Genomic DNA, 461373 nt, shown 5'->3' with positions numbered 1-461373 from the left:
AAATTGTCGCAGGATATAGAAACCATCTTTCTTACACCATCCGAACATTTGATGTTTATTTCTTCAAGTCTGGTGCGGGAAATTGCCGGTCTTGGCGGCGATGTGTCACAGTTTGTGCCTGCCGGGGTGGTCAAGGCATTACAGGACATGAAAGAGCGTACATGACGAGGCGATGGTTATTCATTTTAACGGGACTGATGTTTGGTTGTGCAGTGGCCAGCCAGCCGGGAACTATCCATGAATATCCTCCCGGGTATGCGGTTGCCAGTGCCCATCCTCTGGCAACCGACGCCGGCCTTGAAATTCTGGCCGCCGGCGGCAACGCGTTTGATGCCGTCGTTGCGGTTAGTGCGGCGCTGGCGGTTGTCGAACCCTACCATTCCGGTCTGGGAGGCGGCGGATTCTGGTTGTTGCACAGGGCAAAAGATAAAAAAAATATCGTGATTGACGGGCGGGAAGTTGCCCCGTTGCGTGCCCGAAAGGATATGTATCTGGACAAGGATGGCAAGCCAGTACCTGGCCTGTCTCTCAATGGTGGTCTTGCCGCAGCAATACCGGGCGAACCAGCGGCATTGGCTTATATCGCGGAACATTATGGCCGCCTTCCTTTGGCGAAATCTCTCGCGCCGGCGATCCGTTTGGCGGAAAACGGTTTTCCGATTGATCAGCAGTTTTATTATTTCTCAACAATGGATGATCGTTTACAACAATTACGACGTTTTCCTGCGACTGTAAAAATTTTTCTTCACAATGGAAATCCGTATCAAAGGGGTGAATGGTTATTACAGCCTGATTTGGCGAAAACCTTGCGGAGTTTAGCCGAAAAAGGGCACGCCGGTTTTTACCGCGGGGAAGTGGCTAAACGACTGGTAAAGGGCGTTCAGGAGGCCGGGGGGATCTGGATTATGGACGATTTGGCCCGTTATCAGGTTAAGGTTCGTGAACCTTTGGTGGGCGCTTTCCATAATATGTTGATTGTTACCACGCCCCCTCCTTCAGCCGGCGGCGTATCGTTATTAATCATGTTAAACATCCTGGCTAATTATCCGTTGCAGACATTTTCGGAAGTGATGCGGATTCATTACGTGGTGGAGGCCATGCGTCTGGCCTATTGGCAACGAATGGAAATACTCGCCGATCCTGATTTTGTCAAATTGCCGGTAGAGCGGTTAATTTCCGCTGGATATGCCGCGAAGTTGCGCGCCTTTATCTCACCGGACAAGGCAACACCCAGTACAAGTTTTCAGGGAAAAAATCCGGTAAACGATGATTCGCACACCACCCATATTTCCATACTGGATGCACAAGGGAATCGGGTGGCTGCAACACTGAGTATCAATTTTATTTTTGGTTCAAGCGTTGTGGCAGAAGGAACAGGGGTTTTGTTGAATGATGAAATGGACGATTTTGCCATTAAGACCGGAGAAAGCAACGTTTTTGGAATCGTAGGCAGTGACGCGAACGCCATTGAACCCGGAAAACGCCCTTTGTCGAGCATGACACCGACGTTTCTTGAAATGCCCGGGCGAGTTGCCATTCTCGGCACACCCGGAGGAAGCCGGATCCCAACCATGGTTTTATTGGCCAGTCTGGTTTTTTCAGATTATAAAGGTGCTATAAGCATGGTCTCACGCATGCGTTTTCATCATCAGTATTTACCGGATGTATTGCAATTCGAGCCGGAAACATTTTCTCCAAAACTGCAGGGGAAACTACAGGACATGGGCTACCATTTAATGGCCTTGAAGCAATATTTTGGTGATATGCAGGCTATTACCTGGGATAAATGGAGTAATATCATTACCGCAGCGTCCGATCCTCGCCACATCGGACGGGCCACGGCGGTAACGAAAAACGAAGGTAATTACGGTGTTCGATATTGATAATGCCCGGGACGCCGAATGATTTATGTAGATTCAAATGGCATTGCCTAGGCTCTGTGAACCAAAATTTTCTTCGCACCATTTTTTGCGAAAAAACAGTAGCCCGTAAGGAGGCCTACGGCCGTATTGCGGGTTTGATGTGCCACTTATGAACGTTTTCCCGCATTACGGCTTCGCCTTCATGACGGGCTACAAGACATTATTATTTGTTGTGCAACAATAGTTGCTTTGTTTTCGAGCGGAAAAAATTGGTTCACAGAGCCTGGGTTCCGCTTTCCTTTTTTTCCGAAACGAGGGCCTTGATGGTTTGATAAACCCGTTCCACGAGTTCATCCTTGTTGTCCAGGGTATATTGTGACGCGTCTACGGCTTCGCCGATATGGATTTCCGCCGTTTGATTAATGTTAAATTGCAGGGTACGGGCCGGCAAAATATCATAGGCTCCGACTATCCCCATAGGTATGATGGTTGCTTTCGCTTCAATGGCGGTGACAAAGGCGCCTTTTTTGAAAGAGGCGAGTTTCCCGTCCTTCGATCGTGTTCCTTCCGGTGCTATCCACATGACGATGCCGCTTTCCATCAAGCGGCGTGCCACTTCCAGATCCTTGATCGCCTGGTTTCTGTTTTTTCTGTCTACGAAAGGAAATTCCGCCGCCGTCATACCCTTGCCCATAATGGGAATGGTTGATAATTCTTTCTTGGCCAGCATGCGAATGGAATGATTGGGAAATGCCTTGAAACTTATTGGAATGTCATAAAGGCTGCTATGATTGCACATGATAATATAAGCTCGCCCGGGTTGCGGTTCAACACCGTGCGGATTGACGACCTTGCACTGGACATGGACTAGATTGAGCAGATGTTTCACCCATTTGTGAATAGTGATGTCAACCCAGGCTCGATTTATTCGTCCCGTCATACGCATCAGCACCGCTTTGCCGCAAGTTATTCCGGTGTACATTACGGAAAGTGCGATGATCCAGAGAGTGCGTAGCTTACTGATTTTCATGTCTGCTCTTGTTTAAATAAAGGAATCGTTTGTCTGTCACTGTTTATCCCCGGCGGTGTTTCTTATCAGTTAAATATAGCCGTATTTGCAGACACAGCCTAATGAGCCTGTTATGACCGGAGGGGATCCCGGATTCCGCGCACAAAATTTTTTACGGAATCCGGGGATGATACTGCATGGAAAAGTTCTTGCCCAGAGCAAATGAAGCCTGAGGTGAGAAATAATGCCGGCTAACGCGCGCGTGGTTGACAGTGTGGGCAGAAGGAGGATGTTCTCCCGGCAATGGTCTCTGCGGCAATAAGGTTTCCGCATGAAAAACAAGGTTGATTTTTTCGGCCGTAGACTTGCAGTTCGAGGGCAAAATAGCCAGGTTTGCCGTCGGATGCGTAAAAATCCTTTAATGTGGTTCCTCCTGCCTGAATCGCGCGCTGCAGGGTTTCCTTGATGTAGTGCGTCAGTATCCCCGCTTGTCTCTCATCTAATGCTCCGGCGCTTGTAAGCGGGTGGATGCCTGCCAGAAACAGACATTCCGACGCATAGATATTCCCCACACCAACAACAATGCGATTATCCATAATAAAGGATTTGATGCTTTGTTTTCTCCCCCGCGCCCTGGCATACAGATAAGCCGGATTGAAATCATCGGTTAGTGGTTCAGGTCCTAATGCGGCAAGTAAGGGGTGTCTGGACGGTTCGGTGTCCGTGGCAAGCCACAATCCGAAGCGGCGCGGATCGTTATACCGCAAAGTCAGATTGTTTTGCAGGCATAAATCGATATGGTCGTGTTTCCCCGGAGTCATGGAGCCTGTATTGAATAGCCGAAAATGTCCCGTCATGCCTAAATGAATCAACAGGTAACCTTTCGTAAGATGGAGGATGATATATTTTGCTCGCCGGGTGACGTCTTTGATGGTTTGCCCGCAACCGTTCTCGTGCAATGATTTCGGGACAGGTCGGCGTAAACGGGGTTCCCTGACAATAATCTCGCTGATGGTCTGATGGAGAATATGTGGACGAATTCCCTGTGCGGTTGTTTCTACTTCTGGCAATTCCGGCATCAGTCGTTGTCTTCGTGCTCAATGACTCGTCCCTGGGTATTTTTTTTACTTTTAGAAGGAAAGACATATTCTTTCACAATTGAAACCGCCCAGAGTATTCCACCAATTATAATGCCCCATATCAATACGTAGGAAAACATGATAAACAGCCCTACCAGTAAGGCTACGGCGATACCAAGCAATAGGAAGGGAATTAAATTTTCAAACATCTTTTTTAAGTTATCATTCATGAGGAAACCCTGCTAATGTTTCAATAGGATCGGCTATTCGCCCCGTTCACGTTACAATTTGCGTTAAATTATCGCAATTTTCGCTTCAAAAGCCCATGCTCTTATCTCAAAGTATCGGCCACCATTCGTTTCAAATCAATACAGCCTGCCTGATTTGTGTTATTATTAATTAAATAGGTATAAGTATTATCACCAATCAATGTATTATAATTTGATTTTTTGATTAATTTTTATTTGTTTTATCATAAGGACTTTCAGTTTAATCATGGGTTGGGTAAACTGGCAATACATAATTTTCGGAGATCAACCAAATGCTTTATGGAGTCTTGAATCTCTCATTCTGGGGCTACGTACTGGCCACACTTGTTTTGACACAGATAACCATTGCCGCCGTTACTATTTATCTGCATCGTAATCAGACGCATCGGGCTTTGACCCTGCATCCTGTGATCAGTCATTTTTTTCGTTTCTGGCTGTGGTTGACAACAGGCATGGTGACGGCGCAATGGGTCGCTATTCATCGTAAACACCATGCAACCACGGATGTGGAAGGTGATCCTCATAGTCCCAAGGTTCTTGGCCTGAAAAAAGTATTCTGGCAAGGCGCCGAATTATACAAAGCGGCGGCCGGGGATCGGGAGATGATTGAAAAATACTCGCACGGAACGCCCACCGACTGGATTGAGCGCAATCTTTACAGCCGATTCAGTGCCAGAGGTATTTTGCTCATGTTCCTGGCGGATCTGGTTCTGTTTGGCATTCCCGGCATAACCATTTGGGCGATACAAATGATGTGGATACCGGTTCATGCCGCAGGCGTTGTTAACGGCATAGGCCATCATTGGGGATATCGTAATTTTGAATGTCCCGATGCGGCAACCAATATCATTCCCTGGGGATTCTGGATCGGCGGAGAAGAATTGCATAACAACCACCACACGTTTGCCTCCTCGGCAAAATTCTCGGTTAAATGGTGGGAGTTCGATTTGGGGTGGTTTTACATCCGCTGCCTTTCTTTTCTGGGGCTGGCCAAGGTAAAAAAACTGCCGCCCAGACTGGCTATGGAAGAAGGCAAGCTGCATGTGGATCTGGATACGGTAAGAGCGGTGGTGAGCAATCGTTTTCAGGTGATGTCCTATTATTACAAACGAGTGGTGAGACCCATCCTCAAAATTGAAAAACAAACAGCGATTGAGACCAGTGCCGACAAAAAATTATTCCAGCGTGCCGGGCGTTTATTGCGGCTTCAGGAGAACCTGTTGTCGCCGCGCGCCAAAAGCAGGCTGCACGCCTTGCTGGCCAGTCGGGAGAAATTAAGGGTGGTCTATCATTATCGCCAGTCCTTGCAAAACATCTGGCTAAAAACGGCAACCTCGCAGAAAGAACTGGTTGAAGCCCTGCAGAATTGGTGCAAGCAGGCGGAAGAATCCGGCCTTGATGTGTTGAAGCAATTTGCGCAACAAGTGAAAGGGTTTGTTCCGAAGCCGGTGAAAGTTTAATGCAACAAAGGCCTGTTGATCATTCGTTTTTTAGAGCGAAAACGTGATGATCGACAGCCTTATGTTCTTTTTATAGCGGTTTGTGTTAAACGAAGGGGTTGCACCAACGCCGCCGTAATATTATTGATGCCGCGCTTCATATGTGTCCCGCCCAAATTATTATTCACATTTTCCTTCCCGTGATGCCATGTTAACCGCAATATGGCCGCAGGCCTTCTTACAAGCTACGGTTCTTTTGCAAAAGTTACGTGATTCGCTCAATTTTTGCAGGTTGGATGAGATAAGTGCACAGAACCTAAAAAAATTCAGAAATAGCTGATATACTGTTGTTCCAATGCCCAAGATTTTTGGTGTATTCAGATAAAATCCCGAAATGAGTTCCCTCATTTCAGGCTTTTATAACAATCTGTACAAAATAGATGTGTTATGGGATTGTCCCGGCCGTAAGTTAATTATTCGTTTGTATTAAAACTCCGGAGTAATTAATGATTGTAGAGATTTTATCGCGCACACAATTTGGATTTAGCATAGGCTTTCATATCCTTTTTCCCACCTTGAATCTCGGGTTGGCTGTTTTTTTGGTTATAATGGAGGCTGTCTGGTTAAAAACAAACAACCCTCTTTATCTGAAAATCTGTAAGTTATGGACTAAAATATTTGCTCTTACCTTCGGAATGGGTGTCGTTTCCGGCATAGTCATGGCTTATCAGATAGGCACCAACTTCGGACCCTTTATCCGCGTATTCGGAAATATACTCGGCGCCTTGTTTGCTTATGAAACCTTAAGCGCGTTTTTTCTGGAAGCCGGCTTTCTGGGAGTGATGTTGTTCGGATGGAACCGGGTGTCTCCGATCATTCATTTTCTCGCCACCCTGTTTGTCGCCGTCGGAACAACCATTTCCGCATTCTGGATCCTGTCCGCTAATTCGTGGATGCAAACGCCAGACGGCTATGAAATAGTCAACGGCAATTATCTGGTACAGAGCTGGTGGCATGTCGTATTCAATCCTTCATTTATTCCAAGAGTGCTGCATATGCTTCTGGCTTCTTATGTGACGACCAGTTTTGTCATTGCCGCCGTGTCTTGCTATTACCTGTTGAGGAATAAATTCGTCAACGTCGCCAGAACATGCCTGTCGTTCGCCATGTGGTCGGCGTTGATTTTAGTTCCTGTCCAGATTTTTGTAGGGGATACGGTTGGACTGGAAGTCCATAAATATCAACCGCTTAAAACAGCCGCGATGGAAGGTGTATGGGAGACTCAAAAAGGAGCGCCGCTTTTGCTTTTTGCCTGGCCATCCCAACAACAACAGCGTAATGAATATGCGGTTGCGATCCCCAAACTGGCCAGTTTAATCAATACCCACAGTCTGGATGGCGAATTAGTCGGTTTAAAATCGGTTGCACCTTCCGATCAGCCCCCTGTCGCCCCGGTATTTTTCTCATTCAGAATTATGGTTGGTATTGGGATGCTGATGTTGGCAACGGCGCTGACAGGGTTGTATTTACGGGCAAGAAAGACGTTGTATCGCGCAAAATGGTTTCATCAGTGGTGTCTGTTGATGGCGCCTCTCGGTTTTGTTGCCAGTATTGCCGGCTGGATAACTGCGGAAATGGGGCGTCAGCCATGGGTTGTCTATGGCTTGATGAGAACAAGCCATGCCGTTTCAGCCATAGGCATGGAGGAAGTGATTATTTCCATGACCTTGCTGGTTCTCGCTTACGGGGTGGTCTTCAGTTTTTATCTTTATTATCTGATGAAACTGATTCGTCAGGGGCCGCAGGTGCTTCACCGTGATGACACGGAGCATCACGCATTTCAGTATATGACGGACAACAAAAGGGAGAATCACTAATGCTTCCTTTCATTTTTGCCTGTATTTTAGCTTTTATTGTCATTATGTATGTCATTCTGGATGGTTTTGATCTTGGTATCGGTATCCTGTTTCCATTTTCCCAAAGCGAACGGGAACGGGATGATATGATGAATTCGATAGCGCCGGTATGGGATGGCAATGAAACCTGGCTTGTTTTTGGCGGGGCCATGCTCTACGGCGCGTTCCCCATGGTTTATGGTTTATTGTTGCCCATTTTATACATGCCGCTGATGCTTATGTTGATTGCCTTGATTTTCAGGGGAGTCAGCTTTGAGTTTCGCTTCAAGGCCGAAAAATCAAAGCCTGTCTGGAATTGGTCTTTCTCCATCAGTTCCATCGCTGCCGCTTTTTTTCAGGGGGTTGTGTTAGGTAGTTTTGTGCAGGGATTTCCCATTAACGAAGCGGCGTTAACTATTAATGATACCGATTGGCTGACCCCTTTCAGCCTTTTGACCGGAATTGCCCTGGTTTGTGGCTATGGATTGCTGGGAGCGACCTGGCTTATCATCAAGAGTGAGGGAAAGTTGCAGCGTCGAATGATTGGTTATGCAAAAGGCTTGCTGGTTATAGTGAGTTTTTTTCTGGTTTTTGTCAGCATATGGACACCGTTGCACAATGAGGAGATTTTTAATCGCTGGTACAGTTTCCCTAATATTTTATTATTAAGCCCGTTGCCCGCGGTCACAGCCTTGATGATTTATCTGGCCTGGAAAAATCTGTCGCAGGGGCATGAAGTCAAACCGTTTATTTTTAGTATTGTCATTTTTCTGTGTGCGTACGCCGGGATTGCGATCAGTGTGTATCCTTATCTGATTCCACACCAGGTCACGCTATGGGAAGCCGCCGCTCCGGATTCCACCCTGCTTTTTATTCTGGTTGGTGTGGTGATTCTGTTGCCGGTATTATTTACCTATACGCTGTATGCCTATCATGTGTTTCGGGGCAAAACGGGCGAAGGGTACCATTGAGTTCAGGGATTGTCTCAATGATGGAAGCCAAAGCCGTTGTTCGTTGACTTTCATAGTGTTTTGTTTTGAAGTAGGAGGTGTCGGCGATTTGTTTTTTGAAGCGATATTGAGCGATTTGCAGATAAAAATACGAATGGACACCCCCTGGTTATAACCAGTCACAACATGAAAAGGGAGTTGTTATGGATAAGAGGACAGCTGTGGTAACCGGTGGTACGGGAGGAATTGGTACGGCAATTTGTCAACGTCTTGCCAAAGATTATCAGGTGGTTGCCTGTTATTTCAAACATGGACGTCATGAAGAAGCGGCGCGATGGCAGGCAAGCCAGCGTGAAGCGGGTTATGATATAGATATTGTCTATGCCGATACGTCCATATTTGCGGATTGTGAGAAACTGGCTTCGCTGATCAGTGAGCGGTACGGGCATATTGATGTGCTGGTCAACAATGCCGGAATTACTGCTGATTCCAGCCTGAAAAAAATGACTTCGCAACAGTGGCAGGACGTGATTGATGCTAATTTAACCAGTGTTTTTAATATGACCCGCAACGTATTGCCAGCGATGCTGGATAAGGGTTATGGACGTATTATTTCAATTTCATCTATCAATGGGCGTAAAGGGCAGTTCGGTCAGTGCAATTACGCGGCCAGTAAATCGGCACTTTTCGGATTTACCAAAAGTCTGGCGCAGGAAGTGGCCGTCAAGGGAATTACCGTCAACACCATTTCGCCCGGTTATATTGCCACCCCCATGCTAAGCAGTATGCGGGAAGAGGTATTGAATGGCATTATTGCCAATATTCCGGTTGGGCGGCTAGGACGGCCTGAGGAAATCGCGGACGCCGTGGCTTTTCTCGCTGATGATGAGTCCGGCTTTATTACCGGTGCGAATCTGGATATTAATGGCGGCCAATATATGTAAAAATATGGCTGTTACCAGGGTTGGTGTATTTTTCTGTTGCAGATTGCAAAAGGTGTTTGGATTTGTTCATTTTTCGTAATTGGGTTGCCAAATTGGCAACCCAATTACGATGGTTGGATGCTTCAATAGCAAATAAACCCGGACGTTTCATAGGCGAGATCGTTGTTTCGCCCAAAATGACAATAGTTTGTACGGAAACAGGGTATTACCTTACGCCGAATATATGGTGGGACTTCAAGACATTGTACAGGCCAACAATATGACCATACTGATTAAAAAATACAAGAATCGCCGTCTCTATGATACTGAAAAAAGTCAGTATATTACGGTCGAGGAGTTGCAACGATACGTTCTTGACGGCACTGCGTTTCGTGTGGAGGATTCCGTTAGCAATAATGATATAACCAACGCCACTTTATTACAGATTTTTGTAGAAATGGAAAGCGGGGCATCACAATTTCTATCATCCGAAATGTTACGCCAGTTAATCATTCTGGCTCACCATCCCATGAGCCAATCGTTTAAACAAATGCTGGAGCAGTTTTTTGTAACCATGGAAAAATCGCTTCAGGTTAATCCCTATTTAAATGAGTTCAAGCAAGCCAATGACGCATGGAGTCAACAGATGCAACAGATCGTCAAACAATGGCAAGGTTTGTTTAAACCATAAAAAAAATATGCTGCATTGCAAAAAAAACAGGATTTATACTTGACAATTCATGCTATAACGTACTATTCTATTATTGTGCATTGCAACAAATTCGGGAGAACGATATGAGCCAGCATTATAATCAAAACTATTTTGAAAACTGGAGTGACATGGCTAAAAAATTACAAGAGCCTATCCAGGAGCTTACAGAACTTAATGTTAAAACCATACAAGGGCTGACTTACCTCAAACCTGAGGAATTGACTAAACTTAAAAAACCGGAAGAACTGTTCGAAAAACAAATCAATCTGGCTGTTGAGAATGGTCACAAGGCTTTGGATTATATGCAAAAATCCTTGCAAATTATTGAAAAAGCCTTACTTTCCTTTGCTCAGGAAGTCAAAACAAAAGCGAGTTCTGCGACGGATAAGAAATAATTTATTTCTATTCCAATACTCAAAAAAGCCGCTTTAAGCGGCTTTTTTTATCGGTAGGAGAAAGGTATTGAAAATGTCAGTACAAAATCAGTAACACGAAATATCAGCAGATCCTGATCTTATCTCCCCAGAACCAAAACACCGATAAAAATAAAGGTTCCTCCTATAATCACTGAGGAATTAACATGGTTTTCGCGAAATAATAGCCAGGTGAAGAAAATGGTAAATAACGGATAAATTAATTCAACGATACCGGCAGCGGTCGCGTTTTTGGCTCGAATAGAGAGCACTATAAAATAACTGGCCAGAGTTACCACAATGACTTCAGCCAGTATAATCCACCCTAGCGCAGGTTTGGTATACATGATATGAACATCGTCTTTTAATGACGTGAAACAGGCGAGAATGGTAAAGACGACAGCACCCAACGCCATTTCCATGGCTAAAAGCGTAAAAACCGAGATATCTTTCAGGATCCGCTCGGCCAGAGCGTAGTTAAAACCCCATAAAAGGGCTGCCAGCAAAGCGAATACAAGCCACATCTCTGTACCTTAATGGATGATTGTTCTGAATCAAGTGTCACGCCAGCGTCGCACAATGTCCAGATCAAAATCAAAAAGATCAAGGACTCTGCCTACACTGTGATTGACGATGTCGTCAATAGTCACCGGTTGATTGTAAAAAGCTGGCATGGGGGGCGCAATAATGCCCCCCATTTCCGTTACTTGCGCCATGTTGCGAATATGTCCCAGGTGCAAGGGTGATTCCCGGATCATCAGCACTAGTTTGCGTCGTTCTTTCAGTACCACATCAGCAGATCGGGTTAATAAATTGCCTGTGCATCCTGTTGCGATCTCTGCCAGTGTTTTCATGGAGCAAGGCGCAATAATCATCCCCATGGTTTTAAAAGAACCGCTGCATAATCTGGCGGCAATGTCGTGGACATTGTAATGATAGTCGGCTAATTCGGTAAGATCGGAGGCTGACAGATCGCTCTCGTAGGTTCGGGTCTGGTGAGCCGCCTTGGTGACAATCAGATGGGTTTCGACGTTTGTTTTTTTCAATAACTGCAAGAGCCGGATCCCATATACGATCCCGGAGGCTCCGCTGATCCCTACAATTATTGGTGGCTTTTTCATGCGTGTTACCTGTTGAAAGCGGACAGATTGTCGAGCCGCGTTGCCGCGACTGGACTCGGCCAATGCAATCATACCATGATTTGCAGGTTTTTTGCGAAATACGGGCATAATTGTTTAAAATTAAACCATATTGTTGCATTGATACTATAATGTACAAACCACATTATTATGGAAAAAATCATGAAGACTATGACGGTAATAGGTTTGATGAGCCTTGTTGTCCCCTGTTCATTGGCAGTGGAGCCGCTTTCGTTTCAATCAAAATACAATGATAAGCTATTGCCTTCTCCTTTCCCGGTTTATGTGATTGAAAATTCCGGCGTTATTAATCATCCGGCGCCTGGCGCTGAAAAAAAACTGTTGCCGACGGATAACAGTTACACCGGCTCGCCCGGATGTTATCTCGCTTGTTACTCACATAATCCTGGTATTTATAAAGTATCGGAATCAATCAGTGTTATGGGACAAATACGAGTGCCCGGAGAATATATCGCCCGCAACTGCCATCCGACGGGATATCAGTGGCGAGATATCAGTGGTATGAAAAAATTCAAGAATCTTTGCGCGGATAAAATACCCGCGTGTCGTCCTGATGCCTGTTGGGCCGGCGGTGATACCGGCGGCTGGTTTGGTATTCAGTAGGACAATTCTTTAGAGACGGACGTTTCTTGCCGAGAGTTTTCCTCGCCTGATTTCAGTACGTAACTGCCGGGAGCATTCATGATGCCTTGTAAGGGCAGGTGGGCAATATCAGGAGCATTAATCAATCGTCCGGATTCCTTTTTCAGCCATTTCAGCCATTCCGGCCACCAGGAACCGGCAAGATGTATGGCGTGATGAAACCACTCTTCCGCTGTTCCAGCCGTGTTGGGATTACGATAATAACCGTATTTTTCACTCGTGGGCGGATTTACAATACCGGCAATATGTCCTGAGCCCCCCAACAGGAATTGTTTTTTACCTTTCATGAGTTGAAACCCCTTGTAGGTGGTTTTCCATGGGGCGATATGATCTTTAATGGTCGATAAAAAGAACGTCGGGATATCGATTTGAGTGACGTCCAACGGTACTTTGTTAAGCAAGATTTTATTGGGTTGAATGAGATAATTATGCAAATACATCCAGCGCAGGTAGGAGGAGTGCATTTTGGCCGGCATATTGGTGGCGTCGGCATTCCAGAAAAGGATATCGTAGGGAACCGGGTTTTTTCCTTGCAGGTAATTTTTAATAAAGAAAGACCAGATCAAATCGTTGGCCCGAAGAGAGTTAAAGGTATTGGCCATAAAACGGCCTTCCAGATAGCCTTTCTGGTTCATTTTTTCTTCCAGATGAGCAATCTGATGCTCGTCTATAAAAACCGAAATATCACCCGGATCGCTGAAATCAATCATGGAAGCCAGAAACGTCGCGCTGTTCACCGGGGTTTCCCCTAGCGCTTTATAATACGCCAACAGGCAGCTGAGTAATGTTCCTCCTATACAAAAGCCAAGGGCGTTGACTTTTTTGACCTGGAGTTGTTTTTGAATGATTTCTATAGCGGTCATAGGACCGTCCTTAAGATAATCATAAAGACCTTTGTTCGCATAACTGGCGTCGGGATTGACCCATGAAATCATGAAAACGGTGATGCCCTGCTCCACCAGCCAGCGGACAAAAGAATTCTTTGGGCTTAAGTCCAGGATGTAATATTTGTTTATCCATGGCGGGATAATCAGCAGGGGAACCGCTTTGACCTTCCCGGTTTGGGGCGTGTATTGAATGAGCTCCATCATGTCGTTGCGAAAGATAACCTTACCGGGTGTTATAGCGAGGTTTTGACCGATTTTAAATGCGTCGGTGTCGGTCATTTTGATAATCAGCCGCGATGTCCCGGCTTCCATATCCGTCAACAGATTTTCCAGTCCTTTCAATAAATTCGAACCATGGCTTTGTATGGTTTCGGCCATCAATTGGGGGTTGGTATGCAGGAAATTGGCGGGGGACAGGGCATCGAGGTATTGTCTGGCAAAAAACTGTATGCGGCGAGCGAGCTTTTTATCACCGTAATCGATATGTTCCAGTAATGAATTCATATGCTCACTTGCCAGCAAATAATGTTGCCCAAGCAGATTGAAAAACGGATTATTAACCCATTCCTCGCCACTGAAACGTTTATCGCTAATTGGTTTGGATTTGCCCTCCAGCCACAGGCCAAGTTGTTCCTGCGCCAGCCCCATGGCGTCTTTCCAGTAAGCAACCTGCATTTTCCATACTTCATCCGGATTTTTAAGAATAATAATAACCATGGTCAGAAAATCATTGGTCAAATCAGTGAATTGCTTGACCAGATCATGTAATTGAGCGGGTTGATGCTCGAAATCACGCAGCAATTTCAGACTTTTTTCTGCTACGGCTTGCATGGTAGTACTAAGTTCTATGTCCCGGGTCATCCTAACTCCAAGGTTGCGGTATCTGGTATCCCATCTAAAAATTTCCAGGTCGGGTTGTCTCTAGGCTCGGTGCACTTATCATTTATCGGCTGCAAAAAATGAAATGAACACGCGCCCTGGCTTTTGTGAACAAAATTTATTATCTCGTCAAAACAAGGCACCTATTGTTCTACAACATATAGGTTTTTGTAGCCGTCATGAAGGCTTCGCTGTAATGCGGGATAACATTCACTTAGGCGCCCACCTGTTTTCCTGGCACAATATTGAACCATGAAACCCGCAACACGGCCGCAGGCCTCTTTATGCGCTACGGCTCTTTTGTCGAGAAATTTTTGTTCACGGAACCTGATATGTTCTATTCTCACGTATTTTAGGTTAGATTATCAAGTGGCATATCATTTGACAGTGGCAGGAAACCCGAAAATGACCAAGGACTCACGAAGATGGAGCTCGTATGTGAAACCGATTGTTCTGGTTATTACAATAGCCGTTCTATTTGCTTTTTGGGAGCATTATTTGTTCCGTCATTTTTTAGGTACCTTTGATCATAAAGGGACGGCCATGCAAAAATCGGCAAACGGCTATCTATTCTTTTACCGGGCCTGGCCTTTATGGAGCTTTCCCTTGTTTCTTGGCGTGGTGATCACCGCCTTGTGGAAGGGGAGAGCGGTTTCGCGTTCCAGACAGCGCCTTAAGCTACTGGAAAAGGAGCGTGTCCGGCAACAGGCTGCGTTACACGATCTGGAGGCGGCGTTACGCACCTGCCAGAGAGAAGCGGTGTTAGCGGATTATAGTGCCGATGATGACGCACCGGAGAAAGTGCGCGAGCTTGTCCAATCCTATGATGAGTTGAAAGAGAATTACCTGGCCAGCCTGAATTTAATTGAAAAACTGTTGCTGAAAATAAAAGAGTAGTTTTGTCCTGGCGGCGGTGTGTCGTGATAAATGATACTCATCCTGCGATATTTGAAATGAACAAGGAGTATTTATGCCGGAATCAATTCCGTCTTTATCGTCACAAACCGGCCACGGTAATTCGTCCGAAATGTCGGATTATCCTGCAAGCCACGGGAGTTCGTCTGAAGAGTCGTCTGTGTCCTCAAGCAGAGGGCGTGTTGTGGAAGAGTCTCCTGTTTTGCATGCCATCAGGCAAAAAGGGCAAAAAAACACGTATCAAGTGGCGCGCAAGGACGGCAAGCTGGTTTTGACGAAGGGTAAGTGTGCCCGCGTCCAAAGAAAGTATACCCGCACCGAAAACGGTGAGGTTATCATCACCGAGCTACCAAGAGAAAAAGACGGTACCGCGCAATACCGGGCTAAATTTAGCGGAATTCCACTACTGGACAGTCTGCAGGGGGATATTGAGGACGATGATGATTCACGCAGGATTCCCTTGTTATTCGGAAACATGAATCAGACACGAGCGTTCATTCTGACGACGTTGAATGACGAAAATGCGGTAGTCGAGGTGCACATCGAGATTTCTTATCCTAAAACAGGCAAGGTGGATGTGATTCATTTCACTATGAATCCCGACAGCTCCGGGGATGAATCCCTGATGAATACGATTAGTTTTGCACGCCTGAAGGGGCCCGCAGGCAATTTGTTTTTTACCAATGAGGAAAGGGATGGCGACTCGCCGGAAATACCCTCGCCCTATGTGACTTGTGATGATCAGTCACCGCCGTCTATTGCTCGTCTGGCCGGTGATTACAAGGGTAAGGCAACCATATATCCGGTGACTTCCGGTAAAATCCGATCGCTTTGTGGTTTTTTTGATCGTATACCCTGGCAATCCAACATGAACTACGGGTTTAATAACGACGCCCGTTATCCCGACTCGCACGCCAAATTACACACGCATTTTACAATGAGGCTTTGCAAGCGATTGAATATGAAATCTCTGGATTTTACCAGCCTTCTGGTGGCTCAAAAAGAAGGTCACCCGGATGAAAGATTGGGACAGGTCTTTGCGATCGAACAAAAAAAAGAATTTGGTCTGGATGATATCATTCAGCTTTACGTCGGCAATCTGGAATTTAATATTCATATCAAAGAAGACGTGAAAGATATCGAGTTATTTCTCAGTGAACACGGCCCGGAAATATCATCGGATCCGGCGCAATCCCTGAGTGACGGTGAGAGGAGTTCCGAATCCGAAGGTTCTTCCGATACAGCAGACAGGCGCACTTCCAGTCGGATGGAAACGGTGTATCTGGGATTTGTCAGACCAAGTCTTGGGGGCAAAAAACTCTTGCCTGAGAGCAAGAGCAAATTACGTGTGGTCGGACTCAACTCGCTTGACCGCACGTCTTCGGCTGGATTTGATGTGCGTTTCTGGGAAACGGAAAAAGCCGATCAAATCCTGATAAAAGGACTTAATGATATTAGTACAGAATTGGAGGCACACGGTTTGGAGCTGAATGATTCTGTGAAGATATAAAATAACAGCGCCGGATAGTCACGCCCTGTCATCGCCACTTCTCAGGATTCGTCTTTCAAGGCTATAATGAAACCCACGTCTACAGGTTTTTGTTCCAATGCATCTGAAACAGTTAAAACTGGCTGGCTTTAAGTCGTTTGTCGATCCTACGGTCATACCTTTCCCGAGCCAGCTTGTAGCGGTGGTCGGGCCAAACGGTTGCGGCAAATCCAATATTATCGATGCGGTGCGGTGGGTCATGGGGGAGAGTTCCGCGAAAAATTTACGCGGCGAGTCCATGACCGATGTTATTTTCAGTGGTTCATCGCATCGTAAAGGGGTTGGTCAGGCATCCGTTGAACTGCTCTTTGACAATAGTCTGGGGCGTCTGATAGGACAATACGCCGGTTATCAGGAAATCTCGGTAAAGCGTGTGGTGACCCGGGATGGCGACTCCGCCTATTTTCTCAACGGCACCCGTTGCCGCCGCCGGGATATTACTGATATTTTTCTGGGAACCGGGGCGGGGGCGCGAGGGTATTCCATCATCGGCCAGGGTACCATATCGCGTTTGATCGAGGCTCGGCCTGAGGAGTTAAGAGCCTATCTGGAAGAGGCGGCCGGGGTTTCCAAATACAAGGAAAGACGAAGAGAAACCGTACTGAGAATCAATCATACCCGCGATAACCTGACACGGGTGGCCGATATTCGCGAGGAACTTGACAAACAACTGCAACGTCTGGAACGGCAAGCCAAAGCCGCCGAGCGTTATCAAACGCTCAAAAATGAAGAGCGGACCACCAGGGCTGAAATTCTGGCGTTAAAATGGCAGAATTTATCGGAAAGGAAAACGAGTCTTGAGCATGCCATCCGGCAACATCAATTAACGTTTGAGACCCATCAGGCGAATGCCGCGCAACTTTATCAGCAAAGCACCACCCTTCGTGAGCAACGACACGAGTGTGACGATCGGGTACAAACCGTGCAGACGGAGTTTTATCAACTGGCCACCGAGATAGCTCGTCTTGAAGAAAGTGTGCAACAACAGCAACGGGAAAAGAAGCGGCTGGAAGCGGAAAAACAGCAGTTGCAGCAGGATTGGGGATCGCTCCTCGATCAGGTGACGCAGAATCAGGTGGTTTTGCAGGAGAGCGAGGCGGAACATGGCCGTCTGAAAACCGAGATCGCTTCATTGCGAACCGATCTGGCTGGCAAGGAAGCCTGGTTTGAACAGGAACAGCAACGGCATTTAGCCCGGCAGGCGGATATTGAGCGCGTACAGGCGGAACTGGCCAGGGCCGAAAGCGACACGCGCATGGCGGAGTTGAGCCGATCCCATTGCCTGCAACGACGTCAGGAAATTCAGACTCGTCTGCAGATCATTGATACCGAGCGGCGGCAACTGGATATTTTACCGTTGCAGGATGATTGGCAGCGTTACCAGACCCGAATTACAGAGTTACAAGTGATGGTGGAAAGCGATAATGGCGAGCATAAGGGACAAAATGCGCAAGGCGAGGTGCTGGCCGATGAGTTACAAGCCATTGAAAAGAGTATCCGACAGGAACAGGATAACGCTTATCAGCTCAATACACGCCAGGCAACCCTGGCCGCTATGTTGCACACGGCGACCGGACGCTCATCGGATCCGGCAATCGAACCTTCCGAACTTTGGCCGGATCATGCCCGGTTACTGGACATTTTAACCGTCGAGGAGGCATGGCAGACGGCTTGCGAAATGATTGTGGACGATGGGTTACAGGCCATCGTGGTGGAATCCATTTCTGATGTGCTGACCAGGCTCCCGATTGAATCAGTCCGAAGCCGTCTGTTTGTCACCCCCAAAACCGATAAGCCGTCCATGCCTGCCTCCAGATCATGTCTGGCTGACAAAATCAAAGGCCCACGGCCGAATTTCGCGTATCGCTTTGACAGGATCTACACGGCGGAAACCCTTGAGGAAGCTATCTTGTGGTTGCCGGATATTGAGGAAGAGGAGTCCATCGTCACTCCGGAAGGGTACTGGTTCGGACGGAACTGGCTGCAAATCCCAAGGCCGCGGGAACCGGATGAAAAAGGATTGCTCGCGCGCCGACAGGAATTGATTGAGGTACAACAACAGATAGAACAATCCGAAAAACTGCTGGAGCAATGGAAGACGGCACGCGACAACAAACATGTGCAAATAAGCGAGCATGAAAGGAATATTGTCTGTCTGCGGCAACGTCTCTCGGAGAATCGGGAGGCGTTGCATGCGGCCATCGCAGAAAAAAATGCCTGTGAACGTATGCTGGAGCAGACCCGGCAGAACATTCTTCGTCTGGACGAGGAATACGACACGTTGCTGGAAACTCTGGAAACAATAACACAAGAGCAGGTCAAGGCGGATGATTTGTGGCTGTCCGCCCGTCAATCCTGTGAGCATTTTGAAGAGCTTTTACAGCAATTGACACCGGATAATATCGCGTCCCAGGAAACACTCAGGCAAGGTAGGCGGGCTGTGGAGGACGTGCGAACCCAACTTCATCAGACTGAATTAAAGGCGGAAAGAGAATGGGTAAAGGTCGGCCAGTTGCGCAATGATATTGAACGGGAGCAGGAACGGTTACGAATTTTGCAGGAACGGCTGGAGTCGGTTTTGAGCCATCTGCATGGTTCGGATAACCCTGACAATCAACAACAGGCTGTGTTATCGGAAAAAATAAGACAGCATCATGAACTGGAAAACAGGCTGATCGAAGCCCGTGAGCAATTGCAATCGCTGACCAGGACTCTGGATGAATTGTCAGAACATATAAAAACGGAAGAAAAACGAGCCAAAGACATTCAGGAGATTAGCTTGCAAGCTCAAATGGACGAGCAAGCCTTGAGTGTCCGCGCCACAGGTTTGCTGGAGTCACTCGCCGAACAGGGTTTCACCCTGAGCGAGGCGCTGCGTAATATCCCTGCTGACGCCACAGTCGAATCTCGCGAACAATGTCTGATTGATCTGGTCAATAAAATAAACCGTTTGGGGGCAATTAATCTGGCAGCTATAGAGGAATTTGAGACGGAATCGCAGCGGAAAAAACATCTGGATGAGCAATACCAGGATTTACAGGACGCCCTGGCAACTCTCGATGCCGCTATTGAGAAGATGGACAAGGAGACCCGTCAACGTTTTCAAACCACCTTTGACGAAGTGAATGCCGCGTTTCAAGCTCTTTTTCCACGCCTTTTTGGCGGGGGGCATGCCATGCTGGAGCTAACTTGTGATAACCTATTGGAAGCCGGAGTGCAGGTTATGGCTCAGCCGCCTGGAAAACGCAACAGCACTATCCATCTGCTTTCCGGCGGCGAAAAGGCGATGACGGCAGTGGCGCTGGTTTTTGCTATTTTTCAGCTTAATCCTTCGCCATTTTGTATGCTGGATGAAGTGGATGCGCCACTGGATGACGTTAATATCGGACGGTTTTGTACGTTGGTCAAGGAAATGTCACAATTTGTACAATTCCTGTTTATCACGCATAATAAGGTGACCATGGAGTTGGCGGATCATTTAATCGGGGTAACGATGCGTGAACCCGGCGTTTCGCGTGTGGTTGCGGTGGATGTTGAGCAAGCCTTGTCAATGAGCGGGTCTTGAGCCGGCAACGGTGCCGAACGGGACATCTTAAAATGTAGGAGTAAAGCATGCAGGCAAACTGGAGTCTTATTCTCAATGTGTTATTACTCATTGGTGTAGTGGTAGCCATTGGGCGCTTGATGAAGGTGAGAAGGCAAAGTTTAAACCATACCCCATATCAGCCTTCTCTGGGAAAAATGGAAGAGTCCAGGCATTTTGATGATATTATTGCTGTGCGGAAAGTTAGTCTCGCTCCTGTTGAGTCCGATGGCGAAGCCAATAAGATGCCTGACATTGTTGTCAGGGCAAAATCGGCCGGGACTTCTTCTGTTTGCCCGGAGACTTCGCAAGACAAGTCGAAGCAGGAGAATGACGCACCGGGGGAGACAGGCAATGAACCGGTAAAATCCGTGATGATGTTTCTTCTGGCGAAAGAAAACCGTCAGTTGGCAGGGTATGAGTTATTGCAAACGGTACTTGCTGCCGGCCTTCGTTTTGGAGAGGGCCATTTGTTTCATCGTCACCAGCAGGCTAATGGGCAGGGGCCGGTATTGTGCAGTCTCGCCGCAGCCACTTCTACCGGCGTATTTGATTTACAGAATATCGGTGCGTTCAGCGTTCGTGGTTTGTGCCTGTTTATGGAGGCATCCGGCAATCCGACTATAGACGCGGAGCGTTTTGGCATCATGTATGATACCGCCAGACAATTGAGTGACGGTTTGAATACCTATTTGCTGGATGATCGGCGCCGCCCTCTTACGGAAGAAGGTCTTGCCCGATACCATCAATTACTCAATATCAGTGCCGAAAGTGAGTTATCAGCCCTGGCTTGAGCGTTTTCCTGATTATCTCCAGTTGACGCTGCGGGTGAAACCGGCCAGTCGCGTCAATGCCTTGTTTATTGACAATGCCAATCGTCTGCAACTGACCCTGAAGGCCAAACCCCAGGATGGCAAAGCGAATAAAATGCTGATTGTTTATCTGGCTAAATTATTACGATTGACTCAAAAGCAAGTGATCATTACTGCCGGTTTGCAGGCTCGGGACAAAAAAGTACGTTTACTGGTTCCAGGAGTCATGCAGGAAGCGCTTGTGAACGCGTTATATGAATGTATTCTGATCCAATCGCCATGAACTTGCCTGTGTCAGTCCGCCCCCCTCTGGTGAGTTTGTTGAATAACTATTACACTAGGTATTTTAATCTCTCATGTGATGATCATGAACCTGAATACCATTGCCGATCTGTTGGGATATTCCTCCTCTGTGACGACGGAAGTGACCGGAATATGTATCGATAGCCGTGAAGTAAAGCCCGGCTGTTTGTTTATTGCCATCCGGGGTGAACGTTACGACGGCCATCATTTTATTAAGGACGTGGCCGCCCGGGGCGCTGCGGCTGTGGTGTGCGAGCAGGCTGATCCGGAGACGGATATTCCGCAATGGTTAGTCCCTTCCACCCTTGATGCCCTGGCGAACATAGCGGCCTGCCATCGGAAAAGTATGACTTGTCCTGTGATCGCTCTGACAGGGAGTAACGGCAAGACAACGGTGAAAGACATGATCGCCGCCGTTTTACCCGGGCCATCCCATGCGACACCGGGTAACTGGAACAATCATATCGGGGCGCCTTTAAGCGTGCTGGCATTGAATAACCGGCATCGTTACGCCGTGTTTGAGCTGGGTGCCAACCATCCGGGTGAAATTGCTCATACGGTACGAGTCGTGCAGCCTCAGGTCGCACTGATTAATAATATTGCTCCTGCCCACATTGAAGGATTTGGCTCCATTGAGGGCGTGGCTCAGGCCAAGGGTGAAATTTATCAGGGGTTGCCGGCAGGCGGTACGGCTGTGATCAATGACGACGATGATTTCGCCCATTTCTGGGATCCTTTGCTGGATGATAAAAAAGTGCTGCGTTTTTCCTTGCACAAGCCGGTGGATGTTTATGCCCGGGCGATCCATTTTAATGATCAGGGTTGCGCTTCGTTCACTCTGATTTTACCGGAAGCGGCGCTGCCTGTTGTTCTGCAGATCCCCGGGGAGCATACGATTCGTAACGCGTTGGCAGCAGCGGCCTGTTGCTATGCCGCCGGTATTGAGGCGGCGGATATCGCTAAAGGATTACAGCAATTTCGTGGTGTTGCCGGGAGAATGACTTTTCTGACCGGTAAAAATCAGTCCCTGGTCATTGATGATACATATAATGCCAATTTGCGTTCCGTGCTGACGGCGGTTGATGTACTGGCAAAGCGTCAGGGCCGGCGCATTCTGGTTCTTGGCGATATGGGGGAGCTTGGTGATTGGACGCAACAACACCATGAGGAAATCGGGCGTGCCGCCCGGAATAAAGGTATTGATTTATTAATGACCTGTGGCAAAAACAGTGAATTTACCAGCAAAGCCTTCGGAGTAGCTGCCAGACATTATCCTAGTCAGGAAGCCTTAACTCAGGATTTGTTACCTCATCTTGCGAAAGACACCACCGTTTTGGTGAAAGGATCACGTTCCGCCGCGATGGAAAAAATTGTTCATCAGCTTGTGGGTTGATGAGCGAATTCCGAGGTTGGGCTGTCCAGGATAACCGAACCTGCATCAACACGAAATGTCGACAGCTGGCGTAGCCCGCAAGGAGGACTGCGGCCGTATTGCGGTGTTCATGTGCCAATTAGCCGCATTTGCATCCGGGAAAATTTTGGTTCACAGAGCCTGAAGTTGTGCTATGCTTTTTTGCTTTTTGCAAGACCTGAAAAAAGGTTACAATTTACCAAGAGAGGAACATACAATATGCTTTACTGGTTAACGCAGCTATTACAGGGACAGTATCATGCGTTCAGGGTTTTCCAATATCTTACATTTCGATCCATTCTGGCGTCATTGACCGCTTTACTGGTCGGTTTGCTTTGCGGCCCCATGATGATTAAATGGCTGAGAAATCTGCAAATCGGCCAGATGGTGCGTGATGATGGTCCGCAAAGTCATTTGTCCAAGGCCGGTACTCCGACTATGGGTGGTGTGCTGATATTGGTCGCGATAACAGCCAGTTGCCTGTTATGGGGTGATTTGCGGCAACCTGCCTTGTGGCTGGCATTGCTGGTTACCCTGGGGTTCGGGGCAATAGGCTGGATCGATGATTATCGCAAAGTGGTGCGTAAAAACAGCAAGGGACTGTCCGCCCGCTGGAAATATCTGTGGCAATCGGTGGTGGCCGTTGCCGCCATTATGATCTTGTATCTTAACACCAGTTTTCCGGTACAGACGCAATTAACGATCCCTTTTTTTAAAAACTGGCTGGTTGATCTTGGCCCTTTATTTCCTCTACTCGCCTACTTTGTCATGGTTGGAAGCAGTAACGCCGTGAATTTGACGGATGGCCTGGATGGCCTGGCCATCATGCCCATTGTCATGGTGGCCGGAGCGCTTGGGGTTTTTGCCTATGCCGGCAGTAATTCGGTTTACGCACATTATCTGGCTATTCCCTATGTTCCCAATACCGGGGAGTTGACTATATTCTGTTCCTCCATCGTCGGAGCAGGCTTGGGTTTTCTCTGGTATAACACCTATCCGGCCCAGGTGTTTATGGGGGATGTCGGCTCACTGGCATTGGGAGCCGCTCTGGGTATCGTGGCCATTGTAGTCCGGCAGGAACTGGTGTTGTTAATTATGGGTGGATTGTTTGTCATCGAGACGTTGTCGGTCATTTTACAAGTAGGTTATTTTAAGTACACGGGGGGCAAGCGTCTGTTTCGGATGGCGCCATTACACCACCATTTTGAATTGAAGGGGTGGTCGGAACCGAAAGTTATCGTGCGGTTCTGGATCATAACCGTTATTTTTGTACTGTGTGGCCTGGCCACCTTGAAATTACGTTAGGCGACATCATGGATCCATCCTTTTATCTGGTGGCGGGTCTGGGTAAAACCGGACAGTCCATTGCCCGTTATTTAAAACGGCGAAATCAGCCTTTTATGGTATTTGATACCCGAAAAACAGTAGACGGTCTGGAGGAATTTCAAGCTCAATACCCCGGCATTGACGTTTTTCTGGAACATTTGCCGGATACGATTTACCCGCAGCTTAAGGCGGTGATTACCAGTCCTGGTGTGGCCATTGAAGAGCCCTTTCTGCAACAGGCTATTCAATGCAGTATTCCTGTCTACGGTGATATTGAATGCCTCGCTCGTGAGCTGCATGCGCCGGTTATCGCCATTACCGGCACCAATGGCAAGTCGACGGTGACTACGCTGGTCAGCGAGATGGCGAAAGCGGCCGGCCAAAACGTCGCCATGGCCGGAAATATCGGCACCCCGGTGCTTGATTTGCTCGATGACGCCGCCAATTACGATTTATGGGTATTGGAATTATCCAGCTTTCAATTGGATTTAACGCATTCCCTAATGCCGATTGCGGCCACCCTGCTTAATATTTCTCCGGATCATCTGGACCGGCATCATTCCATGGCGGCTTATATCGAGGCCAAACAACGCGTTTATCATAATTCGGGTTTGCTTGTTTATAACCGTGATGATGAGAAAACATTTCCGACAACGACACTTGTGGAAAATCAATCCCTCACCAGTTACGGATTGGGCAAACCCCTGTCCGGCGAATGGGGGATTGTGGAACGAAACGGGGTGATCTATCTGGCCTGTGGCGAACGGTGTATACTACCTGTAGACAAGATGCTTATCAAAGGCAGGCATAATTGGCAAAACGCGCTGGCCGCCTGTGCGCTGGCCGCCGCTGCGGGTATTACACAGGAGTGTATGGCTGCGGTTCTGGAGTCGTTTTCCGGTCTGCCGCATCGTTGTCAATGGGTTAGAACCTTGGACGGTGTCACCTGGATTAATGACTCCAAGGGAACGAACATTGGTGCAACGCAGTCAGCTATTTCCGGAATAGGAGGTTCCATGCAAGGAAAAATAGTATTGATTGCCGGTGGGCTTGGAAAAGGAGCTGATTTTACGGAATTGCGGCAATCCGTACAGGATTATGTCCGCTCTGTGGTTTTGTTTGGTACCGATGCCGATAAAATTGAACAGGCGTTGTCGGACTTGCTGCCTGTGTCACGCGTGTCTTCTTTTGAGCAAGCCATTTCCCTGGCGAAATCCCAGGCGAAAGCCGGTGATGTCGTGTTGTTATCTCCTGCCTGTGCCAGTCTTGATATGTTTCGTGATTTCAATCATAGAGGCGAATTGTTTGCCAATCTGGTGAACAAATTGTGAGTACGATGCAGCCTCGTCATTTTACCCTGCGCGGGAAACCTACCCATAAACCGCTTGCCCTTTATGACAAATGGTTGATGGGGGCAGTTCTGGGATTGTTGATCATTGGCTTGATGATGGTGGCTTCCAGCTCAGTAATGATTTCTACAAAATATTACCATCAACCTTTTCATTTTTTGGTCAGGCAGTGTGTGTTTTTGGCTGCAGGATTGGTTGTGGCTCTTATTGTCATGAGAATTGACAGTAGTTTTTGGGAAAAAATAAGCGTTCCTCTGCTCCTGGTTTGCCTGGTAATGCTGATGCTTGTATTGATACCCGGTATCGGGCGCACGGTGAATGGCAGTCGACGGTGGCTGGCTATGGGACCTATTGGTATTCAGGTTTCCGAATTGGCCAAATTAACCATGATTTTTTATGTGGCAGGCTATCTGGTACGTCAGCGGGCCAGCATCAGTCAGACTATTCTGGGATTTGTGAAACCCATGATTATTTTGGGCATTGTCTCCGTGTTGTTGTTGATGGAGCCTGATTTTGGCGCGACCGTTGTCATTGTCGGGACAGTTATGGCCATGCTTTTTCTGGCGGGAGTCAAACTGCGCTATTATCTTGGATTATTGCTGGTTGTGATGGGTTCCCTGGCCATTTTAGCCGTTTCCTCACCCTATCGACTGGCTCGTTTGACCACATTTCTGGATCCCTGGGCGGATCGGTTTAATGCCGGTTATCAGTTGACCCAATCCCTGATTGCTTTTGGACGCGGCGGATGGCTGGGGACGGGATTCGGTGATGGTGTTCAAAAATTGTTTTATTTGCCTGAGGCCCATACGGATTTTCTATTTGCTGTACTGGCAGAAGAATTAGGTTTGCTTGGAGTTCTGTTAGTATTAATTTTGTATAGTATACTGGTCTTTAGGGGCTTGATGATTGGTTATACCGCTTATTGTCAGGATCGGTTGTTTGCGGGATTTACCGCTTACGGACTTACCTTTTGGATAGGGTTGCAGGCGACGATTAATATGGGCGTGAATACCGGATTGCTGCCGACAAAAGGATTGACGTTGCCAATGTTAAGTTATGGTGGCGCCAGTATGGTGGTTAATTGTGTGGTTATTGCAATATTATTGCGTATTGATCATGAAAATCGTTGGCAATCTTTAGGATTAAGAGCGCCGACCTTATAATAAGGGGAATTTTGTGGACAGCTTGGGACACTATCTTTCACCAAGGATGGGACGGGTTGAGCATATTCATTTTGTCGGGATAGGCGGTGCCGGTATGTGCGGTATTGCCGAGGTTCTGCATAATGACGGCTACCGTATTACAGGTTCTGATGTCTGTGAAAACCGCGCCATTTTGCGATTGCAGTCGTTGGGCATACCGGTTTACATTGGTCACCGGGTTGAGAATATTGTCGGAGCGGATGTCGTGGTCCGTTCAACGGCGGTTTATGCCGATAATCCGGAAATTACAGCAGCGAAAGAACAAGCGATTCCTGTCATTCCACGGGCGGCCATGCTGGCCGAGTTAATGCGATTTCGCCATGGTATCGCCATTGCCGGAACTCATGGTAAAACAACGACGACCAGCCTGGTGAGCAGTTTGCTCGCTGAGGGCGGACTGGATCCCAGTTTCGTGATCGGCGGTAAGTTAAATAGCTGCGGCAGTAACGCGCAACTGGGACATTCGCCGTATTTTGTGGCCGAAGCGGATGAAAGCGACGCCTCCTTCCTGTTTTTAAAACCAATGATGGCTGTCGTCACTAATATTGATGCCGATCATATGAGTACTTATGATGGTAATTTCGATAAATTACGTAATACCTTTATCGAGTTTCTGCATCATTTACCCTTTTACGGGCTTGCCGTGCTTTGTGTGGAGGATGAGGAAGTCCGGCGTATTTTACCGGCCATCCAACGTCCGATCATGACCTACGGATTTCGCGAGGATGCTCATTATCGCGCCATAAACTGGACACAAAACGGTTTGCTCAGCGAATTTACCGTACACAGACCAAGAGGGCTTAAGCCATTAAACATTCAGTTTCAGTGGCCTGGACGTCATAATGTGCTCAACGCGCTGGCGGCCATTGCCATAGCGTCGGAATTGAATGTGGATGATGAGGCTATTACCCGGGGACTGGCCAAATTTCAAGGCGTGGGGCGACGGTTTCAATTGCTGGGGGAGCGCCATTTTGAACAGGGTAACGCGATCGTTGTTGATGATTACGGTCACCATCCCCAGGAAATCCTGTCGACGATCGACGCTTTTCGCCGGGTTTGGCCTGACAAGCGCCTGGTTCATGTTTTTCAGCCTCACCGCTTCAGCCGAACCAAGGAGTTGTTTAGTCGTTTTGTAGAGGTTTTGAGTCTGGCCGATGAGTTATTGCTAATGGATATCTATCCGGCAGGCGAACAGGCTATTCCCGGTGTCAGCAGCGAATCGTTATTACAGCAAATTCATGCCACACGTCCCAATGCCAGACTGGTCAATGACCAGAATCTTGCCGAGTCTCTCGAGAAACTGGTGATGGAAGGGGATGTTATTTTGATGCAGGGTGCGGGAAGCATTGGTCAAATGGCACAAAACCTGATGCAAATCGTGCAGGTGCCTCATGAAATTAATTGACGCGTTCCCCGCGGAAGGATTGTCCTTGCAAGGTCAGTTGCTCATCAATGAGACCCTGGCGGATTATACGACATGGCGGGTTGGCGGCGTGGCTAAACAGTTATACAAACCGGCCGGTATTGATGATTTGGCCCTGTTCCTAAAACAATTGCCTGACAATGAACCGTTGCATTGGCTGGGACTGGGTAGCAATTCCCTGATTCGGGATAAGGGATATGCCGGTACGGTTATACTTACCCAGGGTTGCTTAAAGGACGTTCGTCTCATTGCAGATGATCTTGTTCGGGTAGAGGCAGGTGTTTCCTGTGCCAGCATGGCGCGTTTCTCTGCCCGTAACCATTTGAGTGGCGGTGAGTTCTGGGCGGGAATTCCCGGGACAATGGGTGGCGCGTTGCGAATGAACGCGGGCTGTTTTGACGGTGAGACCTGGCAATCGGTGGTTGAGGTTGAAACCATGACCCGCAATGGCGAGCGCCGCATACGTAAACCCCATGAATTTACCATTGCCTATCGCCATGTCACGGGACTTGAGGATGAATGGTTTATTGCGGCAACTTGCCGTTTATCGCCCGGTGACAAGGACAAATCGTTGCAACTTATCAAAGAGTTGCTCGCCCATCGCGCCGAGACGCAACCGACCAGCGAGTATAATTGCGGCTCGGTGTTTCGTAATCCGCCCGGAAATTACGCGGCTCGCCTGATTGAATCGTGCGGCTTGAAAGGCAAGCAAATAGGCGGTGCCCTGGTTTCAACAAAACATGCCAATTTTATTATTAATCAGCATGGCCGCGCGTCGGCGAATGACATCGAATCATTGATAGAGCTGGTGAGAGCGACGGTTTATCAGCAAACGGCCATCGAACTTATCCGCGAAGTGCATATTATTGGAGAACAATAATGTCTAAACGACTAAATCTCGCATTGCTTTATGGCGGAAAATCCGGCGAACATGAAATTTCCCTGCTGTCCGCCGCTTCCGTACTGGCCCATCTTGATCCCGCCAAATATCAGATTTTTCCTGTCGGTATGGATAAGGAAGGCCGATGCTATTTGAATGATTATCATGACATGCTGACTTATAAGGACAGTTTGCCTGTGAGAACGCCCGAATCAAAGCCTTTGGAGAGCCTGCTTGTTGATGGACGTTTCGCCGTTGACGCCGAAATAGTGTTTCCGATGGTGCACGGCCCGCTCTATGAAGACGGTTGTTTGCAGGGATTGCTGGAGTTGGCCGGTGTGGCTTATGTGGGTTGCGATGTGTTGTCGTCGTCTATCGGGATGGATAAGGATATGGCAAGGCGTCTGGCTTGTGGAGACGGTATACAGGCAGCGCGATATCGTGCCTTGTCCTGGCATAGCACAGCCGGTGAGCGGCAGCAGTTCTGCCAGGAGATTGTTTCCATGTTTGGCTGGCCTTTGTTCGTCAAACCCTGCTCCCTGGGCTCCAGTGTAGGTATTCATAAAGTGAATACCGTGGCGGAGTTGACCGCTGCCGTTGAGGACGCGCTTCGTTATGATGAGACGATTCTGGTTGAGGAGTTCCTTGAAGGACGTGAAATCGAATTGTCCGTGCTGGAAAGCGTAACGCTTGCCGCCGAACCAAGGGTCAGTCTGGCCGGTGAAATTTGTGTTCGTCATGCTGACGGGTTTTACTCCTACACAGCGAAATACCTGGAAAGCACCCAGACCGAATTGCATGTCCCGGCCAAGCTGGATGAACAACTCATGAAACAATTGCAGGATACAGCCGGTGAGATATTTAAACGTCTGAAATGCAAGGGTATGGCTCGTATTGATTTTTTTGTCAACGACCAGACCGGGGCTATTTACTTTAACGAAATTAATACCTTGCCGGGATTTACCTCCATCAGTATGTATCCCAAATTGTGGCAGGTCAGTGGTCTTGCCTACCCCGATTTGCTTGATCAACTGATCCGGCTGGCGATTAAACATCAACGCTGCCGGGAACAACTGGTTACGAATTACCAGTAACAGAGGGTTATGGATGACGCGGAATAAAAAGCGATTTCATTACGCCGGACTCTTGACATTATTGCTGGTGAGCGCATTTTTTCTGGGGGGGCGCCTGATCTATTTGTATCTCGCGGATGCTACCCGTTTTCCTGTTAATACGGTGAAGGTAACAGCTACCTATCAGCACATTTCCCATCAGCAACTGGAAGCCATACTGTCTGATTATCTCAGTAACAGTTTTTTTTTCCTGCCTGTGGGGCGTTTGCACACGGAATTGAGTGAGCTGGACTGGATCAGTCGTGTCCGTGTGGAGCGGGTATGGCCCGATAGTTTGAAAATTGTTTTGATAGAAAAAAAACCGGTCGCGATCTGGAACAATGCCTTGCTCACCAAAGACGGGGACGTGTTCAATGAGGGGGGGGCGGTGGAGGATTTTTTCCTGCCGAAATTACGTGGTCCTGCTAACCAGCAACATGAAGTCTTACAAGTTTACAAAAAAATGAGTAAGATATTGTCAATGTATGGTTTGCACGCGGCGTCACTGGAATGGCGTGATAATCACGCCTGGGAGCTCACTCTGGCCAATGGTGTTCAGGTGAGGCTGGGTAAGCGGGATCTGGAATTGCGAATTACACGGTTTTGTAAAGCGTATCCTGCTGTTTTTGCGGATAAATCGGAACAGTTAGCCAGTGTTGATTTACGATATCCGCGCGGCATGGCGGTGCAATGGAAAAAATAAGCGGGAAGATAATGGCAAAAAAATCAGAAAAAAATATCATTACCGGTTTGGATATCGGAACGTCGAAAGTCGTCGCTTTGGTCGGCGAGGTGGCTGTTGACGGAGCCATAGAAATTATCGGTATAGGACGCCACCCTTCCCGTGGACTCAAACGGGGCGTGGTTGTGGATATTGAAGCGACCGTTAACTCCATCCAGCGTGCCGTGCAGGAAGCGGAACTCATGGCGGGTTGTGAAGTCCGAACGGTTTATGCCGGAATCGCCGGCAGTCATATCCGTAGTTTGAATTCCCATGGTATTGTGGCAATTCGCGATCAGGAAGTGTCGCAGGCGGATGTTGAACGGGTCATTGACGCAGCCAAGGCGGTAGCGATCCCGGCGGATCAGAAAATACTCCATATCCTGCCGCAGGAATTTATTATTGATAATCAGGGCAGCATTCGCGAGCCGATAGGTATGGCCGGTGTACGTTTGGAAGCCCGTGTCCATATTGTGACCGGAGCCGTCAGTGCCGCTCAGAATATTGTGAAATGTGTGCGACGTTGCGGTCTGGACGTAAATGATATTATTCTTGAGCAACTGGCTTCCAGTCACGCGGTGTTGACCGAGGATGAAAAAGAGCTGGGCGTGTGCCTGATTGACATCGGGGGTGGTACTACGGATATCGTTGTTTTTGCTGAAGGCGCTATTCAATTTACCTCTGTTATTCCCATTGCGGGCGACCAGGTTACCAATGATATCGCCATGGCGTTACGGACGCCAACCAAGGCTGCTGAAGCCATCAAGATTGATCATGCCTGCGCCATGCCCGAATTGGCCAGTGCCAATGATATGATTGAAGTGACCAGCATGAATGACAGGCCAGGCCGTAAAATATCCGCAAAAGTCTTGTCTGAAGTGGTTTCCGCCCGTTATGAGGAGTTATTCTCTCTGGTGAGAAGTGAACTGCGACGCAGCGGATTTGAGCAACGTATTGCTGCCGGCATGGTAATGACCGGAGGCGGTTCCAGTGTCAGAGGGGCCATAGAATTGGCTGAAATGTGTTTTGAAATGCCGGTACGGCATGGTTGTGCCCACCATGTTTCAGGTTTGGCTGAAGCCACGGTCAACCCTGTTTTGGCAACAGGTGTCGGGTTATTATTGCACGGACTTCAGCAACAATATGAGGGGGGCTATAATGCCCCGGTGTTGAGCATGAATGGCAAAGGCTTATGGAAGCGGATGAGAGAATGGTTTCAAGGTAACTTTTAACTAACCTTGCAAGACACGAAATTTCTTGGCAATTCGGCAAGTAAATTTTAAATAAATCAATCGGCAGAATTAGAGAGGGGAGAGGCAGCGATGTTTGAATTAATGGAAAGCCAGGAAAACAGTGCCGTTATCAAAGTGGTTGGTGTTGGCGGCGGCGGCGGTAATGCGCTGGAACATATGGTCGCGGAAAATATTGACGGCGTTGAATTTATTTGCGCCAATACGGATGCGCAGGCGTTGAAGAACTCCAATGCAAAAATTCATATTCAGTTAGGTGATAACCTGACCAAAGGCCTGGGAGCCGGTGCCAATCCGCAGATTGGGCGAGAGGCGGCTGAAGAGGATCGCGAGCGTATTCGTGATGCGCTGGAAGGTGCTGATATGGTCTTTATTACCGCTGGCATGGGAGGCGGTACGGGAACCGGTGCCGCGCCTGTATTTGCCGAGGTGGCCAAGGAATTAAATATCCTTACCGTAGCAGTCGTGACCAAGCCGTTTTCCTTTGAGGGAAAACAACGTGCTCTGGCGGCCGAGGATGGGATTCGGCGTTTGGGAGAGCACGTCGACTCGTTGATTACGATACCCAATAACAAGTTGCTCAGCGTTCTGGGTAAAAACATCAGTTTGCTCAACGCGTTCAAGGCGGCAAATAATGTGTTGCTGGGAGCGGTGAAAGGTATTTCTGATCTGATCACCCGGCCCGGACTTATTAACGTCGATTTTGCCGACGTACGTACGGTTATGTCTGAAATGGGTATGGCTATGATGGGTACGGGCAGCGCCACCGGTGAACAACGGGCGCGCCAGGCCGCGGAAGCCGCCATTGCGTCGCCGTTGCTGGAAGATGTTAATTTTTCAGGTGCCAGAGGTATCCTGGTTAATATCACGGCAGGACTGGATATGTCGATTGGCGAATTCGAGGAAGTCGGCGATGTCGTCAAGGAGTTTATTTCGGATGACGCTACTGTTGTGGTCGGAACCGTTATTGATCCTGAAATGACCGATGAGATGCGAGTTACGGTGATTGTCACAGGACTCGGCGATACGCGCACACGCAGTGCCGTGTCTCAATCAACGGGCCAACAGACCAAAGCCCGATTTTCCGACTCCATGCGTAGCGACGGAACTCTTGACTATCAGCAGTTCGACAGGCCGGCCGTGATGCGTAGACAAGCTGCGCCATCGTCTTCGGCACCGGCTTCCGTTTCCAAATCATCCAGTGAAACATCCGTACCTGATGTCGATTATCTTGATATCCCGGCGTTTCTTAGGCGACAAGAAGAACAAGTTGATTAAATAATAAACGGCCTTTGGGCCGTTTATTGTGGAAAATTACGAAAAAGTTAGACTAATCAACAAATTGCTGCTATGATTTGGTCGTTTATTGCGCGTAAAATAAAAGGGTACAGAGATAAGGTGATCATTGAATGATAAAACAAAGAACTCCTAAAAAAGTGATTCAAGCAACGGGTGTAGGCTTGCATTCCGGTGAAAAAGTTCTTCTTACCTTACGTCCCGCGCCGATTAATACCGGCATTGTTTTCAGGCGTACTGACTTAAATCCGGTCGTTGAAATTCCGGCTTCCTATGATCATGTCGGTGATACCATGCTCTGTACATCCTTACATCGTGACGGTGTCAAGGTTGCCACGGTTGAGCACCTTCTTTCCGCGTTTGCCGGTTTGGGCATCGATAATGCCTACGTTGATGTGAACGCCGGTGAAATCCCAATCATGGATGGCAGTGCCGCGCCTTTTGTGTTTTTGATTCAATCCGCGGGTATTCGTGAACAGAGTGCCGCCAAACGTTTTATTCGTATTCTCAAGCCTATTCGTGTCGAGGATAATGGCAAATACGTTCAATTTTTACCTTATAACGGGTATAAAGTTTCCTTCACCATAGAATTTGATCACCCGGCCTTTAATGATAAACCGCAAACGGCCAGTTTTGATTTCTCCGGTACGTCCTACGTCAAGGAAGTATGTCGTGCGCGAACCTTTGGTTTCTTATCCGATTATGAAAAATTGCGTGAATGCGATTTGGCCAAAGGCGGCAGTATGGATAATGCCATCGTGGTTGATGATTACCGTGTGCTAAATGATGACGGATTGCGTTTTGAGAGTGAATTCGTCGCCCATAAAGTTCTTGATGCCATCGGCGATTTGTATCTTCTGGGCAGCGGTTTAATCGGTGCCTTTGAAGGATATAAATCAGGACACGAATTAAACAATCGGTTGTTGCGTGAATTGATGGTGCGTCAGGACGCTTGGGAATATACGTATTTTGATGCGGAAAATTATCAACCTTCTATCGCCGCCGATTTTTTCCCGGTAGAAGCATAAGTCCTCATTCCATGTCATAGGGCGTGTTTTACAATTCATTACCACGTCCTGTGTGCCACGCCCTGTTTTACCTCCGTAGATGGTATCAATCCAATAATCGTTTTGAACCCAGATTCGCAAGCGCCTTTTTTAATGGGGGATAATGACAAAGATCTCCAGCCATGAGAATGGCTTGGCGAGCCTGGGGTGACAAAGCAGGTTGATTGGTCGGTTTTTGCGGCTTTAGCCATGTCTCCTGCATGTCTATAATCTTGATTTGAATCGATGATAGCTGATAGAGTCCCGCTTCTCGCCGTAATTTGTCTCGAATGTCCGGCAGTTCATAACGTAGTTCCGTTGCAAAGGCCGGATTTGTCGTTATAACGACTAAGCATCCCTTGTTAAAACTTCCTGCCCTGCAATGATCACGCAAGTGGGGTTTTAGGTAAGAATGTAATAAGGCGTTGAGTGTATCCAGTTGTACGGACTTTTGGCATATTTCCAGGATTTGTCTATTTAAACATTGATTTATTTTACGCATGGAACATACCAGTTATAGCCTGCAAGCACGCCTTGCAAGCACGTTCCGGATTGTGATGATCCAGAGATGAAAAACATGTCCCAGCATAGCAAATTTGCTGGTTCTATCCTATGATATTTGCTATAAAAACAATGAGGATAACAATGAAGGATAAAAACGAAGACAATGTGGTCTATGTGGCGGGGTTGCATTGGATATTATTTTTCTGGCCTGTTGCATTGGCTATTGTGGCGATAGCTCTAGGATTGAAATTTTCCCCGTTGAAAGAAGTGTCTCTTTTTCTGGTGCTGTTTGCGTTGGCCTGGACTGCGGTGACCTGGGTGACCTTTCATTTTTCTTCCCTGACGATTAAAAAAAAGCAAGTCATTTTACGAACCGGTATTTTAGTGCGAAAAACCACTGATATCCCGATGACCAAGATTGAAACCATTGACATAAGCCAATCCGTTCTTGGCAGTATTTTTCGATATGGCGCCCTGGTCATTACAGGCACAGGCGGAACAAGGCATTACATTAACTACCTTACCAGACCACTGACGTGCCGCCGTTACATTGAACAGCTGATGCATGAGTTGTAAGCATTGGTCCGAACCGTTTCTTCCAGGTACGATAGGTACGATCACTCCGTTGGCTCAAGGCTTGCAACATCAGACTGATCTGGTCACTTTATGCGATGGTCGCAAGTGGGTTTGCAAATTATTTGCCAGTCGCACCTGGCTTGGTGTTTTAAACCACGATGTACTGGAGATGACGGAAGAAATCGCCTGCCAGGTTGCCGAAAAACTCCGGATCACCAGTAAGGCTTATCATCCCGGTTGTAGCAACCGGTTGCGGACGACAGATAACCGCTCGGCTTTGATAAAACGTCATGTCCCCGGTGAGACTCGTTTAAATACCACTCCGGCAGATGCTCTAAAACTGGGCAATATCCTGGCTCGGATCCATGCTCTCAAATTGTATCATCCGCTTGCCAGACCGTTCCCGGTAATAGATGCGTCATGGCTCGATAAAGACGAACCGTTCTGGCTCAAGCCTTATTTAGAAGCATGTCATCGTTCCCGTTATCACCGCAGTGAGGAATGGGTAGTGAGTCATCGTGATTTGTATCAGCAAAATATTATCTGGACAAAAGACGATACGCCGCATTTACTGGATTGGGAAAGTAGTGGATTAATCCATCCCTTCGTTGAGTTAATTGGCCTGGCTGTTAACTGTGCCGGGATTGTCATGGGTCAATTTGACCGGCACGTTTATGCGGCTGTGTTGCAGGGATATGCGGATACGATGCCAGGATTACCGAAAGATGATGACATTTTATGGACAATGACCATGCACAGTTGGTTGCTTTGGTATGTTTTCTGTGTGCGAAGCGGGGGAACACAGGAGAAAAGGGCGACCCTGGCCATCATGGAAAAACTTTTGCAATGGCAACCGGAGATGAAAGCGCTGTACGCCCATCTTTGTAAATAAAATTGTAAATGCCAGCAAGCCCTTTCTCTCTTCCAAAAAAGGGGCAATTCCAATAATTGTTGCCGCCTCGACAGGTGCACAGAAGGTAATGTATTTATTCGACCCTGTTTTTAGGGAAGCAACAACTATACTTTAATAACATTAGGTCGTGTTGTCATGAGATTTATCGGCTGCAAATTGAGGATGGAAGGAAAAGACATGAAGCAAGCCCTTGTTCTTGCAGGTATCGTTCTGATGTTTGGAGGCTTTTCATCCGGCTACGCCATGCGGTGCCAACAAAACCTGGTATATGAAGGGGATAGCAAATACATTGTGCTTAAGAAATGCGGTGAGCCGCTGGCCAAAGACATGTATGAAAATCCCGAGATACTTTTCAGCGAGTACGACGTTCCTTATACGGACATTGGCAATGTGTATGAAGTCTGGACCTATCAACGTTCATCCAATGAATTCCTTTATGAGGTGTTGTTTGAAAATGGCCGCGTTAAGTCCATTAGTGCTAATCGGAGCAATTTTTAGCAATAACTCATCGGCTCTGCGAACAAAATTATTTTTGCACCATTTTTTAAAAAAATCCTGTAGCTCGTTAAGGAGGCCTGCGGTCGTATTGCGGGTTTCATTTCCCAATAACGTACTCCACAGGACAGGTAAATTATCCCGCATTACGGCTTCGCCTTCATAGCAGGTGACAAGAAACGATGTTCCTGATTTCAGTAATACTTGTGCCCCTATGATGCTTATTATTGCCGATGAATAAACGGGCAAAGTGTTTATTTATATTAATACTGGATTAATATAAATACTGTACTATGTCCGTTATTATTTAGCTTATCGGGATAGTAAAACAATGGCGCAAGACTTCTCAATCGTATCATCATCGGATTATTTGCAAAAATTAACGGCTTTGGGCATTGATTCCGGGTTAATTAAAAAAAATCTTGAGGAAGCTGACTATCAAAGGGTGTATGACTATAAATTAAGACTCAGCCAGGAATACTGGGGTGTGCCCCTTGATATAACGCAAGACTGGCAATTACAATGCCTGAAGGGTAATGTTGCCAAAATATCAGGCCTGGACATCGCGAGATCCTGTGATAACCAGGGTTTAAACCCCTCTCATTATAGTGCCTGGTCAGGAAACCCGGATGCTTTGTCCTGGGTCAAGCATCATCACCCGGAGTTGTTGACCAAAAAAGACAAATATGGCCGAACGATAGCTCATTATGCTGCCTGGTCAGGAAACCCCGAGGCCTTGGGTTGGGTATTAAAGCATTATCCTGAATTGCTTATTCGAAAAGACCGGTATGCTTACACTATTGCTCATTATGCTGCCTTGTCCGGCAGTCCTGCGGTCTTATGTTGGGTGAAGAATCACTATGATGAATTACTCGCGAAAATAAGCGGCAGTAATCTCAGTTTTATCGATTTTGCCGCTTACTCAGGAAATTCCGAGCAATTGAATTATGCCATAGCTTGTAGTGACAAACCGCACGAACTCAAGATTTCAGGTGATATCCGCGATAAGGAAATCTTCATAAGACTGTTTTTAAAAGCGTTGGTAATCAACTATAGTCTCACGAATATAGTCCTGCCTTTCAATGCAGATAGCACTTCTGTGAAAAAAACAGAGATTTTGTGCGCAAGGAACAAAAAACTGAAAGAGGTATGCCAACAGTTTGAGACGGTATTACAAGGAGTCTTGCAACATAATGACCACGAAAACCCGGAGCATTTATCCCGATTATCCGATGTTAATATTTTATTTAACCTCTTTAATGAATTATTGTCTCCCAACGAGATGAACGAATATTTAGCTCGGGAAGTTTTTAAAAAAAATCTCCCTGAACTCAATGACCATAAACGTCAATTGCTGGCTCAGTACACTATTTCGCAAGATATGGCTTGGGATATTTTTAACAAAATGATCCACAAAATGCGTCCGGAGCAACGATTTACCGCTACGTACGAAGAAAAAATCCTGAAAACCTTATGGCATCTCCTAGTGCGGGTGGATTCTTCTGCTAATTATTGGCCATGGGCTGAGAAAAATCAGGATATCAGGACGCTGCTGGAAGCGTTGCAAGAAACTGTTGAATCGTGCACGAACCAGTCGGAGCTTAAGAAGGCAATCATTACATTTTACCATTTTCATAAGGAGCAAATCACTCATCAGCGTAATTATCTACCCCGCTGGTTTCAATCGAATCATAAAACGGCGATCCAGCAGCTGTTTGATAAGGTGTTTGCAATCGCAGGCATTAGCCAGGATGAGTTATCTGTTGTTCAGGGCAATGAAATTCCTGTATCCCGCAGGGCGCTTAATCCTTAATCCGCACTTTCGGAATAATCGCACCCCTCTCGTGGACAAAGAATTTGCTTGCCGGAGCGTTTGGTTTCCTTGACCGTCAGTAATGGCCAGGCACATTTCGGGCAAGGTTTGTCAACAGGTTCATTCCATAAGGCGTAATTGCATTTGGGATAATTGCCGCAGGAGTAGAAAATCTTGCCTTTACGGGATTTTCGCTTCAGGATTTTTGCCTGGTGACATTGCGGGCATTCCACTCCGGTGTCCGCGGGTTTTTCAAGCGGTTCTATGAATCGGCAGTCGGGGTAGTTGCTGCAACCGATAAATCGGCCGTAACGTCCTGTTTTGATATGCAGCGGGTGGCTGCATTGCGGGCATGCTCGGCCCTCCACCACATCAGGCTCGGATTTTTCACCCCCCGGACTGTTCAAATCCTGTGTGTAATCGCATTCGGGATAGCCTGTACAACCAATAAAGCGCCCGCGCTTGCCGAGGCGAATGGCTAAAGGCTTGCCGCATTTGGGACAGGCTTCATCAAGTGTTTCGGTTGTCACGTCTTTACGTTGCACCTGTTCGTCGGTTTGATGAACCTGCTGAATAAACGGTTGCCAGAACTCTTCAAGCACCGGAATCCAGTCGCGTTCCCCGCGGGATACGGCATCCAGAGTATCTTCCAGCTGAGCTGTAAATTTATAATCGACGTAGCGGGTAAAATACCCGGTCAGAAAGCGGTTTACGATACGGCCAACATCGGTTGGTACAAAACGTTTTTTATCAACAATGACGTATTCGCGTTGTTGCAAGGTATGAATGATGGACGCGTAAGTCGATGGGCGGCCTATGTCGTACTCTTCCAGAGCCTTGACCAACGTCGCCTCGGAATAACGGGGAGGCGGCTCGGTAAAATGCTGGTTGGCCAGAATATCTTGCAGTTTGATTTTTTCGCCGGTTTTCAAATTAGGCAGCAACATGGCATTTTGGTCGTCGTCACTTAAATCGTCCCGTCCTTCTTCGTATACGGCGAGAAATCCTGAAAAGACTACCGTTGAGCCGTTGGCTCTGAAAATATTACCTTCACCGCAGGTCAGATCGACTGCAACGGTGTCCAGCACGGCTTCCGCCATTTGGCAGGCTATGGTTCGTTTCCAAATCAGGCTGTAGAGCTTGAACTGGTCGGCCGTTAATGATTCCCGAACCATTTCCGGGGTACGTTTGATGGAGGTTGGCCGGATCGCTTCATGAGCCTCCTGAGCGTTTTTCGACTTGGTTTTAAATAGTCTTGCCGTTGACGGGCAATTATCCTGGCCATAGCGCTGGACAATAAACGATCTTATTTCCTCAATGGCTTCGGAAGCCAGATTCACCGAATCGGTACGCATGTAACTAATGAGACCCACCGTGCCGGAACCGATATCGATTCCCTCATAAAGCTGTTGGGCGACCATCATGGTTTTTCGCGCCGTAAAACCTAATTTGCGCGCGGACTCCTGTTGCAATGTGGACGTTATAAAAGGGGCGGCTGGTTTGCGTTTGCGTTGTTTTTTCTCGATGTTGGCGACCAGGAGTGAGCCTTGTGCCAGATCGAGCAGATTTTTTCTGACCTGATTGGCATGATCGCCCTCATGGATGGTGAACTGTTGCAGTTTTTCTTGTTGATAGTGAGTCAGGCGAGCTTCAAATGCTGTTTTTTCGTGTTCGCACTGAGCCAGTATGCGCCAATACTCTTGCGCGACAAACCGTTCAATTTCTTCCTCTCGTTCTACAATCAAACGTAAGGCCGGGCTTTGTACCCGTCCTGCAGACAGTCCACGCCGTATTTTTTTCCATAATAACGGCGACAGGTTGAAGCCGACCAGATAATCCAGTGCGCGCCGCGCCTGTTGCGCGTTGACCAGATCCATGGATATTGAACGGGGGTTGTCAATGGCGTCCCGTATGGCGGATTTGGTTATCTCGTTAAAAAAGATACGATGCACTTCCTTATTGTCGAGCAAGTTTCGTTCTTTCATTAATTCATAGACGTGCCAGGAAATGGCCTCCCCTTCGCGATCCGGGTCGGTTGCCAGCAAGAGCGAATCGGATTTTTTCAAGGCTTTGGCAATGGATTCGATGTGGCGCGCATTTTTTTCAATAGGGCTGTAGGTCATCTTGAAATGCTGATCAGGATTGACTGAGCCTTTGCGTGCGGGTAAATCCCGGACGTGTCCGTAAGAGGCGAGGACATCGTAGTCCTTGCCGAGATATTTCTGGATAGTTTTAGCTTTCGCGGGTGATTCCACGATAACCAAATGTTTGCTCATAGGGAGTTGGCCTTACTTTTTGAAATTATCAATGCAACGGTAATTCGTCTTCTTTCTGGTATAGCACAAGATCAAGAAAAGCAAGTTGTGAGGGATCGAGATGTTCCGCCAGAGTGTTGCGAATGGTCCATTTTGTTTCTTGCAGGGTCACGAAACGGGAATCCGAGAAAAGCAATTGATTGATGATCTGTTCCAGTGTTTCAGGGTTAATAACCTTCCAGAGCATTATTCGCATCAGAAACTGATAGCTGGCCTTGGTGAACTTCAATTGTTCATCGGAGGTAAAAACTCGTGTCGCATACTGTTTTGCCGAACGAATGACAAGAGTACTGTCCTCCAGGTTCCTGCTGTCCGTGAGTTCCGTTTCTTCCACCACCGGTGTCTGCTCGGTTTTCTGCTGAGATTTGTTTTCCTTAAGCTGTGATAAACTTTTTTCAAAAAAATTCATCAACATCTCCAATAAGCTATCTTTCATTATGCACACCTCATATAGCCGCCAGGTACGGCTTTGACAATACCCTGAACTTCCAGTGCGGCCAAATCACAGGCCACCGCTTCAATGCTTAATCCGGAACGGATTGCAATCTGATCCACCGTTGTGATCTCAAAGCCAATGCACTTTACTAGGTTTTCGTTATTTGTTGCAAGAGACGATGGCGGGGTATTCATTTTTTCGGACTGTCCGGACAATCCAAACTCTTCCAGTACGTCTGCAGTGGATGTAATCAATTTCGCACCTTGCTGTAACAAAAAATGACACCCCCTGGCTTGCGGATTGTGAATGGAGCCTGGTATGGCCATGACATCGCGATTTTGTTCCAAGGCTAACCGGGCCGTTATCAGTGAACCACTTTTAATTGCCGCTTCAACAATCAAGGTGGACAACGATAAACCACTTATTATACGATTTCTGCGTGGAAAATGTCCAGCGTTTGGTGAGCTATTCAATGGAAATTCGCTGATGAGCAAGCCTTGTTCACTGATGCGACGGGCTAACGCCTCGTGACGTCTCGGATAAACGCAGTTCACTCCCGTACCCATAACAGCAATGGTTTTTCCCCCGGCGGCCAGACAGCCGGTATGTGCCTGCGCGTCGATTCCCAAAGCCAGGCCGCTGACGATAGTTATTTGATGCTTTGCCAGCTCAAACGCAAAACGTCTGGCCGTTTCCTCGCCTGTTATGGATGGCTTACGAGATCCGACCATGGCCAGGCAAGGTTGCTGAAAGGCGTTTAAATCGCCCATCGCGTAAAGCGCTATGGGCGGATCGTGTATTTCACGAAGCAATGCCGGATAACGGGGGTCTTCCCAGGTCAGAAGATGGTGATGATCGGTTTTTTCCCAGGCCAGATCCGCTTCAATCGCGGCCATGTCAAAACGGCAAATGGCTTCCGCCATTTTTGAGGGAAGCCCTATACCCGTTAACTCATCCACGGAGCGGGCAAATACCTCACCAAGACAAGGCCAGTGCCTTACTAATTTCAGGGCGTGGCGCGGCCCGATGCCGTTGATGCGATTTAGTGCGAGAAAATAAGGTTTGTTATTCATGGATTCGTGATTTTATCCTGCAAATGCACGGTTCGAATGGAGCGAACAACCAATGCAAAACTGGTTTGGCTGAAGGTGCGAAACACCATCACTTCCCCCACCCGCTCGCGGGGCAGCTCAATGAGTTTCTCCGGGCAGAGGGGATCTGGCACAAGCCGTTTCGTCGAGTATATCCCCAATACATCGCCTTCTTCCAGGCCGGCGTCATCCCCGCGGTCAATGACCGCTACGAATCCGACGGCACCCTGGGTGTAACCGCCCGGCAAATCAATAATGGAGCCGTTAATGGGAAAATTGGGTGCCTTGGGTTCAAAATAGAGATCGAATTCGGGAAAATCATTGAGGATCACACGATCTTTCAGCTTGACGCCCTGGGTGATCTCGGTGAGGACGATAGTGGCCGGTTCGCCGCCACTCACCAGATTGCCGTACCCTACCTGGGTGGCCAGATACCCGAGGATGCGGTGGCTGATCGGCTCCAGATACGGGGGCCCCGGCCGGTAAATCGCGTAGGAAATAGTTGCTCCCCTCGGCATGGTTTTATCGGGGTGCAGCGCTTTGACGTACAATTCATCCCCTTGTCCTCCACGAAGACGTTCACCGGAGTAAGCCACCACATAAGGCGAGTTCATCAGATAGTCATGATCCATGACCAGGGACGCATTGAGAAACGGTTTGATATCATTTAACGGGATGGCCGGAACGGCGTCTTCTGCGGGCATCGGCCGTACATTAGGTGATAATTTGATGGTTCCGTTGGATAAAACCCTGATGTAGGGCCTGCTTTGATAAAAGCGGATTTCCAATACGGCACCGGGATACAAACGGTTGGGATTTCTTATTTTCGGATTGGCATGCCACAATGCTTTCCATTCCCAGGGCCGATCCAGGTATTTGTTCGCTATAGACCATAAGGTATCCCCCGGCTGCACGACGTATCGCTTGGGATAATCCGAGCGCAGAGTGATTGGTAGTCTTTCCGATGCCAATGCTTCTATAGAGAAAATCAGACAAAAAATTATCAGCATGTATCGCATTGATCAGTCCTTGGTCCAATAGTTGGCATCTTGCAGCAGCACATGGTATCAGGGATAATACCACGCATTCAACTCATTAAAACAGATTTGTGTTATGGCTATTCGCAAGATTGTTTATTTACCAGATGCTGTATTGCGACAAGTCGCAAAACCGGTAGAAACTTTTGATGACTCGTTACAGACGTTGATTGATGATATGTTTGAAACGATGTATAGCGTCAATGGCGTAGGGCTTGCCGCACCCCAAATCGGGGTCAGTTTGCGTTTATCCGTGATTGATGTGATTGGAGATAAAACACAGCAGATCGTGATTGCAAATCCCGAAATTATTACCGCGGAAGGCGAGAAAGAATATCAGGAAGGCTGTTTATCGGTTCCCGGTGTCTACGATACCGTGGTTCGTGCCGAGAAAGTGACGGTTCGTGCCCAGGATCGTCACGGACAGGCGTTTGAGATGACCGCCGACGGTTTGCTGGGAGAATGTTTTCAGCATGAGATTGACCATTTACATGGCAAATTATACATCGATCTGCTTTCACCGTTGAAACGGTCCATGGCCAGACGCAAACTGGAAAAATACAAACGTATGCTTGCACGCAAATCATGACTCGATTAAAAATAGTGTTCGCGGGAACGCCGGAGTTCGGCATTCCGTGTCTGAATGATATTCACAATTCACGGCATCAGCTGCTTGCCGTGTATACGCAACCGGATCGCCCTGCCGGGCGGGGGCGCAAGCTGCAGCCGTCGGCTGTGAAAAGTTGGGCGATTGAGCATAACATTCCTGTTTATCAGCCGGTTAATTTTAAAAATCCAGCGGCTGTTGAGGAGCTTGCGGCCCTGAAGCCGGATGTCCTGGTTGTCATTGCCTACGGTCTGATATTGCCGGCCAGTGTACTGGCCGCCCCTTCTCTCGGCTGTATTAACGTACACGCCTCCCTGCTGCCGCGCTGGCGAGGCGCCTCGCCCATTCAGCAGGCCATCTTGCATGGAGATGAGCAATCGGGAGTAACCATTATGCAAATGGACGCCGGTCTGGATACGGGTGATTGTCTAATCGAGCGTTCCTGCCGCATTGACGCGCAAGATACGGCAGGGATGTTGCACGATAAACTGGCAGCTCTTGCTCCGGAGGCTTTAATGACCGCTCTGGACTCTTTGGCGCAAGGCACGCTCAAGCGCCATCCTCAGGATAACAGCCGCGCTACGTACGCTGGTAAAATCAGCAAAACGGACGCCCGGATTGACTGGCGGCAGCCGGCTCAAGTCATCGAGAGGCAGGTTCGTGCCTTTAATCCCTGGCCGGTGGCGCATACGTTCCTTGATGAGGAGCCGTTGCGTGTTTATCAGTCCGAGACGGATGCCGGTGATAGTATGGCTGAACCCGGAACCATTTTAGCCATTGATAAGGAAGGCATGCTGGTGGCGACCGGAACGGGCCGCTTGCGGATCCGGATGTTGCAATTCCCGGGCGGGAAAGCCATGACGGTGGCTCAATGGTTGAATGCCGGTCGGGCGCAACAGCTTGTCGGTATGGTTTTGCGATGAAAAAAAATGAGCGTTTGCAAGCGTTGCGCGTGTTGGTCAAACTGACTGGAGACAAGGTCTCCCTTTCCCATTCCTTCTCCGCAACGAAGGATATCTCGCCTTTGGTACGGGAAATCTGTTTTGGAGTATGCCGCCATTATTTTCGTTTACAATGGGTTGCGGATAAACTGATGACCAAACGCCCGAAATCCGAGGATGTGTGGATAGTCATTCTGATGGGGCTCTATCAATTGCTTTACCTTAAGAAACCGGACTATGCAACGGTACAGGAAACCGTGGCACTGCTGGATGCTATCAAAAAATCATGGGCAAAGGGACTGGTCAACGCGGTTTTGAGGACCTGCTGCCGTGAGAAAAACGCGTTGCTGAATAATCTGCAGGAACAGGACGGCAAGATGAGCCACCCGCAATGGTTTGTGTCTCGTCTGCAAAAGGACTGGCCTGACTTCCTGGACGATATTCTGGCTGCTAACGATAAGCATCCTCCCATGAATTTACGTGTCAATTCATTGCATCTGAGCCGTGATGATTATCTTGCCCGTTTGCGGCACCTGGGTATTGCCGCTACTGCGAACCGCTATTCCCCGGACGGTGTCAAACTGGCTGTTGCCTGCGATGTGATGGAGTTGCCAGGTTTTCAACAGGGTGATGTATCCGTGCAGGATGAAGCCGCCCAGCTCGCAGTCTCCCTGCTGGCGTTACGGCCTGGATTACGAGTACTTGACGCCTGCTGTGCTCCGGGCGGAAAAACCGGCCATATTCTGGAGAGCGAAACACAATTACAGGAGTGCGTTGCGCTGGATATTGATGAGAGCCGACTGTTACGGGTGCGGGATAATCTGGCGCGGCTTGGTTTACAGGCAACGCTAAAACAAGGCGACGCGCTGAATCCCGCCTCGTGGTGGGATGGACAACTTTTTGATCGTATTCTTCTTGATGCCCCCTGTTCGGCAACGGGTGTTATCAGACGCCATCCTGATATTAAATTATTACGCACAAACGACGATATCAGCAAGGTATGTGCGCTGCAAAAAAATCTGTTAGCCCAATTGTGGCCCTTACTCAAGGCCGGCGGCAGGCTGGTATACGCAACCTGCTCCGTGATAAGGGAGGAAAACGAGTCGCAGATAGCCGGATTTGTTGCCGATCAGGCCGATTGCAAGCCTGTTTCGGAAGAAAAACCCTGGGGGCAATACACCGGTCATGGATGGCAGATATTGCCCGGGGAGGAGGATTGTGACGGGTTTTTCTATAGTGTATTAGATAAAATGGAGTAACACGTGTTGATCAATTGGCCGCTGATTATGGTGCTCATCGGTTTGTCCTTGCCGGGTATTTTAATTGCTGTTCCGAGATTAATTCACTTATTGCTTGCACGAAACAGTGATCAGTTAAAACGGAGAATCAGCCGTCTTGGCATGGTTCAGACCCTGTTTATGGTGATCTTGATGAGCGTTGGCGGCGCGGTTTTATCGTTGCGTACCGGCTTGAATGCCCCGGTTCTCGAGGGGATCCTGGCAGGAAAACCGGTCTTGTCCATGGTGCAGGCATTTCTGTTGCCTGTTTTTCTGGTCACCTTGTCTGGCCTTGTCATTTTTTTGTTGTTTTACTACGGGTTGATGCCGCGATACCTTGATCAGAATACCTTGACTATCATGCGCAGGATACGGGCTGCCTTGCGTCCGGATGGCTGTGTACTCTATGGAGGTGTGGTGGAAGAGGTCATTGCCCGTTGGGGGTTGATGAATGTTCTTGTCTATTTCAGTATTCTGCTTTTGGGCAGAAACAGTGATCTGGTTGTGTGGAACGCCATGCTTATCAGCAGCCTGTTGCTCAGCCTGAGTCATTTGCCGGCTTATATTGCGGCCGGTTGTAAAAACAATCGTTTTTTTCTGTATTCCATGGTGTTGCTGACCGGGTGGCAAGCGGTCATGTTCGGCTGGCTGTTTTGGCAGTATGGCTTGCTTGCCGCAATAATTTCACACATGTTGTTTCATCTGGGGTGGTACTGGTACGATAGAGCGTAAAGAATTTGCAAAGGCATCCATGCTTAAGGTTGATTTAATATTAACCATATATCCTGATTTTAGAGTAACCAGGATGAGTGAACGATGTCTTTATTCAGTACCAATCTACTCAGTGATTTTTCCCGCATAAGACAGCAAGTAACGGAAAACCCCGCTGATTATCAGGCCAGAACAGTGGAATTATCCTTGTTGAAACAGCTAAAGCAACGAGCTGTCCAGGGTGATGCCATGGCGCAATTTCGTCTGGCGCAAGCCTACCCTGAAAATTCCGCCCCTTATCGCAAATGGATGAAGGCGGCTGCCATGCAGGGAATCACCAATGCCATGCTGGAATTAAGCAAAATTTTACTGGCCTCCCAACCCGCCAGCAATATCAGAGAAGCCGCCGGTTACATCACTACGATTCTGCATTCCCGGGATTCCTTCATGAAAGTCCAGGCAAATAAACTCTTGCGGGAGAATCCGTCATTACAGGATATCGTCGAACGTGAAATGAAAACCTGTACTTCCGGCCGTTGTTCAAGGATTGGTTTTTTTGCAGCGTCAATCCCGGATACCGCCGATAATGCTGTTGAAGACGCGCTGGTGGACACACCATCCTGCGTCTGATGGCTTTCGTCCGGCGAACCATTCCGTTTCGCACCGTTGCGGGTTAGCGCCAGTTTATGAAACAATAGCACAACCCATGGTGACGCGTTTCTCGCAGGCTATTTTATGCCCACTCAATACCAACAGCTCTCCGTGCAAGCCTTGCAGCCCGGGCGTTATCAGCCACGATTGCATTTTGATCAAAAGGCACTGGAGGAACTGGCTCAATCCATTCTCAGCCAGGGGTTGATTGAACCGATAGTGGTTCGGGAAATCGCTTTGAATCATTATGAAATCATTGCGGGCGAGCGGCGGTGGCGAGCCGCAATGCTGGCTGGTTTGCAAGACATTCCCTGTCTGGTCGGCGAATACACGGACGAACAGGCGGCTGCCCTGACGCTGGTGGAAAATATCCAGCGCCAGGAGTTAAATTTGATTGAGGAGGCCGGAGGATATCGGCGGTTGTGTGACGAGTTTCATTTCCAGCAGGAAGAAATTGCAACGCTGGTAGGAAAATCACGCAGCCATATTGCCAATATTTTACGCCTGCTTAGCCTGGATGAAAAGGTACAGGCGTTCATCAAAACAGGCCATTTGTCTCTGGGGCATGCCAGGATGCTGGTTGGTTTGTCACCGGGGCGACAAATTGCCCTGGCCGACTCGGTTGTAGCGGAACAGTGGTCTGTGCGCCAGCTGGAAGAGAAAATCCGGTTATCTAAATCCCCATCGCCAATGCCTGGCAATCCCGGACGTGATCGTGATATTGAACGTTTGCAAACGCTGTTAGCCGAACAAATCGGTGCTCCTGTACAAATTATTAACGAATCCGGCGCCGGAGGCTGGCTGCAGGTAAAATTTTTTGATAATGATACCCTGGCGGGACTTCTTGAGAGGCTGGGCTTACGATATGATTAGCATACGAACTGTATCCCCGCTCCGGATATTTGAAACACTGACGCATTAAATTCAAATAGTCGGGACTCCTATTGAAAGGAAACGAAATCGATGAAAAGGATATTGTCAGGTTTCATAGTAAGCATGTTGTTTTCCGCCTCATTGCATGCCAGTTTTCAAAGCGGGGCGGATAAACTGATTAATCAGGTGGATCCGGCAATTAATATTGGCGTTGAAGTGGTTGATCTGACCTCGGGCGCAACGATTTACCGTCGCAACCAGAATCGTTCCTTTATTCCTGCCAGCAATATGAAACTTTTTTCCGATGCGGCCGCGTTGATGGTGCTTGGGCCGGATTACCGATTCCGAAATCAACTGAGTGCCGGGGTATCCCGTCTGAAGGATGGTGTTTTTAAGGGAACAATATACCTGAAATTGCCGGGCGATCCGTCGTTTACCCGGGCTCGTCTGGCGTCCTTGCTCGCATCCCTGAAATCCTGGCATATTAACCGGATCATCGGCAATGTTGTGATTGACAGCAGCCATGTCAATATACACCCGTACGCGCCGGGCTGGATGGTGGAGGATTTGGCATACAGTTACGGAGCTCCTCTGGCACCGGTGATTATCGATGCGAATCGGATGACGGTTACCGTAAATCCGGGCAATAAACCCGGTGCGCCTGCCATAGTGGAATTACCGAAAGATATCGGCGGAATTGCTATTAACAATCAGGTGAAAACGAAGGCATCGGCTGCGAAATGCGGCGTTGATTTTTCAATGGACAAGGATAACCAGTTAACGGTAAGGGGTTGCGTGGGTGTGAACCAATGGGCAATTCAGCAGAATATGGCCGTTCGTAATCCATTGGCCTATGCGCAGGGATTGATTCAAAAACAGCTTAACCGGCAGGGTATTGTTCTGGAAGGCGAGGTGGTGCTTGGCAAAACGCCATCCGGTTCCATGATGCTGGCAACGGATTTATCCAAGCCTGTTGCGCAATTGATGGCCGATACCTTAAAACCGTCGGATAATCTTTATGCTGACAGTCTTTTTTTACATGCGGCATCGAAATTACAGGGCGCACCGGTTAATTGGAGCGAGGCGCAGATTCTTATAAAAAAATTCATCCAGCAGCAAACCGGCATCCCGTTGAAAAACGCAGTGATGACCGATGGCTCCGGGTTATCACGTTATGATTTGCTCACACCAAGCCAGACCGTCGGGTTATTACGCTTTTTATATGAGCGTTTTCCCCTCTCCTATGAATACATTGCCGCCTTGCCGATATCCGGGCGTGACGGGACGTTACAACGACGGTTTAAAAAGCCGAACCAGAAAGATATGGTTCGGGCAAAAACAGGTACGATGAGGGGGGTTGTCAGTTTGTCCGGCTATCTTTATACGGCCAATGCCCATACCTTGGCTTTCGCCATCTACATTAATAATTTGCCCGGTACCAAGTTGTCTGTTTCAGGACGTTACCGTTATTTGGTGGACGCTTTATGCAGTTATTTTTTACAACAGAAACCAGCCAATAATTCCTGGGTCAGAGTGTTAGGCAAGCATCCTCGTCTTAAATATCAGCAAAATCCAACCCAAAGTGAAATACAACGCAGACGGAATGCAAGATGGCGGCGTCTGGAAACCCTGGTGAAACAAGCCTTGAAAGGACAGTCGGTGACCGTTTTATATCGCAACAATGAACTGATTCTCAGAGATCATCAGGTTGATTTCAATAAGGTGATGCAGGCATTATCCAATGTTCGGAAAAAGCATCCTTTCGCTGTTGCCGTGGCCTCCAAAACAATACCAAATACTCTGGGAAGGCCTCTTATTCTCTGGACAGATGTGTTTAACTCCCGGGCTTCCGAACAACGAGTCTGGACCATCAGAGAGGCTTCTAGCTAGGTTTTGTGAACAAAAATTTTCTTCGCACCATTTTTTGCGAAAAAAAAGTAGCCCGTAAGGAGGCCTGCGGCCGTATTGCGGGTTTGATGTGCCACTTATGAACGTTTTCCCGCATTACGGCTTCGCCTTCATGACGGGCTACAAGACATTATTATTTGTTGCGCAACAATAGTTGCCTTGTTTTCGATGTCATGCAAACCCGGGCTTAAAGCAAGAAAAGGGTTGTTTTTGAGCGCTATGCTATAATTTTTTTCATAAGCCACTGTATTTTTTAATGTATGCCCCGAGCCAAGACTGTTCAACACGCAGACAAGTCGATAAAGCAATTGCTTGAGAAAACAGCCCTGCTTGAAGCGGCGCTTAAACAGGTGCGCAGTGAGCAGGAAACGTTAAAACAGCAGCTTGGGATTGAAGGGAAATTATTGGAGGCGCTGCGTCAGGAACTGGTGCTCAGAAATGATGAGATATTGAGTTTGCAGGAAAATATCCAGAAAAAGAAAGGAAGGATTTCGGAACTTAAGAAGGCGGTTCGTTTTTTGCAAAACGAACTGGCGGCGAAGCAGCAAGAAAATTCCGAGTTACGTTCAGAGCTGGATGGGGGGAGGGACAAGTCGGTGCGCATCAAAAAAGACGCTTCGGTTTCGGAATATCAAGTGCTTCATGATGACAAAACACCGCCGCTTACCGACGAGCCAGCCTTGTCACCCGACGCACTTAATCAGGCAGCAAACAAGGGCGTGGCCAAGGAGCAAATTAATCAGCTTGTTTCCGGTTTGAGGGAACACATCGAGCAGTTATCCACTCGAAAAAGTCGTTTTTGCAGCCACTTTTTTCACCGGCTTCATTTTAAAAACCGCAATACTTATCTTAAGGAGTTGAGCCGGATTGTTCAATCCGAATTTTCTCCCGCTGAGAAATTACATCAATTCAAGGATGCTACTGAAGTTTATTTGGCAGCACTAATCGATCACCACTCTGTACGGTATTTATCTAATTTTTATGAATTTTTTGATGGCGCCCAGCCTACAAAATATGAACTGGAGCAGCTTTGGAAAAAAGAGATGTCTATCGATCTGGAAGACTCTATTATCAATAAAATGAACCAGCTTGCCGTGGAAAGCAAACGACAACAGAAATCTTCCCGCGGAGACTGAACCATTGCTATGGTGATTTTGATAAACGAAACCGGGCAATTTCCCGGGTAACCTGGCCAAAATCATCCGTATAACCCACTCCAATAGCTGCGGCGGTAAACGTTACCGGTTGATGCGGACTTGCATGCCGGTATTTGTTAATCAGAGCATCCGTTTTTTTCTGGAAAGCTTCGGCGGTAGCGGTGTCCTGAAACGTTTTCGCCATGATGCTGATATGGGGGGCGAATTCAAAAAACACATTGGGACTGCCATACCGTTCAAAAGCCTCGCGTTTGGCGGGGATCGCTTGTGCCCAATCCGGTATGCGGGCGTTAAAATCCCGCAAAGGGTGAAGACGAAAAACGCTGTCATCGCTGAGCTGCCGCAGCTTGTTGTTTGAGCCGTCAGGTTGTTTGGGGAGCGTGATGTCCAGCATCACATAATTGCCTGCGGTGACAAAAAATTCAGTGGCGGTGATGTCTATCGGTGACCACCGTCGTGAAAGAATCTCTACCTGTCGAATAATTCTTGCGAGCTTGTCATCCCTATACTCTGTTAAATAAAGGGTCACGTGGATGGGACGGGATTTAAGAAAAGGGGTTATTTGATAGTTATCCAACAGTCCTTCGTTTTTTAAAAACCGGTTGAAATCAGCGATAGTTTGATAAATTGCGGGTTGCTCGGCAATGAGATAAACGTTAATGGATTGACCTGCAAGCGCTTGCCGGGTAATGAGCAGGAGTGACAGCACAACAACGGCTTTTAAACAGTTCGGAATCATTTTTTACTCCTTGAATCAACCCAGCCCGCAAATCAGCCTGTCAAATTAATCTTACTGCACCGGGAAATTAAAATAACTGTGCGGGTATGGTTCCTGTGACAGGGTAAAATGCCACCATTCCTTGTTATAGGGTGTAAAACCGTTTTGAATCATCAAGCGTCGCAAAAACAACCTGTTTTTATGTTGCTGTTCGCTTAAATCCGGGTAAAACACATGGGCACTTTTATCAAGACAGTCAAAGCGTGTGCCGGTGTTGATGGTGCCGTCGTCAATGTATTTGGTTGTTTTACCGAAACATCGAATACTGGTTGTTCTGGTCTTATCAGAAACGCTGTTTTCAGGTGATAGCTTGACCAGGGTCAAATCCAAGGTGCTGCCGCGGCTATGTCCTGAGTGACGAGCGATATATCCTTTGGCAAAAAGCGTCTTTTTTTCCTCACGGGGATAGTAATATCGTTTCATGCGCGTGTCGTTCGGATTTTGACTCCATTGATAAAAAGCGTTCACCGCCCGGGTTGGCCGATAACAATCATAAACTTTCACACGGTAGCCTTTTTTCATGGCCTCTTTCTGGACGTCGGCGAGATGCCTGGCTGCGGCAATGGTCAGGATACAACGCCCGCTTTGATAGCCGGGAACCGGTTTGCCGATAAAATTACCGGAACCGGCATAGCGTATGTCCTCGATGATTTCCGGAGCCACATCCTGTAAATAGACAAAGCCGGGCGGTAAAGCGTGGAGACAGGTGCTTGTCAGGGCAAGAAAGATTAATGAAGCGATGCGATGATTCATAAAAAAAATGATAATAAGAACAAGATCATTATGATAGCGCGCTGCCGGTAACTTGCAACATTGTACCGGATAATTGATTCATGAAAATCCTCATGGTTCCTGTTTTTACCAAAGAACCGCAGCCCGTAAGCAGGCCTGCGGCCGTATTACGGGTTTCATGATCCAATATTGTCTCATGAGAACAGGTGAGTGCCTATGGGAGCGTTATCCCGCTACAGGAAACACTACAAAAAAGGATAAATCACACACTTTTTTGCAGCCCGGCGATAACTTTAAAAACACGCCTTAATAATACTCCACGGTGGTTGTGGTGACATCCACGGGTTCCTCATCCAGAATCGTGATGGATTGATAAGGCGGCGCTACATTGACCTGGCGATATTCCACGATTTCCGTATTTCTGGTGCAGCAACAAGCGCTCAGCATAAAAATAACGGGTATTAATGCTATCCATTTCATACGGGTTCCCTATTGAACTTGCCTGGTTAAAATTGTAGATTATTTGAACAGAAATTGCCAGTTGAGCTTATGGCCCTTCGGTTTTTTTCATAGCCAAATAATCTCATGACGACAGCCTCTAATCATCCCCGGGTTTTTTATTGTTTAAAAAATAGAGAAATGCGAGTAGTTGTGCGACTGCGACGTAAAGGGAAGGGGGTATTTCATCACTTAATTTAACCTGGGCAAGCAATGCGGTGAGTTCCGGGTCTTTTTCCAGCGGGATGCCATGCTCTCTGGCTGCTTTAATGATTTGTTCCGCTACGGCTCCCTCGCCTTTGGCTGTAACCCGGGGCGCGGATTTGCCGTCATAATGCAGGGCAATGGCTTGCGGGTTATCTTTTTTCATATTTTTAAATCCAGAAGTGACAGGTGATGTCCGTCAATGTTGTTGTCGTTCAATCCCTGGTGTAATCCCCAGGTGCCTAATTGCAAGCCCAATTGCTCAATTAATGCGGAAAATTGCGCCTCATTGGAAGCCAGAAGATCAAGCGTGTCCGGCTTTTCTGCGTTAATTTGCACATCAATAGTCGTGTTGTTGATTGAAACCGCTCCTTGTATATCTCCCAATTCGGAGAGATTCAAGGCAAAGGATATACTCCATTTTTTCGGCATGAAACCCTCCTGTCGTTCTTCCTTGATCATCAAGGACACGGCTTCGGGGCCGGATTCGGTTTGGACAGGCAAATCAAGCATCAAACTGTAAGGTGGATCCGATTGCATGGCATGAGCAATTTGAAAGGTTTTTATGCGGGCCAGGACATGGGCAGCCTGTTCGCTCAATGCCGACAACAGCTTTTCGACAGGCAGATTGGCGATTGATTGTTGGTCTGTTCGCGGCTGCGGTTGCGGAACAGCGCCTTTTAAGGGCAGGGACTCATGGGCCAGTAAAGGATACGTGGCATGGGCAAGTGATCGGCCGGTGGGTTCAATCCCATATGCGGCAAGGGTTTTAAGCAAAATCAGATACTGTGCTTTCATATCTCGCCGCAGATTCGTATCGGTCGTATTGTTGCGGGCATTCAGTAAGGCGGCTTCCAAAAATAACCCGCTTTGACTGACGGCTTTGGCCATATCCCGGGGTAATTGCGTCAATGAGGAGATATTTGCCAATAATTGTGAAATTTGCTGTTTAAGATCCGACGGTAGACTGGTGTGGCCGGTGAGGGTATTTAATATGGCCAGTAAACGGCCCGGGGGTACCTGGTACGGTAAATTTTGTGCCAGCGCGGTTTGTATCAGGCTTTGACCGGGTTTGCTGTCAGGAATAACCTTGAGGATGGTTTCATCTCCGATTTTCATGACTTGCACTTTCATTAATTCACCGGGCGAAAAATGGTGTGAGGTTTTGGCATTAATATTCTGGCCGTTAATGTTTATGGTGACCTGATTTTCCGTCAGGGCGGTAACGACCACGGTTTTAAGAACCTGTCCCACATAGAGATCGATAGCCGGCTTGGCCAGTTTGAATTCCTGGGCAGGATTGGGTCGAAGATTCTGTAAAGAGGACGGATCCGTGATCATGGTGATGTACGCCTGTTCTCATTGTTTTGTTGCGAGATAATTCCTGCCAGGTCAATTAATTACTTGTCTTTTCCAAAGTCGTTTCACTATACTGATGCTCACTGTTATCGGCTGAGAATTCCATTTCTTGATGGTCAACCTGTCGAAAAGGATATCTTCTTCACAAAAAGCACGGGTAACGACGGAATACTAACAGAACAGGGTGTGAAGATGTTAGATAGAGCAAGTGTCGTGGATACACAATTTATTAACTGCGTTCAAAAAGGTGAATTCCCTCTCGCCAAAACCCTTACGTCACCGCATGACGCGGGTATGGATAAAAAGACGGCCATTGAAATTTTTGACTCCCAATTGAAATCACGATTACTGGATATCATTGCCCGTCAGTTGAAAGAAAAAGGCTTGTCTTTTTACACTATTGGAAGCAGTGGTCATGAAGGCAACGCGGTATTCGGCCATGTGTTCAGATACACGGATATGGCTTTCCTGCATTACCGCAGCGGGGGTTTTTATTTACAACGGGCCAAGCAGATCCCGGGGCATGACGGGGTTAAGGATATGCTGCTTTCCCTGGTTGCCGCGGCGGAAGAACCCATTTCAGGCGGCCGCCACAAGGTCTTTGGCAGTTTGGCGTTACATGTTCCACCACAAACCTCAACTATTGCTTCCCACCTGCCCAAGGCACTGGGTGTGGCATTGTCTATTATCCGTGCCAGGGAATTGTCTACCCCGGCTCAATTACAGCCCGATAGCGTCATTCTCTGTTCGTTCGGCGACGCCTCGGTGAATCATGCTTCGGCCCAGACGACGCTAAATGCCTGTTCCTGGATTGCAAGTCAGAATTATCCGTTGCCCATCGTGTTTATTTGTGAAGATAATGGTCTTGGTATTTCAGTACCCACGCCGCAAGACTGGATTGAATCGTCCGTGAAGCATCACCCCGGACTCCACTATCTGGCTTGCGACGGTTTGAATATCGCTGATGTTTATTTAAAGGCACATCAGGCCATGCAACTGGCACGGGTAAAAAAACAACCGGTTTTCCTGCATATGCGTTGTGTGCGTTTGTTGGGACATGCCGGTTCCGACATTGAATCCCAATACCATAATCAGGCGAAAATTGAGGCCTGCGAAAAAGATGATCCGTTATTGCATACGGCCAGAATCCTGGTGCAGGCGGGTTGGATAAGCCGGAAAGCGATTATTGATTTATACCAGGATAATCGCTCGTTGATCGAGGCGAAGGCTATGGAAGTGATCCGTTTGCCCCGTCTTGCGAGTGCGGCTGAAGTGATGTCGTCCCTGATACCCTCCCCCCGTAACAACGAGGATTATCCCCTGCCGGACGAGGCAATGAGAACCCGGGTTTTTGGTAGCGCGTTTAACCAGTTGACGATGAAGCGAAACCTTTGTCAGCAGATTAATTTCGCGTTGACCGACCTGATGATGCAATACCCCAATATGCTGATTTTTGGTGAAGATGTCGGCAAAAAAGGCGGTGTTTACCGGGTGACGGCCGATCTGCAAACCCGTTTCGGACAGCGCCGCGTCTTTGATAGCTTGCTGGATGAGACAACGATTTTGGGAACCGCGATAGGTCTGGCTCATAACGGCTTTGTACCTGTCCCCGAAATTCAGTTTCTCGCTTATCTGCATAACGCCGAGGATCAATTACGCGGGGAAGCGTCTACCCTGTCTTTCTTTTCCAACGGCCAGTATCAGAATCCCATGGTGATTCGTATTGCGTCATTGGCTTATCAAAAAGGATTTGGCGGCCATTTTCATAACGATAATTCCATTGCGGTATTACGGGACTTACCGGGCGTCATTGTGGCTTGTCCGTCCAATGGCCCTGATGCTGCGAAAATGTTGCGGACTGCCATGTATCTTGCCCATAAGGAAGGACGGATTGTCGTTTTTCTCGAACCGATCGCCCTTTATATGACCAGGGATTTGCATGAACCGGGTGACAATGGCTGGCTTTTTGAATACCCGGCGCCTGACGAGGTGATAAAAACCGGTGAAGTGGGGGTTTATGGCAAAGGGGATACGGTGATTCTGACCTATGCCAATGGTTATTATTTGTCGCGTCAGGCGGCTAAGATTCTGAAGGAAGAACACCAGGTTGACGTTAAAATAGTTGATCTTCGCTGGCTAAGTCCCTTGCCTGAAGAAGCCATATTGCGCGAAATCGCCAAAGCGAAACGGGTGTTGATCGTTGATGAAGGTCGGCGAAGCGCTTCTCTGAGTGAAGGGTTGATGACTCTGTTAATGGAACAGGCGTCTTCCCGTCTGAAAATACGACGTTTAACCGGTGAGGATTGTTTCATTCCATTAGGAACAGCCTGGCAATATTTATTACCCGGTCGTGATTCCATAGTAGACGCCGTGTTGGCGTTACACGCAGTTAAAAAGGAGAAAGAAGGTGGACGATTTGCTATTTCTTGATGAACAATTGCACGACGACGAACGCATGATTCGCGACAGCGTCGCTCGCTTTGTCAGCAATGATGTGGTTCCGCTTATGGCCGAATCGTTTGAACATGGCCATTTTCCGCAAGAGCTGATAAAAAAATCAGCCGATCTGGGTTTGCTCGGTTTAACGCTGCCTGCCCAATATGGCGGAGCGGAGGCGTCTTATGTGGCTTATGGTCTGGTTTGCCAGGAACTGGAAAAAGGCGACAGCGGTTTGCGCAGTTTTGTTTCGGTCCAGAGTTCGTTGTGTATGTATCCTGTTTTTCGCTATGGCAGCGAAGCTCAGAAAAAACGATTTCTGCCCGCTATGGCGGCAGGCGATGTGATCGGATGCTTTGGCCTCACGGAACCGGATTCCGGTTCGGATCCGGCCAGTATGCGCACGTATGCGAAAAAAGTGGACGGCGGTTGGGTGCTCAACGGCGCCAAAATGTGGATCACGAACGCGTCCATTGCCGATATTGCCATTGTCTGGGCCAAAACCGAAGACGGGATACGCGGTTTTATTGTCGAAAAGGAATTCAAGGGATTCAGCAAGCCGGAAATCAAGCACAAAATGTCGTTACGGGCTTCCATTACCGGAGAATTGGTGTTTGAAGATGTTTTTGTGCCCGATGAAAATCTGTTACCGGGTAGTGAGCGAGGATTGGGCGCTCCGCTCAGTTGTCTTAGCCAGGCACGCTATGGCATAGCCTGGGGCGCTATGGGGGCGGCTATGGCCTGTTTTGACATCACCCGCGATTATTTGCTGGAACGCAGGCAATTTGGCAAACCATTGGCTTCCTTTCAATTAATTCAGAAAGATCTGGCTGACATCTATACGGAAATCATCAAGGCGCAATGCCTGAACCTGCAGATTGGGCGTTTGAAAGACCAGCAACGTGAGACGCCGGTGATGATTTCTCTGGCCAAAGGCAATGCTTGTCGCGAAGCCTTGGCGATCGCAAGAAAATGTCGCAACCTTCTTGGCGGAAATGGCATTAGTCTGGAATATCATATCATTCGGCATATGTTGAATCTCGAGTCCGTGTTTACCTATGAAGGTACGGACAACGTTCACACCCTGGTTCTGGGGCGTCACATAACCGATATCAACGCGTTTGAATAACCTTTTCGTCCGGGATGCCCGCTATCCCGGACACAATTCAGGCTCTGCGAACCAAAATTTTCACAGTTGCAAATGCGGCTAATTGGCGCCATTATCCACATTTTCGCTTTGCGAAAAAATTGCTTCACAGAGCCTAAGCGCACAAAGTCTGATATCTGCAACAACACCAATAATCTCTGCGGACATTTTTGGCTAAAAAATGTCTTGTCTGTTGAAAAATTAATATTCACTTAAGATTGTTTCCATATAATTTGCCTGATCATTTTTACAGGTATCAAGGTCATGAAACTGGAAAGAGTTGTCGGGTTTTCAAAAATTGACGAGCATATAAGAGATAAGGTCAGTATCAGGCAGGCAAGAAAATTGTGGGAGCGCGGTGTTCCCATAAATAACAGTCCGGCAGAACAATATCTCGTCAATACGCGCCACATTCCCCAGGATGTGGCACGCAAACTTGACGTTCGAAGCTTGAAAGGTCCAATCGGTATTCCGTATTTTGATAAAAATCATCCTTATGACGATTATCTGGTAAGTCCGGTGCTTGATTTGGATCACCAGTTGATTGGCGTACAGTTAATCCAGATTGATAAACAAGGTAATAAAGCGAAAAACGTTAATGATGAAGATTATTACTGTAAAAAATACATTGGCGCTCATCATCCGGCGCGTGAAGGCAGCGCGGCCATAATCTGTTTTAGCAATGATGCGAACGAAGTGTATGTTGCGGAGGGTATAGAAACGGCGGCCAGCATTGCCAGTATCCGAAATATTGCTGAAAGACACACCGTGCTGGCCTCTCTCAGCGTGAATAAATTAACAACTACCCTGGAATTTATTAAAACGCATTTTCCACCGGATGCCAAAGTGGTTTTGCTTAAGGATCATGACTCGGAAGGTTCCATAGCCAACAAGGAATTTGAGCACGCCAGAGAAGCGTATCTGCAAGCCGGATATCAGGTCGTGGTTAAAGAGCCTGTGGCGGAAGGTGATGATTGGAATGATGTGTTGACTCATCAAGGTGTCGAGGCGTTGGAATTGGAGTTTGGCTCTACAGCGACGAACAATGCTTCCCTGAGTGACGGCTCCGATAATGATAATGACGGATCCCTGCAATTATTTATCGAGCACTTTAAAAATATATACGGCGGTCTGTTATCAAGTGAAAGCTATTCGGAAAAGAAAAAATTACTGGCCGTATCGTTCAGCGTCCTTGCCCAATTAAAAAATGAGCTAAACGCCATAGATGACGAGCAAGATATAGGAGTGCAGATTCGTACCATAGATCAAACGCAATATGCGATGGTGGTGGTCTCCACCTTGCTTTCCGAGTTAACCGGACAGCAATTATCTTCATGGAGACCAAAAAACAATAATTTTGCCATGGTTTACAAGGAGTTGTGTCGGTTAGAGCGGGAAATGGATGACGCACTTCGAGAGGATGATGCGTTCAAGAGCGAGAGCAAGGAGTTGAAAGGTCATTTGTACCTGGCCTATCATCGTGCAACTATGGCATGTCATGCTTGTATAAGTGCTTTGCATCCGGAAACTATCAAGGACGTTAAAATCCAGACTTATCATGCGAATCGATTGAAAAGAATTGATGAGGAAATCATTTTTTTACAAAAAACCAACCGTCCAACGAAAAAGGATTCGGGCGAAGTTACCGAACTTTACCAGTTAATTTGCAATTTAAAACAGGAAAAAAAATTTCATAGGGAAGCGTTACAGAAACTGCAATTGCAATGGAAGTATCCAGGAAAATTATCGCTTGCCGGCAAGAGACACAATCCTTATGTTGTCTATTATAACGCGTTTATCAACGAGGCTCGTATTCATTTTGACTCAGGTGTTTTCAATCGTCAGGAAATAAGAAAAATTCTTGAAAAAAAATACAAAACAATGCGTTCGCAGCTTCAGGCTGAGCATCGAAAAAAAATAGAGGCCGCAAGGCAGCGTTGTCTGATTGAAATGCGAAAGATGATCGCACCTCTTACCGTACAGATGGACAAGTTGGCACAAATTGCGTCAGCAGAGCAATTTCTGTTAACAAAACAACGTGCGGAAGCGGGGATTTCCGAGTTTGAAAGGAATTATTTACTGGCCATGGAAAACTTGCAGGATAATCCATGGTTGCAGAAGCGGCTGCAGTTATGGATCAATCAGCTACATGCTTTCAAGATGGTATCTCCATGCGTTTATTTTTATCCGGAAGAGACACCGGAAATTAATGCCGTCAGTATTCTTGATGAGGATTCGGATGAAGAGGGCACGCTGAGTGATTTGACTGAATCGATATTGAGTGAGCAATTCGGATCTCCATGCGAAATCAATTTTCCTGAAGTGGCAAGCCAGCCTGATTGGTTATCTTCTCATTCCCCAGGTTCCGCAACGATGAAATACATAGCAAATCTCTGTGGTATTGCGTTTAATGAGCTTGATGAGCGATTGTACCTTACTATCATCGATTTTTCGGAAAGACTGGCTTTGAATCTTTATAAATCGTTTGAAGTAATTGAGCCTGGTAAAAACGGAAACAGGCAGGAGTTCGACGGTCTGGTACTCCGCAACAGGCAATTGACCATTATTGAGCGTAAAAGCAATGACGGTACCGGCCCGGGTCTGCTGCAACGTAATTTTTGCCAGAATAAAATTTTGTCGAAAGAAGATTATTTACGCAAAAAAATCATCGATAAAATCGTTGAATTGCCGACCAGCGAACAATATCAATACATCGTCATTGCTGAACCAGGCCGAGAGTATCCGAGCTGGTATAGCCCTGAATTCAATGAGCAGATCAGAGAAAATTTATTATGTTCGGCTAAATGGCTGGTGATTAAAGCGTTGCAGGATATGCACCTTGAACTGAATCTGAATCGCCCGCAATTTTATACCGGAAATGATTGCGAAGGCCTGTTTTTTAATCAGGGTTTGATCCGCAGCGGTGTAACGGTGCGCTTTTCTCGCAAAGAGAAAGGCAATGAAGATTGCGCTCATAAAAGAATGGAGACGGTTGTTTTGCAACGCACTGAAAAACGTGACAAGGATGGCCTGGCTTATGTTATCTGCGGTTCAGGTGGAATGTGATTGCAGGCGGCAATCCCTGTTGTATGAAAGCAAGCCCTGTCATTTACCTCTATAATTAACAATAAGAATACGAAAGGAGGTACCCGTGAGCAATCTTCAGAAAGAAACGGTAGATACCCTGGTGAAACCGGAGCCTGACTTAACCGATGAGCTGGAACTGGGAGGTTCCTCTAATGAATTTAACCAAAACCAGTTTGTCAGCGGCGATCAAGTCGATTTGAAAGGTGGTGGCGTCCCCGCCTATGAAACAACCGGAGAAGTTGATCCGAATGATGACATTGGCAATGACGAGATGGAAAACGATCCGCAGTTTACAGGGTAAATGATTGGGATAAACAGACACCTGAAGTGATAGAAAATATAATATGTCCACATAGCCCATCGGTGACCATGATCTTGTTATTTTTCTTCAGACACGTTATTATGCGCATCCAGTCGGGGCGTAGCGCAGCCTGGTAGCGTACTAGCATGGGGTGCTAGTGGTCGTAGGTTCAAATCCTACCGTCCCGACCAGTTAAATATTTTGTAAATCAATAAATTATCTTGGCTAATTAGAATTTGCCACGCGAAAAAATTTTCTTAATGGGTACTTTGGTGGGTACTTAACGAAAATAACTATTTCCTGAAACATTAATCAAGAATACAACTCTTGACTTATAATTACTGCTTTTAAAGCAGAAATCACTACATTACAATATTTCAAAAAAATTAATTAAATGATATATAAAGCAATTAAATAAAATATTGGAGTTAGCGTGCTTTTCCTGGATATTATTCAAGCAGTATGCTCTATATTGAGCTTGGTTATTTCTATTTTTGTTATAAATAAGGTCTATAAAATTGATCAAAAAATTAATGTTTCAGTAAGCAAAAATAAAGCCATGACGCAATCAGTAAAAGGAAACTCAAATCGTTTAAAGGGAAGTCAGTGAATTCAAATATAAAGCAAAATGTAAAAGGCAACGATAATTTTGTAGTTGTAAACTATGATATGCATGTATCAAATATATCATCTATATTGGCAGAGGCTCTTCCTGAAATTGCAAAAATTGTCGCCTTACAAGATGATTCTGTTAATGATACCAAGCCATATAGTGTCAAAGATAAAATTGAATATAACAACATAAAATCGTTTAAAGAGATTTTGCAGGAGTATGGTCAGTACGGTTTTAAAATTGATACATTGTATGAGGAATATGATAATCATACACCTGGCTTCATTAGATCAGTTTTTCAATATTTTAGAACTAAATATTTATTGAAGAAAGAGCAGTTAATCAGTCTTAATGAAAATGGGGAAGATCCCCAATTAATTATAAAAAGGAACTCCGATAATATTATAAGAGATATTTTTAAACAATTTGTTGTTGAAATTAAAACGGTAAAAAACATTGAGATCAATATGGAAGCTCTTGATACTTGCGCGCTATGCGTGGTTTGCCATGCTTTAATTAATTGTAAAATACTTGAGAAACCTCCTTTATGATTGTTGATAGTGATAAACATCCTGAATTAAATATATATTTTATAGGGGCAATTATTTTAAAAGTTATAAATAAATCTTTTAATTGTGAAAATGATATATTGGATATATTCAAAAAATATAATAAGGGACGAAAAATAAAAGTTTCATTTGATTATTTTCTATTAGGTATGGATTGGTTATATATATTGGGAATAATTAATATTAATGAGAAAGGAAATGTTATCTTATGTATTTAAATAAATTAATGGTCCGAGATAAATACAAAATTATAAGAGATATTTCTTTCAAGCAAGGCCTAAATCTGGTGATCGATGAAACATCTTCTGTAACTCAGGACTCTGGAAATAACGTTGGAAAGACAACTTTTTTGCGAACTATTGATTACTGTCTAGGAGGAAAAAAAGATATTCTTTATAAAGAAAAGGAATTTAAACGTGAAAATAAAATAATATATGATTTTTTGCATGATAATGAAGTGCAATTCGAATTGAGCGTGAAATCAAAGACGGGCATTATTCATACTATTATTAGGCCTATTAACGGAAATCCATGTATAGATAATATGGAGTTAACATCTGAGGGTAAATTTCAAGAATGTTTATTTCAATTGATATTTAATTCAGAGAATAATAAACCTTCATTCAGACAATTGATGAAAAAATTTATTAGAATTGAAAATGACCAACTAACAAATTCATTATATTTTTTACATAAAGCTACTCCACATACAGATTATGAAGCTGTTTTTTTATTCTTGTTTGGGTTTCGAGATACAGACCTTTTGTTAGAGAAGAAAAAACTAGTAAAAAAGATAAAGGAAATTAATAAAAAAATAAGTGACTCCGAATATACTATTGATGACTTAGAGCAGCAAACTCATTTGTTGAAAAAAGAAATTGATACTTTGAATCACCAGAAAAAAAATTTTGCATTTAGTGAAGAGGTAAATGACGAGCTCTACTCATTAAAAAAATTACAGAGTTCGATATCTGAATTGAAAGAAACAATTGCAAAATTAAATATAAAATATGAGCTTAGTCGCGAATCAATAAATCAGTTGAGGAAGTCAAAAACAAATATAGACATCAAATATCTAGAAAAAATATATAAACAAGCTAAATTAGATGTGTCTAATATCCAAACAAAATTTAATGAGGTTTTAATATTCCACAATAAAATGATTGATAATAAAATCTCATATATTGAAGGGACATTAGATAAAATACTATCTGAACTAGAACAACAAAAAAGAATATTAAATCAAGTCCTAGATGAAGAAAGAATTTTATTGAAAATTATGGCAAAAAAAGGTGCTCTTGATGAATATGATAAAATTAATAGTAAACTGAACCATAAATTTCAACTTTATGGTAATAAAGAGACATTAATAAGCATTTTAAGCAAATTAAGAAATCATATACATGAGACTGAAAGTAATTTGGATATCGTAAATGAAAAAATTTTAAAATATAAAATTGTTTTTCAAGATAATTTAAAATCATTTAATGAGTTTTTCGCAGAATATTCAGAAAAATTATATGGTAATCAATATTACCTAAAATTAAAAAATAACACGGGAAAAAAAAATGAAAATATTTTATTAGATATCGGAAATATGGAGGAAAACATAGGGACAGGTAAGAAAATGGCTCAGATATCAGCATTGGACTTAGCTTATCTTAAATATGCAGAAGTATCACCTTATCAATTACCCAATTTTGTATTACATGATCAATTAGAAACTATATTTGAAAATCAATTAGAAACTTTATTTGAGTTGGCTAATTCAATTAAAGGACAATACGTAGTTGCAGTATTAAGCGACAAAATAAGAAAATTGAGTACCAATTTGATTAATGAAAATTGTATTTTAAAATTGTCACAGTCAGATAAGTTTTTTAGAATCCCATAGCTTTTTTAAATATTAATTTCGGAAAATCAGAGTTGATTTTTGTCGAAAAATAAGTTTTGAGGGAAATCATTTGAATTAGTTTTCAACTAATATGTTGGAGCATTGTTTATTTTGGAGGCAATTTTTTTCTGGATGGATTCAATTTAAATCCTTCTGGCACAGGTTTAAATGAGTCGTTAATATCAGGCCATCGAGTCGCTCTACTTTGAAATGCTCTTAGTTTTGCTGTATCAATAGTCACTGCAATACAATAATCATTATCACCTCCACGCAATCTTGCTAAATCACGCATAAATCCTTCTTTTGCTGGTGATCTTACACGACTGTCTCCATATAGTCGATTATTAACCAAGATGGTATAACCATGTATGTCCAAGGCAGTAGCCTCAATTAACGAGGAAAAAGTTTCAATGTCCTTATTCCAAGATAAGACTATTAGGGCATCAACCTCACCTTGAAATTTGATGCGAGTTTTACTATTTTGTAGTTCTGAACATGCTAATACAGCAAAATAAAAGTCGTTATGTTTATATATATGTTTAGTAGGAGAACGCCGTTTCCGACAATCAGATTTATCACTAATCCCATCGTAGTACCAGGTTTTACCAAATCTTTGATAGAGTTCTTTCTCTTCTTGCGGAGATGGTTTTAACTTTGGCTGCCAGATTTTTACATGGCTTTGGAATCCTAATCTATCATCTGTCAAAACGAGGCAGGTTTCACTTAATATCTCATCATCGGAATAATGTTTATATTCTGTGCCAGCTATTAGGCTTATGCCAGAAGAAGTCAGTCTGTTTTCAATGCTCCCAATCCATTCTGGAGGGATAGACAATTCAGGAAATAGAACATAATCAGGTCTAGGGTTAAGCTTTATAGTTTGATTTACCATTTCAGCTATACACTTATATCGCTTTATATTTAGTTGGGGCTTGTTGCATGCCATTCCTTCCCAATCTGTATTAGTTGTTTTGATATTGGTAAGTACAAGAATTACTTCGTCATTTTTTTTATACCCTACTTCTATCCGATTTAGTTTTTTTTGGGATCGTTTTGTTTCAAAAGTTGGAAGGTTATCATTATTTATTAAATCAGGATTGACCCACACACCTCGTAATAATTTAACTAATTTCCCCCATAGATATGGATCATAATTTAGACTGTTAGAGTTGATGCCTATACATTGTGGAATGAGTTCAGTAATTTCTGCTGGGGTATAAGGACGAGTTGGAAATATATATGGTAAAAAGCTTTCGCCTTTTCTTTTTTTCTTTTTTACCCAATGTAATCGCATTTTTTTACTTAATTTTATAAATAGGCGCAGATCTTTAATATCTATCAATTTTGTTTTGCTAAATTCATTCAATATTTCGCGATCATTCCTTTTTTCTGAGGGTGATCTAAAATTTATTAGTTGAGAAGCAGCACGACTTTCAAGTATGTTTTTGTAAGGTGTTTTAGAGAGGTCAGATATTGCAATTTGCTTCGCTTGTAAAAATATATCATTAACATCATCATTTGTAATTTTTGGTTGTTGTTCTAATAAATTTTTAATAAGATATTTTGCATGCTTTTCATTCTGTATGGGAAGTTCATCTGAAAATAGTAGCATTGGATCAAGATATTGAGTGATTGTTTCAATTAAAAACCAACCTAGCGTTTCTTTTACTCTATCCCAAAGTCCATTATCTATAATAGACTCATTGCCATTTATCGTGACTTTCGTATTGGTTGTGCATTCCTCTGCTATAGCATTCAGAGAGCTAAAAATATCTTTTATAATGTAAGTTGCTTGTACCCATTCATTTAAACCGATTGCAAATCCTAGTAAACGTGGTAAATACGAAAAATGATCAAATAGATTTTCTGAGCTTAATATATGGTTATGAGCAAATTGGTAAAATTCATTTCTTTGATGCTCCCATTCAGATATTGGTAAATCAAGTGCCAGAGTTTCCACATGCCTCATCTGTAAAGCCCAACTTAGGCGACGTATAGTTACACCATCTGCACGCCTTAGTGTATCCGCTGATTCACTTGTATTTAAAGTAGCTGAAAGTACTTGAGCTGCAGTGGATTTCTCTAAATTCTCAGGAGATGGCATCAGCCTGAACTCACTCGAAAGTTCTTTGATTTCTTTTTCGATGCTATCAAGAAGATCAAGCCCTCTTTGTCCTTGGAGGAGAAATAGTTTTTGTTTGTTCTGTTGTAATCGAAGATAACTTTTTCCTTGGAAATCATCTCCCAGTTGAATTTGCCATGAATTATTATCTTTTTTATCTAAGTAATTTTTACCGATCCTTTTTTGTAAAAAACCCATAAATTCGTCTGCATTGGAAATAGTTTCTGGATCAGGAATAACAAGAAACATATCATCAACATAGCGGCCGTAATAAATTGGTGTAATATTCTTTAAAATTAAATCATCCCATTTATGTAATAGTAAATTTGAAATAATTTGAGTTGCTGTAAGTCCAATTGCTAATCCTTTGTGAATTTCTTGCTCATTTTGAGTTATTTCGTTTATAAAGATGTTTGAAGAATTAGACCAGGTATCAAGAAATTCAGCTAGTTCGTCGGTAAAATTCTTTTCGTGATCGGTTGGTTGCTCATCAAGAGCCAGTGAATCGTAGATAGCATTTGATTTGATATAATTTGGGTCTATAAAATGATAATAACTTTTTAAATCAAGTGAGGCGGCAATAATTTTTCTATTATTATTTAATTCACTTTTCATCGCTTTAATTCCGTCTTTCCTCCATTGTTGATATGGAAAAAAATAAGGCTCAAAAGAACCAATGGCTGATATATGAAAGGCTCTTTTATTTTTTTTACTCAGGGAAGTATTATCACCTAGTCGTTTTAACCTGAACCCATAACAGTTATTAGTTAGACAAGCATCTAATTTGTGGCCAATCATATTAACCCATAAAGCAGAAATGATATGGGTTATAACAGGAAAATCACCTATTACTCTGAATTCAGGAGTCATATCTTTATTTTGAATTAGATTTTTAAAGGATTTGTATGGATCTGAAAAATGAACATGGGGTTTTGGTATACCTTCCTTAGGTTCTATATTCAATTTTTTAGGTATTAGTCTGTACTCTCCTCGAAAACTACTATCATTTTTAAACCCGGGGTTTTTTTTTAATTTATTCAGCAGTGAATTAAGATTTTTTAGTAAGTCTTTTTCGTATTTTGCAAATTTAATTGATGTTGGAAGAATTTTCTCATAATAACAATCAGCTTTGGCTTTTCGGTATGCGACAAGCAAATCTTCTAATAATAAGTTATCCCATCCTTTAAATTCGGCTGAGTAGTCCATGATATTTCCCTTATTAAGGACACTGGGTGTCTCAATGAAGGGTATTTATTTTGTGTGTATATGTCATTCACTGGAATTCAATGTAACCTGTGATTGCTTGAAAATAATCCTTCATTTAAACATTAAGAGAGAACTTAAAACATGGTCTCCTTTGCAAAATTATAGTTGAACATTTTTAATTTAATAATAGATATTCAATTTATTTTTATGCTATTTCGTGGAGTTACTATCTTTAGTTGTTAACATTTGATCAATCCATTGTTCAATAACCACATAATGCCAAGTCAAAAGAGAATCATGTATCTTAACCGGCCGAGGAAATTTACCGGTCAGCCACCAGCGCCTTAGTGTGTTGCGGTTTCGACCTATGAGTCGCTCGACATCTTTGATAAATAAGATTTGTTGTTTGAACTCGGTGTTTGCCATGATGAACTCCTGTAAATCACTATGTATGCAATGAGATTTTTATTTTCAATTAGCGCGTTACTCAAAACGAGTAATGATTAAATCATATCGAGTAATTCTATGCAATATCAATTGTTAGTAATTGTCAAAATGCAATTGGTTAAAGACGCTATACCTTTTAGTATTTTCTTTATACAATGATTCTGAATTTTAGATTTAAGGAACTGGGATGAACTCACTGGATGCGATAGAACGAGCCGTAGGAATGGAATACTTCGACGAAGAAAGTTTAGAGCTGGCTCAAAAACCACAGGCTGATCTAACTCTGCAAGCTTCAACCAATAAAATCGTAGTTATTGCCAAACATCTCCAGCCAGATACAAACAGTATTACTGTTTTAAACAAACGCCATGCCTAAGCTGCTTGTTGTCGGCTCAGGGATTAAGTCGGTTGCACATCTAACGGAAGAAACGAAAAGAGTTATCCAGAATGCCGATAAAGTGCTTTATCTGGTGAATGAGGAGCATTTAAAAGCCTGGATTACCCGTGAAGCAAAAGTTTCGGAATCTTTAGAGTCTCTGTATTTCAGTTGCGAAAAAAGAATTGAGGCTTATCAGAAGATAACAGCTCATATCGTCGAGGTGTACAACCAGGTTTCCTCGCTCTGTGTGGTTTTTTATGGCCACCCTGCCGTTTTTGCCGATTCCGCTTTAAATGCGGTGAAAATTATCCAGTCGCAAGGTGGTGATGCCACTATATTACCTGCCGTATCATCTATGGATTGTCTATTCAGCGATTTACAAATTGATCCGGGTAATCATGGCTGTTTTTTAATTGATGCGACGGAATTACTGATTTATGAAAGAAATATTGATGTCCATGCCCATTTGATTCTCTGGCAGGTTGCGAATCTTGGGACTTTTGACAGGACGAAGACCACCAAGTTACCTGTTCTGGTGAATTATCTGTCCAGTTTTTACCCTAAAGATCATCCGGCTTGTATCTATGAAGCATCGATTCTGCCGACACAACAACCACGCATGGAATGGACAACAATTAGTGAATTGGATAGCATGACATTTAAAGCGATCTCCATGTTGTACCTTCCTCCCATACCTGAAACGCAGATCAATAGCCATTACCTGTCGTTACTGGACATGAACGAAGATAACTTTGTGTTATCTGCTCAATCATCAACGTCATTGACGGTCGAATAAATCCTCGTCAGTAGCGGTAGTTTTGTTTAAAAAATTATTTTTCTAGCCTGTCTATACTTTTAATTATGATTTCAAAGATGACAGGAGTCGGTGATGAAAGAAGAATTACTTAATAAGCTTAAACAAATAAATCCTGTAGACGAGGATAACATTCCTAAAAATCAAGGTAACTGTCAATGGTGTGCGATAGAAGGAGCTCGCGTATTACTTGAAGATGTGGAACCAACAGAGATTCCAAGTCATCAGGATGATAGCGGTAATGACCCGATAGAAGAACGGCTGCATTCCAAGTATGGCAGTAATTATGTTAGTAGCGACGATCCCGAAGTTTTTTTTGAAGAAATACGTAAATTAAATAAGGGTGATTTGATGCTGGTTAGTTTAGAAAATGACGATTTGGATCATGCCTACATTATTTATATCGATGAAGAAGGTGATCCTTACCTGATTGATCCGGATAGACAACTTTTTGTTGAATTAGACGAACGTGAGAATTTTTATCACTCGGTTAAAGGTTGGAATAATGTTGAGACGATTAATTACTTAAATGGTGATATTAACTCCGAATTTAGAGATAAAATCAAAGTGGATATATGTGTCTTAACTAAACAAGCGGTTGAATCAGATCCTTTACCAGAGTTTGGTAGCGAGCCTCCCAGGTTACAATATATGTAGATTTTTTCGAGTTATTGGCTTATGGGCATAGGTTATATGGGAAAAAATTTTATAATTTATCCATACTTCCTTATTCCCAAGGTTTTTTAAGTCATACTTTCGTTAAGCTTACGCATCCCCGGAATAATTTGGCATCACTGGCAAAGGAATGGTTGTCATGACAATAGGAAAAGGCAAAGCGGGGATCCGTTTCCTTAATCTCGCTGGCATTTTTGATCGAATCGTTATTTGATGATTTGTAGTGATAAAAGGAAAAAGTGGTCTTTTTACTGACGTGATACAACGGACTGCCGAAAGCGGCGCCCTGATCTTCCGTAAACTCCGCTTGATAAGCCAGCAATACATTTTTTAATGCTTCCAGTTCTGTGATGGTGCTGTTGCTCTGATTGGTTCTAAAAGTGTTTATCTTGGCAAAGGGGCATTGCAGGGGATAATAAACACAGTCTTGTTCGGCGTGTAACGAGGAAGGAACCATCACGGTTGGAATATACTCCAGACCGTAACATTCATTATAAATTTTCTGGATATCCCGTACCGGGAAATATTGCTCATCGGTAGCCGGTTTGACGGCAATACCTGATCCCATGCCAATGTTAAAAATGTACTTGGCGGTATCTATAATGAAAGGCGTCGGGCGAAAGCGATTTATTTTTTGAGCGCTTAAAAATAAATCATTGCAGGAGGCATCGTAGGTATTTTGCGTCAGCTTTTTTCGCAGCGATTCAGAAAAGTAGAGCTTTAGTTTAAGCCAGCCTTCATTGTGTTTGATTTCCTCAACGAAACGTTCCGAAAAATAAAGGATCTGGCTTTGCCAATGATTATCGGTATGTTTGCTGTTAAGGATTTCTTTAAAAATAAGATGATGCTCATAGGGTGATTTGGGCGCAGGGGCCGAGACGTCGTAATATTTTTGAATCCGGGCGTGTTTTCTCTGGCAGCCAATGTTGGGTAACAAAAAGGAAGACAAGGCTCCTGAGGAAACCGATAACACGTTGTTTTCTACCGTTTTGTCTTCATCAAAGACAATTTGCATGTTGAAAATGGCTCCGGGCCCTTGCACGCAATCCGGGAATATTCGCTCATTTTCACCAAAATAATGCCATTCACAATATTTATCGACAATCATGCCGAGAGGGATACTGTGCTTACCGTAGCCCAGGTGGGTAAACAGTTCGTGTTCCGTGTGGGGGCTGTCGATTTTTTCAAGCCTTCCATGTTTGGCAGGGAGGTAAGCATGATTCTTGATGCCAAAATGCTCCCCAAAATCATAATGGGCGAGAAAAAATGGTATGTCTTTATCTGGATCGATTTGTTCAATAAGCTGGAAAAGAGGTAAATTAACCCGTTGCACGGCGTGCTTGATTTCATTCCATGAAAATTTCTCGATCTTGTTCATTCCTAAACGCCATTACATCCTGAAAATACAATTATCCTGATTTTAAAAAGAAGATAATTGCAAAAAAGGCTTAATAATAGCCATTAATTTTGCTAGAGTCACCCGCTTCAAAGGATTTCAGGGAAAATAATGACTAAAACCATGCAAAGAATGCCGAAAGGAGTCACCTCGCTGTATTTCATCCAGGCTTTTTCGACGTTTTCCTACGCTGTACTCTATTCTTCGCTCTCGCTTTATATCACCAGGCAGTTAGGCTTGTCTCAAACGGTTTCCAACAGCATAGTCGGGTTGTTTCTCGCGTTTAACTACGTGCTGCATTTGTTGGGCGGTGTAATGGGTGGGCGATATTTAAGCAATCGGGTATTATTTTTTGTTACTACTATTTTGCAATGTTTCGGCGTGTTGTTACTTGCTTTTGCGGAATCTGGCCTGCTTTATATCGGTTTAAGTTTGTTTCTGGTTGGTGGTGGTTTAAATACGACTTGTTACAACAGCATGCTAACCCAACGGTTTCAAGCTGATGACTCAAGAAGGGAGAAGGCTTTCTTTTCAAGTTATGCCGCCATGAATGCCGGATTCTTGTCCGGCTTTCTAATCAGCGGGTTTTATGACGCATCCAGTCAATATCAGCAGTTATTTTATGGTAGCGTGGTCACAAATATCGTGAGCCTGGCTTTGATGGTATTCAATTGGCGACATCTGGATGATACGAATACACCCTTGCAGGATATAAAAAATCCCGGGAAGCGGCGATTCAGATATGCCAGTGGTGTTATTGCGACGTTGCTGCTTGTTCCCTTGCTTTTCTTGTCTTTTCACTCGGCAGATATCAGTAATGGTGTGGTTGTGTTAGCAAGCATCGTGATGTTTGGTGTGATTTGGTTGTTAGGTCAGAAACAGAAGAGCAGGATCGATCAACAAAAAATTATGGCTTTTTTAATTCTGGCGGTGACCTCTATTGTGTTCTGGATGATTTATTTTACCGGACCAATGGGTGTGACACTCTTCATCAAGCACAATGTCGATAAGCGATTGTTTGATTACCAATTGGCCACGCAATGGCTATTTAACATCAATGGCGTCATCATCATTGCAGGTGCTCCACTTATGGCAATGTTGATTCAGAAATTGCGAGCCAAGGGTATGAATTTCCCGGTTTCAATGCAGTTTGTCTGGGCATTCGTTATTTTGTCATTCTCGTTCTTTTGCCTGTCTTTGGGGGTCATGTTTGCAGATAGCCAGGGGTATAGCAGTATTTACTGGGTTATCCTGTATTCTGTGACCCAGGCTATGGCTGAATTACTCATTGGTCCGGTCGGGTATGCCATGATTGGACGTATCGCGCCGGTAAAACTACAGGGTGTTTTGATGGGTACCTGGATGATGGTATCCGGTGTCGCAGCCTCCCTGTCGCATTATTTCTCCAACGCCATGGTAAAAACCCAATCCGTTGATCCGTTGATTACAAACCCGGATTATTTGCATGTGTTTAATCAATTGGGTCTTTGGGCTATAGCCGGGGCAATATTTTTGTATTGTATTGCCGGGAAAATCAGGAGTTTTATGGAAGATAAGGCAGAATCGGACGAGCAGGACATGGAAACGGTTCCAGCAGCCTCATGATCTTAAATCTTGCAAATTGACATTTTACCACCGACATTTTCGAGGTAAATATACTAATTTTTTCGCTCGCTTCGATATGATTTACTGATGCCAGAGACTAAGACATTAGCCTTTGATGTTGGTAATTATTGGAGATAAGTACATGGGATGTTTAGCCGAGGCATTGGCTTGTGGTTCAGAGAAGGAGTATCAATGCAGCAAGGACGATCAGAAGTATTTTATTGAATACATTTTGCAGCATAGTCATTATGACTTGAGAGATTTGGCCGATATTTTGGAGGTTAGGCCATTATTGTTGAGCCAAGTTGTTTGCGGGCGGCATTATCTTAAGAAAAAGGTATCAATAAATCTGTATGAATGGTTTTTAATCACCCTATGCCGGTAAATTTTATTTGTTGTTACTCTGTTGACCAGATGATATATTGGCCCATTTTCGGGAATTGGAGTTTTTTATAATGGCTGATGTTGTATTTATCGGGGCTGGCCCTGTCGGTCTATACACCGCGATTCAATTAAAGCTCTATTGTCCGGAGCTTGATATTCGCATGTATGAAAAATATGAAGAATATCAGCGTAAGCATGTTCTGATTGTTGATAAATCTTCCTACAAAGGCTCTCATCCGGACAGTGATTTTCAAGCACTACTGTCTGAACTAACTGGTACTGTCCCCACTAATGTCATCGAGGATAAATTGTTGGATTTTGCCAGGTCTCTTGGGATTGAAATTAAGTATCAACCAGTAGAGTCGGTACAAAAACTGGCAGAAGAAAATCCGGAAACTGGCATCATTATCGGCTCGGATGGCTCCCATAGTCTGTTACGAAAAGAACTATTTGACGATAAGAAAATTGTTGAAGAGGATTTGCAATACATTGCTGAGTTAAAATATAAAGTCAGGGGAACATCCAGGGCTCTTTCCAGCTTAATGGAGTATATTCCTGCGTTAACGCTTACCAATCATTTTGTGTCTGAACATGTCGGGAAGATCCAGGAGGGAGAAACGCCCATTTCAATTCGCTTTTTCATTGATGAAGAGACGTTTCGAGAAATGCAATCGTTGGGTGTCAGTTTCAAAAATCCATTAAATTTGGAAAGAGCCAAGTGTATAGAGGAGCCTGGTATTGCAAATTTATCTACCAGCATTCAAAGATGGCTTGTTGCTCGAAATACACTTGCCAACGATGTGATAATCGAGGGCAGCGATAAAATAACAGCAATCAATTTACCGGTTTACCGCAGTGAGTTGTTTGCCAAAGAGCAACATGGTAAAAAATGGTTCCTGGTTGGAGACTCGGCTCTTGGGGTGCCTTACTTTCGCGCCTTAAATGCCGGTTTGTTATCGGCTAATCAATTGGCTAAATTGCTTGATCTGCATTTCCATCCCGAAAACAAACCTGAAAAGTCAAAGTTGAGTAGCTTTGCAAAAATTTCTTCCTCGCTTGATCAAGACAGGTCGGTCGTTGAATTATACAATCAACGAGTATCCTCTATTGCTGACTCTGAGATACAAGGAGCCAAACTGAAAAATCTAGGGGTGTCCACTGCCATCACTTCTACTCATTCCATGCAAAAAGCTCCCGTATCCTCTTTAAAGCTACCCGTTGAAACCAGACGAGATATGAAAGCTATAAACCCGGAACCGCATGGAAAGATATCGTCTTGTTCGATGATGTAGTTAATAAATAATAATTATGCTTGACGGAGGCAATGGTGAGATTAAAAAATGTTAGTCTTTGCTTCCTTTAATATTTCATCACTCTGGATAAGCTAATTACTGTTCCAATAATTTTGTTGCTATCTTGAATGTTAGCCCAATCGGGATTTAGGGCTAACAGCTCGTATTCGGGAGAATTTTTTGAAGCGGATAGTTGTTTATATTTACGAATAATGACTTCGCTATTCGTTTCCAGTTTTGCTGCTACGAGATTGCCTGGGTATGGAAAAGTCTCAGGATCAATAACAAGAACGTCTCTGATTTTTAATTCAGGCACCATACTTTCATCTTTTACTACCAACGCAAAAGCATGTTCACTAATAAGTTCACTGATCTCGGAACTGACAGGAATAAAACTTACCTTTTCAGAATAGTCTTCATGTTTCATTGCCTGGATATGAAAAGCCGGATCACAAGCTTGCTTACAATCCAATACAGGAATAAGTGCGCCTAATCCCGGTGTTTTACCAGGTTTTCCTTGGCGGTCATCCGATAGGCACATGAGAAAAGCAGGGGAGATTTCCAAAGCGGTTGCCAATTGTTTGATTTCTTCAGGACCAGGAGTTCGCTCACCTCGCTCGTAGTTGTTTATACGAGAAATGTTCAAATTTTCGGTCAAGGCGGCCAATGCTTTTCTGGTCAATCCTTTTTTGTTGCGTTCTTCCCTGATTCGTTGGCCAATTTTCTCTTTGATGCTCATAGCGTTGCTCGCTCACCCCAAACATGGAAAAAGAAATAGCTGGTATTGACAATAACTCAATACGTGCTAAATTGAGAGTCTGTACATGCTCATTTTGAGTTAATTAGCTCTTTATGAGTTTATTTCTGTAAAATCACTGCTTTGAACGATATCACAGAAATGTTTTTAAGACGATAGGACTGACTTAAAGAGAGACGCACCTGAAATGGACTTTGTGATTAACGAACAAGAACTGGAAGCCCTTTGCGGATTACCCCACATCCAGCAATTGGTTTACCTGAGAGGGATCCGACCGTATATGGATATTAAAACAGGAGTAGCGGGTATCAGGCGACGGATCAGCCATCAATCCATATCCGAACAACTCTACATCGAGCCGCACCAGGGGATTAAAAGCCAACGCTTCTCGCGTGATCAAGTGCGCCGCGCCGTTGCCGGCCTCGCCCGGGCGGGCTTGATCGAAGTCCAATCGGACGATATGCAGCTTATTTTAAAATGCCTATTCGCCTCCCGGCATTATTCTGTCCAAAATAAAGCCGCCATAAACCCGCCACAGAAAGCCACCATAAACCCGCCCGAACAAGGCCTTGTCAATACGGGGCTTTCTGAGGGCGAGGCACTAAAAGCCGTCACCCCACAACCCGTAAAAGCCACCATACCTCTAAATAATGATAATTATTTTATTTATTTAAACACACGATTCGAGGACTTCTGGGCAATCTACCCGCTTAAGAAAGCCAGGCAAAAAGCCTGGGAAGTGTTTCAAACGCTCAACCCCACAGACGAGTTGATAACACAAATACTCACCGCCTTAAAAACACAAATTCAATTTACTAACCGTCAACAGCAGCAAGGCCACTGGGTTGCCCCGTGGAAATACCCGGCCAACTGGCTGGCGCAGCATTGCTGGCAAGACGAACTTGTTATGGATCAACCTAAGGAAAACCATCATGCAGCACATCAAACAAATCGTACAAAACAACCTGCCAGTGACGCCTTCTGGGACGCCTGCAAGGAAGGATTTGACGAGCACGAAGAAGCCGCAGACGACAACGTCATCGCCTTCCCAAAGCTCGGAATTCAGTCGTAAACGCATCGATCGCCTGTTTTTAAAATTCGCGGCCTGTTACGGACCGGTCTGGCGCAGCCAGTTCAAGCACGACGATTTTCTCGAATTTGCCAAAAAGGAATGGCACCAAGCCTTGCTGGAATTTGAAGACGGCATCATCGAGCAGGCGATAGCCGCTTGCCTTGCAGGCAGGGAATTGCCGCCTACCATGCCGCAGTTTATGGATTTATGCCGCTCCGCTAAAAAGCGCCACGCCTTTGCACCGATAAACCGCGACCACAAGCCGCGCAATCTGGAAGTGGCTTTTATCCATTTGCACAAAATGAAACAACTATTAAACCGCTAAACCACAGGAGAACACAGCATGTTGATATTAAGCCGCCGGGTCGGTGAACAGGTACTCATCAATAACGGCACCATTCAGGTCAAACTTCTTGAGGTGAAAGGCAACTGCGCCAGAATCGGCTTTTGCGCCCCACCCGAGACCGACATCGATCGCGAGGAAATCTACTATCAAAAACTGGCCAATCTCGATTTGAGCCAGAAAGCCGCCAACGACGAAGAGGAATAGGGAGGGGATTATGAGACGCACTCTAAAAACCATCAAAGGTCAAATGAGCCGTTACGGGCTTGGGGTTTTGGCGTTTGCCCCGACCACCACTTTTGCCGCCACCATTGAAACCGTGGTCAACAATGCGGTGAGTTACCTGCAAGGCCCTGTCGCCAGAGGAGCCGGGGTTTTGGTTATCGTCGGCACCGGCTATCTGTGCATCGCCCAGCAAAAAATGCCGAAAGAGCGTTTCGCCATGATTCTGGTAGGACTTGGCGTTATCTTTGGCGGCTCGTCCCTCTACAGCATGCTGGTGGGATAAGGCCATGGCTTATAACCCCGATACAACGCTCACGCTAAATCCGGTCTATGGTGCGTTAACCCGCGCGGCCATGGCCGGTGGTGTCACCTTTGAATACCACGGCATCAATCTCATGGTTTCGGTATGCGCCTTCATCGCTATGGGCAATTTGCTTTATGGCCTGGTGTTTATCCCGCTGCACGTCTTTGGCTGGCTGGTGTGCCGAAACGATACCCGCTTTTTCACCATCGTCACCAAACGCCTGCTGCTGTGCCCGCCGTCACCAAACCAGACTATTTGGGGAGTTCGAGTCTATGAACCTTTTTAAATCCCGCCAAATCGCATACCAGGAAACGCCGGTGTCTGCCGTATTTCCCATCACCCACTTAAATACGCCCGGCGTGTTTGAATCCAAAATCGGTTTTCAGGGCGCGACCCTGAAAGTGCAGGGGATTCCCTTTCTCACCGCAGAGCCTGAGCACTTGAATCGGTTAAGCCAGCGGCTGCATCAAGCCATGCTAAACCTCGATGAGCGGTTTATCCAGTACGTCACCGTGCACCGTAAAAAAGAAAACCTGGCTTTAAAAGGGCAATTCAAATCCGCATTTGCGAAGCGGGTCAACGACCGCTACCACGCCCGCTTTACCGGCAAAAGCCTCTATCGCAACGACATTTATCTAACCACCGTCTTAAAAGGCGACACCTCCAGCAAGGCAGCACGCTCACTCTCATTCATGGAGCGTTTAAAAGCCCTGCAAAGCCCGCAAAACAGCAAAGCCCTCCGGGAGGAAAAATTAACCGCCTTGCAGGCTAAAATGGCGCAACTGCAAACCGCACTCTCGCCGTTTAAACCGCATCCATTGGGGGAAAACGACCAGAATTTGGGTTACAGCGAACTGCTGGCCTTTTTATCGCTAGTACCCAACGGCGGCGATAGCGTACCGTTTCAGCGCCCGGTAAATTTTACGGCGATTGCCAAAGGCATTACAGAAGTCTGGCGCGCCGAACAACTCTACCCGCAAGGCCACCTCGGGCAATATCTGTGCAACAGACAACTCTTTTTTGGCAACGCCATCCAGTTGCAGGGTGCGGCAAACAAGGACACCCGTTTCGCTGCCATGTTAGCCATCAAACAATACAGCCAACACAGCGCCAGTGTCATGTTAGACCCACTGCTCGAACTCGATTGCGAATTCATCTTGACCCATTCCTTTGCCCCCATACCACGGGAAGTGGCGCTCGATGTGATTCATAAAAAACGCGGCAAGCTTATCAACGCCAATGACGCGGGTGTGAGTCAAATTGCTGATTTAAGCCTTTTGGAAGACGGGCTGGCAAGCGAGGCCACCCGCCTGGGCTATCACCACAACACCTTGATGCTACTCGCTGATTCCAGGGAGGAACTGGAGCTAGCCATCCGCGAGGCGGTCAACGTGTATGCCTTATCAGGCATGGTGCTGGTGCGCGAAACCATCGGTGCGGAACTCGCCTTCTGGTCGCAAATCCCGACCAACCATCATTTCATCACCCGCTCCTCCCTAATCACCTCGCACAATTTTGTCGATTTCTGTCCCTTGCATAATTTTGAAACGGGATTCAGGGACGGCAATCATCTGGGTGAGGCGGTGACGCTGTTGCAAACGCCATCAAAAACCCCGGTGTATTTCAACTACCACACCCCATCGTCGAAAACCAATCCGGCCAAGGGGCATACCGCCATTTTTGGTGCCACCAACGCCGGGAAAAACACCCTGGTCGCTTTTTTAGATGCCCAGATGGGGCGTTATAGCAACCGCAGTTTCTTCTTAGACCGCGATGAAGCCTCCAAAATTTACGTACTTAGTTCCGGCAACAGCCGATATACGGTGATTGCCCCGGACAAGGCCGTAGCCATGAATCCGCTGCAACTGCCGGATACTTCCAAAAACCGCACCTTCATCAAGGACTGGTTTGGCCAACTCATCAAGCAACCCAATGAAAACGACTTGCCGGGCCCTGTCACGGAAACCATCAACGAATGTGTGAACTACGCCTTTGACCATCTGGAGAAACGTTACCGCACCTTAAGCAATGTCAGCCAATGCCTGCCCTGTGATTTTCCCCGCTGGCCGGAATTGCGCCGTTGGCTCAAAGGTCACGATGGGCGAGGCGATGGCGAGTTCGCCTGGCTGTTTGATAATGACAAAGACAGCCTTCGCCTGGATTTTGATAAGGTCGGCTTTGACATCACCTACCTGATGGATGAAGTATCAAACCAGATATCCACGCCGGTGTACCTGTATCTCTTACACCGCATGCGCTTAAGCCTCGATGGGCGTTTGACCTCGTTTATCATCGATGAGGCGTGGCAGGTGTTGGGTTCCCCGTTCTGGCTTAAACACCTGAAAAGCTGGCTGGCGACCATTCGCAAGAAAAACGGCCATTTCATTTTCATGACCCAGTCGCCGGAAACGGTGGTGAATTCGACCATCGCCAGTGAGATTTTAACCAACGTGGCCACCACCATTTATTTTCCCAATCCCTCGGCCAGTACCGAGGTGTATCAAAACAAACTACACCTCACATCCAGCGAATACCAGTTGCTTAAAAACCTGACCCCGGAATCGCGCCAGTTTTTAGTGAAACAGGAGCAAACCGCGATGCTGTGCAAACTCGATTTAAGCCCTCTTGCCGATGAAATCCGCATCTTTTCCGGCAATCAGGCTTCCGTGCAACTGCTGGATACCATCATCAATGAAGTGGGCGATAACCCGGACGTGTGGTTGCCGCTGTTTTTGCAACGGAGTCGGGCATGAAAAAAACAATACGGGTCTTGACGTTAGGCAGTGCTTTACTCAGCCCAATGGCACACGCCGATATTCTGGGCGTCTCTGATGCTGCCCTGCTGGTCAAAGCCATCGAACAATTGGAGCAGCTACGCTCGCAGTACCAATTGCTCAGCCAAACGTATAACAACGCCAAATCGCAACTTGATGGCATTGAAAATCTAACCCACTTCAACAGCGGCCATTACGGGTTCGGAAGCTTAAGCAACAGCGCATCGGACTTAAAAAACCGGCAATGGTCGCCCAATACCTGGGACGACGCTTTAAATAACATCGCCGGCGGCAACCCCACCCGTTATCAGGAGCTGGTCAACGCCTATCAAAAAAATCACCCCGCGGTGAATGAGACGGCCTATTTAAAAGGCGCCAGTCCATCACGGCTTAAGCAATACCAGAGCAATCAGGCCGTCAATCAAGCCATTGGCGTGCAAGCCACCTACGCCTTTAACGAAGTCAACCAGCACTTGCAAGCCATCCACGACTTATCCGCCCGGATTGACCAGGCCGACAACACCAAGGCGGCGGTTGATTTAAATTCCCGATTGTTAGCCGAACTCGCCTACATCCAGATGGAAAACCTGAGGCTGCAAACGCTGATAAGCCAGCAAACGGCAGCTACTGGAGCCGGGGAGCTGACGGTGGATGGCGAATCGGCCTTGTTTAACACCCTACCCGATGAATAAAGGAGAACCCATGCGCACATTTTTAAGCGTTTGCCTGCTGCTGACGTTGATGAGTTGCAGCCGGCCACCGGATTTAAACACACCCTGTCCCGATTACGGACGCTTTTGTCCGCAACAACCAATTAACAACGACATCAATCATTAAGAAAAGGACTTATCATGAAAAAAACAGCCGTCATTTTGTATCTGTTCGCCTGGACTGCCTTATTAACCGCCTGCCACCACAACCCGTTGAAAGAGGCGAGTCCCAGGCAGCGCATTAATTTTTTAATGGCCGCCTCAACCGCCGCTGAAAAACGCCTTGATGTTTTTGTCGCCCCGGGCGGCGGTTATTACCTAAGCTGCATGCAGGGCGAGGACTTGCCGATTGACTGCCGTACCCTGTTTGCAAACATGGTCGCTTATGCCCAAACCACCAAAACCTTCAAGGACGTCACCGTAGCCGAACTCACCGACCCCGCACTGTTTGCCGAGGTGGTGGACGATTACCAGAACGCTTTTTTTAACGCCGTGTAAGGAGGGAATGATGGCCATACCAACTTACGCCACCGTCATTGTGCAACTGACCGACCGCATTGATGATTTGACCCGCACGTTTGTGTTTAACGGCTACAACACCCTGTCCAGTGTGCTGGCCGGGCCACTGGCCTCGTTGTGTGTCTTATACATCGTGCTGACCGGTTTCGGCATCATGCGCGGTTTGATTAAAAAGCCCATGGAGGAATTCACCAAAGGGGCGATTCGCATAGGGCTGGTGTACATGCTGGCCATGAACTGGGGCGTGTTTTCCGAATATCTGGTGACATTGTTCATCCATGCCGCCAGCGAATTAGGGGCTGATTTGATGCAGGCCACCCCGTTTGATGTGCCGGTCATGACCGGCCATGGGGTCAATGGCGGTTTGCAATCGGTGCTGATTGAAGTGGTTCGGGTGGGCTCCTGGACGTGGGCAAAAGCCTCGTTCAAGCATTGGGCGCCGGTTTTCACCGCCATGATGATTTATCTATCCGGCCTTGCCGTCGTTGGGTTGGCGCTTTTTGAAATCATCATCGCCAAGTTGATGCTGGCCATTTGCCTGTGTACCGCGCCCCTGTTTTTATGCTTCACCCTGTTTGATAAAACCCGCTCCTTTTTCGACCGCTGGCTGGGCACCATCGTGGGTTTTTCCCTGGTTCTTGTATTGGTGTCCACGGTGGTGGGTTTGTGTTTGCACCTTATTCACTGGGCCATAGGCGGTCATTATCTCAACCACGCCGCCACCGTCAAGGCGGTGGATTGGATCCCCGTCTTTTTAGTCGCCTGCCTGTGCGTCATGGCCATTTTAGAAGTCACCGGCATTGCCAAAAGCATTGGCGGGACGTGCTCGACCAGTAACGGTTCGGCCATGGTCGGCGGGTTTCTGGGAGGAGCTATGGGAGCGAGTCGTACCAGCGGCAGTTTGAGTCAAAAAGCCATGACCATCGCCAAAGCGGCCGTTCCTGGCAGCGTGCTCGGCAATTTAAGTCACATTCGCGGCCAGGCCGGGCAGCAAAGTCAAACTGCGATGAGCGGTATTCGTCACAACCTGGGAGGTAAGGAATGAATAACAACACCGAGCGGTATTTTAAACAGGCGCGCAGCTGGGCGGATGATAATTTTGCCAGGGTGGCAGTGTCGCGCAACCGTTATCAAGCGGCCTTTCTGCTGGCCATGGCGTTAAACGTCTGTGCGGTGATTGCTGTAGTGGTGCTTGCCAGGATGCAAACGCTGGTGCCGATGATGGTGCACCATTACGACAACGGTGTGACCACGGTGGAGCCGGTTAAGCAAAGTAACGCGCCAATGAATCAGACGCAGGTGGAAAGTGATATCGTTCGCTACATCACCAACCGGGAAAGTTTTGATGTCAGTTCCTATCGCGCCCAGTTTGATTTGGTGAGCCTGTTATCGAGTCATGCGGTCAATAACGAATATCTAAGGGAGCAGGACAAATCGGCCAAAGGCGCACCCATTCATGTATTAGGCGCCAAAGCCCATCGTAGCGTGCACGTCTACAGCATCAATTTTCTGGATAACCTGGTACTCAACGAGAAAGACTTGCCCAAAAACCACCACAACCTGGCCGAGGTGGTGTTTACCTTAACCGACACCGACAAGGCCAGCGGGAAAACAACAAGCCAGCATTACAACGCGCTCCTTTCCTGGCGTTACACCCAACCCTCCACGGCACCCGATGTGCGCTGGAAAAACTGGGACGGATTTCAGGTGACCCGCTACAGCAAACAACTTCGCAACAGTGAGAGGTAAGCCATGAATCGATTTATCACGCGCGTGTTGCCGCTCTTAATTCCGGTTATCACCGCCCAGGCCGCACAAACACCACAAGCCTTCCCCAAAGACGACCGGGTTAAAAAGGTGATTTTTGAAGACAACAACGTGGTCACCGTGGCGGCCACCACCTTTACCTCGACCCAGATAGTCTTTGGGCAAAGCGAGGCCATCCTCGATGTCGAGGGCGGCGACACCTCCGGCTGGATGGTCACCCATCACGCCAACCTGCCCAACATGATGTTTATCAAGCCGACCATGTTAAATTCCAACACCAACATGACGGTGGTGACCAACCGGCACACCTATTATTTTCACGTGTTGAGCAACAAATCACTGGACACCAATCCTGTCCGTCAGGTGTATGCCATCAAGTTTGTTTATCCCGAGGAAGAACGTGCGCGGCGTGAAGCTCGGAGAAAAGAAAGGGCGAGGAATCATCCCAAACCCAAAGACCCGAAAACCCTGAACTGGCATTACCGTGTCAGCGGCAATGCGCAAATCATCCCCGCACACGTCTTTGATGACGGCACGTTCACCTACTTTGAACTGAGAAAAAACCAGCCGGTACCGGCGATTTTTGCCGTTGATGACCGGCAGGGCAAGGAATCGGTAGTCAATACCCGCCGTCAGGGCAACGTGCTGGTGGTGCAGCGGCTGGCGCCGCAATTTACCCTGCGCCACGGCGGTCAGGTGGCGTCCGTTTTTAATTCGCTTGAAATTGCCCGCATCAAACAGGGCAGGAGGTAGTCATGAATCCCAATGAAACAAACACCCAGGAACAAGACGAATCGGTTGCGTCCCTGTCTAAAGTCACCCCGCCGGTCAAACGAAAAGGCTTACTGCGTGGGTATCAGGCCTACATCGGGTTTGGCATCGGGGCTTTGTTGCTGTTGTTCGGGTTTTTGCCGTCGCACAGCGAATCGCCGGAAGTGGCTGAGGAAAGCGGCTCCCCGCAAAAGGAATTCACATTATCGCAAAACATGGCGTTGATTGAGCGGATGAAGCAGGAGGCGCAACAGGCGCACGACAAAGAAGCCGTTATCGTGCAGCCACAACGGCCACCCAAACTGCGCCCTCGCAAGAAAATGAGCAAGGAAACGCTGGCACGCATGAACGCGCCGACCACCTTTTTTAATGACTCCTCGGCAAATAACGCCAGCGCCACCGGTGCGGAACCATCCGGGGCGGTGTTAAACGGCAATAACGCCAACGCCCAATTCATCAACCAGCAAAACGACATCACCTCAGTCACTGCCAAACGCCTGCCGCATCCGGCCTTAACAGTTCCGGCCGGAGAAATGATACCGGCCACCCTGGAAACGGCCATCCATTCGGAACTGCCCGGTATGGTACGCGCCATCACCACCCGGGATGTGTATTCGCTGCAAGGGGAGAATTTGCTGATACCCAGAGGCTCCACACTGGTGGGGCAGTTTAATTCCGCAGTCAGCGAAGGGCAGAGCCGGATTTTGGTGGTGTGGAACCGGGTGCAGTTGGCCAATGGGGTGATTGCCACCTTAAACAGCCCGGGCACCGATAGCATCGGGCGTTCCGGGCAGGGAGCCGATTACATCAACCGTCATTTCTTTGAACGCTTTGGTACCAGCGCATTGCTATCCATTTTAGGGGCGTATACCGCCAATAATGGGGTGAACGGGCAGGACGAATACAATTCCAAATCGCAATACCGCATGGCCATTGCTTCCAGCTTTCAGCAGGCGGCCGGACAGACGCTGCAACATAGTATGCAAATTAAACCCACCTTGGCCATCAATCAGGGTACGCCCATTCATGTGTTTGTGGCGCACGATTTGGATTTTCATGGGGTGGCTACCTCATGGAAATAAAACCATCCTCGTTGTATGCGCCGGGTTCGGAGGGGTTGTTAACGCCTTTGACACGATGGCTTTCCGATAACACGGTCTCGGAGATTTTGATTAACAAGCCGCGGGAAATCTTTGTGGAACAGGGAGGCGTCATGCGGCGTTTTGAAGTGCCGGAACTAACGACGCTGCATATCAAACGCCTGTTTACCTTAATTGCCAATGAAAACGGCCAGGTGCTTAACGAATCCTCGCCCATGCTCTCGGGTAATCTGATGGATGGGTCGCGGGTGCAGTTGGTGATGCCGCCGGCTGCCCGGCATTACACCCTATCCATCCGCCGCCCGTCGATTGCGGCAAGGACGCTGGAGGATTACCAATACTCTGATTTTTATTCTCAAACCCAACCCTTTCATGTGCACGATAGCGCTGAAACACTGATGACCGAGTCTGATAAAGTGTTAGCAACGCTTTATCAACAACGGCGTTGGGGTGAGTTTATTCAGCAGGCGGTTCTTGCCAAAAAGAATATTGTCATTTCCGGTGAAACGTCCTCCGGTAAAACCACCTTTCTCAACGCCTGCTGTCAGCATATCCCGCATCAGGAGCGGCTCATCACGCTCGAAGATACCTTTGAAGTGACTTTGCCTCACGCCAATCAGGTCAACTTGCTCGCTCCCAAAAGACAGGAAAAAGAAGCTGCTGTGCTGACCATGCAGGATTTGGTGCAAGGTTCGTTACGGCTGAGACCCGACCGGCTCATCATGGGTGAAATCCGGGGTCGGGAAGTGCTTGATTTTATCAGCGCCTGTGTCACCGGCCACAATGGCTCGATGACCAGCCTGCACGCCGGCAACCCCAAAATCGCCTTCCTGCGCATGACCCAGATGTACAAGCTTAACAACGTGCCATCCATGCGCGATGAGGACATTTTGCGTGAGTTGCACGAGGTGATTGATGTCATTGTGCAGTTGCAGCGTACCAATGCCGGCCGGTACGTGACCTATGTGTATTACAAAGAGGCCGGAAATAATACCGGAAGGAACGCTTGATGACCGTTGGTATTCTGCTGTTATTGGGTGTTTTGACTGGCATTGGGTATGGCCTTTGGCAAGGAGGCATTGCCCGTATTTTTTCTGCTTACGCCCTAAGTGGCATCGGCCTTATTCTGTTGGGGCTGTTATGTGCCGTTTTGATATTTGGTGTTTGGCAGGAGGAAGTCATTAGCTCGCTGTATGATGTTTGGAATCTCATTGCGCTAGCCCGGGAAGACGACGACCTTAAACAAGCCATGATGTTGTCGCTGGCCGGTGGTTTTATAATCCCTCTTATTTTTCTCACCATAGCCTTTAAGGACAAATGGCAAAGTGACAATAAAGTGTTGGGCAACGCCCATTTTGCCTCAGGCATGGAGGTCTGGAAAGCCGGGTTTCTCAAGCAGGAGGAAGGTGCGATTCTCATTGGCAAAAAATACGGCGTGCCGATTTGGTCGAACGGTTTTGAACACGTGCTGGTCTTTGCACCCACGGGTAGTGGGAAAACCCGAAGTATCGGCATACCCAATCTGTTTCAATATCCCTTTTCGGTGGTGTGCAATGATGTGAAACTCACCCTGTTTCAAACCACCGCCCAATATCGGGAAACAGTCTTAGGCCATCGCTGCTTTTGCTGGTCACCGACCGATGAACAGGGCAATACCCATCGTTACAACCCACTGGATTTGATAGCGCGGGATAAACGGCAGCGCATCACCGACATTCAACGCATAGCCCACATTCTCATACCCGACAGTAAAAAATCCGATCCCATCTGGCAGCAGGCGTCCAGAAAGTTGTTTAAGGCGATCGTGCTTTATCTGCTTGATACCCCCGAACGACCGACCACATTGGGCGAAATCAATCGTTTGATTAAGCAGCAGGGCTTTGACGAGTGGCTGGCAGGGATGCTGGAGGAAAGCGAGCATCTAGATCCGGAGTGTTACCGCAACGGTTATTCGTATTTAAACAACCATGAAAAAACGAGAAGCTCGATTCTGGAAACACTGTCCGGTTATTTTGAACTGTTTGAAGATCCGGTGATCGATGCGGCCACCTCAGCGTCGGATTTTGATTTGCGCAATCTGAGGCGTGAGAAGATCACCATCTACATCGGGTTTAGTGACGATGACATGGAGCGGTTAGCGCCGTTGCTGACCTTGTTCTGGCAGCAGTTGATTTCAGTGATGATTCGCAAAGTTCCGGATGTCACAGAGGAACCTTATCCCTTGTTGTGTATGATTGATGAGTTTTCCTCCCTGGGGCGTATTGAGCGATTGAGAAGGTCTCTAAAACTGTTGCGCGAATACCGGGTGCGTTGCGTGCTGATGTTGCAATACATTGCCCAGACCTATGAGCAATACACCCAGGATGAAGCACGAGCCTTTACCAACATCAAAACGAAAATCGCTTTTGCAGCTGAGGATATTCATGATGCGGAATACATCAGTAAGTTGCTGGGGACTCGGACCATACGGGTGAGTGCCGGCTCCAGCAGCAATCAAAACCATGGTTATAGTGTGTCGTCCAGTTACAACTATCAGGCCGTGCCTTTGTTGCGGGCGGATGAGGTGATGAGGCTACCTGCCGGACAAACGTTGATTATGAGGACAGGGATTGCGCCAGTGAAGGCAGGGCAGTTTGTTTGGTATCGCGAGATTAAATCAAAACAGTGGAATATTTAATTGATATTCCAAATGGACAGATTCATTCTCAATTCATTATGGATGATTTACACGTGATTTCGTGCGTTTCCATCATTTAAAAAATAGTGACAGAAACAGGAGAACAAATATGCTCAAAAAAAATTCCGGGCAATCCCCTCAAAAAAACGACGTCCTTAATATAGCTAAACTATCGAAACCCCAATTAATCCAAATCATTGCCCAACAACTACTAGAGGGAGACTATAGGTATACCTCGTTATGGTGCTCAATAATTACTGCGTTTTACGTTCCTAATAATTTTTTATCAAAGATGAATTGGTAAAAATTTGAGCATGTGAGTTGTGAACTGTAACCCGACATGCTCATCCCAGGATTATAAAATGTGAAAAAGACATCCTTGGCTATACAAGCAATATGCCTAACCTACTTTGGATAAGCCTAATAAAAAAGAAATCCTTCTTTTTTATTGACGGACGTCTCGGATTGACTAGTTACCCTGCTATCAAAAAATTGTAATCCAGTAGGCTTTTGCCCATTTTTTTCCTGTGGGCGGAACAAAACCAGCAATTGCTCTTGCTCTTGTTTGGCTAGCTTATAATTTTTTGTACTAAACACTGAGTAATGATCTTCTAAAAGTTGTTGCGCATCTTTTAGAAATTGCTCAGCCTCCACATGGCGATCCAAAACATGCAGAACCTTAGCTTGCGCACATATTGCTTTATTAAGGTTAAACACAATTTTTTCATGAAGATTTGGGGGTACAGCTTCTGGTGTGTTAGCAAGCGAAAGCACACGATTCACGGCATTTTTTCCTGCCTCTATGGCTCCCATGAAATCCTTATTGTTATAATAGACAATGCTGAGATTAGACCATAACGGCACTTCGCTACTTTGAGAAAGGCTTGTCATTTCACCACTTTGATAGACAGCCAAGCTATGGCGATATGCTTCAATAGCAAGCTCCCATTGCTTTTGTTTATAAAAGGCATTACCTAAAGCTTTCCAGCTTCCGCCTAACTGTAAAAACATGGTCTTGGCAATAGAGTGCTCTAAGGCATATTCAGGAGGGAGCGCCTTGATGACAGCACAGATGCCTTGATCTATCTTTGTTAAGTTTGTGTGCAAGCTCTCAGGATGTTTACAGTCTGTTTTCAGGTTTCCTGACGGATGATAATGGATATCATCAAAAAGCTCATGTATCTCAACAAAAAGTATACGAACCTTAACTCGAGCCAGCATCAATTCCAAAGTATTTCTCATTGAACCTTCATATAACGGTATAGCATCTTGTAATTTTCCTTTTGCTAGCATCAAAGCATCAATCGCTTGTTTTTTTTGTTGCTCACCTTCCTCAATGACATCTTGTTGATGCTCTCGAAGTAATTCGTTCAAGCTATAATTATAATCTTCTTCACAATACGTCCAGATGTGACCATCGAAAATATCCATGCTTTCCAGTAACGCATCGATTCTGTCCATACCATTATATATTCCATGCGCCAGATAATAATCTGGATCAATTTGAGCATCACCAATGGCAATGACTTTTGGCAAGCCTTCACGATAATAAGAGACATTCGTCAACATCTTATTATGAGATATAAAAGGAAGAAATCTTGGTTTTTTTTCATACTTTTTAGAAGGTGGCAGGTGTTTATATTGAAGTCCTGCCTCTCTACTATCCAAAACAATCTGAACCCAGTCATCGTACTGACCAGATTCTAATTTCTCTGGCGCCTGCATATATAGGCATACCTTTCCCTTACCAAAAGGAACGCCATAACAACGAGGAAAGTACATTTCTTTCCAACCAAGCTCATGAAACCCAACCATTAATTTGGCATATTTTTTAGGACTCTGAGATTGCAGAAATTTCTCTCTATCTTGGCTAATACTGTTAATTAGCATAAGATCATTTTTATCCATATAAACATACGCTAAAAAATGATGCGTTTCTGGTACATCACCAATCGATTTTAACGTAAAAGGAGGAGTAGTTGACATGTTATTGACCGCATTTAGAACAACGCGAGATGAGCCTGTACAATCAAAGACATAATCCGCTTCAACAATTTCCGATATTCCTTCTATATCCTCAACTATAACTCCAGGCGATTTTTTATCATCGACCAGATCAACAAATTGTTTTGATTCAATTTTAATATTGAGACGCTTTACCTCTTCATATAATTGGCGCTCAAAATCCTTAATATGACCAATATCTTTTGACCAAAAACTCTTATTAATTCGTTTTTCAGCTCTGCGAAATGCACTTTCATTGAGATGGCCTGGACGCGTATAAATACCTTGTCTTGGATCATAGATAACAATATCTTTAATGCCTTTTTTTCTTAATTTAATCGCCAAGTATAATCCTGCAGGACCCGCTCCAATAATAACTTTCATAGATTGAATTGACCTTCAAAAATTTTATATTTTAATCGCAGATTCTTAAGTAAATATTAACGAAAATATCCAACCAGAAATATTTCTTTATATGGGACATGTGGGTTACAGAAGGTAGGTGACGTGGTCCAATTGATTTATCCGAGTCAAACCCGCAGCGGGTGGCAAAATCCAGTGGCCAATCAATCACGTTATCTAACACCTAATCAGGTTGTGCTCTTGCTTAGGGTGGATGAAGTCATGCGACTTTCATCCCAACAAACATTGATTATGATAACTGGGTTTGCATCAGTAACGGTGGGGCTGTTTGTTTAGTATAGGGAAAACATCCATGTTGTTTATTCTTAACGTCAAAGCACTTTATTCAAATTCATCGGTTATGAACAAGCAGGCCCGCTCGAGCACACAGACGTTTCAATATAGTCGTGTAGCTCATCTTCAGACATACCTCTGGCCTTTTCAGGTGTAATAAACCCGTCTTTTAATGCCTGCAATCCATTATCACTCAGTAAAATTTTGCAATGTGGGCCTGAAGGTAAAATTATAAACTGCTCAGGCGTCATTAATTTCTCTCTTAATGCTTGCAATCCATTATCGCTCAGTAATTGTCCAAGATTTGTCTTTAATTGAAATATCTGTTCTGGTTTGATTAATCCCTCTTTTACTGCTTGTATACCGTTATCATCAGAAAGAAATGATGCAGCGATAAAAGGAGCATTTTTAGGGACTGCTCTAAAAATATCTTCTGCCAAAGGCAGATTATAAACACCTTCCAAAACCAATTTTTGCAGTTCCTGAGGTAGTTGGCTTGCTCTTGTAATGAAATCATCTCGATTTTTAGCACCGGTTTTTTCCCATAACAACGGATTGTTTTGGTAAGTATCCCATAGTGCTTTATCGACCTTTTCTAAGGAGAGATTGGTTTTTGGTGCAGCGAAGCTTAAAATATGTTGCAGTAAAAATGGATCCTCTGATCCAAAAAATAAAGTCACGAGTTCATTCTCCAGGATAAAATGCTTGAGACGCTATCACAATGCTTTATTTAATAGCAACATAGTTTGACTCTTGTCATCTACAATATTTGAGATGTTTGTTAATTCGCTTATTATTTCTCTCTTATTGGCATTTTTTCTTTAAAATGGGCTTGTAACCTGTCATATAAAACAGGGTATGTTTCTTTCATCACGTTATTGAGGACTTTGTTTTCAATCATAGTTTTAACAATAAGACGAATTTCCTTATCCTTTTTCTCGGCAAAATATCCGGATAGTTTTTTTCGTTGCTCCACCGCCTGTTCGTATTGAGCCAGGATAGGGTATTCCTTCTTAAGCTGGTCAAAGGCAGTCTTGTCTGGCATGGTTTCTTTAATAAGAGTTCTTTTGTCTCTGATATCCTGCTCCCGTTTCTGAAAAGCCTGGTTTTGTTGATGAGATTCATAATTCAACACGTAGTGGTATTTGTCTTTGATGTTGCTGGCGACCCCGGCCAGATGATTAACCACACGGCCAATCAATTTATCCGGGTCAAACCCGCAGCGGGTAGCAAAATCCAGCGGCCAGTCGATGACATTGTCTTTGGTGGTGCTTCGAGACAGGGTTTGTTTCAACGCGTTTAAATCCGGATGATTGACCTTATCGGCATACAGTTTAAGATTTTGCTTATGGCGGGTCATGGCGACAAAGCTTAAATGCCGGTCCCAGAATTTGCTGTCGATGAGCACTCTGGCGTGTTCTGTGGTCATACCCTGGGATTTATGAACGGTAAGCGCATAGCCGTAATCGATGGCGCGGTAAGATTTGGGAATGGACACCTGTTCGCCACTGTCGAGAGTGATGTGCAGTTGGTTGTTATCAATGGCTTTGACCGTGCCCAAATCGCCATTTCTTACACCAAGCACCTTATCATTCTGCCGGAACAACAACCGCTCCCCGGAGGAAATCATCAGTTCTCGTTCAAAGCCTGCCCGGATGATGTCTTCCCGACCTAGCCATTGTTTTTCCTGCAACACGCCTCTGGCTTTGTCGTTGAGGTCAGCCACGGCCGCTCGGGTAAAGGCCAGCATGATAGAGCCTTTGATTGTGTCGGGCGTGATGGCTTGCTGCCAGTCTAAAACAAGATGATTGGCGGCGTCATGGACCGTGTCATGAAAGGATACCGCGCCCTGGTTATGGTAATGCCTTAAAGCCTCGTCAATATGCCCCTTGGCCAGATTAAGACTGGCCTTGCGGTCATCCAAATCATTCTGACGCCTAATGTTATCCAGTTCGATATAACCGGTGTAGGCGGCAATACCGCGAAATATTTCCCCTTTGTGGATGGGTTTTAACTGGTCGGGGTCGCCGACTAAAATCACCTTGCTGCCGGCTTTTCGTGCTTCTTTGAGCAACAAGGCCATGTTGGCAAAATCCACCATGCCCGCTTCATCAACGATTATGACGTGCTTGTCGGTTAATTGCAGTTGCTTGTTGATGAGGCGATAGGATAGGGAGGCCAGTGTTGAGGACGCAATGCCCGTTTCCTGTTGCAAGGCTTTGGCGACTTTCCCGGATAGAGAGGCGCCAATGACCTGGCAATGGTGCTGTTCGTAATACTCTTTGACCGGTTTTAACAGATAACTTTTCCCGGCTCCGGGACGACCCACCACCACACTGATATCCTGTCCCTGGGTGATGAACCGCAAGGCATCAATTTGCTCACCACTTAACGCATAGCGTTGGGCAAGACCATCCACGGATTGACCAAACACGTGGTGACGTCGGGTCATCATCTTTTCAATATCGCTGCGAAGACGGGCTTCCTGGATGTATTGATGACGGGTGGTGTAACAATCGCGTCCCAAATCATTGGGACCCAGCTTGATAACGTCTTTATGGTTTAAAACCCGTTCGACCAGGGTTAAATACTCATGGTGGTTCTGGCTGTCTTTGAAGGTTTTAAACAACAAGCGCTCCACGTCCCGGCGGCTGAACACGCTGCATTGCAGGGAGATATGATTGATGAGATTTTCGATACTGTCTCGGGTAATGTCGCGTCGGGCTTCACGAATCAATTGGTTTTCTTCGCGTAGATAATGACGGTTGCCGTCCTTCATCTTACCGTGGTGGCGTTCGCTCAAAATATGATTGACGTCCACGCTTAAGTCGATGTTTTGGTCGATAAAAAAATCATTTTGAAAATCACGCCACTGTTCACCCCAGTAGTCATTTTCAACCACAAAGCCTTTGGCAAAGGCCGGGTTTAAATCGCGTGCCTTGTATCTGGAGAAACCGTCTTTCTCCAGGCGGCGGGTTGAAATCAGAATGTGGGCATGCGGGTTATCGTCACCATGGTCGTGAATGGCAATATCAGCCGGCAAGCCGTTTTCCACAAAATAGGTCTGGGCAAACCGTTTGGCTAGTTCCACTTGTTGAATCAAATCCAGTTCTTTGGGCAAAGCCAGAACCACATCCTTGCACACTTGCGCATCGCATCGACTTTCAGCAAGTTCGGCTTGATTCCATAAAAATTCACGATTTAAAAAGGATTCATCACAACCTTCGGGCAGGAGGATTTCAGAAAAAACGACGTCATGGCGATTAGAAAAATCATGGGTAAACCCCGTGCGTGAATCCTGCAATTTCTGACCCGAGCGATAAGCGGCCGCCGCGACCACACTGTGGCCTTTCGAGCGGCTATGAATGGAGACACGGGCAAAAGCAATCGCCATGAAACACCTTTATTAAAAAGCGCTCCATCGGTTGCTTGAAAATTGATAAGACCTTCTCCGTGAAGGATTTTTTTGAAGTACGGAGTTAATTTAGCAAACATTCGAACGAATGTATATTGCGCTCTTCGCTTTTCGCTGCGAGACGGGATGGCCTCGCTGCACTCGGGGGTTTACACGATGGTTGATTTCGAAGATCGGAGGGGTTATCCTTTTTTGCGTTACCTTAATTTGCGGAGAACATCATGTCAAAGAAGACATTGTCGCAAATGGAAGAGGCACTCACGGATAGAATTGAACAAGCGAAAGCGAAACTCACCAAGCTGCAACAAAAACACAAATTCGAAATCGGCACACTCGCCTACAAACACGGCCTGCATCATTGCGACCTTAAGCAACTGGATTTTATCTTTGCCAAGATTGCCAGGGAGTTGCGCCATGAGCACTCGTGAACAAATTAAAAAACAGCAACAGGTGCTTGCGCGATGTGAAAAATCACTGGCACTGGAGAAGCTCAAAAAGCGTCGGGCTGAAACTCGGCGTAAGATTGAGCTTGGTGGGCTGGTGGTTAAATCGGGGATGGATGGTTTTTCAAAATCCATGATCTTGGGTGCGTTATATCACTCTGCGAGTTTGATTTACGCTGATAATACATACAAAGAGTTATTTAACTCAAAAGGGAATCAAGCTTTTTTAGAAGGCGATTAATAGCTGATTGTGAGCATCCTATTAAAGGATACTGATTAAAGCATTTTCTAAATCTTCTCTTGATTCAAATTGATTAATAAAGGGGAAGGCTTGTCTTGGCAATTGATTTTTTGCAATTGGATTATGGAAGTAAATACATTCACTCTCAATATCGGGAATTGCGTGTTCTAGTCCTTCAAGCTTTGGGTAAAATATACATAGCCTTCTGGAAAATAATACGCCTGATAAAAAATTGAACTCATCCTTTTTAAAGTAATTAGTCTTAAGTGGGCTATTACTCTTCTTCTTTTTTACAGCATCTTCCTCGGCTAAATAAATCATTTCAGTATTGGGATCATAAATTCTTTCAGAAAGCCCGAATAAGCAACTTGCTTCAACAAGCAGATCATTAGGATTAAGGTGGATACCAATCGGGCTTGATGAAATGGCGATAAAGTAACCGTCGTTATCAGTTATGATATCCTTATAACCATTATTAAATGCATTAATTTTCTTATCTATAGCGCCGCATATTTTCTCTTTATACTCTTCCCTTGGGATGCGGCAAGAAGATCCCAAAACCTCATCCAGTTCTATATTCAACGCCGGGTACTCCCCGGGGTTGATTATTGTTGCTTCAAGAAAGTATCTTTGATTATTGACCAAAAAACAAAAATCTGGCTTACTTTTGTTTTTTCTTCCAAAGTCTTTATCCTCGAGTAATTCAATATTTGGGCTATTTTTTAAAAAATCTGATAATGTCAGTTCCCATAAGCAAGCTTCTGTAGAAATAGGAAATTCGCTTACAAATTTTTTATCAAGGTATTGAGCGTTTTCGCTATATTTATTGTTCCAGTATGCAATTACTTGCTTGTCATTTGGATTGTTTCTAGTCCGAGTCAACTCATAAAGAGGGTTTCTACCGGGGTTGTTAAAAAGATTTACACTTTTATTCATATCAAAAATCAATCCTTAAAAATCAAAATGTAAAAAAGCAGAAATGCTACAATAAGTTTAATTATGTCCATTTTATTGAAAAATCCTTTAATTTCCATTATTTTCTCAAGCTTTCGACTATTAAAAATAAGAAAATCATGCAAAACGACATCATGCTCATCAAAGAATTAGCAGAATATTTAAAAATCAATGAAAAAACGGCTTACCGATATGCTGCGGAGGGTAAAATCCCAGCATTTAAAGTCGGTGGGGCATGGCGTTTTCGCCGAGATGAAATTGAGAAATTCACTAAAGGGCAATATGTTCCTGAAATTAAAGGAGATAAAAATAATGAGTAATGGGTTTGATTCATTAGTTGGATTTATTTGGAACATTGCCAATAAGCTACGAGGTCCTTATAAGCCGCCACAATACAGACTGGTGATGTTGCCTATGACTGTACTCAGGCGTATGGATTGTGTTTTAGAACCAACAAAAGATAAGGTGTTGGAACAATATGCAAAACTCGAAGCACAAGGCCACTCAGAAGATGCCATTCATAAAATTCTGGGTCAGTATGCTTCTAAAGGACGCCAGCAGGCATTTTATAATGTTAGTAAATACACCTTTAAGCGATTGCTCGGTGATCCAGATAATATTGCTCAAAACCTGACAACATATATCAACAGTTTTTCCCCTAAGGCCAAAGAAATCTTTGACATGTTTGACTTTGAACAGCAAATAGAAAAGCTGGAAAAGAATAATCGCCTATTTCTTATTGTTAAAGAGTTTGCCGATATCAACTTACATCCAGATCATATCAATAATCTGCAAATGGGCTATGTATTTGAAGAATTGGTGCGCAAATTTAACGAACAAGCGAATGAAGAGGCAGGAGATCACTTCACTCCAAGGGAAGTGATACGCCTAATGGCGCATCTTGTGTATACCTCTGATGAAGATGTTTATACCCCGGGCATAGCACGAACCATATACGATCCAACATGCGGTACAGGTGGGATGCTGTCCATTTCAGAAGAATATATTCGGGAGCAAAACCCCCAGGCCAACTTGCTTTTATTTGGTCAAGAGTATAATCCAGAATCTTATGCGATATGTTGCGCAGACTTATTGATTAAAGATGAACCTCTTGACCACATCATTTTTGGCGACACCCTGGGTGATGGTAAGACCTTTGATGGTCACCCAAATAAAAAGTTTCATTACATGCTGGCAAATCCACCTTTTGGCGTAGAGTGGAAAACCCAACAAAGTTATGTTGAGAAGGAATATAAACAACATGGATTTAAAGGCCGATTTGGTCCCGGTACACCCAGAATCAATGATGGTGCTTTATTATTTCTGATGCATATGATGTCCAAAATGCACCCTACCCCTGATGAGGGTGGTGAGGGTTCCAAAATCGCTATTGTTTTTAATGGTTCCCCGTTATTTACTGGTGATGCTGGATCGGGTGAAAGCAATATTCGAAGATGGATAATTGAAAATGATTATCTTGATGCAATTGTCGCACTACCGGATCAAATGTTTTATAACACGGGCATCTATACTTATATCTGGCTTGTATCAAATAGAAAAAGACCTGAAAGAAAAGGCAAGGTTCAACTCATTGATGCAACTCGTCACTTTCAGAAAATGCGTAAAAGTCTTGGCAATAAGCGTAATGAGCTTTCTGATGAACACATTAATGAAATCACTCGCCTTTATGCTGAGTTCAAACATGATGATCAATCTAAAGTCATTGTTGATTCAAAAAGTGAAGAACGTATTTGCTCGAAGATTTTTGACAATCGTGAATTTGGTTACCTTAAAATAACGGTTGAACGGCCTTTGCGTTTAAATTTTCAGGCAAGCCCCGAGAGAATTGAGCGATTAAAAGATCAAACAGCCTTTATTAACCTTGCACAAAGTAAAAAGCGTAAGAATGAACAGGAAATTCAGCAAGAAATTGCCAAGGGAGAACAACTACAACAAGCAATTATTTCAATACTTGAACATATGGATGCATCGATTCTTTATAAAAACCGAAACGTCTTTTCTGCTGACTTAGCGAAGCAAATCAAAAAATCAGGATTAAAAATTGATACACCAGTCAAAAAAGCCATTTTTGTAGCTCTAAGTGAAAGAGATGATACAGCAGAGGTTTGCTGTAACAGTAAAGGAATACCAGAGGCAGATAGCGAGTTGAGAGATACTGAACTGGTGCCTTTACCCAAAGACATCAACTTACCCTTACCAATGTCTTATGATGCCAAAGCAGACAATCAACAACTTGTAGCATTAGTTCGAGATCATTGTGAACAATATTTAAAACAAGAAGTCATACCACATGTTCCTGATGCATGGATTGATCACAGTAAAACTAAGGTGGGTTATGAAATTCCACTAAATAGACATTTTTATGTTTATCAGCCACCGAGACCGTTAGAAGAAATTGAGTCTGATATTAAGCAATTGGAACAGGAAATTTTACAAATGCTTAAGGGAGTTGTGGCATGATCCAAGGATATCAACGCTTAAAAGATACAAATATAAATTGGCTTGGAAAAATACCAGAGAATTGGCAATTAAAACCTCTAAAATATATAGCAACCTATAACGATGATAGCTTATCAGAGGACACTAGGCCTGACAAAATTATAAATTATGTAGATATATCAAGTGTAAATCTTTCTTATGGAATTGAAAAAATTGAGTCATATGAATTTGATCAAGCTCCTTCAAGAGCAAGAAGGATAGTAAAGGATGGTGATACTATTTTATCAACGGTTAGAACCTATCTAAAAGCAATTTCTTTAATTAAAGAACCAATTGAGAGTTTAATAGTTTCAACAGGTTTTATAGTAATTAGACCTTCTCGCACTGTTATTGCAGCCTTTTTGAATTATTTTATACAAGGCGAAGGATTTATTGGTGAAATTGTTTCAAAATCAGTTGGTGTAAGTTATCCAGCAATTGGTCCTTCTGGCGTAATGAAAATCGAGATTGCTATTCCAGCTTTAAAAGAACAAAAAGAAATTTCATTATTTCTGGACAAAAAAACCTCAGAAATAGATGCGCTAATTGCCAAAAAAGAAAAACTAATCAAATTATTGGAAGAAAAGCGCACAGCACTGATTACTCAGGCTGTCACCAAAGGACTTGATCCCAATGTGCCGATGAAAGATTCTGGGGTGGAGTGGATGGGTGATATACCTGAGCATTGGCAAATAATCCCGTTTAAGCATGTCATATATTTTCAAGAAGGTCCCGGGATCATGGCTGTTGATTTTGTTGATCAAGGTGTACCACTATTACGTATAAGAAACCTCACTTCAAACAAAGTTCAGTTGGAAGGATGTAATTATCTTAATCCCGAAAAAGTCGAGAAAGTTTGGAAACAATTTAAACTAGATATTGGAGATCTTCTTATCAGTACCAGTGCTACTACGGGATTGGTGTCTTCTGTTGGGTATGAAGCAGTAGGATCAATTCCCTATACTGGCATTATACGATTAAAACCTAAGAACAAAAGTATCAGTAATGAGTATATAAAATTAATAGTATCATCATCGCTTTTCTTTACTCAAATAGATTTACTAAAAACTGGTTCAACAATTCAGCACTTTGGGCCTTTGCATTTGAATCAAATGTTTATTTGTCTTCCACCATCAAATGAACAGGGTGAAATTGTTATATTTTTAAATTCACGAACAAAAAAAATTGACGAAATTAAATCAAAAATATTAGAGGCTATTGAACGCCTAAAAGAATATCGCTCAGCTTTAATCACCAACGCCGTAACAGGAAAAATAAAAGTAAGTAATATCAATGTTGATTTGCCTGAACCTGAAAAACTTAAACATAGTTCGGGAGGTCATTTATGATTGATTCCAGTATGAAGCTTAATGACATACTTACCATCGCAGCAATTTTAATTGCCCCTTGGGCAGCTTTGTTTATCCAAGATAAATTGAGTAAATGGAAGGAAGATAGAGAAAGAAGGATTGAAATATTCAAAACACTTATGGCTACAAGGTTATCACCTCTCTCTTTTGAACATATTCGGGCATTAAATATGATTGATATTGAGTTTTATGGCCGCAAGAAATACAAGAGGGTAAGAAGTGCCTGGCGGACTTATCTCGATGTTAGGGTCGATTATGCGCAAATACAAAACCCCATAGACGCTCAAACTCTACACTTTGATGTTGAATGTAACAGAACTTTGATAAATTTATTGGTTACTATGGGCGAATCACTTGGATATGATTTTGATGAATCACATGTGAAACAAAGTATATATAAGCCCAAAGGGCATTTTACTGAAGAACAATATCAATTTTTCATGCGAACAAAGTTAGTAGAACTGTTTTCAGGGGATGCTTCATTGCCTGTATCAGTAGTTAAAGCATCAAATATTCACGCGAAAAGTGAGCATCTTCATAATGGGGCAGAGATTCAATCCCCAGATACAAATTAATTACATGGTTAAATTAAGATGAGCAAACACAAAGAAATCCGTTTTGAAGAAGCTATTGAGCACCACCTGATTGAACATGGTGGGTATATTAAAGGGGATGCTAAAGCGTTCGATCCTGAGAGGGCATTATTTCCAAGTGATATCATTTCATTTGTAGAAAAATCACAGCCCGCCAAATGGCAAGCGATACAAAGCTTTTACGGTACCAAAGCTGAATCGGTCCTTCTTGACTCATTAGTTAAAGAGCTTGCATCAAAGGGTATGCTTAATGTCTTGCGCCATGGGTTTAAGTGTTTTGGTAAAAGTTTTCGTCTGGCTTATTTCACCCCTAACAGTAAAATGAACCCTGATGCATGGGCCAACTATGCTTTAAATGAGTTGACAATAACTCGCCAAGTAAGATTTGATCCCAAAGATCAAACTCAATCTATTGATGTTCTTTTGGCAGTCAATGGATTGCCAGCTGTAACAATTGAGCTTAAAAACCGTCTAACCAACCAATCAATTACCGATGGTAAGCGTCAATATAAAGAAGACAGAGATCCAACGTTACCACTTTTTCGTTTTAAGGAGCGAGCGTTGGTTCATTTTGTCGTAGATACTGAACTCGTGTTTATGACAACAAGGCTATCAGGTAAAAAAACCTTCTTTTTGCCTTTTAATAGGGGGCATGGTTTTGGCGCTGGCAATCCACCTGCACCGGGGGATTATAGAACGAGTTATCTTTGGGAAGAAGTTTTGGAAAAAGACAGCCTTTTAGATATCCTCGCACGCTTTATGCATTTGCAAGTTGAAGAAAAACAAATAGCCACGCTACAAGGAATTAAAAAGCATAAAAAAGAAACAATGATATTTCCACGGTATCATCAGCTGGACGCAGTAAGAAATTTGATATTTGATGCCAAGAAAAAAGGAAGTGGCCATAATTATTTGATTCAACATTCAGCCGGCTCGGGAAAGTCTAACTCTATTGCATGGCTGGCACATCGTCTTGCAAGTCTACATGATGACAATGATCAAAAAGTTTTTGACACCGTTATCGTTATTACCGATCGCCGTGTTCTGGATCAACAATTGCAAAATACAATATATCAATTTGAGCACAAACAAGGGGTGGTGCAAAAAATTGATGAAAATACGCAACAATTGGCAAAAGCACTTTCGGGCGGCGCACCGATTATTATCTCGACCATTCAAAAGTTTCCTTTTATCTCTCAAGCTTTAGAGACGCTTGAAAAAAAGGGGGATGGTATTACCATCGATACGGTAAATCGGCGTTTTGCTGTGATTGTAGATGAAGCCCACAGCTCTCAAAGCGGTGAATCAGCAATGGAGTTGCGCAAGATTTTAAACAAGGAAGGGATAGCGGCTACCATAGCCGAGCAAATGTTGGATATTGAGGAAGAGTCATTATCTGAGGAAGCAAAAAAAGCCTTGTTTCAAGAAATGCTTAAACGGCCACGGCAGCCTAACATCAGTTTTTTTGCATTCACGGCCACGCCTAAGTTTAAAACATTAGCCGTATTTAATGAGCCGGGCAGAAATGGTAACCCACCCTTTCATCTATATAGTATGCGTCAAGCTGTAGAGGAAGGGTTTATTCTGGATGTATTGGCCAATTATACAACGTATAAAACTTACTATGGATTACTTAAATCCATTGAAGACGATCCAGAAGTTCCCAAGAAAAAAGCAGCACGCCAATTGGCAAGGTTTATGAGCCTTCATCCACATAACATCGCTCAAAAGGTTGAAGTCATTGTGGAGCATTTTCGTCGTTCAACCAAGCATAAAATAGGTGGACGGGCTAAGGCAATGGTGGTAACGGAATCTCGATTACACGCTGTTCGATATAAACTGGAATTTGATAACTATCTTAAACGCAATAAATATAATGATATTAAGTCACTTGTCGCCTTTTCAGGAAAAGTCACTGACCCGGATTGCCCTGAAAAAGAATTTACAGAAGTAAGCATGAACCATGGAATCAAAGAAACTGAATTACCTGAAAAATTTTCGACAGAAGAATATCAAGTTCTATTGGTTGCTGATAAATATCAAACAGGCTTTGATCAACCTTTGCTTCATACCATGTATGTAGATAAAAGACTATCAGGGATACAAGCGGTTCAAACATTGTCACGACTTAATCGAATTGCAACAGGCAAAGAGGATACTTTTGTTCTTGATTTTGCCAATGAAATGGAAGATATCTATCGGGCTTTTAAAGATTATTATGAAGTTTCTTATATGGGTGAGATGGCTGATCCCCACCAACTTTATGACTTGCAACACCGTATTAATGAATGGCAGCTATTTTCAGAAGAAGACGTCAATGAGCTGTGTGAAATCTGGTTTAGAAACAGAAAAGAGCCTTCATACATGGATCATCGTAAGATGAATGCCGTTCTTGATATTGTTGTCGATCGTTTTGCAGAGCTTGAAGCCGAGGATCAAGAGTTAGTTAAGGGGCAGATCAAAAGCTTTAAAAACCTGTATGTATTTTTATCTCAAGTCATTCCTTTTCAAGATTCAGATTTGGAAAAAAATTATACTTTTCTGCGGTTTTTGCAAAGTAAATTACCACGCAGAGATGATGAGCCAAGTTTTAAAATCGGGGATGAAGTAGAGTTACAATACTACCGGTTACAGAAAATCAGTGAAGGTTCTATTGATTTATCACAAGGCGATGCTGATGATTTAAGAGGGCCAACTGAGGTTGGAACCAGAAGTGCCAGTGAAGATAAAGTTCAATTATCTTTATTAGTTGATCGACTAAACCAGCGGTTTGGTACCGATTTTACTAAGGCTGATGAGTTATTTTTTGATCAAATTGCTGAGACTGCTGCAAATAATGAAAAAATAAGAGAAGCCGCAAAAGCCAATACCCTGGATAACTTTTCTTTGGTTTTTGAAAAAATGCTAGAGGGCTTCTTTGTTGAGCGCATGGAAGGAAATGAAGACATATTTTCAAAACTAATGAATGATCCTAAGTTTCATGAAGTTGCTGCCAGCTATTTGGTTAAAGCAGTGTATGATCGAGTTCATAATCTGGAAGGAGCAGAGTAACCATGAGTCCAGAAGTCAATAACCGCTCTACTGGTTACTATGTTGATTTGATTAATGAGCTTCGTAAACTCCCATCTGAAACTGAATGGTTGGAGTTTAAGCATAATAATGCGGATCCAGAAAAGATCGGGGAATATTGTTCGGCATTGGTCAATTCTGCTTTGCTTTTAGATAAGCCCTATGCATACATTGTTTGGGGTATTGATAACAATACTCATGATATTATTGGAACCACCTTTAAGCCAGATGAAACAAAAATTGGTAATGAGGCCCTGTATAACTGGCTTACAAGATTATTATCGCCTAAGATAAATTTTCATTTTATCAGCGTGATGATTGATGATAAACCATTAATTCTTCTTGAAGCTGAGGCAGAATCCAGCCATCCAATACAGTTTAAAAGTCAAAAATTCATACGGATTGGTTCCTATAAAAAGAAGCTAAGCGATCACCCTGAAAAGGAAAAAGCTTTATGGCGGGTGCTTGATAAAAAATCATTTGAAGATGGCATCGCAGATGAAAAAGTGTCTGATGAAACTGTTTTAAAGCTGCTTGATTATCCAGCTTATTTCGACTTGCTTGGTTTGCCAGTACCCGATGGGCGCACGTCGATACTCAATGCCTTGCAAACAGAAAAATTAATCCTGCCTTGTGAGGCTGGCGGTTGGAACATCACAACATTAGGGGCTGTATTATTTGCCAAAAATCTGGTGGACTTTCTAAAACTAAAGCGCAAAGCGCTGCGTATTATTCATTATAAAGGCAATAATCGTATAGAAACCCAGAGGGAACATATCGAGCAAAAAGGGTATGCTGTTGGGTTTGAAGGACTTATTGACTATATTATGGCATTAATACCAACTAATGAGGTCATTGGTACTGCGCTTAGAAAGACTGTTCCCATGTATCCAGAACTGGCAATCCGTGAGCTTGTTGCCAATGCATTAACGCACCAGGATTTCAAGGTTACTGGCGCCGGGCCAATGATTGAAATTTTTGATAATAGAATTGAAATCACCAATCCCGGTTTACCTCTGGTTTCAACAGAAAGATTTTTAGATACGCCACCTAAATCTCGTAATGAGGCTCTGGCATCGTTAATGCGCCGTTTTGGTATTTGCGAGGAACGTGGCAGTGGAATTGATAAAGTGGTTTCTCAAATTGAGCTATACCAATTGCCTGCACCTATTTTTGAGGCTGTAGAAGATCATACTCGTGTGGTTTTGTTTGCTCATCGGGAGTTGAAAGATATGGATAAGCAAGACAGGATATGGGCTTGTTATTTACATGCATGCCTTAGATATGTAGAGCGTGACTATATGACCAACTCCACCTTAAGAGATCGCTTTGGCATTGCCCCTAAAAACAGTGCTATGGTATCTCGAATTATTCGAGATACTTTAGATGCAGGAAAAATTCGGTGTTATGATGATTCAGTGGGAAGTAAAGCTAAAAAATATCTGCCATGGTGGGTTGTTTAGATAAGTTATTTTGTTTGACTGTTGTTTGATTGACTGGCAGCTTTATTACTGCACTTTTTTAAAAAGTCATATTTTACAGTATGTTAATGATTTTAATTTGTTTGACTGTTGATTGATTTAGGTACCATATCATGACATGACACTTTATAGACCTGACTTGGATAACTCATCACATCTATGGTTGAAGGGTTAAAAGTTAGGATTTTATTTTAATAACTTGTTTAATCAAACTCATTATATATTCCAAGTCGTTATCATTATCGACTTGAATTTGATAATCCCCATTGCCAAAATGTCCCATATTAGAAACATTGCGTGCAAAATTTTCACGGCAATCTAAAGAACCCCATGAAGCATTGAGGGCTATTTTTATGGATTTTTTTTGTATTTTTATGTCAACAATATTGTTACCCATTTTAAAAGCTAAATATCGCTTTTTAGGGACTAGCTCAATCTCATTATTCAAATTCAATATAGCGTCACGAAGTTTTTCATATAATTCAGCTATTTCTTCACTTGCTATTGCAATATGTTGTTCTTCTGTATAAACAATAATTTCATCAGTTATACGCTTTAATTCCTTGTTTGCTGAAGTAATGGGTTTAATGCTTTCTGCACCCTTTGATTTTTTAATCTGATTTATTAGTATTATGTTTTTGTCGTATCGTTTAACTTCCCAGAGTTCAATAGCGAGATCTTTGAAGTTAGTTGCTTGAACTTGATTATTGGTAAAAAATGGTGCGACAAATACTACACGAGTTTGACTCCAATCAATATCATTTCGCTTTAAGTTTCTTTTTAATTGCTCATTATACTCAAGAATAAAGTCGGCTTTGTTTTCAAGCATCAGACTCAAGTATGTAAAACCTTGATCAATCACACTTATATTTCTGTCGCGTTTATATTCAATAATAATAAAAGCATTAGTTTGTTCATCGTATGCTAGGGTATCAATACGTTTATTTTTAATGGAAAACTCACTCCGTACCAACGTCAATTGCATTATTTTGGTTATATTTTTTTCAAATAAACTTTGAATATCGCTTTCAAGTTTAAATTTATCTTCATGAATTTCCGTTAAGGAATTATTATTATTGATAAAAATTGGCATTTATATCCCTTTGAAGCCCCACCGCTTTAGTAAATTATAGTAGATAGAGCGTATTTATAAAAAGTAGGTCTTGGAATATAGGATAGGACTTGGCTTTTGCTCTCAATAAGTTGTTATTAGCAAAAGAAGTCGGTTCTATTGTTCCATTGATGAATGTAACCTTGATTGTTGGTATTTTGTTTATCAAAATGAAAAAACTTTTACAACCACATTTTTACATGAGAAAGACCTTAATAATTGGTTATATCTTAATTTAACTCTGCGGGTTTTTTGCGGGTTTATTCACCGACAACCAAAGACCACCAAAGACAACATGGTGGGGAGGTAAAAACGTAGTTAGCCCTTTGATTTCTTATGGTATTTTGTAGTCTTTCGTCGTTTGGCTCAAAATCCGGTGTCGCGGGTTCGATTCCCGCGGCCTTTAAAAAATCACTACAACATATTTGCCACAGTTTTCGTTGTAGCTAATATATTTCTGGCACGAGTTGAAGTAATTTTACCAGCACACATTGTTTCCTTACCCTTGCCTATAAAATCCATCATTTCATGCGCACATATCAATATGAACAGGCTTTGGCTGTTGGTTTTTAGTATTTAAGAAAATTTTACTTCTTTGGAAGCTGCAAAAAAATGCAGCTTGTTCTTTTATTGAGTTTGTTTGGGTTCTCTCAAGAATAAACAGCCTTAATACCTGCTCAGTATTTTCGCTCATTTTGGTGGTTTCATTGCCAGTCTTTTCCCATTTGCTGACAGCAGTATGCGAGGTATGAATCACTTTTTCGCTGAACTCTCGAAGCGGCATGGAGAAATAGGTTCTGATAAACTTCACTTGATTACCTGTTAGTCGGGTTTCTTGAATGGCCAGTCTTTTTATAACTTCGTCAGCAATATATTGAACATCGATTTTGGGGAGCCATTCGCCATCAATATTCAGCAACTCAACATTTTCAAGTTCAATAGGAAACCCTAAGCCTTCATATAGGTAGCTTTTTACAACTTTTGATTTCATTTCATGTTTCCTATCGAATATTTAAAACAGTGATAATCGGCTAAGATTATTGGCAAATGTAATAATAATTTTATATTTCCTATTATCGATGTCTTTACCCTCTATACAGTATTTCCCATCTTGTGGAGCTTCATGAAATATCCTTGGTCAAATTATAGCTATTGTAAACTCAGTTTACAAACTAACAAGGTTGTCTATTAGATCGCTCCATTTCTCCAAAGCTTCCTTCCTCTGCGGTAACATCTCATTCTTATTATAAGTAGCCATGATTTTAGGCATTTTATGCCCCAGACATTTTTCAATTACGACCGGATCAACATTCAGGGTTTCCCCTAACTGAGTTGCAAAAGTCCGCCGCAGATCATGGGCTGTCCATTGCGGAATCCCGACTCGTTCCTGAATGCGGATTACGGCTCTTGGCATGGCTTTATCGGTAAGGGGGCTTAAGCCATCTGCACCGCTAATCACGCAGTCACCCATGCTACAGCTTTTTAGTTCAAGCAGTAATGATTTGACCAGGTCTGTCAAATGAACACGCATGACTAATCCAGTTTTGGTATGGTTGGATGGAATAGTCCATAGTGAATTGTCAAAATCAAACTCCTGCCAGGTGGCTACACGAAGTTCACCGGTTCGCACCCCGGTTAGTAATATAATTTTGAGTGCGTTTTTAACTTGCAGGGAAATCTCGTTTTTATCGCTGTCTAAAAACAGCCATAAGGATTTAACCTCTTCTAAGGTAAGGTAACGATCGCGAGGTTTTTCTAACCCGCCTATATCCCGGGCGCGAATGTTTGCAGCGGGGTTTATCATCAGTTCACCACGACTGACGGCATAACTGAACGCTTGTTTTATGGTGCTTAATACTTTGTTGGCATGAACAGGCGCACCTCGTTGCACGATTTTATCGAGTTCCATCGTTATGTCACGTGCTTGAATGGTTGTTACATCACGCTCACCTAATGATGGGATGATGTCGGCCTGGATATGTTGTTTGACTTGCCCAGGTTGTTTTCTATGGCGTTCAATATAATTGCTGTACCAGTTTAAAAAGAGATCTTTGACGGTATATTTCTGTTGTTCTTTTTGGGCTTCCTCTTCTTCCTTTTGCATCACCTCTTTGGGGTTAATACCACTTCGACGTATTTCCCTTAAATCAAGGAATCTCTTTTTAGCTTCTGACAAGCTCATGGCAGGGTAATGCCCGATTATAATATAATCTTTCTTGTTATCGATTTTGTAGCGGTATACCCATGTTTTGGAGCCGGTAGGGTAGATAAATATTCCAAAGCCACCACCTTCGTATTTTTCCTCCCGTTTTTCCTTGGGCTTTAAGCTTTTAATGTAGGTATCTGTAAATCGAATCATACAAACTCCATGTAACGCAAATAGCATTTTGCTGGGTACTTTAGTGGGTACTTAATGTTATGCTGGGTTGATATTAAATGTTATTGCTTGATGTTGATGATAGGCTTTAAGGCTAGTAAATTCAAGAAGTTGTGGTATTATTTATCGAAGTTTGGAGTTGGTTGTCATATATCCTGTTAGAGGATGGGGTGCTAGTGGTCGTAGGTTCAAATCCTACCGTCCCGACCAGTTAAATCCCCATAAAATCAGCGACTTCGCACTTCTAATTAGAATTTGCCCTCTCTTATAAAATCTTTTTGGCTACACTTTTGGGCTCTTTATAATTTCGGATCTAACTTTTCCCAGCAACATCTGTTGGTCAGGCCATAATATATTGTTTTTTCTAGTGAAGTTACCATCTAAAAAAACCGGTAAATATTGACCAAAAATATGCCTAGTTGTTGATTAATTATTAAGTACATCAGAAGTTTCCTTTTATTCTTTTCATATTAAGTTACTAGTGCCTTATCCGCATTCAATGCGTGGGTAAATTGATTTCAGTTTGTGACGTGCATTATCGATGCTGAATTGCCAGTTAACCCCTTTCTGCTTCTGATTTGTTTTTTGTGCCCAAGCGCGTGTTTCTTCTGCCAAAAGCTCAATACTGCCAAACCGTCTGTTATTGATACACTGACTGGTCATGGCGCTGAGCTCGCATTCTGCAATATTCAACCAGCTACCATGTTTTGGGGTATGGTGAAACTCGATTTTCCGCACAATTTCGCGTGCTTTTTCCGCAGGGAATGCCTCATAGAATGCACCGCGTGTATGCGTATTCAAGTTGTCGCAAACCAGAATAATTTTGTCAGCACTTGCATATTGGGTACGTATCAACTGTTCCATTTCTATAGCCCAATCTATCTTTGTGCGGCGAGAACGCACGCTAACCGTCCGGGTTCCAGCAAGGGGTTCTGTAAACATGAATATGGATGCCGTTCCTGCCCGCTCATATTCATAGTCAACGCGTTTTGGATGATGTCTTGTTGCTGAAATCGGTGTTCTTGTTTCATTCAGAAGCTGGATAGGTTGTTCATCCATGCAAATTACCGGTACCAGTGGATTGAAAGAGCGTGAGTAAATTTCAAGAACATCCTCCATGCCTGCCGCAAATTCACCGTCCGATTCTGGCGGAATAACCCAGTACTCAAGTTTCTTGCGGGTCAGACCGTTTTTTTTAGAATGCCCCTGATCGTTTCTCTGCCTATGGTATCCACTATCTCGAGTCTTATCATTTCATCCCTGAGAAGACTCAGAGTCCAGCTTCCATACCCACCAGGTGGCGTTCCAAGACGCATCGCTATTAATTGCGCTTCCTGTTCTCCAGATAGCCGTCTTGCCCGGGGTGGATTCTTTGGTTTTTTTCCATTGAGCGCAGTGTCAAATCCTTCCAATACAAGACGCTTGCGTACATCCTCAACAGTTTGTATGCGACAGTCAAATGCTTCGGCTATCTTGGCGTCAGGCCAGTTGACCCCATTAACATCTGCTTTCAACAATATCTGTGCGCGCTTTACTTTCTGCGGACTACCTCTCAGTTTCTTCACTACTCCTTCAAGCTCAACCCTTTCTTCTGGCGACAGGCGCACTATATATTTTTTCATAACTTCCTGTACTGATAAAAAACATCAGCACGAAAAGTATCTCTTCAGATTGCACAATTCAAGATGTTTATCCATTTCTGCTAATATTTCTTTTAGAATAGTATTATTTTACCCACGCATTGAATGCGGATAAGGCACTAGTGCCTTATCCGCATTCAATGCGTGGGTAAATTGATTTCAGTTTGTGACGTGCATTATCGATGCTGAATTGCCAGTTAACCCCTTTCTGCTTCTGATTTGTTTTTTGTGCCCAAGCGCGTGTTTCTTCTGCCAAAAGCTCAATACTGCCAAACCGTCTGTTATTGATACACTGACTGGTCATGGCGCTGAGCTCGCATTCTGCAATATTCAACCAGCTACCATGTTTTGGGGTATGGTGAAACTCGATTTTCCGCACAATTTCGCGTGCTTTTTCCGCAGGGAATGCCTCATAGAATGCACCGCGTGTATGCGTATTCAAGTTGTCGCAAACCAGAATAATTTTGTCAGCACTTGCATATTGGGTACGTATCAACTGTTCCATTTCTATAGCCCAATCTATCTTTGTGCGGCGAGAACGCACGCTAACCGTCCGGGTTCCAGCAAGGGGTTCTGTAAACATGAATATGGATGCCGTTCCTGCCCGCTCATATTCATAGTCAACGCGTTTTGGATGATGTCTTGTTGCTGAAATCGGTGTTCTTGTTTCATTCAGAAGCTGGATAGGTTGTTCATCCATGCAAATTACCGGTACCAGTGGATTGAAAGAGCGTGAGTAAATTTCAAGAACATCCTCCATGCCTGCCGCAAATTCACCGTCCGATTCTGGCGGAATAACCCAGTACTCAAGTTTCTTGCGGGTCAGACCGTTTTTTTTAGAATGCCCCTGATCGTTTCTCTGCCTATGGTATCCACTATCTCGAGTCTTATCATTTCATCCCTGAGAAGACTCAGAGTCCAGCTTCCATACCCACCAGGTGGCGTTCCAAGACGCATCGCTATTAATTGCGCTTCCTGTTCTCCAGATAGCCGTCTTGCCCGGGGTGGATTCTTTGGTTTTTTTCCATTGAGCGCAGTGTCAAATCCTTCCAATACAAGACGCTTGCGTACATCCTCAACAGTTTGTATGCGACAGTCAAATGCTTCGGCTATCTTGGCGTCAGGCCAGTTGACCCCATTAACATCTGCTTTCAACAATATCTGTGCGCGCTTTACTTTCTGCGGACTACCTCTCAGTTTCTTCACTACTCCTTCAAGCTCAACCCTTTCTTCTGGCGACAGGCGCACTATATATTTTTTCATAACTTCCTGTACTGATAAAAAACATCAGCACGAAAAGTATCTCTTCAGATTGCACAATTCAAGATGTTTATCCATTTCTGCTAATATTTCTTTTAGAATAGTATTATTTTACCCACGTGTTGAATGCGGATAAGGCACTAGTTGTTTTTTAATAATAAAACTTATATTTGAACTAAACTTACTATAAATGAATTTTTTATTCGGATATATTTATAAGGAAATAAATGAAATGCTCTGCTTGTGGATATGTCCGAAAGGGCACCGATTTAGCTCCTGCGTGGCAATGCCCATCTTGTAAAATTGCGTATATTAAAAGCGAATGCGGTTTGCTGTGGATGTCAATCCACCCCACTGAAAAAGATATCCCCAAAAATATGAATGCAGCCTATATAATTTTCAATGGCAATAAACTATATCATTTTAATAAAATTAATAAATTTCCACTTTCAGACGGTGTTACTCTAAATGAAGATAATCGAAAAGCTGTTGTTTTAATCCTTGCTCAATTGAAAAGTTCTATTAAAGTAAGTGAGGAGCAGAAAATACTTTCTAAGAATCTTACGCAAGAGCAAATCAATATTTTTAAAGCAATAATGAGTTCCAAAAACGAGCATTCATCAAATGGATCATCGAAATGGTATAGATGGCTATTGAGTTTGAGTAGATGTTATAAAAAAAATAGATCGGAAAATCCAGAAATCAATGATAAAACAGCTACAGAAATCTTGGAAAATAATTTTTTAAATAGACACTTAAAACTCATCTTGCTTTTCTTAAATATATTTTTAGTCGTTGTTTGGATGTTCTACCTAACAAATAGTTATTACAATCCGGAAATAAACAATAAAATTCAAAATGAATCTTCTAAAAATATTAATACCAAAGCGGCTAATCATGCCGCGACAATAAATTTATCAGGGATCGATCTCAATAAAATATCAAATTACGCTGAAGCATCAGCCACACTTGCATCCGATTGCAAAATTAATGTTCAGGTTTATCATAAATATGATGAGAATTGCAAAAAATCTCTTAAGCTCTTACGAGAAATAGAACCAGAATTTAAAAAGCATTTAAAATGCAATAAAAAATAAAGATTTTAACGAATTAAACTACTCAGATAAACATACTATAAATACTATTTACTATAATTTAGATAGGGCGATTAACGATCTAAAAACCGCCAATCTTTTGTTGGAATAAAAGGGAATTTATGGAAAAAAAACAACTGCTAGGAATAATCGGATCTGTAACGCTTTTTTTAGGCGTGTTCTTTCCAGTAATTGGTAGTTATACCGCTTTCAACCAAGGCAAGGGTTTTGGTGTTATTTTGATAATATTAGCGATCAATTCAATGATTCTTTCATGGGCAAAGAGATATAAAGGTTTATATATTACCAGCTTAAGTTCTTTAGTACTTATTCTGTGTATGTTTGTGTATTTTTCCACTGTATTAAATCGAGTACGCCAACAACTAGAAGCCGATCTTGCAGATAATCCTTTCCGATCCATCGCAGATTATATGCTGCAATCATTTAAGCCAGAATTTGGTTGGATTATTATAATTACCGGATCGCTAATTATTTTTATTTCGGCAGCATTAAAAGAATGACTTTTGATTAAGATACGCAAAGTGCCTCGTAGAACTCCAATTTTTCTTGGAACGATTATAAGATGCCGGGGATTACTCTAATTCACCCAACTAATCCAATGTAAAAATTATGGCAACTTAGTGGTATTTATTCGCATTTGATGGGTCCGCCATAAATCATATTTTAATGGAATATACGCAACTATTGCCTGTAGCCATGTATTATGCGGGCCGGACGTTTTGTTTGATATAGGGAAAAATATCTTGACGTGGTTTAATTGATTTGGACACCCCGGTTAGATAATTCTCACTAAGCATTGCAGTGGCTTGCTCCAGCGTAATCAACCCTTCTCTTACTGCCTTTCCCTTATTTGTACCTTTGCTTTGCATGTTAAATGAGTTTGTAGCCTCTCGTATAAATCAGGATATTTTCTTGAATAGCCTGATTAAGGGTTTTGTTTTCAATCATAGTTTTAACAATAAGACGAATTTCCTTATCCTTTTTCTCAGCAAAATACCCACTGAGTTTCTTCCGCTGCTCCACCGCCTGTTCGTATTGAGCCAGGATAGGGTATCCCTTCTTAAGCTGGTCAAAGGCAGCCTTGTCTGGCACGGTTTCTTTAATAATTGTTCTTTTCTCTCTAATTCCTTGCTCCAGTTTCTGAAAAGCCTGGTTTTGCTGATGGGATTCATAATTCAACACGTAGTTGTATTTGTCTTTGATGTTGCTGGCGACCCCGGCCAGATGATTGACTACGCGACCAATCAATTTATCCGGGTCAAATCCGCAGCGGGTGGCAAAATCCAGTGGCCAGTCGATGACATTGTCCTTGGTGATGCTTCGGGACAGGGTTTGTTTCAAAGCGTTTAAATCTGGATGATTGACCTTATCGGCATACACTTTCAGACTTTGTTTATGGCGGGTCATGGCGACAAAACTCAAATGTCGGTCCCAGAATTTGCTGTCGATGAGAACCTTGGCATGTTCGGCCGTCATGCCTTGTGATTTATGAACGGTGAGCGCATAGCCGTAATCGATGGCGTGATAGGATTTGGGAATGGACACCTGCTCGCCACTGTCGAGTTGGACGTGCAGCTGATTGTTATCAATGGCTCTGACCGTTCCCAAATCGCCATTTCTTACGCCAAGCGCCTTATCATTCTGCCGGAACAACAACCGCTCCCCGGAGGAAATCATCAGCTCTCGTTCAAAACCTGCCCGGATGATATTTTCCTGATCTAACCATTGTTTTTCCTGCAACGCGCCTCTGGCCTTGTCGTTGAGGTCGGCCACGGCCGCTCGGGTAAAGGCCAGCATGATAGAGCCTTTGATTGTGTCGGGCGTGATGGTTTGCTGCCAGTCTAAAACAAGATGGTTGGCGGCGTCATTGACCGTGTCATGAAAGGATACCGCGCCTTGGTTAGAGTTAATTTATAACTAGAATTATTCCAGGTGTTTTCACGAAAAATTACACAGATAAAAATAGAGAAGCTGGGATTGCTAATGACAAAAAAAATAATAAGTACGAAAGAAATACGAAAAAAAACCAAAAAATAATTGATAAAAATTCGTGGCCAACAAGGTCGTCAAGAGGGTTTCTAATGGTTTGTATGAAAAAATTAACATGTTTAATTAATTGCGCTTTTAAAGGGTTGTCAAAAATAAACTGGCACCATTTATTTTTGCTTGCTAGCTTTTTTAATTCAGGAAATATTAATACAGTTCTTATTTTAATCGCAATAATATTACACATGAATTTACGAATAAAGATTGAAATTTCAAAACTTGCCAATGATCGCAAAAAAGGAGGTTCTTTAATAAAGATATTGCTTAATATGTTTATTAAAGAACGAAGTCAATAAATTATGAAGCTTAAACAATTGGCCTTTGTACGGGACAAAAAATCATACCAAGTCCATGGGCGGTTTCTCGATATTCAAGAATGCCATCACCTGACCAATTAAACCCAATGTATTTTGTTTTGCATTGAGAACCGCATCACGTAGAAAATCCGAGAGGCCATAACGAAAAATATTGACCTCTTTTCTACCATATTTTTTAATTTTTATTGCTTTTTGTGCGCACCGAGGTGCGCAAAATTAAAATTAGGATGAAGCTATGATTTGAAAATTATGTACATTAGGTAGAACCCCTTTTTCCCATCCCCCTACAATCAAATTTTCAGCATTTTGCTGTAGCGCCGAAGCCACCTTACCCGAAAAATGCGCTTTTTGAGCCGCTTTATCATGAAAAGCGTCAAATATGGCATAAGTATCTTTGTCAGTTTTCAAAGCAACCCAAAAATAAGTTTCTGGTTCTGTTTTATTAATGAGTTGAGAGCCTTCTTTTAATAAGATTTCTAATCCATGATTTTTACCTGGTTTTACTTTAAAAACAATATAAGAAGCTTCTTTGGCAGTTAAAGCCTTGTCCTTATGAAAGTCGTTAGAGGAAACGAGATCATAATTACTGACATTATGTAACACACCTTGCTCCCATCCACCTTTCACCAAGTGCGAAGCATTTTCCTTTAAGGCATTGGCTACTTGACCTGCAAAATGCTGCTCCCTTCCTTTTTCGTTGAAGAAAATATCGAAAATAGAAAGGCTGGCATCATTTTTTAATGCAAACCAAAGCGCTGTATTGGGTTCTGTTTGCCGAACAAGTTGAGCACCATCTTTCAGAAATTGCTCGAAAGTTGACTTGGAATTCTGCATGCTTATCATGTTTATATAGGTGGCTTTATGTATAGTTTCTGCGTTAATCTTCATCAGAGTTTCACTCGCATAGGTAGAAGTTATTAATCCCAAAGTAAGAGCACAAATAGTAAATAGTTTAATCTTCATTGAGTCTCCGTATATCTACTGGTAGATAGATAATTTAAATAAAAAAATTAAAACGTTCTTTTTATAAAATGCTTCACTGTTTCGACATATGAAATATCCTCGTATAATCTAGACATTAGTAACCCACCTTCCAATTGAACCAATAAGTCTCTTGGAAGCCCCTCAAGTTGCGTAATATCAAACAAATCTTTATCAGAAATTCCTTCACTGATAGCTTCTTTTATCCACTTTTCCAATATATTAAAAAAAGAGCGAACCTTAACTTTAACTTTTTCGGGTAATGACATCACATCCGACGCAAGCATGCCCCCCAAGCACATTTTCATCTCATCATGCAAGGTCAAGGACATTACTTTATCTACTAAACTCAATAGCTTTTGCTGTAAAGACAAAGAGGAGTTGTATTTCAAATCATTTAAAAACAATGATAGCTGATACAATTGCCAGTCGATGACAGCAACAGCTAAGTCCTCTTTAGCTGGATAATAATAATGTATACTAGACGTTTTAATGCCTACTACTTGCGAGATATCTTTATAGCTAAAGGCGTTATAACCCATTTTTTGGATCAAGTTTTCAGCGGTCGCCAATATTTTTTCTTGCATTATTGTGATTTTCATAATAGCCATTCTATCTATCAGTAGGTAAGTGGTCAATCTATTTGCTAAATTATTTCGAATCTAACGCAGATAGATGCGGAATACATCAGTAAGTTGCTGGGCACTCGGACCATACGGGTGAGTGCCACATCCAGCAGCAATCAAAACCATGGTTATAGTGTGTCGTCCAGTTACAACTATCAGGCTGTGCCCTTGCTGCGGGCGGATGAGGTGATGCGGTTGCCTGCTCAACAAACGTTGATTATGAGGACAGGGATTGCACCAGTGAAGGCTGGGCAGTTACAAAAAATCTTTGCATACTATAGGCACTTTGAGCATAATTCGAACGTGAATCCTTGAAGTAATCAAATGCCTTGGCGTAGTTTAATTGATTTTGACCGGAATACGCATTTGGCTCACAAACATGAGAGTTTGTTACTTTCGAATATTTAATTGATATTCCAAATGGACCGATTCATTCTCAATTCATTATGGAGATTTACACGTGATTTCGTGCGTTTCCATCATTTAAAAAATAGTGACAGAAACAGGAGAACAAATATGCTCAAAAAAAATTCCGGGCAATCCCCTCAAAGTAACGACGTCCTTGATATAGCTAAACTATCGAAACCCCAATTAATCGAAATCATTGCCCAACAACTACTGGAGGGAGACTATAGGTATACCTCGTTATGGTGCTCAATAATAAAAAGCTCTAGCAAGAAACAAAAATCGGAAGACTCTAAAGCAATACGAAACACTCTTGCTCAGACAATAGAAATCTGCGAGCAGGAAATAAGAAAGGATAATGCAAACGCTATGGTCTTGCGTGCATTGATGCACCAATATGGCCAGGGCGGTCCAGTCGAAACAGCGGAAGCAATTCGTCTTTATGAACAAGCTATTAATTTGGGCCATGCCAAGGCTATGATCTGTCGCGCTATCATGCACCTGGATAGCTATGAAGGGATGGATAAATACCCCAAAGCGATTCGTCTTACAGAACAGGCAATGGATTTAGGAGATGACTCCGCCATAAATAACCGTGCTTATATGCACGATAATGGTATAGGTGGCGATAAGAATGTTCCCGAAGCGATTCATCTTCTTGAGCAAGCCATCGCGATGGGGAACAGCGAAGCCATGAATTGCCGTGCTCATATGCACCGACATGGCAAAGGGGGCGATAAGAATATCCCCGCAGCTATCTGTCTTCTTGAGCAAGCAATAGATCTGGGGAGTGACTATGCTATAAGTATGCGCAATCATTTTGACGTTGAAATGCAGGGGAAAAATCCAGAAGAAGCCGGGATTTTACTTGATTTGCTTTGGGATAAATTATTGCAGGGCGTTTCTTTTACCGAGCAAACCCTATCGTTACTTGGTCAACAGGTTAAGGCTCTGGCTCTTGGTAAACTAACGACAGAAAAGTTGAGCCTGGAAAGTTTACTCCCAATTACACAAAAATCTCACCCACTCGCTAACATATTGAATTATGGTGGTAATGCAACCTATACCAGAGAATATCTAGCATTTTTAGAGCACGTCAAATTCCTTCAGATGAAGGAAGCTGTTTTTAAAATCGCAGAAGATAACACGAACTATTTGCATCTATTTTTTGGAGGAAAAAATAATTCTCCCTTATTGGATGCAAGCACGGCCTATTTGTCTCCTGGTATCCAGTTAAGGGATAACGAAAACCCCATATCTGATGTTACTCCCAGATAATTCTTAAATTTTGGCAAAAAGATGTAACAGAGGGCTTAATATCTAATAAATATGTTTTGATGAGGTCAGAGCGTGTTCAATAAACTGCGTCACCCCGCTCATTGTTTAAGTCCCAAATTTAATCTTCCATCGAAATAGATTTGTCATTGGGAAATGATGATCGTGGTGACGCAGTTTATTGAACACGCTCAGTATTTGTGGATAAATCTTATATTACTTTTCCTTCGATGTATTAAATATAGGTGATAGCGATCCAGCTGGAATACAAGGTCGAAATGCAGTATATAATGACACATATCAATCTACAGAGGGTTATGGCCCTACAGTAATTTGGAAATATACACAAGAATTTATGGGTGCCGAAGGAGTAAGACAATGTCGATAAAAAATTTATCAATCGTTATATTAGGAACCATTTATTCAAATTGACCTTATCGGCATACAGTTTCAGGCTTTGCTTATGGCGGACCATGGCGACAAGTAAAAAAGGATACCTTTACTAATTTGGAGTATTTAATGAGAAGTAAATTTTTTGAGGCAAATCAAAACCATCCTGAATCAGCTATAAATGAATTACAGAAATATTTTTTATGTGAGTGGATTTCAGGTTTATGCCACTATGAATTTGATGAAAAAGGTATAGATCCGCATGATACAGTAGACGCTTTTCGAGCAATGCTTTCTGATGAAATTTCTGGTAGTGATAAGCAAGCATTTGTTGAAAAAGGTTTGTGGAATAGTATAGAAAAAGTCCGGAACATTTTTCGTGATCCCTCTCCTCAAGAAAAATTAGATTTGATTAAGTATAATGATAAATCAGGATCAGACATTAGTAGAGAGGCAGTTATTTATCATCTTAAGGATTTAGTTGAAGAAAAAATTACTGTAATAACAGAGCGCCAATTGAAACATTTATAAAAAACTTTATAAAACTATGCCTAAAGCCTGGTTATGTCAGATTAAGTCAAAACTAATTCAACTCATGTGTGTTAATTCAACTCATGTGTGAAACGGCATATTGATTTTCAAATAGTATCGGGTTGATTTACGTTCGCCTGTTTTTCTGAGCAAGTTTTTCTCAACCAAGTCTCGTAAATCTCTTGTGGTGGTGGCAATCGTAGTCCCTGTAATGCTCATATAATTTTTGGCACTCAAACCACCAGCGAACCCTTCGGGGCCTGCTCGAAATAAACGAAGCAAGACCTTTTCCTGGCGTTCATTGATCTGACTTTGAGCCTTGCGCATAAAACTGGCCTTCTCAATGATCCAATGTACCCATAAACTGGTATTTTGTTGCGCTTCAAGAACGGCTTCAGCAAACCACAATAACCAATCGTTTATGTCCAGTGTGATACTGGCCTTTCCTAACTGGTCATAATATTCTTTTCTCTTTTGTAATAATGTCTTGGCCAGGACAGTCATCATTGCATTCGGATACCCCTGAGACAAAATTTTTTCTGCTATGCCTCGACCAATACGACCATTTCCATCTTCAAATGGATGAATACTTTCAAACCATAAATGAGCAATACCGGCTCTCGTTAGTGAAGGTAGTGGGCTATTCCCATTGGGTGATGTATCTTCAAACCATTTTATTAACCGACTCATTTCAGCTGGCACAGTGTTTGATGGTGGTGCTACAAAATGAACTTTCTTCGCATAATCAGGGCCAGATACAATTTCCATTGGCTCCTCATGCGTTCGATATGCACCGACTACCTCTATACGATAAGCATGCCTCATTAATAACTTGTGCCAATGACATAAGGTTTCATGTGTCAAAGGCTCATCAATTTTGCGGTACAAATCAACCATCATCATTGCGATACTTTTCTCAGCAGGAGTCGCTTTTTTAACATCTACTGACAACCCCAGCTCTTTTTTAATAGATGACTGTACACTATCGCGATTTAAATGCTCACCCTCTATTAAAGAAGTATCCACTGCCTCAGAAGATAACAATTGTACAAATAACTCCTGTTTATCTTCCTTTGAAATGTGCTCAGACGAACCAATAATAACACCAGCATTTAAAATAAATGCGTGCTCATAACGCTCTAATTTGTCTTTATCCCAAGTAAAACTTGGCCAATTTTTTAATTGCCAGTTCCAAGCCATGATTAATAACCTTATCTTTTATTAATCATAATAGCATTTAAACGTGATTAATAAATACATGATTTATTAATCATTAAGCGTAAAATTCAAAATAGTGTCTTGTGCATATTTTGATCATTATATTTTGACAATATTGGTCGTCTACAATATTTGAGAAGTTTGTTAGTTCGCTTGTTATTTTTCTCTTATGGGCATTTTTTCTTTTAAATAGGCTTGTAACCTGTCATATAAAACAGGGCTTTTTTCTTTCATAACGTGATTGAGAGTTTTGTTTTCAATCATGGTTTGAACAAGAAGACGAATTTCCTTATCCTTTTTCTCGGCAAAATACCCGGATAATTTTTTCCGTTGCTCTACCACCTGTTCATATTGAGCCAGGATAGTATTGGGTTAATGAAAAACGTGGCTTAACCGGGTTGTACAAATTTTCTTGACCATTTCATCCAGTAGCAACCAAAAGCACGGCTACAACGCATCCACCAGCTACAACTACCAGGCCATGCCTTTGCTTAGGCTGGATGAAGTGATGCGCTTGCCTGCGGATGAAACGTTGATTACGAGGAAGGGGTTTGTGCCGGTGAAGGGAGGGCAAGTGGGTTTGGTATAGGGAAAAAATATGAGTATTTTTATTACAATTTTTGGATAAAGCGATAATGCTTAACCCATATGGTACTGCCTTATTACAGAATAATAAATAAACTTTTTGATTAAATACTATACTTATAGGGTGTGTGTTTTATATTCAATAAGTATGAGAAAAAAGTCAGATTTATTAACATCAAACATTGAGCAAGTTTCAAAAGAGAGTGGTTTTATACCAGCCACACCTGAAGCTATGGCCGCGGTTATTTTCCAAAAGAAAATTTCCAGGGCAGTAAAGACAGGTCAAAATAATTTTAATGCTTTCGTATTACAAGCCAATAATGATGATGATCAATGCGAGCTTGTTCAATTTTTAACTAAACTGAAGCAGAATATAGATAGAATACCTGATGGCACGCGTTTCCAGCTTGCTGTTGAAGCCTCTGGACATTGGTCTGCTATAGACATAATGGTTAAAGACGGAAAAGTACATTCTTTCGTTTTGGATTCAATTGATGCCTCTCCAGCCTGGATGTATCACAATGACCTTGAAAGAATTTTTCCAGATGGCAAACATTATCAATTCACTTCTTATGAGGACGAAAAACAGTTTACTCACCAAATTCAATATGGGCCGAATGGGTGTCAAGTTTTTACTGAGGATCATCTAGAGGTGCTTGCAAATCTTGATGGTAACCAGTTATACAGCGCTTTAGAAATGAAATCTCACGAGGAAACCCGAGAAATCATAAAATTTAAACACCAGGTAGCACCTGAAAAAACTGAAGTCACTTCTAATGTAATTACCCTAAAGGATTTTGATCAAGATTTGTCGTTTATGACAAGAATATTAGGCACCACTCAATCTAAAACCGCATTTGCACAACTTAGTGAAGGTATAAAATCCAGTCCTGCAAGTTCAAAAAAAAGTGATAGCGGTAATAAGAAACAAATTCTAGCTGAATATGAAGCAAACCGTTCTGGCGAAATAGAAGTCAAAGGAGCAAAAAAAATCTCAAATCTTGCAATAAATACAAAAAATGAGCGCAAGAAATTAAAAGCAGGCATATTCCTTACTGATATGACTGATACACAATTTGACCAAATACAAAAAAATAGACAAGGTTTTGCTTTTCTAGAGAATCCTTCCTTATTAAACCCTAAAAATCCTATAAGTCATATCAGAGTAAAGAACGGTTCCAAATACCTGGATAGAAATAACGAATTTTTTATTTTAAGAGAAAAAAAAGAAGGATTATTAGAATTTAGTAGAAAAATTGAATCTGTGTTTCCAAATAAAAATTTAAAAGAGAAAACAAGTAAATTTGAACGTAGTTTCTCAAGATATGAAGAATTAATTAAGATAATGAATGACCCATTTAAACATGGGATTACAGATAAAAAGGATATGATAGCTGTTGAAAAAGATCTTAAGACAGCCCGCAAAAAATTTCTTAGTGATTATTCATCATTAAACAAAGAAAATCTAAAACAATTTGCCAAATACGCAAAGAGTCTTGACAATGACCTTTTGTTAAAAAAAGAACGGGTTGAATCAAAACGTTATGTTTTCATGTTGTTTTCTAATGCAATTAGCAAAGTTTACAAATCGATAAAAAAATCAGGTGGAGATACAACTGCAATTAAAAATGCCATGTTAGCTACAAAGAACGCAATTACTGAGTTTGAAGCATCAAATGCAGTAATTGGCAGAACTATTAAGAAGGCCAGGGATGACACAAAAAAAATAAAGAGGAAAAAGTCACCTTCAATTGATGACATCCAATATTTAGAAGGGATTAAAAAGAATACAGGCCAAAAATTTGATGACGTTCATAAGAAATATGAAGCCGTAATAGATAAAATGGTGGAGGGGATAAGTGAATCAAAAAATGACTTATATAAAATAATCAGATTAATTGACAAAGAAATGTATAGGAGGACGTTTTTATATTCTGACAAAACTGAAAAAATCCATGCACTATCAGAGTTAAAGAAACATCTTGTAGAGGCATATAACAAGGAAGAAGGAATAGAATTAAAGGACGTTATGAGTACATGGAAAAAACAATACTCAGATGTTATTAAGAAGCAACGTGGTATAATATCAAAATTCAAAACCCATGATCCGGATGAATCTTCAGCCAAAAAAACAGGAACAGAAGAGTTTATTGAAGATATTGAATCGAAATTTTCAAAATTAAAACTATAATATAATCTATCAACTAAAATGTGTGATTCATAGGGTATGACCTCGCATTAATGTAAGAATATTTCTGAGTAATCTCTTCAGTTGTTTAATTTAAAATCATGCAGTACTTTTTATTTTCAATTAATTTACGTATAATTCTTTTTTAAATTATCCCAAGTGAATAGAAATAAGGTGAAAGGTCATATGCAATCCAAATTCGAGAAGTTTAATGAATTACCACCAGAACTTAAATATTGAAACCGCTCAAAATTTATCAAACCGTGATTTAGTAAACTTAGCTCAGACATCGAAATATCATTTGGCTTTGTTTAAACCTGTGATTGATGTTCGTAAATTATTGCATCATGTGACACGCGGGGAACATGATGTGGTTAAAGCGATGTTAAAGCAGGACATAAATTTAATTTTTAAACGGGGCAAACTGACCGATTGTTCTGGGCGAGAATTTGAGAACATAAGTGGCTTTGAATATGCACTGTGGGCTCTAGATAAACACATGTGGGCAGCAATGATTGAGTGCATCCCAAGTAATGAAGAAGGCAAAAAGGTATTTGCACAATTGATTGCTCAATACAACAAAGTCAACACCGACGGAGCCACTTATAGGCTTAATGGAAAAACAATCACTGAAAAGCATTTTGATTTCGAAAATACCCTCATTCAAGAGCTGCAAACGCAAGTAGATTCAATCAACGCGCCAGGAGCTAAGGATTGGGAGGCCATAGATAAGCAGTGGCGAGAAGGTGTTGGTGGTGCACAAAAAAGGCTACCTATGCATGTTGTTGATGAATACTGCTCTAATGAGCCGTTTTATCCTGTGCCTAAGTTTACCTCACAGCCAAAATCATCGAAACAATTTTATAATTGGGCTACTGATAAGGATGAAAATTGGTTTAGTGTTGATTCTAAATTGTCGGTTGATTTTGCAATATATAAAGGTCGCGGGGCGGCACGGCGGCGGGTGGGTTTGTGTGGCGCCGCGCGCCGCGATTTGGATGCCATGAAGGCATTATGTGAAGTAAGAACAAACGATTTTATCGATCTCAAATCGCAGCTTGAAAACCAGATGACGCTAGATAATCATCACCAGGTGTCTCAGATTTGACCGAATTGACATCATGTCGATGATGAAGCTCGGCGGCGTAAGCCGCCACATGCTCGTCCCAGCATGAGTCCAAAAACCATAAAAGCAACTCCTGGTATAATCAGGGTGCTACTGTTCTCACCCACCACAGACTCTTTTAATAATCATTTTTTGTTACTTTATTCGGGTGACAGTGTCATTTGGGCTTCCTATCTTCGACAGGATCATAATTTTAACCAGGCATGGTTTTTGTGTAATCCGAAGTATTATAATTTGGACGTGATTATTTCCGTTGGTTATCGTGTTCACTCAAAGCGCGGAACAGAATTTAGACAATGGGCAACATCGAGCAGACATTTGATGGGCAGGCAGTGTTCTGGGTAGAATGCCTGTAACTCATCAAACTTACGAAAGCCATGAGACAAGCAGTTGCATACAATAGTGTCATGGGTTTCAGGGATGTTATGATTTAGTGCATCACACATTTGGATGACCTTTGCATTACTCTTATGTCGCTTATTAAGAAGACGCTCCATATTTTCACCAGAGTGACGTTGGCTATTATAAAAAAATGCTATTTTATGGGCGCCGTTTTGTGCCAATATTCCTGTGGTGTACATGCCGGTACGTTTTTTATCAGGATTTAGTCTGTTGTGATGAATCGTATCTACGATTCTAAGAACAGTATTCTCATTGTGAATCAAAGAACCATTGGCCGCTAGTTTCTCTAAGGCTGGGAATACTAACAACGCACAACCCGTCAGCTCTTCCATCAATTGCCATTGGGTGGATGCCGGAATGGGAAAACCAAGAAGTGATTGAACGTATTCTTGCCGATGAAAGGGCATGCCCATGTAGTACTTTTGTAAGGCTAATATGGCTTTGAAGCTGGGATGGTATTTTTCTTTGTGCACATGGGCTGGAATATTGGTAAAAAGACTTCATTACATAAAGCGCATCGTAGCTTCTCAATCCAGTATTTATCAACAGATGCCAGATTTTGCCCTCTGATGTTAATGAGGATGCCGGGATTGACGGAATAAAGCCTGCCGCCACAGTGATGTGGGTATAATTGGCCAGCATTCAGGGACTCTAATGGAATGGTGTGTTCCTGTGCATTGATGTAGGCGGTATGCGGAAGGCGTCCATGTCCTTTAGGTTCGAGCTCATGGCACTCATCATTTGAAGGGCTGGTTTCGGATTCTTCTGCGGTGGTGTTATTCTGTTCTGCCTTTGGAGACTTATCTTGTTGTTTCGTGGTCTTATCTGCTTTGCCAAAGATAAGCCGCTTTAAATTGGATACAGTGATTTTATGTTCGATCAGTGCTCGCGGGATCCAGGAAGCCAGGCGAATACAGTCAATAACAAAAGGTTTTAATCCTTCAGGAAGATGGGATGATGGCATCAATGTAATGATTTCCTCTACCTCTTCTTGGGACTTTTCAATCACCTTCGGTAAATCTTTGTCTGGCTTCATTGGGGAATATGATTTTCTAAAAATAAGATTAAGTAATTAACAATTGAAAATCAATAGGTTACATGATATCTCGTTGATTGACGCTCTGCTGAAAATTCACGCGCAACTATCGTTTTTTTTGAATATATTTAACAAGTAACTATACTAAATTTATGTTATCCGAAAATTGATAAACTGTAGGAGTTACATTATGACCCATCATATTCCTGATGAAGACTATTCGAGTGGTAGTAATTTCGACTATAGTTCTTATCGTGATCGACATCGAGTAGTTACTCAAACTCCTGAGCAAAAGCTACTAAATGATCTGCAAGAGCAGCTTGATTCCGTAAAAAATAAAAGCGGTACAAAGCACGAGCATAAAACCAACGTACTACAAACAGCAATCAATGTGTTACAAGGTAAGGAAACACCTGAAGATCTTGTACAAGCTAAACAAGATAACCCTCGTTATAATGAGGCACTTTTTAGTAGCAAAACGGAAAAGCTTGTTGATAAGGTGTTGGAAATGATGCCTCCAACATCTGGTCATAGACTTAAATGACGTGTCATCAAGTAGTACTCCATTCAGATAAAGAATTGGAGAATTATTTTTATAGTTCTCCAATTCTTTATTTTATTGAGCAATTAAAGAACGTTTTACCCCGACAGAGTGCTATACATTTATTTCCTGAAGCAACACTAAAGTCAAACAAAGTTCCCAATGGGTTATTATTGAATAGTTTAAAAAATGAAACTCTGTTGATGCCTGCGCTGCTGCGTGATCCAGGATGCGGTTTTCTATTGTTTAAATTATTTTCTGTTGATAAAAAAAAACTGAAGTATTTAAGTCAGTCACTGATAGAATTCTGCGAAAATCTTGAAGATAGAAAACTAGAGCATAAACAATTACTGGAAGAAGTGATGGTGCACGGAGTTAGCCATCTCCATGTAACTACTTCTAAATTTGCAAATGATAAATTTTCAGTATTACTGGACTATCTTTTTATTGATCTTTCCTTAGATGAACTATGCAAAGATTTATCTCAAATAACCAATTCACTTGAAATCAAAATACCCATGGAGGAACAAAATAGTGCTTCCAGCAAAGTGGATTTATTAGGGTTTATTCATACAGGAAGTGAATATTTGCCCAAAGTTATTTTGGAACAGTGGTTTCAAAGAGCTGTAGGCTATACCTACGGCAATAATATAGCGAATATTGAGCAGATAAATATGGGGCTGTATGGCTTTAATGATAATAGCGAAGAGGCGCTAGAATATCAGCAGTGCATTTACGCCGCAATGAATTATTGCATTTACAAGCGATGGTTGCTTTTTAGTGAGTTAAAGAAATATTTGTATCATACTCACCACATAGAAATTGATATGGTGAATGATCGTTGTCATGCAGGACTTTTCAATAACAATATAGACGGTAGCTCTTACATTATACAAACCAGGGGCGTTCAGTTAGCAGAAAAAAGTGGTAATAATGTTTTTTTAATGGCTGGTCACAAAGAAAGTGTTTCATATTTATTTCAAGGGTTGAAAACAAATTATATTGGGCATGGTACAAGCTATGCAGTAGATGTAAAATTTAATTATGAGGAATCTCTGCCTTATGAGCTGAAGTATGATTTGTCTTCGATTATGGCGAATACTACACTTAATAGTAACAACATATTACCTTATAACTACAATATAGAACAACAAAGGAAGCATCTTGAGGGTATGTACTCAGCTTGCACTACTTTGTATCCAGTTTTTAACTATCAAGGAAGGTATTTAAGAGCGGTCAATTTATGACAAAAGAATCTGATCTTCCATTTTCATTTGGCTCCTTGCAGCAGGGAGACTACATTTGGTTGACTTTAACGAATCTTTGCAATATCCACTGTAAATATTGCTTTAATTATGTCTACAAAGATCATCAACATATGTCTCCGGAATTAGCAAAAAATATTATAAAAACACACTTGGTATCTTTAGACAAGAAAGGCACAGATTTATTTAAAGTTATATATTTTGGTGGTGAGCCAACACTAAACCACGACGCTCTGATTAGCACAGTAGATTTTTTAATAGAAAATGATGTGAACTGCCATCAATGTTTAATGACAAATGGTATTTATAACACAAAAACCTTTAATGCATTATTGGGCAAGGGTATTGATTTTCAAGTTTCTTACGATGGCGCAGTTGGTAATCTCCGTTATAGCAAAAACCAGAAAAAAGTTATTGTAAATGAAACAGTTGATACGATAAAAAAATTAATATCAAACCATGAGACAGTTAAAATAAGAGCAACCATTCATAATGGTAACGTTCAAAACATACCTGATCTCGTACGTTTTTGTGATAAAAATAATATTGCTTATTTGATGTGCTCTCCAATATGTGATTTTGGTGATAGCAGGAAAAATAATGTGCAACAGCCTGATGTGGATAGATATGTAGAGAGTCTACACAATGCGTATGAGCTATCTTTAAAGTATGGAGTTAATCTTGAAATACGAGGGGAGTCGTATTTTAAAAATTTAAAAAACTCCAGGCTCAATGTTCCATTTGTTTGGTTTCCAGATGGATATGTGGCTATGACTATTACCTATGCCTCTTCAAAAGAAAAAGGTGCCAATAATATTATTATTGGCAAATATGATGAATTTCAAAAAAAAATAATATTGAATAATCCATATATTGAACAAATGAAGGATAACTTCAAAAGAAACTTTGAGAAATATTGTGCAGAATGCCCCTTAAAAGATAAATGCAGGGGTGACATACATTTTACTCCATTTGCGACAGATACTTTTGATCCAAAAAGAGACTATTATTTCTGTAATATTGCAAAAAAAATGGTACAAGCTTTCCCTGACCGTTATTTTAATACTGACAATTCTGATTTTTCATACTGAGATAAAGCTCCGTTTTTGGTCACGTAGGCTTGTTGAAAGTTCATTATTCAACTTAAATCTGCCGTCTCCATCATAGGCTCAAGTATAAAATTAGCAACCTGCTGCATCGGCTTTCGTAACCGTTCATCTGCTCAATGAGCATAGAACGCATTTGGGATTAAATGGCAATATTCCAGCCAATTTTTTTAAATGATAAAACACCCGGACTAATTGAACCGGGCAATTTTAAATGGAAAAAATTTTGTCGAAGTTTGGTTGGTCTACCAATAACCGCCTGGAATAGTAATTCGAGATATTCAGGATAGTAAGGTGTACTTTCAGCAAATTTGTGTAAACTTGCTGAAGCTCTCGTTATTCAGCACGCCCAATTACACTCGTACTCTTATCCTGAAAATCATTTGAAACTTTTGAGTCATCAACAGAACATATTGTTGTATGACCTGAGGTCAGTTATGGCTAGACTCCTGCAGGAATCTTCCAGAGAATCCTGAGCTCTATTTTAACCCTATTTCCTATAACCTCAGTGATTGATGTCTATTCAATATAAGATTCTGAACACTAAAAGATATAAAATATAAATGTATTTAAATTAAATAAATTGTTTAAAATAAATCTACTCAGTGTTAAGATAGCCTTGATTTTATTATCTTTGTGATGTGTCTACGTGAAAAATCCTGATAGTCATGTTGTGCCAGAAAGCTTGGAAGGGCTTTCCTTTACCTCTTTGAAGTTGCGAGATGCCTTGCAAGTCAACCTCGTGTCTTTAGATTATCAGAACATGACACCGATTCAGGCAGAGAGTTTACCCATCATGCTGGATGGCGCAGATATCATTGCACAGGCCAATACAGGAAGTGGAAAAACCGCGGCATTTGGTTTGGCTTTATTGAATCGTTTAAATGTGGAGCATTACGCCATTCAGGCACTAGTGCTTTGTCCGACGCGTGAGTTAGCTGAACAGGTCAGCCAGGCTTTGCGGCGCTTAGCACGACTTTTATCCAATATTAAAATTCTGAATCTGTCCGGCGGTATGCCGATGCGCCCTCAGCTGGATTCACTAAGACATGGGGCCCACATTGTTGTCGGCACTCCTGGGCGCGTGCAAAAGCACCTAGACAATGAATCTTTGTCATTGAATAAATTACAAACGCTGGTTCTGGATGAAGCAGATCGAATGCTGGATATGGGTTTTTTAGATTCGATCAAAAAAGTGATTAATTTTTGCCCCAAGGCGCGACAGACTTTATTGTTTTCTGCTACTTATCCGGCTCAAATTGAGCAGCTTGCGGGTGAGTTTATGCACAATCCTCAGCGGGTGATTATCGAGAATGCGCAATCTCATCTTGATATTGAGCAATGCTTCTATGAAGTGTCACACAAGAATGATAAGTTCCCATTATTAAAATCACTGTTGCTGCATTATCGGCCCACAGCAACACTGATTTTTTGTAATACCAAAGATCAAACCGTCTCGTTATCGGGCCTTCTTTGCAACGAAGGGTTTAGCGCCATTGCCCTTAATGGGGATTTGGAACAAATTGAGCGGGACGAGGCGATGATTCGATTCAGTAATCGCAGTGCCTTGATTTTAGTGGCAACGGATGTGGCCGCACGCGGGTTGGACATTAAAGATCTTCCTACAGTCATTAATTATGATGTGGCCTTTGAGCCAGAAGTTCATATTCACCGAATCGGTCGAACTGGGCGCGCGGGCAGTAAAGGGTTAGCCTTAACTCTAACGACGCCAGCTGATGCCGAGCGACTTTGTGTGATTGAGCAAGAAACAAGAGTGTCCTTGGCTTGGGGTGACAAAAGCAAGTTAGACCCGATCAACACATCGGTTAAGTTACCAGATATGGTGACTTTGTGCATTGCTGCTGGAAGAAAAGAAAAAATTCGTCCAGGTGATATATTAGGGGCTTTAACTAAAGATGCGGGTTTGCCTGGGGATAATATTGGTAAAATTGATGTGTCCACACTTTATTCTTATGTCGCAATCAGGCGAAGTCAGGCCGATAAAGCTTATAAATATTTACAAAATGGGAAACTAAAAGGCCGTAAAGTAAATGTTCGACGGCTGCTGCCATAACATTTCAGAGCAAAGTGAGCAAATAATGCAAACAGGTATAGTAAAGCGTTTTAATAAAATTAAGGGTTATGGTTTTATTACACCCGATTCAGAAGATAAAGAGGTTTTTGTTCATTTTTCTGAAGTTCGGGCCGACGGTTACAAAGAATTAATCGAAGGGCAGCGTGTTCGTTTTAGTTTAGATAAGGGCGAACGGGGCGAATATGCTAAGCAAGTTGAAATTTTGGACAAAAGTTAAATGCTTGAATTGAGGTTTTTCACATGTTGGAAGTAAGAAGTATTGGTATGGATTTTGGAAAAAAATCCCTATTTCAAAATGTTGATTTGATCTTATTACCTACCAAGCGCTACGGCATAGTTGGGGCAAATGGAGCAGGAAAATCCACGTTTTTAAAAATTTTAGCAGGAGAAGAATCCTCGACCAGTGGCAGTGTTGAAAAGGCGAAAAGCCTTAATGTTGGGATATTAAAGCAAGATCATTTTCGATACGAAGACGATTCGCTTCTGGATGTGGTGATTCAAGGAAATGCAAGCTTATGGGATGCACTCACTGAAAAGGATAAAATCTATGCCAGTGATGACTTTACCGAAGAAGATGGCTATCGAGTGAGCGAGCTTGAAGAACTTATCATGCAACAAGGAGGCTATGAGGCAGAATCTACGGCCAAAAATTTATTGCTTGGTTTAGGTATCGCTGAAAAATTCCATAATGGCCCACTAAGCGCCTTATCTGGCGGATATAAGCTGCGCGTTTTGCTGGCGCAAGTTTTGTTTCAAAAACCAGAAATCATGCTGCTCGACGAACCAACGAACCATCTGGACATTTTATCAATAGCCTGGCTTGAGCAATTCTTAAAAACATCTTTCACTGGGTTGCTCATTTTCATTTCACATGATCGTGGTTTCCTCAACAACGTGTCGACCAATATTCTAGATATTGATTACGATACTATTCAAAATTATCCTGGTGATTACGATCAATTTGTTGCCGCTAAAAAAGAAAGACTTATTCTGAAACAGAGTGAATTAAAAAATAAGCAAAAGAAAATTGAGGAAATGCAAAACTTCGTGGATCGATTTGGGGCAAAGGCAAGCAAAGCCGCTCAAGCAGCTTCTCGTCAAAAAATGATTGATCGCATAGAAATGGTTGAGATAAAAGATTCCAATGTTTTTAAACCGTATTTTAATTTTCAACCAAAAAATCCGTCCGGTAAATCAGTTATCAAAGTTGATAATATTCATAAACAATTTAATGAAAAGATTTTATTAAAAGAGGTTGCGTTTAATATTAATCGCGGCGACAAATGTGCAATTATTGGGCCTAATGGCATCGGTAAATCAACCTTATTAAAAATTTTATTGAGTGAGCTTCAACCGGATCGAGGTTGTTTTGAATGGAGCGAGACGGTTAAAGTTGGGTATTTTTCACAAGATTATCGACTGCAGTTGGATCCGACTGAAACTGTATTAGAGTGGATGGAAGAGCAAGTTGTCGCCACTTCTCAGGAGATCAGGAAAGTGCTAGGCCAGGTTCTATTTCGCGGCTCAGATGTTGATAAGAAGATTGGGTTGTTAAGTGGTGGTGAATCGGCAAGATTAGTTTTGGCCAAATTAATTTTGGAAAAACACAATGTTCTGATTCTTGATGAGCCAACCAACCACCTTGATCTTGAGTCTATTGATGCCTTAGTAGAGTCCATCCAAACTTTTCCAGGAGCCGTGTTATTCGTAAGTCATAATCGCCATTTCATCGACAGTATCTCAACCCGGATTCTAGTCTTAACCGAGCGGTACGGTGCTCAAAATTACCTCGGTAATTATAAAGATTATCTTGCTCAGTTTGGAACGGATTATCTCGCGACAGCCTAACCAATATTATCTTCGCAACTGTATTGAATTATGACTCTGTCAAAAATTTTTTTAAAAGTTGCAGCAAGTCATATTCTAGACGTAGTTAGACTGCCAATTATAAACTTGTTTCCAGGCAGGGTGTCATGCTCTAAATGGCTTTGTTGCTTAACGATCTGCGCAGTTTTGTTTCACCATATTTAGGCAGATCTGTAGCTTTGAGGCATTCCCAAGGATGTCATTTTATTAAGCGCCCCACAAGCTAATTTAACCTCCTGTTTTTGTCGCTTGATATCTCTGGCATTCAGCGAGTCGCCAAACATTTTCTTATAACGCTGCACCCCTAATTCTGAGTAATTGCGACGACCATATGTTAGCGACAGGAATGAGTCTCAAAGAAAGTGAGCTTTTTTGCCTTTGATTCTGGCATATGACAGAAAAAATCACTTTTATAAGGATAAATTATAGTTTTTGTAAACTCAGTTTACAAACGAACAAGGTTGTTTATTAGATCGCTCCATTTTTCCAAAGCCTCCTTCCTCTGCGGTAACATCTCATTCTTATTATAAGTAGCCATGATTTTAGGCATTTTATGCCCCAGACATTTTTCAATCACGACCGGATCAACATTCAGAGTTTCTCCTAACTGAGTTGCAAAAGTCCGCCGCAGATCATGGGCTGTCCATTGCGGAATCCCGACTCGTTCCTGAATGCGGATTACGGCTCTTGGCATGGCTTTATCGTAAGCCATCTGCACCGCTGATCACGCTGTCACCCATGCTACAGCTTTTTAGTTCAAGCAGTAATGATTTGACCAGGTCTGTCAAATGAACACGCATAACTAATCCAGTTTTGGTATGGTTGGATGGAATAGTCCACAGTGAATTGTCAAAATCAAATTCCTGCCAGGTGGCTACGCGAAGTTCACCGGTTCGCACCCCGGTTAATAATATGATTTTGAGCGCGTTTTTAACTTGCAGGGAAATCTCGTTTTTATCGCTGTCTAAAAACGGCGCATTCTAGCTCCAAGTGCGACAATCATTTTTATGCTGCTGTATAAACAGTTCATTGGGCGTTTTAAAGCCTAAACATTTCCTTGGGCAGCGGTTCATTTTTTCAGCCAAGGTAAAGAAACCATTGTGAAACATGGCAAGCAAAAATTAATCACTGATTTCTTTAAGACATGCAAAACCCCGCAAAATAAAGAAAAAATGAATCTTGTCCGCAAGTACAAGGATTTTCTTCTTGATCTTAAATTGCAGGGCATAATAACCAAAATTAGTGTGTCGTCCAGTTACAACTAGCAAGCTGTGCCCTGGCGAATGAGGTGATGAGTGATCTTGCCCTGATCTGTTGGACAAACGTTGATTATAAGGACAGGGTATGCGCCGGTGAAGGGAGGGCAGTGGGTTTGGTATGGGGAGAATATAACTCATAAACGTCCTTCTTACATTCATTAGAGAATATAAAAAGGATCGTTTTTAAAGGATAATGCCTGATTTGTAAGGTTTAGTGGGATAAGTCCAATTTCTGGTGATTTTCCTGTTGAAATTTTTCAACCTCTTGCCAATGTTTAGGTTGATCGGCTTTGTTAAAAAATTGGCTGACGGATCGTTTGAAGCTGCCAACAGGGTTGTAATGTTCTTGCAGGGCACTGGCAATGGATTCTGGAACCTCCTGGCCGACACGAATAGCTTGTTTAGCCTGATTAACCAGTTCATCCTTTAGTTTTTTCCATTCACCAGATAACCCCTGCGAGCGATAATGTTTAAGCAGGCTGAGGTAGTCGTCTTTAGGAGTAAGGTTATCCAGCAACTGATCACTGTTCTCAGGATCATTGCTAATATTTTCTAAAGTAGTTTGAACATAAGCACCTTGTGTTTGATTATCCAGTTCTGGAAAGCTGTCTTTAAACCAATGCTGGGAAGTTAGTCCGCCAATTGCAAATTGATTATTGCCTGTTGAGCATCCAAGAACTTCATAGCCTTCTTGAACCTTGTTAATCACTTCTCTTATATCCCTGTCGATATGCCACTTACCGACTTGATTCCCTTTGTTATTGTTTCCGCCGGTAAGGGATGTTGCGATCGGAAGCACAACGATTTGTTCACGTTTTATAGTGCCATTTTGCACCGCCTCGTTGATTAAGGGGATTAAATGGGCAAAAAGTTGAGCTTGACCCGAACCACTTATGGGTGGAATGGGCTCATTTTTGCTTCGAGCATTATTTAATCTTTCTGCCTGCTTATTATTAGCGGAATAGAGTAAAGCCAGTTTTTTATCGGGATCAATGTCTTGTTCTTCATTTTTCAATGAGTGCAACAATTCAGAAAAAACACGTTGAGCCTGAGCAGACGGTTTTTCACCTTTACGGTATTTTAGGTACTCAGGTTGAGTTAAATGTCCAGGCATGATTTTCCTATATCAATAAAAATTTGTATTATTATAACACACTGAACAAAATGCGGACATATAAATCTACGGCTGGTTATGGCCGTACAGTCATTTGGAAATGTACACAAGTGCTCCACCGCCTGTTCGTATTGAGCCAGGACAGGGTATCCCTTCTTAAGCTGGTCTTATCCTCTGTATGTCTTCTTTTTTTAATAATCATTTTTTGTTACTTTATTCGGGTGACAGTGTCATTTGGACGTCCTATCTTCGACAGGATCATAATTTTAACCAGGCATGGTTTTTGTATTTGACAAAAAAATTAAAATTAAAAATAATGCTTTTTTTAAGAAATTAAAGGGAGGGGTATGCAAGAAAAAAATGAAGCTTCAGGCATGTTAAATCGAGCTGCTTTTTTTGCCAATGGAGCAAGTATTGATCATGGAAATCATATTCATAAATTTTTAATGCATGATGATCATGCCCACGCACTAACTATTGTTGAAGATGAAGTGCTAGTGTCAGTCGAAGACAAGAAAATGAGCAAAGAGGAGGCATTTACGGTATATACTGCTTTAATGAATCCAATTGAAGATGCAATGATGCTCAGCATGGCTTTATTATTAATGAATGCCCTCGTTGAGCTGGATGCTTCTAACGAAAGTGAATATTCAAGTTCAAGCTCAGAATCAGAATCAGAATCAGAATCAGAAGATGAAGATTTGAATTTAGATGCTTTATTTAACCCAAGAGCTTCTTTTTGAGTTAAATAATAAAATTACCGATTGGCGGTGATGAAATATTGCCGCTAATCTTAAAATATGTTGCAGTAGGACTGGATTCTCTAATCCAAAAATAAGTCATGAGTTCATTCTCCTGGTTGACAGGCTTGATACGTTATCACAGTGCCTGATTTGATGGCAATATGGTTTTGCTCTTGTCGTCTACAATATTTGAGAAGTTTGTTAGTTCGCTGGTTATTTTTCGCTTAGCCGGGTAGTTATAAAAAATCATATTTTGTCTATAATTTTAACATTGCTTTTTTGTTAAAAAGAGGTCAATTCATGCGTTATTTTCGTAATTTGTTTTTTGAAAAAGTGGAAATTAATGTTGCAGAAATTTCGAGAGAAGAATTAAAGAAGCTTTCTGATAAATTCTGTATTAGCCGCACAGGAGTAGAAATGATTGACTGTTTCGAAAAAGGCATGCTTCCTGGTACTCAAGAGTTACCACCCAAATTTACTACCTACAAAGAGAATATAATGTCTCTAGAGGAATATGAAAATCTGGATAGAGAATTAATGGATATAAGAACAAGATCAAGCAGTATGGCTGAATATCGACAACAATCTGAAGAAATAAATTATGCAAACTGTACATCTTTAGCTTGCTTTTTATGTGACGCATTAGAAAGCAAAGGAATTCATGCCAAAGTATTTGGATTGGGTGGCGCTCATCACTTTGTTATTGCCCAAGAACAAAATAATCCAAATTTTATTATAGTTGCTGATCCATGGGCAGATATGCAATTCAGAATGGAAATTAAAAATCCAGTTCATAATTTAGAAGAGCTATCAGCTAAAGATCGCCTGAGGATTGCAAAAAAGTACTCTAAAGAAACAGGTCTGTATCAAGATTACCGAGAACAATTGGAAAAGCTGCTTAATCCTTTAGATATTGAGGATGTAGACTCCAGAGAATATTACATTGAACATTTTTTCGAAATACAGCCACCAGAACGTTGGTTTGAGTTTAATATCCAAAAAGGGCTTCGCTAACGCCAGGAATGTGCCTGTTAGGCTTGGTGTGTACGCATATATTTACAGAAAAACCAATGAAATCCTTACCTGCACCGAAAGCTGAATTGGATGATGAAATACACGAAGGATTCAACTTAATTTCTTAATGCGCTCAGATGTGTTTAATAACTAAGGGAGATTATTTAAAAATATCCTTCCTTGTTTATGAGTCAAAATATGCTGTCTATTTTTTAACAACCTTAACTTCGTTTTTTCGCAATAAGGCAAATCTCCTTATCTTTTTTTGGCAAAATATCTGGAAAGTTTCTTCTGCTGTTCAAGTTGTAATTAGGTCTGTCAGGTGAACATGCATGACTCATTTTGTCGCACTTGGGGAGCAGAGACAAAAATAGTCTGGATTTTAAACGCGGAACAAACTATACCTTAAATTCATAGCTGAATTTCAAGGAGGAGACTATCATGCCAAGTTTGCTGGTGAATTATGGCGGCCCGGAAAAAACCATTAGTTCTCAAGAAGCCTTATTTCCAAAAATATTGCAGGCGTGTGAAAAACAATATCACAGTGCCATTCAATCGGTCGCTTTCACCGCCAAAGGACTTGATCTTACCTATTACCAGGTGGGAATTCATCGTATGATTTTAGTTGAACTTCCAGATCAGGTTGAACAGAATATAAAATCCGCAGACGAGGCTATAAAAAATCAGGCGTTAGCGACAAAAAAACTCTTTAGAACAGTGAAAATTGAAGCAAGCACTTTTAATACACGCGACTATAAACTGTTAGACAATAACTGCGTAACTGCCGTAGCTAATGTATTAAACACCGTTGATTCTAATATTTTGCAGGGCAAAAAGAAAATTGTGCCAACGTCTCTGGATAGCGATGTCAAAAACGCCACCCTGCTCGCTGCAATGGTTGATGAGGGCTTAAGAGGGACGGCTTTGCCACTTCAACCTGATGAGCAACACAAAAACTACAAACAGGCTCATGTCGCCCCTGAAATTTGGCAGGAAGTCATGACGCCGGTTGACAATAAAAAACAGCAACAACACATGAAGCAACAATTGCGAGATATTACGAATACAGCCATCCCGCAGCAGGATGCAAATTCTGCTAACTCGTTAAAACCTCAATAGGGCATGCCCCCCCATTAATGGGCTGAACTACAGAAACAAAGTCTATGCAGGAGTAACTGTGTCCAAGCACTTTAACTCCTGGACATTTTCTCGGATAAACTACGCGCCGGCCTGTCTCGGGATAATCCTCAGTCATCATCTATGTTCATCGAATATAAGGGTTTGCATACACCCTAACCACCTGACACGATCATTCCCGCTCAAATTTTGTTCTTCGGCAACAGATGAACTGAAGCCATTCAATCACCCTGTTGCCTCAATGAAAAATATTAATTTAATAAAACCTTAAGCCGGATTGTATAAAATATGCACCAGTTGCTGATACAGCTTTAATAAACAGCCAGACAATTCATTTAAGGACTTATCAATGCCCGATACAAAACGAGAAAAAACCAAACTGGATATCAAATCGCACTCTAACAGTGAGTTGGTTAAGTTGATTTCACAACAAATGCTCGAAGGTGATTACTCCTACGCCTCACTCTGGATATCAATAGTTAATTTTTCCAAACGCACTCCTGAGACCAGGGAATCCCGACAAATTCAAGCATTAATCAATGACCTCAGAGAACAATGCGAAGACCGCATCAAGGAAGACGACTCTCATGCCATGATCATTCGCGGCGGGATGCACCATCTCGGTGCCGGGGAGCGGATTGATTACAACAAGGCGATAGCCCTCTATGACAAGGCCATCGAACTTAATAACCCTGCCGCCATGAACAGCCGTGCTTTTATGCATCAAAATGGTCAAGGTGGTCCCGTAAATTACCCGGAAGCCATCAGGCTTTATGAGATGGCCATTGAATTGGGTGATGCTTCCGCCATGTACAACCGTGCCGTGATGCATCGACATGGTCAAGGTGGTCCCGTTAATTACCTGGAAGCCATCAGGCTTTATGAGATGGCCATTGATGATGGTTATGCTTCCGCCATGTTCGGCCGTGCTTTTATGCATCAAAATGGTCAAGGTGGTCCCGTAAATTACCCGGAAGCCATCAGGCTTTATGAGATGGCCATTGCTTTGGACGATTCTGGCGCCATGAACAACCGGGCCTTTATGCATGAAAAAGGTCAAGGTGGTCCCGTTAATTACCCGGAGGCCATCAGGCTTTATGAAATGGCAAACAGGTTGGGGAATTCATCAGCCAAATTAAACCTGAACAATATATATAGACTCGAATCGGTAAACAATGCTGATGCCGCGCTCAAATTACTGGATGCCATCTGGGACGACCTGCTTGCCGGGCTGTCCTTTACAGGGAAAACTCTGACCCTGCTTGGCGCCCATTGTAAAAAAGAGATTCTTGCCCGCTTAACGGACATGCAATCCAAACCGGGTACCAATCTCAAATTTATCAGCCAATTAATCACCAACCGCGACCTTCCGTTGACTCAAATCCTGAATCATGGAAAAACAACAAGTGACACCGAAGAACTTCAATCGCTCAGTACCCACGGCAAATCCCTGCTCAATCAGAGAATGACGTTTTTTAAAGGGGCCGGAGATGAAGGTTCCGTTTTATCGATTCTTCCTGAAGAAACAGCAGAACACCTTTTGTCTTTCGTGCACCCAGGGGAACAACGTCAAACGGTATAAATAATCTGAATGGGTACTCCTGCTTAAATGAGCTTATGCGGGAGTAATCACGCTTAAGCTTAAACCAATAGTCATCATCGAGATTCATTGAATATAAGGGTTTGCATACCCTTCAACCCTGGCCACCTGACGTGACCATGTCCGTTCAAATTCTGTTCTTCGGCAACAGATGAACTGAAGCCATTCAATCACCCTGTTGCCTCAATGAAAAATATTAATTTAATAAAACCTTAAGCCGGATTGTATAAAATATGCACCAGTTGCTGATACAGCTTTAATAAACAGCCAGACAATTCATTTAAGGACTTATCAATGCCCGATACAAAACGAGAAAAAACCAAACTGGATATCAAATCGCACTCTAACAGTGAGTTGGTTAAGTTGATTTCACAACAAATGCTCGAAGGTGATTACTCCTACGCCTCACTCTGGATATCAATAGTTAATTTTTCCAAACGCACTCCTGAGACCAGGGAATCCCGACAAATTCAAGCATTAATCAATGACCTCAGAGAACAATGCGAAGACCGCATCAAGGAAGACGACTCTCATGCCATGATCATTCGCGGCGGGATGCATCGTCTCGGTTTTGGAGGACCGGTTGAGCTTAACAAGGCGATAGCCCTCTATGACAAGGCCATCGAACTTAATAACCCTGCCGCCATGAACAGCCGTGCCTTTATGCATGAAGAAGGCAGAGGTGGTCCCGTTAATTACCCGGAGGCCATCCGACTTTATGAGATGGCCATTGTATTGGGAGATGCCACCGCCATGAACAACCGTGCCGTGATGCATCGACATGGTCAAGGTGGTCCCGTTAATTACCTGGAAGCCATCAGGCTTTTTGAGATGGCCATTAATGAGGGGGTGGCCGCCGCCATGTACAACCGTGCCTTGATGCATCGATATGGTCAAGGTGGTCCCGTTAATTACCCGGAAGCCATCAGGCTTTATGAGATGGCTATTAAATTGGGTGATGCTGCCGCCATGTACAACCGTGCCTGGATGCATCAAAAGGGTCTGGGTGGTCCCGTTAATTACCCGGAAGCCATCAGGCTTTATGAGATGGCCATTGAATTGGGTCATGCTGGCGCCATGAAAAACCGTGCCTTTATGCATAAAAATGGTCAAGGTGGTCCCGTTAATTATCCGGAGGCCATTAGACTTTATGAAATGGCAAACAGGCAGGGAAGTACGTTAGCCAACTCCAACCTGAGCGATATATATGAACTCGAATCGGTAAACAATGCTGATACCGCGCTCAAATTACTGGATGTCATCTGGGACGATCTGCTTGCCGGACTCTCCTTTACTGAACATACCCTGACCCTGCTTGGCACGCATTGTAAAAAAGATGTTCTTGCCCGCTTAACAGACAAGGAATCCAGACTGGGCACCAATCTCAAATTTATCAGCCAATTAATCACCAACCACGACCATCCATTGACTAAAATCCTGGATCATGGAAAATCGCTCAAGAGCTACAGCCAATATCTGCTCCGCCGGGCCAAGGCGATGTTTCAGGGTGGCCGGCATGAAAAATTCCACACCGAGGAACTTCAATCGCTCAGTACCCACGGCAAATCCCTGCTCAATCAGAGCATGACGTTTTTTAAAGGTGTCAGAGATGAAGGTTCCGTTTTATCGATTCTTCCTGAAGAAACAGCAGAACACCTTTTGTCTTTCGTGCACCCAGGGGAACGGTATAAATAATCTGATGGTTAGTCCTGCATAAATGAGCTTATACAGGACTAACCGCGCCTAAGATTTATCCCTGCAAACGTTCTCGTGGTTATGTCAGATTAAGTCAAAACTAATTCAATTAGCCTTTTCAAAAGCAAAAACATCCTGCTCTTCAGCTTCGACATTGAATTCGACACGACTTTGCAGGACAATTTCTTCAATAACGTTTGCACGTAACCCAGCCGCTAAAACGTGTTCAAAAATAGCTATCAATTGTGGAATATTAATAATTTCCTCAATCGAACTCATATATTTTTTTACGATGGCCTTTATCTGGTATTTTTCGGAAGCCTGTTTTTCAATTTTTTTAAGAATATCTTCTGCAGTTTCTTTCGTCTTAACAACAAATGTTATTGGATATCGCTGAACTTTATCTATATCTAGAAAATATTTCCCGGCATCTATCGTTTCTGTAACTTGAAAAAAACGCCCCAGAGGCTTCATAATAAAATCAATACCTCCGTCATTGGCATTGGTACGCCCTGTTTTATAAAGTATCAGTGATTCTTCTATTAATTCCTCGGGAGACCATCCCCAGTATATTTTTTGAACGGCATAATATTGTTTTAAAACTGAAAAACTGGCTATTTCAAAAATTCTGGCATCAACATTAGGATGAAACAAGCCTTTTATAAATTCAACAGCTTTTTCTGGAGACTCATCTTGAATATCAATAATTTCCTGACAATACGCCATAAAATCAGAAAAGGCGCTCTGACGGGCTTTTATATAAGATTCAATTATATCCTTAATAACAACTGCCAGGTTAATCGTTTGGTTTTTAATTATTATTTTGATTAAGTATTCGTTTATCCAATAACGATTGGTTTCAGCATCTCGAATGATTGGCAGATGATCGCAGGCAGGAAAAAATTTTTTAAACTCTTCATTTAGCCGGTGATTCAAAGCATGGTTTTGAAGTTTACTCCCAAAGGGAAGTTCACGCTGTCGTTTTAACAATTCATTGAATTGTGCCCCATCATAATCTGAATACGCATTTAATTGGTCATACCCTTTATTTAGATAATCTTCCACTAACACATAAATAGCATAATGATTGGCAAATCCGGCACGAGATTTTGAGCCGCGATTTGCCGCTTTTGTCTTAATATTTAGATATTGAATTAACTCACTGGCTCTAAGAATATCTTCCCCAAGGCCATCAAAATGATTGTTTATAATTTCAATTATTTTATCGGTGAAATCATGTTTCAGAAAGGACATTGAGAATCCTGGTATTTTCTTTGTTTTTCACACCATTACTATTTTTACGCTTTGTATTTTTTTGAAGCTTGTTTAATGCTTCACCATTGTACTCGGAGTACCCTAATACACGACGTAACCCGATCTTAATGTATTCTTCTTGAGAATCTATCCCAATAGTTCTACGATGCAAAGATTTTGCTACGGAACTCGTTGTGAACGTTCCAGAGAATGGATCAAGAATGATATCATTTGCATGACTGCTTGCTTTAACTATTCTTTCCAGCAATGCCTCTGGTTTTTGCGAGGGATGCTCTTCGTATTCATCCATACGATATCGCACCCTTGGAAACTCCCAGACATTACCCGGAATTTTTTTTGTATTATACGGTTTCGGCTCACTGCCCCTGTAATCAATCAATTTACGTTTGGCGCCTGTTTTAGCTTCGACAAGAATATCATGAGAATTAAATGTGTAATTTTCAGGATCTTTTACACAATGAAGAATCGGTTCATACATAGATCCATAATATTTTTTGGCTTGAACGCCTGAGCTATCATATGACCATACAATACGCGTTAAAACGGTTAGTTTTTCACGAACATAAAGATCAAAATAGGGCATCGCCTGAGTGCTTGTCATGAGATACATAGTGCCTGAGGGTTTAAGCACACGAATGCATTCATCAATCCATTGATACGACCAATTGACATATGCTATATCTGAAGGCCAACTATCTTTAAATCTGGAAAATTTTTTCCCAATATTATAAGGTGGATCTACAAAAATTAAGTCAATTGATTCATCAGCAATTTCATTTTTCAATACTTCAATCGCATCTCCATGAAAAATTATATTCCCATCTTTCTCAAATTGTTCCATGTAACAATTTCTCCGCTAATCAATTCATGACATCGACTAATACTATTTTTACACATTACAGCCTGATAACAATCAAAGATATTCATGTATTACATTGTCTCATTAATTCAGAATAAGCTTATGTTTAAGCTGATTCAGCCTTGTAAGATAGGTTTTTCCAGGTAAACCCACCGCTTAACTCCGTTCGAATCAAGCAATACATCATACTCTCAAAAATGAGAAATCTGTACAGGCAAGTTGCCGTACTTGATACAAGATGATTCTAAATGCTTTTATAGGTTCCGCCATCAGCTCTGATAGATGCGCCGGTTGTAGCGCTGGATAACGGACTTGCTATATAAGCAACTATGTTTGCAATTTCATGTGGTTCTATAAATCGCTGTAACAATGACGTTGGACGTACCTTTTGGAAAAATTCGTCTTCAACCGCTTTGGGTGATTTATCATCTTTGGCCAAGTCATCAATAAAATCCTGCACGCCTTCCGATAGTGTAGGACCAGGTAACACTGAGTTTACGGTAATACCTGTTCCTTTTACTGTCTCCGCCAAGCCTCTGGCAATACCAATCTGCGCCAGTTTCGTCATACCATAATGAATCATTTCTTCAGGTATATTAAAAGCGGACTCGCTTGATATGAAAATAATTCGTCCCCAATTATTTTGAATCATTTCAGGCAAAAAAGCGCGGCTCATTCTTACTCCTGACATGACATTTATCTCAAAAAAATGTTGCCATTGTTGATCAGTGATATCCAAAAAAGATTGCGGTTCATAGATGCCCAGATTATTGATGACAATTTCCGGTTTTGAATGGCTCGACTGTGATATTTTTTGAATGAACGACGCAGCGCCAGGTGCAGTAGAAATGTCCTCAACAATGCCTATAGCCTTATCACTTAATTGACTCAGTGCCTTATCAATACTCTCTTGCGAGCGACCATTGATTATCACATGAGCCCCTTCCTTATCAAGCCGTTGAGCTATAGCCAGTCCTATCCCTTTTGTAGAGCCTGTAACAAGTGCTTTTTTCCCGGTAAGTTTCAAATCCATTGACTTTATCTCCTTGGTATAATTTTGAATCCTGATTCCGTTTAAATAAAAACAGGAACACTTTGAATTTTAAATTCAATAGTTTTCACTGTTATGAATTTTTTTGCTCTTATTGTTCGAGTTTTATTTTCAAAATTGCAAAAACTAAAAAGCTGCCTATCCTTACAAGTCTTTTAGCAGTGCTTGTGCTAATAGCTCAGTAGTGTCAATACAGGGCTTGTTTTCAAAGTAACTGTCAAAGACCAGATGTAATTCTGTACAGGCTTTAATAATGACATCACTATTTTTTACATAAGGTTTAACCATTGACAATATTGAGTTTTTAGCATGGTGAATATTTTTCATGGGAACTAAACGGCCATGAATTTCTGCATCAATATTCTTCATCATGGTGTCTTCCAGCTGAACAGGATGAAATCCATGAGATTTCATAACCGGTGGATACAGTTGCGTCATTGTAGGGTAGGTTCCAATGATCAATGGTTGCCGATAGTTCGATTTTTTTAAGAAATCCACAACCACATCCAATAGATTAATAATTCTGACAGGGCTTGCCTTGATCACGTCATCTATCACCAGGTGAATCGTATTAACAGGAATTCCTATGATATCAGCACCAAGATTTTTTAAATGTCCTAATGCGTCAAGCAGATGCTGGACTAATGATGGCCAATTTTGGGTTTTAACATCTTCCATAAAGTCATAGGCATCAGGTTGATACATTATTATTTCCGGATTGTGGGATTGTTGACTCATTTCCAGTGCCTGGGACATCAGATATTGATAGCAGGAAGCGGCTCCCGGTGCTGTTAACGCCAATAAGCCTAGTGTATTTGCAAATTTATTCATGAAATAAATGACCTTTATCGGAGCGTGTTTTTACAGGTTAATGGCCTATTTAATGAATCCACTGGACTGATGCGTCCAGTAATTATAATAAGCGCCTTTGATTGCCAGCAATTCATTATGGGTTCCTGATTCTACAACAAGGCCATTCTCAAGCACGATGATTTTATCCATCGCTTTTAAAGTAGATAAGCGATGGGCAATAATGAGTGCAGTTTTATCTTGCAGTAATGTTTCCAATGCCTCCTGGATTGCTTGTTCCGTTGCGGAATCCAATGCGGAGGTTGCTTCATCAAACAACAAGACAGGGGCGTTTTTTAAAATTGCACGGGCAATGGCAATGCGTTGTCGCTGACCGCCTGATAATTTTACCCCCTGCTCACCGATGACGGTGTCGTATTGGAACTTCAGTGAGGTAATAAAATCATGGCACTTGGCTTTTTGTGCGGCAGCAATAACTTTCTCTTTACTAACATGCCCGCAACCATAAGCAATGTTTTCATAAATGCTGCGATGAAATAAGTTTAAATGCTGTGGAACAATAGCAATCTGGCTACGTAGTGAATCCTTGGTAAAGCCGGCAAGATTGATACCGTCTATCTCAATACATCCTTCATTGACATCATATAATCTCATAATGAGCTTCATTAATGTTGTTTTCCCGGCTCCGGAACTTCCAACAATCCCAATCTTTTGTCTAGCGGGAATGGATAAACTAAAATTTTTAAAAACCGGCGAATGGGAAGGGTAAGAGAACGTGATGGCTTTGATTTCAATATTCCCTTTGGATATTTTATGGCTGGAGGCGTCTTTCCTGTCGGCTACATCGGGGTGATGCTTCAATAAGTTTAACCCGTCCTGTAATAAACCAATGTTATAAATGAACTCTAAAAAACAATTGCCAAGACTGCTGGTTAAACCGGCAATGGCGGTTACCGCCGTCATGACGAATACCACGTCACCAATACTCACCAGATGGCTTTCGTAGCCGATAATGGAACCGATAAGATAAAATGCAACGAGTGCGTTCATTGCCAGATGCTGCAAAAACATGACTTTATTGGCATGGCGATTACGAAGGCGTTCTTTGTCAATCAAGTCATTCATATTGTGTTGGAGTAATTTTGTCTCCTGGTCAAACGTAGCATTATGAACAACAGATTGAATATTCGTAATAATGTCTACAATATGGCCATTAAAAACACTGCAGGCATCAGCAAAGGTAGACGCTTTCATTTGACCCACCTTGGCCGATTGATAGGTATAAATGATAATGGCTATTCCCCAAACCCAAAGTACAATACCGAAATACGGGATAACGGTAGACAATAAAATGCCTGTGATCAAAATCGCCAGGGATTGGGGGAAAATCGTGAAAAACAAATTAACGATGACCGGCTCTAGTCCTATGCAGGCATTCATCACTTTATTGGATAAAAATCCCGATTTTTTTTCCTCAAAATAATCGATAGATTGTTTACCTAGATGAGTGAACAAATTTTTTACCATCTTGGATTTATAGGCGGGAATACTCAGCAGCGAAAATAAGCCGCTGGCATAATAGCCGACGCTTCGCAAGACGTGGATGGTTACATATAAGCATAATGGGACAAGAACTAATGAATATACAGAAACGGATTCAAGACCATGTGTTTTGATTCTGTCGATAATTACGCCAAACAAATAGGACATATAGGGCAATGTAAATGCCCAAAATAGTCCAAATGCAACAAAAAAGAAGGCGCTGCTTTTGTGTTGACGCATATAATCAAATAATAAATTCAGGACACTTGATTTTTTTTTATCGTTGTTGCGGATCATAATTCTTTTTCTCTGCAATTATCACCAAAGCTTCTTTAACAGGAAGCGCGCCCTTTTCAAACAAAATTGGCCATTCAGGGTTATAAGAAACGACTTCAATGATCCGTTGGCTAGTCATAACCGTTTTCCAGTTGAGTAATAATATGAGCAATTAATGCGTGAATATCCTGGCAACGATTTGGGGTAGTCTCAAGCGAGCTTCTAACGAGACAATCCAATAATGACAGCAGATTTAATAAATGAATACTGATGCGCCAGTCAGGCGGTAAATGATACCCTGTTTTTAAACCCTTGAGGAAAAAATCTTCAAATTCAGCAGGCATTTCATGCGCATAGCGCAACATGTTGGCAACATCCCAAAGGGGGGAGCCTGAAAATGAAAACTCCCAGTCTAAAATACCGGCGACGAACCACTGACCATTCTCCCTGGTCACCAGAATATTGGCCGGATCAAAATCGCCATGAACCAACGAACACATTTTTTCATCCGGGAAACAATCTTTGAACGTGGATAAGCAGGAATCTGCTCGTGCAAGCAAATCGGTTTTGAGTAGATTAATGGTGTTTTCATGCTGCATACATTCTTTTGCAAATGCCATTAAGTCAAACTGTGATGGTGTTTTCACGATCTCCAGCTCAGGATTAAAAAAACCGGCTTTTAAAAATCGGTGGTTTTGAATTTTAGCGAGCATTGCACCGGCATCAAACATGATGGTTTGCAAATCATAAGGCTCCTTACCCAACAACAAATCCCGCAAGCTGATTCCGGACATATATCGGGTGACCGCAAAACGATAATTATCATAATCATCAACCCGATAAATCAGGGGAACTGGAACCGTATTTTTTAAAAGGGAGGCCAGATTTTTTTCACGGAAAGCGGCGTTTTTATCGCGTAGATAAATACGCAAAATATAAGGAAACTCTTCATTTTCAAGATCAATTTTGTAGTTAAGATTGGCACAACCACCTGAAATCAATTGATAGGACAAAATCGTCTTTTGGGGAAACGCAATCTCCAGCATTGCCTTGATGGTTTTTTCCGGCAATTGTATTTGTGCGTCCGTTTTTTCCCAATGTTGCTTGAAGGTCAACTTATGACTCCCTGTAAAATAGACTCGTTTATCGATGGGTATTTTTGGGGCATTCTGTGAAAATGTATTTCATGTGCAACCGGGTATCATCAAAGATGGGTTTAACCGGATTCACACCTAATGCCGGTCAGTTTTATTTCCTTGTTGATTATGGCTGCGATCAGCTTTATTCCGATCCGGATAAGACCCCACGACAAATTTTCAAAAATTCATCATGAGATCATTCAGAGAATATCATTATTGCATATTTTGAAGTTTTTTCTGTAATTGAGGGCTCTGTTGTATTTGTTGTGCAATTTGGCTGTATTGCTGAGTTGTTAACCCATTGTTTTCAACCGCCTTACTCATTTCCATATAGGCTTTTTGCTGTAACTGTACAGCAGCTTTCTGATCTTGATTGGTTTGTATTTGTTGTTGATATTTTTGTTGAATTTGCATGACTTCTTTATGGGCATTGGCAAACTTGTTCAAGTCACTCTCACTAACGTTTGAAGCGGATTGATTGGTCGCTGGCGTTTGCTGCACGGTGTTGTTGGTCGCGGCGGTAGCCATTAATGAAAATGAAAATCCTGTTATAAAAGATAAAAATAGCGCTATTTTTTTCATGAGATGGTCCTTAATGTTTTTTTTTGTTTAAACGATCTTTATCAAACCGCTTACACCCAACGTAGTTCATCAAAAGGTATTTTTCAAATACTAGGGCGTGTCCTCATTCTGTTTCACGACTAAAACCTGTAATAATTTGCTCAAATGACAGATTGAATTCGTCAAATAGGGCTGGCTATTCTCCTCATTCAATCTGCAATTTGCGCTAAATTATCCCAACTTTTAGCTCGCGAAACAGAATGAGGACACGCCCTAACCTGCCCGTTTTGGCAATGGATAAAAAATGGCCACTTTAACAGGGCTGGTCAACGCGATTTTTTCAATCCAGATTATTGAATTTTTGTCCGGAAAAGGAATATGGTTAGAAGAGCCCATATAAAAAAAAGAAACGTATGACTTTTTTTGCCCAGTATTTTTACTTTATCGCCAGCATGATTTTAACCGGATATGCGTTGGTGGTTTCCAGCAGCCTTTTAAATCCCTTATTGGCAGCTTTTATACTGGCTTTGGCACTGCAACCCCTGGCCAGGCATTTTGAAAGGGTAAAGATACCACGGCTGTTAAGCTCGATTCTTTGCATGGTTCTTTTGCTATTCATTATTTTGAGTATCGTCATTTTCTTCTCGTTCCAAATTGGAAATATGGACTTTGCACTGGATTCCATCAAAATCACATACAATGGCGTTTCTGGAAAAATGCAGCATTTAATTACGGATACATTGAACATCAATCCTGAAGAGCAGGCCTCTTTACTCAAGGAATTTTATACCTCAGCGTTAAAAAACAGTGCCTCTTTTATTAACAACACACTATCATTTACAACTGGTTTCTTAAGTTCGCTGGTGTTATTGGCGATCTCATTGATTTTTATGCTTTATTACCGCAGGTTTCTGGTCTCTTTTTTATTTAAGGTGATTCGTCCCGAGCATCATTCAACTTTAAAACGAATCATAAAGAAAATTCCGCTGGTGGTCAGGCATTATGTGTTTGGTTTATCTCTTATCATTCTAATTGTCGCTACCTTGAACTCGATTGGTCTCTTTATTTTGGGCATCAACAACGCGGTGATTTTTGGAGTCATGGCGGCCATTCTGACCCTCATTCCATACATCGGTATTTTGATAGGTTCTCTTCTGCCCATGATCTTTGCTTTGCTCACAAAAGATTCCTTATGGTATCCCGTCGGTGTTCTGGCTGTTTTTATGTTGGTGCAATTTCTTGAGGGTAATTTCCTTACACCGAATATTGTCGGCAGGCAGGTGAGCATAAACCCCTTTGCGGCCATTTTGGGATTGATTTTAGGCGGGACGTTACTCGGTTTGACCGGGGTTCTTTTCGCACTTCCGGTATTAGCTATCTTTAAAGCCATTTTTGATGAAATATCAACTTTAAAACCCATAGGTTATCTTATTGGCAATGCAACGAATACAGAATAATGACAGGATTACATACGAACCAATATCTCTTACCTGTTAACAGTTGCATGAGCAACGCAGAACGACTATTCTAGTTTAGAACGATCATTCTTGGCAGGATAGCTATGACGTACAAAAGGGATGTGCAAAATCAGGATGCCGTCAATCGCTGCATGCTTTTGTTCTGGGAGCAAGGTTACTTTAAAACGTCTATCGATGATTTGGTGAAAGCCAGCGGCCTTAGCCGCGCGGCCATTTATAATCAATTTGGTAACAAAGACGCATTTTTTACAGCAATGCTGGAGCAGTATGAAAAAGAAGTTACCAGTCAGCTCACGGCTCCCTTACAGCAAAAACCCGGCGGAATAAAAGCCATCCATGCGTTTTTTGATCAGTTTGTCGTCTTAAGTGAGAATGGCTGGTTAAAAAACGGGTGTTTTTATATTAATGCCGCTACTGATACACCTCTGTATTCCCCGGATATCGTGGAAAAAATTCATACCTTTATCCGGAGCCTGACCAATTTGTTCCGTAATGCCCTGGAAATTGCTCAATCGGCAGGCGATATTTCCCAGGATCTGGATATTGAAGACGGCTGTCAGTTTTTGGTTGCCAACCTGTTCGGGTTGCTATCCCTGGCTCGTGCTACCAACGACAGCAATACTTTAAAAGCGCAGGTTCGCCTTATTAAGCAATTTTTTTAGGACACGCCCTGATTAAGCATCGGGAATAGGAACAAAAGGAACAGGCATATGAGTAACGATAACGTGTTTGATTTAGCGGTTATTGGCGGTGGTTCTGGTGGATTAAGTTTGAGTGCGGGTACCGCCCAGCTGGGTCTTAAGGTTGCTTTGATTGAAGGCCATAAAATGGGTGGGGACTGTTTGAATTATGGTTGCGTGCCGTCAAAAGCCCTGTTGGCCGCAGCCAAGTCCATATACCAGGCTCGGCATCAGGCGCCAAAGTTTGGAGTGGTAGCCGAGTTTAAATCCGTAGACTTTACCAAAGTGATGCAACATGTCCACTCGGTTATCAAAACCATCGAACCGCATGACTCCGTCGAGCGCTTTGAATCTTTAGGGGTGAAGGTATTTCAGGAGCAAGGGCAATTTCTTGATGCAAACACGATTAAAGCGGGCGCGCATACCATCAAAGCCGGAAAAATTGTCATAGCGACTGGCTCCTCGCCGTTTGTTCCCGCTATTAAGGGCATTGATTCTACAAAATATCTGACTAATGAAACCATTTTTGATTTAAGCGTTCTGCCCGAACATTTAATCGTCGTTGGTGGCGGGCCCATTGGCTGCGAGCTGGCACAAGCCTTCGCCATGCTGGGCAGCAAAGTCACTATCATAGAGGCGATGACCATACTGCCTAAAGACGACAAGGATTGTGTGGCGGTTGTAAGACAATCGCTACAGGGTATGGGAATAGATATTCTGGAAGACGCGCAAGTTAATGAAGTGATACAAAAAGATGAATCCACCATCGATGTTAAAATGACGGCATCCTCAGAAGATAGAACTCTTACAGGCTCGCATCTTTTAATGGCCACCGGAAGGCGTGCGAACGTGGAACGCTTGCATCTTGACAAGGCCGGCGTCTCCTCCACAAAAACAGGTATTGCAGTCAATGCCAGATTACAGACCAGCCAAAAACATATTTTCGCCATAGGCGATGTCGCAGGCCCCTATCAATTTACCCATATGGCTTCCTATCAGGCAGGCATTGTGCTGCGCAATATCGTATTCAAGATCCCGGCCAAAGCGAGCTATGAGGCCGTTCCCTGGGTAACCTACACGTATCCGGAACTGGCTCATGTGGGAAAAGCCGAATCGGATATCAGTGATCGTTCGGATTTTATCATGACCGAATGGCCATTCAGTCGATCCGACAGAGCGCAAACGGAAGATGAAACCAATGGCAAAATCAAAGTGCTTACCGATAAAAAAGGCAAAATTGCGGGGGTGACCATTGTCGGGCTGCATGCCGGCGAACTTATTTTGCCCTGGGTCATGGCCGTTCGGGAAGGCAAAAGCCTGCGTGCATTTACCGATACCATCGCACCCTACCCAACTTTGAGTGAGGTCAGTAAACAAGTTGCCGGTGAGTTTTACAAACCCAGGCTGTTTTCCAAAAAGGTTCTCAAACTTGTTTCATGGTTACAAAAATTATGGTGGTAACAGGGCTGTTCCATATTGCCTTGGTTGCAACCGGCAAAATCTTTAATCGGAGTTGGTCTCATGATTAAAAAAATCGCCTGTATTCTTGGTGGCTTTCTATTATTCATCAGTACATCTTTTAGCGCGCCTCAGAAAAATATTTGGTCGTTCTGGAACATTTCCAATAAAAACAGTTTTGATACTATTTCCCACCAAACGTATCAGGAATTTTTAAATCGTTATTTATTTAAAGGGGCAAATGGCGTTAATCAAGTGCGTTACAGTAAGGTAACCACTAAAGACAGGCAGGCTTTGAATCAATACATCCAAAAGCTTACAAGTCTTCCCATAAGATCATTCAATAAACAAGAACAACTGGCCTACTGGATTAATTTGTATAACGCATTGACCATCCAGCTGATACTCAAACACTGGCCGGTTGAGAGCATTACCAGGATTAATATCTCCCCTGGATTTTTTAGTTTTGGCCCCTGGGATGCACCGCTCGCCACTATTGAAGGGCAAAAAATTACTTTAAATGATATTGAGCATCGAATCTTGCGGCCCATCTGGAATACACCCTTGTTGCATTACACGCTGAACTGCGCGTCTATGAGCTGTCCGCAATTGCAAGCTCAGGTGTTTACTGCCAAAAACAGTCAGGAACTGATGAGAAATGCGGCACGTGAATATGTAAACAGCCCTTATGGGGTTCAAGTCGAGTCGAACCACTTAAGGCTTTCAAAAATATATCAATGGTATCAAAAAGATTTTGGCGTCAATGAATCGCAGGTTTTAAAGCACATTGCCGGGTTTGCCAAACCCGAACTTAAAAAACAGCTTTTAAATAAACAGCAATCGATTGCTTACTATTACAACTGGAATATCAATGGCCGCTAGTCAAGGAGAAAATATGAATTTTGAGAAAAAACTGGCGGTTTCGCTGTTTGGTATGAGAATGACTGTTTTTATTGTCATGCTGATGTGGACGATAGATAAGCTGATCCGTCCGGAACACGCAAGCGCAGTTTATGACAAATTTTATGGTTTGTCGGGCGTTATGGGACATTTGATGCAAATCTTAGGCGTCCTTGAGCTATTATTGCTTATAGGCTTTGTTCTTGGACTGTTTAAATCCATCACTTATTTAATTGTTTTTATTCTTCACACCATTTCAGTTCTCTCGTCCGTTGGCGCCTATGTCACCCCTTTTACCGGCAATCATTTACTATTTTTTGCAGCCCTGCCCATGTGGGCCGCCTGCTTGAGTCTTTATCTCCTGCGGGATAAGGACGCGCTGTTAAGCCTGGGCATTAAAAAACAACATGATTAACGATAGGAGATCATCATGGCGGAATATTATCAAATGAAGACAGCCCTGAAAGGCAAAGACGATGCGGATGACAAGGCGAAGGAATTATTTGAGCGCTCGGAAAAGGAACTCAAAATGATCCCCAATCTTTACAAGGCGATGGCCAATGCTCCGGAAATTCTGAAATCTTATATGGATGGCTATCAGGGCTTTCGTGAACATTCCGGTTTTACTCCCGCCGAGCAGGAAGTGGTCTTTCTGGTCATTAGTTACGAGAATGGCTGTGAGTATTGTATGGCCGCACATTCCACCATGGCGGATTTTTATTCCAATGTTCCCCGGGAAGTTACCGATGCCATTCGTGAGGATAAATCGATTGAGGATAAAAAACTAAGCGCCCTGGCCAGTATGACGAGAGAAATGCTCTTATCCCGTGGTCGCCCGGAATCGTCTGTGGTTGAAGATTTTCTTAACGCCGGATACAGTGAAAAACAACTGCTTGATATTGTGTTGGCGATTTCGGTAAAAACCCTGTCGAATTACACCAACCATCTTTTTAATACGCCGGTTGATAACGTTTTTAAAGCACGGGAGTATAAGGTTGTGCAGTTTGCCGCGCGTGTATTTAATTATTTAAAACACAAGTTGTAAAAAGACGCCGGGGATGAATGATATCATTCACTCGGCGCGACATGGGGATGAAACCGGCTTGAATGCCATTTTATAAAAATGGAACGTTTTGTTGATGATGGAAAAATAGCAAAAAGGAGCCAAAAATGCGTTTGTCAGAGAACCGCTTTCAAAAAATCCCCTGGTACTTGAAGCCATTTTTCTGGAATCAGAAGCGAAAATATGGCCAGTATCTGGAGCCTGCTAAAGTATGGGCCAGTATTCCAGGACTTTTTCTTTCCCTTATCAGCATCGTTGGCGTCCTTGAGCGCAAGCGTTCTCCGGTTTCCCCGGTTATTCGATCGTTGGTCAGCATACGGGTATCGCAAATGAACTGGTGTTCTTTTTGTGTGGATTTGAATTCATTAATTATAATGAAACGTATCAAAAACAATGAAAAAGCTGACGCGCTTGAGAGATGGCGAGAGTCGACGATATTTTCACCGGACGAGATCGCCGCCCTTGATTACGCCGAGCAAATGACCGATAACAGGCAGCAGGTGACGGATACCTGTTTTGAACAATTAAAAGAACATTTTGATGAAGCGGCTATTGTAGAGCTTACCGCATTGATTGCCTTTCAGAATATGTCGAGTAAATTTAACAGCGCTTTAGGTATTGAACCGCAGGGATTGTGTAAGAAAAAATGACGGGCTGCAGGGGATAGAAGGTAAATAGGCAATGATTATTTTTTAAGGCAGAATGGTGATGCGAGTTCGCGATGATGAAAAAAATCTGCTTACGGGCGAATTTGGAAAAAATCGATTACATTTATTTGCAGTTTTAAAAATCTACTTGGGATAGTGAATGACAGCTTCTGTTTCTGAAACAATAATGTCCAGGCGTTTTATCGCTATTGGGGCTTTATCTGCCATGATAGCCACAATATTGGGTGCATTTGCCGCACACGCGTTGCAAGAAAAACTAACAAAATACCAGATCCATGTTTTTCAAACCGGGATTTTTTATCAATTCATCCATAGCCTGGCTTTATTATTCGTCGGGATGATTTTATTGCACTTTAATAAACGACTGATACAAATATCAGGATGGTTTTTTTTCATGGGCATTCTATTTTTTTCAGGGAGTTTATATTTAATAAGTTTGCTGCAAATAAACACCATTGGAATTATTACCCCAATTGGTGGCGCATGCTTTATTATTGGCTGGAGTTTACTGGCTGTTGGAGTTTCCTGTTCTAAATCAAAATGTTAATGGCATATTGTTTGTCATTGTCTTCTCCATTCGGTAAAATCTGCGCGGATCCTGTCATTGGCATTCCTGCTCTGAAATAGTCTTGCTTATATTTTTCTGGCTTGATATTGTTGCGCTGGTATTTTTTCTTAAAGCATCGCAAATACATGTTGTATGAAAGAATTCTTGGCTTTCCTGGCCCGTCATTTCAAGAGTTGACGGGCGAGTCATCGTAAATCTATAGAAACGCGCATGGATCCGCAGTTTTGACCGCGAGGCTGAAGAGTCGAGTGGCGTGTGCAAGAGCATTTCAGAATCTGGTATACGTGCCCATGATTTTGTGCTGACGTACCGGAGGCGTTTTTTTGAGACCGGATAAAAAGGAATTGATATGATTGTATCCAGGCGTATTTTTGTAACCATTAATCTGACATCCTTGCTGTTATGTTACTCAGTGATGGGAGTCACGGCGACAACACCTGATGCCAAGCCTCAAAATATATCGAGCAAGACGTCAATCCGTAAAGAAATAGCAGACAGTAACAAAACGGATTTTTATGCCGGATTGCTATATATCAAACCCTACAGCGACAATCTAAAATACGCAACGTTTGTCTCGGGCACACAGCCTTACTATCAAAGCTGGCATTATCAGGCTATTGATCCTGATTATTCCCCCGCATTCGAATTAGGGTTCAACTACGCGGTTCCTCAAACGCCTTATGGTGCGGCAGTGGACTGGATCCATCTGGACTCCACCGACACTTCCTTTAAACAGGCTTCTCGAAATACTGACTTATCAACGGTCGAGTTTGTTGCGCCCCCTTATGAAATGAGTCCTCCTGTTTTTGGTATCAAAAGAGTAGACAGTAAAGCCAGGTTTGAGTTTGACGGTGTATTGGTAAATGCCGTAAAAATGGTGACGTACGGGCAGCATTTACAAGCAAAATTTTTTGGCGGCCTCAATATTTTGCGTTTAAATCAGCGAGTTACCACAACGTTCAGTGATTACGCCGGAACTCCGGGCACACCCTACAGTTACCCACTCCCGCCGGATCCTTCCTTTTCATTTAAAACCGAAACGGTTTCGGAATATCTGGGTGCAGGACCGGACGTGGGCGTTAATGTGCAATATAAGATGGATTCCGGGTTTGGGATTCTTGGTCAATTTTCAGGATCACTGACCGTCGGAAGAATTAAAACACAGGATAATTTCACCTCCACATCCGCGCGGTTAACCACTCTGGGCATTGGAACCAGCCACCAGAATATAACAGCACCCAATGCCACACAGGTCGTTCCAGGTGCTGATGGCAAACTGGGCGTGTTTTATAATTATCAGAAACCTGGCTCGCCTAATCTGACAATAGAAGCCGGTTATCGCATAGCGGCTTATCTAAATGCAATATCCACAATTAATCCGGGAACCCTGGTGCAACCTGGAACCGTTATTGTGACGCCCGAGTTTTCAACGGGAACCATGGCGATAGTTTCTACGGAAGCTACAAGCAGGCCATTTAATTTTAACGGCCCATATATCAATCTAAAAATGGCGATGGCTTAATTTGGCCAACACCACGAAATTAAACCGGTGTGATGTCCGTGATCTGGAATAAATATAAGGATAATCGATGAAACGTCCATCTGGCAGCATATTAGCACTCGTAACAGGCCTGCTCATGCTCTCCTCATCCATTATCAAGGCATCAAAACCACTTTTCGATATTGTCCCGGTCCCGGGTTCTATTACTTCGCTGTTATTACCCGTTAATTTTATGGAAACAGTACAATATCAGGTAACCAACCAAAGCAGAATCACACGCACCTTGACGATGAAAGCAATCCAGGGCGCCAGCCAAATAACAAATGGTGCAGGTGATTGTTCCAATCCATTTATATTGGCGCCCGGGCAAACGTGCACGCTCACGTTGCTTGTTAATGGCAGTCAGGTGCCCTCGTCCGGTATCAGTGGTGGTCCTGTCGTGTGCAAAACCATTGGGCCAACCAATCCCAATCCGGATCCTTTACTATGCTACCAACCAAGCCAGCAGAACACATTAGCCGTTTCAACGACCACCGCAGGCCAGTTTGCTTACGTCGCTAATCAGTTTAACAGCACTATTTCGTTCTGCCAGGCCAATCCCGCCACCGGTTTTCTTACCCGCTGTACGGTTACAGCCGGCGGGCTCGGTGCTCCGGAAGCGATTGCCTTTAACCCTGCCGGAACTTTATTCTATGCTGGAAACACCAGCACGAACTCGATTTCAATTTGCCGGGTTAACCAGTCGACCGGAGCATTATACGGATGTGCCGATGCCGGTGGCGCCGGATTTGATTTTCCAACCGGCATAGCATTCAGTCCTGACGGAACAATCATTTACACGTCTAATTTAGGCGGCGCAGGCGTAATCTCTTGTTTAGTCGATGGAACAACGGGCCAGTTAAGCGCATGTATCAATAACCTGAGTGTGACGTTTGCGGCTCCGTCTGATATGGCTGTTAATTCTCTGGGAACATTGGCATATATAGCCAACAGATTAACCAGCACTGTTTCCGTATGTCGTGTCAGCGGTCAAATGGTACATGCTTGTGACAATTCGTCAGGCAGCAATTTTGATGCGCCGGAAGGGATAACTCTGAGTCCAACAGGGCGGCATGCCTACATCGCCAACGCCGGTAATAGAAAAATTATTGTTTGCGGTATCCGGGAAGATGGAACCGGATTTCTGGATAACTGCTCGGCTACCGATGGTCCGTTTGAGGGTACCGGAAGTGTGGGATTTAATAGTTCCGGTCAGGTCGCTTATGTGCCCAATCAAATCACCAATCAAGTATTTATTTGCAATACAACGCCTCCCAACGGAGAACTCTCACAGTGCAAGCCCTCTCTTGGCATGGGGTTTATTGGACCGGCAGGTATAGTATTGCGCTAGGTTCTGTGCACTTATCTTTTATCTGTTGCAAAAAGGGATGTGATTAGTCCCTTTTTTGTAGTGTTTCCTGTAGCCTGCCATGAAGGCGAAGCCGAAATGCGGGAAAACGTTCGGTTCTCCCGGGACAATATTGGACTATGAAACCCGCAATACGGCCGCAGGCCTCCTTACGGGCTACCCTCTGATCCTGTCCTGTTGCCAGCGCGCTAATTATTTAAGGGCAATAAATGGTATTTTCAACTTCTTCCAGGTCAGCATTGGTTTGATGAGAGGTATCGTAGCGACCTTCCAGTATATCTCCGGTTTTGGTGGATACGTAAGTACGGACAGTACTGGAATGGTGGTTGCGAAAATCAGACGCGCTCCTTGAGTCCGGTGCGGGAATTTCTAACAATGGATTTTCTGATAAATCTTTTAGAGGGGTTTTGCCCTGAGTTATGAATAATGTTCTGGTATTGCTGTCAAAAAATTTTGGCATGGGATGTCCTTATCCAGGTAGGGGTAACTGAAAATTATTTTGTGCGCTTATCTTTTGTCGAGGCGGTATTTTGAGCAAATTAATCGCAATTTGCAGCCGATAAAAGATAAGTGCACAGAGCCTAGCGTACATACTATTATGCAGCCATGTTGCAGTCAATCAAACGTCGCGCTTCCTTAAGGGAACAAAGTAATTTTGTTTTGACCGTCTATACTTTGCAATGTGACTTTAAAGAGGAGGCCCTTGAGCAATATCCTCTGCCTGAATATGGCAGTGAACCTTCCAATGTCAATCGTTTCTAGCAAGTAGCCCACAGCATTGCCCATCGGTGATATCACCCTTTGCGTATAAGTATTTTGGGCGGTTTGCAGTTTGCAACCCGCCTGTAAAACCCTCTCAGGACATCCTGATTTTTCCAGATTTTTATTTTCCTGGCGACGTGTTTTCCCGTTCTATTCATTAATTATTTTAATAATTAAATAAGAATAATTAATTTTACTAATTGCTGGGAGCCAAGTACCGTTTGCGGGAGTGAGCAATACATTGGGAGTGTAGGTAGCAATGAAGGATATTGAGTGTCTGTTTCGCGATAAGGTATTATCCGGAAAATTTCCCTGTATAGGTGCCAAGGCTTCCATTACAAAAGGGAAATATCAATTTGTTTTATTGGATCAAATGGCTACGGAAAAATCGACCGTCTTGCTGTATCAGTCTCTCAAGGCATTTGCCGGGATGCGGACAACTATTGATAAGCGTTTTGCCAGTTTTATTGCCTGTTTTACGAAGAAAGGGTTTTTGACCGCTGAAAAATTTGAAATTTTATTGTGGAATCAATTAAAAATGTTGCATGACATTGATGAGTCTGATTGGGACAGGGAGGTTTCAAGTGATATTAATAATCCCTGTTTTTCTTACAGTATTGCTGGCCAGGCGTATTTTGTTATTGGAATGTGTCCTGACCACCCCAGGGAATGTCGCAAATTTCCCTACCCGATTTTGATTTTTAATTCGCACCATCAATTTAAATATCTTAAAAAAATTGATTTATTTTATAAAATTCAAAAAGCGGTGCGTTTAAAGGAAATGGAGTACAACGGAAGTATTAATCCAAACCTGATAAATGTGGGAGAGCACAGCGAGGCGTTGCAGTATTCGGGACTCAAAGCCGAAGCCGGATGGAAATGCCCTGTTCATTTTGATAAAAAAGGATCGTAATAATGAATTCAACAATGAAAGTACGACGTGCGTCAACGATGGATTGGCAGCAAATTGTTTCTATTTATAACCACTATATCGTACATTCGGTATTTAATTTTGAGTACGAACCCTACACTGTGAAAACGCGGTTGCCGTGGTTTGAATTGTTTCAGGAGGAAAGTCCTTATTGTCTGCTGGTTGTTGTCAATGCGGAGGATGAGGTTTTGGCCTTTGGTGCAACCACGCCGTTTAATCCTGTGGCCGGTTATCAGACCAGCCTTAACATGAGTCTTTATTGTTGTCCTGAATGGCAGGGACGGGGATTAGGTTCGTTGCTGTTAGAGGCGCTTTTGGAGAAAGGTCGCTTGTCCTTGCAAGGACATCGATTTTATGCCGGTATTACCGTGCCAAATGAGCTTTCCTTAAAACTATTTAAAAAATTCGGCTTTATTGAAGTTGCTCATTTTAGTGAAGTTGGATATAAATTTGATAGGTATTGGGACGTGATATGGCTGGAAAAAAAAGTTGTGTAATGCGCAGTGCGCTTGACGGGTTTTGAAGAATAGTGATAGATGTCTGGTAATAATTCAGCGCTTATGAGAAAATTTTTGTTACCTATTGACGAATAGAGATACCTAACGGCAATTCAGGGAGAAAACTATGAGTCGATTGTTCAGGATTGGTAGAAAACCCGTTGCAAGATCGCAAGCCTTTTTTCCTAAAAAACCGCCTCTTCATATTTCCCAAGTTCACACTGCACCTCCAGACAAAGAAACATCAAAACATACCCTCTTTACTAAATTAAAATCAGAAGAACACAAGCAATTTGCTCATGGAAAACGAAGGAGATCTCATTATGAGGATAATTGCAGTGCCGCACTCGCCTTGCCTTATTCAAGAAGCGTATTGGAAGCGAGGAAAAATGATTTTGACGCGCTTCTTGTGATATCCCGAAAAAATCTCATAGAACATGCCAACAGGCGTGTTGATTTGTTTTTTTATACGTTAATCGCTTATTATAAAACCGGTCTTGTACCGATGAATGGCAAAACCGATCTTCAGCACGGCAGGGGGCGTCCCGCATGGCGGTTTGGAAATATCACCGAGGCATGTCACAGCAGCCTGACCCCGTCGTTACTTGATAATACCATTTTTCAAACTGGAAGAAGAAAACACAAGAGCTTGATTGACGGCACACACTTTATGGACAGCCTGAACGCAACGGTTGAGTTGCCGCCATTTTTAAATCATTTTGACGATGTTCTGGAAAATAGTTGCAGGCAACAATGCCTGGAAATTCTGGGTAACGCGTCACTTGGAAAAATAACTCCGATTGAAGGATTAAATATCTTTCTTAACATGATGTCAGACACTTTAAACAATCTTAAAATCCAGGTTGATAATCCGGATAGTAACGCATTATTACGACATTCGTTAATTGGTGATGGAACTATTAACAAGAAAATTATTGATCTGGTCCTTTCCGGCACTTTAGATAGCACATTCTTAAATGACACAAGGACGGTTTCCGATGCTTATCTGCAGCTTCTACTGAGGGTCACGCCAGATGAAAAGAAATTATGCCAAGTGGATGAACATTCCAAAGAAACGATATATTTAAAAAAAATAATGGAGATACGAGAAGAAATTCTGGGAGAAAAAAGTGATCAATATTTTCATTCTCTATAGGTAACTCAACCTACCTGAAAACAGCACTATTAGGGCGTGTCCTAATTCTGGTGCTTCAGGGATATGAAAGCCTGTCTTATCAGGGGAACGTGTCTATAATTGAAAATATCGTAAATCGAGAGGTGGTAACCTATGTTTGTTGAAGCGCACAAAATTCAAGAGAAATTTCAAGGGTTTCTTGAATATTCCACGTCTCTGAACTCCTTATGGTTCCAGTGTATAAGTAAAAACCTCGAACGGGCAAACCAGGCCGCTCAATCTTTTATAAAATTAAATCAGGCCCAGACTTATCCGTCGCCAATGATAATAAACGACGCCGTGGAATATATGACTGATTTCGCGCAGCGAAGTATTCTGTTTTGGGACATCATGGGCAAACGAGGTAATCAGTATCTCAAGCATGAAGAGGAAGGGCAGCCGCCGGTTCTTATTTTTTCTTACAGGATACTTATGGATGGCAGGTATTTTGAGCGGGCGGTTAACTATGCGCTGCTGGAGATTATTCCTCCCGAAGGCGTTCGCATTGACCCGGCAAAAAGACCTTATGTGATTGTTGACCCCCGAGCCGGACATGGTGCAGGAATCAGCGGCTTTAAGGATGAATCGCAGGTGGGTGTTGCTTTACGGGCGGGGCATCCGGTTTATGTTGTGATTTTTTTTCCTGTCCCGGAGCCTGATCAGACTTTGGGTGATGTAACCGCCGCTCATGAAAAATTTTTAAATGAAGTGGCTTTACGTCATCCCGACAGCCCGAAACCCTGCGTGATAGGTAATTGTCAGGGAGGATGGGCTATTTTAACGCTTATGGCCGCCAATTCGAATGTTGCCGGTGTCGCTGTCGTCAATGGCGCTCCTCTCTCTTACTGGGGCGGCGAGAATGGAAAAAATCCCATGCGTTACCTGGGAGGGCTTTTGGGGGGCAGCTGGATTGCCCAGCTTGCCGGCGATCTTGGGAATGGTAAATTTGATGGGGCGAATCTGGTCATGAATTTTGAAATGGCCAATCCCCGAATCACTTATTGGGAAAAATATTACAATCTTTTCGTTAATATTGACGAAGAGGAGGCAAGGTTTTTGAGCTTTGAACGTTGGTGGGGTGGGTTCTCACTGATGAACGTGAACGAGATGCGAGGCATAGTCGAAAATTTATTTATTGGTAATAAACTGGTTCATGGCAAAATCCCTTTGGGGGAATCATCAAATAATCTGGATTTAAGAAATATCAGCGTTCCTGTGATTGTTTTCTGTTCAAAAGGCGATACCATCACGCCTCCGGAACAAGCCTTGAACTGGATTGCCGATCTGTATTCCAATACCCTGGAAATCAAACTCGATGGACAGGTTATCGTTTATCTTGTTCATGAAAGTGTTGGTCATTTAGGTATTTTTGTTTCAAGCGCTGTCGCTAAAAAAGAGCATCACCAGATCGTTGGTTTGCTAAATTACATAGAGCATCTTGGACCGGGCCTGTATGAGTTGAAATTGCACGAAATAACGGATGATGCCGGAGCCTCCCCGCATTATCTGGCTCATCTTGAAGAACGATCCATTGCGGATATCAGTAGCAGGAAAAAAAACAACGAGGAAATATTTAATTATGTTCGTATGATATCGGAATACAACGCGATGAGTTACGACTTGTTTCCCGGCCCGATTATCCGTCATTTCAGTAATGAATTGACGGCGGAATTCATGCGAAAAATACACCCATTGCGACAAAATCAATACGCATTAAGTCATCTTAATCCTTTCTTATATCCTGTGTTTTGGAGCTCACCCCTTGTTCGTCAAAATCGTATAACTATTGCTGAAAATAATTTTTTTTTGCAGCAACAAGTTTATTTTTCATCGTTTATCGAAGGCATGTGGAATGTCCTGGGCACGTCGCGTGATGATGCTATCGAACTTATATTTTATGCGATTTACGGTTATCTCCAGTTTGTGGCGCCACCGGATATTGAGAAAAAAGGGTTTATACACTTTGTGGAAAAAGATTATAACGAAAAAGCGGAGCAACTGGTTGTTGCCCATATCTGCGACGGTGGTGTGCCGGAAGCCTTGTTGCGAATATTGCTTTTGTTAATTAAAACGCAAGGCTATATTATCGGCACAAATTTCCCCAATGTGGTTCAAAAATTGCGCGAATCTGAGGCGCTCAAGCATTTGGATCGCAATGCCATCAAACAAATTGTGCATACCCAAACGATCATGATAGAACATGATCCCGAACTCGCTTTTAACACGCTCCCCCATCTATTAAAATCATCGGAAGAACGTGCGCTTGTTATTCAGATTATAGAAAATATCCTGCAATCGTTTAAAACGCCTCCCTCTGAAAAATATCAGGCTAAATTCCAGAGCATTAAACGGCTTTTGGAGATCAGGTCGCCGTAACCCCTAATGAAAAATATGCGATAAAAATCTTTTGGATCAGCCTTCCTGAGAGCGATTAAATTGGCAATGGCTTACCAGGCCTGCTATTTTTTAGAGACAGGCTCAATATGGAATGGTTGGCTTATATGTGTACAAGGGCGGTGTATGTCGGTGACAACAATCTGGTTATTACTGGTCGCAATATGGATTGGAAAGAAGATATGTCAACAAATCTTTATGTTTTCCCAGCGGCCATTCCACGAAGCGGTGCCGTTACCTGCAATCCCGTACAATGGATTTCCAAATATGGAAGTGTTGTGTCCGTAAGTTATGAAGCGGGTAGTTCGGATGGGATGAATGAAAAAGGTTTGGTTGCGAATCTTCTCTATTTGGTGGAATCAAGCTACCCTACGCCGGTGACTTCCCGTCCTAATTTGGCCATTTCAATGTGGTTGCAGTATGTGTTGGATAATTTTGCCAATGTTAAAGACGTCGTTCAGGCATTAAGCAACGAAACATTTAATGTAATACCGGTTACCTTGCCGAATGGCGATCTATCCCCACTCCACTTATCTGTTTCTGATTCATCCGGAGATTCAGCGATATTTGAGTATATTTCCGGCAAACTTTGTATTCATCATGATAAAAATTATAAGGTAATGACCAACTCGCCCACCTTTGATCAACAAATTGCTTTAAATGACTATTGGAAACAAATCGGAGGACTTACCTTTTTACCTGGCACGAATCGAGCCTCTGATCGATTTGTCAGGACGTCATTTTTGCTGGATGCCATCCCGAAAACCATTGCTCCTCAATATATAAAAGCAGTTCCGAAGCAATCTTTCCAATACCAGGCAATAGCTGAAGTATTAAGTCTGATGCGCGCAGTAAGTGTTCCACTAGGCATTACCACACCAGAACAGCCTAATATTTCTTCAACCATATGGAGAACCGTATCTGATCAAACAAACCTGATTTACTATTTCGACTCGGCAACCAGACCAAATATTTTTTGGGTGGATTTTAGGAACCTTGATTTTCATTCCGATGCGCCAATAAAAAAGCTGACTATCCAGAATGGAGAGATTTATGCCGGTGAGGTTTCTTCGGATTTTCAAATTAGCGAACCGTTTAAATTTTTACCTGCCTGACCTGAAGGCGGCGTAACCGATTCTGTGCACTTATCCCATCTCAATAGATAGGCATTGAAAGTATTTTTGGCAGAAAGGGTGATGATTGCCTATAATTTATTCAATTATCAAAAATAAATGACAAAATGAATGAAAATATATCGTATTTCTGTAATTTTATTTTTTATTTTTATTTCTCCGCTACAAGCCCAAAACAATGTATTAAAAATTGCTGTTTCATTTTATGATCCGCCCTTTGTCATTCAAATATCTGATAATAATTTTTATGGTTTTGATATTGCTATGATGGAAGATATATGCAAAATAATCGGATATAAATGTCAATACATGGTAGTGCCTGCAAATCAATTACTTTTGGCCGTGCAAAAAAAACAGGCCGATTTGGCAATAAGTTCCATTATTATTACCAGGGAACGGGTTGGGTTGGTCAATTTTTCATTACCCTATCTGGTTAGTGAGGCTCGCTTTCTTGGCCCTAAAAAACACGCCGGACAATTCTTCAGCATCGACAAATTACATAATAAAAAAATTGGTATTTCAGATGATGCCTATACTGCTCATCTCAACATAATTGGGGTGAACAACCCTGACATTATCTCCTATGATCAAAATGACATAATGATTGATGCCCTGCATCAGGGAAAAATAGATTTTGTACTGGTCGATGCCCCTACTACCCATTTTTGGAATCTCCACTCTTCAGGCGCTTTAGTGGCTCTTGGCGAGCCCATGGCATTTGGTGCCGGTTTGGGGATAGCTATTCATCCAGATAATCGCCAACTGTTGGAGCGGATAAATCATGCCTTGATCGTCTATCATAACAGCGAGAATTTCAAAGAAGATTACGAGAAATACCTTATTAACTTACCTGTCATTCCATCAACAAATACGGACAGCTATGTACATTAACCTGAATTAGTTCTGATATTTTTTTTCCCATGATATACGCCTGTAAGTATGACTTTTTATCATTACATATTGTAATGGTGAGATTGTCCTTTTGTTTCCAGCCGCTCAATAAATTGACTGAGATGATGGCCAAGCGAACCCAAATCAACAACTGATTTTGTAAAAATCTCATTGAGGGTTTTAAGTTTAGGCAGCATGGTATCGAGATCATGGCGATCAATATCCCATCCGGAAATGGATTCGATGGTCTGTGGATTTTTTGTGTCGCTACACCATGAGTCGACAGCTAAAATGATTTGTAAGACTTTAGGCGGCAAGATCATTAAAAAATCATCTACATCGGCGTTGTTGTCGAGGATTATTCGGGATGATTGCGGTAGTTTTTCCAGCGCATTGCTTGTTCTTTTTAAATGAAAATTCTTCAGGCTTTTACATAATGTGATAATATCATCTGGTGAATAGCGAATCATTTTCAATTTTTCTATTTTCAGTGATTTTTCCACTGTTTTATCATCCATCGTTTGAACGACTATTTCCTGATCATTTTTATTTTCCAATTCTTGAAGATAATTGGAGTATTTGTCCAGGTTGGATTTCGTATTACTTTTCGCAAGGCCTATATAATACAGATCCCTTATTCCCTGGCTTCCTGGCTCTGTGGATAGATGTCCGGTTCTTAAACCAAATCCGTTTTCTGTGCGAATCGAATTCTCGCATAATTTCCCGCCTTCAATCGTCCAGTATTCTTCTGCTGACGCCCCAAAGCTGTACAAACTGGAAGTTGGGTACAAAAGCTTCATGAAAGGATCGTCTTGATAATGCCTGGTTTGGAAAAAGGGAGCAAAGTTATGTCTGGCGCTGCCGTCAAGGTTGTGGATGGCATGAATAAGTTCGTGTGCCAACAATATAAACGCTGGACCCATATCCGTTAATCCCTGGCTTTTTGAGGCGTACACATCCAAATTCAAGGAGGATATCGTTTTGTTAAAGCTGCTATCGAAACCCACCAAAACTCGCTGAGATCCTTCTCCCTTTAACGTTGCTTTTTTAAAGACAGATTGGTAATCTTCCTGAAATTTATCTTTCCTGGAGACGGATTGATAATCGGGATTAACCGACGCGGTACCACCTCTAGTCATTGAGCAACTAAAGTCTTTACTATTTTTTATAACTAATTGTGCGTTCTTTGATGTTAATAAATAATTTAGTTTTAAAATTAATTTCTGTCCTTCTGGTCTGGCTGCTAGTTGCATTAATAACGAGTTGATATAACGAAACTCATCGTCACTCAAAGTATTGTTTTTACTGATATTACTTAATAACTGGTGGAAATTTTGTTGTATTATTTCTTTCGTTTCTCTACCTTTCAATTCATCTGAAATGTATTTGTTGACGGATGAGATATCAATTTCCTGATGAAGATATAGTTGATTATTTTCATACATCGTTTTCGCCAAATCATTATGGACAAGCTGTAATTCCCTCAACCTATTCTTTATAGCTAGAATTCGTTTAAAAAAAAGGAGTTGTTCTTCCTTGTTCGCTTCGGGGTTAAATCGCGAATACAATGCTTCAATTTCCTGGTATGCGGCATGTGATAAATGGTCAATTCTTGCTGCAAGCTGGTCATGGTGTTCCTCTTCTTCCTGATGAGAGGTTTCCAAAACGGCAATATCCAGTTTAGATAAGGGTCTTGCAATGGCTTCTATTTTTTCCTTCATGACTATATAAAATTCATGTGTATAAATTTTATTATAGTTGATCGATTTTGGTGCGATGTTGATGGTGTTCGATCGGGAGTGGCGGGGTGAATTTGGGGATGAGACAACTACTCGGAACGTAGATATTCAGCCCCGGAACCATCGGTATCCCGACGACAGAGTCAAAAATAGCAAAAATCGGTTTTAAAAACAGCCAGATTAGTTGTAAATCATTAGGTTTTGTGAACAAAATTAATTACGGCTGCAAAAAGGCGTCTGATTTGTCCCTTTTTTGTAGCCCGCCATGAAGGCGAAGCCGAAATGCGGGAAAACGTTCACCCGGATACGCACATGTTCTCCCGGGATAATATTGTGACATGAAACCCGCAATACGGCCGAAGGCCTCCTTACGGGCTACCGTTCTTTTGTAAAAAAAATGGTGCCAGGACATTTTTGTTCACAGAGCCTGGGTGCTCGGACTTTTATCGGTTTCGCCTATGTCTTCATTCCACAAGGAATTGTTTTGGGCGATGAAAGCACGCATCAGTGCGACGCACTGTTCATTTTGTAATACTTCGACTTTAACACCGCGTGATGCCAATAACGACTCATCACCCATAAACGTCTGATTCTCACCGATGACGACGTGTGGTATTTTATAAAGCAGGATGGCGCCGCTGCACATTGGGCAGGGAGAAAGTGTGGTGTATAAAATGGATTGTTCATAAACTTTGGCCGGTTGCCTCCCTGCTTTTTCCAGGGCATCCATCTCTCCATGAAGTATGGCGCTCCCTTTTTGAACCCGTTGATTATGTCCTCGTCCGATGATTTTGTCCTGATAAACGAGTACGGATCCTATGGGTATACCGCCTTGTGCAAGGCTTTGACGGGCTTCCTCAATTGCTGCTTCAAGATATCGCCGGTGTGATCCTGACATGGTGTCTCCTTGATAGTGGCAGAGAAATGTACGGTTTTCTCCGCGTTGATGGCGAAAGTACAAAAACTCTTTGAAAAGTTGGCTAGTGCTCCGTTACTATTTAATTTTGCAAGGCTTTAATTTTTTAAAAACCGTCTGCGTGCCGCGCACAAGTCACAGCACACAGGCAATTTCAGGAAAATTTGTATATCACAGCCGGTCAAAAGCAAATGGAACCTGGCCATGCTATACAAGTAAATGTAACTTAAAAGCTATGGAAACGATAACAGATTCGGAATTAATTTTGACGCCAGCAGGTTGTATCTATCATCTTGATATTCTACCTGAACAGATAGCCGACGTCGTTATTACGGTGGGGGATCCTGAACGGACCAAACGGGTTGCCGATTTTTTTGAACGGATTGAATTCACTCATACACATCGTGAATTTACCTTAATCACCGGCTACATTGCCGATAAGCGGTTAAGTGTTTTATCGACCGGTATGGGTACTCAAAACATTGATATTGTACTGAACGAGCTGGACGCATTGGTTAATATTGATTTTAAACGACGTTGTGTAAAAAAAAATAAAAGACGTATTAAGATCATTCGTATCGGAACGTCAGGCTCTGTTTGTCCGTCTGTCCCGATCAACAGTGTGGTGCTGTCTTCGCTGGCAGTCGATCTCACCGGAGTGACCGCCTATTATCAGTATTCTCCTGAGCCGCAAGAAGCGCGATTAGCCAGGGATATTTCCGGCCAGCTGGAGGGTTCCATTCCGAGCTGTACCATTCGAGCCTATCGTGCCTGCGAACAATTGCTGGATGTATTTTGCCAGGCTCAGCATTTCCAGCCGGGCATTACTGTGACCTGTAACGGTTTTTACGCGCCGCAATCAAGGCCATTGCGGGCAAAGAGACTTTATCCCGATTTGATGGAGAAAATCACAACTTTTTACAACGAAGACGGGCAAGTGGCGAATCTGGAAATGGAAACGGCGGCGCTGTATGGATTCGGACGTATTCTTGGGCATCAATGTCTGTCTGTTAATGCCATCGTCGCCGATCGCATCGGCAAACGGTTTGTGAGTGATATTCATGCTTTGGAAACCCGTACCATCAAACAATGCCTCGATCTTCTGATCGGCATGACGGATTAGGTTTCATGTGCTTGCTCATCCAAAGCGTTGCAGCCGATAAAAGATAAGTGCGCAAGCCCCAGGCTCCGTGAACAAAAATTTTCACAGCTACAAATACGGCTGATTGGCGCCATTATCCACATTTTCGCTTGCGAAAAAATTGGTTCACGGAGCCTGATATTTGTTAATATGTTCCAGCAAATTGGTACCAATTTGTCCTACTGTAGGTGGAGCCGTGGCCGGATTAAAACTGCCATTTGTTGAACCGGCACCGGTATTGAATAAAATGATTACACCGTAATGTTGATTGGTATTAAGGCCTAAAAAACTACGGAAGTTTTTATGCCCGCCGATTTTTCCGCAGATGCGATCACCACCGATTGCCGAGGGCATGCAAACCCAGGCATAGCCTTGTCCGCCGCGTATGGGACTTTGGCTGCCTATATTGAGTTTTGGCGAACCGGGCGCCGGCAGATAATCATTAGGTTGATGGGCCAGCATCATCCCCTGAATCAACTGGAGTTGCTCCGGTGTGCTGCCGGTGTTAAAACCCAGGTTGGCACGGATGAATTTCACCATATCGACGGCATTGCTGCGGATCCCCCCGGCAGGTGCCCACGGTAAAAAGGGGAAGGGATTGCCGGGTTGGTAGGTGCCTTGATTGAGATGATAACCCGACGCGTATTCCGCAGTAGTCCAGTTCGCCGTATAGGTACATGCGCTGGTTGCCGCACCGCAGGTTCCATCGCGTGCGTCACCCGGCAAGCAGGCATTGCTTTGGGTCATGCCAAGCACATTAAAGACATTTTTGCACATCCAGTCATTAAAGCCGGGTTCCAGTACGCCGAAACCATCGATGTTCATGAGGCCTTGGCCCAGCAAGCCAATGCTGCTGTTCGAGTAAAAATTATGGGTAGGCAGATAAGGCGGTGTCGTATATTCCGGTGTGGTATTGGCCTGCCCGTTACTGCAAGGACCACTGGCCGGATCCGGATTAAGGCCATTAATATCCATGACAAAATTAGCCTGGTTTAATGCCTGGTTGGTACTGGATTGATTCACGGAGGGTGCGTCAGAAAAACAAACGCCTCCGGAAAAAGTGGCTAGTTGCTGGAAGGTCACGGGACTTTCATTGACACCAAGCATGTAACCGGGCGGTAAAAAAGGCGCGATGGCATCATATGCCGAACCAATCGTGCCGTTATAAAGCAATTTGCCCAGAATGGAGGTGGTCAATGTTTTGGTCACCGATGCCAGCTCAAACAGCGTGTTTTCATTCGGTGCGGTACCGTTTAACGCACGTAAACCGCAACTTATATAACAGATTTGCTCTCCATTATTGTGGTTCTGGTAAATGCCGAATACGCCGCCTAACGTTTGTTCCGGCGTAACGTTTTGATTGGTCACGTTAAATACATTAGGGGTAAACTGGATCACATTTTGGTACTGCTGCTGGCAGAAAGGGGTTTGGTAAGACGCTGTATTCAATAATACACAGGCTATATTGCTGTCTACGTTGAAGGTGACGGCATCGACCAACGGTGCCCTGCCTTGATAGTAGACATTAATAACCAAACGATCGGTAGTATCGTTGGCCGGAGCCTGGTACTGGATCGTCAAAACACACGTGCTGTGCCCGGCAATGGCATTGCCACAGGTATTTCCAGCGCTGGAGACACTGGCTCCGTTGCTTGAAAAAGAGACGCTTAGAGGAAAAGCGGTGCCGGTGTTGTTTCTCAGGGTATAAAACAGCAGACTGCTGTTTTGCGGCTTCATAAACTGGCTGGACTCTGGCCTGGAAATAAATTCCACCAAAGGGGTTGCGGCAATCAGGGATTGAGATATCAGATAGAGAGATAAAGCGGTTAATACATGTAATAAAATTTTCATATTCCTGCCTGAATGAAGCGAAACTAGACGGAGTAATTAATCCCAAAAAACACGTTTTGACTGTTTAGATTGATACTTACAGGTTGAAACGGTGTCATGGTGGTAGATACTTTGCCCATATTAAGATAAGCGTAGCGTAAATTGAAAGCCCAATGAGTGTTTACCGGAATGGTAAGCCCTGCGCCTAATTCGTAGACAGCCTTGACGCGGGAGCGGGACCAATGGATTTCGCTATCGGCAGGAATATCCGGTAGCGCGTGATCATCATAGCTTGTGTGTGCAATGCTGAATCCGGCTCCTGCCGTCAGAAAAGGAAACAGTTTCCCGGCAACGGGTTTCAGGTAAATATCACTTTCCAGTAAAAAAACGGAATTTTTGCTTTTAAAATCATATTGATAATTATAAAACTCAGGCAGGGTCATTTCCCACACGTCGCCGGAGTAATGGCTGGTTTGATAATAAAAAGCAGGGCCCAGCATGATTTTATGGATATGATTACCATGGATATTCAGCTGTTTTTGAGCATGGAAACTGTAGCTGGCTATGTGATGCTGTCGAGAGTTAGTCAGTAAATCGGTGACATAAGGGCTGATGGATAATTGTTGATCCGACGGGTTGGGAAATGTTGTGTAGCCTATGCCGCCGGTCAATGAGAGTGTGTCGTCCAGGAATACGGGTAGAGGGTGGGCTGCTATGGATGCGTGACTAATCCATAGCAACAGATTGATGTTTAATAGTCTGGTTTTCCAGGAATACCATCGGCTGTGACAATACAATGTCTGCTCCCCCAAAGACTGTTTTTCGCTGATTTGCCGGGCGCGAATTCAAGATGCGATAATAATGTAATCGCCTACTATTTTGAAGCTTTTCTTCTTTCCAGAGCAGAGCATGATTTTGCCCTGATTTCTGAAATTTTTTGCGCTTAATTTTCTCAATGCCAGGACAACGGATTTTTCGTGTTTTATGAAGGGATTATAACTATTGAAAAAATAGTGGCTGAGGTACAATGCGCGAATAAGCGGGTCTATTGATGGAATAACGTGCGAAGACTAAAAAATGTTTGATTCTGAGAAGAGTAACAGGACACCGGAGAGGCAATCCATCCTGATTACGCACCCTGCCCATAAGGATGAGGGCGATTATCGTGCCAGCTATCCTGTCGATGATGAAAATTCTGCAGGTGTGTGTGAAATAAAAGGGTGGCGTGAGACGCAGGAAGATGTTTTGATCGTTGAGACGGATAATCTCATCACCTCATTTGCCGGGCTTTCTAAGGAGCAGCAAACAGAGGCGCTTCTTGCCACCTTTGCTGAAATGCAGACACATCACGGGCAATATCCCATGCAAGGATCGACTGCCTGTGTCGCCACGGCCTGGCTGGATGAGGAAAAATGCATCAATGTCGTTACGGCAGGACTTGGAGACAGCACTGCTTTTTTAATCGTCCTCGATGCCCGGGGAGAGCTGGACTATAGTGACCGGTTAAATCGTTTGCATAAGGCGACTGACAGGGCGGAAACAGATTACATCATACGGGCAGGGGGATCGGTGTCCCGTTATCGATTAGGAGGGATTCTGGCAATCAGCCGTGCTATTGGCGATACCGCCTTGCCCGGCATTAATCATACGCCTGAAATCTACTTCCGGAAGAGAAAATTGCCGGATGATGGTGTGGCGTTTCTTGTTGTTGCCTGTGATGGGCTGGAAGAAGGGCTGAGCAGGCAGGACATTTTTAATTATATTCAGGAAAATCATGACGTCCCTGTTGAGCACCTTGCTGAGCGGCTGGCTCAAAAAGCGTACGAAGCCGGATCACGAGACAATATTTCCGTAGCGGTGGTGCCTGTTTCAATAAAGCCGGTATCGGTGGCTGTTTTTGACGGGCATGGGGGGGCTGACGTTTCAAAAGCACTTGGTGACCGTTTTTATCCAGTTTTCAAAAAAGAAATTACCCTGAAAGTGAAGCGGCAGGACGCAGGTATTGTCGGACAGGTCGATGAAAAAAAAAATTTCGAAATGACGAGTTTTGAAAATCACTATACGTTATTTTCCCAATCAGCGAGTCAGAGTACTTTCTTATGGTTAATTCCCCGCTCCGTAAGTAATATTTATGACCCCGTTTATTTTCTGAATTCCAATAATTTTCAATGCAGTTTGCAACATCCGCAAGGCATCTACGCTACTCTCAACGAATATGAACAGAATGAAAATGGCCCTGTCGAAAAAAATCCTGGATTTTTAGTGGAAATCAGTTTGCCGAAGAAAAGGGTTGAGTCGTGTCTGTACGATCCTGATACCATGGAGATCTTATACAGGAATATCACAAAAATTCATCCGGACAACTGCGCGAAATTATTATTAAAACAAGCTGACGGCGAAGAACCCGAGTCTGTTCCAATTGCGAGAGTTAACGGTCATTTTGTTGATGAAACAAGACAGAATCACTCTGATCATGTTTGTTTTATTATCTAGGGCGTGTCCTCATTCTGTTTCCATTAAGTTTTGACAGGCGCCTGTCAAAACTTAATGGAAGTGGTACCAGGCTCTGTGAACTTATCTTTTCGCAAAGTGAAAATGTGGATAATGGCGCCAATTAGCCGCATTTGCAGCTGTGAAAATTTTGGTTCACAGAGCCTGGTATGTAGCCTGTCACGAAGCCGAAATGCGGGAACACCGGGTACTTGCCCGTTCTCCCGCCATAATATTGGAAATTGAAACCCGCTGATTTTAATCCCCATCTAAATAAAGACATGCTATATGACAAATACTCTTGCCGTATAAGTGCTACATTTAATAATAGGATCCTGGTAAAGGAAGAACATGAAATGAACAGGATGATTGCAAGTCTTTTGGTAACGTTATTTTTTCTCCCGGTACAGGCGGCGGATATTACGACAGGAGAAATCAAGGCGCAAGAAAGCGATGAGGAACGCTGTTATCAGGAACGTGTCGGGCGGTGCATCGATAAATGTGACCATGCAGAGGATAAGAATTGTACCTTATTATGCGAAGCAACCGTGAGAAATGAATGTCGTCAGGCCGGGGAATAATGGATCAAGGTTTGAATGAATTAGGTTGTCGTAAAAAACGAAAAGAAAGAAACGGATTTTACGCCATACGGGAGTGGATGAATGAGTGAATTAGCCAATCGAATCAATGCGGCGCTGTCTAAGTCACACTCAATCTGGTTAAACGAGCATGATGGCTCCTCACACCAGCTGAATGCGGTTGGAAGCAGAGTGACCATTATTGAAGGCAAGGGAAGCGAGTATATTGAAGTGGCAGACGGTAAAAGCACGATTCTTTTTAATTTAAATATGATCAAATCCATCAAGATCACCTGATTAATTGTTCAAAATACCGTCTTGTTTTTCTGAACTATACTTTTAAAACCATTTATTTTTGGCAAGAGGCTGATCATGAGTGCAATTCCTGAAGATGTTCACGCGTTACCTGATTTTGGCAGATCATTAGCAAGATGTAGCGCGCATTGGGGGGAAGAAGTGGATTTAAGCGGGGAAGGTGTCATTAAGGCCCACACAGGGGATGACACCTGGTATGAAACGGCCATACCCAATGTTATTGGCTTAAACGGTAACAATCCGGGTAAAGGGCCTGGTGTGCTGATTCAGGATGTTGAACACAGCGGCATCGACCTTATGTGGACGGCGGGCTTAAGAGGATGTATGGGGTTAGCTATTTTGGGGCGTGACAGGGAGACAGGCAGGATGGATGCGTTTTTCAGCCACGCCCGTCATTACGATGCAGAGGACGCGACAACGGATGCAACGAATCCGATGTCTATAGCACGCCGTTTTGTGGATTCGCATGACGGAGTACGTGTGTTTTGGGGTACGGATTTTATGTTTGGTGAGGATCCCAGGTTAGCGCCGGGCAAACGCCAGGACGCGCAGAAAATACTGAGTAATAAACTCGGCTGCTGGGTACGAATGAGTGATTGTGTTCCAAGTGATCAACTGGTTTTTGCGCCAAAGCTTGGCATCATGCGTTATGGAACCCCGACAGAAGCGGTTGAGTGGATCAGGACGCATAAACCGGAGGAGCGGTCCCTGTTTTCACAGAGTAAGGGATTGGACAAATTTACTCCCGATCCGGATATTGCAGGCCGGCTGGAAATACAGCTTATGAAACTGCGAGCGGAGCGCAGTGCGACATTTCGTCATTATGCCCATGATTCGCGAAGAGATCATAAGATACTGGCGCTTACTCAAATTCTTGATGCTTATCATGTCGGCAATTTTGATATATTACGTTATTTTGCCAGAAGCGCTGCCAACAACGACTCTCCCTTTCAGGACAGGACCGCGGATGATACCTGGAAACCATTCGGTGAAAGCGTAACGGCGGCATTGGCCGAGGAAGCGTATCAGGATGCCTTTACTAAAATCAAGGTTATGGGAACGCACGGCTGCGGATTGCGTGCGAGCGGCGATGATATTTATGACCATGAAGAGTTTGGGCGTGTCGTGGCGGCAACCGAAACGGCTGCGCGGGACGAAGAGAGTGACGGGCGGGGAGCGGAGCGGCAGATCTAAAGAAAATCCGGAGTTACCAGCTGGAGCGATTCTTCTTTTTTATTTTCCGGTGAGAACGTTTTCTCGTCGTTCGTAATCTGTTCATCCCGGTTGAAAAAGAAATCTCTGGAATGGTTTTTCTTTCTTTGGGTATCTGTGTAGTATTGAACATAATGCTGATAATGACCATTTTTTTTGACGTAATTCAGATAGGTTTTATCATCGTATAATTCCCGAAATTTTTGCAACTCCTGCGAGTCCGGTCTGGGTAATTCCGGATGATTTTTCAGTATATCCATATATAACAAACAAGCTTCAAGAAATGATTGATGTTCCGCCGTTTCAATATAGAGAGCGTAAGAGTCGGCATTGGGAAAGTTGGATAGTCTTAATTTATTTTTTGTTAAAGCGGGATTGGTAGCATTACATAATTCAAAGATTAAGGTTTGTATCATTTTTTCCAAAGGTAACGAGGCTTTTACTTTGATAGTTTGTTCGCTTTCCAGCCATTGACCCTGAAAGGGAATATCCGTTGCGGTAAAATCAATTTTTAAAAAGTGAAATTCTGATACTTTATTTAATTTATTAACACAAATTTCGGAAGTGCAAACAACCTGGAGAAGAATGTTCACAGCATCGAGGATTGCTTCCTGGTAAATAATTTTGATGGGGTTGTTCAATTCTTCGCTATTTAAAATCATCGTTAGCATCGTTTTTCTCTTGAAAATCTTGTGTTAAGGCATGTCTATTTTTAATAGAATAACACTCTAAAATTAACAATATATTAATTGATTTTTTTCTTGAAAAAGTTAAATGATTACAAATAGATTTGGTTGCAAAATTGGTAAGGAAACTTAAAAACCTGGGGGTGAGAGAAACGCACAGTACCCGGGTTCTGTTGAGATTTTCGTTTTATTTTTTCGGTTGGATTTTTTTCGTGTGATTTTTGCCAGAACGAAGCGTGTTGCAGATAGTGCAGTTGTCCATATGGATTGAGTCTTTTCTTTTTATAAGCATTTTCAAGAGTCAAATCAGGATACAGGTAATGAGAGTGTTTGTTCAGTATGTCCTGTTCCGGAGTGGCTTCTCGATCCGGTTTACCCGGCAGGGGTTTTTTGATGGCTAATGATATTTCCTCTCGTTGTCTCTTTCGTTTTCTGTCGAATTTTATTTGATCGGTAAAAATTATATTACATAGTTCAACGGCATAGCCGTAATGAAGATTTTTCCTGTTTTTTATTGATCCGTCAGGGCGCGTGCTGATATCAATAATGCGTGGATCCCAAGCGTCAACTTCCCATCTGGAATCACTGCGTTCGTTACGTAGTTTTATTTTAATTTCCAGATAAACATGATTCTCTCTTTCGGAGCTGACAATGCTTATTCTTGCTCGGGCATCGGATTGGTTTATCGTTTCAGCGATTTCAACAACCAGATATTGCGCCAGTTCATGGCAGCGTCCTAAGCCAACATGTTCAATGATATCATGTTTTAATATATGTTCGTTCTCGTCCAGTTGATGAATGACATTGCGAACATTTGTTTTAAGGTAAGAGTTTCCTTTATTTCACGATGAAACTTGTTATAACCGCTGAGTTGATTTTCTATATCAATGTTTTTTCTGGTTTTTATGATCGCCTGCGAACAGATTGCGACGAATTCCTGGCGTGATAACAGCATGATTACTGATCCCTGTAATATAGATAACGCTCCTGAAGTTGATTATATTAACGTACCTCATCCAAAAATACATCAGGTTGTCTACAGGTAAGCCTGCTTGCCAGTTTTTTCGCTTGGTATCTTGTAGCCATGTTATAAAATGTTAACCTGCCACGGGTTTTATTCGTTTTTTTCTGTGCTGGTTTGAATAAAATCGGTTACCTGATCCAATGGACATTGCGATAACAAATATTTCCATCCCTGGACATTGAGTGGTCCTTTGCGCTTGATCATCATGTTTCTCATTATCATTGACCATCGGGAATTCATTTTAATAAACGCTTTAATGGAATTATCGGACGTTTTTACGACCCAGGTGACTCGCTGTTGACGCAGGGAACGGTAATGTTCAAGGGCCTTTCGTATCGGGAAATGAGCCAGTAATTCCGATAAAACAATCGCGTCTTCAAAGGCCAGGGCCGCTCCTTGCTGCAGCATCGGGGAGCAGGCGTTCCCGGCGTCACCAATCAAGGCCATATGCCCCTGGTTAAATATCGGGAAGGGTACGGAGCGCAGACGCCCGGTATAAATATGCTCATTATCAGGTAAACATTCCAGAATTGGTCTGGCCACGCCCTGATAAGACGCGAAAAGCCTGCGCAAATTTTGTTGCGCTTCATAATAATTGTAATATCGGTTTTCTATATCGGTCTGGTGGGTGTAGCAGTAGATGCGGTTTGGTCCTATCGGGTAGGCCATGAAGATATTATTTAATCCAAGCATGTAGGTGGGTTGCAGGTTTTGGGTCGGAAATTCACAAATCCAGCGCCAGTTGGTTACTCCCAGGTCGATTAAGCCTGGTTGTCCGAAACCTAATTCGCGTACGGTTGAAAAAACACCATCCGCGCCTATCACAGCCTGGTAATGGCCATTCAACGCGGGATTTGAACAGGTCACATTAACTCCGGTATCCGTTTGCTGGATGCCAGTGATAACAACATTAAAATGTATATCCTTCTCGATACCCTGTTGTAGCGTGGCTAACAAGGCGGTGCGTTCGAGGGCGACAAATTTGTCGCGATTCAATGGTGCGTTTAACAAGGACGCTTCGCTGATGACGCGTCCGTTCGGATGTGAGTAAATAATGCGGCGAACCTGATGCATAGTATCTGCCGCATCGGATAACCCCATGTACCGCAAGGCACGAACGGCATTGGCCGGTAACGCAATCCCTGTGCCGGAACTTTCCGAAGCGGGTTTTTTGTCAATTATCGTATAGGCAATATCGTGTTTTTTAAGTTGCCTGGCGAGACAAAGCCCGGCCATGCCGGCACCGGAAATTAAAATACGATTCATGTGTTCTTCCATGGTGGTGTTACGATGCGCGCAATCATAACATGATCGCCAGTGTTTACGACAGGCAGCTCAGACCATCTGGTTGTATAGGCCGGTGACTTGATTTGCGCTTGCAAAGACCATGGTCTGCAATGGCCTTCGGCCGCCAGGCGAACCGAGTGGCGGCCGAATTTGTCGTTAATAGTTTCCATTATTTGCATGAGTCGTTCCGTTTTATGTCGGTGAGCCTCAGAGACATGATGAAACAGATCCGCCTGGGTCGGCTCCTTGGGCCGCAATTCCTCCAGCATAACCCCCGCTTTTTGGTAGTAAATCCCTTCTTTAAAAATACTTTGCAGACAACGTTTGGCACAATGAGTTAAATGACGTAAATCATCACTCGGCGTGACAAGCCTGTAGCCGGCGTTGTTGGCGTATTGTGGTAAATCGGAACGAAACGGGCTGGATCGCACAAAAACCGATAAATAATGCGTCGTTAATTTCTGCCTGCGCATCTTCTCCCAGGCTCTTGCGGTATGATTGCTGATGGCTTGGGCGATGTCATCATAACCGGTTTGCAGATTGCCGAATGATTTGGAGGACAGGATGGATTTTTTCGGCTCCCCTTCATCCAGGGTAAGGCAGGAAAGACCACGCAACTCATAGGCGGTTCGTTGCATCACGACACTGAATCGTTGGCGTATCAGTGCGATGTCCGCGCGTGCCAGATCACCCGCGGTTTTAATGCCCATTACTATCAGTTTGTCAGACCATTTGCGCCCCACCCCCCAGACCTCACCCACCGGAATTTTATCCAGCCAGAAAAAGGGTGAATCACTGACATCAAATACCGGTGTCTGTAACATTTTTTTGGCGATATGATTCGCAATCTTGGCCAGCGTTCTGGTTGGTCCGATGCCAATGGATGTCGGAATACCGGTATGACGTAATAGTTTACCGTGCAATTCAAGGCAGAAGCGATGCCGTTGTTTCCCGGGTAACGTGCTTAAATCAAGAAAGGCTTCATCAATGGAGTATATCTCGACATGAGGCCAGGTGGCTTCTATGGTTTGCATAACCCGGCTTGATAAATCACCATACAGGCTGAAATTGGATGAAAAAATCTGTATTTGATGCTGCCGGCACAGGGCGCGTACTTTAAAAAACGGTTCTCCCATTCCGACTCCCAATGTTTTGGCTTCGTTGGATCGGGCTATCACACAGCCATCGTTACTGGAGAGGACGATAATCGGTACCTGGCGTAGATCGGGACGAAAAAGCCGCTCACAGGACGCGTAAAAATTATTACAGTCAATCAGAGCATACATGGGATATATTTGATTATTGATTCATAAATCAAGTTTATGCCCATTGGGTTTGTTTGTAAACGATAGAGCGGGTTGATTTTTTGAACCGGTTTGCCGGTCGTGACAAAATATAAGATTGTGTACGCTTGCCCGCGCCTGACGCGGACAAGCGTGCCGTTTAGAGATAGTTGCCGAGGACATTCATGTGGTAAGAGTCTGGAGTGACACGCAGATTGTAGCCTCCCCATCCATGACCGGTTGACCAGATGGTCCAGCCGGCAAAACCGAAATTTTTGCCTTTTGAGGAATTATCTTGCAAATACTGCATGAATTGTTGCAGGGGCGCGGAACAGCTTGTCGCATTTTTGCCGCTTCCAAATTCGGTGACTATCGCCTGTAACTGGTTGTCAGCCAGATAGTTGACGAAAGCCTGCAAATTAAATCCGTCAGGGCCTGTGGTTGATAAATCCTGCAAGCAATCGTCGTGAGTGCCGCTATAATCCGAATCGAGATATTGGTGCACGTTGATAAGAATCCTGTTTAAATCGGTAATACCGGCCTTGTTGAAATTATCGCGGGTGAACAAACGGGCGTTGCTATACATTTGTCCGTCTTTGCCTGTCCATTCATGGGTTGTCCAGGAATGCAGCCCGGTCCAACTGTTGCCTTCCACCAGAATATAACCGTCAAATCCTTGCCGGCGCAGCATTTTTATCAGAGAAGCCTGAATGGTAAATACCTTATCATCCGGCACTTCGACCGGCTCATTAACCAGATCAAAGAGGATATAATCTTTATTAATGGACTGGTCTTTTTGAATGACATCGGCAAGCTGTCCCCAGACAGCCTGATAGGTGTTTTCATCAAGAATTAACGTGCCGTCCGGACAGGTGCCGCCATCTGGTCCGCAGCCGGAGTATTGCTCGCCGAAGCGGGAATAGCGCATATAGGCATGCAAATCAATAATGGTATGCGTTTTAGCCTGGGTTAAAGTTTGCAGCAAGGGACGAATATAACTGTTGTAATAGGCAAGATTAAGAGACCCTTTTCCCGCCCCGTCCAATTGCAGATATCCCCAGCTCACCGGCACACGAACCGTATTCATGCCTGCGTTGATAAAGGATTGGGTGGCGTCCAGATCGGAGTAAGGCGTTTCACTGTCTTTTTGAGACAGATTGGGTATGACGACCGGATCAATGACTTTGCCAAATTCCAGGCCCGACAGATTAATGCCGGCAAACTGCCAGTATCTGGCAGGAGACGCGGTTTTGAAATCCGGGTTAACTGCAATGGGCGTGTATTCAATGGCGCCAGTGACTTTGCCTTTGCTATTGATGGCGGGGTTTTCATAGCTAATATGAATGCCTTCGGGCGGCGTATATTTATTGATGGCGTTATTGCCTGTGCTGCTGATGTTGAATCCGACATAGCCCAGGTAGGGATTATTCATGTCACAACCGTTAAAACGAAGAGCGGCCCCTGCGTAATAAGCGTTTCCGGATGCTTTGTTGGCGTCCCCGGAGTCGCCCGGAGCGAGCGGTAAGGCAACGGTTCCGGCTTGATTTTGAATGCAAATATAAGGTTTTATATTGCCATTCGGACCTACCCCGGTGATATGATTGCTCATGGTGGCTGCGAACGTTAACGCAGGTAATAAAGAAAACGCGACAGGGATATAATTCATAATCATCGTTAAAAATGCCTTTCTTTTAAGCGTGGCGAGCAATTATAAGTCATTTTTGCCGGGTTTTCTAACAATAAACGGCTATTTTGTCATCAAGCCTCCCATGAGATACATAAGAATCCGTTGTAAATAATGAGTGGTTTGGGCAAATCATGTATGATTGATTACCGTTTTAAAAAGGGATTCACGAAATCCCCGGTATGAATCAGGACAAATCCTAAAAATGAGCGTAAACAGGAATCATGCCCGGAATGCTGTGGATGCGGTAATTACCTGGGTGGATGGCTATGACGAGGCACACAGGAAAAAACTGGCTGATTATTTGCGTCAGCATGGTATGGCCCGTCCGGAAACGGCGGCATCGACACGGTACAACCAACACGATGAAATAACATATTGTGTGCGATCCATATTGAAATTTGCGCCCTGGATTCGCAATATCTATATTGTAACCGACGGCCAGAAACCTCCGGTCATCGACGATCTGCATTCCACGCCCGGCGCCGATAAAATCAAGCTGGTTGATCATCAACACATTTTTCGCGGTTACGAATCGTATTTACCGACGTTTAACAGTTTAACGATAGCCTCCATGTTATGGCGTATTGAAGAATTGGCTGACCGGTTCATTTGTTTTTGTGACGATTTTTCGATCATTCGACCGGTTAGTCCGGATGATTTTTTTCGCGGGAACAAAACGGTGTTACGCGGTCAATGGAAAACCCATTACGAGCAGTACTGGTATCGAAAATGGGTAAACGCGCTTGGGAAATACCGGTTTTGGCCTGCCAGACCTTCCGTACCTAATGATCATCGCCACGTCCAGGAAAACGCGGCTCGTATGGTTGGGTATGACCGGCGATTATTTTATGTTCCCCATGTCCCCTTTCCCCTGAAAAAAGAAACACTGGCTCGCTATTTTGAAGAAAATCCCGAATATTTAACAGATAACATCGCCCATCCTTTTCGGAGCCGGGAGCAATTTGAAATCATTACGCTGGCCCATCATCTGGAAATCATTCAGAAACAGGCGATCATCGACAACCACTATTTTGAGGTCACGGTCAATCCCGCCCACCATCCTTTCGCCAAAATTACAAAAAAACTGTCTCTGGCCGCTCGTAATGATTGTGTGAAATTCGTTTGTGTGCAAAGCATAGACGAGGCGACTCCGGAAACAAGGACGTATCTGCTGAATTGGCTTGATGAACGTATTAAAGCCTAGTACTACCGTGGTATTTTGAAAAGGATCCCTATTTATGTACACATTTTTGCTCATTGATTGTCATTTTTGCGCAGACGGAGTTCTATTTTAACGTGAATGGATTCCCGATTTCTCGGGAATGACAGAACTTACCACTGTAGTACTAGGCTCTGTACAGGACAAAGACCGGTAGCCTGTAAGGAGGCCTGCGGCCGTATTGCAGGTTTCATGGTTCAATATTGAACCAGGAGAACAGGTGAGTACCCCGCTGGGTGTTATCCCGCATACCCTTTATGTATCGGTATCTTCCCCTGACTCGGAAGAATTTAACAGATTGCCCTGTTGTTGCGTTTGTCTTGATTGGCGTGCCTGAACCTCAATGTCTGCTTTTTCGCTGCGTAATCCGCCTTCGGCGTTGGTGGCGATACGGCCTGATTCCTTACTACTTGCTTCACCTTTTTCCTTTTTAGGGGATATTTTTTGAGCTTCAAGCAGTTCAACCGGGACGTTTTCGGCGAAACTCACGGTTAACTCCTTGCCGGGTAAAGAAATGCCTTCATCCTGAAAAGCGCGCTTCACCAGTCTGATGATGGAGGATTTCAGCTTTCTCCAATGATATTCACTGGCATCGAACCAGAAATAAATCCGCAAATCAACGGTAGTGGCTGATAAGGTTTCCACCAGCACCCAGGGTTCCGGATCGTTAAGAATGGCCGGATGGTGGCTCAAGACTCGCATGGCAATACCTTGAGCGTTCGAAATCGAATCGTTATAACCGATACCGATGACAAAATCCTCCCGACGATTGGCAATGGTCGTAAAATTACAGATATTGCTTTTGTAAACCGTCGCGTTGGGTATTTGCACTTCATTGCCATCCTGAGTCATTAATACGGTGGCACGAATGGTAAGTTTTTGCACATAACCGGTTATCCCGTCCACTTCAACAAGATCATTGTTACGAAAAGGGTTTTGCATGCTCAATAACACGCTGGCTAAAAGATTTTCGGTAATGTCACGAAAGGCAATGCCAAGAATGATACCAATAACGCCGGTACCGCCGAGGACGGTTAAGGCGATGGTAGTTAGTCCAAATAACTGCAGGATTAAATAAAGTCCAATCAGAAAACAGAATAACTGGGTGCCGCGGGAAATCACCTGGGCAAGCAAGGGATGTATTTGCCGGACTCGTAAGGTTTTTTTGATATAGGAAGAAAACATCCGTCCCGCAAGCCATGCCATGAACAGAATAACCAGGGCAAAACAAAAAAAAGGCAAACCGCGTAAAATACGTTGCCATTGCTCCTGTAGCCCTTCCCTGATCTGTTGGATATACCAGGAGGCTGGTCTGATGATTTCAATATTGTTGACAACCGCAACCACATCCTGGGTTTTGCGCGCCAGATTGCCCGCCCATTTTTTATGCTCTTCGGTTTTGGATTGACCTTTTAAAAAAACCACCCCGTCTTCAACCCGTACTTTTGCATTGTCATACCAGTGGGTGGCTTTGAGTATGTTGGCCAGGCGTTTGGCGATTTCCTCATCGCGGGCCGTGGGTTTGATATCGATACGATTGGTAATAGCCGATGGTTGCTCGTCAGCGGATTGTTCCTTGTTTGATTCGGATTGTGCCGTTGCCACTGTGCAAAGCAGCGTCAAGAAACCGGTAATAATCAACACGACAAGTAATTGATGAAACCATGCCTTTTTGTCTGGCCGCATGTCGCTTGTCCGGTTAATAACGATATAAGGCCGCGACACCGGTTTGAGTCGGCATTTTTTTTCCGGGTACGACGAATACCTCGCCTTTGTGTTGCAAGACAATTTCCGCCATATCATCCAGCACATCGTCGATTTCGGGATCCATCAAATCATCTTGCCTGATATCGCCTTGTGACGCATTGATGTGCCCTGGAATTCGTTGATCCGCATCAATTAACAAGACGTCAACACGTCCGCAAACAGCCGCTTTCGCGATCTCGGCCAGTTTATCCGAACCTTGTTGTTTTGTCCGGGCCTGGGCCAGTTTTTCGGTCAATTGCCGCAGTCTGGCTTCATGTCTGGGTTTCATGATGTTCCAGGCCATCTCGCGAAGTTCGTCTAAACTGAAATTGTCCGTATGCAGGGGAATGCCTTCATCAATGAGACAGGGATTATGGCTGACTTCATGAAAGACATGATGGTATTGTGGCAAACCGGCCAGAATCAAGGGTAATTTGGAGCTTTGGGAATGATGGGTGTGTATATCTTCGGCAACAATACGGAAAAAACGTTTAATATCCAGCGCAACCTGATCCTTTCTACCTCCGTGGCCATGATACATGGCAGGGCCTTCCGCACCTTTGCCGTAGCTCGCCACGGTTAGACGAGGGTTGGTGAGTTCCTCCCCTAACGCTTTGGTCAGAGTGTCGTGAACGTCCGGATGCAACGGGATTTCTTCCAGATCATCACGATTGCCTTCAAACAGCCTGATTTTCTCCCTGTTGAGGGACAGGATTTGATAATGTTCGGTAGATTGCATCAAATGAATAAGCGGTTTGATATGAAAAGTGTCCGCCACAACCGTCAGCTCATCTACCGTTAATGGAAGTTTATAAACATTAAATTGATGAGGCGTGGCCAGAATAGCCAGACCATGATCGGTGTGGATCCAGAATTCCCGATCGTCGGCTAATGAGTGAAAAGGCCGTAATAATGACTTGCATTCCCTTGCGGAATATTTTTCCAGTAACGATGTTTCGATTTGTTTCAGCAGATTTTTATAGCGAATCACATCCTGTTCATTATCCGGATAGGAGCGGTGCGTAGGTTGATAGAGCGATACGCACGGCGAATCCTGAACATGGATGAATTTTTCCGGATAGTCCTGTATTAATGAATTCATGATAGCAACTCCGTTTGTTGGAGAATTATTACAATTATAGAACATGGACGATCAGAGTACTCTCTGGCCTTGCGTTTACTCCAATCGGATAGAGCGGGCGTCGATACGTTTTTGTGTAAAAAGTTTCCATGGGTCTTTCTTTTGGCCAAGGCGTTGAAATATGTTTTTCAGTTGGTAGGATTGCGGTTGCAAGGATTTGTCCGCCAGTTCGTTCCAGTCTACAGGTGTGGCCACCGGCGCTTTGGGTAGCGCGCGCAAGGAATAAGGCACAATGGCGGTCATGGCGTAATCATTACGCAGATAATCAATAAACACTTTATCTTCCCGCTTATTTTTACGTTGTTCGAGGGTGGTGTATCGCGGACATTTTTCATGAATTTTTACCGCTATTTTTCGGGCAATTTCTTTCATTTCCTTAAAAGAACAAGCGGCGAGAAGCGGTACATGAACATGGACACCTCGCGATCCGGTGGTTTTGACAAAAGAGGGTAAATCAAGCGCATCCAGAATCTCCTTGCAGACAAAAGCCGCGTTGCGGACTTTTTCAAAATCATCATCGGATGGGTCAAAGTCAAGGATCATTTGATCCGGTTTTTTTATATCATCCATGGTGGATAACGCCATATGCAGCTCCAGGGTGTTTTGTCCGGCGAGATAAACCAGGGCCCGGGCCGAATCCGCCCCTACCATACTCATTTGTGAAGCATCCTTTTCCATCGGAACGGTATAACGAGGAATAAAATCCGGGAAATAATCGGGGGCGTGTTTGTTATAAAATCCCTCTTCATGTATGCCTTCGGGATATCGCTTCATGGTTAAAGGACGGTTTTTCACAAAGGGTAATAAATAATCCGCTATCCGCGCGTAATAGTCCGCGACGTCTTTTTTACGAATACCATCATCCGGATACAGCAATTTATCCGGATGAGTGAGGTCAATGTTTTTCATCGTTGTGCTCTTTCCCGATGTCCTTAAGGGAGCGGCCGGTCAATACCGAATCCGGCTCGGAATGAACCGGGTTACGTCTTGCGTCGGCGTCGTCGTCATCCAGTTTGAAAATCACCCACTGTTCGCGGTCTTGTTCCGTGTTGATTCTGGCCATGGCGTAACCACCCTGTATTTTTTGGCCATTCAATTTGAATTTTAACGAACCATCTTTCAGCGCCTTTTCCATGGTTTTTTCCGGTTCGTCTTCCTCTATGATAGGTTCGTATTCTCCCTTGTCCCAGACCAGGACGGTTCCCGCACCATACTCACCTTCCGGGATAACTCCTTCAAAGTCCGCATAATCCAGAGGATGATTTTCGGTACGAATGGCAAGCCGTTTTTCATTAGCCGCCGTGGACAGTCCCTTGGGAACAGCCCAGGAAAGCAGCACATCCTGATATTGCAGGCGAAAATCATAATGCAGTTGGGACGCGTCGTGTTTCTGGATAACGAATAACGAGGTGGATTTTTTGCTACAGTTTTTACCGGATGGTTCGGATGTTTTTTCAAAATGTCTTTTATTCTGGTACTTTTTTAGATCGTTTTGAGCCATTCCCTGCTCCTTGCGATAACTTGTTACAAATCCGTATTCATGGTTTTCTTCCTTGAAGTATAGCCAATACATCCTGATATTCGGATAAATATGGTATGGTTTGGAGAGTGCTGTCCGTCGTGATTTTTTAGAAAGCGCAACCGGCGGCTTCGCGTGAAAAGTCATGACGCCATTTTGACGGGGTAGTCATTTCAAAGCACTTTTATTTGACAAGTATTCGGTTATTTATTCCGAAGGGAGTTCGGAGAAAAAATGCGTATAAATAAAAACAAATCAATGGAAGTTGACGATGATTCGTTGTTCTCGAAAGTTGATTTATCCACGTTGATCTCCGAGCTGGATCATGCTGATTCTGAAAGCCGATCCGCTTTGTTCAGGCAATTGCCGTATGAAAAAGCCGAAAAAATATTCAGTTATCTTGAGGTGGTGAATCAGGCGCAAATCCTGTTGACGCTGGAGAGCAAACAGGCACTGAGTATTCTGGAAAACATGGAGCCGGATGACCGGGCGCGGCTTTTTGAGGAATTGCCCGATGAAGCGGCCGATAAATTTCTTCGCCGTTTAAGCGCCAAGGAGCGTCGAGCCACCTCTTTGCTGCTTGAATATCCTCCCGAGACAGCCGGGCGAATCATGAGTCCTTTTTTTATCGCTCTAGAGCCTGCCATGACGGTAAAGGACGCGCTGCAAAAAATCAGGCAATCCAGAGATGAAGCGGAAACGGTCTACGTTTTGCCGGTTGTAGAGAACGGAAATTCACTGACAGGGATGGTCGGATTGGATACATTAGTCATGGCCTCTCCGGAGCAATTGATTGCTGAGTTGATGTATAGGGAAATCAAAAGTTTTTCCGTGTATGACGATCAGGAAAAAGTGGCTCGTTTCATTCAGTCGACCGACTGGCTGGCCGTACCGATTGTAGAGAAAAATAACCAAATTGTCGGTATTGTGACCATTGACGACGCCATGGATGTCATGGAGCTGGAAGAGACAGAAGATATTATTCGTGGGAGCGCGTCCGGTCGATTGGGAAAACCTTATCTTGCGGTATCTGTATTTCGCCTGATGAAAATACGGATTGTCTGGTTGGTTTTGCTCGCCGTGGCCGGTATTTTAACCGTCAATGTCTTGAGTCTGTTTGAAGCGACGTTACAGCATATGGTCGTCCTCACGTTATTTATACCACTTTTGATAGGCATAGGCGGTAACACCGGCTCGCAATCGGCAACCACCATTGTTCGCGCCCTGGCGGTGGATGACGTCCGGGTCAGTGATTTTTTACGGGTAGCTGCCCGGGAAACCTTTGTTGGTATATTACTGGGCATGAGTCTCGGTCTCATCGGCTATGTCGTTGTGGGGTTGATTTTTCAGCACAATATTGCTCTGATTGTGTCTCTGAGTTTAGTGGCCATCTGTACCATGTCGGCGCTGGCCGGTTCTCTTATGCCCATGTTGGCCAGAATTTTGCGTCTGGATCCCGCCGTAGTCAGCGCGCCTTTTGTGTCTACCGTTATTGATGCCAGCGGCCTTCTGACTTATTTTATGATCGCCAAAATGATTATCGATCGGTAGTGACCATTCCTTATTCAAAAAATGGCTTTATCCCACTCGCCATAGGAATCCCTGATTTTCCCGCGTGGCAGCGTAAACAGGAACAACAGGACACCGCATGCGATACCGGCGGTTGCTTGAATGGCATCGGCGTTATAGAGAAATGGTGTGACGCACAAGAGTACTGCAAAGATCAGATTGATAAAGCGGGCAGGTCGGACCACTTCTGCCAGAGCCACCATGGTGATAGTAATGATCAACGCGCCTAATAAATGGTTGGCGTTTGCAAGGCCATCGGTTGCATTTATGGTGAGGCGACTGAACATTAACCATACGCCGATAGCCAGACTTAGCACGAGATTCCAGGGCAGGGTGATCCCTTTATAGACTATGAGGCGTATAATGGCGCGCGGGAATTGTTCAAAATTATCATCCATGCCGTTTCTTTCGCTCTCTTCATCTCGATCTCCCGTCATCAGGATTTTCAGCAAGGGCCTTCCCGCCTTCCACCGTCGCCAGAGAAAAACGCTGGTAGCCACTATTTCATCAAAGGAATAGGGTACTTGTAACAGCATGGCCACGGCTGCGATCAGACAAAGTGTGCACCAGGTATTTAGCAGAATGGGTTGAATGATGATGAAGGTAATGGATACCACACCTAGCGGGATGATCATGATACCAAATAATAATACCAGCCAGGGCATGGTTCGCCAGCGATTGGTGCCTCCGATAATACCGGTCAGGATTTCCAGTATGTAAACCGCTGCCCCGAGACCCGCATCGGGAATCGGCCAGAGCTTTGAGACGTAGGAGGTAATGATTTCCTCCGTTCCGTTTTTAGCGTCCTCGGCATGGCCGGTAAAAAACGGTTCCCATACGTGATCAATATGACCTAATTGATACGCCGCCATGTAGCGGGAAATAAATAATCCGATAAAGGCAAGAATGATGATGGGCAGGCGTTGCGTCCAGCTCGAAGGTGAAAAATTCCAGCCTGACGGAATGTCCGAACCGGTCATGGCGGCATGAGGTGCGACGCCGATATCGGGACGAACCAATACGGAAAATCCTATAACCAGACTGCCAACCAGCGTGTCGTTCAGGTAGGCCCCAGCGGTAGGTGCCCAAAATATCAATGGTGCGAAAACAAGCCACAAACCAACACCGGCACATAGCCACCGCACAGGAGCAAATCGCCAGGATAGTGCCAGACTGGCGAGAAAAACAAGAATTATCCCACTGACGACATCGCTTATCGTTAACGGGAAAGACTGATATCCCAGTGTGGGTGGTGACGTGATTAGCCAGAATCCCAGGCCGATATTTAAAAAGTGTGCCCAGAGATTTTGCTGATGTTCCTTACGAAAAGTGATTTCATATTTTTTTCGTATAGTTTCAGGATTTTCCTCTGTAATCGCCTGCATCCAGTCTGGCATTGTCAAGCCATTTTCGTCGTACCAGCGTTTTGGATCTTCTTTCAGTGCTTTTATAATCGCAGGCAAGGTTTTCAGTATGTGGTGTTTGGGTTGCCAATGCAGTTTTTTTTGAGCCTTGCTGATGTCCAGGGCATAATGATCCGATGCCATATCAATCATAAATGGTCTGATAAACGGTTTTTCTCCCTGATCAAAGTCATCGGGAATAATCGGTTCCGATTTTTCCTGTATCCAGGCTCCGGTTTTAGCGATAGGTTTGGGAATGGTGTATATTTCAGATTCTTCGTCATGCAGTAATTCGGTTATGGTTGTTTGCAATGTTTCATAACTTACCGTTTGATCTTCCCCGGCCAGAATAATTTCCCCTTCAGCAAGATTATGACGGTACTGAATGGCATTTTTGAAGAGTTGAATCAAATCGTTTTGATGGATAAAGGATTGCCCTGCCTTAACGTTGCCGGAATATAAGTGGCTTTTGATATTTCGTTCATAGCTACGGGCAATTTGATGGGCCAGTGTCGGTACACAAGTGGTCTCGTTATAGAGTCCTGCAAGCCTTAGGATGACATAAGGAATGTTGCCGTGATGTTCTCGGATCACTGCTTCGGTTTTGGCCTTGGACTGTGGATAAGCCCATTTGGGCGCAAGGGGATCACTCTCGTTGATTTTTTCACCGATCTCGCATGGTTTATGAACCAGCATGGTTCCGGAGTAAATAAAACGTTCTACAGCAAACTCCTGTAATTTGTCCAGCAATCGTCTTGTCCCGGCGACGTTCACCTCGTCATAGAGCGGTGAATCTTCTCCGCTAAAATCAAAATAGGCCGCCAAATGAATAACGGCGGCAATACTTTCGGGTTTATATCGCTCCCTGAAAAGATCCAGCGCCTGGGTAACAGATAGATCCGAGGTGAGATCAAAGGGTATATCACAGGAGGTTTCAGGGACATCAAATCCTACAACCTGATAGCGTTCACCCAAAGCGGCGGTCAAGGCGTGCCCCAGGTTTCCGGACGAACCTGTAATAAGCACGATGGGTTTTTCTGTCGAATCGTTCATTAGGTAAATCCTTTTAACATGGGTGTGTCATCTTTGTGTTTTAACGATAATTATTGACACTATTTACCCTGGTTTCAAAATAAAGATAATTTGAATGTCAACAGATCCCATATAAAACCACTGGAATTCTGTTCATTTTAACCGATTTTAAAATGGGAGACGGTCAACTGATCGGATGTTTGCCCGGATTGTATGGCGCAGGGTGTAAAGAAATGCCGGTTTGACGAAACGGTATCATGTTGATATTTTTCCAGTTTTTCCTTGACCAGCCTGTCGGTTAGAAGGTCGAGCTCTCGGGTGCAGTTTATGGTTTCCAATTGCCGGTTTATTAATTTGATGGTTTTTCCCTTCGCCTGTAATTGATGACGGGCCAACGCTTGCTGGGCGGAACAGGAGGCAATCAGTAGAGCGGCGCCTAAAGCGAGAATTAACGTGGCCCAACCAAGTATCGGTATGGCGGCAAATCCGGCGAATAGTCCAAGTCCGGTGAGTAGTCCCGCAAATCCTGCGGCGCAACCGGCTATGGCACCGAATGTTCCTGCACCGCTGATGAAGGCTGCTTTAAACTGGAGTGATGTGGGCGACGATACCGTCATGGCTTGGATGTGTTGGGTCGTTAGATCATTGATGGCGATATCGAGCGGGTTTTCAGGTGTCATGGATGGTAACAAACCTTTTCTGTGTAACAATTTCCATTTCTCGGCTATAAAAATCGGAATGATGGTTTGTTGGGACCGCTTGCCCAGCAAGCGTAATAACAACTGATTGGTGGACGGATCGTTGACATAACGATTGGTTGCGTAGTCCTGTTTTATTTTTTGATGAAGGAGCCGGGACAATGTACTGATATCCAGCGGCATATCCGGTTGCGCGTGAAATAAACATTCCTGATAAATATTTTTTAAATAAAGAACAATCAGGGTATTTAACGTATCCTGATATTGTGCGGCTTTATCCTGTAAACGAACCTCTTCCTTACAGGCGTTACGGTAGGACAGATAGAAAATGGCGCCGCTGATGAGGCAGAATAGTAAACCGGCAACGGAGCCGGCGATAAGAGCAATGGTGCCGCCGGCAACAAGGCCCAGGGTAGAAGAGAGAATACCAAAAAACGGCCAGGCAACACCCGCCCCTGTTCCTATGCCGTCAAAAGATGATTTGAATAGCGGCAACATCGACATGATCTATTTGTTATCATTGTTTGCAACCAGATTGTACATGATGTTGTCACAAAAGCAAAAAAGTAACGACTCACACGATGGCTTCGACTTCTTCCCGAACAATAAGACGAGAGGCCGCCATTTTTTTTATTTCAGGCAATACGACGTCGATTTTTTCCGCCACATCGATACATTGTACAATAAGCGGCAGTTGACTCCCGATATCGACAAGGGATGTGGTTTCTACCGGGCCGTTGTTGGTAAATCCGGCCACGGCGCGGATAACGGTGCCTCCCGCAATGTCATGCTGATGAAGTGTTTTCAACAATTCCAGATGCAAGGGGCGATGTTGCCATTGATCGGCTTCGTTTATATAGACGGATATTTTCGTCATCTTGAGCTTCATATCAGAGTATCCTGGCCAGCATGACGCCTGCAATTGTAGCGAGCAGGGCAAAAAGATTGTTAGCAACAAAATTGGCGGCTGCCAATGCGTAATGACCTTGTTCCAGCATGGTAAATGTTTCATAACTATAGCTGGAATAGGTAGTAAAGGCTCCGCAGAATCCGACGGCGATAAAGGGTTTCCAGCGTGGATCAACCAGTACGCGTTCCAGCGTCCAGGCCAGAAAAAAACCGATGATAAAGCTTCCCATAATATTGACGATTAACGTGCCATAAGGGATGGATGGGGATAAGAATCTCAGAGCCAGACGATTGACGGCATAACGCAGATTGGCGCCCAGAATCGCTCCGCAGGAAATCCAGAATAGTTGGCTCAAGAGTCCTTTCTCAAATCGTAAGATTTTTATTGTGAACTAGTTTAGGGAAAAATCGGCATTAAGTAAACATCGGAACCCGGGTTCCGTGAACCAAAATTTTTACAGATGGAAATCCTTTCTTTTGCTGGGGATACCAGCACAGCCTGATGAGAGGTATAGACCCCGGGTATTCAACCAAGGCTGGTGCGATAGTTTAGACAGGCGAATGGTTGATGCCGATTGGAAACCGTCTATAGTGTTTATATGGAATGGATTTTTCCGCAGGGTTCCGGATTTTTTTAAAACCGGAAAAGCCATGGCGGGAAGTAGTACTGGAGACAAGGACAGGTATCATGCTGATATTGGCAATCATTTTATTTATCGTGGTGGCCGGTTTAGGGGCCGTTATCATTATTCCTGTTTTAAAAAATAAATTTCCTCCCAGGCGTCTTGTTTATGTTCATGGCGCCACGGCGGCAGTGGCCATATTTATTATCATTCTTTACATGCTGAAAGAGCAGGCACAGCCCTTGTTGGTAGTTTGTTTGCTGTTATTTATTCTCACCGCCTGCCTTGGTCTTCTTATTTACAAGATGGATATTAAAAGAAGGGAATCGCTGAAGATAGTGGTTATCTTGCATCCATTGCTGGCAGTGATTTCCCTGATCGCTTTCGTCACCTACCTGCTTGCACAATATCTGGTTCCCGAGCAACCGTCGCAAGAATTATCCTGGCTTGATTCCCCGGCCATTGAGGTTACGCAGCAACAGACAATATGGATGGAAGGTCATGAGTCATAGAGTGCATACGGTTCCCGTGGTATTGTCCTCTTCTTCCGCACGGGCTATATAACCTTTTTCCAGGCCGTATTGATGTAGAAGAATGACATTCCGGATAGCACTGGTGAATTGCTCCCTGCTATGCACCAAACCGGGTCTTGGCGTACGTATATTCTCAAGTATTTCGAGGATGGCGTCGGCTGCGATTTCGGGATCCCCGGCGGCAAAAATGTTGTCGTAATGCCTTAAAAGTTCCATCATGAAGATAAGATGTCCGGTGCGGCCATGACCATGCCTGCAATGCACCAGCACCGGTTGTTCATGGTCAATACGGAATATATTCCAAAGGATTTCCTTTTTTTTGTCATCCGGATCCTCATTTAAGTCGAGGTATTGTCGATCGGCCAATTCCAGAGCTGTCACCGTAAATTGTATTGACTCACTACCCGTGCCGACCGTCACTTTCGATTGCGCAAACGTTAGGGGGGTGGATGACTTATCAGTCGGGATCGTACGGAATTCACCCTTGCATAATCGGGCGGACACAAGATAATTGCCTGCGCGATAGTCCTTGTTGTAATAATTTAAAAAATCATCACCTTTGGCGCATTTGTCTGAATCGGACAAACGATCGCCTAAGGCAACGACTGAGGAAACCGGCGGATCGTGAGACAGGATATCCGTGAGGAAATTTTCAAGAGAAGTTTGCCCGCGTGGGCCGGCTGCGGCGATAAAACGGGTGCCTGGAATATGATTCGCTGAACGGAGAAAGGCGCCGTCTTTTGTTTTCGGTTGCTGATGCCTGTATTTGGGGCCGGTGATAAAGCGTTTTTTCGCTCTGGAAATGATTTGCTCTACAAACTTGGCCTCCCGCTTTGATTTTAGCGGGTCGGGGGAAGTCGGTGGCGTTTCCCGGGGCGTTTGTTGAAAAAACATGATAGCTTCCTGTAAAAAAGGAATAACCGCAGGTGCATCCTGATTAGGCGCGCCCACGGTGTGCGATCATATAAAAATATGCCGTAAAAATCCAGGGTGGGGTGGTATTTTGTTTCGCGTAGAAAAAATGCGGGTGGTGGACGTCTGTTTTTTTTCAGACGTAGCTACCTACACCCGGGGCACCGGGTGTAAGAAAGGAAATTGTCAAACTACCATGACAGATAGCCGGCAAAATAGACCTGGAATAATAAAAACAGGCCGATGATTAAAAAAATCACGGTCGTCACGTTCATTCCGGTCGGATGATTTAAAAAGGATCGCCCCATTTTAATGGCCGTATCCGGACAGAAAAAGCGCAGCAGGCCACTTATTAACACCAGCCAGGAAATCAGGGTTACCACCACCGGCCAGGCCATGACCCAGATATTATGGCTGGTCACCATCAGCAGTCCCAGAATCAGGGTGAAAACGGCCAGGACAAACACCAGGGCGCGCTGCGCCAGTATTTCCGCCATAATCGTTCGCATGGTTTCGCGTCGAAATAACAAAAACAGACTGACAATGACGAGATACCAGCCAATGACGGTCGCCAAAAATAACGTGCTCATATCCATCTCCTTTTTCAACAAGCCCTACTATAAGTTTAGTTGAATTGAATAACAGTCCGTGTATGATGGGCATGGACTGACGAAAAACTCAAAGTATCGTGTGATGATCACCTTAAAGAATGTGTCCAAATCCTTTGATGAAAAGGAAACTTATTCCGTAAAAAACATTAGCTTATCTATTTTGGATGGTGAAACCCTGGTTTTGCTTGGCTCTTCCGGAAGCGGCAAATCCACACTGCTGAATTTAATCAATCGCGCCTTCAAGCCTACGTCGGGCAGCATAGAGATTGACGACAAACCCATAGAAGATTACCCCAAGGTGCAATTGCGGCGTTCCATGGGGTTTGTATTTCAGCACACCGGCTTGTTTCCCCATATGACCGTAGCTAAAAACATTGCGATCATTATGCGGCTCATGAAGATTCCGAAGGAACAGCGCGTGCAGCGTGTTTATGAGTTATTACAACTGGTGAATCTGGAGCCGGAAAAATATTATGATCGTTATCCGGATGAATTATCCGGCGGCGAGCAGCAGCGGGTCGGGGTGGCGCGTGCTCTGGCTACCAATCCCGATTATATTTTAATGGATGAGCCGTTCGCGGCCCTCGACGCCATTACCAGGGAAACATTGCAAAATGAAATCATAGATTTAAAGAAAAAACTCAATAAAACGATCATTTTTGTCACCCATGACATTAATGAAGCCTTTCGTCTGGCTGACCGGATAGCGATTATGCACGAAGGACGTCTTGAGCAAATAGGGGCGAAAGAGGACGTGCTGCAACATCCCGCTACCGACTTTGTCGGACAATTACTAAACAATAAAACAAGTAACTGACTCATGAAACATTTTTGGGATTTTCTGACCTCACACTGGGATGAATTGCAGGCCAAATTAATCGAGCACATTTACATTTCCCTTTCAGCCATGCTTATCGCTATTTTAATCGGTGTCAGTCTGGGGATTTTAATTACCCGTCTTCCCCGGTTGAAAGGATCCGTACTTGGTCTGACCAATGTGTTTCAAACCATTCCCAGTATTGCCTTGCTCGGGTTTTTAATACCGTTTGTCGGTATCGGACTGACACCAACCCTGATAGCGCTTATTGTCTATGCCCTGTTACCCATAACCGGCAACACGTTTGCAGGTTTGAAAGGCGTTTCTCCCGTTTATCTGCAGGTAGCCAACAGCCTGGGGTTTACCCGCTGGCAACGTCTGTATCTTGTTGAATTACCGTTGGCGTTACCGGTCATGATGGCCGGGATTCGAACGTCCATGGCCATGACGATAGGAATTACCACCATTGCCGCTTTTATAGGGGCTGGGGGGCTAGGGGATTTTATTACCCAGGGTTTGTCGTTAAATGATCCCAATCTTATTCTTCTGGGCGCCATTCCCGCGGCCTTGCTTGCTTTAGGCATTGATTTCGTGCTGGCAACCCTGACGCTTTTATCTTCCCGGCGCCATCGTCTGGCCATGCGTTTTAAAACCATCAAAATGACATTAATGACGTTCATTGTAGCCGCACTGTTGGTCATTGTTGTGCAGAACGCATTCTCCCAGGTTGATGATCCTGAAAAAAACATTGTGATCGGCAGTAAAAATTTTACCGAGCAATATATTCTGGGTCATTTAATGGCGGAATTGATTGAAGCCAAAACCGATTTACGAGTGATTCGGAAATTTAATCTGGGTACAACCACCATTTTGCAAAACGCGCTGCTGGCCGGACAGGTTGACTTGTATCCGGAATATACCGGTACCGCCTATATCGTGGTACTGAAACAAAAAGAGATTAAAAATGCCGAACAGACGTTTGATTTTGTAAAAAAAGCGTATCGGGAGCAGTTCGGTTTGATCTGGCTGGCTCCTTTCGGCTTTGATAATTCGGAATCCCTGGCGGTGACGGAGGATTTTGCCCGCCAGAACGGATTAGTCGATTTAAGTGATTTAAGCAGGGTATCCGACCAGCTTGTCCTGGCTGTGCCGGCCGAATTTTTCATGCGCCCGGATGGCTTGCCCGGGTTGACGCGCACTTATGGCCTTAAATTTAAAAAAATTGTACAAATGCAACCGGATCTGGTGTATCAGGCTATTAAAAACGGTAATGTACAAATCATAGAAGCGTTTACGACGGATGGACGAATCGCTGAATTCCATTTGCGCATCCTCAAGGACAATAAGCATTTTTATCCTCCCTACTACGCGGCTCCGATTATTCGTGAGGCTTTTCTTAAGAAGCATCCTCAGGTTGCGTCAGCGCTGCAACCGTTGTCAGGGGCTATTGATAATCAAACCATGCAGCGGTTAAATTATCAGGTTGATGTACAGAAGCGAAGTCCACGACAGGTCGCGCATGAGTTTTTAAAAGAACACGGATTTCTTTGAGGCAGGGAACCTACTATGAATGGCCAGCAAAACAGAAAACAGATCCTTGCCTGGGCGTTGTATGACTTTGCCAATTCGTCCTATTTTGTCGTCATCTTCACCTTTGTTTTTGCCGCCTATTTCACCAGCGAGATGGCCGCCAGCGAAATTGAGGGCACGGAATTGTGGGGTTATACGATATCCGCTTCCGCACTGCTTATCGCACTGGTCAGCCCGTTTGTTGGCGCGATCGCTGATTTTGGGGGGCATCATAAATCCTGGTTGTTCTTTTTTACCTGGCTGGGCGTGCTGTTTACCGCAGGTCTTTGGTTCGCCTATCCGGACAGCCGTTCCATTCCTTTGGCGTTAGTATGTGTTTTCATCAGTAATTTTGCTCTGGAAGTGGGTGCTGTCTTTTATAATTCCTTTCTGTTTGACCTGGCGCCGCCCAATTATCTGGGGCGTATTTCCGGTTGGGGCTGGGGATGCGGTTATCTGGGAGGGTTGCTGTGCCTGATCATCTCGTTGTTTGTTTTTGTGAAGGGTGATCCGGGTTTGTGGTTCGGGATGAAGGATCAGGCTAACATCCGCGTGGTGACCGTATTTGTAGCCGTATGGATTGCCGTGTTTAGCCTCCCTTTGTTTTTATTGGTACAACAAAAAAAAGAGAAACATGTTACGGTCGGAACCGCTGTAAAAATGGGTGTGAAAGAATTGCGAACAACCTTGAAGGGACTTCCCGGGCAGCGTGATCTGTTGTTGTTTTTAATTGCCCGCGTTATTTATATCGATGGCTTAAATTCCATACTGGCTTTGGGGGGTATTTATGCGGCGGGTACATTTAAATTAAGTGTCAGCGACATTATGGTGTTTGGTATTATTCTTAACATGACCGCCGGGCTTGGCGCGGTGTTGTTTGCCTGGTTTGATGACTGGATTGGTTCTAGAAAAACCATTCTTATTGCCCTGGGCGGATTGACCCTGATCTTTTGTTTTCTGCTGACCGTGACGTCAACGCTTTTATTCTGGATTTTTGCGCCGGTTATCGGTATTTTTGTGGGACCCGTGCAGGCTGCCAGCCGTACTTTTCTGGCCCGTCTGGCGAGACCGGAGGAAATCACCCGCATGTACGGTCTCTATTCCTTGTCCGGCAAGGCGACCAGTTTTCTAGGCCCGTTTCTGGTAGGCACCTTGACGGTGTGGGCCGGAAGTCAGCGTGTGGGCATGATAGCCTTGCTTCCTTTTTTCCTCATTGGAGGGGGATTGTTATTCTTGGTGAAGGAAAACAGACACTAGGGCGTGTCCTCATTTTTGTTCATTAATTGTCATGTTTGCGCAGGCGGAGATCTATTCTAACGTAAATAGATTCCCGATTTCTCGGCAATGACAGAACTTACCACTATAGTATTAGGCTCTGTCGACATTTACCTTAACCAAAGGATGGTAGCCCGTAAGGAGGCCTGCGGCCGTATTGCGGGTTTCATGGTTCAATATTGTCTTATGAGAGCAGGTGGGCGCCCGGTTGTTGAGTAAAAAAATTTTGTGCAAGGAACCTGGCTTGTTGACCTTTGTGCGATTGAGTATAGTAAGACCTAGGTTCTGTGCACTTATCTTTTGTCGAAGCGAAAATTGAGATAATTTAGCTCAAAATTTCGCTTGAATGAGGAGAATAGCCAGTCCTATTTGACGAATTCAAGCGGTATTTTGAGCAAATTAATCGCAATTTGCAGCCGATAAAAGATAAGTGCACAGAGCCTGAGATCGCCAGGAGATATTGAAGTTTTTCACCATGGTCTGTCAATAGACTTTATAATTCAGGGAACCGGATATGAAAAATAATTTTGGAATTCCAGAAGGAATCGTCGCTGCAAAAAAAGAGGAAATTCGTTTGGCAAAATTGGCTGAACAGGAAAAGTATAGACTGGAAGCGGCGAAAGAAGATAAAAATAGCCAACCGATGGCCGATACCCCTGAAACCGGTAAAGAGAATGAGGGAGAGAACAAGGATGACCTCATGCTCGGGATGCCAGGATCCGGAAAACTGAAACATCCTACCCGGACGCGTCCCAGACATCAACACAGGCGGCCATCTGTGGGATTTAGCTATGCCGGGCCTTCGTTTGACCCGGAAAAAGCGGAAGAGAAAACAATGGCGGTCATTTCCCGGGAACGGCTGCTAGAGGTTCTGGATACAGGATTTGAAAACTACAAAAAAGCGGTCATAACCGGTTCCACACCCGGTCGACCAAGGGGCTGGTTGAGTAGCTGGCGCCATGGTACCGCGGGAGACGAGAAGGCCTCTACGTTTCAAACGACTTTGCATGATGCGCAGACGACCGAGGATGTACTGAAAGAATTGGACGCGTTTTTTTCTTATAAATACACCAGATACGAAAATCATTCGTTGGCGGCTTATTTGCTGGATGGCATCAATAGAGGCTTGCAAACTTTTTCGTTGCCCTCCTTCGTACCGGACGAGAAACAGCATTATGACCGTGACTGCTGGCAACGCATGAAAACGGTGCTAAGCGGGGGCATGCCGGAAGAAATTGAGCAAAACACCATCAATCCTTGACGTCTGTATCAAGCATGGCGTCTTGCAATCTGCAAGACGCCATGATTCAGGAAACCGCCTTTATATCAGAACGGTCTTTTGTGATGGCCGGCAAATGGCGGTTTGCCATGTGGCGGTGGGGGAAGCATAATCCCCAGCTTTTGAAAGACGGCGAGCTCGGTTTTGGTCTTGAGCATCGTCACTTTGGCATTATTTTCATTAAGGATGGTGACCAGGGGAGCAATGTCCGCCCATTGAGTACCGGAGGTTGCTATTTTGCCTTTCAGTTGCAGTTTCAGAGCCTGCCTTTCCTTTATTAAAGGAATCATCTGCTGGCGCATGCCTTGCATGATGGTGCGCAATTCCTGTTGTTGTTCGGAATCAAGCAGTTTTTTGAAACACTTATGGTGATGGAAATGCGACTTTGCCGGTTGGCTTATCGTCGCCGTCGGTTGGGCATGAAGGAATGGCGCCGCCGCCAGTGAGAGGGCGAGTGTGCTTCCTAAAATGACGGATTTCATGTTCATAGTTTTATCTCCTGTGATTAGTATCCTCTTAAGGTTAGTGACCTTTTGTAATAGGAGTGTGACAAGGCGACGGTATCATGTAACAAGTCTGTTACAATCATGGAGACGGGTTGTTTGCGTTCTCTATAATGACATTTGATACTTGCATTCGGACAGGTGGTGAGGGCGGCATGACGGTGAAGAAAAAACACATTTTAATCATTGATGACGATAAGGAGATCACCTTATTGATAAACGATTATCTGATTCAGCATGGTTATCGTACCACCTGGGCTTTAAACGGGTTACACATCAGGCAATTACTGCGAGAGAACAATTTTGATCTTATCATTCTGGACATCATGTTACCCGGGGTGGATGGATTAAGTTTATGTCAGATGATACGCCAGACGCATGACACCCCTATATTCATGTTAAGCGCGGCAAACAGTACGGCCGATCGCGTCGCAGGATTGGAGCTGGGAGCCGATGATTATATTTCCAAGCCTTTTAGCGCCAGGGAATTATTGGCGAGAATCAAAGCGCAATTGCGCCGAACAGGCGGGGAGCTGAGTCTGACGGGAGCAAAACGCTTAAGTCCCTTGCAGCGTATTCGTTTCGCTCATTGGCAGCTTGACAGGAATACCCATTGCCTTATTGATAAGGATTCTGTCGCTATCCCCTTAAGCCAGCGCGAATACGATTTACTGCTTGTCTTTCTGGAGCATCCCGGACGGATTTTAAGTCGTGATCAATTGATGGATTTGCTCTACGACAAAGATTGTGATCCCATGGATAGAACGATTGATGTATTGATTGGCCGTTTACGAAAAAAAATAGAATCTGATCCCCGTAATGCTCAATTGCTGATAACGGTTCGCGGAGGAGGTTATCAATTTAAAGCTTCGGTGACGTCGCTATGAGTAAATTAACATCAACCGCTAGAAAAACCTATGTCGGACTGGTCATTGGTAATCTTTTTATTATTCTGGCACTCATGCTTACCATGCAATACTTTTATTACATGACCGTAAGGCCGGTTGTTCCGCCTGATACGGTGCACGGCATAACAAAAATGATCTATCTCCTTAAAAACAGGCCGGAATCAAATTGGTCAAAAATAATGCGAAGACAAGCCATTCCCTGGACTAAACTGACCGTCTCTAAAACGCCGGAATATCAGAATAACGCGTTGCTCAGCATACAGCCGCCCCATATTTTTGATCAGTTGCGGCAGTATAAATCGTTACGCATGTCCGTGTTTATCAAGGAAGGGATCTGGCTGAATATAACCATGATGCCTCCGATGCCGAATCAGACGGGAACACGTCTTGCCATGGTGGCGTTGATTGTGATTTTGTTGGCGGGCATGTTGTTTATTAATTATTGGGCAGTCAACATGCTTAATCAGCCCGTTCAGACTCTAATTCAAAGTCTTATTTACAGTGAGGACAGGGATAGCTGGTTGCCCATTCCCGTGACAGGCAATTCCGATCAAAAACTTATTTTTGAAAAAATTAACCTGTTGCAGGATAAAGTCAATAAATTGTTGTCCAATCGTACACATGTGGTGACAGCCATTTCTCATGATTTGCGTACCCCTTTGACCCGCCTGAAGTTACGAGCGGAATCGCTTGAAAAACATCCTGATTTTGAAAAAATCATGCGGGATATCAACGATATGGATATGATGATTCGCCAGTCTCTGGATTATTTCAGAGATGTGAGTCATGAAGAGAAAATGCAGCGTTTCGATATGGTGGCGATGCTTGGTTCTCTCTGTGAGGATGCCGGGGAGCTCAAATCGGATGTTCGTTTTGAAAGTGACGTCGAAAGGCTTATCTATTATGGTTGTGTGAATCTGTTAAAGCGGGCTTTCTCAAACCTGATTAACAATGCCGTTTACTATGGGGGAGGCGCCTGGGTTCATTTACGCCAACACCCGGACAAGATTGAAATTACAATCGTTGATAACGGCCCCGGACTGAAGGAAGAAGACAGGGAACGGGCTTTTATACCGTTTTATCGTGCGGAAAGCTCTCGTTCACGATCCACAGGCGGTGTCGGGCTGGGATTAACCATTGCGCAGGAAATTATGCGGCAGCATCGTGGTGATATTTCTCTGACGAATCGGCCAGAAGGGGGATTGCAGGTGTTGGTGACATTACCGAAATAATGCTGGTAAGCAGGAGTAATCACTTTATCCGCACCATCGCTTCACGTTATGAAAGTCAACCGGCGATATATGTTTTACAATGAATCATATTGTGACTATTCTATAATATAAGGCAAAATTTTGAACTGACTTCTACATGCTGCCTGGTTCTTAAATTTGTTCAAACGATTCCCTGGTTGGAGACAGACATGGGCAAGGATATATTTCAGGGCAACTGGAAGGAGATTGAAAGAAAAATAAAACACCAATGGAGTAAATTAACAGAAGATGATTTGATAGAAATAAAAAAGGATAACCGAGCCATATACAGTAAACTGGAACAGCATTATGGATATACCAGGGGAGAAATTGAAGAGCAGTTAAAACGATACACAAAACATTGATTATTTCTCATTGAATAAGGAAATTACCATGCTTTATTGGGCTTTGATATTTTTAATAGTGGCCATTATTTCAGGAATATTGGGATTTAGAGATATCTCATCAACGTCAGCAAGTATTGCAAAAGTATTATTTTTCCTGTTCCTGTTGATATTTATTGTCTTGCTGGTATTTAATTTTATGGGGCTTGCTCCCTCGGCTGGCCGACCTATTCCGCAATAAATAACCACTGGCAACGGAACTGTTTTCATGAAATCAGCCATTTTGAATTTTTTTTCCGGGATGCGGGCCAGCTACTGGTTCACACCGTTGTTTATGGCTGTAGTTGCAATCCTGCTTTCCTTTATAACGTTGAGCATTGATCAAGTCCTTCACGCTCGCTTTGAGGAAACGACATGGTTGCATAGTTATAATCCTGAAGGCGCACGTGCCATCCTGTCTACCATTGCCACTGTAATGATTACAGTGGCCAGTGTCACTTTTTCCATGACCATCGTGGCCATTTCCTTCACCGCCGGTCAAATCGGACCACGCTTGACCTCCAATTTCATGCGTGATCGCTCCAATCAATTTACGCTCGGGGTGTTTATTGCCAATTTTCTGTTTTGCCTGCTGATATTACGATCCGTGTCCAATGCCAGCCCCGATTTATCGGGATCCGAATACGTCGCAGCGTTTGTACCGCAACTGTCTCTATTGGTTGCCATCATTCTGGCCGTTTTCAGTATTATCGTTTTAATTTACTTTTTTCACCATATTCCGGAAAGCATCAATATGTCCAATGTGATTGCGAATGTGGGTGAATCATTAAGCAGACAGATCGACACGGTGTTTCCACGAGGCGTGGGCAGGGAAATTCCGGAAAAATCGATCCACATTCCGGAGGCGTGCCAACGGCATCACGAACAGGTGTGTTCCGTAGGGCACGGTTACATTCGTATTATAGACGGTTCTTCACTCATCGATACCGCTCAAAAATATCAGCTTGTCATTCAGCTGGAGGTCATGCCCGGTGACTATGTGGCAGAAAAGTCGCCTATGTTAACGTTGTATGCAGCGGGTGAAATCACCGATGAGATACGAAGCGCATGCCGGGGTGCGTTTGCCCTTGGCCATCAACGCAATCAGGATCAGGATATTTATTTTCTAATCAGCGAACTGGTGGAAATCATTGCGCGTGCCCTGTCACCGGGCGTCAACGATCCGTTTACGGCCATGACCTGTATGGATTGGCTGCAGCACGCCCTGCAAAAAATTTCCCTGACCAGCCATGCTTCCCGTTATCGCTACGATAACGAGGATCATTTGCGCTTGATTACCCATCCCGTTGTGTTTGATGAATTCTGTGAACAGGTGTTTTGCCGCATACTGCCTTACGTATGCAAGGATCGTAATGCCGCTTTGCATATGATGGATATGATATATCAAATCAGCCGTAATATAGACAACAGTGAGCACAAAATTACGCTGGCCTCGCATGCCGAATCGCTTAAGGGATCTGCCGACGAGTGTTTGCTTCTTCGTGAGGATCGTCACGCCTTGCAACGTCTCTATGAACGGTATTTTCAATTGTAAATGGGTAAAAACACCCGTACTGTGCACAGATATTCTTATTTTACTCCGGTTGCTGATTTCAGGTTAACGGTTTGCCAGCAAAGGTTTCGTTCCCGGTTAGCGGCAAGAACCCTTTCAACAATTACCAGTCCCGATAAGGTGTAAAAGGCTGACCAGGCGTGAGTCGGGATAAGGATATAAGTTAAACCGATGTCTGCCATGAGGATTGCCGACAGGCCAATCAACAGCCAGGGAGAGACCCTGGTTAATTTCATCAGCGCATAGCGGTAAAATCCAAGTAATAACAAACCGCACGCCAGCCCAGCCAGTACGTCCTGCAAACTGTGATAGTCGTAATGAATCAGGCCGGCTCCAATTCCTGCTAACAGAAGAGCCACTGCTATTCGCCAGGGCCATAGAGGAATGTATAGGGCCAGCCACAGATAAAAAACGGTTGCCAGTTGCATATGCCCGCTCGGGAACGCAAAGCCTGGCCCAAGAGCGGGAGCCAGCGGCACTTTAAAAAAACCTTTCAGGGCGACATTAACCATGATATCAAAGGCAGCCAGACAGGCGGTTTGAAAGAAAAGCGCGCGGCTGATAAACAAAAAGCCGCTTACGACGATCAACAATAAAATGGGCAGGTGACTGAATGCCAGAAAAAAATCAGCGGCAATATCCGGAAACATGGCAGGTTCCATCTTGCAAAAAAGTTTGGCTATCATAGCTAAAAATGTGTTCGGGTACAAAGCCTGGGCGTGATATCCTTTTCACGCCGCGTTGCCAATAAAAACGAAAGGCGGAACAGTTGCTACATCGCCTTCGTGCTTGCGAACATGGTGCGTTCAGGACGTAATTCTTTTTTCCAGGAACTTTCCAGTTGATTTAAATACCCGGCGAACTTTTTGGATACGTCGTGCGCGGTCAGCGTGTCATCATCAAGGAAGTTCCGTAACAGCATGGTTTTAAACGATTTTGGATACGTGTTGCCGTTGGTTTTGTCGCCGCGAAGCACCATCTCTTCATCTTTTAAAAAATGTAAAATGGCGGCTTTCATCGAACTGGTCGCAACGGATGCCAGCCCGATTTGAAAAGCATTGGCACGAGCCTTGCCACGACTGCCATGAAACAGGGAGAATTTCTTTTCCGAGTTTTGTTCGTTATAGTCTCTTATGACGTCTTTAACCCGGGTAAGAATTTGGGATCGCTCCGACTCCCTGATTTTTTTTGTTGCAGGGGCAAACCGGGCAAGGTAATCACCCGCGCTCTCCACGGTTTCTTCCCCTTCCTTTTTTTCTTCGGATCCACAGTCCGAAGAGGTTTCAGGTACGAAACTTGTATTCTCCCTCGTTTCGGAGTAGTCGCTGCCTGAAAACCGGTTTATATCGCTTTCTTCGTTTTCACTTGTTTTGGAGACGGCCGATTTTGTACCGGAATACCAGTCTTGAACATCCTCGTATTCGGTAGATTCGGATCCTGTGTCCGAATTACTGCTGGAGGACGATTTCAAATATTCATCCTCGACTTTACCTTCGTATGCCACTGTTTGTCTGTCCATTTTAAAGGTGTCGTCGTGAGTGACATGGCAAGCCTGGAAGTTCGGGTATCGTAATACCAGGTCTTTAGCGTGTTTGTAATTATTATCAGAATCGTCATAAAATTTTATGGCGCTATCTGACGGGTTTATTCCATGCTTATCATGAAGATAGTTTATGATATCGGTTATTTGCGTGTTTTTTCCGGTTTTATCCAAAAGGGCAAGATGCAACACATAGGCTTCTGCAGGAATTGTTGAAATTAAAAACGGGATGGTCACGCCTTCTACCTGATAAACGGATATTTTGTGGTGCTCATACGTCTCGGAAGCGTCTTCCAGCAGGGTTAATGTTTTCCCTAAGATTTTTTCAATATAGGTTTTTACATACTCCGGATCATAATGAAAAGTCGCAATGGCCGCGATGTTTTTTGTTCCATGAAACAGGTAATCTTCAATGCCTTTTTTAGTATTGGTATCGGCACTATAATAATCTGGACGTTTTGCCGTATGACGCCGGGTAATGGTTTCATCGAAATCAAAAACAGTTACGGTTTTTTTTGCGGCTTTTCTCTTGCTCATGGTCTTTCTCATTCATAGTGATGTTGGCGGGTATTATAAAGTGAGCACATTAAATAAATATTAAGGATTTTTTCAGGGTAATAGCAAATATTTTCAGGATAATAATTACAAAAAATAATCCTGCAATGGATTATTACAGGTAAATTCCCGGTTTTTATAGTGAGTTTTTTTTGCTGGAAAGTTAAAAATATAAGCACTATGATTATAAGATGGAATGCAATAGTTGTGGTTACGATGAAACCAAAATCCAGCACGAAAAAAATAATGGATTTAATGGAGGTCAAGGAGATTACCCATAATCCCTTAACAATACCCACGTCTCCCAGGATGGATCGTTCACAGATGTCATTGGCACCTGTAAAACGCATTTGTTTTCGAGGTGATTCCCGTTTGCCAAAAGAACTGTTCAAGACAGGTTTTCAGGTGCGCGAGGGCGCCATAACCGAACGATTATATAAGGAAATAAAAGCAATAAAACACAAGCATCTTGATAGCATAAAAAAATTTGATCCCCGGCAATTTCTCAAGGATATGGATGCCTTAAAAAAACTGGTGCAAACCGACGCCACTTCCTCGATCGTTGAAGAATACGAAAAGGTTCCCGAATTGTATTATGAGTCCTGGATTGACAGAATGCTCTGGCAGGTCAAGCAAGGCAACATAGGTCTGGAAGACGAAGAGGATTTTAAAACAATCAACAATGACACGGTTATTCTAAAGCCGTTTCATTCGCAGCAAGTGATAGCCACCGCGAAACGGTTTAAATCGGCCCTTCTTTTTCCCATCTCGTCGGAGTTGAGCGATCATTATCAAACGGAAAAATCTTACGTGTATGCCGTTTACGTTGACGAGGGATTTGATACGCATATGCATGGCATCGTAAGTAGTTTGTTACATTCCAAAACCAGCTCGGAATCGGATTTACAAGACGCCTTTCAAAAACTGAATCCCACGCTCAGTAAGGAAGACGCCTTGTTGCATGTAAAAAATATGCTGGCTTTCAGTGATGTGTTAAATATGAGTCTTGATGAGGTGATGGATGCCTACGTGGAGGAAATCGTGGTGCCGTCCATTCCTTCCGAGCATATTATTGCGGCCATTCCGGTTGAGCGTAAAATCAAAATACTGGATGACAAATATTGTCAGGGCAGTTACCGATTGTCTGGTCAAATAGAAATAAATCCGGACTGTTCGCTGTCACCTGAAACCATTAACCAGGTGACGTCCTTTTTACAGGAAGAGCAGCGATTAAACGCCAAGGCATTGCAGGAAAAAAATCCCTCTCCGGATGCCCGGATTATCGAACCCACAGAAGGGTTTCACGAAGGATTTTCCCCAAAAATAACCAAAGGGTAAACGAGCAGGCGTAGCCGGGTTCTGTGCAAGTTACGATTTTTGATTCTTGATGACCAGTCCCTGATGGTAAGCCCGGCAGGCGCCATTTTGATCATTGAGTGTTTCAAGTAATTTTCCTAATTCCTGAAACACTTCCGGAGACGGCCGAAGTTCAATACTTTTCTCAAAATAACTCTTCGCTTTTCCCCAAAGATGGTTGTTTAAGCTCAAACGACCGAGACATAACAATAACTCCGGAGAATCAGGCTGTTTTTTCAGCAAGGTTTCGGCAAACGTCAATTGGTTTTCATGGTAATGAATCTGGCCGTAGAGAGTGATTAATTTATCGCTGTAATTTTTACGCAAACTATGTCGTAAAATGGATTCGGCCTGTTCAAGCTTTTTCTTTTGCGCCAGATAGCGGCAGTATTCGACCATAATATCCGGATCATGCTTCAATGTTTTTGGCAGGTTGTCTATCAATTGCGTGATGGCGTCAGCCTGGTTATGCCGGATCAGATCGGATAAGGCGTGCAGGTACGTGTGGTGCAATAATTGATCAAACGCGGCTCCGGTCACGATTTTAGTTTTTTTCAGTTCCGGCAGGAGTGCTATCAGTTGCGGCCAGTCACGTACTTCCTGATAAAGATGCGTTAACAATTTGAGAACATAGGGGTGTTTGGGCGCCAAATCGTGAAGATGTCTTAACGTCGCAAGCGCCTGCTCCCACTGTTTGTTAGCCAGTTGCAATTGTGCCTGGGTCAGTTCAACGGCAATTTTTGCCTCGGGCATCGATTGCTGCGCCTCGCGCAGATAATCGTCACGAAGTTGACTGTCACCCATTTCCTGTGCGGCACGTGCGGCGGTCAGATAATTGAGCAAGGGGGTATCCGTATCCGGCAATGCTTTAATGAGATGGTTTTTCGCCTCCGACCAGTATCCCTCGCTGAATTCAATCAAGCCTCGCCGTGTGGTGGCCTGTGCTTTTTGGGCGCGTCGTTTGGCCAGCCATGTCTGATACGTGCCGGGAATATGGGTTATTTTGCTCAGTAACACCAGAAACATATGCAGCAGAATAAAGGCAAAAACAACGGCCAGTATCGCAAACCAGAGCGTGGTTTCAATGGTCCAGTGATTAATTGCTATTAATAAATAACCAGGATCCCTGTTGAGTTGAATACCCAGCCATACCGAGGCCAGGAGAATAATAAAGATGAAGAAAACACGAATCATAATCAACTATCCTTTTCAGAAGCCCTGGATGGTGTGGCGGCGGGTGTGTTGTTTGACTCAATAACCTGATTGAGAAGGGGTAGTGATTTATCAATCACCGGCTTGGTCGGGCTAAGCTCGGTTTCTTTCAGTGATTGCAAGTCTTTCATCAGGGCTTGCGTAGCAGGTGCGTTTTGTTCAAACGTACGTGTGATATCTTTCATGGCTTGATTGATAGACTGTTTGAAAATTTGCGTGTTTTGTCGCAGCACGGCCCATTGTGCTTCCTGTAGGTTCATACGAATACTCTCCTGCAACAGTGCCTGATGCAAGGGGGATAGAAGAGGTTTTATGTCTTCGTTGTTGTAGCGGACAACCACCAGTTTTTCCAGGAGATTCAAACTGTCACGCAGTCTTTCCCGCCAGGCGGGCGAACCATTCTGAGTCGAGGCGGCTGTCGGATTATCGGATTTGGGCGTGTTGAACGTTTGCCTGACGGGCAGTCGGGAAATTATGGCTTGTGCTGCGTCCAGTTTGCTCATGATACCGGCAATATCCACGGCTGGCATGGCTTTTATCCGGGCCATTTCCATAGCAATGGCTTGTCTGACCGCATACAGACGCTGATCCGGATTGGATTTGAGCAGCGTGTCCGCTTCCTCTAACAGTGCCAGGGTCGCGTATTGATTGTCACTCCAGTGGGCGTTGATCCGGGCTAATTCCAGATAATAACGTGCTTTAAGCAATAACCAGTCTTCTTTTTGATACGATTGCTGTCTCAGGGTGGATTGGAGCTGTTCGTTTAATTTCCCGATTTGTTTCTGCATCGTTGTTTGAGTGTTCATCAGGGTTTGCTCGACACCATCTACCTTTTTATTAGCCTGATGCTGGTTTAAAACGAGGGTATCCAGCACGGAGCGCGTGATCTGTTTTTGCTGGTTGAGCTGCTTGTTCTGGTAAATAGCGTAACCTGCCATAATAAACGCGATAGCCGCGATAACAAACGTCAGGGCGGAGGGAAAAACAAACGAGGTGCGTTTGGCTCGCGCTATGGCGTCCTCGGGCTTTTTCTCCGGATTTTTCGAGTTTTTTTTAGACAATTGCGATGGGGCTGTGTTTGGTGCGTCATTGCTGTTTGCCATGAGTAAATCCTTGGTTAAATTGATGCAGGGCGTCAATAATTGTTTCCGGGCGGCTGATAATGACCGTTTTTATCCCTAGCAAAGAGGCGGTTTGAGCCAAACGCCGGCTTAACACCAGGCAAGGCTTGTCACATAACCAGTGCTTTGCCTGCTCACCAAAAAAAGTAAAAACATTACGCATCGCCTGTTCACTTGTAAATAGTATAATATCCACAGCGTCATTGCGCCATAATCCTGTTATCAGTTCATGATCCGGCTCCGGCATGGTTCGTCGGTAAACGGTAATCTCTATCGCGTTAGCACGGTGTTTTACAAGGGTTTCGCCGATCAGGGTTCGTCCCCCTTCTCCTTTTACCAGCAATATGGTTTGTCCGTGGACAGCATGTAACGAAGGCAAAGCCAAAAGATGTTCACTGTCGCTTTCCGGCGGGATGAAATCGACCTCAATAGAGACATTTTGCAACGCGTTTGCGGTTTGTTGGCCTACGGCAATGATCGTTATGGAGGATGGCCACGTAATTTGCGCCTGTTGCAAGGGAGTGAAAAAATAATGAACGGCATTGGCGCTGGTAAAAATGGCTTGCTGAACCCGGTTGATATCCTGGAGCGAAGATAACCATTCAGTCGGTGTGGGTTCTATGGCTAACGCGGGGCAGGTAACGGCAAGGCCCCCTGCCTGTGTTATGGCTTGTGTTAACGAGGCGCCCTGATGGTGCGGGCGGGTGTTGAGTATGCGAAGCCCGCGTAAATCAATCTCTTTCATGGTGACAACCCGAGTATGGTTTGTGCGCCTTGTGCCAGCAAGGCCTCGGCGCAGGCGTCTGCCAGATCGCTGGCTTGATTGCCCGGACCCTGACGGCGGTCGGTCAGAACGGTCTTGCCGTCCGGTGTAAAGACTTTGGCTTGCAAGGACAATTGATTGGGGGGCGACACTGTGCAATAAACGGCTATAGGGACGTGGCAATTGCCGCCCAGTCTGGCGTTGACGCGGCGCTCGGTTTCTACGCAGAGTGTCGTCACTTCGTCGTTTAAAGGCGCAAGCCGTTTTTTTAAAGCCTGATCATCAACACGGCATTCTATGCCGATAGCCCCTTGTCCGCAGGCGGGAAGCATGATGCTCTGAGGCAGTACTTCATTGATAAAAGACTGCATACCCATGCGCTCAAGGCCCGCGGCAGCCAGAATAATCGCATCAAATTCCCCTGCATCGAGTTTGGCAAGACGGGTGTTGATGTTCCCGCGCAGGCATTTCACCTGCAAATCGGGACGAAACGCGAGCAATTGCGCCTGGCGTCTCAGACTCGATGTTCCGATGATACTGCCTTGCGGCAGCGAGGCCAGGTTCAGCGACGGGCGGCTGATGAACGCATCCATGGGATTGTCTCTTTTGCAGATGGCTGTCAGTCCCAGGCCTTCCGGAAGATCAGCCGGCACGTCTTTCATGGAATGAACCGCAATGTCCGCGCGATCCGAAAGCAAGGCGTCTTCCAGTTCCTTGACAAACAATCCCTTTCCTCCGGCCACAAGCAATCGATCCTTTAAAAAGCGATCACCGGATGTGGACATGGGGATTAACTCGATGGTCAGATCAGGCCAATGCGATTGCAGTAATTTGCCTGCGTGATTCGCCTGCCAGAGAGCCAGCGGACTTTTGCGAGTTGCAATGCGAATAGTCTTTCGTTCAGACATGATGGGTCTCTCTCGTTGAATCAGGACGGCATGATAGCATTTAAAACGCCGATTTCGGAATCCGGGATTTATATTATCCCTAATCCAGGTACCTATCCTGTTAAATCAGCGATTGCGCTTGACTTCGGTCGTTCCGTAGACAATTCTTGAATGATGCTCACAATGATTTTTTCTATAAATCATGAATGGCCGATCTCATGAATATGCCGAAAACGATCATTAATTACCTGGATCGCTCCATGCAGCGCAGCCTTTCACACGCGGCTCATCAGCTGGTTGCGGTCGGGTTGATCGCTTTTTTGGGATTTCCCTTCTTTTACTGGGTCTGGACAGACTGGTTTCCGCAGCCCTTTGAAACCCTGGAATTACGGATGATTGGCAGCGTGTTGGGATTGGGACTCATGCTAACTCCCTATTGGCCGGCAAGGCTCAAGCCATATATGTCCTGGTATTGGTTTTTTACGCTTCTTTATGGTTTGCCGTTCTTTTTCGCCTATTCCTTTTTGATGAGCCATGCCGGTGTTATTTCAGCCATGTCCTTGCTGTGCAGCGTTTTTTTCCTGGTTCTTTTGGTGGAATTGCCCACGTTGATCATTTTATTGTTCCTCGGGTGGGGGTTGGCCCTGCTGGGTTTTTACCTGCAATCACCGGTTTTTTATTTTGGGGAGGAGCATCTGGAAATGCTGTTGGTGGTTTTTCTGGTTATTATTGTCGGTTCCACCTTGAATTACAAAACGGCGATGCTGCAGCAACAGCGTCTTGATGGTATGGCGGCTGCGGCGGGCATGATAGCTCATGAATTACGAACACCGTTACTCGGTCTGAAAAGCGGTGCGGTGGCCATGGCTTCTTATTCGCCGCAATTGCTTCAAGCCTATTCTCTGGCCAGGGAACAGGGGTTGCCTGTTCATATCATCAGGCCGGCACGGTTGCAGCAACTGGAAGGGCTTAACGAACGAATGATCAATGAAATCAATTACGCCAATACCATCATCGATATGCTGTTGATTAAGGCCGGTCGGGAACAATCGCTGCAAAATTGCAAGATTGAGGCGTGCTCGATGGCGGAGTGTATTCTGGAGGCGTTGCGTCGCTATCCTTTTAAATCCAGGGCAGAGCGGGCATTGATTCATTGGGAAGGGGATTTTAATTTCGCAGGTTCCCGTCTTCTGATGCAGCATGTTCTTTTTAATCTGTTAAAAAACGCGCTTTACGCCATTTCCACGGTACAAAAAGGGGATATTACTCTCTGGGTTACCGAGACGGAAAAATGGAATATTCTTTATTTCAAGGATTCGGCAAAAGGCATGTCTGAGCAACAGCTATCCAAATTGTTTGATCATTTTTATACAACCACTTATATGGGAACGGGCATTGGCTTGTCCTTTTGCAAGCTGGTGATGAACCGGTTCGGCGGTAATATAGCGTGCACCGCGAAAGAAGGTGCCTATACCCAGTTTGAATTGAGGTTTCCCAAACCAAATTGATTTTGTTTGGAAAAACTAAACAATCGTGATATTTTATATACAAGTTGTAATGCTTGATTCGGTTTGGGAAAGGACTTCGCCGGACGGATTCGGACAAGCAAATACGCGTCTGTTCAAAGCGTATGAAAGGTTTTGATATTGGAACGTTTGCTCAGGAGGAGCTATGCCACATCATTCAATCCCTGCCTGCTATTTTCCAAGCACCGCCTTGTTTGTTGATGACAGTCGTGATTTTCTGTTAAATTTTGTTTTGCAACTGGACGAGGATCTGGCTTATAAAATATTTGACTCGCCTGTCGATGCACTGGATTGTATCAACAGGAAACGATGCGAGTTTGAAATGTTAAACCAGCGTTGCGAGAGCGAGTTGTGCGAAGCCAGAAGACGCCCGCTTGCCAATTCTGTTGTCAATTTAAATCTCGCGGCCATTCACGCTGAAATCTATAATCCGCGCCGTTTCTCGGAAATTTCGGTGGTGGTGGTGGATTACGCGATGCCCGGTATGGATGGTATCGAATTTTGTCGCCGGCTTGCCGATACCAGCATAAAGAAAATCCTGTTGACCGGACAGGCTGATGAAAAGATTGCAATAGAAGCCTTCAATGAAGGTTTGATTCATCGTTATATCCATAAAAATGATCCCGATTCGGCCGAGTTAATCACCAGGAGCATCAGGGAATTGCAGTGGCAATATTTTCAGGCTATGTCGGATATGATTGTCCGCATGTTATCGGTGACGCCGCCAAATTGTCTTTATGATCGGGTATTTATCGATTTTTTCCATCAGCTACGCGCCGAAAAACGGGTTGTTGAATATTATCTGGCCGATAGCGGCGGAAGTTTTTTGCTATTGGATGATGATGCCAAGGTGAGCTTTTTGATTGTAAAAAACAAGGCGGAACTGGAATCACAATGTGCTTTGGCACGAGCGAAAGGTGCGAGTGATGAGGTGTTGAATCAGTTATTGGCCGGTGAAAAAATGCTGTGTTTCTGGCAGGATGATTGCTTGAACTCCGACAATGGCCTAACGGCGGAATGGAACAGTTGGGAAAATTGTCTGGTGTCGGCAAACAGATTGCAGGGAGAGAATACTTACTATTACGCTTATATCCATGGCCCGGTTTTGTTTGATGTGCGTCAGGATAAAATTCTTTCCTATCATCGCCATCTGGACGATGTGGATGCCGAGGAGCTGTTACTGGCTTAATTTTCCGAATGACAAGCATGAACGAAAGCCAGGGGCACCGATAAGATGGCGGTATGATTCGGACTGGAAATAGCAACGTCTTGTCGGTATGATTCTCCTGTCATATTTTATGAGGAACGGGCTATGCGCCTTGAAGTTTTTTTGCTGTTCGGGATACTGTCTTTGCCGGCATGGGCCACACTCGATTTTGATCGTCAGCAGATTGAGCAGCGTATTCAACCGGTTGGCAGGGTTCATGTCGAAGACCAGCCGGGCACAAGCCAACCCAAACAGCCCGTGAAGGCTGTCGCGGTTAAAAAGGAACCTGGTCAGGAGACTTACGATCAGTTTTGCGTGACATGCCATCGTGACGGCGTGGCGGGTGCGCCCCGGTTTCGGGATAAGGCGGATTGGCAGCCGAGGCTGACGGCGAATAACAACGTAGACGGACTGGTCGCCTCGGCCATCAAGGGGATGAACGCCATGCCACCCAAGGGTACGTGCATGGATTGCAGCGAAAAGGATTTAAAACAAGCCATTGAATATATGTTGCCCAAGTCATGACTAATCGTAACTACCGCTACTGGCAATTTCTACTGATTCTTGCCACCATGTTTGTCCTGATGGCATCCTTTTATTTTGAATTTGTCGAAAAACTGCCCCCGTGCCCATTATGCCTGATGCAGCGTTTCAGTATCATGATATTGCTGGCGTTGCTCATGATGGAATTTTTTCTTGGTTTGTCCCGAAGGGGTAAACCGGTAGTGGTTTTTCATCTGATTATCGCTGTAGCCGGACTGTACTTCGCCGGTCGGCAAATATGGCTTATGTCGCTGCCCCCCGGGAAGACACCGGCATGTTTGCCCGGCCTGGATGTACTGATTCACTATTTTCCATGGCAGGATGTGGTTCGCGCCTTGTTTCTCGGTGCCGGAGATTGTGCTGAAACACGCTGGCAGTGGCTGGGGTTATCCATGCCCGCCTGGGCGGCGATGTACTTTATCGGTATGTTTTTGGCCGGACTCGTAAACTACCACCTGTTATCCCGCTTCAGTAAATTGGTACCATGACAGCCTTTCAATGCGAAGTACTACATCATTACCCCCACAATAAAGCGCGCCTGACAAGGGTGACAACGCCGCATGGTGTTTTTACGACACCGGTCTTTATGCCGGTAGGTACGCGTGCCGGAGTTAACAATATGATACCCGACGAACTGAGGGAGGCGGGCAGTTCGATCATACTGGGTGGTAATACTTATCACATGCTTTGTGCGCCGGGGATGGCGATTATCGAGAAAGCCGGAGGGATGCATCCATTTATGGGGTGGCAAGGCCCCATGTTGACCGACAGCGGCGGGTTTCAAGTGTTTAGCCTCTCTAAAAACAAAGAAATCTGCACCATTGATGAAGAAGGGGCTCATTTCCGATTACCCGATGATAAACGTTTGATTCATATGACTCCGGAAATGTCTCTGGAAACACAGAAAATTATCGGCGCCGACATTATCATGGCGTTTGATCAATGTACCCCGGATCAAAGCAGCCGTGATGAAGTACGGCACATCATGACACGTACACACCGCTGGCTGAAGCAATCGATAGATTATCATCAGAACCATCCGACCTCCCGTTACGGCTGTCGTCAGGCGTTGTTTGGCATTATTCAGGGAGGAATATACGAGGATCTACGCTGTGAGAGCGCTGATTTTGTTGCGGGAATGGACACGGACGGTATTGCCATCGGAGGTGAAACCGTGGGCTTTAACATGAAAATGACCATAGATATTATTCGTTGGGTCAGGGATCATTTGCCGCCGGAAAAGCCCCGTTACACCATGGGCGTCGGAATGTCGCCGCAGGATCTTCTCGATGTGGTGGCACAAGGGGTTGATATGTTTGATTGTGTCGCACCGACACGGAACGCGCGTCATGGTGCGCTCTATTGCGGAGAAGTCGTACGGACGGGAGATTGGTTAAAGTTTGACAGCCCTTATGATAACCATCGCATATCTATCAAAAAAACCTGTTTTGCCCGGGACGAATCACCGATAATGCCGGGTTGTCTTTGCTATACCTGTAAAAATCATACGCGCGCTTTTCTACATCAACTGTCCAAACAGAAAGCCAATTTGTTCACCGCGCTGGCTAGTATCCATAATATTCATGTCATGAACGACGTTTGTGCTAAAATGCGTGACTTGATTATTTCTTCCATTAACACCCAGGAGACAAAATGATTGTTATTACCACCTCCAGAGGCGATATTCATGTGCAGCTGGACACTGAAAATACTCCGGCCACGTCAGAAAACTTTCTCGATTACGTGCGAAGCGGATTTTATAACGGTACCATTTTTCACCGGGTTATTGATAAATTTATGATACAGGGTGGAGGATTAACGTCGGATCTGGATCAGAAAAAAACGAACGCTCCCGTACAAAACGAGGCGAAATCCGCCAAACCCAACAAGCGAGGAACTATTGCCATGGCGAGAACCATGGATCCTCATTCGGCAACCGCGCAATTTTTTATTAATGTTGCCGATAACGCTTTTCTGAATTTCACCGGAGAACACCCGCAAGGATATGGTTATTGCGTGTTTGGGGAAGTGGTGGAAGGAATGGATGTGGTTGACGCCATTGTAAAAGTCAAGACCGGCGAGCGGATGGGGCATGCGGATGTGCCTCTTGAAGATATTATTATTCATGAAATACGTGAGACGGACGAGTAGTTTTGTCAGGATCTGTTGATATTTCATTGCACGGTTAAAAACATCCAACCCCCCTTAATCTGTGGGGGGTTGGCGTCAATACGGCATTATTTTTCACGGATTTTTTTAAGACTTTTTGAATAGTCGAATTTAGGCATTTCAATATGAAAAAAGATGGCAAGTACCCGGCTTGTAAAAATCGCCATCAAGACAATAATAATGTTAAGGTGGGTGCTGACATGAAAACGATCAAGAATGATATATAAGAGCGAGCCAAGCAAGGCAATAACGGCATAGAGTTCCCTGCGGAGAACAAGCGGGATATCATTACAGAGAATATCACGCAGCATGCCTCCGCAAATCCCGGTCAATGTTCCGCTGATGATGGCAATACTGGGTGAAAATCCGTTGTCCAGCATTTTTTGGGTTCCGATAATGACAAAAGCGGAGAGTCCCAGGGCGTCGAGAATTAGAAACAAGCGCATAATTTTCGCCAGGGAACCTGCCACAAAGATAGTCAGGATAGCAAACACCGAGGTATACAAAAGATATTCAGGATGAGCGACCCATGTGAGCGGGTGGGTATTAAACAACGTGTCGCGAACGGTACCGCCTCCCAGGGCGGTGATACATGCGATTAATATGACGCCAAAAAAATCCATTTTTTTCCGTCCGGCAGCAATTGCACCGGTGATTGCCTCAACACAGATGCCCACGATAAACAAATAATGGAGTAACATGATTGGGTACTGCTCATAAAAATGGCATCATAACATTTATTACAGGCTGGCAAAATATGCAGGACAGGCTAGGATTAAATATAATTGTTTCTGACAGACGCTGTTAACCATTCAGGCTGTACAACGGCAATGTGGGTCATGGCGTTGTTTAAAGCCGTAAAATTACTGGTGGAAAGATATTAAAAATCGGAGAGAAAATAATGAGTGACGAATCAGAAAATTCTTCCTTTATCAAAAATATTGATAGGGAGACTCATGACAGTATTATGCACTTGCATCAAAAGTTGACAGGGATCCAGGATGAGATTGATGTCAAAATAAAAACGCTTGCTGACGAATCGGATAATCCGGAAAATCAAGGTCGTAAGCAACGGCTTCTTGCCTTGTCTAACGAAATTCAAAAAGCGTTGGCCAGTATCAACAAACTGGTTTCCCTGGCTGGCGACAAAGAGTCACGTCCTGAAGGTTTTGAACAGGTTGAACACGCGGATCTGGTGGCATTTCGTGATATGATCAATGACAGTGCCAATCAGATTGATGAAATTAAGGATAAACTTTGAGTTTTATCAGACACGGGTTCTGTAAAAAATAGTTTTATTGATTCATTTTGGCTAGGCTCTGTGAACCAGTTTTTTCGCAAAGCGAAAATGTGGATAATTGGTACCATTTTTTGCGAAAATGGCCGTAGCCCGTAAGGAGGCCTTCGGCCGTATTGCGGGTTTGATGTGCTAATTGGGAACGCTATCCCGCATTACGGCTTCGCCTTCATGACGGGCTACAAGACATTATTATTTGTTGATGTTTCGTTTCGTGTAGTGAAAATATGGGTAATTAGGTTCCATTATGGGTTTGAATGAGACGAGTAGCGGTTTGTCTGGAGACGACCCGTCGTGCAAATTCCGGGATTTATAACAATATAATTTTGATGTTTTATTAAGGCAATTAGTTAACGTGAAGAATACCCGGTCATTATCCAGGCTGAGTTTATTTTGGCTGTTGAATCTTCCTTTTTTTATTTTAGTACACGTCAGTTTCATTAGTTATTTGCCATTTCCCCTGAATAGTTACGGCTCAATGGGTTATTTCATCGCACTTGCCGTCGCCCAGGCGGGTATTATCTCCTGGATTTTTTTGCTGGTATTGCCGTGGTTGCTCGGTCTGTTAAGCGGTCACCGCATTTCGCCGATTTGGTTGTCGTTCATTGCGGCTACCTGCGTATTGTATCTTTTGTTGCTGGATAAATTTGTCTATTTTCAGTTCCGGACACATATCAACTGGTCCATCGTGCAGATGATTCTCAGCCCGGTCCGGGCCCAGATTTTTGATTTATCCTCAATGGATTATTTCGGTCTGGTCTCAGTGTTTGTCGCGGTATTTATTCTGCAAGGGCTATTATTCAGATTGTCTGCTGCGTTGCATGTGAATGGGTCGTATATAGCGAAACCGGCGCGGTGGATGTTACTTGCCCTGCTGTTTCTGGTTCAGGGGATGTATGTGTGGGCCGATGCGGTTTATAAGCCGGAAATTCTGATGACCAGCGAATTAATGCCCTGGTTTCATGGTGCGACGGCCAAACGGTTTCTTGCCCGCCATCATATTGTGACTCCCCAAAAGCAACGGGCTGGTCTGGGTGCCCTGGACTCCGGATTTCTTAATTATCCGTTAAAACCCCTGCAAATCAGAACGTTATCCCGGAAACCTAATATTCTTATCCTGGCAATCGACGCCTGGCGTTATGATAATCTTAACCGGCAAACGACGCCGAACCTGGCCAGACTGGCTGATTCTTCCGAGTTGTATCTTAATCATTTCAGTGGTGGCAACAGTACCCGGGCGGGTATATTCAGTTTGTTTTATAGTTTGGCCCCCAATACGTTTGAAACCTTTTATCAGGCGGGTAAAGGTCCGATTTTATTTGATGTTTTGTATCGGCAAGGTTACGAGGTTGGTGTCTACACCAGTGCTTCCGCCATTTCTCCACCCTTTCATCGCACGGTGTTCAGCAATGTTGCGGGTTTCGAGCCTACCCTGCACGGTTCGGACAGTGTAGAACGGGACAAGGCAGTGACGGTGAAATTAAAGCAGTTTTTCAAGCAGGCGCAAAAAACGGATAAACCTTTTTTTGCGTTTGCTTTCTACGACAGTGCCCACGCGCATCACTTCCCTCCCCCTTCTGACAGGGCGCCTTTTCAGCCAACCGGAAAAGTCAGTATTTTAAAAATCACCGATCAATATCAGCAGCAACTGGCTTACAATCAATACCGTAACGCCGTTTACTTTATTGATGATTTGTTTGGTGCGCTTTTTACGTACATGGAAAAATCCGGATTGATGCAAAATACGCTGATCATCGTGACCTCGGATCATGGTGAGGAGTTTAATGATAATGGTTTGGGATTTTGGGGGCACAACGGTAATTTTACCCCGGCTCAGACCCGGGTACCGTTACTGGTTCACTGGCCCGAACAACGAACTAAAAAACGTTTTCATCATACTACCACCCATTACGATGTGATGCCTACGCTTCTGAGCCAGGTATTGGGTGTGCAAAATCCTTTTGATGAGTACAGCTTGGGGCGTTTATTGTCTGATGACAGGCAACGAGAGATTATTTTGATGGGCAGTTATGGTAATGTTGCAATTTATTCGCCTGCCAAATCGCTTATCGCGGTGGCGAACCGCCTCGGTTATTTTGAAATGCAGAATCAGCGGGGCGAGGTGTTAAAAAATAAACGTCTTGATCCGGAAATGCTTGGCAAGGCTTTTGAACAGATGCATCGATTTTCAGGGAAGCACAAGGATTGATGAAGTTCCATTGTTAATTCAGGGTGCAACAGGCACCCTGAATGATCGCAACCGGACGGTTAAATGGCATGGCTTATTTCAAGTTCTACACTGTACTTGTTAATAAAACGTGTTTTTAAATCAATATTCCAGGTTTGTTTGGGAGAAACACGGACACCGGTTACCAAGCCAACCACTTGTTGTTGTTCTATGGAGCGCAGAAAATACGTGTTGTTACTGGATAAGCCGATAGCCGGTTTTGAATAGGTTCCCTTGGTTCGCATGAAGGAAGGACCGGCATAAAGGAAACCGTCTTCAAATCTATATCCTGCAATAATGTCGGCGTTAAAGGTATGGTATTTCAAATTAATGGATTGATTGATTCCTATGGAGCCTCGGATAACGGCGTAGCTTATTTGCGGGTTAGAAATAAAATAATTGACATCGTAGCCCAGAAATACAGGGCTTTCCGGGTTTCGTGAGAAAATACCTTTGATACCGACAATACCGGCTACATCCGGCTTTGTAATGACATTACCTTGCGCCACAGTGGGGGATACGGTATTTTCTGAAGGCTGTACGGAATCGACGGTACGGATTTTAAAGGCGCCGATGCCGGCATAAGGCATTAGAAAGGGTCTTGGGGCCCATCCTGCCATAAGCATGTTTGTCCAGGTGTTGACATCCACCAGGTTACGGGCGGTGCTACCCGTTGTTTTTAAATTATCTTCGTAGGCATAAATACTGCGTATCCCTATCCAGAAATGGTGGGGTGATGGTTCCGGTTGTCCGAATTTATCCACCGGACTGAGCGTGTCAGCATACGATACGGCATTTACCAATAAACAAGCTCCCATGGTCAGTTGAAACAGCTTCTTCATTCCTTACATCCTTATAGTATGATAAAAATAACTGGTCATGCTAGCAAATGAAAGACGGTATGACCAGAGATATTTTTGCCTGATGCCGGCTAGCATTAAATCATGTAATATTTTGAATTTTATCCATTATTTTTGCAACATGGCCAGATTAACGGAAGTGTGAAATGACATGGTCAATCTTGGCACGGGATAATCTTGTTAAAGTGGTTCTCGAATGAGAGTCATTTGAAGCCGTTATGAATATTTGGAAAATAACTCTATATTGGTTTTAAAATTAGTTTAAAGCTTCCATTAAGAAATCGAGCCTCAAGGAAAAAGCTGTTTTGAGGCTTTTTTCTTTTCGAAGTGGCCGAATTATGTTTCTAATCACGCAGGCATTCAGGGGCAACAAAGGTAAAGAGTCGCCCCTGCTACTGCGAGTGTGGCGACTCTTTCCTTATCAATCAATAATACTGCAGTTTAACGAGGCTGTTGACGGTGTTGCTCCAATTGTTGTTGTAATTTATCGACTATTTCTAAAAGTGGTTCACGAATAGACTTATCACAACTTGAAGCAAGCACATTAATACCTCTGATATATGCTTCCACCGGACATTGCTCTGTTGAAGAATCCCGGGTTTTGGTTTCAGCAAGATAGTGTAACATTCCACACACGGTCTCAGAAAGCGAATGATAATTGCCACGCTCATAAGTAGCTAATAATAATGGACCATAAAGGAGTAATCGAGCTTCTTCGTTTATGATACCCTCAAAGTCATCACCCATCTGGAATCGGAGTAAGGCATCTAGAGCAGAAAGCGTCAATGGGGCAGAACCTGAGACATGATTGATAATCGGAATACCCTTATCTTCACATTGCTTAGCCCAAGTGGGTTTTTGCTGGTTGCAAAACATTCTAAACAAGCTGTTTCGGGGTGTAACCTTGTGCACTTTTGCTCTTCCACAATCATGATTTGCATGATCAATCCGACTTTTTGGTATTATGATCTCCTCATTAGACTGAGGATTTAAGTCGTCTCTTCGATTTTTATAGACATCGTTAATAGGCTTTGGTATGAAGCAAAGTGTTTTTATATGTTGAATAAATTGATGTATTTCTTTTTGATCTTTTGTTGCATTGGGGTCATTTTGTGGGTCTTGTGGAGCCATGGCCCAAGGGGCATTGATCATTCTATAACCCATTGCCGTTAACACGGATTCAATAGCAGTCGCTAAATCATCAGGTGATATTCTATCTGCCTTTTTATTGAAAAAATTTCTAAAATCCTGGGCAGAATCAAACCCACCGACTTCCATGCCATTAGTCCCTCCTAATAACCACTCAATTGCGTCATCGTTGAAGCGTTGAAAAGTTATGCCAATGCTTTGATGTAAATATTTCAGAATAAGCGTGTTGGCAGCACGAGGTTGGTTCATGGCTAGTCTACTTAGCAATATCGAGACTTGTTTTAATTCACTTGAAAACTCTCTAGGTATGTCTAAGATATGAGGTTTATTTTTTTGAGCATTAACGACTTCTTTTGACCTATTGAAATAAATCTTCGTGCCGTTACTTATTACGCTATTTCTTATAAAACTATTAAGTTCTGAAGTAGTCATAAGCAAATTGTTTTTCTTCTTGTTGCATACTATCAGGGTATATTCCGAAGAGACATAATGCGTTGTATCACCATTTAAATGGCGATCAGGAACATTATATTTTGAAGGTTCAATATCTGATTGCAATACCATTGACTCAATAGAGACTGATGATTTATCGAGCTTGTAATCCTGGCTTTTAAGCCGATGTTCGACAGTAGTGTGGGAAGCATTCTTGGAATAATGCCTCTTGGATTTGTGGAATTTTTTTTCAATCTTATCATGTTTGAGCTGTGTCCATATTCCCAATCTGGTAAGCATAGCTATTTCTCCTCGTTATGAGTTCATTTATCTTGCATAAGCTCCAATTTTTATGGGTCTATTTCTCGATAAAGTAATTAAATGAATCTGGAAGATCATTTATAACGCAAGAAGATTAATGTTTTATTAATTAATGATCGCTTTTAAGACACATCGAAAAAAATTATTACTATTGGATTGATTTTATTAAACTATTTTCTAGTTCAAGAGAGCGGTAAAATGCGACAAGGAAAATGTGGTGGTGCATCGTATTTATTGAATGTGCAATATAGCCACTTTGTTGTGGAGGATAATTATTGGGGTAGTTGTGCAGGTGCATGATTCGTGTTGTGCGGGAACAAGGTCGTTAAAAATAGTAGATCAGGCGCAGGAATACGGCATTATGTTTGCTGTTTAAGAAATTGCGGAACAACATTTTCAATGAAATCACTGTTTGAAAGCCTATAATAAAGAAATTACATTTAATGGTTTTGGTCGAGATACAGTCGACTGTCAGTAATCGTTAGAGTGGTCATGATAATCACTAAAAAAGGCCTGTAACCCAAACAAAGTGAATTGAAACAACTGTTATCGACTAAAAAATTGCACTTGGAGATGCGGTTCGTTTTTTTACATTAGAGCCTATTGTTATATAAACAGGGCTTTGGAGCCGGTATCAATATCATGTAATTCCAACGTTGTTGCAATACTTAAGTCAATGGCTTGCCGGATGGTCTTTTGAACCTGTTGCCCATCACTGATAAAAGAACGTTGATCATCGCCAATGATTGCGAGAATGGCGCCGGCGAGGATGGCTTTCTTGCTGGGAAATGAAATGTGCAAACGACTGCTAAGTAAAGAGGCTAGGGTAAATAATTGTGCACATTCCATTTCGGTGGCCAGAACCCCCGCTGATTTCATGGCGGCCATATACTGTTGTTCGTCTGCCATGAATGAATAATTGTACTCCCGGGCAAATAAAGAACTTTTGGAGTGTATGATACCAAGATGAATATTTTCTTGGTTTCGTGTCGCGCGACCTGCTGCGGTTATGTATTCATAAGAAGCTATGGCCGGGTATTCACGGTATATGTAATCCCAAGAGGCTTTATCGTCACGAACGGCGGCGGTTGCAATGACCAGATCACCTATTTTGACGTGTTCCGATTGCAGGGAAGCCGCAGTACCGACTCGCAATAGTCGCCTGGCGCCCACCATAACTAATTCATTAATAATAATATCTGCGCTCGGCCCCCCCATGCCGATAGAGATGGCTCCGACATCAATACTGCTATTATTTTTATCAGCCAGTGTGCCCAGGTACAGATTATGTTGTCTGGGATGTTTGTTAATTGTGGTCTGATTAAAGCGTGTACTGATTTCTCTGGCTCGTTCATCGGAACCGGTTAGAAACAGATAGCGGCCGAGACCCTGGTTACCGGCCATATCTTCCGGATCGGCGTGTATATGTTGTGGTTTGATAAATTCTGTCATTCGTCATGCTCTGGTGAGGACGTTTTGTTATACACTGCCATCTGGCCAGACAAGTTGCAATCTTTTTCATAATGTTGAGTTTAAAGATATTTTTAGTTGACTATAATGGTTGAACTGATACCATCCTCTCCGGAAATCGGGAGTAACGGATTTCCATTCTGGTTCAAGCCGGGAATTCATAACAGTACCAATGGAAAATGTATTTGTTGAATCCCGTGGAAATAAAGTGGCATTGCTCATGGCAGTCCACCTCGCTTAACAAAGAAGATCGACGTGGTGTGTCAGGTTCTGCGCGCGCCTCTGTTTCAGGGTGCAAACGGGGTGTGTCCGCCCATTTTTTTTGGTGGGTTGATGCTATCCTGACTACTGTGGCTGCTATTTGTCAGGATACTATCTATTGCTTCCTATAGGGTAAGCAAAGCAGGATTTTGTCCTGGAAAATCATACAAAGTATTTGCTTTGTGTAGGCGGCTCTAATATAATCACCGCCGTCCACGTTGTAGAATGAATTATAGGCACGTAGCTCAGTGGTAGAGCACCACCTTGACATGGTGGTGGTCGGTGGTTCGATCCCACTCGTGCCTACCATATTAACCCTGCCAAGCAGGGTTTTTTTTTGTTTCGTGAACAGGCGAGGATTGCTGAAAATAAAATAGTCAAGATACAATCGGGAAGTGCTTCAAATCCCCGGGAACAAGCCAGGAATCGTTTTCAATGCGGGCGAGACATATAACCATTGAATAACCGGATTGAAAACGGTTTTGGGAGCCGGGACTGGCGTTTGGGGTCATTTCTGATAACGTTGTGACTGGTGGGTGGAGAAAATACAATGCCTAACATTAGATTACCTGATGGCCAAGTGAAACATTTTGAACAGGCGGTTTCAGTCTATGATGTCGCCCATGACATAAGTCCGGGACTTGCAAAAGCCACGCTGGCCGGAAAAGTGGACGGCAAGCTGGTTGATACCGCTTTTCTGATTGAAAGGGATTGTGATTTGCTGTTGGTTACAGAAAAACAGGAAGATAGCCTGGAAGTTATCCGCCATTCCACAGCCCATTTGCTGGCGCAAGCGGTAAAAACGCTTTTCCCTACTGCTCAGGTAACTATCGGTCCGGTTATTGAGGACGGTTTCTATTATGATTTCGCGTTTGGCCGGCCGTTTACTCCGGAAGATCTCGAATTGATAGAAGCCAGGATGTATGAATTGGCCAAATCCGATTTACCCGTAACCCGACGGGAATTACCACGTGATGAAGCTATCCGTTATTTTCGAAGTCTTGGTGAGGAATACAAGGCGAAAATCATTGCCGACATCCCCGAGGGTGAAACCCTGTCTCTCTACAAACAGGGGGATTTTGAAGATTTATGCCGCGGGCCGCATGTCCCTTCGACCGGACGTCTGAAAGCATTTAAGTTAACCAAGGTTGCCGGCGCGTACTGGCGCGGTGATTCCAGTAATGAAATGCTGCAGCGTATTTACGGTACCGCCTGGGCGGATAAAAAATCCCTGGAAAGCTATCTGCACAGGATTGAGGAAGCCGAGAAACGCGATCATCGCAAGCTGGGTAAGGCTCTGGATTTGTTCCATTTTCAGGACATCGCTCCCGGCATGGTATTCTGGCATCCCAAAGGCTGGACCATTTATCAAATCCTTGAGCAATACATGCGCGATCGGTTGCGTGATTTTGGTTACCAGGAAATCAGGACGCCACAATTAGTCGATCGATCCTTATGGGAAAAATCAGGTCATTGGGATAATTTCCGCGAGGAAATGTTCATCACGGAAACCGAGAATCGTCATTATGCCGTCAAGCCCATGAACTGTCCCTGTCATGTTCAGGTTTTCAATCAGGGTTTGAAAAGTTATCGCGACTTACCGTTACGTCTGTCTGAATTTGGTAATTGTCACCGTTGCGAACCATCCGGCTCTCTTCATGGATTGATGCGCGTTCGTAACATGGTTCAGGATGATGCTCATATTTTCTGCACGGAAGAGCAGATTCAGTCCGAAGTAGCCATGATGCTTGATTTGGTACAATCCGTATACGCTGATTTCGGATTTGACGACATTAAATACCGCCTGGCGCTGCGTCCCGAAAAACGGGTGGGCAGCGACGCAGTCTGGATCAAAGCGGAAGACGCGCTGCAAAGCGCCATGAGAAGCCGGGATATTCTCTGGGAGGATGCTCCGGGTGAAGGCGCGTTTTATGGTCCGAAAATCGAGTGTTCGCTCTCCGATTGTCTTGGACGGATCTGGCAATGCGGCACCATCCAGGTTGATTTTTCCATGCCGGAGCGGTTAGATGCGGATTACGTGGCCGAAGACGGCAGCAAACAGATTCCCGTCATGCTGCATCGTGCAATCCTGGGATCATTTGAACGGTTTATGGGTATTTTAATTGAACATTATGCCGGCCGTTTTCCGTTATGGCTGGCTCCCGTCCAGGCGGTTGTGTTAACTATCAGTGAGAAACAAGAAGAATTTGCGACAAAAGTAACAAATATTTTGCAAAAAAGAGGCCTTCGTGCCAATTTTGACTTGAGAAATGAGAAAATTGGATTTAAAATCCGCGAGCATACTCTACAAAAAGTTCCTTACTTACTGGTTATTGGCGACAAAGAAGTGGAAAGCGGTTCTGTTGCCGTAAGAACTCGTGAAGGTGATGATTTGGGAGTAATGCCTGTTGAAGCCTTATGCGATACGTTACAGAAGGAAATCATCGCGAAAGGTCGAACATAAAACTATTTGGAGGATAAAGCCATTATTGCAACAAATAAGCGTGACAGTGATCGCGCACGAGTAAATGAACAAATCAACGTACCGGAAGTACGCTTAATTGATGCGGATGGCAACCAGGTAGGAATTGTGTCAACACGTGAAGCATTGCGTGCGGCAGAAGAAGGTGGATTTGATTTGGTGGAAATATCTCCCACTGCGAAGCCGCCGGTCTGCAGAATTATGGATTATGGTAAATTTCTCTTTGAATTGAGTAAAAAACAAGCTGAAGCGAAGAAAAAACAGAAGCAAATTCAAGTTAAAGAGCTGAAATTCCGTCCCGGGACGGAAGATGGGGATTATCAGGTCAAGCTACGCAACCTGGTACGTTTCCTTAATCATGGTGACAAAGTCAAAATCACGCTGCGTTTTCGCGGTCGGGAAATGGCTCATCAGGAAATTGGCATGAAAATCATGGAGCGGTTGCAGCAGGATACGGCTGAAATAGCCGTCATTGAGCAGCACCCGAAACGAGAAGGTCGTCAATTGTTGATGGTATTGTCGCCCAAGAAAAAGTAAGGTGGTTTTCTGACCTGTGATCTGCGGCTTTTGTCACAAATCTACAGCAGTTACTACATCATATTAGTAGCAGAATAAATGCGGAGTAATTAGTTATGCCTAAAATAAAGTCACATCGTGGAGCGTGCAAGCGTTTCCGAAAGACAGCAAGTGGTGCCATCAAGCGTCGAGGCGCTTACAGGAACCATATCCTCACTAAAAAATCACCTGGTCAAAAACGCCACCTGCGGGTTGGTGCCAGAAGATTGAAAGATTGTGATGCGCGCCTTGCCGCACGCATGTTGCACGGTAGTTAAGGGGAGGATATAAGTAATGCCAAGAGTTAAACGCGGTGTGACGGCGAAAGCGCGCCACAAGAAAATTCTAAAACAAGCCAAGGGTTATTATGGTGCCCGCAGTCGTACCTATCGTGTCGCCAAGCAGGCCGTCATCAAAGCCGGCCAATACGCTTACCGCGACAGACGTCAGAAAAAACGTCAGTTTCGTGCGCTGTGGATTACACGTATTAATGCACAAGCCAGAGAGTGTGGCTTATCCTATAGCCGTTTGATTGATGGATTAAAGAAAGCGGCCATTGAAATGGATCGAAAAGTGCTTGCTGATCTGGCTGTCCATGACAAGCAGGCTTTTGCGGCGGTTGCCGAGCAGGCCAAGAAAGCACTCGCTCAGTAACATCTATGATCACGGATTACGAGGAGGCTTTGGCCTCCTTTTTTACATGCAGGCAAAATCATGCAAGATATCATTGAATTGCAGAAGCACGCTTCCAAAGCGATTGAAGAGGCTCACGATGTTGTGCATCTGGAAGCGATTCGTGTTGATTATTTGGGTAAAAAAGGACGATTGACAGAGATTCTGAAAGGATTGGCCGGGCTATCCGCAGAAGAGAAACCCCGGGTCGGTCAGCTGGTTAATCAGGCCAAACGTGACATCAGTGCGCTTATTGAAGAAAAGAAGCTTCTTCTGAAAGAGCGGCAACTACAGAAAAAACTGGCGGCGGAACGTATAGACGTCACGCTGGCCGGGCGCCAATCACAATGTGGTTCCCTTCATCCCGTGACCCAGGTTAAGCAATTTATTAATGATTATTTCAGCAGACTGGGCTTTGATATCGTATCCGGGCCGGAGATTGAGACGGAATTTTATAATTTTGAAGCCTTGAACATTCCAGGACATCATCCCGCACGTGCCATGCACGACACGTTTTATTTCGGTGATGGTCGTTTGTTGCGTACGCATACGTCTCCCGTACAAATACGAACTATGGAACAACGCACACCGCCATTACGACTGATTGCTCCAGGGCGTGTGTATCGATGTGATTCGGATTTGACCCACACCCCCATGTTTCATCAGGTCGAGGGGTTGCTGGTGGAAAAAGAAGCCACCATGTCCCATCTTCGCGGCTTGCTGCACGATTTTTTTGCCGTTTTTTTCGGCCGCGAACTGGCTTTGCGTTTCAGACCATCGTATTTCCCTTTTACGGAGCCCTCGGCCGAAGTGGATATTGAGTGTACGCAATGTTCGGGTAAAGGGTGTCGCTCCTGCAAGTTTACCGGCTGGCTTGAAGTGCTGGGGTGCGGGATGGTGCATCCCAATGTTCTGACAGCGGTTAATATTTCTCCTGAAGAATACCAGGGTTGGGCGTTTGGCCTGGGCATGGATCGATTAGCCATGTTGTATTTCGGAATTGATGATTTGAGAATGATGTTTGAAAACGATATCACTTTTTTAAAACAGTTCTGAACAAAGCAGATTATACGGTCTGTGAATGCAACGGCTGAAGTGGAATGAAACGAATCTCCGAAACAGGTATCAATAATGAAAGTTAGTGAATTATGGTTGCGTGAATGGGTTAATCCTTCTCTTGATGAACAACAATTGGCAAGCCTGCTGACCATGGCTGGCCTGGAAGTGGATGCCGTTAATCCGGTTGCCGCTCCTTTTAACCAGGTTATTGTGGCTCAAGTCATCAATACCACACCTCATCCGCAAGCGGATAAATTAACTTTATGCGATGTTGATACAGGATCTGGCCATCTCGTGAAAGTGGTTTGCGGCGCATCCAATGTGCGACCAGGATTAAAAGTGGCGCTGGCGCAGACGGGTGCGAATCTCCCCGGCGGTATCCTTATCAAGGAAACCACCTTGCGCGGCGAACTTTCCCAAGGCATGTTATGTTCCGCATCGGAACTGGGCCTTGCGGAAAGTTCCGAAGGGATCATGGAACTGGATGAAGACGCACCGGCAGGAATCAATCTGAGAGACTATTTAGTCCTTGATGATCACATACTGGATATTGATCTGACTCCCAATCGGGCGGATTGTCTCAGCGTTCTGGGTGTTGCTCGTGAAGTTGCCGCGTTAACCAGGGTTTCCTTAAATCGGCCGGATATCGATGTGTGTCAGCCGGAAATCGATGAGCAGCTCACTGTCAAGCTGCAAAATAAGCAAGCCTGCCCGCAATACTGCGGACGAATTATCAAAGGTATTGATTCCCGGGCGTCAACACCACTGTGGATGAGAGAGCGTCTGCGCCGGTCGGGGATACGAGCCATACATCCGGTGGTTGATGTGACCAATTATGTCATGCTGGAGTTAGGCCAGCCCATGCATGCGTTTGATTTGCACCGGTTGCAAGGCGATATTACTGTCCGGTTTGGTAAAAAAGACGAATCGTTTGAATTATTGGATGGTCAGACCGCTCTATTGCAGGAGGATGTTCTGGTGATAGCCGATAGCGATCAGATCCTTGCTATTGCCGGTGTGATGGGTGGAGCGAGCAGCGCTGTTGATGAATCGACCACGGATGTTTTCCTGGAAAGCGCGTTTTTTACTCCACAAGCGATTACCGGCGTAGCACGCCGCTATGGATTGCATACGGATTCCTCGCAGCGATTTGAGCGCGGCGTGGATCCGGGGATGCAAATGATGGCAATGGAGAGGGCTACTGCCTTGCTGCTGTCTATTACCGGCGGAAAGGCGGGACCATTGTCTATTGCCAGTGCGCCGGAATATCTGCCGTCGGTGACACCAATAGCCTTTGATCCGACCAAAGTCCGTCATCTTACCGGGTTGGACGTCCGTGAACAGGAAATGACAATAATGCTCGAGGGATTGGGAATGACGGTGGACAAGTCGGTGACGCCATGGCGGGTTCATGTGCCGTCTCATCGTTTTGATATCAGTCTTGATGTGGACTTGATTGAAGAAATAGTTCGTATGTACGGCTATGATCGTATTCCTGGCACGAAAATGGTAACTACCGTTCAAGCCGGCAGTATTGACCCCGTTGAGTTGCTATCCCGGCGTGTGTCGCAGTTTTTCACGTCGCGCGGTTATCACGAAACCATCAGTTACAGTTTTGTTGATCCGGAGTTACAACAGGCGCTTTACCCAAATCAGGATAGGATGACGTTGTTAAACCCCATTTCCTCGGAGTTGTCGCAAATGAGGGCCGGCATGTGGCCGGGATTGATTGCCTCTATGGTGTACAACACACATCGGCAGCAGGCGGCAATTAAATTCATTGAACAGGGTGTGATCTTTGAGTCGGGCAGCGATGGTTTGCAGGAACACCCCTCTTTTGGCGGATTATTGTGTGGCCAGCATGCCATGCTGAGTTGGCTCGAAGAGAGTCGCCCATTTGATTTTTATGACTTGAAAGGTGATTTGCAGGCTTTGTTTACATCACTTCATCTCCCTTACGTACAATTTGTCAGCGCCGAGCATCCGGCCTTGCATCCTGGTAAATCCGCCCGCCTGACAATAGCTAATCGGGATATCGGATGGTGCGGGGTCTTGCATCCACGTCTTGGAGAAGCGCTTGATCTGACCGATGAAGTGATCCTTTTTGAATTAAAATTGCGGGAATTGTTAAATCCTCCAACGGTACGGTACCACGCAATATCCAGATTCCCTCAGATCCGAAGAGATTTGTCCCTGCTGGTTGATGAGCAGATCGCGGCGGCCGATATTAAGAAAGTTATCGTTGAAACTGCGAACAGTTCATTACTCAAGTCCTTTGACGTGTTTGATGTCTACACCGGTGAATCGATTCCCGCCGGTAAAAAAAGCCTGGCTGTTTCATTGACTTTGCAGGATGAGGATCGTACGTTGACGGATACTGAGATTAATAAATTAATCAGTGCTATAATAAAAAAACTGGATGAAGTATTGGCCATAACATTGAGGGACTAATCGTGAACGCATTGAGTAAAGCAATGATAGCGGAAACTTTATGTAATGAGCTGGGCATACAGAAACCGGACGCGAAAGTTATGGTGGAGGAATTTTTTGAAACCATAAGGCATGCGCTTGAACATGGCGAACAGGTGAAACTTTCCGGTTTTGGTAATTTTACATTACGCGACAAGCCGCAGCGGCCCGGTAGAAATCCCAAAACCGGTGAAGAGATCCCCGTTGTCGCACGTCGGGTCGTTACTTTTAAGCCAGGGCTTAAATTAAAAACCAAAATTGAAAAACGGGGTAAGTAAGTTCTTGAATTATTACAACAGGCATGTGTTTCTTTGCACCAATCAAAAGATAGCCGGCAAGCAATGTTGCGCGAATAGTGGTGGAGAACCTTATTTCGATTACATGAAGGGTAAATTACTCGAGCTGGAAATACATGGACCCGGAAAAACAAGAATCAGCAAATCCGGTTGTCTTGGACGATGCAGCCTTGGGCCGTGCCTCGTGATTTATCCGGAAGGAACGTGGTACAGCTACAGTTCCTGTGAAGATATTGACGAAATTATTGAAACACATCTTATCAATAATACAACGGTTACCCGTTTATTAATAGATAGTCAGGGTTGTTGAACGTCATGCCATGGCTGCAAATTACCCCTGTTTTCACTTCCAGTCGGTAGTGACTCGCGGACTTATATTTGGAAAAACAGGGTTTCTTGTCATTTGAATGCAAGTTTTCTTGGAATTTACTTGTAGGTTTCCCCAGTTTTAGTTAAAATCGCCCGTCCAAGATTGAAAGATTATCATTAAAGGCGGTACGGAGTTAATTAATGAAGACATTTAGCGCCAAAGCTCACGAAGTTAAACGTGACTGGTTTGTGATCGATGCCAGCGGTAAAGTGCTGGGTCGCCTCGCTACCGAAATTGCTCGCCGTTTACGCGGCAAACACAAGGCTGAGTATACCCCGCATGTGGATACCGGCGATTATATTGTTGTGACCAACGCGGAGAAGGTTACAGTTACAGGCAGGAAATTCAAGGAGAAGATGTATCATCATCACTCCGGGTTTCCTGGCGGAATCAAATCCGTTTCTTTCGATAAGATGCAGGAAAAAAATCCGGCGCGAATTATCGAACTCGCCGTGAAAGGCATGCTTCCCAAAAATCCTTTGGGCAGAGAAATGTATAGAAAATTAAAGGTTTATGCTGGTAGTGACCATCCGCATACTGCACAGCAACCCCGGCAACTTGAGATTGAGGAATAGGTATTATGGCTGAATTGCAGCAATACTATGGCACCGGCCGCAGGAAAAGTTCAACGGCTCGCGTTTTTTTACGCCATGGCAAAGGTGAAATTAAAATCAATAACCGTCCGCTGGAAGAGTATTTTGGCCGGGAAACGTCCTGTATGGTTGTTCGACAACCACTGGAAGCTGTTGACAGGTTAGGTAATTTCGATATCTATGCCACGGTTGTCGGCGGCGGTATATCCGGTCAGGCCGGTGCCATTCGTCTTGGCATCGCCCGTGCTCTGGTTTACTTTGATGAGCATGATTTACCGGAAGACGCTGAGTTGAACTCCGATTCATTCCGTAGAAAATTACGTGAACTTGGTTTATTAACCCGGGATGATCGTAAAGTTGAACGTAAAAAAGTGGGATTGCACAAAGCCCGTCGTGCTACCCAGTACTCCAAACGCTAATCCGTTTTATCTTTCCCCGCCTGTCGGCGGGGAAGCTCTGTATTTTATCTTTTTTTCATTTCTTCAAGAAAATCACCGGCACCGTTCTTTTACAAAAGAACATCGGGTTTCATTTTATCCCGCATTACAGCTTTGCCTTCATGACGGCCTACATGTCTTTTGTAAAAAAAACGTAGCCCGTAAGTAGGCCTTCGGCCGTATTGCGGGTTTCATGTTCCATTATTATCAGGTGAATACCCGGGTGAACGTTTTCCCGCATTCCCTAAAGCCATGATGATCGCTGAACTGGTGTGAAACTGGAATTGGTTTTTTACTATGCTGCCTGCGCAATATATATTGTACTCATTGGTATCCGGTCATTTCCAAACGATTAATTCTTTGATATAAAAGAAGTTGTATGATGACTTGTCAACGGGCAGGCATAAACGGGATGAACGGAAACAGGATGAAATAGCCGTGACAGAAAACAACACATTTGGCTGCAATGAGCCGGTGGATGATGAGACGGTTGACGATCAGCGCCGGCAATTTTTATTAACGACCACAGGTGTTCTTGGTGGTGTTGGTGTCGCATGCGCGTTAACGCCATTTGTTTCATCCTGGTTACCGAGCGCCAAGGCTCAAGCGGCAGGAGCCCCTGTTGAAGTGGATTTGAGTCATCTGGAACCAGGCCAGCAAGCGACTGTCGAGTGGCGTGGCAAGCCGGTCTGGATTATCAGGCGCACCAAAGAAATGCTGGAGCATCTTGGCATTCACCGGGAAGAGTTACGCGATCCGGATTCTCTGGTAGATCAGCAGCCGGATTATGCGCAAAATAAATTTCGTTCCATTAATCCGGACTATCTGGTATTGGTGGGGATTTGCACTCACCTCGGCTGTTCCCCCAAATACGTACCGAATGAAAATGAACTGGGACCGGATTGGCCGGGGGGGTTTTATTGCCCTTGTCACGGGTCACGATTTGATCTGGCCGGACGCGTGTTTAAAGGTGTACCCGCACCAATTAATCTGGAAGTACCTCCCCATCGATTTGTCAGCAAGCATATCGTTATTATTGGGGAAGATGAAGATAATAAACAAGGATAATCAAGCATGGGCGCTTTGCTAAACTGGGTAGATGAACGATTTCCGCTGATGAAGGCATGGAAAGAACATGTTAGTGAATATTACGCGCCCCGAAATCTGAATTTTTTCTATTATTTTGGTTCCTTGTCACTGGTCGTTCTTGTTAATCAGATTGTCACCGGTCTTTGGTTGACCATGTTTTATACGCCCAATGCCGAGATGGCCTTTAATTCCGTCGAATACATTATGCGGGAAGTTAATTACGGCTGGTTGTTACGATACATGCATTCAACCGGGGCTTCGGCTTTTTTCATTGTCGTTTATCTTCATATGTTTCGCGGTTTGCTCTATGGCTCCTATCAAAAACCACGAGAATTGATTTGGTTGCTCGGTATGGGCTTGTTTATTTTGCTAATGGCGGAGTCCTTCTTTGGTTATTTATTGCCCTGGGGACAAATGTCTTTTTGGGGCGCTGAAGTGATTACTTCTTTGTTCGGCGCGATTCCCTATTTCGGAGAGAGTCTGGCAACCTGGCTGCGGGGTGACTATTCCGTGGCGAACGCGACGTTACAGCGATTTTTTGCCCTGCATGTGGTCGGTGTGCCATTGTTGTTTGTATTGCTGGTGTTTTTGCATATTGTCGCCTTGCATAAAGTCGGCTCGAACAATCCGGAAGGAATAGAAATTAAAAAACGAATTAATAAAGATGGCAAGCCGGTGGATGGTATTCCCTTTCATCCTTATTACACGGTGAAAGATTTTGTCGGGGTGCTCGTCTTTCTGATCGCTTTCTTTGCCATTGTGTTTTTTGCTCCGGAAATGGGAGGATATTTCCTGGAGCACGCCAATTTTACCCCGGCTAATCCGATGGTGACGCCTGATCATATCGCTCCTGTCTGGTATCTGACCCCTTTTTATTGCATGTTACGAGCTATCCCGCACAAGTTGACCGGAATTATCGTGATGGGGGCTGCTATTTTGATACTCTTTTTTCTGCCCTGGCTGGATCGAAGTCCTGTTCGCTCCATGCGTTACAAGGGAATTATTTCACGTATCGCACTGGCCTTGTTTGTTATCAGTTTCGGTGTTCTGGGTTACCTGGGGACAGTGATTGTGACACCGGCAAGGCAATTGATAGCTCAAATTGGTACCATCATTTATTTTGCATATTTCCTGTTAATGCCCTTTTATACCCGATTGGAACCACATAAAAAAGTTCCTGAAAGAATAGAGGAATGTGCATGAAACGATTATTGATTTTTCTTGCAGGATTGCTCCTGGCTTCGTTGAGTTATGCCTCAATAGGTAACGAAACGCCATTGCAAAGCGTTAACATTGATTTGCATAACAAGGCCAAACTGCAGCGCGGCGCAAAAATTTTCATGAATTATTGCTCAGGATGCCACTCATTAAAATATTTGCGATATAACCGCATGGCTAAAGATTTGGGAGTTACAACGTTTGATGGTGAGGTGGATCAGGATTTATTATTCAATAATCTGGTGTTCACAAAATCCAAAATTGTGGATCCCATTCAAATCAGTATGCCGCCTGAGGACGCCATCCAATGGTTTGGTGTTGTTCCTCCTGACTTATCCTTGACGGCCCGAGTGCGCGGCGCGCCCTGGATTTATACGTATCTGAAAAGTTTTTATGCGGATCCATCCAGGCCATTCGGAGCGAATAATCTTTTAATTCCGGACGTGGCCATGCCTAACGTTCTGGAGCCCCTTATTGGTCATGTAATCGCCATAAATAAAAAAGATAAACAACATGATGAAGATATCTCTCATCTGGTTCTTGTTGAGAGAGGCCGCATGAATCAGCATGAGTTTGACAGTGCTATGGAAGATCTGGTTAATTTCCTTGTTTATGTGGCGGAACCTGTGAAGCTGGTACGCTATCGAATTGGTATAGGTGTCCTTATCTTTCTTGGTATCTTTCTCATTGTGGCTTATCAACTTAAAAAGACTTATTGGCGGCGACTGCATTAAACCATTGGATTTCCAGGTTCACAGAACCTGGTTGCAACAAAGCAAAAATTAAACAAATTGGTTGGACTTTTCGGTCAAAAATTGAAATTTGTTTACTTCGTAATCAGCACGAGGACTCAAATTGTGGTAAACTTTAGGCTCTGTTGATGCGTATTAAAACTAGAATTAACGATCTACGAGGAGTTGCTGATGGCTATTGTGGCAAAGCGTACCATTATGTCTTTGTATTCTGATAATGATGATATTTACAGTCATCAGGTTCGTATTGTATTGGCAGAAAAAGGAGTTAATGCTGAAATTCTCCTGGCGAAACAAAATGAGCCGGGTGCGGATTTACTGGCGGTAAATCCTTATGGGACGGTGCCCACCCTTCTCGATCGTGAGTTGGTTCTTTATCAGGCCAGAATTATTATGGAATACCTGGACGAGCGCTTTCCTCATCCGCCGCTTCTTCCGGTATATCCCGTTGCCCGTGCCGAGGCGAGAAAAATGATGCATCGCATTGAGCAAGACTGGTATCGCCTGATGCACCGAATTAATGCCGGAAATGAAGTGCAGCAAGCCCGGGAAGAATTGCTGGAAAGCCTCGTCAGTCTTGAGCCGATCTTTGCCGATAAGCAGTATTTCCTCAGTGATGAATTTTCTCTGCTGGATTGTACGCTTGCTCCCTTGTTATGGCGCCTTCCCCAAATGAATATTGATCTACCCGCCAACGCCAAGGGAATACACGATTACATAAACCGCGTTTTTAAAAGGGATTCCTTTCAAGCAAGTCTGACGGAAGCCGAGAGACAATTAAGGGTGGCCTGATTATGGGGATGAGTTCTAATAAGCCTTATTTGATTCGTGCCATCTATGACTGGATTGTGGATAATAATCTGACGCCATATATCTTGGTCGATGCGGAATATCCGGGGGTGCAGGTACCGGAAGCCCATGTGAATGGGGGAAAAATTATTTTAAATATTTCACCCCAAGCCTGCCGTGGATTGCACCTTGAAAACGACAGGATTATCTTCACGGCACGCTTTTCCGGACAAACGGTCCAGATTGTTGTGGTACCTGCTGCCGTCATTGCAATTTATGCCAGGGAAAATGGCCGGGGAATGGAGTTCGGTGTTGAGTATGATGAGGCAAAGTCGCCCGATCTAACCTCTGAACCATCGAAAATGAAAGCAAAAAGCAAACCGTCGCTAACCCTGGTAAAGAAGGATTGATTGAATAACAACCATAATGTGATTGGAGCACGCCCAGGCCATGATAACGCCCAATAGTCCTCTCTTTACCAGTCGACACATTCGTGCCTGTGAGCAACACGCGATCCAAACTATGGGGATTTCAGCCGATGAATTGATGGCGCGAGCCGGATTGGCTGTGTTCACGACCATTCGGGATGTTTTTCCATCCGTCCATTCCCTGGCTGTCTTTTGCGGGAGTGGTAATAATGCCGGTGATGGTTACGTTCTGGCCAGATTGGCTCATGAGAATGGTTATGATGTTACTATTCATCAATACAAAAAAATAGAGGATTTGCCCGATCCTGCTCGCCATGCCGCCTTGGAGGCTGTTTCCGCAGGCGTGGTATGCCAGTGTCTTGATGATCCGTTAGACAGCGATACGGATTTGATTATTGACGCGTTGTTGGGTATAGGTTTGCAAGGCATGGTTAAAGAGCCTCTTCTTGCCGCAATTAATCAAATTAATGACAGTGGGCTTCCTGTTTTATCTATAGATATTCCCTCCGGACTCGACAGTGACACAGGCCGTATGATGGGTGCCTGTGTCCGCGCGTCCGTTACCATCACGTTTATCGGTAAAAAATTGGGCATGTTTACTCTGGATGGGCCGGATCATTGTGGCGAATTGATCGCCGACGATCTGCAATTGCAAGCCTACCTGACGTCGCTTATCCCGGCTGCACGAATACTGGATAATTCACTCCCCGGTGATTTGTTAAAAAAACGGCCTCGTAACTCTCATAAAGGAATGTTCGGGCATGTTTTGGCTATAGGCGGAGGTTTTGGCATGCCGGGCGCCATCTATCTTGCCGCCGCCGCGGCGTTGCGCGTGGGGGCGGGTCTGGTGACCATTGCCACACGACCCGAACATGAAGGGTTTATGCTGGCTAATTTACCGGAAGCCATGGTTTCCGGTATCGATGATGTCGCTGAGCTGTTGCCCCTGCTTGCCAAAGCGACAGTATGTCTTATTGGCCCCGGATTGGGAGAGGATGAATGGGCGGTCAATTTGTTTAAACTGGTCATGGCCTCGCAGTTACCAATGGTTATAGACGCTTCAGCGCTTCATATTCTTGCGGATAATCCGCAGCATGATGATAACTGGATATTAACACCTCATCCAGGTGAGGCGGCCGGATTATTGAATTGCACTACTGCGGAAATTCAACAAGATCGTTTGCTTGCCACCACAACCTTGCAGCAGCAATTTGGTGGTAATATTGTTCTCAAAGGGGCAGGCTCGCTGGTGCAAACCGACAAATCGGAATCTTATCTTTGTGCGGCAGGTAATCCCGGTATGTCCAGTCCGGGTATGGGAGATGTATTAAGTGGCGTGATAGCCGGTTTGATCGCTCAGAAGCTTTCTTTGAGTGACGCGGCGAGATTAGGGGTGCTGATTCACGCCAGAGCCGCTGATTTGGCTGCGTTAAGGGACGGGGAACGGGGATTACTGGCAAGCGATGTAATGCCATTTTTACGTCGGTTGGCGAATAATGATGACATTTAGTGATGACGAGCGTCATGTATACTTTTTATTTGGCTGACGAAAATGCGACCGAAGAATTGGCGGCCCGAATGGCTGTCTGTTTGATTTTCCCTCTCGTGTTCACTTTAAGCGGAGAAATCGGAGCCGGAAAAACAAGTTTCGTACGCGCTCTTTTGCGAGGGTTGGGGATTGACGGTCCCGTTAAAAGCCCTACGTTTTCACTGCTGGAGAGTTACCAGTACAAAGACTGGCAGATTCATCATTTTGATTTGTATCGTATTCATGATGAGACCGAACTGGAGTATATTGGATTCAGGGATTTTTTTACGCAACGAGCATTTTGCTGTATTGAATGGCCGGAGCGAGCGCCGCATAGCTTGCCCCGCGTCGATATACATGGGGTATTGGCCATCAGTGGCGAGGGGCGTTCGATGAGTCTGTACCCATCCACCGGTGCCGGAGAAATGGTTTTATCTTGCCTGACGGATCAACCATGAAAAATAGAATAAGTATTTTGTTTTTTCTGTTCATATTTATCCCATGCCTCAATGCGGCTAAATTGCAATCGATTCAAGTCAAGCAACAGAAGGGGAAAACCTCACTGTTCTTTACCCTCGATCATGCGGTAGCACACCGGGTGTTTACCTTAACGAACCCGGATCGGGTGGTTGTTGATTTTCAAGACGCCAATCTTGATTTTAATCTGGATAAACTGAACCTGAATAAGGAATTAATCACACTGGTACGAAGTGGACGTCCTGATTCTCATACGCTGCGGCTGGTTTTTGAAGTCAGGGACGCCGTTAAATTGCGCGCCAATCCCTGGAGTAAGAGCGGCGGTGCCAGCCACGCATTCTCGCTGGATATTTCAGCCAATCATCATCAAGGTACGCCTGTCGTTAAAACAAATACGCCGGCTATTACAGCAAAAAAACCGGTTACAGTACGCCATCTTCCTTCCAGGTCGTTGAGAGATGTCATTGTCGTGCTTGATCCGGGACACGGCGGGAAAGATCCTGGCGCAACCGGCCCGCGGCGCTCAAAGGAAAAAAATGTGACATTGGCGATAGCGTTAAAATTGAAGCGGATTATTGACAAGCAACCGGGGATGCGTGCCGTCTTGACAAGAAACAGAGATTATTATGTCGGTTTAAGAGAACGGCTCAAGATTGCCCGAAAATATAATGCCGACGTGTTTGTTTCCATTCACGCGGATGCGTTTATCAATCAACAATCCAGCGGCGCTTCCATTTTTGCCTTATCACAGCGCGGCGCTACCAGTGAAGCGGCACGCTGGCTTGCCGAAAAGGAAAACTACTCCGAGTTAGGTGGTGTTAATCTGAAAGAACTGGATGATCAAAGCGGGTTGGTGCGCGAAGTGCTCATCGATTTGTCTCAAACCGCAACCATTGGCGCCAGTTTGCATATGGGAAACAGTGTGTTACGTAATATCAATACCATTACCAAACTGCATAATCATAAAGTAGAGCAAGCCCGTTTTATGGTGCTGAAATCACCTGATATTCCGTCTATTTTGATAGAGACCGGTTTTATTTCCAATCCTCATGAAGAAAAAAAATTAACGGATCCACGTTATCAAACTCGATTGACGCAGGCCATCTTTCAAGGTATCAAGCGGTATTTCTGGGATTATCCTCCCCATGGCTCCCGCATAGAAGTATTGGTGGGCAATAATACGCATCTGGTGAAAAATGGCGAAACGCTGCCTCAGATCGCAGCCAATTATCATGTGTCAGTTGCGGCTTTGCAAACGGCCAATCATTTGTCCAAAAGCCAGATCAGAGCAGGACAACGACTGTTTATTCCCTCATCATGGTCGTAAGAATTCAGCAGTTATCGTCCGAGGTTGCCAATCAGATTGCTGCGGGCGAAGTGATTGAGCGTCCCGCTTCCGTAGTCAAGGAGTTGCTGGAAAACGCGGCGGACGCGCGAAGCACTTCCATCATTGTTGATATCGGTTTCGGCGGTTTGAATCAAATCAAGGTCAGTGATAACGGGGTTGGGATAGTTGCCGATGATCTGCCTTTGGCCATTGCCGCTCATGCGACCAGCAAAATCAGCCGGCTTTCGGATATTTATGCGCTGGGCAGTCTTGGATTTCGTGGCGAAGCATTGGCCAGCATAGCATCCGTTTCACGGATAATGATAAGCTCAAAACCGGCGCAACAGGAACATGCCATGATGCTTTCCATGGTGGATGGCTCCATGCAATTGACCCCTTGTGCCCGTAATCAGGGAACGACCATTGATGTACGGGATATTTTTTATAACGCGCCAGTCAGAAAAAAATTTTTGAAATCCGAGAAAAACGAATTTCAAGCCATTGAATCAGTGGTCAGGCGATTTGCAATGAGCGCGCCGGAAATTGCTATACAACTGAACCACAATGGTAAGCCGCAACTCAAATTACCTCAGGTTCATACTGAACAGGCACTTCATGCCAGAATGATAAAATTGTTAGGCAAGGCATTTGGCGAGAACGCCATTTACCTGAATGTGGAACATGCCGGTCTGGGATTGCGGGGGTGGTTGAGTCAGCCCCAATACCAACGCAGCCAGAATGACAAACAATGGTTTTATATCAATGGACGCATGGTTAAGGATAAATTGGTTCACCATGCCGTTAAACAGGCTTACGAACAGGTTATCCATCCGGGGAAACATCCGGCTGTTTTGCTTTATTTTACGATTGATCCGGAACAAATGGATGTCAATGTGCATCCGACCAAACATGAAGTACGCTTTCAACAGCCCCGCCTTGTCCATGATTTTATCATGACGCAAATACAACAGGCACTCAACAGGGCTTCGACGGCATCTGTAGCCTGTGCCATGCGGGAACCGGTTTATGATCGTCAGGATTGGTCTGTACGCGAAATGAGTGGTTTATCACGTCTTGATCCGGAAACCTTGATGACCAATGCACCGGAACACAACGTTCTGATGATCGACAGGCAATATATCGTATTCAAGGAAGCAGATCGGGTTTATCTCGCGAACTGGACGGAGTTACAGAAGCTCTGGATGCGGGAGGAATTGTTTAACCGACCACTACCACTGGAGTCTCGTCCGTTGTTGGTTCCGATAAATTACAAGACAAGGGCGCTGTCGATTCAGGATGGCAACGCGTATTGTAAATTACTTGTCCGGTCAGGATTAAAGACTGAATGGATAAATCATGATCAATTGGTTATTCATTCAATACCAGTTATAATACCTGATTTAAATATTAACAGTTTTCTGACGCAGTTATTTTCAATCCCCATGCCCTCTATTGAACAACTTTTAACCATAATGGTGGACAACCAAAGCGCACCACCTTGTTTTGATCAAGCGATCCTGAACGCGTATTTAGGCAAACATGCTGGTAAATCGTTATCAGAGACTTCTTTTTGCAAGCTACTGACAGCCAGTTTGTGTCGGGAACTCATGGATGGCTGAACTGATTTTCTGCCTGATGGGTCCGACCGCTTCAGGTAAAACAGCATTGGCCTGTGAGCTGGTCGAATTATTTCCCATGGAAATCATTAGTGTCGATTCGGCTATGATTTATCGTGGTATGGATATTGGAACGGCGAAACCCGATGCAAGGGAGCTTGTCAGGGCACCACATCATTTGCTGGATATTATTGATCCTTGCGAGTCTTTTTCTGCGGCGCAGTTTTGCGAGGAAGCACACAGCCTGATTGGATCGATTCGCCAGCGTGGCAAAATACCGCTTTTAGTCGGTGGTACCATGATGTATTTCCATGCCTTGCAACAAGGACTTTCAACGTTACCGGAGGCTGATGAAACGATTCGGGAACGGTTATTGCAGCAAGCGAGGCAAACAGGCTGGCCTGCCATGCACGAGGAACTTGCAAAAATCGATGCCGCTTCTGCCGCCCGAATCCATCCCAATGATACGCAACGTCTCCAGCGAGCCCTGGAAGTTTATTGGATTACCGGAAAGCCCTTATCGTATTTTCTGGCCAGACAAAAATCACAGAATAATGGGTACCGATTTATTAATATGATGTTGTTTCCTGATGAGCGCGCCTGGCTGCATGAACGTATTGCCATACGTTTCAAGGCTATGCTGGCTCAGGGATTGGTTAATGAAGTGCGGCAATTAATCAATCAATGGACCTTGACGGCACAACACCCAGCCATGCGTTGTGTTGGTTATCGTCAGGTTTGCGATTATCTGGCCGGACAATTTGATGAGCACATACTGTGCGACAAAGGTATTGCCGCGACAAGACAGCTCGCCAAGAGGCAATTGACCTGGTTACGGCATTGGTCGCAAGGGACTTATTTTTCATGCGATAAACAAGGGGTCGCAAGCGATATCGTGGCAAACATTGCAGAAATATTGGATAATAACCGGCTAGAAGATTCAGGCTCTTGAGGATAGAAAACCATGTCAGAAAATAATAAGCAGCCAGCCTGCACTGAAAAAATGTACGTTGTTCATCGTCGCGATTTGCCTTTGAGTTGTCCAACCGATGAGATGCAATTATGGAACGCTCATCCGAAAGTGTATCTGCCTATTGAGAAAACCGGACAGGAAACCTGTCCTTACTGCGGTTCTCGTTTTATTTTGCAAGATGATTAATTCCATTTGTATAGTCCGTCTCTCGGCATTGGGGGATGTATTGATGGCAGTACCCTTGATAAGGACTTTGCAGGCCGGTTTTCCGAAAGCGAGGATCACCTGGGTTATCTCGCGGCCTGCCTATGATCTGGTTGAGGATATGGATAATGTTGAGTTTATCGTTATTCCCAAGCCGGATTCTGTGGCAGATTATTGGCGCTTCAGGAAGCAATTGAAAGGGAAATTGTTTGATGTCCTCCTGGCGTCACAAGCGAGTTTTAGAGCGAATTTGCTTTATCCGTTTGTGCGTGCCAGACGTAAAATAGGTTATGACCGTTTACGTGCCAAGGATGGACACGGGTTATTTATTAACGAGACTATCCCTCCCGGAAACGATCACACGCTTGATGGCTTTCTAAAATTTGCCCGCGCATTGGGTCTTTCCGATATGGATTTACGATGGGATTTACCAATCCGTGAAGAAGATTATCAATGGGCTCGTGACAGGCTTCCTAATGAGGGACCCATATTGTTGGTTAACCCGGCGGCCAGCAAACCGGAGCGTAGCTGGCTGGTGGAGCGTTACGTTGAGGTTATCCGGGAAGCCGCGCGTCGCTGGGGTATGAAAACAGTCCTGACTGGCGGACCGGGCGATTATGATCGCATGCTGGCCGATGCCATTCTTGCTCAGGTTGACTGTCTGGATTTGGTTGGAAAAACCAAACCCAAACAACTGTTGGCCGTTATCAGCCTGTCTCAGTTGATGCTCTGTCCGGATACAGGCCCTTCACACATGGCAACGGCGGTGGGAACTCCGGTTGTGGCGCTTCACGCTGTCACCAGCTCCGAAGTGTCCGGCCCCTATTTATTCCGGAATCTGGCCGTTGATTGCTACCCGCAAGCTGTCGTTCAAGTGTTGAAACAAACCGAACAAACGAATGTCTGGGGAACCCACGCTCATGGCAAGGATACCATGCACTTAGTGACGGTGGATGCTGTCCTGGCCAAACTTGAAGAAGCGATACATCAGTACCTGCCTTCGTTGGTTGATGCTGTCTAGTACCATTTCCATTTCGTTTTGACAGGTTGTCTTGCACAGAATGTTTGTCTTTTGTCATCCCCGCGAAGGCGGGGATCCATACTGAATCAAGCACTGAGCCACATCAGGAATGGTTTCCCGCCTTCGCGGGAATGACAGTTAACCTGTCAAAATTACATGGAAACAGTACCAGGCTCCGTTTCATTGACGTTGTTTTGCTTATTTGTAATTGCCGCGAGAGCGGGTCAGATCAGGAAGATCGGGCGAGGTGCCCGATCTTCTGTTTTGTTAACAACAGGACAGAATCAGCGATCAGCAGGCATCAGGAACCTGATGATTAATCGCTATCACTGTCGTCTGTTGCTCCAAAGTTCTCGTTAGGCTGTGTACCCTTGCTGTTTTGGAGGAGTAATATGGATTCAGTCAACAATAATCGCTCCTGTTGCTGACGGTTTAAATACAATTGATAGTTGATTTCCGCAAGCAGAATGGCGATTTCCTTTTGTACGGTGGCGGAAGACGCCTGGTTGATTTGAGTAATCCATTGCTGGTTGTTATTTTGGCTGTTGGGTGAATACAGACGCCATGTGGCCATTTGAAATTCACTTAATTGCTGACTGGTTTGCTGATTGGATTGTGATGCGGAGTTTTGCGGCATACGTTTGGACAGAATGTAATACAGATTACTGATCCCCACGGAAGTTTGTGCGGCATACACCCGAAGATTCGCCAGATAATTGGACAGTTGTGTTTTTGCTTTGGCTTGCTCATCAATAGATACTTTCCCTGACGCGTTGGTTGCCTGCGCATACAGATCGTCATAGGCTTTTCTGTTGACCTGGACCAATGGCGCGACGGAGCCAATCGCATAACGAATAAAATTGGCGGCCTGCTGGATCTGATTATTTGCCGTCAAGCCGGTCGTAGATGAATTGGACGTTGAATTATTCGTTTGGCTCGCGGTGTTAAACATCAACGGACCAAGCAAGCTGTCACTGCTAAGTTGTGACACAAGTTGCTGATTACTGGCCGGCAGAGGGTAATAACCGGTTGCCGGAGGTGGTTCGCCGATAACGTTCATCATGACCTGATACTCGGAAAGTATGGGGCCTCCTCCGTTTTTATTGGAATTGTTTTCACCCGTGTAGCACGGGTAAAAATAACCGTTGCCAGGATTGGTACAATAACTTGCGTCCGGTGTGGAGAGAATATTGAGGACAGCCTGGCTGACCGGATCGTTTTGGTACGGTTGCTGATCAATTAAATTGGATACCGATACGGTACTGGATGAGGGGCTGCTGTATTGCGGGAATGTTTTATTAGCATAATTGGTAAAAAAATTAGCGTAATCAGCCAGGTTGCTGCCGGTGTTCGGCAGGAGTTGAAATGTTTGCTGATTTTCTCCGGAGCCTCCTGAGGCTTGAGTGGGCAGGAGAGCGCCGAGTACGCTGACCATCAGATTGACTTCATTTCCGGAAGCGGTCGCCGCGTTTAACAGAAAATTGGTGAAACCGGCCCTGTTTTGCTGAGCGTTGCACGCCCCCCCTGTCTGAGGACAAAAATTAGTCAAGTCGTATCCCAGGTACTCACCAAGGTTAAGCAGGTACTGGTTAATATTATCCAGACTGTTTTGAGTATTGTTTGGGTCATAGGGGCCTTGGGCAAAAGCGGTTGTGGAAGCCAACAGCAGTAATCCGGGCCATATTTTGCGATGTAACTTCTTTCTACTCATCATTCCTCCCCTTCAAGTGCGCGTGCAACAAGTTTCAGACGGTATTCGGAAAAAACTCGCCCAAGCAGGCGCAGTCGTTCAAACGTGATATTTCGTTTCAGAAAAAAACCGGCCGGATCATGGCTGCCGGTACTATTTTCCTCGGCATGAATCAAAATACGCGAGGCGCTTCCGGGATGAATGGTGTCTATGGCCTGTAGCAGACGAAGGCCTCGGCCGGATTTGATATTACCGACCAGGCGGATAAACGAGTCTTCCCGCGCAAGCATCCCCATATCAATTTTTTCAATATCATCCAGTTCCTTGCCCAATCGGTTCATAGCTTCCTCGAACGTCGGATCGTCGTCCGGCGTCCAGTTTTCCACGCTTTCCATAAAAGTTATAACCCGATAGATCATGGGATCTACGTATTCAAACCAGTATTGTGCGGACGCTTCGTGGCTTAAGTCAGGCATTTTTTACTCTTTTTTTACGGTGGTAATAATTGATAGACGACACCTCTTCTAACTACTATAGTATAATATGAAGTGTAAAAGTCTATTATAGAAAAGTAAATTTTATGAAAAATCAGTCTTCTTCAAGAATAGCCACTGTAATAAAAAGCATATTCAATGTGCGCAAATGGGCCGACTACGACAGGATGAAATCATTTACAACCTATCTTGGGGAAGGGTTTAAGAAATTATTTGTACCGCAGAAAAAGGTGGCGACGAAATCCTTTGATAACGCCATGTCGGAGTTTCATGTGACCGAGAAGGATTTGGCCACCCAGAAAAAGGCGCTGTTCCGTTTAAGCATATTAATGTGTATTGCTGCGACGTTGCTGTTTTCCTGGGGAATCTATCATGTTGTTAACGGTTCGCTAAAGGCGGCCGGACTTAGCATGATTGTTATGCTGATAGCTCTGGCCCTGGCTTTTCGATACCATTTTTGGTACTACCAGATTAAAGAGCGAAAACTTGGATGTACGTTGAAAGAATGGTTCAGGGAAGGCTTAATGGGTGGGAAGCGATGAAAAAATTTGCACTGGGTACGTTGTTCGCGTTGTTTCCTTTGCTTGCCTTGGCGCAGGATTCGGGGGCTTTGAGTTTCGCTCCTCCCCCAAGCGACTATTCCGTGGTGTTTCTGGGTAATATATTTGGAATTGTCGATGGTGTGCTGCATGGCACAGGCAGTCAGATCATGGGTACCATGTTCGGCGTATTTAACGCTGCGGTACTGGCACTGGGCGGTATTGTCATTATTTATACGCTCCTGGTATCCACGATGAATACGGCCCAGGAAGGGCAATTGCTGGGTCAAAAATGGTCTTCCATTTGGGTTCCCATGCGTTCTACCCTGGGACTTGCCTTATTGATCCCCAAGGCATCCGGCTATTGTTTGATGCAGATATTTGTTATGTGGGTGGTGGTTCAGGGCGTAGGCGCGGCCGATAAAGTATGGACCGCCGCGCTGAGTTACCTAAACCGCGGTGGTGTTATCGTTCAGACGCAGATTAATCCCATTGCTTCCCTGACCGCAGCCGGTTCCAGTGTGGCAAAAGGCGCATCCACTATTTTAGCCGGCCAGGTTTGTATGGCGGGGATTCAAATGGTACTGGAAAATCAGCGGCAAGGGTACCTGAATCAGAAAAACAAGGGAACGGGCCCCTGTTCCGGCACGCCATCCGCCTCCATGAAAAAGTTTTGTGAAACGGCGGTTCCTGATTTTATTAATTCCGTTAACACCGTAACCGTGCAGAACGATGATCCGGCAAAAGCTTCCTTCGTTGCTAAAATGCCTAATTTTGACACAAACAGTCCTTACGCTGGTTTGAATGGGATATGCGGAACAATTACCTGGGATGCCATATCAAACGAAGATCTTGATAAAACAAAAGAAATTACCGGTGGCTCCGGCGGCCAGGCTTTAACCAGCAGCGAGTTCGAGACGGCGAAAATGTCCAGGGCCATCGCCATCCAGCAAATGTATCTGGATTTAGCCCTGGTAGCCAAAATTATGGTGAATAATGACCCTCAGATTAATCAGGTGGACACGGGGTCAACCAGCACTAATACGAGTTCGTCCAACCAGCCTTTCTCGAAAATTGCTACCCAGCAATTCGGCGTGCCATACCTTGCTTCGGGGTCGCCCTGTGACGGGCCTAGCCAGTCTTGCGTAAGCTGGGGTTCCGACGCGTCCAGTTCTTCACCGTCCATATTCAGCGGTTCGGAGTTTCAGGGGGCTGTTGCCGATTATAATGGTATTATGGCGCCTACCCTTAATTTGATCCGCCAGGCCAAAGATGCCAAATCAGCCAGTGCACAGCGCCAATTCATTCAGAAGGCGCAGACGGAAGGCTGGTTAATGGCCGGCAGCTATTTTTTTGATTTGGCTCGTTTGTCGTCAGCGAGCTTACAGGATGCGGATAAAACGGATAAAGATACCGGGCTGGATTCCAGTTCATTTAAAATTGAAAATATTATCAAGAGTTTCGGCAGCAATAATAAGTGCAAGGATCCCTACCAGGATATTTGTGAATGGATGCAGACAAATCAGGCTCCGATGAATAATGTGGTTAGCCTGATTAATGGCGCCAGTGTTCTGTCAAGGCCGCAGGATCCTCCGGACGTTACCTCGCTGGATCATAAAGCCGTCTCTGGCGCCGGCTCTTCTACGGTATACGGGTTTATAGATAATTCCCTGCTGGTGAACCTGCCTGGACAACCGGGGTTAAAACCCCCGCAGTTTGCTATGAAATTTAATTTTGATATTAATCCGGGAACCATTTACCTGCAATCCCAGAATTTTCCTTGCGGCAAGGTGAAAATTGTATTCTGGAGTTTCTGTCTGGGTTCGTTACTGGGTGATATATTTTACAATTTGATTCTTCGTAATTTGTTTAATTTCTTCCTGAACATGATGGCAACGATCGTGAATACCGTCGTGATCGCTTTTCTCTCCTTGCCTTTATTGGGAATGGCCGATATCTTCAGGTCGGGCGTGTCCTTTATTCAGCAGCCGGACGTGAATCCGGTCATCGCGCTGGCCAATATGGGGGTTAATTATATTAACTTTGCCAGCGATCTGTGGATTTTTCTGACGGTTCTTTCCATCACTACCATTCTGATTCCCTGGTTCGGCATTTTTATAGGGCCGTTGCTGGCAATGGTGATGCCATTGCTGGCGGCCTGGCTTGCAACCATGGTCAGTATCGGTTTCGTGACGGCCTATTACATTCCCATGCTCCCGTATATGATTTTTACCTTTGGAACCATCGCATGGTTAATTGCGGTTATTGAAGCTATGGTCGCGGCGCCCATCGTCGCTCTGGGTGTGACGCATCCGGAAGGACATGAGGCGTTTGGTAAAGGTGAACAGGCCATTATGATTTTGTTAAACGTATTTCTGCGCCCTGCGATGATGATTATCGGTTATATCTCGGGAATTGCCCTGTCTTACGTGTCGGTATGGGTCATTAACGCCGGTTTTTCCAATGCCATAAGCTTTATTCAAGGTGATCCCAATGCTCCTACCTGGAATATTGAGTCATCCAGTAAGGAGTCGTGGGAAAGTTATGGAAAAGGAGCGGCATCAGGCGCACCTTATAAAGATGTCATTGATCAGGGATCCAATTATCAAGGTACTTCCGGCTATAGCCCCGGTGCTGATAGAGCGGGTCGTATCAATACTGAAATTGGTTATACCAGTTGGGCAGGAATATACGGATTCTTTTTCGCCATTTTAATTTACACCACCATGTATCTAACCGCTGTCCAGAAAGCGTTTACCTTAATTACCTATCTTCCTGATAAGGTGCTCCGGTGGATTGGCGGCGGTGAAAGTCTTGGCCAGGAAGCGGCTGGCTGGGCACAGGAAGGTAAACAGCAGATTGAGGGTGCCGGTAAGGCCACGTCACAAGCCGGAGCTGCAAGAGATCAGAAACTTCAAGGTATGGCTGAATCCGGTGCTAAAAAACTGAAAGGTGGCGGTAAAGGCGGTGAAGCCAGTGCCAAAGGTGGTAAAACCCCGGAGGCAACGCCAAGTAGCCCACCGGCTGGAGAATAGGATTTATTACGGCTGTGCGCTTTGAAAACGCAGATATACGATCTGGAAAATTGGCAGGTTAGGTTACAATGAGCAACCCAACCTGCCAATCAAAATAAATTGACAACGGATCCGCGACTTATCGTTGGTATTCTTTGCTTCCCGCGACAATCAGCTTGTAAACCCGTTCACTAATCATGCCTTCTTCAAATTTCTTTTTGGCATCCGCTGTCATTAACTGGCCATACTGACGTACCAGTTTACGGGTTGTGGACGTGACTTCATTCGGATCACCTTCCAGTAAAATATCCCGCACTTCTTCATTGAAAACAAGGTATTCGCGTAATGCGACTCGTTTTTCGTCAACGGTGGGTACAAGTTTTTGCCATATACATAAACGGATGGTTTCCAGAATATCAATGGTTCGACCCAGTCTTTCTTCACCTGAGAAAGACGTCACCAAACGGCGCATGGTTTCAGCGACACCGGATGTATGAAGTGTGGTGTAAACCGGATGGCCCGTTAATGCGGCTTCCAGTGCGGCGCTGATGGTTTCAGCATCCCGACATTCACCCACCATAATCAGGCGAGGCTTGCGCCTCAGGGCGTTACGAACGCCATCTGCGAAATCAGGGAGATGGCGTGGGATCTCGGATTGACTGACAATGGCGGAAACGGTTTCGATTTCATCATAAACGAATTCAATCGGCGCTTCATAAGTCAGTACTTTACGGTTAGAATCTTCCGTCTCAATCAGTTCGCGGATGATGGAAGCCAGTAATGTTGATTTTCCTGAGCCGGTTGCACCGGTTATAAACACAATGCCCTCCTGGGGGGCAATGGCTTCAATGATATTATCCGGCAACCCCATCGTTTCCAGTTTGGGAGGGGTTGTTGGAATAGTTCTCAGGGTAATTTGAATGGAGTCGTGTCCTTCAACCAGGCAAGAGGTAGCATTAACCCGATAACGATAACGAACGCCACGGTTAGGACGAAATTCATAGTGCGTGTCAATGTCTTTTCCTGAAAGAAGCTGCGTGGTGGCATTAGGGCCATAAATGGAATTAATCAAATCGCCCAGTTCAGTGTTGGACAGATTTCGATTGGTAATTTTCAGCAAGCGGCCATACACTTCGGCATAGATTGGCGAGCCTGTCTGGATGGTGATGTCCGATGCGTCCAGACTTTCGGCATGCTCGAGCATTTTATCCATGAATAAGGGAGTGAACCTTGTTGGTTCATCAGGCATTAAATTATTATGACTCATACCGATCACCTTGATTTCAAACGATGGGTTAATTCCGGATATTGCAACGGTAGTGAATAGCGCGCGTTGACTATAAGTCTTTAGGGATAGCTAAAGCCGTATTGCTATCCGGGTCTAACAAGTTCAAGCTCGGAGTAATACCGATCATCCGAATTTTCAGCCGTAAAACATAGGCTCAACAGCTTCTGTGACAGGTTTAATTAACCGGGGCTATAATAGGCTGCCACGCTTTATCACTGATTACAATTTTAGCATTTTGAGCCAGTTTTTCCATGTTTCGGAATTGTTCCAGCGCGTTTTCATCCTTGGCTACGGCGGCACGCCATTCCTTGCTGTTGACATTCAGGCCCGGAAGCGCAGTAATTCGTAATACCCGGTCATCAATATGTATCTCATTACTGTCGCCGGTGATACCCAGATCAGTATGTGAGACGTAAGGCGGGGAAACCATGTTCAGGGCCAGCAGCTTACGATACAGAATCATGCCGACATAATCTTCCTTAATGCGGGCAATACTCTCTTCCAGAATGGTGTTTGCCTGTTCTATGCCATTCTTCCATCCCTTGGTGACGTAGTATTTCCAGATGCGCTGCTCTTCCTTGTTTTTGGGAAGCAGAGTCACATTGGGATATTCCGGTTTTTTATAATCCATCCATAGATATTGCCGCCATGTTGGGGGGGTGGTAATAAATCGTGCCTGTTTCGCTACCTTATAGGTTCTGTCCGAGATGCGGATGGTTTGCGTATCGGCCAGATTGAGGGTGTTTCGTCCTTCGAGCAGAACCGGAGGCAGAATATTATGTTCCAGGGTAAGCGAGTTAAAATCGTAGATGGCGTCAAGATTTCGGGCATGTTTGGTTAATTCATCGTTGACTATTTTTGCTCCGCATGCCAATCCAGACTGTGCGCCCAGACTTAAAGCCGTTTCCTTAAGCGCCATTTCACGGATTTTGCTCGTTGATGGCGTGGCGCGTGCCGATCCTTTCGGGTTGCACATTTGCTGCAAACCGGCTAGCGAGGTTGTGTTGCCAGTCATAACCGCCTGGTTTGACGAGGAGCAGGCAGCCAATAGCGCTGTACATACAAGAATGAGTTTAGGAATATATTTTAGCATAGCGCAATTCAACAACCTGACTGTTAGGGTAAACGTGAAGACTGGCTCTTTTCCCGGCCTGGTAATCAATATTTCTAAGAATTTCTGCCAGACTCTCATCCTTGACATCAAGACTGATTAATACAGGAACGGCAGGCGCTTTCCCAAGAACACGTATACGATAATGTGCTGCCTTGGCGACGCGAGCCGTCAATTCTTCAATGGGGCCGGACCAGTCCACTGAAGCCCTGGCCTGAAGAGAGTAAGCATTCGGTATGGTTAACGTGTTATCTTTTTTGGGAGGCTTGATAACTTTTTCCACCTTGGCCATTTCCAGCATGGAGTCGCTGACGGAAGATGCCGCTTCCGCAAGTTTGATACTCGCGTCATTTGTCGGATTGTTGATCGGCGGTTTTTTAAACGTGCTGTTACAGCCCGACAGCAAAAAAACGGCGATTATAGCCAAGACAAGCTTATTGTTCATCTTCTGAGCTTTATTTATCGGTGAGGACTACCATGATTGAAACAGGAGGATGACGCCTTGTCAAGCAGAAGTATAACGATTTCAAGCCGTTAAATTTTTTCAAAAAGCGCATAAAATACATTCCCGGCCTGTCTGGATTTTATGACGCGCCATTTTTGCGTGTCAGGCGTAAACAATACAGGGGACTCCGTATAAACCAATCCTCCCTTTACCAGAATCGCCCTCATAGCCAGGATTTCCATACATTCGTGCAGGCAATCACTTGCGAAAGGCGGATCGAGAAAAACAATATCAAATTGTGAGTCGTTCGTTTGCAGGTAATGGATGGCATCGGTATGGATGACTTCCAGGTTTTTACAATCAAAGGCGGGCAGGGTTTTTTTAAGATGATGAAATACCTTTGGGAACTGTTCAAGGAAGGTCACGTGGCCGGCTCCGCGAGAGCAGGCTTCAAATCCCAGTGCGCCACTGCCTGCAAAGGCATCGAGACACCTTTTGTCTCTCACCTCGTGCATTAACCAGTTAAACAAGGTTTCCCGGACGCGATCGGAGGTTGGCCGCAAGCCGGCAACGTCCGGAAAGTCCAGTTTTTTCCCGCGAAATCGTCCGCCTATGATACGGATCTGCTGTTTCATGTGTTACCCACTGTGACCAAAAGCATTTGCTCAGGATTAATCTGATCCTGAAACGCTTTTTTGATGTCGGCTGTTGAAACCGATTCAATGTGAGCGATGTAGGTGTCCAGATAATCGTCGGGTAATTTGTAAAACGCGATGCGCAGCAGCATGCCGGCAATACTGCTATTGCTGGCTAACGACAGGGGAAAGCTGCCGGTCAGATATTGTTTGGCCGCGACCAGCTCTTTTTCGCTGGGGCCTGTTTTTAAAAAACCGGACAATGTTTCCCGGGTAACGGCGAGCGCCTTTTGAGCCTGACTGTTTTTGGTCGACAAGCTGATTAAAAAGGGTCCGTCACCCGGCATGGGCATGAACTGACTGACCACGCCATAAGTCAAACCACGTCGTTCTCTTACCTCATGAGCCAGACGAGAAACGAGGGAACCGCCGCCAAGAATGTAATTACCCACCAGTAACGGGAAATAATCCGGTGCCGCGTGGTCGATGCCAACCTGTCCAAGTCTCAGCATGGTTTGCGAGGATGGAAATTTGACATGGATGTTCTCGGAAGAAGGCAGGGCCCTGGCTTTGGGAATGGCGGGAGCCGGTTGACCCTTTGGCATGAATTGCGTGAGTTGACTGGCCAGTTGCCGCGCTTTTTCTTCATTTATGGCTCCGACCAGGACAATAACGGTGTTTGCGCCGGTAAAATAGCGCTTATAAAAAGCGCGCACCTGTTGCGGTGTAATAGCTTTTACGCTTTCAACGGTGCCATTGACAGGGTGGCCATAGGGATGGTTTGGATACAGCTTGTCAAAAAAAATGTTATTGGCTACATCATCGGGAGATTCCTCGGACTGGGCAATGGCTACCAACTGCTGATTTTTTTCCCGTTTAAACGCAGCCAAGGGAAAATCAGGTTTGTTAACAATGAGAGAAAATGTTTTCATTGCCTGACCAAGCGCCGGTTCGCTGGTTAACGTTTTCAACCGCATAATGATCATGTCACGGCTGGCCTGGGCATTAAATTGTGCGCCGGTATCGGCCAGACTTTCCGCAATTTGAGACGCGTCCAGTTTACCATTGCCCTGATCAAGCAACTGTGTGGTCAGGGTGCTTAATCCAAATGATTTGCCGTCATAGGCTGATCCGGCTGCAAACGCGATATTGATGTCCAGCATCGGTACTTCCGGAGCCTCATAGAAAACCACCCTGGCACCATTGTCCGTCTGCCATCTTTTTACCTTGAATGAAGCGGAATAAGACATGGCAGGAATTAAAAGAGTCAGGGAAGTGAATAAACACAGCCATTTTTTCATTGTTGTCCCTCAGGTTGTAATACGGGAAATAATTGCGCTTCGGTCATTAATTTCGGTTGAAAATAACGCTGGGCCGCTTTTTGAATTTGTTCAGGCGTAACGCCGTTGATTTTATCGGTATAGATTTGCGCTGTTTTCCAACCCAGCCCCAGCGTCTCCAGTAATCCAATTTCCATGGCTTGACCGAATATGGAATCCTTTTCAAAAACTTTCTGGGCGATGATTTGTGTTTTAACCCGGTTTAACTCTTTGACACTGACGGGTTCGGTCTGTAGTTTTTTTATCTCTTTGAGAATCCCGGCTTTCATCTCTTCTATGCTGCGATTTTGTGACGGGATGCCAAAGAAAATAAATTGCGTCTGGTAGCGGGAATACAGATCATAAAAAGCATCAACACCGCTGGCTACATGGTTTCCCCGCACCAGGTTTTTGGCAAAACGGGCGCTTTCACCGGCATCGAGAATTCCGGCAATCAGTTCCAGCGCGTAAGGCTCCCAGTCTTCGTCCGCTGTTTTGACGCCAGGCACGGTGAAGCCGAACATCAGCATGGGTAACTTGGCCGGTGCGTTAATGGCTACCGTTTTTGGCCCGAGGCTTGGCGGTTCCTGTTGCGGTTTACGGATGTAGTCAGGCTGTCTGGGTAATTTGCCAAAATATAAGTTAGCCAGCTCATAAACCTTGTCAGGCTTGACATCACCGACGACAACAAGTGTGGCATTGTTAGGTGCATAAAAGCTCCGGTACCAGGACTTTAAATCGTCAACGTGCATATTTTTAAGATCGCTCATCCATCCTATTACCGGATGATGGTAAGGATCCGCCAGATGGGCGGTTGCCAGATATCGTTCGTAGGTCAGGGCCTGGGGGTTGTCATCGGTACGAAGACGACGCTCCTCCTGGATGACCTTGATTTCCCTGGCAAACTCGTCCTTATCAAGGAGTAAATTGCGCATCCTGTCCGCTTCAAGCTCAAAAGCAATCGGCAATTGATTGGCAGCGATTTTTTCAAAATAAGCAGTATAGTCATAATTGGTAAACGCATTTTCCTGTCCGCCGATGTTGGCGATGGTTCTGGAAAAAGTGCCGGCGGGGTATTGAGGCGTGCCTTTAAACATCATGTGTTCCAATGCGTGCGAAACACCGGTTATACCTCCTGGCTCATCGGCGGAGCCGATGTTATACCATATCATGGATACGGCGACCGGCGCGCGGTGATCCTCTTTCACTACAACCTTAAGTCCGTTGTCCAGAGTGTATTTATGAACGTCATTTGCCGCCTGACAGGTGAACGCCGCACAAAGAAGCAATAATGCAAATCGCATGGATTAACTCCGAAGCAAAAAAAGTGATAGAATTTCACATTTCCCTAGTTTTGTACACCTTATGATTAAATGGTTTAAAAGAAATCAGGATGCTAACAGTTCAGCTCCCCAATCTGTGGAGCAGGAATCGAATGGACACTTGCCGGTTGATGAAACAGCGTCCGTTTCGACGCCGGTTTCCGATTCTTCCACAGAGCGGAGTAAGCAGGGGATTTACAGTCGATTCAAGCATGGACTGACCAAAACACGCCACCAGCTGGGCGAAGGGTTAGGGCGTCTGTTACTGGGGCGGAAGGAAATTGACGCGGCCTTGCTGGAAGAGGTTGAATCGTTACTCTTGAGTGCCGATATCGGCCTTGAGGCGACCCAAAGAATAGTACAGCAACTTAGTGACGGTCTGGCACGTCGTCAATTAGCGGATGGCGAGGCGGTTATCGGTTCGTTAAAAAACCACTTGCAGGCTTTGCTGACCGAACATGGCAAACCTTTAATTCCCCAAACGGCTGATCATTCTCCGTTTGTTATTTTAACCGTAGGCGTCAATGGTGCCGGGAAAACGACCACCATCGGCAAATTGGCCAGACAGTTTCAATCACAAGGCAAGAAAGTGATGCTGGCTGCCGGCGACACGTTTCGCGCCGCGGCAATCGAGCAGCTCCAGGCCTGGGGCGAGCGCAACAAGATACCTGTTATTGCCCAGCAAACAGGTGCCGACAGCGCTTCGGTGATATTTGACGCGTTACAAGCCGCCAAAGCACGGGGGATTGATATACTTATCGCTGATACGGCGGGCCGCTTGCATACCCAGGGTAATTTGATGGAAGAGTTGAAAAAAGTGAAGCGGGTTATTAAGAAACTCGACGCCGACGCGCCGCATGAAACGATGCTGGTTCTGGATGCCAGTATAGGACAAAACGCATTGAATCAGGCGCGTGAATTCAATCAGGCTGTCGGTGTAACCGGCATAACCATGACAAAACTCGATGGAACGGCCAAGGGCGGTATTTTATTTGCCATAGCCAATGAATTAGGGATACCATTTCGTTATCTAGGGATTGGAGAAGGGATTGATGATTTGCGCCCCTTCGATGCGGCACAATTTGTCAGGGCGATTTTTAACGATGATTGAATTCGAGCAGGTTAGTAAACGCTATCCTGGCGGCTTGGAAGCATTACGCCAGGTTAATTTTTCCCTGAAAAAAGGAGAAATGGCATTTATTACCGGTCACTCCGGTGCCGGAAAGAGCACTTTGCTGAAACTGATTGCCAGGCTGGAAACGCCTTCTTCCGGGCAATTGATTGTTAATGGTATTCGGCTGAATCTATTAAAAAAGCGAGAGATACCTCATTATCGCAGCAGTCTGGGGATTACCTTCCAATCGCCAAATCTGCTTAATGATCGCAGTGTTTTTGATAATGTGGCCTTGCCCCTTCAGATCCAGGGTATTCAACCTGCCATGATTGCCAAACGCGTTCATGCGGCGCTGGATATGGTCGGTTTGCTGGACAAGGAAAAAATGCAACCGATTCATCTGTCCGGTGGTGAGCAGCAGCGAATTGGTATTGCGCGAGCCGTTGTTCATAAGCCGGCGTTACTGCTTGCCGATGAACCCACGGGAAATCTTGACCCCAGTCTGTCCGCAGAAATTATGAAATTATTCGCGCAATTCAATCAGGTTGGCGTCAGTATTTTGATTGCCACCCATGATTTGGCCCTGATTGCCGGGATGAAGCATCGTATCGTCATGCTGAAGGAAGGCCGGGTATGCTAAAAAACATACAAGCCCGGGGCGCATATCACCTGCAGGCGGCCAGCAGCAGTTTCAATGTTCTGTGTCGCCGCCCGCTCGCGACCATGATGACGGTGGTCGTCATAGCCATTACTCTGGCTCTACCGGCTCTTTTCTGGGTTTTTACCGACAATATAAGCCAGTTAACCGAGGGCTGGCAGCGAGGGGGGCATATTACCCTTTATTTAAAATCAACGTTGACGGATGAGCAGCAAACCGGATTTCTGGTTGAAGTTCAGGCCGTGGAAGGGGTTGGGCATGCTACCCTTAAAACCCCCGGGGACGGTTTGAAAGAGTTGCAGAAACAGGAGGGTATGAATGATATTATGCGTTATCTTCCGCAAAACCCGCTACCTCCAGTCATTGAAATTGTGCCGGCATTGACGGTCGATACGCCATTGAAGGCCGATCAGCTGTTCAATCGTTTAAAGTCCCTGTCCCAGGTTGAACAAGGCAAGCTGGATATTCAGTGGGTAACAAGGCTGCACGCGATTCTTGGTTTCGCCTCGAATGCCGCGCATGCGTTGATGGCTTTGCTGGCGTGTGCCGTGGTTTTAATAGTCGGTAATACCTTGCGATTGGCCATTCATAGCAGGTATGAGGAAATTCAGGTGTTAAAGCTTATTGGCGCAACAGACGCGTTTATCGTACGTCCTTTTTTATATATGGGGATTTGGTATGGTATGGCGGGGGCTGTTTTCGCGGTGCTGCTGGTGAATATTTTCATGCTCAGTATCGCGGTTACCGCCCAGGATCTTGCAGCGTCCTATCAGATGCATTACCCTTTGTTGGGTTTATCGGTCAAACAGGCTTATTTGATTGTATTAACCGCGGTTATACTTGGCTGGATAGGCGCCAGATTATCGGTAAAAAGGCAACTGGCTTCTATTGAGCCTTATAATTGATGTATAATAAATGGATAAGATTTTGGTTCGCGGAACCTGGATTGATGTAAATCTCAATCCGTTATGCTGTTGATAACCGGAGGAGGACGTATGAGTCAGCAACTGCAATTGGCATCCTTAAATTTGCCTGTAGGCAGTCTTGATGCGTATATTCATCGTGTTAATCAAATCCCCATGCTCACTGAGGAAGAGGAATTTGATTGTGCAGAGCGATATCACCGGGAAGGCGATCTGGACGGCGCCCGTCGTTTGGTCCTCGCCCATTTGCGTTATGTAGTCCGGGTAGCCAGAGGGTATCTGGGATATGGTTTGCCGCTTAACGATCTGATCCAGGAAGGTAATGTGGGCCTGATGAAGGCCGTCAAGCGTTTTGACCCGAAAATGGGTGTGCGGCTGGTTTCCTTTGCCGTACACTGGATTAAAGCGGAAATACATGAATTTGTATTGCGTAACTGGCGTATTGTCAAAATTGCCACAACCAAGGCGCAGCGTAAATTGTTTTTTAATTTGCGGCGAATGAAAACAAGACTTGGCTGGATGAATAACGAGGAAGTGGATGCGGTAGCTAACGATTTGGGTGTGAGCCGTGAGGAAGTATTGCTCATGGAGCAGCGCATGAATGCCGCTATGGATACTTCTTACGACGCGTCCGGATCGGATGATGACGAGGATGCTTTCAAGGCGCCTGCGCATTATCTTCATGACGCCAACAGTGATCCTGCGCACTTGATTGAGCAGGAGCGCGGTGATGAGCAGGGTCGCGACCAGTTATTCCATGCTATGGAACGTCTGGATGAACGCAGCCAGGACATTTTACGGCAACGCTGGCTGGCCGATGATAAAATGACACTGCATGATTTGGCCGATAAATACGGCGTTTCGGCGGAACGCGTTCGCCAGCTTGAAAAAAATGCCATGAAAAAGCTGCGTCAGTATATTGAAGATGTGGCTTAGGACGACGTTTCATTGAAGTTGTCATGCTTGTTTGTTATTGCTGCGACAGCCGGTCAGGTCATCTAGGTCGGGCGCCTCGCCCGGCGTTTCCAACGAGACAATCAATCCTGTTTAAAAAACAGAACCTAGTACTGCTTCCATTTAGTTTTGACAGGTTAACTGTCATTCCCGCGAAGGCGGGAAACCATTCCTGATGTGGCTCAGTGCTTGATTCAGTGTGGATCCCCGCCTTCGCGGGGATGACAAAAAGACAAACATTCTGTGCAAGCCAACCGGTCAAAACGAAATGGAAATGGTAATAGTACTCATCCATTTCGTTTTGACCGGTTGTGATATACAAATGGTTCTAAAATTGTCTACGTGCCACGACTTGTTCGCGGCATCCAGGAGTGTGTCGTTCTGAACTTTGAACCACTGGTTCCCGCGAACAAGTCGCGGGACGTAGACGTTTTTTAAGAATTAAAACCATACAAAACTGAATGGAAATAGTTGCAGTGCATCAGCCGTCTGCTTGTATACGTGTTTTTTTAAACGTCTAATGATTGTAAAAGCTTCTCTCTCGTCGGTTCATCAACAAACGCTCGCTCAATAGCCATGCGGGTAAAATGTAGCATATCCTGATCCGTATATTGGAATGTTTGCTGCACTTGCCGGTATTCGTTGGCTAAATCCGTGTGAAAGAAAGGAGGATCGTCCGAATTGATGCTGATAGAGAGGCCGGCGTCCAGCAATTTTTGAATGGGATGAGCGGGTATGTCTTTGTACAAACCGAGTACTACGTTACTGGTGGGACAGACTTCCAGAGCAATATTTTTATCCCTGAGGCGGGCGATGGTTTCCGGAGAGTGAATGGTTTGCACACCATGGCCTATACGTTCGATAGGCAAATAATCCATCGCTTCCTCCATCCCGGCGGCAGGGGCAAACTCACCGGCGTGTACGGTACCATGCAAACCACCATCGACAGCAATTTCATACGCTTTGACAAATAATTTGGGTGGAAAATTGATTTCATCACCCCCAAGTCCAAATCCGGTGACGCAAGGCAGATCTTCTTTAATGGCTTGTTTGGCAACCTTGATTGCGGAATCGACACCAAAATGGCGTACTGCGGTAATAATAATTCTGCCAACGATGTTATATTGTTCACAGGCATCGTCTATGGCTTGCTGAATGGCTTTCAGATGTTCACTGGAAGGAATTCCGCTGGTCATTTCCGCATGATCGGGTGAATACATCATTTCGGTGTACACGGCGCCGCCCAGGGCGTTGGCTTTGAGGTATTCAAACGTCACATCATAATAATCCTGCGGTACTTTGATCATCGCGGCAATCGCGTCATAGGCTTTTAGAAACGCCATGAAATCGACATGGTTATAACCTTGCTCATCGGATGAAACCAGATGCTTTGGAAATGGGATCCGATTGCGTTGAGCGAGCTTTCTCGCCAGTACCGGAGAAATAGTTCCTTCCAGGTGAACGTGTAATTCAGCTTTTTTAATGGTCATTGACGTTTATTCCTAGTGTTTGTCTATGCAGGAATGGTAACTTATCGCAAAACGGGATAAAATTACAATAAAAGTAGTTCAGTAAATCAGGATTCATTATGAGTAAAGACGATATCAACAAGGCTTTCGTCAGTCCGGAAGATAAATTTTTATTCCAGTTCGATAGCGAGCACGAGAAATCCGCGTCCCAATTAAAGGAAATAAAAAAGCACAAGCGAATTGCCGCGCTTCGTGATAATGCAGAGCGCTCCGATAAAGATAAGGAAATCTGGGAAGAATTCTAGCTTTTACAAAAGAGCGGTAGCCCGTAAGGAGGCCTGAGGCCGTATTGCGGGTTTCATGTTCAATATTGTCCCTTATCCCGCATTTCGTCTTCGCCTTCATGGCGGGCTACAGGAAACACGACCTGCCTAACCGATGCTCGCGTGCAGGATCTTGTAAGCCAGGATTGTTAATAATGATGCGGCCGGCAAGGTTAAAATCCACGACATAAAGATATTACGGATGACAATCAGGTTTAATGCGCCGATGCCTCGGGCCAGGCCTACCCCCAAAACCGAACCGACCAGGGTCTGGGTTGCGGAAACCGGAATTCCCGTGCTGGTTGCGACAACAACGGTTGTGGCGGCCGCGAGAGTAGCTGCAAAAGCCCGGCTGGGCGTTAACGCGGTAATGGAACTGCCTACGGTTTCAATGACTTTCCTGCCATACATTAAAAACCCGACCACGACACCAAAACAACCAAAGAAAATAATCCATGCCGGGTATTTATCAGGATCAAACGGTTGATTGGCATGGATAACCAGGCTGTGGACAATAGTCAATGGCCCCACCGCGAGGGCGACATCATTGGAACCGTGAGCAAAAACCATGGCACAGGCCGTAAGCGCCATAAGGACGGCAAAATATTTTTCAACCTGTAAAAAACGCTCCCGTCGCCTGATCCTTGGTGTTTCCGGAATACGGCGGATGAAAATCATACCTATGATCGTGATGGTAATACTGGTCGCCAGTGTAACGGCAAGATCCTGTTTTAAATTCAGATGAATATCAAAATGATTCAATCCTTTAAAGACCGTAATAAAAGATAATACGGAGCCGACCAGAAAAAGATAAATGGGGATATAAAGTTTTGCTTTTTCCAGGGGATCGCTTTTAACAAAAATACTTTGCTGGATACTGATGAATAATGAATACCCTGTAATTCCCGCGATGAGCGGCGATGTGACCCAACCGATAGCAATGTGATAAACCTGGCGCCATTGAATGGCGTCAGGTCCAAGTACAACGACACCAAAACCGACCATGGAACCCACCAGCGCGTTGGTGATGGAAACCGGGACACCTAAATAGCTGGCCAGATTCATCCAGATGGTACAGGCCATTAAAACACTGAGCATGCCTTCCACAAGGATAATCGGTTGATCTGACAATTGACTGGTGTTGATAATACCGTCCCGCATGGTTTCTGTGACACCTTGCCCACCTAAAAAGGCACCGGCAAATTCAAACAGGATGGCAATAATCATGGCCTGACGAACGGTAATAGCCTTGGAGCCCATAGTGGTACTCATCACATTGGCCAAATCGTTAGCACCAACACCCCAATTCATAAAGAAGCAAAAGATGACTGCGGCAAAAAACAGATAAAGAGAAAAATCCATAGATATTACTACCGGGCAATAAGTATTTGCAGCCGCCCGCCCACAGTCTGGGCATGATCGGCCAAATCACCAATCCATTGAACCAATTTGTAGAGAAAAACTACTTCAATAGCTGGTAATTCCTTTTCCAGTTCAAATATACGATGCCTGATATCGGCTAATTTTTCATCACTGTCATGCTCAATTTCATCGAGCGTGACTATCATTTCTTCCACAATTTTGACTTCGCTGCCACGAAATCCGCTTTCCAGCAGTTCATCCAGTTCGTTAATGGCTTTGCAGGCTTGCTTGGCCGCATCAAGGCAGCGTTCCAAAAAAGGCATAAATACGGCAGATAGCGTGGAAGGTATGATCATCTTGCGGCTGATAATCAGGCCGGCAATATCCTCTGCCCGATTAGCGATGCGATCCTGGGCGCTGAGCAACTCAAGCAGATCGGTGCGTGATACCGGTAGAAACAGTCCGGTTGGCAAATGCAGACGCAAGTCGCGCTTAATAAGGTCGGCTTCCTTTTCAATAGCACAAATTTTATCTTTGATCTTGGTGGCCGTTTCCCAATCCTGTTGAAGCACGGCTTCAAATAAAGGATGCAATTGCTTGGCACAATGATACGTTTTACGCATGTGTTGCTCGATAGGCCTGATTGGAGACGGCCCGAACATATTGAATATGCTACCCATCATCGTTACGTATCTGAAAAAAGATTAGGCCATTATAACGAAACTTTTCATAGAGCAAAACTATTCAGTAATTATTTGGCACATTATTGCGAATTGTTGGAGCGGCTGCCGATAAATCTCGCATTTTGAAGTTTCCTGGGTTTAGTCCTGCTACACTGATTATCAGGGTCGGGATAAAATTTTTTATATACCGGCAACAGCATCGGTTGCAAACATTCAAAAGGATGGGAACATGAAGAAATGGATTCTGGTGTTATGGTTTGTTGCCGTACAGGTTATAGCAGCGCCTATGATCACAAAGGTCATTGATCTGCACTACCAGAATGCGGATCAGGTGATTAAACTGATTCAGCCTTTGCTTACGGACGGAGAAAAAGTCAGTGGCTCCGGACAGACGCTGATTGTTAAAGTAACCCCGCAAACCTTGACGCAATTGCGTGCCGTGCTGCATAAAATAGACCAACCGCCGGTCACCTTTAAAATCTCTGTTCATCAGGGCGATTCAAACTGGCTGGCCAGTCAGCATGACGATGCCATGGTTATCAGTACGCAAATGCCGACCAATCAACCTCAAAACCAGTCGGTAACCGTCATGAACGGTGAATCGGCTTTTGTGAGTACCGGTGAAGATCAACCTGTCCTGAGTTCGGTAGGGATAGGATGGTTTACCGGCGTTAACTACGATCGCCGCTTGTTGCAAAACGGTTTGCTGGTGGAGCCAGTCCTGCAAGGACAGAAGGTGAAGTTAACTGTAAAAAGAATTCGTGAACAGGATAGTTACACCAGTAACCAGAATTTTAATGAACAGAAAGTCATGACAACGGTATTGGTTCCGCTGGATCAATGGGTCGTTCTGGCGAGTGCCGATGGCAGCCAGCCAACTGCGGATTCCAATACCATGGTGTATACGGCCGGGAGTACCTATCAGCAAAATTCAACGCTTTACATCAAAGTGAATGTGGTAGGAAAGACCAGTTCGGGTATTGGCAAATGACATGATGACACCATACCTTGTACCGCAGGATAGATGATGTTTATTTCGCGAACAACGGAACGCGTGTGTAAAATGGTTTTTCTGGCTGGGCTGGCTACCCTGGTCGTGACGTATTTTTACAAGGACAGGTTACCGGATCCCGGGTTTTATGATACGCAAAAACTGGTGACGCCGACACAGACGCCAACCAGTGAAAAACCGTTTGCTCTAGTGGTTAACAAGCAGAATTATGTCATCAAACCACGTTACGATTATGATTTGAATGGCGTCATTGTTTCCTACAGCAATGCGGATGGTTTCGGCAATATTACCCATCATGATCGCTGGAAGGATTTTATCAATTTACGGGATCTGTGTGTGATTTGGGGCGATAACGTCAAATCCGGGATTTATAAAAAAATGACCTTCAGCAGCGATAGCTGGACTTGCTGGGTTCATTGGTCCGATCCGACGGTATATTCGAAATTCAGGAATAACGCGTTGTCAAATAACCATCTGCTTACTGATAATCTGGCCATCAAACGGACTTTGATGAAAGCTCAGGTTGGCGATCAAATTCGTATTCAGGGAGTCCTGGCCGAATACGCCAACCCTGAGAATCACTTCAATCGGGGAACCAGCATCACACGCGATGACAGAGGCAACGGCGCATGTGAAACCATTTATGTGCAACGATTTGACATCATTAAACGGGCGAACGCGGGACTGCGAGGATTTTATGTGTTGATGATGTGGGTGACCGGTATCAGTCTCGCAGTCTGGCTGCTGCTGTTTTTTCTGGTTCCTCATCAGAAATATTAGGGCGGGTTCTGCACACGTACGTGTCCATGATATTCGGATTACATCTTGACAAGGTGGCGTAATCGCAAAACAATATCGCCCAAATCCGTGTTTAATCGTAACTGCTCACCTTTTTCTTACGTGTCCGGACTTGTCTCAGGCATCCGGTACGTAAGCAAGGGTGGGCATGCCTGCCATCATTGAGGAACAGTCATGCAAATTGCCAGTATAAAAGGTCGGGAAATTATTGATTCACGTGGGAATCCAACCGTGGAAGCGGATGTTTTTCTGGCGAATGGGGCGATGGGGCGTGCCTGTGTACCGTCCGGAGCGTCGACCGGCAGCCGGGAAGCCTGTGAATTGCGTGACGGCGAACCGAATCGTTATGCCGGCAAGGGCGTGCGCAGAGCCGTTGAACATATTAATCACGTTATTAACCAGTCGCTAAAAGGTATGTCGGTCGCTCATCAGGATGACATTGATCGCAGATTATGCGAGTTGGATGGCACGGACAATAAATCCCGTCTGGGAGCTAACGCCTTGCTGGCCGTTTCCCTGGCCTGTGCCAGAGCGTATGCCAATGCCCGGCAGCAACCGCTCTATCTTGCGTTAAACCATGGTGAAACGATGACCATGCCGGTGCCTATGATGAATGTCCTTAATGGTGGCGCACACGCAGACAACAACGTCGACATTCAGGAGTTTATGATCATGCCTGTCGGCGCGGCTGATTTTACCTCGGCATTACAAATGGGAGCGGAGACGTTCCACGTATTGAAAACGGTTCTTAAAAAACAAGGCCTCAATACGGCGGTAGGTGATGAAGGTGGTTTTGCGCCGGATTTGAAATCCAACCGCCAGGCTCTGGATATGTTGGCCCAGGCCGTGGAACTGGCCGGATTCAAATTGGGGCAGGATATGGTCTTTGCCCTTGATGTTGCCGCATCCGAATTGTATGAAGGCGGTTATTATCATCTGGCTTCGGATAAGAAAAAATTAGATAGCGAGGGTATGATCGCTTATTATACCGATCTGGTTTCTTCCTATCCGGTTGTAAGCCTGGAGGATGGTCTGGATGAGGGAGACTGGAACGGCTGGCAGCAATTGACCGGTGCTCTCGGCGATCGTTTGCAATTGGTTGGAGACGATTTGTTTGTGACCAACCCTGTTATTTTACAGGAAGGAATCAATCAAAAAATAGCCAATGCTATTTTAATCAAACTTAATCAGATTGGTACCTTAAGTGAAACAAGACAGGCCATTCAATTAGCCCATGCCAATGGCTATCGCTGTGTCATGTCCCATCGTTCCGGGGAAACCGAAGATACGTTTATCGCTGATCTGGCCGTTGCAACAGGATGCGGACAAATTAAAACCGGTTCGCTTTGCCGCACGGATCGTGTAGCAAAATACAATCAGTTACTTCGTATTGAAGAAATGTCCCATTTTCCCTATGCCGGGAAAACCGCTTTGGCCCAAGGCTGAGGTTGTATCCGTCAGCAGATTGTGGCTGTGGTAGTTTACTAATGGTGGCATGGCTAATCCTGGTAATGTTTTATACGGACTTTTGGGGCAAATTCTCGCCAAAAGTTCTGTCTGCAGTATATAATGTATAAAACTATTCTCACCTGGTTAATCTATGCGATCCATTGTGGCCATTTTGATACTGGCTTTAGTCGGGCTGCAATATAAATTGTGGCTTGGGGACGGCAGTATCCTGCAATGGCGGCAACTGGAAAGGAAAATTATCGGCCAGGAGAAAGAAAATCAGAAACTTCTGGCCCGTAATCATGCGATTGAAGCGGATATTATGGAGTTGAAAAGCGGGGAGCAGGCTCTGGAGGAGCAAGCCCGCTATGAGCTTGGCATGGTTAAAAACAACGAGACCTACTATCAGTTCGTTGAGTAACCGTCAGGATGGGTTTTTAAACGGCAATGAATTCCACCGGCGTTTTTTCAGGCGGGTGTTCCCATAGACTGACGACATAGCCCCCGCCACCGGAGCCCGTTGGTTTGACGGCTAACGCGCCATTGTCCAACAGCAGCTTCATGTGATGCAATAAATTTTCACTGACTAATCCCCAGCGGGCAAAACAGGACGCACTTTGATTAATCGCATCGGCCAGTAAGGACAAAGCGCAAGAATCATTTGATTCCAGAGCTTCACGGGCCTTACTGGCGGCATTATCCATATCCTCATCAATACCGGACGCTTCCACGCTGTCGTTTTCCCAAAGCTGGTTAACCGTCTGAATGCAATGAGCCGTGATGCCAATCTGTCCGCAGGAAGATAAATACCAGTGAGGTTGCCAGTTTTGTCGTATGGATTTGATTTTTCCATCCTGATAAAAAATACCCGCATCGGTAGCGACACCCGCAATATCAAGGCCGCTGCTTTGTCCATGAAATAAATTTTCCAGTTGCCGGGCGAAGGTGGCGACGGTATCGGGATGAATTAATTTCTGGGCGGAAAACCAGCGGGCCATTGCCACGCAGAGTGCGGCTGAGGCCCCCATGCCAACCCCTATGGGTATGTTGCAATGTAATTTGAAATGGCCGGTTAATCGATTCAACGAGTCTCCAATCAATTGCTGACCTCGTTCAAGAACGCTCCAGAATAAAAGCCGAATCTCGGCTCCGGTGTCGCCACTGCAATCGGCGCTGAGTTCTGACACGGAAGGGACGTAACTCAACGATAATTGTTTCTGTCTGATTGGAAATACTAATGCTCCCTTGCCTCTGAGAACCGAGTGTTCGCCGGCAAGAATCCATTTACCGCAAGTTACGGTATTAAAATCACAGAACATCGTAATTCCCAACCAGGTTATCATGTTGAAATTGTTTCGCCATCTCGGATTGTTCCGGTCTATACAGTAAATGGATATTGGGGCCGGCATCCATGGTGACTATGGGACCATCGCCCTTTTTTTCCCATAATTTCTGGATAAGCCGTAACAATTCCTCGCTTTGCTCCGTCATATAGGAGAAAGGATTACTGCAACTGCTGAATAATTGATGCATATCGTGAAATTCCCGCCAGCAAATCCTGTAAGCATTTTCCCAATCCTGGTTATGTAGCGCAATGAGCAACACTTTCAGGTTTTCAGTGGCTCGATGTGGGCGCTCCAGGTAACCAGGACTTGATTTTATTCGTTGATGCGCCTCACTGGATGGAACCGATTTTTCCGCATGACTGATGATGATCACCTGGTGCAGAAGTTTGTTATATGGCAAATCCACACCTTTTACATCGTTTTCTTCCCATAAAGCCCAGGGTGAAAAAAAAGAACGGCAGGACGAACCGGAACCAATACGGCTAAGTTCCGCCTGTTTCTTAATGGACGGAGGATCAAACCGTTCCAGTTCGCTGAGTGCGAGGATGGTGCATTTGGTCAGGGCGGCGAAGCTGGACGCGGAACTGGCTAGCCCGCTGCCAAGAGGAAAATTATTTGTGGAGCGCACGACAAACGATCCTGAATACTGAAAATGATCTTTGAGAAATTGCAAATGGTTGAGGTAACGTTGCTGCGCCTTGGGGGATAAGGTAAACGGTGTGGCGCCAGGTATGTGCAGTGGTTCCCAGATATCTTGTTTTCCGGAGTGCGGTTCCAGGACAACGCTGCTTAACAGATGGTTTAGGGTGTATGACAGGGACGGGTTATCGGGGATGTTTTTACGGTCGTCTTTTTTACCCATGTACTTGATAAGGGCAATATTCGCTGGCGCTTGGGCAAACCAATGCATTTTTTTCTCCTAGTTAATGGCCTGGGGCATCATTCCAAAGAATTTTATGCAATTGTAACTGAAATCGCACCTGTAATCGGTCTTGTATGATCCAGTTGGCCAATAAAGTCGGATTTAACTCAGTCCAGCTTGGGGAAAAGAGCACCTGGGTTATCTCCGTAAGTTGGTGCGTTAGTATTATCTGGCAGGCCCAATCGTAGTCTTCCCGGTTACAAATGACGAATTTGATTTGATCCGTTCGTTTAAGTCTGGCCAGATTGCCGAATAAATTTTTATCGCATTCCTGTGAGCCAGGTGTTTTCAGATCCATGACGATCATGACTCTGGGATCAACAAGCGCGATATCGCGCGCTCCGCTGGTTTCCAGTGATACCTGATAACCGGCGTTACAGAGCTCTTCAAGCAAGGGAATACAACCGGGTTGGGCCAGAGGCTCCCCACCGGTGACGCAGACATGCGAGCATTCATAACCGGCTACCCGGGTGAGGATAGCCTCAAATGTTAAAACAGTACCTCCGCTAAAGGCGTAAGCCGTATCGCAATACTGGCAGCGAAGCGGACAGCCGGTAAGGCGAATGAAAACCGTGGGAAGCCCCACGGTGGTTGACTCCCCTTGTAAGGAATGAAATATTTCCGTAATACGAAGTTGCTGCAGTATACGAGTCATGAAGGATTTAATGATTTTAATTTTGCCACGGCCAGTTGGGCGGTAGGCGTGTCAGGAAAATTTTTAACGACTTGTTGCAGACGGCGTCTGGCTTCACTTTGTCTTCCCGAAGCGGCCAGGGCGTAGCCGATTTTCAGACTGCAAGCCGCCGCTTTGCTTGATGTTGGAAAGTACTTGAGCACGACTTCAAAATGTTCGATGGCTTCATTGTATTCTCTCTTGACCATATATAACTCGCCAAGCCAGTATTGCGCGTTTGCCGTATAACCCCCTTTGGGATACTGGGTAACGAATGTCTGCATGGCGGTTAATGCGTCGTCGTAACGTTTGTTTTTCACGAGTTCATAAGCCGCCAGATAGCTGATTTGTTCATCAGCCGGATTGCTTCTTGTTGGAGTTACCGCGGCGGCCATCGTATTTTGATGGCGGGCACCGGAATCCGTGGCGGTGCTGGAATCAGTCGGTGATCCCATGGATAATTCCGTATTCGGTTGTGTTGCCGCCTGGTTTGATTGACTAGTCGCTCCTTGTCTCAAACGGGCGTCCAGATCTTTGTAAAACGCCAATTGCTGTTGCTGTAATTGTTGTAAATTATGGGTCAGCACCTCAACCTGGCCACGCAATTCCTGAATTTCCTGTTTCATGTTCTGCACTTTATCCAGAAGCTCGGCGTTACGATCGTTATTGTCCGCAGGATCGTCTTTGGCCAGAGGTATTTCCTCGTCGTCAAAAGTATCATCAAGTTGTGCTTTGGCAACAGACTGCTCCATGGCAGCCTGTTGTTCGTCAAGAATGGCAAAATTTTCACTGTCGTCTACGACCGGAGCTTCCGCGTAGGCGGGTACGGCTAATATACAACAAAAAAATAGTGCAAATAAGCGTTGTTGTGCGCTCTTCATCGGGTAGCCTCATAAGTTAACTCAACACGTCGATTCTGGAGGTGGGACGCCTCGTCGTGACCGAGATTAATCGGACGCTCCTTGCCATAGCTTACCACGCGAATCTGGGTTCGGTTAACACCGGCCATTCGCATTAACTGCGCCACGGTATTGGCGCGCCGTTCGCCGAGTGCGATGTTGTACTCGCGGCTTCCTCGCTCATCGGTGTGGCCGGCGAGCAACACGCGAGCTCCGGGATGGGCTATCAGGTAGTCGGACTGCGCATCCAGGGAAGCCCTGTATTTGGGCGCAAAGGAACTGTCGTCGTAGGCAAACAGGTAAAGCTGGTTATGGGGCGCCTGGGTCGTATAGGACTCGCCGGGCTGTTGGCCGGCAAAGCGGGTAAATTGACCCAATCCCTGAGATGAAGCCTCGCCGTCGGCCATGTCCGCGCTTCCCGGCATTTTTTTTGAACAGGCAGCGAGCAGGATAACGCTTGCGACAACAAGGCCCAGCTTTAGAAACGATTGAGCTTTCATCCTTTATCTCCTTAGTAATTCTTGGTTAACCATAAATAATAAACTTGCAAAAATGATTTCCGAATTAAATCATACCATTTTGAATTAATTTAATGCCATACGGATTTTCGTCATCCCGAACGCGGGGAAGGATATCCTTTGCCCCTGTACGGCATCTGTTGCATACATTCAAGGAAAAGTATGATGTTGCCCTCTTAAAACACCACAGTGGCGAGTCATTGTACAATTGTTTTTATCATTTCGCTATCGTCAAAAAGGGCTGGTTATCGGTTATTTGTCCTTTTGATAACACCGACAACAAATTCCGTTAACTGGTTCGTAAAGCTCAAGGTTGCCTGATTGGCTGCCAGCACTCCGCCGTAAGGGGATTCCCGGGGGCAAGGTATGCGCAGACTGATGATACGAGAGGCTATCACACGGTTGTCGTCAAGATGCGTGAGAACAATTTTGGCTATAAAATGGATGGTACTGGGTTTTTGTAAAAAATTCTGTTGCAGTTCAATAAGTTGTGTATCCAGGCGATAATCGGTTTTTTCCGAGGTCGGACTGGATGCGACAGCGTAAAAATACCCGCTTCGCTGCAGGCTTTGCATAATAAGGGGAAACAGCATGTCAGCCGGAGGGTTGGCCCAGGCATTATAAGCGAACGAACTGATTTCAAAAGGTTTTTCCATATATAACATTTGTTCGGTCTGGTATCCTCCCACGGCCTCCGGCGCATTGACAAGAATGGAGACGGACGATTGGTGGTTCGCAAGTTTTTTAGCGCTGTAAGCGCTTAATTTATACTGATTGGTGACCACTGATTTTACAGGCGAGCAACCGCCAAGCAGCGTACTGGCGAGAGCGAGCAGAATAATCACGAACCTGTTCACATTTATTCTCCTGGTCCTGGGGGAGGCGGTTTGGTGCCCCGAATAATGACGGATGGATTACGCTGCATTTGCGTGCTGACCTGTTCCAGGTTAGCCGCGATATGGTTTAGACGCTGTAACAAAAGCACTGCCGGAGGAATGGTTTGTTGCGACAGTTTATCCAGCGCCGTTTTTCCGGCATCCATCGTCGATGACACTTTCGTGCCCGCCGCAGAAATATTGTGAACGCCGTTTTTCAGCTCTTTAACCATCTCCGGAAACTGCTCGCTTGCCTTGGCCATATTGCGTAATAAAACATTCGCATGTTGCAGGCTTTCCTTGATGCTTTGTTTATTTTCCGCGATGGTATCCGTGAAAATCTGCAAATTGGCCAGCGTTTTTTTAAGATGTTCCGTGTTTTCCTTGTCAAAGATTTTTTTAATGTCCATGCTGACGCTGTTTATATTTTCAGAGACGTCTTTCAGAACCTTGTCCAGCTGGTTAAACAGTGAGGGACGGCTTGGAATCACAGGATAAGGTTCCTTCGCTTTTTTTTGCAGGGGGGTTAAATCGGAAGAGCTGGCCGACAGGCCGATATACGTTGTGCCGGTTATCCCTTGAGAAATCAGGGTGGCGGTGGTGCTGGTCGTAATCGGTGTTCCTTCCTCAATAGCCAGTAAAATCCGGACTTGTTGCGGGTTAACATGATTTAAGGCGATTTTTTTTACATAGCCAACCTGCACGCCGTTGAATTTGACGGGCGATTCCCCGCTTAAACCGGAAACGGCTTCATGGAAGTAAACCGCATAGGTTTTGTATTGTTTCTGGTTGAATCCCACCGATAACCACAGGGCGGAGGCGAGCAAGGCGCTGGTAAGAATCAGCACCGACAGTCCGACCATCGTGTAATTGGTTTTCGATTCCAAACAGAATGCTCCTTATTGTCTATTTCCACAGTTTAGAGATTACTGAAGTATTCGGCAATCAAAGGATGCTTGTTTTTTATTAATTCGTCCATGGGAGCGGCGCATAAAATTTTCCCTTCGCCAACAAACGCGATTCGGTCTGCAATTCGTTTGAGTGACTCCACATCGTGGCTGACCATAACCACAGTCAAATTCAAGGCGTCTCGCAAGGATAGAATTAATTTATCAAATAATCTGGCGCTACGCGGATCCAGTCCTGTCGTCGGTTCGTCAAGGAATAACAATTCCGGATCCATGGCGATGGCGCGAGCCGCCGCTGCCCGCCTTTGCATGCCCCCGCTCAACTGGGAGGGAAATTTGCCGGCGGCTTCTTTCGGTAATCCCACCAGCGAAATTTTCAGCATGGCTAACTCCCGCATGAACTCCTGATCAAGCTCCGTAAATTCACGCATGGGAAACATGATATTTTCAATCACGGTCATTGCCGAAAAAAGAGCGCTGTGCTGAAAAAGCATCCCCCATCGCTGACGTAATTTGTCGGCTTCGCGGTTGGACAGGGAGGCAATGTCCTGCCCGAAAATTTTAAGAAGGCCGGATGTGGGTTTAAGCAACATGAGCAAACTTCGTAAAATCGTTGTTTTACCGCTGCCGCTGCCGCCAATGATGGCAAATATTTCACCCTTTTCAACGGTCATGTTCACATCGGAATGCACCCATTGTCCGCCCAGGTAATTTTTTAATCCCTTGATTTCTATTACCGGTTCGGTCATCTAAATGCCCATCCAGCTGTAGACGACCGAGAAAATGGCATCGGCGATAATAATTAAAAAGAGGGCTTGAACCACGCTTTTGGTTGTCTGACTGCCTATACTGTCCGCATTCGCTTCAACAAGAAAGCCTTGCGCGCATCCGACTAACGCGATGATAACCGCAAAGGCGGGCGCCTTGTAAAGACCCAGCATGAATTGATCCAGACCGACGGAGTCTTTTAACCGGATCAGAAAATCAATATGGCCTACGTCCAGCATCCAGTTTGACATGAGCATGGCGCCGATGATGCTGAATACATCGGACCAGAAAATCAGCAACGGAAAGACGATGAGCAAGCCAAGCACCTTGGGCATGACCAGTAACTCGACCGGTGATAATCCCATGGTATTTAAGGCGTCAATTTCCTCGTTGATTTTCATGCTGCCAATTTGCGCGGTAAAGGCGGAACTGGTTCTCCCGGCGACAATAATCGCTGTTATCAGGGGAGCGAACTCACGAAAGATAGCCATTCCCGATAAATAGGCGATAAAAATATTGGCGCCATAGGTTTGCAGCTGCAAACCCATTTGATAGGCGAGCACTATTCCGATCAGAAAGGACAAAAGCCCTACAATTGGCAGGGCCTGAATCCCGCTGGAATCAATAATCGAGGCAATGCTCGGCAGATGAAAACGGCGCCATTGCGCGCAGGCTTCAAAAAATCTCGAGGTTAAATCACCGAGCAAAATCACGAAACCGTCGGTTTGTTTTATCTTGTTGATCGTTTCCTTGCCGATTCGATAGAGTATGTCTTCCCGCTTTGGTTCAGGAACATGGTAACGCATGATTTCCTTTTTGGATTGAACCAGATCAAGTAATGACTTCTGTTCAGAATTGAATTCGATGAGTTCGACTTCCTTGCCTTGTTCGCTGAGAAAATCAGTGCAATGTATCAGGGCCAAAGCACCCGCACTGTCAAAATGACTCAGTTTTTCGCCGCTGATCGATAAATTTTTTTCAGAAGGCAAGGTTAGATTGTCCAGCCACTCGTCAATACCGTCCAGATTGGAGATAGACCAGGAACCCTGACACAGGAGCAAATTTTTATTTTCATTAAAGACAAGTCCGGCAACAGTATTTTTCTGGGTCATGATTGTCATTTTTATAAGAAATAGCCTAGGATAATACGAAACCACTTGCTGCAGCAAAAAAACCATGAAATATCATAGTTCAAATCGGTTAAGTGCTCAGATTTTGGTCGCTATCGTTGCTGGAATAGCGCTTGGTATATTATTTAATCAATTTCGGGATGTAGATTGGTTAACGAATTATCTGGTGGAAGGCGTGCTTGATTGGGGCGGGCAATCTTTTATCGCCATTTTAAAAATGATGGTTGTGCCGGTTGTGTTAGTCTCCCTTGTCTGCGGAAGTTTCAGTCTGAGCAATGCCAGTGAGTTTGGCCGGGCGGCTGTTAAAACGATATTTCTGTTTTTGTTAACCACCGCCATGGCCATTTCTCTTGCGTTGCTCGTTTCAACCTGGGTCGATGTTGGCAGTGGTATTACACCGCCCGATGATCAATCGGTAAAAATGATTGTGAAAGCGCCGACCCTGAAAGATACCCTGTTGGCCATTTTTCCTGATAATCCCGTTGCCGCGATGGCCGAGGGGAAAATGTTGCAAATCATAGTCTTTGCCTTATTGATTGGTGTTGCAATCAGCAGTCTGGGTTCAAAAAGTGATCGTATACGGCAATTATTTCGTGATATGGATGACGTAGTCATGACGATGGTGCACCTTATTTTTTATGTGGCGCCGTATGGGATATTCTGCCTTGTTTGCGTGTTGTTTGCCCGCGATGGCTATATGATATTGGGACAGCTTGTCGGGTATTTTCTGACAGTTCTCGGTACGTTGTTACTGCAAATAATCTGTGTTTACGCCTTGCTTCTCAAAATTTTTACGGGATTGTCGCCGATACAGTTTTACCGCAAATTCTGGCCGGCTATGTTATTCGCCTTTTCCACGTCCAGCAGTAATGTATCTATTCCCGTGACGCTGGATCGGGTGCGCAGCAAGCTGGGCGTTAGTGAATCCATTGCGTCGTTTGTCATTCCCCTGGGCGCAACAATTAATATGGACGGCACGGCGGTTATGCAGGGTGTGGCTACGGTATTTATTGCCAACAGTTATCATATCCCGCTTGGGATAAGCGGTTATTTAACCGTAATTCTTGTCGCAACCATGGCGTCCATTGGTACGGCAGGCGTTCCCGGGGTTGGATTGATTACATTAACCATGGTATTAACCCAGGTGAATTTGCCGGCGGAAGGTATAGCCATGATTATCGGTATTGATCGTTTGCTGGATATGGTACGCACAGCGGTCAATATTTCCGGAGATGCCACCATTGCCTGTATCGTAAGTAACAGCGACGCAGCTCTGGATAAACGCATTTTTTATGAGGACGATACTGGCGATTAGGCTCTGTGAAAATTTTGGTTCACAGAGCCTGGAGTGTATTCTTCACGGCAGGTATTGAAATGATTTTGTTGGTTTATCCATAGACAGATCAACCTGCAAATCGTGGATAAATGTCCTTTTTATAAGGACGACACAGATACTGAATATTGGCTATTGCATTCTTTTTGCAGGTGGATAATGTGACGGTTCATAAAAAATTCTTGAGTGTTCTCTGGAAGATGGATCCGGGTTATTTTCAATTAAAGCTCGCGTTTAAAACGACGCTGGCTATCGTGATTGTCCTGTTATTGTTGTATAAGGAATCGTTAAATATCAAAATGATGGCGACGGTTGCATGCGGTATGTCCATGCAAGGGATCACGGCGACCACCTGGTTTTCCCGGATGAAGCAGATCCTGTTGCTTGATACGATCTATTTTTTTTCATTTGTATTGGGTCTTCTGGTACGGGACTCGCCGTATTGCACGGCTGCCACCTTGATTATCCTGGGTTTTACCGTGAATTATGTGCGTCGTTTTGAGCCGGAAAACAATATGGCGCCAATGATGGCCTGGACGTTGTGTTTTATGGCTACGATACTTCCCTTTCAGTCCGGATCCCAGGCGTTGGGTCATCTGCACGCTTTACTGCAAGGACTTATTGTTGCGGCGTTGGTTATGTTTCTGGTTTTTCCCCGCAATTATACGAAGCTTTTTGTCAGAAATACCAACCTGATATTTGATACGTTAGCTCACGGGATGGATGAGCTCAGACGGTTTCTACTACAGGGCTTTCATAAAGATGATTTTGATGCCCTGCCTTTTGACAAAATGAAAGAAAGCCTGCAACATTTACTGGATAGTAATCAAACGATAGAACAAAAAGGCCGTTTCAACAATCGGCAGAAATTTCTTGCCGACACCCTGCTTCATCTTTATATACTGGTGAATGCCTATGACATGATGCTGGCGTCATATCAATCCATTTGCACAAAAAAATATCACTTGACGCGAGCTGCCCGTCGTCGTTTAAGCCTGATCAATAAACATTTTGCCAGGACATTCAGAGGTGTGCGTCTGGATAAGGATTTTTCATTCAGTGGACGAATAACGGCCGTGCAATTCCCTCAGATTGACAGGAAATTCAGTAAAGAATCATCAAGTGATCCGAATCTGATACTTGCTCTCTTGAATCTGAAATTAAGTGTTACCCTTCTGTATCAGCACCTCAACGAAATCCGGCGGGGTCATGATGACTATTAGAGCTACGACCAGGATGGGTATTCAGGCGGCTATCGCCATTTTTCTCGCAGAACTGATTAGCCTGACGCTGCACATGGAAAGAGGTTATTGGACCACGCTGACCGCTATGGCGTTAACCGCTCAAACATGGGGAGAAAGCGTCAAACGCTCTTTTGAACGAGTCACCATGACGATCTTTGGCGGCGTGGTAGGTACCGCCCTGTATTTCTCGCTGCCATCTGATCCGGCCACTATAGCCGCCATTCTGCTCCTGTTTGTTTTTTTTACAATTTACTTTTTCCCCATTTTTCATCTGGCGGGTGTTTTCACGTTGACCTGTTTTGTGGTTTTTTTATTCGCCATGTTGGGAAACTGGACTATATTGCTTCTGGAAGAGAGAGTTTTTGATACCATACTCGGGGCAGCCATTGCCTTGCTGGTCAATTGCTTTTTTTTACCGGACAAATCCGATGCGCAGGATTTATTTATTACCCATCTTGAACGTTCCAAAGCTGCGCTGTCATTGACGTTTTTCAAAAAGACTTCCGTGGTTGAACCCGTAACCAGCCATGTACTATCCGTTGAATTTCAAACTATTAGAAAAAAGGCGTTATCAAGCCGGTATGAACTTCTTTTTCACCGCTTGAATAACCGTAATTTTAATTTGCTGATGAAGCAGGCAACATTTTGCACCCAGTATATCATTACGTTAATCAATACCTATCGCTGGCTGGAGGTTTATTTATCCGAGGAAGATAAAACACATATCCGGCAGGCAGCCGAAGTGACGGTACATAATTTGGACGTTATGATTAAGCAATTAAAGAAGGAAACCGATTTATCGATGCTTCCTGCCACGAATGTAACCGGTTTGTTGACGGAGGCGATAAACCAGGATTCGGTTCGTTTTGCCTCTCTGGATAACCAGGTTCTGGGTTTTTTTAATCTGATGTATTATTTTACGCGTCTGAATACTCGCCTGAATGAAATTTTTGTTCTTTTTGGAAAAATGAAATAGGGGTTGATTTTCCGGGGGGACTCTTCGCGATACCCGGAATGGCGCTGATTAGACGCGTTTGCAGCCGTGGCATGCCGCATCAACAGCTCCCGGGTTTTTGTTGTCCTGAATAATCCGCAAGGCCGGTAGTTGATAAGGGTAAATTGTGGTAAGATACGAGCCATTTTATGGCCACATGGATCAATATGCAGGATCTTTACAGCCAGTTTGAAAAACGCAAACAGGATCACATTGAACTTGCCTTGATGTCTTGTAATCAAGCCAGTGACATGAATGGTCTGGATAATGTTTTTCTTGCTCATGAAGCGTTACCGGATGTTAATTTTGCCGATATCACAATAGCGACCCGGCGTTTTGGCCGAAGCGCGGACAAACCCTTTCTAGTCAGTTCCATGACGGCCGGACATCATGATGCGGCGCGGATTAATCGCCATCTTGTCACTGCGTGTGCTGCAACAGGATGGGTGATGGGGGTTGGTTCCCAACGACGCGAGCTGACCGATAACGAGGCGGCTTTTGAATGGCAATCCTTGCGTCGTGATTTTCCCGATGTCCACCTGTTAAGCAATATTGGTATCGCTCAGATTATTGATGCTCCGGTGAGCCGCATTCGGCGTTTGACGGATGCTTTGGAGGCTCGGGCACTGATTGTTCACTGCAACCCTCTGCAGGAAGTGATTCAACCGGAAGGTACCCCGCAATTTGCAGGGTGCTGGCAGGCCTTGTCGCGACTGGTTTCCGAATTAGCTATCCCTGTTGTGATTAAGGAAACCGGATGTGGTTTCTCTGTCTCTACCTTGCGGCGCCTGAATGATATCGGTATTGCCGCCGTGGATGTCAGCGGGTTGGGAGGAACGCATTGGGGCCGTATCGAGGGACACCGGGCCGGCGAACATCCTCTTCGGCAACAGGCAGCCGCAACGTTTGCGAACTGGGGTATTGATACGGTGCAAAGTGTTAAAAACGCCATGGCTATTCAACCCGGATACGAAATATGGGGATCCGGCGGTGTACGCCATGGCCTGGACGCGGCAAAATTGTTTGCGTTAGGGGCATCCACCGTTGGTTTTGCCAAACCTATGCTGGAGGTCGCTTTATCAGGGGAACAACAGGTCATTGATCGTATGATGGCCATTGAATATGAATTGAAGGTTGCCATGTTTTGTACGGGCACTCGTAAACTTTGTGAATTAAAGGGGAAAGCATGTCAATAAATCATCATGCTGATCAATTATTTCAAGGGTTTTCCAGATTAAATCGGGAAGAGCGTTTTCAACGTTTAATACAAATGGGTGCCTTGACTGTAGACGATATACAATTTTTAAAGGAAGGCGGTGTACAAGGTACGGCATTGGCTGACAAGCTGATTGAAAATGTGATTGGTTATTTTCAGCTGCCGCTAGGCGTGGCGACCAATTTTTGTATTGATGGCGTCGATTATGTTATCCCTCTCGCCGTTGAAGAAACGTCCATTATTGCGGCATTGTCCAAAACGGCAAAATGGATCCGGCAGCATGGTTCCATTCAAACCAGGGTGGATGGCGAGTGTGTCCTTGGTCAGATTCAGTTGGCCAAGGTTAAGAATTTTGCCGGTTTTGCCACAATTTTTAACGAGAACAAACATTTTTTAATCGAAAAAGCGAATGAAGATGTTGCAGCCGAGATGGTCAAACGGGGCGGAGGCGTGGTTGATTTACAACTCCGTCGTTTGCAGCGTGAGGATGGTCATGACATGGCGGTGATTCATTTAACCATGAATTGCTGTGACGCGATGGGTGCCAATATTCTTAATCAAGTGCTTGAGTACTTGAAAGAGCCGCTGGAAAAATTGACCGGTGAGCAAGTCACCATGTGTATTTTGTCCAATTTAAATGATCAAAAACTGACAACCGCACGGATTACTATCAATGATGTTGAGCCTGAGTTGGGGCTGCGTATCCAGGAAGCGTCCCTGTTTGCAGAATCTGATCCGTATCGCGCCGCAACACATAACAAGGGTGTCATGAATGGCATCGATCCTGTTTTAATTGCCACAGGCAACGACTGGCGGGCGGTTGAAGCGGGTGTGCACGCGTTTGCAGCGCGTTCGGGCCGTTATCAGGCCATCACACAATGGCGCTATGAACAGGGGCAATTGACAGGACAGTTAACCGCACCCATCATCGTCGGTACGGTGGGCGGCGTGACGGCCCTGCATCCTGCGGCAAAAATGTGTTTGAAGATGATGAATATCGCATCGGCCAGCCATCTCTCGCGCGTGATTGCTGCGGTTGGCCTGACCCAGAATCTGGGCGCAATAAGGGCGCTATGCACGGATGGCATTGTGCAAGGTCATATGAGATTGCACCTTGATAATCTGGCTCTGGTTGCCGGAGCAACGGATCATGAGATGCCGGTACTCAAGGAAAAACTGCAGCATTGGTTACGTATCAATAAACGAATCAGCTTAAATAATGCTTATGAAATGCTGGCTGAAATCCGGCAAGCCGCAGGCTGAATTCCATGTTTTGAATGGTTCTGTGGACTTGCGATATAAACTCAACCGGAATAACGGCAATCCCTGATTGGATATTATTTTAGTGACAACACCCTGAATTATGAATTGGTCTATCCCCGCAAAAACGTTTCTGGTTGGTGAATACGCTGCTTTGGCCGGCGGGCCTGCCATTATTCTTACAACAACCCCTTGCTTTCAAACGTCGCTGATTGCGACCGAAACGCTCGACGGAATACATCCGGAGTCTCCGGCTGGCCAATGGTGGTCAACGCACCATGTTTCATCACAGGGGTTACGTTGGTATGATCCATATCAGGGGCTGGGGGGACTGGGCGGCTCAAGCGCTCAATTTATCGGTGCCTATCTGGCCAGCTGTCATCTTTTGCATGTTAAAGCCAGTCGTCAGGTTCTGCTGGACGCTTATTATCAATCCTGTTGGCGTGGTGACGGATTACGGCCCAGCGGCTATGATGTTCTGGCTCAGACACAACATCGCTGCGTCTATATCAATCGCCATAATGACATGATTGAAACGTATGACTGGCCATTTAAGGATTTATCTTTTTTATTACTTCATAGCGGTCAAAAACTGGCTACTCACTACCATCTGCAGCGAGTATCACTGCCCTCGGCGACCGCACAGTTATCAGAGATTGTGGAACAGGCTAAATCCGCTTTTGAGCAGGCAGACAGCGCGTTATTAATCAAGGCCGTGAACGACTACCAGCAACAGTTGGCCGATCTTGGGTTAGTAGCCAGGCACAGTTTGAATTATCTTGACAGGTTGAAATCAAAGTATCATATATCTGCCGCGAAAGGTTGTGGCGCAATGGGAGCCGATGTTTTACTTTTAATTCTCCCCAACGATACCCTCGATTTTCAAAAACAGAACCTGGAGGAGGAAGGATGGACGGTACTTGCCAGTAGCCGGGACTTATATACGGGCAAGACGCTTTTAAAAAATAATCCCCCAAAAACACTTGAAATTTTGCCTTAATAAGGTATCATTCCAGCCTCTTTGGGCCGTTAGCTCAGTCGGTAGAGCAGAAGGCTTTTAACCTTTGTGTCATAGGTTCGAATCCTATACGGCCCACCATTTTGGTGGACTTGATTCCCAAAATAAAAGATGTAAGATGTGCACCGTAATACGGGCCGTTAGCTCAGTCGGTAGAGCAGAAGGCTTTTAACCTTTGTGTCATAGGTTCGAATCCTATACGGCCCACCATTTATACACTCAATTGCGCTCGTAGCTCAGCTGGATAGAGTACTTGGCTTCGAACCAAGGTGTCGGGGGTTCGAGTCCCTCCGAGCGCGCCATTTAATATCAAGCACTTAGCTCTAGTTTGTGACCAAAAAACCAAGTTACTGTGACCAAAACGTGTCTAAACACGTTCAGCCGCAGCTCTGAGGTGTGCACTAGAAAGGTGCGCATAACGCAACACCATTTCATAATTAGACCACCCACCGAGTTGTTGTAACTCATGCAAAGGTGTACCATTTTGCACATGCCAACTTGCCCATGTATGTCGTAAGTCATGCCAACGAAAGTCATTAATACCTGCGCGTACTAATGCTTTTTGCCAAGCATGGTTATTACAACGAGTTACAGGATTTCCTTTGTATGTAAATACATACGTTGGGTTTCTTCCCTGCTGTGCTTTTAAAATTGAGATTGCTTGTTTGTTTAACGGTACAGGTATGGGGCGTTTAGATTTAGACTCATCAGCATGTATCAGCGCATGTTTTTTATCTAAATTTATTTCGCTCCATTTCAATTGGGTTACATTAGACTCTCTAAGACCTGTTGCTAAAGTGAAAGAAGCCATTGCCTCTAAATGAGATGGTAATTCTTTCAAAAGCAAATTAGCCTCTACCTTTGTTAACCAACGGATCCGCTTATTCTCAATTTTCCGCATCCTAATAATAGGAGTCTTATCAAGCCAACCCCACTCTTTATGAGCACGATTTAAAATTGCACGAATCAGTTCCAAAACTCTATTAACAGTAGTTAAGGAAACATGCTCTGCTTCCTTTTTCTTAGCAATAAACTCAAGTAAATCTCTGTCAATGTCAGTTAGTTTTTTTGCTCTTAAAAAGGTATCCAACCATGCCAGATGGTATTTATCTGTTTCAAGACTGCGCTTATGAGATGATTCATCTATCCATCTTAATACCGCATCCATCCAGGTTCTATTCGGCAATGACTTAATTTTATCTGTTTGCCACAATTCATGTTTCAGCTGATCATGCAACCGCAGCGCATCTTCTCTTATTTCAGTCCCAGTACTTTTGCGTACTCTTTTTCCTTGGTGCCGGATATCAAGCCACCATACTTCATCTCTTTTGTAGAGTGCCATTTTAATCTCCTATGGTCACCCTGAGAAGCGTCGTTGCTAGAGTACTTGTTTCTAATGTACGTCACAAGATCATGTTCAATAAAAATCCAACTACGACCGATCTTAACTCCAGGGATTTGTTTACGTGCTGCCATTCGGCGAACAGTTTCTTTATGTGCTCCAAGAAATTCAGCAGCTTGTTGAATGTTGAGCGTTTTCATTTCAATCCTTATAAATCAATTAATACTTAATTGACGATGCTCTTTAGGTAAGGGAAGGTATTTACGATAAGCGTCCCTATTTGAATTAATTTCAAGAATCATTTGATACAACTTCACTAATTCCTTCTCAGATGAAAAATTATGTGGTATGAGACTATCTGAATAGATTGTTTGAATGCTTTTAATAGATGAATTACACAGTTCCGCAATGTTTTTTAGTGTGTAATTAGTGGATCCCAACAGATATTGAATAATTCCTTTGTAAATTTGTAATTTAGAATTGTTCTCCATGAATAATGCTCCTTTGGCTATCTTGTTTACTGGCTAACTTATTCATTAAAAGTTAAATTATCCCGCAATATTATTTGGTGGATTAACCAGCAACATGATATATTGGCTATAATTATTCTATTTAAGATTATTTTAGCAGGTTAATTGAATAAAAATATTCAATTAACGATAATATACATAACTAATAATATTTATGTCAATCTGTTTTTGAATAATTTTATTCGTTTATTGGGTTGTTAATGACTGAGATGAGATTAAGTAATAACTTACAACAACTTATGAGAATACATGGCAATATTTCTGTTAGTGAGTTAGCTCGGGTAACTGGTATACCGCAACCAACGATTCATCACATTCTAACTGGTTCAACAAAAAATCCACGAAAAAGGGCACTTGAAGAACTATCTCGTTATTTTTCTGTTTCCATCGATGAATTAATTGGTCAAGAACCTCTACCAACTGTTATTCCTGATGCAGTTAAGGAAGATCTACAGATCAGGACCATACCTGTTATAGAATGGGAGTCATTAAAAAAATGGCCTTCAGAGTCAGACAAAATCCAAGATTTGCAAGAAATATTTATTGATAAGAAAATTGACAATAATTCTTTTGCATTAATTATGCCTGATGCTTCAATGGAACCTCTTTTTCAACAAAATACACTTTTAATCTTTGATTCAGGTAAAATTCCTAAAGATAGGGATTTTGTGATAGTGTATTTATCAAAAGAGGGAGAAATTGCATTTAATAGATTATTTATCGAAAATAATATCTTGTATCTGCGGCAGGGATTAGAGGATGGAAGCCTTAAACTGACAAAATTAGACAAGCCCAATGATCGTATTTTAGGAACACTTATTGAAGCACGGATTCAATATTAAATCTGTTATCACTAGCGCATTCTTCATGTAATCCAAAGATAAATGGATTAAAGTTTGTATGAATATCGTAATGGTCTACTTGTTCTACCTTCTTTAGATACTTCACTACTAGCCAAGCTGGAAAGACCATAATGATCGCATAACCCATTTTCCATAGATAACCGCAAATCATCATCCATCCAAGATGATTATTAGTTAACTTTCCAAAATAATTTAGTATATCAACTACTATTGTAAGCAATGCTTGTCCTAGAGCAGTAGATAACAAACATCTTAAAATAAAATATCTGCCTTTTAAAAAAATCTTCCATTTTGAAAGCAAATATATATTAGTCAATTCTCCAATTAGCAAACCAATAAGCCCCGCACCCACATATCTTAATGTGGGATCAAAAACTATCTGATAAGCTGTTGTTTGTGTGAAAAACTCTGGCGCTGGCATATGTGATACTGCTGTTATTACTAAGGAAAAAATGAGTTCAGCCAGCACTCCAATCCAAATAAATAACCTTGGGTAAGCATACCCATATACTTCCCCAACAATATCACAGATGCTAAACGTAAGAGGAAATACAAAAATTCCTCCTGGCTCAAGCATTGTTCCAATTTGCATTATTCTACTAGCTAAACATACCGTTGAAAGTAAAAAGGTTAAATATAACCCGAGTAGCAAATAGGGATATTTATATTGCTTTTTGCGAGCTAGTGCATCAAAAACTTCCTTGCTCAAAAACGTCTCCTCAATACAATTATTGTTTCTTATTTAATTAGTTGGAACTCTTTAACAGTTTCTCTTACTCCTGCTAAATATCCAATCCTATTGGCGTCCGATGAATTAAATTTTTCAATTAAATCTTTATTTTTTGAAAGTTCAGAAGGGGATTTTTTTATAGTAGCTGCGTTGGATTTTGATTTTATTTCAAGCAAATACTCATCTACTTCGGGTGTCATATGCTGAACCACAATAGAATAGTCTGGTTTTAATCGCTCAACGGTGGCGATATAAGTCAAAGTCCGAACAGTTTTAGTGTCCAGATTCTCTATTAATTCATTATCCATGATAATATCGCTGATATTTCTTTCTTTGGTATGTCTTTCAGACAATTTAATTACTGCTTTTGTAAAACCAGTTTTTTTGCACTCAAAAATATCAACTATCTCGTACCGTGGCTTTCTTGCCGTTTCAGCTACAAACTCTTTTAGCATACAAGCAATCCACTCATACCAACCGATCTTTTTTTTCATAATCCTTTACTCACATCATCCCAATTGCACCAATGCTCTCTTTACCATATTCTGGCAATAATAAATCTTCAGGAAATTGTCCACTTCTATTTATATAATCGGAGTGTTCTACTGAGAAACCAGCTTTTACTAAACTCCGATCTAAAACATCCTTAGTGATCCAATGGACAAATTTAGGTAGAGAGCTTGCCCGGCCACTGCTTTCATACTTTGCTGGTTCGGTAATTTCACCAGGCCATTCTTCATTATCCTCAACCCGTCTATTGAATTCAGGGATAAAACGTTGCCAATTTCTCAAAAATGGTGTTTCACAAACGATGTATATTTTACCTTTTGGGGCTAACAGTTTTGCTAACAAGGCTAATGATTCCTCAATCTTACTGCCAGAGAAAAAATGTAATACACGGCAAATCAAAATAGCATCAAAATGTTTTTCAGGAAGACCAATTAACTCATTGGGTAACTCACCAGGTACAAGAACCAGCTTACTGCTATCTCCGGTTAAGGAGTCACCGGACTCCGCAGTTGCTTCCAAGAAGCGTTGACGAACAACTGCTAAATTTTCAGAATCAATATCATTACAAAAAACAGTCGCTCCTTTTGCAATCGCCTCTAATGTTGCCGCTCCAAAAGCAGCACCTATTTCTAATACCTTTCCCCCATGTTGAGCTGATAAAGCTGCATGCTTAATAAACTGTTGTGAAACTGGATCACATGGAGTTGTTGTAAAACCTCCAAAAGGATTGTGAGTTTTTGTAAATATACCTGTAATTTCTCTAGAAGATGGGGTTTCTATACGTGTAAAACTTTTTGGATCAGTGATAATATTATTATCAATATCTATACTTAATCCATTTATTTTCGAGATGTCCCACGGAAGCTCAATAGGTTGCTCCATTTCAAGAGTTAGTTCATCGAATACCTTTGTTGTTTGATCAATCTGTGTTTTGTATGATAAAAGAAATGTAATTGTGGGTGTTCCAAAATGGTTTGCCCATCTTTTGGCTCTGATAATCTGAAAATCTTTTTTAAGTGATTCTTTACTTAGATGACGATAAAAACCTTCAAATAAAATAGTTGCTTGAGTCATGCAGAGAGATTTATTAACTTCATTGTTTTTGATTATCTTATCTAATTCACTCAGTAAAATAAGACTCTTTTTTGAGGCACCATTGATTTCGTTGAAATTTTCAACGGTTTCTTGAATAACTTTGCAAAAATCTAAAAACTCCATTAAAACTCTCCTACATCCTAAAACCATTGCAATATATAATTAAGGCTAATTAATTTCAATAATTTTATTCAAATACATTAATCTCTAACTTAATAAATTATAAATCCAGTACGTCTGAGCAAAGGCCGATCAAAGAACACCGGTAAGTTTGCTATGTGATGAAATGCACTTATATTTCCCCAATAAAGATGACGTTGATGCTGTTCAAAAATAGGCATTACAGTTCTTTCGAGAGAATTGCAAAGGAGGGCAGAAAATATGGGTTCTCAATTGTAGTAGTAAGTCAACGACCTACAGATGTTAGCCGCACCATTCTGAGTCAGTGTAATAATTTTTTGGCATTACGCGTTACTTATGAAACAGATCAGGGCGATATAAAACGACTGGTTCCAGATTCATTATCTGGGCTGAGTGACTACCTACCTTTAGTTGAAACTGGTGAAGCAATTCTTCTGGTGATGCAGTACTATTGCCATCGAGGATAAAATTACCCCAAATAGCGCCACACGAGATTTTTGGAAAGAATTAGGGAACTCAGAACCTAATAATGAGGATATAGCGCTTGCAATAGAATCATTGCGAAGCCAAACACGTTTAGAGCGAAGCAAATAAAATTACGTTGGGAATCATTCTATAATGTTCTTATAATTGCCAAGACCATTCCAACAATTTTATGGCTACGAGGTGAGATGCCTCGAACAGATGCCCAATTTTCATTAGCAGGAATAAGTTCATACTCATGGTATAAGCCATCTGTTGATAACTGTTTATATCTGCGAGTTGTAACTTCATTAATATTTTGAAGATTCGCAACAACTAACCCTCCTGGCTGAGCAGACTGATCCGGATCAACAATTAAAACATCACTCACTTTTAACTCAGGTGACATGCTGTCATCTTGTACACGCAATGCAAAAGCATTCTCCCCCAGTTTCTGCGATATTTCAGGGCTGAGTGGAATAAACGAAACAGAATCATGTCCTGTCTCATCTCTAATTGCCTGAATAACTGCTGTTGGATCACAAGCCTGTTGAGCATCCAATAAGGGAACTAAAGCTCCCAGCCAAGGAAATTCCTGCTTAACCTGCTTATCTTCTGTCAAACACATTAAATACCCAGGAGCGACGTCCAAAGCGACGGCTAACTGCTTAATTTCCTCAGGCCCTGGAGTTCGTATGCCTCTTTCCCAGTTATTAATCCTGGAGGGCTTTAAGTCGTCTGTAAGCTCTGCAAGTGCTTTTCTGGTTAATCCTTTTGCCTGACGCTCTTGAAAAATGCGTTCTCCAATTTTTTCTTTGATGTTCATCATGGAGTTATACCTTTTCACAAAACAACAATAAACCCATTGACAATTTTCTAATTGTGCAATATCGTCATGGTTAATTGCACTATATGTGTAATTAACTTGTGATTTCTTTCAAACAAAGATAGCACAGAATAAAAATAATAACGAGATGTACAACCAGGAATGTTTGTCAATTATGGATTTTGTGGTGAACAGCGAGGAACTTGCGGCTTTATACGGGTTACCCCATAACCAACAGCTTGCTTATTTACGAGGAATACGTCCATATATGGACGTTAAAACAGGACTAGTTGGCGTTAGGCGGCGTATTAGCTTGCAATCGTTGGCTGAAGAGCTGCATATACAGCCACATCAGGGTATAAAAGGTGAAAAATTTTCTCGTCCTCAGGCCAGACGTGCATTATCTGCATTGGAGCGTGTTGGTTTAATTACTTTGCAATCGGAAGAACTGCAATTAATTTTAAAATGCAATTTAGCAACCTTGGGTTGTTTTACCCAAAATAAAGTAGTCACAAACCCGTCACAGAAAGCCGTCACATTTTTTTCTAGCCAATCCATTGAAAATAAAGGGCTTTATGGTGATTCATCAGATAAACCCGTCACAGTGGAACCCTCAAAAGCCGTCACACCTCTTATAAAAGAAGATAATTATATATATCTTCTTAGGCGGTTCGAACATTTCTGGCGTTTGTACCCCGAGAAAAAATCCCGTGAACGTGCATTTGAAACCTTCCAGCAAATTAACCCAGACGAATCCCTATTACGCACCATGCTTCAAGCCCTTGATAACCAAATTAAGGCGAGAACAGCCAAGGATGCGCACGGAGAATGGGTACCCCCGTGGAAATATCCGGCCAACTGGCTAGCACAAAAATGTTGGGAAGATGAAGTCAACATCGAATTAAAGCAGGAGAAAAGGAATGAGAAGCGCCGCCCAAATACTAAAACAACAACCGTTGATCCATTCTGGAACCCTGAAACAGAAGACACAGCAAGCAGCAGTGAAGACGAATATCAGCAATCCAATGTCATCAACCTGCAATGCTACCGACAGCAATAAAAAGCGGATTGAGAATTTGTTTACTCGCTTTGCCGTTTTTTACGGGCACTTATGGCGCAGCCAGTTCAAGAGCGATGGTTTTTTGGAGTTTGCAAAAAAAGAGTGGCTGGATGGGTTAATACGATTCAGTGATGAGATTTTAAATCAGGCCATCGTTGAGTGTCGGGATTTTTGTGAAATGCCGCCAAGCTTGCCTCAACTGATTCGCATTTGTCGAGACATAAAAAAGCGAAACTACGTTTATGTCACGCCTGAAGCAGTTGCTCCTGCAAGCACCGAGGTGGTGGAAACGAATATCAAACAATGTAAAGCATTTTTAATTTAAAACCCATAGGAGAAAAGACATGTTGATATTAACTAGAAGAATTGGGGAGTCCGTTGTAATCAGTGAGGATATCTACTGCACAGTTGTAGGGTATGACAATGATGAAGTTCGTCTTGCTTTTGATGCACCGAAGTCTATTCCTATACATCGTGATGAAATTCAGCGACGCATATACCTCGATCGAATGAAAGATAACTGGTTTATCGATAAAACCCCTAACAAAGAAAGCATTGTCGACAGGCTCATCAATAAATTTAAAAGCGCTAAAACTTAAGTCAAACGCTTCATGGGAATGATTTGATGAATATTGATGAACAGCAACTGGTGACGGTTAAAGACAGAGCCAAAGAAAAGCTCAGGCGTGATTTGGGTGGTTTGATTGAAACTGCATTAAGCGATCCAAAAACCGTAGAAATCATGCTCAATGCGGATGGCAGGCTTTGGCAGGAGCGGCTTGGAGAAACAATGCGCTGCATTGGCAGTATCTCCTATGCTCGTGCTGAATCCATTATCAAAACTATTGCGGGATTTCACGGTAAAGAGGTCACCCGATTTAAACCAATGCTGGAAGGGGAATTGCCGCTGGATGGTTCACGCTTTGCGGGTCAACTGCCACCGATTGTTTCAAGCCCGACCTTCGCCATCCGCAAGAAAGCGATATCCGTTTTTACGCTGGATGAATACGTTCAAACTGAAATTATGACATCAGTGCAATGTGAGGTGATTAAAAAAGCCGTATCAAATCACCGGAATATTTTAGTCATTGGTGGTACGGGTTCAGGTAAAACCACGTTGGTGAATGCCATTATCAATGAAATGGTGAGAAGCGCACCAGAAGAACGTGTTTTTATCATAGAGGATACCGGTGAAATCCAATGTTCTGCCGAAAACTGCGTTCAATATCACACCACGTTAGATGTCAGCATGACACAGCTTTTAAAAACCACGCTCAGGATGCGACCAGACCGGATTCTTGTCGGTGAAGTTCGAGGCAGTGAAGCGCTGGATTTATTGGATGCCTGGAATACAGGCCATGAAGGTGGCGCTGCTACCTTGCATGCCAATAACGCCCTTGCAGGACTCCATCGTTTGAAATCATTGATTACTCGAAACCCGGCAGCACCCGCTGAAATCGAACCTTTAATTGGTGAGGCGGTGCATTGTGTGATGCATATCGCAAGAACACCGCAGGGACGCAAGGTGGAAGAAATCATATCCGTGAATGGTTTTGAAAATGGCCAATACCTAATCGAAAAACTTGTTTAAGGAGAATGTCAGTGAACCAGATAGATACTTTTAATTATAAAAAAATATTGCTGATGGGGTTATTCGTTTTATTTTTATTGTTTATGACCCATCCGGCTCTTGCATCAACAACCGGTGGAGGGCTGCCTTTTGATTCGTGGCTGACCAAAATTCAGAAATCCATTACCGGCCCTTTTGCTTTTAGTGCCGCGATCATTGGGTTGGTTGCCGCTGGCGCCACTTTGATTTTTGGTGGCGATATGAACGGTTTTATGCGAACCCTTGTCTTTTTTGTGTTGGTTCTTTCATTCCTGGTTGCGGCACAAAACACCATGACGGCTATTACCGGTAAAGGGGCAGAAATTACCAAGCCAGCTGTTGAGTTTAATACGACGGAGCATATGTCATGAGTCTTCGTACTATCCCTATTCGTCGCTGTGGAAACCGCGCAAGCCTTTTTATGGGCGGGGATCGTGAGCTGGTGATGTTTTCTGGATTGCTATCAGCCATTTTAGTATTTGCAGTCCAGGACTGGCTGGCGGCTATTGCTGGGGCTGCTATGTGGTTTTTATCTTTGAAAGGGCTTCGCTTAATGGCGAAATCCGATCCTTGTATGCGCGCAATCTATCTTAGGCAGCGATGCTATCAAGCCTATTATCCTGCGCGTTCAACCCCATTCAGGGACAATAAAAGAGGTTATCAATGATCGAATTTATTACCTTTTTTCTCAGTATGACGGGGCTTGTCTTCTTAAGCTTCCTGTTTTACCAGACTCGCATGAAAAGCCAGGCGCATCATTTAAAAAAGCATCGAAATACAAAAACGGGATTCGTTGACTTACTCAATTATGCCGCAGTTGTTGATGATGGCGTGATTGTCGGTAAAAACGGCTCATTTATGGCGGCCTGGCTTTATCAAGGGGAAGATAATTCCAATACCACCGATGAGGCGAGGGAGATGGTGTCGTTTCGCATCAATCAGGCATTGTCCGCCATGGGCAGTGGCTGGATGGTTCATGTCGATGCCGTGAGGCGTACTGCTCCTGGTTACAGTGCGCGGGGAAATTCGTACTTTCCCGATGCCATCTCGATGGCGGTTGATGAAGAACGAAGGCAGCTATTTGAAAGTATAGGGACCTTGTTTGAGGGCTATTTTGTCATTACCTTGACCTGGTATCCACCGGTATTGGCACAAAAACGTTTTGTTGAATTGATGTTTGATGATGATCATGCGCGTTTAAGCCAGAAAGCAAAAACCCATCAGCTGATTGAAGAATTTAAGCAATCCTGCCGAAACTTTGAATCACGCATGAGTTCAGCCCTTGATCTTGAAAGGCTGCAGTCTGAACAGATGATAGATGATGAAGGTAAAACAGTCACACAAGACAATTTTTTAAGACATCTCCAGTTTTGTATCACAGGGCTGAATCACCCAGTCAACTTACCTAAAAATCCGGTCTATCTTGATGCCTTAATCGGGGGTCAGGAATTAACGCCAGGTATCACGCCAAAGATTGGTCGCAAATTCATTCAATGTGTGGCCATCGAAGGATTCCCAATGGATTCCTATCCTGGCATTTTAACAACACTAACCCAACTGCCTGTTGAATACCGCTGGAGTTCGCGCTTTATTTTTATGGATGCTCATGAAGCGGTGGCGCATTTCACTAAATATCGTAAAAAGTGGAAACAAAAAATCAGGGGCTTTTTCGATCAGCTTTTCAATACCAATTCAGGCGTTATCGATGATGATGCGCTAAGCATGGTGGAAGATGCGCAAGCGGCGATTGCTGAAACCAATTCAGGCATGGTGGGGCAAGGCTATTACACCTCCGTTGTTGTTTTAATGGATGAAGACAGGGCACAGGTTGAGAAATCAGCCCTTTTTATTGAAAAAAATATAAATGCCCTTGGATTTACCGCAAGAACTGAAACGATTAACACCATGGATGCCTTCATGGGCAGCCTGCCGGGTCATGGCGTTGAGAATATCAGACGACCTCTTATCAACACCATGAATCTGGCCGATTTGTTACCCACTTCCAGCATATGGACCGGTGACAACAAAGCGCCTTGCCCGCTGTTTCTTCCCAGCGCCCCTCCTTTGATGCAGTGTGTCACCAGCGGTAATGCGCCGTTTCGTTTAAACCTTCATGTCAGAGACTTAGGCCATGGCATTATGTTTGGTCCCACACGCTCAGGTAAATCAACGCATCTTGGTTTAATCGCACTGTCCTGGAGACGTTACAAGGATGCTCGCATTTATTCCTTTGATAAAGGTATGTCCATGTATCCAACCTGCAAAGCCACAGGTGGGGAGCATTACACCATTGCCGATAAAGACTCACGGCTTGCTTTTGCACCCTTACAATTTTTAGCGACCAAGGGGGACCGCGCCTGGGCTATGGAGTGGATTGATACCATTCTAGCTCTAAATGGTTTGAATACCACAGCAGCCCAACGAAATGAAATCGGTCATGCCGTTATTAGCATGTATGAAAGTGGCTCTAAAACACTGTCTGAGTTTGTCATGACCATTCAGGATGAATCTATTCGTGAAACACTTAAACAATACACCATTGATGGATTAATGGGGCATCTGCTGGATGCGGAAAGTGATGGCATGCAGCTGTCCTCATTTATGACGTTTGAAATCGAGCATTTAATGGGATTGGGTGAGAAATTCGCGCTGCCTGTATTGCTCTATCTGTTTCGCCGGATTGAAACATCCCTTGATGGCCGTCCAACCTTAATTTTACTGGATGAAGCATGGTTGATGCTGGCGCATCCTGTCTTTAAAAATAAAATCGCTGAATGGCTGGATTCCATGGCCAAGAAAAACTGTGTGGTGTTTATGGCCACCCAGCATTTATCCCATGCAGCGGGTTCTGGTATTTTAGATGTGATTGTTGAATCCACCGCCAGCAAAATCTTTTTACCTAATCTCTATGCAAGAGATCCCGAAACACGTGTGATTTATGAACGCATGGGCTTAAACCCACGCCAGATTGACATCATCGCTCAAGCTCAACCGAAACGTGATTACTACTATGTCAGTGAAAAAGGGCAACGTCTGTTTCAATTGGCGTTGGGTCCCTTGGCCCTGGCGTTTGTTGGTGCCACCGACCCCGACTCCATCGAGCGTATGAAGCAACTTGAGCAGAAATACGGTGCTGAGTGGGTGTCTTATTGGCTGTCAGAAAAAGGAATTGAACTCAATCAATACGGAGAAGCCGCATGAAAAAACGGATCCTTTGGCTTAAAAAGCCAAGCCAGAAAACAAAAAAAGAAGCATTAACTGAAAATCCTTATCTAAACGCCAAACGAGCCTGGAACGTCCACACTGCTGGACTGATGAAATCCTTACAGGTCTGGCAGTTGGTTGGAATGGGTAGTTTATTAATAACACTAGCCGCTGTTGGAGGACTGATATCAATTGGCAGTCAATCCAAATTTATCCCCTTGGTGTTCCAACAAGATGCCAACGGCAATACGCTTTCAGTGACTCGCGGCGATAGAGTGGGAGAGGTGAGCATTGATGATTACCGCACAACTGCGGCTCATTTTATTGAAAATATTCGCATGGTCAGTGCCGATGTTGAGTTACAAAAAAAGGCGGTCTTTCAAGTCTATTCCTACTTAAACCAAAACGATGCCGCCCTTAGCAAGGTACAGGAATTTTATAACGACAAGCAACGTTCTAACCCTTTTGAACGCGCGGCACATGAAATCGTCAGCATTGAAATTCGTTCAGTCCTTCAGGAATCAGAAAATACCTGGCAGGTGGATTGGGTCGAAACGGTAAGAAATCGCGACGGCACCGTCAAAGAAAAACCTTCTGTCATGAAAGCAATGGTGACCATGTATCAAGACAACGAGCTTAATGATATTTCCAGTGAGTCCATTTTAAAGAACCCTCATTTGATTTATGTGCGCGATTTCAACTGGTCTTATGACCTAAAGCATGGGGAACAACAATGAAAAAAATAATTCTCTCAATCTTTTTGGTGGTACCACTTACCGTCCTGGCTCAGGATAATGAGGAATTGGGCAACCGTTATTTTTCTAAAAGCATGCCGAATTTGTCCTATCAGGAAAAGCAGGCTTTGGAAATTGCGAGACTTTGGCAGAAAGGCGACAAAACCAGTAAGCCGTTTCAATCCTCAGATAGTTCAGTGAGCTTTGTCTATGGCTCAGGTCAAATCAGGGTTGTGTGCGCGCCCTTGCAGGTTTGTGATATCGCATTGCAAAGAGGCGAGCAGTTTAATGATATGAATGTTGGCGATCCACGCTTTATTGTTGAACCTTCAATTACAGGTTCAGGAACCAATCAGCAAATTCACCTCATTATCAAACCTAAAGATGTGGGACTTGATTCTTCACTGGTCGTGACCACGGACAGACGAACTTATCATTTCAGATTGAAGTCTGACCGCTACGAGTTCATGCCCTATATCTCGTTTATTTATCCAGATGAGGCCAAAGAAAAATGGCGATTGATACAGCAAATTCAAGCCGAACGTAGAGCCGCCAATACCTTCCCTGAAACGAACGAATACTTAGGCAATCTAAATTTTAATTACCGAATCCAGGGCAATGCCCGCTTCAAGCCGGTGCGGGTATATAACAATGGCGTTAAAACCATTATTGAAATGCCCAAAGCTATGTCGCAATTTGAGGCGCCTGCTCTACTGGTCCTAAGAAAAAGTGGCTTCTTCCAAAAATCAGAGACAGTAATGGTCAATTATCGTTTGCAAGGTTGTCGTTATATTGTCGATAGTGTGTTCGACAGGGCTATGTTGGTTGTTGGCAGCGGCTCATCTCAAGAAAAAATTACCATTACGAGGTGCTAACAATGAAAAAATTATGCTTTTTATTGCTGACTATTTTGTTATCGAGTTGCGCGAGTATGCGTTATGGGACTTTTACGGATGTTTCTCGAAATAAGGATGCCTATTTGGCTAAAGATGCCGTATCCCAATTAACCCGTGTTTACCCACCAGCCAGAAATACCTTTTGTATCAGTCAGAGAATTTGTGATGGCTTTGGCATCAAGCTGATTCAGGAGATGCGCAAAAAAGGGTATGGCGTGGTTGAAAAGCCCCAATCAAGGAATAAGGCAAACTTTTTCTATGTGGTGGATGAGGCGGAAATTGGCCGTCTGTATCGAGTCAGTCTTTATATTGGTCGAGAGACTTTAAGCAGGGTGTATGCTGACACCCGCGGCAAGCTTACCCCAATCAGCCCATGGTCACATAAGGAGTGAGACTGATGAATGAAAATAACAATCTGTTATCACCGGATTCCTCGCCACAAAAGCTCACCACAGCAGGCGTTAGACGAGTAAACAACATGCCGTTATTCATTGCTATTGGTGTTTTAACGGTATTCGTTGTGTTGATAGCGCTTGTTGCCCAAAAAAGAGCGAATGCGCAGAACCAAATCACAGAACCAGCAAAGCTAAAAACAGCCAAGAAAAATACCATGAATCTTGCTTACGAGGTTGTGGGGGATCATAAGTCAGGGATGATTGCAGCAAATAGTGCAGTAAAGGCAAATCCTTTGGAACCTTCATTGCCAATGCCTGTGCCGCAGCAACCAACGGTAAAACTTGAAACAGAAGATCAGGCTATACCTGATAATGAAATTGAACGTATTCGCCAGGAAAAGACCCAAGCGTTTGAAGAAGCAGTGAAAGCAAAAACATCCATTATGGTGGAAAACGCTCGCTTGAATGGTAAGGACAATACAGTTGGAAATGATGTAAATGGTGCCAACTCTTTTAAAGAGCAACTTCAAAGTTTACAAGGCATGCAAAAAAGCATGCCGATGCCGCAAACTTTGGGGGGTATCGAGGATGAAAGTCGCTGGCATTTAAACTCAAAACTTGAAAACCCCAACAGTCGCTATGAATTAAGGGCAGGAGGCGTGATTCCAGGGGTGATGGTCAGTGGTATTTCCTCCGAACTACCAGGGCAGATTATCGGCCAGGTGTCGCAAAATGTGTATGACACGGCGACCGGCAGGTATCTTTTAATCCCGCAGGGAACAAAGCTTATTGGCATTTACTCCAGCGATGTAAGTTTTGGTCAGGACTCGGTTTTGATTGCCTGGCAGCGCCTGGTTTTTCCAGATGGGAAAGCATTGGATATTGGTTCCATGCCTGGGGCGGACAGTGCGGGTTATGGCGGGTTTCGAGATCAGGTCAATCACCATTATGCAAGAATTTATGGTTCGGCCCTTTTAATGTCGGGCATTGTTGCGGGCATTACCTACAGCCAAAACGCCAATCAATCCAACCAAATTGGTTACAACCAACCGACAGCTGGCAATGTTTTGAGTGAGGCACTAGGCCAGCAACTGGGTGAGGTGACTTCGCAGCTGGTGTCGAAAAATCTCAATGTGTCACCGACCATTCATGTGCGTCCTGGTTACCGTTTTAATGTCATCGTTGTGAAAGACTTAACCTTTAAACAGCCCTACCGATCGTTTGCGTATTCATAGAGGAGAACACAATGATATTTAGAATTCTGCTGGTTTTGTTATGGTCTTTGAACGTTTTTTCCGATGGCGCACCGGTGTTTGATTTTGCCAATTGGCTGCAAAATGGAAAAATGATAGTAAATCAGGTTAATGAGTACAGAACCCAAATCAATCAATACAATAACCAGCTTCTGCAATACCAGAACATGCTCGACAACACCAAATCCCTGACCTCGTTTCAATGGGATAACGCCAATGGGGTGATTAATAACCTGCTTGAGGCAACCAACACCATTGATTATTACAAACAGGAAGCAGGGAGCCTGCAAGGATATCTCGACCGTTTCCAAAGTCAGGAATATTATCAAAAAACAGCATGCTTTAATGGCAATGGACAATGTTCACCTGAAGAACTCAAAAAAATTAAACAAAACAAAATGGCCGCATCTGTGGCTGAAAAACGTGCTAATGATGCCATGCTCAAAGGTATTGATAAGCAACAGCAGAACTTGAAAAAAGATTCCGAAAAACTACGAGTCTTGCAATCCCAGGCACAAACTGCCGAAGGACAAAAGCAAGCGCTCCAAGCCGCTTCCCAATTGTCCAGCAATCAAGCGCATCAATTATTGCAAATCAGGGGATTATTGGTCGCACAACAAAACGCACAGGCGGTAAGGGATGCTGCGGCTGTAAATAAAGAAGCCATACAGACCGCTGGAGATGAGCGTTTTCGGGCAGGGACTTACCATAAAAGTTCCGGTAAAAAATGGTAGTGCATTCATAACATCAAGGAGAACAAAAATGAAAATCTTAACTTTTTCTTTAGCGCTTTTGGTTGGTTTGCTTTCAGGTTGTGACAGTGCTGAAACCAAGGTGAGGAAAAAGGCGGCGCATCTTGCCTCACTCACCTGTGAAAGTTCAAAACAAGGCCGTACCAAAGAAGAACTGCAAGCGATAGCAGACGCCTGTTTTAAACGCGGCAGTTACTCCAAAAGCTCCGGCATGAAATGGTAATACTATGAAAAAAAAGACGATAACAAGCTTTACCGTATTATTTTTAATTGGATTTTCAGGCATTTGCCACGCCCAGGGTGTTGGTATGGATAGCAGGGATTTACTGGATAACATTCTCTATCGCTTTTCCAATAATGCCTCGATGTGGAGTCATACTATTTTAAGCTATGCGCGTTTCCTGTTCTGGTCATTGGCCACCATCAGCATGGTATGGACTTATGGCTTAATGGCGTTGCGCAAAGCAGATATTCAGGAGTTCATGGCAGAAACCGTGCGGTTTTTAGTGGTGGTCGGTTTTTTCTACTGGATTTTAGACAATGGTCCAGCCATTGCTACCGCCATTATGGACTCTTTACGCAAGCTTGCAGCAAATGCTTCTGGTATCTCGGCTACCGTATCGCCTTCTGATATCGTTGATGTGGGCTTTGATATTGTTTCCAAAGCGATTGATAACTCCTCCATCTGGTCGCCTGCGGCAACGACTGTTGGGCTGATAGTCGCAGGCATTATCCTCATCGTTTTGGCATTAGTCAGTATCAACATGCTCATCATCCTGATTACCGCCTGGATTTTAACTTACGGTGGCATCATTGTATTGGGATTTGGCGGTGGCCGCTGGACGCAGGATATTGCCATTCAATATTACAAAACTGTACTTGGTATCGCATTACAAGCCTTTGCCATGATTTTGATTATCGGCATCGGTAAGTCATTTGTCGATCAATACTATGCGGCTATGGCGAAAGACATTCTCTTAAAAGAAATGTTTATCATGCTGGTGGTAGCCGTTGTATTACTGGTACTCATCAACAAAATTCCACCAGTTTTGGCAGGTATTGTTTCTGGTGGCGGTTCAGGTGGCGGTGGCAGTGGTCTTGGCCTGGGCGGTGCTTTAGGTGCTGCGGGTATTGCAGGTACTGCTTTGGCGGGTGCGGCCGGTGCTGCAAGCGCTCATAGTGCTGGCGGTCTTTCTGCACTGAATGCTGCATTCAAAGCCGCTTCTCAGAGTGTTAGCGCAGGTGACACGGGTGCTGTTTCAGGCAGCAGTTCGGGTTCAAAACTTGGTGGTTTAGCCCAGGCCATGGGACAAGCTTCTAAATTTGCTGGTTCTTTTGGTTCGCACCTGGCTTCAGGAGCATTTGATGTGGCTCGTGACAAAGCTGGCAGCATGAAAGCTTCGTTTTCTGCCAAAGCCTCTGATACCACAGGTGGCAGGATTGCCGATGCCATTTATCAGCGTGCCTCATCTGCCAACAAGGATTCTTCTTCATCTGAAACATCCGCATCTCAAAATGTCACAGCCATGGGTGCGCCAGAAGGCAGTTTTAGTTCTGGAAGCGATGATTTTGGACCTCAAGAAGATTGTGCTGATGAGGTCAGTCAATTTGTCAACCAAAAGGCATCAGGAGACAGTCAATGAGTCTGATGAAGCCCAATAAAGCCATTGGTCCACAAGTGAGGCAAAAGCGTCAGGACAGAGAAAATAAACAGCTGATTCTTTTAGTCGTTCTCTCACTACTCATGAGCATGCTGATTGGCACACAGTATGTGGCTTATAAGTTACATTTTCATGATGGCTTAGGTTCTTCATTAGCCCATGTCTATTTGCCCTGGCAATCCCTCTGGTGGAGCCTGAAATACCATCATTATTACCCGGATTACTTTAATGCGGCTTTTGGTTTGATGGTGATGAGTGGCTGTCTTTTTTTAATACTGATCGTTTTTGTTGGCAAGCATTTAAAAAAAGAAAATGTCAGTGAATACCTGCATGGTTCTGCAAGGTGGGCTAACAGGCAAGATTTAAAAAATGCGGGGCTTATCGGCAATGAAGAAGGCGTGTATGTGGGTGCTTTTGAAGATGAACAAGGTGAGATTCATTATTTACGTCATAATGGACCAGAACACATACTAACCTATGCCCCAACGCGCTCTGGGAAAGGTGTCGGTCTTGTTATTCCTACACTTTTATCCTGGAAACAGTCTTGTGTGATTACCGATTTAAAGGGAGAGCTGTGGGCATTAACCGCTGGCTGGCGTCAAAAACATGCTAGCAATAAAGTTATTCGGTTTGAGCCTGCAACCTTAACAGGTTCAGCCCGCTGGAATCCATTGGATGAAATCAGGGTTGGTACTGAATATGAAGTCGGTGATGTACAAAATCTTGCAACGCTTGTGGTTGACCCTGATGGCAAAGGGCTTGAAACCCACTGGCAGAAAACCTCCCAGGCACTTCTGGTCGGATTTATCCTGCATGCCATTTACAAGCTGAGAAACCAGGGGGAACCGGCCACTTTTCCCAACATTGACAAGATGTTGGTCGATCCGAATACCAATATCGCTGATTTGTTGATTGAAATGACCCAATATCAACATGATGATGGCAAAACACATCCGGTTATCAGTGCCTCGGCCCGTGACATGATTGACAGGCCCGAGGAAGAAGCAGGTTCCGTATTATCCACCTTAAAGTCCTATCTGGCCTTATACCGAGATCCGGTGGTGGCACACAATGTGTCTGCCTCCGATTTCTGTATCAAAGATTTGATGCACCATGACACGCCCGTCAGTCTTTATATCGTCACGCAACCCAACGATAAAGCACGGTTACAACCCCTGGTTCGAGTCATGCTGAATATGGTGGTTCGTCTTTTGGCCGATAAAATGGAGTTTGAGCGGGTAGATGGATTTATAAGAACGAAGAAAACCTACAAGCATCGCCTGTTGTGTATGATTGATGAATTTCCAAGCCTTGGCAAGCTTGATATTTTACAGGAATCCTTGGCCTTTGTGGCCGGATACGGTTTGAAGTTTTATCTCATTTGTCAGGACATCAACCAGCTTAAAAGTCGTGAGCGAGGCTATGGACCCGATGAAACCATTACCTCTAATTGCCATATCCAAAACGCCTATCCACCTAACCGGATAGAAACCGCTGAACATCTTTCAAAACTGACAGGCCAAACCACCATTGTCAAAGAACATATCACCACCAGCGGTAAACGGATATCAACCTTTTTAAGCCAGATATCTAAAACGGTGCAGGAAGTATCCCGTCCACTTTTAACCATCGATGAATGCCAGCGTATGCCAGGGCCAAAAAAAGATGAGAATGGCTTAATTCATGAGGCAGGCGATATGGTGATTTATGTGGCAGGCTTTCCAGCCATTTATGGGAAACAGCCCTTATATTTCAAAGACCCTGTTTTTATTGCCAGAGCATCGGTTGAAGCACCTGTTCAATCAGATATCTTACGTGCCCGTTTAAGTGAAGATGAGGAAATCAGGCTATGAGGAAGTTGACGGCCTGGATTAGCATTTTTTTGCTGAGCATCTTAAGTGCGGTACTCCTTCTGGTGGTTATGGGCTTTAGGATCAACCTGACCGATTCTATCCCTAGTGGACTTTATCGCATAACGGACATTAAGAATCTTAAAAATGCTTTTGTCATATTTTGCCCGGAAGATAAGCCAGCCTTTCAACAAGCAAGAGATAGAGGCTATATCGATAGCGGTCTTTGCCCGGGTAACTATGGCTATTTGATGAAAAAAGTAGTCGCAATCAAAGGTGATAACATCTCTGTCATCGATGAAGGTGTTTTTGTAAACCGTCAACGTATTCCTTTTTCAAAACCCATATCAACAGATGGGATGAACCGTCCTTTGCCGGAATGGCACGCAAAAGATTATCCGCTTAAAGAAGATGAATTGTTGACCATGACCAGCCAAAGCTCGTGGTCCTTTGACAGTCGTTATTACGGCCCTGTCAGCATCAAGCAAATCAAAGGAGTGATCATACCTATATGGGTTAAAAACAACACGGGGGAAAGTGCATGAATAAAGAAAGTAAATTAAATGATGTGATTTCTGAAAAACTGGAGGACTTGATGGTTCCTGGTTTTATCGCTGAGGTCACACCCATCGAGGCAGACATCATGGGCGCCTTTTCTGAGAATGCCTTAAGCGAAATTGATGCTCAGGAGGCAGCCTATGACTAAGTTGTCTCACCACCAGATTGTCGCCAATCAAATCATTGAAAGCTTGAAACTTGGAACCGCTCCATGGCTAAAGCCATGGGAGCCAGGTATTGGTAATGGCCAAATCCCTTTTAACCCTGTCACAGGAAAGCGCTATCGCGGCATCAATGCTTTGTATTTGATGCTGAATCAAACCGGAGACAATCGCTGGCTAACCTACAAACAAGCCCAAAGCATTGATGCACAAGTGAGGAAGGGAGAAAAAGGCACAACCGTTCAATATTGGAAGTTCACCGATGAAAAAGTAAAAAAAGATGAGACGGGAAAACCAATCCTCGATGAGCATGGTAATCCGGTTAAAGTGCAAGTCAACCTTGAAAGACCCAAGGTGTTTTATGCCAGGGTTTTCCATGCCTCACAAATTGATAATATGCCGGAACTCGTTCAAAAAGAACAGGACTGGTCTTTAATTGAAAGAGCGGAAAACTTGCTGATTAATTCTGGTGCTAACATTTTTCATTCGGAAGCCGACAGAGCATTTTACAGGTTATCAACCGACAGCATTCACCTTCCTCCCAAAGAGCAATTTAAATCTGCAGCCCATTATTATGCAACAGCGCTTCACGAATTAGGCCACTGGAGTGGCCATGCTTCAAGGCTTAATCGAGACTTGAGCCATCCATTTGGCAGTGAAGGGTATGCCAAAGAAGAATTAAGAGCTGAAATTGCCAGCATGCTGTTAGGCGCAGAGCTTGGCATCGGTCATGACCCTTCTCAACACACAGCCTATATCAAATCATGGATTCGTGTTTTAGAAGATGATCCGCTGGAAATATTCAGAGCGTCAGCTGATGCGGAAAAGATAGTCAGCCATATTTGCTCATTGGAACAGGTCCAAGAGCTTAATCAAGAGCACTCCATTCAAACCAGGGATGAACAACCAAAAGAGGAAATCCTCATGGAATCCAAACAATCTATCTCTGAGAAAGTCTGGCTTAGTATCCCTTACAAAGAAAAAGACAAAGCAAAATCTGTGGTTGGTAAACTGGCTGATGGTACACCTGCCATTGCTTGGGATAAAGAACAAAAATGCTGGTATGCAAACCCTGGTGTTTCTATTGAAAAGATCAAAGCCTGGCTTCCAGAAAACCAAATTTTGCAAGAAGATAAAGCCCTTTCACCTGCTGATGAATTCAAAGAAGCATTAATCAGCTTAGGCGCCATAGTAACAGGCGATCATCCCATCATGGATGGTAAACCCCATCGAATACAAATGGACGATGATAAACACGGTGAAAAGGCGGGCTTTTATGTGGCCCATTTAGATGGTATTCCCGCAGGCTATATCAAAAATAACCGCACAGGTAGCGAATTAAAATGGAAGTGCAAAGGTTATATATTAACCGATGAGCAGAAATCAGCGCTCAAGGTGCAGGCACTCGAAAATCAGAAAAATCGAGAACTTGAGCTTGATGAAAAGCATAAAAATACCGCGCTCAAACTAAAACATAGGCTATCCAAAATGAAAGAGGCCACCGAGCTAACCCCTTACATGAAATCAAAAGGTATTCAGGTTCACTCCGGTGTTTATACCAGCCCTGCTCATAAAATAACCTGCATCCCTGCAATGGATATTGATGGCAAAATCTGGAGTATTCAATACATCGGTGATGATGGCACCAAAAATTTTGCTAAAGACTCCAGAAAGGAAGGCTGCTTTCATGCATTAGGTGGCTTAGAAAAACTTGCTGATTCGCCTGTTATTGTCATTGCTGAGGGTTATGCAACTGCGGCAACGATAAAAGAAGCCACTGGGCTACCAGCGGTCGTTTCTGCCTTTGATTCAGGAAATCTAAAATCGGTGGCAAAGGCTATACATGAAAAATATCCTAATACCCCGATCATGCTGGCCGCAGATGATGATAAACACCTTGAACAATCAAAAGGTATCAACCCAGGCAAAGAAAAGGCTGGCGAAGCCGCTGATGCTGTTAATGGCTTTATTGTTATACCAATCTTTGCACCAGGGGAGCAATCATCAAATCCTAAGGAATTCAGTGATTTTAATGACTTAGCCAACCTCAGCAAGCTAGGCATCGAGGGTGTTAAACGTCAAATAAAGCCAACGATAGAAAAAATTGCTAGGAGATACAATCAACTGCGCCAATGGCGAGGAAGCAATGTCGTGCATATCGTTTAGATTTAATCTGATTAAGGCGGTGGTCATATAAGTTTTAATCACCGCCAGACATACATTCAACTCTTACGTACCCACCTCACATTTGGTTAAATATCGATCACTTGTGACCCCGACAATAAATTGTTCATTGCCTCGATAATCCTTGACAGCCAACGATTAACCACATTTTTCGCCAAATTTAGACTTAAGGTCAATTAAATTTGCTATAGTGCTTTCATTTTAAAAATGAAAAGGATGAGGCATTGACTGGGATATTCATTGCGGCTGGATTCGCACTAATTTTGTTTTTCCTGGAAAGAGTGTTTCCTCTCAGGAAGCGCAAAAGAGACACGTTTTCCCGTCTGACTGTCAATATTGCAGTTTCCATGACTACCTTTACAGTCGCTTTTCTGCTGATACGTCCGACGACAAGCTTTTTTCTCGGCTGGACCGCCAGCACGCCATTCGGACTAATACGGTGGCTTAGACTCACAGGGCTTTGGGAAACTTTGGTCGGCTTTTTGCTGTTAGATCTTAGCTTCTATTATTGGCATATTACCAACCACAAAATTCCGTTTCTTTGGCGTTTTCATAATGTACATCATATGGATCTCGATCTTGATGTTTCCACAGGTTTTAGGTTTCACCCAGGTGAGGTGGCGCTTTCCACAATCTTTCGAGCTATTCAAGTGGCACTCATCGGCGTATCAGTGAGCACTTTTGTGATTTACGAAGCCATATTTCAGATTGGTACTTTTTTCCATCATTCAAACCTGCGCCTTCCGTTGCGTTTGGAACGGGTACTGAACCTTATTTTCGTAACACCGAGGATGCATGGCATTCATCACTCTAATTTCAAAAAGGAGACAGATTCGAACTACTCCGTTGTTTTTTCGGTTTGGGACAGGTTACACCGGACAATCGGCTTAGGTATATCCCAGGAAGAAATTGATATCGGAGTTCCTGGATATGCGATGAAAAAAGATAACCACTTAAAACAAGTAATGATATTACCGTTTGCCCAACAGCGGGAATATTGGAAGGACGAATCTGGTCATAAACGATTATCCAGGGGAGAAGAGATACGACGCCGAGTCCAGTGGCTGGCAGAATAGGAGCAAAAGTGAATATTTTTACGGCATTTGGGCTCTTTATTGTAGGATTTTCCTTAGTACTTTATTTTGCTGAGAAACTGCTGAAAGGGGCCGTGGGAACTTCTAGGGGATTTGGTATCTCGGCATTTTTCATTAGCGTCGTTTTTATAGGTTTTGACCCGGAAAACTTAGCTGTTGGAGCAGTCGGTACTTTTAACAATATGGCTGGTATTGCCTTAGGTTCCATCATTGGTGCTGCGATGGTAGCTATAGCGCTGGCGTTGGGTATTACTGCATTCATTGCACCCATGCAATTTAAGCGAACACCAAAGCGGATACTCATTTTACCTAATCTTGCCATTCTTCTGTTAGGTCTGTTATCACTCGATGGTGTGCTTTCAAGAATTGACGGCCTGATTTTATTTGTAGGTTTTATTTTCTCCGTAATTTATCTCTTATGGCTTAATAAAAAGGGGTATGACATCAAACCATCTGATGAACTTTTTGAGACCATTGCTCACGCTAAAAAAGAGCATCGATGGAAAGACGCAGGCCTCTTGTTTCTTTCTCTTGCAGCCATTATTGTCGGTAGTGAGTTCATCGTTATGGCATCTAAAACCATGATTCGTTATTTTGGACTTTCCGGTTCCTTTTTCGGAATGATTATTCTGGCTTTTTTAGTCAGCATTGAAGAAATAGTACGAGAATTGCCTGCAGCACTTAAAGGAAGATCTGAGATAAGCTTTGGTAATGTGGTCGGCTCAATTTTTGCGTTTTTCCTGTTTAATGCAAGTATTATTTCCATGATAAAACCTGTAATGGTTAATCAACAAACATTGTTTTTTTACCTGCCTTTTTGTTTATTCACCATGATTGTAATTTCCCTTTTCATGCTAACGCAAAGAATATCGCGATGGATGGGTGGAAGCCTGGTTATTTTGTATTTAATCTTTGCCACAGTAGGTTATTTATTAAATAATATGCAGTGAAATAATTCTTAGGAGACATAAGCCGCATGAGCGAAAAAAATATCAACCCATTTAATCAGTTCGCACAAGATTATGATCAGTGGTTTGACCAACATCAAGCTGTTTTTAAGTCAGAGATTGCAGCGCTTAGGAAAGTCATGCCAAAATCCGGCGAAGGACTGGAAATTGGTGTGGGCTCAGGACGATTTGCCGCGGCGCTTGGAATAAAAACTGGCATTGAATCTGCCAAAAAATTAGGTGAAATTGCTAAATCTCGGGGTATTAATATCTATGAAGGTGTGGCAGAATCCCTGCCATTTGCAACTAATCAATTTGATTATATTTTATTTAATACAGTAGTCTGCTTTCTTGATTCTCCCCAAAAAGCGTTCAGCGAGGCAAAACGTGTCCTTAAATCAAATGGCGTCTTAATCATTGGTATGATTGATAAAAACTCGCCATTAGGCCGTTTGTATGAGACCCAAAAAATGGATAACTCTTTTTACCAGAATGCCCATTTTTATTCAGTAGATGAATTGATGGCATTAATCAATCAATTGGGATTTTCAAAGAAAGAGGTTTATCAAACTATTTTTTCTCCGCTGGATAAGATTGTTACGCCAGAACTCGTTAAACCAGGGTGTGGAGAGGGTGGATTTGTTGTTATCAAAGCAATTAATAGGTTTTATGACGTTGATAGCGGTATTAGTTAGTGGCTATAATGCTTAATGATTGTATTGATATAAAATGAACTAAAAAAGATGAATAAAGAGAATACTAAAATTCATTGGGAAAGTATTTACACTGAAAAACTTCCTCAAAATGTAAGCTGGTACCAACAAGAACCGACTATTTCATTAAAAATTATCCGGTGTTTCAGCGATAAAAATGCGCGAATCATTGATGTTGGCGGTGGTGCATCCATTCTAGTTGATCACTTACTGAAATCAGGATATTCAAATCTTGCAGTATTGGATATATCCGGTCAAGCGATTGAACATGTAAAAAATAGACTTTCCGACCAGGCAACAACGATCGAATGGTTTGAGAAAGATATTACTGCATTTATACCTCCTCATACTTATGATATCTGGCATGATCGCGCCGTTTTTCATTTTTTGACAGACATAAAATCAAGGCAATTGTACGTTAATGTACTCAAAAATACTGTAAAATCAGGTTCGCATATTATTATTGCAACATTTGCTAAAGACGGTCCCCAAAAATGCAGTGGACTTGACATCGTTCAATATGATAATCCCTCCATACAGTATGAGCTTGGTAATGAATTTATCTTATTAGACAGTCAATTTGAGACGCATATTACTCCAGCGGGAAAGGAGCAACGTTTCATTTATTTTGTTTTTCAACGTAAATAATATTTTTTGCAGTCAATGCATTGGAAAAGAGTCAAACTCGCATGGTAAAAACAGCATTAAATAATGATGAGCCAGTTCAGATATAATGCTAAGTGGTTATTTAAAAGGATTGCGGTTAGTAGTTCCATTCACGCAAAAATTTACTGCTTATCAATATAGAACTTTATGGAATTGGGGCGCATGAAAATTTTTATTGGGATATCAAAAAAAATAAGGGGAGCATGACTCGCATGAAGCATATCAGACTGTCTAAAATAGAAAAAATGAGCCTTTTTAAGGTTATTCTTACTGTTATTTTTTTCTTCACAGAAATAAACGCCTATGCAGGCATGGAATCCTATCATATTAAATATCATAAAGATTCCAAAATAAAAAATGTATCTTTATCCAATATCGAGATATTAATAGAGTTCCATCGTAATGGAAATTCAATTGGGAGAATTACTACAAAAACAAGTAATACTCAAGATATTAAGATAGATAACACCTATGGAAAAAATTTGATTATTCATATCCTATCAATGAATATAGATGGAAAAAGGATAAGATGCTGGGGTGTATCAACACGTAAAACAAATACCATTGAGATTCAGTGTGATAAAGTTGTTTCATTGAAAAAGATGGAAGAAGAAACTAAGCCCTTTGATTCAATTAATTGAGAAAGGAATGCGACAAGCAATAATTCTCCTCAGTTCTTTTGATTATGTCTTTTGGTTTTAAAACCCCATGACTTAGAAAGAATAAAAAAATCCAGGATTGCTGAGCTAAAATACTGACTATTGACACAGAGAATCATGTAGCATGACACTATAAAGCACTAAAATCATCAGGGAAAAAACCAAAATGACAAATAAAATTCGCGGTAAAGTAAAATGGTTTAATGAAGGCAAGGGCTTTGGCTTTATTGAAAGTAGTGGCAAGGATTATTTTGTCCATTTCAGTGCCATACAAAGTAGCGGTTTTAAAACCCTTCCCGAAGGGGCAACCGTTCTGTTTAAAGTAGGCAAAGGACAAAAAGGGCCGCAAGCAGAGGACGTTGAACTCGTTAAATAATTAAATAACCAAATCAAGGAGGAAGGAAGGTGAATAAACGAATTGCTTTAGTAACGGGAGGAACTGGTGGCATTGGAACAGCCATATGTCAAGAAATGCAAAACCTCAATTATCAAGTGATTGCTTGCTACTTCAAACATGGCCATCACGAATTAGCAAGAGAATGGCAGAAAAAACAATCCATGCAAGGATTTGATATCGACATTGCCTATGCGGATATTTCTTCCTTCAATGATTGTGAAAAATTAACGGATTTGGTGATAGAGAAGTACGGCAAAATTGACGTTCTAGTTAATAATGCAGGCGTTACCCATGATGCCAGCTTGAAAAAAATGACACAGGAACAATGGCAAGAAGTCATTAATGCCAATTTAACTAGCGTTTTTAATATGACGAAAACCGTATTATCCAACATGTTGGATAATGGTTATGGGCGTATTATCACAATCTCCTCCATTAATGGGCGCAAAGGGCAGTTCGGACAATGTAATTATGCCACCAGTAAATCGGCGTTATATGGTTTTACCAAAAGCCTGGCGCAAGAAGTCGCAAAGAAAGGAATTACCGTGAACACGGTCTCCCCTGGCTACATTAATACGGAGATGCTTGCCGCGATGAGGGATGATGTTTTAGAAGCCATTGTCGCTCAAATTCCTGTGGGGCGATTAGGCAAACCTCAGGAAATTGCTCGGGTCGTTGCTTTTCTTGCTGATGAACAAAGTGGCTTTATCACGGGTGCTAACTTTGATATCAATGGTGGACAATACATGTAATTACTAAATGACCAAGAATACTTTTAAAGAAAAAATGACTTTTGGTTTATTAGCCCTTAATATTGTAGCCGCTATCCACATAAAGAGTCTGACCAGTGATGGAGGCGGCTTTATCGGATACCAAAAATGAGGCTGTTTCACCAATGTCCTCTATTGTAACCAGTTGATGCAAGGGCGCTTCCTTTGCTGCCTGTTCCATCAGCGTATCAAAATCAGCTAAACCTGAGGCTGCACGAGTGCTTATTGGCCCTGGAGAAATGGCATTGACTCGAATCTTTTTACTGCCAAGTTCCATGGCGAGATAGCGTACTGAGGTTTCCAAAGCCGCTTTAACAGGCCCCATGAGATTGTAATTTTTGACCACTTTTTCGGCACCATAATAACTCATGGTTATGATACTCCCTCCATCGACCATCAGTGGTTCAGCGGCTTTTGCCAATCGGATGAGCGAATGACAAGAAATATCCATCGCCATCATGAAGCCGTCTTTCGAGCAATCGACAACACGACCCTGTAAATCAGTTTTTGGGGCAAAGGCAATCGCATGGATAACAAAATCAAGACGACCCCAGCGGTCTTTTATTTTCTGAAATAGGGCATCAAATTGTTCCTTATCCGTCACGTCCAAAGGCATAACAATAGGAGATGAAACTTTTTCAGCCAAAGGCTGTACATAGCCCCTGGTTTTCTCATTTTGATAGGTGATTGCCAATTCGCCGCCCGCTTCATGCAATGCTTTAGTACAACCCCAGGCGATGGAGTACTCATTGGCAATTCCAACAATCAATCCTTTTTTATTCTCCATCAGCTTTTACTCCCGTTTGACGCTCAAGAAGTGACATGGTATGAATTGCCATCATGCGCTCTTCGTTAGCTGTAACAACCCGTGTTTCAAAAGGTTTAAGAAATTTCAAATGACGCAAGATAGTGTTTCGCACAAAGGCTGAGTTCTCACCAATACCGCCCGTAAACACGATGGCATCCATCCCACCCAGGGTTACTGCCATCATCCCCATGAATTGGGCAGCTTTAAGGCAGAAATAATCTAATGCAAATTGTGCCCTTGTATCCTCACTGTCTTGCAAGATTTTCACATCATTGCTTAAGCCTGATAAGCCAAGAAGTCCAGATTCATTATAAAGAAGACGCTCAACCTCATCGGTAGATAAGCCTAAATGACGCATCATAAACGTCACAGCGCCGGCATCAAGGCTCCCACAACGAGTTCCCATGGGTAATCCATCCAAGGCAGTCATGCCCATCGTCGTATCAATACTTACTCCATTACGCATCGCGCACAAACTTGCTCCATTGCCAATATGGGCCGCAATAAGCCGTCCCTCAACTAATGACGGCTCATATCGCCGCAAGGTGTGAACAATCCATTCATACGATAATCCATGAAACCCATAACGACGAACACCTTGCTCCCTTATCTTTTGTGGCAATGCATACTCGGTGAACAAAGCCTTATGATGGGCATGAAACGCTGTATCAAAACAAGCAATTTGAAGTACCTCTGGCTTCAGAGTACTGATGAGCTCAATGGCTTTGAGATTATGGGGTTGATGTAAAGGAGCCAATGGGGCTAATGCCCATAATTTCTGCATGACATGTGGATTGACTATCACACTGTTTTTAAAGAGGGTCCCGCCATGGACAACGCGATGAGCAACTGAAGTCACCTGCCATTGTTCACTCCACTCCTCAATCCAGTCCCAAATACGGCATAAAGCCTCTTCGTGCGAGCAATTATCAGAAAGTATTTTTTTGTCAGCCTGCTTATTCTCAGGGTTTAGTATGGCATCGGTGGTTATAAAGGAAGGTCTCCCGCCAATATCAGCCACCTTCCCTTGAACTAAAAGTTGTGGGTTTAATTGTCTTGAAAAAAGCTGAAATTTGACGCTGGAAGAGCCCACATTAATCACAAGAATACTGGCTGCTTTGATTGCAGTCATTTGATTCGTCCTTCCTTTCGAGCTGCCGCCAGTTTAACAGCCAGGGAACAAGAGAAAAGCCGCGTTCGAAGTGAGTCTGCTCGGCTCACCAGAATGATTGGAACACGAGCACCCAAAACAATTCCGGCAGCATCCGCATGACCTAAAAAAGTCAATTGCTTGGCCAAAATATTCCCAGACTCGATTTCAGGAACCAAAAGAATATCCGGATCGCCTGCCACAGAAGAAATAATCCCTTTTTCTTTGGCTGCCTCCTTGTTAATCGCATTATCAAAAGCCAAGGGACCGTCAAGAATGCCATCATTTATCTGTCCTCGGTCAGCCATTTTGCATAAAATAGAGGCATCGACAGTGGCTTGCATCTTAGGGTTGACGGTTTCGATGGCGGCAAGGATGGCTACTTTGGGCTTCTTGTCCTCGCCAAACAATACTCGCCAAAGATTAATGGCATTTTGGCAAATGTCCGCTTTGTCGGTGGCAGTAGGGGCAATATTAATCGCAGCATCTGTAATGATGAGTGGTTTGTGGTACGAAGGGATATCCATGACGTAGGCGTGACTCACACGATGTTGCGTGCGTAAGCCCGAGGCGGTGGGTACAATAGCCCCCATTAATTCATGAGTGCTTAATGAGCCTTTCATGATGGCATCAATCTCGCCGGAAGCTGCCAATTCGGCAGCCTTGCTTGCTGCGGCATCGCTGTGTTCTGTATCAATCGTTTCCCACTGTGATAAATCAATACTTGCTTCCAAAGCTGCAGTCTTCATCTTGACCAAAGGGCCAATCAAAATGGGAATAATGAGTCCTGCTTTTACCGCATCGTTCACCGCTTCCATGACACTCATACTAACCGGATGCACAATGGCCGTGCGAACAGCACTCATACAGCGACACGCTTTGATTATCGCCTCGAAGCGATCGTGGTTATGTATTTCTATAGACGGTAAATGAGTCCGTGCAACCCGTACTTTTTTCGTTGGCGCAAGCACGGTTGCCAAGCCCTCGATGACTGTTTCTCCGTGCTGATTTACACCCTTGCAATTAAAAATCACACGGGGCTTATTCGCACCCTTGTCCTTGACGATGATGGTAATGGTGAGAGTATCCCCTAAACGCACTGGCTTTTTAAATTGAATGTCCTGTTTAAGATAAATGGTGCCTGGACCAGGTATAACAGTACCAAGAAGTGTTGAAATCAGCGAGCCAGACCACATGCCATGACCCACAATACCATGAAAAATATCGCTTTGGGCAAACACCGGATCCATATGAGCAGGATTCACATCACCCGACATGGCAGCAAATAAATTGATGTCGTCTTGAGTGAGTGTTTTACTTAGACTCGCTTGACGGCCCTCCGTAAGCTCATCAAAAGTCACATTCTCAAGAAACTCCTTGTCCATTTTTCTTCCCTTTTATTTCTGCAGTACATAAGTACCTGGTGCAGCGGGTAGTGAGGTATTCATGACCAGTGGAGGGACGCGTTTTTTAGCCGATTGCTGCACTAACCAATCATGCCATTCTTGCCACCAGGAGCCTTCTTGTTGTTTTGCGATCGCAAGCCAACTCGTAGGATTGAGGTAAGCATCACCTTTCTTGCTCTCATGAACCCGATAAGAACGCCCCGGATGACCCGGTTCACTCACAATCCCTGCATTATGTCCGCCGCCGGTGAGAACGAAGGTAATATCACCCTCCGTCATCAGGTGAATTTTATAAACAGACTGCCAAGGCGCTACGTGATCTTTTTCAGTACTGACTACAAAAAGTGGCAACTGGATATTCTCAGCAGCCACTGGCTTTCCTTCCACGGTATAACGACCTTCTGCAAAATCATTGTTTAAGAACAATTGTTCAAGGTATTCACTGTGCATTTTATAAGGCATTCGGGTGGCATCCGCATTCCAAGCGGTTAAATCAATCATCCCACGCCGCATCCCGTGCATGTAGTCCTGAACCATTTTGGACCAAATCAAATCGTAGGCACGCAACATTTGAAAGGAACCGGCCATTTGTTTGGTATCAAGATACCCTTGTTCTCTCATCATGTTTTTAAGGAAGGCCACTTGGCTTTCAGTAACAAAAAGCATTAATTCCCCGGCTTCAGTAAAATCCCCTTGGGCTGCAAGAAGGGTGAGGCTATTTAAGCGTTCATCCTTATCTCTACTCATCGCGGCCGCCGTAATCATGGCGAGCGTGCCGCCTAAACAATAGCCCATCAGATTAATTTTTGTTTGAGGAAGAATGGCTGATACCGCATCAATCGCAGCCATGGCGCCTTGGCGATAATAATCATCCATTCCTAAATCACGATCCTCTTTATCTGGATTGCGCCAGGAGATGATGAACACGGTATGCCCTTGTCTAACAAGCCACTTTACCAAGGAGTTATGGGGGGATAAATCGAGAATATAGTATTTCATAATCCAGGCAGGCAGGATTAGTATTGGCTCTTTATACACGGTTTTAGTCTGAGCTTCGTATTGAATCAACTCAATTAAATGATTTTGAAATATTATCCGTCCTGGGGTAATCGCCACTTGTTTGCCAGGGATAAAATGTTCAGAGCCTGTAGGAGGTGCGCCTGTTAGCTTTTCTAAGGAGTCTTCCATAGCGATTTGGCTGCCTTGAATGAGATTAAATCCCCCGGTGCGAATGGCTTCATGGAATAAATCAGGGTTAGACCAAACACAATTGGAAGGCGATAGGGCATCGAGGAATTGGCGTGCCCAGAACGAAACGGTACGCTCCACCTGGTCGGGTAATCCTGGCACATGAGTTGTGGCGTGTCGCCACCAATCCTCCACCTGCAAAAATCCTTCAGCATATAAACGCCAAGGCATAGGCTGCCAACTGTCTTTTTTGAAACGTACGTCTTTGCCACCGGCAGCACGCTCAACACAAATGATGTTATTAATGCAATCTTTAGCATGAAAAACAGGATAAAAGGCCAGTTCCCATAATACTTCTGGGGATTGTGCTAATTGCCAAAGCCAAGTGGAGTAGGAAGAGCCTATCGCTGCAGGACTTATCCCTGAAGTCCATTTAGCAAGGTTTGCTTGAAATAACTGACCGAAAAGAGCAAAGAAATTATCTGTAGTATCTGCATCATCGGGTACACAGCAAGAGCCTATAGGTTCTGAAGATTCTTCCTGCTTAGTTAATATAATTTTCTTGGGGCAGCATTCCTTTTCTAGTCCGTTCATCACCGATATCCCTGGTATTAAGCTATAGAATCAATAAAATATAGTAAATCATAGCACAAAATTTAACCCGCCATTTCATTTTCAAAAAGTTCTGTTGGTTAAAACAGTTGAAGCCAATCGTCAAACATTCAATGAAGATAATGGGTTTAATAAAGAATGAGCAACTGATGTGCGAGATGATTCGTTCCTCAACAAAGGTGTTTAGGAACGGGCGAAATGACTTCATGGAACAAGTGTTTGAATCACTCTACGGTGGGGATACAAGATGATTACTAAACAAATAAGTAGTGACAAAACTTAATAAGAGTAAATGGCACGAATTTGTTCAATCACCTTTTGTAGTTTCTGCCAATTGGCTTCTGTGCCCTTTTTATCATTGGCATCACCGGTTTTATCAAGACGCTTTGCTAATTGCTCAGTATAACCGACGTTTAGCTGAAGATTTTTTAATTGTTCTTCGGACAAGTTTTTACTTAAACCAGGTAGTGCTTTGACTAAGTCCCGAATCGCAAACGCATGCTGATGAATGGTATCCAATTGATTGTTGGCAAGTGCTTTATTAATTGCTGTCGCGCGTTCATCTATTGCCTCCCAAATGGCCGGAATGGTGGTTGGGATGGATTGAGCCTGAGCCTGCTCATCAGGGTTGGTTGCGGCATGCAAAGGGGATAATAAAGCCAATAAAACCACCAGCAAAGAAAATAAATCCACTGCTTTCTTATTAATACATTCCATTATTCGACTCATCATGACTCTCCTTGAGGGTTTTGGTTTTCCTTTAAATACAAATGCTGCTCACGCCATGCTTCGATGGCATTATAAACTGTTGGTACTACAAACATATTTAAAAACGTTGAGGTAAATAATCCTCCTAGCAATACTTGGGCCAAAGGACGCTCAAGCTCCTTTCCAGCAGGAGAACCCCACAACAGAGGGATTAAGCCAAGAGCGGCCGTTGCTGCTGTCATTAACACGGGCACCAAGCGGTCAAGGGTGCCCTGAATGACCACTTGTTCACGGCTTTGTCCTTGGATGCGCAATTGATTGTAGTGACTCACTAAAATAATCCCATTACGTGCCGCAATTCCAAATAAGGTGATAAAACCAATCATGGCCGCGACACTCATGTCACCACTGGCAAGATACAAAGAAACCACCCCACCAATCAAAGCCAGTGGCAAGTTGAACATCACGAGCAGTGCTTCACGGAACGTGCCAAAGGCTTTGTGAAGCAGAATCAACATAATGAAAATAGCAAGCCCACCAAACACAATAATTACGCGTGAGGCTTGTTGTTGACTTTCAAATTGACCACCATATTGAATAAAATAACCGCTCGGTAGGGTGACCTTTTCCTTAACCCGTTGTTGCACTTCTTGAATCACACTACCTAAATCCCTCTCTTGCACATTAAAGGCAATCACTAAGACGCGCTGCACGTTTTCGCGGTTAATCGCAAAAGGCTGCGGCTCTAAGCGAATATCAGCCACCGCACGCAAAGGAATTTTGGTTTCCTGATTTGCCACTCCATGAGCATCAATGAGCATGTTTTGAATGGCTTTAATGCTGTCTCGCCCTGTTTCATTCATACGCAAATACAAATCGAACGTTCGCTGGCCTTCGAGAATACTCGATACCGTCATTCCATTGAGAAGAACTTGCACGTCCTCAGAAATTTGCCCTACATTAACCCCATAACGAGCCGCTTTCTCTCGGTCAATGGTAATAATTAACTGAGGCACATTGATTTGCTGCTCTTTGTTAACATCCACTATTCCTGGAATGGTTTTCAAAATGGCTTCGACGGACTGGCCTAGTTCGTTAAGGGTCGCAAGATTATCACCAAAGAGTTTCACCGCCACTTGTGCTCTGACGCCTGATAGCACCTCATCCATGCGATGGGCAATAAATTGCCCTACGTTAAACAGTGCTCCTGGGATGTTCGCTAGATCTGCGCGAATGCGTTGCAACAACTCATCCGGAGACATGGTTTTGTCTTTGTCAAAATTTAAGCGCACATCAAACTCACTAACATTAGGTGGTAGTGCGTCTTCATCCAATTCACTGCGTCCTGCCCGTTGGGCAATGGAGATGACTTGCGGGTACTTCAGCAAAGTTTTACTGACTTGATTGCCTAATCGCATGGACTCATCCAATGAAGTTCCAGGCAACGTGCTCATCACAATAATAAAATTACCCTCATGAAATTCAGGTAAGAACGAAGTCCCAAAAAAAGGAAGCAAGGTCAAGGCGAAAAGAAAGGCACCGATTGCCATGGCCACGACTGTTTTACAATGGGCCAGAGACCAATTTAACCCAGTTAAAAAATGTTTTTTTAACCAAATCACAAAACGAGTTTCCGCTTGAGCGTGTTGGGCCGCTTCTTCTTCCGTCAAATGATAACGTTCCTCTTGAGATAAAGCATGCATCACTACTTTAGTATCCTGCTGTTTTTCCGTTTTTCGTACTAAAAGAAGATAACAAAGGGCTGGCACCATAGTAATAGAGACCACAAGAGAACCTAATACTGAGGCGATATAAGCAATCGCTAAAGGGCTAAAAATTCGCTCAGGAATACCTGACAAAAAGAAAATAGGCAAAAACACCAAGCTAATAATAATGGTCGCATAGACCACTGAACTTCTAATTTCCAAAACCGCATCAAAAACAATTTCAATGGCGGGTAGAGGTTTTTTGGCCAACCGATTCAGCCTTAGTCGATGTACTACATTTTCAACTGTGATAATACCATCGTCCACTACCTCACCAATAGCAATTGCCATCCCTCCTAACGTCATAGAGTTAATGCCAAAACCAAAATAGTGAAGTACTAGAATACCCACAATAAAAGAAACCGGCATGGAGAGAAAGGTAATGAAGGAAGCTCGCCAGTTCATTAAAAAGAGAAACAATATAGCAATCACAATGATGCCCCCTTCAATAAGGGCTTTGGTCAAATTGTGAATGGCTGATTCAATGAAATTGGCTTGACGAAACACATCGGTGATTAACTCAACACCCGCTGGCAAAGATTTTTTGATATCGGCTAAAGCGTGTTCCACTTTCTGAGTCGTGGTTACCGTATCGGCACCGAAGATTTTAGAAACGGTACCAATGACCGCGTTTTCTGCATTATAAGCCCCATCCCCTCGTTTGATTTCACCACCAAAAGCGACAGTGGCTACGTTGTTAATGGTGATGGGTACTCCATTACGAACCACAATGAGTGTTTTTTTAATGTCTTCCAGCGTCTTAATACGCCCAATGGTGCTCACAACGAATTCAGTACCTGCCTGATGAACAAAAGCACCAGGCACGTTTTGATTTCCTGTCGCTAACGCTTGGCGCACTTCTTCAACCGTGATGCCATAGGCCAGCATACGCTTAGGTTCAAGCTGGACCTGATATTGCTTCACTTCCCCACCTAGAGACACCACGGAAGCGACGCCACCAAGAGCCAAAAGGCGCGGACGGATGGTCCAGTCTGAAAGTGTACGTAATGTTTCAGGGCTTGCAGTTCGACTAATAAGCGCATATTTAAGTAGCCACCCCACTGCCGAGGTGACCGGCAACATCACTGGTGACGAGACACCTGGAGGAAGACGGTTTATTACTTGTTGAATCCGTTCATTAACCAATTGGCGATTGCGATAGATATCCGTTTTATCATCAAATACCACAGTAATCGTCGATAGTCCGACGGAGGTTTTTGAGCGAACACTGGCTACTCCTGGCGTTCCATTGATGGCACTTTCTAAGGGATAGGTCACCAAAGTTTCCACATCTTGGGTGGCCATACCAGGCGCTTGGGTTTGTACCACCACTTGTGGTGGAGCAAATTCAGGAAAAACATCCACGGGCATTTGTTTTAAGGTATAGCCACCCAGTAAGCAAAGGATAATCGTTAACGCCAAAATCAAAGGGCGATTATGTAAAGACCAGGCAATTAATCGCGTAAACATTTAATGATGCTCCTCTTGGCCTGACTGCGGTTTACTGCCCCCAGTGAGCCATAGTGTATAAAGTTCGCGATTGCCTTGAGTCACAACGAGGTCGCCAGGCACTAAGCCATCTGTAATCTCTGAGTAGTCATCGTCTACTGCACCTACTTTAACGTCCACTCGTTCATACTCATCCCCATTTTGCACAAAAACGAATTGCTCATTATCCGCCTGTAAAAGGGCGGTATTAGGCACCGCAAGTGCCGCTTCATTATGAGCTAAAATGACATTGGCACGAACAAACATGCCCGGTTTGAGTAGTTCTTTCTCATTATTCAAAGTAATTCGCAGGTTCACTGTGCGAGTTAACGGGTCAAGATTGGGTTCAATTAAAGTGACTTTGCCTGGAAAAACCAGCTTTGGGTAACTCAACGCATGAATATTGACTTCCTGTCCTACCTTAACCTTGCCTAAATCTTCTTCATAAACCTGGGCAATGACTAACAGTTTATCGCGGTTGCTGATGTGAAAAAGAACCGTATTCGGTTCAACAGCTTGACCTAAATTGATATTCCTGGCATCAATGATGCCTGCAATGGGGGCTATGACCGCCACACTCGGCGGGGGATTACCCACTAATCGTGATTGCACGGTAGCCAAGCGTTGTCCTGTCTTGACACCATCGCCTAAATTCACATCAATGGCCGTCACGCTCCCACTAATCCGAATACTGACATCCGCCTGCGCATCGGGTAAGAGTTGAATTTGGCCATTCAAACCAAGCATTTGCGCCATGGGACGATTGGTTGCTTTTGCGACTTTGATTTCGAGCATTTTGGTTTGTTGGGGTGTCAAATGCACAGGACCTTTGGCTCCTCCTTCACTCACTTCGATTTCTTCTCCATGGGCAAACACTCCCTGAGCATGGATGAGGAGACCAAGAAAAACACTGGCGAGTAAAATTGCTCTAATTCGCTGTTGTAATGCCATCATCATAACCATTCCTTTGATAAGCTAAGTAAGGACAAAATCCTTGTGTGTGACCAGGGCCAATGGCCGTACATAAAGCCACATACACTTGTAAATACTTTTCTAAAGTCGTGAGATAAGTCATTTGCAAATCATTTTGTTGTTTTTGCACTTGCAACACATTCAAAAGCGAAATTTGTCCATTTTCATAAGAGTCACGCGCCAGTTTCACGCTTTCAACGCCTATTTTAAGAGATACGCTTTGCGTTTCTCTAAGGCTCATCCTAAGTGCTTTCAATTGGGCATAGTTACTCGCTATTTCTGTTTCAATGCTTAAATTCAAGGCGCGTAACGCCATCATCGCCTGAGTTCCCGTGCGACTTGCCTCTAAAATTCGTCCCTGATTCTGATTTAAAAGAGGAAGTGGAACAGAAAGCGTAACGCCCAAAGTGCGATCGGCTGGTTGGGGTGGTCCCTCTTCCACCACAATTTTATCTTGTTGGACACCAAACCCTACTGTCCAATCAGCAAAGCGCTCCGCTTTTGCCAAGTGGCGATCGGCAATGGCGCGGTTAATTGATAGAGCAATGGATTGGCGGTCAGGACGATTATTAAGTGCTAACGTTTTTAGCGCAGGTAATTCAGGAAAATTTTGCCCTGTATTTAGGTCTGCCTTAAGAGATAAAGGAGAATTCGCATCTCGGCCCATCAATTGGTTCAGTGTGGCCATTTGACTGATGCGAAGGCTATGTAATAAATGCTTTTCTTGAACAATGCGCAGATACTCAATGCGCGCTGCATTCTCATCCAACTTTGAAATTTCAGCGGCATGATAACGATTATGGATGACGTTCACTAATTCTTTGTTGATTCTTAATAAATAATTCAATTGTTGCAGGCGACGCTCCGTAATCACCGCGGCATAAAATGCATTCGCCACTTTGGCACTGAGTTGACGCTCGGCCTCCCTAATTTCGGCGATGGCTTTCATGACATCGAGGCGTGCGACTGTCTTTTGTTTTGCAATACGTCCAGAAATAGGGAATGCTTGGCTAAAACCAGCGCTGCGTGAGTATTCTCCTTCATCATTAAACAAGCGATCGTCATTGTTTGAGAGATTAAGGTTTGGATTAGGCCAAAGACCAGATTGGATCAACCGGGCCTTTGCAATAGCTACATTATAACGAGCCGCTTTTAAATCCTTGTTATTTGCTAGAGCAATTTGGGTTATTTCCTGAAGGATCAATGCATTCCCTGCTATTGTCGAATAGGAGCACAACAGGAGCACTATCCAACAGGAAAACTGCCAGGCGCGATAATGTTTCATAAACGGGAAGACTCAAAATGATTATTAATTTGTCTTACAGCGGTAAGCTTTACCCGCCATCCCATGATCCGCCACAAAATCATTTTTGGGATTGCCTTCGTAAGTTTGCTGATGTTTGGTAATCCTAAGTGTATTCGCTCCTAAAAGCGCTGCTTTGTTTCTTAGGATATTGAGTTCATCCTTAATCAAATGCTCATGGGATTGATAAGATTGGCTCATCCCATTGCGATCATAAGCCCTCACTTCACCTAAAAAAGTGCAATTCTTTGTAGGCTTTCCTGACTGTACAATGGTTACTTTTTCGCCTTCAGGAGTTAACTTAGCATTATAAGAACAACCAACTAGGACTGCCGGAACCATTAATAGGAGAGTGCGTTTCTTTAGAAAATGTGTCATTAATCAATACCTTTTTTGTTATTCTATCCTTTCAGTATCTCTTATCCAATGTGATTAAACAAGGCATGACATCAAGAAGAAAAAAGGGACTCTTTAGAGTCAATGAACCGTTATTGAGAGACTGGTTTTTGTTAACTTTTTACTTCTTATTGGGTAATTTGATTTCTACTAAAGTGTATCGCATTATTTTTTGTTGCCAGCATTGGGCTATAGACACACACTGAACCATTGATTTTTCTTTGCTTCGCTGCATAACAGGCCAAATCAGCTTCTTTAATCACGGTATTTACTGAAGCCGAGTGGTGATTCATCTGGGTAATACCAATGGAGCAACCCAGATTAAGCTCAGATAGAGTACCTTCTTTGAATGATTTTCTAGTCACCGTGATAAGATTTTCAGCAATCTTTTTTGCCTCATCCATGGAGGTGTTCTCCATCAAAACAATAAATTCGTCTCCACCATAACGAGCTACTAAATCATCCCTTCGTAAGCACTGCCTTAGGAGTCCACCAAACATTTGTAACGTGGTGTCACCTACTTCATGACCATAGCGATCATTGACAGTCTTAAATCGGTCCATATCAATAAAAAGAACAATAACAGAGCCTGCATTCATCTTGATTTGTTGAAACCGTGTGTTTAAAATCTCAAAAAGATACTCCCGATTATTGCAGCCAGTCAGTGAATCATAGGTTGCATGATGCCGTAATATTTCATAGCGATTTTTAAAATCATCCATCAACTCCATTTTTTGAATGGTCTTGGTCATAAGACGGCAAGACAAATAGACATAGGTAGCACCTAATAAAAACACACTGGCATAAAAATAGTTAAGACAGTGCGGATCGACCAATAGACCGTAAAAAATGCTGGCCGAATAACTAAGAATAAAAGCGCCGATAAAAGCAAGATAACCTAACCATTGCATACGATAATGACTTGTTTGTTGAAGTAATCTATTGACTAAATAAGCACCACTGATGAGAAAGACAATACCAAGCACGATCATCACAACTGGGAACACCATGATTTTGCCTTAAAAAATAGTTTAACCAATTATTTTCAGTATAGATTTGATTTTTTCTTTTTGCTAAAGCTATTAATTATTTTTAATTTGGCTGGGGAACTTATCTCTTTATTTGACAGGAAAAATTGATGATTCATTGAAAAAATTGACGTTGATGAAATAATATTAGCGTTAAAGGCAACGATAAAGAATTGAACTCAATGAAGAATTTGAGGTTGCATTTAATCAATTGAAGCAAAAAATTGAACAAGAGTTGTTATGATGGCTGCAAATATCTTCCTTCAAATCTATATAATAATGCAGTTTTTTCAGAGGAAATGTCATGGGTTATGAATGGCTACTACGGTTACTGACAAAAAAATACTGTCCATTGCACTGGCCTTAAATTTTATCATGTTTGTGGTAGGTTTAATTGCTGGGATTATCGCTGAGTCAACAGGACTGATTGCAGACTCACTTGACATGCTTGTTGACGCGTCGGCTTATGCATTAGGTCTTCTGGCGGTAGGTCGTGGCATGCGGTTTAAAACAACCATTGCAGCACTCTGTGGAAGTATATTATTCCTATTTCATAGTGTTGTTTGTCGTAGCCTAAGCGCATTAACGATTACCGATACAGAAGAAAGTGCCATCGCCGCTGCTGCAATGATTGGACTTAAGAGTAATCCTGTGAATGGATACAAGATTCCCGCAGCCAAAGGGACACCCAAGATGTTATAAATAAAAGCGAAGAAAAGATTCTGGCGTATATTACTCATAGTCTCTTCTGACAAACGGCGAGCCTTGGCAATACCACGCAAATCACCATGCAATAATGTAATACCAGCACTCTCAATAGCCACATCAGTCCCTGTTCCCATAGCGATACCAATATCAGCTCGTGCCAGTGCCGGCGCGTCATTTACCCCATCTCCTGCCATTGCAACAATGAGTCCTTTATCTTTTAATTCACTTATAATACGGCTTTTATCCTCGGGCATGATTTCAGCCACTACCTTTTTTATGCCAAGTGTCCCTGCCACAGCTTCTGCTGTTTTTTTACTATCCCCTGTCAGCATGTAAATTTCAATGCCACTTTGTTGAAGTGAGTGGATGGTTTCAGGGGTTGTTGATTTAATTGGATCTTCCACTACCAAAAGGGCTACTGTTTTATCATCGATAGCCATAAACATCACAGAGGCACCTTTGGCACGGAGCGCATCTGCTTTTGTAAAAAGAGAAGCATTATCGTTCCCATGCTCTTGCATTAATTTGATATTACCAATGGCAACACGATGACCATTTACTTTACCCACTACTCCTTTCCCAGTTGGGGCGTCAAAATCTTGAACTGGTTCAAGAGCCAACTGTTTTTCCTTTGCTGCACTCACGATGGCTTTGGCAAGCGGATGTTCGCTTTGATGCTCAAGCGATGCCGCTAGCGCTAATGCCTCTTCCTCATTTAAGCCTTGATCAGTTACAATCTGCGTCAATTTGGGGTGCCCTTCAGTGAGTGTTCCTGTTTTATCTACCACCAGCGTGTTCACCTTTTCCATTCGCTCAAGCGCTTCCGCGTTTTTAATCAATACACCACTCTGAGCACCTTTCCCTACTCCTACCATGATAGACATCGGAGTTGCCAAGCCCAAGGCACAGGGACAAGCGATGATTAATACAGATACAGCAGCAATTAAGCCATAGCTAAATGATGGTTGCGGCCCCAACAATGCCCACAAAATAAAAGAAAGCATGGCAATTAAAATCACGGCAGGCACAAACCATCCAGATACAGTATCTGCTAAACGTTGAATAGGGGCGCGGCTTCGTTGAGCATCACTCACCATCTGAACAATGCGAGAAAGCATGGTGTCACTACCAACGTGAAGTGCTTTCATAACAAAACTACCCGTCTGGTTAATTGTCGCACCAATAACTTTAGCACCTGCTTCTTTAGTAACCGGAATAGGTTCTCCAGTCACCATAGATTCATCTACAAAACTTCGGCCTTCTTGTACTTCACCATCTACCGGTATTTTTTCACCAGGGCGAACGCGCAGTAAATCACCGACATTAATTTTATCCAGAGATACTTCCTCTTCACTCTCATCTTCTTTTATACGATGCGCACTGTCAGGTGCTAATTTCAATAAAGCACGGATGGCACTGCCTGTCTGCTCTCTTGCTTTTAATTCCAGCACTTGTCCTAATAAGACAAGGGTAGTAATGACTGCTGCCGCTTCAAAATACACAGCGACTACCCCTTCTTGACTTCGAAAAGTCATGGGAAATACCCCGGGCAGAAGTACTGCCACCATACTATAAACCCATGCTACCCCAATACCCATAGCTATTAGAGTAAACATATTCAATTGACGTGTTTTAAGAGTTTGCCAGCCACGCTGAAAAAATGGCCAACCACACCATAACACAACAGGTGTAGCAAATAGCAGTTGAATCCAGTTTGAAACACCGGCAGATATAATGTTTTGCAACAAATGTCCGCCCATCTCCAATACCACAACAGGTAAAGTAAGAATCACTGCCATCCAAAATCGGCGCCTCATATCAAGGTATTCAGGATTTATTTCACTTTCGGCGGTCACTGTTTCCGGCTCTAAGGCCATACCACAAAGAGGGCAAATCCCGGGATTAGTCTGACGTACTTCGGGATGCATGGGGCAAGTATAGATGATTGCACCCTCTGTTTTGGAGGAAGCATCGCGTGACTTCTGTACTCTATGTTCCTGATGACAACAAGCGTCCTTTTTTCCAGTGTTTGTATGCTTTTGTTGATGATGGTCGTGTTTCATTGATCACCTATTCGTATTAGTAGTTTCACTTAAGCAGAGAACTCGTTTCAATGCCCACCGCCATGGCCACCGTGGCCACCAGCACCGTGTCCCCCATAGCCTCCATCAACCTCCTGTGAACCATGCTTTCTCAACCCATCACAGGAGCTCAAAAAGAGTGTTGCCCCAGCTAACCCAATAAAAACAATAAACGCCATAGTTATTTTAAAAATTGACATCTGATACTCCTTGAAAATAAATGTTGGTCCACTTATCCTTTTAAAGCCTTTACCAAATTGTGTTTTACTAACTCATCCACAATCAAATCACTCACATCAATGGCATTGGTTATATGACTTACCGTGTTACACGTGATGATTTGTGTACCTTCCATTTCTGATAATAGGGAATAGGCATCTTCTGCAAAAAGCGCATGCACACCAATGCAAGTCACTGACTTAACCCCTAAATCTTGCAAATGCTTCACCGTTTCCACCATGGTTCTGGCTGTGGAGATGATGTCATCGACTAATACCGCGGTAGAGAATTCAAGCTTCGGGATAGTAGGCATTGAAATAGCCACCTCTTTATCACCCCGTCTCTTTTTTTCCAAAATCACATAGGGAAAATCTCCCTTTTCTGCAATGTCGGCAACCCATTGCTGACTTTCCATATCGGGCCCAATAAGCACTGGCTTATTAATGTGGCTTGTAATCCATCTCGATATATTTGAAGTAGCATGTAAGACAAAAGTAGGAATGGAGTAGACTTCATCTAAAGAGTTATAACGATGCAAATGGGGGTCGATGGTCATGAGCCAATCAAATGAAGTGGAGAGTAATTCAGCAAAATAACGCGACGTAATCCCTTCACCCTGATGAAAACGTATATCTTGACGTAAATACGGAAGATAAGGGGCAATCAAGCCGATTTTTTTAGCTCCTAATTCTTTAGCTGTTTTAGCAAAAAACAGCAAAGGCAGTATTTTTCCATCGGGTCGGTTTAAGCTATCCACTACAATGAGGCTGCGATTTTTAACTTCCGAATTAATTTTTACGTACCACTCTGTATCTGGAAAACGATGCAACGTGACATCACCCACCTCCACTTGAAGCGCTTCTTTTAAACGTCTACTGATTTCTGAAGCATCAAATAATGAAAATAAAATGGGCTTCAAGGCTTCTCTCCCAGAACAATGGTATTTTGTTTATCGCGAATAAAATCGCGAGCATAAGTCATCTCTCCTGAAGACTCTGAATGGATGGTGAACAAAGGCTGTCCTTTTTCAACTTGGTCGCCAATATGAACATGCAAATCAACCCCTGCTGATTTAGACTTAGGGGCCCCTGCAAGCTTGGCAATTTTTGCGAGAATTCGATTGTCAATGAGAGATACTTTACCTGCTTTCTCAGCACCAATAGGGTGAGTAAAACGTGCCGCCGTCAATTCCCGCATGCCTCCTTGTGCCTCACAAATCGCCTGAAATTTTTTAAACGCCTCTCCGCTATCTAATAATTGTTTGGCTATCGATTGACCTAAGCCAGGTTGTACTGTTGATGAAAATTCCAGTACTGCTCCTGCAAGAGTTAATGATTTTTCGCGCAAATCCTTTGGGGCATGAGGCAATCCTTGTAATACCGCCAACACATCGCGTGCTTCCAGGGAAGGGCCAATACCATTTCCTATCGGTTGTGCGCCATCAGTAATTAGGGTATGGACCACAAGGCCTAACTGTTTTCCTACTTCTTCAAGGGATTGCTTAAGAAGTAAAGCCCTGGACTTATTTCTGACTTTTGCGGTAGGTCCCACTGGAATATCAATAACGGCATGGGTTGCTCCTGTGGCAATTTTTTTAGAAAGGATTGAGGCGACCAATTGACCTTCACTATCTAACTCAAGAGCACGCTCCACCCGAATAAGCACATCATCGGCAGGGCTTAAGCTCACAGCACCTCCCCAAACGATACAACCGTTTTCCTTTTCAACCACGTGACACATAGCCTTTGGGCTCAGTGACACCGGTGCTAAAGTTTCCATTGTATCTGCAGTACCTGCTGGAGAAGTAATTGCCCGAGAGGAAGTTTTTGGGATAATCAAGCCAAAAGCAGCTACAATGGGAACCACAACAAGGGTGGTGCGATTTCCTGGCAAACCACCAACACAATGCTTGTCTACAATCAAAGGAGATGACCAGGATAAGCGATCGCCACTGTCAATCATGGCTTTTGTAAGTTTCATGATTTCAGTATTGCTTAAACGTTCTGCGGCACTGGCCGCTAAAAAAGCAGAAATTTGCAAATCAGAAAGACGACCATTTAAAACGTCATCAACGATGGCTTTGATTTGTTTAAAAGAGAGTTCATTACCATAAATCTTCGTATGCACATAACTTAATGATTCCAGAGGTTTAGGATGGGATAATTGGATTTCATCCCCTTCTTTAGCATTTAAAGAATCCCAGGCATAGTGTGACAAGCTGGCTTCCCCGGGCTTAAGCAGCTCTGAGGTAACGACATTAAGCGTTGCGATAATGGAGCGTTTGCCAAGGGTCACTTGAATACGTGTCTGCACTTCAAAGCCTTCTGCATGACACACATGACAATCCTCTCGCATGTAAATAATGGCTTCATGATACGTCTTGATGCCTAAATATTTTAAACGCAAGGCATGACCCACTTCTTTTGTCACGACAAATCCTCCACATGCTGGTAAGAAGGAATCATGCAGGTGAAACCAAATTGCTGTTCAATCTTGTCTTTGAGCGATTGTGCACTGTGAGGTTCACCATGAGTGATAAAGACTTTTTTGGGTGGCCGAATAAAGTGCTTTAGCCAACCTAACAGTTCCTGATAATCGGCATGCGCAGAAGTACTGCTCATGACAACGACCTTGGCGCGTATAGGAATCATACTACCATGAATTTTGACCTCACGTTCCCCATTGACAATCCTAGCACCACGAGTGCCTCCTGCTTGAAAGCCGGTAAAAAGAAGGGTGCTCTTAGGATCAGGGGCAAAGGCTTTCAAATGATGCACAATACGACCACCCTGGGCCATCCCACTGGCGGCTATAATGATTTGAGGCATTTTATGACGATCGAGTTCTTTTGACTCCTCAGGGGTATTGATATAAGTAGCTGCGTTACATAAGTCATGGCATTGTTCCTCATTTAAACGATGATCCTCTTTATAAGTGCAGAGCAAATGGGTCGCATTGATGGCCATTGGGCTGTCTAAAAACACTGGAACGTCTTTGTGAACCTCTCCTTTTTGTTTCAGTTGATAAATAAAATAAAGAAGACTTTGCGCACGCCCTACGGCAAAGGCTGGAATGACGACAGAACCCCCTCGTTTGATGGTTGTATTAATCACTTGCCCCATTTGCGGCAACGGATCAGTTGCATCATGCAATCGGTCGCCATAAGTGGATTCCATGATCAGATAATCCGTGTCTTGAATGGGGGTTGGTGCCTTCATGACCGGATCATAAGGTCGACCAACATCCCCGCTAAACAAAAGGGAACACTTGCTTGTTTTTATTTTGATCATCGCGGCACCCACGATGTGTCCTGCACGATGAAATTCGAAGCTAAATCCATTAAATAATTGGTGCGGCGCATTAAAATCAACGGTTTCAAAATGTTTTAATGCCGTTCTCGCGTCTTTTTCAGTATAAAGAGGAAGCGCTGGCTTATGTTTCGAGAAACCATATTTATTGGCTAATCGTGCTTCTTCTTCCTGAAGATGACCACTATCCGGTAATAAAATAGCACACAATGCTTTTGTGCCGGGTGTTGCATAGATTTTTCCTTGAAATCCATTTTTTACTAATAGGGGCAAATAACCGGTGTGGTCAATATGCGCATGAGTGATAATCACAGCATCAATATCGCGCGGGTCAATAGGCAATGAAGCCCAGTTACGTAATCGTAATTCTTTATACCCTTGAAAAAGACCACAATCGATGAGAATTTTTTTAGAATCGATGGTCAAAAGGTATTTTGAACCAGTAACGGTTTGGGTTGCCCCTAAGAACGTTAATTTCATCTTGCCTCCATTAGACTTCCTTGTTTTTTCAAATCCACTTGCCAGCGCCACATCACATAAACCACGGGAATCACAATTAAAGTCAGCAATAGTGCTGAAAAAATCCCACCCACCATGGGAGCCGCGAGGCGTTTCATCACATCAGCACCAATACCTGTCGCCCACATCACCGGTAACAAACCCAGTATATTCGCAAGCCCTGCCATCGCCATAGGGCGAATACGCGATACGGCGCATTGCTGCACCGTTTGAATCAAGTCCGGCAAGGTTTTGAGTAATCCTTTTTCTTTTTGCTCGTTGTAATCAGAATCAAGGTAAGCGAGCATCACCGCACTCGTTTCAGCAGCCACTCCAGCAAGTGCAATCATCCCAACCCAGACCGCGATACTCATGTTGTACCCTAATAGAAGGAGCAGCAAAAATCCGCCAAGTAGAGCAAAGGGTACACCTAGCATCACCATCAATGTCTCAGTGATGGTGCGGAAGGTAAAGTAAAACAAAATAAAAATAATGGCTAAGGTGAGTGGTACAAAAATTTTAAGTCGTTCATACACGCGTTGCATGAATTCGTATTGACCTGACCAGGCAAGCGTGTAGCCCGGGGGTAATGTGACTTTTGCCTTGACCACTTGCTTTAACTCTTCCACGTAGCTTCCAATGTCTCGTCCGCTAATATCAATGAACACATAACCTGCTAACATCGCATTCTCATCGCGAACCATGGCAGGACCTGAACGAAAGGTTAAAGTCACCAATTGAGCAATAGGTATTTCAGCACCACTGGGTGTTTTCACTAAAATACGATTGATCTTATCCGGATCATCGCGTAATTCTCGCAAATAACGCACATTAACAGGATAACGTTCACGGCCTTCAATTGTGGTCGCTATGTTTTCACCACCCACGGCTGATTCGATGATACGATTGACATCCATAATGGTTAAACCATAGCGCGCAAGCTCGTCTCGATGGATGTCAAAATCAAGAAAATACCCTCCAGCCACCCGTTCCGCATACACCGTACTTGTCCCCGGTACTTCTTTGGCTACCATTTCGATTTCTTTGCCAATGGCTTCAATTTTTTTAATGTCAGGACCAAAAACTTTAATCCCTACAGCGGTTCGAATTCCTGTGGTGAGCATGTCATTACGCGCTTTAATGGGCATAGTCCAGGCATTGCTCACACCGGGAAATTGCAAGGCTTTGTCCATCTCAGCGACCAGGCTTTCATAGGTCACGCTTTTGCGCCAAAATTTCTTAGGCTTAAGTTCAACAATCACTTCCATCATGCTAAAAGGAGAAGGATCGGTTGACGTATTAGCCCGTCCCGTTTTTCCAAACACATAAGCCACTTCCGGGAATGATTTTAATTTCTTATCCATTTCCTGGAGCAGTTCTGTGGCTTGTGTGACCGATATGCCAGGTAAAGTAACAGGCATATATAAAATCGTACCTTCATACAGAGGCGGCATGAATTCTGAGCCAATGAGTTTATAGAGGGGAACCGTGGCTAATGCTGCTACCACAGCAATCGCTACTACAACACCACGGTAATGCAGTGCTAATTTCAAAACTGGTGCGTACATTTTTTGCATCACGCGGGTAATGGGATGTTTTTGCTCGGGGATGATACGCCCACGCACCAAAATAGGTAATAACATGGGGATTAAAGTAATGGCCAGCAAAGCACTCATAAAAATGGCTAAATTTTTTGTATAGGCCAAGGGTGAGAATAACCGTCCTTCTTGGGCCTCCAGGGTAAAAACCGGCATAAACGATATGGCAATAACCACTAATGATGCAAAAATGGCAGGGCCTACTTCTTTCGCTGAATCAATCAACACTTTGTTGCGATCGCCGGGACTTCCTTTTGCTTCCCAATCGGCTAACCGTTTGTGTGCGTTATCGACCATGATAATGGCCGCATCCACCATATCCCCAACCGCCACAATGATGCCGCCAATGGACATGATATTAAGGCCGATATTGAAAAAATAAATGGGAATAAACGAAATCAAAATAGCAAGCGGCAAAGTAATAATTGGAATCAAAGCGGAACGAAAATGCCCCAAGAAAACAATGATTAATAACCCAACCACCACAAGTTCTTCAATCAAATTCCAGTTGGCCGTTGAAATGGCTTCTCGAATCAGATTACTGCGGTCATACACATTGACCATTTTTATTCCTTCTGGAATGGCAGTAGCCAATTCTTTGAGCTTATCCTTGATTCGACCAATCACTTCCAAAACGTCTTCCCCAAAACGCATGATGACGATGCCACCAACGGTTTCGCCTTGACCATTTAAATCGACCACACCACGACGCATGTCTGAGCCTAGCTGCACGGTTGCCACATCTCGTAATAAAATCGGCGTCCCATTGGCATTCGTACCAATGGCTATTTTTTCAATATCATCTGTCGACGTGATATAGCCTCGTCCACGAACCATGTACTCTGTCCCTGAAAATTCAATGACACGCCCACCAGTATCATTATTGCTCATACGAATTTTTTCAATAATTTGGGGTACAGAAAGTTTATAGGAAAGTACTTTGACGGGATCTAAATTAATTTGATACTGCTTAACAAAACCACCCACGGTGGCGACCTCTGATACACCAGGTATAGCTCTTAACCAATAACTTAAATACCAATCTTGAAAAGTGCGTAAATCGGCCAGATTATGCTTCCCGCTTTCATCCACTAAGGCGTATTGATAAATCCAACCGACTGGTGTGGCATCAGGACCTAATTGAGGGGTCACCCCTTCAGGCAGTTTTCCGCTCAATTGGCTCATGTATTCTAATACGCGCGAGCGTGCCCAATAAATATCCGTTCCATCTTTAAAAATGATGTACACGTAAGAAAAGCCAAAATCAGAAAAACCACGCACAGCTACGACATTCGGTGCAGATAATAATGCTGTTACAATGGGATAAGTGACTTGATCTTCCACCAGATCCGGTGCTCTGCCCATCCATGTGGTATACACAATCACTTGCGTATCCGAAATATCAGGCAAAGCATCCATGCGAGTATTTTTTAAACCCCACCAACCGCCCAAGGAGAACCCCACGACAAATAGCAACACGATAAATCGATTGTTTGCGCAGAATTCAATTATTTTCTCAACCATGTAAATCCTTTTATCGTATTAATGCGTCAATGCTGCATTCCGCCCATTGCGGCTTTTAACTGACTCTCGGAATCAATGAGGAAATTGGCTGACGTAATAATATTATCTCCCTCTTTGATGCCTTGTACCACCTCGATCAAATCACCAGCACGCACACCCAATGTCACATTGCGCCACTCAATTTTTCCATCCCCATGATAAATAAACACCACCGCACGCTCGCCCGTTATCAAGACAGCATTTTTGGACACTACAAGTCGCTTGCCTAAAGGAATTTTTAAGTCAATATTGGCGTACATCCCCGGTTTTAATTGATCTTTGGCATTATCCACCACAAAACGAACCTTGGCGGTACGAGTTTTCATATCGACCGTTGGATAAATAAAATCCAGTTTGGCTTTAAACAATTGATTAGGCAAATACGACAAGGTGACATCTGCTGTTTGATCGAGTTTAATATAAGGTAATTCATACTCATAAATGTCGCCTAAAATCCACAAACGAGATAAATCGGCTATGGTATACAGTTCATCTTCTGGTTTGATTCGCATACCGACTAATGCCATTTTATGAATAACTGTTCCATTAATTGGAGAACTAATGGTCATCGTATTGGTAATTTTACCGCTTTGGGTTAATTGCTTAATTTCCTTTTCAGAAATCCCCCACAGCAAAAGTCTTTGCTTGGCAGCCTCGAAGGAGGTTTCTGAGCCTGATGCAATCGAACTATTTTGGTTTTTTCCAAGAATTTTTTTGGCCTGCAAAGCCAACAAATATTCTTGTTGAGTAGAAACCAGATCAGGACTATAAACAGTAAATAAAGCTTGACCCTTTTTAACTTTCTCTCCAGTAAAATTGACGAATAATTTTTCTATCCAACCATCAAAACGCACATGAATATGGGCAACCAACCGTTCATCTGCTTCAACATAACCCACCGTACGAATCGTTTTTTCAATCCATTGGCTTTTTACCGGCTCCGATGTAATGCCTATGGCTTGTAAGCGAACTGGGTCTATCATGATTAAATTGTCCGAGGTGGATTTTTTCATATCCATCTTGTCATGAGTAATTGTTGTTGATTGCGCAATACCTATTTGAACGGCGATTAATAACACAATAAATAAGACGATTGGCTTTCTAGACTTCATGTGAGCTTCCCTGTAATTTCTTCTATCTGCGTGATGGCTTTTTCGTGATTTGCCAACTCATTATGCAATTCAATTTCATTTTCTTGTAACGTCAGCAAGTTATTAAGCAAGGTTAAAAAATCCACTTTACCAACTCCATAATTGGCTTGTGATGAATTAAACGTTAGTGTGGCCAAAGGAATGATGGAGCCTTGAATCAATTCAATTAACTTTGCAGAACGCTGTTCCACTAAAAAAGCGTTTTTGACCTGGAAAAGCAGTGCTTGATAGGTAGTGTGCAAATCTTCTATTTCAGCATTGTAACGAGAAAGGGATTCTCGCAAGCCATTATTTTGCTTCTCCATAAAATACAAAGGAATAGTGGCTTTCAAGTTGACCATATATCCGTCATTATTCGTTACTGTGTTATGTAATTTTCCTCCTTCAATTTCAACATCAGGAAAATAATTCATTTTACTTAATTTAACCGTTTGGCGTCGTTGCTCAACGCTTCGTTCGCGTGCTTTTAATTGTGGAGAGCGCTGTTTGATGAGGTTATTGAGAAATGCCAAATTATGACGATGATGGGTTACAGATAACTGCGGTGGGGTATGAATTGCAATATCCAAAGGTCGATTTAAAAGACGGTTAATATCAGCCTCAAGCGATTCCCGCTCTTGTTTTAAGATAACCAAACGCATATCCAGGCGAGCGATTTCGGTTTGCGCCCGAAAAATATCTTGTTGCGGTACTTTTCCCACGCTGTAATTCACTTGAGCACTTTTTTCAAGCTCTTGCAGAAGCAGTAGGGTTTTTTGCAGGATTTCAATTGATTTATTAACCGAATAAAGGTTGTAATAGATACGCTTTAATTGGGCAATAACAACCAGGCACGTTGCCTGATAGTCAGCAGCTGCTCGCTTCGCCTTTTCCACCGCTATTTTCCCACGAACTGCAAGCTTCCCTGGAAATGGAATTTCCTGACTTGCACCAATCATTTGTAGCCGCATGGGATCAATATTCATCGGGGAACCAACACTGACTTTTGGATCAGGTAGTGAACGGGCTTGGGGTGCAACACGATTGGCAGCGAGCCAGCGCGCCTGAGCCGCCTTAATTTGTGGGTTATTTCCCTTAGCCTCTTCAATCAGTTTCTCTAAAGCCGGTATTGGAGCAGCATGGCTTAAAGAGAAAACAGGATAATTGATCAAGCTTATTATCATGATAACCCAGAAGCATTTTTTTAAATTAAAACGCCTCATGAGGTGAATTCCTTAATGTAATCATTTTCTTCAATTCCAAAATCAGTAAAGGGATGGTTCCTAAGACTATCCAAAGCAAGCATTCAGATAAAGTCACTGGACTAATTCCAAAAAGACGTTGCAAAAATGGGACATGATGAATGAAAATCTGCAACGCAAAACTAATGCTGACAATAAAAAACAATCGCATGTTTGAAAACAATCCTACTTGCCATATGGTCTTGGTTTGACTACGAGCCCCAAAGGCTCTCAATAGTTCAGCAGTCACTAAAACAGAAAAAGCAGCGTCCTGAGCCTGTATCAAATCCGCATTGACTAAATATTCGTAAGCAAACACACCAAAGGTGACTAGTGCCGTTAAACAGCCTATAAAAGATACCTGCTTGAAAAATGAAAAATTCATCAGAGATTGTTGTGATGATCTTGGCGGACGTTTAAGAATTCCAGGCTCAGCCGGATCGGTTGCCAAAGCCAATGCCGGCAAACCATCCGTCACTAAATTTATCCATAACAATTGGATTGGCAATAGTGGTAAGGGCCAGCCGATTAAAAGAACACTAAAAACAACCAGCAGTTCACCCATATTTCCCGCTAATAAATAAGCAAGCGTTTTGGCAATATTGTCATAAATTGTCCGCCCTTCTTCAATCCCATCGACAATAGAGGTAAAGTTATTATCCATGAGAATAATATCGGCAGATTCTTTAGTCACTTCAGTGCCTGTGATCCCCATTGCGATACCAACCGAAGCTTCTTTTAGTGCCGGTGCATCGTTTACACCATCACCAGTCATTGCAACCACCATGTGGTGTTTTTTCCAGGCACGAACGATTTTTAATTTATGTTCAGCAGTAACGCGAGCATAAACAGCAATCTGTTTCACACACGCCATAAAGTCATCATCAGACATCTTATCCAGTTCATTACCTGTCATCAGGCGATCGCCTGGATTCAGTATCTCTAATTCACGGGCAATTGCTTTGGCGGTATCGGGGTGATCGCCTGTGATCATGACTGGTTTAATGCCCGCCATTTTACAACGTTTAACCGAAGCTTTTGCATCAGCATGCGGGGGATCCTGGAGTCCTATAAGACCCAGTAAAACAAGATTATTTTCAATGTCTTCATCAGCAGCCTCCAATAATGAAGAATCGCATTGCCGTTGTGCAAAGGCCAAGATTCGCAATGCTTCACTGGCCATCAATTGACAGGATTGTTGCATACGGGCACGTTCTTTAGGGGTTAATTTTTTGATGCCCTCTCGAGTCAAAATATGGGTACAGCGTTCGAAAATCACTTCAGGTGCCCCTTTGACAAACGCAGTCAGTTGCTCTGCTTGCCTACGGATTATCGTCATACGTTTTCGTTCTGAATCGAAAGGCAATTCTCGTATGCGAGGAAAAGTAGACTCCAGATTATCACGCCAAATATCTCCTTTGGCAGCCGCTACTAATAGTGCAATTTCTGTTGGGTCCCCAACAGTGGATAGTTGTCCTTGTTGCAAACGAATTTCTGCATTGTTACAGGCCGAAGCGGCGTTCAAAACCGTCTGTAACAAATTATCTTTGGCGACATCGATCTCTTGACCTTGGGAAATAAAATGACCATCCAAGTGATATCCTTCACCTATGATACTGTACACTTCCTCTGCGGTAATGAGTTTACGGGCTGTCATCTCACCCACTGTTAATGTCCCTGTTTTATCCGTACAAATGACTTGGAGACAACCCAGAGTTTCCACAGCTGACATACGCCTTACCAAGACGGCACGTCGTACCATGCGTTGAACACCTAAGGCTAAAGCAACAGTGACTACCGCAGGTAAACCCTCAGGAATAGCCGCTACAGCCAGACTAACGGAGCTCATAAACAATTCAAAAAATGGAATACGACGTAACCAACCGAGAATAAAAATCAGTAGGACAATGGAAAAACAAAGCCATAATAGCCGGGAACCCACTTGATTAAGCCTTTTTTGTAATGGGGATTCATCACGAGAAGCCTCATTCAACATGGTCGCAATACGTCCCATTTCGGTACTCATTCCGGTTGCGACTACAATGGCTCGACCTGTACCATTCGCCACGGATGTTCCCATGAAGACCATGTTTTTGCGCTCAGCGAGTGGCGTTTCAACACTACAAAAATTGAGATTTTTTTCAATAGGCAATGATTCACCAGTTAAAGGGGCTTCCTCCGTCTTTAAGGAAGACAGCTCAAAAAGACGAGCATCAGCTGCAACTAAATCTCCTCCTTCAAAAAGAAGTGTATCGCCTGGCACGATATCGGAAGTAGTGATCATCTTGGCATGACCATCTCGAATTACCCTGGCTTTAGGGGAAGCCAATTTTTGCAACGCTAAAATAGCACGATCAGCTCGAAATTCGATAATAAAGCCGATAATGGCATTCAAAACCACAATGGCAAAAATGGCAATGGCATCTACTGTTTCACCCAGTAAAAATGAAATGACTACAGCGCCTAAAAGAACCCAGGTGACTAAACTGTTTACTTGTTGGAAAAGAATTTTCAAAAAAGAAGTTTTTTTCTGTTTGACCAATACATTAGCGCCAGACTCTTCTAAGCGTCGTTGTGCTTCTTCCTCAGTTAAACCAACTGATAAATCAGTTTTAAGTACTTTGGCCACTTCTTGGGGCTTCTTGTCATGCCAAATCTGCGTCATTGCGTCCATCCTTTGAATCTGCTCACCTATTATACATGTGAGTCTAATTTCCCTAAAAATTCAAACGCCTAAGTTGGTATTATAAGAGAATCAATACTCACGACAAACCCTTACAATTCAGTCTAAAGCCCCTGATGTTAACGACCACTGCCACCTCCATGGCCTTGCGCGACATGAATATTTTAATTCTTTGTACTATCGTTGGCAGCTCCACTGTTTGTACAAACAGCAAGTAATAAACAGCAGGCTAAAATAAACCAATGACTTTGTTTTATGATGATTTTTATCCATGATTTTAAAAGGAAATAATTAAAATATAGACTGTCATTCAATCACCAGTCAAAATAAATAGCTCTAATTGATTGAACGAATAACATCAAACTCTTCTTCCCAATCCAAAAGATAGACTAGATTATTTTGTGCATGATTACTATTTTTTGGGTGAAAACAGAGAGCTTTTTCTTTTTCCTCTTCGGCTCTTGCTTCAGGAAAATACTCCAAGATCTCCATATCACTCATGATAGTTCCATCGATAAATAGATTACCTAATAATAACTTAAAATAAAGTGAATTATCTTAAGCATATCTAATTTTTCTTATACTTTAATTCGCTAAACTGATTTAAGCAATTGAATGAGATGTTGTATAAACTCTAAAAAAAACAGTAATCATATAAAGCGGTTAATTGAAACCTAGGTAGTTAGTGTTTATCTACGATATAATGATACAGAACGGTTGAGTGTCCTTGGGAGCCAAAATTATTGTGAAAAAATTTATCATCACCCTCATTGGTTTGCTATTAAGTAATTCGTATTATGGAATTGCTATTGCTGGAAATTCACATCATCATGCGATGAAAAATCCCTCAAAAAATTCATCGAAGTCACAGCAAAGTGCTACCATGCGATTATCAATTCAGAAGATAATTGAAAAAAAGGATAAGAAACTAGGTAGTGTCCCTAAACCCATGATTACTTCAACCATATCAAAATACTGGCAATGTTCAATGCGCCCATGAAAGTAGCGGCTAACTTATCATATTCTGTCTGAATCAGCCGACAACTTCTTGGAGGTATGACGGGCTTAGTACCACGTTCAGACAAATATATTCTAAATTCATTACTATCATAAGCTTTATCAGCAATTAAATACTCACTAATATCCTTATCTAATAATATTGGCGCTGTTTTTACTTCGTGAATTGCCCCTCCGGTTAATACGAACCCAAGGGGCATGCCAAGTGCATCAACTTTCGCATGAATTTTAGTGCTAAATCCACCTCGACTACGACCTAAGGCTTCTTTATCCTGTCCGCCAATTGCACCTGCGGCATGTTGATGTGCGCGAATAATGCTTCCATCAATCATGTGCCATTCGTGATCGCCACCTTTTTTTTAAGATCGATAGTATTCGATCAAATTCACCATTTTTACACCATCTATTGTATCGGTTATAGATCGTTTTCCATGACCCGTACTCAGGTGGTAAGTCACGCCACGGAGCCCCTGTACGAACTATCCAACATACAGCCTCTATAAACAACCGATCATTCGCAGGTCGACCACCTTCTTCACGCTTTGGCAATAGTTTTTCTAATTTTGACCAAAGTAAATCATCAATTACCATCCTTGCCACTGACCGAACTCCATTTATATCTCAAATATAGAATGGTAAAATATCAGATTTTAAGGTTTAGGGACACTACCTAGTCTTCATCAAGTTATCTAAAACAACAAATAATAAACCAGTTACCCTAAACGATCTTGTTGAGGCACATACACAAAAGATTCATTTATTAATTATTGATGACAATCTCATGGACTACAGCCATGTTCATCCAGTTGAAACAACGACACCCGGTGTTTACCAATTTGAGTGGCAGCCTAATCTCAAAAATGCTACTTATCGTACTTGGGCCGATCTATTGCCTGCGAATACAAAAATTCAGGAATATATTATTGCCGATTTTCCATCTCCTAAAAACATTAAGGGATTAGGAGGTCATATTGATCGCCAGCCTTTATTTGAAAGCACTGTTGATGGTTATCAGTTCAAATTATCTTTTGATAAAACGCCCTTACAAGTGGGGCAACCAGCCATGGGTAAAATAGATATTGTTGATGCCAAGGGAAACCCAGTTCATACGTTAGAACCAATTATGGGTGCCTATGCTCACATCGTTGGGTTTAATGAGGACTTTAAAACGGTTACTCATGTCCATCCAATGGGCAAAGAGCCCACCAACGGATTTGAGCGAGGAGGACCCGAGTTACAATTTCATATTGAGCCTAATAAAGCGGGATTTATTAAACTGTTTACCCAAGTACAAATCGATGGGAAAACACTTTTTGCTCCGTTCGGAATCCCAGTAAAAATACAATAGAGTTCTTTCGAAACTAGCCTTTGGCAAAAGTTGCTGATAAAAAGCTCCTAATCAAGGAGCTTTGATGAAGTATGGAAATATAAAAGGTCTTGAAGACGAAAAAGATTTGGATTAATATTTAACTTAATTGCCGTAATTTATAACATAGAACTAACTTGATGCCAGTTTCGAAAGAAGTCTATTTTTTTCAGTTAAGATATTGGAAAATAGTCAAATTCGCATAGTAAAAACAGCATTAAATAATGATGAGCCAGTTCAGATATCATACTAAATCTTTTGCATATTTCTACTTTGTTCTGCTATGCCAGATTGAAGTGTACTCTATCATGACGTCAGGCTAAAGCAGCATTATGTATTTCATCTTATCTGATAAAACAGAGAAACCCTTATGAACAGGGTAAAATAATAACATTTTATTCATGCTTATCCTTTAACAATTCTAACATTCTTCAAATATTGCATGAACGTCACTTGACATTGGACTATAGTCCATGGTTTAGGCTTATATGTAGAGCTCATAATGAAGGAGGATAAGAGTGGACAGCAAGCAATTGAAAAACATTGATCCTGCATTAGGTTTAATAGGTGCATTTTCAAAAGTAAGTTTGGGCACGACGACGAAAATTCAGCAAATGCGCCAGGAGGTTATTTTTAAAAATGGTATTTTACCTGCTAAAACCAAGGCATTGATAGCGACCATTTGCGGCATTAATGCTAGGTGTGAGCCTTGTTTAAAATATTATGTACTGCAAGCCAAATCACTGGGTGCGACGGAAGCTGAACTTGGGGAAGTATTGGCTGTTGTCTCTACCATGGGCGGCTGTGTCGGTGAAATGTGGGCTTTAAAAGCCTATAAAGCCTTTATGGAAGAAAGTGGTTCATCAGATGCGTGCTGTGATCATTAAATTGAACCGAGGTGAGATAGAATGGCTTTGGCACTAACGATTGGACAAGTAGCGAGTCTGGCGGGTGTTTCTCATGACACCATTAGGCTTTATGAACGATATGGTTTGATTGAAGAACCCCCTCGTGCCGCCAATGGGTACCGCCAATATTCCATGGAAGCAGTTGATAAGCTGCGCTTTATCCAGCGTGTCAAGACCATGGGATTTACCCTCAAGGAAATTCAGAAATTATTGTCCATTCATCACTCCCCCAAACAATCCTGTGGTGAAGTGAAATCCAAGGCACAGCAAAAACTGGCGCATATTGCTGAAAAGATTCAAGAACTCAAGCGACTGGAAAAAGCTTTAAAAGCACTGGTCAGTGACTGTGAAACACGCCAACCAGATGAACTGTGCCCAATTTTTATTTCACTCAAACAAAAAGGGTAGAAATAATGGAAAAGATTGATTCGGAAAAAGGCGCTGAGCCCGGTAGATATTATGTGTCCAGCTCAAACAATCTGAATTTCTATGCGTACCCAATGGAGGCTTAATTTGAAAACACTAATTCGCTTATTCGCCCGTATTGGCGACAAAGCCGGATCGCTGGGAGCACTTGTATCCGCCATGGGCTGTGCCATGTGTTTTCCTGCTATCGCTAGCCTGGGCGCGGCTCTCGGCCTTGGCGTGCTCAGCCAGTGGAAGGCATGTTCGCCAATACTCTGCTGCCGCTGTTCGCCTGGATTGCCCTGGCTGCAAACGGACTGGGCTGGTTTAGTCATCGGCAATGGCACCGGAGTCTGTTGGGTATAGCTGGCCCGATTCTGCTGCTATTGTCTCTATATCCCTGGTTCCAATACGACTGGAGCACCTATGTCACTTACTTGGCATTGGCGTTAATGGTGGCCGTATCGCTCTGGGATATTTTTTCAGCCGCGAACAAACGCTGCGATGAAAACTGCACTGCGCCAACGAACAAAATCAACTAAAAAGCTCACACTTTTTATTGCTTGTGATTTTTACCTTTCTGTTTTAGTCCAGAAACTTTCCGTCGCACATGGTTATCAAGTTGGAGTCTTTGCCGCTCCAGCTGATCATGTGCATTATCCTGCAATAGCATTTTACTTCTTCCGGTGAACTGAACCATATCGAGTTGGGGCAGGTCTCGCAAGCTGTTTTGACCTTCGGCTGGCGGGCCTTGTCTAATGCTGAAAGCGTTGGGCTTCGTTCTGGAAAGGATGCCTCTTTGCTTTCTTTTTTTTCCAAGGGTTGTTCCAGCAATTTCATCGCTTCTTGCAGTTCTTCTTCCATCATTAAATCCGTATCGTCTTGATTGTTCATGGTGTTTCTCCTGTTCTGAAATCATTTTTTTTCGCTGGGCTTCCATATCTGGGTCAGCGAAGGTTATTGAGATTTTGTTCTGCACTGTTATTTGAAGAATGATCTTTTTAAAAAGTGGCGAGCCTTTGACTTGGATGCAGTTACCGTATTGCTGCTTTGCCATTTCAATGGCTTTTTTCAGTGTGGCAATAGAACCACCTTTAGAAATTTTGATTTCCTCACCGTCATTTCTAATAACTGCCTTATCCAGCTTATAAATTGCTGTTCCTTCTTTGGTAATGGAGTCAATTCGCTCTATATCAGTTAAAGAAATATCGAACGATCTTCCAGATAAGGTATAATTACTTAGATTTTTTCGGTTTCGATAATGCAAGGCTGTTATAGCTTCTTTGTCACCTTGCTGAGCTTTTTGTTGTAACCAATCAGCCCAGGTTTTGTTTTGGTGCAAATCAATCATATGCCTTCGCTCTTTAGCGTAATTTTGGCGTATTTTTTCAATGTCGTTCAAAAGAGTCTTGCTGAATTGCTTGTATAGATATTTCTTTTGAGTCCTTGAGGTTTTCAATAGCTTTAAAGCGGCACGCTTTATTCTGCCACGCCTCTTGGCCTTATCAATTAATCTGGCCTTAGCTTCACGAAGGTTCTTAAGTTTTTCGGAAAAAATCGTTTTGCCATGCTCCCTTTCATGAAGGTAACGCGCATAAATTTCTTTTCCGATCACTTGTTTATTGAGTGGTTCATAACGATAAATATTTTGCCCAGCCAGGTGAGTACCAAAAGGAGAGGGTAAAAATGGATCTAACCGACATTCAAGGTTCTTTTTAGAAAATCCTCGTGAAACAGAACTGGCCTTAATTACAAGGCCATCTTTATTACAAAAAACAAATCCATTGGCTTTGACCCGAATTTCCAAATCATGCACAGCAAGGATTTTATGAAACTCGTCCCAATTTTCTGCCGAATCCAGATTTTCCCTGCAATTACGCTTCATCCAGTTAATCAGACTTTCAATTCCAGCATGATGTTCCATATCGTCCGCAAGATTCTCAGCGCGACTTTTTCTAGTTCGATGATTGGTTATTTCAAGTCCATATTCGATTTCCAGTGTCGTTGCTGCTTCAGCAAAAGCCCTATAGGCTCTATATGGCTCGATCATGGTAAAGGATTTAGGATGAATTTTATTAATCGCAACGTGAATATGCAGGTTATCGGTGTCATGATGAATAGCACTTATTCTTTGATGTTCTTTAAATCCAATTGACGATACAACCCTGTCTTCTATAGCCTTCAATATCTCTTCAGATGGGTTTTCCCCTGGGGCAAATGATATTAGAAAATGGTATGTCTTATCACCTTTGGCTCTTTGGTTTCTCGTTTGTGTTGCCAAAACTTCTTGGATAGCCCAGGTGGGGTCAATACTATTACAGTTTGATATCCTGACTTTGCCCACTCGTTCCTGCTTGTTTTGTTCATCGACAATATATTTAACCAGGCTTGAAAAGCTGCTCAGTCTCGCTGATTTCATGGGGATGTGGCGAATAATCATAATTTCTTTACCACCTCAAACATGGCATCCTGCGTTGTCTGAATACGATCTAGTAGTGCCTTTATCTTCCGATGATCAAAATGAGCGACTCGTCTATCCTGGGTAAGCCAAAGCTTAAATAATCCTCCAAGCCTTCCCATATCTGCATTTATTTTGGATAACTGGAGAATATAATCTTTATCAATTGCGCTTTGGATTGGATAGCCTTGGCCGACACGGCGCAGGTATTCCGCAATAGAAAATCCAGCCTGAGCTGCATTGGATTTAATGGAGTTTTCTTCATCGGGAAGAACGGGAACACGAAGGTGGCGGCCGTGTTTTCTGGTAGGTTTTTTATTCTTTTCAACCATAAGGATGCTGACCTCTTAATAAGTGGTTATGCAATCCTTTAGGTACTGATTAATTGTTTTTTTTTGAACTCAAAAAGCAAGATGCCCGTTGAGCACCGAAGGTGCGAATAAGCCATGTGAAGTTTGGTAGCCAGCTTGCTGGTTAGCTAACTTCACCTATCTTGCCCTGTGTTTCAACGTTTCTTTTAGGAATCATAACAGGAACAATTTGGAACTTACAACGATTTTCAAAGGATTTTTTTGGAATATGGGGCTTAATAGTTCCTTATTATTCTAAAAAGTTCTCTTTAAAGATAAATTAAATCCTTTAGTAGTGCAAAATTATTCTTATTCCTTCCATAAATATTCCAAATTATTCCTTTTTTCATTGTTCAATTTCAAATTATGGTTTAGATTAATCTAAGAAAAAAATTTGACGCCATAAAAGCATGAAAAAGTCACTTTCAGAACGGGTAGCTCAAAACCAATCGGAAAAAAGGGCGAAGCGAAACAATGCCAAATCACAATTTATCATACTCAAAGATGACATCCGTGAAGCGCTTGAAGCTGGCTGGTCCATGAAAGCGGTCTGGGAAACCTTGTTGGATGAAGGGCAAATTTCATTCGGCTATAAAGCCTTCAGGCATTACGTACTTAAGTTAATTAAGTCAGAACAGGAAACAATCAAGGATGACAAACCGAGCAAAAGTAAAGCCACTAATGAAATCAAGGGTTTTACTTTTAATCCAATACCCAACCCGGAGGAACTCTTGTAATGGCAAAAATACATATCACGATGCAGGGAAAGGGCGGTGTCGGCAAATCCTTTGTCTCAGCTACTACCGCTCAGTACAAGCTTAACAAAGCACAATCACCACTTTGTATAGATACGGATCCCATTAACGCCACCTTTCATGGTTTTAAGTCACTTAATGTCGTACGCCTGGATATTATGGAGGGTGATGAAATCAATCCTCGCCATTTTGATGCTTTGATTGAAAAGATTGCAAATACCCAAGATGATGTGATTATTGATAATGGCGCCAGCTCATTTGTGCCTTTATCACATTATCTCATCACAAACCAGGTGCCTGCTTTGTTAAAAGACATGGGGCATGAACTCGTCATCCATACCGTTATCACCGGTGGCCAGGCATTGCTGGATACAATAAACGGCTTTGCTCAGCTGGTGAACCAGTTTCCAAAAGACGTACGCTATGTTGTATGGCTCAATCCTTATTGGGGAAAAATCGAGAATGAAGGAAGGCCTTTCGAGCAAATGAAGGTATACAAAGAAACAAAGGACCAAATAGCAGCAATCATCAATATCCCAGATTTAAAGGAAGAAACCTTCGGCCTGGATTTATCAAACATGCTTCAACAAAAAATCACCTTTAATGAAGCAATCGATTCTCCTGAAAGAAATATTATGACAAGGCAACGATTAAAGCTGATACGAGATCAGCTATTTAGCCAGATTGATAACGCCATGGTGATCTGATGTCCGACAAACTTAATGAAGTTATCCAGGACATTGCCATCAAGCATGGTGTAGTTTTGGCTAAAAACGATCCTGTTCTTATCCTTCAAACCATGAATGACAGATTGCTTGAGGAAAACCGAAAGGCACAAGAGGAGCTGCTGGTGAAGTTCAGAGAGGAAATGGAAGGCATTTCCTCTCAGTGGAAGGATGACGCCAAGGAAAAAGCCGAAAATGTGATCAATGCCACTCTGGCAGCGAGTAAAGAGGTAATGGCCAAATTATTGAGGGAGTCGACCAGTGAATCTGTTCAGGCCATGAAAAAGATAGTATCGGACTCATTGATTGAAGCGAAGGATTTGACTGAGCGGACATGGAGATACTGTTGGATTGCATTTGGGTCAATGATTACTTTGCTTGGTTGCTGTTTTTTTATATTGATTTTTATTACTCAGTGAAATAAGAATTTAAACCCAAGAAGATCATACTGTCCTATAGTTAGGTATCAGCATGGGTTGACGTGGTCAAGTAAGGGAGGGTGTTGTCCTGCAGCAGTTCTCTTTTAAGGTGGGCATCATCGAAACCGTTTCAGGCGTCCTGCAACAGGCAGGCTGGCACACCACGGTTTTCTGTTGACGTCCGGTTTTTGCTCTGTTAGCTGTGCAGAAACAACCACCACTGATTCCATCTTACACCCTTTAGTGTAATGAAACGGTATTTATGGTGTAAAATAAGTGCAAAGACATGGATGTAAAAAATACCGAAAATAGTTTATGGATTGTTTTTAGATGGTTACCTTCGATTTCAGGCAGCTGACTCGTCATGGTCATTTACAGCACGCCTGTTTCTGCCTATTATTTGATTAATGTATCACTAATCAAGTGACTTTTAATCATGTTCGCCCTCATCGACTGCAATAATTTTTACGCTTCCTGCGAGCGCTTGTTCCGACCGGACCTGCGACACACGCCTGTTGTTGTGTTATCCAACAACGACGGTTGTGTCATTGCCCGCTCTAACGAGGCAAAAGCACTGGGTATTGCCATGGGGGTACCTTTTTATCAAATCAAATCCCTGGTTAGACAGCATCACATTGCCGTGTTTTCATCAAACTACACGTTATATGGCGATATGTCGCAACGGGTAATGTCGATGATTGAATCGGCCTGGCCGGAGGTTGAAATCTACTCCATTGATGAGGCGTTTCTTGATTTAACAACCATGGCGCCAGGGAAATACGAATCGTTTTGTCGGGAGCTGCAGGGCGCTGTTTTAAAATCCACCGGCATACCAACGTCTATTGGTATGGGAGCGACCAAAACACTGGCCAAAGCGGCTAATTATCTTTGTAAGAAAGTTCTGAGTACTCCGGTGTTTCACCTTGACGAAACGGAGTACTGGTTAAGTCAGGTTCCAGTTGGGGACGTATGGGGGGTAGGGCGGTGCTGGCAGAAAAAACTCATGGAGCAGGGCATTATGACCGCCCGGGATTTAGCCAATACCAACGCGCCTCTGCTTAGAAAACAATGTAATGTGATGTTGATGCGAACGGCGATGGAGTTAAAGGGCATGTCTTGCGGCGGACTGGACGAACCCGTGGCCAGAAAAAGCATCCTGTCCTCGAAATCGTTTGGTGAGATGCAAACCGGTTATGACAGCCTTGCCCAGGCCATCAGCAGCCATTGCGCCCGCGCCTGTGAAAAGGCACGCAGCCAGCATCTGGTGGCGCAGCACCTCCATGTGTTTGTCCGCTCCAACCCGTTTCGTGCCGATTTAAAACAATACAGCAACAGCATCGCCTGTCGTCTGGTCAATCCAACCGATGATACCCGTATCATCACCGGGATGGCCAAACGCTGTTTGAAACGACTGTTTCGGGAGGGGATTTACTATAAAAAAGTCGGTGTCATGCTGGAGGATTTAATACCAAAAAACCCCATCCAGCTTGATTTGCTGCATCAGCCAACGGAGCTTTCCCTTATCAAAAAAGACCGGCTGATGGGTGTTTTAGATGGAATCAATCAGCGTTATGGCCGCCATACCATCAAACTGGCGGCCGAAGGTCACAGCAAACCATGGGCGATGCGTGCCGGGATGCGCTCTCCCTGTTATACGACAAGGTGGTCGGATTTGCCGGTGGTGCTGGTGAAATGACATACTGATGTCAGGCGGTTGATTGTTTATTGGCATAAAAAAATCCTAAACTGAATGATAAGACGGCATTGGTGTGGAGGCTTGATTGTGTGCGGACGATTTGCCTTGGTTACGACCTTATCCGGCATCAAAGCGCAGTTTGATGTTGATGAACTGCCGGAGCTTATACCGCGTTTTAATATTGCACCTGCCCAGGACGTTTTTTTCATTCTTTCCTCCAGTGATGGAGCACGGCACGGTGTTATGCTCAGATGGGGATTCATCCCGTTTTTCTCTAAAGAAAAAACCTTTGACCGTCCATTAATTAACGCACGGGCGGAAACCGTGGCAGAAAAACCTGCCTTCCGACAGAGTTTTAAATCACGGCGCGGAATGGTTATCATGAGCGGTTTTTTTGAATGGCATGCTCGGGGTAAAGTAAAGCAACCGTATTACACCAGGCAGAAAAACGACACGCTTTTAGCGGTCGCCGGATTATGGGATACCTGGCAATCGCCCAAAGGTGAGGTCATTCATTCCTGCTGTCTGATTACCACAACAGCCAATGACGCAATGCAATCCATTCATACCCGCATGCCGGCACTGCTTGATAAAAAAGCGCAGGATGCCTGGCTCGATAATGAATTGACAGACCCTGGCCTGTTGCAATCACTGCTTCATCCTTATGAAGGCAATGACCTGGTTATTTATCCGGTCACGCCCAAAATGAACAACTGGCGTTATCAGGATGTTGATGCCATTAAGCCATGGCGGCGGACACCCGAATAAGAGGGTCGGGTGGCTGCTGGTTCCTGCCCTTGAAATTGGTTATGCTGGTCCGTCCGTTTCTTTCTTGAGGTGTTGTGTTCAATGAGACAAAAATTACCGGCATTGTTTTTCCTTTTATCGCTGATGGGTGCGGTTATCAGCGTTCAGGCCTCTGAAAGTCCCATCTATCGCACCTGCCAGGAGCAGCCGGACAGACAACAGGCCCGTTCCCGGGAATTGCAACGCCTGGTGCAGGATGATCAGAAAGAACGCGAGGATTGGGACCAGTTGTCGGAGGAAGAAAAGCAGAATGTGTCTTGTCATGACGAGAGCCGTCGCAAGCGGGTCGGGGAGATATTTGGGGAAGGGTGCCTTAAAGAAGCCCAGGATTACGCCGCTGCTTCTCTGATTTATCAGCATGGCGATGTACCAGACCACTATTTTCAGGCCTTTTTGTGGGCAAAACGCGCGGTTGATTCAGGGGATTTGTCATCAAAAGGGTTGGTGGCCATGACCATCGACCGCTATTTAGTGAGTCAGGGGCAAAAGCAGTTGTTTGGCACCCAGGCGTTCGCATCGGAGGAAACCGGCTGGTGTTTTTGCCTGCAACCGGTGGAAAGGAGCTTTCCGGATCTAAAAAGAATCGCCTATGGCGACAAAACCCTGGCCGACCGATTGGATGATTTGGCCTCGTTTAATCAAGGGAAATCGTGTCCCAACACGGAGTGTGCCATGGCATTGAATGAAACGCCTGCAGGAAGTGTCCCTGGGTTTTGGTAATTGGACATTTTTTTATTAGTGTCAAGACTGTTTTTTTATTTCTTTTCTGATAACCTTACAGGGCATAAAGCATATTTTTCCCCAACCCACAATCTGTGGATATTTTTTTTAAACACCCCGTGTTTTTTTCAATGATTCTATTCGTTTCAGCGTGACAATCCAGAGCTGGCCTGGCTTTTGATGTTATTATCAAAATCGGGAGTTAAAACCGGTTATCCACAAATTCTGTGGATAACCTTGTGCATACGCTGTCAATCCCGTTGATTTGTCTGGAAGTTTCAGGGGTGTTCACGAGTCGTTCAGAGTGGTGTTGTATTTTTAATATGTACAGAACTGTAAGAATTGGTCGAGGGGGAATTGAGCACCTGATCCCTCAGGCTTACATCATCCCTGATGTCCTCAAATCCGCCTCCTCGTAACATCTATCCTAACAGGCTCCAAAAAATAATCACTATGACAATGGCGTAATAGTTTGTAAGATATTTCTTAATTGTTTCGTCATTTTACCCATGGTGTCATGAAAAAAGTCTCCGGGACCGCTCTATCCCTTATCCTGCTTGCAGGTTCAATGACTTTGCACGCGCTGGAACCCCATTCTTTTGCCAGCTCCAAAAAAATCGCGGGTGCGTTGTTTGCCAATCACCGCGTTACCTTGTATTGCCAGTGTCGATTCGATCAAAACAATCGCATTGATTTAAAAAGCTGCGGGATGGAGTCGGGATCCAATAAAAAACGCGCTCATCGCGTGGAATGGGAACACATGATGCCTGCTGAAAATTTCGGTCGTCAGTTTCGCTGCTGGCGGGAGAAATTATGCAAAGACAGCAAGGGCAGGGCGTATAAAGGCCGTAAATGCTGCGCCAGAATAGACAAGGCGTTTCAAAAAGCGGAAGCGGAACTTTATAATTTATGGCCGGCCAATGGTTTGATTAATCAGATACGCAGTAATTACCGGTATTCGTCAATTCCTAGTAAAAGGCAGACCTACGGTTGTGGTTTTTATGTCGACAGGGCATTGAGAAAAGCCGAGCCCCCCGATTCTGCGAAAGGGATAGTGGCCAGAGCTAATTTATTCATGGCCGATAAATACGGAATACGATTAAGCAGGCAGCAAAAACAGTTGTTTGACGCCTGGAACAGAGATTTTCCGGTGACTGAATTTGAACGGACATGGTCACGTCAGGTGGCCAGGGTTGAAGGGTATGCAAACCCTTATATTCAATGAATATCGATGATGACTATATGTGCGCATTAAATGCAATAACTATGTCCATAATGGACTTGTTAAAGTCATAAATTGACATTTATTTTTTTGTCGTCTAATATAAATAATAAGTCGTCCAACCGATAAATTTAAGGATCCTAAAGATGATGATATATGCATTTTGGAATAATAAAGGTGGAACTGGGAAGACAAGTCTTTCTTTTCAAACTATTTGTAATTACGCTGAAACTTTTTCTGATAAGCGAATATTGGCAATTGATCTTTGTCCCCAGGCGAATTTATCAGAGCTTCTCCTAGGAGGGTTAACTGAAAAGGGGAGTGATAAATTATTACAACAACAAGGGTTAACCCCACGGTGTAGTATTGGTGGGTATTTTCAGTTGCGTTTACCTTCACCATACGCTATTCCAAACTTTACTTCTGAGGACTTTATTTCTAAACCAAATATTTTCAATGATGCTATTGCAGATAATATAGATTTAGTTTGTGGCGATCCTCTTCTTGAATTACAGTCAAATGCAGTAAATACACTTGCAAATCAGCAAATACCAGGAACAAATACCTGGATTACTGTAATTGACTGGCTGAAAGATTTTTTAGAAAATATTTTAGAGCCTTACGATATGGTGTTTATAGACTGTAATCCAAGTTTTTCATTATATACACAAATTGCCTTAGCTTCTGCTAAAAGAATTATTTTACCTGTTATGGCTGATGACTCTTCAAGAAGAGCGATACAAAATGCTTTTTCTTTGATTTATGGGCTAAAATTACCCTCTGAAATTTATTCAACTTATGCATTTTCAGCAAAATTAAAGAATGCTGAAAGAGCTCTTCCTAAAATTCACTTAATTGTAAAAAATCGCCTGACTCAATACATGGGACCTGCCTCAGCTTATGATGCTGTGCTCAATAATATTAAAAATGACATTTCTGTTCTTTTGAAGGGAACTCCTAATATATTTACTGCTGAAAATATTGATGAATGTTTTATAGATGTTAGAGATTTTCAAACAGCTGGTGTAATTGCATTTGCCAGGGGGTTGCCATTTTCGAAATTAAAGGCTGGCAAACAAACCGTGAATGGTCACAGGGTGCAAGTGAAGGAGGAGTATAGAATCAATTGTCTTGCTGCTATTAAAAATTTAGTATCTCATATTGGTAATCCGTAAATTTTGACAAAAATTATGTCTTTTATCCTATGATTATAAGGGACATACTCTATATGTAACTATGATTAAAATTTACGATGCTAGTACCATAATATTTATGGATTTAAAAAACAGGTTGATTTAAAAAAATTGAATTATTAAATTGATGATTTAAGGTGTATTTTCTGGGGGGGGTTACCAAAGGAAAATTTGATATGGATAAGAAATATTACGCTGTTGTCACCAATGAAAAAGAAAATGGAGATCATGACTTAGCACGATATAGTGATCGAAATAATGCTGATGCTGCTGCTAGAAAAAATAGAGGCAAGTTATACGAATCTACACAACCTATTCGAAATGGGGATGATCATAGAAAAGGAAAACTAATTGCAGATTATTCCACGACATAAACTGTTGTAAGCTTTAGTTCTCTATATGAAAGGTTTTATACCTATTTAAGAGGCACAATGACTGTATTTGGTGTTCATTTTGTTGTTGCACGGCTAAAATGACGAAGGCTTCCGAAGAAGCCTTAAACGTGGCATCAACAAGGATTGTCATCTCCATTTTGTTGTGCCAGCTACACTGGGCGGACCTTTGTGTAGTCTCGAATGCCTGATGCTAAAGCAGAGCAGGAACAATTAGATTATAGTAATTTCTACAATAAATTACAAATGATTTGTTAATTTGGATAAATTTAGTCCATGCAATACACATTTATAAATTTCCTTCATTTGCTCTCTTCCAAGCTTATTTCTAAAATAATCCCTCTTTCCATCTACAGTACGGGTATTTAGTTTTATCAAATTTAGCCGATGAAAGCCTACTGTATAAAGCATATCACCCTTCACCCAACTCTCAGGCTCCTGAAAAATGCCAATCATAGGCATCGATTTTTTAGGGAGTAAATAATGATAAGGTTGAATTGGATCTGGTTTTACAGTGCTAAGAGGTACAATAGTTAGCAATTTATCTCGGCCTTTAAGCGCACTAGACAAAACTATAACAGGTCTATTCTTTTTAACCATTTCTGGTTCTTTAAAATCGGAGAAATCGCATAGCAAAATTTGCCCTGGATTAGGATGAAAAATTATAGGCATTCTTATTCTAAATCATCTATTTTAAAGGTAGCAATCATATCAGCTAAATTATATTGAATCTTTAAAAAGTTATGTTATTCTACGCAAATAACGATGACTACATTGAATATACTAATCCAATAGTACCTTTAATCTATATAATCAGACAGTTAATAATAAGTGTAGTTAATGTAGTCAACGATCTTTATTACTTCCCTCATTGTTAATAAAAAATTGAATTTCAATAAATTGGAATAACATTGGTTGGTTTGAAGAGCTGATTCCTTTCCATATAATCCCAGCAAGCCTTAATAATTAGAACATGCGGATATAAGGGCAAAAGGCGAAAAGAAATAGGACAATTTTTTATATCCGTTACTTTAAATATTTTGAGTCGGCCGAGAAAAGGATCGCCGATCTTTTCGTAATTATCTGGCAAGTGATATTCAAAGCTGATTTTTAAATCCATGGCCTCGCTTTCGGGATTAGTCTCAATTCTTGTAATAATCTTAAATCGTTGCATTGTAGTAAACTCAATGATCCTATTTGGGTAATTATATTTATTCGAATATTGGATACTGTCCCAGTATTCAGGGGATGGATGATGCAGCAGTTGCTGCCAGGATTGGATTTCGTTACAGATAATTCGTGACAAGTATAACGCACTCTCGAATGTTAGTTAATAAATCAAAGTGAGTAACATTTTACTGTGACCAAAATGTGTCTCAACTGTGGCGGTTCTCTGCTGTGTTAGGCAGTTTTAGGCTGTTTTTAGTGAAATTGACGCTTCGCAAGGTATTGATTTATAACGTATTTTAAACTAGAGCATAAGGCTTCGAACCAAGGTGTCGGGGGTTCGAGTCCCTCCGAGCGCGCCATTATAATCATATTATTCAATAGTTTAGGCTCATCCCCAAATCCGGGGGCACAAATCAAGAACACCAAAACTTTAACCCTTAACCTATAATTAGACTTGTAATTAGCTCGGTATCACTTTGTCTTTGACAAAGTATCAATATGTACTATATAATCAATCTATATAGGAGAAATTATATGGCTAATATAACTATCAAAGAATTATTGGGCGACCCCATCAAAGAAATTGAAACCATCAGAAGTGGTGTACTCCCTCAGCATATAGAGGATTACTTATCACCCTACGAGTATGTCATGAAAGATGTGCTTCAGCGACTTGATATTCCATCGTCTACATATAAATCGAAAAAGGGCAGAAAGCAAGTTCTTGACTCCGCTGCTTCCGAAAAGCTTATGCGACTTGTGTCAGTAATTAAGGTGGCGGGTGAAATTATTGGCGAGTCTGAAACAAAAGATTGGCTCTACAGAGAAATCCCTTCATTAGGTAATCGAAAACCTATTGATTTGCTTGATACCGAAGTTGGTCATAGACTTGTTGAGCAGGCCTTACAGCAAATCAAATATGGCGTTTATAGCTAATGGCGATGTGGTATAGAGCGCATAATACTAAGATGATAAAGTACGTTTTTTCGGGCGACGGGGGTCTTTATGTTCCTGGCAGGTGGAATCATAAAGGCCGTAAAGTAGTTTATTGCTCTGATTCTATAGCTCTTTGTACGCTAGAGTGGTTAGCCCATAATGGGTTATCTGTCTCTGGTTACTCTTATTATAAATTTGAAATTGATATCCCTGATAAGTTAATCAAAAAATTTTCGGTGAATGATTTACCTAAAGGATGGAACAGTGAGCCCGCGATAAATGTCACCCGAGATTTTGCTGAAAAGCAATTATTTAACCAAAATACATTTCTCGCTATATCAGTTCCTTCTGTTATGGTGCCAGAAGAGCGTAACTTGGTAATTAACCCTATGCATAAAGATATGAAAGTAATCACTAGTAAAATTAACCCACTTGGAAAGTATACCTCCCCTACTAGAAAATAGCTTAAGGCTGCGGTAGATGACTTCTAAAAGGGCACATCCTAAGATGTATGATCTTAACCTGATTTGATGGACTCCCTATTAAAATAATAAAATCTTAGTCAGAGGTGAAAACTGAACAATGATGAAATGTGTCCCAAAACCCCACCATTTGGTGGTGGATTCCAGGTTGGTTTTGTGTACAATGAGAAGCTATCGAGAGTTAGCAGTAGCAAATCATATGTTTCCTGAAATGATAAAGAATATGGAGAAAGTAAACCTGGAGCAGTTTAGTTTCTACCAACCATCTAGCAAGGCATTTATTACATTTACTGAAATCCCCAAGGGGGCAATTATTCCCCCACATACTCACCAAAATCCCGTTTGCAACTATCTGGTTAGTGGAAAGTTAGAAGTAGAATTTGAGCAAACAAAAAAAATAATTAATGCTGGTGAGTGGTTTGAGATAATCATAGGTCAATCTCATGCATTGAAATGTTTAGAGGAAGCATCGATGATCGAGGTTTGGCCTGATGGAATTGATGAATAAAGGTCATATAAATCACCCGAATTGTTTGAGGTTAAAATGGCCGCTTAGCAAAGTGTCCGATTTTTCGGGGGGATTACCGTAGCAAATATGAGTATGATATTACATAGAATGAAAAGTTCTGATACAGGCTTATATATCATTATGCCACAAGCGTTGTAAAAAATCTTTCCAATAAATAATGTTAATAGCTTCTTTTTTACGGTTGATTTTATCAAAGCTGATAATAAAATATTTTTTGCAAATACCTTCTTCTTCTAACAGATATAAATTCTTTAAATGCTTGTCATGAATTTTATCTGTCGATTTAACTTCAACTGCAATATCATCACCAATAATAAAGTCCACTTCAGCACCATGCGTTGAGCACCAATATGATAATTGTTTGTTGATTCGTGAATAATCTAACCATGCTCGAATTTCTAAAGCGATAAAGTGTTCAAAAGATTGACCGAATACGTCTGTTTTTGGAGGGATATCTGAAATTTGGGATAAAGCATTTCTCACACCGATATCAAATAAATAAAACTTAGCCTTTGCAATGGCTTTCCTTTTAACTGATTTAGTCCATCCAGGCACCATAAAGCCAATAAAGGTATCTTCAAGAACATGGTAGTATTCACGAATAGTCGATACCGGAATTCCAGTATCACTGGATATTTCACTAAAATTTAGCATCTGGCCGGAAGAGAGCGCTGCAGCTTGTAGAAAACGAGTAAAAGCGGGAATTTTCCGTATCAGAGATTCAGCCTGAATTTCTTCTCTTAAGTAAGTATGCACATAGGCATTAAGCTCTTCTTCAGGATAATCACTCAAGTACACAGCAGGTAATCCGCCGTATCTTAAATAGCGATTTAGATCAAATGAGGGTATTTCTTCAGAAGTTAATGGAAATAAATGAGCTTGCCATGCTCTTCCAGCCAGTAAATTAATTCCTTGCTTTTTCAGAGTTCTGGCGCTGCTACCTGTGAGTAAAAAAGTAAGTTTCAATTCTTCAATTAACCGATGAACTTCATTTAATAATTCTGGAACCCGCTGAACTTCATCTATTACAACTAATTGACAACCAGGCTGACCTTGAATGATGTCCTCTAATGTGTGAGGGGCATTGTTGAGCATCAGGTAGTAGTCACTGCGTAGTAAATTAATTAAAATTATTTCATTTGGCTTAAAGCTATCATGGATTAAAGTGGATTTACCCGTAGCTCGGGGACCGAAGAAGAAAAAGGATTTCTTCTGCAACAATCCTGGTAGATTTAAAGTACGTTTTAGGTGCATTGCTAAACCTTACATTGAGTAACTGTCAGTATACACTATTCTTGGATAACTGACATTTCTATTGTTAAATATACGGATAAACGTCAATAAGAATGTTATTTATCCCATATTTCGAATTCTAATATCAGGTGAGAATAGAAATGTTTTAGACAAACAGGACGGAAATTGGCGCAACTCCAGTGTGATGTATTTGTGACGTAACTGTGGCAGGCCAAGGCCGTTTGAAGCAGCAATAGACCGTAATTGGATATTATGATGCAACGAAAGGGCTTTTATTTTAAAGGATTGCAGGGCTACAGTCCCTGGCTTCGAACCAAAGTGTCTGGGGTTCGAATCCCTCCAGGCGCACCATATAAATTACTATATTTTTCAATAAGTTAAATTGTTTCGGTCTTGAGTGCCTAATATAGGTGTAGCAGATTTGTAACACATATCCTTATTAAGCAGGAAAATAGAGCTGTAACCAGGAAACCAATGACTCTATTAAGCGGAATCATCTAATAGGATTCCTGGTTTTAAGCGGCTGTCTCTTGATCATATCTAACTAAACAGCCAAATTTAGTGAATTCACAGCGAAGTAATGCCTCCATCTACTAAAACAATTGAACCATTCATGTAATGATTAACTGGAGAAACCATGAACAAGGCTGTTTTGGCAATATTGTGAGGATCACCAAATTCTCTTATTGGGACTTTATTGATCCTGGACTTGTAAAACTCCGGATCATTTTCAAGAAGCTCTTTAACTCGTCCACTCTTGATTGGCCCCATAGCTAGACAGTTGACCTGTAATCCATGTGGTCCTAATTCAATGGCAAGATTTTTTGTTAAGGCATGCATAGTGGCTTTAGTAACACTATATAAGGAAAAGTTAGGGGTTCCATGCTCAGCTGCTTCAGAACCTATCATCAATATATGGCCACTGCCTTGTTTCTTCATATGCTTTGCAGCTTCTCTTGCCGCGATAAATGGCGCTTTGGCATTGACTTCAAATAACAAATCAATTGCTTGATTATCAATATTGGTAAAGCTATTTAAATCCCTTGTTCCTGCACCGTTAACTAAAATATCAATTCCTCCTAGATAATCGACACCATTCTGTATAATATCCTCAGCACTTTTGGAGTTAGATAGGTCATATAAATTACCATCAACTCTGGCGCCATAATTTGAGCAAACCTCAAGTGTGTTTGTTAATCCAAGCTTATCGCGACCACCAGCTATCCAAAGTGATGCACCATACTCGGCAAAAACTTTAGCTATTTCTGCACCTATACCAGATGACCCTCCGGTGACAATAACACGTTTTTCTGACAATAAATTTTTCTCAAACATAGTCTTTCCTTTTATTTAGTCAAGAATAACTTTTTCAGTAAAGCCAACTTCAATTTCGTTATCTAATAATTCTTTTTGACGATCGAATAGATGCTGGACATGAGGTGAATTTAAATGAGCATTTAGTAAGCTTTTATTTTCCCAGACTTCATAAAAATAAAAGTTTAATGGATTTCCCTGATCTTGATGTAAATCATAAATAATACAACCTTGCTCCATCTTAGTTGGTTCAATCAAACTGGATAAAAGTTTTTTAGTTTGCTCAAGCTTGTTTTTTTTAGATTTTAGCTTTGCGAATACAGTAACTTGATTCATAAAGTTTTCTCCTTTTCCATGTGGCTCTATATTTCCTTTAAATACTATATTTATTGTAGAGATATCAGTACGAAAAATATAATTTATTTTTTTGATTGGTTTAATTGATAAAAGTGATTACTGTGATACTCTGATAGCAAGAGTCTCGATTAGATAATGATGTTTTTGCATTACCGCATAGCAGTTGCGTGAATATTACCCAAATCTTCTTGAGTTTGTTTTAATGTTTTTCTAATGTCACACAAAGATATTTTTTCTGCGATCAGATCATTAGTTCGTTGTTGAATTTTTTGTTGGCGCTTTTTAGGCAAACTTTTAATTTTATCTTCAAGGGATCGTGGCATGTCACACTTCATTTCTTTAAACTGTTAAGATGGTTATCAAATCCAGCATCAGCTTTTTTAATTAAGCTTTTATAAAATCGTTTTTTACTACTACCAGACTTATCACCACCAACAAGGACAATAGCTTTCCTTTTAGAATCAAATGCTACTCTCCAGACGCCTCCATTAATTTGTCATACACCAGAAATTACTATAACTCCTATGAAGACATACCCAATCAGAAATATGGCTGTAATTTAGAAGATTTCATATCATTCATAGAATGATTTTATCACTAGAAACATAGTGATATGTTTCTCTTCATTCATTGGTCTACTCACCCTTGTCATGGGTTTTTTTAAGTCATGTTGTTGAATTTTTTGGGTCTTCCCCAATTCCGGGGGCATTAATCAAGAACACAAAACCTTAACCCTTAACCTATAATTTTCAAAATTTCTAAACCCATAGGCACGACGTTGAATGAGTTTCATCTTTCGATGAAAGCCTTCTGTAATGCCGTTGTTTTTAGTAAACCGCCACATTCTAACGACTTCTTCCCGCCATTGATATAACGTTTTACCCAGAGTTTTTAGTGATTGAAAAGGACTTTCTTTCAGACTGGCAATCAATTTAAGAAAGAGAGGTATTAAGCGCGTACACTGCTTGGCAGTGCGATGTTTTCGCATGAGTAGCCGATGCAATCGCTGTTTAAAGTAATAAATAGCAGCAATGACAGGTTGTTGTTGCAAATAACGTTCTCGTCTATTGAGTCGCTTTACAGAATTTTAAAATAGTCGCGGGCCTTATCAAAATAGCAATTTTAGATAAACGATTCTGCTTAATGAATCCGCCTAAAAATCCAAATATAAGTCGATCTGAAGAGGACAATTTTGGTGTACGCTTATGGCGACGTGACAATGTGATCAATTGCTGGCGCAATGCCATATTTTCTGCAATCATCGCCCTTAGTACCACCAGGACGCAAAATTTTTATCAAGGCTACTAGGGCGTGTCCTCATTCTGTTTCACGACTAAAACCTGTACTAATTTGCTCAAATTACAGTTTGAATTCGTCAAACAGGGCTGGCTATTCTCCTCATTCAATCTGCAATTTGCGCTAAATTATCCCAACTTTTAGCTCGCGAAACAGAATGAGGACACGCCCTAGAAAGTGGGGTATTAATAATACGATGCTTTTCATAAGGAAATTATACCATAATAATTATCATACTAATGCCATCATTTTTACGGATAGTTGGCTAACTTACGATTGCGCATAGCACACGTTTTACGAAGCATGCTAAATACCATTAATTTTCCCGGAGTTTTTTTTATGAACTGGTCGCGTATTTTATGCAATGTTTCAGGGTAATCCAATTGCTCTGGCTAAAGCAGAACAAAAGGGATTGATTCAAAAGATCGTGAAGGGATTTGAGTTCAATTCTTGAGTAAAATATGCTCTATAATATTTACATATCCGATGACATTGTGGTGCGTGAAAATGGATAAAAGGAATTTATAATGGTTATTAAAATTTTGATGGGCTTAGGTTTGTTGTTGTCATTCGTTTCTAGCTCTGGCTTTGCAAATAAAATGGAGGCTGAACAGTCGGTTAATGCCGTCGTTAATCATATCAATCAACAATTAGATGCCTGTCAGATATCTAGCAAAATAATCGAAGGGTTATCAGCCGAAGGGTCAGAATTAAAAGTCTGTCGCAATAAACAGGGGATTGAAAAAATTTGGATCCAGTATATGGGTGAGCAAGGCAATGCCGTGGAGTCTTTTTATTTTGACCAAAATCAGCTGATCTATTTTCAGCGTGATGTGACTTATTATCGTGGCAAGGAACAAGCCATAACCGAAGAGAAAATTTATTTAAAGGCCGGTAAGATCGTCAGCTGGTATATCAATGGCGGAGTCATTCCTTTCGACAAAGCAACGTTTCACAATCGGATTAAGCAGCTGCAGCAAGATATTAAGCTGTTTAAGGACAAGATAAGGAAATAACATGGATAAATTAGCATATCTGCTCAGTGGACTTATCCTATTGAATCTGTCTGTGACCTCTTATGCTAAAACGTATCCTTGCGAAGGCGCTGGTTGTTGTTGCAATGTGCAACCCGGGGGCACTTGGCCGGATTGTAGTGAAGGGTATGAATGTCGCGGTATGGTTGACCCGCCGCGCATTTCTGTTTGCGTTAAAAAGGGAAGTCCAGCTAATACTTCCCTATTTCTAGCCTCCAATCAACCAGCTGGGTGTTACCAAGATGAACCGCAAGACGAAGAGGTAGATGATAAGAAGACAAAAGACTGTCATGGGGAGGGGTGTTGTTGCCAAGTACAAAATGATAATAAGTGGCCTGATTGTGACGAGGGATTTGAGTGTCGGCAAGCAACCCAAAAACCCTATATTAAAGTCTGTGTTGCCAAAGGTGCCGTGGTAAACAAGCCTTTGTTTATTGCCTCAAGCCAACCCAAGCACTGTCTGCGTAAACCCCAATCTAAAGCCAATAGTCGTGCAGACAGGATTCGGTTATTTTGTGATCCGCAGCCGAATGCAGCAGCCAGGGAGTGGTGCCGTCGGCATGTTCGTTGAATTACATTTGGAGGAATGAGATGAAATGGCTATTAGCTATCTTGCTGAGCTTGTATGTCATGACTGCGGTTGCTCAGGAATGTTCGACGAAAAAACAAAAAAAATTCATCACCAATACTTGGTTGACGTGCAAGGCTTCTTGTTATCGCTATCAAGATAATATGCCCCGGTTGAATGACTGTTTAGATCATTGTATGAATGGTATCACAGAGTTGAAAAAAGCGGTTTGTACAAAATAGACTTGGGTGTTGATGACTTGGGCGAGAACCCGTATTCCGCTTTGCAGCATACGGGCTACATTTTCATGCGGGAGTTACGGACTTCGCTTTTCCTGCTACCATAGATTAAAAAACGAGGATAGGAGAAATAAATCACATCTTTTAGGTTAGGCGCCAAATATATTTCTGTAGTTATAGAACTTTGAAAAAAATATAAGCTAACGACGAATAGCAAACATAAAAAGCCGGTCTTTGAAAATGTGCTGAACCGTAATTTTACTAGGTAACATTAAAGTTTTTTCCCACGTCACTGCACGATACTTTCAGTGGCGCAGAGGTATATAATATAAGATAAGTGTTGCTATTGACCTAATTTATTTAGCAGTAGATTCACGCAATTTTTCCTTTTGATGAGTATTTTTTAAATAATGGCATATTTAAAGAATAATACCTTTCTACTGTTAATCAGCTACATATACAAGCTGTTTAACGATTTCAGGCTGAGAGAATCGAACATAACTATGGAGATAAAAAATTATGTATCATTTCAATGTTAAACGACACGACTCATTTAAAAATGTCATTGCAGAAGTAACAGAAGCACTTAAAACAGAAGGATTTGGAGTTTTAACTGAAATTGACGTACAAGCAACCATGAAAAAGAAATTAGGCATTGAAAGAAAACCATACATTATTCTCGGTGCCTGCAATCCGCAATTAGCACATCGAGCGTTAGAAATAGATCCAAATATCGGGTTATTATTACCTTGCAACGTAGTTGTTAGTGAAGAAAATGATGGTAGCGTACTTGTTTCTTTTATGGATCCACTTGCTGTCATGGGCCTTGTTAACAAATCGGAAATTTTGGAAATAGCGCAGGATGCTTACGATCGGCTAAAGCGCATCCAGACAAAATTAAGTTAAGTTGCTTTCTACGATAGCGAGGAGATTAGCTATCTTGCCAACTCCCTGGTAAACAACATTATCCTACGTCAATTATTGCTTTTAGCGCATGGGTATTAGCTGCATTGCCGAACGTTTCATAAGCATCCATAATATCTTCAAATTTAAAATGGTGACTAATTAATAAGGTAGGATTTATCTTTTTTGCATATACTGTTTTGAGCAATATGGGTGTAGTCACTGTATCAACAAGTCGAGTAGTAATCGCGATGTTTTGTGACCACAATCTCTCTAAATGTAAATTGTAGTAGTTCAAACTTGATCTGACAGCTGCCGAAGAATTAAAACTTTATACTCTTTATTCTCCACCTCATCATAAAGACAAAACTGTTCATAAATCAAAGGCCGATGCATTAAAAGACGAATCAGATCATATTTAGTCATAAATGTCTGCAAAATACGAGTAAACTCGTCTAGTATTTCAGAATGAACTTTATATATATCTAAAAGATGAGAATTTTGAGATTTATCAAAAAAATTCCAGGCTATTTGCTTGTTATTGTGTTCAAGTGTAGTAGTTTTATGGAAGCGTATCACAAATACCATTGGTTTGCGGCGATTGCGCCTTGGTTTTAGTGTGCTCAATACTGTTTATCGCCAAATAAAGCTGGTAATCATGTTGTTCGATCTTCCCGCAATATTCTGTACCGAGACCGGTTAAAATACGCAACATAGTGATATGTTTCTCTTCATTCATTGGTCTACCCACCTTTAATTACTGTGGGTAAATGGCGTCATAATGTTCATATTGCCTTAATTTTTCATAAATATGATGGCTTCATTTTATTGATATTTATGGAGAGGATTGAGAATGAGGTTTCGCAGCGAAAACGAGCGCTTAAATGATCCGCAAGCATGGATGATCAACAGATTTTTATGGGAGGCTGTATATAGTGGTCAAATTCAGGAAAGCACTCTCCGTTTGATGACTATTGAAAATGTAATGGATGTTTTAACAGAAAATTTCGTTGAGGCAAGTAATGAAGAAAAATTACAGCATTGGGTGGGTATTTTGCTTAGTCACCCTGACTGGACGCTATTGGACTTGATTCGAATAGCTACTGATGTTTTAGAGATTATTCCTAATGATGCCTTTTGGGGGGCGGCTCTCATCGGGCGTGTTGACCTCATGAAGCATTATAGTAAAGATTGCCCGGACGTCATACATACCCTGCCTAAAGAAGAGTATCTTGCTTTCCGCCTGGCGATAATGGATGGCAATCTCAAATTTGTAAACTATTTTCTGGGCGATTTTATGGACAATGCGTCCTTTAATGAAGTTCAGCGCCTGGAAGGGATGTATGATTATAAAGGGGTGTTGAGAAATAACAGGGGCTATTCTGCATTTTGCCAAGCTGCAGAAAATGGTCATCTGGACGTTCTAAACCGACTTGCAAAACGGTTTCCTGGCATAATAGATGATATGTTGGCTAAAAAGAGTTATTACGCACTCGAACTGGCGTTTAAAAACGGTCATCACAACATTGTTAAATTGATTCTGAATCCGAATAGTTGGGGCGCTACAAAGAGAAACCTTCGGCCTGCGTTCAGTCTGGCTGCAAAATACGGACATGCGAAAGCAGCCATACGGCTTCGGAACTTTACTCGCATCAATGAGTTTCATAATTGGAAATATGACAGTAGAACGTATATCTATGCACTCCGCATGGCGGTAAAAAATGGCCATCTGGAACTGGCAAAATCGATGATTAGTTGGGTGTCCCCCGGCGAGGCTGTTTTTATATTGAATTCCGTGTTCTTGTGGGCGGCAGAAAACGGTGACCTTGACGTTCTAAACCGGTTGGTGGAACTGGCGCCTGACCAGGTTGCTGCGATGGTGGCAGAAAAATCTTGCCAGGCATTCAAAAGAGCTGCTGAAAATGGTCATCTGAATGTTCTAAACCTGCTGGTGGAACTAGCCCCCGACCAAGTTGCGGCGATGGTGGCTGAAGATAATTATTATGCGTTTAGCGTGGCGGCACAAAACGGTTATCTGGAGATGGTTACTTGGCTGGTGGAACTAGCCCCCGACCAAGCTGCGATGATGGTGGCGGCGGATGATTATTACGCGTTTCGCCTGGCGGCAGAAAACGGCCACCTGGATGTCCTGCATTGTCTGGTGGAACTGGCTCCCGACCAGATTGTTGAGATGGTAGCTGCATGGAATTACGAGGCGTTCCGCCAGGCGGCAATAAAAGGTCATACCTCGGTTGTTCGCTATTTACTGCAATTTTCATCCGTCTACGCCCATGCCGAATCGCACTGGCAGGAAAATCATTATACCGATTATGTGACGACTTACACGCAAGACTACCTGCAGCAATTAGACGAGGATTGGCATGCTTTTTCTGATGCTTATCCGGACGGCGTTTATGATTTTCGTAACGACGAGGGCGAGCCAGACGTTTTGCGCGCCTTGCATGGTTATTATGTCTTGCGTCAGGTGATACGACGAAGTATTGAGGGTGGACTGGGTATTGATACGTTGGCGACGGTGGAGCGGTTGTTAAACATTCCTGGCATTAAAGAGCTGGTTGTTGCGAATGTGAGGAGTCGGCGATTTCGTGATGAACAGCAAGTTGTTAGCCTTGTGATAGGACAGCGACACAATGAATTGTTACGCCTGGCCTTCAGTGTGGGTCATGAAGACATGATTCAGCGTCTCTTAGCTATCCCCGCCATCCGAGAAGCGGCCGAGCGACATAATTTTTATGACCATGAAGCGGTGTTTGATTTAAGAGAGTTGGCCCAGGACCGTGAATCATCGATGCATGGTTTAACGCCTCAGGAGCAGCAAAGCGTTTCGGCGATTGAGGAGGCTTATCAAGGGCAATTGCTTGAGGAAGGCGGTGCCGCGGCGGTCATGGAGAGTCTGAAGCAGCAACTAAGAGACTTGTACGAGCAGCGCCCGGAGTTAAGCAGCATCGATATCGATGGTGAATTGTATGCGTTGCCGTTTGACTGGGAGGACATGAGGGTGTTTATAGAGACCCATGCATACATGGATGAGGCGCTTGAGCAGCAAATTTATAACGTTTATTTACAAAACCATTACCACAGTGCCTACCGTTATTTGTCCAAACCCAATCGCTGGATGGCGGATAATGCCTCGTATGTCTACATTGACCGGGCCAGCAATACCCGATGGTCCACCTTTGAGGAATATCTGCCGCTTATTGCCTATTTATGGCTGGCTGCCAGCGACGAAAGCCGCCCACCTATGGAAGAGGGCATGGGGGTTTCTGAGCGTATTGATTTGTTTATCCGCCAGCTTCATTTGCTTAACCGGGCACATAATTGGGATAAAAGCCGGGAGGTGGAAAAAGACGGCCGCATCATACGCGAACAATACGACGATAACGAGAAAGACAAGCCGTCTTGTTTTAGTGGCGTGAAGCGACGGTTGTTTCAAGCGTTAATCAGCCATCCCTTATACAGCCCGTTAAACCAGGTGACGGTGGCTCAGTTTGTCCGGGAGTGGGCCAGGGATTATTATCAGGCAAGGCTTCAGGATTATTCCTCGGATGATTTAAGGACGATGCAACAAGTCTTTGACAAGGCGTATGATGAAGGTATCGGTAATCCTCTCGACAATCCCCTGATTCAGAGTCTGGCTCTGGGTGAGGAAGAACAAGAGGCTATAACCGAAGCTTTTCTGGAGCGATTTGGGGCACGGGCGAAAGGATGGGATTTCGTCATTTCATCAACCCTGACCGCTTGTGGCGCTGTGCCTGACAATGCGTTCGTGGCTCTCTACGCATCCGCCAGTCTTTATCGCCTGTTAGACGAAATACCTGACCAAGAGCAGCCTCTTACGAACAGCTCAGGAAATTATGGTTTTTTTCAGTCTTCAGGATTGAGCGAACAACCAGACCGTTCTTCTGACAGGAACAGGATGCCACTTCCATGAATAACGCACCGGAGAAATTCGCCGGTCGCAATGGTGAGGACTGTCGTATGCTGGATTGTCGGGAGAGGATCAGGTTAAAGTTTTGTGTTCTTGATTAGTGCCCCCGTATTTGGGGAAGAGCCTCTATAAACTTGCATAATGTAAGCCATATTTATTTAAAATTTCATTCAGGGTTTTTCTCTCTGAAGAACCCTCTGCAAAGATTAGAGCTTGAATGGCCTTCCGCATGTTCATATCACCTCGGACCATAATATCCAGTGCTGATTTAATAGCTAGATGATGGGTGCGAAATAAATCATGTAACGGTCCTGCCGCTACATAGGCAATTTCCTCATCATTTTGACAAGCTTGTATCAGTTGAAAAATAAACGGTAAATCATCCGGGTTTCGTTTTATATCAACTTCCTCCCATGCCCACCAATATTCCTCTTTTTGGGTGCGATACCAGTTTAAGTAACAATCAATTAGCTCACTATGTTTGTTCATGATTACTCATAAATTCAACATTGTTATTATTTTTCGGGGAGATTACCCTGTCACGCGCAATCCTTTTTGCCTTTAATATAAAACTCCATAATTTCTTTTTACATTATAGAACAATTGTTACTTACTCACTATGCCGGATCAACCGGTGGAATTGGTTGAAAGCTTAAATGTATCGGTGGCGGCAGCATCAATCGTGATCGCTTTATTATCTTATTGCAGTCGGCATATTAAACTCCGGAAGGCTCGCCTTTTGGAAAGATAATGGCAGGGCTTTTGGGTGCTTTTAGTTTATGTATTAACACCAGTCCAAAATCTGTGAGAGTTAGACTACCGCCAATATATTGGGCGATTCCCGGCAGGTTCTCAAAAACTGGCGCCACCATGATTGACCAATATTTAAACTATATGTTAAAATATTTTAAAATTTAATGAGAATATATATTATGGCATTATCATTTTTCAGCAAGGCCGACCTATTTATTGTTAAAAAAATTCTTGGCAATTCCCAAAAAGAATTATTGAATTTCTCAGTGCTCTGTAAAGAAACAAACGCCTTTGTACACGAGCTGATTATCGAAAGTAGTGGCACTAAAAATTGGGATGACTATGTTACAACAATGAGAATAAAAAAATTGGATATACGATTACAAAAAATGGTTAATGAGGGTTATAATTTGTCCTTGGCTGAAGATATTCAACATATCTGGAATCTAGACCGTGACAATCGGTTCAAGGCACTGGTTCCGGAGGAGCAGAAAGAAAATTATTCCCCAATTGATTTCAGTAGTGACAATGTTATCATGGCACTGCGAGAAGGATTAGTGTCACTTGAGCAATTACGTTCTGATTTTGATTGGGATAGTGATAAGCTGTCGATTAAGAGCATCCTTTTAAAGGGTAATTGCTTGCAAGCATTAAGAGAAAAATTAATCACCATTGAGCAGTTCGAGTCTCTGCCAATAACAAACCGACGGGGAGCTCTTGAGATTCCAGAATGGGAGCATATTGATCATCTGCTGGGTGATATTGGAATAAACGCACTAAGAGAGGGATTAGTTACTTTTGATCAGGTTAAGAAGCTACCAGCAAAATCTCTGACTCATCTGTTTAGTGAGAATGGGATGCAAGCTTTAAGAGAAAAACTAATCACCTTGGAAATGTTAAACAACAAGCAGGAACTACATTATTTCTCTTATCTTGTCACAGATAATGGCCTGCAGGCTTTAAGAGAGAAATTAATCTCCTATGAACAGACCATGGATTTGCCTGAACATACGGGATATCTTGATGCGCTATTTTCGGATAATGGCATACAGGCGTTAAGAGAAGAGTTAATCACTCCTGAGGAGGCATTTGCCATGAGAAGTCACTTTGCTCTCTGCGATCTGCTTGAAAAATTAAATAGCAAACCTTGTTTAATAAGTCCAAATTGAAATGCGAGCACTTTGGTTTGCATTTTCGCTTTTAAAGATATTTCGGGACAAAAAAGAATACGCTGAAAAACAGATGTCTGATCTTGCCTTGAATTGATGGACACCTTGTTAAGAGAGTAAAATCTTAACCAGAGGTAATCAATGAACAATAATAAAGCAGAAGTAAAAAGAGAAAGAAAAAAGTATAGTCCCCAGTTTAAAGATCAAGCAGTTGAGCGAGCAGAAAAGGATGACGTGGTCTAATTGATTTGGACAGCCCAGTTAAGAGATAATTTGCTTAATTGGAGTTCAATATGTCTATGAGAAGAAAATATACAAAAAAATTTAAACTGGATGCAATTAGTCTGGTCACTGAACAAGGATATACCTGTTCTGAAGCAGCGAGGAGCCTGGGTATTCATTCAACTATTCTGAGCCGCTGGATTCGAGAATTGGCTGATAAAGATAATTTGGCTTTCCGGGGTAATGGGAAGTTAACTGCTGAACAGAGTGAAATTCGTCAATTACGAGAGGAAGTTCGTCGCCTGACAATGGAGAAAGAAATTTTAAAAAAGGCGACGGTCTTCTTTGCGAAAGAAGCGAAATAAAATATTCGTTTATCGCCCGGCATAAGAAGACCTGGCCAGTTGGCATGATGTGCCGGCTAATGGGCGTTACTCCATCCGGATACTATAGTTATCAAAAACGAAAACGGACAAGACCGGCAAATAAACCAGAACATCAGGGGTTATTGGATTGGGTTAAAAAAATATCAGAATCCAGCAAATTCTCGTATGGAAATCGCAGGATAAGAAAGGCGCTGAATGCTCTTGGCTACCCGGTTGGTCGAAGAAAAACCCGCAGTTTGATGCGTGAGGCTGGTGTTTTTGTTCGCTATAAAAAGAAATACAAGGTAACAACAAACAGTAATCATAATCAGCCTGTTTTTGATAATGTTTTAAACAGGCAATTTAATGTCAATGAACCCAATCGTGCTTATGTGTCTGATATTACCTATATCCCGACCCATGAGGGCTGGCTATACCTGACGGTGATGATTGACTTGTTTTCCCGAAAAGTGGTTGGCTGGAACATGAGTTCAAGAATGAAGGCCGACACGGTTTGTGATGCGTTAACCATGGCAATTTGGCAAAGAAAGCCCAAAGCAGGCCTTATCGTGCATTCCGATAGAGGCTCACAATATGCCAGCAAACAATATCGTGACTTGCTCAATCAGCATGGTCTTGTGGGCAGCATGAGTAAAAAAGGCGATTGCTGGGATAATAGTGTTGCTGAGAGCTTTTTCAGCCGCTTGAAAAATCAATTAATTCATTGGCGTAATTATCAAACCAGACGCGAGGCAAAACAGGATATTCTGGATTACATGACCATGTTTTATAATAATCAAAGGTTGCATTCGTTTTTGGGTTATCAAAGTCCGAATCAATTTGAAAACAGATTCTGGGGGTTAATGAAAAACGTGGCTTAACTGGGGTGTACAAATTTACTTGACCACATCAGCGACTTAATGCATCCTTTTCTGCAATGGCAATAGCAAAATAAATGGCTTGCAAATTCGGTACTGATCCTCTCCCGAAAACAGCGCGGGTAGTAATACAACAAAGCATCAGAATCTTTAATGCGTACTTGGGCTTGATTTTAACAATTTAAAAGTACAATCCTGAGGATTTTTTTGACAAAATTTATCAAATCCCTGAGCAGATGTTATCCATGGCTTAGTCATCGGGATTTTAATGGGATTATTAGTATTAAATTGTCCTGACGCAATTATGGCATCATATTTATTGCTTGATTTGTATACCTTATATGCACACCTTAAACTAAGAATATTTTGTGAGTAAGCCATGTAAAATCCACTTACTATAGGAGGATTTTTTACTGTTTCAGGTATTTCAATTTTCCATTTAAATCCATTTATGTCTCGCCAATATTTACTATTACCTGGAATCATGGAGTTCTTAATAATTACTGTCTGAACCTCTGTTACACTTGGGCATGAAGTAGTAAGCAATACATTTAAATTTTTAAAGTAAATATAGAAGCATAGACTAATAACAATTATGAATATTAATGCTATTAGGAAATAATTATTAATCTTCTTCTTGGAACATACGTGAGTGTCATCTTGTGGCATAAAAATTTCCCAGGCTTTAAATTTTTTAGCAAATTTACGAGTTATTGTCAAATCTGGTGTATGCCCTAAATTGGCCCCAGGAAGCACGAACCGTAACGGCGGACCAAGAACAAGGTATAAGCCCAAGGATGCACCTATATCTATTGTTTACAATTCAATTCTAGAAAAGATGCAGGAAACACCTAGTGCCTTATCCGCATTCAACACGTGGGTAAAATAATACTATTCTAAAAGAAATATTAGCAGAAATGGATAAACATCTTGAATTGTGCAATCTGAAGAGATACTTTTCGTGCTGATGTTTTTTATCAGTACAGGAAGTTATGAAAAAATATATAGTGCGCCTGTCGCCAGAAGAAAGGGTTGAGCTTGAAGGAGTAGTGAAGAAACTGAGAGGTAGTCCGCAGAAAGTAAAGCGCGCACAGATATTGTTGAAAGCAGATGTTAATGGGGTCAACTGGCCTGACGCCAAGATAGCCGAAGCATTTGACTGTCGCATACAAACTGTTGAGGATGTACGCAAGCGTCTTGTATTGGAAGGATTTGACACTGCGCTCAATGGAAAAAAACCAAAGAATCCACCCCGGGCAAGACGGCTATCTGGAGAACAGGAAGCGCAATTAATAGCGATGCGTCTTGGAACGCCACCTGGTGGGTATGGAAGCTGGACTCTGAGTCTTCTCAGGGATGAAATGATAAGACTCGAGATAGTGGATACCATAGGCAGAGAAACGATCAGGGGCATTCTAAAAAAAACGGTCTGACCCGCAAGAAACTTGAGTACTGGGTTATTCCGCCAGAATCGGACGGTGAATTTGCGGCAGGCATGGAGGATGTTCTTGAAATTTACTCACGCTCTTTCAATCCACTGGTACCGGTAATTTGCATGGATGAACAACCTATCCAGCTTCTGAATGAAACAAGAACACCGATTTCAGCAACAAGACATCATCCAAAACGCGTTGACTATGAATATGAGCGGGCAGGAACGGCATCCATATTCATGTTTACAGAACCCCTTGCTGGAACCCGGACGGTTAGCGTGCGTTCTCGCCGCACAAAGATAGATTGGGCTATAGAAATGGAACAGTTGATACGTACCCAATATGCAAGTGCTGACAAAATTATTCTGGTTTGCGACAACTTGAATACGCATACACGCGGTGCATTCTATGAGGCATTCCCTGCGGAAAAAGCACGCGAAATTGTGCGGAAAATCGAGTTTCACCATACCCCAAAACATGGTAGCTGGTTGAATATTGCAGAATGCGAGCTCAGCGCCATGACCAGTCAGTGTATCAATAACAGACGGTTTGGCAGTATTGAGCTTTTGGCAGAAGAAACACGCGCTTGGGCACAAAAAACAAATCAGAAGCAGAAAGGGGTTAACTGGCAATTCAGCATCGATAATGCACGTCACAAACTGAAATCAATTTACCCACGCATTGAATGCGGATAAGGCACTAGTAATTGGTTGAATGTTTCAACGCTACATCTAATGAGAATATTTTCAATTTCCTCAGTTACTGATTTCTATGAAGGAAAGATTTTTCATTGCGCTCATGATACTGTCAATCTCGCCATGAACTGCCAAGTATTTTTGAGTTGAAATCTCTTAGTCATAAATCAATTATCCAGATTTTTAACTGGCTCAACTATTTTTGCTAATCAATTGATAAATCTATGTTGGATATTTTTACGCTACTGCGACTGCCAAACGAAACATATTGATATTTATAAGTGTATTGTTCAATATAGATAAATTGGGGATATTAACAAATGATTGAATGATGAGAGCAATATCCATTTTACTGGTCTTTATTTTTTTGTTTACGTCAACAACACATGCTGCGGAAAAAGATATGTTTATTGATTATAACGGCTATAAAGTTGCATATCACGATGCAGGTCGAGGTCAACAAACACTTTTATTCATACATGGGTTGCCTTTATCGAGCCAATCCTGGCAGTGCCAGGTTGAGTTTTTTAAACATAAATACCGTGTTGTAACGGTCGATTTACCCGGATATGGACAATCATCCCCTTTAAAAAATGATAAGATGAACAATCTATCAGAGTTTTATGCTGATTCTATCCATGCTGTATTAAAGGAATTAAAGATCAACAAAGTCGTTTATATTGGTTTTGCCACAGGTGGGCATGTGGGCATGATGTTTGCCAAAAAGCATGCAAATTTGACCGATAAATTGATATTAATCAATACTTCACCGCAATTTGCTACTTCCAGGGACTGGCCTTATGGCTTTGATAAAAAGGCGGTTGATTATTTTAATCAGGCATTTGATACACAGTCTTTGCCTGAGATTGCACAGACATTGTTAAAACCGGCTATGCAGGAAAACTGCCAAGCGCAGTTAACAGCGATTAAGAAATTATTTACAAAAATGACCGTCGATTGTGGGGTTGTTACACTTAAAGCATTTTTTAATAATATTGCCTATGAAAATTATCGGCCATTGTTGTCCAAAATAAAAGCCAAGACTTTAATCATTCAGTCGTCTTTAGATAAAGAAGTTGTACCGGCAGTTGCCCTGTATATGCGACAACATATCAAAGATGCACAATTGGTTGAAATCAATGGTGCTGATCATTTTGTTTTTGCCACAAGAAAAGAACTCTTTAACCAGCTTGTTGAAAACTTTGTTAATCCAAAGTGCCAAATATGTAAATACAATATTTAGACTGAAGGATATATAGATGAAGCGATTAGGATTGTACACGTTGTTATCTTTTTTGATATGTCATATGGTGCATGCCGATATGCATGTTTTTAAGCAGCAAGTTGCGCCAGCAAATATTTTAAATGATGGTAAATTACATATTTATTTTTGTGGTACGGGCGATCCGGAAATAGCCATGCAATCCATCAGGAAACCTTCATGTTTAGCCGTTGTTGGTGACAATCAAATGTTTATGATTGATGTTGGTGAAGGAGGCTCCCAAAACCTGGGAGCGTTAGGCTTACCCCTTGGCAGTATCAATAATATCTTTGTTACGCACTGGCATTCAGATCATATGGCAGGCATTGGTTATTTAAACAATGTGTCCTGGCTATCTGGGAGAAAGTCTGCTTTAACACTGTATGGACCTTCAGGTGTCAAGAAAATTGTTGAGGCATTGAATCAATTATATGCGCTTGATGGATTATATAGAGCGACAAATCGAGAGGGCCTTTTAAACCTGAAAGCAAATCAAATCAATCCTGTTTTGGTTTCGGCACCTTATGATGGTGAAGGAGAACCGTTATTAAAAGCAAATAACATCCAATTAACACCATTTAGAGTGAACCATAATCCTGCATACCCTGCTTTGGGATATACAATAAATTATAAATCTTGCAAGATAGTTATTAGCGGTGATACAAAAATCATGAATAATTTGGCGACGGTAGCAAAAAATGCTGACATACTGATAAATGAAGCTTTCAGTCACTATTATGGCCAGATAATTCAAAACGCATTTAAATCTCAGCCCAATCTAAAAATATCAGAATTGTTTTATAAACAAACTGCCCATTATCATTCAGATACCCTGGCTTTAGCAAAAATGGCTGCCGCTTCAAAAGTGAAAAATTTAATTATTACCCACCTGGTTCCCGCCATACCAGCCACAAAACAAGCGAAGGACGATTTTATCAAAGGGATGAATGCTTACTATTCTGGTCCAATTACCGTAGCAGATGACAGGGATGAAATTGTTATCAGTTCAAACAATGGTAAATGTGAATTTGAATACAAACCTGCTAAACAGTATGACATCCAAACCATCCAATCTATTCGCACAAGCTGATCATTCTAAATAAGACCAACATTTTAAGAGGCGAAAAATTGTAGTATTTGTAGGTCGTGTAAACCCTCCCTTTTTAGTGCCAATAAATAAGAACTGAAACCAGAAAAATAAAAAATAAATACAACAACAGCCAGCCCGGCACAGATAACGAGGATCTGGTCTTCCTTCTGCGAAGAATGAAGTAAGGTTTGCTATTGTACTATTCTATAGATAGAGCGGTAAGCAGAGTAACAAAGGATTAATTTTTAGTTGGAGTTCTTCATGACTAACGAAAATTGTGATGTCCTTATCGTTGGCGCCGGCCCTACAGGGCTTATGATGGCATTGGAGTTAGCACGAAGTGGCCTCTCTTTTATTATCATCGACAAAAAAAAAACCACGTCTGAGATCATGAAAGCTACCGCTATTTCGCCCGTTGCCCTGGAAGGTTTTGCCGATTTAAATTACATCAAACCATTTGAAAAACATGGCGTTTTTACTAATGCGCTATCCATCTACTTGGAAGGCAAACAAGCTATGCGAGTACCTTGGCGGGGCATTGAATCCCGATTCCCACAAATTTGTCTCTTAGGGCAGAATTATGTGGAACGCTTTCAACAGGAACGATTGAGCCAGTTTGGCCATCAAGTATGCTGGAACACGACTTTAGTCGATCTTGATACCAGTCAGGATAACCCTGTAGCTCTGGTTATACATAATCAAAATCAGTATACCATTACCTGTCGATATGTGATTGGGTGTGATGGGTCAAGAAGCAAGGTTCGTGAACTGGTTTCTATTCCGTCCAAAGGAAAAAAGTATCCTTCCCATTATATTATCGCCGATGTGAAAGTTGATGGGGATTTCCGGCATAAGGACTGGTATTTCTTTTTTGCAAAAAAAGGGTTTTGTAGCGTGGGTTCTTTACCAGGCGAGCGGTCTGGCATCTTATTAAGCTTATCTAAAAAAAGAACGTTTCAGCAAGGTGAACAACCGGTCTTGTCTGAAGTACAGACTTTGTTTGATGAATTGTGTGATATTCCAGGAAAACTAAGTGATCCCTACTGGATTTCTCATTTTCATACTTACAATATCTCCGTGAAACAACGCAAAAAAGGACGTATTCTGCTATGTGGCGATGCGGCCCATCAGGTGAGTCCGTTAACGTCTTTGGGCATGAACTCCGGGTTACTGGATGCGCGTAATCTAGCCTGGAAACTGGTGTTAGTCTGCCGAGATATTGCTGCTCCCGCCTTATTAGACAGTTATGAAATAGAACAAAATCAGACATTAAAAGAGGTGAAATGGCTATCGGATGCCAATGAGCATTCATTTTCCATGATTGGTTTGGTTAGTCGAGAAATCCGCGATCATTTGACTCAGCTTATGATGGGGTTTGAGCCGGTTAAGAAATTATTTGGTGGTTTGATGTCCCAAACAGCAGCCCGTTTTCGCAAAAGTCCTATTATTGATGAGTATGCAGGGTTGCCGTGGCATATTTCGAAGGCTGAGCATTGGGATGAACATGGTGGTTGTCTTAAAGCCTGGAGCGCTTTTGGTCATGGTCCACAAGCTGGGGAGAGGGCACCCGATGTTTTTGGGGTCACCCGTGATGCCCGTTCACCGGATCGCTGGCTATACGATGGCCTTTTAGAAGGCCGGCATGCGTTATTGATTTTTCTGGGTTGTGAGCATTGCCATCATAAAAACATAAACCAAATCAATAATTTATTGGGGGAAATAAATTCGCTTTATTCGGATTGGATACAAACGGCCGTTGTTCTGTCCTCTAAAAAATTGCCGCCGCATCTCCATACTGATGGCCTGATTTTATACGATGTCCACCAGGCTGCTCATCAACGTTACGGTGCCGAGGGGAATTGTCTTTATTGTATCAGGCCGGATCGTTTTGTGGGGTATCGCAGTATTCCTCCGCGCTTGGATAAGCTTCAAAATTATCTGGCGAAATTGTTACTTAAGAAGACGAAATAACTCTCTTTGTTTAAGATATAACCTAATCTAGACGAGGCACTAGTACAGTGTTTCACTGAAGTTGTCTTGCTAGTTTGTTATTGCTGCGACAGCGGGGCAAGTCGTAGGTCGGGCGAGGCGCCCGACCTACCTCTTCTGTACCGTTGGCAACAGGACAGAATCAGTGAAACGTTGCACTAGGCCTAATGGGTAATTACCAGCATATGAGATTTCCTCTACGAGTTCTACTGAATCGTAGCAAAGGTGCAACATCCTCTATATCGCCGCCTTTGAATGTTTGTCCTAAACACAACGAGGCATCTTAAATCCTGACTGCAAGCTTTTATGTCTTATACAAAAGGCATTTGTAAACCGGTGCTAAAAAACGATGGTATTTTTAATATAGTGAAACGTTTTCTTTTCAAAATTCATCAACCCTTAACCCAAATGATAATAGTCCGTAATATGAATCTGTTTCAGGAAATCCCCATCGTGTGAAATGACGATCATTGGTCCCGGATATTGCTGTAAACACTGAATCACATGGTTTCGGGTAGTGAGATCCAAATTATTGGTTATCTCATCGAGAATTAATAGTTTTGGTGGTTTGGCGGCAATCCTGGCTAAAGATAGCCGGGCTTTTTCGCCGCCAGACAAACAAGTAACCGACTGATTGACAACACCATTTGATTTAAACAGGAAATCATTTAAATGAGAGCGAATTTGTTGATGCGTCCAATCCGGCCTGGTCGCTTCAAGGGTTGATAATACGGTCTCATTTACCGAAAGTTGTTGATAGTGCTGATCTAAATAGCCAATATCCAGTTGATCAGGTGCCTGCCAGTCCCCTTCTCTAATCACATCGGAATGATTCATTATTGCTTTAACCAGCGTTGACTTGCCACATCCATTCGCCCCGGTGATCGCCAATCGTCCTTGACCGGACAATTGAATATTAATCTGATTGGTGATCATTGTATTTCCATAACCAATCGCCCCCTCTTTAATCATCACCACGGATTTATAAGACATAAATCCGGAAGGTAAATGGAATTCAGGTGCAATGATTTCAGGCCTATCTAAGGCACTCATTTGTGCCATGATATCTTCACGCGTATTTCTGATTTGTTTTCCTTTTCTACCGGATGTCATTGAAGCGCGGGATATTTTGGCGTGAGAGACGATTGTTGGCCATTTGCGGTTTTGTATGGATTTTTTACCCATCTCTTTAGAGCCTTTTGCTCGTTTCTGTTCTTTCATTAATTGAAGATGAACCGTTCTTTTTTCTTTTTGCAGGCTACATAATTTCTGGTTCAATTGAACATACTGCCGGTCTTTTTCTCGTAGAAAATCGTCATAGTGCCCGGCAAACTGCGCAATTTTACCATCACTGATAGACCACAGGCAATCAGGCACAAGAGATAGTAATTGAGTGTCATGCGAAGCAATTACCAAGGTTCCCGGAAAATATTGTAAAAATTGCAGCAGTTGTTTGCGGTTGTCCCTATCGAGGTGATTTGTCGGTTCATCAAGGATTAACAACTCCGGATCACACGACAAGGCATTGGATAACGCTTTTTGAAAACGTTCCGCACCACTTAAGCCTTCAAACCTCTCCGGAATTTGAGGTACGTAAGCAATGCGAATATTCTGATTGAAGCGAATATCGCCATCATGAACGGAACAATCCCCTGCAATCATACGCAATAAACTTGTTTTACCGCAGCCATTATCTCCTACGACAGCAATCCGCTGACCAGCATAAATGCACGCATCAAACAGTTCAAAACAAATTTTTTCAGGATAAATTAAAGATAATTGATGAATAGAACAAAGCATCGACATAAATCACCCCAACAATAAATAAAGCCCGCGTAAAAAACGCACCAAACATTTATTGAGAGATAATTCGCACTGGAGTCGAGACCTCGTTTTTTATGAAAGAATGCCAATTGTAACAAAATTTACCGGTTTCCTGCAATCCTGGTGTGCCGTTGCCGCACGTCACATGAGATTGCTGATAACGTCGTCATAAAGGCGCATTTATATGATTAATTCAGGTTGCGTGCCTGTTTGGCAGAGCAAAGCAAGGATATAACCGGGTAACAAAACCGGGATATTAAGCCCGGTTTATCGATTTGGTGGCCAGTCAGGAAGAAGCGACCACGAGAGGTTAGAAATTTTGGGCGTAGACAATTTGTTTCGGATCGCTGTATTCAATGGAGCAATTATCAGCAATGCACCAAAAATTGAATTTACTGTCGGGATTGGATGGGTTACTAATCCGATCTTCCCGGCAATCAATCGCTATGATTTTTCCCTGGCCCTTGCCCGGTCTATAGTTCACTTCAAATTGAGTCTCGGAGATTCTGGTAATATGGGCACTGATTTTAAATTTACAGCCACCATATAATCTACATAGCGGCTCATCTGTTAATAAAGCAAATCCATTCCAGTTACCGGGTAACCTTTGGCAATTATCCGTGTTTGAATAAGACAGGTTGGATATTGAGACTAGTAAAGGCAATACAATTAAAACTTTATTCATTAGATAGCATCCAGCTTTGCCAAGTTGCCGGCATTATACTTGGGTCACTGTACAAGTCAATTTTCGACTTTGGAGGCTCTGACAACAAGTGCAACCATGCTCCTGAAAAGGGGATTAGCAGTGCCTGCTTGTACACAAACCATTCTTATTTATGAAGCTGGAATTCCTTTTGCCGCAATTTTATATTGCTTTCTGGAATTGGCGAAATAAAATGAACGTCCGGGCTTCGCTGGCTGGCACGGCAGTATGAAAGAATATCATGAGTTAGTATATGCAAAATAAAAAGAAACGTGTCTTTGTGGCGACCGCGGGAACATTTCTGGAGTGGGCTGAATTTACTTATTACGCCTATATCGCAAATGTGATTGCCGCATTGTTTTTTCCGAAGCTTGGCAACCATCTTGCCATGATTGCAACGTTCTCCGTTTTTGCCCTGGGTTATTTTTTTCGCCCGTTAGGCGCGCTCTTTTTCGGGTATCTGGGCGACAGGCTGGGACGTCGTATTGCTTTGCAATCATCCATCATGTTGATGGGGATTTCTTCCCTGTTGATAGGCTGCCTTCCTGTTTACGAACGTATCGGGATTCTGGCACCGGTTTTATTGGTGCTTCTACGTTGTGTTCAAGGATTTGCCGTGTCCGGCGAATTTAACGGCAGCGCTATTTATCTTATCGAGCACGACTCGGAAAAACCATGTCAGGCCGGTAGCTGGACCGGTTTTGCTTCGGCATTGGGCATGATGTTTGGCGGATTGATGTCCACTTTAATTTATTTGCCTTCTATGCCCGGTTGGGCCTGGCGAATCCCTTTTCTATTTGGCGCTTTATCGTGTTTTTGCGCCATGTATTTGCGTAAAAATTTAAGTGAATCACCGGTTTATCTGACGATGGGCGGGGGAAAATCATCAAACCCGCTAAAAAGCCTGTTTAAAGATTACAAAAAACAACTTGTTAAGGCGGCGCTACTGGTAGCGGCATTGGGTATTTATATTTATATCATGAATGTCTATTATGCGTCGCATTTGGCAAAATACACGACATTGCCGGGAGCCGAGACCAAATTTATTGTCACCGTGGGTCAGGGATTGGTTGTTCTATTCATTGTTTTAACAGGCTTGATTGCGGATCAGGTTAATGAAAAAAATCTGATAAGGATTGGCCTGGCAGGTTATTTTATTGCCGCGCCTTTAGCCTATCTGGTTCCCCAAACGAACTCGTTTATTTTAATTTTGTCTGTACAGATCCCTTATGCCTTATGTAATGCTCTGGTTGGTGCACCGATATTTAAGCTATTGAATGATTTTTTTCCGACCCGGATCAGATATAGTGGTGTTTCTGTCGCCTGGGGAGTTAGTATGGCTATTTTTGGAGGCACGGCCCCCTTGGTTGCAAATTATTTGCAATACTCACTCAAATCACCAATAGCCCCCGTGTTTTATATACTTATATCAGCGTTTGTTGCCTTGCTTGTGTTGCAGAGTGAAAAAAGCTATAAGATAACCCCTTTGAAATTTGAGCCAAGTTAATTGATTAGGCCTAGGCTCTGGATTCTGGATGGGTCTAGCTGATTTCGTTTCAAGTTGTGATATAATTGTACACTTATGTTCCGGGAATTAATTCATCATGCCCCATGACGATGTAGAAAAAATTAAAGAAAATTCATTGAATTGGGTGTTATCGTTTGTTATTGAACTAAATCTCTGCCCATTTGCCAAAAAAGTTATAACGGATAATACGTTAGGGATTAAAGTGTCATTGGCGCAAAAACTGGAGCCAGCATTGGAAGCGGTCATGTCAGCAGTTGGTGATCTTGACAGGCATACTGATGAAGAAACGACGTTATTAATTTTTCCCTCGATGTTTCATAATTTTCTGGATTATCTCGATTTTGTATCCCTGGCTGAGAAGTTATTATCCATGCAAGGATATAATGGTGTTTATCAGTTGGCAACATTTCATCCCGAATATTGTTTTGCCGATATCGAACAGGACGATGTCTCGAATTATACGAATCGAAGCCCCTATCCGATGATCCATATTTTAAAAGAAGACAGTATCGGGAAAGCGATTGGTTTTTACGGTAATACCGAGAGCATCCCTGAAAAAAATATATTGCTTATGCACCAACTTGGTCTGAGTAAAATTAAACAATTAATTAAAATTAAAGAAGTATGACTTGATGATTGAAATAGGTAAATACAACAAATTAACGGTGATTAAAAAGGTCGCTTTTGGTCTTTATCTTGATGGTTATGACAAGGGAGAAATTTTATTACCAAATAAATACGTACCGCAAGGGACCAGACTCAATGACAAGCTGGATGTTTTTATCTATTTGGATTCGGAAGACAAGATCATTGCAACGAACTTGCGTCCTCACGCCCAGGTTGGTTGTTTTGCCTATTTAAAAGTCATTGATGTGAATCCTGTTGGAGCATTTCTTGATTGGGGACTGGATAAAGATCTACTGGTACCCAGGCCGGAACAGAAATGTCCTATGGAAAAAAACAGGTCGTATCTTGTTTTTGTCACTCTGGATCGGGATGGCCGAATCATTGCCAGTTCCAAAGCGGATCGCTTTTTAGATAAATCGCCGGCACAATTTAATCCAGGTGATGAGGTTGATGTTTTTATTGCCGATAAAACGGATCTGGGTCAGAAAGTCATTATTAACCATTCATATTGGGGTTTAATTCATCATAGTGAGCTGTTTCAGCATTTGAAATATGGCCAAAAAATGACGGCATTTATTAAGAAAGTACGTGAAGATGGTAAAATAGATGTGGTTTTGCGGAAATTTGGCCAGGATAATATTCGTGAACTTGCTATTTGTATCCTTAATAAATTACAGGAAGTCGGTGGATTTTTATCCCTCCATGACAAGAGTTCGCCTTCGCAAATCAAAGATGCGTTTGGTGCGAGTAAAAAAAGTTTTAAAAGTGCGATTGGTCAACTTTATAAACAGGGAAATATCAGTATCGAGGCTCAGGGCATCCGATTATTAAAATGAACCGGAAGAGCGTTGTGACACATAAACCGTTCTATGTTTCGTGTTTAATAAACCGGATGTGTGATTATGGTTTAAAAACTGCTACCTGGCTCGAAAAAATAAAATATCCCGGGCTGCCAAATTGGCAACCCGGTCATCAGCGTAGCCCTGAGTCAAACGACGTGTAACCCGGGTGCCGGGTTGTCTGACATGCTATCATGAGCCGGTATGATCGCTTTTGCAAAAAAATGGACTGCAAATTAAACTATGCGTATTGTATTTTTCCTGACAGGTCTTTTGATGACGCTATCTGCTTCCGTTCATGCCTTGAATATTGTGACCATTGAACAGTCTGAGTATCAACACGTTTTAAAAACACCGGCGCAAATAGTACGTTTTCCTTTAAGTAACGACGATAGAACGCTCATTAAAGCGATGAAAGAAAAGCTGTGTCAATTACATGGTGTTGGGCTGGCAGCACCCCAGGTCAATCAGTCCCGGCAGATTATTGTCATTTATATTCCGGAGGATGCCGCATTGTTGCGGGATAATGTGACGCCTTATCCTATACATGTTTTGTGTAACCCGGCTTATGAAGCAATCCCCGGTTCCGCCGTGAAAGACGATTTTGAAGGCTGTTATTCCGTAGCCGGCAAAGCCGGCAAAGTGCCCCGATACGAACGAATCAAACTCAGTTATTACGACGAACACGGGCAGCGTCATGAGCAGATCGAACAAGGGTTTTACGCTCGTGTCCTGCAGCATGAAATTGATCACCTCAATGGTATCCTGATTATTGACAGATTAACCCCGAATTGTGTGCAGGGCAGTATTGAGGAAATGAATGCCTTGCGTCGTGCGGAACTGTCGGAAGAGAAACGAAAATTGTTTGATCAACTAATGGCGACCAAACTGAAAAAATAATCAGGGCCTATTGTTCTACAATAAATAATAATTTCCTATAGCCCGTCATGAAGGCTTCGTCCTGAATCATCCTGACATATTTTTGTTCAAAATAAATATCCCTGTATTTTTAACAGTGTTCGCCTGATATGACCTCTGCTTACTATCAGATTCCAGCATGAGCCCGATCTCCAACAGATCGCTTTTGATATCCCTAACGTTTTTTATAGCTATCCCAGACTGAATTTGAACACAGTTTTTTGAGATAACCTCGATCTGCCCCCTCTCCCGCGCCAGGAATTTGAGTAGTATGATGATGTTTTTTGCGGGAGAGGGTTGGGGAGAGGGTGTGGAAAAATCGGTGTTAAGGCAACGAGCCCGCGATTTAAGGAAAAACAGTACGGATGCTGAGAGGCATCTATGGTACTATCTTCGAGCGAATAGACCTGGATTTAAATTCAAGAGACAAGTACCAATAGGCGACTACATCGTTGATTTTGCCTGTCTTGAAAAACGACTGATTATCGAGCTTGATGGTGGTCAACACCTGCACAATCAAATTTACGATACGAAGCGTACTGATTGGCTAAAGACACGTGGTTTTAAAGTGATCCGCTTTTGGAATCATGATATCTTTCAGCGCACGCCAACAGTCCTCGACGTCATCATGACTGCTTTAAAGTAAAGCCGTTTGAAGCATCCCGCCTGTCGCCTCCATAAACAACTGCTCATCCTTACCATGACGTCCCTTAGGTTTTGGAAGCAACGTTTCTAAACGACACTATATCTCATCGTCAATGACCATCCGTGACAAGCCCTCTCCCCAACCCTCATCCCGCGAAAAAACATCATCCTACTACTCAAATTCCTGGCGCGGGAGAGGGGGCAGATCGAGGTAATCTGAATTTGATCACAAAAACATTGGCGCTTCCATTTTTTGTGCAAAAAATGTCGGGATTCCTCAGGGCGAAGCCGTAATGCGGGATAACGTTTATCCAGGTACCTCCCTCTTTTGCAAAAAAATTGTGTAAAGAGATGTTTTTACAAAACCGGCCTCTTTAGACAGCAATTTTTTTCATGGGTTCCGGTTGCTCTTTTTCCGGCAATAGCTGGGCAATGATGTCGGGTCCGTCTTTTCTTAATACATCCTGCTGCATCGCCAACGGCTCGCCTAACAACCAGTCGGCAACCTGCTTGTTCTGTTCTTCATGAGCCAGAAACTCATCAATCAGGCGGGCTTTTATATCGAGTTCCGCCATATGGCAGGGTAACATTTCGATATAATACACGTAATTGTTTTTGACAGGCGTTTCGGCATAAGCCGAATCACAGGTATACAGCCGCAAGAAATACTGCATTTCAATAAATCCCTTGCGCGGCCCATGAGCACCGACTAGAAGCACGCGATTTTGTGACAAATCTATACCGTATTCCTGCAGCCACTTTTGGGTGACGTCGTGTAATGCGGATAATTGCTTTCCGGTAGCGGCGGCTGACAGAAAAGCGATATTGTCTTTAATGGCGTACTGGTAATCCCTTAAAATCTCGCCAATTATTTTTTCCTCAAGCCGCAGGTTAGAAATGTCTTGCAGGCGATTGATACATTGCGTGGACTGTTCCACGATGGCCACGGCATTACTATGCACAGTTTCCGGAAGGACAGGCAATGCTTTTAAGACGTTTGTTAGTTTGCTACCTAAATCCGCTAATGTTTCCCGGCTGATCCGTCCTGATTTGATTTGATCAAGCAAAATGACAGGAATATGACAGACCGATTTTAATTGATGGTATTCATCGCCGGAGATGGTTTGATATTCCCGCTGCTGAAAGCCGGTTTTTTTGTCATTGACCCACAAACTCAAGTTGCCGCCGTGAAAAACCATAACGGTCATAATGCCTTGTAAAGCGGTTGCGGATGCCGATTGATGTTCTTTAAGAAACTGATCATTGACAGAAAAAAGGGAAGAGGAAAGGACAGAAGTGGATTTCTCGTGCTGAGCTTCAGAAAAGATACCTCCGTTCGGGAGCATTTTTTCCCGTTGTGCCGGACGTGTCTGATTGCGGGTTATGGTGCGGGCATTGCGAATTGTTTAATTGCAGAAGAGTGAACGCAGTGGATGATTTCATAAGATACCTCACCTATTTTTAGCCAAAAAATAAACAGTATCACAAAATTTGTTCCTTAAGCAACAATATTTGATCAATTATTGTGGTGTTAACGTTTGAAAAACGGCGTGGATATCGCACAAGCAGTGACGTGCTGATCAGGATTGAATGGCCGAACTCCTCGTAGCCGACCATTCAACAGTGTCGGGGAAAAAAGAAGGTTACAGTAGGGTACAGGGGCAACTCGGCGGCGCATCAAAATCGTACTCCGGTTCGTAATCCGTATCAAGATTAAAGTCTATCCGCAGCAGATTCATGGTATGGTTCCATAATTCATAACCTGATATTTTCGACTCGCTGTCTCTGGAGCCTCGTACCAGTTTAGCAGAGCCTCTGAGCTCCAGTATTCCGTCGGGCCCATAAAAATCCCCGTTTTTAACATCGCTGTGAAGACAGGCGTGCAAGGTTGGTCTGGCGCCTTCTGCCGGCGTTTGGCCAACCATTTGTTCGCTTAACTGAAAAAACGAATGCTGGCAGTTCGCCCAGGGGTTTTGTTTCAGCATCTGTGTTCTGGCAGAACCGGGATGCACCGCAATGCTTTTTACCGAGGACTCACAATAATTGAAACGTCTCGCCAGCTCATTATGGAACAGTAAAACAGCCAGCTTGGAATTAAAATAGGCTTTTATGCCATGGTATTGCCTTTCACATTCCGGTTGATTTTCAGGACTGATTTTTTGCCAGAGAGGGGATTGGGTATCACATGAGCCATAATGATGTCCGTAGCTTGTGACATGCACAATACGTGCATTCCCGTTTGCTTCAAGCAACGGCAACAGCCGTTGGGTTAATAGTACATGCCCCAGATAATTGATTTGAAAAGTGGCTTCAAAACCATCTTTGGTAATGCGGTAAGGCGTGTCGTTGACGCCGGCGTTATTCACCAGCAGCGACAGATTGTCGTATTGGGCAAGAAGACGATCACATAACCGCTTAACCGAGTTCATACTTCCCAAATCAACGTATTCGAATTGCAGAATAGCAGCAGGAACGTCGTTCCTAATCGCCTTTATCGCTTCTTGCGCTTCGGATTCCCTGATTCCGGCCATAATCACATGAAAGCCTTCCGCAGCAAGGCGTTTAGCCGTTTCAAATCCCAATCCACTATCGGCTCCGGTGACCAGGGCAATGTTTGGTGTTTCTTTGTTATTTTCTTTTGCCATTTTGTATTGTATTTCTTAAGTTAAGTTATTTTGCGGACGGATAATAAGGGATTTTTTTTATAAAAACCAGATTGGGTGTATTCTTAATCAACTGTTTTTTCTCAGGATTTTAGCGGTAATTATTTGATAATTTCCCCGATATATTTCTGTATTTTACTGATTTGGGAGTTTGTTATGTCATCGGCACAAAATATTGTGGATTTTATTCTTGAACAGATCATGGATGCAGGAACCGTTTCTGCAAAAAAAATGTTCGGGGAATATGCCATCTATTGTAACGAAAAAGTGGTTGCCCTGGTTTGCGATGACCAGTTGTTTGTCAAACCGACCGATGCCGGCAAAGCCTTTGTCGGCAATTATACGGAGGCGCCGCCATACCCTGGCGCAAAATCGTATTTGCTCATTTCAGGGGACATGTGGGAGGATCACGAATGGCTTACAAAACTCATAAAAATAACGGCCTCTGAATTACCGTTACCGAAGAGGAAATCACCCCGTCCACGAAAAGGATAAAGAAGAACCGCCCAACAATTTTCCAATAGAAACATCCTCTTTTAAAAATTGGTTATAAACTAATAACAGGAGGTGTTTTTATGAAAAACACGGTACCATCCTTAAAAAATGACATTATTGATTTGGCTATCGATATCGCTTTGCAAACCTCCTGGGAACGAGTGAGGTTAACGGATATCGCTGAAGCGTTGCATATTAATTTAAATGTGATTCGACAATTTTTTGCCGACAAGGATCAAATCATTGACGCCTGTTTTGACAGGGCTGATGAAAACATGCTCCAGTCCTGTCTGAAGCCGGAATTTCATTCATTACCCACCAGGGAAAAACTGCAGGTGTTACTGATGGCCTGGCTGGGATCGTTTAATGGTTATCAACGTGTTATCCGGCAAATGATCGGCCATAAAATGGAACCAGGCCATCTCCATCTGCAATTACCGGCCATCAAACGTATCAGCCAAACCGTACAATGGTGGCGAGAGGCGGCCGGATTTACGGCTGTTTTTCCCTGCCGTGCTCTGGAAGAGACAGGATTAACAATCATTTATCTCTCAACGTTCGCTTACTGGTTATTTGACCACTCCAGCGACGGGCGCGCTACTCGCCGGTTTTTACAAAAAAAACTGGAGCAAGCCGGCGCCATTGTCCAGTTTTTAAGGTGTCCGTATCATGAGATTCCATAATCCACCGGGTGCGCCCAAGCGTAATGTCAACCCGTTTAAGTGGCTTGGTTTTTTCTATCGTCGTTTGACCGATACATTACCGCAAATACCGGATGATTTTATCATCCCTTCCGAAACCGTGCTTGCCACGATAAAACATGCCGGGGATTCGGACTACATGACCTGGCTGGGGCATAATACGTTACTTACCCGGTTGCAGGGTAAAACCATTCTTACCGATCCGTTCCTGACCGATTACGCGTCTCCCATAGCCGGTATCGGACCAAGACGGTTTGCGCCTCCCGCCTTGACGGTCAGCCAGTTGCCAAAGATCGATGTGTTGCTTGTCAGCCATGATCATTATGATCATCTGGATTTAGCTACGCTGGCTGCCATTGACGGTAAAGAATCCGTTGCTGTGGTGGTGCCATTAAAGATGGGATCATTTTTCAAGCGGTTGGGGTATAAAAAAATTTATGAATTAAACTGGCATCAACGTCGAACCATTGGTGATATTACCATTTGCGCCTTGCCCGCCTACCATTATTCCAAACGTAATATCTTTGTACGTAATACGCGTTTGTGGGCCAATTTTATGATCACGTCGCAAGACAAAAAACTGTTTTTTGACGGCAACACCGCTTATGGCAGTCTTTTCCTGGATTTGGGCCGTGATTATGGGCCGTTTGATTACGCCCTGCTCAGTATTGGTGCGTATGAGCCCCACGCGTTGATGCAGGAAAGTCATACGACCCCTGAGCTTGCGGTCAAAATAGGGCGGGAATTACGAGCTGAAACCATTATTCCCATACATTGGGGGACGATTATCTTGTCCGACGAACCGCCTTTTGCTCCTCCGGAGCGCTTTTACCAGGCGGCACTCGCAGAAGGTTTTTCCAGAGAAAATATCTGGATTATGAAAATAGGCGAAACCAGAATTATGGGGTGATGATGGGTGCAACGCTTTGTTATGTGCCTGAATTCAGATTGAAATGCCAACAAGCATGAAATAAAACTATACTAAATAGAAGTGTTCAATTTCAGAGCCTGAAAATGCAACAACGATTATTTGATAAATTAAGTACGGCGAGTGCCGAGGCATTTAGAAATGATCTTTTCGATGTGCTGGATAAGTATATTGATGATCATGAAGACGATGACATTGCGGACTTTGATTTCTTGCAAACGATTCATATTGATTTGGCCAAGGACAAGCTCAGCCTGGCGGAGATTTTTGAAAAAATTGAATTACACATTACAACAAAGGGTTATGATCAAGTTAATGAGTGTTTTCAAGAACTGTCTGATGTCAAAAGCAATCCCAAATACCAAACGGTTTTTTCAGATGATCATAAAAAAAATTCACAACCTGTTATTCATGAGCCTACAAAAATCAAATTAAGAGGGCAGATCGGTAATTTTGATGATCCAAAGGTGTACAGGGATGACATGGTTCGGCTCATGATGCATGATTTTAGTCAGAAAATTCCCTATAATGGCCGCCTCATTGATGCCGATCCGTTTACCATGCTTCCCTTAAATGAGGAAGAATTGCAGATGGATAGTGAGGAACAGCGAAGAATTGCCCATAGCCGACGTGAAAACGCACTGCTGTTTGCTGAAATTGACCGTGTCATTGCGGAAGATACGTCAGGCCATAACCGAATCCAGATCCTTGTCCGTTCCGGTCCTCACTACACGACACTGGATATTGACAAGAAAAATCGCTCCTGTTTTATTGTTGATGCGGTCGATGATTCAAGTCAATACCGACTTCACCAGATCCCCGATTTCAGCAAGTTGGTTGATAAAGTGTTTTATGTGAAAAGCCCGATGATTCCCAGTGGCAAGAGTGACGAGACTATGAAAGGGGCCTTGCAAAAAGATTCATCCAGCTGTTCGGTGTTTGCCCTGGATCATTCCTTTCAGGTCGCGCTGAATCCCGAGGTGCATCAATGGCTGGAATCAAACGCCGTACCTGGTTCCGAGCAAAGCACGACACTTTACCATGTTACCTGGAATCAACTGCCTCCTGACATGGTGAAAAACGCACAATCGACAACCGTTATCAGGCATTATATGGACAGCAATCCGAATGTTGCCACGCAAGTTATGGCGTTAACAGGTGATAATAAATCAGGGCATGGACTTGTGGATACGAAAGAAACATTTAAATCCGTCATTCATGGGTATTGTGACCAATACAGTGAGGGTGCGTTGCTGGAAATGATGAAAGTAACGACAAGTGTCCCGGAGACAAGCATGAAACATTCCAGTGATGATGTGGGAACAAAAGGCAATACAACCCAAACCTTTAAGGAAAAGTTAAAAGACGTGGTTGTTGATGAAAAGAAAGCGCCGGATAATTTGCCATTTAATCTTGGAAATTGACAAGAGGAGAGCGTCATGAAATTTTTTCTGGATGTGCCGGAGAGAGAATTAGAAAACCGTAGAGGAGGCAGTGTGGCCGAGCATTATGCCTGGTGTTTGTCACAATTGGACAGGCAGTTAAATACGGCAAAAACGACGAATGAAAAACATCAGGCATTGTGTGATTTTAAAGACAACATGAAAAATAACCCTGAGACCAGACCGCTGTTCGAGAATATGGAAAATCAATTTTATACGATGTTAGGCAATCTGACGTCTGATAATGAGTATATATTTAATTGCCTGGCTGGAACAGCGATAGATAATCAGTATCTTAACTATTCAAAATAACAGGTGGAATAGCGCAAACGAGTAACGACCAAACGATCATGACTATTAAAACCATCCTGGATTTCTGGTTTCACCAACTCACTCCCGAGCAATGGTGGAAAAAAGACGCGGCGATTGATCGGGCCATCCGTAACCAATTCGCATCCATCCATCATCAAACCCGGCTGGGAGAGTTGTCGGCCTGGCGTGAGACGGCCGGGGGCTGTCTTGCCGAGGTGATTGTTCTGGATCAATTTTCACGAAATATGTTTCGTGATAGCCCACAGGCATTTGCCTGTGATGGTATGGCGCTGGTTCTGGCTCAGGAAGCCATTCGCCGAGGGTTGAACAAGTCGCTCCCACCCGAGCAGAGAGCCTTTCTGTATTTGCCCTTCATGCACAGCGAATCATTAAAAATACATCAGCAAGCGTTACAATTATTTTCAGAGCCCGGGCTTGAGACAAATCTGGCTTTTGAAAAACAGCATGCCGACATTATTGCGCGTTTCGGTCGTTATCCTCATCGCAATGCTGTTTTAGGCCGGGTATCGAGCGAAGAGGAAAAAGCGTTTTTGCTGCAGCATCCCGGTTTTTAGGAGCCGTGCGCAAAAATTCTTGCCGGTCGAACATTCGGCGGCTATTGTAGTTCTTCAACCAACAATCGTTTTTTGTAGCCCGTCATGAAGGCGTAGCCGCAATGCGGGCTAACTGTGTCAGGCAGCCTGTTATTCGGGCTGTAGCGCAAAAACGCGAAGGCGGTGATTATCCGGATCCAGTGCTGTAAACGTGTAGCCGAAACTCATTTTCACCGGCGGTTGAACGATATTTATCGCCTGCCGCTGCCAGATAGCGTGAAGCTCATCAACCTTGTTGCCTGTGTCCACTTGAAAAGCCAGTTCTGTACCGCCTCCTGAAACCGTTGTCGCCGGTTCAACCGTGTGTCTGGACCACAAGCCGAGTCGTGAACCGGATTTTAATACGAACAGGACAAACGTTGGTGAGGACTCAACCGGTTGATGTCCCAGCAAACGTTCATAAAAACGCGCGCTGACCATCGGATTATCCACATAAAAAATGACTAGATTGGGATCAGATAACATCAGATTCTCCTTAAGTTTTCATAGAGATCAGGAGTTTAGCGGGACTTGCTGACGGTTTTTGTCAGTAGTGGTTACCAGGTTCCGGGATGTTATTGACGGCTCGCCATTGTTTTAAAAGTGTTTGTCGACGTTTGGGATAGCGCGTGTCCAATTTGCGAAGTTCTATAATCCTGTCTGTTCGGAAATGGCGAAAATCCTGCCGCAGTTCGCACCAGGCCACAAGAATTCGCACCTGATCAAAAAAACCGAGCGCCAAAGGCCAGATAATACGCCGGGACTGGTTATCCTTCAGATCCAGATAGTTGAGGTGTAATTTTTGTTCCAGCCGTACGGCTTTTCTGATCGCGACAAGATCCATATCGTTGCTTTTAGCCACTTGTCCCGGCGGGATAAGAAGTCCGGACGATTCAAGCTGATTGCGTAACTCCGCCGGCAGAACGGCTGCGATTTTGGCCAGCGCGTTTTGAGCGGCATGTCGTAGTTGGGAATCGGTTCGATCCGCCACCCAGCGAGCGCCCAGTACGATGGATTCTATTTCATCTTCGGAAAACATCAGGGGGGGCAGTAGAAAACCGGGGCGTAACACATACCCGATACCGGCTTCTCCTTCGATGTCGGCGCCCTGTGCTTGCAATAGGGCAATGTCCCGATATACGGTACGCAGACTGACGCCTAATTCCTGCGCAAGCGATGCGCCGCTGACCGGATAGCGGTGGCGTCGCAATATCTGAATTAAATCCAGCAAACGCTCAGTTCGTGACATGGTGTTCTTTTGCTCAGTGTATTTTGCAGGAATTTTAAACAATTTGTTTCATTAATTACATGGAATACCCGTTATTTGTGTCTATAATTTATTTACTATGGACATAAATAGATCGGAATGGAATCATGACAGATACGAATAAAACGTCAAGAAGTATTTTTCAGCCGGCTTCTCGGCAAATTGCTTATAACTATCTACGCTCCACTATTAACGAAGCGAATATGTTATTAAGCCAATATTTGGCAAGACCATCCATGAACGCCATCATCAACGTTGAAACGGTATTGAAAAACGGGATAGAAAAGACCCGGGTGAATTGGCCTGATAAGTCTGACAAGGCAAACAGTTTACGTGGACAGGCTTATTACATGCTGGCTCTTTGCAAGATGGTCCAGGACTTGGACGATGAATTTTCAATAGATCATTATAACAATGCCCAGATATATTTTGACAGGGCGACGCAATTAGGATGGCACGCTCAGGAAATGGGGGAGATAAGGAGCTTTTTACGAATGGTTAAAGAGGCCTATGAAAAAATGGCTTATTTTGACGAGATAAACGAAGCAAAGGAAATACAATACGAGGACAAGAAAAAAGAAATGCCTCTTCGTGAGGAATATCTTCGCGACATGACGGTACGTCAAAGCTGTAAAATCATGCTCGATAAACATGAAAAAATCCAGCATGAGATGCCGGGATTAATTGACGAATTTCTGAATGCAAATCATACCGGCCAGGCAACAAATCACCGGCCCTGACAATAAACAGGGATTCTCCACGGCGTCCATCAACCTGTAACGACAGGAAAAAAACATGGCGTCACTCGGTTCATTCGTCAGAATGCGATATTGCTCAACGTTGCGGGGCTTTCCCTCTTAATCCCCAAAGCAGGATCCCGCACACCGTCACGATGGCAACAGACAGCGAAATGAGACCGAATTTGATAAGAATTTCCTGCCAGGGCAGGCCATGATAATCGCCGCCGGCGAGAGGCATCATGTCGGCCCCGGCTCCCCATATTCCGGCAAGCAATGTCGCGGCCCAATTGGTGTAGGCGGCAAACAGGGCAAGTGTGCCGGTCCAGCCAAGGATGCGGCCGGTGAGGCGCAGGTGGGGCCATATTATACCCAACAGGATTAAAAACATACCATTCATCAGCCCTTCAAGGTGACTGGAAAGTCCCATGCGGGGATTTTTCATAAACGGCGTTGCGAAGCCGGTGATTAACCCAAGTAAAAACAGCAGTACGCCAAACCACAATAATTTTCGGTTTAAGGGGCTTTCAGTGACAGTAGCCAATTTTGTTCCTTCGTAGAATTGACAGGTTAACGGTATTACCAGGATTTATCCGGTAATCGTCGATCCTGTCAACTGTTTCCATATCGTTTGCATATCGACAAACGCCCAGTATTGCCGGATCTTCCCATGCCTTAATTGATAAATGGTAACGCCTGAGTAATGAATGGTGTGGTTGGATGGCGGGTAGCCTGAAAAATCACCCTGATGCACGCCCTCGGCATGCCAGCGGCTTACGACTTTGTCTTCCTCACAGATAAAATCATCCCAGAATACCTTAAGATCAGGAAATCCGGTGTACCATTGGCGAATAATTTCTTTCATTCGTTCCGTGCCTTGTGTGGACGCAACCGGGCTATGAATGAGGGCTTCCCGGTCAAAGAATGTGTCAATGACATTGAGGTTTTTTTCATCCCAGAGTGCGTACTGAAATTGTCTGATAATTTCCAGATTGGTCATAATAGTTCCGGTGATTGACTGTCCATAAACGATATCGTGTTTTTTTATCAGGTAAACGCTTTTTCAGACGAAAAAACGATAAAAATTCTAGCAAAATGCGTAGGCTCTGTGAACCAAAATTTTCACAGTTGCAAATGCGGGTAATTGGCGCCATTATCCATATTTTCGCTTTGCGAAAAAATTGGTGCACAGAGCCTGGGATGGTTCAAATTGTAGATAAAAATTTCAAGACAGGATCACGGTTTGATGAGGACACGCCCTATAATAGGGCAAACGATGTCATCTCGGGCAAGGCCTGCCAGGTAACTATTTAAAAGGATTTTTTATGATTTGGATCAGTAAAGCTCATTTGTGGATGGCGTTCATCGCGACGTTCATTCTTATAATATCCCATTATCTTAGCCCGTGGTTTGCCAGTCATCTTCCGGAACAAGGCAGATCGTTCGTCTCTTTTGCCGGTGGGACGGCCGTAGCGTATGTTTTTTTGCATATGTTGCCTGATCTGGTCGAATATAATGAGCCGATCGGCCGATTTTTAATAAAAAGTGAGTGGCTGACGCCCTTCGCGGAATTAATGATATATGTAGCCGCCCTCTTTGGGTTTTTAATTTATTATGGGCTGGAAATTAAGGCTGAAAACGCCAAAGCTGCCGCGACCAGAAACAGGTTAACGTATGCCCTGCATCTTGCCATGTTTTGCCTTTACAATTTTCTTATCACCTATACGATGTCTTTGCGGGTTCAAACCAGTATCAATGCGGCAATATTGTTTACATTTTCCATGGCGTTGCATTTTGTGCTGACCGATCGCAAGTTCTCGCGCTTGTTCGCGGGACAATTCAATCATCTCGGTCGTTTTATCCTGATTCTTTTTCTGCTGATTGGTTGGCTTTGCTCGGTTTTTTTTGAGCCGGTCAATGTCGTTGTTGCGGCGTTTATGCTCGCTTTTCTCGCGGGCTCCGTATTATTGAATGTGTTTCGGGAAGAGTTGCCTTCGGCCGGATTAGTGAGTTATTGCTGGTTTTCCGGCGGGGTTGGAATAATTACCGTTATGTTACTGTTGCAGGCCTGGAGTCAGACCTGCTTCGGATAATTCCATACACCGCGTTAAAATTTGCCGGGTGACGGGAGTTGAATATCCGTTTCCTCGTGTTTTCCACGTGTTTTGGGTGGCGAAGAGGAAGGCGAGGGAGTCCGGGAAGAAAACGGAGAAGTAAATATCCCGCTTACTTTTTGCGCACCCCGTTTCATGGTTCGCAAGATTTTACTATCCTGTTTTATCCGGTTGGGCTCGGTAATGTGTAAATAATTAATAGTTATATGGTCGCTCTTGTTGTGGGCGCGTTTTTGTTTAATGATTTGAACATTGCTTATGACCTCCGGATTGTCGTCTACAACCAGGATATTTTTAAAACGGCCAAGGTTAGCAAGCATGTGTTCAAGCATGATAGCCTTCGAGTGGGTGTATCCTTTACTATTGGTGAGTATTTCCGCTAACGTTTTTGTGAGCTGGCTTTGAATGAGAAAGGTATTTTTCGTTTCAGGCAGAGGTTTGTCTACGGCTTTAAAAGCACAACCGGGCAGGTTGTTTTTATTTTGATAAAAGCCGGGCTCAGTCTCCATAATTGCCTTATGGGCTTGCGGATATTTTGCGGCGATTTTTTGCAGAAAGGGGTTTTCTTCACTGATTTCGTGGCGTTGTTTTCCCTTGAAGCTTTTGAAAATGTCCATGTCCGATGGCTGATCCTGCTTTGATTCGGCAGTCATGTTCCAGAAGAGATCATTCGGCGTGATGACATCGTGAACAATAAAATCGAGTACTTCAAGCAAAAGAACCAACGCCTGTCTTTCCTGGATATCCTCGTCTTTAAATGTCATATCGGTAAACAAACTGACGTGTCTGATTTTTTTCTGTGTCAGGTAATCCAGCAGGGAAAAATTGAGCATGTCCGCCAGTTTTTTCATGGCGGCTTTCATATCGTCGGAAATCGTCCTGTTCTCATCAATTTTGAGTTTCAGAGCAGCAATTCGGGATGCACGCGCATCATCAAGTACAAAATCCGAGGCCTGAAACAATAAGCTGTGATCAATATCCAGTAAGCCCAGCGTACTCTCGTCGTTTCCACCCGCCATGTATACACTCCAACCATTGTTATGACTAATTATTGTACATTCGTAATCTTAAGGTTTTCTTAATTGCAGTGAGACATCGGTAAAAACTTTAGGCACAGAGCCCGGGTTGTGTGAACCTGAACTCTGTGCACTTTGCTGACGGGTTGTTTTGGTGTCCGGCACCGATACGGTTGTGATTCCGCTTTTCTTGCCGGATTTTAAGGTTTGGCTGCTAACGGTAATCCGGATTGGGAAAATCGAAACGGCATCCGGCATCCCACTTGGAGCGCTGGTTACCGTGCGCCGGTAAGCCTCCGGCATCTTTTAACAGACGGGCCATGTGCATCAGGTTCCAGGTCATGAACGTGGTGTTGCGATTGGTGAAATCGTTTTCAGGGCCTCCTGAATCCTTATCCAGATAAGAAGGGCCGGGACCTGCTTCACCAATCCAGGCGGCATCGGCCTGGGGTGGTATCGTATAGCCTAAATGCTGCAGGGAATATAAAATATTCATGGCACAATGTTTGGCGCCGTCTTCATTTCCGGTGATAAGACATCCACCGACACGACCGTAATAACTGTATTGCCCTTTATCATTTAACAGCCCGGAATTACCATACAAGCGCTCAATGACCTTGGTACACACGGATGATTTTTCGCCCAGCCAGATCGGGGAGGTCAGCACTAGAATATCAGCGGCCATGACTTTTTTATAAAGGGCGGGCCAGTCGTCCTTTTCCCAGCCGTGTTCCGTCATGTCGGGATACACGCCATTGGCTATGTCAAAATCCACGGCCCGGATTTCGTCAACCGTCATTTTTTGACTTTCCATAATAGCGCGGGAAATGCGCACCAGTCCGTCTGTGTGAGATAACTCCGGAGAGCGTTTTAAAGTGCAGTTGATAAACAGGGCCTTGAGATCGGAGTAATCCTTCTTCCAGCTGCCGCACATCTCTGTTTGTTTTTTATTTAACACGTTATTCATAAATATCCTTATTTTTTTATCGGCTTGAGAGCCATTTTAATCAATATGTCGGTTCCGTACAAAGATAAATCGTAACAAACTATTTCTTTTCATGGTGTTAATTGCCATGATAGAAAAATGACAATATTCCATGACATGGATAAAACGGTGCCAAGCCGGTTGCGCAGACAACATAAAAAAATAATATCATTCATCGTCCTTGTGTCTTGTTTGTCCGCCTGTACCTTGTCGCTGGACAAAAAACAGATCCAGCAACACGTGAGCAAGGTTCCGGCCATGGATCGCTCCGTCAAATCGTATCTGCAAGGATCATCGGCTATGAAGTCCGGCTCCTGGCCGAAGGAGCAATGGTGGGAGTCGTTGCAATTGCCGCAACTCAACGCGCTGGTCGCAGCCGGGCTAAAAGCCAATCCTGATTTAAACGCGTTGCGTGCCCGCCTCAATGCGGCGATTGAAGAAAGCAAAATAAGACGAGCTGAGCGAAGCCCCTGGGTACGGTTCCATGCAAAAACCAATGAGCAATACCGCAGTAAAAACGGGTTGTATCGCGCGTTAAATCCCAATATTCCTCTAGACGGCCATGAGGTTGATTTTAACGTTTCTTTCAATTACGAATTTGATTTCTGGGGCAAATACTATAACCGTTTTCAGGAAGCGGTCGGTTATAAAAAAGCGAAAGAAGCGGAGCTGGCAGAGGCACGTTTGCTAACGGCCGTCAGTATCAGCGAATACTACCTGAAATATCAGGCCGCGGTGAGTAAATTGGCTTTGTCTCAACGCTTGCGGTTGATTTTGCAAAAGGAAGAAGCTCTTCAGACAATTTTACTGAATAAAAATCTGGATTCCGAATTTCCGGTGCTTGATACCCGGCTGCAAAAGGAATCTGTCGGGCAGATCATCGCTGATCTACGCACGGAACGGTTACGTTATCAGCATGTTATCAACCGGATGCTTGCCCGTGATCCGGAGCAACCGATTGCGGCCGTCCGCAATTTCAAGCCGTTACCTCGTCGCCTTGATGTGCCGAAAAATATCGAGTTAAACCTGGTGTCCAGACGGCCGGATTTGATGGCCAGAATATGGGAAGCCCAGGCTCGCGCCAATCGGGTAGGGGCTGCCATGGCGGATTTTTATCCCAACATTAACCTGATTGGTCTGGCAGGTATGGAAAGCGTGGCCTGGCAAAAGCTTCTGGAACTGTCCAGCGTCACGGCGTTATTAAGGCCCGCAGTGTCACTGCCCTTGTATACCGCCGGTGCTATTCGGGCGAACGTGCGTAAAAATTATGCGCAATTTAATGAGGCCGTATTTGCGTACAACGCGGCTTTGTTTGCAGCGGTGAGTGAGGTTATGGACAGTTTGGCACAAATGCGATCCAGCCACACATCCTTTCTACTGGAACAGAAGAAACTGGCGGCTGCCGGGAATGAGTTGCGTTTGTCAAAAATACGTCAGAACGCAGGCATTGATAACCAGCTGCAAATCTATTTCTTTGAAAAAAAACTCATCGGGAATAAAATAGGGAATGTCGATAAAAATCTGGCGCAGTATCTGGCCGCATTACGATTGATCCTGTCACTTGGCGGCGGGTATTGTAATCAGGACATCCCGATAAAGAAGGAAACATGATGTCACGGAAAGGATACATCATACTCGCATCAGGAATCCTCATCGCCTTTCTTTTTTTTGGTGTCTGGCTTTTATACCGAAGCTGGTTTCCCTATACGGCTGACGCGTATGTTGAAGGCAATCCTGTGGTTATTAACAGCCTTCGTGAGGGCGTGGTCACCAGGATAAGAACGGACGACAGTTTTCCGGTGACGCAGTTTGATACGGTTGTGGAACTCAATCACACGGATGTCGATATACGGTTTGCCGAAGCGAGGGAGCAATTGGCTCTGGAAACGCGGAGAATTTGTGAAGCGTTTCATCGTGTGTTTCGTCTGGCGGCGGAGGTTCGGGAAAAAGAAGCGCTTTCTGCCAAGGCTGCCGTTAATTTCAATAACCGCAAGGCGGCTGTCACGTCACGAGCCATTTCCAGGGAGGAATTCCAGTTTGCCCGGGATGACTTGCTGGCGGCGCAATCAGCACTTCTGGCCAGAAAAAAAGCGCTGGAAGAGGCGTATGCTTTTGTCCAGGGGCAATCCATCTCCAATCATCCCGGCGTTGAAGCTGCGGCCTGGGCTTTTCGTGACGCATGGGTGCAGCGTTACCGCAGCAATATCCGTGCGCCTGTCAGTGGCCTTATCGCCAACCGCAAGGTTCAGGTCGGTATGACCGTTCGCCCGAATTTGCCTTTAATGAGTGTTATTCCGCTCGATCAGATCTGGGTCAACGCGAATTTTAAGGAAACGGCCATGAAGCATCTTCGTATCGGTCAACGCGCCACGGTCTGGTCGGACTATTATGGTTCAGGGGTAAAATATCATGGCACCGTGGTCGGATTGCCGGGGGCGGCCGGGGATGTTTTTTCGCTGTTGCCCACTCAGAATCTGTCCGGAAACTGGATCAAAATAGTGCAACGTTTACCTGTTCGCATTGCGTTGAATGCCGACGAACTGGAAAAACATCCCTTGCGGCTTGGATTATCCATGCACGTCACCGTGAATGCTACCGGCTCAGGTTCCCTGTTGCCGGCTAAAGGCGACAAGTCGCCCGGATATAGCACCTCGGTGTTTGATAAAGAGGAACTCGGCGTACAAGCCGTTATTCAAAAAATCATTCAGGCCAATATGGATCCCGATCTTGCCCGGTATTTTACCAAACCGCTTGACGTCGCCGTTGTCAAACCAGCATCCCGGGCTGCCGCATGAATTTTATTATCATGCTGATGTCGCTTTTTCTGGTGGTGTTTAACCTGACGCTGCCTCTGATGGCGGGCATTTATATTGTGGGCGAGTTGGGAGGTAATGGCTCCGTTGTCATTTACGCGGTGAGTCTTTATTGCCTTGGCAATGTGATAACCTTGCCTTTGGGCAGGGAGGGTACGTTTTCGCTGGGCGATCAGCAATTATATTGCATTTGCTTTGCCATTATGGCGTTTGCATCCCTCGGTTGTGCCTGGTCTGGCGATTATTTCGTTTTTTTGCTGTTTCGTTTTGTGGAAGGTCTGGCGGGTGGGCCGCTTTATCTGATACTCACGCGCAAGCTGATTCCCCTGTACGCGCCGAAATCTCCGGATTTTCCCCTGCTGCCCATATTATTGACCTTTTTTGCCTGTACGCCGGTGATTGGCGCCAGTTGGGGGGGCTGGATTGCCTATGTTTACCACTGGCGGTTTCTTTTTTATTCCAACACGTTGGTGTTGTTTTCTTTGATGTTTTACATCGGATATCTGCAAATTCCGGCGACTGGCTCAAGACCTGGCCGCTTTCCCGAGCCGCTGACGTTCTTCTTTTATGCCGCTGGATTCTTTTGTCTGGGAGTAGCACTGACTACGGGCCAGGAACTGGACTGGTTTCGCTCCACCGTTTTTTCAACCCTGTTCGTCATTGGCATGGTGTCGTTTATCGCGTTTCTTGTTCTCAATAGCATACACCATCAAACGGTTATTAACCTGTCGCTGTTCAAAAACGTCTATTTTTGCCTTTGGACGCTGAATGTCGTATTCATTTTTTCGGCTTATTTCGGTATGGTGATTTTATTCTCATTATGGTTAAAACTATACGTCAATTATACGCCCAACTGGATTGCCGTTCTGTTGCTTGGCATGGCCATCGGTGCCTTTATTCCCATCTATCTCAGCGTACGTCGTTTTGATCCGCGCTGGCCGCTGTTGGTTGCCTTATTCATACTCACCGCATCCAGTTATTACACGTCCACCTTTAACGAGGAAATTAATTTTGGTCGACTGATGATATCCCGTCTGGCCGCAGGCGTTGGCCTGGCCTTGTTTTTGCCGCCGTTGTTTCGTCTAACCGTGAATGTTCACCCGGAGCACAGTGAGGACAGCATTACCTTGTTTCACGTAGTTCGCATATTCGCTTGTGGTGTGGGGGCGTCGCTGTATGCCATCCTGTGGCAACGCCGGCAGGTTTTTTATCACGAGCGGTTTGGAGAGTATCTGACGTCTTTTACCCTGACAGGCAATGAATTCGCCTATCGAATATTACCTGAGAATCTGAGTGACTCCGAAAAGATTGTCAAATTAAACGAAATACTGGCGCAGCAGTCCACCGCCTTTGCGCTTGATGACTGTTTTATTCTGATGACCTGGATTCTCGCCGGATTAATACTGATGATTGTGCTTACCTTTTTTCACCGTAAGGAGATTGCTTTCAAATAACTAGGCTCTGGTTTTTTGCAACTGTAATGGGTTCACTCATTCACGAACTCATGGTTTTTTAGAAATGACTATAGGGTAGTCTTCGGTTCGGTGAGAGGAACCAAACGGGCCGATGTTTTTTCCGCTCCATTTGTGTATGAAAAAATCGAAGATATGCAGTACAAATTCCACGATGGATTTGGTGTGATGTTTTTCAAATTGGATCCAGGTGGTTTTTTTATTATTCCTGTCTATGGAAACACCAAATAAAATTTCTTTAATAATCGGGCCTGAGAAGGAGTATTGCGGCACACATGATTTATGTGAGGAGTTTCGGTTGTAGATAGTGTGGTGAAACTCATCTCTAAGCTCTTGGTAGAACGTGCCGTCATCCTGGAATTTAAGATGACCTCCCTTGAGAATTTCCTCCAGCATCAGGCGAGTAATAACATGATTTTTTTCGTAATCCTGCCGTAATTTGGCAATGAGTTTTAATACGAAATTGATTTCCTCATGCTCGGTGTCCATGAGTTCGCCATGTTCAATCGTATGGGAAATACGATGAACGGTATCCCCATAGTGACATTCAATTTTGTTAAAAAAAGTGTTCAAACATTTTGAAACGGACATTGATAATTAAAATCACCTGGTTTTTGATTACCGTTATTATACGTTGATAATCTTAAGGTATGCTTAATAATTTTAAGGTTTTGTACCTGTTATGCCAAGGCTGCCGCGGGTATGCCATCATGAAACGGCTTAATTGTTATTGAAAATTATTGCTTTCATAATTAAGATGTCGGGGTTGTATGGCTGATATCGAAGCCGTTTATACTGTTTCTCGTTACAAACAGTACTGGAGTGATTCAATTTTCAAGGAGTGATGTGTGAATAAAAAATGTTTATCTATGGCCATAGCCGGATTGTGTCTGGTTGGGACTGCTTTTGGTGGTACGGCCGGTGTCAAGGCGCTTGATAAGGATGGTCCGATTTGTACTTCCGTGTTATGCGCGTTCAAAGTCAATGGTGGATTCTATGCCGGGGTTACCGGTTATTATGTGAGGCCAAGCGAGACGGGGATCGGTCAGGTAACCGACAGCTGGTTGTATGCCGGACAGGCAAGTTTTACCGCTCGAAGCAAGCCTTTTGATCCGGAGCATGACTGGGCCGGCAGCGTTAAAGTGGGATATAACTTTCCCGAGTCAGCCAATAATGTCGAAATCAGTTATTTGTTTCTAGATAATACAACTCATGCGGTCAATGATTTTTCCGACGGCTCCATTGGATTTGGAAGCATCCTGTTCCCTGACGCGGTTATTCCACCGACGCCGGGCTTTGTGAGTGACGCCTATTTAAAGTATGAAGTGAATCAGGTCGACTTGAAGGTGGGTAGAAAATACAGTGACGTTTCCGGTAATTTCTTTATTCGTCCATCCATAGGTGTTCGCTATGCCGAATTGAAACACCAGCTTACTTTCGCGGCTCCGGGTAATATGATTAGCAAATTTGACGGCGCCGGCCCCATGCTTAGTCTGGATGGTAACTACACGCTTGGCCAAGGGTTTGGACTGGTTGGCTATTTTGATTATGCGTTGATTGTCGGCAAAATCGACTCACATTCCTTTGTCAATCTGGCCGGTGTGGACTTTAATTTTGTCTGGCCTAAAAATGATAGAATCGTTAATAGCCTGACCGGCAAACTGGGAATCGATTACAGTCACACGTTTGCAAATGATACCAATGTGGTGGTTGAAGCAGGGTTTCAGGTGAATGAATATATCGATTCAATGGATACCATACGAGGAACACTGGCCTTTGGCAGTATTCAGAGAGTAGGCGGGAAAGAAACCAACAGTTTTGGATTCCGCGGCCCTTATATCAGCCTGACGGCTTATGCCTGATCTTGCTGCTTCTTCCTTAAGAGCCTCTTTTGTGAGGCTTTTTTTTCGCGCAAAAAACAGGGGGCGCCTGATAAAATAGGGTGATGTGATAAAACGATGACATGAAATACTGAAATATCTAGGCTATATGTGGTAATCTGTCTCTCCGGAAAGTATGTATGCGGCGAAAACAGAGGATCGTGACCCATTTCAACGGATGAAGGTTTCTTTGTATCGTTATAACAGCGATTTATGTCGAAATCGCAATACGCCCTGGAAATCCTGGCAGACTACGTACGGTTTTGATTGTTTGGATGGTTTTCTCCATAGAGATTTTAAAAAACGGCTCTCTGTAGAAGAAAATTCTGATTTTATGGAGTGACTTTGTGATGTTTGGTTTATTAAATTTATCCTTTTGGGGCTTTTTTGGGGCCTGTATCATCCTGACACAAATTACTATTGCGTCAGTCACTATCTATTTACATCGCTATCAAACTCATCGTGCCTTGACCCTGCATCCTGTGGTTAGTCATTTTTTTCGATTTTGGCTATGGCTAACGACCGGTATGGTGACTGCGGAATGGGTCGCTATTCATCGGAAACACCATGCAACCACTGATGTCGCGGGCGATCCTCATAGCCCTGCCTTGTTCGGGTTGAAAAAAGTATTTTGGGAAGTACCCGAATTATATCGTGAAGCGGCCAAAGACAAGGATATGATCGCAAAATATTCACACGGCACTCCAAAAGACTGGATAGAGCGCAGGTTGTACACCCGCCATAGTGCCAAGGGGATATTGCTCATGTTCTTGCTGGATCTGTTGTTATTTGGCATTCCAGGGGTAACGATATGGGCGATTCAGATGCTTTGGATCCCGATTTCTGCCGGTGTTGTTAATGGCGTTGGCCATTATTGGGGTTACCGTAATTTTGAATGTCCGGATGCCTCAACCAATGTTATCCCCTGGGGATTGTGCATCGGTGGCGAGGAATTACATAATAATCACCACACCTTTGCTTCCTCGGCTAAATTTTCAGTGAAGTGGTGGGAGTTTGATTTAGGCTGGATGTATATACGCTGTTTATCTTTTCTGGGATTGGCCAAAGTTAAAAAACTACCCCCAAAATTTCAGAAGGAAGAAGGCAAATGCCAGGTTGATCTGGAAACGGTCAAGGCCGTTATCGGTAACCGCTATCAGGTGATGTCTGATTATTACAAACGTGTCGTTTATCCCGTTCTTCTTCATGAAAAGCGTAACAGTGTCAAGTGCAAGGAGAGCAAGCGCTTGTTTCATCGTTGCGGGCGTCTCCTAAGGCGGCAGGAACGGTTGTTATCACCGAGTGCCCATTCGCGTTTGCAAGCCATGCTGCATCATTTTGAGCCCTTGCAACTGGTGTATAGTTATCGGCAATCGCTGCAGCAGATCTGGTTGAAAACCGCCTCATCCCAAAGCGAATTGATCGAGTCATTGCAAGTGTGGTGCAAACAGGCGGAAGAATCCGGCCTGGAGGCGTTACGTCAGTTTGCGCAACAATTAAGAAGTTATATTCCGCAAAAAACAGGTTATTGATTTGTTACGGGGTGGTTTATGCCACTCGACCAGGAATTTTTCAAATCGATAACATACTTTGATAATTCGTGGTATAATTGTCCAATAGTTGGCCACTATGGGTTTCTTATAACGTAAAAACCGTAAGTGGCTTCATCAACAGATTTATCCCAACGCCAAATGCTGATCGGGGTGTATCTATAAGGAAAATTCATGAATTTCAAAGCATTGGGACTTATTGACCCTTTAATTAACGCTGTTAATGAAATGGGTTACAGCGAACCGACACCCATTCAGGCGCAAACCATTCCGGTTATTTTACGTGGCCACGATTTGCTAGCCTCCGCGCAAACAGGCACGGGCAAAACGGCAAGCTTCGTTTTACCTATTTTGCAGCAAACAAATCAGAAGCCGCGTAGCAAACCCCGTGGCACAAAGGTATTAATCCTGACGCCTACCCGCGAATTAGCGGCCCAGGTTTATGACAATATAATCCAGTATGGACGACACTTGCCGCTGCGGGCAGAAGTTGTATTCGGAGGCGTTAAAATTAACCCTCAGATCAGGAAACTGAGCGTCGGTGTGGAACTTTTAGTGGCAACACCCGGGCGTCTGCTGGACTTGCAGAAGCAAGGCGCACTCCGATTGGATGACGTCGATACCCTGGTGCTTGATGAAGCGGATCGCATGTTGGACATGGGTTTTATCCATGACATTAAAAGAATCATTAAATTATTGCCTTCCAAGCGGCAAAATCTTATGTTCTCCGCTACGTTCAGTACAGAAATCCGTACATTGGCAAAAAGTATATTGAATCAGCCTCTGGAGATTGATGTTGCCCTTAGAAACACGACGGCTGTCTCCGTCAAACAATACATTCATCCTGTGGATAAAAATCGCAAACACGCGCTTCTCAGTCACTTAATCCACAAAAATAAATGGGGACAAACCCTGGTATTTTCACGAACAAAACATGGTGCCAACAAATTGGTAAAGCAATTGGCTGAAAGCCAGATTCATTCCGCGGCGATTCACGGTAACAAATCACAATCCCAGAGAACGAAGGCGTTAGCGGATTTCAAGACCGGGAAGGTCCATATTCTTGTCGCTACTGATATTGCGGCACGTGGTATTGATATTGAGAAATTACCTTGCGTGGTGAATTTTGACTTGCCGCAGGTTCCAGAAGATTATGTGCACCGTATAGGGCGTACCGGGCGTGCCGGGGAAACAGGTCTTGCTGTGTCGCTGGTCAGTGCGGATGAGGCGACGCAGTTACAATCCATTGAAAAATTAATGAAACAAAAGCTTGACCGCATCAGTATTGATGAGTTTGAACCACAACATCATTTACCGGCTTTTGTGGCACCTTCCTCTCCCAATAAGTCTGGCATTAATAAAAAAAGGGGTTACGGCTCCAATCCTCAAAAAGCCCGAAAAACATTTGGAAGAACCCCAAAGAAAGTATAACGGTAATGCCTTGCGGATCCATGTCGACAATCCTTCATTGAGAATAGTTTTTCTCCGAATTTTGATGTTTTAGACAAGTTTTGTTTTATTATGAGCCTATCTGGTATAGGCTCATTGTATAAATGCCACAAAATTGTTTGATCAAGATGGGTTGCTCGTAATCAGGTTCTTGCATGTCCAACCGCCTTATAAATAAAAATATTGATATTTATAGCTACCCTGACTTTCTGGAAGGCCATTCCGGTTCCCTGACTCTCGGTGACTTGCATGGTAATACCGTCAAACTGCTCCACTTCCTTTTCCGTCACCGGATAATCCGGTTTAAAAAAGAGATCGCCAATGTCAGGGACGCTTATCAACGCTTTGTTTTTATCTATGAACAATACGGGGATATCATTGAGCAATATCAGGAAAACCGTACCCTGCTGCAGTTTGCGCAAATAAAAAAAGCAAATATCAAAGAAAAACTGGCTGGTATCGAGAAGCAATTATCGCTTGGCGTTACTCCGGATAGACCGCAATACCAGTCATTAATCCACCGCTATCAACAGGCAACGGCCGATTTGCAGACGGCCCTCGAAAATGAAAAAAATCTGCAAGGTAAATTGCTGGAACCGAAAGACAAATTGTTGCACTTGGTTGCGCAGTTTCACCAATTCATGGAAAGCCTGGAAATTCATGATCACAAAGCCTTGATTCGCTTGCTTGGTGATGAAGTGTCCGATCGCGGCTTCTGTGATTATTTTACTTTAAAAATTCTTGATTTTTTGCACCAGAACCAGATCAAAAAACATGACACGATATCCAATCATGGTTGCGAATTTATCTATGCCTACGAAAAATTCCTGCAAGGTGATGAATGGAAACCTATGGGTAATATTCCTGATTTTCAAATCACTTCTTTTTGGGGATTGAAGATATTGCTGGAACAAGGCATTGTGACGGTGAATGAATTAAACCAGCTCATCGATGGTTATAAATCCGATTTAAAAATTATTGATTACACCATCAGTGAGGAAGGCATCACTTTATTCAGTCATGCCCCCATTCGTCTGGACACTATTCAATTATTGGCTAGCCGCCTGGGCGTCGTTTATGACGATGCCACTAAAGAGGGTCTGGCAGAAACCATAGAACAAATCAATAACCAGTTTCAATCTTATATTAATAACAACATTATCCATACGCTGTTTCATAATGATCAAATTGCCGATAAAACAAATATGTCTGAAGAAGAAAGAGCGGCGTACCCCTTGATATATCTGATATGGAATCGCTGGAACCAGGACAAGGAAACCAGCGACGCAAGACCCCAATGCCATAATGGTTATACTGTGACTTATGTTCACGGCCATGATTCCTTTCAGAGTCGACTTCCCTACGTTCACAATCTTGATACGCTTTGCGGCAAGGAAGCGCGAAAAACCGAGGAGAAAAAAATCAACAACGTCTTTCAATTTCTGAAGGAAAACCGGTATAAAGAAGTGGATAAAAGGGATGCGGAATTTTATCTTCGTAATGTTTTACGCTATAAAGTGCTGGATTCGGATGAGTTTGGCTTGCAAGCGCAATACAGGGCGGATGCGAAATCCGGTAATACCTCTTCAGCCAGGGATTGCAACGGTAGTCTTAAACAATTAAGTCGGCTGGGAAAACCGGTAGGAGAGCAGGATATAACCGCTCTTGATCGTACTGTTCAAACCACCACGGTGCGACCATGCCATGAGACGACGTCTCATGCTGAAGATAAAGGAGTCTACAAGGCAATACCCGGGATAACCTTGCCCCGTGCCTTTAAATGATGACTAAAAGGTAGATCCCCTCGCATTGTCCGGTATCATTGGTATCCCGTGTTCGATACGCTCCAAATTGGTATGGATTACACGGAGTTTTTCATGCGCGTCTTGCGCCCATTCGCCTATATCGCTTTCCGTTTTATTCGCAAAAAAGGAAGGTTTGTAAGTATCTCCGGAAATACGTTTTATTAAATTGCTGACGGGTTGAAACAGTTTTTCCCGGAAAAACCTTAAAAAAGGATGGAGGACATCATTGGTCAGACGCGCGAGCTTGTTGTCTGCAAGGCTGCCATGGATAACATTAAGAACATTGCCTATGAACGCTTGCTTGTCTACCTTTAGATGCGTGTAATCATCACGATGGGTGCGTAATTGGGTAAGCATCGGATCAAGGATAGCGAGACGCGGATCCGGATGTTCCCTGTTTCTGTACTTGTGTTCAATACGAGTTTTTTCGCTGTCAATGTTTCGAATCAATTGATCAACGGTTGCAACTTCAGGGCTTTCCTGACGCTCGATCATTTGCTGCTGTAATTGTCTTGCGAACTCTTCCCTGACTCTTAATGCGAGATGAATATTGCGCAACCGTTCAAAATCCAGGCTTACAATGTCAGACACGTAGCTATTGCGAGGTTTTGGCAATGAGTTAAAGTTTCTCTTTAAATCTTCAACGCCAGGACATTGACCCACCATGGCCAGATCAGTGCTTTTTAATGCTTCCAGTTCGGCAATCCGGGTATTTATATCGTATTGAACCAATTTATAGTAAAAGGCCATATTGGTTTCTTTTACTATATCGTCTATGGGAGCCATGGCTTTTGTAATGCGTGATTCCGCAAGCGCTTTCCTGTCCAGCAAGGTTTTTCTTGTATATTGTTGATTTATAAGGTAATCCTGACCACCTTTTGTATAGGATTCTAAATAACTTTTGAGTATCTGCTCCGCTTGAGCAATCGTCTGCTTTGTCTGGTTATTATAGTAAGCGGGTGTTTTTTTTATGGTTGCCAGTTTTTCCAGGTTTTCCCGGATATTTATTTTGATATGAGATTGATAAATGCTTTCGGTATTTTGACGCTCTTTCTCAGCACCTAACTCAGCATGGCTCAGCAACACCTTGTTCTCCATGAGAGCGTTTTTTATCTTTCCTAATTGTTCAATAGCTGCTTTCGTATGTGTAATTTGCAGCTCGATTCGGTCGCTTTCCAAAGGTATGGTTTGATGGGCGAGAGGCCCGTTCAATTCATGGTCGTCTGATTTTTTATTTTCGATAACAACCTGAGCTTCCTTGAAAATCTTGTTATGTTCATCAAGTAACTCCCTGACGGTCGGCTCGTCGTCAACCAGTGTTGTTTCACGCTGCCAGGTTTGCTCAATGAGCGTTGTTATTTCCTGAAATGCCAGCTCCAGATGAGCCAATTCCAGTCTGAATTGTTGCAGACGTGCGCCGATATTCGTGGTTTGTGATTTCGATTTGGTGGGTTCTTCATGGTGTTGGCGTACGGAAATATCAGCTGGATCAGGAACGACTTTAACGGATTCCATCTCGATGATACGATGAGAAATCAAATTCGTCGCTTGATTAAGTTCGGAAATAGATTGGTCGTATTTGTCCAGCGTGTTTTGATCGAGTTTCAGTAGTTTGTTATATAGCTGGACGCCGCTGATAAGACCATGTTTCCTTTGCGCTGATTGCAACGCGTCTTTTTTTTCCGCAGGAATCAGTTGATCGGTTTGCCATTTTCGAATCAGACTCAATTCCCTGATCGTCTGCTGTCTCGTTTGTACAAACGGAAGCAATTGCTCCTCATAAATTAATTTGATTTTATGAACCTGGTCATTGATCAAGGGATCGGCCAGTTGTTCCTTGGATAAATCATTTTCCAGTCTTGTGCGATGAAGTTCCAGTAATTTATCAAGAACTTCTCTTCGTTCTTTCATAGCCGGGCGCAGATCTTTTCGTTTTTGAACCAGTTCAATGATGGTCGGCTGAATTGCCGGGGGAGCTATGTAGGCAGGCCGGCTCTTTTTTTTCTTTGATACCTTCAGTACCTGCAGCCCCGGCAGGGTCTCGGCAACCGGATAAACACCATATTGTTTATCAACCAGTTGGCGGTATCTTGTTATGAGGTAGGTTATCCCCTGGGAACTGGTTGTGCTTTTGGGATAATCAATTTCATTTTGCAACGCCTTGCGAAGCGTATTAACGTATTGGGGATTGAGCATGTTTTCTGTGTTCGGGACAACGGGATTAACCTCTGTTTTACTGTTTAGGGGATTAGCAAGATTAATCAGGACGTTTAAGATGGCTACGTGTATCTTCTTTTTAAGATAGGCGCTTTGTTTATGAATGGCTGCCAAGGTTTCCTGTTTCGAGGTGTGCTTTGCCTGTTCCTCGATGCTTGTAATTTCTGATAAAAACACATCAATGGAATGATCTCCCACATGTTGATGAAACTGTTCAATCAACTTGGTGAGTGCATCCAGATTATCTCGAATTTTTTTTCTGGTAACCATTGATGACCTCGACTCGTTTACATTCTATAAAGCCATGCGTTTCTCATACTCTGTAGTGTATAATAGATACCTTAAGTGGATATTAAATGGGCTTTTTGTTGGTGACTTTTCTCTTTATGCGGGGCAATTTTTCATAAAATATCTGTAGTCCGTGAGGGAACTGCAAGCCGTATCCCGGGATTTCATGTGTGACTATTATGCTTGGGAGCGGGGTAGGCGTAGGGATTGATGCAGGAAATTCCTGGCATCAACCCATACTGATTTATTGGTTATTGCGAAAATCTCTAACCATTTTTTCAATTTCCTGCCGGGTATAACCGTAATGCTTTTGGAGTTTCCCGAAAATTTCCTCATGATTACCTTCAATTTCTTTCAGGTCGTCATCGGTTAGTTTTCCCCATGCTTTTTTCATTTTTCCTTTTACTTCGTCCCATTTACCTTCAAATATATCCCTATTCATTGCATTATCTCCTTGTATAAATAGTAATTGGAGCCAGAATTTATGCCACGAGCCATTTCATATTGCGCTATTTATGATCGTCATGAAATAAATAGTGGCAAAATAAAAGATAGTTGAACTTTGGAAACTTTGCCAGGAGAGCCGCTGAAGAACCGGTGATTGGTCTATGCTATAGAATACGGAAAAAACAAGGACAGTTTGATGAAAAAACAGGACGAAAGGAAGGACGATGAATGGTTAGCCCCGGTTTATGGCAGCCGTTGGGACATGTCATCAATGGCAAAAACCGACATTCCAGATGACTCTATGAGAGGTGATCAGGCTTTTCAGATTATTCGTGACGAAATGGGACTGCAAGGTAACCCATCCTTGAATCTGGCAACATTTGTAACAACCTGGATGGAGCCGGAAGCAGAGCGGTTGATGCAGTTGGGAGCCATGTATAATTTGATTGATGAAGACGAATATCCGCAATTGAAAATCATCGAAGATCGACTTATCCGGATGCAGGCCAGTTTATTTCATGCGCCAAAAGAAAATGATCCTGTTGGCATGACCACTTCAGGATCTTCCGAGGCGATCATGCTAGGATTGCTGGCTCATAAATGGCAATGGCGTAAACATCGCAGGGATAAAGGGCTGGGGGATTCCAGGCCAAACATTATTTTCGGCGCCGATGTTCATACCTGTTGGGAAAAATTTGCACGCTATTTCGATGTGGATATGAAAATTATTCCCATGAAACCGGGAAAATACACCATCAACGCGCACGATGTGCAGCCGTTGCTGGATGAATATACCATAGCAGTGGGCGGCATTGTCGGCACGACGTTTACCGGTCAGGTGGATGATGTGGCCAGTATTAACCAGCTACTGATCGAGCATAAGAAAAAAACAGGACAAGATATACCTATTCATATTGATGCGGCTAGTGGCGGGTTTGTCATGCCCTTTGCCAATCCTGATTTCGCCTGGGATTTTCGCCTGGAGCAAGTCCGCTCGATTAATGTGTCCAATCATAAATTCGGTCTGGTTTATGCTGGATTAGGTTCCTTGATTTTCAAGGATAAAAAGGATCTTCCAAAAGACTTGCCGTTCAAGATCAACTACCTGGGTGGCGCCATGGATAATTACAGTTTAAATTTTTCCAAAAGCAGCAGCATGCTTCTGGCGCAGTATTACAATTTTTTACGGTTCGGCAAGGAGGGATACCAGCGTATTATCGATGCGGTTATGCACAATGCGGTCATCCTTGAAAACTATTTAACAGACAGCGGGCATTTTGAGGTATTGACGGATACAAAATTTCTTCCGATCGTTGTGGTGAAATTAAAAGAGGAATTCGGTTTTACCGTTTTTGATATCTCAGGAGAACTAAAAAAATACGGCTGGATTATTCCTGCTTATTCGCTACCTGCCGAGGCGGAGGATATTTCGGTTTTAAGGATGGTGATCAAGGAAAACTTCAGTCATGATTTGGCGGAAAAACTCATTTCAGATATCAAGGAGGTTATCCGGAACTTGCAAGGGCAAACAACATCAAAACCGACAGTAGTGAAAGAACATCGCTCGAAAACCAAACCTCATCACATCTGTTGATAATTTTTTCTCAATGGACGCTCAATTTAACCCTGGCTCACGTAAAAAATTTACAATCCAGTGGGCAAAGAGCTTGTTGTCCACCGGTAATTGCAAGGATTTGACACTTTCTTCGGCAAGTTTTGGACCAAGAATGTCTCGACGCGTTTCAATAAGTGCCCGGGTATAGGATGTGCTGAACTCCGGATGGCCTTGTACCGTCATGAGATGATGGCCAATCTGCATCATATAAAAAGGGCAGAATGCACTGCCAGCAAGTATTTCCGCCTCTAAAGGGGGAGTTATAACCTGATCCTGATGACTTACCGGCAAATGAAGCGAGTTTTTGCCCGGTGTCATCCAGGGTTGTTGCCGGGTGATTTGATTTTGCGATACGCCGATACCCCATCCTTGCGGCGCCTTGTCTACTTGTCCTCCCAGCACTTTGGCAAGCAGTTGATGTCCGAAACAGATCCCCACAACCTTTTTTTCGGCATGATGCAGTTGCAGGAGAAATTCTTCCAGTTTTGTGATCCAGCGGTAACCGTCCAGAACACCATGGCGGCTTCCGGTGATCAGATAAGCGTCTGCCGCGTCAATATGTTTAGGCAATTCTTCCCGTTCTGCGTTATATACCGGGAAAATCAGTGTCGGGTCGGCTTGCAGAAGCAGTCTGGCAAACATGGCCGGGTATTGGCCATGAATCGAGGCGAGAGGTTCTTTGACCTGGTCACAGAGTAATAGGCCAAGCTTCATTGCAGCACCTGTAGTTCGCCAGTGATTGCCGCAGTTAGAATTTGCCTGTAGCGGTCGGCATCGAACAAAAGCGGATTGCCTTGCGCACAGGGATCGTCTTTCGCCATATTGGCAATGCGGTCAATTTGCTGAAGATCGATACCAATGTCTTTTAAACGGCTCTCGATGTTTAATTCCTGCCGCAGACTCAATACCCAGTCCACAAACCCGTCAAAACCGTTGGAAATATGCAAATAAGCAGCCAGGCGGGTAATTTTAGGTTCAATGGCTATGCGGTTGGCCAACAACACATAAGGCATCAAAATGGCGTTTAAACGGCCATGATGAGCGTCGTAGATAGCACCCAGGGGATGGGCAAGCGCGTGCATGGCTCCCAAACCTCGCTGAAAGGCGGTCGCACCCATGGCAGAGGCGACCAGCATTTGGGTTCGCGCCGTCAAATCATGGCCGTTTTTTGTCGCGCGCGGCAAATAGTCTTTGATAAGCCGTATGCCCTCCAGGGCGATGCCCTCTGCCATCGGATGGTAATAATTGGCACAATAAGCTTCCAGATTGTGGGACAAGGCATCCATTCCGGTCGCGGCCGTAATGGCAGGCGGCAGCCCCAGGGTCAATTCAGGGTCCAGAATGACCATTTTAGGCAGCATGTCGGGGTGAAAGATGATTTTTTTTAATTGCCGGTGCGTATCGGTAATGACGGAGGAGCGCCCGACTTCCGAGCCGGTACCCGCCGTGGTGGGCAATGCCACAACAGGGGCTATGCCGGCGGTATGAACCCGTTTCCAATTGTCACCCACGTCTTCAAAATCCCATATGGGGCGGCTTTGTCCGGCCATCAGGGCAATGGCTTTGGCGGCGTCAAGAGCCGAACCGCCGCCGATAGCGATGACACCGTCGTGTTGTCCGCTACGATACGCGTCTACACCCTCCATGACATTTTCAGCGGTGGGATTGGATTTAATCCCGCAAAATAGTGAAATCTTTAAATGTTTTGTACGGCAACGCTGCAAAGCCTGATCGATAAAGGGTAAAGGAGCCAGACCGGGATCAGTAACCAGCAGGGGGGCGTGCATCCCCAGATCATGGCATACCTCGGCCAGTTCGCCCGCGCGGCCCGCGCCTACCCGTATCAACGTGGGATAATTCCAGTTTGCTTGTAAGGATGATGCGTTCATGCTGCAAAATTCCTGTTAGATGATCGTTTTTAAGTGAAAGGATTTGGGGCGAGTCAGCGATTCGTAGCCCAGTGAGGACAAACTTGAACCGTAACCGGAATGCTTGACCCCGGTCCAGACCAGTGCCGGATCAAGGTAATCACAGCGATTGATAAAAAACGTGCCGGTATCGACTTGTTCGCCGATTCGGGTGCCTGCTTCAATATCACGGGTGAACACGGCCGCCGTGAGTCCGTATTCGCTGTCATTCATAAGGGTGATGGCTTCGTCGTCATCGGATACTTTCATAATACCGACCACAGGCCCGAACGATTCTTCCGTCATGACCCGCATGAGGTGACTGACTTCCGTCAGGATCTGGGGAGCCATGTAGGCGGATCCGGGTTTATCCATGGGAAAATCCTGGCTGTTAATATGAGCCGACGCCCCCATGGTCAGGGCTTCGTTAATTTGACCGCGAACAAAATCTGCCGCTGACGCGCGAATAAGGGGCCCCAGGGTCGTTTCAGGATCATCGGGGCGGCCAAGTTTGTATTGTCTGGCGATCCCTACTGCTTGATCGATGAACGAATCATAAACGTTTTGATGCACGTAAACGCGTTCTATGCCGCAACAGGATTGGCCGGAATTAAAAAAAGCGCCGTCGACAACGGTTGCCGCCGCATACCCGATATCCGCGTCTTCCCGGACGTAGGCAGGATCTTTGCCGCCCAGTTCCAGCCCGAGCGTGATGAAACGTCCGGCGGCCATACACTCAACCATTCGTCCTCCGGATACGGATCCGGTGAAAGCCACGTGGTTCACGACCGGCGATTGAATGATTTTTTCCGTATCCTCATGGGTTAAATGCAGATATTGAAAAACGCCTTTAGGTAATCCGGCTTGCTTGAAAACCTCGGCAAAGCGTTCAGCGACCAGCGGGGTTTGTGCGGAATGTTTTAATATGACGACATTGCCGGCCATTAAAGCGGGGATAATGGCGTTTACCGCAGTCAGATAAGGATAATTCCAGGGTGCTATGACCAGAACAATGCCTAAAGGTTCCCGCCTGATATAACGAACAAATCCCTGTTTTTCCGGCAGATTAATGGGGGAGAGAGCGGTACGGGCTGCGGCAATCATATAACGGGCGCGTTCTTCCAGACCGTTTATTTCCCCGGCGGCGTACTGGATGGGACGTCCCATTTGCCAGCAAATTTCATTGGCGATGGCATCGGAATGAGCGACGAGTGTGTCAATGGCCGCCGTACATAAGGCTTCTCGTTCGAACAATGGCATGGACCGCCAGTTTTTTTGTGCGTCCCGGGCTTTTGTCAACGCCGCCTGAATCTCGCTCTGACTGGCAAAATCACGCTCCAGGTAAACGGAATTATCAATGGGTGAATAGACTTTGAATGTGTCGTTCATATGTTGTCCGAATCAAATGATTTCAAAATAGCGATCGAGTTCCCAATCGGTGATATGCCCCCTGAATTCCCGTTCCTCCCATTCCCGGGAAGCGGCAAAATGCTCTATGAACGGGTCGCCGAACAAGGAGCGGGCGGCTTGTGATTGCCTCAGCCGTTGCGCCGCTTCCCACAACGTGTGGGGTAAAGCCAGTTCCTCCGGGTGCGGCTGTGCATACGCGTTGCCTTTTACCGGCTCCAGGGGTTCCCACTCCTGCTCAATGCCGTACAATCCTGAAGCCAGAGCGGCGGCCAGAGCCAGATATGGGTTCGCGTCTGCGGAACCAAGCCGATATTCAATGCGTTGCGATTTGTCGCTGCCCGGAATGAGCCGCAAGGCCGTCGTACGATTTTCTACGCCCCAGGTTGCATCCGTTGGTGCCCAGAAGCCCGGAATCAGGCGCGTGTAGCTGTTCACCGTCGGGGAGACCATTGCCAGTAGTTCCGGCATGAGCCGTTGTTGTCCGGCCAGAAAATGGCGCTGGATCTTACTGATATTATGAGTTTGGGAGGCGTCGTAAAAGGCGGACTCCCCACGCTTTGCATGACGAAGGGAAAGATGGATGTGTCCGCTTTGCCCGGGATAGTGGGGCGACCATTTGGCCATGAAGGTCGCCATCAGGTTATTACGTTGTGCCAGAATTTTCATAAACGTCTTGAATAAAGCCGCCTTGTCTGCGGCCGCTTCGGCATGATCCACCGTGATGGCCGCTTCAATGACGCCAGGCCCCGTTTCCGCATGCAGACCCTCAATGGGAAAATCCATGCGTTCGCCCATATTCAGAATTTGATGATATAAATCCGCATGCACGGTATTACGGATGATGGAATAACCGAAAAAATCCGGAGTGATGGGTTTTAAATTGCGAAATCCCTTGTCCCGTATGCTGTCTGGCGTTTCATCAAACAGAAAGAACTCATATTCCAAAGCAGCATAGGGAGTAAACCCCATCGCGGCTGCTTTTTCAATGGTCCGGCGCAGTACGCCGCGAGGGCATAACGCTTCCGCCTTATCGGAAAATTCCGCCATGAACAACAATTGATTGTCTTCAAAAACCAGTTCCCGGCAGGTGTTCGGCAGAATTCGAACGGCGGTATCCGGATAACCTGTGTGCCATCCGGTGTACTGGCTGTTGTCGTATAGTCTGTCTTTGGAATCCCAGCCTAAAATGACGTCGCAGAAGGCAAAGCCATTATCCAGGGCAGAAAAGAATTTGTTGCGGCTCATGTACTTGCCAAGCATGACGCCGTCCATATCGAAAATTCCGATTTTGACATGAGAGAGGTTGCGTTCTTCAACAATGCGTCTGGCATCGTCCTTTGTAACGATTTCGCGTGGATTGAGCATGGCATGTCCTTGTGCGTAAATAGTCCGTGAACCGGCATTTCAAGAGCCATGATATAGGAAATTCATCGTTTCATGAATAGGATAAGTGCGCAGAGCCGAGGTTCCGTGAACCTAAAGTCCCAGCCAGCGAATGAAACGATCGGTAAGCTTCAATTGAACCGCCGGTTTGGCATCAAACCGCACGGTGTAGCTTGTGACGGGTTCCGGGGTGTCGGCAGAATTCGTCCGGGGTTTTACCTCCAGTATTTTCCCCATGGGCACGATGTGCATTTCAGTGGCATAATAACCGCGCTGCATTTTGACAACAGGGATAACAAAATAGATGGCGTCGAGATTAGCCTGTCCGCCATTATTCGGGTTGGCGGAATTGGCTATCATATTATTAAATTCGCCCTTGCTTAAGGCAATGTATTCGAGATCATTGATACGGCGGCGCAGCATGCGCTCGAGCGGCGCGCTGTTGTGAAATACGCGCTGGTAGGTATCGGCGGTCATGACGACGATGGGTTCCTGTTCCTCGCGGCGGTTGTTTTTATTGATGTCCGCAAAAAGTATGGCTTCGCGTTCCTGGTTTTCAACCAGAGTCGGTTTTAATTCCTCATCGGCTTTGACCGCGGTTGTTGTTTTCGCATACGAATCGCAATTTAAGAACCGCGATTTTGTAAACCAGCCGTCACTGGGATAATAGGCGACCAAAAAAGACTTTTCCTTGATGGTGTTGATGATCGCTTTGCTCAGAGGTTCGGGTACGGCGGGACATCCCCAGCTTCGTCCCGCGCGGCCGTATTTTTTGATGAATTTTTCACTAACATACCAGCCGCCGTGCATCACAACATAACGATTGGAGGCGTTATCGTTAAAACCTCGATCCAGTCCCGCCAGCCTTAAGGACAAGCCATGACGGCCATAATAGGCCTGCTCCGTAAAATAAACCCCGATGCTGCTGGCCTTGCTGTTGTATTTATTGGAAAAGTATCTGGATAGCCGTGCCCCGGAGGTAATGCCGTGCGATACGTAAGTGTGGAAAATCAGCGTTTTTTTATGCAAATCAAATACCCACAGACGTTTTTCGCTGGAGGGCAGGGAATAATCAATAATAGTCAACGTACCATTGCCATCCATATGAAACGCTTTGGCACAACGTAAAGCGGTTAATACCTTGCTGATCACCGGTTTTCTTAACCCGGCTTTTTTTTCATGCAGCATTTGATTGATGGTCACGACAGGTTTTAACAGGGAGATGGGATACATGGGCCGGGGATTGACGTAATGAATCACGGCATTAAAAAACTCGTTCTGACGCACCATATCCCTGACTTCTGAAAAGGTGTAGGCGGACTCGGAAAAACATGCTCTTGAAACTGCTAGTAGTAATAGCAGTGTTTTAAACATAATCATTCCTTGATGGCATTTGCTGTTATTAATGTTCTTATAATAATCACTATAGCTTAAATTTGAATAATTGTTTGCCTCCTCGCTCGAAGGGAAATCACTTTCCCTTGAGCTTTTGACTTCCTGTTCAGTATTTGAAATAAATAGACTTATGATATTTATTCATAAACTGATGACGTTTGATTGTCAGTCGTTGAGCCTTGATTTGCAGCAGCATCGCTGCTCGCAATTACCATGCGATCCTTAACTCCGCTGACGCCTTGAACGCCATTGACCAGGTTTAAAATAGATTGCTTTTGCTGGGCAGAAGCAACGTCTCCTGATAGATAAACCACACCGTCTTTTGTTTCAACACTAAGCGTCCATGCCGGCAGATCCTTGTCCATAATGTCCGCTTTGATTAGTGCGCCTTTAATTTTTGCGGTGATGTAGGTGTCTTTTAAAGGTTGTTGACTGTCTTTAACCGTTAGATTATCAACATTAACATCCTTAATTCCAGGGGTTGATTCAGTCAGTGTAATGATTTTTTCATAGTCGGTGTCTGAATCCACCTTGCCGGATAGACTGGCTATTCCATCAGTCACAGTCACATTAACCTTGTCTTTAAAATGGGCTAACGCGGCTTGAAGGGACTGTAGAATGGCCGTATCACTTGCACTCGATGTGGTTTGAGTAGCAGGAATACCTGGTGTGGTTGTGTCCGTTTGCACAGCAGCCGGAGCCCCGTTTTGGGAAGGCGTGTTGTTGTAATTATCTGCATGAGCAAGCATTCCAAAACTCATACAACCACTGACTAACAGTATTGAATACGTCTTTAATCTGTCCATGATAGACCTCCTGTTATCCTGAATCGTTAAGTCGATAATTGTTTTTTCTCTTAAAAAATAAATTTTATGAGACATCAAAAAATATAGAAAAATAATTTTTATTATAAATAATTTTTGATTGAATATTGATATTAGATCAATGCAATAAAATTGTTATCGACTTAATAACCATGATAATGAAATTGCAAGATAATTCCGTCAAAAAATTTTGAAATCACTCTTTTGCATCATGGTATTTTTAATTATAGACCATGGGTTAAATTATGGAAAAAGTCGTTGGTATTCTGTTTTGATTATAGAATCTTTCCATTTATTTAAATCGAATGATCACTGTTTTTAATGAGAAAAAAGCCAATGTTCTATACTAAAAAGCAGGTGATTATGGAAATGTTATTTCCTCAAGGAGTGAATCATGTTAAGTTGGGCAATATTTTTCTTTATTATTGCAATCATTGCAGCAGCTTTAGGGTTCGGAGGTATTGCAGGAGCAGCTGCTTCCATTGCAAAAATACTATTCTTTTTATTTCTCATTATCTTTGTGGTACTGCTGATAAGCAGCTTGTTAGGACGAAGACCACCGCCGCCACCGGTATGATAGGGCGTCTCAAATACCACTGTTAATGAATAAAATGTCATGGCGATTCAATCCCGTTGTCCAGGGATAGGAATGGCCGTGGCATTAGGTTCACGGAGTCTTGGTTCTGTGCGGTTGGGACTTGTTGACACGTCATTATTCCAGCGCTTTATGATAACTTTCCTGCAGATAACAGGTAGCCAAAAGGACGATTACGGTCCATCCGAACGTATACCAGGCGGGTGCGTAAAAATTACCGGTGAATTCAATGAGGGTCAGTGCCACTAAAGGGACGGTGCCCCCGAATAGGGCCTGGCCGATGTTATATCCTATCGATGTTCCGCTGGCGCGGACTGATGTGGGAAACAATTCTGCGAGAATAGTGGGTACTGTGGCGTTTAATGGCGCGAGGGTCATGCTCAATATCAATTCGCTCCATAACGCGTTCCACCAGTCTTGGCTGATTAACAAGCGAAAAACGGGAAAAATAAAGATAAAAAGACCGAAAATACCAAGTAAAAAAACCGGCTTTCTTCCTATGAAATCGGAAAGTAATCCCATCGCGGGGATTAGAATGGTTAAAAGAAAAAGGGCTATGAAATTTATCATTAAAGCGTCACGCAAACTGAACCCAAACGTTTTGACCAGGAACGTGGTGGCATACGCAATTAAAATGTAGTTTCCTAATGCCATTATGCTGGTGAATATAACGGCAAGAACCAATGGTTTTCTATATTTTGTAAACACCAGTTTTGCCGGTAATTCCTCGCTGCGTTTTTCAAGTAAAAAGCGCGGTGATTCCACGCTTTTTACTCTGAGATAAATGCCGAAAATTCCTAGAATACCGCCCAGAAGATAAGCCAGTCGCCATCCCCAATGCAATAAAAAGGAATAGTCAAAAACACTGCTGAGTATGGATGCGGTCAGGGAGCCGGCAAAGATGCCGAGGAATGCGGTACTGAGAATCAAGCTGCCTGCAAATCCACGGCGATGGGCAAAAAAATGCTCGATAAGAAACGTGGCTGAGCCGGGAAGTTCACCGCCGACGGCAACGCCCTGTATGAGACGCAGGAAGGTAAACAGAATGGGGGAGAACACACCCATCTGTTGATAGGGTGGAATAAAGGCGATGGCAAGCGTGGACAGCGTCATGATGGTTACGGAGACAATCAACGCCTTGCGTCGACCGGCGTAATCCGCCAAATGGCCAATTAAGGCTCCGCCAATCGGGCGCATGAGAAAACCTATAGCGAACACACCAAATGTTGCGATCAGGGAGACGAAATGAACGTCGGAAGGAAAGAACAGGGAAGCAAACAAGGGGGCGAAACTGGCGTAAAGCAGAAAATCATACCATTCCAGGGCATTTCCATATAAGCCGGCAAGAACGCTTTTTTTACTGGTGTTGTCCATCGTTCTATATTAAATTCCCCGGCAGGGAAACACAAGCAGGCTTTTTTTATCGATTGATGATAACCGAGTTTGGTTTGCGATGATGAACAAGAGTGTATGATGAACGTATTAGAAACCGACCGCCTGATTCTTCGTACCTGGGAAGAGGGTGATTTGGAGGCGATGGCGGTTATTGATCAGGATCCCGAAGTCCGGAGGTATTTACCCGGACAGGGCAGTCCGGAAGAAACACGGGCCGCTATACAACGGTTTAACCGTCACTTTCGCGAGAAAGGTTATTCCCTCTATGCCGTCGAATTGAAAGAAACTCACGAAATGATAGGGTTTCTGGGGTTGATGACGCCATCTTTTGAAGCGCATTTTACTCCGGCCACGGAAATTGGCTGGCGTCTTTCTGCAAAACATTGGAATCGGGGGTATGCCACGGAAGGTGCGAAAGCGGTTTTGCACTACGCGTTTACGGGGCTTGGTTTTGATGACATTGTGTCTTTTACGGTTGTAGACAACAAGGCGTCACGCCGGGTGATGGAAAAAATTGGTCTGCGGCACAATGCTGAAGACGATTTTAACCATCCGAAACTGGAGCCGGGAGATCCTTTAAGACCCCATGTCCTTTATCGGCTATCGAAAGCAGAGTATTTAAATGAATACCAGGCTCTGTGAGCCAAATGTTTTTTGTCCATCTTTTTGCAAAATACCGGTAGCCCGTAAGGAGGCCTGCGGCCGTATTGCGGGTTTTATGGTCCAATATGGTAATGGCAGAACAGGTGCACGCCTAAGTGAGCGTTATCCCGCATTTCGGCTTCGCCTTCATAATGGGCTACAGAAAACACTGCAAAAAAGGACAACGCTTTTTCTCTCTGGCTCAAAGCGAGCATTAAACGGCTCAGACGGTAATAAATATCCCCTGTCTGCAACGTGTCGCCCTGACAATATTCCTGTTGTTTCTTTTATTTTTTCGTCTGGTGTCAACATGATGTTGTCTCGTTGCGCCGCCTTTTTCCGGTTTGTGGCGAAGTGACCGTGATAAACAGGGGGAACATCAAGATCAACCGAGCGGTTGCCGTCCTGAAATTTTTATTGGTTTTGTAATGGTAATCGGCCTAAAATGAACCAGGCTTTCCGGCTGTTTTTCCACAGTCGCGAGACGAAATGTCAACAAGCTTTATTAAGGACGATAAAACATGAAGAAGATGATTCAGGGACTTGCGCTGGCGTGTTGTTGCGTGCTCTGGTCGTGTGTGGTTCTGGCGGACAAACCCTACAACGAACTGGAAATAAGACAGGCCACGTTGACCCAATACCCTGAAATAATTCGTATTCCGGAAGATGGTGTAGAGGTTACCATTGGTGATTTGCATGGTAACGCATTGAAATTACTTTATTTTTTAATAAGCAATGACGTGATTACCGTATCACGGGAGAATTACAGGCGGTTTGTGGCTATTTATGGAAAAAATCCCGAAAAACTCACTGAAAAGGATTTGGTTTTATTTCATGACATGCTGGATGCGGCCAGCGTCAATACCCGTCATAAAATACGTTTTTTAGGCGACGATTTATGTGATCGGGGCATGAATGATTATTATACCCTGTCTATTTACAAGAAACTCGATACGGCCGGTGTTGCTTTTGACATTGTTTTATCCAACCATGGTCATTTTTTCCTGACGGCTTTGGAAAGGGATGAGCCATCGTTTGACTATAATCCTTATGGCGAAGGCCGGCATGAATCTACCGTTCGCTCCATGCTGAATATGGGCAAACTGATTGCCCGGGGCCTGGTTGATAAACGGGATATTCTCGATACCATTCAAACACAGTATCTAAAACATCTTGTGCTGCCGGGTTATGTGCTGAATGAAAAAAAACAGGAAATCACCATTTATAGCCACGCGCCTCTGGATCTGGCGATGCTGGCGGCGCTGGCCGAGGATTTGAATCTTCCTTTCCGTGATAGTGATTTAAAAAGCCTGGCTGAAAGTTTCGATGGCATTAACCGGCAAATTCATCAATGGATTATGGCTCATACCTTGACGGCCCATTACAGGGAACTGAAAGAAAAACACGAGGAACAAGGTAGGTCAAGTCCTCTGGCTGACGTGTTGTGGAATCGTAATTACACGATTCTGGAACGGGAACATCATCCGAAAGGCAAGGCGTATTCCGTCAGTTATGTTCATGGCCACGATTCCACGTCCAACGTGTTTGATCTGGATAATGTGTTTGGCAAAGGCGATCGCCACCATTATGGGCCTTACGCCGTTCATCTGACGCACTCGTAAGGTTATTGCAAATGGCAAAAGATAAAACAAAACACAAGGGGCTGGTTTTTTCATGGTTGGTGTGCCTGCTGGCGGCTGTTTTTTACAGTTATGATTTTCTCCTGCGCGTCATGCCCAGCGTGATGATCCACCCCTTGATGGCCGATTTTGGGGTCAATGCGACCCAGATTGGCCTGTTATCCGCCTGTTATTACTATGCGTATACCCCTTTGCAGCTTCCTTCCGGTGCGGTCATGGACAAATTCAGCCCGCGCTGGGTGTTGGGTTTTTCAGCCTTGCTATGCGCGTTTGGAACGATGATTTTTGCCCATACCAATCAGCTATGGGTGGCTTATCTGGCCAGAGCAATGATGGGAATAGGCTCGGCATTCGCTTTTGTCGGCGCCTTGAAACTGGCGGCGCTTTGGCTTCCGAAACGACAATTTGCCTTATACAGCGGTATAGTAACGGCAATGGGTACCTTGGGAGCCATGGTCACCGATACGACGCTGTCTCATATGGTAGCTGGTTTGGGCTGGCGAAACACGGCTTATGTTTCTGCCCTGGTCGGATTTCTTTTAGCGCTTTCCCTCATTATTGTTATTCGTGACAAACCGGTGAACGCCACACCGGCTACCCCCGGGGATTATTATTCCTGGACGAGTATTGTTCGCCGTTTGTTGGGATTGTTTGGTAGCTGGCGTTTTTGGATAAACAGTCTGGTGGGAACGTTTTTATTTTTGCCCGTGTCTGTTTTTGCATCCTTATGGGGGGTGGCATTTATCGCGGAGCGATTCCATATCAATCCCGCGCATGCGGCCAGCATTACGTCATTGATTTTTTTAGGCACGGCTCTGTCCGGTCCTTTTTTCGGATGGTTTTCGGAGAAAATACGCAGTCGAAAAATTCCCCTGTTTATTGGAGGAGTGGGTGTTTTCGTATGTTCGGGATTGTTAATTTACGTCGATTCCGTCACGTATTGGCTGGCGTACTCGTTATTATTGTTACTGGGAATGTCCGTAGGGCCTCAGGTTTTAACGTTTGCCGTGGCCAAGGATATTGGTCCGCCGGGGTCAACCGGCCTGTCTACAGCGGTTACCAATTTTATCATCACCATCGGTGCCGCCGTTTTTCAGCCGTTAATCGGGTATTTTCTTGAGAAAAACTGGGATGGTACTTTAACGGTGAAGCATACCCCCTATTTTAGTGTCGCCGATTACCGTAACGCGTTTTTATTGTTTATGGCGGCATTGGCCTTGTCTTCCTTGCTTACATGGTTTATCCCGAGGACATTGCATGCGGTCAGGAAAAGCTAGGGGCATGGAGATTGCGACGGTTTTTTTTGTAATTCCTTTAATAGTTGCCGGCGAAAAAGTTGATAATCCACTTCCAGGGCATGTCTTGGATTTTCCTTAAAGTGGGCGCGCGTTTTTTTTATTTCCCTTGCTATTCGGGCTGATAAATTATCAGGACGTTTTATCCGGCCGGCAATAATTTTTGCGGCAATTTTCGCTTGATAGTCCGCAAGAGGCCAGATACAACCCTGTGGCTGGAACAACCCGATAAAATACAGGTTGTCAAACTCGGGGTGCATCATTTTACGATACAGTGGTATATGGGTTAATGTACTGAATTCTATAAGATTTTTATTAAAAAACGGAAAGCTTATTTTATAGCCTGTGGCTAAAATAATCACATCGAATTCATCCTGCCGGCCATCCACAAAATGTACGGTGTTCCCTTCCAGGTAGTCAATGCCTCGACGCGGCAGGATTTTTCCGTGTCTTATAAAATAAAGGAGTTCGGAATTGATGGTGGGGTGGGTTTCCAGTGGTTTGCAATCCGGTTTTTCCAGGTGATATTTCGCGTAGCGGCCCTGAAGAATACGAATGAGGGCCGATGCCAGTACTTGCTTCGGCCAGAAAGGCATCCATTTTATTTTTGAAAAAGCGATATCGGTCGGTTTGCCAAAAATGAATTTGGGGAAAATATGCTGGCCGCGCCTCATGCTGATACAGGCTTTATCGGCCACACGGGCAATTTCAACGGCAATATCACAGGCCGAATTACCTCCGCCCACCACCAGCACTCTCTTGCCGCAAAACGGAGAAGCTTTTTTATATTGATGGGCATGAAGTATTTCGCCGCTGAACTGGCCATGAAAAGACGGCATGACCGGATCCCAGTGGTGGCCATTGGCAATAAGCATGTAATCAAACCGTTCCTCATGCGGGCCTTGAGCGTCACGATAAGCGATTTGCCACCCGAGATCGGTTGTGGGAGTGACTTGCTCGACGCAGGTATTAAATCGAATGAAAGGTATGACGCCAAAGTGTTGGGCGTAGTCTTCAAAATAGCGCAGGATCTGGACGTGGGACGGATAGTCCGGGTAGTCAGCGGGCATGGGAAAATCGTCGTATTCGGAGAGCCGTCTGGAGCTTATGATATGGGTTGTTTCATAAATACTGGAATGGGCATTGCGTTCGTCAAAAACCCAGTTTCCACCCGGACGATGATTCTTTTCAAACACTGTGATATTGGTTAACCCTTGCTGCAGGAGATTCTTCGCGGCGGTGATGCCGGATGGACCGGCACCGATGATACCAATTTTTGGTGATTCGTCAGACGGTTTTTTCATAATAATCAAATCACTTTTTTATCCGGGCTTTGAACATGATTCGTCGTCACGGGCATGCCGTCAGCTTTTATTTTTTGTTCGGAATTGTTGACGGCGGCCAGCACATTTTCAAGCATTATTTTCTGAACGCCATCATTTTTATCAATGGTAAAATGGTTCACATGCAGCTTTTTCAGTGTTGCGACATTGATGTTTTCTATCCTGGTCATTTCCGGATCAATGGCCTTCACCTTCAGGCCGCTAAACATGGGAACAAAGGATGGCCTGTAAATATTGACGACGTGTTTGACGTTAGGAGGGATTTTAAGGGGTGAAACGGCGTCTATGGTTATCAGCAACGAAACGGGAATATTGGCTTTGAAAAGGTTTTTCGCGACTTTGATCTGCTCGTTGGCTCCCAGGGAATGTCCTGCCAGTATGACCGGACCTGGCAATTCCCTGGTGCCGTAGTTTTTAATGATGTACTGACTTAATTCATGGGCTTTGTACCAGACCGTACTTTCAGCCTTTATTTTATAGTCACTTTCCAGGGTGTGTTGCAATTGATTCATTCCGGTGCTGAAGACCCCCCCGAGACCACCGCGCATGACAAAAACCTGGGCCTTGCTGTTAAATGTGTAATCCTTTTTTTTAGCGAGACTTTGAGTGGCTGCCAGATCGATACATCCGGTCAGATGAAGGCAAGAAAACAGTAAACAGAGCAAAGCTGACCATTTGGGAAATTGACACAGTCGCCGTGATTCCATTTTTATTAACCGATCCATTTCTGAGCATTCATTCAATTCTACCTAAATTTACAGACGGATAAAACCTGAAAAACAGAACCCGAAGAGTATTTCCGGCTCTTGCAAGCGAATAGTCGCATACCAAACCATAATGATACGGTTTATCCGGCAACATTGCGTAGAAAAGGCAAATCAGTCATTATTGGTTGTTCATTGCGTGTAAGGAAACAATATGGTTGAAACCTGGAAAGAGCAGCTACAGAATAAACTCATTCAGTCGCATGGGAAAACCAAAGGCGTCAAGCTGAGCAAGAAATACCAGCAGGCATTTTCCGGTAGTTATATGGATGAGTGCGATGTTAAAACGGCCTGTAGTGATATCAATTATTTTGAAACGCTATCCGAGCAATATCCGCTTGCCATGTACCTTTATCTGGCATCGGATCGCTCCCTGCATCTGCGCTTGTTTCAATGGCACCGGGCTGTCTCTTTATCCGACGTTCTTCCTATGCTGGAAAATTTTGATTTGCGTACTGAAAATGAACGTACGCACAAAATACGGATCAACGGTGAGCAAAGTATCTGGGTCAGCGATTTTCTGGTGATTTACGCCAAAGGGCTGTGTGATGTCAGTAAAATCGGAACGTTGTTTCAAGACGCCTTTTCCAAGGTTTATTCCAATCGGGTCGAAAATGACGGGTTTAACAAGCTCATTCTGGGCGCATTATTGCCATGGCGTGATATTATGGTGTTGCGGGCCTATGCCAAATATCTTCTCCAGGTCGGTTTTCGATTCAGTCAGCACTATATTGAAAAAGCGTTGTCTGGCAATCCTTCCCTTGCCAGAGATCTGGTTGAATTGTTTAAAGTTCTTCATGATCCGGATGTAACGGGGAAGGCAGGCAATCGTGCGGTTAAACTGGAACAGCAGATTTTAGAGAAGCTCGATTGCATTGAAAGTCTTGATGAAGATCGCATTATTCAACGTTTTCTTGATTTGATCAAAGCCACGGTGAGGACGAACTTTTTCCAGGAAACGCCGGATAAAAAAGAGAAGGATTATCTGGCCCTCAAACTGTATTCAGCCGCCATACCGGAATTGCCCTTGCCAGTTCCCCTCTATGAGATTTTTGTTTACTCCCCGCGATTTGAGGGCATTCATATCCGTAATAAGAAAATCGCCAGAGGTGGTCTGCGCTGGTCGGATCGTCGGGAAGATTTCCGGGTGGAAGTTCTGGGCTTAATGAAAGCCCAGGTCGTGAAAAACGCCGTTATCGTTCCTTCCGGAGCCAAGGGAGGATTTGTCTTGAAAGCACTTTCGCCCCTGGCAAATTATGAAACCGTTAAAAACGAGGTGGTGTATTGTTACCAGGAATTTATTCGTGCCTTGCTGGATTTGACGGACAATATTTGTGACGGTCAATACGTTTCACCAAATCGTGTGGTTTGCCATGACGAGCCGGATCCTTATCTGGTGGTCGCAGCAGACAAGGGGACCGCGACGTTTTCCGATTTGGCGAATCGCATTGCCGGGGAATACGACTTCTGGTTGGGGGATGCGTTCGCCTCGGGTGGTTCCGCCGGTTACGATCATAAAAAAATCGGCATCACGGCACGTGGTGCCTGGGAATCCGTCAAACGCCATTTCCATGAGTTGAAACATGACATCGATCAAAACCCGTTCACCGTGGTCGGTATCGGTGATATGGGCGGTGATGTGTTTGGCAATGGTATGCTTTATTCACGGAACATTAAATTGATTGGCGCGTTTGATCACCGTCATGTCTTTATTGATCCCGATCCGGATCCCGGGATTTCCTATCAGGAACGTGAGCGGCTTTTTAATTTACCCGCATCGTCCTGGGAAGATTATAATGCCCGGTTGATTTCCAGGGGAGGCGGCGTATTTAAACGCAGTCTCAAATCAATTACCCTCACTCCGCAGATGAAAAAAGCGCTTGCCGTTGATGCCAAGGCATTGACTCCTAATGAGCTTATCTGTGTTCTGTTGAAAGCGCCGGTGGATTTATTGTTCAATGGTGGTATTGGCACCTATGTCAAATCCAGTCAGGAAAGCAATGCGGACGTGGCCGATCGCACCAATGATTATTGCCGGGTTAATGGCAATGAATTACGTTGCAAGATAGTAGGGGAAGGGGGAAATTTAGGATTTACGCAACGGGGGCGTGTTGAATACGCCTTGCAAGGCGGATTAATCTACACGGATTTCATCGACAATTCCGCCGGGGTGGATTGCTCGGATCATGAAGTGAATCTCAAAATACTTCTGGATAAAGAGGTGGTTAAAGGGACTTTGACCTCAAAAAATCGTAATAAAATATTGGCTTCCCTGACTCAGGAAGTTGCGGAACTGGTTTTACGCGACAATTTCCAGCAGGCATTGGCCATGAGTCTCTCAGCGTTTACCGCAAAAGAAGATCTGGGTATTCACACCGATTACATAAAAGAACTGGAATCTCAGGGTATTCTCAAGCGGCGTGTCGAGTTTTTGCCGGACGATAAGGAATTGACGGAACGTAAGACCGCGGGGCTTAGTCTGACCCGGCCGGAGCTGGCGATATTGATGGCGTATGCGAAGATTCAGATTAAACAGGATATTCTCAAATCGGATTTACCGGAAGACGGTTATTTTCATGACACTCTTGAACGCGCGTTTCCGGTTTCCGTCAGGAAAAAATACCGTGAGGCCATGCAGGAACACACCTTGAGAAGAGATATTATTGCCACCCAGCTTGCTAATGAAGTGGTTAATAAAATGGGTATTACGTTTGTCTATCGGATGCAGACGGAGACCGGTGCGTCGGTGGAAGATATTATTCGTGCCTATATCATTGCTTCCCACAGTTTTGAAATAAGGGAATTGCTCACCATGATTGAATCACTGGAATTGAGAATTCCCATGGACGAGCAATTCAAGATGTTCAAAAACATCCATAAATTAATTTATCTGGCGACACGCTGGTTTTTGCGCGGCAACTACCATCAGCAAAATATCAGGGAAATCATCAGCGACTTTTCCGTCGGCATTCAATCCGTCGAAAAGCTGGTGCCTGAACTCATGACTGGCGCCACGAAACAATATCTGGAATCTTTGACCGAAAAATTTATAAAACTCAGCCTGCCAAAAGAAGTTGCCCAGCGCATCGCCGCTTATCGCGCGATATACACGGGACTCAATATTATAGAAGTGGCAAACCGCCACAAGATGGATTTGCATAAAACCGCCCGTGTTTATTTCGCGGGAGGAGAGCGTATGCATCTGGTATGGTTTCGTGACCAGTTGGCCAACGATCTTCGGGAGGACTATTGGAGTTCGTTGACCCGCCTGACGCTTCGTGATGAACTGGATATTCTGCAACGGGCATTGACCGTGGCTATTTTGAAGGATAGCGGCAAAGAGAAGGACACCCACAAACTCATTGACAGGTGGATGAATAATAACCGGAAAACGGTTGAGCGCTGGGAAAAATTCCTGTCCGTGTTACATAACAGTGCCACCGTCGAATACTCCATGTTTTTTATAGCGATACATGAGTTAATCGGATTGATTATGCCCATGCCGTCTGAAGGGAATTTTCAGTCGAGAATCAACAGTTACGCCTAGAACGAAATTTTCTTCGCACCATGTTTTGCGAAAAGGCAGTAGCCCGTAAGGAGGCCTGCGGCCGTATTGCGGGTTTGATCTCCCAATATTGTCGCAGGAAAACAGGTGAATACCCCTATGAAGTTATCCCGCATTTCGCCTTCATGACGGGCAGGGAACCGGTTCGGAAATTGGGTTGTTCCAGGAGAGGTTGCATAAAATACTATATTTGAATGAGCTTCAATTCAGGATGAATAAGCCATGTCTTTTATACAATACAACAAGGATGTTGATCTTGATAAATATCCGAAGCGATCGCGATGCCAGGGAAGATTGATCGTAGGGGATATACATGGTAACGCGCAATTTTTGTTATTTCTTCTGGTTAAATTTGGTTTTTTGGAGATTACGAAAGAGCAATACCAGCGTTTGATTAAAATATACCAGACACCGGTTGATGAATTAACCGCGAAACAAATCATCGCCTTCCGCCACATTCTTCATAAAGCCAAATGCCGGCGAAAAAACGATATCCTTTTACTCGGAGACGTTTTGTCCGACAGAGGCAATAATGATGGTTTTACGGTTTGTCTTTTAAGGCGCCTTCATCGTTCAAATATTTCCTATTCCATTCTTGAAGGCAATCATGATTTTGAGTTTCTGGAATCTTACGAAAATGGCGGCAACTATCGCAATACGTATTACACCAGTACCAGGATTAAAAGAGGGCAAACGTCCTCAATACACAATTTACAACGATTACTTGAGAAAGATTTGCGGGATGAAAAAGGGCGTTTCGCCTTGTCGCGGAAACGATTTCGAGATTGGGTTACTTATTATCTTATTGATCATTACAAGGCGCTGGATTATTCACTGGGCGAAACAGGCATTATCATTTATTCGCATGCGCCCATCGACATTGGTATTATCGCCGGGATTGCAAAACGCCTGCACGTCGAATTTGATGATGGGAGCCCTGTAACCCTGGCGCAGACGATTGATCGCATTAACGTAAAATTCAGTTCGCTGCTGCGCAGAAGAAAACTATCCGGGAAATTTCACGCCATGCACACGACAAGGGATAAAACGTCAAGGCATGTCGATGCGCTCACCCGGTTAATATGGAACCGGGATTATATAAGCCTTAATCGTTCCTCGATACATAAAGGTTATCACATCGGCTATTGCCATGGTCATGACTCCAAAGGCGATCCGGACTGCGGTAATGTGATATGTCTGGATAAAATGCTGGGTAAGTCGCAGTCGCATAACAAGGATGAATTAACCTTGCTTATCGAGCGACGCAAGTCGGTTGCGGAATATCCTGAAAACACGGCGCTGTCATTCTTCAATCAATTGAACGGAAACCCTGTAGAAACAGGGGAGCAGCGGCATGAGGTTCAACATACTTTATGAAAACAGGACGGGATAGAACTATCGGAGCCTTAGCCGGTAATATTGGTATCTGCAATATCCAAATTATAAAAAACGGGATAATCTGGTCATTTCGTTTTGATCCAACGGTAATTCTACTGTCCATGGTTCTGCCGGCAAAGGCAGAGGCTTTGGATAGCAAAAACGTTTAAGAGCGTTGACCTCGATATGGGTGATATTAAATTCACTGACGAGTTTGTTCCGGGCTTTTGTGAAGTCGGCAAGCGTTGTTTTGTTAAAGCGCCCGTCTTGCTCAACGGCCAGCACGAACGTTTCCGTATTCGCGTCCCAGTATAGTGATTTGGAGCCGCTGTTTGTGAGCAGGCTTGCGACGACCTTGTGATCACGGATAGGAATGGGTAGCGGGTATCTTTCCAGTTTCAGCAAATTGCTTTGTAGCTTTTTATCGTCTATTGGCTGTAATTGTGATTGAACCAAGGTGATCCAGTTGTCTTTCTGCCATTTCTCCAGAATATAAAAACCCTCTTCGTTGGGATACAACCGGAAACGGTCTCGTTGCTGTTGAATGACATCTCCAGTTCCCGTTACCTGAATGGGGAAGCGCGGACAACGAGAGCCCAGGCCCGGATCGAGAAAATAGCGTTTATCTTCCAGGTAGACAAGTAACACAACATGGGTGGGCGGTAACGCCTTGATTTTCTCGGCATTGTAAGGAAGGCCATTTAAGACTTTCGCCGGGCAGCAGGCTACGGTAAAACCAAGTTCCTGTAACATGTTGGACAGAAGTTTTGCGGATTGGTAACAATAGCCGCCATGCTGTGAAGAGAGCAACTTACGGTAATCAAATAATGTTAAACTTCGGCGGATAACAGGGTGTTGCAGGCTGTTTTCACGTAATTTAAAGTTATGATAAGGGAAGGTTGTAACATGGGCCGCATAGATTTTTTTTAAATAATCGGCTCGTTCGCCGCCGGATAATTGCTCCGATTCTTTCTTGTCGACCCCGATTTTGTTCAAATAATTATCCAGTTCTTTCGTCATGAAGGGCGTAGTTGGTCATAATGAGAAATGTACATCTTAAATAAGAATCATCAGACGTTCAATGCCTGACCCTGTACACGGAACTTTTTCTGAATGGAAAAGGATTTCAATGCCGATTTACCGGGTTGCCAATGGGGCAGCCCGGCATGATTATTCAAGTGTTTATAAACGAAACGGCCAGGTGATTCACTCCGCCTGAAGTGTATAAATTACACATGCTGCCGATGGCAGGGTTTGCTGATATGTCTTATTGGTTTTGAATAACAGGAAAAAAAGATGTAAATGCCAATAGGTCAAAAATTACATTAAATGATTAAAATAAATACTATAATTAACAAAGATACTTCGGATGGCAAGGCAATATGGAGATTTGAGTGTTGAATAGTAAGTGGTTTGCCCTGTGCGAGCTAACTCGTTTGCTCATAAGGCCCGGTTTTTTAGCCCGACTTGTTAGATTTTTATTGCCTGCACCTGTTTTCCCTGGTCGGTTTCCAGGCAACCGATCCCGTCTCGCTTCGCTTGTCCCGGGGTTTACGCTTGTTGAGTTATTGGTCACTATGAGTATTTTTGGTCTGATTGTAATGTTTGCCATACCTTCGTTCCGCACCATGATAATGAATAATGAACTGGCCGCGACGTCCGACAAATTGGTCAACTCGCTCCATTACGCGCGAAATGCGGCGTTAAGTCAGGCTATGAGAATCAAAATCTGTCCTGTAGGAGCCGGGGGCACTAATTGTGGAGGCGACTGGGGGGCGGGATGGATTGTTATTACTCAACCTTCTACCGGAGCGGCCACACTCTTGCAAACCAGTCAAATGTCCGCAGACGGTCCGGACGTCGGATCAACCGCTGCGGAAGTGACTTTTGATAGCCATGGATTAGCGACAACTCAAAGTAATTTCACCATATGCGATAGCCGGGGCGGTGCTGATGCACGTTCCGTAGAGGTTTTGGCGACCGGGTTTATTCAATCCGGCTCGGTGCCGGGACAGGCCGTCTGGGATAACAGTGCATTGGTCTGTCCGTAAGGGAGAATGGTAATATGTTGACAGAGCGCTTTAGGGAAAAAACGCAGCGAGGCATGACGTTACTGGAAGTCCTGATAGCGGTTGTTATCATGGCTATCGGTCTTTTGGGAATATCCGGCATGCTGATGCTTTCATCCAAAGCCCATAATTCCAGCTATAATAAGCAGCATGCGAATCAAATCGTTTCCAGCATTTTTGATCGAATAAGATCTAATTACCAGGCGGCTATTAACGGTAATTACAATATTAGCAATATTACCGCCTCAGGGACTCCCGGTTCTATTACAACACCGGCGGTATATTGTGACAGTTCCGTTTGTAACGCCCAGCAACTGGCAACGTTTGACACATGGTACTGGTTAAGCAGAGTCGTATCGACACTACCCAACGGCAGCGGTTCGATTGCAACCGCCTCGACAGGGACTGCCGGAAATACGCTGGTGACCGTCACGCTCCAATGGGATGACAGCCCGGCGCAAAGTCAGATGGGAGCAATCGGAGAGGCTCCGGCTGCGAACGCCAATTTGGTGTCACTTACTATACAGAGCCAATTATGAACAGGCAGGGATACAGGGACAGAGGTTTTTCGATAGTCGAAATGATGGTGGGAACGTTCGTCGGATTGCTGCTGAGTCTGGCTATTGTGCTTATTTATGTCAGTCAATCCAGACTTTATAAAACCTCGAACTCGCAAGCGGGTATGCAATCCGCCAAAAACGCTATTGCCAACTTGTTGACGCCTGTGGTTCGTAGTGCCGGATTTATGGGATGCGGCTCCTTTACAACGGTTTTATCCAATTTAAACGCCGGTGGATCACCCCCTCTTGGCACCATCAATACGTCTCAGGCAACCATCGCGGGTTACGACGGAGGGACGTCGAGTATCGCAATCACTCAACATAACGCGTCCAATTCAACGTCAGCCAGCAACTGGACACCTTCTCTGGATGCGTCGCTGGTGGGCAATGTCCAGCGTTTCAACGATGTTCTGGTTGTGCTCGGCGCGTCCTATGGTGATCTTCCGGTTGGTGTTACGGCCATTAGTCCAGGCAGCTCCACGTTTACTATTCAAGGCACCAATGGTATGACCATTACCTCCGGTGGATACGGTGCAATATCCGATTGCCTCAAAACGTCCGTATTTAAAATTACCGGTGTAACAGGAACAACGATCGACCATAGTGCCGGCGGGGGAACCATGAATAATGCCAGCAGCAGTTTTGCTGTTAATTTTCCGGTGGGATCGCAATTTGTTCCCTTGCGGCAAACCGCGTTTTTTGTCGGTCAGGGGCCGGGCGGTGAAAGCGCGTTGATGCGGGCAACCCTGTCTGGAACGACCTGGACTGTTGAGCCCATGATTCCGGGTGTGCAGCTGATGAAAATACAGTATGGTATTGGTAGCAACGGTATTGTAACCCGCTATGTACCGGCCAGTTCCGTGACCAGTTGGGCTCAGGTTTATTCGATAAGGATTGGATTCATATTACAGGGAAAACCGTTATCTGGCAGCGATGACGATACCAACCCCACTCAATATAACGTTTTGAATATTCCCGTTACCGTACCGGCCGACAATCGTCTCCGACACGTTTTTGAAATGACTATTCATTTGAGGAACGCGATATCATGAACATGCCACACAACAATCCTCAACGACAACGGGGTTTTGTTTTGCTGATGACCCTTATCATGCTGTTTATGTTAACCACGCTGGCATTGACGGAAGCCACATTAAACAGTACGCAAACCCGAATATCAACGAATGCAACCAATTCGGAAATTGCGTTTCAGACTGCGGAAGGCACCTTGAACGAGGCAATAAACAATTTGATGAAAGGAACCTATAACGTGGCGAATTTTGCCAACAACGATACCGGATTTTATACCTATAACGAAGCGGCCACCCCATTGTGGAAGACGGTTAACTGGTCCAGCTCTTCGGCGGTTATCCCCAGTTTTCAGGGGAGTTCCGGCGCGCAATCCAATTTTATTATTGAAAAGCTGCCTTCGGTAATCATGCCGGGACAAAGTATGGCTGTTACGACCAATGTCTATCGCATTACGGCGCGGGCAACACAAACCAATAGCAACACGGCGGTGGTTTTACAAAGTACGATACAAATCCAGTAAGGATTACGAGGCGATTATGGACGTTTTAAACAGGATATACCGGAAAGGACACTATCGGATTCACATCAGCAAGGTCTTGAAAAAGGCAGGGGTGTTGCTGACCGTTAATCTGATGGCTGTTTCACTGGTTATGGCAAGCACGGTGCCGCCACCGCTGAATATCCCCCAGATCCCTCTTATCATGTCCAGCCCTATTCACCCTCAGGTGTTGATCGCCATAGGAAATTCCCAATCCATGGATGGTGTATTAAGCGGGGCCATTATGCCGGGCTCCGGTTCCCTGTCCTCTTCCCTGAGTTCGCTTTTCAATTCAAGTTCACCGGTTAATTACACCGTACCGGCCAATTTCACGCCGCCTCTGCAAGGACCGGATGGGAGCGGTGAGGCGCCTTACACCGTTACACAAAGCGGGAATCTGGTCGATAACAGCCCCAGCCGGTTAAATGTGGCGAAGGCCGGTGTCAAGGCCATCATTGAGAATTACATGGCTTCCACCGATTTTGCCCTGGAAGTATATCAAACATCGAGCGTGGGTCGGTATAATACCTGGGTTTATTATATGTCCCCTGACGGTGAGGACTTTTCATTTACCAATACTCCTGATCCGAATTATCGCTACGTTGTTAATCCCTGTTACAACTACGGTTCGGCTTCCAGTACTATCAGCTCAAACTGTTCCTCGATGGCTGTATTATTCGGCTCAACGACGCTGTCATCCAACCAGTATATGAAAATTGGAGCGTCCAGTGACGATCAGGGTATTAACGACGTACTCTATGCCGGCAGCGGTTTGCCCGGGGTATTCGTTTCCTATAACGGCCCCAATCCATCCTCCCCGTTTCCTCCCAATTTTTCCTTAAGTAACTATAATAATGGCAATATCCTTATCTCTTACAGCAGTACACGGCCCAGTATCGGCGGTTTTGCCACGGCGCCTACCAATGCCGGGTTCGTGCCTTTTTCCAGGCAGGTTATGTACTCACTGCGGGGGTTCGGCTACTACAGCAGCCAGTCTGCCACCAGCGGCAATATCCTTGTTCCCATGACTACTGCCGGAACCAATCCCACGACCACCAGCGTGAACAATGCGATCAATACTTTTTTGCCTTACCTCAAACCGGAAACCAACAGTACCGGTACCAGTGAGATTAAAGGGTTGGCCGTGCAATCGCCTCTTGCGGGGCTGTTGACCAGGGCCCAAAACTATCTGGTTGCCCTGAGTCCGACCAGCGGTAACGGATGTCCGCAGAAAAAATACGTCATTCTGATTTCCGATGGTTTGCCGACCCAGGATTTAAACGGCCGATTCTGGCCGCCGTTGGGCAGCGCTGCTGCGGCCGGGTATGGCGTGAGCGCTACGTTCAATGCCGACGGCTCCCTAAACAGTACCAATTCCCAGGCACTAACGGATACCATCTCTGTCATTACCGATCTGAAAAACAATGATATTGAAACGTATATCATCGGTCTGGGCGCGGGGGTTGATCCGACAATTAATCCGCAGGCCGCTGCCACTCTGACGGCCATGGCCGTAGCTGGAGGCACGCAAGGTTATTATCCGGCGACTGATTCGGCGTCGTTGGTTAATAATTTGAACAATATCATGATTTCCATTCAAAACGGTTCGTTTTTCACGTCTTCAGCCGCGGTTAGTTCCACTTTTTTGAATGGCAGTACCGTCGAGTATCAGGCCAATTTTGTTTCCAGTGATACGCCTTATCAGGATTGGACGGGTAATTTGCAGGCGATAGCTCTGGATCCTGACACGGGTGTTCCCACCAATACCCTGATCTGGTCCGCTCAAGGTCTTCTGGATACGAAAGTCTCAGGCTCGGGATGGTCGACAAACCGGATTGTAGCAACCTGGAATCCTACTGCGGGTGCGGGCGTACCTTTTCGGTGGGCCAGCCTGGATGCCACCCAGCAAGGGCAATTGCAGCCATCGGATACGTTGGGGGAGAATCGCCTGGATTATTTGCGGGGCAATTCGGCACTGGAAGTGCGCAATGGCGGGACTTTTCGTAACCGTTCTCATATCCTCGGCGATATTATTGACAGTCAGGTGGTTTTTGTCGGGATGCCGGCAGGCCCTTATAATTCGGCCAGTTATCAGAGTTTCGTCACGGCTCAGGTCAATAGAACAGCCATGCTTTATGTGGGTGCGAACGACGGTATGCTGCATGGTTTTAACGCGGCAACCGGTCAGGAAGTGTTTTCGTTCATTCCCAATGGCGTCTTTGGTAATCTCTTCAATCTGACCGCGCCTTTATATAATCAAAGTCACCTGTTCTTTGTGGACGGTTCACCGCAAAGCGGAGATGTGCAATTTTCCGACGGAAGCTGGCATACTATTCTGGTTGGCGGGGAAAACGCGGGGGGTAAAAGCATTTACGCCCTGGATGTGACCAATCCTTCCTCATTCAGTTCGGAAGCGAACCTTGCCGCAGCCGTGCTTTGGGAATTCACCGACGCGGATATGGGATTAAGTTACAGCAAACCGCAGATTGCCCGTATCGGAAGTGCGTCGGACAACCCGGCCAATTTCGCGGTTTTTTTTGGCAATGGCTATAACAGCACCAGCAATAAAGACGTGTTGTATGCGATAAATCCGCAAACCGGGGCTGTTATTCGCAAAATAGATCTGTGCGCCGCAGTCAGCGGCTCCTGTAACAGCAGTTACGCCCAGGGCCTGTCTTCCGTGACCGTAGCCAATAAAGACGGATTGCAGAGTGATCCGATTACGCATGTCTATGCCGGTGATTTACAGGGTAATCTCTGGTCCGTTGATGTCAGTAATCCTGATCCTAACCAATGGACGGTGCGATTGTTGTTTAAAGCTACGGATGCAGGAGGCAGCTATCAACCTATCACGACAGCGCCTGTGGTGAGTTTGCACCCCAACTACCCGAGGTACCAGGGGGCGTTTGTCATGTTCGGTACGGGGCAAATTCTGATCCCCAATGATTTGCTGGATCTGCAAACTCAAACCGTGTACGGGGTCTGGGACAAGCCCGGATCCAGTACCACGTATAACCGGGGCAATTTGCAGCAACAGGTTTTGACGCTGGTCGGTGCCGCGACCTCCGGTTTATCGACATCTATTCTGACGGCGACATCCAATCCCATAAACTGGAATTCCCAGTTAGGATGGTATGCCGATCTTCCCACTGCGGGGCAGCGTATTGTGACCAATCCCGCTCTGGTTAACGGGGCGTTTATTGTGACTTTGAACACACCGCCGGCCACGAGTTGCGGTATCACGTTTTCTTCCATGTTGCTGGAGCTTAATTTTGCAACCGGAGGCGCTTTTAATCTTCCCAGGATAGATATAAACGGGGATGGCGGATACGATGCCAGCGATCAGTATAATGGCCTTAATCCTGTCGGCATCGGACTATCCAACAGTTTCGCCAACGCGCCTACCATTCTGGGTCCCAATTCATTTAACAACATTGTATTGCTGATTACTCAATCCAGTGGGGTACAAACGACTATATTTAATACAAACAACACGCCTCGCAAGATAGGATGGTGGCAACTGGAATAAGGACATATTATGACGGGTATATATAAATTGAGTCGTGTCGGAACGAGAGGATTCACGCTGACGGAACTTCTGGTCGCCATGGTCATAGTAGGGATCCTGGCTTCTATCGCTTACCCGTCCTATCTGAGCTATTTGCAGCGATCCCGGCGTACGGACGCGATGACTGCTCTTGCGACTGATCAAGTGATTCTGGAGCGGTGTTACGCGCAAAATTTTTCCTATAATCAGGCGTGTGGCGCCATGCCTGCTTTTCCCCATGCGTCCACGCAGGGTTTTTATACCATCACCATTTCCAATCTGGGTCCCACAACCTATACCCTGACCGCAACGCCTACAGGCGCGCAAGCCAGTGATACAACCTGCAGCAGTTTCTCGGTCGATCAGGCCAATACGAGAACGGCTGTTGATAATGGTGGCACGGCACAAACGTCCTGCTGGAATTCCTGATCAAAAAAGTTTCTATACTCATTCATGCAATCAAGCCTATAATGATTGGGTTTCGTGAACAAAATTTTGTTCCGGCTGCAAAAGGTGTTTGAATTTTGGGATGAGATAAGAGCACAGAGCCTAATTGGTCGATAATATTTTTATGGATAGAAAAGCGCAACTACCGGTTGTTCCTTCCCCAAAGCCTCAACGCAGCCTGTTCATCCGGGTTGTTTACGGCCTGCTGTTGCTGTCGATCGGACAGACCATCCACGGTATGCCCTTGACGCTGGAGAAAGCGGAAAGAGAGGCGTTGTTACAGGCTCCGGAGAGCAAATCCTTGCAAGCTGCCGCCAGAGCGTTTGAGCAATCGGCGATAGCAGCCGGTCAGCTTGCGGATCCCAAACTTTTGCTAGGCACCCTTAATGTCCCGGTAAATACGTTTTCCTTTAACCAGGAGGGGATGACCCAGATCCAAATCGGCTTGCAGCAAAGTTTTCCGCGCGGACGCAGTCTGCATTATCAATCGCTGCAAAATAAGGATTTATCGGCGGCGGAATCTCATCGGCAACACACGATGCGATTGCAGATCCTGCAAGACGTACGGATTGGCTGGTTGAATTTGTATTACGGGCTTCGGGCCAGACAAATCGTTATTGCCCAGAAAAAAATTTTCCGGGATCTGGTACGAGTTACGGAATCGTTGCTGGCTAATAACAAAGCGCAGCAGAAAGACGTCATTCGGGCGCAACTGGAGTTAACGGAACTTGATAACCGTCTGCTCGACATCGAACAACAAATAGAAATTGCCCGCGCGGCATTGAGTCGCCGGATAGGGCCGAAATATTCCAGGCTGGCGAGTCCACAGCGGCTGCCTGACTGGTCCTCGCCTCCTTCCCCGGGTCAGTTACAGGAAAAGATTAAGCAACATCCTGTTTTAAATACCGACAAAGCATTAATCCTTGCGGAACAGGCTAAAGTACACTTGGCAAAACAGCAATACAAACCCGGACTTGTGGCGGGCGTCGCCTACGGAATCCGGCAAGGCCGGGATGAGGAAGGTCGTAGTCGTCCTGATTTTTTGACAGCACAAGTGGGTGTGGATTTGCCATTGTTTACCCGTAACCGTCAGGATCGTGTTTTGAAAGCCAGTGAGGAGAATCTTCTGTCGATCAGGGAGAATCAAATCAGCAATTATCGCCGGTTATGTGAGTTATTGAAGCAAAGTTATGCCACATGGAAGCAGCAACAGAAAAGCGCGCAGTTGTATCAGCGTCATTTATTTTCCCAGGCAAAACAATATGCTGAGGCTACCAGAACCGCTTATCAAAACGCCCAGACGGATTTCCCGACGTTGGCAAGGGCATACATTCGTGAGCTGGATACCCAACTGGCCGGACTTAAAGCGGAAGTGAATCGAGACATTGCTCGCGCCAGGTTACTCTATTTGCAGGGACGTTAACATGAAAAAATGGATGGGTGTTATTGTTGTTCTGATGGTGATTTTTATAGCCGGCATGCTGATCGGCCAGTACTGGCATAATGACTCTGTTTCCGCGGTTAAAACGTCACAAACCAGAAAAATCCTGTATTGGGTCGCGCCTATGGATCCCTCGTATCGACGTGACAAACCGGGCAAATCACCTATGGGTATGGATTTGGTACCTGTATACGCGAATGGTGATGATAGTGATACGAGCGCGGTCACCATCTCACCGGCTGTGGAAAGCAATCTGGGAGTCAAGACCGCGGATGTGGCGCGCAGGGATTTATCACGCATTATTGATACCGTAGGTTATGTGACGGTGGATGAAAACAACATCGAACATATCCACAGTTACACCGATGGCTGGGTGAAAGTTCTGAATGTGAAAACGACGGGTGAATATGTCCATGAGGGGCAGTTATTGCTGGAATTGTATTCACCGACCTTAAATAACGCCCAGGAAGAATTATTACTCGCTTTAAAAAATAACAATCGTCCGTTAATTCAGGCCGGGGAGAAAAAACTGGCCACACTGGGAATGGCGCAATCTCAGATTGATCAATTGAAACGGTCAAGGCGTGTCACCAATACCATCAAAATCCATGCAACCCGCAATGGTATTGTCTCGCTATTGAATGTGCGCGAAGGGAAATTCGTGAAACCGGATACCGACATCATGACGATTGAAGATCTGAGCCGGATCTGGATTATTGCCGAAGTCTTTGAAGAACAGGCCAATTGGGTAAGGGCCGATCAGACCGCGATTGCGACCTTGCCTTATATTCCGGGAAAAGTCTGGCAGGGAAAGGTCGATTATGTCTATCCGCAACTGGATGCCAAAACGCATACGTTACGCATTCGGCTGGTCTTCCCGAATCCGGATTTAACCATTAAACCGCACATGTATGCCAATGTTAAAATATTCGGCCAAACGGTAAACAACGCACTGGCCATACCCAGGGCCGCATTGATTCAGACGCAAGACGGTGATCGGGTTGTCCTGTCCCAGGGCCTGGGTCGTTTTAAACCGCAAACGGTCAAGGTTGGTATTGAGTCGGGCAATTATTACCAGATATTATCAGGGTTGAAAGAAGGAGAAAAAATTGTCACCTCGGCTCAATTTCTGATTGATTCGGAATCCAGCCTGAAGGAAGGGCTTTCCAGGATGAGCGATCAGAATCCGGCTGGAAATACAGGCTCAAAGTCGCCCGATGTGCCGCAGGAGTTTGTCGGTATGGGTAAGGTGCAAAACGTGGATATCGGCCGGCGGCGCATTACCATCCGTCATCAGCCCATCCCCTCCCTGGACATGCCTGAAATGACTATGACTCTGGCCGTGCACAAAGGGGTCGATTTACAAACCGTCAAGGCCGGGGACGCCATTCATTTTGTTTTAATCAGGAACGCCGATAAGCAGTATCTGGTTACCAAAATTCATGTAATGGTCGAAAACTAACCCTCATCGCCATAGGAAACGCCTTATGATCACCCGGATTATAGAATGGTCGTTGAATAATCGCTTTTTAGTGCTGACAGGCACCATGTTTCTGATTATTGCCGGTATTTATGCTGTAAAAAATACACCGATTGACGCTTTGCCGGATTTGTCCGATGTGCAGGTTATCATCAAAACCTCCTATCCGGGCCAGGCTCCCCAGGTTGTGGAAGATCAGGTGACCTATCCGCTGGCAACGGCCATGCTGGCAGTTCCTGGCGCTGTTACGGTACGGGCCTATTCTTTTTTTGGAGACTCCTATGTTTACGTTATTTTTCAGGATAGTACCGATCTGTACTGGGCACGTTCCCGGGTGCTGGAGTATTTGAATCAGGTAGCCAGTAAGTTACCTGTCGGAGTTAAGCCGGAATTAGGCCCGGACGCTACGGGTGTCGGCTGGATCTATGAGTACGCCTTGATCGATAAAACCGGACAACATGATTTATCGGAGCTGACCACATTACAAAACTGGGTATTGAAATACGAGTTGCAGACGGTGCCGGGCGTGGCTGAGGTCGCAACCATTGGTGGTATGGTCAGGCAATATCAGGTGATTCTCGATCCCAATCGTCTTCGAGCCTATGGCATCAGCCTGCAACGAGTCAAAAAAGCCATTCAAAACGCCAATAGCGAGGTGGGCGGTTCGGTGATTGAAATGGGGGAAGGGGAATATATGGTACGGGCAAGCGGTTATATTCAATCTATAAAAGCTCTGGAACAGATCCCCCTGGGAATTACTGAAAATGGAACCCCAGTTTTATTGTCAAGTGTCGCCCAAATCAAATCAGGCCCTCAAATGCGCCGGGGCGTGGCGGAATTGAATGGCCAAGGTGAGGTCGTGGGTGGTGTGATTGTGATGCGTATGGGAGAAAACGCGCTTGAAACCATCGCGGGCATTAAGAAAAAACTGGCCGCGATCAGGCAAAGTCTTCCGGCCGGTGTGCAATTGGTTGAAACCTATGATCGCTCCTCGTTGATTGACCGGGCGATTAAGACCTTGCAGTCCAAGCTGGTTGAGGAAACCGTCATTGTTATTCTGGTCTGTTTTTTGTTTTTATTTCATCTCCGTTCGTCTTTAATTATTGTCATCAGTCTGCCAATCGGGATTCTCGCTGCCTTTCTTGTCATGTACTGGCAAGGAATTAATGCCAATATCATGTCATTGGGAGGGATAGCTATTGCCATTGGGGCAATGGTTGACGCCGCCATCGTGATGATCGAAAACGTTCACAAACATATGGAAAAAACTACGGTCCACGCCGATAATCGCTGGCAGGTGATTCGCGATGCCACGATAGAAGTGGGTCCACCCCTGTTTTTCTCGTTGCTGATTATTACCTTGAGTTTTCTGCCGGTGTTTACCCTGCAGGCTCAGGAAGGCCGAATGTTTTCTCCTTTGGCCTATACCAAAACCTACGCCATGGCCGCCGCCGCCATCCTGTCGATTACGCTGGTACCGGTTCTTATGGGGTATTTTATTCGTGGAAAAATTCTGCCGGAGCATAAAAATCCGGTAAACCGGGTACTGATAGCCGTATACAGACCGGTCATTAATGGTATTTTGCGCATGCCGGGGTTTATGATTGTCATGGTACTTATCATTGTGGCACTGAGTTACTGGCCTTATTCACGTCTTGGCTCTGAATTCATGCCGACCCTGGATGAGGGCGACTGGATGTACATGCCTACCACGTTACCGGGGATATCGATTGGTAAAGCCCGCCAGATATTACAGCAAACGGATAAACTGATTAAAACCTTTCCGGAGGTCGAGCGCGTGTTCGGTAAGGCAGGTCGTGCCGAGACGGCTACCGATCCGGCGCCTTTAACGATGATTGAAACAGTTATTCAGTTAAAACCGCGAAGTCAGTGGCGCAAGAATATGACGCCTGAAAAACTTAAGGAAGAGCTCAATCGCGTGGTTCGTCTGCCCGGGGTGACAAATGCCTGGGTCATGCCCATTAAGACCCGCATTGATATGCTGGCGACTGGCATTAAAACGCCGGTGGGTATCAAAATTACCGGCCCCTCTCTGGGTGAAATTCAAAAAATCGGTACAAAACTGGAAGCGGTGTTGAAGAATATTCCAGGAACCGTGTCCGTCTATGCCGATCGCGCTGTGGGAGGCCGATATATTAACATTGATATAAACCGCAAGGCGGCAGCGCGTTTTAATCTGAATATTAAAGACATTCAGGAGGTCGTCAGCACCGCCATCGGCGGGATGAATATTACCGAAACCATAGAAGGCCGGGAGCGTTATCCGGTTAACCTGCGTTATCCGCAAACAGACAGGGATTCCGTAAATAAAATCAAAATGTTACCTGTAGTGACGCCGACCGGTGCGCATATTCCATTGACGGATGTTGCCACTATCTATGTCGCGAACGGACCTCCTGTGATTAAAAGTGAAAATGCCAGGCTGACAGGCTGGGTGTTGGTCGATATTGATGATCAGGTGGATGTGGGCACTTACATGCGGCAGGCCAAGGCGGCTTTGGCAAAACATCTGAATCTTCCGACCGGATACAATCTGATTTGGTCGGGGCAGTATGAATACATGCAGCGGGCGAAAGAGCGGCTTATGATGGTAGGGCCATTGACGCTGGTTATTATCATGTTGCTGTTGTACCTGAATTTCAGGCATCTGGGGGAAATGTGTGTGATTTTACTCACGCTGCCGTTGGCGCTGACAGGGGGGATCTGGTTGCTCTATCTCCTGGAATATAATTTATCGGTTGCTGTTGGCGTGGGATTTATCGCGCTGGCCGGCGTGGCGGTTGAAATCGGTGTGGTCATGCTGGTGTACTTGAATCAAGCCTGGCGAGAGACGATCGATTCCGCTGCAAGCAGCCAACAGCCTTTAACGAAGGAGTTGCTCAGGGAAGCCATTATTAAAGGCGCCTTGTTGCGTGTTCGTCCCATCATCATGACGGTCTCGGCTATCATTGCCGGTTTGTTACCCATCATGCTGGGGCATGGTACCGGCTCCGAAGTCATGCGCCGGATAGCGGCGCCCATGGTGGGAGGCATGATCAGCGCCACATTATTAGCTTTAATGGTTATCCCGGCTGTTTATTATTTATGGAAGCGGTTTTTCCTCCAGGCTCCGAATAGCCGCCCTTGAAGGCGAAACCGCAATGCGAGTTCACCATCTCTTGACCCGGGCATGGTGTTGACGTGACATCCCGCAATACGACCTGCGGTCTCCTTGCGGGCTACGGAACTGGATACCGCGGACAAGCAACGGCACGTGGGGATAATGATGGCTTGATTAAATTTAAATCGTTTTTTTAACTTGAATGTATAAATTTTAGGCACTATAGTTTAATTATTGTGAATAGCAGGGGCTCGTTAAGGATAAACCATGAAATGGCTGAGCGTTCTCCTTCTCTCTTTGTTGATGACCATGCCAGCGCGTGCTGATGAGCACACCAGGGTGGTGGCTTTCCTCGTTAGCATCATGAATCATTGTTACGAGGACGATAACAAAGCAGGCCTTGAATTGGCAAAATGTATGATGCAAGTGCTGTCCAAACACAATAATCCCCAACAATACCGCGTCAATATTTATGATGAACATCCTGACAGGAATGTTGCGAGTTATTTTAAAATCACGGTTTACAATAAGGAGGGACTGGTTGTTTCCTGCACAGGTATTGCGAAGGAGACCATAGATATCAAACAATGCACCGGCAAGAAGATAGTTCCCCTGACTCCCGGAAAGGAAATGCCTATCACGCAGCCGGATGGACAATAATACCAGATTATGATCGTGCTTTGGACACTACAGTTATGGTGAGTTATTCTTGTTCTCTGAATTGGTGAACCAGGTGGTTGGATGCGAGCTAAAACAGAAAAAAATTTATTGGGTAAGAGCCGTAAACTGAGTGAGGATGAGAGCAAACAAAGCGATGGTTACTGTGCTGAATCAACCGATTCAAGGCCTGGAAGATTTTTTTCCCGCAAACATCAGGAACATTCACCCGTGACTTCAGGGGACTGCTATATCAGACTGTTTCATTATAGTTGCTGCAATGATTTGTCTTGTCTTGATCCCAACTATTTCGGAACCTCTACAGTTCGTTCGTCGGAGTATAAAAGAGGTATATCGCATCTTGTTCCAAGGGTATATCTTTACCTTGAAAATAAGCCGGAACCGTGTGTTTCATTTGGCGCCTCCCGATGTTATGAAGTTCTGATTCCAACGACATTTTCTTTTTACGACCTCGATAAAGATCCATTGAATTTCCATGATGACGTGAAAAAAGAATGTCCCTATCCTGCACAATATGGCAATCTGGTAGAGCATAAAATAAAAAACAAAGGTTTTGACGGGTACTACAGCAAGGAGTTTAACGCGTTGATTTCTTTTGTCAAAATCGACTTGACTGTTAATGAAAGGATAACAAATCAAACCGTTTTATCTTTTTGATGAGTTTTTAGAGAGGGACCGGGTTCGACACCAGCCAGATTCCCCTGACACCAGCGATAATAGTATCATCCATTCTTATACGGCGTGTTAATAATTAATGATCGGATCCGGGTTGTTAATGGATGATTTCAGCATCGCTTTTTACATATTTTTCAGGGTATGAACCTTGCAGCCGAATAAGTAAGATCAGTCCAAGCAGGCTAAATATTATGGCTGGTACAGATAGCGGTAAGGTCGTGTGAACGGTTTTACCCATGACCAGATATCCGACTACACCGGCAAAAAGAAAACGAGACGCGCCAACGGCTGCGGCCGCCGTTCCCTTAGCCTGCTCAAAAGGCGCCATAGCCCCGCCTGTTCCCGCACCCATACAAAAGGTGCCACCTATGCCGATGAGCAGCATGGGATAAACAAAATTGCTGGCGCTTAAGCCATACAGTTGATACCAGGCCAGCATCCATAAGCCTCCCGCACCGGTCAGGCAGAAACCCAGAACACACGTTTTGAATATACCGAGACGCTCCACAATAAGCCCGCCGATAAAACTGCCGGTTAGTAATGAAAAACCCATAAAACAGAAATAAAAACCGTAATATTGCTGTGGTATATGCAGGGTTTGCAGAAGCAAAAACGGCGACAGGGCGCAAAAAAGGTAAAAATAACAATGACCGAAAGATGAGACCAGGTTATAAATCACAAAGTCACGCTGCTGAAATACCTGGCGATAGGTGTGAATCACGTTAAAAGACAGCCTGGTTCGTTTTTCAACAGGCAACGATTCGTCCAGCCAGAATCCTATGGTAAAGACGGCTGGTATCGCAACCAGTAGCAGCGACCAGAAAGTTGCCGGCCAGCCGAGATAAAGATCAATATAACTGCCGATAAAGGTTGCAAAAATAGGAGAGAACGAGATCATGCCATTCAGGAAACTGTATGCTCTGGCGCTACGCTCGCCGCTTAAATGGTCACGAACCATGGCAAAGCCAAGTACCATCATGCCGCAGGAGCCAAACGCCTGCAACACCCGAAACAGGATCAAATCATTCACGTCGCGAGACAGCCCGCAGCCTATGGAGGCCAGAATAAAACAGGCAATGACAAACAGGGACACGCTACGACGGCCAAAATGATCGGAAACCGGTCCGATGGCAAGCTGCATCAATCCCGCACACACCATAAACAAATTTAAGGTCAGCAGCATTTGATCATCACTGGCGTGAAAATCACGAGCCATGTGAGCTATGGCCGGAACATAAATATCCATGGCCAGAGGCAAGGCCAGAACCATTGGTGTAAGTGCGAAAATCAATCTGGCAAACACGTTATTACACCGTAATGCCGGGGCGGACTCCGTATGACATTCTTTCGTCATTGTCATTGTCAGGATCCAGTCCCGCTCCGCTTCCATGGAACAAGACATGAATGGAATGTCCTAACTTGGGCTTGTCCTCGGATTCCTTTTTATAATACGCTTCTCTCATGGAGCGCAAAGCGTCGTGCAACTCTATTTTTTGCGTGGGGTAGTCTTCTCCGTAAGAGCCTGAGCTTTGTATTTTTTCCGCCAGAGTTAACAAATTCATATAGTCGCAGGTCAGAGAGCCATAAACAGAATTGATCAGCAACGATTCCCGGGCTTTTTGCTGGAATGTTTCGCCGTTTTCATTTGTTGTATCGGCAATTTTATCCAGACCACCCAGTAAAGAGATCATCCGGGATAGTTTCATCACATTCGCCTCGGTCAATAAGGATATTTTATGAGTTTGAGACAATAAATAATGCGGTGCTTTTTCTGTTTGCATGGCCTTATGATTTAGAAGAAATTGTAATAATTCCTCATTTTTTGTCTGGCAGGCCACTTCAAGCGGGTACATCTTTTGAGGATTAACGGGATAATCAAAGGTTACGCCGTAACCTGTTAATATTCCAAGCATCTCCATATCAACAGGGCTTCTCCTCAGGGCATTGGATAGAGGGGAATCCATGTGGGGCTGGATGATGGTATTAATAAACGAAGGATTGCTGTTGAGGATGGCACGAACTGTTTTTTTATCATTCCTGTATACGGCCTTGTTCAACCCTAATTGTGCTTCGCTAACAGCATCGCTTTGAACGAATCTTCCAGACATTTGAATCACCTCATGAGTCATATTAAAAATAAGAAAACACGCTCGAACCTGCAAATTGAAACATAATATGTATCAATTTGTCAATTTGTTCTTATATTAAACAATCGTTGTGTGCTCGTACAACCGCTTTTTTTGTAGCCTGTCATGAAGGCAAAGCCGTAATGCGTATATGGGTCAATTTTGCCCGCACATCTTTTGCAAAGGCAGATATTCCACGAGAAACCCGTAATACGGCTGCGCTTCCCTGCGTGCTGCGTGTTTTTAATGAATATTTGTTCTGTTTGGAAAACTTTCATTACAAATATTTTACATTATGAATAATTTATTTTCCACGATTCGTAATATTGACTTAATGTTTTTATTTTATATTCATCGAAGGCGTGTTTTTAAAGTCTGGCAAATTGCCATGAATTTACGAATATTTATGACAGTCTGTATAATATCCAGTCCTTCAGTGCGAAGCATATGAATGGTAGAGGTTTGTAATGAAAAGTGAAAAAGACATTTTAGAGATTTTGCAGCGTGTCTCGGATGATACTTCCAAACGTATAAAGCTGGAATCCGATAAATTAAGCGAGCGTTTGGCGACGGTGGCCGAAGACACGAGCGCTATGGTGCAAAAAGCGTCGGAGGATGTCAGTGTTCGTATGGCTCGCGCGACGGAAGGATTGGGTGAGCGTTTGGCGAAGGTGGCCGAAGACACGAGCGCCATGGTGCAAAAAGCATCGGAGGATGTCAGTGTTCGTATGGCTCGCGCGACGGAAGGATTGGGTGAGCGTTTGGCGAAGGTGGCCGAAGATACGAGCGCTATGGTGCAAAAAGCATCGGAGGATGTCAGTGTTCGTATGGCTCGCGCGACGGAAGGATTGGGTGAACGGCTACAGGACACTGTTGAAAAACAGGATGTTTTTGTTAAACCCACTGTTGAAGAAACAACGGCCCCTCCGATTCCGGGAACGCAAACATTGGATGGCTCGCTACCACAGACAGCCGAAAAATCCGACATGTCTGTTATCCCTGAAATAAAAGAGAGCGACGCCGAACGTTTTCATGCCATTTATTCGGCTTTAAGCCATTTGAACAAAGACGACCAGTTGCTGTTAAAACCACTGTTTTTAAAAGCTGTGCTGACCAAGAATGAAGGATTGTTCTGCGAAGTGATGGGACGTTTGAAGTTAACTGTTGATCAGAGCGATTTGCAGCTGTGCAACATGGATGACAAGCGATCCAGTGCTATTTTTACATCGGACACATTGGGTTATATCCAGCATGAACTGGCCAGGGAGCCGGCCAACCTGTTATTACCTCTGCTGATGAAAACGTTTCAATCCATACCGGAACTGGCGCCGGATAAAACTGCGATTGGTATCAGTATGAGGGACAAAAAAACACTGGCTTTGGCATTTCTTCATGACGTGGAGCGGGAGGCGGCCCAGTCCGTTATCTCGCAATTGACGGATTTGTCGTTTGATCCCGTATTGCCGGCTTTCAGACCTTCCCTGGGCGATGCAAATTATACAAAGCATCGGTTATCCAAAAAACTTTATCTGGCAGCGATTAGTTATGGTACCAATCTAAAGGATATCGATATTTTAACCAATGCCGCGGATATATCCCATTTTATTATACTGACCATCGCTTTTTTACAGTCACGGCAAGATTGCGATAGAGACCTGCTTCAGGCGATATCGGCTGATTATTTGTTTGTCGATTACGAGTCCTGTATCGGAAGAATTAGAAAATATTTTCTCGCTCAGTCTGAAATGGGCGACGAGGCGCAATTTCAGGTTGAGGATTGTCACCTGATTTTGGCCTGTATTGACAAACTAAAAGACGTTGACCCGGCTAATAATGATCCCAGACGTTTCTTTGAAACACGCCTGGCTCAATATATTAATGGTATTACCCATTCCGAGGAAACTATTGAAGCGATAACTCCCCTTAAGGAGCCGTTCTATGACGACTCAATGCTGCATAAGGAAACACTCGATGCGGCGAACAAAATTCTTTGTTTTTTTCTGGGCGAAGACGGTGTTGTCACCAACCCTCTGGAAATGGAGCAAAAAATCAGTCAGTTTGCGAACGGCTATAAAGACACGTCAAAATTTCAGACGAGCGAGATTGAGTTTATCAACACCTTGCGTGAAAAAATCTGTGTTGTTTATAAAGGTCGTGACCGCATACCAAAACCCGGCGAAACCGGTATTCTGGAAAGGAAATTTGAAACGTCCCCTGATAACGTCGGGGCCGATACCTGGAATTCGGCCGGCGGGGTGATGAAAGGCACATCACCGACTTTCCGGGACGCCGAGAAAGGACCGGTGCGCAATATGCTGGTCGATACCTCGTCGCCGGCAAGCCAGGATACAGGCAAATTCCAATGGTTCAGGAGTAATAACCGGCATCGTTCCGCCTATGTAGGTTCGATTTCCGGACACACCTGTAATATCGTGGGCATGCTCAATAAATATATGGCTGCCAGGGAAGGTGATCTTGGCCTGGAACGTGATCTGACGTTATTTCTGGTGCAGTTGGTGGCTGTTTATGCCAAACGAGGCTATCACGCCATGCTGGAAGTTATGGACGTGCTTCATGATGTGGAAGTACAAAAAGTATTTTTGTCGCACGGGGTAAAACTCGATTTGCAGACGTATTTCAGCAAAAATAAGGAGTGCCAGGCCTTTTTTGAATACGCGTTTAATGACGCCGGCATGTATACGGAACAACTGCTTGCCAAGCGGATATTAAAGGTCGCTTTGTTACATCATGGTTTGTTTCAACCGAAACCCGCTGACAACACCAATACGTCACCCGGTGAGGTGGACGAAGTTGTTTCTGTAGAAAAGAAGGTATAGATCCGGCTCAATAACGAAAGAGGTACTGGTAAGCATGGCGCTTGTGAAACAAACGATATTAGGTCTATTGTTGTCCCCATGGCTTTTTACATCGGGTTTTGCCAAGCCGCCTGCTTCCGGCAAGATCTATTATCAAGGGAATTATCTCCCCGGGCATTGGGCCTTGCAACCTTATGTTACGAGTGATCCCAAAGTAGTGGCGCTTGCCTGTTTTAAAAGGTTGGAGTATGCCATTTACTTAAACCCCACGGATGAACGCGGTTATCGCAGTATCGTAACGTTGATTAATAACAAAGACATGCGTACGGTGATGAATCGGGATTATTCTTCTTTGGAAAGGATAGGGTTGGGTATTCTGGTTCAGATGATGGCCCAAACCTACAGCCGTATCACACCGGTGTCTCAAACCGCGATGATGGGTAATAACTGCCATGGCTATGATAGCGATACCGGGACGACTTATCTTGGTACGGCAAGGGAACCCTGCCTGCTGCACGCGCATATTATGGGCCGTGGTAATCCAAATGTTGCATACGTGGCGGGTGTGGTTCTGAATGGGCCAAAGCCAGGGGTCGCCTTTCTCTTTAAAAGCAAGGATCCGAACGTGCCCGGCAATGATAAAAGTGTCGCCTGGAAAAAAGGTGAGATGGAAAAAGTAGTCCGGCGCCTGCGTCTGGAACTGGGTAACATTCAAAGCGCTTATGCCCGGCATGGCATTACCCTTGTTATGCCGTCTCCGGATTCTACCACAAATAATAGTGCTTGCAGCCGTCATGGAGGCGACGCTGTCATGCGGGATAATGCTCAAAAAATCTGAATGGGTTTAGCGCGCAATTCCTTACTGGAATATCAGAAAAGCGGCCTGTTAACTATACTTATATTGATAACGTTGCAATTGTTTTACTGATATGGGTGTGGTTAGTGAAAAATATTGCTGTAGTTGGCGGTGGTCCCATAGGATTGTACCTGGCTATCCGCTTAAGTCATGTTTTGGAAGAAGTGCATGTGCCCATGCAGGTTGTAGTCATTGAGCCCAGGTTAGATGAGTATAACACGCCTGGATTCGTCGCTAAAAATGTTCTGGACGTTCTGACCAGAAAGGTGGCTTTGGATCCGCGTCATTTCAGGGAAGGAGGGGATAACGGCAGCTCCATTTTTATCATGGATTTGGAAACGGCACTCTGCCTGGAAGCAAAAAAACACAAAATACGGTTTATCAAAGCCGAGTTTGTCGATTTGCAGCAAGGGCAATTGCAGTTCAGCAATGGCTCCTCGCTGTCTTGCTCCATAACTCTGGATTGTACCGGATCCAGGAGGCTTTTGGTTAGAAAGATTAATGAGAAACATCCTTCCCATAAAAGGGCATTTACCATCGAGCGGATTGCGGACAATCCAGTGAAACATCATTTAGCCGTCCATACCACGATGAACACCCTAAATGCCCGATTGATAACTGACAAAATAGCGCACAACCCTTTAAAGCACGTCCTGACCCTGGAAAGGTTGCGTCATGAGTTCGGATGGCCGGAGTTTATTGAGCCGGAACTGGGGATAAAAAGATACGCTTTATCTGGTGCACCGGAATGGCAGGGTGTCTATTTCTATGTTGAAATACCGCCAAAACTGTTCCGAGCCGGGTTTGAGGAATTGATGGACTGGCTTAAAGCGGTAATTCAATTAAAAACGGAACTGGAGTCCGTTGATTTTATAAAGAATCAGAATGAAACGAGATATCGCACTTTTCAGCTGGATCCTTGCAAAGTGACGGAGCCTTTGTTTCAGGGCGGGCAAGGTCTGCCCAAAGTTATTCCATGTGGCGGCGCGCAAATCGATCCGGATTACGGGGCGGGAATAGGATTGCGAAGTGGACTATTTCGTGCAGAGGCGCTGATGGACGCATTGAAACCGGATGGCGAATTTTTGACATTTGTTCCCGATATTTATGAACGGAAGTTGCGAGAACCGTTAGGTTACCAGGAAAGGTTGCTGGTTTCCGAGTATCAACGAAAAAGAAAACGAATAACCGCCGCATTGCGTAAGGAAAAAACGCTTTATGCCGAGGCGTTAACGTTGGCTACGGATCCGGATGAACAAGCCATTATTCAAGCCGGTCTGAATGACTTGCAAGACCGGCATTGCCTTAAGGCGGTTTAAAGACTAAAATTTTCAAACGGCCTGGAAACAGGACACATAACCAGGGACAGGATTATATGGATGACATCAGCAATTTTCGTGGTATGTCCGGAGAGGTCGTTCGCGGTTTCCTGAAATTCAGTACCTTTCTGACTATCATTCCCATCGTTTTATTCTGGCTGGCCTTTTATATACTGTTGTATTTTATTGGCCGGCGTATGCCGGGTTACCTCTTTTTCTTCCTCAATATAGCCGCCGCGTCGTTTTTACTGGCACGTTTTGCCATTCCCGCGAGCCAGGGCGAACTGAATGCCGGTATTTTTAATGCCCATATTCAACGTGGCGAAACGCTCGCTTTTGTGTTGCGCTATCTGATTTATACGCTTTTCTGGTGCGTTCCTGTTTTTCTGATTCTTTATTTTGTTTTCCATACCAGCTCCCTCTTTAGCCTGTTTAGTTGGGGTGGTACGTCTTATCTGGGCATGGGAATAAAAGGGTTATTAATGGCTCTGGTAATGCTTGTCTGCCTGTTTGCCCCCACTATTGCATGCTTGCTGGCTACCGAGACCTCTTCCCTGGAAGAGGTGTTCAGTCTGGATACCATTGGCTGGCTTTATAATGAAAGACGATGGGATTTGAGTTCTTTTTATTCGTCTATTATCGGCGGCATGCTGGTTTTTTACGCCAAATATCTGGTGCCTCTTTTAGTCGTTAACCTTATTGCCTATAAAATTTCCGATGAGGCCGGAATGTCTTTTTCGTTGTTTATTTACCTATTACCGGTGTTGGTTTCTCCTATATTAATTGGCCGTTTAAGCGGTGCGTTTATTGCCGGGGAATCACAGATGGATTCTACGCTTCATGGTGCGATAAACCCCATGAATAACCCCGTTTTTTCCAGTCATGTGCCGCTAAGGCAACACGAAAAACCGGTGTCGCAAGCCGGCAGTTCCATACCGCCAGCCAGTAATTTCGTATCGCCTGCGCGTTTTAAAAAGGAATACGAACATGTGATGAATACTCTGGATAAACTCGGAGATGAGGAGCTGGGGCAAGTTATTGAAACAGCCGAGAGCACCGAGGTTAATGTCTATACTTTGCTGCAGTTGAGTTATCTTTATAAAAAAGCCAACCGTATTCCCGAGGCGATAGAAAAAGCCGGTATGGCCTTGCAAGCCTGTCTGGCCGAGGGCATGTGGTTTGAAGCGGTGCAACTGTTCAAGTCCTTTGCAAAGGAACGTGCCCAACTGGATTTGTCGCCTGCCCAGTTATTGCTTCTGGCTCCGCATTTAGGTAAACAGAAACTTTTTATGCATGCGGCGTGGTGTTACTTGATAGCGATTAATGCCATGGAAGACGACGACGAGAAACTCGCCATTCAAAAAAAATTTCTAAGCCTTGCTCACGATGCCAGCCAGCAGAATCAATTGGAGGTGGCCTTGAAATTGTATCATTTGTTTATTCAGAATTATCCGGATTCCACGCTAATTGATTTTGTCAATACGGCTATGAGCAATGTTCAGGAAAGACTGGATAAGCCGTCTTCCTGACGGGGTTTCTTCAAAGTCGGACTATGGAATTTTGGTTGGCAGGGGTGCCATGCGTTATTCCGTTAATAAAAACAAGCCGGTTTTACCGGCTTGTTTTTATTAACGGAATAAGCAAGTTGCCTGTTGGGAGATGAAGCAATTTTCTTGCTTACTTTCAGTTTAAAAAACTTATATTAAGAGAACGTTAAGTCTTTTGTAAAATTATTGTTAACAGGATAATAATGAAAAATTCAAGAATACAAAACGTTGCGAGCCATGTTTTCCTGGCGGGATTGTTGTTATTTTTTATATCCTTCCCGGCCTGCTCAAACTCTTTAAAAGAGGAACTATCAACATTAATCAAACAAAAATTTCCTCATGCCACCGTTGGTATATTGGTGCAGGATGTGGATACGGGTGAGACTCTTTATCAATGCAACACCCATAAACTCCTGAAACCGGCCAGTAATACCAAAGTGCTCACCGCCCTGGCGGCTCTCTACCTTTTAGGGCCCGATTATCGTTATGATACGGCCTTGTCGCACAAGGATAATAACTTCTATCTGACATTCAGCGGTTCACCCTCGTTAAAAACAGAACATATAAATGGTTTGTTTGCCAGTTTGAGCCAGGAAAAAATCAATACAATAAAGGGTGATATCGTGCTGGATATATCACGGTTCAAACCACCCTATAACGCGGCGGGCATTACCTATGATGATCTCGGCTGGTATTACGAAGCGCCAAGTACGGCTGTTATTCTGGATGATAACAAGGAAGTGTTTCAGTTTACCACGCCCTTAAAATCCGGCGCTCCGGTGCAAGTCAAAGCGAAGAATTCTGAAAAAAATGCCCTGACGTTGATCAATGACGTGGTTTCCGTGACCAGGGAACAGGAAAAACAGCATTGCAATTTCAATATTGACATCAAACCTAATAATACCTTGCATCTGTATGGTTGTCTCGCGCAACGCAAACACCCGAGAACCTTGCAACTGGCCATTCCTGATCCGGTTTTGTATGCCAAACAAGTGATTAAAAAAGCGTTGCAGAAAAATAATATTACTTTTAAGGGAAAATTGGTTGTGGGAAATACCCCTGAAGAATCAAGACTGGTCGCCAGCCATCAATCTGATGAGTTAACCACGCTTTTAAAACATATGCTGGAAGAGTCGGATAATCTGTATGCCGATAGCATTACCAAACTGCTTGGCTACAAATTTACAGGCGAGGGCACGTATAAACAGGGCGTTTTTGCGATAAAGGAAACGCTATCCAGGCGTACGCGTATGGATATGACGCTTCTCCGGCTGACTGACGGACAAGGCGGACGCTATAATCTTATCTCACCCGATCAGATGGTCATTCTCTTGACCGACATTTACCGTGACAAGCAATTAAAGCCGATTTTTCTGAAAATCCTGCCGAGAATGGGGGTGGCCGGTACTCTGAAAGACCGTATGAAGAACACGATTCTGGAAAACAGGGTACTGGCTAAAACGGGAACCATGAGCGACATCACCGCGATTTCGGGGTATCTGTTGACTGCTGACGGAAAAACGCTGGTATTTTCCATCATCGTGAATGGAGTGCACGGCAATATTTATGCGGCGAAAGCGGTGGAGGATCAAATTCTGCTGGCTATCGCCAGGCACTACGCCGGGCCTGAATCCGAAACGGAATCTAAACAGGAAGCCCAGCCCGGAATAATGCCGTAAGAAAAACGGCAGCGGTGGTAACGAATAAATGACGGCATAGCTGCTTTGTTTTTTAAACAAGCTTGATTGACCTGTTGGAAGCGTCGGTCGAGGTTAATGGTCAACATATCCTGATGCGGCTATTTTTTGCCTTGAAATTCGATTAGTATAGACAGGGTTCATTGCGATTAAGGATGGTCGTGAAAAAATTCCGTTTGCTCGCTGTTCTTCTGGGTGGTTGGGGATTAGTCCATGGTGTTTATGCCAGCCTGTCTCCCGGGAACTGGTACATTGGCGCCGGTGCCGGCGGCGTGTTTTCCACAGTTGCCAAAAATACTTATGTCGGCACGGGAACCGGGTGGCCTGATGATCAGTATCGTAATGATCTCAATGACACATCCCCCATGCTGACCGTGGATGGAGGATACACCTGGCTAACCCGGCGCAGCTGGCTGCCTTTTTTCAGTCTGGGGGCGGCTTATTCCTACGTTTTCCCCGCCATGGTGACAGGTCGTATCCTGCAATATTCGTTACCGCAATTTGAAAATTATAATTTTCGGTACAAAATTCAGCGCCAGACGATTCTGGGTGTTGTAAGAGCCCATCTTTTCCGTTACCGCAATCTCATGCCTTTTATCGCGGCCGGTCTGGGTGGGTCCGTCATTAACACCAGTCATTATAACGAAGCGCCTGTCTCCATCGATATCACGCCCCGTCTTTCTCCCCGATTTAAGAATCGTACAAAAACCGGTTTCAGTTATTCCCTGGAAGCCGGAGTGGATTATGTGCTGGCGTC

General features: G+C 44.1%; 429 protein-coding genes, 5 tRNA genes and 8 pseudogenes (2 of these 442 only partly in view). 276 read left to right on the top strand and 166 right to left on the bottom strand.

Annotated features, from left to right (window positions below; translation table 11 throughout):
• Together coaD and ggt are read left to right on the top strand one after the other, a co-directional pair.
• On the top strand, positions 1–165 hold the 3' portion of the coding sequence (gene coaD, locus CKW05_RS13975; protein ID WP_408607014.1) for a pantetheine-phosphate adenylyltransferase. Its footprint begins 321 nt before the window's first position; only the last 165 of its 486 coding nucleotides appear in the window; its start codon lies beyond the left edge, outside the window; it ends in the stop codon at positions 163–165.
• A gap of 32 nt (positions 166–197) precedes the next feature.
• Positions 198–1883, top strand: coding sequence for a gamma-glutamyltransferase (gene ggt / locus CKW05_RS13970; RefSeq protein ID WP_058482997.1), 1686 nt, complete (start codon positions 198–200; stop codon positions 1881–1883).
• Positions 1884–2136: 253 nt separating this feature from the next.
• Here ggt and CKW05_RS13965 read toward each other — a convergent pair whose 3' ends face one another.
• The 3 genes from CKW05_RS13965 to CKW05_RS13955 all read right to left on the bottom strand — a co-directional run bounded on the left by CKW05_RS13965 (position 2137) and on the right by CKW05_RS13955 (position 4180).
• A complete protein-coding gene (locus CKW05_RS13965) occupies positions 2137–2892 on the bottom strand; it encodes a lysophospholipid acyltransferase family protein (protein ID WP_058482772.1) in 756 nt (251 codons plus the stop codon).
• A gap of 230 nt (positions 2893–3122) precedes the next feature.
• Positions 3123–3950: a bifunctional DNA-formamidopyrimidine glycosylase/DNA-(apurinic or apyrimidinic site) lyase gene (gene mutM / locus CKW05_RS13960; protein ID WP_058482771.1), complete on the bottom strand. Its 828-nt coding sequence runs from the start codon at positions 3948–3950 to the stop codon at positions 3123–3125.
• On the bottom strand, positions 3950–4180 hold the full coding sequence (locus CKW05_RS13955) for a hypothetical protein (RefSeq protein ID WP_058482770.1): 231 nt from the start codon (positions 4178–4180) through the stop codon (positions 3950–3952). Before CKW05_RS13955 ends, mutM begins: the two co-directional genes overlap by 1 nt.
• Positions 4181–4491: 311 nt before the next feature.
• Between CKW05_RS13955 and CKW05_RS13950 the strand changes: the two genes are divergently transcribed.
• The 6 genes from CKW05_RS13950 (at position 4492) to CKW05_RS13925 (ending at position 10533) form a co-directional block, all read left to right on the top strand.
• Complete coding sequence (locus CKW05_RS13950) at positions 4492–5679, top strand: DesA family fatty acid desaturase (RefSeq protein ID WP_058482769.1); 1188 nt, start codon at positions 4492–4494, stop codon at positions 5677–5679.
• Between the two features lie 485 nt (positions 5680–6164).
• The gene (locus CKW05_RS13945; RefSeq protein WP_058482768.1) at positions 6165–7535 is read left to right on the top strand and encodes a cytochrome ubiquinol oxidase subunit I; all 1371 of its coding nucleotides are present in this window, start codon (positions 6165–6167) and stop codon (positions 7533–7535) included.
• Positions 7535–8524: a cytochrome d ubiquinol oxidase subunit II gene (gene cydB / locus CKW05_RS13940; RefSeq protein WP_058482767.1), complete on the top strand. Its 990-nt coding sequence runs from the start codon at positions 7535–7537 to the stop codon at positions 8522–8524. The genes CKW05_RS13945 and cydB overlap by 1 nt, the downstream gene beginning before the upstream one ends.
• Positions 8525–8706: 182 nt before the next feature.
• A complete protein-coding gene (gene phbB, locus CKW05_RS13935) occupies positions 8707–9447 on the top strand; it encodes an acetoacetyl-CoA reductase (protein WP_058482766.1) in 741 nt (246 codons plus the stop codon).
• A 259-nt stretch (positions 9448–9706) separates the two neighbouring features.
• Entirely contained in the window at positions 9707–10117 is a 411-nt protein-coding gene (locus CKW05_RS13930) for a polyhydroxyalkanoate synthesis regulator DNA-binding domain-containing protein (protein WP_058482996.1), read from the top strand.
• A 149-nt stretch (positions 10118–10266) separates the two neighbouring features.
• Positions 10267–10533 (top strand): phasin family protein, encoded by a 267-nt coding sequence (locus tag CKW05_RS13925; protein WP_231950621.1) that lies wholly within the window; start codon positions 10267–10269, stop codon positions 10531–10533.
• A 119-nt stretch (positions 10534–10652) separates the two neighbouring features.
• On the opposite strand, the gene CKW05_RS13920 is transcribed toward CKW05_RS13925, so the two are convergent.
• A complete protein-coding gene (locus CKW05_RS13920) occupies positions 10653–11075 on the bottom strand; it encodes an EamA family transporter (RefSeq protein ID WP_058482764.1) in 423 nt (140 codons plus the stop codon).
• Between the two features lie 30 nt (positions 11076–11105).
• A complete protein-coding gene (locus CKW05_RS13915) occupies positions 11106–11672 on the bottom strand; it encodes a UbiX family flavin prenyltransferase (RefSeq protein ID WP_058482995.1) in 567 nt (188 codons plus the stop codon).
• Positions 11673–11879: 207 nt separating this feature from the next.
• Here CKW05_RS13915 and CKW05_RS13910 point away from each other — a divergent pair, with 207 nt between their 5' ends.
• Complete coding sequence (locus CKW05_RS13910) at positions 11880–12314, top strand: hypothetical protein (RefSeq protein WP_408607013.1); 435 nt, start codon at positions 11880–11882, stop codon at positions 12312–12314.
• Here CKW05_RS13910 and CKW05_RS13905 read toward each other — a convergent pair.
• On the bottom strand, positions 12308–14101 hold the full coding sequence (locus CKW05_RS13905; protein WP_058482762.1) for a PHA/PHB synthase family protein: 1794 nt from the start codon (positions 14099–14101) through the stop codon (positions 12308–12310). The genes CKW05_RS13910 and CKW05_RS13905 overlap by 7 nt on opposite strands.
• A gap of 456 nt (positions 14102–14557) precedes the next feature.
• Between CKW05_RS13905 and CKW05_RS13900 the strand changes: the two genes are divergently transcribed.
• The 16 genes from CKW05_RS13900 to lpxC all read left to right on the top strand — a co-directional run bounded on the left by CKW05_RS13900 (position 14558) and on the right by lpxC (position 34279).
• Positions 14558–15016: a hypothetical protein gene (locus CKW05_RS13900; protein ID WP_126339076.1), complete on the top strand. Its 459-nt coding sequence runs from the start codon at positions 14558–14560 to the stop codon at positions 15014–15016.
• Between the two features lie 73 nt (positions 15017–15089).
• Positions 15090–16544 carry a hypothetical protein gene (locus tag CKW05_RS13895; RefSeq protein ID WP_058482760.1) on the top strand — a complete coding sequence of 485 codons (1455 nt, stop codon included), beginning with the start codon at positions 15090–15092 and terminating at the stop codon, positions 16542–16544.
• Between the two features lie 97 nt (positions 16545–16641).
• The gene (smc, locus tag CKW05_RS13890; protein WP_058482759.1) at positions 16642–20148 is read left to right on the top strand and encodes a chromosome segregation protein SMC; all 3507 of its coding nucleotides are present in this window, start codon (positions 16642–16644) and stop codon (positions 20146–20148) included.
• Between the two features lie 47 nt (positions 20149–20195).
• Complete coding sequence (locus CKW05_RS13885; protein ID WP_058482758.1) at positions 20196–20960, top strand: cell division protein ZipA C-terminal FtsZ-binding domain-containing protein; 765 nt, start codon at positions 20196–20198, stop codon at positions 20958–20960.
• Positions 20938–21261, top strand: coding sequence for a DUF167 domain-containing protein (locus tag CKW05_RS13880; RefSeq protein ID WP_197697347.1), 324 nt, complete (start codon positions 20938–20940; stop codon positions 21259–21261). Before CKW05_RS13885 ends, CKW05_RS13880 begins: the two co-directional genes overlap by 23 nt.
• An 84-nt stretch (positions 21262–21345) precedes the next feature.
• Positions 21346–22674 carry a UDP-N-acetylmuramoyl-tripeptide--D-alanyl-D-alanine ligase gene (locus CKW05_RS13875; protein ID WP_058482757.1) on the top strand — a complete coding sequence of 443 codons (1329 nt, stop codon included), beginning with the start codon at positions 21346–21348 and terminating at the stop codon, positions 22672–22674.
• A gap of 237 nt (positions 22675–22911) precedes the next feature.
• The gene (mraY, locus tag CKW05_RS13870; RefSeq protein WP_058482756.1) at positions 22912–23997 is read left to right on the top strand and encodes a phospho-N-acetylmuramoyl-pentapeptide-transferase; all 1086 of its coding nucleotides are present in this window, start codon (positions 22912–22914) and stop codon (positions 23995–23997) included.
• Between the two features lie 8 nt (positions 23998–24005).
• Positions 24006–25349, top strand: coding sequence for a UDP-N-acetylmuramoyl-L-alanine--D-glutamate ligase (gene murD / locus CKW05_RS13865; protein WP_058482755.1), 1344 nt, complete (start codon positions 24006–24008; stop codon positions 25347–25349).
• A gap of 5 nt (positions 25350–25354) precedes the next feature.
• Positions 25355–26530 (top strand): putative lipid II flippase FtsW, encoded by a 1176-nt coding sequence (gene ftsW, locus CKW05_RS13860; protein WP_058482754.1) that lies wholly within the window; start codon positions 25355–25357, stop codon positions 26528–26530.
• A gap of 46 nt (positions 26531–26576) precedes the next feature.
• On the top strand, positions 26577–27974 hold the full coding sequence (gene murC, locus CKW05_RS13855) for a UDP-N-acetylmuramate--L-alanine ligase (RefSeq protein WP_408607012.1): 1398 nt from the start codon (positions 26577–26579) through the stop codon (positions 27972–27974).
• Positions 27961–28872, top strand: coding sequence for a UDP-N-acetylmuramate dehydrogenase (gene murB, locus CKW05_RS13850; protein ID WP_058482752.1), 912 nt, complete (start codon positions 27961–27963; stop codon positions 28870–28872). The genes murC and murB overlap by 14 nt, the downstream gene beginning before the upstream one ends.
• Complete coding sequence (locus tag CKW05_RS13845) at positions 28872–29966, top strand: D-alanine--D-alanine ligase family protein (RefSeq protein ID WP_058482751.1); 1095 nt, start codon at positions 28872–28874, stop codon at positions 29964–29966. The genes murB and CKW05_RS13845 overlap by 1 nt, the downstream gene beginning before the upstream one ends.
• Positions 29967–29979: 13 nt before the next feature.
• Complete coding sequence (locus CKW05_RS13840; RefSeq protein ID WP_058482750.1) at positions 29980–30687, top strand: cell division protein FtsQ/DivIB; 708 nt, start codon at positions 29980–29982, stop codon at positions 30685–30687.
• Positions 30688–30698: 11 nt separating this feature from the next.
• Entirely contained in the window at positions 30699–31937 is a 1239-nt protein-coding gene (gene ftsA, locus CKW05_RS13835) for a cell division protein FtsA (RefSeq protein WP_058482994.1), read from the top strand.
• A 90-nt stretch (positions 31938–32027) separates the two neighbouring features.
• Positions 32028–33233, top strand: a complete 1206-nt coding sequence (gene ftsZ, locus CKW05_RS13830) for a cell division protein FtsZ (protein ID WP_058482749.1) — start codon at positions 32028–32030, stop codon at positions 33231–33233.
• 131 nt (positions 33234–33364) lie between these two features.
• On the top strand, positions 33365–34279 hold the full coding sequence (lpxC, locus tag CKW05_RS13825) for a UDP-3-O-acyl-N-acetylglucosamine deacetylase (protein WP_058482748.1): 915 nt from the start codon (positions 33365–33367) through the stop codon (positions 34277–34279).
• Positions 34280–34364: 85 nt separating this feature from the next.
• Here lpxC and CKW05_RS13820 read toward each other — a convergent pair whose 3' ends face one another.
• Entirely contained in the window at positions 34365–34799 is a 435-nt protein-coding gene (locus CKW05_RS13820) for a DUF721 domain-containing protein (RefSeq protein ID WP_058482747.1), read from the bottom strand.
• A gap of 143 nt (positions 34800–34942) precedes the next feature.
• On the opposite strand from CKW05_RS13820, the gene CKW05_RS13815 reads away from it, so the two are divergent.
• From CKW05_RS13815 to CKW05_RS13800, 4 genes are all read left to right on the top strand, one after another.
• Positions 34943–35377: a PH domain-containing protein gene (locus CKW05_RS13815; protein WP_095140667.1), complete on the top strand. Its 435-nt coding sequence runs from the start codon at positions 34943–34945 to the stop codon at positions 35375–35377.
• A complete protein-coding gene (locus tag CKW05_RS13810; RefSeq protein WP_058482746.1) occupies positions 35367–36269 on the top strand; it encodes a phosphotransferase in 903 nt (300 codons plus the stop codon). The genes CKW05_RS13815 and CKW05_RS13810 overlap by 11 nt, the downstream gene beginning before the upstream one ends.
• Before the next feature lie 198 nt (positions 36270–36467).
• Complete coding sequence (locus CKW05_RS13805) at positions 36468–36788, top strand: DUF2845 domain-containing protein (protein ID WP_058482745.1); 321 nt, start codon at positions 36468–36470, stop codon at positions 36786–36788.
• Positions 36789–37116: 328 nt separating this feature from the next.
• The gene (locus CKW05_RS13800; RefSeq protein ID WP_058482744.1) at positions 37117–38598 is read left to right on the top strand and encodes an ankyrin repeat domain-containing protein; all 1482 of its coding nucleotides are present in this window, start codon (positions 37117–37119) and stop codon (positions 38596–38598) included.
• Here the strand turns inward: CKW05_RS13800 and topA are convergent.
• From topA to CKW05_RS13780, 4 genes are read right to left on the bottom strand one after another with little or no spacing between them, the layout of a single operon-like run.
• On the bottom strand, positions 38595–40874 hold the full coding sequence (gene topA / locus CKW05_RS13795) for a type I DNA topoisomerase (RefSeq protein WP_058482743.1): 2280 nt from the start codon (positions 40872–40874) through the stop codon (positions 38595–38597). The two genes, CKW05_RS13800 and topA, sit on opposite strands and share 4 nt — an antisense overlap.
• Before the next feature lie 28 nt (positions 40875–40902).
• Positions 40903–41349: a DUF494 family protein gene (locus CKW05_RS13790; protein ID WP_058482742.1), complete on the bottom strand. Its 447-nt coding sequence runs from the start codon at positions 41347–41349 to the stop codon at positions 40903–40905.
• Positions 41349–42422, bottom strand: a complete 1074-nt coding sequence (gene dprA / locus CKW05_RS13785) for a DNA-processing protein DprA (protein ID WP_058482741.1) — start codon at positions 42420–42422, stop codon at positions 41349–41351. The genes CKW05_RS13790 and dprA overlap by 1 nt, the downstream gene beginning before the upstream one ends.
• Positions 42419–43459: a LysM peptidoglycan-binding domain-containing protein gene (locus CKW05_RS13780; RefSeq protein ID WP_058482740.1), complete on the bottom strand. Its 1041-nt coding sequence runs from the start codon at positions 43457–43459 to the stop codon at positions 42419–42421. The genes dprA and CKW05_RS13780 overlap by 4 nt, the downstream gene beginning before the upstream one ends.
• Before the next feature lie 94 nt (positions 43460–43553).
• Here CKW05_RS13780 and def point away from each other — a divergent pair, with 94 nt between their 5' ends.
• The 8 genes from def to CKW05_RS13740 all read left to right on the top strand — a co-directional run bounded on the left by def (position 43554) and on the right by CKW05_RS13740 (position 51581).
• Complete coding sequence (def, locus tag CKW05_RS13775; protein ID WP_058482739.1) at positions 43554–44066, top strand: peptide deformylase; 513 nt, start codon at positions 43554–43556, stop codon at positions 44064–44066.
• A complete protein-coding gene (gene fmt / locus CKW05_RS13770; protein WP_058482738.1) occupies positions 44063–45007 on the top strand; it encodes a methionyl-tRNA formyltransferase in 945 nt (314 codons plus the stop codon). The genes def and fmt overlap by 4 nt, the downstream gene beginning before the upstream one ends.
• Positions 45004–46284, top strand: coding sequence for a 16S rRNA (cytosine(967)-C(5))-methyltransferase RsmB (rsmB, locus tag CKW05_RS13765; protein WP_058482737.1), 1281 nt, complete (start codon positions 45004–45006; stop codon positions 46282–46284). The genes fmt and rsmB overlap by 4 nt, the downstream gene beginning before the upstream one ends.
• Before the next feature lie 3 nt (positions 46285–46287).
• Positions 46288–47034 carry a CPBP family glutamic-type intramembrane protease gene (locus CKW05_RS13760; RefSeq protein WP_058482736.1) on the top strand — a complete coding sequence of 249 codons (747 nt, stop codon included), beginning with the start codon at positions 46288–46290 and terminating at the stop codon, positions 47032–47034.
• 84 nt (positions 47035–47118) lie between these two features.
• A complete protein-coding gene (locus CKW05_RS13755; protein WP_058482735.1) occupies positions 47119–47643 on the top strand; it encodes an SEL1-like repeat protein in 525 nt (174 codons plus the stop codon).
• 105 nt (positions 47644–47748) lie between these two features.
• Positions 47749–48537: a ParB/RepB/Spo0J family partition protein gene (locus CKW05_RS13750; protein WP_095140665.1), complete on the top strand. Its 789-nt coding sequence runs from the start codon at positions 47749–47751 to the stop codon at positions 48535–48537.
• Positions 48538–48627: 90 nt separating this feature from the next.
• Complete coding sequence (gene dacB / locus CKW05_RS13745) at positions 48628–50427, top strand: D-alanyl-D-alanine carboxypeptidase/D-alanyl-D-alanine endopeptidase (RefSeq protein WP_058482734.1); 1800 nt, start codon at positions 48628–48630, stop codon at positions 50425–50427.
• Positions 50428–50705: 278 nt separating this feature from the next.
• Complete coding sequence (locus tag CKW05_RS13740; protein ID WP_058482602.1) at positions 50706–51581, top strand: hypothetical protein; 876 nt, start codon at positions 50706–50708, stop codon at positions 51579–51581.
• A 7-nt stretch (positions 51582–51588) separates the two neighbouring features.
• Here CKW05_RS13740 and CKW05_RS13735 read toward each other — a convergent pair whose 3' ends face one another.
• The 5 genes from CKW05_RS13735 to fliK form a co-directional block, all read right to left on the bottom strand.
• Positions 51589–52341: a 2'-5' RNA ligase family protein gene (locus tag CKW05_RS13735; protein WP_058482603.1), complete on the bottom strand. Its 753-nt coding sequence runs from the start codon at positions 52339–52341 to the stop codon at positions 51589–51591.
• Between the two features lie 51 nt (positions 52342–52392).
• Positions 52393–53133 (bottom strand): M15 family metallopeptidase, encoded by a 741-nt coding sequence (locus CKW05_RS13730; protein ID WP_058482604.1) that lies wholly within the window; start codon positions 53131–53133, stop codon positions 52393–52395.
• A gap of 285 nt (positions 53134–53418) precedes the next feature.
• On the bottom strand, positions 53419–53592 hold the full coding sequence (locus CKW05_RS15460; RefSeq protein WP_165481195.1) for a hypothetical protein: 174 nt from the start codon (positions 53590–53592) through the stop codon (positions 53419–53421).
• Positions 53593–53710: 118 nt separating this feature from the next.
• Complete coding sequence (locus tag CKW05_RS13725; protein WP_058482605.1) at positions 53711–53980, bottom strand: EscU/YscU/HrcU family type III secretion system export apparatus switch protein; 270 nt, start codon at positions 53978–53980, stop codon at positions 53711–53713.
• Positions 53977–55155, bottom strand: coding sequence for a flagellar hook-length control protein FliK (gene fliK, locus CKW05_RS13720; RefSeq protein WP_058482606.1), 1179 nt, complete (start codon positions 55153–55155; stop codon positions 53977–53979). Before fliK ends, CKW05_RS13725 begins: the two co-directional genes overlap by 4 nt.
• A gap of 210 nt (positions 55156–55365) precedes the next feature.
• Here fliK and CKW05_RS13715 point away from each other — a divergent pair, with 210 nt between their 5' ends.
• From CKW05_RS13715 to CKW05_RS13680, 8 genes are all read left to right on the top strand, one after another.
• The gene (locus CKW05_RS13715) at positions 55366–57603 is read left to right on the top strand and encodes a thiamine pyrophosphate-dependent enzyme (RefSeq protein ID WP_058482607.1); all 2238 of its coding nucleotides are present in this window, start codon (positions 55366–55368) and stop codon (positions 57601–57603) included.
• Complete coding sequence (locus tag CKW05_RS13710) at positions 57581–58738, top strand: acyl-CoA dehydrogenase family protein (RefSeq protein ID WP_058482608.1); 1158 nt, start codon at positions 57581–57583, stop codon at positions 58736–58738. Before CKW05_RS13715 ends, CKW05_RS13710 begins: the two co-directional genes overlap by 23 nt.
• A 282-nt stretch (positions 58739–59020) precedes the next feature.
• Positions 59021–61822, top strand: a complete 2802-nt coding sequence (locus tag CKW05_RS13705) for a toprim domain-containing protein (RefSeq protein ID WP_058482609.1) — start codon at positions 59021–59023, stop codon at positions 61820–61822.
• An 85-nt stretch (positions 61823–61907) separates the two neighbouring features.
• Positions 61908–62144 (top strand): hypothetical protein, encoded by a 237-nt coding sequence (locus CKW05_RS13700; protein ID WP_058482610.1) that lies wholly within the window; start codon positions 61908–61910, stop codon positions 62142–62144.
• Positions 62145–62258: 114 nt separating this feature from the next.
• Positions 62259–62335 (top strand) — tRNA-Pro (locus tag CKW05_RS13695).
• 415 nt (positions 62336–62750) lie between these two features.
• The gene (locus CKW05_RS13690; RefSeq protein WP_058482611.1) at positions 62751–63308 is read left to right on the top strand and encodes an ABC-three component system protein; all 558 of its coding nucleotides are present in this window, start codon (positions 62751–62753) and stop codon (positions 63306–63308) included.
• Positions 63305–63544, top strand: a complete 240-nt coding sequence (locus CKW05_RS13685; RefSeq protein WP_058482612.1) for an ABC-three component system middle component 6 — start codon at positions 63305–63307, stop codon at positions 63542–63544. The genes CKW05_RS13690 and CKW05_RS13685 overlap by 4 nt, the downstream gene beginning before the upstream one ends.
• Positions 63535–65220, top strand: a complete 1686-nt coding sequence (locus tag CKW05_RS13680) for an AAA family ATPase (protein WP_058482613.1) — start codon at positions 63535–63537, stop codon at positions 65218–65220. The genes CKW05_RS13685 and CKW05_RS13680 overlap by 10 nt, the downstream gene beginning before the upstream one ends.
• Positions 65221–65326: 106 nt before the next feature.
• On the opposite strand, the gene CKW05_RS13675 is transcribed toward CKW05_RS13680, so the two are convergent.
• Both CKW05_RS13675 and CKW05_RS13670 read right to left on the bottom strand, forming a co-directional pair.
• The gene (locus CKW05_RS13675; protein WP_058482614.1) at positions 65327–68548 is read right to left on the bottom strand and encodes an RNA-directed DNA polymerase; all 3222 of its coding nucleotides are present in this window, start codon (positions 68546–68548) and stop codon (positions 65327–65329) included.
• 210 nt (positions 68549–68758) lie between these two features.
• Positions 68759–68974 carry a helix-turn-helix transcriptional regulator gene (locus tag CKW05_RS13670; protein ID WP_058482615.1) on the bottom strand — a complete coding sequence of 72 codons (216 nt, stop codon included), beginning with the start codon at positions 68972–68974 and terminating at the stop codon, positions 68759–68761.
• Between the two features lie 208 nt (positions 68975–69182).
• Between CKW05_RS13670 and CKW05_RS13665 the strand changes: the two genes are divergently transcribed.
• The 3 genes from CKW05_RS13665 to CKW05_RS13655 all read left to right on the top strand — a co-directional run bounded on the left by CKW05_RS13665 (position 69183) and on the right by CKW05_RS13655 (position 70845).
• Positions 69183–69371 (top strand): hypothetical protein, encoded by a 189-nt coding sequence (locus CKW05_RS13665; RefSeq protein ID WP_058482616.1) that lies wholly within the window; start codon positions 69183–69185, stop codon positions 69369–69371.
• The gene (locus CKW05_RS13660; RefSeq protein WP_058482617.1) at positions 69364–70170 is read left to right on the top strand and encodes an SAM-dependent methyltransferase; all 807 of its coding nucleotides are present in this window, start codon (positions 69364–69366) and stop codon (positions 70168–70170) included. Before CKW05_RS13665 ends, CKW05_RS13660 begins: the two co-directional genes overlap by 8 nt.
• Before the next feature lie 93 nt (positions 70171–70263).
• Positions 70264–70845, top strand: coding sequence for a hypothetical protein (locus CKW05_RS13655; RefSeq protein WP_058482618.1), 582 nt, complete (start codon positions 70264–70266; stop codon positions 70843–70845).
• A 91-nt stretch (positions 70846–70936) separates the two neighbouring features.
• Here the strand turns inward: CKW05_RS13655 and CKW05_RS13650 are convergent, their stop codons facing one another.
• Positions 70937–72241, bottom strand: a complete 1305-nt coding sequence (locus CKW05_RS13650; RefSeq protein ID WP_058482619.1) for a hypothetical protein — start codon at positions 72239–72241, stop codon at positions 70937–70939.
• A gap of 129 nt (positions 72242–72370) precedes the next feature.
• Between CKW05_RS13650 and CKW05_RS13645 the strand changes: the two genes are divergently transcribed.
• Together CKW05_RS13645 and CKW05_RS13635 are read left to right on the top strand one after the other, a co-directional pair.
• Positions 72371–73864 (top strand): peptide MFS transporter, encoded by a 1494-nt coding sequence (locus CKW05_RS13645; protein ID WP_058482620.1) that lies wholly within the window; start codon positions 72371–72373, stop codon positions 73862–73864.
• 455 nt (positions 73865–74319) lie between these two features.
• On the top strand, positions 74320–75540 hold the full coding sequence (locus tag CKW05_RS13635) for an NAD(P)/FAD-dependent oxidoreductase (protein WP_133141152.1): 1221 nt from the start codon (positions 74320–74322) through the stop codon (positions 75538–75540).
• Between the two features lie 67 nt (positions 75541–75607).
• Here the strand turns inward: CKW05_RS13635 and CKW05_RS13630 are convergent, their stop codons facing one another.
• On the bottom strand, positions 75608–76279 hold the full coding sequence (locus CKW05_RS13630) for a helix-turn-helix domain-containing protein (protein WP_058482622.1): 672 nt from the start codon (positions 76277–76279) through the stop codon (positions 75608–75610).
• Positions 76280–76484: 205 nt separating this feature from the next.
• Here CKW05_RS13630 and CKW05_RS13625 point away from each other — a divergent pair, with 205 nt between their 5' ends.
• From CKW05_RS13625 to CKW05_RS13555, 15 genes are read left to right on the top strand one after another with little or no spacing between them, the layout of a single operon-like run.
• On the top strand, positions 76485–77369 hold the full coding sequence (locus tag CKW05_RS13625) for a hypothetical protein (RefSeq protein ID WP_058482623.1): 885 nt from the start codon (positions 76485–76487) through the stop codon (positions 77367–77369).
• On the top strand, positions 77302–77694 hold the full coding sequence (locus tag CKW05_RS15385; RefSeq protein WP_133141153.1) for a Vir protein: 393 nt from the start codon (positions 77302–77304) through the stop codon (positions 77692–77694). The genes CKW05_RS13625 and CKW05_RS15385 overlap by 68 nt, the downstream gene beginning before the upstream one ends.
• A gap of 18 nt (positions 77695–77712) precedes the next feature.
• A complete protein-coding gene (locus tag CKW05_RS13615; protein WP_058482625.1) occupies positions 77713–77919 on the top strand; it encodes a carbon storage regulator in 207 nt (68 codons plus the stop codon).
• A gap of 10 nt (positions 77920–77929) precedes the next feature.
• Positions 77930–78220 (top strand): TrbC/VirB2 family protein, encoded by a 291-nt coding sequence (locus tag CKW05_RS13610; RefSeq protein WP_058482626.1) that lies wholly within the window; start codon positions 77930–77932, stop codon positions 78218–78220.
• Positions 78221–78224: 4 nt separating this feature from the next.
• Positions 78225–78527 (top strand): type IV secretion system protein VirB3, encoded by a 303-nt coding sequence (locus tag CKW05_RS13605; RefSeq protein ID WP_058482627.1) that lies wholly within the window; start codon positions 78225–78227, stop codon positions 78525–78527.
• On the top strand, positions 78514–80994 hold the full coding sequence (locus CKW05_RS13600; RefSeq protein WP_058482628.1) for a VirB4 family type IV secretion/conjugal transfer ATPase: 2481 nt from the start codon (positions 78514–78516) through the stop codon (positions 80992–80994). Before CKW05_RS13605 ends, CKW05_RS13600 begins: the two co-directional genes overlap by 14 nt.
• On the top strand, positions 80991–81707 hold the full coding sequence (locus CKW05_RS13595; RefSeq protein WP_058482629.1) for a type IV secretion system protein: 717 nt from the start codon (positions 80991–80993) through the stop codon (positions 81705–81707). The genes CKW05_RS13600 and CKW05_RS13595 overlap by 4 nt, the downstream gene beginning before the upstream one ends.
• 10 nt (positions 81708–81717) lie before the next feature.
• Complete coding sequence (gene lvhB7, locus CKW05_RS15600) at positions 81718–81852, top strand: T4SS-associated protein LvhB7 (protein ID WP_095140664.1); 135 nt, start codon at positions 81718–81720, stop codon at positions 81850–81852.
• A 14-nt stretch (positions 81853–81866) separates the two neighbouring features.
• Positions 81867–82223, top strand: coding sequence for a hypothetical protein (locus CKW05_RS13585; RefSeq protein WP_058482630.1), 357 nt, complete (start codon positions 81867–81869; stop codon positions 82221–82223).
• 7 nt (positions 82224–82230) lie between these two features.
• Positions 82231–83289 (top strand): type IV secretion system protein, encoded by a 1059-nt coding sequence (locus tag CKW05_RS13580; protein WP_231950619.1) that lies wholly within the window; start codon positions 82231–82233, stop codon positions 83287–83289.
• A complete protein-coding gene (locus tag CKW05_RS13575; protein ID WP_058482632.1) occupies positions 83286–83993 on the top strand; it encodes a virB8 family protein in 708 nt (235 codons plus the stop codon). The genes CKW05_RS13580 and CKW05_RS13575 overlap by 4 nt, the downstream gene beginning before the upstream one ends.
• Positions 83994–83996: 3 nt before the next feature.
• Positions 83997–84764: a P-type conjugative transfer protein VirB9 gene (gene virB9, locus CKW05_RS13570; protein ID WP_058482633.1), complete on the top strand. Its 768-nt coding sequence runs from the start codon at positions 83997–83999 to the stop codon at positions 84762–84764.
• 2 nt (positions 84765–84766) lie between these two features.
• Positions 84767–85864, top strand: coding sequence for a TrbI/VirB10 family protein (locus tag CKW05_RS13565; RefSeq protein ID WP_058482634.1), 1098 nt, complete (start codon positions 84767–84769; stop codon positions 85862–85864).
• On the top strand, positions 85855–86892 hold the full coding sequence (virB11, locus tag CKW05_RS13560) for a P-type DNA transfer ATPase VirB11 (RefSeq protein ID WP_058482635.1): 1038 nt from the start codon (positions 85855–85857) through the stop codon (positions 86890–86892). Before CKW05_RS13565 ends, virB11 begins: the two co-directional genes overlap by 10 nt.
• Positions 86892–88559, top strand: a complete 1668-nt coding sequence (locus tag CKW05_RS13555; RefSeq protein WP_058482636.1) for a type IV secretory system conjugative DNA transfer family protein — start codon at positions 86892–86894, stop codon at positions 88557–88559. The genes virB11 and CKW05_RS13555 overlap by 1 nt, the downstream gene beginning before the upstream one ends.
• A 420-nt stretch (positions 88560–88979) precedes the next feature.
• Here CKW05_RS13555 and CKW05_RS13545 read toward each other — a convergent pair whose 3' ends face one another.
• The 3 genes from CKW05_RS13545 to traA form a co-directional block, all read right to left on the bottom strand.
• Positions 88980–90947, bottom strand: a complete 1968-nt coding sequence (locus CKW05_RS13545; protein ID WP_058482638.1) for an FAD-dependent oxidoreductase — start codon at positions 90945–90947, stop codon at positions 88980–88982.
• 377 nt (positions 90948–91324) lie between these two features.
• Entirely contained in the window at positions 91325–91939 is a 615-nt protein-coding gene (locus tag CKW05_RS13540) for a hypothetical protein (protein ID WP_058482639.1), read from the bottom strand.
• Positions 91940–92052: 113 nt separating this feature from the next.
• On the bottom strand, positions 92053–94653 hold the full coding sequence (gene traA, locus CKW05_RS13535) for a Ti-type conjugative transfer relaxase TraA (RefSeq protein ID WP_058482640.1): 2601 nt from the start codon (positions 94651–94653) through the stop codon (positions 92053–92055).
• Positions 94654–94895: 242 nt separating this feature from the next.
• On the opposite strand from traA, the gene CKW05_RS13530 reads away from it, so the two are divergent.
• Positions 94896–95102: a hypothetical protein gene (locus tag CKW05_RS13530; RefSeq protein ID WP_058482641.1), complete on the top strand. Its 207-nt coding sequence runs from the start codon at positions 94896–94898 to the stop codon at positions 95100–95102.
• Positions 95089–95358, top strand: coding sequence for a conjugal transfer protein TraD (locus tag CKW05_RS13525; RefSeq protein ID WP_058482642.1), 270 nt, complete (start codon positions 95089–95091; stop codon positions 95356–95358). Before CKW05_RS13530 ends, CKW05_RS13525 begins: the two co-directional genes overlap by 14 nt.
• 21 nt (positions 95359–95379) lie before the next feature.
• On the opposite strand, the gene CKW05_RS13520 is transcribed toward CKW05_RS13525, so the two are convergent.
• Positions 95380–96294, bottom strand: a complete 915-nt coding sequence (locus CKW05_RS13520) for a hypothetical protein (protein ID WP_058482643.1) — start codon at positions 96292–96294, stop codon at positions 95380–95382.
• A gap of 137 nt (positions 96295–96431) precedes the next feature.
• Between CKW05_RS13520 and CKW05_RS13515 the strand changes: the two genes are divergently transcribed.
• Genes CKW05_RS13515 through CKW05_RS13490 form a run of 6 tightly spaced genes read left to right on the top strand, consistent with a single transcriptional unit; the run spans position 96432 to position 105306 of the window.
• Positions 96432–96632: a helix-turn-helix domain-containing protein gene (locus CKW05_RS13515; protein WP_058482644.1), complete on the top strand. Its 201-nt coding sequence runs from the start codon at positions 96432–96434 to the stop codon at positions 96630–96632.
• A complete protein-coding gene (locus CKW05_RS13510) occupies positions 96625–98793 on the top strand; it encodes a type I restriction-modification system subunit M (RefSeq protein WP_058482645.1) in 2169 nt (722 codons plus the stop codon). Before CKW05_RS13515 ends, CKW05_RS13510 begins: the two co-directional genes overlap by 8 nt.
• Positions 98790–100160, top strand: coding sequence for a restriction endonuclease subunit S (locus CKW05_RS13505; RefSeq protein ID WP_058482646.1), 1371 nt, complete (start codon positions 98790–98792; stop codon positions 100158–100160). Before CKW05_RS13510 ends, CKW05_RS13505 begins: the two co-directional genes overlap by 4 nt.
• Positions 100157–100756, top strand: coding sequence for a DUF6680 family protein (locus CKW05_RS13500; RefSeq protein ID WP_058482647.1), 600 nt, complete (start codon positions 100157–100159; stop codon positions 100754–100756). Before CKW05_RS13505 ends, CKW05_RS13500 begins: the two co-directional genes overlap by 4 nt.
• Positions 100757–100774: 18 nt before the next feature.
• Complete coding sequence (locus CKW05_RS13495; protein ID WP_058482648.1) at positions 100775–103825, top strand: type I restriction endonuclease subunit R; 3051 nt, start codon at positions 100775–100777, stop codon at positions 103823–103825.
• A gap of 2 nt (positions 103826–103827) precedes the next feature.
• Positions 103828–105306 carry an ATP-binding protein gene (locus tag CKW05_RS13490; RefSeq protein ID WP_058482649.1) on the top strand — a complete coding sequence of 493 codons (1479 nt, stop codon included), beginning with the start codon at positions 103828–103830 and terminating at the stop codon, positions 105304–105306.
• A gap of 196 nt (positions 105307–105502) precedes the next feature.
• Here the strand turns inward: CKW05_RS13490 and CKW05_RS13485 are convergent, their stop codons facing one another.
• The 7 genes from CKW05_RS13485 to CKW05_RS13455 form a co-directional block, all read right to left on the bottom strand.
• The gene (locus CKW05_RS13485) at positions 105503–106417 is read right to left on the bottom strand and encodes a DUF5655 domain-containing protein (RefSeq protein ID WP_058482650.1); all 915 of its coding nucleotides are present in this window, start codon (positions 106415–106417) and stop codon (positions 105503–105505) included.
• A 544-nt stretch (positions 106418–106961) separates the two neighbouring features.
• A complete protein-coding gene (locus tag CKW05_RS13480) occupies positions 106962–107426 on the bottom strand; it encodes a hypothetical protein (RefSeq protein WP_058482651.1) in 465 nt (154 codons plus the stop codon).
• A 174-nt stretch (positions 107427–107600) separates the two neighbouring features.
• Positions 107601–108794, bottom strand: coding sequence for a tyrosine-type recombinase/integrase (locus tag CKW05_RS13475; protein WP_058482652.1), 1194 nt, complete (start codon positions 108792–108794; stop codon positions 107601–107603).
• Positions 108795–109298: 504 nt separating this feature from the next.
• On the bottom strand, positions 109299–109967 hold the full coding sequence (locus CKW05_RS13470) for an IS630 family transposase (RefSeq protein WP_231950738.1): 669 nt from the start codon (positions 109965–109967) through the stop codon (positions 109299–109301).
• Positions 109968–109993: 26 nt separating this feature from the next.
• The gene (locus tag CKW05_RS13465) at positions 109994–110434 is read right to left on the bottom strand and encodes a helix-turn-helix domain-containing protein (protein ID WP_058484135.1); all 441 of its coding nucleotides are present in this window, start codon (positions 110432–110434) and stop codon (positions 109994–109996) included.
• Between the two features lie 145 nt (positions 110435–110579).
• Positions 110580–111248 carry an IS630 family transposase gene (locus CKW05_RS13460; RefSeq protein ID WP_231950738.1) on the bottom strand — a complete coding sequence of 223 codons (669 nt, stop codon included), beginning with the start codon at positions 111246–111248 and terminating at the stop codon, positions 110580–110582.
• Between the two features lie 26 nt (positions 111249–111274).
• Positions 111275–111715 (bottom strand): helix-turn-helix domain-containing protein, encoded by a 441-nt coding sequence (locus tag CKW05_RS13455; RefSeq protein ID WP_058484135.1) that lies wholly within the window; start codon positions 111713–111715, stop codon positions 111275–111277.
• A gap of 224 nt (positions 111716–111939) precedes the next feature.
• On the opposite strand from CKW05_RS13455, the gene CKW05_RS13450 reads away from it, so the two are divergent.
• Positions 111940–112809, top strand: a complete 870-nt coding sequence (locus tag CKW05_RS13450; protein ID WP_058483012.1) for a hypothetical protein — start codon at positions 111940–111942, stop codon at positions 112807–112809.
• A gap of 119 nt (positions 112810–112928) precedes the next feature.
• Positions 112929–113327, top strand: coding sequence for a hypothetical protein (locus CKW05_RS13445; protein ID WP_058483013.1), 399 nt, complete (start codon positions 112929–112931; stop codon positions 113325–113327).
• Between the two features lie 370 nt (positions 113328–113697).
• Here the strand turns inward: CKW05_RS13445 and CKW05_RS13440 are convergent, their stop codons facing one another.
• The 4 genes and pseudogenes from CKW05_RS13440 to CKW05_RS13425 form a co-directional block, all read right to left on the bottom strand.
• A complete protein-coding gene (locus CKW05_RS13440) occupies positions 113698–114624 on the bottom strand; it encodes a hypothetical protein (protein WP_058483014.1) in 927 nt (308 codons plus the stop codon).
• Positions 114625–115211: 587 nt separating this feature from the next.
• Positions 115212–115394 (bottom strand): annotated as a pseudogene (locus tag CKW05_RS15655) (IS4 family transposase); the annotation flags it as partial.
• Positions 115395–115412: 18 nt separating this feature from the next.
• Positions 115413–116153: a putative quinol monooxygenase gene (locus CKW05_RS13430; protein ID WP_231950617.1), complete on the bottom strand. Its 741-nt coding sequence runs from the start codon at positions 116151–116153 to the stop codon at positions 115413–115415.
• A 47-nt stretch (positions 116154–116200) separates the two neighbouring features.
• Positions 116201–116782 (bottom strand): TetR/AcrR family transcriptional regulator, encoded by a 582-nt coding sequence (locus CKW05_RS13425; protein ID WP_231950616.1) that lies wholly within the window; start codon positions 116780–116782, stop codon positions 116201–116203.
• A 108-nt stretch (positions 116783–116890) separates the two neighbouring features.
• Here CKW05_RS13425 and CKW05_RS13420 point away from each other — a divergent pair, with 108 nt between their 5' ends.
• The 3 genes from CKW05_RS13420 to CKW05_RS13410 all read left to right on the top strand — a co-directional run bounded on the left by CKW05_RS13420 (position 116891) and on the right by CKW05_RS13410 (position 119398).
• Complete coding sequence (locus CKW05_RS13420; RefSeq protein ID WP_231950614.1) at positions 116891–117112, top strand: type IV secretory system conjugative DNA transfer family protein; 222 nt, start codon at positions 116891–116893, stop codon at positions 117110–117112.
• A gap of 201 nt (positions 117113–117313) precedes the next feature.
• A complete protein-coding gene (locus CKW05_RS13415) occupies positions 117314–118480 on the top strand; it encodes a tetratricopeptide repeat protein (protein ID WP_058483016.1) in 1167 nt (388 codons plus the stop codon).
• 516 nt (positions 118481–118996) lie between these two features.
• Positions 118997–119398 (top strand): hypothetical protein, encoded by a 402-nt coding sequence (locus tag CKW05_RS13410; RefSeq protein ID WP_058483017.1) that lies wholly within the window; start codon positions 118997–118999, stop codon positions 119396–119398.
• An 81-nt stretch (positions 119399–119479) separates the two neighbouring features.
• Here CKW05_RS13410 and CKW05_RS13405 read toward each other — a convergent pair whose 3' ends face one another.
• The gene (locus CKW05_RS13405; protein ID WP_058483018.1) at positions 119480–120598 is read right to left on the bottom strand and encodes a Fic family protein; all 1119 of its coding nucleotides are present in this window, start codon (positions 120596–120598) and stop codon (positions 119480–119482) included.
• Between the two features lie 174 nt (positions 120599–120772).
• Positions 120773–120958 carry a hypothetical protein gene (locus CKW05_RS13400; protein ID WP_058483019.1) on the bottom strand — a complete coding sequence of 62 codons (186 nt, stop codon included), beginning with the start codon at positions 120956–120958 and terminating at the stop codon, positions 120773–120775.
• Positions 120959–121097: 139 nt separating this feature from the next.
• Between CKW05_RS13400 and CKW05_RS15635 the strand changes: the two genes are divergently transcribed.
• The 4 genes and pseudogenes from CKW05_RS15635 to rhuM all read left to right on the top strand — a co-directional run bounded on the left by CKW05_RS15635 (position 121098) and on the right by rhuM (position 124860).
• Positions 121098–121205: a hypothetical protein gene (locus CKW05_RS15635; protein ID WP_408607011.1), complete on the top strand. Its 108-nt coding sequence runs from the start codon at positions 121098–121100 to the stop codon at positions 121203–121205.
• Between the two features lie 144 nt (positions 121206–121349).
• The gene (locus CKW05_RS13395; protein WP_058483020.1) at positions 121350–123392 is read left to right on the top strand and encodes a hypothetical protein; all 2043 of its coding nucleotides are present in this window, start codon (positions 121350–121352) and stop codon (positions 123390–123392) included.
• 183 nt (positions 123393–123575) lie between these two features.
• Positions 123576–124497 (top strand): annotated as a pseudogene (locus CKW05_RS13390) (F-box protein).
• A gap of 63 nt (positions 124498–124560) precedes the next feature.
• Positions 124561–124860 (top strand): RhuM family protein, encoded by a 300-nt coding sequence (gene rhuM / locus CKW05_RS15650; RefSeq protein WP_456298518.1) that lies wholly within the window; start codon positions 124561–124563, stop codon positions 124858–124860.
• Here rhuM and CKW05_RS15575 read toward each other — a convergent pair.
• Together CKW05_RS15575 and CKW05_RS15570 are read right to left on the bottom strand one after the other, a co-directional pair.
• Positions 124782–125330, bottom strand: a complete 549-nt coding sequence (locus CKW05_RS15575) for an IS66 family transposase (protein WP_058483021.1) — start codon at positions 125328–125330, stop codon at positions 124782–124784. The two genes, rhuM and CKW05_RS15575, sit on opposite strands and share 79 nt — an antisense overlap.
• Before the next feature lie 17 nt (positions 125331–125347).
• Positions 125348–125953, bottom strand: coding sequence for a hypothetical protein (locus CKW05_RS15570; protein ID WP_231950612.1), 606 nt, complete (start codon positions 125951–125953; stop codon positions 125348–125350).
• Between the two features lie 190 nt (positions 125954–126143).
• Here CKW05_RS15570 and CKW05_RS13365 point away from each other — a divergent pair, with 190 nt between their 5' ends.
• The 6 genes from CKW05_RS13365 (at position 126144) to CKW05_RS13340 (ending at position 132808) form a co-directional block, all read left to right on the top strand.
• Positions 126144–126497: a hypothetical protein gene (locus tag CKW05_RS13365; protein ID WP_058483022.1), complete on the top strand. Its 354-nt coding sequence runs from the start codon at positions 126144–126146 to the stop codon at positions 126495–126497.
• Between the two features lie 170 nt (positions 126498–126667).
• Entirely contained in the window at positions 126668–127741 is a 1074-nt protein-coding gene (locus tag CKW05_RS13360) for an RtcB family protein (RefSeq protein ID WP_157737726.1), read from the top strand.
• Complete coding sequence (locus CKW05_RS13355) at positions 127738–128850, top strand: radical SAM protein (RefSeq protein WP_058483024.1); 1113 nt, start codon at positions 127738–127740, stop codon at positions 128848–128850. Before CKW05_RS13360 ends, CKW05_RS13355 begins: the two co-directional genes overlap by 4 nt.
• Before the next feature lie 664 nt (positions 128851–129514).
• Positions 129515–130939, top strand: coding sequence for an ATP-dependent RNA helicase DbpA (gene dbpA / locus CKW05_RS13350; RefSeq protein WP_231950610.1), 1425 nt, complete (start codon positions 129515–129517; stop codon positions 130937–130939).
• 25 nt (positions 130940–130964) lie between these two features.
• Positions 130965–131177: a cold-shock protein gene (locus CKW05_RS13345; protein ID WP_058483291.1), complete on the top strand. Its 213-nt coding sequence runs from the start codon at positions 130965–130967 to the stop codon at positions 131175–131177.
• Between the two features lie 23 nt (positions 131178–131200).
• Positions 131201–132808 carry an ABC-F family ATP-binding cassette domain-containing protein gene (locus tag CKW05_RS13340; protein ID WP_058483025.1) on the top strand — a complete coding sequence of 536 codons (1608 nt, stop codon included), beginning with the start codon at positions 131201–131203 and terminating at the stop codon, positions 132806–132808.
• 179 nt (positions 132809–132987) lie between these two features.
• On the opposite strand, the pseudogene CKW05_RS13335 reads toward CKW05_RS13340, so the two are convergent.
• The 4 genes and pseudogenes from CKW05_RS13335 to CKW05_RS13320 all read right to left on the bottom strand — a co-directional run.
• A pseudogene (locus CKW05_RS13335) lies at positions 132988–133158 on the bottom strand (IS5-like element ISLlo3 family transposase); the annotation flags it as partial.
• Positions 133159–133271: 113 nt separating this feature from the next.
• A pseudogene (locus tag CKW05_RS13330) lies at positions 133272–133797 on the bottom strand (tyrosine-type recombinase/integrase); the annotation flags it as partial.
• 9 nt (positions 133798–133806) lie between these two features.
• Positions 133807–133911, bottom strand: a pseudogene (locus CKW05_RS15645) (IS30 family transposase); the annotation flags it as partial.
• Positions 133912–134296: 385 nt separating this feature from the next.
• Complete coding sequence (locus tag CKW05_RS13320) at positions 134297–135199, bottom strand: hypothetical protein (protein ID WP_058483026.1); 903 nt, start codon at positions 135197–135199, stop codon at positions 134297–134299.
• A 347-nt stretch (positions 135200–135546) separates the two neighbouring features.
• Between CKW05_RS13320 and CKW05_RS13315 the strand changes: the two genes are divergently transcribed.
• From CKW05_RS13315 to CKW05_RS13295, 5 genes are all read left to right on the top strand, one after another.
• On the top strand, positions 135547–135942 hold the full coding sequence (locus CKW05_RS13315) for a hypothetical protein (protein WP_058483027.1): 396 nt from the start codon (positions 135547–135549) through the stop codon (positions 135940–135942).
• Positions 135943–136242: 300 nt separating this feature from the next.
• On the top strand, positions 136243–136956 hold the full coding sequence (locus tag CKW05_RS13310) for a hypothetical protein (protein ID WP_058483028.1): 714 nt from the start codon (positions 136243–136245) through the stop codon (positions 136954–136956).
• A 441-nt stretch (positions 136957–137397) separates the two neighbouring features.
• On the top strand, positions 137398–138075 hold the full coding sequence (locus CKW05_RS13305; protein ID WP_058483029.1) for a hypothetical protein: 678 nt from the start codon (positions 137398–137400) through the stop codon (positions 138073–138075).
• Positions 138076–138442: 367 nt separating this feature from the next.
• Complete coding sequence (locus tag CKW05_RS13300) at positions 138443–139675, top strand: tetratricopeptide repeat protein (RefSeq protein WP_095140663.1); 1233 nt, start codon at positions 138443–138445, stop codon at positions 139673–139675.
• 312 nt (positions 139676–139987) lie between these two features.
• Positions 139988–141388, top strand: a complete 1401-nt coding sequence (locus tag CKW05_RS13295; RefSeq protein WP_095140661.1) for a tetratricopeptide repeat protein — start codon at positions 139988–139990, stop codon at positions 141386–141388.
• A 105-nt stretch (positions 141389–141493) separates the two neighbouring features.
• Here the strand turns inward: CKW05_RS13295 and CKW05_RS13290 are convergent, their stop codons facing one another.
• The 8 genes from CKW05_RS13290 to CKW05_RS13260 form a co-directional block, all read right to left on the bottom strand.
• On the bottom strand, positions 141494–142642 hold the full coding sequence (locus CKW05_RS13290) for a hypothetical protein (RefSeq protein WP_058483031.1): 1149 nt from the start codon (positions 142640–142642) through the stop codon (positions 141494–141496).
• Positions 142623–143504 (bottom strand): adenine-specific DNA-methyltransferase, encoded by an 882-nt coding sequence (gene yhdJ, locus CKW05_RS13285; protein ID WP_058483032.1) that lies wholly within the window; start codon positions 143502–143504, stop codon positions 142623–142625. Before yhdJ ends, CKW05_RS13290 begins: the two co-directional genes overlap by 20 nt.
• A gap of 262 nt (positions 143505–143766) precedes the next feature.
• Positions 143767–144555 carry an SDR family NAD(P)-dependent oxidoreductase gene (locus CKW05_RS13280; RefSeq protein ID WP_058483033.1) on the bottom strand — a complete coding sequence of 263 codons (789 nt, stop codon included), beginning with the start codon at positions 144553–144555 and terminating at the stop codon, positions 143767–143769.
• Between the two features lie 162 nt (positions 144556–144717).
• Positions 144718–145404: an aspartate/glutamate racemase family protein gene (locus CKW05_RS13275; RefSeq protein ID WP_058483034.1), complete on the bottom strand. Its 687-nt coding sequence runs from the start codon at positions 145402–145404 to the stop codon at positions 144718–144720.
• Positions 145405–145449: 45 nt separating this feature from the next.
• Complete coding sequence (locus tag CKW05_RS13270; RefSeq protein WP_058483035.1) at positions 145450–147222, bottom strand: ABC transporter ATP-binding protein; 1773 nt, start codon at positions 147220–147222, stop codon at positions 145450–145452.
• Positions 147203–147340, bottom strand: a complete 138-nt coding sequence (locus CKW05_RS15370) for a hypothetical protein (protein WP_156413335.1) — start codon at positions 147338–147340, stop codon at positions 147203–147205. The genes CKW05_RS13270 and CKW05_RS15370 overlap by 20 nt, the downstream gene beginning before the upstream one ends.
• Positions 147333–148316: a phosphotransferase family protein gene (locus tag CKW05_RS13265; protein ID WP_058483036.1), complete on the bottom strand. Its 984-nt coding sequence runs from the start codon at positions 148314–148316 to the stop codon at positions 147333–147335. Before CKW05_RS13265 ends, CKW05_RS15370 begins: the two co-directional genes overlap by 8 nt.
• A 237-nt stretch (positions 148317–148553) precedes the next feature.
• The gene (locus CKW05_RS13260; RefSeq protein WP_058483037.1) at positions 148554–148922 is read right to left on the bottom strand and encodes a DUF4168 domain-containing protein; all 369 of its coding nucleotides are present in this window, start codon (positions 148920–148922) and stop codon (positions 148554–148556) included.
• 392 nt (positions 148923–149314) lie between these two features.
• Between CKW05_RS13260 and CKW05_RS13255 the strand changes: the two genes are divergently transcribed.
• The 10 genes from CKW05_RS13255 to CKW05_RS13210 all read left to right on the top strand — a co-directional run bounded on the left by CKW05_RS13255 (position 149315) and on the right by CKW05_RS13210 (position 158607).
• Complete coding sequence (locus CKW05_RS13255) at positions 149315–150358, top strand: AI-2E family transporter (RefSeq protein ID WP_065238387.1); 1044 nt, start codon at positions 149315–149317, stop codon at positions 150356–150358.
• A gap of 104 nt (positions 150359–150462) precedes the next feature.
• Complete coding sequence (locus tag CKW05_RS13250) at positions 150463–151041, top strand: TetR/AcrR family transcriptional regulator (RefSeq protein WP_058483038.1); 579 nt, start codon at positions 150463–150465, stop codon at positions 151039–151041.
• Between the two features lie 48 nt (positions 151042–151089).
• On the top strand, positions 151090–152520 hold the full coding sequence (locus CKW05_RS13245) for a dihydrolipoyl dehydrogenase family protein (RefSeq protein WP_058483039.1): 1431 nt from the start codon (positions 151090–151092) through the stop codon (positions 152518–152520).
• A gap of 60 nt (positions 152521–152580) precedes the next feature.
• Positions 152581–153399 carry a DUF547 domain-containing protein gene (locus CKW05_RS13240; RefSeq protein WP_058483040.1) on the top strand — a complete coding sequence of 273 codons (819 nt, stop codon included), beginning with the start codon at positions 152581–152583 and terminating at the stop codon, positions 153397–153399.
• Positions 153400–153412: 13 nt separating this feature from the next.
• Positions 153413–153832 (top strand): hypothetical protein, encoded by a 420-nt coding sequence (locus CKW05_RS13235; RefSeq protein ID WP_058483293.1) that lies wholly within the window; start codon positions 153413–153415, stop codon positions 153830–153832.
• A 15-nt stretch (positions 153833–153847) separates the two neighbouring features.
• Positions 153848–154462: a carboxymuconolactone decarboxylase family protein gene (locus CKW05_RS13230; RefSeq protein ID WP_058483041.1), complete on the top strand. Its 615-nt coding sequence runs from the start codon at positions 153848–153850 to the stop codon at positions 154460–154462.
• A 125-nt stretch (positions 154463–154587) separates the two neighbouring features.
• Positions 154588–155130 carry a carboxymuconolactone decarboxylase family protein gene (locus CKW05_RS13225; protein ID WP_058483042.1) on the top strand — a complete coding sequence of 181 codons (543 nt, stop codon included), beginning with the start codon at positions 154588–154590 and terminating at the stop codon, positions 155128–155130.
• Positions 155131–155287: 157 nt separating this feature from the next.
• Positions 155288–155695, top strand: coding sequence for a DUF423 domain-containing protein (locus tag CKW05_RS13220; RefSeq protein ID WP_058483043.1), 408 nt, complete (start codon positions 155288–155290; stop codon positions 155693–155695).
• 370 nt (positions 155696–156065) lie between these two features.
• Complete coding sequence (locus tag CKW05_RS13215) at positions 156066–157238, top strand: Lpg1974 family pore-forming outer membrane protein (protein WP_058483044.1); 1173 nt, start codon at positions 156066–156068, stop codon at positions 157236–157238.
• 67 nt (positions 157239–157305) lie between these two features.
• Complete coding sequence (locus CKW05_RS13210) at positions 157306–158607, top strand: lactonase family protein (protein ID WP_058483045.1); 1302 nt, start codon at positions 157306–157308, stop codon at positions 158605–158607.
• A gap of 214 nt (positions 158608–158821) precedes the next feature.
• Here the strand turns inward: CKW05_RS13210 and CKW05_RS13205 are convergent, their stop codons facing one another.
• On the bottom strand, positions 158822–159085 hold the full coding sequence (locus CKW05_RS13205; protein ID WP_058483046.1) for a hypothetical protein: 264 nt from the start codon (positions 159083–159085) through the stop codon (positions 158822–158824).
• Positions 159086–159646: 561 nt separating this feature from the next.
• On the opposite strand from CKW05_RS13205, the gene gntA reads away from it, so the two are divergent.
• The 6 genes from gntA to CKW05_RS13175 all read left to right on the top strand — a co-directional run bounded on the left by gntA (position 159647) and on the right by CKW05_RS13175 (position 166407).
• Positions 159647–160300 carry a guanitoxin biosynthesis heme-dependent pre-guanitoxin N-hydroxylase GntA gene (gene gntA, locus CKW05_RS13200; protein WP_058483047.1) on the top strand — a complete coding sequence of 218 codons (654 nt, stop codon included), beginning with the start codon at positions 159647–159649 and terminating at the stop codon, positions 160298–160300.
• A 2-nt stretch (positions 160301–160302) separates the two neighbouring features.
• A complete protein-coding gene (locus tag CKW05_RS13195) occupies positions 160303–160815 on the top strand; it encodes a GNAT family N-acetyltransferase (RefSeq protein WP_058483048.1) in 513 nt (170 codons plus the stop codon).
• Positions 160816–160942: 127 nt separating this feature from the next.
• Positions 160943–161971, top strand: a complete 1029-nt coding sequence (locus CKW05_RS13190) for a hypothetical protein (protein ID WP_058483049.1) — start codon at positions 160943–160945, stop codon at positions 161969–161971.
• Between the two features lie 132 nt (positions 161972–162103).
• On the top strand, positions 162104–164365 hold the full coding sequence (locus tag CKW05_RS13185; RefSeq protein ID WP_058483050.1) for a DUF3141 domain-containing protein: 2262 nt from the start codon (positions 162104–162106) through the stop codon (positions 164363–164365).
• 107 nt (positions 164366–164472) lie between these two features.
• Positions 164473–165498, top strand: coding sequence for a linear amide C-N hydrolase (locus CKW05_RS13180; protein ID WP_058483051.1), 1026 nt, complete (start codon positions 164473–164475; stop codon positions 165496–165498).
• Positions 165499–165627: 129 nt separating this feature from the next.
• Positions 165628–166407 (top strand): transporter substrate-binding domain-containing protein, encoded by a 780-nt coding sequence (locus tag CKW05_RS13175; protein ID WP_058483052.1) that lies wholly within the window; start codon positions 165628–165630, stop codon positions 166405–166407.
• Positions 166408–166469: 62 nt separating this feature from the next.
• Here CKW05_RS13175 and CKW05_RS13170 read toward each other — a convergent pair whose 3' ends face one another.
• The gene (locus CKW05_RS13170) at positions 166470–168128 is read right to left on the bottom strand and encodes a M91 family zinc metallopeptidase (RefSeq protein WP_058483053.1); all 1659 of its coding nucleotides are present in this window, start codon (positions 168126–168128) and stop codon (positions 166470–166472) included.
• A 436-nt stretch (positions 168129–168564) separates the two neighbouring features.
• Positions 168565–169044 carry a nucleoside deaminase gene (locus CKW05_RS13160; protein ID WP_058483055.1) on the bottom strand — a complete coding sequence of 160 codons (480 nt, stop codon included), beginning with the start codon at positions 169042–169044 and terminating at the stop codon, positions 168565–168567.
• A 253-nt stretch (positions 169045–169297) separates the two neighbouring features.
• On the opposite strand from CKW05_RS13160, the gene CKW05_RS13155 reads away from it, so the two are divergent.
• Positions 169298–170185 carry a nucleoside phosphorylase gene (locus CKW05_RS13155; RefSeq protein ID WP_065238392.1) on the top strand — a complete coding sequence of 296 codons (888 nt, stop codon included), beginning with the start codon at positions 169298–169300 and terminating at the stop codon, positions 170183–170185.
• A 144-nt stretch (positions 170186–170329) separates the two neighbouring features.
• Here the strand turns inward: CKW05_RS13155 and CKW05_RS13150 are convergent, their stop codons facing one another.
• Together CKW05_RS13150 and CKW05_RS13145 are read right to left on the bottom strand one after the other, a co-directional pair.
• Positions 170330–172054, bottom strand: coding sequence for a serine hydrolase domain-containing protein (locus CKW05_RS13150; protein WP_058483057.1), 1725 nt, complete (start codon positions 172052–172054; stop codon positions 170330–170332).
• 23 nt (positions 172055–172077) lie between these two features.
• On the bottom strand, positions 172078–172830 hold the full coding sequence (locus CKW05_RS13145) for an outer membrane protein (RefSeq protein ID WP_231950607.1): 753 nt from the start codon (positions 172828–172830) through the stop codon (positions 172078–172080).
• Between the two features lie 280 nt (positions 172831–173110).
• Between CKW05_RS13145 and CKW05_RS13140 the strand changes: the two genes are divergently transcribed.
• The 4 genes from CKW05_RS13140 to CKW05_RS13120 all read left to right on the top strand — a co-directional run bounded on the left by CKW05_RS13140 (position 173111) and on the right by CKW05_RS13120 (position 176610).
• Positions 173111–174526, top strand: a complete 1416-nt coding sequence (locus tag CKW05_RS13140; RefSeq protein ID WP_058483058.1) for a PP2C family serine/threonine-protein phosphatase — start codon at positions 173111–173113, stop codon at positions 174524–174526.
• Positions 174527–174879: 353 nt separating this feature from the next.
• Positions 174880–175104 carry a hypothetical protein gene (locus tag CKW05_RS13130; protein WP_058483060.1) on the top strand — a complete coding sequence of 75 codons (225 nt, stop codon included), beginning with the start codon at positions 174880–174882 and terminating at the stop codon, positions 175102–175104.
• 81 nt (positions 175105–175185) lie between these two features.
• Positions 175186–175398, top strand: a complete 213-nt coding sequence (locus CKW05_RS13125) for a hypothetical protein (protein WP_058483061.1) — start codon at positions 175186–175188, stop codon at positions 175396–175398.
• A 75-nt stretch (positions 175399–175473) separates the two neighbouring features.
• Positions 175474–176610 (top strand): hypothetical protein, encoded by a 1137-nt coding sequence (locus CKW05_RS13120; RefSeq protein WP_058483062.1) that lies wholly within the window; start codon positions 175474–175476, stop codon positions 176608–176610.
• On the opposite strand, the gene CKW05_RS13115 is transcribed toward CKW05_RS13120, so the two are convergent.
• The 5 genes from CKW05_RS13115 to CKW05_RS13095 all read right to left on the bottom strand — a co-directional run bounded on the left by CKW05_RS13115 (position 176607) and on the right by CKW05_RS13095 (position 182580).
• A complete protein-coding gene (locus tag CKW05_RS13115) occupies positions 176607–177299 on the bottom strand; it encodes a hypothetical protein (RefSeq protein ID WP_058483063.1) in 693 nt (230 codons plus the stop codon). The genes CKW05_RS13120 and CKW05_RS13115 overlap by 4 nt on opposite strands.
• A 781-nt stretch (positions 177300–178080) precedes the next feature.
• A complete protein-coding gene (locus tag CKW05_RS13110) occupies positions 178081–178269 on the bottom strand; it encodes a hypothetical protein (RefSeq protein ID WP_058483064.1) in 189 nt (62 codons plus the stop codon).
• 159 nt (positions 178270–178428) lie between these two features.
• Positions 178429–179604 (bottom strand): FAD-dependent monooxygenase, encoded by a 1176-nt coding sequence (locus CKW05_RS13105; RefSeq protein ID WP_058483065.1) that lies wholly within the window; start codon positions 179602–179604, stop codon positions 178429–178431.
• Positions 179601–180911, bottom strand: coding sequence for a Y-family DNA polymerase (locus CKW05_RS13100; protein WP_058483066.1), 1311 nt, complete (start codon positions 180909–180911; stop codon positions 179601–179603). Before CKW05_RS13100 ends, CKW05_RS13105 begins: the two co-directional genes overlap by 4 nt.
• A 157-nt stretch (positions 180912–181068) precedes the next feature.
• Positions 181069–182580, bottom strand: coding sequence for a cellulase family glycosylhydrolase (locus CKW05_RS13095; RefSeq protein WP_058483067.1), 1512 nt, complete (start codon positions 182578–182580; stop codon positions 181069–181071).
• 217 nt (positions 182581–182797) lie between these two features.
• Here CKW05_RS13095 and CKW05_RS13090 point away from each other — a divergent pair, with 217 nt between their 5' ends.
• Positions 182798–183799, top strand: a complete 1002-nt coding sequence (locus CKW05_RS13090) for a Stealth CR1 domain-containing protein (RefSeq protein ID WP_058483068.1) — start codon at positions 182798–182800, stop codon at positions 183797–183799.
• A gap of 270 nt (positions 183800–184069) precedes the next feature.
• Here the strand turns inward: CKW05_RS13090 and CKW05_RS13085 are convergent, their stop codons facing one another.
• The 4 genes from CKW05_RS13085 to CKW05_RS13070 form a co-directional block, all read right to left on the bottom strand.
• Positions 184070–185500: a mechanosensitive ion channel family protein gene (locus CKW05_RS13085; protein WP_095140659.1), complete on the bottom strand. Its 1431-nt coding sequence runs from the start codon at positions 185498–185500 to the stop codon at positions 184070–184072.
• 13 nt (positions 185501–185513) lie between these two features.
• The gene (locus CKW05_RS13080; protein ID WP_058483069.1) at positions 185514–186662 is read right to left on the bottom strand and encodes a baeRF3 domain-containing protein; all 1149 of its coding nucleotides are present in this window, start codon (positions 186660–186662) and stop codon (positions 185514–185516) included.
• A gap of 75 nt (positions 186663–186737) precedes the next feature.
• Positions 186738–187610, bottom strand: coding sequence for a non-homologous end-joining DNA ligase (gene ligD, locus CKW05_RS13075; RefSeq protein WP_058483070.1), 873 nt, complete (start codon positions 187608–187610; stop codon positions 186738–186740).
• Complete coding sequence (locus tag CKW05_RS13070; protein WP_197697346.1) at positions 187597–188367, bottom strand: DNA polymerase ligase N-terminal domain-containing protein; 771 nt, start codon at positions 188365–188367, stop codon at positions 187597–187599. The genes ligD and CKW05_RS13070 overlap by 14 nt, the downstream gene beginning before the upstream one ends.
• 87 nt (positions 188368–188454) lie before the next feature.
• Between CKW05_RS13070 and mgtE the strand changes: the two genes are divergently transcribed.
• On the top strand, positions 188455–189771 hold the full coding sequence (gene mgtE / locus CKW05_RS13065) for a magnesium transporter (RefSeq protein WP_058483072.1): 1317 nt from the start codon (positions 188455–188457) through the stop codon (positions 189769–189771).
• A gap of 14 nt (positions 189772–189785) precedes the next feature.
• On the opposite strand, the gene CKW05_RS13060 is transcribed toward mgtE, so the two are convergent.
• From CKW05_RS13060 to crcB, 4 genes are all read right to left on the bottom strand, one after another.
• On the bottom strand, positions 189786–192245 hold the full coding sequence (locus CKW05_RS13060; protein WP_058483073.1) for a vitamin K epoxide reductase family protein: 2460 nt from the start codon (positions 192243–192245) through the stop codon (positions 189786–189788).
• A 137-nt stretch (positions 192246–192382) separates the two neighbouring features.
• Positions 192383–193426, bottom strand: coding sequence for a hypothetical protein (locus tag CKW05_RS13055; protein ID WP_133141171.1), 1044 nt, complete (start codon positions 193424–193426; stop codon positions 192383–192385).
• Positions 193427–193496: 70 nt separating this feature from the next.
• Entirely contained in the window at positions 193497–193811 is a 315-nt protein-coding gene (locus tag CKW05_RS13050; protein WP_095140657.1) for a DUF190 domain-containing protein, read from the bottom strand.
• A 1-nt stretch (position 193812) separates the two neighbouring features.
• Positions 193813–194187: a fluoride efflux transporter CrcB gene (gene crcB, locus CKW05_RS13045; protein ID WP_058483075.1), complete on the bottom strand. Its 375-nt coding sequence runs from the start codon at positions 194185–194187 to the stop codon at positions 193813–193815.
• Positions 194188–194519: 332 nt separating this feature from the next.
• On the opposite strand from crcB, the gene CKW05_RS13040 reads away from it, so the two are divergent.
• A complete protein-coding gene (locus CKW05_RS13040; protein WP_058483076.1) occupies positions 194520–194966 on the top strand; it encodes a hypothetical protein in 447 nt (148 codons plus the stop codon).
• On the opposite strand, the gene CKW05_RS13035 is transcribed toward CKW05_RS13040, so the two are convergent.
• Together CKW05_RS13035 and CKW05_RS13030 are read right to left on the bottom strand one after the other, a co-directional pair.
• Positions 194961–195881, bottom strand: coding sequence for a protein-tyrosine phosphatase family protein (locus CKW05_RS13035; protein WP_133141170.1), 921 nt, complete (start codon positions 195879–195881; stop codon positions 194961–194963). The two genes, CKW05_RS13040 and CKW05_RS13035, sit on opposite strands and share 6 nt — an antisense overlap.
• A 209-nt stretch (positions 195882–196090) precedes the next feature.
• Positions 196091–196489 (bottom strand): hypothetical protein, encoded by a 399-nt coding sequence (locus CKW05_RS13030; protein ID WP_058483078.1) that lies wholly within the window; start codon positions 196487–196489, stop codon positions 196091–196093.
• Between the two features lie 103 nt (positions 196490–196592).
• Here CKW05_RS13030 and CKW05_RS13025 point away from each other — a divergent pair, with 103 nt between their 5' ends.
• The 4 genes from CKW05_RS13025 (at position 196593) to CKW05_RS13010 (ending at position 201432) form a co-directional block, all read left to right on the top strand.
• Positions 196593–197327, top strand: a complete 735-nt coding sequence (locus CKW05_RS13025; RefSeq protein ID WP_058483079.1) for an ABC transporter ATP-binding protein — start codon at positions 196593–196595, stop codon at positions 197325–197327.
• Positions 197328–197330: 3 nt separating this feature from the next.
• Positions 197331–198878 carry a glycine betaine ABC transporter substrate-binding protein gene (locus CKW05_RS13020; RefSeq protein WP_058483080.1) on the top strand — a complete coding sequence of 516 codons (1548 nt, stop codon included), beginning with the start codon at positions 197331–197333 and terminating at the stop codon, positions 198876–198878.
• Positions 198879–198893: 15 nt separating this feature from the next.
• A complete protein-coding gene (locus CKW05_RS13015) occupies positions 198894–200153 on the top strand; it encodes an MFS transporter (RefSeq protein ID WP_058483081.1) in 1260 nt (419 codons plus the stop codon).
• 532 nt (positions 200154–200685) lie between these two features.
• Positions 200686–201432 (top strand): hypothetical protein, encoded by a 747-nt coding sequence (locus tag CKW05_RS13010; RefSeq protein WP_058483082.1) that lies wholly within the window; start codon positions 200686–200688, stop codon positions 201430–201432.
• Positions 201433–201497: 65 nt separating this feature from the next.
• Here the strand turns inward: CKW05_RS13010 and CKW05_RS13005 are convergent, their stop codons facing one another.
• Positions 201498–201938 (bottom strand): hypothetical protein, encoded by a 441-nt coding sequence (locus CKW05_RS13005; protein WP_058483083.1) that lies wholly within the window; start codon positions 201936–201938, stop codon positions 201498–201500.
• Positions 201939–202108: 170 nt separating this feature from the next.
• On the opposite strand from CKW05_RS13005, the gene CKW05_RS13000 reads away from it, so the two are divergent.
• The 5 genes from CKW05_RS13000 to CKW05_RS12980 all read left to right on the top strand — a co-directional run bounded on the left by CKW05_RS13000 (position 202109) and on the right by CKW05_RS12980 (position 206049).
• Positions 202109–202840 (top strand): response regulator transcription factor, encoded by a 732-nt coding sequence (locus tag CKW05_RS13000; protein WP_058483297.1) that lies wholly within the window; start codon positions 202109–202111, stop codon positions 202838–202840.
• Positions 202837–204093 carry a sensor histidine kinase gene (locus CKW05_RS12995; protein WP_058483084.1) on the top strand — a complete coding sequence of 419 codons (1257 nt, stop codon included), beginning with the start codon at positions 202837–202839 and terminating at the stop codon, positions 204091–204093. Before CKW05_RS13000 ends, CKW05_RS12995 begins: the two co-directional genes overlap by 4 nt.
• Before the next feature lie 188 nt (positions 204094–204281).
• Positions 204282–204476, top strand: a complete 195-nt coding sequence (locus CKW05_RS12990; RefSeq protein ID WP_058483085.1) for a CsbD family protein — start codon at positions 204282–204284, stop codon at positions 204474–204476.
• Positions 204477–204504: 28 nt separating this feature from the next.
• Positions 204505–204696, top strand: coding sequence for a DUF1328 domain-containing protein (locus CKW05_RS12985; RefSeq protein WP_082642750.1), 192 nt, complete (start codon positions 204505–204507; stop codon positions 204694–204696).
• Between the two features lie 27 nt (positions 204697–204723).
• Positions 204724–206049: a DUF2254 domain-containing protein gene (locus CKW05_RS12980; RefSeq protein WP_058483087.1), complete on the top strand. Its 1326-nt coding sequence runs from the start codon at positions 204724–204726 to the stop codon at positions 206047–206049.
• A gap of 35 nt (positions 206050–206084) precedes the next feature.
• Here CKW05_RS12980 and CKW05_RS12975 read toward each other — a convergent pair whose 3' ends face one another.
• Positions 206085–206717, bottom strand: a complete 633-nt coding sequence (locus CKW05_RS12975; protein ID WP_157737725.1) for a phosphatase PAP2 family protein — start codon at positions 206715–206717, stop codon at positions 206085–206087.
• A gap of 122 nt (positions 206718–206839) precedes the next feature.
• Entirely contained in the window at positions 206840–208144 is a 1305-nt protein-coding gene (locus CKW05_RS12970) for a hypothetical protein (protein ID WP_058483089.1), read from the bottom strand.
• Between the two features lie 234 nt (positions 208145–208378).
• On the opposite strand from CKW05_RS12970, the gene CKW05_RS12960 reads away from it, so the two are divergent.
• Entirely contained in the window at positions 208379–209500 is a 1122-nt protein-coding gene (locus CKW05_RS12960; protein WP_133141169.1) for a hypothetical protein, read from the top strand.
• A 30-nt stretch (positions 209501–209530) separates the two neighbouring features.
• Here the strand turns inward: CKW05_RS12960 and CKW05_RS12955 are convergent, their stop codons facing one another.
• From CKW05_RS12955 to hemC, 4 genes are read right to left on the bottom strand one after another with little or no spacing between them, the layout of a single operon-like run.
• Positions 209531–210712, bottom strand: a complete 1182-nt coding sequence (locus tag CKW05_RS12955; RefSeq protein WP_058483092.1) for a heme biosynthesis HemY N-terminal domain-containing protein — start codon at positions 210710–210712, stop codon at positions 209531–209533.
• 2 nt (positions 210713–210714) lie between these two features.
• Positions 210715–211833, bottom strand: coding sequence for a uroporphyrinogen-III C-methyltransferase (locus CKW05_RS12950; RefSeq protein ID WP_058483093.1), 1119 nt, complete (start codon positions 211831–211833; stop codon positions 210715–210717).
• Positions 211817–212596, bottom strand: coding sequence for a uroporphyrinogen-III synthase (locus CKW05_RS12945; protein WP_058483094.1), 780 nt, complete (start codon positions 212594–212596; stop codon positions 211817–211819). The genes CKW05_RS12950 and CKW05_RS12945 overlap by 17 nt, the downstream gene beginning before the upstream one ends.
• On the bottom strand, positions 212593–213522 hold the full coding sequence (gene hemC / locus CKW05_RS12940; RefSeq protein ID WP_058483095.1) for a hydroxymethylbilane synthase: 930 nt from the start codon (positions 213520–213522) through the stop codon (positions 212593–212595). The genes CKW05_RS12945 and hemC overlap by 4 nt, the downstream gene beginning before the upstream one ends.
• A 197-nt stretch (positions 213523–213719) precedes the next feature.
• Here hemC and CKW05_RS12935 point away from each other — a divergent pair, with 197 nt between their 5' ends.
• The 6 genes from CKW05_RS12935 (at position 213720) to CKW05_RS12910 (ending at position 218928) form a co-directional block, all read left to right on the top strand.
• Entirely contained in the window at positions 213720–215009 is a 1290-nt protein-coding gene (locus CKW05_RS12935; RefSeq protein WP_058483298.1) for a sensor histidine kinase, read from the top strand.
• 163 nt (positions 215010–215172) lie between these two features.
• Complete coding sequence (locus CKW05_RS12930; protein ID WP_058483096.1) at positions 215173–216216, top strand: response regulator; 1044 nt, start codon at positions 215173–215175, stop codon at positions 216214–216216.
• Between the two features lie 123 nt (positions 216217–216339).
• Entirely contained in the window at positions 216340–216759 is a 420-nt protein-coding gene (locus CKW05_RS12925; RefSeq protein WP_058483097.1) for a c-type cytochrome, read from the top strand.
• Complete coding sequence (locus tag CKW05_RS12920) at positions 216756–217265, top strand: disulfide bond formation protein B (RefSeq protein ID WP_058483098.1); 510 nt, start codon at positions 216756–216758, stop codon at positions 217263–217265. The genes CKW05_RS12925 and CKW05_RS12920 overlap by 4 nt, the downstream gene beginning before the upstream one ends.
• The gene (gene tgt, locus CKW05_RS12915) at positions 217262–218434 is read left to right on the top strand and encodes a tRNA guanosine(34) transglycosylase Tgt (protein WP_058483099.1); all 1173 of its coding nucleotides are present in this window, start codon (positions 217262–217264) and stop codon (positions 218432–218434) included. Before CKW05_RS12920 ends, tgt begins: the two co-directional genes overlap by 4 nt.
• Positions 218431–218928, top strand: coding sequence for a peptidylprolyl isomerase (locus CKW05_RS12910; protein ID WP_058483100.1), 498 nt, complete (start codon positions 218431–218433; stop codon positions 218926–218928). The genes tgt and CKW05_RS12910 overlap by 4 nt, the downstream gene beginning before the upstream one ends.
• 86 nt (positions 218929–219014) lie before the next feature.
• On the opposite strand, the gene CKW05_RS12905 is transcribed toward CKW05_RS12910, so the two are convergent.
• Positions 219015–219647 (bottom strand): trimeric intracellular cation channel family protein, encoded by a 633-nt coding sequence (locus CKW05_RS12905; protein ID WP_058483101.1) that lies wholly within the window; start codon positions 219645–219647, stop codon positions 219015–219017.
• A gap of 200 nt (positions 219648–219847) precedes the next feature.
• Here CKW05_RS12905 and CKW05_RS12900 point away from each other — a divergent pair, with 200 nt between their 5' ends.
• On the top strand, positions 219848–220207 hold the full coding sequence (locus CKW05_RS12900; RefSeq protein ID WP_058483102.1) for a hypothetical protein: 360 nt from the start codon (positions 219848–219850) through the stop codon (positions 220205–220207).
• Between the two features lie 391 nt (positions 220208–220598).
• Complete coding sequence (locus CKW05_RS12895) at positions 220599–222452, top strand: sulfatase-like hydrolase/transferase (RefSeq protein WP_058483103.1); 1854 nt, start codon at positions 220599–220601, stop codon at positions 222450–222452.
• A gap of 59 nt (positions 222453–222511) precedes the next feature.
• Here CKW05_RS12895 and CKW05_RS12890 read toward each other — a convergent pair whose 3' ends face one another.
• From CKW05_RS12890 to CKW05_RS12880, 3 genes are all read right to left on the bottom strand, one after another.
• The gene (locus tag CKW05_RS12890; RefSeq protein ID WP_058483104.1) at positions 222512–223312 is read right to left on the bottom strand and encodes a hypothetical protein; all 801 of its coding nucleotides are present in this window, start codon (positions 223310–223312) and stop codon (positions 222512–222514) included.
• A 459-nt stretch (positions 223313–223771) separates the two neighbouring features.
• Positions 223772–225211, bottom strand: coding sequence for a hypothetical protein (locus CKW05_RS12885; RefSeq protein ID WP_058483105.1), 1440 nt, complete (start codon positions 225209–225211; stop codon positions 223772–223774).
• Positions 225212–225838: 627 nt separating this feature from the next.
• The gene (locus CKW05_RS12880) at positions 225839–226684 is read right to left on the bottom strand and encodes a phosphorylase family protein (protein WP_058483106.1); all 846 of its coding nucleotides are present in this window, start codon (positions 226682–226684) and stop codon (positions 225839–225841) included.
• A 513-nt stretch (positions 226685–227197) separates the two neighbouring features.
• Here CKW05_RS12880 and CKW05_RS12875 point away from each other — a divergent pair.
• From CKW05_RS12875 to CKW05_RS12765, 23 genes are all read left to right on the top strand, one after another.
• Positions 227198–227272 (top strand) — tRNA-Val (locus CKW05_RS12875).
• Between the two features lie 241 nt (positions 227273–227513).
• The gene (thrS, locus tag CKW05_RS12870) at positions 227514–229427 is read left to right on the top strand and encodes a threonine--tRNA ligase (protein WP_058483107.1); all 1914 of its coding nucleotides are present in this window, start codon (positions 227514–227516) and stop codon (positions 229425–229427) included.
• Between the two features lie 21 nt (positions 229428–229448).
• Positions 229449–229982 (top strand): translation initiation factor IF-3, encoded by a 534-nt coding sequence (infC, locus tag CKW05_RS12865; protein ID WP_082642760.1) that lies wholly within the window; start codon positions 229449–229451, stop codon positions 229980–229982.
• A 95-nt stretch (positions 229983–230077) separates the two neighbouring features.
• On the top strand, positions 230078–230278 hold the full coding sequence (rpmI, locus tag CKW05_RS12860) for a 50S ribosomal protein L35 (protein WP_082642751.1): 201 nt from the start codon (positions 230078–230080) through the stop codon (positions 230276–230278).
• Between the two features lie 16 nt (positions 230279–230294).
• Positions 230295–230654 carry a 50S ribosomal protein L20 gene (gene rplT / locus CKW05_RS12855; protein ID WP_058483109.1) on the top strand — a complete coding sequence of 120 codons (360 nt, stop codon included), beginning with the start codon at positions 230295–230297 and terminating at the stop codon, positions 230652–230654.
• A gap of 60 nt (positions 230655–230714) precedes the next feature.
• On the top strand, positions 230715–231728 hold the full coding sequence (gene pheS, locus CKW05_RS12850; protein ID WP_058483110.1) for a phenylalanine--tRNA ligase subunit alpha: 1014 nt from the start codon (positions 230715–230717) through the stop codon (positions 231726–231728).
• A gap of 75 nt (positions 231729–231803) precedes the next feature.
• Entirely contained in the window at positions 231804–234182 is a 2379-nt protein-coding gene (gene pheT, locus CKW05_RS12845) for a phenylalanine--tRNA ligase subunit beta (protein ID WP_058483111.1), read from the top strand.
• Positions 234183–234184: 2 nt separating this feature from the next.
• A complete protein-coding gene (locus CKW05_RS12840) occupies positions 234185–234478 on the top strand; it encodes an integration host factor subunit alpha (RefSeq protein ID WP_082642752.1) in 294 nt (97 codons plus the stop codon).
• A 4-nt stretch (positions 234479–234482) separates the two neighbouring features.
• Positions 234483–234806: a (2Fe-2S) ferredoxin domain-containing protein gene (locus CKW05_RS12835; RefSeq protein ID WP_058483113.1), complete on the top strand. Its 324-nt coding sequence runs from the start codon at positions 234483–234485 to the stop codon at positions 234804–234806.
• A gap of 200 nt (positions 234807–235006) precedes the next feature.
• Positions 235007–235441, top strand: a complete 435-nt coding sequence (rplM, locus tag CKW05_RS12830; protein WP_058483114.1) for a 50S ribosomal protein L13 — start codon at positions 235007–235009, stop codon at positions 235439–235441.
• 5 nt (positions 235442–235446) lie between these two features.
• The gene (gene rpsI, locus CKW05_RS12825; RefSeq protein WP_058483115.1) at positions 235447–235878 is read left to right on the top strand and encodes a 30S ribosomal protein S9; all 432 of its coding nucleotides are present in this window, start codon (positions 235447–235449) and stop codon (positions 235876–235878) included.
• A 456-nt stretch (positions 235879–236334) separates the two neighbouring features.
• Positions 236335–236964 carry a ubiquinol-cytochrome c reductase iron-sulfur subunit gene (gene petA, locus CKW05_RS12820; RefSeq protein ID WP_231950605.1) on the top strand — a complete coding sequence of 210 codons (630 nt, stop codon included), beginning with the start codon at positions 236335–236337 and terminating at the stop codon, positions 236962–236964.
• A gap of 6 nt (positions 236965–236970) precedes the next feature.
• Positions 236971–238188 carry a cytochrome b gene (locus CKW05_RS12815; protein ID WP_058483116.1) on the top strand — a complete coding sequence of 406 codons (1218 nt, stop codon included), beginning with the start codon at positions 236971–236973 and terminating at the stop codon, positions 238186–238188.
• Positions 238179–238937, top strand: coding sequence for a cytochrome c1 (locus tag CKW05_RS12810; protein ID WP_058483117.1), 759 nt, complete (start codon positions 238179–238181; stop codon positions 238935–238937). The genes CKW05_RS12815 and CKW05_RS12810 overlap by 10 nt, the downstream gene beginning before the upstream one ends.
• Before the next feature lie 189 nt (positions 238938–239126).
• A complete protein-coding gene (gene sspA / locus CKW05_RS12805) occupies positions 239127–239747 on the top strand; it encodes a stringent starvation protein SspA (RefSeq protein WP_058483118.1) in 621 nt (206 codons plus the stop codon).
• A 2-nt stretch (positions 239748–239749) separates the two neighbouring features.
• Positions 239750–240154, top strand: coding sequence for a ClpXP protease specificity-enhancing factor (locus CKW05_RS12800; RefSeq protein WP_058483119.1), 405 nt, complete (start codon positions 239750–239752; stop codon positions 240152–240154).
• Between the two features lie 40 nt (positions 240155–240194).
• Positions 240195–241682 carry a bifunctional ADP-dependent NAD(P)H-hydrate dehydratase/NAD(P)H-hydrate epimerase gene (locus tag CKW05_RS12795; RefSeq protein ID WP_058483300.1) on the top strand — a complete coding sequence of 496 codons (1488 nt, stop codon included), beginning with the start codon at positions 240195–240197 and terminating at the stop codon, positions 241680–241682.
• 14 nt (positions 241683–241696) lie between these two features.
• Complete coding sequence (gene tsaE / locus CKW05_RS12790; RefSeq protein WP_095140749.1) at positions 241697–242158, top strand: tRNA (adenosine(37)-N6)-threonylcarbamoyltransferase complex ATPase subunit type 1 TsaE; 462 nt, start codon at positions 241697–241699, stop codon at positions 242156–242158.
• A complete protein-coding gene (locus tag CKW05_RS12785; protein WP_058483121.1) occupies positions 242155–243504 on the top strand; it encodes an N-acetylmuramoyl-L-alanine amidase in 1350 nt (449 codons plus the stop codon). Before tsaE ends, CKW05_RS12785 begins: the two co-directional genes overlap by 4 nt.
• The gene (gene mutL / locus CKW05_RS12780) at positions 243495–245123 is read left to right on the top strand and encodes a DNA mismatch repair endonuclease MutL (RefSeq protein WP_058483122.1); all 1629 of its coding nucleotides are present in this window, start codon (positions 243495–243497) and stop codon (positions 245121–245123) included. The genes CKW05_RS12785 and mutL overlap by 10 nt, the downstream gene beginning before the upstream one ends.
• Positions 245116–246072, top strand: a complete 957-nt coding sequence (gene miaA / locus CKW05_RS12775; RefSeq protein ID WP_058483123.1) for a tRNA (adenosine(37)-N6)-dimethylallyltransferase MiaA — start codon at positions 245116–245118, stop codon at positions 246070–246072. Before mutL ends, miaA begins: the two co-directional genes overlap by 8 nt.
• A gap of 12 nt (positions 246073–246084) precedes the next feature.
• Positions 246085–246279, top strand: a complete 195-nt coding sequence (locus tag CKW05_RS12770) for a zinc-finger domain-containing protein (protein WP_058483124.1) — start codon at positions 246085–246087, stop codon at positions 246277–246279.
• Positions 246280–246322: 43 nt separating this feature from the next.
• Positions 246323–247318: a glycosyltransferase family 9 protein gene (locus tag CKW05_RS12765; RefSeq protein WP_193392653.1), complete on the top strand. Its 996-nt coding sequence runs from the start codon at positions 246323–246325 to the stop codon at positions 247316–247318.
• 316 nt (positions 247319–247634) lie between these two features.
• Here the strand turns inward: CKW05_RS12765 and icmX are convergent, their stop codons facing one another.
• Positions 247635–249032: a type IVB secretion system protein IcmX gene (gene icmX, locus CKW05_RS12755; protein WP_231950603.1), complete on the bottom strand. Its 1398-nt coding sequence runs from the start codon at positions 249030–249032 to the stop codon at positions 247635–247637.
• Entirely contained in the window at positions 249029–249484 is a 456-nt protein-coding gene (gene icmW / locus CKW05_RS12750) for a type IVB secretion system protein IcmW (protein WP_058483127.1), read from the bottom strand. Before icmW ends, icmX begins: the two co-directional genes overlap by 4 nt.
• Before the next feature lie 158 nt (positions 249485–249642).
• Between icmW and icmV the strand changes: the two genes are divergently transcribed.
• Both icmV and dotA read left to right on the top strand, forming a co-directional pair.
• Positions 249643–250044: a type IVB secretion system protein IcmV gene (gene icmV / locus CKW05_RS12745; RefSeq protein ID WP_231950601.1), complete on the top strand. Its 402-nt coding sequence runs from the start codon at positions 249643–249645 to the stop codon at positions 250042–250044.
• Positions 250041–253076: a type IVB secretion system protein DotA gene (gene dotA / locus CKW05_RS12740; RefSeq protein ID WP_058483129.1), complete on the top strand. Its 3036-nt coding sequence runs from the start codon at positions 250041–250043 to the stop codon at positions 253074–253076. Before icmV ends, dotA begins: the two co-directional genes overlap by 4 nt.
• Before the next feature lie 118 nt (positions 253077–253194).
• Here the strand turns inward: dotA and dotB are convergent, their stop codons facing one another.
• The 6 genes from dotB to CKW05_RS12710 all read right to left on the bottom strand — a co-directional run bounded on the left by dotB (position 253195) and on the right by CKW05_RS12710 (position 259157).
• Positions 253195–254322 (bottom strand): Dot/Icm type IV secretion system ATPase DotB, encoded by a 1128-nt coding sequence (dotB, locus tag CKW05_RS12735; RefSeq protein ID WP_058483130.1) that lies wholly within the window; start codon positions 254320–254322, stop codon positions 253195–253197.
• A 196-nt stretch (positions 254323–254518) separates the two neighbouring features.
• Positions 254519–255436, bottom strand: a complete 918-nt coding sequence (locus CKW05_RS12730) for a type IV secretion system DotC family protein (protein ID WP_058483131.1) — start codon at positions 255434–255436, stop codon at positions 254519–254521.
• Positions 255417–255899, bottom strand: coding sequence for a type IVB secretion system lipoprotein DotD (gene dotD, locus CKW05_RS12725; RefSeq protein WP_058483132.1), 483 nt, complete (start codon positions 255897–255899; stop codon positions 255417–255419). The genes CKW05_RS12730 and dotD overlap by 20 nt, the downstream gene beginning before the upstream one ends.
• Positions 255900–255988: 89 nt before the next feature.
• Positions 255989–256534: a 16S rRNA (guanine(966)-N(2))-methyltransferase RsmD gene (rsmD, locus tag CKW05_RS12720; RefSeq protein WP_058483133.1), complete on the bottom strand. Its 546-nt coding sequence runs from the start codon at positions 256532–256534 to the stop codon at positions 255989–255991.
• The gene (locus tag CKW05_RS12715; protein ID WP_058483134.1) at positions 256531–257835 is read right to left on the bottom strand and encodes a M16 family metallopeptidase; all 1305 of its coding nucleotides are present in this window, start codon (positions 257833–257835) and stop codon (positions 256531–256533) included. Before CKW05_RS12715 ends, rsmD begins: the two co-directional genes overlap by 4 nt.
• On the bottom strand, positions 257832–259157 hold the full coding sequence (locus tag CKW05_RS12710; RefSeq protein WP_058483135.1) for a M16 family metallopeptidase: 1326 nt from the start codon (positions 259155–259157) through the stop codon (positions 257832–257834). The genes CKW05_RS12715 and CKW05_RS12710 overlap by 4 nt, the downstream gene beginning before the upstream one ends.
• 61 nt (positions 259158–259218) lie before the next feature.
• Between CKW05_RS12710 and ftsY the strand changes: the two genes are divergently transcribed.
• The 4 genes from ftsY to rpoH all read left to right on the top strand — a co-directional run bounded on the left by ftsY (position 259219) and on the right by rpoH (position 262806).
• Positions 259219–260286 carry a signal recognition particle-docking protein FtsY gene (gene ftsY / locus CKW05_RS12705; RefSeq protein WP_058483136.1) on the top strand — a complete coding sequence of 356 codons (1068 nt, stop codon included), beginning with the start codon at positions 259219–259221 and terminating at the stop codon, positions 260284–260286.
• Positions 260279–260929 carry a cell division ATP-binding protein FtsE gene (ftsE, locus tag CKW05_RS12700; protein WP_058483137.1) on the top strand — a complete coding sequence of 217 codons (651 nt, stop codon included), beginning with the start codon at positions 260279–260281 and terminating at the stop codon, positions 260927–260929. Before ftsY ends, ftsE begins: the two co-directional genes overlap by 8 nt.
• Positions 260923–261852, top strand: a complete 930-nt coding sequence (gene ftsX, locus CKW05_RS12695) for a permease-like cell division protein FtsX (RefSeq protein WP_058483138.1) — start codon at positions 260923–260925, stop codon at positions 261850–261852. The genes ftsE and ftsX overlap by 7 nt, the downstream gene beginning before the upstream one ends.
• A gap of 90 nt (positions 261853–261942) precedes the next feature.
• A complete protein-coding gene (rpoH, locus tag CKW05_RS12690) occupies positions 261943–262806 on the top strand; it encodes an RNA polymerase sigma factor RpoH (RefSeq protein ID WP_058483139.1) in 864 nt (287 codons plus the stop codon).
• A 527-nt stretch (positions 262807–263333) separates the two neighbouring features.
• Here the strand turns inward: rpoH and CKW05_RS12685 are convergent.
• A complete protein-coding gene (locus CKW05_RS12685) occupies positions 263334–264314 on the bottom strand; it encodes an adenosine deaminase (protein ID WP_058483140.1) in 981 nt (326 codons plus the stop codon).
• Positions 264315–264412: 98 nt separating this feature from the next.
• On the opposite strand from CKW05_RS12685, the gene CKW05_RS12680 reads away from it, so the two are divergent.
• Positions 264413–264598 carry a CBU_0585 family protein gene (locus CKW05_RS12680; RefSeq protein WP_058483141.1) on the top strand — a complete coding sequence of 62 codons (186 nt, stop codon included), beginning with the start codon at positions 264413–264415 and terminating at the stop codon, positions 264596–264598.
• A gap of 126 nt (positions 264599–264724) precedes the next feature.
• On the opposite strand, the gene CKW05_RS12675 is transcribed toward CKW05_RS12680, so the two are convergent.
• Together CKW05_RS12675 and CKW05_RS12670 are read right to left on the bottom strand one after the other, a co-directional pair.
• A complete protein-coding gene (locus CKW05_RS12675) occupies positions 264725–265978 on the bottom strand; it encodes an inorganic phosphate transporter (protein WP_058483142.1) in 1254 nt (417 codons plus the stop codon).
• Between the two features lie 8 nt (positions 265979–265986).
• On the bottom strand, positions 265987–266640 hold the full coding sequence (locus tag CKW05_RS12670; protein WP_231950763.1) for a TIGR00153 family protein: 654 nt from the start codon (positions 266638–266640) through the stop codon (positions 265987–265989).
• 250 nt (positions 266641–266890) lie between these two features.
• Here CKW05_RS12670 and CKW05_RS12665 point away from each other — a divergent pair, with 250 nt between their 5' ends.
• The 4 genes from CKW05_RS12665 (at position 266891) to ftsB (ending at position 270341) form a co-directional block, all read left to right on the top strand.
• Complete coding sequence (locus CKW05_RS12665) at positions 266891–267652, top strand: type II/III secretion system protein (protein ID WP_058483144.1); 762 nt, start codon at positions 266891–266893, stop codon at positions 267650–267652.
• Positions 267653–267685: 33 nt separating this feature from the next.
• Entirely contained in the window at positions 267686–268453 is a 768-nt protein-coding gene (locus CKW05_RS12660; RefSeq protein WP_197697345.1) for a hypothetical protein, read from the top strand.
• A gap of 192 nt (positions 268454–268645) precedes the next feature.
• Entirely contained in the window at positions 268646–269917 is a 1272-nt protein-coding gene (gene eno / locus CKW05_RS12655; protein WP_058483146.1) for a phosphopyruvate hydratase, read from the top strand.
• Between the two features lie 154 nt (positions 269918–270071).
• Positions 270072–270341 carry a cell division protein FtsB gene (gene ftsB, locus CKW05_RS12650; protein ID WP_058483147.1) on the top strand — a complete coding sequence of 90 codons (270 nt, stop codon included), beginning with the start codon at positions 270072–270074 and terminating at the stop codon, positions 270339–270341.
• A 16-nt stretch (positions 270342–270357) separates the two neighbouring features.
• Here the strand turns inward: ftsB and CKW05_RS12645 are convergent, their stop codons facing one another.
• From CKW05_RS12645 to CKW05_RS12605, 9 genes are all read right to left on the bottom strand, one after another.
• Entirely contained in the window at positions 270358–271239 is an 882-nt protein-coding gene (locus CKW05_RS12645; protein WP_058483301.1) for a mevalonate kinase family protein, read from the bottom strand.
• The gene (locus CKW05_RS12640) at positions 271229–272176 is read right to left on the bottom strand and encodes a diphosphomevalonate/mevalonate 3,5-bisphosphate decarboxylase family protein (RefSeq protein WP_058483148.1); all 948 of its coding nucleotides are present in this window, start codon (positions 272174–272176) and stop codon (positions 271229–271231) included. The genes CKW05_RS12645 and CKW05_RS12640 overlap by 11 nt, the downstream gene beginning before the upstream one ends.
• Positions 272177–272189: 13 nt before the next feature.
• Complete coding sequence (queE, locus tag CKW05_RS12635) at positions 272190–272843, bottom strand: 7-carboxy-7-deazaguanine synthase QueE (RefSeq protein ID WP_082642753.1); 654 nt, start codon at positions 272841–272843, stop codon at positions 272190–272192.
• Positions 272840–273742: a tol-pal system protein YbgF gene (gene ybgF, locus CKW05_RS12630; protein ID WP_058483149.1), complete on the bottom strand. Its 903-nt coding sequence runs from the start codon at positions 273740–273742 to the stop codon at positions 272840–272842. The genes queE and ybgF overlap by 4 nt, the downstream gene beginning before the upstream one ends.
• The gene (pal, locus tag CKW05_RS12625; protein ID WP_058483150.1) at positions 273739–274260 is read right to left on the bottom strand and encodes a peptidoglycan-associated lipoprotein Pal; all 522 of its coding nucleotides are present in this window, start codon (positions 274258–274260) and stop codon (positions 273739–273741) included. Before pal ends, ybgF begins: the two co-directional genes overlap by 4 nt.
• Before the next feature lie 263 nt (positions 274261–274523).
• Complete coding sequence (locus CKW05_RS12620; protein WP_058483151.1) at positions 274524–275135, bottom strand: ABC-type transport auxiliary lipoprotein family protein; 612 nt, start codon at positions 275133–275135, stop codon at positions 274524–274526.
• Positions 275136–275137: 2 nt separating this feature from the next.
• Positions 275138–276040, bottom strand: a complete 903-nt coding sequence (locus CKW05_RS12615) for an MlaD family protein (RefSeq protein WP_065238389.1) — start codon at positions 276038–276040, stop codon at positions 275138–275140.
• A gap of 32 nt (positions 276041–276072) precedes the next feature.
• Positions 276073–276810 carry an ABC transporter ATP-binding protein gene (locus CKW05_RS12610; RefSeq protein ID WP_058483153.1) on the bottom strand — a complete coding sequence of 246 codons (738 nt, stop codon included), beginning with the start codon at positions 276808–276810 and terminating at the stop codon, positions 276073–276075.
• A complete protein-coding gene (locus tag CKW05_RS12605; protein WP_058483303.1) occupies positions 276811–277941 on the bottom strand; it encodes an MlaE family ABC transporter permease in 1131 nt (376 codons plus the stop codon).
• 64 nt (positions 277942–278005) lie between these two features.
• Here CKW05_RS12605 and CKW05_RS12600 point away from each other — a divergent pair, with 64 nt between their 5' ends.
• The 9 genes from CKW05_RS12600 to CKW05_RS12560 all read left to right on the top strand — a co-directional run bounded on the left by CKW05_RS12600 (position 278006) and on the right by CKW05_RS12560 (position 285326).
• Positions 278006–279274 carry a dicarboxylate/amino acid:cation symporter gene (locus tag CKW05_RS12600; protein ID WP_058483154.1) on the top strand — a complete coding sequence of 423 codons (1269 nt, stop codon included), beginning with the start codon at positions 278006–278008 and terminating at the stop codon, positions 279272–279274.
• Positions 279275–279453: 179 nt separating this feature from the next.
• Positions 279454–280515 (top strand): hypothetical protein, encoded by a 1062-nt coding sequence (locus CKW05_RS12595; protein ID WP_133141167.1) that lies wholly within the window; start codon positions 279454–279456, stop codon positions 280513–280515.
• On the top strand, positions 280502–281512 hold the full coding sequence (locus CKW05_RS12590; protein WP_082642754.1) for an FUSC family protein: 1011 nt from the start codon (positions 280502–280504) through the stop codon (positions 281510–281512). Before CKW05_RS12595 ends, CKW05_RS12590 begins: the two co-directional genes overlap by 14 nt.
• 185 nt (positions 281513–281697) lie before the next feature.
• Entirely contained in the window at positions 281698–282726 is a 1029-nt protein-coding gene (gene fni / locus CKW05_RS12585; RefSeq protein ID WP_058483304.1) for a type 2 isopentenyl-diphosphate Delta-isomerase, read from the top strand.
• Entirely contained in the window at positions 282717–284009 is a 1293-nt protein-coding gene (locus CKW05_RS12580) for a hydroxymethylglutaryl-CoA reductase, degradative (protein ID WP_058483157.1), read from the top strand. The genes fni and CKW05_RS12580 overlap by 10 nt, the downstream gene beginning before the upstream one ends.
• 100 nt (positions 284010–284109) lie before the next feature.
• Positions 284110–285006, top strand: a complete 897-nt coding sequence (locus CKW05_RS12575) for a hypothetical protein (protein ID WP_058483158.1) — start codon at positions 284110–284112, stop codon at positions 285004–285006.
• 23 nt (positions 285007–285029) lie between these two features.
• Positions 285030–285105, top strand: a tRNA-Lys gene (locus CKW05_RS12570).
• A gap of 53 nt (positions 285106–285158) precedes the next feature.
• Positions 285159–285234, top strand: a tRNA-Lys gene (locus CKW05_RS12565).
• A 15-nt stretch (positions 285235–285249) separates the two neighbouring features.
• A tRNA-Arg gene (locus CKW05_RS12560) sits at positions 285250–285326 on the top strand.
• Positions 285327–285391: 65 nt separating this feature from the next.
• Here the strand turns inward: CKW05_RS12560 and CKW05_RS12555 are convergent.
• Positions 285392–286366, bottom strand: a complete 975-nt coding sequence (locus CKW05_RS12555) for a tyrosine-type recombinase/integrase (RefSeq protein WP_058483159.1) — start codon at positions 286364–286366, stop codon at positions 285392–285394.
• Positions 286279–286566: a helix-turn-helix domain-containing protein gene (locus tag CKW05_RS12550; protein WP_082642755.1), complete on the bottom strand. Its 288-nt coding sequence runs from the start codon at positions 286564–286566 to the stop codon at positions 286279–286281. Before CKW05_RS12550 ends, CKW05_RS12555 begins: the two co-directional genes overlap by 88 nt.
• A 539-nt stretch (positions 286567–287105) precedes the next feature.
• On the opposite strand from CKW05_RS12550, the gene CKW05_RS12540 reads away from it, so the two are divergent.
• Positions 287106–287738: a LexA family protein gene (locus CKW05_RS12540; protein ID WP_231950598.1), complete on the top strand. Its 633-nt coding sequence runs from the start codon at positions 287106–287108 to the stop codon at positions 287736–287738.
• On the opposite strand, the gene CKW05_RS12535 is transcribed toward CKW05_RS12540, so the two are convergent.
• The 4 genes from CKW05_RS12535 to CKW05_RS12515 form a co-directional block, all read right to left on the bottom strand.
• Positions 287713–288468, bottom strand: a complete 756-nt coding sequence (locus tag CKW05_RS12535) for a queuosine precursor transporter (protein ID WP_058483163.1) — start codon at positions 288466–288468, stop codon at positions 287713–287715. The genes CKW05_RS12540 and CKW05_RS12535 overlap by 26 nt on opposite strands.
• Positions 288469–288497: 29 nt before the next feature.
• Entirely contained in the window at positions 288498–288983 is a 486-nt protein-coding gene (locus tag CKW05_RS12530) for a hypothetical protein (RefSeq protein ID WP_058483164.1), read from the bottom strand.
• 10 nt (positions 288984–288993) lie between these two features.
• Positions 288994–290217, bottom strand: coding sequence for a class I SAM-dependent methyltransferase (locus tag CKW05_RS12525; RefSeq protein ID WP_058483165.1), 1224 nt, complete (start codon positions 290215–290217; stop codon positions 288994–288996).
• 631 nt (positions 290218–290848) lie between these two features.
• Entirely contained in the window at positions 290849–291526 is a 678-nt protein-coding gene (locus tag CKW05_RS12515) for a helix-turn-helix domain-containing protein (protein WP_058483166.1), read from the bottom strand.
• Positions 291527–291698: 172 nt separating this feature from the next.
• Here CKW05_RS12515 and CKW05_RS12510 point away from each other — a divergent pair, with 172 nt between their 5' ends.
• From CKW05_RS12510 to phbB (CKW05_RS12395), 25 genes are all read left to right on the top strand, one after another.
• Complete coding sequence (locus CKW05_RS12510) at positions 291699–292583, top strand: hypothetical protein (protein WP_058483167.1); 885 nt, start codon at positions 291699–291701, stop codon at positions 292581–292583.
• A 16-nt stretch (positions 292584–292599) separates the two neighbouring features.
• Positions 292600–292908, top strand: a complete 309-nt coding sequence (locus tag CKW05_RS12505) for a hypothetical protein (RefSeq protein WP_058483305.1) — start codon at positions 292600–292602, stop codon at positions 292906–292908.
• Positions 292909–292927: 19 nt separating this feature from the next.
• Positions 292928–293182 (top strand): carbon storage regulator CsrA, encoded by a 255-nt coding sequence (gene csrA, locus CKW05_RS12500; protein ID WP_058483168.1) that lies wholly within the window; start codon positions 292928–292930, stop codon positions 293180–293182.
• 26 nt (positions 293183–293208) lie between these two features.
• Entirely contained in the window at positions 293209–294174 is a 966-nt protein-coding gene (gene trbB, locus CKW05_RS12495; RefSeq protein ID WP_058483169.1) for a P-type conjugative transfer ATPase TrbB, read from the top strand.
• 11 nt (positions 294175–294185) lie between these two features.
• Positions 294186–294563 (top strand): TrbC/VirB2 family protein, encoded by a 378-nt coding sequence (locus CKW05_RS12490; RefSeq protein WP_058483170.1) that lies wholly within the window; start codon positions 294186–294188, stop codon positions 294561–294563.
• Positions 294560–294859 (top strand): conjugal transfer protein TrbD, encoded by a 300-nt coding sequence (locus CKW05_RS12485; protein ID WP_058483171.1) that lies wholly within the window; start codon positions 294560–294562, stop codon positions 294857–294859. The genes CKW05_RS12490 and CKW05_RS12485 overlap by 4 nt, the downstream gene beginning before the upstream one ends.
• Positions 294856–297393 (top strand): VirB4 family type IV secretion/conjugal transfer ATPase, encoded by a 2538-nt coding sequence (locus CKW05_RS12480; protein ID WP_058483172.1) that lies wholly within the window; start codon positions 294856–294858, stop codon positions 297391–297393. The genes CKW05_RS12485 and CKW05_RS12480 overlap by 4 nt, the downstream gene beginning before the upstream one ends.
• A complete protein-coding gene (locus CKW05_RS12475) occupies positions 297390–298133 on the top strand; it encodes a conjugal transfer protein TrbF (RefSeq protein WP_058483173.1) in 744 nt (247 codons plus the stop codon). The genes CKW05_RS12480 and CKW05_RS12475 overlap by 4 nt, the downstream gene beginning before the upstream one ends.
• Positions 298130–299005 carry a P-type conjugative transfer protein TrbG gene (gene trbG / locus CKW05_RS12470; RefSeq protein WP_058483174.1) on the top strand — a complete coding sequence of 292 codons (876 nt, stop codon included), beginning with the start codon at positions 298130–298132 and terminating at the stop codon, positions 299003–299005. Before CKW05_RS12475 ends, trbG begins: the two co-directional genes overlap by 4 nt.
• A gap of 2 nt (positions 299006–299007) precedes the next feature.
• Positions 299008–299418 (top strand): conjugal transfer protein TrbH, encoded by a 411-nt coding sequence (locus tag CKW05_RS12465; protein WP_058483175.1) that lies wholly within the window; start codon positions 299008–299010, stop codon positions 299416–299418.
• A gap of 5 nt (positions 299419–299423) precedes the next feature.
• Positions 299424–300656, top strand: a complete 1233-nt coding sequence (locus CKW05_RS12460; RefSeq protein ID WP_058483176.1) for a TrbI/VirB10 family protein — start codon at positions 299424–299426, stop codon at positions 300654–300656.
• An 11-nt stretch (positions 300657–300667) separates the two neighbouring features.
• Entirely contained in the window at positions 300668–301408 is a 741-nt protein-coding gene (trbJ, locus tag CKW05_RS12455) for a P-type conjugative transfer protein TrbJ (protein WP_058483177.1), read from the top strand.
• A gap of 28 nt (positions 301409–301436) precedes the next feature.
• Positions 301437–301649 carry a hypothetical protein gene (locus CKW05_RS12450; protein WP_058483178.1) on the top strand — a complete coding sequence of 71 codons (213 nt, stop codon included), beginning with the start codon at positions 301437–301439 and terminating at the stop codon, positions 301647–301649.
• Positions 301650–301653: 4 nt separating this feature from the next.
• Entirely contained in the window at positions 301654–303069 is a 1416-nt protein-coding gene (gene trbL / locus CKW05_RS12445; RefSeq protein ID WP_058483179.1) for a P-type conjugative transfer protein TrbL, read from the top strand.
• Complete coding sequence (locus CKW05_RS12440) at positions 303066–304940, top strand: type IV secretory system conjugative DNA transfer family protein (RefSeq protein ID WP_058483180.1); 1875 nt, start codon at positions 303066–303068, stop codon at positions 304938–304940. The genes trbL and CKW05_RS12440 overlap by 4 nt, the downstream gene beginning before the upstream one ends.
• Positions 304937–305482, top strand: a complete 546-nt coding sequence (traF, locus tag CKW05_RS12435) for a conjugative transfer signal peptidase TraF (RefSeq protein ID WP_058483181.1) — start codon at positions 304937–304939, stop codon at positions 305480–305482. The genes CKW05_RS12440 and traF overlap by 4 nt, the downstream gene beginning before the upstream one ends.
• Positions 305479–305643: a hypothetical protein gene (locus CKW05_RS15455; protein WP_058483182.1), complete on the top strand. Its 165-nt coding sequence runs from the start codon at positions 305479–305481 to the stop codon at positions 305641–305643. Before traF ends, CKW05_RS15455 begins: the two co-directional genes overlap by 4 nt.
• Positions 305636–307822 (top strand): zincin-like metallopeptidase domain-containing protein, encoded by a 2187-nt coding sequence (locus tag CKW05_RS12430; protein WP_058483183.1) that lies wholly within the window; start codon positions 305636–305638, stop codon positions 307820–307822. The genes CKW05_RS15455 and CKW05_RS12430 overlap by 8 nt, the downstream gene beginning before the upstream one ends.
• Before the next feature lie 242 nt (positions 307823–308064).
• A complete protein-coding gene (locus CKW05_RS12425; protein ID WP_058483184.1) occupies positions 308065–308916 on the top strand; it encodes a sterol desaturase family protein in 852 nt (283 codons plus the stop codon).
• 8 nt (positions 308917–308924) lie between these two features.
• Positions 308925–309884 (top strand): sodium:calcium antiporter, encoded by a 960-nt coding sequence (locus tag CKW05_RS12420; RefSeq protein WP_058483185.1) that lies wholly within the window; start codon positions 308925–308927, stop codon positions 309882–309884.
• Between the two features lie 26 nt (positions 309885–309910).
• Positions 309911–310576 carry a class I SAM-dependent methyltransferase gene (locus CKW05_RS12415; protein WP_058483186.1) on the top strand — a complete coding sequence of 222 codons (666 nt, stop codon included), beginning with the start codon at positions 309911–309913 and terminating at the stop codon, positions 310574–310576.
• A gap of 48 nt (positions 310577–310624) precedes the next feature.
• The gene (locus CKW05_RS12410) at positions 310625–311242 is read left to right on the top strand and encodes a class I SAM-dependent methyltransferase (protein ID WP_058483187.1); all 618 of its coding nucleotides are present in this window, start codon (positions 310625–310627) and stop codon (positions 311240–311242) included.
• A 230-nt stretch (positions 311243–311472) separates the two neighbouring features.
• On the top strand, positions 311473–311901 hold the full coding sequence (locus CKW05_RS12405; RefSeq protein ID WP_027220164.1) for a hypothetical protein: 429 nt from the start codon (positions 311473–311475) through the stop codon (positions 311899–311901).
• Positions 311902–312085: 184 nt separating this feature from the next.
• Positions 312086–312295: a cold-shock protein gene (locus CKW05_RS12400; RefSeq protein WP_010652810.1), complete on the top strand. Its 210-nt coding sequence runs from the start codon at positions 312086–312088 to the stop codon at positions 312293–312295.
• Positions 312296–312324: 29 nt separating this feature from the next.
• A complete protein-coding gene (gene phbB, locus CKW05_RS12395) occupies positions 312325–313068 on the top strand; it encodes an acetoacetyl-CoA reductase (RefSeq protein ID WP_058483188.1) in 744 nt (247 codons plus the stop codon).
• Between the two features lie 49 nt (positions 313069–313117).
• On the opposite strand, the gene fabI is transcribed toward phbB (CKW05_RS12395), so the two are convergent.
• The 21 genes from fabI to CKW05_RS15630 form a co-directional block, all read right to left on the bottom strand.
• The gene (gene fabI / locus CKW05_RS12390) at positions 313118–313873 is read right to left on the bottom strand and encodes an enoyl-ACP reductase FabI (protein ID WP_058483189.1); all 756 of its coding nucleotides are present in this window, start codon (positions 313871–313873) and stop codon (positions 313118–313120) included.
• Positions 313863–315026, bottom strand: coding sequence for an acetate/propionate family kinase (locus CKW05_RS12385; RefSeq protein WP_082642756.1), 1164 nt, complete (start codon positions 315024–315026; stop codon positions 313863–313865). Before CKW05_RS12385 ends, fabI begins: the two co-directional genes overlap by 11 nt.
• Positions 315023–316429 carry a bifunctional enoyl-CoA hydratase/phosphate acetyltransferase gene (locus CKW05_RS12380; RefSeq protein ID WP_058483190.1) on the bottom strand — a complete coding sequence of 469 codons (1407 nt, stop codon included), beginning with the start codon at positions 316427–316429 and terminating at the stop codon, positions 315023–315025. Before CKW05_RS12380 ends, CKW05_RS12385 begins: the two co-directional genes overlap by 4 nt.
• 12 nt (positions 316430–316441) lie before the next feature.
• Complete coding sequence (locus CKW05_RS12375) at positions 316442–318232, bottom strand: PHA/PHB synthase family protein (RefSeq protein ID WP_058483191.1); 1791 nt, start codon at positions 318230–318232, stop codon at positions 316442–316444.
• Between the two features lie 297 nt (positions 318233–318529).
• Complete coding sequence (locus CKW05_RS12370; RefSeq protein WP_058483192.1) at positions 318530–318979, bottom strand: hypothetical protein; 450 nt, start codon at positions 318977–318979, stop codon at positions 318530–318532.
• A complete protein-coding gene (locus tag CKW05_RS12365) occupies positions 318979–322194 on the bottom strand; it encodes an efflux RND transporter permease subunit (protein ID WP_058483193.1) in 3216 nt (1071 codons plus the stop codon). Before CKW05_RS12365 ends, CKW05_RS12370 begins: the two co-directional genes overlap by 1 nt.
• The gene (locus CKW05_RS12360) at positions 322195–323163 is read right to left on the bottom strand and encodes an efflux RND transporter periplasmic adaptor subunit (protein ID WP_027220165.1); all 969 of its coding nucleotides are present in this window, start codon (positions 323161–323163) and stop codon (positions 322195–322197) included.
• Positions 323141–324469 (bottom strand): TolC family protein, encoded by a 1329-nt coding sequence (locus tag CKW05_RS12355; protein ID WP_058483194.1) that lies wholly within the window; start codon positions 324467–324469, stop codon positions 323141–323143. The genes CKW05_RS12360 and CKW05_RS12355 overlap by 23 nt, the downstream gene beginning before the upstream one ends.
• Before the next feature lie 24 nt (positions 324470–324493).
• Positions 324494–324865 carry a DUF4156 domain-containing protein gene (locus tag CKW05_RS12350; protein WP_010652829.1) on the bottom strand — a complete coding sequence of 124 codons (372 nt, stop codon included), beginning with the start codon at positions 324863–324865 and terminating at the stop codon, positions 324494–324496.
• Positions 324866–325011: 146 nt separating this feature from the next.
• The gene (locus CKW05_RS12345) at positions 325012–325893 is read right to left on the bottom strand and encodes a GGDEF domain-containing protein (RefSeq protein ID WP_058483195.1); all 882 of its coding nucleotides are present in this window, start codon (positions 325891–325893) and stop codon (positions 325012–325014) included.
• 569 nt (positions 325894–326462) lie between these two features.
• Complete coding sequence (locus tag CKW05_RS12335; RefSeq protein ID WP_058483196.1) at positions 326463–328682, bottom strand: copper-transporting P-type ATPase; 2220 nt, start codon at positions 328680–328682, stop codon at positions 326463–326465.
• 250 nt (positions 328683–328932) lie between these two features.
• Entirely contained in the window at positions 328933–329838 is a 906-nt protein-coding gene (locus tag CKW05_RS12330; protein WP_058483197.1) for a ribose-phosphate pyrophosphokinase, read from the bottom strand.
• Positions 329835–331349, bottom strand: coding sequence for a thymidine phosphorylase family protein (locus CKW05_RS12325; RefSeq protein WP_010652850.1), 1515 nt, complete (start codon positions 331347–331349; stop codon positions 329835–329837). Before CKW05_RS12325 ends, CKW05_RS12330 begins: the two co-directional genes overlap by 4 nt.
• Positions 331346–332707, bottom strand: a complete 1362-nt coding sequence (locus CKW05_RS12320) for an MBL fold metallo-hydrolase RNA specificity domain-containing protein (protein WP_058483198.1) — start codon at positions 332705–332707, stop codon at positions 331346–331348. The genes CKW05_RS12325 and CKW05_RS12320 overlap by 4 nt, the downstream gene beginning before the upstream one ends.
• The gene (locus CKW05_RS12315) at positions 332704–335847 is read right to left on the bottom strand and encodes an efflux RND transporter permease subunit (protein ID WP_010652852.1); all 3144 of its coding nucleotides are present in this window, start codon (positions 335845–335847) and stop codon (positions 332704–332706) included. Before CKW05_RS12315 ends, CKW05_RS12320 begins: the two co-directional genes overlap by 4 nt.
• 26 nt (positions 335848–335873) lie before the next feature.
• Positions 335874–336998, bottom strand: coding sequence for an efflux RND transporter periplasmic adaptor subunit (locus tag CKW05_RS12310; protein WP_058483199.1), 1125 nt, complete (start codon positions 336996–336998; stop codon positions 335874–335876).
• Positions 336995–338239 (bottom strand): TolC family protein, encoded by a 1245-nt coding sequence (locus tag CKW05_RS12305; protein WP_010652854.1) that lies wholly within the window; start codon positions 338237–338239, stop codon positions 336995–336997. Before CKW05_RS12305 ends, CKW05_RS12310 begins: the two co-directional genes overlap by 4 nt.
• On the bottom strand, positions 338226–340922 hold the full coding sequence (locus CKW05_RS12300) for a cation-translocating P-type ATPase (RefSeq protein ID WP_010652855.1): 2697 nt from the start codon (positions 340920–340922) through the stop codon (positions 338226–338228). Before CKW05_RS12300 ends, CKW05_RS12305 begins: the two co-directional genes overlap by 14 nt.
• A gap of 354 nt (positions 340923–341276) precedes the next feature.
• Positions 341277–341441 (bottom strand): hypothetical protein, encoded by a 165-nt coding sequence (locus CKW05_RS15365; RefSeq protein WP_154080663.1) that lies wholly within the window; start codon positions 341439–341441, stop codon positions 341277–341279.
• A gap of 452 nt (positions 341442–341893) precedes the next feature.
• Complete coding sequence (locus CKW05_RS15490; protein WP_058483200.1) at positions 341894–342289, bottom strand: IS5/IS1182 family transposase; 396 nt, start codon at positions 342287–342289, stop codon at positions 341894–341896.
• Positions 342282–342548: an IS5/IS1182 family transposase gene (locus tag CKW05_RS15630; RefSeq protein WP_058483201.1), complete on the bottom strand. Its 267-nt coding sequence runs from the start codon at positions 342546–342548 to the stop codon at positions 342282–342284. Before CKW05_RS15630 ends, CKW05_RS15490 begins: the two co-directional genes overlap by 8 nt.
• Before the next feature lie 79 nt (positions 342549–342627).
• Between CKW05_RS15630 and CKW05_RS12280 the strand changes: the two are divergent.
• From CKW05_RS12280 to CKW05_RS12265, 4 genes and pseudogenes are all read left to right on the top strand, one after another.
• Positions 342628–343305: pseudogene (locus CKW05_RS12280) on the top strand (hypothetical protein); the annotation flags it as partial.
• 536 nt (positions 343306–343841) lie between these two features.
• A complete protein-coding gene (locus CKW05_RS12275; RefSeq protein ID WP_058483202.1) occupies positions 343842–344210 on the top strand; it encodes a carboxymuconolactone decarboxylase family protein in 369 nt (122 codons plus the stop codon).
• Between the two features lie 21 nt (positions 344211–344231).
• Positions 344232–344639, top strand: a complete 408-nt coding sequence (locus CKW05_RS12270; protein ID WP_058483203.1) for a heavy metal-responsive transcriptional regulator — start codon at positions 344232–344234, stop codon at positions 344637–344639.
• Positions 344640–344896: 257 nt separating this feature from the next.
• Complete coding sequence (locus tag CKW05_RS12265; protein ID WP_456298517.1) at positions 344897–345178, top strand: MerC family mercury resistance protein; 282 nt, start codon at positions 344897–344899, stop codon at positions 345176–345178.
• 14 nt (positions 345179–345192) lie between these two features.
• Here the strand turns inward: CKW05_RS12265 and traI are convergent, their stop codons facing one another.
• Complete coding sequence (gene traI, locus CKW05_RS12260) at positions 345193–347076, bottom strand: TraI/MobA(P) family conjugative relaxase (protein ID WP_058483204.1); 1884 nt, start codon at positions 347074–347076, stop codon at positions 345193–345195.
• Positions 347073–347426, bottom strand: a complete 354-nt coding sequence (gene traJ, locus CKW05_RS12255; RefSeq protein ID WP_058483205.1) for a conjugal transfer transcriptional regulator TraJ — start codon at positions 347424–347426, stop codon at positions 347073–347075. The genes traI and traJ overlap by 4 nt, the downstream gene beginning before the upstream one ends.
• Before the next feature lie 428 nt (positions 347427–347854).
• Between traJ and CKW05_RS12250 the strand changes: the two genes are divergently transcribed.
• The 9 genes from CKW05_RS12250 (at position 347855) to CKW05_RS12210 (ending at position 355355) form a co-directional block, all read left to right on the top strand.
• The gene (locus tag CKW05_RS12250; RefSeq protein WP_058483206.1) at positions 347855–348181 is read left to right on the top strand and encodes a TraK family protein; all 327 of its coding nucleotides are present in this window, start codon (positions 347855–347857) and stop codon (positions 348179–348181) included.
• Positions 348181–348906, top strand: coding sequence for an ArsA-related P-loop ATPase (locus tag CKW05_RS12245; protein ID WP_058483207.1), 726 nt, complete (start codon positions 348181–348183; stop codon positions 348904–348906). The genes CKW05_RS12250 and CKW05_RS12245 overlap by 1 nt, the downstream gene beginning before the upstream one ends.
• Positions 348906–349343: a conjugal transfer protein TraM gene (locus tag CKW05_RS12240; RefSeq protein WP_058483208.1), complete on the top strand. Its 438-nt coding sequence runs from the start codon at positions 348906–348908 to the stop codon at positions 349341–349343. The genes CKW05_RS12245 and CKW05_RS12240 overlap by 1 nt, the downstream gene beginning before the upstream one ends.
• 436 nt (positions 349344–349779) lie before the next feature.
• A complete protein-coding gene (locus CKW05_RS12235) occupies positions 349780–351039 on the top strand; it encodes a Y-family DNA polymerase (RefSeq protein ID WP_058483209.1) in 1260 nt (419 codons plus the stop codon).
• 87 nt (positions 351040–351126) lie between these two features.
• Positions 351127–351807 (top strand): SOS response-associated peptidase, encoded by a 681-nt coding sequence (locus CKW05_RS12230; protein WP_058483210.1) that lies wholly within the window; start codon positions 351127–351129, stop codon positions 351805–351807.
• Between the two features lie 81 nt (positions 351808–351888).
• The gene (locus CKW05_RS12225; RefSeq protein ID WP_058483211.1) at positions 351889–352566 is read left to right on the top strand and encodes a hypothetical protein; all 678 of its coding nucleotides are present in this window, start codon (positions 351889–351891) and stop codon (positions 352564–352566) included.
• Positions 352567–353083: 517 nt separating this feature from the next.
• Positions 353084–353791 carry an endonuclease gene (locus CKW05_RS12220; protein WP_095140647.1) on the top strand — a complete coding sequence of 236 codons (708 nt, stop codon included), beginning with the start codon at positions 353084–353086 and terminating at the stop codon, positions 353789–353791.
• A 143-nt stretch (positions 353792–353934) separates the two neighbouring features.
• Entirely contained in the window at positions 353935–354963 is a 1029-nt protein-coding gene (locus tag CKW05_RS12215) for a ParA family protein (protein WP_058483213.1), read from the top strand.
• 194 nt (positions 354964–355157) lie between these two features.
• Positions 355158–355355 carry a hypothetical protein gene (locus tag CKW05_RS12210; RefSeq protein ID WP_058483214.1) on the top strand — a complete coding sequence of 66 codons (198 nt, stop codon included), beginning with the start codon at positions 355158–355160 and terminating at the stop codon, positions 355353–355355.
• A gap of 258 nt (positions 355356–355613) precedes the next feature.
• Here the strand turns inward: CKW05_RS12210 and CKW05_RS12205 are convergent, their stop codons facing one another.
• Together CKW05_RS12205 and CKW05_RS12200 are read right to left on the bottom strand one after the other, a co-directional pair.
• Complete coding sequence (locus CKW05_RS12205) at positions 355614–355973, bottom strand: type II toxin-antitoxin system PemK/MazF family toxin (RefSeq protein WP_231950596.1); 360 nt, start codon at positions 355971–355973, stop codon at positions 355614–355616.
• Positions 355974–356265: 292 nt separating this feature from the next.
• Positions 356266–356547, bottom strand: coding sequence for a hypothetical protein (locus CKW05_RS12200; protein WP_058483216.1), 282 nt, complete (start codon positions 356545–356547; stop codon positions 356266–356268).
• A gap of 530 nt (positions 356548–357077) precedes the next feature.
• Between CKW05_RS12200 and CKW05_RS12195 the strand changes: the two genes are divergently transcribed.
• The 3 genes from CKW05_RS12195 (at position 357078) to CKW05_RS12185 (ending at position 358469) form a co-directional block, all read left to right on the top strand.
• Positions 357078–357479 (top strand): antitoxin Xre/MbcA/ParS toxin-binding domain-containing protein, encoded by a 402-nt coding sequence (locus CKW05_RS12195; protein WP_058483217.1) that lies wholly within the window; start codon positions 357078–357080, stop codon positions 357477–357479.
• The gene (locus tag CKW05_RS12190) at positions 357479–357943 is read left to right on the top strand and encodes an RES family NAD+ phosphorylase (protein ID WP_058483218.1); all 465 of its coding nucleotides are present in this window, start codon (positions 357479–357481) and stop codon (positions 357941–357943) included. Before CKW05_RS12195 ends, CKW05_RS12190 begins: the two co-directional genes overlap by 1 nt.
• 181 nt (positions 357944–358124) lie before the next feature.
• The gene (locus tag CKW05_RS12185; RefSeq protein ID WP_058483219.1) at positions 358125–358469 is read left to right on the top strand and encodes a cupin domain-containing protein; all 345 of its coding nucleotides are present in this window, start codon (positions 358125–358127) and stop codon (positions 358467–358469) included.
• A 129-nt stretch (positions 358470–358598) separates the two neighbouring features.
• Here the strand turns inward: CKW05_RS12185 and CKW05_RS12180 are convergent, their stop codons facing one another.
• The 5 genes and pseudogenes from CKW05_RS12180 to CKW05_RS12160 form a co-directional block, all read right to left on the bottom strand.
• On the bottom strand, positions 358599–359744 hold the full coding sequence (locus CKW05_RS12180) for an ATP-binding protein (protein WP_058483220.1): 1146 nt from the start codon (positions 359742–359744) through the stop codon (positions 358599–358601).
• A 567-nt stretch (positions 359745–360311) separates the two neighbouring features.
• The gene (locus CKW05_RS12175; protein WP_058483221.1) at positions 360312–361079 is read right to left on the bottom strand and encodes an SDR family NAD(P)-dependent oxidoreductase; all 768 of its coding nucleotides are present in this window, start codon (positions 361077–361079) and stop codon (positions 360312–360314) included.
• A 15-nt stretch (positions 361080–361094) separates the two neighbouring features.
• The gene (locus tag CKW05_RS12170) at positions 361095–361394 is read right to left on the bottom strand and encodes a putative quinol monooxygenase (RefSeq protein ID WP_058483222.1); all 300 of its coding nucleotides are present in this window, start codon (positions 361392–361394) and stop codon (positions 361095–361097) included.
• A gap of 170 nt (positions 361395–361564) precedes the next feature.
• The gene (locus CKW05_RS15355) at positions 361565–361738 is read right to left on the bottom strand and encodes a hypothetical protein (protein ID WP_156413336.1); all 174 of its coding nucleotides are present in this window, start codon (positions 361736–361738) and stop codon (positions 361565–361567) included.
• Between the two features lie 389 nt (positions 361739–362127).
• Positions 362128–362499: pseudogene (locus tag CKW05_RS12160) on the bottom strand (ISL3 family transposase); the annotation flags it as partial.
• Positions 362500–363238: 739 nt separating this feature from the next.
• Here CKW05_RS12160 and CKW05_RS12155 point away from each other — a divergent pair.
• The 4 genes from CKW05_RS12155 (at position 363239) to CKW05_RS12140 (ending at position 365458) form a co-directional block, all read left to right on the top strand.
• Positions 363239–363727: a hypothetical protein gene (locus tag CKW05_RS12155; protein WP_058484392.1), complete on the top strand. Its 489-nt coding sequence runs from the start codon at positions 363239–363241 to the stop codon at positions 363725–363727.
• Between the two features lie 62 nt (positions 363728–363789).
• Positions 363790–363957 carry a hypothetical protein gene (locus tag CKW05_RS15350; RefSeq protein ID WP_156413343.1) on the top strand — a complete coding sequence of 56 codons (168 nt, stop codon included), beginning with the start codon at positions 363790–363792 and terminating at the stop codon, positions 363955–363957.
• 379 nt (positions 363958–364336) lie between these two features.
• Positions 364337–364555, top strand: coding sequence for a hypothetical protein (locus CKW05_RS12145; RefSeq protein ID WP_058484394.1), 219 nt, complete (start codon positions 364337–364339; stop codon positions 364553–364555).
• Positions 364556–365071: 516 nt separating this feature from the next.
• On the top strand, positions 365072–365458 hold the full coding sequence (locus CKW05_RS12140) for a DUF302 domain-containing protein (protein ID WP_058484395.1): 387 nt from the start codon (positions 365072–365074) through the stop codon (positions 365456–365458).
• A gap of 555 nt (positions 365459–366013) precedes the next feature.
• On the opposite strand, the pseudogene CKW05_RS12125 reads toward CKW05_RS12140, so the two are convergent.
• Positions 366014–366173 (bottom strand): annotated as a pseudogene (locus CKW05_RS12125) (IS481 family transposase); the annotation flags it as partial.
• A 135-nt stretch (positions 366174–366308) separates the two neighbouring features.
• On the opposite strand from CKW05_RS12125, the gene CKW05_RS12120 reads away from it, so the two are divergent.
• The gene (locus CKW05_RS12120; RefSeq protein ID WP_058484396.1) at positions 366309–369407 is read left to right on the top strand and encodes an ankyrin repeat domain-containing protein; all 3099 of its coding nucleotides are present in this window, start codon (positions 366309–366311) and stop codon (positions 369405–369407) included.
• Between the two features lie 123 nt (positions 369408–369530).
• Here the strand turns inward: CKW05_RS12120 and CKW05_RS12115 are convergent, their stop codons facing one another.
• Positions 369531–369893 (bottom strand): DUF6869 domain-containing protein, encoded by a 363-nt coding sequence (locus CKW05_RS12115; protein WP_058484397.1) that lies wholly within the window; start codon positions 369891–369893, stop codon positions 369531–369533.
• A 443-nt stretch (positions 369894–370336) separates the two neighbouring features.
• Between CKW05_RS12115 and CKW05_RS12110 the strand changes: the two genes are divergently transcribed.
• Positions 370337–371326: a hypothetical protein gene (locus CKW05_RS12110; RefSeq protein ID WP_058484398.1), complete on the top strand. Its 990-nt coding sequence runs from the start codon at positions 370337–370339 to the stop codon at positions 371324–371326.
• 293 nt (positions 371327–371619) lie between these two features.
• Positions 371620–372794 (top strand): IS3 family transposase gene (locus CKW05_RS12105; RefSeq protein ID WP_095140645.1). Its coding sequence is split into 2 segments (ribosomal slippage): positions 371620–371884 and positions 371884–372794, totalling 1176 coding nucleotides; the frame shifts between segments, so codons are not numbered across the junction.
• 147 nt (positions 372795–372941) lie between these two features.
• On the opposite strand, the gene CKW05_RS12100 is transcribed toward CKW05_RS12105, so the two are convergent.
• Positions 372942–373460, bottom strand: coding sequence for a hypothetical protein (locus tag CKW05_RS12100; protein ID WP_058483010.1), 519 nt, complete (start codon positions 373458–373460; stop codon positions 372942–372944).
• Positions 373461–373783: 323 nt separating this feature from the next.
• On the opposite strand from CKW05_RS12100, the gene CKW05_RS12095 reads away from it, so the two are divergent.
• The 5 genes from CKW05_RS12095 (at position 373784) to CKW05_RS12075 (ending at position 379241) form a co-directional block, all read left to right on the top strand.
• A complete protein-coding gene (locus tag CKW05_RS12095; protein WP_058484135.1) occupies positions 373784–374224 on the top strand; it encodes a helix-turn-helix domain-containing protein in 441 nt (146 codons plus the stop codon).
• Positions 374221–374919 carry an IS630 family transposase gene (locus CKW05_RS12090; RefSeq protein WP_058484134.1) on the top strand — a complete coding sequence of 233 codons (699 nt, stop codon included), beginning with the start codon at positions 374221–374223 and terminating at the stop codon, positions 374917–374919. The genes CKW05_RS12095 and CKW05_RS12090 overlap by 4 nt, the downstream gene beginning before the upstream one ends.
• A gap of 403 nt (positions 374920–375322) precedes the next feature.
• Entirely contained in the window at positions 375323–376162 is an 840-nt protein-coding gene (locus tag CKW05_RS12085; RefSeq protein ID WP_165481208.1) for an alpha/beta fold hydrolase, read from the top strand.
• Positions 376163–376178: 16 nt separating this feature from the next.
• On the top strand, positions 376179–377270 hold the full coding sequence (locus CKW05_RS12080; protein WP_058483633.1) for an MBL fold metallo-hydrolase: 1092 nt from the start codon (positions 376179–376181) through the stop codon (positions 377268–377270).
• A 261-nt stretch (positions 377271–377531) separates the two neighbouring features.
• On the top strand, positions 377532–379241 hold the full coding sequence (locus tag CKW05_RS12075; protein WP_058483634.1) for an FAD-dependent oxidoreductase: 1710 nt from the start codon (positions 377532–377534) through the stop codon (positions 379239–379241).
• 417 nt (positions 379242–379658) lie between these two features.
• Here the strand turns inward: CKW05_RS12075 and CKW05_RS12070 are convergent, their stop codons facing one another.
• Both CKW05_RS12070 and CKW05_RS12065 read right to left on the bottom strand, forming a co-directional pair.
• Complete coding sequence (locus tag CKW05_RS12070; RefSeq protein ID WP_058483635.1) at positions 379659–381065, bottom strand: ATP-binding cassette domain-containing protein; 1407 nt, start codon at positions 381063–381065, stop codon at positions 379659–379661.
• Between the two features lie 328 nt (positions 381066–381393).
• Positions 381394–381768 (bottom strand): hypothetical protein, encoded by a 375-nt coding sequence (locus CKW05_RS12065; protein WP_058483636.1) that lies wholly within the window; start codon positions 381766–381768, stop codon positions 381394–381396.
• A 271-nt stretch (positions 381769–382039) separates the two neighbouring features.
• Here CKW05_RS12065 and CKW05_RS12060 point away from each other — a divergent pair, with 271 nt between their 5' ends.
• From CKW05_RS12060 to CKW05_RS12040, 5 genes are all read left to right on the top strand, one after another.
• A complete protein-coding gene (locus CKW05_RS12060) occupies positions 382040–383293 on the top strand; it encodes an MFS transporter (protein WP_058483637.1) in 1254 nt (417 codons plus the stop codon).
• 97 nt (positions 383294–383390) lie between these two features.
• Positions 383391–383942, top strand: coding sequence for a DUF1415 domain-containing protein (locus CKW05_RS12055; RefSeq protein WP_095140643.1), 552 nt, complete (start codon positions 383391–383393; stop codon positions 383940–383942).
• Between the two features lie 4 nt (positions 383943–383946).
• Positions 383947–384777, top strand: coding sequence for a CvfB family protein (locus CKW05_RS12050; RefSeq protein WP_058483639.1), 831 nt, complete (start codon positions 383947–383949; stop codon positions 384775–384777).
• A gap of 279 nt (positions 384778–385056) precedes the next feature.
• On the top strand, positions 385057–385680 hold the full coding sequence (locus tag CKW05_RS12045; protein ID WP_162264425.1) for a peptide deformylase: 624 nt from the start codon (positions 385057–385059) through the stop codon (positions 385678–385680).
• 289 nt (positions 385681–385969) lie between these two features.
• The gene (locus tag CKW05_RS12040) at positions 385970–386344 is read left to right on the top strand and encodes an endonuclease domain-containing protein (protein WP_242602273.1); all 375 of its coding nucleotides are present in this window, start codon (positions 385970–385972) and stop codon (positions 386342–386344) included.
• A gap of 373 nt (positions 386345–386717) precedes the next feature.
• Here the strand turns inward: CKW05_RS12040 and CKW05_RS12035 are convergent, their stop codons facing one another.
• A complete protein-coding gene (locus CKW05_RS12035) occupies positions 386718–387689 on the bottom strand; it encodes a hypothetical protein (RefSeq protein ID WP_058484698.1) in 972 nt (323 codons plus the stop codon).
• Positions 387690–387986: 297 nt separating this feature from the next.
• Positions 387987–388988, bottom strand: a complete 1002-nt coding sequence (locus CKW05_RS12030; RefSeq protein WP_058484697.1) for an SDR family NAD(P)-dependent oxidoreductase — start codon at positions 388986–388988, stop codon at positions 387987–387989.
• A 174-nt stretch (positions 388989–389162) separates the two neighbouring features.
• On the opposite strand from CKW05_RS12030, the gene CKW05_RS12025 reads away from it, so the two are divergent.
• From CKW05_RS12025 to CKW05_RS12000, 6 genes are all read left to right on the top strand, one after another.
• The gene (locus CKW05_RS12025) at positions 389163–389501 is read left to right on the top strand and encodes a TfoX/Sxy family protein (RefSeq protein ID WP_058484803.1); all 339 of its coding nucleotides are present in this window, start codon (positions 389163–389165) and stop codon (positions 389499–389501) included.
• 80 nt (positions 389502–389581) lie between these two features.
• On the top strand, positions 389582–390184 hold the full coding sequence (locus tag CKW05_RS12020) for a TetR/AcrR family transcriptional regulator (protein ID WP_058484696.1): 603 nt from the start codon (positions 389582–389584) through the stop codon (positions 390182–390184).
• Positions 390171–391112 (top strand): MBL fold metallo-hydrolase, encoded by a 942-nt coding sequence (locus CKW05_RS12015; protein ID WP_058484695.1) that lies wholly within the window; start codon positions 390171–390173, stop codon positions 391110–391112. The genes CKW05_RS12020 and CKW05_RS12015 overlap by 14 nt, the downstream gene beginning before the upstream one ends.
• 104 nt (positions 391113–391216) lie before the next feature.
• Entirely contained in the window at positions 391217–392554 is a 1338-nt protein-coding gene (locus CKW05_RS12010) for a YopJ family acetyltransferase (protein ID WP_058484694.1), read from the top strand.
• 15 nt (positions 392555–392569) lie between these two features.
• Positions 392570–392884, top strand: a complete 315-nt coding sequence (locus CKW05_RS12005) for a hypothetical protein (RefSeq protein WP_058484693.1) — start codon at positions 392570–392572, stop codon at positions 392882–392884.
• 38 nt (positions 392885–392922) lie between these two features.
• A complete protein-coding gene (locus CKW05_RS12000) occupies positions 392923–393459 on the top strand; it encodes a DUF924 family protein (protein ID WP_058484692.1) in 537 nt (178 codons plus the stop codon).
• Positions 393460–393588: 129 nt separating this feature from the next.
• Here the strand turns inward: CKW05_RS12000 and CKW05_RS11995 are convergent, their stop codons facing one another.
• Together CKW05_RS11995 and CKW05_RS11990 are read right to left on the bottom strand one after the other, a co-directional pair.
• Entirely contained in the window at positions 393589–393963 is a 375-nt protein-coding gene (locus CKW05_RS11995; protein WP_058484691.1) for a VOC family protein, read from the bottom strand.
• 61 nt (positions 393964–394024) lie between these two features.
• Positions 394025–394726 (bottom strand): helix-turn-helix transcriptional regulator, encoded by a 702-nt coding sequence (locus CKW05_RS11990; protein ID WP_058484690.1) that lies wholly within the window; start codon positions 394724–394726, stop codon positions 394025–394027.
• Between the two features lie 125 nt (positions 394727–394851).
• On the opposite strand from CKW05_RS11990, the gene CKW05_RS11985 reads away from it, so the two are divergent.
• Entirely contained in the window at positions 394852–395484 is a 633-nt protein-coding gene (locus tag CKW05_RS11985) for a hypothetical protein (RefSeq protein ID WP_058484689.1), read from the top strand.
• A gap of 94 nt (positions 395485–395578) precedes the next feature.
• Here CKW05_RS11985 and CKW05_RS11980 read toward each other — a convergent pair whose 3' ends face one another.
• Both CKW05_RS11980 and CKW05_RS11975 read right to left on the bottom strand, forming a co-directional pair.
• Complete coding sequence (locus CKW05_RS11980; RefSeq protein ID WP_197697343.1) at positions 395579–396025, bottom strand: hypothetical protein; 447 nt, start codon at positions 396023–396025, stop codon at positions 395579–395581.
• 45 nt (positions 396026–396070) lie between these two features.
• On the bottom strand, positions 396071–396481 hold the full coding sequence (locus CKW05_RS11975) for an ester cyclase (protein WP_058484688.1): 411 nt from the start codon (positions 396479–396481) through the stop codon (positions 396071–396073).
• A gap of 325 nt (positions 396482–396806) precedes the next feature.
• Between CKW05_RS11975 and CKW05_RS11970 the strand changes: the two genes are divergently transcribed.
• Positions 396807–397574, top strand: coding sequence for a hypothetical protein (locus CKW05_RS11970; RefSeq protein WP_058484687.1), 768 nt, complete (start codon positions 396807–396809; stop codon positions 397572–397574).
• A gap of 14 nt (positions 397575–397588) precedes the next feature.
• Here the strand turns inward: CKW05_RS11970 and CKW05_RS11965 are convergent, their stop codons facing one another.
• Together CKW05_RS11965 and CKW05_RS11960 are read right to left on the bottom strand one after the other, a co-directional pair.
• Complete coding sequence (locus tag CKW05_RS11965; protein WP_058484686.1) at positions 397589–398614, bottom strand: hypothetical protein; 1026 nt, start codon at positions 398612–398614, stop codon at positions 397589–397591.
• Between the two features lie 211 nt (positions 398615–398825).
• Positions 398826–399578, bottom strand: a complete 753-nt coding sequence (locus CKW05_RS11960; protein WP_058484685.1) for a flavodoxin family protein — start codon at positions 399576–399578, stop codon at positions 398826–398828.
• Positions 399579–399695: 117 nt separating this feature from the next.
• On the opposite strand from CKW05_RS11960, the gene CKW05_RS11955 reads away from it, so the two are divergent.
• The 3 genes from CKW05_RS11955 to CKW05_RS11945 are packed head-to-tail and all read left to right on the top strand — an operon-like array spanning position 399696 to position 403863.
• On the top strand, positions 399696–401207 hold the full coding sequence (locus CKW05_RS11955; RefSeq protein WP_058484684.1) for an efflux transporter outer membrane subunit: 1512 nt from the start codon (positions 399696–399698) through the stop codon (positions 401205–401207).
• Positions 401204–402391 (top strand): HlyD family secretion protein, encoded by a 1188-nt coding sequence (locus CKW05_RS11950; protein ID WP_058484683.1) that lies wholly within the window; start codon positions 401204–401206, stop codon positions 402389–402391. Before CKW05_RS11955 ends, CKW05_RS11950 begins: the two co-directional genes overlap by 4 nt.
• Positions 402388–403863 (top strand): MFS transporter, encoded by a 1476-nt coding sequence (locus CKW05_RS11945; protein ID WP_058484682.1) that lies wholly within the window; start codon positions 402388–402390, stop codon positions 403861–403863. Before CKW05_RS11950 ends, CKW05_RS11945 begins: the two co-directional genes overlap by 4 nt.
• Positions 403864–403911: 48 nt before the next feature.
• Here the strand turns inward: CKW05_RS11945 and CKW05_RS11940 are convergent, their stop codons facing one another.
• Entirely contained in the window at positions 403912–404472 is a 561-nt protein-coding gene (locus CKW05_RS11940; RefSeq protein WP_058484681.1) for a hypothetical protein, read from the bottom strand.
• Positions 404473–404729: 257 nt separating this feature from the next.
• On the opposite strand from CKW05_RS11940, the gene CKW05_RS11935 reads away from it, so the two are divergent.
• From CKW05_RS11935 to wip (CKW05_RS11915), 4 genes are all read left to right on the top strand, one after another.
• Positions 404730–405743, top strand: coding sequence for an Lpg1974 family pore-forming outer membrane protein (locus CKW05_RS11935; protein WP_231950594.1), 1014 nt, complete (start codon positions 404730–404732; stop codon positions 405741–405743).
• A 365-nt stretch (positions 405744–406108) separates the two neighbouring features.
• Positions 406109–407293, top strand: a complete 1185-nt coding sequence (locus tag CKW05_RS11925; protein WP_058484678.1) for a DesA family fatty acid desaturase — start codon at positions 406109–406111, stop codon at positions 407291–407293.
• A 192-nt stretch (positions 407294–407485) separates the two neighbouring features.
• Positions 407486–408742 (top strand): DEAD/DEAH box helicase, encoded by a 1257-nt coding sequence (locus tag CKW05_RS11920; protein WP_058484677.1) that lies wholly within the window; start codon positions 407486–407488, stop codon positions 408740–408742.
• Positions 408743–408915: 173 nt separating this feature from the next.
• Positions 408916–410544 carry a Dot/Icm T4SS effector Wip gene (gene wip, locus CKW05_RS11915; RefSeq protein ID WP_065238440.1) on the top strand — a complete coding sequence of 543 codons (1629 nt, stop codon included), beginning with the start codon at positions 408916–408918 and terminating at the stop codon, positions 410542–410544.
• A 3-nt stretch (positions 410545–410547) separates the two neighbouring features.
• On the opposite strand, the gene CKW05_RS11910 is transcribed toward wip (CKW05_RS11915), so the two are convergent.
• Together CKW05_RS11910 and CKW05_RS11905 are read right to left on the bottom strand one after the other, a co-directional pair.
• Positions 410548–413052 carry a hypothetical protein gene (locus CKW05_RS11910; protein WP_058484676.1) on the bottom strand — a complete coding sequence of 835 codons (2505 nt, stop codon included), beginning with the start codon at positions 413050–413052 and terminating at the stop codon, positions 410548–410550.
• 262 nt (positions 413053–413314) lie between these two features.
• Positions 413315–413512: a CsbD family protein gene (locus CKW05_RS11905; protein ID WP_058484675.1), complete on the bottom strand. Its 198-nt coding sequence runs from the start codon at positions 413510–413512 to the stop codon at positions 413315–413317.
• A 201-nt stretch (positions 413513–413713) separates the two neighbouring features.
• Between CKW05_RS11905 and CKW05_RS11900 the strand changes: the two genes are divergently transcribed.
• Entirely contained in the window at positions 413714–415111 is a 1398-nt protein-coding gene (locus tag CKW05_RS11900; protein WP_058484674.1) for a glutamate decarboxylase, read from the top strand.
• A 21-nt stretch (positions 415112–415132) separates the two neighbouring features.
• Here CKW05_RS11900 and CKW05_RS11895 read toward each other — a convergent pair whose 3' ends face one another.
• The 6 genes from CKW05_RS11895 to CKW05_RS11870 all read right to left on the bottom strand — a co-directional run bounded on the left by CKW05_RS11895 (position 415133) and on the right by CKW05_RS11870 (position 422033).
• The gene (locus tag CKW05_RS11895) at positions 415133–415846 is read right to left on the bottom strand and encodes a glutamine amidotransferase-related protein (RefSeq protein WP_058484673.1); all 714 of its coding nucleotides are present in this window, start codon (positions 415844–415846) and stop codon (positions 415133–415135) included.
• Complete coding sequence (locus CKW05_RS11890; protein WP_058484672.1) at positions 415843–417021, bottom strand: iron-containing alcohol dehydrogenase; 1179 nt, start codon at positions 417019–417021, stop codon at positions 415843–415845. The genes CKW05_RS11895 and CKW05_RS11890 overlap by 4 nt, the downstream gene beginning before the upstream one ends.
• 15 nt (positions 417022–417036) lie before the next feature.
• Positions 417037–418428, bottom strand: coding sequence for an aldehyde dehydrogenase family protein (locus tag CKW05_RS11885; protein ID WP_058484671.1), 1392 nt, complete (start codon positions 418426–418428; stop codon positions 417037–417039).
• Positions 418429–418440: 12 nt separating this feature from the next.
• Complete coding sequence (locus CKW05_RS11880) at positions 418441–419814, bottom strand: glutamine synthetase family protein (protein ID WP_058484670.1); 1374 nt, start codon at positions 419812–419814, stop codon at positions 418441–418443.
• A 111-nt stretch (positions 419815–419925) separates the two neighbouring features.
• Positions 419926–421206, bottom strand: a complete 1281-nt coding sequence (locus CKW05_RS11875; RefSeq protein WP_058484669.1) for a murein L,D-transpeptidase catalytic domain family protein — start codon at positions 421204–421206, stop codon at positions 419926–419928.
• A 158-nt stretch (positions 421207–421364) separates the two neighbouring features.
• On the bottom strand, positions 421365–422033 hold the full coding sequence (locus CKW05_RS11870; protein ID WP_058484668.1) for a BON domain-containing protein: 669 nt from the start codon (positions 422031–422033) through the stop codon (positions 421365–421367).
• A 412-nt stretch (positions 422034–422445) separates the two neighbouring features.
• Here CKW05_RS11870 and CKW05_RS11865 point away from each other — a divergent pair, with 412 nt between their 5' ends.
• Positions 422446–422628: a DUF1328 family protein gene (locus tag CKW05_RS11865; protein WP_082642841.1), complete on the top strand. Its 183-nt coding sequence runs from the start codon at positions 422446–422448 to the stop codon at positions 422626–422628.
• 135 nt (positions 422629–422763) lie between these two features.
• Here CKW05_RS11865 and CKW05_RS11860 read toward each other — a convergent pair whose 3' ends face one another.
• Complete coding sequence (locus CKW05_RS11860) at positions 422764–424020, bottom strand: MFS transporter (protein ID WP_058484666.1); 1257 nt, start codon at positions 424018–424020, stop codon at positions 422764–422766.
• A gap of 99 nt (positions 424021–424119) precedes the next feature.
• Between CKW05_RS11860 and CKW05_RS11855 the strand changes: the two genes are divergently transcribed.
• The 3 genes from CKW05_RS11855 (at position 424120) to CKW05_RS11840 (ending at position 427600) form a co-directional block, all read left to right on the top strand.
• Positions 424120–424683 carry a GNAT family N-acetyltransferase gene (locus tag CKW05_RS11855; protein ID WP_058484665.1) on the top strand — a complete coding sequence of 188 codons (564 nt, stop codon included), beginning with the start codon at positions 424120–424122 and terminating at the stop codon, positions 424681–424683.
• A 521-nt stretch (positions 424684–425204) separates the two neighbouring features.
• Positions 425205–426305, top strand: coding sequence for a Dot/Icm T4SS effector Wip (gene wip / locus CKW05_RS11845; RefSeq protein WP_133141194.1), 1101 nt, complete (start codon positions 425205–425207; stop codon positions 426303–426305).
• 11 nt (positions 426306–426316) lie between these two features.
• Positions 426317–427600, top strand: a complete 1284-nt coding sequence (locus CKW05_RS11840; RefSeq protein ID WP_058484662.1) for an MFS transporter — start codon at positions 426317–426319, stop codon at positions 427598–427600.
• On the opposite strand, the gene CKW05_RS11835 is transcribed toward CKW05_RS11840, so the two are convergent.
• Both CKW05_RS11835 and CKW05_RS11830 read right to left on the bottom strand, forming a co-directional pair.
• Positions 427597–428922, bottom strand: a complete 1326-nt coding sequence (locus CKW05_RS11835) for a flavin-containing monooxygenase (protein ID WP_058484661.1) — start codon at positions 428920–428922, stop codon at positions 427597–427599. The genes CKW05_RS11840 and CKW05_RS11835 overlap by 4 nt on opposite strands.
• A gap of 5 nt (positions 428923–428927) precedes the next feature.
• Complete coding sequence (locus tag CKW05_RS11830) at positions 428928–429686, bottom strand: hypothetical protein (protein WP_058484660.1); 759 nt, start codon at positions 429684–429686, stop codon at positions 428928–428930.
• A 193-nt stretch (positions 429687–429879) separates the two neighbouring features.
• Between CKW05_RS11830 and CKW05_RS11825 the strand changes: the two genes are divergently transcribed.
• Together CKW05_RS11825 and CKW05_RS11820 are read left to right on the top strand one after the other, a co-directional pair.
• Positions 429880–433272, top strand: a complete 3393-nt coding sequence (locus CKW05_RS11825; protein WP_058484659.1) for an NAD-glutamate dehydrogenase — start codon at positions 429880–429882, stop codon at positions 433270–433272.
• A 240-nt stretch (positions 433273–433512) separates the two neighbouring features.
• Positions 433513–434667 (top strand): metallophosphoesterase, encoded by a 1155-nt coding sequence (locus CKW05_RS11820; protein WP_058484658.1) that lies wholly within the window; start codon positions 433513–433515, stop codon positions 434665–434667.
• A gap of 63 nt (positions 434668–434730) precedes the next feature.
• Here CKW05_RS11820 and CKW05_RS11815 read toward each other — a convergent pair whose 3' ends face one another.
• Entirely contained in the window at positions 434731–435687 is a 957-nt protein-coding gene (locus CKW05_RS11815) for an arylamine N-acetyltransferase family protein (RefSeq protein ID WP_058484657.1), read from the bottom strand.
• A gap of 374 nt (positions 435688–436061) precedes the next feature.
• Here CKW05_RS11815 and CKW05_RS11810 point away from each other — a divergent pair, with 374 nt between their 5' ends.
• The 11 genes from CKW05_RS11810 to CKW05_RS11760 all read left to right on the top strand — a co-directional run bounded on the left by CKW05_RS11810 (position 436062) and on the right by CKW05_RS11760 (position 450237).
• Positions 436062–436718 (top strand): GspH/FimT family pseudopilin, encoded by a 657-nt coding sequence (locus CKW05_RS11810; RefSeq protein WP_231950471.1) that lies wholly within the window; start codon positions 436062–436064, stop codon positions 436716–436718.
• Between the two features lie 14 nt (positions 436719–436732).
• Positions 436733–437275: a type IV pilus modification protein PilV gene (pilV, locus tag CKW05_RS11805; RefSeq protein WP_058484655.1), complete on the top strand. Its 543-nt coding sequence runs from the start codon at positions 436733–436735 to the stop codon at positions 437273–437275.
• Positions 437272–438348: a PilW family protein gene (locus CKW05_RS11800; RefSeq protein WP_058484654.1), complete on the top strand. Its 1077-nt coding sequence runs from the start codon at positions 437272–437274 to the stop codon at positions 438346–438348. The genes pilV and CKW05_RS11800 overlap by 4 nt, the downstream gene beginning before the upstream one ends.
• A complete protein-coding gene (locus CKW05_RS11795) occupies positions 438345–438848 on the top strand; it encodes a pilus assembly PilX family protein (protein ID WP_058484653.1) in 504 nt (167 codons plus the stop codon). Before CKW05_RS11800 ends, CKW05_RS11795 begins: the two co-directional genes overlap by 4 nt.
• Positions 438849–438960: 112 nt before the next feature.
• Entirely contained in the window at positions 438961–442395 is a 3435-nt protein-coding gene (locus tag CKW05_RS11790) for a pilus assembly protein (protein WP_095140741.1), read from the top strand.
• A gap of 9 nt (positions 442396–442404) precedes the next feature.
• Positions 442405–442842, top strand: coding sequence for a type IV pilin protein (locus CKW05_RS11785; RefSeq protein WP_058484651.1), 438 nt, complete (start codon positions 442405–442407; stop codon positions 442840–442842).
• Between the two features lie 124 nt (positions 442843–442966).
• Positions 442967–444283 (top strand): TolC family protein, encoded by a 1317-nt coding sequence (locus tag CKW05_RS11780; protein WP_058484650.1) that lies wholly within the window; start codon positions 442967–442969, stop codon positions 444281–444283.
• A 1-nt stretch (position 444284) separates the two neighbouring features.
• Positions 444285–445763, top strand: coding sequence for an efflux RND transporter periplasmic adaptor subunit (locus CKW05_RS11775; protein ID WP_058484649.1), 1479 nt, complete (start codon positions 444285–444287; stop codon positions 445761–445763).
• Between the two features lie 25 nt (positions 445764–445788).
• Complete coding sequence (locus CKW05_RS11770; RefSeq protein WP_058484648.1) at positions 445789–448929, top strand: efflux RND transporter permease subunit; 3141 nt, start codon at positions 445789–445791, stop codon at positions 448927–448929.
• A gap of 240 nt (positions 448930–449169) precedes the next feature.
• Complete coding sequence (locus tag CKW05_RS11765; RefSeq protein WP_058484647.1) at positions 449170–449562, top strand: hypothetical protein; 393 nt, start codon at positions 449170–449172, stop codon at positions 449560–449562.
• A gap of 81 nt (positions 449563–449643) precedes the next feature.
• Complete coding sequence (locus CKW05_RS11760) at positions 449644–450237, top strand: hypothetical protein (RefSeq protein ID WP_058484646.1); 594 nt, start codon at positions 449644–449646, stop codon at positions 450235–450237.
• A gap of 115 nt (positions 450238–450352) precedes the next feature.
• Here CKW05_RS11760 and CKW05_RS11755 read toward each other — a convergent pair whose 3' ends face one another.
• Both CKW05_RS11755 and ankJ read right to left on the bottom strand, forming a co-directional pair.
• Positions 450353–451615, bottom strand: a complete 1263-nt coding sequence (locus tag CKW05_RS11755) for a multidrug effflux MFS transporter (RefSeq protein WP_157737723.1) — start codon at positions 451613–451615, stop codon at positions 450353–450355.
• On the bottom strand, positions 451563–452363 hold the full coding sequence (gene ankJ / locus CKW05_RS11750; protein WP_058484644.1) for a Dot/Icm T4SS effector AnkJ/LegA11: 801 nt from the start codon (positions 452361–452363) through the stop codon (positions 451563–451565). The genes CKW05_RS11755 and ankJ overlap by 53 nt, the downstream gene beginning before the upstream one ends.
• Positions 452364–452848: 485 nt before the next feature.
• Between ankJ and ceg14 the strand changes: the two genes are divergently transcribed.
• From ceg14 to CKW05_RS11720, 6 genes are all read left to right on the top strand, one after another.
• A complete protein-coding gene (gene ceg14, locus CKW05_RS11745) occupies positions 452849–455218 on the top strand; it encodes a Dot/Icm T4SS effector Ceg14/sidL (RefSeq protein ID WP_058484643.1) in 2370 nt (789 codons plus the stop codon).
• A gap of 34 nt (positions 455219–455252) precedes the next feature.
• A complete protein-coding gene (locus CKW05_RS11740; RefSeq protein ID WP_058484642.1) occupies positions 455253–456035 on the top strand; it encodes a hypothetical protein in 783 nt (260 codons plus the stop codon).
• 104 nt (positions 456036–456139) lie between these two features.
• Positions 456140–457372 carry an FAD-dependent monooxygenase family protein gene (locus tag CKW05_RS11735; protein ID WP_058484641.1) on the top strand — a complete coding sequence of 411 codons (1233 nt, stop codon included), beginning with the start codon at positions 456140–456142 and terminating at the stop codon, positions 457370–457372.
• Positions 457373–457428: 56 nt separating this feature from the next.
• Positions 457429–458901, top strand: coding sequence for a hypothetical protein (locus tag CKW05_RS11730; RefSeq protein WP_058484640.1), 1473 nt, complete (start codon positions 457429–457431; stop codon positions 458899–458901).
• Positions 458902–459122: 221 nt separating this feature from the next.
• The gene (gene dacB / locus CKW05_RS11725; RefSeq protein WP_058484639.1) at positions 459123–460598 is read left to right on the top strand and encodes a D-alanyl-D-alanine carboxypeptidase/D-alanyl-D-alanine endopeptidase; all 1476 of its coding nucleotides are present in this window, start codon (positions 459123–459125) and stop codon (positions 460596–460598) included.
• A 179-nt stretch (positions 460599–460777) separates the two neighbouring features.
• A protein-coding gene (locus CKW05_RS11720; protein ID WP_157737722.1) for an outer membrane beta-barrel protein crosses the window boundary here: on the top strand, positions 460778–461373 show its 5' portion. Its footprint extends 157 nt past the window's final position; 596 of the gene's 753 nt are visible here — the first part of the coding sequence; the start codon lies at positions 460778–460780; its stop codon lies off the right edge, out of view.

This window comes from Legionella spiritensis, from assembly GCF_900186965.1.
Taxonomy (GTDB): domain Bacteria; phylum Pseudomonadota; class Gammaproteobacteria; order Legionellales; family Legionellaceae; genus Legionella_C; species Legionella_C spiritensis.
This window is presented reverse-complemented; position numbering and strand designations above follow the sequence as displayed.

Coding starts and splice junctions, on each gene's coding strand:
- CKW05_RS12370 (WP_058483192.1), bottom strand. CDS start 318,979: ATGAGTCGAATAATGGAATGTATTAATAAGAAAGCAGTGGATTTATTT.
- CKW05_RS12075 (WP_058483634.1), top strand. CDS start 377,532: ATGACTAACGAAAATTGTGATGTCCTTATCGTTGGCGCCGGCCCTACA.
- CKW05_RS13675 (WP_058482614.1), bottom strand. CDS start 68,548: ATGGACTACTCAGCCGAATTTAAAGGATGGGATAACTTATTATTAGAA.
- dotA (WP_058483129.1), top strand. CDS start 250,041: ATGAAAAAATTTGCACTGGGTACGTTGTTCGCGTTGTTTCCTTTGCTT.
- pheS (WP_058483110.1), top strand. CDS start 230,715: ATGCAAGATATCATTGAATTGCAGAAGCACGCTTCCAAAGCGATTGAA.
- CKW05_RS13635 (WP_133141152.1), top strand. CDS start 74,320: ATGGCTGATGTTGTATTTATCGGGGCTGGCCCTGTCGGTCTATACACC.
- CKW05_RS13840 (WP_058482750.1), top strand. CDS start 29,980: ATGACGCGGAATAAAAAGCGATTTCATTACGCCGGACTCTTGACATTA.
- CKW05_RS13180 (WP_058483051.1), top strand. CDS start 164,473: ATGGAATGGTTGGCTTATATGTGTACAAGGGCGGTGTATGTCGGTGAC.
- CKW05_RS13030 (WP_058483078.1), bottom strand. CDS start 196,489: ATGAGCACGTTATTTTTGGCGACCGTCATTGGCTGGTATCTCGTCATT.
- CKW05_RS12985 (WP_082642750.1), top strand. CDS start 204,505: ATGCTTTATTGGGCTTTGATATTTTTAATAGTGGCCATTATTTCAGGA.
- pheT (WP_058483111.1), top strand. CDS start 231,804: ATGAAAGTTAGTGAATTATGGTTGCGTGAATGGGTTAATCCTTCTCTT.
- virB11 (WP_058482635.1), top strand. CDS start 85,855: ATGGAAATAAAACCATCCTCGTTGTATGCGCCGGGTTCGGAGGGGTTG.
- CKW05_RS13555 (WP_058482636.1), top strand. CDS start 86,892: ATGACCGTTGGTATTCTGCTGTTATTGGGTGTTTTGACTGGCATTGGG.
- CKW05_RS13575 (WP_058482632.1), top strand. CDS start 83,286: ATGAATAACAACACCGAGCGGTATTTTAAACAGGCGCGCAGCTGGGCG.
- CKW05_RS12640 (WP_058483148.1), bottom strand. CDS start 272,176: ATGCATTGGTTTGCCCAAGCGCCAGCGAATATTGCCCTTATCAAGTAC.
- pilV (WP_058484655.1), top strand. CDS start 436,733: ATGTTGACAGAGCGCTTTAGGGAAAAAACGCAGCGAGGCATGACGTTA.
- CKW05_RS13565 (WP_058482634.1), top strand. CDS start 84,767: ATGAATCCCAATGAAACAAACACCCAGGAACAAGACGAATCGGTTGCG.
- CKW05_RS11795 (WP_058484653.1), top strand. CDS start 438,345: ATGAACATGCCACACAACAATCCTCAACGACAACGGGGTTTTGTTTTG.
- CKW05_RS11950 (WP_058484683.1), top strand. CDS start 401,204: ATGATGTCACGGAAAGGATACATCATACTCGCATCAGGAATCCTCATC.
- CKW05_RS12225 (WP_058483211.1), top strand. CDS start 351,889: ATGAGACAAAAATTACCGGCATTGTTTTTCCTTTTATCGCTGATGGGT.
- CKW05_RS13805 (WP_058482745.1), top strand. CDS start 36,468: ATGAAGCAAGCCCTTGTTCTTGCAGGTATCGTTCTGATGTTTGGAGGC.
- thrS (WP_058483107.1), top strand. CDS start 227,514: ATGCCTAACATTAGATTACCTGATGGCCAAGTGAAACATTTTGAACAG.
- CKW05_RS13645 (WP_058482620.1), top strand. CDS start 72,371: ATGACTAAAACCATGCAAAGAATGCCGAAAGGAGTCACCTCGCTGTAT.
- CKW05_RS12315 (WP_010652852.1), bottom strand. CDS start 335,847: ATGGTTGAGAAAATAATTGAATTCTGCGCAAACAATCGATTTATCGTG.
- CKW05_RS11995 (WP_058484691.1), bottom strand. CDS start 393,963: ATGTTATCTGATCCCAATCTAGTCATTTTTTATGTGGATAATCCGATG.
- CKW05_RS13345 (WP_058483291.1), top strand. CDS start 130,965: ATGCAAACAGGTATAGTAAAGCGTTTTAATAAAATTAAGGGTTATGGT.
- CKW05_RS12345 (WP_058483195.1), bottom strand. CDS start 325,893: ATGGTGTTCCCAGTTGTGATGATCGTGCTTGGTATTGTCTTTCTCATC.
- CKW05_RS12215 (WP_058483213.1), top strand. CDS start 353,935: ATGATGATATATGCATTTTGGAATAATAAAGGTGGAACTGGGAAGACA.
- CKW05_RS13430 (WP_231950617.1), bottom strand. CDS start 116,153: ATGAAGATTAAACTATTTACTATTTGTGCTCTTACTTTGGGATTAATA.
- CKW05_RS12975 (WP_157737725.1), bottom strand. CDS start 206,717: ATGTTTCCGGATATTGCCGCTGATTTTTTTCTGGCATTCAGTCACCTG.
- fni (WP_058483304.1), top strand. CDS start 281,698: ATGCAGGATCTTTACAGCCAGTTTGAAAAACGCAAACAGGATCACATT.
- CKW05_RS12210 (WP_058483214.1), top strand. CDS start 355,158: ATGGATAAGAAATATTACGCTGTTGTCACCAATGAAAAAGAAAATGGA.
- mraY (WP_058482756.1), top strand. CDS start 22,912: ATGCTTTACTGGTTAACGCAGCTATTACAGGGACAGTATCATGCGTTC.
- CKW05_RS13580 (WP_231950619.1), top strand. CDS start 82,231: ATGATGGCCATACCAACTTACGCCACCGTCATTGTGCAACTGACCGAC.
- CKW05_RS12200 (WP_058483216.1), bottom strand. CDS start 356,547: ATGCAACGATTTAAGATTATTACAAGAATTGAGACTAATCCCGAAAGC.
- CKW05_RS12140 (WP_058484395.1), top strand. CDS start 365,072: ATGTATCATTTCAATGTTAAACGACACGACTCATTTAAAAATGTCATT.
- CKW05_RS13525 (WP_058482642.1), top strand. CDS start 95,089: ATGAGCACTCGTGAACAAATTAAAAAACAGCAACAGGTGCTTGCGCGA.
- CKW05_RS11910 (WP_058484676.1), bottom strand. CDS start 413,052: ATGGTTACCAGAAAAAAAATTCGAGATAATCTGGATGCACTCACCAAG.
- CKW05_RS13515 (WP_058482644.1), top strand. CDS start 96,432: ATGCAAAACGACATCATGCTCATCAAAGAATTAGCAGAATATTTAAAA.
- CKW05_RS12590 (WP_082642754.1), top strand. CDS start 280,502: ATGATGACTATTAGAGCTACGACCAGGATGGGTATTCAGGCGGCTATC.
- CKW05_RS13725 (WP_058482605.1), bottom strand. CDS start 53,980: ATGAAAAAAGATAACCCGCAAGCCATTGCCCTGCATTATGACGGCAAA.
- dacB (WP_058482734.1), top strand. CDS start 48,628: ATGAAAAGGATATTGTCAGGTTTCATAGTAAGCATGTTGTTTTCCGCC.
- hemC (WP_058483095.1), bottom strand. CDS start 213,522: ATGTCTGAACGAAAGACTATTCGCATTGCAACTCGCAAAAGTCCGCTG.
- CKW05_RS13885 (WP_058482758.1), top strand. CDS start 20,196: ATGCAGGCAAACTGGAGTCTTATTCTCAATGTGTTATTACTCATTGGT.
- CKW05_RS13095 (WP_058483067.1), bottom strand. CDS start 182,580: ATGATTATGAATTATATCCCTGTCGCGTTTTCTTTATTACCTGCGTTA.
- CKW05_RS12955 (WP_058483092.1), bottom strand. CDS start 210,712: ATGATTCGTGTTTTCTTCATCTTTATTATTCTCCTGGCCTCGGTATGG.
- CKW05_RS12050 (WP_058483639.1), top strand. CDS start 383,947: ATGATTGAAATAGGTAAATACAACAAATTAACGGTGATTAAAAAGGTC.
- CKW05_RS12890 (WP_058483104.1), bottom strand. CDS start 223,312: ATGAAGAAGCTGTTTCAACTGACCATGGGAGCTTGTTTATTGGTAAAT.
- ftsW (WP_058482754.1), top strand. CDS start 25,355: ATGCAGCCTCGTCATTTTACCCTGCGCGGGAAACCTACCCATAAACCG.
- CKW05_RS13355 (WP_058483024.1), top strand. CDS start 127,738: ATGACAAAAGAATCTGATCTTCCATTTTCATTTGGCTCCTTGCAGCAG.
- ftsA (WP_058482994.1), top strand. CDS start 30,699: ATGGCAAAAAAATCAGAAAAAAATATCATTACCGGTTTGGATATCGGA.
- tsaE (WP_095140749.1), top strand. CDS start 241,697: ATGTATACTTTTTATTTGGCTGACGAAAATGCGACCGAAGAATTGGCG.
- CKW05_RS12970 (WP_058483089.1), bottom strand. CDS start 208,144: ATGAGCAAGAGAAAAGCCGCAAAAAAAACCGTAACTGTTTTTGATTTC.
- rpsI (WP_058483115.1), top strand. CDS start 235,447: ATGGCTGAATTGCAGCAATACTATGGCACCGGCCGCAGGAAAAGTTCA.
- CKW05_RS13655 (WP_058482618.1), top strand. CDS start 70,264: ATGAAAGAAGAATTACTTAATAAGCTTAAACAAATAAATCCTGTAGAC.
- CKW05_RS11880 (WP_058484670.1), bottom strand. CDS start 419,814: ATGCTCAATCCACGCGAAATCGTTACAAAGGACGATGCCAGACGCATT.
- CKW05_RS11770 (WP_058484648.1), top strand. CDS start 445,789: ATGATCACCCGGATTATAGAATGGTCGTTGAATAATCGCTTTTTAGTG.
- CKW05_RS12515 (WP_058483166.1), bottom strand. CDS start 291,526: ATGATGAACATCAAAGAAAAAATTGGAGAACGCATTTTTCAAGAGCGT.
- CKW05_RS12945 (WP_058483094.1), bottom strand. CDS start 212,596: ATGAAAGAGATTGATTTACGCGGGCTTCGCATACTCAACACCCGCCCG.
- CKW05_RS12795 (WP_058483300.1), top strand. CDS start 240,195: ATGATAACGCCCAATAGTCCTCTCTTTACCAGTCGACACATTCGTGCC.
- CKW05_RS12310 (WP_058483199.1), bottom strand. CDS start 336,998: ATGAAGTCTAGAAAGCCAATCGTCTTATTTATTGTGTTATTAATCGCC.
- CKW05_RS13395 (WP_058483020.1), top strand. CDS start 121,350: ATGAGAAAAAAGTCAGATTTATTAACATCAAACATTGAGCAAGTTTCA.
- CKW05_RS12015 (WP_058484695.1), top strand. CDS start 390,171: ATGAGATTCCATAATCCACCGGGTGCGCCCAAGCGTAATGTCAACCCG.
- CKW05_RS13445 (WP_058483013.1), top strand. CDS start 112,929: ATGGAAAAAAAACAACTGCTAGGAATAATCGGATCTGTAACGCTTTTT.
- CKW05_RS15355 (WP_156413336.1), bottom strand. CDS start 361,738: ATGCCACGATCCCTTGAAGATAAAATTAAAAGTTTGCCTAAAAAGCGC.
- CKW05_RS13820 (WP_058482747.1), bottom strand. CDS start 34,799: ATGCGTAAAATAAATCAATGTTTAAATAGACAAATCCTGGAAATATGC.
- CKW05_RS13115 (WP_058483063.1), bottom strand. CDS start 177,299: ATGCTAACGATGATTTTAAATAGCGAAGAATTGAACAACCCCATCAAA.
- CKW05_RS12180 (WP_058483220.1), bottom strand. CDS start 359,744: ATGCACCTAAAACGTACTTTAAATCTACCAGGATTGTTGCAGAAGAAA.
- CKW05_RS13405 (WP_058483018.1), bottom strand. CDS start 120,598: ATGGCTTGGAACTGGCAATTAAAAAATTGGCCAAGTTTTACTTGGGAT.
- CKW05_RS12810 (WP_058483117.1), top strand. CDS start 238,179: ATGTGCATGAAACGATTATTGATTTTTCTTGCAGGATTGCTCCTGGCT.
- ftsZ (WP_058482749.1), top strand. CDS start 32,028: ATGTTTGAATTAATGGAAAGCCAGGAAAACAGTGCCGTTATCAAAGTG.
- CKW05_RS13290 (WP_058483031.1), bottom strand. CDS start 142,642: ATGTCCTTTCTGAAACATGATTTCACCGATAAAATAATTGAAATTATA.
- CKW05_RS11860 (WP_058484666.1), bottom strand. CDS start 424,020: ATGGACAACACCAGTAAAAAAAGCGTTCTTGCCGGCTTATATGGAAAT.
- CKW05_RS13205 (WP_058483046.1), bottom strand. CDS start 159,085: ATGCCAAAATTTTTTGACAGCAATACCAGAACATTATTCATAACTCAG.
- CKW05_RS13670 (WP_058482615.1), bottom strand. CDS start 68,974: ATGGCAAACACCGAGTTCAAACAACAAATCTTATTTATCAAAGATGTC.
- eno (WP_058483146.1), top strand. CDS start 268,646: ATGCAAATTGCCAGTATAAAAGGTCGGGAAATTATTGATTCACGTGGG.
- ftsB (WP_058483147.1), top strand. CDS start 270,072: ATGCGATCCATTGTGGCCATTTTGATACTGGCTTTAGTCGGGCTGCAA.
- CKW05_RS12355 (WP_058483194.1), bottom strand. CDS start 324,469: ATGAAACATTATCGCGCCTGGCAGTTTTCCTGTTGGATAGTGCTCCTG.
- ligD (WP_058483070.1), bottom strand. CDS start 187,610: ATGAAAAACATTGACCTCACTCATCCGGATAAATTGCTGTATCCGGAT.
- CKW05_RS12025 (WP_058484803.1), top strand. CDS start 389,163: ATGTCATCGGCACAAAATATTGTGGATTTTATTCTTGAACAGATCATG.
- mutL (WP_058483122.1), top strand. CDS start 243,495: ATGGTCGTAAGAATTCAGCAGTTATCGTCCGAGGTTGCCAATCAGATT.
- CKW05_RS12920 (WP_058483098.1), top strand. CDS start 216,756: ATGACTAATCGTAACTACCGCTACTGGCAATTTCTACTGATTCTTGCC.
- CKW05_RS12365 (WP_058483193.1), bottom strand. CDS start 322,194: ATGTTTACGCGATTAATTGCCTGGTCTTTACATAATCGCCCTTTGATT.
- CKW05_RS11835 (WP_058484661.1), bottom strand. CDS start 428,922: ATGAAAAAACCGTCTGACGAATCACCAAAAATTGGTATCATCGGTGCC.
- CKW05_RS13905 (WP_058482762.1), bottom strand. CDS start 14,101: ATGACCCGGGACATAGAACTTAGTACTACCATGCAAGCCGTAGCAGAA.
- CKW05_RS13605 (WP_058482627.1), top strand. CDS start 78,225: ATGGCTTATAACCCCGATACAACGCTCACGCTAAATCCGGTCTATGGT.
- CKW05_RS12335 (WP_058483196.1), bottom strand. CDS start 328,682: ATGAAACACGACCATCATCAACAAAAGCATACAAACACTGGAAAAAAG.
- yhdJ (WP_058483032.1), bottom strand. CDS start 143,504: ATGGAACAATTTGAGAAAGATGGGAATATAATTTTTCATGGAGATGCG.
- CKW05_RS15570 (WP_231950612.1), bottom strand. CDS start 125,953: ATGAAGCCAGACAAAGATTTACCGAAGGTGATTGAAAAGTCCCAAGAA.
- CKW05_RS13660 (WP_058482617.1), top strand. CDS start 69,364: ATGCCTAAGCTGCTTGTTGTCGGCTCAGGGATTAAGTCGGTTGCACAT.
- CKW05_RS12300 (WP_010652855.1), bottom strand. CDS start 340,922: ATGACGCAGATTTGGCATGACAAGAAGCCCCAAGAAGTGGCCAAAGTA.
- CKW05_RS13130 (WP_058483060.1), top strand. CDS start 174,880: ATGAACAGGATGATTGCAAGTCTTTTGGTAACGTTATTTTTTCTCCCG.
- CKW05_RS12030 (WP_058484697.1), bottom strand. CDS start 388,988: ATGGCAAAAGAAAATAACAAAGAAACACCAAACATTGCCCTGGTCACC.
- CKW05_RS12900 (WP_058483102.1), top strand. CDS start 219,848: ATGAGTGACGAATCAGAAAATTCTTCCTTTATCAAAAATATTGATAGG.
- wip (WP_065238440.1), top strand. CDS start 408,916: ATGTCCAACCGCCTTATAAATAAAAATATTGATATTTATAGCTACCCT.
- CKW05_RS12060 (WP_058483637.1), top strand. CDS start 382,040: ATGCAAAATAAAAAGAAACGTGTCTTTGTGGCGACCGCGGGAACATTT.
- rpmI (WP_082642751.1), top strand. CDS start 230,078: ATGCCTAAAATAAAGTCACATCGTGGAGCGTGCAAGCGTTTCCGAAAG.
- CKW05_RS12085 (WP_165481208.1), top strand. CDS start 375,323: ATGTTTATTGATTATAACGGCTATAAAGTTGCATATCACGATGCAGGT.
- CKW05_RS13160 (WP_058483055.1), bottom strand. CDS start 169,044: ATGTCAGGATCACACCGGCGATATCTTGAAGCAGCAATTGAGGAAGCC.
- CKW05_RS12905 (WP_058483101.1), bottom strand. CDS start 219,647: ATGTTACTCCATTATTTGTTTATCGTGGGCATCTGTGTTGAGGCAATC.
- CKW05_RS13320 (WP_058483026.1), bottom strand. CDS start 135,199: ATGCCTGGACATTTAACTCAACCTGAGTACCTAAAATACCGTAAAGGT.
- csrA (WP_058483168.1), top strand. CDS start 292,928: ATGTTGATATTAACTAGAAGAATTGGGGAGTCCGTTGTAATCAGTGAG.
- CKW05_RS13450 (WP_058483012.1), top strand. CDS start 111,940: ATGAAATGCTCTGCTTGTGGATATGTCCGAAAGGGCACCGATTTAGCT.
- CKW05_RS13120 (WP_058483062.1), top strand. CDS start 175,474: ATGAGTGCAATTCCTGAAGATGTTCACGCGTTACCTGATTTTGGCAGA.
- CKW05_RS12120 (WP_058484396.1), top strand. CDS start 366,309: ATGAGGTTTCGCAGCGAAAACGAGCGCTTAAATGATCCGCAAGCATGG.
- CKW05_RS12305 (WP_010652854.1), bottom strand. CDS start 338,239: ATGAGGCGTTTTAATTTAAAAAAATGCTTCTGGGTTATCATGATAATA.
- CKW05_RS13185 (WP_058483050.1), top strand. CDS start 162,104: ATGTTTGTTGAAGCGCACAAAATTCAAGAGAAATTTCAAGGGTTTCTT.
- CKW05_RS13615 (WP_058482625.1), top strand. CDS start 77,713: ATGTTGATATTAAGCCGCCGGGTCGGTGAACAGGTACTCATCAATAAC.
- CKW05_RS13845 (WP_058482751.1), top strand. CDS start 28,872: ATGTCTAAACGACTAAATCTCGCATTGCTTTATGGCGGAAAATCCGGC.
- CKW05_RS13895 (WP_058482760.1), top strand. CDS start 15,090: ATGCCGGAATCAATTCCGTCTTTATCGTCACAAACCGGCCACGGTAAT.
- CKW05_RS13625 (WP_058482623.1), top strand. CDS start 76,485: ATGGACTTTGTGATTAACGAACAAGAACTGGAAGCCCTTTGCGGATTA.
- CKW05_RS13810 (WP_058482746.1), top strand. CDS start 35,367: ATGAGTTGTAAGCATTGGTCCGAACCGTTTCTTCCAGGTACGATAGGT.
- CKW05_RS13915 (WP_058482995.1), bottom strand. CDS start 11,672: ATGAAAAAGCCACCAATAATTGTAGGGATCAGCGGAGCCTCCGGGATC.
- CKW05_RS11955 (WP_058484684.1), top strand. CDS start 399,696: ATGACAATATTCCATGACATGGATAAAACGGTGCCAAGCCGGTTGCGC.
- CKW05_RS13705 (WP_058482609.1), top strand. CDS start 59,021: ATGAAACTGGAAAGAGTTGTCGGGTTTTCAAAAATTGACGAGCATATA.
- CKW05_RS13035 (WP_133141170.1), bottom strand. CDS start 195,881: ATGTTTTTTCAACAAACGCCCCGGGAAACGCCACCGACTTCCCCCGAC.
- CKW05_RS13365 (WP_058483022.1), top strand. CDS start 126,144: ATGACCCATCATATTCCTGATGAAGACTATTCGAGTGGTAGTAATTTC.
- dacB (WP_058484639.1), top strand. CDS start 459,123: ATGAAAAATTCAAGAATACAAAACGTTGCGAGCCATGTTTTCCTGGCG.
- CKW05_RS13510 (WP_058482645.1), top strand. CDS start 96,625: ATGAGTAATGGGTTTGATTCATTAGTTGGATTTATTTGGAACATTGCC.
- CKW05_RS12430 (WP_058483183.1), top strand. CDS start 305,636: ATGACTAAGTTGTCTCACCACCAGATTGTCGCCAATCAAATCATTGAA.
- CKW05_RS12785 (WP_058483121.1), top strand. CDS start 242,155: ATGAAAAATAGAATAAGTATTTTGTTTTTTCTGTTCATATTTATCCCA.
- CKW05_RS13090 (WP_058483068.1), top strand. CDS start 182,798: ATGAGCGTAAACAGGAATCATGCCCGGAATGCTGTGGATGCGGTAATT.
- CKW05_RS11900 (WP_058484674.1), top strand. CDS start 413,714: ATGAAAAAACAGGACGAAAGGAAGGACGATGAATGGTTAGCCCCGGTT.
- CKW05_RS13260 (WP_058483037.1), bottom strand. CDS start 148,922: ATGAAAAAAATAGCGCTATTTTTATCTTTTATAACAGGATTTTCATTT.
- CKW05_RS13440 (WP_058483014.1), bottom strand. CDS start 114,624: ATGCTGGCCTTTACCCGAGCGGCCGTGGCCGACCTCAACGACAAGGCC.
- CKW05_RS12020 (WP_058484696.1), top strand. CDS start 389,582: ATGAAAAACACGGTACCATCCTTAAAAAATGACATTATTGATTTGGCT.
- CKW05_RS12935 (WP_058483298.1), top strand. CDS start 213,720: ATGAATATGCCGAAAACGATCATTAATTACCTGGATCGCTCCATGCAG.
- CKW05_RS11820 (WP_058484658.1), top strand. CDS start 433,513: ATGTCTTTTATACAATACAACAAGGATGTTGATCTTGATAAATATCCG.
- CKW05_RS12380 (WP_058483190.1), bottom strand. CDS start 316,429: ATGGACAAGGAGTTTCTTGAGAATGTGACTTTTGATGAGCTTACGGAG.
- CKW05_RS13425 (WP_231950616.1), bottom strand. CDS start 116,782: ATGGCTATTATGAAAATCACAATAATGCAAGAAAAAATATTGGCGACC.
- trbJ (WP_058483177.1), top strand. CDS start 300,668: ATGATATTTAGAATTCTGCTGGTTTTGTTATGGTCTTTGAACGTTTTT.
- CKW05_RS12235 (WP_058483209.1), top strand. CDS start 349,780: ATGTTCGCCCTCATCGACTGCAATAATTTTTACGCTTCCTGCGAGCGC.
- CKW05_RS11825 (WP_058484659.1), top strand. CDS start 429,880: ATGGTTGAAACCTGGAAAGAGCAGCTACAGAATAAACTCATTCAGTCG.
- CKW05_RS11785 (WP_058484651.1), top strand. CDS start 442,405: ATGACGGGTATATATAAATTGAGTCGTGTCGGAACGAGAGGATTCACG.
- CKW05_RS11985 (WP_058484689.1), top strand. CDS start 394,852: ATGACAGATACGAATAAAACGTCAAGAAGTATTTTTCAGCCGGCTTCT.
- CKW05_RS11830 (WP_058484660.1), bottom strand. CDS start 429,686: ATGGATCGGTTAATAAAAATGGAATCACGGCGACTGTGTCAATTTCCC.
- pal (WP_058483150.1), bottom strand. CDS start 274,260: ATGAAAGCTCAATCGTTTCTAAAGCTGGGCCTTGTTGTCGCAAGCGTT.
- CKW05_RS12045 (WP_162264425.1), top strand. CDS start 385,057: ATGACGCTATCTGCTTCCGTTCATGCCTTGAATATTGTGACCATTGAA.
- CKW05_RS13920 (WP_058482764.1), bottom strand. CDS start 11,075: ATGTGGCTTGTATTCGCTTTGCTGGCAGCCCTTTTATGGGGTTTTAAC.
- CKW05_RS11940 (WP_058484681.1), bottom strand. CDS start 404,472: ATGTCCGTTTCAAAATGTTTGAACACTTTTTTTAACAAAATTGAATGT.
- CKW05_RS13175 (WP_058483052.1), top strand. CDS start 165,628: ATGAAAATATATCGTATTTCTGTAATTTTATTTTTTATTTTTATTTCT.
- CKW05_RS12415 (WP_058483186.1), top strand. CDS start 309,911: ATGAGCGAAAAAAATATCAACCCATTTAATCAGTTCGCACAAGATTAT.
- CKW05_RS11760 (WP_058484646.1), top strand. CDS start 449,644: ATGCGAGCTAAAACAGAAAAAAATTTATTGGGTAAGAGCCGTAAACTG.
- CKW05_RS13055 (WP_133141171.1), bottom strand. CDS start 193,426: ATGTCGATGTTGCCGCTATTCAAATCATCTTTTGACGGCATAGGAACA.
- CKW05_RS13475 (WP_058482652.1), bottom strand. CDS start 108,794: ATGATTCGATTTACAGATACCTACATTAAAAGCTTAAAGCCCAAGGAA.
- icmX (WP_231950603.1), bottom strand. CDS start 249,032: ATGATGAGTAGAAAGAAGTTACATCGCAAAATATGGCCCGGATTACTG.
- ankJ (WP_058484644.1), bottom strand. CDS start 452,363: ATGTCTGGAAGATTCGTTCAAAGCGATGCTGTTAGCGAAGCACAATTA.
- CKW05_RS11870 (WP_058484668.1), bottom strand. CDS start 422,033: ATGGACAGATTAAAGACGTATTCAATACTGTTAGTCAGTGGTTGTATG.
- ggt (WP_058482997.1), top strand. CDS start 198: ATGTTTGGTTGTGCAGTGGCCAGCCAGCCGGGAACTATCCATGAATAT.
- CKW05_RS12245 (WP_058483207.1), top strand. CDS start 348,181: ATGGCAAAAATACATATCACGATGCAGGGAAAGGGCGGTGTCGGCAAA.
- CKW05_RS12070 (WP_058483635.1), bottom strand. CDS start 381,065: ATGTCGATGCTTTGTTCTATTCATCAATTATCTTTAATTTATCCTGAA.
- CKW05_RS12410 (WP_058483187.1), top strand. CDS start 310,625: ATGAATAAAGAGAATACTAAAATTCATTGGGAAAGTATTTACACTGAA.
- CKW05_RS13210 (WP_058483045.1), top strand. CDS start 157,306: ATGAAACGTCCATCTGGCAGCATATTAGCACTCGTAACAGGCCTGCTC.
- CKW05_RS13110 (WP_058483064.1), bottom strand. CDS start 178,269: ATGCTGTTATCACGCCAGGAATTCGTCGCAATCTGTTCGCAGGCGATC.
- CKW05_RS13950 (WP_058482769.1), top strand. CDS start 4,492: ATGCTTTATGGAGTCTTGAATCTCTCATTCTGGGGCTACGTACTGGCC.
- CKW05_RS13455 (WP_058484135.1), bottom strand. CDS start 111,715: ATGAAAAAATATATAGTGCGCCTGTCGCCAGAAGAAAGGGTTGAGCTT.
- murD (WP_058482755.1), top strand. CDS start 24,006: ATGGATCCATCCTTTTATCTGGTGGCGGGTCTGGGTAAAACCGGACAG.
- CKW05_RS12925 (WP_058483097.1), top strand. CDS start 216,340: ATGCGCCTTGAAGTTTTTTTGCTGTTCGGGATACTGTCTTTGCCGGCA.
- CKW05_RS12645 (WP_058483301.1), bottom strand. CDS start 271,239: ATGTTCTGTGATTTTAATACCGTAACTTGCGGTAAATGGATTCTTGCC.
- CKW05_RS12220 (WP_095140647.1), top strand. CDS start 353,084: ATGAAAAAAGTCTCCGGGACCGCTCTATCCCTTATCCTGCTTGCAGGT.
- traI (WP_058483204.1), bottom strand. CDS start 347,076: ATGATTATTCGCCACATCCCCATGAAATCAGCGAGACTGAGCAGCTTT.
- CKW05_RS13155 (WP_065238392.1), top strand. CDS start 169,298: ATGGAAACGATAACAGATTCGGAATTAATTTTGACGCCAGCAGGTTGT.
- CKW05_RS13650 (WP_058482619.1), bottom strand. CDS start 72,241: ATGAACAAGATCGAGAAATTTTCATGGAATGAAATCAAGCACGCCGTG.
- CKW05_RS12145 (WP_058484394.1), top strand. CDS start 364,337: ATGAAATGGCTATTAGCTATCTTGCTGAGCTTGTATGTCATGACTGCG.
- CKW05_RS13715 (WP_058482607.1), top strand. CDS start 55,366: ATGTTAGATAGAGCAAGTGTCGTGGATACACAATTTATTAACTGCGTT.
- CKW05_RS11960 (WP_058484685.1), bottom strand. CDS start 399,578: ATGAATAACGTGTTAAATAAAAAACAAACAGAGATGTGCGGCAGCTGG.
- CKW05_RS13945 (WP_058482768.1), top strand. CDS start 6,165: ATGATTGTAGAGATTTTATCGCGCACACAATTTGGATTTAGCATAGGC.
- CKW05_RS13685 (WP_058482612.1), top strand. CDS start 63,305: ATGATTGTTGATAGTGATAAACATCCTGAATTAAATATATATTTTATA.
- CKW05_RS13245 (WP_058483039.1), top strand. CDS start 151,090: ATGAGTAACGATAACGTGTTTGATTTAGCGGTTATTGGCGGTGGTTCT.
- CKW05_RS12555 (WP_058483159.1), bottom strand. CDS start 286,366: ATGGCACTCTACAAAAGAGATGAAGTATGGTGGCTTGATATCCGGCAC.
- CKW05_RS12110 (WP_058484398.1), top strand. CDS start 370,337: ATGGCATTATCATTTTTCAGCAAGGCCGACCTATTTATTGTTAAAAAA.
- ftsX (WP_058483138.1), top strand. CDS start 260,923: ATGCTAAAAAACATACAAGCCCGGGGCGCATATCACCTGCAGGCGGCC.
- CKW05_RS12000 (WP_058484692.1), top strand. CDS start 392,923: ATGACTATTAAAACCATCCTGGATTTCTGGTTTCACCAACTCACTCCC.
- murB (WP_058482752.1), top strand. CDS start 27,961: ATGAAATTAATTGACGCGTTCCCCGCGGAAGGATTGTCCTTGCAAGGT.
- ybgF (WP_058483149.1), bottom strand. CDS start 273,742: ATGAAGAGCGCACAACAACGCTTATTTGCACTATTTTTTTGTTGTATA.
- CKW05_RS12675 (WP_058483142.1), bottom strand. CDS start 265,978: ATGGATTTTTCTCTTTATCTGTTTTTTGCCGCAGTCATCTTTTGCTTC.
- CKW05_RS12685 (WP_058483140.1), bottom strand. CDS start 264,314: ATGACCATTAAAAAAGCTGAATTACACGTTCACCTGGAAGGAACTATT.
- CKW05_RS13505 (WP_058482646.1), top strand. CDS start 98,790: ATGATCCAAGGATATCAACGCTTAAAAGATACAAATATAAATTGGCTT.
- CKW05_RS13280 (WP_058483033.1), bottom strand. CDS start 144,555: ATGGATTTGAAACTTACCGGGAAAAAAGCACTTGTTACAGGCTCTACA.
- CKW05_RS12995 (WP_058483084.1), top strand. CDS start 202,837: ATGAGTAAATTAACATCAACCGCTAGAAAAACCTATGTCGGACTGGTC.
- CKW05_RS13275 (WP_058483034.1), bottom strand. CDS start 145,404: ATGAATAAATTTGCAAATACACTAGGCTTATTGGCGTTAACAGCACCG.
- CKW05_RS13195 (WP_058483048.1), top strand. CDS start 160,303: ATGAATTCAACAATGAAAGTACGACGTGCGTCAACGATGGATTGGCAG.
- CKW05_RS13925 (WP_231950621.1), top strand. CDS start 10,267: ATGGCTAAAAAATTACAAGAGCCTATCCAGGAGCTTACAGAACTTAAT.
- cydB (WP_058482767.1), top strand. CDS start 7,535: ATGCTTCCTTTCATTTTTGCCTGTATTTTAGCTTTTATTGTCATTATG.
- CKW05_RS12195 (WP_058483217.1), top strand. CDS start 357,078: ATGGCTAATATAACTATCAAAGAATTATTGGGCGACCCCATCAAAGAA.
- CKW05_RS13665 (WP_058482616.1), top strand. CDS start 69,183: ATGAACTCACTGGATGCGATAGAACGAGCCGTAGGAATGGAATACTTC.
- CKW05_RS15365 (WP_154080663.1), bottom strand. CDS start 341,441: ATGAGTGATATGGAGATCTTGGAGTATTTTCCTGAAGCAAGAGCCGAA.
- CKW05_RS13595 (WP_058482629.1), top strand. CDS start 80,991: ATGAAAAAAACAATACGGGTCTTGACGTTAGGCAGTGCTTTACTCAGC.
- CKW05_RS12360 (WP_027220165.1), bottom strand. CDS start 323,163: ATGGCATTACAACAGCGAATTAGAGCAATTTTACTCGCCAGTGTTTTT.
- virB9 (WP_058482633.1), top strand. CDS start 83,997: ATGAATCGATTTATCACGCGCGTGTTGCCGCTCTTAATTCCGGTTATC.
- CKW05_RS15460 (WP_165481195.1), bottom strand. CDS start 53,592: ATGAAATGGATAGCATTAATACCCGTTATTTTTATGCTGAGCGCTTGT.
- rplT (WP_058483109.1), top strand. CDS start 230,295: ATGCCAAGAGTTAAACGCGGTGTGACGGCGAAAGCGCGCCACAAGAAA.
- CKW05_RS11755 (WP_157737723.1), bottom strand. CDS start 451,615: ATGACAATGACGAAAGAATGTCATACGGAGTCCGCCCCGGCATTACGG.
- CKW05_RS13740 (WP_058482602.1), top strand. CDS start 50,706: ATGCCCCGAGCCAAGACTGTTCAACACGCAGACAAGTCGATAAAGCAA.
- CKW05_RS11765 (WP_058484647.1), top strand. CDS start 449,170: ATGAAATGGCTGAGCGTTCTCCTTCTCTCTTTGTTGATGACCATGCCA.
- CKW05_RS12485 (WP_058483171.1), top strand. CDS start 294,560: ATGAGTCTTCGTACTATCCCTATTCGTCGCTGTGGAAACCGCGCAAGC.
- CKW05_RS12065 (WP_058483636.1), bottom strand. CDS start 381,768: ATGAATAAAGTTTTAATTGTATTGCCTTTACTAGTCTCAATATCCAAC.
- queE (WP_082642753.1), bottom strand. CDS start 272,843: ATGACTCGTATACTGCAGCAACTTCGTATTACGGAAATATTTCATTCC.
- CKW05_RS13070 (WP_197697346.1), bottom strand. CDS start 188,367: ATGACTTTTCACGCGAAGCCGCCGGTTGCGCTTTCTAAAAAATCACGA.
- CKW05_RS13150 (WP_058483057.1), bottom strand. CDS start 172,054: ATGAAAATTTTATTACATGTATTAACCGCTTTATCTCTCTATCTGATA.
- mutM (WP_058482771.1), bottom strand. CDS start 3,950: ATGCCGGAATTGCCAGAAGTAGAAACAACCGCACAGGGAATTCGTCCA.
- CKW05_RS12665 (WP_058483144.1), top strand. CDS start 266,891: ATGAAGAAATGGATTCTGGTGTTATGGTTTGTTGCCGTACAGGTTATA.
- CKW05_RS12320 (WP_058483198.1), bottom strand. CDS start 332,707: ATGAAATTAACGTTCTTAGGGGCAACCCAAACCGTTACTGGTTCAAAA.
- trbL (WP_058483179.1), top strand. CDS start 301,654: ATGAAAAAAAAGACGATAACAAGCTTTACCGTATTATTTTTAATTGGA.
- CKW05_RS13010 (WP_058483082.1), top strand. CDS start 200,686: ATGAAAAATAATTTTGGAATTCCAGAAGGAATCGTCGCTGCAAAAAAA.
- CKW05_RS12080 (WP_058483633.1), top strand. CDS start 376,179: ATGAAGCGATTAGGATTGTACACGTTGTTATCTTTTTTGATATGTCAT.
- CKW05_RS11855 (WP_058484665.1), top strand. CDS start 424,120: ATGAACGTATTAGAAACCGACCGCCTGATTCTTCGTACCTGGGAAGAG.
- CKW05_RS11920 (WP_058484677.1), top strand. CDS start 407,486: ATGAATTTCAAAGCATTGGGACTTATTGACCCTTTAATTAACGCTGTT.
- CKW05_RS11840 (WP_058484662.1), top strand. CDS start 426,317: ATGGCAAAAGATAAAACAAAACACAAGGGGCTGGTTTTTTCATGGTTG.
- CKW05_RS12460 (WP_058483176.1), top strand. CDS start 299,424: ATGAATGAAAATAACAATCTGTTATCACCGGATTCCTCGCCACAAAAG.
- CKW05_RS12960 (WP_133141169.1), top strand. CDS start 208,379: ATGAAACCAAAATCCAGCACGAAAAAAATAATGGATTTAATGGAGGTC.
- CKW05_RS12765 (WP_193392653.1), top strand. CDS start 246,323: ATGGCAGTACCCTTGATAAGGACTTTGCAGGCCGGTTTTCCGAAAGCG.
- CKW05_RS12480 (WP_058483172.1), top strand. CDS start 294,856: ATGATCGAATTTATTACCTTTTTTCTCAGTATGACGGGGCTTGTCTTC.
- CKW05_RS12040 (WP_242602273.1), top strand. CDS start 385,970: ATGATGATGTTTTTTGCGGGAGAGGGTTGGGGAGAGGGTGTGGAAAAA.
- sspA (WP_058483118.1), top strand. CDS start 239,127: ATGGCTATTGTGGCAAAGCGTACCATTATGTCTTTGTATTCTGATAAT.
- CKW05_RS15455 (WP_058483182.1), top strand. CDS start 305,479: ATGAATAAAGAAAGTAAATTAAATGATGTGATTTCTGAAAAACTGGAG.
- CKW05_RS12880 (WP_058483106.1), bottom strand. CDS start 226,684: ATGACAGAATTTATCAAACCACAACATATACACGCCGATCCGGAAGAT.
- CKW05_RS12400 (WP_010652810.1), top strand. CDS start 312,086: ATGACAAATAAAATTCGCGGTAAAGTAAAATGGTTTAATGAAGGCAAG.
- dotB (WP_058483130.1), bottom strand. CDS start 254,322: ATGAGTCATAATAATTTAATGCCTGATGAACCAACAAGGTTCACTCCC.
- ftsE (WP_058483137.1), top strand. CDS start 260,279: ATGATTGAATTCGAGCAGGTTAGTAAACGCTATCCTGGCGGCTTGGAA.
- tgt (WP_058483099.1), top strand. CDS start 217,262: ATGACAGCCTTTCAATGCGAAGTACTACATCATTACCCCCACAATAAA.
- CKW05_RS13465 (WP_058484135.1), bottom strand. CDS start 110,434: ATGAAAAAATATATAGTGCGCCTGTCGCCAGAAGAAAGGGTTGAGCTT.
- CKW05_RS13610 (WP_058482626.1), top strand. CDS start 77,930: ATGAGACGCACTCTAAAAACCATCAAAGGTCAAATGAGCCGTTACGGG.
- CKW05_RS13680 (WP_058482613.1), top strand. CDS start 63,535: ATGTATTTAAATAAATTAATGGTCCGAGATAAATACAAAATTATAAGA.
- traF (WP_058483181.1), top strand. CDS start 304,937: ATGAGGAAGTTGACGGCCTGGATTAGCATTTTTTTGCTGAGCATCTTA.
- CKW05_RS13545 (WP_058482638.1), bottom strand. CDS start 90,947: ATGAAAGTTATTATTGGAGCGGGTCCTGCAGGATTATACTTGGCGATT.
- CKW05_RS13225 (WP_058483042.1), top strand. CDS start 154,588: ATGCGTTTGTCAGAGAACCGCTTTCAAAAAATCCCCTGGTACTTGAAG.
- CKW05_RS11865 (WP_082642841.1), top strand. CDS start 422,446: ATGTTAAGTTGGGCAATATTTTTCTTTATTATTGCAATCATTGCAGCA.
- CKW05_RS11730 (WP_058484640.1), top strand. CDS start 457,429: ATGGATGACATCAGCAATTTTCGTGGTATGTCCGGAGAGGTCGTTCGC.
- CKW05_RS13305 (WP_058483029.1), top strand. CDS start 137,398: ATGCCAAGTTTGCTGGTGAATTATGGCGGCCCGGAAAAAACCATTAGT.
- CKW05_RS12190 (WP_058483218.1), top strand. CDS start 357,479: ATGGCGATGTGGTATAGAGCGCATAATACTAAGATGATAAAGTACGTT.
- CKW05_RS12990 (WP_058483085.1), top strand. CDS start 204,282: ATGGGCAAGGATATATTTCAGGGCAACTGGAAGGAGATTGAAAGAAAA.
- CKW05_RS11875 (WP_058484669.1), bottom strand. CDS start 421,206: ATGTTTAAAACACTGCTATTACTACTAGCAGTTTCAAGAGCATGTTTT.
- CKW05_RS12095 (WP_058484135.1), top strand. CDS start 373,784: ATGAAAAAATATATAGTGCGCCTGTCGCCAGAAGAAAGGGTTGAGCTT.
- ceg14 (WP_058484643.1), top strand. CDS start 452,849: ATGAAAAGTGAAAAAGACATTTTAGAGATTTTGCAGCGTGTCTCGGAT.
- CKW05_RS15490 (WP_058483200.1), bottom strand. CDS start 342,289: ATGATTGATGGAAGCATTATTCGCGCACATCAACATGCCGCAGGTGCA.
- CKW05_RS13085 (WP_095140659.1), bottom strand. CDS start 185,500: ATGCGGCCAGACAAAAAGGCATGGTTTCATCAATTACTTGTCGTGTTG.
- CKW05_RS13235 (WP_058483293.1), top strand. CDS start 153,413: ATGAATTTTGAGAAAAAACTGGCGGTTTCGCTGTTTGGTATGAGAATG.
- rsmD (WP_058483133.1), bottom strand. CDS start 256,534: ATGAAACAGCAGATCCGTATCATAGGCGGACGATTTCGCGGGAAAAAA.
- CKW05_RS11885 (WP_058484671.1), bottom strand. CDS start 418,428: ATGAACGACACATTCAAAGTCTATTCACCCATTGATAATTCCGTTTAC.
- wip (WP_133141194.1), top strand. CDS start 425,205: ATGAAGAAGATGATTCAGGGACTTGCGCTGGCGTGTTGTTGCGTGCTC.
- CKW05_RS13480 (WP_058482651.1), bottom strand. CDS start 107,426: ATGAAATCAAAAGTTGTAAAAAGCTACCTATATGAAGGCTTAGGGTTT.
- CKW05_RS13530 (WP_058482641.1), top strand. CDS start 94,896: ATGTCAAAGAAGACATTGTCGCAAATGGAAGAGGCACTCACGGATAGA.
- CKW05_RS12175 (WP_058483221.1), bottom strand. CDS start 361,079: ATGTTTGAGAAAAATTTATTGTCAGAAAAACGTGTTATTGTCACCGGA.
- CKW05_RS13600 (WP_058482628.1), top strand. CDS start 78,514: ATGAACCTTTTTAAATCCCGCCAAATCGCATACCAGGAAACGCCGGTG.
- CKW05_RS12540 (WP_231950598.1), top strand. CDS start 287,106: ATGAGATTAAGTAATAACTTACAACAACTTATGAGAATACATGGCAAT.
- CKW05_RS12660 (WP_197697345.1), top strand. CDS start 267,686: ATGATGTTTATTTCGCGAACAACGGAACGCGTGTGTAAAATGGTTTTT.
- CKW05_RS13520 (WP_058482643.1), bottom strand. CDS start 96,294: ATGAATAAAAGTGTAAATCTTTTTAACAACCCCGGTAGAAACCCTCTT.
- CKW05_RS13080 (WP_058483069.1), bottom strand. CDS start 186,662: ATGAATTCATTAATACAGGACTATCCGGAAAAATTCATCCATGTTCAG.
- CKW05_RS12710 (WP_058483135.1), bottom strand. CDS start 259,157: ATGCGATTTGCATTATTGCTTCTTTGTGCGGCGTTCACCTGTCAGGCG.
- CKW05_RS12670 (WP_231950763.1), bottom strand. CDS start 266,640: ATGTTCGGGCCGTCTCCAATCAGGCCTATCGAGCAACACATGCGTAAA.
- CKW05_RS11975 (WP_058484688.1), bottom strand. CDS start 396,481: ATGACCAATCTGGAAATTATCAGACAATTTCAGTACGCACTCTGGGAT.
- CKW05_RS13220 (WP_058483043.1), top strand. CDS start 155,288: ATGACAGCTTCTGTTTCTGAAACAATAATGTCCAGGCGTTTTATCGCT.
- CKW05_RS12170 (WP_058483222.1), bottom strand. CDS start 361,394: ATGAATCAAGTTACTGTATTCGCAAAGCTAAAATCTAAAAAAAACAAG.
- lpxC (WP_058482748.1), top strand. CDS start 33,365: ATGATAAAACAAAGAACTCCTAAAAAAGTGATTCAAGCAACGGGTGTA.
- CKW05_RS12155 (WP_058484392.1), top strand. CDS start 363,239: ATGGTTATTAAAATTTTGATGGGCTTAGGTTTGTTGTTGTCATTCGTT.
- CKW05_RS15350 (WP_156413343.1), top strand. CDS start 363,790: ATGCTAAAACGTATCCTTGCGAAGGCGCTGGTTGTTGTTGCAATGTGC.
- CKW05_RS12930 (WP_058483096.1), top strand. CDS start 215,173: ATGCCACATCATTCAATCCCTGCCTGCTATTTTCCAAGCACCGCCTTG.
- CKW05_RS13410 (WP_058483017.1), top strand. CDS start 118,997: ATGAGAAGTAAATTTTTTGAGGCAAATCAAAACCATCCTGAATCAGCT.
- CKW05_RS11945 (WP_058484682.1), top strand. CDS start 402,388: ATGAATTTTATTATCATGCTGATGTCGCTTTTTCTGGTGGTGTTTAAC.
- CKW05_RS12265 (WP_456298517.1), top strand. CDS start 344,897: ATGTTCGCCAATACTCTGCTGCCGCTGTTCGCCTGGATTGCCCTGGCT.
- CKW05_RS13500 (WP_058482647.1), top strand. CDS start 100,157: ATGATTGATTCCAGTATGAAGCTTAATGACATACTTACCATCGCAGCA.
- CKW05_RS12405 (WP_027220164.1), top strand. CDS start 311,473: ATGAAGCATATCAGACTGTCTAAAATAGAAAAAATGAGCCTTTTTAAG.
- CKW05_RS12375 (WP_058483191.1), bottom strand. CDS start 318,232: ATGAACGGACTAGAAAAGGAATGCTGCCCCAAGAAAATTATATTAACT.
- CKW05_RS12910 (WP_058483100.1), top strand. CDS start 218,431: ATGATTGTTATTACCACCTCCAGAGGCGATATTCATGTGCAGCTGGAC.
- CKW05_RS12350 (WP_010652829.1), bottom strand. CDS start 324,865: ATGACACATTTTCTAAAGAAACGCACTCTCCTATTAATGGTTCCGGCA.
- rplM (WP_058483114.1), top strand. CDS start 235,007: ATGAAGACATTTAGCGCCAAAGCTCACGAAGTTAAACGTGACTGGTTT.
- CKW05_RS13780 (WP_058482740.1), bottom strand. CDS start 43,459: ATGCGATACATGCTGATAATTTTTTGTCTGATTTTCTCTATAGAAGCA.
- CKW05_RS12815 (WP_058483116.1), top strand. CDS start 236,971: ATGGGCGCTTTGCTAAACTGGGTAGATGAACGATTTCCGCTGATGAAG.
- CKW05_RS12465 (WP_058483175.1), top strand. CDS start 299,008: ATGAAAAAATTATGCTTTTTATTGCTGACTATTTTGTTATCGAGTTGC.
- CKW05_RS13190 (WP_058483049.1), top strand. CDS start 160,943: ATGAGTCGATTGTTCAGGATTGGTAGAAAACCCGTTGCAAGATCGCAA.
- CKW05_RS13310 (WP_058483028.1), top strand. CDS start 136,243: ATGCGTTATTTTCGTAATTTGTTTTTTGAAAAAGTGGAAATTAATGTT.
- CKW05_RS12730 (WP_058483131.1), bottom strand. CDS start 255,436: ATGCTAAAATATATTCCTAAACTCATTCTTGTATGTACAGCGCTATTG.
- CKW05_RS13100 (WP_058483066.1), bottom strand. CDS start 180,911: ATGTATGCTCTGATTGACTGTAATAATTTTTACGCGTCCTGTGAGCGG.
- CKW05_RS13005 (WP_058483083.1), bottom strand. CDS start 201,938: ATGAACATGAAATCCGTCATTTTAGGAAGCACACTCGCCCTCTCACTG.
- CKW05_RS11905 (WP_058484675.1), bottom strand. CDS start 413,512: ATGAATAGGGATATATTTGAAGGTAAATGGGACGAAGTAAAAGGAAAA.
- ftsY (WP_058483136.1), top strand. CDS start 259,219: ATGATTAAATGGTTTAAAAGAAATCAGGATGCTAACAGTTCAGCTCCC.
- CKW05_RS12530 (WP_058483164.1), bottom strand. CDS start 288,983: ATGAAAAAAAAGATCGGTTGGTATGAGTGGATTGCTTGTATGCTAAAA.
- CKW05_RS12450 (WP_058483178.1), top strand. CDS start 301,437: ATGAAAATCTTAACTTTTTCTTTAGCGCTTTTGGTTGGTTTGCTTTCA.
- fliK (WP_058482606.1), bottom strand. CDS start 55,155: ATGATCACGGATCCGTCCTCTTTACAGAATCTTCGACCCAATCCTGCC.
- CKW05_RS12575 (WP_058483158.1), top strand. CDS start 284,110: ATGAATTGGTCTATCCCCGCAAAAACGTTTCTGGTTGGTGAATACGCT.
- CKW05_RS12950 (WP_058483093.1), bottom strand. CDS start 211,833: ATGGCAAACAGCAATGACGCACCAAACACAGCCCCATCGCAATTGTCT.
- CKW05_RS15370 (WP_156413335.1), bottom strand. CDS start 147,340: ATGACTAGCCAACGGATCATTGAAGTCGTTTCTTATAACCCTGAATGG.
- CKW05_RS12885 (WP_058483105.1), bottom strand. CDS start 225,211: ATGCTTACCAGATTGGGAATATGGACACAGCTCAAACATGATAAGATT.
- CKW05_RS13735 (WP_058482603.1), bottom strand. CDS start 52,341: ATGATTCCGAACTGTTTAAAAGCCGTTGTTGTGCTGTCACTCCTGCTC.
- CKW05_RS13790 (WP_058482742.1), bottom strand. CDS start 41,349: ATGAAAGATAGCTTATTGGAGATGTTGATGAATTTTTTTGAAAAAAGT.
- icmW (WP_058483127.1), bottom strand. CDS start 249,484: ATGCCTGACTTAAGCCACGAAGCGTCCGCACAATACTGGTTTGAATAC.
- CKW05_RS13170 (WP_058483053.1), bottom strand. CDS start 168,128: ATGAAGGAAAAAATAGAAGCCATTGCAAGACCCTTATCTAAACTGGAT.
- CKW05_RS13255 (WP_065238387.1), top strand. CDS start 149,315: ATGACTTTTTTTGCCCAGTATTTTTACTTTATCGCCAGCATGATTTTA.
- miaA (WP_058483123.1), top strand. CDS start 245,116: ATGGCTGAACTGATTTTCTGCCTGATGGGTCCGACCGCTTCAGGTAAA.
- CKW05_RS11790 (WP_095140741.1), top strand. CDS start 438,961: ATGGCTGTTTCACTGGTTATGGCAAGCACGGTGCCGCCACCGCTGAAT.
- CKW05_RS12240 (WP_058483208.1), top strand. CDS start 348,906: ATGTCCGACAAACTTAATGAAGTTATCCAGGACATTGCCATCAAGCAT.
- CKW05_RS13015 (WP_058483081.1), top strand. CDS start 198,894: ATGAATGGCCAGCAAAACAGAAAACAGATCCTTGCCTGGGCGTTGTAT.
- CKW05_RS13315 (WP_058483027.1), top strand. CDS start 135,547: ATGCAAGAAAAAAATGAAGCTTCAGGCATGTTAAATCGAGCTGCTTTT.
- CKW05_RS12525 (WP_058483165.1), bottom strand. CDS start 290,217: ATGGAGTTTTTAGATTTTTGCAAAGTTATTCAAGAAACCGTTGAAAAT.
- CKW05_RS12800 (WP_058483119.1), top strand. CDS start 239,750: ATGGGGATGAGTTCTAATAAGCCTTATTTGATTCGTGCCATCTATGAC.
- CKW05_RS12475 (WP_058483173.1), top strand. CDS start 297,390: ATGAAAAAACGGATCCTTTGGCTTAAAAAGCCAAGCCAGAAAACAAAA.
- CKW05_RS13140 (WP_058483058.1), top strand. CDS start 173,111: ATGTTTGATTCTGAGAAGAGTAACAGGACACCGGAGAGGCAATCCATC.
- CKW05_RS12010 (WP_058484694.1), top strand. CDS start 391,217: ATGCAACAACGATTATTTGATAAATTAAGTACGGCGAGTGCCGAGGCA.
- CKW05_RS13585 (WP_058482630.1), top strand. CDS start 81,867: ATGAAAAAAACAGCCGTCATTTTGTATCTGTTCGCCTGGACTGCCTTA.
- CKW05_RS13230 (WP_058483041.1), top strand. CDS start 153,848: ATGGCGGAATATTATCAAATGAAGACAGCCCTGAAAGGCAAAGACGAT.
- fabI (WP_058483189.1), bottom strand. CDS start 313,873: ATGGAGAATAAAAAAGGATTGATTGTTGGAATTGCCAATGAGTACTCC.
- CKW05_RS13485 (WP_058482650.1), bottom strand. CDS start 106,417: ATGCCAATTTTTATCAATAATAATAATTCCTTAACGGAAATTCATGAA.
- CKW05_RS13875 (WP_058482757.1), top strand. CDS start 21,346: ATGAACCTGAATACCATTGCCGATCTGTTGGGATATTCCTCCTCTGTG.
- CKW05_RS11800 (WP_058484654.1), top strand. CDS start 437,272: ATGAACAGGCAGGGATACAGGGACAGAGGTTTTTCGATAGTCGAAATG.
- CKW05_RS13250 (WP_058483038.1), top strand. CDS start 150,463: ATGACGTACAAAAGGGATGTGCAAAATCAGGATGCCGTCAATCGCTGC.
- rpoH (WP_058483139.1), top strand. CDS start 261,943: ATGAGTCAGCAACTGCAATTGGCATCCTTAAATTTGCCTGTAGGCAGT.
- CKW05_RS12550 (WP_082642755.1), bottom strand. CDS start 286,566: ATGAAAACGCTCAACATTCAACAAGCTGCTGAATTTCTTGGAGCACAT.
- trbG (WP_058483174.1), top strand. CDS start 298,130: ATGAAAAAAATAATTCTCTCAATCTTTTTGGTGGTACCACTTACCGTC.
- CKW05_RS13495 (WP_058482648.1), top strand. CDS start 100,775: ATGAGCAAACACAAAGAAATCCGTTTTGAAGAAGCTATTGAGCACCAC.
- CKW05_RS11895 (WP_058484673.1), bottom strand. CDS start 415,846: ATGAAGCTTGGCCTATTACTCTGTGACCAGGTCAAAGAACCTCTCGCC.
- CKW05_RS13755 (WP_058482735.1), top strand. CDS start 47,119: ATGTCTTTATTCAGTACCAATCTACTCAGTGATTTTTCCCGCATAAGA.
- CKW05_RS13415 (WP_058483016.1), top strand. CDS start 117,314: ATGCTCAAAAAAAATTCCGGGCAATCCCCTCAAAGTAACGACGTCCTT.
- CKW05_RS13050 (WP_095140657.1), bottom strand. CDS start 193,811: ATGAAGCTCAAGATGACGAAAATATCCGTCTATATAAACGAAGCCGAT.
- mgtE (WP_058483072.1), top strand. CDS start 188,455: ATGCGTATAAATAAAAACAAATCAATGGAAGTTGACGATGATTCGTTG.
- CKW05_RS12055 (WP_095140643.1), top strand. CDS start 383,391: ATGCCCCATGACGATGTAGAAAAAATTAAAGAAAATTCATTGAATTGG.
- CKW05_RS12510 (WP_058483167.1), top strand. CDS start 291,699: ATGGATTTTGTGGTGAACAGCGAGGAACTTGCGGCTTTATACGGGTTA.
- CKW05_RS12185 (WP_058483219.1), top strand. CDS start 358,125: ATGAGAAGCTATCGAGAGTTAGCAGTAGCAAATCATATGTTTCCTGAA.
- CKW05_RS12715 (WP_058483134.1), bottom strand. CDS start 257,835: ATGAAAAAATGGCTGTGTTTATTCACTTCCCTGACTCTTTTAATTCCT.
- gntA (WP_058483047.1), top strand. CDS start 159,647: ATGAAGGATATTGAGTGTCTGTTTCGCGATAAGGTATTATCCGGAAAA.
- CKW05_RS11740 (WP_058484642.1), top strand. CDS start 455,253: ATGGCGCTTGTGAAACAAACGATATTAGGTCTATTGTTGTCCCCATGG.
- rhuM (WP_456298518.1), top strand. CDS start 124,561: ATGAGTCCAAAAACCATAAAAGCAACTCCTGGTATAATCAGGGTGCTA.
- murC (WP_408607012.1), top strand. CDS start 26,577: ATGGGACGGGTTGAGCATATTCATTTTGTCGGGATAGGCGGTGCCGGT.
- fmt (WP_058482738.1), top strand. CDS start 44,063: ATGACTCGATTAAAAATAGTGTTCGCGGGAACGCCGGAGTTCGGCATT.
- lvhB7 (WP_095140664.1), top strand. CDS start 81,718: ATGCGCACATTTTTAAGCGTTTGCCTGCTGCTGACGTTGATGAGTTGC.
- rsmB (WP_058482737.1), top strand. CDS start 45,004: ATGAAAAAAAATGAGCGTTTGCAAGCGTTGCGCGTGTTGGTCAAACTG.
- CKW05_RS12205 (WP_231950596.1), bottom strand. CDS start 355,973: ATGGTTAAAAAGAATAGACCTGTTATAGTTTTGTCTAGTGCGCTTAAA.
- CKW05_RS13060 (WP_058483073.1), bottom strand. CDS start 192,245: ATGAACGATTCGACAGAAAAACCCATCGTGCTTATTACAGGTTCGTCC.
- CKW05_RS13730 (WP_058482604.1), bottom strand. CDS start 53,133: ATGAATCATCGCATCGCTTCATTAATCTTTCTTGCCCTGACAAGCACC.
- phbB (WP_058482766.1), top strand. CDS start 8,707: ATGGATAAGAGGACAGCTGTGGTAACCGGTGGTACGGGAGGAATTGGT.
- CKW05_RS13800 (WP_058482744.1), top strand. CDS start 37,117: ATGGCGCAAGACTTCTCAATCGTATCATCATCGGATTATTTGCAAAAA.
- CKW05_RS12100 (WP_058483010.1), bottom strand. CDS start 373,460: ATGCCACAAGATGACACTCACGTATGTTCCAAGAAGAAGATTAATAAT.
- topA (WP_058482743.1), bottom strand. CDS start 40,874: ATGAGCAAACATTTGGTTATCGTGGAATCACCCGCGAAAGCTAAAACT.
- CKW05_RS11890 (WP_058484672.1), bottom strand. CDS start 417,021: ATGAACGCATCATCCTTACAAGCAAACTGGAATTATCCCACGTTGATA.
- CKW05_RS13295 (WP_095140661.1), top strand. CDS start 139,988: ATGCCCGATACAAAACGAGAAAAAACCAAACTGGATATCAAATCGCAC.
- CKW05_RS11775 (WP_058484649.1), top strand. CDS start 444,285: ATGAAAAAATGGATGGGTGTTATTGTTGTTCTGATGGTGATTTTTATA.
- CKW05_RS13965 (WP_058482772.1), bottom strand. CDS start 2,892: ATGAAAATCAGTAAGCTACGCACTCTCTGGATCATCGCACTTTCCGTA.
- CKW05_RS11815 (WP_058484657.1), bottom strand. CDS start 435,687: ATGACGAAAGAACTGGATAATTATTTGAACAAAATCGGGGTCGACAAG.
- CKW05_RS12580 (WP_058483157.1), top strand. CDS start 282,717: ATGTCAATAAATCATCATGCTGATCAATTATTTCAAGGGTTTTCCAGA.
- CKW05_RS13000 (WP_058483297.1), top strand. CDS start 202,109: ATGACGGTGAAGAAAAAACACATTTTAATCATTGATGACGATAAGGAG.
- CKW05_RS13340 (WP_058483025.1), top strand. CDS start 131,201: ATGTTGGAAGTAAGAAGTATTGGTATGGATTTTGGAAAAAAATCCCTA.
- CKW05_RS12605 (WP_058483303.1), bottom strand. CDS start 277,941: ATGACCCAGAAAAATACTGTTGCCGGACTTGTCTTTAATGAAAATAAA.
- dprA (WP_058482741.1), bottom strand. CDS start 42,422: ATGAATAACAAACCTTATTTTCTCGCACTAAATCGCATCAACGGCATC.
- CKW05_RS11965 (WP_058484686.1), bottom strand. CDS start 398,614: ATGGCGGGTGGAAACGACGAGAGTACGCTGGGCTTACTGGATATTGAT.
- CKW05_RS13750 (WP_095140665.1), top strand. CDS start 47,749: ATGCCCACTCAATACCAACAGCTCTCCGTGCAAGCCTTGCAGCCCGGG.
- CKW05_RS12980 (WP_058483087.1), top strand. CDS start 204,724: ATGAAATCAGCCATTTTGAATTTTTTTTCCGGGATGCGGGCCAGCTAC.
- CKW05_RS12270 (WP_058483203.1), top strand. CDS start 344,232: ATGGCTTTGGCACTAACGATTGGACAAGTAGCGAGTCTGGCGGGTGTT.
- CKW05_RS12770 (WP_058483124.1), top strand. CDS start 246,085: ATGTCAGAAAATAATAAGCAGCCAGCCTGCACTGAAAAAATGTACGTT.
- CKW05_RS12440 (WP_058483180.1), top strand. CDS start 303,066: ATGAGTCTGATGAAGCCCAATAAAGCCATTGGTCCACAAGTGAGGCAA.
- CKW05_RS13955 (WP_058482770.1), bottom strand. CDS start 4,180: ATGAATGATAACTTAAAAAAGATGTTTGAAAATTTAATTCCCTTCCTA.
- CKW05_RS12385 (WP_082642756.1), bottom strand. CDS start 315,026: ATGACTGCAATCAAAGCAGCCAGTATTCTTGTGATTAATGTGGGCTCT.
- CKW05_RS13930 (WP_058482996.1), top strand. CDS start 9,707: ATGACCATACTGATTAAAAAATACAAGAATCGCCGTCTCTATGATACT.
- CKW05_RS13910 (WP_408607013.1), top strand. CDS start 11,880: ATGAGCCTTGTTGTCCCCTGTTCATTGGCAGTGGAGCCGCTTTCGTTT.
- CKW05_RS13300 (WP_095140663.1), top strand. CDS start 138,443: ATGCCCGATACAAAACGAGAAAAAACCAAACTGGATATCAAATCGCAC.
- CKW05_RS15630 (WP_058483201.1), bottom strand. CDS start 342,548: ATGGTAATTGATGATTTACTTTGGTCAAAATTAGAAAAACTATTGCCA.
- CKW05_RS12600 (WP_058483154.1), top strand. CDS start 278,006: ATGAAATATCATAGTTCAAATCGGTTAAGTGCTCAGATTTTGGTCGCT.
- CKW05_RS11990 (WP_058484690.1), bottom strand. CDS start 394,726: ATGTCACGAACTGAGCGTTTGCTGGATTTAATTCAGATATTGCGACGC.
- CKW05_RS15575 (WP_058483021.1), bottom strand. CDS start 125,330: ATGGGCATGCCCTTTCATCGGCAAGAATACGTTCAATCACTTCTTGGT.
- CKW05_RS13270 (WP_058483035.1), bottom strand. CDS start 147,222: ATGATCCGCAACAACGATAAAAAAAAATCAAGTGTCCTGAATTTATTA.
- def (WP_058482739.1), top strand. CDS start 43,554: ATGGCTATTCGCAAGATTGTTTATTTACCAGATGCTGTATTGCGACAA.
- traA (WP_058482640.1), bottom strand. CDS start 94,653: ATGGCGATTGCTTTTGCCCGTGTCTCCATTCATAGCCGCTCGAAAGGC.
- CKW05_RS12005 (WP_058484693.1), top strand. CDS start 392,570: ATGAAATTTTTTCTGGATGTGCCGGAGAGAGAATTAGAAAACCGTAGA.
- CKW05_RS11970 (WP_058484687.1), top strand. CDS start 396,807: ATGATTTGGATCAGTAAAGCTCATTTGTGGATGGCGTTCATCGCGACG.
- CKW05_RS13040 (WP_058483076.1), top strand. CDS start 194,520: ATGCTGATATTGGCAATCATTTTATTTATCGTGGTGGCCGGTTTAGGG.
- CKW05_RS13125 (WP_058483061.1), top strand. CDS start 175,186: ATGAGTGAATTAGCCAATCGAATCAATGCGGCGCTGTCTAAGTCACAC.
- smc (WP_058482759.1), top strand. CDS start 16,642: ATGCATCTGAAACAGTTAAAACTGGCTGGCTTTAAGTCGTTTGTCGAT.
- CKW05_RS13490 (WP_058482649.1), top strand. CDS start 103,828: ATGAGTCCAGAAGTCAATAACCGCTCTACTGGTTACTATGTTGATTTG.
- traJ (WP_058483205.1), bottom strand. CDS start 347,426: ATGGTTGAAAAGAATAAAAAACCTACCAGAAAACACGGCCGCCACCTT.
- CKW05_RS15635 (WP_408607011.1), top strand. CDS start 121,098: ATGCCTTTGCTTAGGCTGGATGAAGTGATGCGCTTGCCTGCGGATGAA.
- CKW05_RS13025 (WP_058483079.1), top strand. CDS start 196,593: ATGATCACCTTAAAGAATGTGTCCAAATCCTTTGATGAAAAGGAAACT.
- dotD (WP_058483132.1), bottom strand. CDS start 255,899: ATGAACAATAAGCTTGTCTTGGCTATAATCGCCGTTTTTTTGCTGTCG.
- trbB (WP_058483169.1), top strand. CDS start 293,209: ATGAATATTGATGAACAGCAACTGGTGACGGTTAAAGACAGAGCCAAA.
- CKW05_RS12250 (WP_058483206.1), top strand. CDS start 347,855: ATGAAAAAGTCACTTTCAGAACGGGTAGCTCAAAACCAATCGGAAAAA.
- CKW05_RS12680 (WP_058483141.1), top strand. CDS start 264,413: ATGAGTAAAGACGATATCAACAAGGCTTTCGTCAGTCCGGAAGATAAA.
- CKW05_RS13215 (WP_058483044.1), top strand. CDS start 156,066: ATGATTGTATCCAGGCGTATTTTTGTAACCATTAATCTGACATCCTTG.
- CKW05_RS13815 (WP_095140667.1), top strand. CDS start 34,943: ATGAAGGATAAAAACGAAGACAATGTGGTCTATGTGGCGGGGTTGCAT.
- CKW05_RS12035 (WP_058484698.1), bottom strand. CDS start 387,689: ATGCTCCCGAACGGAGGTATCTTTTCTGAAGCTCAGCACGAGAAATCC.
- CKW05_RS12115 (WP_058484397.1), bottom strand. CDS start 369,893: ATGAACAAACATAGTGAGCTAATTGATTGTTACTTAAACTGGTATCGC.
- CKW05_RS13240 (WP_058483040.1), top strand. CDS start 152,581: ATGATTAAAAAAATCGCCTGTATTCTTGGTGGCTTTCTATTATTCATC.
- CKW05_RS13630 (WP_058482622.1), bottom strand. CDS start 76,279: ATGAGCATCAAAGAGAAAATTGGCCAACGAATCAGGGAAGAACGCAAC.
- CKW05_RS13020 (WP_058483080.1), top strand. CDS start 197,331: ATGAAACATTTTTGGGATTTTCTGACCTCACACTGGGATGAATTGCAG.
- CKW05_RS13105 (WP_058483065.1), bottom strand. CDS start 179,604: ATGAATCGTATTTTAATTTCCGGTGCCGGCATGGCCGGGCTTTGTCTC.
- CKW05_RS12610 (WP_058483153.1), bottom strand. CDS start 276,810: ATGACCGAACCGGTAATAGAAATCAAGGGATTAAAAAATTACCTGGGC.